A 461,373-nucleotide genomic window follows, 5' to 3' on the forward strand; every position below is an offset into this window, starting at 1 on the left:
GCTGGGTTATTGGGAAACCGGCTTTTTGTTGTCGGCTGGTCATTTTCATTGAATTCGAAATCCGGAAAATAACTCTCCAAATGTACTGAATAGCCATTGCCAAGTTCATAGCGTTCCTTTGGATTATTCAAATCAACTGTTAAGTTGCCAAACTCCTTTTCGGTTGCTTTATTAATTAAGGTGAATGACATATTAGTCATGCTTTCTTCATAGGATGTTTGATACAGAGCAAAGGAGTCAAACTTTAAAGGTTCATTTACACGTATCGGATAATCCTTAATTTTTTTAAGCTTTACTTCTTCACCCGGTAAAGTCTCTCCTACTGCCTGATAGAGAGTGGCATCTGTTTGATAATTTTTCACGACCGTACCAACCCGGTCCAATGTTGCTTCAAACTCTTCTTTTTCCTTATCTTTATCATAGACTTCTACGGTAAAGTCATGATTTTCAACAAAATATTCCCCATTTGTGCCAGGTACAGCCCTTTTTTCCCCTTCAGGAATTCTCAAGTAATCATTTACATACATTCCAGGAATAAAACGCAACATTCCGCCAATTAAAAAAATGATAAGACCTATATGATTAACATAAGGACCCCACCTGGAAAAACGATTCTTCTCGGCTAAAATACTGCCATTATCTTCCCTTATATTATAACGCTTCGCTTTTAATCTCGTTTTAATTAATTCATAGGTTTCTTTGTCTTCTTCAACCGCACCTTCACCAAAAATGCGCTGTCTGCGCAAAAAGCCTTCATTTCTTATGACTCTCTGATTCTTCAACGCTCTGTATAACGGAATAAAACGATCAAGACTGGCAATTACGAGTGACACTCCCAAAAGGGACACTAACAATAAAAACCACCATGAACTATATAAATTATGTAATCCTAACGCATAATACAGTTTACCGAACCAGCCGTATTGATTTTCATAAAAGGTTTCAGCTGATTCTCCATTCGGTATATACATCTCTTGTGGAAATATCGTACCAATAGAAGCCGCAATGAGCGGAAGGATAATTAAGGTAACGCCTACCTTTACAGAGGAGAAGAAATTCCAAACTTTGTCGACCATCGATTTATTATAGGTCTGGGATCTTCTGGCACTGCCTTCATATTTCATATCCAATAATTTTTTATCTTCTTCTACCTGATTGAGAACCTTCCCGCAAGCTTCACAAAATATGGTTCCATATGGATTAACATGACCACATTCACAAGTTATTTCTTTCATCCCTATTTACCCCTTGTTATGGCTGGATTTTCTCCATCATCTTTTGTATCTTCTCTTCTGTTAAACTTCCAGTTGTTGAATCTACTACCTTCCCATTCTTATCGATTAAAAATGTAGCCGGCAAGCTGCCAATTAAATATTGCTGCTGTACCTGATTATCTTTATCGATCACAACCGGGAATGTAAGGCCATGCCGTTCAACAAACTTTTGAACAACTAAATCCGCTTCATTGACGTTTACTGCTAACACCTGAACCCCTTTATCTTTAAAAACTTCATATTGACTTTGCATATAAGGCATTTCATATTCGCACGGTTTGCACCATGTACCCCAGAAATTAAGAAATACCCCTTGCCCCTTATATTCCTCCAAAACATGCTTTACCCCTTCGAGATCTGTTAAAGCAAAGTTTGGAGCGGTTTCATTTATTTCCAGCGTTTTTTCCTTGCCCAGTGTCAGGCTCGAAAAAAGTACATAAACGACTGCACCAGCCAAAAGGGCCAGTACCAACATTCTCATCCATTTACGCCTTTGTTTGGCCAAAAAAAATCCCTCCACCCTGTTCTAAACATACATAAATCATAGCGCTGCCAAACAGGCATTTGTTTAGAACAGCGCTATGATTAGATTTAATTAATCTTTATGAAGTGCCATATAACGCAACTGCTTAACTTCATGGGGTGTTAACTCTCTATAATCCCCAGTGTTTACACCGTGGAGTGTTAAAAACCCATATCGTTCACGTTTCAGTTTGATTACTGGCATTCCAATTGCTTCAAACATACGACGAACTTGTCGATTTCTTCCCTCGTGAATAGTCAGCTCTACTATAGAAGATTGTTTTCTCCTGTCCATTGAAATCAATTTTACCTTGGCAGGAGCAGTTTTTCCGTCTTCCAATTCGACACCGCGTTCTAATCTCTTCAATAATTCACGAGAAGGAATCCCTTGAATTTTTGCCACGTACGTTTTTTCAATTTCATGTTTTGGGTGCATAAGGGCATTAGCGAACTCTCCATCATTGGTAAGCAGGATTAACCCTGATGTATCATAATCCAGTCTGCCCACAGGGTAAATACGCTGTTCAATAAGCGGGATTAAGTCTACCACCGTTTTTCTTCCTTTATCATCATTGGCAGCTGAAATGACACCTCTTGGCTTATACAGCAAGAAATATACCGGTTCTTCCTTTTCCACAGGTACACCGCTTACCTCTATCTGCTCATTCGGGCCAACTTTAACGCCAAGTTCTTTGACAACCTTACCGTTTACGGTCACTTTGCCTTCTAAGATTAATTGTTCTGCTTTTCTTCGGGAGGCGATTCCAGCCTGTGCTATCACTTTTTGTAATCTTTCCATATTAATCACCTGTCTAATTTTACTTTTTCTGTATTCTTTACTCAAATAATAGGCATTCTACCTAGTTGTTCATTATACTTTGTTTTTGGTGAAAGTGATATGTACTTTCACGCATATTATTTCATTACTTGCAAAGAAACACAAAAAAATCGGCTTTTTATACCGATTTTTTCTAGAATTTACTATTTTTTCGACTAACTTGTCCATTTTGTGACAATTCCGTGTCTATTGAAACATAATTCCAGCCAGTAAGATTGCTGCACCAATCCCAACAAAATCAGCCAAAAGACCTACTTTTAACGCATCACCCATTTTCTTTATCCCCACCGCACCAAAATAGACCGTTAAAACATAGAACGTTGTATCTGTGCTTCCCTGAATCGTAGAAGCAACCTTACCTATAAAAGAATCAGGTCCATACGTAGCAATGAGATCACTGACCATTCCGAGTGAAGCATTTCCTGAGATTGGTCTAATCAGCGCTAATGGCACGACCTCTGAAGGTACTCCCAAAAAATTCAATACTGGCTTCATCCAACTAATTAACAAATCCATGGCTCCCGAAGCGCGAAAAATAGAAATAGCCACCATCATGCCAATAAGATAGGGGATAATTGAAAAGGTGATTTTGATTCCTTCCTTCCCGCCTTCTACAAAGGTCTCATAAGTTGGTACCTTCTTTATAGCAGCCATTCCAAGAATGAGCAGAATAACGGTAGGTATCATCCATAAGGATATAATCGAAATCCAGTGCATTAGTCAATCCCCTTTCTCGCTCTCTTCAAGTAAAAGTAGCGATCTAAGATAATCGCAGCAATCGTCGCAATGACAGTCGCCAGAAATGTTGGGCCTACGATTTCTGTTGGATTAGCTGAATTGTAATGAATACGGATTCCTATGACGGTCGTAGGAATGAGTGTCAGCCCGGAGGTATTCAATGCAAGAAACGTAATCATGGAGCGACTTGCTGTATCCTTGCCGCCATTTAACTCTTTTAATTGTTCCATTGCCTTAATTCCCAGGGGGGTTGCCGCATTTCCTAATCCAAATGTGTTCGCCATAATATTGGATACGATATACCCCATCGCTGGATGACCCGGTGGTACCTCTGGGAATAACCTCGAGACTATTGGTTTCACCAATCGGGTCAAACTATCCAACAGACCTGCCTCTTCTGCAATCTTCATGATGCCCAGCCAGAAAACAAGTACACTCATTAAACCAAAGCATAAGGTAACCGATTCTTTTGCGCTCTTAAAGATGGCTTCATTCACTTCTGCCATTGTTCCAGTTACCATGGCATACAGGATACCGATTAAACTGATACCAACCCAAATATGATTAACCATTTGCTTTCACACCTGAAAAAGTATAGAAGACTTCTTTCCATATGCCAAAGACGGTTTGATCTTTCTTATGTAGATAAATGGGTTTAGAGATTACCGTACGGCCATCCAGAATAACGTTAGCTGTCCCTATTTTTGATGGGAGCTTCTTCCCTTTTTTCCACTGCTTTTTGGGCTTTTTTAACTCATACTTAACTTCAATCTGCTCCATTTCCTCTTTCGTAAGCGGATAGGTAAGTGATGATTTTAAATAAGCTTTGTTTTTATAAAACCCTCTTTTTATGGTCTTTATCGTTCCACTTGGGACTACTTCAGTCATAGCATAATTAGCAAATCCCGCTTCATAAAGGGCTATATGATCTGCCCAATCTGATGAATCATCTATCGTAACCGTGATCAAATCCAATCCATCTTTTGTTGCAGTTGTCACTAATGTACGGCGTGCTTTTTTTGTGTACCCTGTTTTACCGCCCGTACAATATTTATATTTCTCGGTCAGAAGTTTATTTTTGTTTTTCCAAACTCGGTCCCACACTTCATTTGGGTTTGGTGCTCGATGGATTTTGGTTCCGGCAATTTTTTGATACGTTTTATTACCCATCGCATACTTGGTTAAGATGGCCATATCATAAGCCGTTGAATAATGGTTATCTGAATCATCCAGTCCATGCGGATTACTGAAATGGCTATTCTCCATGCCAATCCACTCTGCTTTTTGATTCATTAAAGCAGAGAATCCTTCCACACTTCCTCCCACATACTCAGCAATTGCAATGGCCGCATCATTTCCTGACCGAAGCATAAGCCCATATACAAGATCACTCAATTTAATTTTTTCACCCACCTGCAAATAGATGGCTGACCCTTCAGCTTTTAAAATCGAGTCTGTTATCGTTACGTTCTCATCCATCTTTCCAGATTCAATCGCAAGAACCGCAGTCATAATTTTGGTAATGCTCGCGATCCTTCGCTTTGTATGGGCATCTTTTTCATATAATATTCTGCCAGTACTCTGCTCAATCATAATCGCACTTTTGGCACCTGTTTGGATCTTTTCAATTGATTGGGATTGAGCTGAAACTGGACTTACCGGCGAAAGAAAATTTGCCAAAAGCAGAATCATGATGAGGACTATACCTGTCACTTTCCACTGCACTAAGCTGAATGGATGAGTCCTTTTAGCAGGATTTCGATTTAATCTATCTATGTACCGTTTATATTTGAAAGAGTACCCTTTCACCATACTCGTCCCCTCCATGTTTTTGTACAAGTCTATGCATAGAGATTCTTAAACAGAATCAATTTATATAGAGACAGGTAATTATGAGTAAGTGTGCAAGGAAGGAATGGTTTTATAGAATGGGGAAAGAACCATTATTTCTGACGTCTGGTAAGTCATTTATTGGTTTTTCTTTCAGGCTATTTTCGGAAAGATTATTGTTTCTTTAACATTATAAAAGAGGATTTTTATTTCCATTGTATAGTAAAATTTATTTAAGATAGCTTCTTTAACAAACAGAGCAGTTTAGCAGATGAGGGATTTCTTATAAATAGAGAATTTATAGTATGTAGAATTGGCAGAAAGGAGAAATTATTTGAATCTTAATTATATGGTTTTTAATTCAATGCCAGATACTGATATATTAATAGGAATCCTAGAACTACATAAAAGTAATTTCAATACTTCTGAAGATTTGATTAACAAAATGGTAAGCAAACCTAAATTGTTAGTGATTACTGCTATGGATGACAAGAAAGTGATTGGCTATAAGATTGGATATGAATTAAATAAAGATAAATTTTATAGTTGGTTAGGTGGAGTAGATATAAACTATAGAAAATCCGGTATTGCTACTAAGTTGATGGAAAATCAACATCTTTATCTTAAGGCTAATGGATATAGTATTGTTCAAACAAAAACAATGAATAAATGGCGCAGTATGTTAGTTTTAAATATAAAAAGTGGATTTGATATTATCGAAACGTATGTGGATTCAAATGGATTACATAAAATTGTACTTGAAAAAAGTTTACTGAGGTAAAAGGGTGGTTATAAAGTTCTTCTATTATATACCTCCTCCCTTTGGAAATTCTTTTTTTCTTTTCCAATCACTCAAAGAAGGCCATTTATTCTTGAATACAAGAATAAATGGCCTTCTTTCTGTTTTTTTATATAGGTGGTTACTAATCGCGAAGTCTGTTATGAACGGCTATACATACGGTAAGCAGACAATCTACAGCGTGATTTCAACCAACAATAAAAATCATAAATAATTGCCATTTAAAAAGGCTGCTTTCGCCCCTCAGAAAGTGAGTAACCTGCAGCAGAATATGAATCAATTATTGTGCATAAGCAAAGTTTTAAGAAAACAGTCTTTTAAAATAATCTGTGCACCATGCATTTATTTCTTATAAATCTTCCAGCCGATTTTCCGTGCCTGTTCGAATCTTTGACTCACATCGTCCCAGTTCACCAAATTCCACCAATTATTTATATAGGACGCACGATCTGTTTTGTATTGCAAATAATAAGCATGTTCCCAAACATCTAGTACCAATAAAGGGATGGTATCCCATTGCGTAAGAATCATATGTCGTTCAGATTGTAAAATTTCCAGGCGATGTGCTCGGTTGGACCATACTAAAAGAGCCCATCCAACGCCTTCCACTTTTTTAGCAGCCTCTGTAAATTCTTTCTTAAACTTCGCAAAAGTGCCAAAGTCCCTTTTAATAAACTTCATTAATTCACCTGATGGCTCTCCTCCGCCGTCAGGCTTCATATTGTACCAAAAAATAGTGTGTAAATAATGGCCTGAACCATGGAAAGCAGCTTCTCTTTCCCAATGCTTCAAAAGATCATACTCATCCTTATCGCGAGCCTCTTTCATTTTGGTTTCTGCTTTATTCAGACCATCCACATAAGTCTGATGGTGAATCGTATGATGCAATTTCATAATCTCTCGGTCTATGAAAGGCTCTAATGCATCATAGGAATATGGTAAAGGTGGCAAAGCATGTCTTCCAGGCGGAACATAAGAGTCGCCAATAATCACTTTTTGAACAGAATCATCCATGTCCTCCACCATATTCTGAAGCTGTAATAGCTCATTTTGGGATGGAATTTTGTTTTTAATACTGTTTAAATAGACATTTAGATGATTAACCCTTTCTACTATCACATTTCGGATTGATTCATCTCGATCCATCGCCCATTCTACAATCGATTCCTTCCATTTATCCAGCTCTTCCCAATACTTTTTAAAAGGATTCATGCTCATCAACCTCCCCGTCGTATTACTATATTCAAACGAAGGTTGGTTCAGTTCTCGCTTTTTAAATTGAAAATGGGTGGAATTTTCATTATCTGTGTATAACCAAACAATGAATACCAATAAAAATTCCAAATAAAAATGCGATTACACATAAAGTAATCGCACTGCTTATCCTGTTACTTTGATTGAACCATCTTTGTCCGATAATCCGTTTCATAGTATTCAAGTTCTTCTCTTATTTTTTGAATATCAAATTCCAGTTTCGTAATGAGGATTTTCAGGCTTTCAGGGGCGTCTTCACGGAATTTTATGCAGTTGTGCCCTGTATACGCTGAACGGCTATCCTCAAACCATAAATCACTTTTTGGCGCAAAATATTCTTCGATACATTGATGATAGATGCGGTAAAGAACACGCTCAGCTGCCCCTTTATTAAATGGTTCATTTTTTAGAACGATTCTGCATGCCTCCAAGCCTTCTTCACAATAAACCAACAGCTTGCGTATAGTTGAAAGCAACCCCTTATAATAAAGCTCGTCTCCGCTTTTTTCATCCATTAGACGATCTATTGTCGTCGTATTCATATAAACCTCGAGAGATAATACTGTTTGCTCCAAAAATGATGTTACATCTTCCAACTGGCTCTTTACTAGTGTATTACCCAACCGGAACCCTCCCTTAAAAATTCAAACCCTTTAATAAAGTAAGTAACCTATATCACACATGTCCATTGACTTCCCAGAACCACAAGCATAAATACGCTCTAAAAAGAACAACTTTTAACAATCCCTGCTTACGGTATTCAGTGCATTCAATTACTAATAGTTTACCATATCTAACCAGTATTTATTGTTGAATAACGCGTAGCGATGATTAAATTACATTATTATACGACAATCCCGGTTCAAACTTTTGGATTATTATTCATTTTAATTAAAATTTCTCTAATCTGGTTATATGGTAAGTTGTTAAACATGTTCAAAAAGAGCGACTCTGAGTTAATATAAACCCTTTTTCTTTCTTGAAAGTGTGAATTTTTTAATAGACAGATGAGGGCAAAGATATCTTTTATTGTATAATCAGTCAGCAATTCCTTAACTGAAGATAAATTCTCTTGTTTGAACAAAACTTCTTCAAAATAGCGAATATAAATGACTTGGAACTCTTTTAATTTACCATTTTGCCTGTATGTCACGGTTGAACGATTGAAAAAATCCTCGGGTGAATTGGGCTTTTCCTTCTCTAACTCAAATCCTATACATGACAAGACTTCCAAGTTCCGTCCCCCTTTATTCTATTTCCTGAAATTTATGGAAAAATAAATCTGCTTCCTCGTCGTTAAATCCATCCTCTATGTCATCCTGCAATGCTGGCAGTTCGTCCAGAGATTTTAGGCCAAAGTAATCCAAAAATTCTTTGGTTGTTCCATATAAATAAGGTCTTCCTGCTCCTTCCGCGCGGCCAGCTTCCTGTATTAAAACCTTGGCCATTAAGGTTTGCAAAGGACGTTCTGTTTTGACACCGCGAATAGCCTCAATCTCAATTCTTGTAATAGGCTGTTTATAGGCGATGATTGCCAATGTTTCCAATGAAGCCTGTGAAAGTGTGTGTGAGGAAGGAGTTTCAACAAGCTTTTTTAAATAAGGAGCGTGAACTTTTTTCGTTGCCAATTGAAATACACCGGCCAATTCAACAACACAGATTCCTCGATCTTCATTTTCATACAGCTCTTTAAGGTCATTGATTGCTTCGTTTGCTTCTTCAACTGTCACTTCCAACACAGATGATATTTGCTCAAGAGATAACCCTTCATCACCTGCTGCAAAAAGTAGTGCTTCCAATAGTGATTTCCAATTAACGGTATCCAACTGTAAAATCCTCCTGCTTCCATTCTATGAAAATATCTTCGAAGTTATTTGTTTGTTCCACCTGTACTTGATTTTGCTTCATCAATTCCAGAACAGCAAGAAAAGTAACAACCAAATGCGCCTTTTCCTCTGTTTCAAACAGGGAAGTGAATAGGACCTTTTCTCTTTTACCTTTAAGATAATCCTTTAATTCTTGAATCCGTTTATCTATCGTAACTTCCTGACGCGTTATACGGGTTTGTAATGGTTTTTTCAGTTTTTTACGTCTCATTAATTTTTGAAACGCACTCAGCATATCATATAAACTGACATCTAAATCCTGGCGCTCTGTTTTTACATCATCCGTATAGGGCGACAGATCAATCGGTGGTTTGGTAAACAATAACGCTCTTTCAGCTTCTAAATTTTTAAATTCATCCGCTGCTTCTTTATATTTTTTATACTCTAAGAGCTGTGTCACCAATTCATCACGAGGGTCTTCCCCCATCAGGAATTCATCCTCTTCCTCATCCCATTCCTCTTCATGCTTAGGTAACAGCATTTTACTCTTTATGGCTAAGAGAGTTGCCGCCATGACTAAAAATTCACTGGCTATGTCTAATTCCAATTCTTTCATTGTGTGGATATAAGCAACATATTGTTCAGTAATTTCTGCTACCGGGATATCATAAATATCTATTTCTAATCGATTTATTAAATGTAATAATAAATCGAGCGGTCCTTCAAATGCATCTATTTTTATTTTATAACTCATCTCTTTATAGGCTCCTACTTTTTAAACTATTCTAAGTATAGTTTAACTCCGCGTTCTTTCCAATAGAATGAACAATTTGATTTTCTAAAAAAGGTGGGCAAAAGCCCATACATCCCAGTATGGATCACATAGTATGACAATGTAAAGAAAAGATCCAAAGAGGAGGATTCACATATGGGAGATGGCGCAGTTGGAGGTTACGGTAGCGGATTTGCGCTAATCGTAGTTTTATTTATTCTACTCGTGATTGTCGGAGTAGCTTGGTGTTAATCAATCTATGAACGTCTATGGAGCAGACTGTCGACTATGCTGATGGTCTGTCTCTATTTAAATGCTGCTTCCAGCCGCACTTCTCTCTCCATTTGGAATCCTTATCCTTTCCTCATAAGCATTTTTTCATGTATATTTATCTATAATAGTAGAGAGACAATGAGGTGACAATAGAAATATGAACGTACCAAAAGAGTTCATTCAATACGCAGTAGAATTTCAAGGCAGCCGGGATTATTTTGAATGTCACGAAATACTTGAAGAGTACTGGAAAAAACATGTCCCGTTGGACCGTAATTCTGTGTGGGTCGGATTTATCCAGCTAGCTGTAGGTATGTACCATTACCGGAGAGCAAATCATTCAGGAGCACTTCGCACCTTACAAAAAGCAAAGCAAATTCTGCAAAAACAGCCTGAGAAAGTAAACCGATTAGGCTTGGATTCAGATGACGTACTCCATTTGCTGGATCGGTCCATACATAATGTACAAAATAACGTACCATACAAAAGCCCGTTCCTGCCGATTAATGATCCAGATTTACTAATAGCCTGCCAAACGATGTGCGAAGAATATGGGTATACATGGCATAGCACCAGTAATCTTTCCGACTCCTCATTAGTGAACCGACACACCACACGCGATCGTACAGATGTTATACAGGAAAGATTCAATCAACTTAAGAAACGAAGTAAAAACAAATAGAGAAACCCACTGGTAAAATGGGTTTCTCTATTTTTTATGCTTCACTATCAGCTTCACAATCCAAACATTTAGCCATGAAATCTGCAGTGATATCCCTGGAATTAATTTCGTATCCAGCATATAGTTCCGTCAGGCAGTGTACCATCTCATGACCGACTCCCTGGCCTCTATGGGAAGGATTAACAGATAAATCTGTTACCGTGACAGTATGTCCATCAAGATCGATCCCTATTAATCCAATAAAATCTTCCTCTTGTTTCCAAAGGTATAATTGCCTGTCTGCTTCTGTTTCATATGATTTTACAGTATTCTGGAGCTTCTTTAAATCTTTTTCATCAGGCATAAAAGATAATAAGCCCATAGCGATTTTTTCAAAGCTCTTCTTGTACTTAATTAGCATTTTGATCCCTCATTAAATGAGAATAATAGAATGGTATTTAATAATCTTTTTTATCATACTTGTTTTTACCTATGAATTCAACTGGCACAATTCCACTTCTGTCAGCTAAAAATAAAATCTTTTTTTCATGTCAGCAGAACTAATTTTATATTGAAATAGCTAAAATACGTATCGTGTTATGCCTATTTCCGGTATAAACACAATCAAAATGGATGAGAGGAACTGTAAAAGAATGCAAGAAAGGATAGACATTCTACCAATTCCATTATAATATGACAGAGTTAACACAATTGGCAATCTGTTTGCCTGAAAACCTAAAAATACATAAAAAAATGAAACATTCTTCATTTTTTTACGTCTAACTAGTACGGGAGGTTATCATAATGAAAAAACAGCTTTTCAAATTCATGTCAGTTTTACTGGCAGTTAGCTTTCTAATTCCCAGCATCGTTTCGGCCGATATGCAAAGAGGAGATATGGTCGTAACACTTGGCGAAAACTTGACTGAGGAACAAAAAAAGTTACTATTAGCTGAAATGGATGCTCCTAAAAATGTGGAGATTGTGACGGTCTCTAATTCAGAAGAGCATAATTATTTAGATGGAAAAATTTCAAGCAGACTTATCGGTACAAAAGCGCTCTCCTCTTCATCGATTACGATTGCTGCCAAAGATTCCGGAATTACGGTCAAAACGAAGAATATCAACTGGGTAACAGAAGATATGTACAAAAACGCTCTGGCCACTGCCGGTATAAAAGATGCAGAGATTTACGTTACCGCTCCTTTTGAAGTATCCGGTACGGCTGCCTTAACGGGATTAATCAAAGCATACGAAGTCACAACGGACACAAAAATCACCGAGGAACAAAAACAAGCGGCCAATGAGGAAATGGTTGAAACCGCTAAATTAGGTGACCAAATCGGTACGGATGAAGCGACATCACTGGTTGAAACGATTAAAGAAGAGATGGCTGTAAATCCACCTCAAAATGATGCAGAACTGCGCACCATCATTGAAAAAGCCGCAGAAAAGCTTGGTATTACGTTAACTGAGCAACAGATTCAGAGCTTACTAGATTTATTTAACAAGCTGCAGGACTTAGGAATCGACTGGAATAAAGTTGGAGATCAATTAAATGCAGCAAAAGATAAAGTGACAGATTATCTTAAATCAGAAGAAGGACAATCCTTCCTTGATAAATTAAAAGCATTTTTTGTAAGTCTAATCGATGCTATTAAGTCATTATTCTCCTAATATAATAAGACGAGGCTGCCAAACGTTTGGCAGCCTGTTTTTATGTATATAATGGGATATCATTTTTTATCAAATCTTCAAGGCTTTCTCTCCTTACAACCAGACGTGACGTTCCATTTTCTACAAATACAACGGCGGGACGACGAATCCGGTTGTAATTATTAGACATGGAATATCCATAAGCCCCAGTGCAAAATACCGCCAACAAATCACCATGCTCAACCTTTGGCAACGGAAGATCCCAAATTAACATATCTCCGCTTTCACAGCACTTCCCTGCTATGGCCACTTCTTCATATACTTCATCATTCAGGCGATTTGCAAGTACAGCTTCATAATTAGCCTGATAGAGAGCAGGACGAATATTGTCACTCATCCCTCCGTCAACTGCCCAATATTTACGTGTTCCGGGAACTTGTTTACTTGAACCGATTTCATAAATGGTTGTTCCCGCATCCCCAACTAACGACCGGCCAGGCTCAATCCAAATTTCTGGCATAGACAGTCCAGCTTCTTCAAAATCATATTTTACTTCTCTTACAATTTCCTCTACATAACGAGAGACCGGAATGGGTTCGTCCTCTTCCGTATAACGGATGCCAAAACCACCACCTAAATTTAATACCTTTGGAGAGTATCCATATGTTTGGTTCCAATTTGCGATTTGTTCACTGATCTTTTTAGCAGCTAAAATAAAACCAGTGGTCTCAAAGATTTGCGATCCTATATGGCAGTGAATACCCAATACCTCAAAACACTTACTTGCGAGTACCGTTTGAAGTGCTTTTTCAGCCTGGCCATTCCATAGATCAAAGCCGAATTTAGAATCCTCCTGGCCTGTTAAAATATAATCATGAGTATGGGCCTCAATTCCGGGAGTTACCCGTAAAAGAATCGAACATGTTTTATTTTCCATTTTACATAAATCTTCTAAAATAGCGATTTCATGAAAATTATCGACGACAATACAACCTACCCCTACTTCAAGTGCCATTTTTAATTCTTCTACACTTTTATTATTTCCATGCAAATGAATCCGCTCAACCGGAAAATCTGCCTGGAGGGCTGTATACAATTCACCGGCAGATACCACATCTAATGATAAACCCTCTTCTATAGCAAGCTGAAACATCGCAATCGAAGAAAAGGCCTTACTTGCGTATGCCACTTGGGCACTAATTCCCAATTGACGAAAAGTATTCCTGAACATTCTTGCCCGTTCTCTAATTAACGCTACATCATATATGTACAGCGGTGTCCCATATTCCTCCGCCAGAGAAACCGTATCTACTCCCCCAATTTCCAAATGTCCCCGATCATTCATTTTCCCTGTTCCGTAAAAATGCATGAAATCTCCCCCTTGAAGGTTAAAAAAGAAAGACAGCTTTTAAGCTGTCTGTTTTTTGAATAGTATAACTACTTTATCACACTAATGTCTTAACTTCAAAATGAATTATTTTGTACGATCGACCGGATGTAGGAAACGCGGTCTTAAATGCCTGCCAGGCACCGGTTTTCTTATAATAATATTCGAAAGGGCTTTGGGTGCAAATGGAATAAATGGCCATAAATAAGGTGTAGATAACGTGTTTAATCTGGTTAGGAAAAAAATAAAAAGGGTATTCGCAATCATATACCCTGGTACATGGAATAAAGCAGTAAAAATTAAAATTAGGTAGCGCATATATTTATTGGCCAAGCCAAGTTCCAAACTTGGAGTGGCAAAACTGCCAATCGATGCAATGGCTACATAAAGTAATACCTCAGGCACCATCCAGCCAACATCAATGGCTATTTGTCCAATTAGGACGGCAGCAATAAGTCCCATGGCCGATGATAAAGGAGCAGGTGTATGTATCGACGCAATTCTAAGCAGTTCGATTCCAACTTCCGCTACTGCAATCTGTAATAGAATATGAACATGAGCATCCTCTTGCGGCCCAATAAACTTCATACTTTCTGGAAGCAAATGGGGTTCCAATACAAATAATAACCATAATGGCAATATAAAAAGAGAAGCAAAAACACCGAGAAAACGGAACCATCTAAGAATGGTGCCCACTGAAGCTGCCTGCCTGTATTCCTCTGCATGCTGTACATGATGAAAAAAGGTCGTCGGTGTAATCATGATGCTTGGCGATGTATCCACATAAATAAGGACATGCCCTTCAAGTAAATGATTGGCTCCGACATCAGCCCGCTCCGTATAGCGAACCATTGGATAAGGATTATACCCTTGATTGACCAAATATTCTTCAACCGTTTTTTCGGCCATGGTCAATCCATCAATCTTGATAGATTTCAATTCATCCCGGATTATATTAACGAGCTTTGGATTAGCAATCCCGTCAATATATCCTATAGCAATATCTGTTTTGGAGCGTTCCCCAACACGCATAATTTCAAACCGCAATCGTTCATCGCGTATCCTTCTGCGTGTCAGTGCAGTGTTGATAATAATATTTTCTACATATCCATCTCTTGCTCCACGTGTGATTCTTTCTGTGTCCGGTTCCTGGGGCTGTCTTCCTGGATAACTTCTTACATCTACAATAAGAGCTTTCCCGCTGCCTGCTACAATAACGGATATTAACCCAGATAGAACCTGATCCACCATTTCATCCATCGTTTGAACGACCACAACGGATTGGTCTACTATACGGTTTTTAACCAGTTCATAAATGGAGGGGTCATCCTTGTCAGTCGCTTCTTGTTCATTCATGTCAGTTAATGTCTGCATAATCTCTATGATATAGCTTGTATCACATAGTCCATTAACATAATAAATTTGAATCATAGTATCACGAATGAGGATTTCCCTTACTCCTAAATCAAAACTTACTCCGAGACCTACATTTTTCTCCATGTATTGCTTTACGGCCTGTAAGTCAGTAGATATGGGGGTTTTCTGCTTCTGATTAGCCTGCATGGTATCCACTCCTTTCGAGAATAAGGTTTACGGCACTTAATGTAATAGGGCTTCCTATCTTTATGTCATCGTATTTTGACATTTTGCCTATATCGCCAATTCCGACCACGATAGGTGCATCAATGGAATCAATTGAATAGACTGTATCTCCATTGATTCGTTTAACATCCATTTCCGGTACTCCAAATTTATCAACGCCAAATTCTGTAAGATTACCCTCACGATCAATACAAACATCTACTTTGGTCCATTCAGCCTGTTTCGTCTTGGCAGCAACCGCTATAATACCAAGGAGATTGACAGCCGGATGTTCAGCCACATATTTCATGACCTTCTCACCCGTCCCTTCTCCGACCAAACCACTATCATCAAACATAACCAAAACCGGATCGTAGGCAGCAGATTGAATGAGTTTAATCAGTCGAGGTCCATCTACGGTTGACGGATTTCCATAAGAGGCCGAAATGCAACGGCCACCGATTTCCTTTGCAACATGTTCAATTGTTTTTTTTGCATATTCATCACCATCTGTGATGATGATAATATCTCTCTTCCCTTTCAACTCTTCACCGCCTTCTAACGCTTATTGATTATAAATAATCCATTGAAATAGCGATCCGGTTATTTTTCCGAGGACAAGTGCCATCAGGATATATAGGATCCGATCCTGCATCCCAATCCTTTTTGCCAAAATCGGAAAGACGTTTAATACTTCCGTCAGAGCTGCAGCCAGCATCCCATTAAAAACACCGCTAAATGCTCCCATGACAGCAAGGATGAAAGGACTTACCCCAAATGAGAAATCCCATAAGCTGGATATGGTTCCTCCAATTGCTCCGAGAATAACAGCACTTTCAAAATAATGGACAGAACGAACCTTCGTAAGCTGTGTAAGTCTCGGGATAATATTAAGCACAGTCAGGAAAGCAACATATCCGGCTCCAACCGAAACCCCAGCTGAGAATCCAACTATCAGTACAAAAACAAACTCAGTCATCTTTTACAGGAGTGATTGCTTGTTTGTTTTCATTCATAATAATGTATTGATCTAAATCCTGCTGATAGTTAAACATCTCTACTTCCATTGGACTGGGTTCATCATTTAATCTCTTCGTGAAAATATGATTGAAGAACAGAATCATCCCAATACCCAGTCCAAATGAATAGGGTATCTGAAATACAAGAGGGTTTGCCGAATGTTTTCCGGTAATCATATAATAGAGGCGTTCATGCAGCAGCCTCATGCTGACATCCTCATGGAAATTCATAATCGCAAAACCCGCCCCTAAAAAAAGAACGATCCACACAAGAATAAACAAAAGATTCGATACTTTTTTCTTTGTACGTTCTACCTCTACAATGGTTTGTGATGGGCCAAAGGTGTCCATTTTCATTTCGGGAAAATGCTGAAAAATCGCTTGGAGAACATCCGTTACGTCGAGAATAAAAACATTTTTATTCTTTGAAAATTCACCTAAGATTAGGTTTCCAACCTTTTCTTTAACATGATCCGTCCCAATGATATTGGCAATATCAGAAAGTCTTATCGGATGATTGGGTAAGATTTTAGCCCGATATTTTAAACGGATATACACACATTCCTCCATGAATACGTTCATCCCCATTTCCTGATTTACATGTATATATAGTATGGTTAGAATAATTAGGAACCATACCAAAAATCGTAAATTAGTTTAAAGAGATAGAAAGTCTTTAAAAATAAAAAAACCGCACGAACCAGCACTCTAGTCCATACGGTCTTTCATTTGATTTAAGATCTTCTTTTCTAATCTGGACACCTGTACCTGTGAGATGCCCAGCCGCTCTGCAACCTCTGTCTGGGTTTGATCTTTATAATAACGCAAATAGACAATCAATTTTTCCCGTTCATCCAATAAGGCAATTGCTTCTTTCAAAGCAATTTTTTCGAACCATTTTGCCTCAGAACTATCCGCGATTTGGTCGAGCAATGTAATGGGATCCCCATCGTTTTCATAAACTGTTTCATGGATAGAAGAAGGTGTTCTGCTGGCCTCCTGCGCCATAATAACTTCCTCAGGGGTTAAATCCAAATACTCACTGATTTCAGATATAGTTGGCGTTCGCCCAAACTGCTTGGATAATTCATCCTTCGCTCTTCTGATTTTATTGGACATTTCCTTCAATGATCGGCTGACTTTTACCGTGCCATCGTCACGAATGAAACGTTGAATCTCTCCAATAATCATTGGCACTGCATAGGTTGAAAATTTTACATTATAGGATAAATCAAATTTATCTACAGATTTCATTAAACCAATACACCCGATTTGAAATAAGTCATCCGGTTCATATCCTCTGTTAAGAAATCTTTGTACAACTGACCATACAAGCCTCATGTTTTTCTGGATGATTTCGTCTCTAGCTAATTGGTCACCTTGCTGGCTTTGAAGTATGAGTTTCTTTACCTCTTCGTCCTTAAGCTGGGCGGTCTTTTTACCCTTTTTGACTTCCACATCCATTGTATTAGTCTCCTTAATTACATAAAGCTTTGCTTTTAGAAAGATTTTTCATGAGCCTTACCTCTGTTCCTTCACCTCTGGATGATTCAATAAAAATCTCATCCATAAAGTTTTCCATAATGGTAAAGCCCATTCCGGACCTTTCCAATTCTGGCTTCGTCGTATACAACGGCTGTCTCGCCTCTTCGATATCTCTGATTCCAATTCCTTCATCCCTAACCGTCAGTTCTACTGTTTCTTCCTCTAGGTCCAAGGTGACAGTGATATAGATCTTCCCAAGAGAATCACCTTCATATCCATGGATAATAGAGTTGGTAACCGCTTCTGATACAACTGTTTTAATTTCGGTTAATTCATCAAGGGTTGGGTCTAATTGAGCAATAAAAGCTGCTACTGTAATTCGGGCAAAAGATTCATTCTGGCTTAATGCTGAAAATTCTATAGCCATTTCATTTTTCATTTCATGCTACCCCCAATCCATGTATAGCCGCTTCCTCTGAAGGTTCTTGACGAAGTATTTTAAACATTCCGGACATCTCAAATAACCTCTGGACAGACGGTGAAATCGCACAAACAATCATTTCCCCTTCGAATTGCTGAATTTGCTTGTATCTTCCCAGTATCACGCCCAGTCCTGAACTATCCATGAAACTTAACTCACCCAAATTTAAAATGATATGGCGGATGCCACCTGTTTCAATTAATTGAGATGCTTTATTCTTAAGATTCTCTGCCGTATGATGATCGAGTTCTCCCTGCAGGCGGATACATAATATATCCTCAATTGTCCTCATATCAATCTTTAAACTCACTTTGTCATTGCCCCCTTCAAAGTCTTATAGTGGTGAATTCGCTTTTGCCCACTTCAATTCCTTCTTAAAGACAAAACTAGTGCTATTCTCGTTCAATTCGTTTATTTTCGCAAATGCATGGTTATTCATCTCCGGTATGGGTAAACATGCCGAATGACCGTTTATATAAGTCTAACCAACTTGCCCGTTTAACATCTTGTGATGCAATGAGGGAGGTTTCTGAAATCACTTTGTCATCTTGTATCATTTTTAAGGTTCCAAGCTGCTGACCTTTCTTAATCGGCGCCTGTACATCTTTTTTCAAAACAATGTTTGGACGGATATTAACCTTCTCTTCCCCTTTTTTATTTAAAAGAGAGACAGTTTCGTCTGTGACCAGGCTCACCTTTTTCATTTGGCCTTTTTCAATTTTCAAAAGAGCCAGCGGCTGATTCTTCTTATAAACCGGTCTTGATTGATAATTGGCAAAAGCGTAATCAAGCATCTTAGTCACTTGAGAATTCCGCTCTTTTGGATTCTCTGCTCCAAATACAACCGCGACGACACGCAAATTATCCTTTTTAGCCGTTGCTGTTAAGCAGTATTTAGCTTGATGTGTAAAACCTGTTTTTAATCCATCCACACCAGGGTAAAATTTCACCAGTTTGTTTGTATTCACAAGCCAGAATTTTTTATCTGTATCTTCACGTAAATAAGATTCATATAAACTTGTAAAATTCGTAATTTCTTCATGCTTTAATAATTCTTTCGCTATCATCGCCATATCAAATGCTGAACTGTAATGGTCTGTTGTCGGCAGCCCCGTGCAGTTTTGAAATTTAGTGTTCTTTAAGCCTAAGTCATTCACTTTTGCATTCATTCGCTTAACGAATTCCTCTTCGCTCCCGGCAATCTTTTCAGCCATGGCAACGGATGCATCATTCCCAGAACCAATAGCAATTCCCCTTAACATTTGTTCAACTGTCATTTCCTCACCCGGTTCAAGGAATATTTGCGAACCACCCATTGAGGCAGCATACTCGCTTGTCCGAACTTGATCTTTCATGCTTATTCGCTTTTGATCCAGAGCCTCCATGATTAACAGCATAGTCATGACTTTCGTCATACTGGCCGGAGATAATCGCTCATCTTTATTTTTATCATATATAACAGAACCCGTATCCTTTTCTATCAGTATTGCTGACTTCGTTTTAGGTGCTAAATCTAATTCTGCCTTTTTTATTTTTTCGGCTGCAAATGTTGGAATGGACATACTTAAAGTAAACACTATTACTAATAAAGCTGAAACATACCGTTTCATGGACAGACCTCCTACTCATGATAAATTCCAGTTTTACCAACAAGAACACTTTTATACAAAAAGTAAATTAAAATGTCTATCCACTCGAACATTCACCATTAAGAGTAATTTAAAAGAATCTAAAATAGCGAAAAGATGAAGACAACCAGGTCTCCACCAGTGTAGTTCTTTATGTATTATTCTTAAGTGATATGCGAAGATACCGGCCGCTTTTATTAAGCCCATTGCAATAGGCCACCATGATAGCAACCCTTTTAAACGATGATTTTTTCATTATTTAACGTGACTTCTCACAAAAACCAGATAGGGAGGATAACCCGATAGTCTGTAATAAAGACGGCACAAAAAAAGGATTGCCGGATAAGTCTATAAAAGACTCACCCGGCAACCCTATCATAAAAAATGATTTATTTACGCTTCAATTTTCATTTCAGAAACGATTGCTTTCACCAACGCCAAGAATGTTGATTTTACTTTTTCAGTTGTTTCAATGACTTCATCGTGTGCCAACGGCTGATCCAGGATTCCGGCAGCCATGTTCGTAATGCATGAGATGCCAAGCACTTTCATACCACCGTGAGCAGCCACGATTACTTCAGGTACTGTAGACATTCCAACCGCATCCCCACCTAAAATACGAGCCATTCTGACTTCTGCGGGTGTTTCATAAGTAGGGCCTGTAAACCCAACATAAACACCTTTTTGAATAGCAATATTTTGCTCGGAAGCCACTTGTTCTGCTAACTGCACAAGTTCTCGTGTATAGGCACTTGACATATCCGGGAATCTTGGCCCAAATTCCTTGTAATTTGGTCCGATTAGCGGGTGTGCACCCATATAATTAATATGATCAGTGATAATCATTAAATCACCAGGCGTGAAGCTTTCATTGACTCCGCCGGCAGCATTAGTCACAAGGATATGTGTCATTCCCATTGCCTTCATTACACGTACTGGGAACGTAACTTCCTGCATGGAATATCCTTCATAGTAATGGAAACGCCCTTGCATTGCCGCCACTGTTTTGCCGCCCAGCGTTCCAACAACAAGTTGGCCAGCGTGGCCTTCCACTGTAGATACTGGGAAATGAGGAATTTCACTGTATGGGATCACAGTCGCATTTTCAATTTCTTCTGCTAATACACCAAGTCCTGAACCAAGAATTAAACCCAGTTCCGGCTTTTGTCCGGATACCTCTAAAATATGCTTTGCTGCTTCATTTACTTTTTCAAACATTCTGTTCTCTCCTTTTAGTTAAGTTCCTTTAAGAAACTTACTCCATGTTCAGGCATTTTCACACCGAAGTTATCCGCTATTGTTGCACCAATGTCAGCAAACGTTGTGCGAATTGGCAGTTCTTTACCTTCTGTAAATTGTTTGGAGTAAACGAGTAAAGGAACATATTCTCTTGTATGGTCTGTTCCAGGATGAACAGGGTCATTACCATGGTCGGCTGTAATGATAAGAAGATCATCTTCCTTCATTTTATCAAGTACTTCCTGCAATCTTCCATCATACTCTTCCAATGCTTTACCGTATCCAATTGGATCACGTCTGTGACCAAATAAAGCATCAAAATCTACTAGGTTAAGGAAACTTAAACCCGTAAAGTCCATATCCAATGTTTGAACTTGCTTATCCATACCGTCCATATTGCTTGTTGTACGAAGTGCTTTTGTTACTCCTTCACCATCGTAAATATCAGCAATTTTTCCGATTGAAATTACATCAAGATTGCTATCCTTCAATTCATTCATAACCGTGCGGCCAAATGGTTTTAATGCATAATCGTGGCGATTTGGCGTACGTTTGAAATCACCTGGCTCGCCAACAAATGGACGCGCAATAATTCTTCCTACCATATATTCTTCACGAAGAGTCATTTCTCTGGCAATTTCACAAATACGATATAGTTCTTCAAGAGGAACTACATCTTCATGAGCTGCGATTTGCAGAACGGAATCAGCTGATGTATAAACGATTAATGCTCCCGTTTTCACATGTTCTTCTCCCAATTCCACGAGGATTTCTGTACCGCTTGCCGGTTTATTCCCAATAATTTTTCTGCCGCTCTTTTCTTCCAGCTCCTGAATTAATTCAGGTGGGAAACCTTCAGGGAATACACGGAATGGTGTATCAATACGCAGACCCATGATCTCCCAGTGGCCTGTCATTGTATCTTTTCCATTGGAAGCTTCTTGCATTTTTGTATAGTAAGCCATTGGCTTATCGGCCTTTTGAATCCCTTCAATTTCTCTAATATTAGACAAGCCTAATTTACCCATGACCGGCATGTCCAATCCGTTCATTCTTTCGGCTATATGTCCAAGTGTATCTGAACCCTTATCGCCAAATTTCTCTGCATCTGGCGCTTCACCAATACCAACAGAATCCATTACAGTTAAAAATACTCGTTTAAATCTCATACTGAAACCTCCAACTTCTTTTATATGTAGGTTACCCTTTCTAAACGCCTATAATCGTTCTTTATTCCAGAGCTATCATTTACAGGCGTCAGAGGTCTGACTTCTTTATTTTACATCACTCGGGAAACGTTGCCAATTTAAGTTTACCAAGATTTAATAGTTTTATTTTTCGTTATTCACCTAATATTCAAAAATCCAAGTGATCTTCCTGATTATATCAGCACCGACTGATCTTCATCACAAAGACAGCTTCTCCTACAGGAAGCCGCCATAATCACCTTATTCAGGTCGCAAATCACCCGTTTAAGCGCGGGGATGAAATTTACCGTATACATCCTTTAATCTGACATTCGTAACATGTGTATAAATTTGAGTAGTCGATATATCAGCATGCCCGAGCATTTCTTGGACAGCCCGTAAATCTGCTCCATTCATCAGTAAATGAGTAGCAAATGAGTGACGAAGAGTATGAGGTGTTAAGGACTTTTGAATATCGGCTTTCAAGGATAGTTTCTTTATTATCTTCCATAACCCTTGTCTACTGAGGCGTCCGCCGTGATGATTTAAAAATAAAGCATCTGATCTATTCTTTTGGTTGACTAATTTAGGTCTTCCCGATGTCAGGTATGTGGTGATCGAATCAAGAGCCATTTTTCCTACCGGTATGATTCGTTCCTTATTCCCTTTCCCAATGCAACGGACAAATCCCATCTCAATATGTACATTATCAATATTTAATTCTATTAATTCACTAACCCGCATGCCAGTGGCATAGAGCAACTCTAAAATAGCCTTATCCCGTATTCCGAAAGTGTCAGTTGGATCAGGTGCATTCAGCAAGGCTTCCGTTTCTTCCTGGCTCAATACTTTTGGCAATGATTTTTGAGTTTGTGGGCTTTCAATGAGAACAGATGGATCTGACTCAGAAATGCGTTCCCTTAATAAAAATTGATGAAAGGATCGAATAGAAGCGGTATGACGTGCCAGCGTTTTTGATGATTTGCCCTCATCCTTTAATTTAGACAGGAACTGGACAATATGGACACGGGAAATTTCTTTCCAATCCTCTATTTGTTGTTGGTTTTTTAAAAATTTATAATAGGAATCCAAATCTCGTTTATACGATAGAAGGGTGTTTTTAGCCAACCCTTTTTCAATTGTTAAGTAATGGATAAAATCCTGCAATGAATCTTTCATTTTCATTTACTCCCCATCTAAATAAAATAGAAAGAGTCTTTCTCTCCATCCAGGCTCCCCTTCATCATTGATGGATTGAAAAACCTTTACTGCCGATCCTTTAGGCTCGTCATAGCGATGAAGATTTTCATATTCCTCATTAAACCAAACAATAGCAAAATAAAACAATATCGTAAAGCCAACAAACATAATAAATACTTTGCCTGTTTGCCAAAATAATCTAATCAGCTTTCTCATGTTTTTCTAATCCTCCAGGCTTTTTTATCAATTTATGCCTGATTGGACATGTTTTATACATATCATCTTTAGTTTTAGAAGCAAAAGATAAAACCTTTCCATCAAGGAAAGGCTTATTTTGCATGATTATTTCCAGAACCCGCTGTCTCTGGCTCTTCTTTTTTATCTTGGCAGCGATGACATATTCCATGGAATGTAAGACGATGATCCTTAATTTTGAATCTGAATTTCTGTTCAACTATCGGTTCTACGTCTCCTAATAAATCCTCGAGGATTTCATCTACTGCTCCACATTCTATACAGACTAAATGATGATGAAAATGTGCCGCTCCCTCTTGTCGCAAATCATAACGGGAAACTCCATCACCAAAATTTATTTTATCTACAATTTTAAGTTCAGTAAGCAATTCAAGTGTTCTGTATACTGTTGCTAAGCCAATTTCCGGTGCTTTTTCTTTAACAAGCAAATAAACATCTTCTGCACTTAAATGGTCTTCTTCGTTCTCGAGCAGTACTCTAACCGTGGCTTCTCGCTGCGGCGTCAGCTTGTAACTTGAAGAATGCAATTGCTTTTTAATTCGATCGATTCTAGATTCCAACCCTTTTCCTCCTCGCCGCTAAATCTATCCAGATATCACACTACATTATGGGGAGAAGGCAAAAAAGGGATTATCCGTCCGGCCTTCCATCTCCATTTATAGTATAGCAAAAAAAATGGCCATGTAAAATATAATAATTATAAACAACTATCTATAGTTATTATTATTTGATAATCACTCTCAACCCATATGGTCAATAACCGCTCTCATCAGCCCCGGTGATAAAAAGGTCTCAACTAAGGCAGCAACAATAAAGGATAATAAAGCCATTCCGAGCAACATAGAATATTGCATGAAATAAGGTCTTAACTTTTCACGGCTTGATTTAAGAAATTGACGTTTAATCATTTTAATGGAAATAATGACTGCGCACGAAGCCATAAAAATCGTTACAGGGACAAGAATAATATTTTGAGGCAAAACAGAAACGCAAGCAAGCATAAACCCCTGCCACCCCGTTTGACTGACTAGGAAACCGACAGTAAAGCCAATTACAATTCCTTTTATAAAAAGAAGAATTAAAATCAACGGCAATCCAATAATCGAAATTCCCAAAATCCACATTAAAATAATGAACTTTGCATTTTCTTTAAAGCTATAAACGAACATTTCACTGCTAGCACTGACCTTCCCCTGCTTTAACTCGCCAAAGAATTGAGATAGATAATAAAACAAATCTTCCTTTTGCGTTAAGGACAGACTATTAACAATAATCGCTCCAAAAATAATCCCCATAAGAAATAGCACCATAATAAAAATGAAAATGGATAAATGATTTTTAATATGAAAAAGCAAAGCTTTATTATTATAGGATTTTTTCACAAGACTTTACTCCTCTCCAGTTCAATTACTAGATTCTATGTATTTACTAGAGATTGTATTCTAGTAAAAATAAAATTCTTACTAGTCCAAATAGTGTGATATAATCTCTGTAATTTACACAACAGGAGGATATTGGGAATGAATCCAATCTTACTGAACATCCCCGAAAGAATAGATGGGGAACGAATTTATCTCCGTACATGCAAGGCGGGAGACGGGCCAATGGTCTATGAGGCCATACTGGCTTCAAAAGAAGAGCTTAAACTTTGGATGCCTTGGGCGCAGCATGATCAAACTATTGAGGAGACTGAGGAAAATTTACGAAGAGCACAGGCAAAGTTTATTTTAAGAGAAGATATCCGGCTTTATGTGATGAGAAAAAAAGATGATGTCTTCCTAGGTTCAACGGGTTTACATAGAATGAATTGGGAAACAAGAAAGTTTGAGATTGGATATTGGATGGATACTCGCTATACCAAAAAAGGGTATATGACGGAGGCAGTTCAAGTATTAACAACATTCACATTCAATGAATTATTGGCTAACCGGGTGGAAATCCGCTGTGATCCAAAAAATATAAACTCCAGACGCATTCCGGAAGGATTAGGCTATACACTGGAGGGGACATTAAGGCACGACAACTATGATTCTACAGGTACCTTTCTTCGTAATACATGTATTTACGCTAAAACCAGAAATGATATCTAAATAGAAAACGGCTGTGAATTGTGCATTCACAGCCGTTTTCTAAATTAATCCATCATGATCTTACCATAAGTACCGCCTCCGCCTTTTTGTAAAGAAAGGGTGCCGGATCGTGCCTGATAAATGAGTAAGGCTATTTTCTCGGGAACCACCTTCTTTAGGTCATCCAAACTCGCTTCATGAATCACGGCCATTTCAGAACCAAATCCTGCCACGAGCTTTTCTAACGTTTTCGGACCGAGGCCGGGAATAAACTCAAGCGGGATATGGTGGATATAAGGAGGCCTAGCTTGTAAAATATCTTCCAGCAATACATCTGAAAGGTCATCTATTCGCTCAGCTACTCCCCGGGTAACATGAGTAGAGCCACAGTAGGGACAGCGCTCCGAATAAACAGCAAGCGTTTCACTGCAATTCTCACAAACCGTTTCATGATATTTACCAAGATACGGATTCAGTCCGTAGTTAGCCAGAATGGCGCGCCCATCTTTTTTTTGAAGAGCTTTATGCCATTCAATAAAGGTAGGTTCCAGAAGGGAAAGTTTTTGATATTCACGCGCCAGCTTCGGTAAGGAATGTGCATCGCTATTGGTTAAAAAGGGATAGCGATTCAATTCACTTAACTTTGAGGCCATACTGGTATCTGCACTCAGCCCCAGTTCAACAGCATCAATCCACTCGGGATTCAAAACTTCACTTAAGCTTTTTAAGACTCCTCTTCCATATAAGCTTTTATGGGGAGTAAAAATGTGAGCTGGGATAAACAATCCACTTAATTCCTTCACTTTTTCTTGCAGAACAGTAGCCTGTTCATAGATGCGCTGTGAGCTGAGTGTATGATTGGTCACTCTTATCCCAATCCATTCAGAAAACAGCTTCATTTTTTCGAGAGTGGGGAAATAAGCAAGCACATGAATAGGCCCATGACAATTTTCATCATTGATTTCAATTTCACTGCCTGGTATCAAAACAGTGCCTTCTCTATGTTGAAGGCCGCCTCCATCAAGTTCTATCATATCCCCATTTGTAATTAAGTCCTCTAATTCCTCAATCACCTCAGGAACATGGCAGTCAATGACCCCCACCATATCCAACCCTTTTCTTGTTGCTGCATATTCAAGAATGTTGGAGATCGTCAGGCTCTTAGCTCCTGTGATTTTGACAGGTTTACCGGATTTTGTTCTCCCTACATGAATATGAAAATCCCCATAATACGTTTTCATTATTTAGATAAAGCCTCTTGGAGCTGTAAATATTGAACCGCGTAGGCTGTTTTGGCATCCTGAATTCTTTCTTCTTTAATCAGTTGCAAAGCCTCATCCAACGTCACTTCCATCAGATCCACAAATTCGTCCTCATCCAGGCCTCGCGCATTTTCTTTCTTAGAAAGACCCTTAGCCAGATAAATATGTACAATCTCATCCGCAAACCCAGGAGATGTATAAAGAGATATGATATGTTCGATGGATTCACAGGCATACCCTGTTTCCTCTTCCATTTCACGAACGACACAATCTCTTGGATCTTCACCAGCATCCAGTTTACCAGCCGGAATTTCCACTAACGCTTTTTCCATCGGTTTGCGGTATTGCTCAACAAGCACCAGCTTATTTTCATTCGTTACAGCAATAACTGCTACAGCTCCTGGATGTTTAATTAATTCTCTTGTCGAAGTCTTTCCATTTGGCAGAAGTACTTCGTCTACACGTACATCCAGAATTCTTCCTTTAAAAATAGGTTCTGATTTAATCGTTTTTTCTTCGTATTTGTACATCTTTCTATCTCTCCTTTTGTTCTAAAAAGCATTCTTCTGTTCATACATTTTACCATATAGCATGTCCAAAGGGGTGACTTATGAAAGTATGGATCAGTGACAATCAAATCATATTAAGCGGAAAGGCTTGGGAAGTCAGGGCGAAATTAAAGGAATATGGGAATCAATATATTTATGTAAAGGACTGGCTGCAGGCAGTCCGCCAAATTAAATGACGGATTCATTTCCTTCCATTACAATAAAGTTAAATAAACTGTAACTAGCGGAAGGAGCTTTTCTTGTGAAAAAGAGACAAATTGGACAATCAGATCTTTATGTCACAGAGATGGGGCTCGGGTGCATGTCTCTCGGTAAAGATGAACAAAACGCCCGGACTATATTGGAGACAGCCATCGAGCATGGAATCAATTATTTTGATACAGCTGATTTGTATGATTTTGGCCTTAATGAAGAAATCGTTGGAAACGTTCTTAAACCCTATCGAGATCAATTGATCATCGCTACAAAAGCAGGAAACAGATGGAACAGCGAGCAAACATCATGGTCCTGGGACCCTTCTCCAAATCACATTAAACAAGCGGTAAAGGACAGTCTGAAACGCCTGCAGACTGATTATATCGATTTATATCAGCTTCATGGCGGTACACTGGATGACCCGATTGATGAAACCATATTTGCTTTCGAAGAATTGAAAAAGGAAGGCTATATACGGGAGTACGGCATTTCATCCATCCGTCCCAATGTCATTAAGGAATTTGCAAACCGCTCCGGCATTATTTCTGTCATGATGCAATATAGCCTGCTCGACCGAAGACCGGAAGAATGGATGCCACTCCTCCAGGAAAATCAAATCAGCTTAATCGCCAGAGGTCCTGTCGCAAAAGGCCTTTTATCTGAGGAAATGTTGAACAAGGCTTCCGATACGATTCGTGAAAATGGCTATTTGGACTACACGTATGTGGATCTTGAGAATTTACTTCCATCGATTAAAGAAAAAGTAAAGGATCGCTCCATGAATGAACTGGCCTTCCAATATATACTCGCTTCCCCGGCGGTTGCCGCTGTTATTCCGGGGGCAAGCAGTGCCGAACAATTACTTGAAAATATAAAAGCTGTAAACAGCAGTCCGCTAACAAACCAGGAACTGGAATTATTACGTTCATTGACTAAGGCAAATAAATATGAGAATCATCGTTAAATAAACAGGAGTCTGGCTATTTTCTATCTGAATAGCCAGACTCCTATTTTACAGGAATGATTTAGGTTCACCCTATACATAAAATAACCAGTCGAAATCTTCCCGGTGATAGTCACAATAAAAATAATCATTCGTTTTAGAATCATACACGTATTCTTGTTGCCACTCTTCCAGATTTTCAACAATCCATTTCATCGCCGTAATAAATTGATAGGCTTCCGCATTCGTCATCGTTGGATGAATGGAAAAACGGATCCATCCGGGTTTGGCTGCTAAATCTCCTTGATTAACCAAATCTATGATCTGGTGAGAGCTCTCTTTGGAGATATTTAATAAGTAATGTCCATACGTACCGGCACAGGAACACCCGCCTCGTACCTGTATTCCAAAACGATCATTTAATAATTTGACAATCAAATTATAATGAACTCCCGGGACCATAAACGAAATAATGCCGAGCCTCTCTTCTTTCTCAGGTTCAAGCACATTCACTTTAGGTATAGATAACAATCCCGGAAGAATAATGGACAGCAATTCTTTCTCTCTTGCCAACATTTTTTCTGCCCCCATTTCCTCCTTGAGCCTGATGCATAAGGCTGTTCGAATACCTTGTAATATACCGGGAGTTCCTCCATCTTCCCGCTTCTCAATCTCCTCATAATAAAGATGTTCCCCCCAGGGATTCGTCCATTTGACGGTACCTCCTCCCGGATGATCAGGGATATGATTGTGATAAAGATGTTTATTAAAAATAAGAATGCCACTCGTACCTGGTCCCCCCAGAAATTTATGCGGCGAAAAATAAATAACATCCAGCTGTTTGTCAGGATTTTCGGGATGCATATCCATCCTTACATATGGAGCACATGCAGCAAAGTCAACCATGCAGATGCCCCCATGTTTATGCATCACACTTGCCAGCTCATAATAAGGGGTAATTAGTCCCGTTACATTGGAGCATGCCGTAAATGCGCCAATTTTCATGGGTCTGTTTGAATACATTTTTAACTGTTTATCCAATTGTTCTGGACAGATATCTCCATCCGCATCAGGTTCCAGTATAACCACATCTGAAATCGTCTCTAGCCAAGAGGTATGGTTGGAATGATGTTCGCGATGTGTGATAAAGACCACCGGCCTATCCTCTGGTCTTAGACCGATTCTGGATTCCCATTTTTCTGAAATGCGCAAGCCAAGTATCCGTTGGAATTTGTTAATGACTGAAGTCATCCCAAAGCCATCAAGGAGAATAACATCATCCGGACCAGCGTTTACATGCTTTTTTATGATTCTTTTTGCATGAAGATAGGCATTCGTCATGAATGAACCTGTTTGGTTGGATTCTGTATGCGTATTGGCCATAAATGGACCGAATTCTGTGGTGATTTTATCCTCAATCGGTTTATACAGCCTTCCACTCGCTGTCCAATCCGCATAGATGATCGGCTTTTCTCCATAGGGGGTTAAAAAGGTTTTGTCAATTCCAATAATGTGTGTACGAAAATGGTTGAAATATCGCTCCAACTCTCCAAACCATTCCCAGCGATGATCTCCAATCTTTGCCGTCAGCAATCCGGTTCACCTTCTATCTGCATAAGTCAGTAACAGTATATGAATCAACGGCCTAATGGTTAGTAGTATAGGAGGAAATAATCTTTCATCATCTAACGTTTTTCAGTAACCTATATAAAAAGCCCCATCACCTTATTTTAGTGATGAGGCCTCCTATTAATTTTCGAGTGATTTCTCCGTCTTAAATTTCCCTGTCAGAGCAACCAGCTCATTTGTAATTTCAGCTAATCCATTCGCATAGACTACGGTCTCTTTTACCATGCAATTCTGTTCCTCAGCGGATGCAGAAACTTCTTCTGCAGAGGCTGCCGATTCCTGAATGGTTGTAGAGGTCTCTTCAATCATTCCTTCGACTCTCTTAACATCTTCATTAATCATTTGAAAAGATGCTGTTAACTTCTCTAAGTGATTCTTTGTATCCCCAACCTTATCATTTATGATGGTGAGTGTACTGCTGCCTTTGATCACTGTATCGACTTGAGTACGGAACTGATTTAAATTGTTATCCATAACGTTCATGGTATCAAAGGTGTCTTGTTGAATTTTATTAATTAACTGCCTGATCTCTTTAGTGGCTTTATTTGTCTGTTCAGCCAGCTTACGAACTTCCTCTGCCACCACAGCAAAGCCTTTCCCCTGCTCTCCTGCTCTTGCAGCTTCAATGGCGGCATTAAGAGCTAACAGATTCGTTTGTGCCGAAATATCGGTTATAAATCGAATGATGTTTTCGATTTCGTTAGCTCGTTCACCTAAATGCTTAACTTGGTCATTTGCGTGAGCAATATCATCACCAAGTGCTACCAATACCTCAATGCCTTCTAGAATCATTACTTGCCCATCCTTTGCTATCACAGCTGATTCTTCGGCATTGCCCAATGTTTCTTTTGTAAAGTAGGTTCCTGTTTCCACCTGTTTCGTGATATTTACCATAGTCTCAAAGATATGGTTTGTTTTATATGATTGAGTATCAATCCCATTAGCGATGTACGAAACAGTGGTGGCAATCTGATTGGCAGCTATGCCTGTTTGCCGGGTCCCCTCCGCCATTTTAACGGTATTGGTATGAATTTTCTTAGAGGATTCTTTTATGGCATCGATTAAATGCACTAGCTCTGTTCGCATCTTCTCCATTCCTGAAGCAAGCGTTCCCACTTCATCCTTTGTTTCAGATACAATAGGTACTGTCAAATCGCCTTTAGTAATCCACATAACTTGTTTTGATAAATTTTCAATACCCCGAGTAACCGGGCGTGTCACTCTATACACCAGTGTATAGCCAATCGTTAAGTTTATAATAAACACCGTTAACGCCGTCCATAATGCCGTCTTTGTCTGTTCTGTTACTTGATCCATCTCTTCATGGATTTCGTCAACAGCCTGTTTCTGCAGGTCACCTATTTGCTTTTCCATAGCGTGTTCAAATTGAGTAAAATCTCCTTTGGCTTCATTCCCAGCCTCTGCCCCTTTATCAATAAAATTCTCAGCCATGAACTGTCCGGATTGATAAAAGTCAGCAAAGGAATCCTTTAGGGTATCCAATTGCTTAGGAGTTACACCCATTTCTTTTAATTCCTCCGCATGACCATTAAATTCTTTTGCATACGTTTCGGCCAATGAATAGGTATCGATGGTATCCGCCCCTCTAGTAGCACTGATTCCTTTAAATACCTGCTGCACCTGAACAACATTAACTTTCATTTGATCTGTAAGTAAAACGATTTCTAATGAAACTTTGTTTATATTCTGAACGCGTCTTTCATTTGAATACATATTATAAGCAAGAAAAGCGGCAACGATTAAACTTAAAACAGTAACACTGATAAAGGTTGATACGATTTTTTTCCTGATATTCATCTCTCTAATCCCCCTACGAACAACTAACATATCTTACCATTATGTATATCGGCTATATCAAATTTTTCTAAAGTTGAATCATGGAGGAAACTTATGAAATTTTTCGTACATAAAATGACAGGAGTAAAATCAAGGAATGCCCCTTCGCCGGTTCGCGACTGATTACCCTCCATAAAGCTAACCAATTGTATACAGAAGTTTCCTTGAAAATAAAAAAGAACCGCCATTTTTTTCAGGTGGTTCTCATTCAGACTTTCAATCTTTAAATTGTTTCCAATTCAGGTTACTTTCATTTAGAAGCTCTTCAAAGCTCTTATTTTTCTCGCGGCGTTTTCGTTCCTCGCGCTTTTGTTTTTCCATTTGCTGTATTCGACGCTGTTCTTCTTCCTTTAATTCACCTTTTTTGTTCTGCAACTGGCTCAAAATATCTTGATTAAGCAGATCTCCCAAGCTAATTGAGCTGTCATCTTTTTTCTTGGATGGTTTATGTTTCATCATGGATTATAGCTCCTTTTTTCTTTTTATTATAATCGTTCAGCCAGAGGAAGTCAGGAATGTTTGACTTATTATTCACTGTTAAACTTTGTTAACTTTCATTAAAATTAGGTAAAATATGTAACTTTGCAATCATATTATTCATATTAATATGATAAGATTAATGCGAATATAGAGGAGGGATATGATGGGCAGAGAGTTTGACCAGCTATTTGATGAATGGGCAGCTAATTATGATGAAACGGTATCCGGTTCTGACGATCAATATGCCGATGTTTTTTTGAATTATGATCATATTCTTGATACAGTTGCTTCCCATGCGGAAGGGTCTGTAATCGAATTCGGAGTAGGAACAGGTAATTTGACCGCACGCATACTCGAAAAAGGTAACCAAGTTCTTGGAATCGAGCCTTCTACTGAAATGAGGAAAAAGGCACAGAGAAAGTTGGGGTCCTTATCTATTGTAGATGGTGATTTCTTTCACTTTCCGGTAGAAAAAGATGGTGTGGACACATTCGTTAGCACATATGCATTCCACCATCTAACCGATGAGGAAAAGGAGAAAGCTTTTGCCCTGTACTCCACCATCCTTCAATCAGGTGGAAAGATCGTATTTGCGGATACAATTTTTTTAACAAACGAGGATAAACAAACCGTCATTGATCAAGCGGTGAACAACAAGTTTGATCGCTTAGCAGAGGATTTACAAACCGAATATTACACCACAATTCCTTACATGAAATCAATACTGGAAAAGCATCAATTTCACGTAACCTTTGAACAGCTTAATACATTTGTCTGGCTGATACATGCTGTTAAACAATAATTAAACAATAGTATCTATCCCTATAGCAATATAGGGTTTTTTCGTTTGTGAATCTGCCTATAATTTCTTTGTTTGTTTTCTTTTCAGAATGGTAAACTAAAAGATGATAATGTGTTTTTGGAGGGTCTCATTTGAAAAAGAAAAGATGGTATTTTATCTTCGGTGTCATGACTGCATACATAATTGGAATTGGCGTATTCTTCTCTAACATGCTGATGTATATGAAACGAAAAGATGTCGAGCTTGTTCGGAAACGTGAAATCGAGGCAGGCCGTTTTGACATTGCTTCCTTTCAAAAACTGCCTCAGGAGGAGAAATGGATTCAGTCCAAACACGGATACCGAATTCATGCCATATTTACAGAACCACATAAAGAATCAAAAAAATGGATGATCATTGCGCACGGAATCACTGAAAATAAGTGGAATTCCATTCGCTATGTCAATTTATTTGCCAAAAAAGGATTTAACACCGTTATTTATGACCATCGCCGCCATGGTGATTCGGAAGGAAAAACAAGCAGCTATGGGTATTATGAAAAAGATGATCTTGCCGCTATCGTAAATGAATTAAAGGCTCAAAAGGGTCATGATATTTTGCTTGGTATCCACGGTGAATCGATGGGTGCGGTCACGCTTCTGCTTTATGCCGGCACCGTTGAGGATGGAGCTGATTTTTATATAGCGGATTGCCCATTCTCCGAATTCTCGGAACAAATTGCTTACCGACTAAAAGAAGATTTTCATCTTCCAAAATGGATGGTCCTCCCCTTTGGTGATTGGTGGCTTAAACGGAGAGATGGTTATTCATTCAAAGAAGTTTCTCCCTTAAAAGCAGTGGAGAATATAGAAAGTCCAGTCCTGTTTATCCACAGTCTAGAGGATGTTTATATCCCTCCATCTATGAGCGAGGAATTATATCAAGCCAAAAAAGGACCGAAACAACTGTATCTTGCCGAAAAAGGCCAGCATGCTCAGTCCTACAATACCAATCCCGAAGCTTATGAAAAAGTAATCGATTCTTTTCTCAAAGCACATGTGCCCCCTTTCTTCTAATGGGGGCACTTTTTTAATGGTTGTTTTCGTAAGGATTAATTTTTCATTTAACTCGTTATTCAACTAAATAAGGTTGACAAAGGATATGTTCTATTTTTATTTTGACATTGGTAACAACAATACCAATTAAAAGCCATAAAATATATAATGCAAATACTTAGTAGAAAAAAACTTTCCTGAACCAAAGGAAAAAAACGATATAATGCCAAGGCCGATAAATAATTTGCCGCATACTTTGAAAGTTTCTTTTTATCTTTCACTTGACCTTATATATATCTTATAATAATTATTTCTTTTGTTAACCTTCCCCTAGACGACACAACTCTTAATATTAGAGCAATGCCCTAGTTAGTAAGATAAGAACTTACTTTTTTATTCCTTTTGTGTTTCCGAAATGGTCAACAAATGATCTCATGTCCTCTAATGTTGAGAATAAAAAAGTTTGGTCACATTCTATTTCAAAGTGTAATTCGTATCTTACGTTACAAATAGGTTCATTTTTGTACTTACACAACAGAACCCGTTAAGGATAATCTCGCCTTACATATAATAAAAACCGCCTAAACAATAGGCGGTTTAATGCTTTATCATCAATTATTCTAATTCCTCAAATATTCCAATCTTAAGCTTCACTTTTCCATTGTCATTTTCATACACATCTAACACAAACATCTTATAATCGCCGTAATTCTCATCAAAGAAATCTCGTGCGCTCTTTGGCATATAACAAATTTCTTCATAGTCTATTTCTAACGTGTCTTTGTCCTTTTCAAAATCATAGCCCGTATTTACTTCATTACCTACGTTATAAATCTCTGCAATAGCAAATTCATCCCTATGAGTGACAGTGAAAGTTTTAAGGGGTTTACTGTCCTTGTAATAGTCCCATTCTGTTCTATCAGCTTTATTACAATAGTTGCATTTTCTATAGCCCATTTTTTCTGCTTCATCTGTTGTTATTGCTTTCCATCCTTTAAAATTTTCTTGGTATTCAGCAGGCCAGTTTTTAAAACAATTAACGTGTGTATGATACGTTTTCCCGCCGTCTGATAACAAGCAAATATGGGCGTCATTAAGTGTTAAGTTACGGTTATATTCCTTAGTTGTTCCATCTGAAAATGTAACGGTAACGGTTTCTTTTTCCAGCTTTTCAATCGGACTTGATTGTTCAACAGATTCAATAAGTTCAACGAGAGATTGCTCTTGTTTTAAGATTTCAGCATCCTGTGCAGTCTCATTTTTTAGCGGCATAACGGTCTGTATAGTTTCTTGGTTTATTGGTTCAGCCTCACGCGTCGTTTGTTGATTTCGATTTACCGGGCTTTCTTTTTGACGCTTAAAATATAGATACGCCGCCAAGCCCAAAATCAAAAGTAAAATACCAAACATTTATCACATCTCCTCAAATATAATTACCATTTTGGTACATACCCGCACTGAAAATTTGTCCATATCGAAAAAGCAATTCTATTATTTAGAATCTCCTTTTATATCCTATCTTATGAGTTCTTTTATATAGCACTGTTTGATACTTCGTTGATCTTTACCAATCCAATTATAAGCCCATTATAAAAAGATGAATGACGATTTGTGCATAGTGGACGAGGAACATCTCTTTATACGTGGATGTATAGAAAATCCTGTGAAAGACGGAGGTGGACTGTTTATTTGGACTTGATCTTTCATCGTTCCACCGCAGTGAGTATTAAAAAATCTCCTCGGATTAAACCCTTTATTGGTTTTTATATACATTTTTTATTGTAGTTCCTTTAGAGCTAACCTGCCCCTACTTCCATTAGAAATTCAACACAAAAAGGCACTAATCCATGGATTAACGCCCTGTTTGTTTAAATACATTTACCCTCAACGTCTAACAATTTATTAATAAAATTGTTAATCATTGTTTACAAGAATACATCCTTTTTTTTGCCTATAGAAGACATAGCAAAGATAAATGGTGTGAAAAATAGAAGAGTAATTGCAAGTATTCCATATGCAGCACCTTCAAAACCTCTTACTTGAAAGCTAATGATAAAAATCACAACAGAAGCTAGTAAGGATAAAAAAGGTGGAAATTTTGTATATGTGCTTTGATATTTCTTAAGAAAATAAGTTATAACAATAAGGATAATGCTAATAATTACACCTAAACCAACAGGGACAAAGACTAACATACCAAACCTCCTATAAAATTCCATTTTAAAGGTGATTAATAATAACACAATAATCTGAATATTTAAAGGTACTTTTTCCATACTGTTAGACCTATATAGTGAAAAAGAGAAGATTAAAATAAGTACATTAGGATGCGAAACGTAAATAACATTAAGATTGAATGATAATACCCGCCATCTTTTAGCATATGTTTACGGTAAGAATATTGGTATAATAAGGAAGAAGGAATATTGAAAAATCAGAATTTTGAGGTGTATAAATGATTAAACAGAGAAGAGATGGAACAGTTGGACGATAAAATTTATGATTTATCCAAACGAATAAGATATATGGAAGAAGAGTTAGTGGAGTTAAAAAAAGAGTTAAGGACCATACATAATGAAGTTAATCTTAATGTGGAAAACAAAAGTGAAAAGGCTGAGATAAAAAGAAATTACAAAAAACCTGAAATAAAACCAGAAAAAGAATTAATCAGCTTTGAAGCGATGATTTCAACTTGGTTACCTAGAATATTTATATTCGTTTTTATTTTAGGTGTTATTTGGGCTTTTATGGCAGCATCTGAAAACGGATGGATCAATCCCGTGGTTCGTGTAATAGTTGGTTTCTTATTAGCTGGATTCTTATATATCATCGGAGAAAAGCAATATAAAAAGGCAAAGAATACGTTAGGTATAGTTTTGTTGGGCGGAAGCATAATTGTTTATCTTGTATCTGTCTTCTCCGGTAATGTTTTGTACCACATTATCCCATTCTATGTGACTGTATGTTTATTAGCGCTCGGAATATATATAGGAGTTTATCTATCAAGAAAATACAAATCTCAATCCTTGCTTACCATTATTGGAGTAGGTGCTTATTTTTACCCCTTCCTATTTGCAGGAGACAAAGGGAATGAATATGTATTTTATGCATACGAAACTGCCGTATTTATAGGATTAATACTAGAATCTCTTAGAGGACAATTTAAAATCACTTGGAATGTGGCAAACTATGCATTTATGTTCACTGTATTATTTTTTGGAATAGTAGGCAGTGGGGAAATTTCAATCTTAACGTTCCTAACGATCGCTATTCAGCATTTCTTTATTATTTATTTAACATTTAGAACAAACAACATATTTGTTAAAAATATGTATATTCCAGCTATTACGATAGGCTCATTATTCATGCTCTTAATCGGCGTTGATGTGTTTGATCATACAACAAGCTACCAATACACATTCTATTCAATAATGGCCATCGTATATTCTTTGCTTAGTTACTTGAAAAATAAAAATCACACTGAACTAAAAAACATTTTCTTTGTTATTTCGATGTTCTACATATTTATACTGTTAAACGATATAGTGATTGATCCATCATCAAAATTAATCCTCTTTACCATGCAAGCCATACTAGTTTACTATTTTGCTCAAATAAGGAAGAGTATTTTAGGGACAATAGGTAGCACATTACTGCTATTATCCGTATTAGTACAATTATTCGACAAGCCGGGATCTATGCTATCACTAGAAACTGTTGTCGTATGGATAATCATAATCAGCTTCTTCTTTGTTCTCTACATAAAAGAAGCAATGACAAAAATCATCAACAGAAATATAATAAAATCCACCTTACCCTATATAATAGAAGTATTGCTGATCGTCTTTATAAGCAAAATGGCATACTATTTCACAGATGGTTCCTCTTTAATGATTATGAATATCAGTTTGTCATTATCTTGGATCATTATCGTTGGAGTAACATACGGATTATTTAGTTACTTTAAAGAAAAAGTTTGGAAAAACATCGGCTTACTATTTCTGTTTATTACGCTATTAAAAGTTACTTTCTACGACCTATCAGGTATAGATGTAGTTTGGAAAGCAATATTATTCATCCTACTTGGCATAATTGGACTGCTTATTTCTAAGGTGTTTTATACAAAAAAATGAGTGGGATTTCCCTTTGCTTTCGTTTAAAAAAAGGTTCAGTCAAAATTTCTGACCGAACCTTTTATGCTCCTTATCGAGCCTATTAAATAATCACGTTCATCATTGGGTTTAAATACTGATTGGGACTTTTCAGCTGAAAGCTATTTGTACTGCTTGAAAAATCAATAATGAGCTTTTCATCTAAAAAGATTTCATGATATTTATTTAAATATACCGGATAGGCATTGGTTTCCCATTTTACTTCTTGTGAATCCGTCTCTGTAACAAAGTATAAATTGGTTACACCGCTCACTACGCAGCCGCAGCCTTCTGTTTCATACTTTAAACAAAAAACGCCTTCTTTATTTGGCAGTTTGTCTTTTACCTTTTCTAAAGCTACGTCTGTCCATTTAATATCCATTATTGCTCACCATGCTTTCTTTCTATATATCCCCTAAGTTCCCGATTTTGTACAAATGGTAAACCTAACAAGGTACATCCGAATAAAGAAAGGCAGTATTCAGGGAATACTGCCTCAAAGTTCAGCTTAATGAACTGCTTTTGTATGTTTTTGTATTAAATTTTGTAAGGCCGCTACCGCTTCATCGCCACAATACGTACCTTTATAATTAAAGCCATTCTCAGCACAATATTTTTGCCCTAACGCTACAGCGTCTTCTTTAGTCATCTCTTTTTTTAGCTCACCTATAACCATTCCATAAGGTGCTTGATAAATTGTGCTGTATTTTTCTTTTTCCATTTTCTTTTACCCCTTTTGTTTTGATATCCATGGCAAGTTATCAGAACGGCAAGCAATGCTAAAACTCATTATCTGCTTTTTTTCTTTTTCTATGTCTCTGTCTATACATATACTAAACTTTTTATGGTAATTTGTCTAATATTTGTTTTCATTCTTCCTAAATGGGGTAATATAATTTGTTTTGGACTAATTTAAATATAATCATAATCAACATATGAATAAGCTGACAAGGAATTGCTTGACCATCAATTTTTTAGTTGTACATCCATAAGCTCCTGATAAAAAACAAAGCAAACAGCTCCATTCTCATCAATAATATGGAGCTTTCGAGCTTGTTCATTGCAATAATGAATATGACCCTCCACTGTCTGATACCGGCGACTGGCTGTACGGTAATACCGAACCCTAACAGGCTTCCCATATTCCATAGCCTCCATAATAACCCCATTGATTGCTTCCATTTGCTGTTCGTCCAGCTCATTTCTTGTTTCATAGCTATCCTCATGCGCCCATTCCCTGAGCATCGTCACATGCTCCGGCAGCATCATGGATGTCCATTTTATTTTCCCGCGATCTCGAATCATTTCCAGGCACCCTCCATTCACTTGACTGTTATGCTCTATGTCCTCCAACCAATGTACTTCGATGCTTAGCCGTGCCCGCCTCTGTATACGATACGGCGCGCAAAATCGCATTGGATCCATATTTTTTGCGCATTCGATCCATCACAAAGCCAAGTTCTCGCCTGCGCCAGCCATCCTGATCAAATAGACTGATTTGCATCTCCTGGTCCGGAATAACATTCGAAAGTGTAATAGAAATCTTTCTGACAGTCTTACCAGTGTAAAATCGTTCAAACAATGTTAAGCACATTTCATAAATATCCATCGTAATATTGGTCGGTGTTTCTCTTGTAATAGAACGATGAAATCCTCCTCCAAATTCATCCTGACTGTAATAAATCCCTAAACTGACCGTTCGTCCAGCCATCCTGCTTGCACGTGTTCTTCTGGCTACTTCCTCACACATTTCCAAAATGACGTGTTTTATTTCCTCAGGCTTTTTATAATCCCGAAGTAAAACCTGCCCTTTTCCAAAGCTGATTTGCCCTTCCATAATGGGCGCTCCAATATCAGATAAATCAACACCCCAGGCATGATGATACAATTGGTTGCCCATCACACCAAACTTTTTTTCAAGTGCCGCCAAGTCATAGCGCGCCAATTGACCAATCGAAAAAATCCCCATTCCGTTCAACTTTTTTTCCAATGGCTTGCCAATTCCCCACATTTCGCTCAAAGGGGATAAAGGCCATAATTTTTCAGGTACATCCTCATAGGTCCACTGGGCGATTCCCTTTTTCTTGGCTTCCAAATCAAGACACAGCTTGGCAAGCAGCATATTCGGGCCAATACCAATCGCGCAGGGGAGCTGAAACTCCCGATCGATTTCATCCTTAATTTTTTCAGCTATTTCAACAATATCACCCCATAGGCGGGTGGTACCGTCCACTTTTAAGAAGCTTTCATCGACACTGTACGTATGAATGGCACTTTTAGGTACATACCGATTAAATAAACGGCTGATTTCAGTAGAGATACGCAAATACGTAGCCATTTTGGGATTAACCTTTATAATGCGCGGATCATCCGGAATCTCAAATAACCTCGACCCCGTCTTAATGCCAAACTCTTTCTTCATTTTGGGCGATGAAGCCAGCACGACACTGCCGCTCCGTTCCGTGTCACTGACCACAGCCAAATAACATTCAAGTGGATCCAACCCCATCATCACTGCTGAACAACTGGCAAAAAAACTTTTCATATCCACACACATGACATAATGGTGCGGCAAAGTACTGTAATCAATCATATTAAAACCTTCCCCAAATAAGAATGTATGTTCGTGTTTATTATATCCTTAATGATACGCGAATATACGTTCGTGTTCAACGGAAAATTATTTACAATTTATGTATAGAGCTGCGTAAGAGTGCAAATACTTAGATTCTGCAAATGAATTAAGAGAAAACTACACACATCAACCGAAAAAAGAAAAAAACAGCTTTCCGTTCGAATCCCATCAGGATCTTTTCTCGGTAAACTGTTTTAGATTGCTATAGATGATTCTTTTGTGAAGAATTAGCATTGAAATGAACATAGAAAGAATTGAGCAGCATCATGATAGCAAATACAGCAGCAGCTATTTTACCAAAGCGGGAATATACAGCCCCTACACCGAACAAAAAGATAACTACTTCTATCCCTATTTTCCCCGGGGAAGAAATTGAAAAATTCGCTTTAGGAGCAACAAATAATCCCCACAAAACAGCAAGCAAAAATGGAGTTCCAATGCCGGCGAGACCTTTCATTAGCCAATGTTCGTCAATTGTGAATCCCCAATAACCGACAGATATAAGAATAGCCAGTTCAATTAAAAAACGAATAGCCAGATTAATGGATAAGATCATCTAATTTTCTTCCCACTCCCTTTTTGTACATTCACTTATGTATAGAATATTCCAATTTTACTGATTCGTAAATATGATAAGGTACAACCCCACCTTCTCCCCTTCCTTCAAAAATCAACAAACTTGGAATAGGCCATTATTTTAAGCATCGGGGATAAAAAATTGACAAACCACAAAGCATAATAAATTTGAAATTTTCGGAAAGGGTATATAATAAGAGTGCAAGAATGATTTAAAGAAGTAATCTGAGATATTCCCAGAAACAAATAAAAAGGAGAATGATTCTATGATTATTGTTCAAAACAAAATTAAAACAAAACCAGGTTTCGCAGAAAAAATGGCTGGCCGTTTTACTTCCGGAAACGAATTAGATAAATTCAAAGGATTTGTTAAAGTAGAAGTATTACTGACACAAGGGTTAACAGAATACGATGAGATGAGCGTTAATATGTATTGGGAAGATGAAGAAAGCTTCCTTGCCTGGAAAAACAGTGATGCCTTCAAAAAAGCACACCAACGTCCGGAAGGCAAACCCGATGCAGCTAAACAAGACTCTCCTATGTTGGGAAGCCAACAGACTACATTTACCGTCGCTTCCGTAAAAGAAGCAGCACCAATAAACTAATACGTAAAAGAGCTGGGCTAAAACCATTTTAATGATTTTGCCCAGCCCTTTATGTTTCCTGAGTACTGATAATGTAAATAACTAAGCCTTCACTACACTATGCCGATGCTCTTCAAAAAAAGCTAAAATCCTGCGATACACAGCGATTTCGTTTTCCTTCTTAGCAAATCCGTGTCCTTCATCTTCTATCACCATATAGGAAATATCCCTCCCCTTGTCCTTAAGAGACTGTACAATTTGATCGGATTCCGCCTTTACTACCCTCGGATCATTGGCACCCTGAATAACAAGCATTGGTTTTGTCATTTGTTCAAGATAGGTTACAGGGGAGTATTCAACCAATTTATCTCGATCATTTTCTGGATGGCCAACCCAAGCATCCATGATTGGTTTCCAATCCTCCGGAACTGAATCGACAAAGGAAAATAAATTAGTTGGACCGAAAATATCTACTACTGCTTTAAAATATTCAGAATGGCGTCCATGTAAAAGCAAGGACATATAGCCGCCATAACTGCCTCCCATTAAGAAAATATTACCTTTCTTTGCATGCCCTTGTTCAATTAACCAATCCAGACCAGCAATATTATCTAAACGGGCTCCTGCTCCCCAGGCACGTTCCACCATTTTAGTAAAAGCCAATCCATATCCTGTAGAACCCCGGAAGTTCGGTGCAAAAATACTATAGCCATTATTTAATAGATACTGGAATAATGGGTTGCAAGACTTTCGTACTGCATGCTGCGGACCCCCATGCGGCCACAGTATCATTTCTCCTTTATCGTATTCCGGTTTTGCTTTATAGAATAAAGCTTCAATTGGGAGACCATCAAAAGATGGATACGTTATTATGTCCGGTTCAACTAATTCCTCTGCTTGTAAGCCCACTATGGTATTTTCAGTAATTGAGTTCCATTCATCATCCCCGCTTAGCCTATATAAATTCGCAGGCTTGATAGAACTTTTACCAAGCAAGTAGAGGGAACCTGAATTTGCAACCATCTTTTTCGTTATAAGGTCACATGGAGGGTTCAATTTTAGCCATCTTTGATTCTGTAGATGATAGGCGTATAAATAATCCTTTACTCCTTTTTCAGAGGTTATGTATAAGATTTTGTTTTTCTGATCATATATAAGATTTGTGAAGCTCTCCTGCGGCAATTCTTTAAGTTTAATAAACTCCCTCGTTTCTAAATTAAAGCTTGCTAAATAAGAAAAATCTGCATCATAATCCGTGACTAAATAGACCTCAGTTTCCGAAACAATAACGGCATCACTAACAGTATGCTCATTTTCAGTTGGCGGAGTCAGTAAAATATGTTCATCGGCTTTTTTTACATAATAAAGCATATTGGTATTGGAAAATTGCTTCGTATAGAGAATAGCGGATTCATCTTCACTTACTTCCGCCAATATTGTAGTACTTTCACTCCCTTCCAATACCATGGTCTCTTCTCCTGTATTCAACTGTAAGCAATAACTATTGAGGAAAGATATATTATCTTTGGAAGATGTATAGTATAATTTCTCACCATCCTTCGATAAGAAAGGATGAAAATTACGTGTATTCTCTTGAAAAACTATTTTCTTCAGGGTACCGCCATACGTTGGCATAGCATAAAATTGAGTGTTTTCGTCGCCGTCGTGATCAAAACCAGCTAGTACAAATCTTCCTTTTTTATCATAAAGCAAATACTCAGATGGTTGATCATTAAATGTCAGACGATAGGGAAAAGCATTAGGCATATTCATGGCCCAAAGATTATATTTTCCACTTATATTGGTGCTGATGATAATCTGTTTCTCATTGGGGCTGACAGTAAAATCATTAATTGAAACAGTTCGCAGTAATAGTTCTACATCTGGCTTAGGAAAGGAAATCATGTACAAGCTCCTTATATTCATATTTTTTGAGATAACACAATCGAACTAATAAACATGATGTAAAACCTATTTCTTTCGAGTTTCAAAGAAACGTAAACGAGCTATACAAAATTATTGATTCGTGATAATCATAAGTTCAAAATTAAAAAAGGTTAGATGAGATAAAAATTAAGGATAGCGATCACCGTTTTAAAAAACTCTCTTACTTCTTGTCTGCAACGGTGATTTTCTCTGATGGTGGTATCGAGGCTTAGAACTTCTTCTGAGGTTATTGGTTTCGCATGGGACTTTTCTTTTCTAGACGGCCTTTTCTTTTCTCCTGTTTTAAGATACATTTCAATATGTTTAGCAATCTCTAACTTTGAACCTGAAATAGCTTCTTCTTTTAATCAATAGTAATCTTTAAAATCTCGAACACTTATACTATTTGTAAGCTCAGGTCTAACAGGATATCACCTCCATATATATCCATTTAATTATAGAAAACTCGCTCTCTTTAATCAATGTACTTTATACGATATAGAACCTTTATGACTAAACAAATTATTATTAGCTACACCTGTCATTATATGTTATAATCTATTCGACCTTTAAAACTGTTATACTATTATATGCTTTACTGTTTCAAATACCCTGCTCTATTCGCCTGGAGCAGGGTATTTTTGTTTTCTTTATTTATTCGCCACTTTCATGCAACCCTATTGAAGCTGTATTACATATTGCTATACTTTTCACTACAACAGCTTCATAAAACAGGCAGGTTAATAAAAACAAGTGAAGAGCTGGAAAAATACAAAACAGGAAGCATGGTTTGTTCAGTTGGGACGGAAACCCTATCTAGAGAACTTGATGACAAAATGAAGTGTTTAGGAAGATGCGTTGGATTAGAAAAGAAAATATTGATTATCTTTTGCGACAGACTTATCTCATCTTGGATGGTTCGAACGACAAAGAATTCTTTTGTGAAGACGGGATTTTGAGCCTATCTCCATTGTGAACTAACAAATCCTGAAATGAAAATGAAGATAAAAATCAACCTATTCTTTTTTTACTGAAGGCAGACTAGAGAAGTTAATGAGGGAATTTTATAGAAGAAGCCTGGTCACCTTTTTACTTTAGGCTGTTTTCGCATAGTTAGTTGCTTTCTTGACCATATTTTGAGAAGTGCATAATAAAAGACCTCGTTATAGCGAGATCAATTGCTTAAAGAGATGTCTAAATATCTTTCATATCTTTGCTCTTCAATGTTTAGTTCATATACTCTAATAAAATTCACTTTAAAATTAGGATATGGCTTCAACTCCTTATCTGCTAATTTTTCCATTTCTTTTAATTCCTTTTTAGAGAGTCCAGTAGAAATGTTTCCACCGTATTGTTCTTTCCCTAGAGTTAAGTGAGGTACAAAGTCTTCGAGTTCAAAATACTGTTTTATTAAGTCCTCTGACAGCGAAATCTCTTGCACTATTTTTTGATGCAATTTGTGTAAATTATTTGAGTTAACACTCAAATATAAAATGCTATCTCCAAAATAGTTTGGCTTATCTAATGACACTTGAAAAGGTTTAAAAGTGTCACATACTTTTTGTACCTTGTCTATCCATTTTTTATCGGGAGTTAGTCCCCCTTGTGCTTTCAAAGTTATGTGAGGTTCTACACCTGGTTGTTTAATCCAATTACGTTGAAAATGTTCAATTCGTTCCAAATATTCTTCAGGTGGGACAATTCCTATAAAATACGCAACTTTCATTCTTCTTCTCCCCCACTATTTTCCGTTTAAATTATTTTAACAGAAAATTCAATATATATAATCGATATTATTACACCAAAAACAACAATCTTTACGAAAACAGCCTTACTTTAATACAAAGAAAAACAGACCCTGAAACCAGGATCTGTTTTATTTATGTGTGATTCAGATTAGTTTTTTTGAACGTTAGTAGCTTGAGGTCCACGTTGACCTTGTTCTACTTCAAAAGTAACTTCTTGACCTTCGTCAAGTGTTTTGAAACCTTCACCTTGGATAGCTGAGAAATGTACGAATACATCGTCTCCACCTTCGCGCTCGATAAATCCAAAACCTTTTTCTGCGTTAAACCATTTTACTTTACCTTGTTCCATGTTTTGTTGCCTCCTAGTGTGCTAACACACAATTGTATTACTATCCTTGCTTTTCGATCGTAAGACGACAATAATTGTTCAACTTTCAATCACATCAAACAAAAATAATTCTTCCTTATAATAACAGGTTATTGACGAATTAGCAAATGATTCCCTCATTTATTTTTAAATTTTTCTTTAAATCATGACTTTTAGGAAATTCTTTTGTAAGGGTTTACCTTCTTATTTGAATAGGAATAAAACAAATAACTGTCGATTACTTTTACAAAGGATGTTCCATGTCCATTATAGAATGGTATATAGTGAAAGAAAGGAGCTGATAAAACGATGAATCAAAACTATAAAGCATTAATTGTAGAGAAGCATGAGGAACAAACAGCTATTAAATTTATCCAAAAACCGTTACATACACCGCAAAACGGCGAAGTACTTATAAAAGTAAAGTATTCAGGCGTGAATTATAAAGATAGCCTCGCAACAATCCCGAATGGAAATATTGTGACAACCTATCCAATGGTACCGGGTATTGATCTTGCAGGTATCATCGTTTCATCGACTGATAAGCGCTTTAAAGAAGGCGATGAAGTAATCGCAACCAGCTACGAAATCGGTGTATCTCGTGATGGTGGATATGCAGAGTATGCTTATATTCCTGCCGATTGGGTCGTCTCCCTTCCAAAAGGGCTTACTTTAAAAGAAGCCATGATCATTGGAACCGCTGGATTTACCGCTGCTTTATCTGTTCAGCGTTTGCAAGAAAATCAAGTGACTCCTGATCAAGGGCCTGTTGTTGTCACAGGAGCTACAGGCGGTGTCGGCAGTTTTGCTGTTTCCTTTTTATCAAAACTCGGATTTACGGTTGAAGCCAGCACAGGAAAATTACATGAATCTGAGTACTTAAAATCAATCGGTGCTACAAATGTGATTTCAAGGGATGAAGTCTACAACGGTAAAGTTCGTGCTTTGGGCAAACAGCGATGGGCAGCTGGTGTGGATCCCGTCGGCGGTGAACCTTTGGCTTCTCTTTTAAGTCAAATTAAATATGGCGGATCTGTTGCAGCCAGCGGACTAACAGCCGGCACCAAGGTTCCAACCAACGTCTTCCCATTTATCTTAAGAGGAATTAATTTATTAGGAATTGATTCTGTACAATGCCCGATGAATACACGTCGACATATATGGGAACGTTTAGCAACTGATCTAAAACTTAACCAGTATGAGCAGCATATCCAGCAAGAAGTGACACTTGATGAACTGCCTTCCATATTCCCTCTCTTATTAAAAGGTGAAGCAAGAGGCAGAACAATCGTCGTAATCCAGGATTAACTTCTACGCAAAACACCAATTCTCTTTAAATAGAAGAATTGGTGTTTTTTACATACAGAAAAGGAGCATCTATGCCAATCTTCTCATTTCCATTTAATACAAAAGGTCCTGATTATTTTTTCAAGGAAATAAGTTGTTTAATTAGCACAATTTACTAACACTTGCTATAATAATTGGATGTGTAAGAACAGTATCTGAAATCACCTTTTAAATACGTATCTTGCAAATATTAAAAACTAGGTGGTAAGAATTATGACAGAAAACAAACCATACAGAGTATTGCTTTATTATTTTTATACTCCAATTGAAGACCCTGCAGCATTTGCGGCGGAACATCTTGCCTTTTGTAAGGGAATTGAACTAAAAGGCCGTATACTTGTAGCCAAAGAAGGAATTAATGGTACAGTTTCCGGTACAGTAGAACAAACAAATGCTTATATGGAGAAGATGAAGAATGATCCTCAATTCGAAGGGATTGTCTTTAAAATAGATGAAGCTGACGGTCATGCTTTTAAAAAAATGCATGTGCGACCACGCCCTGAGCTTGTTCATTTATCTTTAGAGGATGATATTAATCCGAACGAACTAACTGGACAATACTTAAGCCCAAAAGAATTTTTCGAGGGCTTGCAGGATGAAAATACCATTGTTTTAGATGCACGTAATAACTATGAATATGAACTTGGACATTTCCGCGGTGCTATCAAGCCGGACATTGAAACATTCCGTGAGCTTCCCCAATGGGTTCGTGATAATAAAGAAATGTTTGAAGGAAAACGCGTCCTAACCTATTGTACAGGCGGAATCCGTTGTGAGAAATTTTCCGGCTGGTTAGTACGAGAAGGATTTAAAGATGTCGGTCAGCTGCATGGCGGAATTGCCACATACGGAAAAGACCCCGAAGTACAGGGCCAATTATGGGATGGACAAATGTATGTATTCGATGAAAGAATTGCTGTTCCAATTAACCAAGTAGAGCACGTAATCGTTGGAAGAGATCACTTCGATGGTGAACCGTGTGAACGCTACGTTAATTGCGCAAACCCGGAATGTAACGAACAGATTCTTTGCAGTGAAGAAAATGAGTATAAATATATGCGCAGCTGCACAGATGAATGCCGTGTACATCCTCGCAATCGTTATGTTGTAGAGCATAACTTAACAGAGGAAGAGGTTGCAGAAAGACTGCGTAAACTAGAATTAATTTCAGCTGAATAATAGTAAAGGAGACCTTTCGATTGAAAGGTCTCCTTTTATTTATAGTTCATATATTCTTATAATCTGTTCCCTTTTCGAAAAGAAATAAAGGCTATTCCATTTCAAATGTTTACGCACATTCCTAATAGCACATTATTGATTCTGTAACACTCTTTTCGGAGATAGCTTACCCAAGTTTTCATAAATTTCAGCTGCCATGATTTCATAGCCTTTTTCAGTCAGATGAATTCCATCATCACTGATTAAATCCTTTAACTGATCTCTGCTTTTAATCGCATTTCTCACGTCTATCAGGAATACATCCATTTCTTCAGCGATATTTTTTACGGTACTGTTATACGTAGCGTGCCAGCTGGATATCCCCCCCACTTTGCATATCCATTGGCTGACTTCTGTGCCGAAACGTTTGGAGATTGTCTGGTAATAGCGAGCCGGATCCAATGGAGGCAGGGTTGTTAAGACCGGTGTAATTCCGCATGAATTTAATCGGGATATGAGCTCTTTTAAATTACTGGCATACCGTACAAGAGGTACTTTTGGCTCGTGTTCTTCATTTGGTTTTTCAGCTACTTCTTTCCATGGGAAATCACAATCATTTCCGCCAATTCCAATAATCACATAGTTCGGTTTTTCACGAATTATATCTTTTTCAAGTCGATCTAAAAGCAAGTCGGAGTTATCATTGAATACTCCCTTATTTACCACTTCAACATGGCCAATCTCTTGATGGACTTGATTTTCCGATAATAATTTCTGTAAATAGGCAGGGTAATTATTTTTTAAAATTCTCAATCGTCCTTTAACAAACGATACTCCCCGCGTTAAACTATCACCAAAACATATTAATTTCATAGGCAATCCCCTCAAATCATTTAGTAGATTCTAAGTTGCAAATCATGATAATTCTTTATCACTTTCATTATATCAAGAATATTTCTAAAACGGTTCAAGGAATGCTCATGTTAAGTTACTGAAAATTTTGCCGTTCATCTCTCATATACTACTAATAAACCAATAGAAAATGAGTGAGTTTAGGATGAATACTGCCACAATCAATAGACTGTTTTATTTAACTGCTGTTCTCCTATGTGTTTTTCTTGGATTGGCTTCCCGTTTATACAGTCCGAATCTCCATCCATTCGTTTCCCAGCAAACGGGAGATTCCATATGGCATTATGTGGATTTTTTTGTTGAAGGTATTCACTTAGTTGTAGTGGAGAGGTACATAAATGTCTGCTTGCCACTCTCACCTGTAGAATCGAATCCTGTAAATCTAAGATTGTAAGATAGTTTATATGAATTACCTATAACCAACACATTCATCTCTCATTTAGCAAAATAGGATCTATCCCTCCGTTTATAACCGCAGATCATTCGTACGTATTTCCTAATCTAATTATCAGGAGTATAATAGTTTGTACAAATGAAAGTTATAAAGAAAGAAGTGTAAGCATGGAGAATCAAGCTAAAGAGAAAAAGCTCGGCATTTTAGCTGGTGGCGGAGCTTATTTTTTATGGGGATGCCTCCCGGTCTATTGGAAATTAGCCGGTGATGTATCTGATTTAGAAATATTGGCACATCGGATTTTATGGTCTTTTGTGTTTATGGTGCTCCTTGTCTTTTGTTTTGGAAAAACAAAAAGCGTTTTTGGGGAAATCAGCAGCATACTCAAACAGCCTAAATTAACCTTGGCGATTACCCTTGCCACTCTATTAATCTCAGCCAACTGGTTTATCTTTATCTTTTCAGTCAATAGCAATAATATTCTATCCGCCAGCATGGGCTATTATATCAATCCAATCGTCAATGTCATACTGGCGATGATTTTCTTAAAGGAAAGACTAAGCAATGGTGAAAAGATCGCTGTTTTATCTGCAGTGATCGGTGTGGTTATTCTAACATGGAGCCAAGGCTCTATCCCCTGGCCTGCGATATGTATGGCGCTTACCTTCGGGTTATACGGATTGATCAAGAAAATGGTATCCATTAATCCGTGGACAGGTTTAACACTCGAAACCATGATTATTGCCCCGGTTGCACTGATCTATCTTTTATTCTTTGCCGAGCATGCGTTTTTATCCTACAGCACTCAAGTCGATTTAGTCTTAGTAGGAGCAGGCGTTGTAACCGCCATTCCGCTCTTGCTTTTTGCGGAAGGAACCAAACGAATCAGCTATACGATGATTGGATTCTTACAATATTTAGCTCCAACCCTTATGTTAGTGATGGCGGTAACGGTCTATGATGAAACCTTCACCCTTCTTCAAGGAATTTCATTCCTGTTTATTTGGATTGCTTTGATCATCTACACCGCGTCCAATCTCTACAGAGCAAAAAAGCACAAAAAAGGCGCAAGCTAAAACATAGGAAAAGAGATGACCAAATAAACAGTCATCTCTTTTTTGAAATTGGATTAAAAGTAAGCCATCTCATATTTTTCATAATATAACTCAAGTTCTTCAACGGAGGACTTATAAAGAGGAATGGAATCCAATTCATCTTCACCAAAAATAAAATCTAAATTCTGATCACTTACTTTTTTGAACATGAATGAAACATCCTCTACATCCGTCGTCACTTTAATATATTCAGAATCAGAATCTTCTATATTCAGGTCCATCACAAGCTCCTCCTCTTCATCATACATAATCAGATGTCCCATATGACGATCGGAACCTATCACAATCTCAAAAAAGTAAGGGCCATATTCCTCTCCATATCCATCAAGAATTTCCTCTTCCGTACCCTCTACTCCCCAAATTCCGTCTATATCTGCCAACGATAATATATTGTTGTAGACCAATTGATTACCATAATAAATTTTCGTGTAGGTATCCGCATATTCAAACGTTTGCTGATCATCCGTATTATGAACACTGAAGGATTTTACTTGTTCATCTTCAGTCGTATATACGACATGATCCACATAGGATACAAAACTGGTCACATCATTCGCAATTTTCTTCCCGTCCAAAATTAAAGAATGGTCCGCTGATAAATAGATAATTTGATCATCTACAATCGACCAGCAAAGCTGGCTAGCAGAGTCCAGCATGACTTCAGCTGCTATTTCCGTAGAATTACCGGAATGATTCACTCTGTACATCGTATACGTCTCATCAAAATAATAAGTATCATCTTTTAATAAAAAGAAGTCCACAACGTGCTCTGCAATCGTTTCGGATTTTTGATCCCCAATCTCCTTCATAAGCAATTGCTGATTGCCGTTCATATAAACATAGGATTCTTCCTTTTTTTCATAATCCAGAACATCAGAAGCGATTTTAATCACTTCATTTTCATTAGATACACAGTAAAGTTCCCCTATATCCCCCTGATAGTCAGCTAAATACGAATATTCTCCATCATCTCCAACCTGAAATCCGCCATAATCATGGCTATCCGCATGAATCTTAACATTCTTTTTCTTTTCTAAGTCCCTGCTATATAATTCCCCATCATCCGTGTAAATCAGTAACTTTGTACCATCCTCTGATTCTTGGAAATTCACTACCTTTGAGGCCAATTTTTCTTCCCCATGATCTTTCGTAAAGACATATAGTTCTTTGTTTTCATTTATATAAAACAAGCGATCACCGTCTGTTGACAGTCTATATTGGACAATATTAGAACGAATCTTCTCAGCATCAGCCTCATCAAACATGACGTATAATTGATCTTCCTTCTCTGTCATATAAGCAAGAGAGCTCTCGTCAAAAGAGATTTGATACGGCAGTCTACTGGTAGATACTTTTTCAGCAATTCTTTCTTTCTGCCCTTCTTTATAGCTGTATAAATCATTGTCTCCATTTATATAGATGAGTCCGTGATGATTATCCCGATAATGGAGCGTGTCCTCCCTAACATCTGAATCTACCTTTTCGACATCACGGTCCACTTCTTTAATATACAAATCTGTTTCCTTCAGCATGACATACGCATCATCATTCACGTCGTGTTCCCGATAAGAAGATGTACCGCCATTGTCCGAACAACTCGTCAGAACACACAATACGCATATAGAAAACAAGATGGATGATATTCTGATAGCCAAAGAACTCTCCCCCACTTTCAAATATACTGTTGTTGTATAAATTATATCATAATAATAAAAAGATACTTAATAGTATGAATAATTACAAGATTACAATATCGTAAGGGAGCAAGAGTCCTTGGCGTAATTCATAAAAAAAGTCGTCTGCAAGTCACTTTCATGGACTTTCAGACGACCTTCCTTGAGAATCTTCTATTTTATAAACGGAATTCCATTAATCCATCATTCAGTTCTTTCGTTTGATGATAGATTTGTTTATATAAGCGGAACAAAGCTTGATAGATTTCTACATTTTCCGCGATTGGTTCGTATTCTTTACCAGTAACCGTGAAAACTTCAGCACATTCCTTTAAGGAAGAGAACCAATTACAGCCATACGCCGCAAGCATGGCTGCTCCGACGGCCGGCCCCTGCTCACTCTTTAATTTAACGACTGTCGCATTGAAAATATCGGCCTGAATTTGGAGCCATGTCTCATTTTTAGCTCCTCCGCCAATGGAGACCACGCGATTAATGGTTTTTCCATTTTCACGGAAAATTTCAATTGATTCATGCAAGGAAAACGTAATTCCTTCTATAATAGACCGGGCAAAATGAAGGCGTGTATGCATGGCATCCACTCCAATAAAACTTCCGCGAATCTTTGCATCTGGATGAGGCGTCCTTTCCCCGGAAAGATACGGGGTAAAGAGAAGCCCACTTGCGCCAGGCGGAATCGATTGGAGGCCATCCAACAATTCGTCCATGGACTCTTCACGTGCAAATTGTTCCTTAAACCAAGCTAAGCTTTGACCTGCTGACAAGGTTACCCCCATCGTATAGTAGGCGTCCTCTTCTCCATGATTAAAATAATGGACCTTACCGCTGAAATCACGCTTTCCTGATTCTTCATAAGAAAGGATGACACCCGAAGTTCCAATACTGCATAAAGTTTGCCCATCATGTAAGATTCCTGACCCAATGGCTCCGCAAGCATTATCAGCTCCACCAGCAAAAACGTTCGTTTCCGGAAGCAAGCCTGCCTCTTCTGCAAATTCAGGAACAAGGGTACCCACACAAGCATGTGATTCAACCAATGGGGGGCATATCTCAGCTTTAATATCCATGATCCTGCAAATCTCCTCGCTCCAGCATTTATTGCCGACATCAAGCAAGAGTGTTCCAGCTGCATCCGAATATTCGCTGTGAATAACACCAGTCATTCGATAACGGAGGTAGTCTTTAGGCAGCATGAAGTAGGCCATTTTTTCATAGATAGCTGGTTCATGTTCCTTTACCCATAAAAGCTTAGGTAATGTAAAACCTTCCAATGCCGGATTTTTTGTAATAGCAATCAGCTTCTCTTTCCCGACCTTATCATAGATGGTTTGACACTGAGCCGTTGTCCTTGTATCATTCCAAAGAATGGCTGGGCGCAATATGTCTAGATCAACATCCACCATTACCAGCCCATGCATTTGTCCTGAAAAACTGATTCCCTCAATGGATGAAAGGTCCCCATTTAACGGTTCCACTAATTCCTTTAAAGCTTCCTTTGTTCGTAACACCCATTGCTCCGGATCCTGCTCACTATAACCGGACTTTTCATGAATCAGCGGATACGTTTTGGACACTTCCCCGCATATTTCACCCTCTTGATTCATTAGCAATGTTTTTACCGAACTCGTCCCAAGATCAATCCCAATCACATATCTCATCTACGCCACTCCCATTCTCTATGATAAATACACAGGTATGGCAACCCGCACACTTTTTGATATCGCTTACATTATTTATACCTTTAATTTTAGCACCGAAAACTTAGTTTGTCTAATGGATGAACTAAGTTTTTTATTTTTTTAGAATATGGTATAACTAACAATAGGGATAAAAAGAAGGAGTATAAATATGAAGTGGAATCAGCAAACCATTAAAATCAATAATAAACAAAAAATATTGGAGACCATTCGCGAGGATGCACCCATTTCAAGATCAGATGTAGCGCATAAACTCGGCCTGACAAAAGGAACCGTTTCTTCCCTCGTCAACGAGCTTTTGGAAGCCGATATCTGTCATGAAACCGGACCAGGAGAATCGAGCGGCGGCAGACGTCCGGTCATGCTTCTCTTTCAACATTCAACAGCCCATGTGATTGGAATCGATATCGGGGTTAATTACATACTTGGTGTTCTCACCGATTTAAGTGGATCTATCGTCAAAGAGCTCAAACAACCTGCTATGAATCCAAACTATGACGAAGCAGTCCAAATCATAACAGATATGATTCGCTCCCTCCTCTCTTCCGCTCCTAAGAGTACATATGGAGTAGTAGGGATTGGCTTGGCCGTTCCCGGAACAGTTAATAAAGAAGGCGAACTCTTACTCGCTCCCAATTTGAATTGGGAACATAAGAAATTAAAAGAACAAATTCAGAATGAATTCAATCTGCCCGTCCTGATTGAAAATGAAGCAAATGCCGGGGCTTTTGCGGAAAGAAAGATGAGGTCCTCCCACTCATCAGATCATATGGTCTATATAAGTGCCGGAATTGGAATAGGCGTTGGAATGATCCTAAACGGCGAGCTTTACCCTGGGTCAAACGGATTTGCCGGTGAAATGGGCCATATGATCATTCAATACGATGGGTTGCCATGTTCCTGCGGAAGCAAAGGCTGCTGGGAATTATATGCGTCTGAAAAAGCACTGATTAAAAAGGCCTCTTCCATCCTCGCAACAAATGAAGAATGGACACTGGAAAAATTAATTGAACAAGCAGCCAATGATAAACAGGTTCAAGCAATTTTTGCAGAAACAGCAAAATTCCTCGGAATCGGCATAGCCAACATCGTCAACACCTTGAATCCTGAGCAAATCATCATTGGAAACCGTCTCGCCATGGCAAAAGAATGGATCAAAGATCAAGTGGAAGAAGTTGTGAAAGAATGTGCATTAGATGTCAGCAAATCACACTTGGAAATACAATTTTCCAATCTTTCCATCTATTCAGCCGCCCTTGGTGTATCAGCCTTTGCCATTGAAAATTTCATCGAAATGATTTGTAAGCAATCAAAGGTTAACCAGTAGGAAGTTGGCCTTTTAAATGAAGAATTCACCAAAAGGGAATCCAGGCTTATAATAAAAAGAATATGAAAGTTAAATAAAACGAGCTATGAGAGAATTCATAGCTCGTTTATAATGTGTTTTTAAGAATTATCTAGTTGTTCATTCATCTACTTTTTGACAAAAGAATCTATTGCCATTTCTAATTTCAATCTCTTAAGTGCAACTGGCAATCCTCGAGGCTGCTCTTTCTTCCTTATAGATTCTTTATCTTAAACGTATCTCCATCCTCTAAGTTACCGGATTTATATCCTTTTTTAAACCAGCGCATTCGTTGCTCAGATGTACCGTGGGTAAAACTTTCCGGGACCACATAGCCTTGAGCCCTTTTTTGAATCGTATCATCACCAACGGCACTCGCTGCTGTGATCGCCTCTTCCAGGTCACCCTCTTCCAGCAAATCCATACTCTTTGCATGGTGAGCCCAAACACCAGCTAAATAATCAGCTTGCAGTTCAAAGCGAATCGAATAGTCCTTGGAGTTGGCACGCTGCTGATTTTTATCGGTTTCCAGCAAGGTTTGTACATGGTGACCGACTTCGTGGGCAACGACATAGGCCATTGCAAAATCACCCGGTGCTTGAAACTCCTTTTTTAGCTCATCATAAAAACTTAAATCTATATAGAGCTTATGGTCGCCCGGACAATAGAATGGTCCAACGGATGACCCGGCTGTCCCACAGGCTGACTGAACACTATCATTATAAATAACAAGAGTAGGCTTTTCATATACCAACCCTTCTTCTTTAAAAAGCTTCGTCCAAACCTCCTCTGTATCAGCTAATACAATGGATACAAACTCTGCCAATTCTTCCTCTTCCTGTGTTCCAACGTACTCTGTATTGGTTGTATTGGTAGAGGCTCCTCCTCCCAACTGATTTAATAGTTCGGTAGGATTTCCACCCAATAAAGTCACCACTAGTAATAGTATAATTCCGCCAATACCGCCGCCGATGATTCCTTTACTGCTCATTCCTCTGCGGTCTTCCACGTTTGTACTGGCTCTTCTGCCCTTCCATTTCATACAACTTCCTCCTAATCTACTGTAATCCTCTGTATAGCTTATACCCCTAAATGATTGGAAATAATTCGTTGCGCCTGAGAGATTAACTTATTTCCAAATGTAATAAAGTTGAGCCGAATATCTCATTCTGTTTATACTTCCTAGTCATATTCTATTATTTTCGCTTACATCCATTGAATAGAGTACTAATTTAGACCAAAGGGTATATATATAAGATACAAAGAAGTATAAAAAATCAATAATAAAGGATGTTTAAAAATGGAAGCATTCAAAGTGGGTAAACCGGTTTTTATTATTGAAAAAGGTGAAAAGAGAGAAGGAGTTATTGCCCAAGTCGACAACACCAAACAAACAGCCACTGTCTATTTTAAAGAACCTATTTATCATTTAAGAAAAAGAACGTTCCGTTATGATTATCTGCATAGTTTAGACGAAGCCGCCCTTACATCAGACGACTATCTAGATCTTATGAATCTGGCCAAATCTTTGGGACAAGCGCATCTTTACAAAGAATTCAAGTCTGACTTAAGAAATCTGTATACACATTAAACCTCGTAATACCCCTCTCACATCTAAAAACGTATTCTTCTAAAAACAAGTCCCTATCAAAAAGAGGGCCTATATGACCCTCTGCCTTTTAGACATTTCCAACCAGAAAAGAGAGAAGTACCAGGCTACAAGACGATTAAAATGACTTCGTACCCATGCAGACAGCTTATTCTATAAATAAGAAAACCAGCCTGAGTCAAACTCAAGCTGGTTTTCTGTTAAACTACTATTCACTCACTCTGAAAGCTTACTGTTTTCTTTTCCAAACATACAATCCGCTTCCAGCAATCAAGAATATACCTAAAACTAAAAGAATATTTAAGGTAGCTTGACCAGTTTTAGGATTATCAATAAATTTATTCACAGTTTGCACTACTGGTCCAAAAATAGTCGGTTCCTCTTTTGGTGCAACAACCGGTGCATCTTGTTTAGATACTTTCACGGTTACAGAACCTTCCTTAACCAGTTCCTTACCATCTACAACTACCTTCGCCACGGCAACGTTCGTTAATTCACCAACGTCTTCCGCAGTAATCTTATATTTGACTGTAAATGTTTTGGTTTCACCTACATCAAGCTTGTTGATGACTTCATTAAGACCAACCATTTCATCAACCACCTGAACATCAGTCAACGCTTTATTGCCTGTGTTCGTTACGTCAATTGTATAGGTAATAGTTTCTCCGACTTGCGCTTCTTTCTTATCAGCGGTTTTGTTAATTGTGAAATTGTAATTAGGATCAACGGTAATCTCTGTAATAACTTCATTTGTTTCCTCACCGTTGACAACTGCAATATTACTAATTTCACTGTTGAATACACCATCATCTAATGGATTTACAATCGTGTCAAAATCAATTGTCACGGTATCTCCTACGGCCATTTTATCTAATGAGTAAGTTAGAACACCATCTTTATAATCTACATCGGCCTCTACACTCTCATTATTAACTGTTACTTTCACAGAATCCTCTAGGAAAGTAAGGCCAGAGGCAAGCTTATCCGTGATTACAATATTCTCTTGATCAGCTTCTCCATCATTGGTAACCGTAATGGTATAGCCAATTGTGTCGCCTGGTTTGGCAATTTCTTTATCCACTTCCTTGATGGAAGATAGATGCGGAATTTTCACTTCAGTTGTAGCTTCTGGCGTTGGAATATCGTTAACAACTGCGACATTTTTCAATGTTGCGCTGTATTCGCCTTCTGCCAATTCATTGACTGTCACTTTAAAGGTAATGGTCATCACGGCTTTGCTTTCTAGCTTCTCAGCGTTCACCGTTAACACGCCTTCTTCATGTGTGACTTCGGCACCTTCCAAGTCTACCTGGATGGAATCTCTCACTAAGGTTACGCCTGTTGGTAGTTCGTCGACAACCGTCACACCTTCTTGGACCGCTTCCCCATCGTTTTCCACTCGGATGGTGTACGTGAGCTCATCACCTGGTTTGGCATTCGCTTTATCCACTTCCTTCGTGGAGGTTAGATGTGGAATCTTCACTTCAGTTGGCGCTTCTGGTGTTTCCTCACCATTGACTACGGCTACATTTTTCAACGTTGCACTGTATTCGCCTTCTGCCAGTTCGTTGACTGTCACTTTAAAGGTGATGGTCATCACGGCCTTGCTTTCCAGCTTCTCAGCGTTCACCGTTAACACGCCTTCTTCATGCGTGACTTTGGCTCCTTCCAAGTTTACCTGGATGGAATCTTTCACTAAGGTTACGCCTGTTGGCAATTCGTCAACTACGGTCACACCTTCTTGGACCGCTGCCCCATCATTTTCCACTCGGATGGTGTACGTGAGCTCATCACCTGGTTTGGCATTCGCTTTATCCACTTCCTTCGTGGAGGTTAGATGTGGAATCTTCACTTCAGTTGGCGCTTCTGGTGTTTCCTCACCATTGACTACGGCTACGTTTTTCAACGTTGTGCTGTATTCACCTTTCGCCAGTTCATTCACAGTCACTTTAAAGGTGATGGTCATCACGGCTTTGCTTTCCAACTTCTCAGCCTTCACCGTTAACACACCGTCTTCATACGTGATTTCTGCATCTTCTGGATCTACCTGGATGGAACCGTTCACTAATGTCATACCTGTCGGTAATTCATCAATAACCGTCACACCTTCTTGAGTAGCTGCCCCATCATTTTCCACTCGGATGGTGTACGTGAGCTCATCGCCTGGTTTGGCATTCGCTTTATCCACTTCCTTCGTGGAGGTTAGATGCGGGATTTTCACATCAGTTGGCGCTTCTGGTGTTTCCTCACCGTTGACTACGGCTACGTTTTTCAACGTTGTGCTGTATTCGCCTTTCGCCAATTCATCCACTGTCACTTTAAAGGTGATAGTCATCACAGCTTTGCTTTCCAACTTATCCGCTGTTACTGTTACCACACCGTCTTCATGCGTGAATTTCGCTCCTTCCAGATTTACCTCGTCAGAGCCTTCTACAAATGTCACGCCTGTTGGCAATTCGTCAACTACGCTCACACCTTCTTGGACCGCTGCCCCATCATTTTCCACTCGGATCGTGTACGTGAGCTCATCGCCTGGTTTGGCATTCGCTTTATCCACTTCCTTCGTGGAGGTTAGATGCGGGATTTTCACATCAGTTGGCGCTTCAGGTGTTTCCTCACCATTGACGACAGCTACGTTTTTCAACGTTGTACTGTATTCACCTTTCGCCAATTCATTCACTGTCACTTTAAAGGTGATGGTCATCACGGCTTTGCTTTCCAGCTTATCAGCTGTCACCGTTACCACACCGTCTTTATGTGTGACTTCCGCTCCTTTAAGATTTACCTGGATGGAATCTTTTACTAAGGTTACGCCTGTTGGCAATTCATCAACTACGGTCACACCTTCTTGAACTGCTGCCCCATCATTTTCCACTCGGATGGTGTACGTGAGCTCATTACCTGGTTTGGCATTCGCTTTATCCACTTCCTTCGTGGCGGTTAGATGCGGGATTTTCACGTCGGTTATGGTTTCTTCCGTTGGCACATCATTGACGACAGCTACGTTTTTCAACGTTGTGCTGTATTCGCCTTTTGCCAATTCATCCACTGTCACTTTAAAGGTGATGGTCATCACAGCTTCGCTTTCCAACTTATCCGCTGTTACCGTTACCACACCGCCTTCATGCGTGAATTTCGCTCCTTCCACGTCTACCTTGATGGAATCTTCCACTAAGGTTACGCCTGTCGGTAATTTATCGACAACCGTTACACCTTCTTGTGCAGCTGCCCCATCATTTTTCACTTGGATGGTGTACGTGAGCTCTTCGCCTGGTTTGGCATTCGCTTTATCCACTACTTTGGTGGAGGTTAGATGCGAGATTTTCACATCAGTTGGCGCTTCTGGTGTTTTCTCACCATTGACTACGGCTACGTTTTTCAACGTTGTGCTGTATTCGCCTTTCGCCAGTTCATTCACTGTCACTTTAAAGGTGATGGTCATCACAGCTTCGCTTTCCAGCTTATCCGCTGTCACTGTTAACACACCGTCTTCATGCGTGACTTCGGCTCCTTTAAGATTTACCTGGATGGAGTCTTTTACTAAGGTTACGCCTGTTGGCAATTCATCAACTACGGTCACACCTTCTTGTGTAGCTGCCCCATCATTTTCCACTCGGATCGTGTACGTGAGCTCATCGCCTGGTTTGGCATTCGCTTTATCCACTTCCTTCGTGGCGGTTAGATGCGGGATTTTCACATCAGTTGGCGCTTCTTTTGTTTCCTCACCGTTGACTACGGCTACGTTTTTCAACGTTGTACTGTATTCACCTTTCGCCAGTTCATTCACTGTCACTTTAAAGGTGATGGTCATCACGGCTTCGCTTTCCAACTTCTCCGCTGTCACCGTTAGCGCACCGTCTTTATGCGTGACTTCGGCTCCTTCCAAGTTTACCTGAATGGAATCTTCCACTAAGGTTACGCCTGTTGGCAATTTGTCGACAACAGTCACACCTTCTTGGACCGCTTCCCCATCGTTTTCTACTTGGATCGTGTAGGTGAGCTCATCACCTGGTTTGGCATTGGCTTTATCCACTTCTTTCGTGGAAGTGAGATGTGGAATCTTCACGTCGGTTGGAACTTCAGGTGTTTCCTCACCATTGACGACAGCTACGTTTTTCAACGTTGTACTATATTCGCCTTTCGCCAGTTCATTCACTGTCACTTTAAAGGTGATGGTCATCACAGCTTCGCTTTCCAGCTTATCCGCTGTCACTGTTAACACACCGTCTTCATGCGTGACTTCGGCTCCTTTAAGATTTACCTGGATGGAGTCTTTTACTAAGGTTACGCCTGTTGGCAATTCATCAACTACGGTCACACCTTCTTGTGTAGCTGCCCCATCGTTTTCTACTTGGATCGTGTACGTGAGCTCATCGCCTGGTTTGGCATTCGCTTTATCCACTTCTTTCGTGGAAGTTAGATGCGGAATCTTCACATCGGTTATCGTTTCTTCCGTTGGCACATCGTTGACGACAGCTACGTTTTTCAACGTTGTGCTGTATTGGCCTTCTGCCAATTCATCCACTGTCACTTTAAAGGTGATGGTCATCACAGCTTCGCTTTCCAACTTATCTGCTGTCACCGTTAACACACCGTCTTCATGCTTGACTTCCGCTCCTTCCAAGTCTACATGGATGGAATCTTTCACAAAGGTAACACCTGTTGGCAATTTGTCGACAACAGTCACACCTTCTTGGACGGATGCCCCATCATTTTCCACTCGGATCGTGTACGTTAACTCATCACCTGGTTTGGCATTGGCTTTATCCACTTCTTTCGTGGAAGTGAGATGTGGAATCTTCACGTCGGTTGGAACTTCAGGTGTTTCCTCACCATTGACGACAGCTACGTTTTTCAACGTTGTGCTGTATACACCTTCAGCCAATTCATTGACCGTCACTTTAAAGGTGATGGTCATCACGGCTTTGCTTTGCAGCTTATCCGCTGTCACCGTTAACACACCGTCTTCATGCGTGAATTTCGCTCCTTCGAGATCTATCTTGACAGAGCCTTTCACTAAGGTTACACCTGCTGGTAATTTGTCTACAACGGTTACGCCTTTTTGGGCGACTTTACTATCATTTTCCACCTTGATCGTGTATGTTAACTCGTCACCTGGTTTAGCATTTTCTTTATCTACAGTTTTTATTGATTTCAAATGTGATTTTGTCACATCAACTATAGCAGGCTTAGATTCTATAGAATCTCCAATCTTTGCAATGTTTGGTATTTCTTTAGAATCTATATTTTGTCCCAATTCATCGACTATAGCTTCAAAGGTAATGGTTATTGTCTGATCTTTCGCTAGTTCTTTAACATATATCTCCAAGATTCCTTCATCATAGGAAGGAGTTGGTTTTGCATTTGGATCAGTAGACCTTGCTTTGACTGAACCATCTACATAGGTTAGACCATCAGGAATAACATCACTAATTGTAAAAGGTGATACTTGGTTTCCACCTTTATTAGTCACATTAATCGTGTATTTTACCCTGTCTCTTTCTCCAGCAACTACTCTTTCTGATGGCTCTCCATCTGAATCTTTAACCTGTACTAGTTTAGATATATTCAGGTCAGGTCCAGTGATTGTTGTTTTAACTTCATTCGTATCAGTGCCATCAATTTTACCTTTATTGTAAAGATCATATTTATTCTGAGCATTGAATAATGCTTCATTCACATTAACCTTAGCTTTAAAACGAATTACGGCAGATTCACCAGCCTTCATTTCGCCAATTGGAATCGTTAGAAGCCTAGTATTTTTATCGTATTTTGCGTTATTGACAGAGTTTCCATTAACAGTTACTGAATCTTCAATAAATGTTAAGCCTTGATCAAGAGTATCTGTCAACTCAACATTTGTCGCATCTTTTACCCCTGTATTAGAAGCCGTGAATGTATACGTTAACTCTTCTCCATTTAATGCTGAAGTCTTATCGACTTCCTTCACTGCACTCACTTTGGGCTCAAATTTAATAGATGTCGTGATTTTCAAGTTGGACTTTTCAGTATGTCTTTCCATATAGAAAAAGTCAAAATCATAGTCTTTTCCTTTTTCTATTCCCAACGTACTAGCCATTTCATCCAATTTTATAGTTTTAGATAGTTCGCGATGAACACCGCCCAAATCTATAGCAAGCTTTCCATTAATGAAAACCCACACATCATCGTCACCTGTAAATGTAAACTCTTCTCCACCTGTATAAGTGAATTTAGTGTGCATCTCTAATGAGAAATGATAATTGTGGTGTCTTCCTTCATTCCCAAATAGTTGATTATCTATTGGATAAAATTGATCACTGTAATAAACATACATATCTTTCTCGTTTTTATTCAGCGGTAAATATGTTGATAACGCCATATTGTTTGGTGAATTATTAAATAATTCATTAAGTTTCGTTTTGATTTGATCATCTGTAAGTGACGGAGCTTCGGGATAAAATATACTCTTTGTATATTTCATCATTTCATCTGTATATACAGGCTTTTTATCCTCACCAATATCTCCGTTCACCAAGTTTTCTACTAAACCAATATAACTTAAATTCGATTCAAATAAATATCCATCCGCCTTAAAATCACGAATGGTAATAGGTAACCTAATGTCTCCAGGTGCTGATAAATTTGCAGTAGAATCACTATCTTCACCTGGATGAGATGGTACATATGCTAATGCTCTACTTGCTTTAGAAGACTTTTTATCCTCTTCTCCAGTTGAGTCTTCCTCAGTATTACTACTGAGTTCTTCATCTTGAACTTTTTCTTCCGACTCATTTACTGCTGGAAGATTAGCAGGTACATCTTCCGTTTTTTCTTCAGTTGTTTTTTCAGATTTACCTTCAGTTTCTTCCTCTGTTGGTTCTGCAGGTTCTGTTAGAACTTCAGTCTCTTCTTCTGTTGCTTCTACTGGTTCTTTTGGTACTTCAGTTTCTTCAGTTGTCACTTCTGGTTCTGGGGCTGTGACCTGAATCGCAACAGATTTAACACCTCCATTCTGAGAAATGAGCTGCGGTATGTAGTTACCAGCAGTCTCTGCTGATACCTCTACTTTCGCAACTTTTTCACTTTCCTCCTTCCAATTGAAACTTAAGGATTGGGCATCTTGTTCACTGATGGTGATATTGTCTTCACCTTCAGTTATCTGTTTAATACTCAATCCAGTCGGCACAGAGAATGTTAATGCACCAGAATCTTCTCCACTATCCGTTAGCGTGGCTGTCAGTACTTCTCCTTCGAGAGCAGACTGTTTGTCAAAGCTCAATTCAACAGATGTACTGTTTGCACTAACATACTGAGTTACCGGAGTTAAAATGGTTTGCACAAGAAGAAAAAGCAATGTCAGAACCGAAAACATTCTTTTTCTCAAGCGCATCTTTTTGTAAGACTTACTCCGAGTCGATCTCATGTATCACACACCCTTTATGAAGTTTTTGTAGCAACTAAAAGTTGCCCGGACTAATTTAACTGACTATCTCCTTTCCTCATATTTTCTATTAGAATACTATTTTAAAAAAATAAATATTCTAATATATTCTATAATAACTTAATTCTAATAATTTTCTAACTATTTTTACTACTGTAATTATTGGAAACAATTATATTAATATACAAATATCACAGTTTAAATAAATGTTTTTTAGTGCTGGTTCGAATACTTAAAAGAACCCAACCCTTTAAATAAAAGCTCATCCTTCTATGAAATCCTCGCTCTATAAATTGAACGAGATTAAATCAAAGCATTAAACACTTTTATAAATCTAATGAACAATCAAAAACTATTATTTTGCATAAAAAAAAGCCATAGCTGCCTCTATAGACAGGTATGGCTTCATCATTATTTATACTTTTATTCTTGTAGTTTATGAAAGGGTACTGTACGGAATTGAGTCAACTACCGCTCATTTAGTTATTCATCGCAGATATCTTCAAATTCAACTAAATCTTTCTGCACATGGTGTTGAAGTAATCATAGATGAATACCTGTATCGTCGGTTCAGACGGATAGGCACTAAACAAATAATGAACAGGTGACCTATTTACTGATTCAACTTTGTATCTACGTACTCTGTAAATTCCAGCAGTTCCTTTTTCTCTGGGCTCCTGCCTTCCATCACTTTTTGTACCATTTCAGCTATGTTCTTAGGCAGTGTGTTAATAGCCCATTCACCGGCTTCCTGCTTGGAAGTAATGATTCCCGCTTTTAAATACCAATACACCTTAAGCATATTTAACACACAATATTTTGGATCATTCTCTATGTTAACAAGGCACTCCTGATAATCTGCCAGTAAAGATGAACGGTAGTCATTTTGGGGAATTTCTAGGAATACTTCTTCAATCGGCGCTCCCTCAAGACAAATCCCTCGTCTATGGAGAATCGTGATATGGGCGGCTAAATCCGGATTTTTCAAGTCCGCTTTATTCAGATAGTCGTCTGCCTTCTCTTCATATCGATCTCTCCACTTTTCACTGTAATGGAAATCATACGGACAAGGATGCTGCCAATTCTTAATTTGTTCTTTGGTTAAAAAGCTAACTTCAACTGGAAATGGTTTTCCGGAAATGGACAGGAAATAATCGACGAACTCTTTTTTAATCTCAAAGGCTAGTGGTTCTTCAGTCACAACGATAAAATCAATGTCACTGGATTGTGGAGTAAATCCATCCATAGCTAATGAACCATGAAGATAAAACCCCTTAAAATTATCTCCCAAACTTTCCTTTATTTGCTCTAATATCTTAAACACATAATCTTTTATTTCCGTTGTGCTTGTTTCCCATGAATAAATCATACTAACACTCCTCTATGAATGATTGCTTACTTTTTCACGAAATGCTGCTTCCACTGCCTCATCTTTCCACTATCAGCAAGCGAGTTCATCAGCATCTGTAAAAATCTTTTGTTTACCATAATTAAACAGTATTACAAAAACATACAAATAGCTATTAGAGATTTAATGAAAGGGCTACCAATGATACTCAAATAGTCTAGTACGGACACAAAAGCGTCAAACCATTTCATTATTTACAATCAATAAACGATTGAGTCTTTTTCCTATGTAGCTAAAGAACAGTATTAGTAAAAGAAGGATTATACTCCTTTTATGTTGAACTTCTTATAGTCAGAGTAAAGGGATAAGTTTACTAAAATTCTAAGAATAAACTATAGAGGTGTATGGAATATGACAGGATACGTAAAGGAAATACGAGATCTCATTGGCAGCAGACCAGTTATTTTAGTTGGTTCAACAATTATAGTGATGAATGATAAAAAAGAGGTTTTATTTCAACACCGTTCCGATACAAAAGAATGGGGGTTGCCCGGTGGAGTGATGGAAATTGGTGAAACTTTAGAGCAAACTGCTGAACGTGAACTGTTTGAAGAAACAGGGTTAAAAGCAAAGAGTTTTCATTTTATTGATATTCTATCTGGTAAGGAACTTTATTATAAGTATCCTAATGGTGATGAAGTATATAACGTAATATGTGTTTACCAAACAGAGGGGATAAGTGGCGAACTAGCCATGAACGACGGCGAAAGTTTGGACTTAGCCTATTTTCCTATCACTGAATTACCTTCCCAATTAGATGAAAGAGCAAAGATTATTATTGAAAAACTTTTCATCTAGGGTACCTCTTCCAATGGCTTCATTTTTTTAGTAAGGTTAGTAGCGCATCCTGCAGAGTAAAAGTAGGTAATCGGAGGTCACTCAATGTCAAAACTAAAAATAAATACTTATATCAGTAACTTTATCCCAGAGTTTGGTTACTCTACCCAAGAGATTAGAGAGTATTTACCAATTGATCATCCAAAAGCTAAAAAAGCTGCTCAAAAGTACCTTGATTATGAGGATGGAATGTATCTTAATGGTTATATAGAAATTGTCTATGATAATAAAATATTCCTCAATGACATAGAGGGAACTGATGACTTACTTTTTACATGGGATGATTTCGCTCGAATAGTTATTAAGCGTGAAAAAGAAGATGAGTTTGATATTACTTTATTAGATAACGGAACAACGTTTAAAATATTAAAAGATGGAGCAAATTATAGACTTATTTTAGATTCTGTTCATTCAGAAGAACATAATAACCCTTCCCAATTATCTATCCCTGCAGATGAATTGATTGAAGAAATTAAAACTTCTTTCAAAGACTTTGTTGTATTTTGTGATAGTGGATTAGTATTTGATGAAGAATCGGAGTATAAAAATATACTTGATTCAAATATAAAAATGAAAGATTTATGAAATATGCAAACTCCATTTGTAAAGAAATGCACTTAAACGATCAAGGCCTTTAGTTGAATAATGGAGACAGCAAAAAAGCTGTCTCTTTTTTACTCAGGCATTAGCAACAATCCTTATGAAAACAGTCAAGGAAAAACACTGCCCCACTAGTAACTGTAGAGGGCAGTGCTCATTCCAACCTATAACAATTTTCCTTTCGACCTAAAGATATTTCCTTTAGATATGATATTATAGACAAAGAAAAAACGATAAAGGATGTATGAAGCATGAAGAAAAAAGTAAAAGTCGTTGGGGCCGTGATGGAAAACGAAAAAGGCGAAATCCTCTGCGCTCTACGCTCTCCTGAAATGACATTACCGAACCTATGGGAGTTTCCAGGAGGAAAAATCGAAGAAGGTGAAAAACCTGAAGAAACATTAGTGAGAGAAATAGAAGAAGAACTTGAATGTCGAATTGAAGTGGGAACATTAGTAGCAGATATCGTACATGAGTACCCTACCTTCATTATTAATCTAATTACATACAAAGCCAAAATTACAAATGGTACTCCGATTGCAACCGAGCATGCTGAATTAAAGTGGGTACCCCTTAAGGACTTAAGAGCATTGGAATGGGCACCAGCTGATGTACCGACCATTGATGCATTATTAGCCAAGTAAACAAAAACAAGGGAAGTGAATAATTACTTCCCTTAGTATCTATACTTTTTTCGTAAACTCCGTATACAAACTAGCCGGAACTTCATGTTCAAGTTCCATCTTCACTGTGATAGGCTTTTCTCCCTCAAACTTTACCGTATTTCCTTTACCAATATAAATATACGGTTCGGTTTTTCCATCAATCGTTTTATATTTCCTTACAAATAAATGAAGCGAGATTCCTCTATCCTTATTATAGACGATGTTTTTTCCTCGTTCAGATGTTGGCGCCGTACTATTCGGTGTTTGCCATTGGAAATAACGCTCACTAATAAATTCATCGTGATAATTAATACTGTCCTTAATATCCGCTTCCTTATGCAAATCAATAAACAAGAAGTAATCATTTCCGTTCGCTAGCAAACCTGATCCTCTAAAAGCACTGTGACTCTTCCGATAGTTAGAAAGTAAAGCAGCTTCAGCCATTTGATATTGTTCATATAGCTTGAAATGAGGAACACCATAATATTCTTCTTTAAATTCCTTTTCATAGCGGAATATCCCATAATGAATGATATCCTCTATAAAATGTCTATAATTCTCATTGTCTAAAAGACGTTGATAAGGTGGTGTTTTCGTCAACTGATTATTCGTGAGTGAGAATAATTTGAAATTCCGCTTTTTCTGAGCTGGATCGTAGTAATCTTGATTCCAGCATTCAAATGCATGCAAAATACTATCCTCATCCACATCCTTCACATGCTTCAAGATCTCCTGTTTGGCAACGTCTAAAGAAAGCTGATCATGATCTAATAAATATTTCGCTATCACAAATTCATACACTCGTTTAAGTGGAAGCTTACTAGATAGTTCTTTTAAGGCCCCTTCAAATGAATCATTTAATAGCAAATTCTTCAACTGTTCATTCTTTTCTACCTTGGCAACAAACTGCAAGTACGTTTTCTCTCGATCAATAAATTTAATCGGATTAGGTGAACCATCGTACTTCATATAATCCATTAAATAGTAAGGAATATGACCATTATTCATTTTCTTAAATTCGAAATACTCTTCCTTCAAATACTGTAATGAATTAAAGTTTTCCTTATCAATTTGTGCTAAGATTCGTTCCTGCGAAATTTTATCCATCTGGATATGCGTACAGCCTGGAATATTAGCAAAGCCTGTAGCAATTGCCACTTTCAAACTTTCCTTATCATAATAGCGGCTTCCATTTAACGCGATCGCAATCAAGAAGGTTTTACTATGGTTACCGATAAAATCTAGCACTGTCAGGAAATTCTTATCCTTATATTTACGTAGTCCTCGACCTAGCTGCTGAATAAAAACAATTGGTGAGTTTGTAGGTCGCAGCATAAGGACTGTATTAACAGAAGGAATATCAACACCCTCATTAAAGATATCGACCGTAAAGATAAACTCTAATTCATCATTTTCATCTTCTAGCCTATTAATAAATGTTGTACGTTTATCTGAATTATCCTCCCCGGACAAACAAACACTTGGGTAGCCTCTCCTATTGAATTCCTCAGCCATAAATTTAGCATGCTCAACGGTTACACAAAATCCAAGTCCTTTTCTTGTTAGACCGTCAAAGCCATAGAAATTCATTTTATCAATGATAAAATCAACACGTTGATTGACCTTTAATCGCTTCGTTATTTCAGCCACATCATCAATATCCACGTCGCTCAAATCCACTTCTTCGATATCTGTGATCCCAAAGTAGTGGAAAGGAATAACTAAATCATCATCAAGTGCTTCATGTAAACGGACCTCTAATGCTACATTATTATCAAATAGATCAAATACATTTTGCTGATCGCTTCTTTCTGGAGTAGCCGTCATTCCTAGGGTAAATTGTGGAGTGAAATAATTAAATATCACTTGATAGCTAGGGCTAGTTGCATGATGTGCCTCATCAAAAATAATATAATCAAACTCATCTGGCCGATAATCCTGGTGGTATTTTGAGATCGTATTGATCGTCGCAAAAATATAATCAGCATCTTTTTGCTTTGTATTCCCTGTTAATAAACCAAAGGATAAGTTCTCATTGGGCAGGAGCTTTTCAAACGTCTCCTTCGCTTTCTTTAAGATTTCTTCGCGATGGACAATAAATAGTAATCTCTTAGGCTTAAAGGCTTTGACATCAAAAGCAGACATATACGTTTTCCCGGTACCAGTTGCCGCAATAACCAATGCCTTCTTTTCGCCATAGGAACGAATCCGTTCTAAATTTTCCATCGCGCGTCTTTGCATTTTATTAGGTGTGATATACTCTGCTTTCTCATAAATGAATGATTGATTATTAGTATAATCACTCAACTTACTCAAAAAGTCCTCATACTTTGCAATAAATGCATCATCCGCTTGAGTACTACTATTCCATAAAATTTCATATTCACTGAGTACATCCTCAAGAAACTTTGTATCTTCCTTCACAATCATTTCCAAATTCCACTCAATATTACTCTTCAATGCACTCTGGGTAATGTTAGAGGAACCGATAATAATCTTATAATAATCCTCATACTCAAAAATATAAGCTTTTGTATGAAACCCGACTGCCTTATCAGTTTCAAAAACCTTCAAATGTATATTCTCAAATTCATTAATTCTCTTAAGCGCCTTAGCTTCCGTAAAATTCAAATAAGTGGACGTAATAACCTGTCCACGAACGCCTCTATCCTCAGCTTCTTTAAAAGCCTCCAACAAAAGCTGCAACCCACTAAAATTAATAAACGCCACACTAAAATAATAACGTTTACATTTATTTATAGAAGAAATTAGTTCATTTAATAAATTTCCTTTATCTGAATTAACAATAAGCTTTTTCTCGATTTTCATGGATGTCTCCTGACTTTAAGTATTATATAACCTAGCACTTTGAACACTAAAAGAAATCTACAAGATATTTTAAGAAAAGAGGGTCATATTACACAGTATTGAGAGGATACTATATAGATCTTAAACAAATAGTTAATGAATATTAAAAGCCGTTGAATCATTAAATAAACTCATATACTCTAAAGCAGACATATTTAATAAATATTTATAAAACTTTTTCATTTCAACTCGTGTAGAGAACATAAAAGCAGACAATTCGCTGGTTAACTCAAATGTTATATCTTCACTCTTTTTCTCTATTAAATATATCCTTAATACAACAATATCATTTTCATTTTCTGACAAGAAAGCCCACCCCATGGTATGTACATCAGGCGAGACGATCACACCTTCAATATTACACCTCTCGATAATATCATCTGGGAAATTCACACTTAAATCATTCATAAAAATCCCCTTCCTTTAGAGCATTATTTTTAACCAAGTTAATATAAAATAAATACAGCACAGCCTTATAAAAAATGCATAGTTGAATTACTAGTAAAGGTAATCATGATATGTTATTCTGCAAATAATTATCGATAATTAGAACAATAATTTCTTTTCTACAATATTAGAACTGTTAATTACTTCAGTGATTTTCATTATAGGGCTCTTCATCCTCACAATTATACTACAAAAAAGTTTTTATATGTAAAATTTTCTAGCTTCTTCTATGCTAAATATCTGAAATTAGATTTAACATCATGTTTATTTTATCCCTTAATCAAAAAAGTTAAAAAATTGTTCAGGAGGACATTCCCCTTCCCTAACAAGTATGTACTCGTAATGCATTTTGACAAAAACCTCTACCTAAGTAATAAGACAATAATATACTCTCACTGAGGAATAAATACTCCTTTAATATCGTGTGTCCTCTAATTCACCAATAATTTGATTTATTACTAGATTCAAAAATTATAATAGATAAAATTAATTGAAAAAAACTGGAAATCCATTTAAGTATTCTCCAGCTTTAATTTTTTCTTTTACCACAAACAATATCCGACACTTAACAAATCTTGTTTCAATAATTAAATCAGTTTTTTCTTAGGGGAGTTTAAGTTATACTTAAGTTATGAATTAATACTAATGAGGTGATTTCAAATGTCAAAAAAAGTAGGCCAACCTATTAAACTTGAAGAAAAACAAAGAAAATATACATTTCCTAATAACCAAATAGTTATATTAACAGACGTAATTGAGTTAATTGTTAGTGAATCAGGTAACCACAGAGTCAAAACAAAAGATAAAAAACTTCATATTATACCTAATGGATGGATACACATTGAAATTGAGAGTGAAGATTGGACTGTATAACCCTTATTTTTTATTAAAAAAAACATATAAGTATGTGGTTATTAACCCTAGTAATATAACTGGAATAATTGTATACCAATTATTTATTGTGTCTGTTCTTAAGATAAATATTATTATACTAGCAGAAAAGCTTCCAAGAGTTGTAAGACCTCCAAATAACCACTTCTTATATGGTTTTCTAATTATATCAAGATCTAGGTTAACATTAAATTCCTTATTTTCCTCATATTCAGTCGTAAAATTCAGATAAGTTCTTAACTGATTATATTCTATAAACTTTGTAAAAATATCAAGATAAGAAGAATCTATTTTAGTTCCAATTTTTGACCTACCATTATGATGAATAACATCATCATCATATCCAATTTTAATTTCATTTTTCCCCTCTGTTATATCATAGAAGAATAGTCTAAAAGAATATCTTCCTTCCTCTTTAACCACTACCCGGCTTCTAAACTTATCACTATTATTAACAAAAATCTTTTTATCTCCATCCCATATACTCTCTATATGGAAAAACAACACATCTTTCGGAAAATAATTCTCTACTTTTTTTATCAGATCAATCCATCTTGTTTTTTTTAGTGATTTTATAGGAACTTTTGTAAGAAACGAACCTTTTGTCCTCTCTTCAATTAAGTCAATATCTTCTTTAGAGCAATCTTTAAATTCGCCTAAACTTAGGTAAAAATTCACTTTATTTAGATCCTTAATTATTTCGATATCAACTATAGTACATTCTCTAATTGGTATAAGTTGGTTCTGGTTTTCACTTTTATAATAGTAAAAAATCATTGCTTCTTCACCAGTTAACACTTCATTATTTTCTATTATATCCCTAAGATTACTATCTAGATCTGATAATTTATAACGAAACGGAATAATATATCCTTTTGGTAAAGCTATTGATCTATATATATCTTCTAAATACAAATCTCGATAATTCGAACTTAAAAAGATTATCTTATTTTTCATATTTCCCCCTATGTTATTCTAATAAGTTATCTTTATCTCACGTACAATTTCAAATTCTCCATTTATATACTCCATTGACAATCCTTTAAGTTTCATTCCGTTTTTAACACAACTCATAATTTTCTTATAAAATGTCTCGTCCTTTTTATTTAAGATTATTTCCTTAGTTATAGAACTTAAACTTACTATATAATACTCAATTGAATAACCGGATCTTATCAATGATTCCAATTGATCAAGTTGTATAGTTGCACGTTCGGACTTTACAAGAGGGAAAACACTTGAACGCCTTGTAGAAATAAGACCTTTTATTTCAATTATTGTATTAACATGATTATCTTGATTAATATTTATTAAATCAGCTTTATAACCATTAACTTTATATTCTCTTTTTATACAAAATTGTTCTTCTTTTCCCAACATTTCCCTTACTAAGTATGAAGAAACAATATCATTTACCATATTTAAATTTAATAAAACATATTTATTATAATATTTTACAGCATATAATGAGTATTTTGTTCTACAACCCTTAGACCTATTTAATTTTAATAATACGTTTTTCCCTTTCAAATTAATATAATTTTCCAACCGCGAAGAACTTGGAACATAGCATTCCTTTATTTCCCCATTAATTAAAACATCACATAAAAATCTATTTTTGCTTTCTCTGATAAATTCTCCCGTTAAAAATAAAGTATCCGTATACATTAACAATTTCAAGCTCCTCTAAATCAAACAGTTATTATTGTCTATAAAGCCCTTTAGGTTTTCTCCTAAAAGGCTTTATTTATTATTATTAATTTAGATACTTTTTATCTAGATACTCTTGAAGTTGGTCTTCACTTATAAATAATCCTTGAAGCCTTCTTAAGTTACCATTAAGGGAATACAACATATCTCCTTTTCCAAGTAAATCCTCTGCTCCTGAAGCATCAAGAATTGTTCTAGAATCTTGATTGGCTGGTAAACTAAAGGAAATCCTCGTTGGTACATTAGCCTTTAGTCTAGATGTTACTATATCGGCACTAGGTCGTTGGGTTGCTATCACCAAATGTATTCCAACATTTCTAGATCTTTGTGCTAGCCTTATCATATTCCTTTCAAATTCCTCTTTGTTACCTTCTAGATCAGCAACAGATACTAAATCTGCATATTCATCAATAATAACTAATATTGGCTTTAAATGATTGTCTGGATTATTTAAATTATAGGTAAAAATATCTCTGTTTCTAGATTGTCTAAGTAGATCTGTTCTTCTAGGCAACTCATTTTCAACTAGATCATTTAAAATTTCCACCGCATCCTCCGCCTCAATAATGACTTCTCCATTTCTTAAATGCGGGAGCCCTTCAAAGAAAATAAAATCAGTTTGTTTAGGATCAACTATTACAAGTTCTAATTCATTCTCATTATATTGGGATATAAGGCTAACAATTATACTATATAAAAATATCGTCTTTCCGGAACCTGTTGAACCTGCTGTAAGGAGATGCGGTGCTTTTGCTATGTTTAAAAACTCTATCTCACCACTAGGATCCTGACCCAAAATAACATTTAAGTTTCCAACATCGTTTTTAGGTAAAATATCTAAAAAGTTCAGTAAACTCACCGACTCAGTTTCTTCTCTGGGAACATCTACATAGATATAATTAGTACCACGTTCATTGTCTATTAAGATCTCATTGGTTGCCTCAATTTCCCTAGCTATATCGGAACGAACTCTTAAAATTTTCTGAAGTGTTTCTCCTGGACGTAACCTTACTCTAAAGCGTACAAATCTAGAAGCAATAAGGGCTTTTGTTGGATCAACTTCCTGAACATCTATTGAGAAGTCCTTCATTGCCCTTTTGATAGCAATCGCGGTTGTTTCTATGAATTTTTTCAAATCATCATCTTGTGTTTCATTATTAGCAGTTCCTATGACGACAGTAGTATCTTCATCATTTGATGAGTAGTTACTTGCACTCTCTTTTTCATTATGATGATTAATCGTTTTTTCAGACTTTCCAATATTTATCTCAATAAGTTTGTCTTGTACCTTTTCCTTTGTTTGATCTATTCCTATATCTGTCGTTGTATGTTTTCCCACTGTTTTTTCTTCTGTAAAACTTTTAGTATCTGTATCAGTACTTTGAATATTTACTACTTGGATATCCCTATCATTTTGACAGTTTGATAAAATATTATCAATTACATCATCTTTAATTTCATATAATACTATGTCTTTTTCAGATACACATTTTATACCTTCCTTATTTGTTTGACCCTGAACGTTGAAGCAGACATGATAAAGACTTAATTTAATATTTACTTTAATATTTCCTGAAAAAAGATCATTAATAAAACTTGTCCACATCTTCTTTTTTGATTTATTTAATCCTAAGCTATGAAGAACCTTAAATATCTGATATCTTAATAGTTCTCTTCTTGAAACACTAGTTATTTTATCAGATTCAAAGAATATTTCGTGGATAATTTTGTAAACAGAATTTAATTGTTCAATAGCTTCTCCTTTAATTTCATTTATCTCTGTACCATCTTCAAATACTATGTTATCAACTGTATATGCTTTATAGGTTTTTACCTCTATAATTTCTATCTCAGCTTGAGATTCATTAACCCTTTTTATTCCTATTAAATCAGAAATTGTATTTTCATCTCTCTCACTTAACCATTTTCTTGCTAAATCAGCATCAAGACTCGCTAAGATACTATCTTGATTCATTTGCTTATACCAGAAAGAAGAAATGGCAGTACCTATAGCACCTTTACTATGATTTTGATCAAATGCTTGATTTGTAGATAAGGATGCTATATTTAATATACCTTTTTCATTTAAGGATTGTATTTCTTTTAATACTAATTCTAAACAACTAGCCTTAGGGTCATAGTTACCTATTTCTCTTATTATGCTATCAATACCACTAGTAAGTTTAGCCCAACTTTTAGAATAAACTCCTACTTCTCTATAAGATCCTGATTGATAGTAAATACAATTTTCCGATCCAATTGTACTTAATTCAAAATTTTTTAAATTTGAATCCGCTATGACAAGCCATTCCGATGCGCTAACTATTTTTTCAAGTATGTCTTTTATACTTTCTGTATTCGCTATTACAGTATTGTGCCACCCTCTAGGCCTATCATTTAACCTGGCAACTAACTCATGATGATCAGAAAAAATATTGCCATCAGATGATGGAATTATTTCTAAACGATCTGTCATAGGATCATATTGAAACACCTTTGGTACACACAAAGGATGAATTCTTAGATTTAGTCTGCTTTCAGTTTTCACTTCACTTACTGTTCTTTTACTTGGATCGAATAGAACTACCAAATGGTATTGCATTGGTTTAAACTTTGTCACCAATTTTTCTAAATCATATGTTTTTGAATGAATTCTCAAACTAAATGCATTACTTTCTCCAAACAATGATAATAAACTTTCATCAACTTTTTCAAGGTTTGTCCAGTGCTGCGATGTCTCCTTTGTTTTAAATAAGTCTACATGCGCTCCTCTTAACGTATGGTTATTAATTTGATCTTTTAATAATTCAAGCACACTTTTTGAGTCTGGAGGATTTATAAATGCAATTCTCAAGCCATTTTTACTATGGGGATATAAACTAATGAACTTGGTTATTGTTTTTTTGACCGGATCTAACCCATCAGATACTTGGTTAACCTGTTGTTCACTGGAGTATATTGGCATTCTACCAACCTTTCCAACCTCTGCTATAACCTCATCTTTTGAATTAGAAATTATGCTACTAATGAATACAGTGATTAATGGGTTTGGAATATCGTCAGTAGCTCGTATTAAAAACTCCTTATCTAATTCACTTAGATTAGAAGAGGTCTCACGTAGTCTTCTTGTTAATTCAACATACTTCCATAGATAAAGAGGGTTTAATGGGGATAAAATTGAATGGTATTTTTCTCCCCCAAGAATATAAATCATATCAAGTGTATTAACTGTTGCAACTAATTCTTTTGTACCTGGTGCACTATATGATGAAAACTTATTAAAGTTACTCCTTAATACCTTTATAAAAAGTGTATAGGAATCTATATAGTCGATCAAATTATTATAAGTCTCATCAGACTCTACAATCTTCAATATAGGTGAATCAGCTAATCTATATGCATATTTAGAAATTGATTTTCTTTTTTGAATAAATGAGTCAAATAATGCTAAAACTTCTGTAGCTTCCTCGTTAAATTCCTCAGTTAATAACTGAAGCTTTTCTCTTATTTTTTCAATATAGTCTTCGCTAAATTGATATATCTTATTTTTACTTATAGAATTCAACACATCTGTAGGGGTTTTTGCTTCTGTCCTTATAATTCCTCCAAAAGAATCCTCACCTATAAATGCATTAATAAGGTTGAAAATTTCTGGAATAAAATCCACCTTTGATTGAATCCCATTTTCTGTCCCAACTGTAATCGTCTCTTTCTTTCCTTTTTCCCAGACCTTAAAATGCTCTTCTATTTGTTCCAAAATATCTTTAATTTGTTCCCCTTCACGCTCAATTATTAGGTCTACACCGACTGAATCAGGGTTAGTAGGAGTTTTAGTTTTCGGTTGATCTTCTTTACCTTTTTTCTCCTCTTCACGTTTCCCTCCTTTTTTTCGATCCTTTTTCTGTTTATTTACATTAGTTAATAAATTTATTACCTCTTTTAAAGTTAGGTCTTTTAAATTTTCATTAGAGCGCGTCTTGTAAAAAGCTAATATATTTGCTCTTATTTTTGTTCCACCTGTAATTTCACTTGATTGTAAAGCTCTTTGATCACCTTTATCTAGTTGGCGAAGACGCTGGACAATTCTGTGGTTTTCAATCAGTTTACTCCTTATACTTTCGATATTGGTGCTCTCAAAGAGTGATTCATCGATTAATAAACCTAACCTAAAAAATTGATAAACAGACTGCTTGGGTATATCCTCGCTTAATTGAATTAAATATTGATAATAATCCACTAATCTTTCTAATGATATAATACTTCTAATACTATTATGCCTAAAAGACTTCCATAGTCTTACAATATTATTATTAATTAATTTGAATTCTTCTTGAGCTATATCACACAAAGAATTATATAGCTCATTGATTTCTACTTTTTCAAACCATAATAATGAAGATAATTTAGGAACAAACCTTTTAACTATAACAACTCTCGTAGAAGTAATATCTTTGTTATGCCTAAACTTCTCTGCCTCTTCGACAGTATAGTATATTTCTGAAATTGACCCAAAAATACGCTTTAATTCCTGTTGCTCATCTTGAGTGAATCCAACGAAAAAAATATACGGTTTCTTTAAATCTTTTTCATTTACTTTTGATAATAATGTATCTATAAAAATTTCATAGCTATAACTAGGTAAGTCCATAAGTATAATTCCATGTGCTTCATTTCTTATCTTATTAACAACTGTACCAGCAAGCAACTCAGCTATTATACTTTGAATTGACATTATACTCCCCCTAAACACTTAGTATTGTTACACCATCTGCGTACCTTCTTGCATATCCCATGGATATATATATATCAGCTATTTTTTCAGCATTTATTGTCAATCCACCTGCTAAATCGCCAGGAATGTTTTGACTAAGGTTCCATCGAGCTAACTGTTTTAGATCATCATCTGGATTAGCACCAATAATAATCCCATAATGTTCCCACAGTCTCTTTCCATACTCAGATAGTTGAACTTTTTCACCTTTCTTTATAAGACTAAGGAGAATGATTTCAAGAATAATTGGGTCTGGTGAAAACCTCTTTCTACCTCTTCCTCCAGCTCTAGGTGCTAACAAACCAATTTTCCCCCCTAATGCAGAGATAAACATTGATGGATCAGTTGAGTAAACATCAGAAAATATTAAAAACCTAGTTGCTTTTATGAATGAATCAAAAACATTTTTATTCTGCTCATAGAATCCCATAAATAGCTTTTTATAATCTTCTCTTTTTTTGTCCTCAGAAGTAATGTTTTTCTTTTTACTACTGTCGGCTAATGGAGTCTCTTCAATTTTCTCCAAAACTTCTTCTATAGAAAGCATGTGATATTGTTCTTCTCTAAAAATTAGTTCTAATGATTTCTCAAAATACTCTTCTATCCCAAGTCTAGAAAGTAAAAGTGTCTCCTGGCTTGCAACCTTTATAGTCTCATGCTTTCCATCTGCATCAAAAAGTAAAGGAATTCTATCTTCTTCTTTGTATTTTTCTGAAATATCAAGCACTCTAGAGGATAAGTGAATTATTATTGCAAAGCAGGAAAATAACACTATTCTTTCTAAAAAAATTAATTTATTTCTTTTTTCACTTTCATTCGATGCGATGGTATCAAAAGCTTCTCTTAACCTTAATTCTATCCCTGATAGAACTATATCGCTGTCATTTAAACTGAATCCTTTACTTAATGAACTATCTATGCTTACTAGTGGCTGCGCTAGTCTACTAATTTCATCATCTTCGTTATTAAGATGTTCCTTTATCAATTTTAGGCAAGGTGAGGCTTTACCATTTATTTTAGTATTTAATATCTTATACAAAAACTCAGGGATTCCAAATTCATTTTGAACAGCTTTAGTTACTTGAGATTTAGAAGCAATTGTCAACGTAGAAAATTTCAAACTGGGCGTAGCAGCATTGTCTGCATTAAATATTAATTCAATAAAGTATCTTAGCTCGTTTAGCTCTTCCAAGGTAATGTCTTGGTCTAAAACATCTTCATATTCTTTTTTTATTTTCTCAGCTGTATTCACTTCTTTTCCTTGACTAAATCTCTTAGACCATTCATTTAATGATTTTATATTATATTCTTCTCCTATAACATGCCGAAAAAGACCATTCGCTATATGCACTGGTTTTATTTGGTTAGAAACCGGTTCATATCCAATATGTTCAAGAACTTCCTTGCTATATCTTTTAAGTCTGTTGTTAGTCAATTTACTCACCCACGTTTTGGTTGATATTTATTATCTCTAATAGATAATTTATAAGAATAACTATTGGCCATGTCTCTAATAGTGAATTCATTTGATCGAATCCTGCTTTGGAATGATGCAAGTTCATTCATAAATCGATAAAGTTTAAATTTGTAATTGTCGGGTACTATTTGAGGAGGATATCCTTCACTTATAAGATATAGCATCCTATATAATTTAAGATCTATTTTTAGATCAACTGCTTCCTTATATTCCCTTGGACCATAAACTCTGAAAATAAAATGGTCTGGAGCATACTCTATGGTTTTAAGGTAGTCCGGAAGACCAGGTACTAACAGAACAATATCATTTAGAGAAAAACTCTTATTTGATATTGCTACTTCTGGATGATTCCTAAGTTCATATTTATGTGTAATCCAAACTTTTAATTTTTCATCCTCAATTTCGTCCGGATTAAAGAATCTATTAATTGCTAATACGACCTGCTTTATCATATCTAATTCCCTATCACTTGCTTGCCTTAATAAGTCAAAAAAAGCAGTATATTCTGTTGGGATTAATTTAAACAAATCATCCCCTTGCTTATTTTCAAAGAAGAACTTCCTTTTTATTGAAATAAATAATTCATTTGCTTCTTCTTCAGTCTTAGCATCGATAGGGTTCTTTGAAGGTGGGTCAAATATCCATCCTTCTTTCAGCGTACCATTCCATAGACCTTCATCAATTTCTGGATGAGAAAAATGATACGGATCAAATTGTTTAATATTTTCAAACAATTCATTCTCTCCATTAAACATTAAATTAAAATATTTATAATCTTCTTCCTTCCTATTTTCACAATTTAATCCAGCAGTAATAATAAAGGAAAAGAATCCTAATATATCTCTCATTACAACATGTGTTCCAGTATTCCCAAGCATACTTAAAACTTTTATTAGCCTTTCTTGAACTGTTGTGTTTCTTAGTGCATGGAGGTTATATGGTGCATCACATTTATTATTGGACTTACAATCACTACATACATTGCTAATTTCAATAATTCTATTTAAAGAATTGGCCAATACTTCCTTTTTTAATAGATTTCTACTATTCAAATCTAAAATTATTACTTTTGAACTTCCGTTATCTACTTTTACATCATTGTTATAAATCACAGAATTATCCTTAAGTTCCAGTATTTCTTTATAATAAGGAAACCGTTCTTTTAATTGATCTAACATAGAAATTAGTGGATATTCATTAACAGCTATTATACAAGGTCTATCCTTATTAATTGCTTCATTTAAATTATCGAGAAATACCTCATAATCTTCGACCTCATTTATATCAAGTTCAACAAAAGCATCATTTGCATCTAATAATTCCTTTAAAGATCTAATTAAATGAGTTTTCCCATCACCTGGATTACCAGTCAAAAGTATAAATTTTTTCTTTTTGATATACTCTTTCAGAATATTTTCTGCAGCCGTTTCTACATGTATCTTCTTAATATCTTCCTCTTCAAAAACTTCAGCATAACTATTTCTATTGTTGTAAATTTTTGAGATAAAATCCATACTAAAATTCAATTAAACATCCTCCCCTCGTTAAATATAACTGCTAAGTAAAATAGACTCCTTCTTAAAACTAGAAATCCGACCTATCAAGTCCACATTATCGAGTCTATTTAATAGCCAGCGTTTTCTCCAATAGTTGATTATTTCTTCAGTATACTTATCCTCATTACCATCTAAAGGAAAATAATAGTTTAATTTATCTTCTTCCCCAGTTAAATATTCTTTAGAATTGGATGCTAATTCAATTCCATAAACAATCCTCTTAGTATGATGTTTTATGAATTGTTCTGGGATACCTAGGCTAGATAATCCAGTCCTCATTAATCTCATTCTCGGACTAGTTCCCTCACCAAAAACGTTATTTATTCTTCTTCCGCCTTCAATCTCATAGAGCATTTTATTAATCAATGTACTAGTTTGATTTGTAAAAAAGACTGAGCCAAATCCTTCTGTTTCACCTAATTTTTTGTATTCTAATTTACCATTAATTGCAGGTAATTTAATTCTGTTATATTGACTACTCCCCATATGATATAAAGAAGTAGTACCTAAAAATGCTAGTTGCGAATCTCTAACAACCTCTTCTCCCTTCATTCTCGAAGCAATTTCACTTACTTGACATGCATACCGTTGATTATAATCTCTAACTACTGATGGACTTATAGCTAACATACTTACTAACTTTCCACCCAGCAATTCATTATAAGGCGGGATAGATCCACAAACAATTATTTCCATTATATTTGAACCAATCTTCCTTTTACGGTTAGCTTGTAGCGCTATGTTTAGCACTTTGCCACCTTTATAGGATATCAATTTCTTAAGTATCTCAACTGGATTATTAAAATCTTTTTCTAATTGTTGAATGATTAATTTGGAACTAAGAAGTTTAGATAGTTCTTGAGCCCTCTTCTTTTTAAATAAGGGCGATTGAGACTCTAGTTGCCAATCCACGTTTCCAGTCGTTCTTTTATTATTAAATTGATTTCCCCTTAAGTATTCAACTAATTTTTCGAGTCTCATGATTACTTCTTCACTAGGATTAGTTATTTCATCTAAAGTTATGAGACCTTCAATATTAATTTCATTAATTGCCTCAATCAAGAATTTCTTGACATTCATGAGTATTTTTCTACTTTCTTCATTCACTCTGTCTTCAAACTCTTGTACTGTCTCAAGAGGAGTAACTTTTTTCACATTTCTAGTTAAGCCCATTTCCCCTTTCAACATGATTTCAAATTCCTCCACATGTTCCTTTATTTTCAATTTTTGTTTAATGCTATCTAACGTCCATCCAATGTAATTGTCTCTTTTTGTTAAATGTAGAACTGTATTTCCGAGCGCAGTAATACCAATAATTGGATGAAATGGTTGAGCGGCATCTCTTATTAGATAGAACATTTTCCTTCCTGGAGTAGATTTGTATGGAATAGACCATGTATATCTAAAATATCTCCATATATCCATTAACTTATATCCAGTGAATGAACACCTTTCATTGGTTACTAACTGTAGATACGGTGATATCACTGTTTTTGATATTTCATCTCGTTTATTAATATCTTTTTCTTCACTTATCTTTCTTAACCCTTGGCTTAACAGATTACTGTCACCTATTAGAAAAGTAATGTCAATTTCTTTGTCTTTATATCGTTTCTTCTTTTCCATTCTTCTTATAAATTTTTCTACACTGTCTATTTTGAGTTGCACATTTCGTTCAGTCTGAAGTTGACGTCTTAGAAAAATTTTACTGTCATTGTTAGTTGAATTGGGTGGAGCGAGTTCTATAAGATTATCCACTCTTAATCTTATTCTCCAACCTTGTGCTAGTAGATCTCTTAGTACTGATAATGCAGACAAAAATCTAAGTCCCTCTAAAGGATTATCGTTATTTATTATTAATTTCTGATTCTCATTTAAAATTTCACCAAGTTTTATTGTTCTTCCATTAGGAAATTCCTCTAAAATCTCTTTTACTATTTTTAAAAATTTCATCTTATATGAATCTGCAAGAATCGGGTTAAATATAGTAAATTCATCATTATCATTGTTATCTTCTTTTAAATACTCATTATTTGTTTCCTGTATTATATTATAATTAAACATTTATTTATCCCTCCATAAAACAAACATACATTCCCTTAATATTCTACACATTTCTATGTCTATTATAAAGGAGAAAGAAAACTAACAAAGATCACTCACTATTATTATATAGTAAAAAAATATCTTTTTTTATAAATAGTTACATTTACCCAAAAAATAACAAACCATTATGATGCCATCAAAAAAAAAGACGGCACACAGGATATTCATTACCCTCTTTACCGTCTAAAATTGAAATAGCCAACACATTAGAAGTTTACTTTGTCTTTTAAAAATCAATACGATACTACTTTCCAGGTGTTTTGAATGTACATCTAATCACCAATAATTTTTCTTCTCAAAATAAACCTGCAACCTATAATCACAAATTTCTTTTGTAAACTCATACACCTTTCTTTGTTCTTTTTTATCTATATCAAACAGCAGAGAAAAAATTCCTTCTTCAAATTCAATTAGCCCTTTCGAACTCCCGCTCCACTTTCTCATTGGCATTTTTTCAATTAGTGAAGCAACTTTTCCTTCATCATAATTCCATAAAACTTTTGTAGTTTTATCATTAAAATCGATGTGTTTTCGGTAATCTTTTTCAGTTAAATAATAATGAAAAAAGGGAGCAGCTTCTTTGGCATTGATTGGTTTCATCCATTCATTCGGGCCTCTTTGCAGCATGGATAACAACAAGACCATCTTATAGCTTTTTGACATGCCCGTTGACTCCACTTCATAAAACCAATTGGCATATTGATCGAACACTTCTGTTTCTTCATCAGTCAGTTCATCAGCCCACTTTAAAAAGGAAAAATACGATTTAAACTCCTGTTTAAACAACTTGCTGTCTTCAGAACCGTGCATATGCATTTCTATATAAGTTGGTCTTTTTCCGAGTTCTGTTTTCACTTGTAGATAGCTATTCAGTAGCAGTTCTTTTCTCGGCATTTTCTTTTTAGCCAGCTCATCTATTAGCCTTTTTGCTTCAAGTTCGATATGCATTTCACAACCATTTGGTAATACAGGCAACTGCTTATACTTTTTACTTTTAGCATCCTGCGGCAAATAAAACATGGACTGCTTAATATCTGCATTTCGATAGTTGGCGATTAAATCAATGATGACACAATAATTTTTTCCATTAGCCAGACGGAGGCCTCGACCGATTTGCTGTGTAAAAACAGTTAAAGATTCTGTTGGCCGTGCGAATAACAAAGTATCCACTTTTGGTATATCGACACCTTCATTAAATAAGTTAACTGTCATGATAGCATCCAAATCTCCATCATTTAATTGTCTGATTGCTCTTTCACGCAATCCGGCTGGTGAATGAGAATGTAAACTTACTGTGCGGTACCCTCGTTTATTAAAGTAGTTGGTTAAGAAATCTGCTTGTACGATACTGGAACAGAAGGCCAATGTTCTTGTTTGCTTATATTGTTCCCATGCATCTAATATTTTTTCTGCAATACTTTCTTTTAGCTGAGCCTCAGCGAGCTGTTCAGCATCATATTTAGTGCCTAACCATCTGATTTGTGAATAATCTGTTTCATCATAGATTCCGTAATAATGAAAAGGAGAAAGCCATTCTTTTTGAACCGCTTCAATAAACTCTATCCGATATGCTACGTTTCCATCACAAATCGCATAGATATCTCTATAATCATTCCGATCTGGTGTGGCCGTAATGCCAAGCAAGAAGTTTGGTTGAAAATAGTCCAGTACCTTTTGATAGGAATGAGCCGCCGCATGATGAAATTCATCCACAATGATTAAATCAAATTCATCGGGTGAAAATATCTCTAAATGCTTTTTCCTGCTTAAAGTTTGTATAGAAGCAAATAGTACATCCGCTTCCGGATTTTTTTCTTTTCCATTATAAATACCGGTTGTTACATTCGGAATCACATTTTTAAACGATAAGGATGCCTGGTTTAAGATTTCCTCCAAGTGGGCAATAAACAAAATCCGTTTGAATTGCTTTGCAAAAAAGGCTGCCAAGTAGGTTTTACCAAGACCAGTCGCCATCACAATCATTGCTTTGTCATAGCCTTCTTCCTGTATTTTCTGTAATTCTTCCAGTGCAGGCTTCTGGGCAAAACGAGGAGAAATGGCTATATATACTTCAGGTGGTTCAATGACTTGTCCATGAGTAGCTGTTGGTGGTTCATTTTTCTGGTCTTCTGCAGGTAAGGTTAATTCGATTTCCTCCTGCATTGTCCATTTATTCTGCAACTGAGGATTCTGTTTATGAAACTCTATATAATCAGCTTCATATTTTTGCACAGTTATGTCATTCAGTGGTACGGTAGCTGGATTATGAAAAATATCAAGAAATTCTTTGATAACTGCATCCAGTACACTATCCTCTGCCTGACTGGGAACCGCCAGATTCCATTCCACACCTTTTGTTAACGCAGACTTAGACATATTTGAACTGCCTATATAAAAGATACCTTCTTGTTCATTTTCAAAAATATAGGCTTTGGGATGAAAGGATTTTCCTTCGCTCTTCCAAATTCTCGTTTCAATTTCCGGATGAATTCCCTTCAATCGTTTTAATGCTTCCGGTTGTGTAATATATAGATAATCACCCGTACAAATTTTAATATCGGCACCGTTTTCTGCCGCTTCTTTCAAAAGCGGTTCCAACAGCTTAACACCGGAATTCATAATAAAGGATGTGAGGATATAACAGGATTTCGCCTGGCTGATACTCTGTTTAAGATGGTCTATTAAATCATGTGTGATTAATTGAACCTTGCTCAATCTTCAACCTCAATTAAGAAAATTTTATCCTCGAATCCACCGCGTTTTGCTGCTTTTTTCACACGTACCTCTTCCACCTTATCAATATCAGCTCCATGGCATTTGCTTAATGCATGCATGATTTCCAGCAAATCAGCAAGCTCATCTATAGCACTCTCATCATCCTTCGCATCCAAATACTCCTGTAGCTCTTCCTGACTTTTCTTTCTTAATTCCTTAATATATTCTTCATTATCTAAAACTCTCGTCGAGAATGTTTTACCTGTTTCTTCTATTATATTTGGGATTAAATCACGGACTAGTTTGTTGTGTATAGGCATAGTCAATTACTCCAATCAAAAAATTATATTATAAATAATATCATTTAATTAATCTATACGGGATTCTATATAGCAAAATAGAACCTCTATTAAAGGTTCTATTTTGCGTTCCAGATATCTATTAAGGTTAGCCTTTCAATATCCCTTTATAATTGTCAGCAATCTTCATTAGGTCCTCATGAAAAAATGCATGGCTTCCTTCGATTAGCTCCTCACATAATTCCCCATTAGATTCATTAATATAGTAATCCGCTGTATAAAGTGGATACTCATAGACACCTTGATTAACAGCATAACTTATAGCAAGTTCAATTTTATTATCTTCAGGGATAGGAAATATAGAGTATGTTAGATACTTTTCCTCATCTTCCGATTCATACATTTCAGACAGCTCTTCTGTTTCTTGTAAATCTTCAACTATAAAATCAAATAGTTCAAGAAAATTATTTAGGATTTCTTGTTTCCTTAAAAAATTAATTTCAATTTTTTCAAGCTTTACTTCATTGTCTCCAACTAAATCAAAATAAGGCATTTTCAAAATAAACTCATCTTCATTGAATCCCACCCCTGGATTGGATTCTTCATCATATAAACTGTAGGTCATAGTCATATTGTTATCACTTCTTTCGTTGTATTACTATTAATTATAAAAATGTTCTCTTTCTTTGTCGATCATATTGACCTATGTAAAATGAACTAGCTCAATATGATCGATTATCACCAATCAATACATACTATAGGAATGTAAGGCAGCAATTTGTATTTGTTTGAGAATCTGCACAGTTTTATCTTTTTCTAATTATTTTTATCCCATTAATTAGATTTAAATAAAGACTTCTAACAATTTAAGAGTACTCTATCCTTACTATATTTTGTTATCTATTGTCACATAAACAGAAAACATCTCTTACCTAATAAGGATTCAAGTGTTTGGTTTGCATGTAATCTTTACTGATTTCCAGTGGCTCTTTTTATTCTTTTTTCATCCATAATTCGGCAACGACCATCTTAGATTATCTTCTTCATCTTAGCGAGACCTTTACTTTTAATGAAGAGCAGAACAGCATCAGGATAAAATACAGAAAAGCATTATTCGAAGATAAAGTGTTGAATCTTAATTATTGAAAACTGTTGAGTCTCATTTTAAAATACTGTTGATTTCTCTGAATCACCTGAAAAAAAGGAATAAACCGCATAATAAACAGACTCTAGAATAGTATTCTCTTTAAAGAGTGGATTCTATTCTAGGTCTTTTCTGCTATTTATATTTACCCTTTTTCTCGGCTACTTCTTGATTCGTACGGAAGAATTCATTCGGCTCATAAATATCTTTAGTATCTTTCACACGCTCTTTTAAATACAATTCTAGTTCTTTATTTGTACAATATACGAAGCAGCCTTTTTGACCTCTCGTAAGGAGCGTTCTATAAGTATTTCTGATAATCTCATCAGCAACCTTTGCAGCTTCCTCCGGTTGTTCCTTCATCATTTTCTTTATACCTTTTAATGAATTATCGGTTTTGGCTCTTTTTGTATAATCTGTTCTAACATCATTATCTTCCACAAATAAGTCATCACCAATGATAACACCGATGTAATCGAATTCTAACCCTTGAGACGTATGAATACATCCCACTTCATTTACGGAATCCGGATCAATAGCCCAACTATCTGAATTAGCCAAATTCCAGCTCATACTAAAACTATGTTCCGGCAGTTCAATATCATGGATTTGTGAATTCCCCTTACCTTCCTTCTTCCAATTCCAACAGTATCCTGCTAGTAAACGAGCTTTATTATTAATCTTGTTCAATTCGAATATTTCATTCTTCATAGCAACCGGGTCGCTATATACTCTAAAGTCATAATGACTCCCCATAAAATGTTCATTTGCAGTCTTTCGTATTTGCAGAACATCATCAATCCAGGCTAAGTAGCCATCGGATCCATTGCAACGGAATTGAGAATCTAATACGGCATAAGATACATCAGCATTATAGTATTCAGCGAATTTTTTTATTGTCGAGATACTGCCAGCATCCTTCAATGTAACGCGTTGATGTTCATCGATAAAAAAGATTGATAACTTAGACGCATTTATAATTTCCTTCATTTGATTTTCACCAAGGTTGTTAAACATACCCGATTTCTCATTTAAACGATGAGCCTCATCAACAATTAATACATCAAAGCCATTTGAGGCTGCCTCAATATAACTGCCTGAGCCTTTAAACAGATTATCAATATGCCCCTTGCGGAAATCCCCCTTTAGCTTCTTCGCATAAACATTTCGGGGAGCTGCATTCTTGGTTACATATTGACACACCATATTATTAGCTGTTAACTCAACTAAAAGATTGATCGCTAATACAGATTTACCGGTTCCCGGTCCCCCCTTAACAATCAGCACCTGCTTCGTATTGGTTCTTTGAGCTTCTACCGCAAGTTTTTTGGCTGTTTCAAAAACAACCTTCTGTTCATCAATCATCACGAATTCTTTGTTTCCCTTTAACATGTTAACCAAAGAATCCTGTAAGGATTTAGAGGGGCGTATTCGGCCGTTTTCAATTTTATATAAGTTCTCTTTTTTATCACCAAATTTTATATAGCGCTTAATAAATTCACGCAGCTTTGCAGCGTCCCCTTTTCGAAATACAGGAGCTTTCTCAATATAATACTGATAATAATCATCTATAATCGGATCATTTTCCTCTTGTAGCTTAATATAATTATGCAAATAGGCACATGGATACAAATCCAACTTTCCATCCTGCGCATTTTCATTATAATCTTCTATTAAGGCAGCATATGACCATGCTTGATAGGAAGGATGCGTCGTTTCCCTAAGACCGCCTCCTAGAATGGTTTTGACAATTGCTTCCTTACCTTCAACCTTCTCAACTTCCTGCCATTGCTTTAATTCCACTATTACAATTGATTGATTCTCTTCCTCATCGCTGCCAGAAATAAGAAAGTCAACTCGTTTTGATGTGTAAGGTATCTTAAACTCAATGGCCACTCCCGCATTATCTGGAATTTCTGGATCTAATAGCACCAAATGCATATTCTTTAAAGAATTATCCCAAGACCTTAATTCACTCTTATTGATTCGACCAATTTTATCAGTATAATTCTTAACAATATTGTCTACGAGTTTATCTTCAAATACATCTTGCATAAATTCACTTTTTAGAGCTTCATATACAATCATTAGAATCCACCTTTATCCTCTATCAGATGTAATTATACTCAATATAGTATCATAAATTATTTATCTGCTACCCAGATACTTCCCAGAATTAATCGCCTAAAACCGTAGTATCCATCATAAAAGAACTATGATAACATTTTAGTTTATTACTTCGGGATTTAATCGACATTACAATTTTAATGGTGAGTAAAATGACTTTGTTGTTATAAGCTAGAAATCAAACAACGAATATAAATACGTTCGACACCCCTGGTATTGAAGTGCTCCCTATCTAGTAGACAGTTGAAATAATAAAAATACTTTATGCACTTGATCCCTGAATTCCAGGGGATCAAGCCGTCCAATTTTTCTTGATAAAGTAATTATCCATACAATTTTTTTATACGGAAGATCAGTATTTATGTTTCATGAATTAATTAAAATCTTAGAACTTAAATTACGAAATTTTTACCTGTCTCTTCTATTATATTTGGCATCAAATCACGTTCACACAAAAAGCTCCGTACAACACCGAGCCTTTTAACTATATTCATCTATCTTTAGCGCAACATAAAAATTGCAGATTCCTTGTGTAGGTATTCTTGATAAAACCAGTTAATTTTTTTTATGGTTTCAATAAAAAAGTGTTAATTCTGTCTTAACAGGATGAACAATAAAGAAGGAATGGATGTTTGTACATCTTACTATTTATAACATTTTTAAAAATTCATCTTCATTCAAAATTTTTATATCTACACCTTGTTCTATTAAAGCGTATGCTTTTTCTTCTTTCGTACTGAGTCCATCTTCACCAACTAAAGTTTTATCTTGTACTCCCACTATCAAGTAATTAACCTTTCTACTAACTCCAGATTTTAAAATCCCCCCTAAATCCACTATTTTCTTCATTGCTGTTTTACGATCAATAGTTTGAAGTTCCCCAGTAAATACAAAATTTTTTCCAAAGAAAATATGCGTTTCATCAAATGTTTCTACACTCGCTTCGATTTCATGAATGTTTATCTTATTAAATTTTTTCCTTTTTCCAAAGTATTTATTTGGCTTTAACTCTGAGAAAAATCTGATTGGAATGCTCCCATAACTACGACAGTATGCATCTAGCGATTTTCTATTCTTTAATTTGACACAATGAATGACTAATTCTGCTGTGGCTATAGCATCTGCTAACGCATCGTGATGATTATCTAAGGATATTCCAAAATGATTCGCTCTATCTTTTAATGAATTTCCAATTCCTTCTCCTCTACAAGCCCTCGTACTAATTGGAATACTATCTATATACTTAAAATCCGGGAAATCTAACTCATATTCTTTTAAACATGCATGTAACACGGTCATATCAAATTGAGCATTATGCGCGACAAACACGTTTGTATCATTAAAGAATTCCTTTATTTCCTCCCAGAGTTCATTAAATTTCATTTCATCTTTTACATGTTCTGGCTTAATCCCATGAACATTTACCATTTGTGGGTTGAAATCAAGAATTGGTGGTTGAATGTAAAAATGTTTTTTATCAACAATTTCATTATTTTTTACAAAAACCATTCCCATTGAACAAGCACTATTATAATTATTATTAGCAATCTCAAAATCTATAGTTATAAAATCCATTATTCTTACTCCATTTTAATATGAACAATTAATATTAAACTGTTCTAATAGGTATTGATCTAATTCACTTTTATTTTCAAAGACCAAAGATGTTTCTTCGGTTAAAAAATGAAAGTGATTGCTGTATATACTTTTTCTTATAGTAAATGTTAGAGAAATAATTTTTTCAATACCATCTACTACTCCCTTATATTTAACCGTCTCTTTCAGTACTGGTCTATATTGGTATTTACCAATTTCATTTCCGTCTTTTCTAACAATAATTAATGCATTGTTTTTAATATCATGAAATTCTAATTCACGATAATCGTATACTCCTTTAGAACTAAAGCATTCATTAGCTGATTGTAAATATAGATGCAACATTTCTTCACGTGTAAAACCAGTTACATTAACCTTTTCGCCTACTATGTCTAAAATAGCACTGCGTAATTCATTTAATCTATCTTGTAACACACAACCCACCCTTTTCTAACATTAATTCAAAAAATATACAGTAACATTTTAGTGGATATAACAGATAAACACATTGGTAAATTTATGGTAGGAGAAAAAAGACAAACTTTGATATAAATTTATATAACTTAGTTTAAAAAATCGTTTCCAGTTAAAGAATCCAAAAATCAACTTAATATCCCAATGTCAGTTTCGATGCGTCCTTAGCTTTTCTTAATATATGTTTTTCGATGTTGCTATCTTTCTAATTCTTGTTATAGGATAAGTATAAGATTTAAAGAATTCTTATATTAGGAGATATACTATGATATACAACTTCAAGAAAACACTAGACATAAAAAAACATACAAACTTTAATCATGTTAATCTGCATATATCTTTCAAAGAATGTGAAGTTTCTACTATTAATGACATTATAAATTATGCTAATAATAAGCCAGATGGTGAAAAACATATTGAATTTCTACAAGGATATAAATCTCAAATTGAGGAACATATTTCGTTAATTAAAAAAGCTGTAACTGAATCAGAAGTCTTGTCAAATGATTTAACTAAATTTATAGAGGCAGTACAGAAAGAAGAATATACAAAAAACGATGTTGTTAAAATCGGTAATCATTCATTTTACATTTCTTATTATAAAGGTGAATTTACATTCATTACCCAGATCAACCATGATTATCATCTCAAAATGGACATGTATCTCATTTTCACTTATTTATATAATGGAAAAAAACTTATATTGCATAGTGCTTCCATTGGATATACTGATAAAGCATTAAAAGACTTAAGAAATCATCCGAGTTTTTTGATACATGAAATCGAGAAAATGGATGAGTTATCAAAAATTAATGATGTTAATGCCCAATATAGAAAATGCCAAGACTTATTAAAACAACTTTTCAACCTTCATGAGATATATGATATAGTGTCTTTTAATGATTCTTATTACAACTATTTCTTTGATGATCCAAAAAAAATATTATTTCTCATGAATCGTAAAAGAGTTACAAATGTTATTAAACTTCAACTTGAACAAAATGATGTAAATAACATAACACCTGATTTAATTAATCTAATTCAAACAGAAAAAAGATATATAAATCATATATTTGATGAAGAATTCGATACTAAAGAATCTTTTGATAAACGGATAGAAAAACTAGAAAATGAAAAACATTCATTGATGATTAGTTTGCAAATTGACCAAAATTTATTAGATAGATATATGAGTTTTATCGATCTTGAAAAATAGTGGCAGCCTATCAAAACAAATAGGCTGCCTTTTTAACCTTCATTTACTAGGAATCCCTCAAATTAATATACCCTCATCAAGCTATCTCTTTTCGTAACTACTTCTGAGAAGGAGGGGATAATAAACCAACCTATCCACCATCCTCAAATAATTCCTTATTAGCTGCTGAATTTTGATAAAATAACTCTAACTAAAAAACCTTGAAGGCTTTAGCCAATCAAGGTATAAGTTACATATTACTTTTTTCTACTTCTTCGAATTAATTATCAAATATATCATCAGGTAATAGTTCATTATTATTTGTATATACTAAATCATATCTATAGTTTGCTTTTAAACTATTATTCTTTACATCGTAATAAAATTTTATCTCTGTTGTCTTTTCCATTTCAAATAACCGGTACCAGAAGCTATTCGAGGAAGAAAAGGACGTGTGAACGTGAAGGAAGTAAAGGTGAAAATGGCTTTGAGCCCGGTGTCAGCCATTTAATCATTTACTCTATCTAACTAACTCACTGTAGTAATTCCTCTTTATTCTTTAACAATAACTTCGCCAACCTGTACTGAATAAGGTCCAGGGGTTCCTACTTCATATCTGAAATATGTTCTGGCTTTGCCGTCCTTTGGGATAGTCACCCATAAATCTCCTTTTATATTTTCGTAACCGGAACTAAATGCTCTTCCTTGGAATCCCTCTGTATCAATGACATTGAACTCACTTGAACTGAGTTCTATCTCATCTCCTGTTTTATTCGTAAGCTCCATTTCCACCAGGGCTATATGTTTAATGGATTCTTCGTCAGTAGCTCTTTCGTCAGTTTCTGTAACGCTTACTACTTTAACTCCAAGAGGAGCTGCTTCTTCTTCATATTCCGCATATTCCACCTCAAAATATTCTCCGATTTTTGGATTTATATTTGTTGCAGTTGCCCCTTCTGCTTCCTGTTGTGTTTCACCCGTTACCTCTTCATACTTCTCCTTTAGTTCTTCGTACTTCCTTTCCAATTCATCGTATTTATCTATTTTCGCTTGGTCTTCTTCACTAATTCCACAACCAGCAAGTAATCCAATAGACAATGTTGAAGTTATAATTCCTTTTACTAATTTCATATTAATGATTCTCCTATTCTGTTTTTAAATAAAATTTTAAATACTCTTTATTTATTATACTAATAAAGTTTTAAAGTGGCAGTAGTAAGTTTTAAGCAAAATAAAAAGGCTGCCAGGTGGCAACCTTATCTATAGATACTTCCTTCATCGACGAGATATCCTATGCCTTATCAATTGGTAAAACAATCATGAATCGATTCAACAGTGAGGAAACTATATCTATTTAAGAAGTGATGTACACCTCTGAAGGAGAGGATGTTCACTGGAAAAACGTTCCAAAATACTGTCTGGATGGTAATATACAATCCATGCTTGATGAATATGCACATATGTAATATGAAGGTTAGACTGCAATCGAAGGTGACCCAACGAACCTATTCGTTAATACAATGGCAAACCAATATAGCACTCTAGCAAATACTTGATTTTGGTAGCGCATACATATTATAGTAGGTATGCGCAATATTTTACATTTTTATACAAAATTAAACAAAAGAGGAGGATGAACATGTTTAAATTCTTGAGGCCGGCTCCAGCGATAGAACCTTTGCCAAAAAACCGAATTGATCCTGAATATAAGAAGCTTCGTTTACAGGTTTTTCTGGGAATCTTTCTTGGATATGCGGCGTACTATTTGTTACGTAAGAATTTCTCGATTGCGATGCCTTATTTAACAGAAGAAGGATTCAGCAAAACAGAATTAGGCTTTGCTTTATCTGCGATCTCCATTTCCTATGGAATCAGTAAATTTGTGATGGCCACCATATCGGATCGAAGTAATGCACGAATATTTTTACCTCTCGGATTAATTCTTTCAGCTATTATTAGTTTATTAATGGGATTAGTACCAGCTTTCACTTCTACTGTAACCATTATGTTTGTGATGTTATTTTTGAATGGCTGGTTCCAAGGGATGGGATGGCCGCCTTCCGGAAGAATACTAGTTCACTGGTTCAGTGTCAGTGAACGGGGTAATAAAACGGCCTTATGGAATGTCGCTCATAATGTTGGCGGTGGGCTGATGGCTCCTTTAGCGGTTGCCGGCGTATCTCTCTATACGGCATTTAACAGTAATGCGACCTATGAAGGTGTCTTTATTTTACCAGCGATTGTAGCCATTTTTGTTGCTGTTGTATCCTATTTCCTAATACGCGATACCCCTCAATCTGTTGGTCTTCCACCGATTGAAATATATCGAGATGATTATCCAAGTAAGAAAAAGAAAACGTTTGAGGAAGAATTAACTGTCAAAGAAATACTATTTAAATATGTATTAAATAATAAATGGGTATGGGCGATTGCGATTGCTAATATCTTTGTCTATTTTGTCCGCTATGGTGTATTGGACTGGGCACCAACCTATTTAAGTGAAGAGAAAAAATTCGATATGAGCCAATCCAGCGTGGCTTACTTCTTATATGAATGGGCAGGAATACCTGGAACCCTTCTATGCGGATGGATATCTGATAAAGTATTTAAGGGACGACGCGGTCCTGCCGGATTTTTCTTTATGATCGGCGTGCTGATAGCGGTTGTTATCTACTGGCTCAACCCACCGGGTAACTCAATGATTGATATCGTTTGTCTGATAGCGATAGGTTTCTTAATTTACGGACCTGTTATGCTGATTGGTCTTCAGGCTTTAGACTTTGTTCCAAAGAAAGCAGCGGGTACTGCAGCTGGATTAACAGGGCTATTCGGTTACCTGGGTGGTACAGTAACAGCCAATGCGCTCATGGGAGTCGTTGTTGATCAGGCAGGATGGGATGCAGGATTCATTCTATTAATTATCTCCTGTGTACTGGCTATCATTATCTTTGCTTTTACTTGGAATGTGCGTGGGCAGGAAGTTGTGAAGAATCATTGATTATGAATTAGAAGAAGTTTCTTTCTATCCTTCTTCTACTTTTCTATTAAAAAAGTGTTAATCCTTAATAACAGGGATTAACACTTTTTATTAGTCTATAGTATCTCCACATGTATATCTTAAAATGATTTATGATTGCGGAACTGCAACTGCTTATCCTCCGCCTCCATTATGGTCTTTTAGGGATTGGTTCATTATTTTAATCGTTTTACATTCAATAATTCTTCCATCGGCATTTTGTAAGCACGATTTCCCAATTCTTTTTTTAGTACTTCATTGGCATCATATTCTTCCGGTGTAAAGGAATCTTCGCGACCTTTTTTCAAATAGTCATAGAAAACAGGAGGTAAAAAGTCTTCTTTTAAAGACACTTCCACAGATTCTCCATTTTGTCTTGTGAAAATATAGGCATAGCTGGTCGGGCGATAGGGATCATATTGAGCTACCGGATAGTTCACATCAACGGTATATACCCCTCTCGTTTTACAGCGAGTTACAAATTCGAATACATCGCGGAATCCAGGTCCTCCGTGACCCGATTGAACGGAAAGATCTTCACGATTCGGAATTTCGTTTCCGAACAATTCCTGGATAGCCGCTTCCACTACACGGAACCCAACCCCTAACGCCATATAAGCAGCATAGCCATGATACTTTTTAATATCATCAAAAGAGATTTCGATTAAATCACTTCGATCATAAATTTTAATTGTTCGCATATTCAGTCTCCCATTCTTAGTTGTCCTAGCAAACTAATTATAGTTAATTTAGAAAAATCGCACAAATTATAAGCAGACTTACTTAAATCATAAGAGATATCTGCTGCATGTTAACCTTACGTCCAGTTTTAGTCTCTATATCTCTTAGATAAGATTATGCTAAGTCCTTATTAAGTTTAACCGTACCCTTACCAGTCTTCCCACTATCCCCAAACGTTCCCTTTGTAATCTGCTGGACACGATTTTCAAGGTTATGCATTACATTGTAGGGAATCGGACCTACCCCGGCTGCGCTGAAGGCGGGTGAAGGATTATTTATAGTGGGATTTAATTTGTCTAAATGACCAATTTTACCGATCTTTCCTATCTGACCTGCCTTGCTGTTCCTTTATCGCCAATTATACTTGGACCAATGTTGCAAAGAAGTATATAAGATATTCGACTCGGCTTTCCAAATCGCTATGAGTGATACTTTTATTTTAGTGTTAATTTAATAAAAACCTTGTAAGGCATAAAGCCCATCTAGGTTCTATTCAACATTATCATATGCATCACCTAAAGATTTAAAATCACTCCTTAACCAATACCAATATTGGCCCTTATTATTTATAAGGTTTTCAAGCAAATCAGTAAACGAATTGGCGATTATTTGAGACTCACCGATAAGTCCATGGCGATCAAAAAAACTATCATAGCATCTACCCAGTCTATTTTCATTTAGATCAATCGTTAAGTATTCGTCCTTACCATCATTACAAATGATATACCAATCTGACGAAATATCTTCGTCACATAAATCACCAACAATTATTGGGTTTGCCAACACTACTTTATCAGGAGAAACAATATAGATGGGATATTCCTCGTTCTCAAATAAGACCAAGCCACCGCTAAGACTATAAAACTCTTTCAAATCATTAGGTAATGTATGCTTTGATTCATCTATAATAGGTAATCCTACAGGTTCAAAAACACGACAATATGGTAATTCTTTTATTTGAGTAAGTAAATGTTTTATCTTGTGCATTTGTTTTACTCCTTATAATTATATTTATTAAAAGCATTATAATATTCTTGTCTAGCTGATTTAGGAACTTTTGCTGCATCCAACATTCGCTCAGTAAGTTCGTGCATTTCCCTTGGTGTCACAGAATCCCAATCAATTTTCCCTCCAACCTTTTTGCCTGATTTTTCATATAACCATTGTCTATAAACAACTTTTGTAGCATTATGTTGTTCTTTAGTCAAAGCTAAGGTTGGGGTATTACCCCCTCTGCTAACATAGTTTGGAACGTTATGCTTAGCCCAGACATCCATGACGCCATGATGATTTTCCAAGGGTGAATTGCTTGGTCTATATGGTACTACATCATTAGGTTCAACAGTTTTAGTCGTACCCTTACCACCATCCCCAAAAGCTTCCTTCGTTGCTTGCTGGATCTGATTTGAAAGGTCATCCATCACATTATAGGGAATTGGACCTCCCCCTGCAGCGCTGAGGACGGGTGAAGGACTATTTATAGTGGGATCTAATTTGCCTAAATGACTAATCTTTCCTATCTGACCTGCTTTACTGATCCCTTTATCCCCAATTACCCCTAGACCAAGAGTGGTAAAAATATAAGTGAAGTATTCAGTTCGGCTTTCGGCATCGCCATTAATCACCTTTTTCTTAAATCCATCCTTTACGGCTTGCCCCATGTATTTGCCTACATCCAGAATGGAGGTTTCTGAATCGAGAATTAAACGAGTGGCCAAGAAGCCCATCTTCACAGCGGCATCCATTCTTGCTTCAGAATCAAAGAAATTTTTAACTCCAGCAATTGTATCCTCTACTGCTTTACCAGAACCTTTATAAACCCCAGTGAATGCTTTATCGACTGTGGGATTAATATAAATCTCAGTGACACCTTCTTCGATTTCTTCCGGGACCTCGCTGACAACTTCATAATATGTCTGCCCATCTGAAGCAATCTTCCTGTATTCCATAACAATCAAGCCATTTTCATACACGTTGTACTTGATACTTTTATAGTTTCCATAAGCTTCCCGTGTGATTGTTTTGATTGGGGTCAGTTTTAATTTTTGGACTGATTCACCTAATAGACTGCGATAGGCTTCACTGTCCATCAACTTTTTCGGTGTAAATTGAACAATTCCTGTCTTATCTCCTTTAAAGCTGGTTTGCATTTGCTCGATATAGCGGGTCATCGTCTGTATTTCTTTTTCAACTGTATCCAGAGAGCGTGTGGCCTGACGATCGAATTCATGCAACTTCTTAACCGTTTCTTCTGCCTTTTTCTCTGCTTCATAGATGGATTGCAGTGTTTCTCTAGTATAGAGGATCGGTAAATCGACGATATCATTCACTTGTCGTATTCGTTTATTAACGTCAAGGGAGAGACTTACTGTAGCGTCCTCTATTCTATTCAGACCCATAGGTATATCGGTACCCACAAAATTTTCATGAATATATCCGCTATTGGATGATTCCACTTGTCTAAGAGAGACACATATTTCTTCTATTACCGTATCATAGGTGGCAAGGAAGTCTTGGAAATACAGTAAAAACGGATGATGGATTTCATGAAAGTAGCTTCTGATTGATTCTCCCATATTTCCTTTAAGCGCCTCATCTGACTCGATCATCTCCATGACTGCCGCATGCAGCTGCTCCATTTGTTTATGTAGAGATGTGAGTTGCTTTTGGATCTGTTCCATCCCCCTATGAAAATCATCGACATCCAATACTTTCACCGCTTCACCAACCTTCTATTTGATTTGAAATTGAAACGAAATTTCTTTTTCGAATTCCTTCATATCTTTTAACGCCTCTTTAGCTGCAGCTTCATTTCCTGTCAGGTAAGATTGATAGTTTTCCAGCAATTGTTTGAGATTCGTATTTAATTCGTTCAGTCGGTCAAGAACCTCTAATTTATTTTCTCTCCCAATATCAGTAGGCAAGGATAGTTTTAGCTCGTCTGTTTTTGCTTTTATCTTGGCCAGCGCCCGTTCTGCTTCCTCATATTGAATCTTGATTTCTTTACTCATAAGACGTGATCCTCCATTTACCTATTCCGCTCATTTATTAACCTTTGCTTCCAATTCACGTTTACTTTCAGACTGAATAGAACCTTTCAAGCTGGATATCTCATTCTCTACATCCTGAATTTTTTGGTTTAAGAGGGTGATAATATGATTTAGCTGTTTATTTTCAAGTTCCTGGTAACTGACCAATATCCCTTCATTACGTATATCATCAAATCCTGTGGCCTCTTTTCCATGCCAGGTCTTCGCACTTAAATCAGGGCTCAGGCAATATCGCTCATTTTCTCGGAACTTCTGTTGATAGACTGATAATTCTCTTTTACAATCACGAAGCCGCTCTAAGTCATTTTGTTTATGGCTTAAGTTTTCCCTCAACAGATAAAGAACGCTCACCCTTCCACCTCCTAATCCAACTCGTAATAGACCTACAATATATTCATTTGAAACATGAATACTCGGTAAATATATACCTTTAATTTTAAATACACCCATATACCATTCGACAATAAGGGTAATTTTTCCTTTGGATTATATAGAAAAAGACAGCTTCCTTATGAACAAAAGCAGTCTTTTTCTAGTGCATTTATCAAACTATGATCATCGCTTATACTCTGCGAGCGACAAATTATGACCGATTGAAGTACTCACTTTAAAAGTAGTTCTGTATTTAAGACACTCCTTATTACTTCCTAGGCTTCTCTATCCAGGATGGCTTTTTAGGTACAGTATTCACTTTGATAGACCATCAAAGAAGACAGTGATAGAATCATCGGATGTCCCAAATTCCTTAGGTAGTTCATTACCCATTACATGTAAGGAATATCCAGAATACGTGCCTTCGCTCAATTTCTTCACCTTGTGCATACCGTCAGTTTTAAGCAAGTAATAATCGCCTTCTACGCCAATCTGCTCGTTGCGTCCATCAGCCGCAATCATTTTATATTGATCATCCATGGTTTGTATCATTTCTTCTTGTTTAAGAGAATCAAGGATAGAAAAGAATTGATCTGCATCCATCAAATCACGATAATCTGACCAATTTTCTAGAGTTATTGTAGATATTTCTCTTTCTCTTTCTCCCTCTTCTTCACATAAAATACATTCCATATAACGATACAAGTTCAATTGGCCATTACTTTTAACGATCAAATCAAATTCTACTGAGTATATCTGGTCTTTCTCAAGAATCAGCTCGAAATGTTCAATCTTTAAGCTATCACTCTGAATAGCTAATTCTTTTTTAAATGATTCCCAACTTTTAATGATATCGGTTGAGCCAATGTCTGAGGATTTAAACAATTGAGCTTCTATATGATCTTTTGGGTAAAAATATAAAACTAGTAGAATAGCACCTATTATAACCAAGCTAAAAATACCGATTTGCTTCAATTCTTGTTTCAAATCCTTCACCTCACCGGATCCTATATAAATGGTTTATCATAAATTAACATCTCACTTACTACTGCTTCATCTCAGATCGTTTACTATTTTTTTATTAACGAATGGATTCTCTTCCTGCCTTTTGTCCATTAGGTCCTCGAAATAGTGAGTGAATTCGGATGCACCGCTGCTTGATAGGAAGAGATAGTCTTTGGCACGAGTCATCCCGATATACAGAAGGGCCACTTCTCTTTCTTTATCTTTTTCTAGCACAAACGGCATATTATCCACATTGACAATGAATACTGCCTGGAAATCAAGTCCTTTGCTGCTGTCAATGGTGCTAATCTTGACCGAGTTATCATTTTTATTAAAGTTCCTTTTGGACTCGCTGTTTTCAGTGATCCAGTAATAGTCAAGCTCTTCGGATACCAATGCTCGTATCAAGATTCCAATATAATTTTGTTGATGCGTCCGTTTTACACGATAAAGGATGAGCATCTCAGATAACGGGATTTTCTTTTGGATATGTAATTTTTTAATCTGCTTGGCAACGATTTTTGCTTCTTTGACAAAGCTGTCCATCTTTATATAGACAGGTTTCGGACCTTTCCTGCTTGTACTTTGCGGAGAAATGATTTCTCCTTCATATTCTTTAGAGACCACTTTATTTTGTAATATGGAATTCTTTTGATAAAAATCCCAGGCGAATTTAACAATTTGTGCCGTATTCCGATAATTAATACTCAATAATTTAGAACGCCCCTGAAAGCTCAGTCCTGTATCCTCGATATAGGTCCTTTTTCGTTTATAGATGGTTTGGGCACGATCTTCTACGAGAAGTAATGATTTTGTTTCCGGATTTAGCAAACAACTGACTAAGCTCAGCCATTCTGATTCAAAATCCTGACCTTCATCTATTAAAATAGCATCGTATGTAGGGAGAATGGCTTCCCCTTTTTTTAGTTTCTCTATCAGTAAAGGAATCTTGTTCTCCGAGATTTTTAAATCATTTTTCAACCAAGCGTGGAAATTGCGCACCAAAATTTGATGCGATTTAGGAAGAACCTCGCTTCTATGGTCAGAGAAATCAAAATCAAACAGGTTGTCAGGCTCCTCCATCATCGTATCTATCATCTGTTCAATATTCCAAGCCAGCGAAATATTATAACAGAGTATCAAAACCTTCCAATCCGGATGTTCCTTCGTTAACATTTTAGCTCTGCTCGCTAATATGATTGTCTTTCCGCTGCCTGCTACACCTCGTATCAAGCGATTTTTATCTCCAATTTGCCTGGCTAAATTCTCTTGATGTAAATCCATTGTTTTCAAATCATGCAGAGAAAGCAGCAGTTGATCCTCATAGGGTACAGGCTTTACAAATTCAGCTCCAATTCGGACCTCTGGGAATAGATGATACCGGATTCTATCCATATCTTCTTTCTGCAATGGCTCTCGCAAACGATAGGGAACGACAAACATATTCGAAATTTTTTCAAATAAGTTTTCTTCAGAAAACCCTTCTTTATCAGGATCGATCTCATCTCGTGTTAAACAGAACTGTGGATCCATAATGGAATATAATCCGTTCTCAATAAAATCCTTTTGATGTAAACGGGAAAAGACAGCTCCAAAACCATACGGAAATTTAAGCTGGAATTTACGTTTTCCATCCAAATGAATGAGACTTTTATCTTTTTTTAGTGAGTCGACTAAATGAAACACATTATCTCTTGCTTGTTTGAGCGGACTTTTCACCGTAGTTTGTTCCCCGGATGACGTGACGATCATCCATTCATCGTGATTTAATTGATATAATGTATTTTTCGTATAATCCTTTACTTCCAATACAACAACCCCTAAATCCGGACCAATAATAACAAAATCAGGTCTTCTTCCATGAATTTCGGGTTCATAATAAACAATATAATCATCCGGAAAATAATTTTTTAGTGTACGGAACAGCACTCGTTCTCCAACAGTAGCTGTACTCCGAATTGTCTCAGGTATTGTATAGGCCATTCTCTATCCATCCTCGCACCCTTTTTTCACCATTATACTACAAAAATGGATAATATATGTAAAATAGACTGTATATATACTAGTTTGTTACTTTTAAATAAGGACTAAAGATCTATGTGTTATCCATAACGGCTTCCTATTTAATAAAATAATATGCCACTTTTTTCAACTGTACCTACTTATTTTTTCCTTTTATTGTAAAAACCACCTTTATCTATTAAACTTATATTAGTACATTAGACCCTATAAGGAGTGTGTAAAATGTTTTGCTCAAAATGCGGAGAGTCCATCCCGCAAAGTTCCAGTTATTGTCCTGCCTGCGGCCACAAAACAAGATCAAAAACCAATAGATTCTTACTTTGGGGAGCAGCTTTCCTTACCGCTATATGCATAGGTGTATTTTCCTACTTGGGATACTTGATGTTAAATCCTCCAAAACAAGCTGAACAACCCGTCCAAACGAAACAGGAACCAATCAAAACAGAAACTGTAACAAAAGAAGTCAAACAGACAGAGCCAAAGGCTGTAGCCAAGAAAATCAACGCAGCTCCTAAGGAAGTCTCACAGATTATTGAAGAATCTCTATCTAAAGTATTTACGATTACGAATGACTTCTCACAGGGATCTGGATTCCTCATTAATAAAAAAGGTGACATTTTAACAAATGCTCATGTTATTGAAGGAAGCACAATGGCCACCATCCAAGATCATGACGGTAAAGAATACCAAGGAACCGTCATCGGTTACAGTAACGAGGTCGATATAGCTTTAATTCGAGTACCAGAACTGGCTGATCAAACGCCGCTTTCTCTTGAAACCACCAGTGAATCTCAATTGGGTGATGAAATAATCGCGCTGGGAAGTCCTATAGGATTAGAAAATACGGCGACATTGGGAAATATCAGTGGCGTGGACAGAACGTTTGTCATCGAGCCCCATTTATATGAGGGCATTTACCAAATTTCAGCTCCACTTGCACCGGGTAGCAGCGGGGGTCCCTTATTAGACAAGAAAACCGAAAAAGTCATTGCTATTAATTCCGCCAAAATGAATGGCGAAGACAGCATTGGTTTCAGCATCCCACTTTTTAAAGTCATGGATACGATTAACCAATGGTCATCCTCTCCAATGAGCGAAGAAGAGATACATCAACTCTTCTATAATGGTGAAGGTCTCTATTTTTACCAAGACCTTTATGACAGCGAAGGATACTTTGATGGCGGTTCATACAATGAGGACTACGATGACAATTATGAAGAATACGACGATTCTTATATGGATGAATACGAAGACACCGAATATGAGGATGAATATGAAAGCGAGTACGATGAATCCGTAAACGATGAAACGGAAAGCGAATATGATGAATCTTATTACGATGATGAATACACTGACAATGAAGAATATGAAGAATCAGATAACTATGAAGAAATAGAAGAAGAAGACACTGAAATCATAGAGGAGAATACAGAGGATATTTATGAAGAACCCATAGAAGATACGGAATCCTATACCGATGACGAAATAGTAGAGGAAGAACCGGAAAGCGAAACAGATTCAACTGACATGGCAGATGAAACAGATCTTGAGAGCGATGTAAATGAATAAGTTTATAATAACAGACTGAAAAAAACAGTATGGTATTTAATGAATCAACTATAATGACAGTATGTAAGAAGATTTAGGATATATTCTTCCTTCTATTCATTTTCACTAAGGAAGCAATGAATAAGCCTATAATGGTGTGTGTATGCCCCAAAAGTTATGCTTTATCTTTTGGGGTATTTTATTGTAGTAAAATACAATAATCCCCTTAAACTCTCAGCTATGCCTCGAATCTTAAACATGTGAAAAATAAGCCGGACCCTTCACTTCTGCTGATTTCTAAAATCATCGCTTCCCTAGACTATGATAGTAAAATATGAAACTTCTCAACCCTCTATCACCTATATTTATCATTTATGGATTCACAAGAAAGTCCTACCAAAATAGAGATTTTAAGTTTAACACTGTTTATGTAGGGAAAATGGTTTAATTGAGGACTTTTTTTACTTCATATACATTGGTTGAAAATTTCCTCAAATTCTTAACACACATCTATGAATGGAGGAAACATGAAGAATATTTTTAAAATAGCCAGTGCATTTATGGGAATTATTATAGGTGCCGGTTTTGCATCAGGACAAGAAATTCTACAGTATTTTACTAGTTTCGGTATGAAAGGAACGATTGGTTCCATCATTTCCATCCTATTGTTTGGATATTTGGGAATGGTTTTAACGAAGCTGGGCAGCCGGCTTCAGACAGACTCACATAAGGAAGTTATCTATAAAATCAGCGGACGTTACCTCGGCGTTCTCATCGATTATATCCTCGTATTTATCCTTTTTGGAATTGGAGTTGTCATGATTTCCGGTTCAGGATCTATTTTCAGCCAGCAGTTTGGATTGCCAAGTTCCGTCGGTATCATCCTCATGACGGTTCTCATTTTAATCACAATCCTTTCCGACGTAGACCGGGTTGTAAAGGTGATCGCGATGATTACTCCTTTTCTCATATTGGGAGTGGTCGTATTATTTATATATAGTATGATGACCATGGAATATTCTTTCATGGAACTGGATTCCCTAGCGAACGAACAGCCTTCAGCTACCAATCATTGGCTGACTTCTCTCATTAATTATGTTTCACTTGCAATCGCGATGGGCGCATCTATGACATTGGTGATGGGTGGAGATGAACCCAATGAAAAAATAGCTTCGATTGGAGGACTGGTAGGAGGATTAGGTGTTGGAATATTAATCGTCTTGCATCATCTGGCTATCTTTGCAAAAGTTGATGTGGTAGGGCACTTGGATATGCCTTCTTTGGGACTGGCCAATCAAATATCGCCGCTCTTCGGTATTCTCTATTCCGTCATTCTGTTCGGCATGATTTTTAATTCAGCTGTCAGTATGTTCTTTTCGTTTGGGACACGCTTCTTTGCCCCAAAAACAAAAAAATACAACTGGTTCGTAATCATCTCCGTACTTATTGCCTTTGCCGCAAGCTTCTTAGGGTTCAAGCAGTTAGTATCCTTTTTCTACCCACTGTTTGGATACTTGGGAATGATTTTAATTGTCGTACTCATTATCGCCTCCATTAGAATGAAGACGATAAAAGATTATAAGAATTAATAGCAATCCACTGTAAAAGAAAAGGGATTCGTCAAATTTGATGAATCCCTTTTTGCTGCAGTCGATATCTTTTTGAGCACAACATCTACCTTATGATACAAATTTACACACTCCCTTCCTATGCTCTTTATAGTAAGAAAGGAATATCAAAGTCTATCCATCAGAGGAAAAGTATCTCTCAACGGTTATCAGATTGCAAAGCTATTCTCCCACTTCATCCATTTATAATAAGAAAGGAACCAGTTAGATAAATGAGGTAGAATCATTGCCAATAGCTACCTATAATGAGGATAGATCGAAACGACACATTGGGGGTGAAAATTTGAAGATTGAAATCCAGTTAGACAGGGAGTGTGAAGAACCCAAAATCGTCATATATGCAAAGGAGATGACAGAAGAAATTTCGAGTTTACTTGAGAAATTGTCAGGTACTGAAAACCAATCATTGATGGGTTATAAAGAAGATGAAATTGTTTTAATACGCCAGGAAGATATCCTCCGAATCTATACAGAGGGTCAATATGTTTACGCACAAGTACCAAATGAAAAATTGCGCTTGCGCCAAAGATTATATCAATTAGAAGAAATGATCCCTCACAAACAATTTATTAGAATTTCGAACTCTGAGATTGTCAATTTTGAAAAAGTCAAAAGCTTGGATATGAGTATCAGCGGAACAATCACTCTGAAATTCGATTCAGGCGAACAATCCTATGTCTCGCGGCGTTATATCCATAAGATAAAAAAATATTTAGGAATATGAGGTGATGAAGATGAAAACAATTATCATAAGAGGTGCATTGGGATTTCCACTAGGCGTATTTATCTCAACCTTTATAACCCTTTGCATTTCATTTGGCATTGGTGATGGGACGTTTTACGCTGTGGTACCAAGCTTAATTGAGACCGTGGGTACAGAATTAGATGCCTATCTGCTTCAATTTATTTTAAGCGGACTATTAGGAATCGCCTTTGCCGCCGGCTCTATCATTTTTGAACAGGATCATTGGAGCCTTACCAAACAAACAACGTTACACTTTTGCTTAGTTACCATCGCCATGTTTCCCATCGCCTATTACTCCCATTGGATGGAACATACCTTTAAAGGATTCTTTCTCTACTTTCTTATCTTCGGGTTCATCTACTTAATCATCTGGATCAGCCAATATTTATTTTGGAAACGAAAAATTACTCGTTTAAATGATTCATTAAACAAATCCTAAATTTCCCACTCCCCTGCTCTTAAATATAGAAAAAAGGAAAAGGTGCAGGCATCCTCCAGTTCGCTAAGAAATGAATACAGACCTGCATTAAAGATTCACTCATTATTCTTCTAAGATTTAGATGTGAAATTGTCTCCTTAGTCTAAACAATGAATACTCTAAATATACAATTATTGGTTTGAGATCATTCTACTGGGGAATTGTGTAAGAGAACGATTTATAAGGAGGAATAGAAGATGCTTACATTCTTACCAAGTAAGGACCCTTCCACTATTGCGGTAGAGATGTCCGGTAAATCGACCAAAGAAGATGCCCGTAAACTAGATCAATTTGTAAAAGAACATATTGTTAATGGCAAGGAATTCAATATACTGGCTGTCATTGATAATGTAGATGGAGCCAGCCTAAAGGGTATGGCACAGGGAATAAAATTTGATACGAAACGTATAAATCAATTTAAAAAAATAGCGATTGTAGCAGATAATAGCTGGTCCGTTATGATTGCAACTCTCAGTAATTTTGTACCAGGCATTAAAACAAAGCATTTTGAAACTGGTCAGCTGAACAAGGCATGGGATTGGATTCTCGATAATAACAAGAAACATGATGATCCAACAAACATAATTCTTTAGTACACAGTTGATTCCCCATTATTAATGGGGATTTTTCTGTTATGCCCTTTCTTCATGATTCTACTAACCTTACAACAGAGTAATATAGATTCTGTAAAGCTTGAAGCATAAGTAAACCACCAGTACTGGTTACTTTAGACAATAATAATCCATAAATGCTACATATTATGGAAATATAATGATATAATCATAATTATTAGACAAATAGACCGTTTATTTGATAATTTATAAGTGTAGGATAATATGCCTAATATTTGAAATTAGGCTACAAGGAGGAATGCCATTATGGCACGTCTAGAAGGTAAAGTTGCTATTATCACTGGGGCAGCTCAAGGAATGGGTGCAGCACATGCCCGTAAATTATTGGAAGAAGGCGCTAAAGTAGTTTTAACAGATCTTAATGAAGAAAAAGGTAAAGCTTTGGCAGAAGAACTTGGTGAAAACGCTTTATTTGTAAAACAAAATGTAACCAGTGCTGAAGACTGGGCTAAGGTTGTAGAAGCAGCAGAAAAAGCATTCGGTAAAGTGGACGTGTTGGTCAATAACGCCGGTATTACAATGGCAAAATCTCTTTTACAAGTGACTGAAGAAGAGTATCGTCGTATCGTTGATATTAACCAAGTTTCTGTATTCTTAGGAATAAAAACAGTGGTTCCAGCTATGCAAAAAGCTGGTGGCGGATCCATTGTTAATATCTCATCCATGAACGGAATGGTAGCTGGTGCTATCGGTTATACAGATACTAAATTTGCTGTTCGCGGTATGACAAAAGCAGCTGCAATCGAATGTGCAAACTATGGAATTCGCGTAAACTCTGTACACCCAGGCGTTATTGCTACACCAATGGTTGTACAAGAAGATACAAAAGCTGCAGTCGAGGAATTTGCTAAACACATCCCTCTTAAACGTGTAGCTCAACCTGAAGAAGTTTCAAATTTAGTTCTTTACTTGGCATCTGATGAGTCCAGCTACTCAACTGGTAGTGAATTCATCATTGATGGCGGTTTAACAGCACAATAAAGTTTGAATTAAATGTCAATCAACATTTCAATAGTCATATAGAAAAAGCTATCATTTTGAACAAAAATATGTTCAAAACGATAGCTTTTTTCTTTGATATGGTTAGCAAATTATATTCATTATTAAAATGTACAATTAAATAAATAATATTTACCCAACAAGGCAAATATTTCATTTTTTCAGTAGTTAGAGAGTTAACTTTAGGGTAATAGGTTATCACTGAATTTGACCAATTACTTCTATTATAATTATCTACGCCCTTCCCAATGAGCCGAACAGCCGCATTTTCCCAATGATGGCGTTTTTTAATGCTTCACGCCCTAATGCCATGTACCGACTGGCATCATAAAAACCAGCATCCTTATTTAGTTCTTCTCGTATAGCTTTTGTAAAGGCTACATGATTATCAGCATTTACATTGATTTTTGCCGTTCCCAATGAGATGGCTTTCCTTATATGCTCAAACTGCAAACCAGAACTTCCATGTAACACTAAAGGAATACCCGTTAATGTTGCGATTTCTTCCATTTCTTTAAAACCTAGCTTAGGCTTTCCTTTATATAGGCCGTGAACAGAGCCTAATGCCGGAGCAAGGATATCTACCCCAGTTTGTTTAACTAATTCTTCACAATCCTCCGGAACTGCATAAATGGGAAGCGTTACTTGTATCACATCATTTTCTTCTCCTCCAATACTCCCCACCTCTGCCTCAATCGAAACACCATGTTTATGTGCATACTCGGAAACCATTCTAGTTATCTTGATATTTTCTTTTAACGGTAAATAGGATGCATCAATCATGACCGAAGTAAACCCGGCATCTATGGCACTCTTACAACTTTCGAAACTACTACCATGATCCAGATGAAGTGCAACCGGGACATTTATATTCATTTCTTTGATTAACACTTTCACCAAATCAACTGCTACACAAAAACCACCAAAATAACGAGTAGCCACCTCCGTTACCCCTAGGATAACGGGTGATTTTTCTTCTTCGGCGGCAGTTAAAACTGCTTGTGTCCATTCAAGGTTATGTATATCAAAATGACCTACTGCATAACCTCCCTTTAACGCCTCGCTTACCATTTCTTTTGCCGAAACTAGGTTCACACCATCCCGCCTTTCTTAAGCCAGTAAACATTTATACAACGGGTAAATTTACTTGAGTTTCTCTAAAATCTCTCTAATAAAAGCAGGTTCATCCTTCGGTGTTCTGGAAGTAATAATATTCTTGCTGACAACAACCTCCTCATCCACATATTTTGCTCCGCTATTTATTATGTCATCCCGGATTCCTATGTAGGAAGTCAACGTTTTACCACCTAAAATATTGGCACTAATCATGACCTGTGGTCCATGGCAAATCCCAGCCACCACTTAATGATTATGATTTAGTTCTTTTACAAACTTAACAACATCTTCATTCACCCGTAATTCTTCGGGTGCACTGCCTCCAGGGATAACAGCCGCGTCAAATGTTACTGCATCTGCCTCGGATACTGCCAAATCAATCGTATAAGAGACAGTATTCTTCTTCCCTACACATATGGCATCTTTCTTTTCACCAATAATTATCGCTTCATGTCCAGCTTCTTTAATTGCCTCATAAGGATTTTTCATTTCAGAATCCTCAAAATCACTTGCTAATAAAAATGCTACTTTTGCCATCGTTAACATCCCTCCACCCAAAATTTATAAAAGTAAAGCCCCTACTTAAGTAGAAGCTTCTTGAAAATCCCTCTAGTTATCCATTAATTTATGAGATGTAAGTAATACTCATATGCCTCTGTATCGGTATATCCCTCATGAACGACCTTGCCTACCGTTTGAATCATTTCTTCAGGATATTGTGATTGAAAAATATTTCTTCCCATATCCACGCCGGCAGCTCCGCCCTGAATTGCATTATAGGCTAGACTTAACGCATCTTTCTCTGGTAGTTTCTTACCTCCAGCAACAACTAATGGAACAGGGCATGCGGCTGCAACCTTTTCGAAATCGTCACAATAATAGGTTTTAACAATCTGAGCCCCAAATTCAGCAAGCATCCTAGTAGCCAATAAGAAAAATTTAGTGGTTCGTTCCATTTCTTTACCAACGGCAACAACACCCAATGTTGGAATGGAATATCTCATCCCTAAGTTAACAGCACGGTTTAACTCTTGGATGGTTTCTTTTTGTCCATCTGCTCCAATAAATGTTTGTATCGCAATACAACTTGCATTCATTTTTATCGCATCTTCAATGTCAACTACCATGGATTCGTGGCTCAGGTCATCCTGGAGGACACTGGATCCAGATGAAGCTCTTAATGCAATCGCCTTGTTATAGGATGGGGGAACGCTGCTTCGAATGGCTCCTCTCGTAGCCATTAAACAGTCAGCATACTTCGCCAGACGAGGGATAAGCAAATCCAATCTTTCCAGCCCTGACGTGGGTCCCATAAAATATCCATGATCAAACGCCAACATAACCGTTTTGCCTGTCTCTGGGTTAAAGATTCTTGATAAACGGTCCTTCAATCCCCAATCATAATTGTTTGCACCTTTTACATGAAAATTCCCACTGTTTGCAAATGGAATACTCTCGGAAAAATCCTTTGCATTTTTATTGCCACTAGAATCTGCCATTGCTTTCCCCCCCTTATTTTTCACTAATGTTTCCAAACTACTAAAAGTTATAGTCATTCGTATTTTCTTTAGTAAAAACGATACGCTCAGGTAAAACAATAATTCCTGAGTCATCTGCCTCGTAATCGTATCCTTGAATGGAGTTTGACTCTACTTTAACAGAACCCATATCAGGAACATCAATAGTATCCCCAACTTTTAGTCCTTCACCTTGCGCTAGCCAATAAGCAACATATACAGCAAGGGCTCCCTGATCTTTCACATCCCATAAACCATGGTTGATGATTGTCCCGTTTTCAATAAATGGTCTCATTGAATTCGGAGATGCAAATCCGGTGATAATGACATCATCTGCTTTTAACCCTTTATTTTCGGTTGCTTGCGCCATAGCCGGAAGGGCCGTTGAGTCAGGGCATATAATCGCATCAATATCAGGATAGGAATCTAGGATACTTCCACCAACTTGCAATGATTTTTGTTCATTGGCATCACCATATTGGGTCGTCACCAGTTCCCATTTCGGATATTTTTCTTTAATATATTTATTCGCATATTCTACCCATGAGTTTTGGTCTGGAACAGTTGGACTTGAATAAAACCAAGCGATTTTTTGTGCTTCATCAGGATTCTCCATTTGTTCTGCAGCCATATCCACTAGCATTTTCCCTAATATTTCTGGTGTACCTTGGTTAACATAAACAGAACGATATTTAGGATCAACATCAGAATCCCATGTTACGACTTTTACACCAGCATCCAATGCTTTTTTCAAGGCTTGGTTCAAACCATCCGACGAAACAGATGAGATTGCAATCGCATCAGCACCGCTATTCACGGCACTATTAATGATTTGAACTTGATTCGCAACGGTACCTTCAGGAGCACCGTCATACTTAACTTTAAAACCTTCCTTCTTGGCCATTTCTTGTGCGCCATCATTACCTGATTCAAAGAAAGCATTTCCTGTCATTTTCGGTATGAACACCACTTCAATATCTTTTGCCTCTTTCTTCTTATCCCCTCCTCCAGAGCCTCCTTCATCAGATCCACACGCAGCCACAAATAGCATCATAATTGCCACAGAAATCAATTTAATAGAGTTCATTTTTCTCATTGCTACTTAACCCCCAATATTATGTTTTTGTGTGATGATCTTTTTAACATTAAATTTGAAATTCGGATTGAATCCCAAGAATGCAACAGACACAATGAGGAGGACTCCAGTAGCCAATCCAATATACTGGGTTGAAACCCCTGCCATTTGCAGACCTATCTGCATAAATCCCAGTATAATGCTGGCTAACGCCGTCCCGACAACACCTCCTTTACCTCCAGTTATGAGTGTTCCCCCCAATACAACGACAGTTAAAATTGGCATAAGATACTCAGCACCATAATCAGATCTCGCACTGCCCAGATAAGAAGTTAATATCACCCCTGCTACACCAGCGCTTAACCCTGACAAAATATATGTACTGGCAATAACCTTTTTCGTATGAATGCCAGAGTATTCCGCTGCATTTTGGTTGATCCCCGTCAGATAAATATATCTTCCATACCGCGTACGGTGCAAAAGGATATAAGCAATGAGAAACGCAATAATAAAGAAGGTCACAGCATTCGGAATTCCTAATAATGCTCCATTGGCAATCTGGCTGAATGCATCAGGAAATCCCGAAAACCCTTCGTACGTACTGACACCTGATATTCCGACCAGTACTACGGCTATGCCACTATATAAAAGCATTCCTCCAAGAGTTATCACCATTGCCTGTACTCTTCCGTAAGCAATCAAAACTCCATTAAGAAGGCCACATAATCCTCCAATTAAGATTGCGCAAAGAATGGATATCCAAATATTGATTCCTGCCACTTGAAATAACAGACCTGTAACGACAGAGGTTAATCCGATAATTGATACCCCAGAAATGTCGATTCCACCGGTAATAACCACCATGGTGACAAAAAAACCAATCAGAGCAATCGCAAGAAAATCGTTAAAACTATTTAATAAAATGGAGACATTCCAAAATCGGGGGTTGATCATACCAAAAATGATTATTTCAGCAATAATTAAGACTACTAAGGTAAGATTCCATTTCGGGATTTTATTCAACATGCCCTCTTTAAGCCTCCTTCCGTAGTACTCTTGCGTTTAATCTTGTTTTCTTCGCTTTTTTATTGGCATTAAATGCAAGCAGAGCATCGATTATGACAATGATGATTAATAAAGACCCCGAAATCGTATCATTCCAAAATGCAGGTACTTTCATATAGATCAATGCAGAATTAATAGACGTTAATATAACCGCTCCCAATGCTGCCCCAACAACAGTCCCAATCCCACCTACCAGTGAGACTCCGCCAAGAACGCATGCAGCAATAACAGTTAACTCAATTCCTGCCCCAGCATTTGTTGAGACAAAACCAATTTGACTGACAAATATCAACCCGGCCAATGAAGCACAAATACCTGAAATAACAAATGAGTACGTAATATATCTATTTATAGGTATCCCTAGTGATACAGCTCCATCCGCATTGTCGCCTATCGCATTAAAATAACTTCCCCTTCTACTTTTAGACAGATAAAACTGAACCAGAATGACCCCAACAATAACCAGGAGTGTCAATAAATTTATACCGAATATTTCGTTATTGGATAGCTCTTTAATGTTTGCGGGGATATTTTCCACCCACTTTCCGTCCGTATAAATCACCTGAAGCACCTTAATAATAGAGAGAACAGCCAGAGTCATGATAAAGGAAGATATTTTTAATTTAATAACACCAAATCCGTTAATAAGACCAATAGATGTTCCAATGAAGATGGCAACAATCACGGTTGTAAAAATACTCCCACCTTCTCTGAGGATCGTTCCACATATAGCAGCCGTTAAGCCAAGTGTTCCGCCGATAGAAATATCCAAATTGCCAGTTAACAGAACAAACGTCATCCCGATCGCAAGAACAATATATAACAAGCTGCTTTTCAATGATTTATCGATATTTTGTAATGATAAATAGTCAGAGTTTACGCAACCAACTACTATAAAGAGGATAATAAGAAATAGTAAAGTTCTAAATTCCCGGAGTTTAATGAAGCTGGAAATCTTAGACATACGATTGATCACTTCCTTCATATGTTCCAAAAGCTGCTTTCATTACATTGGTGGCATTAATTTCATCCAGATTCATGCAAACATTGCATGTTCCCTGATAGACAACATAGATACGATCACTGATTCTTTCGATTTCTTCGAGGTCAGAGGAAATGAGCAGAATGGACACTCCCTGTTTCTTCAAATCTGTAATGATGGAATAGATGTCACCTCGTGCAGCCGCATCAATTCCCCTAGTTGGCTCATCCATAATCATCAATTTTGGATTCATGGATAAGGCCCGTGCAATAACTGCCTTCTGTTGATTCCCACCTGAGAGTGATTTGATATCATCATCTTGAGAATTGATCTTAATCCTCAATCTATTAATATACATTTTGGCAACCTGTTCTTCTAAATTTTTTTTAGTAAATAGACCATTTTGTTTAATTATTTGTGCTGTGATATTATTTCTTACGGAACTGAACGAAAAAATCCCATGTAAGAATCGGTCCTCAGGAATATAAGCTAATCCGTTGGTGACGCTTTCGTTTATCGAAAAATTTGTGACATCCTTACCATCAAGATAAACTTTACCGCTCTCAATCGGATTCACTCCGTAAATGGCCTCGGCAATCTCTGTTCTGCCTGCTCCCACGAGTCCTGCAATACCAACAACTTCTCCCTTGTAAACTTCAAAACTAATATCTTTGAAACCATCTCCAACGATGTTTTCCACTGCAAGAACTGGCTTTACTCCAGTACGATTGACCTTGTATCTTTCAAACATATCTTTGTGATTCATTTCGTTTCCGACTGGAAGCAGTCCTTGAATTAACATATCCTTTGTAAATTCTTCTATTTTACCTTTAAGCGTTACTTTACCATCTCTTAAAATAATGGCATGTGTGGAAATCTGATAAACTTCATCAAGACGGTGGGTAATATAGAAGATTCCAACCCCTGAATTCTTCAATTTCTCAATCACCTTGAATAAGGACTCTGTTTCTGAAAATGTCAATGTAGAAGTTGGTTCGTCGAGAATTAACACCTTTGACTTCCTAAGAAGCCCTTTGATAATCTCAAGCTGCTGTTGTTCTGCGATACTTAACGTGGCAGCCATCCGATTTAAATCGATATCCCAGCCTAATTCTTCAATCAATTTGATCGATTCTTCTCTTATTTCATATTTACTTTTTCTAGAACCAATCGTGAGGTTCTTTTCAACCGTCATATTAGGAAACAACAAAGGTTCTTGCGGAACTAAATAAATGCCTCTCTCATGAGCAGAATTAGGATTTAAATGTTCCACTCTTTCACCATTAATCTCAATAAACCCTGCATCCGCTTTATAAATCCCTGTGAGTATCTTCATCAAGGTACTCTTGCCTGCCCCATTACCTCCAATAATAGAGATAACCTCGGACTGATTAAGCTCCAATGAAACCCCTTCTAAAACTATATTCCGGTTAAATGACTTTCGTATTTTCTCCAATTTCACTAAGTTCTTTGGTGTTTCCATGGAATTCCCCCTCCCTCAAACACTTATGTAAGCGTTTTCTTTAAGTTGTAAACTTTATATCATTCATCACTGTTATCGATTTATTAATCATTTTATTAAACATAAAACTTTTTATTCTTTTTCCGAATTATAAAAATATAAATTTAACTATAAAAACTGTTTTCTTATCCATATAATCATTAGTTTATAGGTTCAATACGTAAGCAACTAAGCCATTCATATACCTATAAAATAATGTGCCCTTAATGACTGTAGACGAAGTTTTTAATCTATATTTGTTTCATCATAAAACATTAGTTTAGTCGTGAATGTTGGTAAAAAATACTTTGTAAAGAGTGGAATTTATGACCTACGAACGTAGCCTCATTATTAAAGTTGCGTGGAAATACTATAATGAAGGAATGACTCAAAATGAAATTGCTGAATCGTTGAAACTTTCCAGAATGAAAGTGATTAAATACCTTGATATAGCGAAAGCTAACAACATTATTCAATTTAAGATTAACTTGGATAAATTTGTTGATATGGATCTGCAAAACAAAATTAAACAGAAATATCATTTACAAGATATCTATATCGTCCCGGCTTCTAACCAAAATCCATTGGATAGTCTTACAATAGCAGCTGCTCAATATATCGAAGACAGAATCACCAGCGACACCATGATTAACGTTGGGTACGGGCAAGCGGTCTCAAGGACCTTAGGACATCTAAATATTTCTTCCAAGTATAGGGTCACTTTTGTCTCTTTATCGGGTGGTGTAAGGTTTTATATTCCCACTACAGTAGATTCATCATCTGATTATTATACAAACCCCAATTACAATCACTATATTATGCCTGCACCATTATTGGTATCAACGCAACATCTTGCCGAACAATTGATTAAGGAAAAACCAATCCAAAAGATTTTTGAAATGGTGCCATACTCAAATATTACGATTATCGGCATTGGAGCTTTAACCGAACAGGCAACTGTTGTAAAAGAAGAATATTTGAACACTACTGAAATTGAGATTTTCAAATCCATGGGTGCTGTCGGCGATCTCTTAAGCCAGTTTTATGACAAAGATGGAAATGTTCTGGATTTTAAATTGCATAAGAAATTGGTCAGTACAAATATCAGCCTATTAAAATCTCTTCAACATGTTGTTGGTGTAGCTAGCGGATTAGAGAAACGTGAGGCCATTATCGGTGCTTTAAAAGGAGGGTATATCAACGTTCTCATTACAGATGAAGTTGTAGCTAAAAGCCTTATTGATTGAAATGCTGATATGGTCTCTACTATAAAAATAGAAGGGAAGTTAAAAAAGCATGGAGAAGTATTTAATGGCGATTGACGCTGGAACTGGCAGTGTCAGAGTAATCTTATTTGACACATTAGGAAATGAACTCTTTGTTGCACAATCAGAGTGGACCCATAATGAAGATAAAAGATATCCAGGTTCCATGGATTTTGATATCAAAAAAAATATTAATATGATTATTAACCTAATAAAAGATATCCTATCAACGAGTATGGTGAATCCAGAAAACATCGTAGCCATTTCAACCACCAGCATGCGTGAAGCCATAGTTTTATATGATGAAGACGGCATTGAATTATGGGCATGTGCCAATGTAGATTCAAGATCTAATGATGAAGTTGCCAACCTTTATAAACAAAGTGACAAACTTGAATCGGATATTCACCGCGTTTCGGGCCAGACCTTTTCATTAAGCGCCATCCCTCGTATACTTTGGGTAAAAAATAATATCCCTGAAATTTATGAGAGAATCAAGTATGTTTCAATGCTAAATGATTGGATTACATATCGTTTGACCGGTGTGATATCGGTAGAACCTTCTAATGGATGCACTACCGGTCTTTTCACTATAAAAAATAGAAATTGGGATGCAAGTATTGCTGATAAGGTTGGTCTTAGAAGTGATATTTTCCCCACCATAAATGAAAGCGGTTCCGTAATTGGAAATGTTACCGATGCTTTCTCTGTACTTACTGGGCTAAGCACCCAAACATTAGTTGTAGCCGGCGGTGGCGATGCTCAATTAGGATGTATTGGCATGGGCGTCATTAGCGAAGGAGATGCAGCTGTTTTAGGCGGTAGCTTTTGGCAATATGAATATACAACTAACCAGGTAGAGATTAATGATTCTTGTAAAGTAAGAGTTAATTGCCATGCTATCCCCGATACCTGGCAATATGAAGCGATCGCTTTCTTTCCAGGTTTAATCATGAGGTGGTTCAGAGATACGTTTTGTGAACTTGAAGCCTATCTTCAAGAGCAAAGCAGCGAAAGCATCTATAGCCAGATGGAAAAACGCGCAAAAAACGTTCCTGCCGGCAGTCATGGAATGATCTGCACCTTCTCCGATACAATGGATTATTTTTCATGGAAACATGCCGCTCCCAGTTTCATAAACTTTAAGTTTGATAGTTCCTTCAATAAAGCAACTTTCTATCGAGCCATTATGGAGAATGCCGCTTTTGTTACTAAGGGAAATATCGAGAGAGTTTCCAGCATTACAAACATACAGCCGGAGTCGATTGTCTTTGGCGGAGGAGCATCCAAAAGTGATTTATGGTGCCAAATAGTAGCTGACGTTTTGAATCTAACAGTAAAAGTTCCAGTAGTAAAAGAATCTACAGCTCTTGGCGCTGCTATTTGTGCTGGTGTAGGAGCTGGTGTTTATGAAAGCTTTAATGAAGCCATTGATAAAGTAGTGAAATTTGAAAAAACCCTCTATCCTATCGAATCAAATCAATTAGTTTATGAAGAACTATTTGAAAAATGGAAGTCCATATATAAAGTACAGCTAAATCTTGCAGATCAGGGGTTTACAGATCATATGTGGATTGCACCAGGATTATAAAAAGGAGTGGTAGGAAATGTCAGTTATCAACGAGAATGAAAAAGAATATCGGTTTAAAGATAGCGGTCCTAAATATCTTTTAAAAGGACCAAGAATGAATTTCGGCGTAGTCGTATTACAGCCAGGGCAGGACTTCACCGCACATTATCACACCATTATGGAGGAAAACTTCTTTATCCTAGAAGGCGAATTGGAAATCCATATCGACAATGAAATCTTCCAATGCAAGAAAGGCGATTTCATCCATGTTGAACCTAAGAAAGTCCACTACTTGATCAACAAGGGGGACACTATTCTGAAGGCGGCTTTCATGCTGGCACCCTATCAAATACAGGACAAGATTGATGTTGAGGATTATAAACCTTACGGGTGAGACTAGTCTGCAAAGGAAGTAAATAACTAAAAGTAAAAGGAAAGCATTCATTTAAAGCATATAGCAAAAAAGCCAAAACCTTCGCAAATCTGGTTTTGGCTTTTTTGGCTATCATGAACTTATCTCTAAGTTTTAATATAAACTAAAAAGCAACAGGAAGTGAATCAAGCCCCTGTGAGGAAAGAGCAAACTGCCATTCAATTTTATCCTGTGGTACATTCAGTCTTAAGTTAGGGAAACGTTTTAATAGCGTAGTGAATGCAATATCTCCTTCTACGCGCGCAAGCGGAGATCCCAGACATGAGTGCAGGCCAAGTCCAAAGGCAAGATGCTGATCAATTTTTCTCTTAATATCTAAACCCTCTGAATCAGTAAATACCTCTTCATCACGATTAGCGGCTTTTACCATCACAAGAACCATATCTCCTTTTTTGATTGTCTGGCCACTTATCTCTACGTCTTCCTTTGCAAAGCGTGGACCAACACTCGTGGATGGACCGTTGAAACGTAATAATTCTTCTACAGCTGATGGTACTAAACTGAGATCATTTTTTAATGTTTCAAGTTGTTCTGGGTGTTCAAATAGCAGCATCGACCCCGTTGCGATTAAGTTGGATGTTGTTTCATGCCCAGCAAAAATTAATAAAGTAATCATCGAGATTAATTCTGATTCATCCAGTCTTTCGCCCTCTGATTCGATCGCAATTAGCTGACTAATTAAATCATCAGAAGGATGTTCTCTCTTTTTCGCAACCAGATTTTTCGTGTATTCTCCAAATTCCTGTAAATGCGCTACTACAGTAGGGTCTTGTCTTCCCCATCCCATCCCCTTCGCAATCGCAGAGGACCATATATTGAGTTTTTCGCGATCTTCGTGTGGCACACCTAACATTTCTGAAATCACATTAATTGGTAATGGATAAGCATAGTCTTTTACAAGATCCATTTCACCTTTAGATTGAACTTTATCCAATAATTCATCAGCAATTTCTTGAATACGTGGTCGTAATCCTTCCATATATCTCGGTGTAAATGCTTTTGAGACCAACATACGTAATCTTCTATGGTCTATTCCATCTACAAAAAGCATAGATTTTCCAGTAAAGAAGGTATCTGGTGCTGAGGAATCTTCCTCACTCTTAATCTTATCTCTAAAACCTTTTTCTCCGTCAATAGAGGCTGGATCTACAGTGAATTGTTTGTGGTTTTTAAGGATTTGAATCGCTTCATTCATATGTACAACCATCCAAGCTTGACGATCTGTTTCTCCTAAAGGGTTGGGAATCGAAACGACTGGTCCTATCTCGCGCATTTTTGCAAATATAGAAAATGGGTCTTCATTGCTTTTTCCACTTAATACACCCAGAACCTGATTGGATATCATTTCATCTGTCTTATTCATTAGTCTACCTACCTTCCAAAATAGTTTCTCAAAGTTTTTTATTATCATTCTTATTATTCATTCAAGAAAACTAAAATACTCTGTTTATAGTACTTTAATTTGTGCATTCTATTTTTAGAATACTACTACCCTACTACGGAGTAAATGCGAGTAAAGTACTTTTTTCGTGTAGGTATAAGGAAGGGGCAGCATGAAAAGTCCCGTCATGCCACATGCAAATAGATGTCTTTTAAACTATATCTATTTCTGGCTGGTTAGCTCTAAGGTGGATAGGTTAAATAATACCTTATCCAATAAAAAAAGAACCTGTACAAAAGTCATCTTGAATCTTTTTTAAATAGAATATAGATGCATGTGGATTAAAAAAAACACTAGTTGCCTAATAGGCAATCAAGTGCTTATCGTTTAATTCTATAACATACCCTCAAATATATTACTGAACGGGTCCCATACATTCAGTAATAATAAGAATATGTTCCTTCAATTTGACTTTCTTTAGGTTCTCAACTTTTTCTGGTCCACCTAGACCTAAGAGAGGTGTATAACCGAAGCATTCATCATATTCCAAATCACCATTTTGTTTAAGGGCTTCGGGATAAGGTTGCCACTTTAAATACTCGTCTCGAAATTTTTCTGAATCTAAACTTTTAAAAAAGTATAAAAAGTTTGGCATAAGTGTTTTAAGCACACCATATCTAAAATTAAGCAACCTAATATAACCATCAGCCCATATTACTAAATCTCCCATACTTGTTCCATATAACACTACAGAGTCCGTATATCTTTGACTACTCTCTTTTAAAAGATCAATATACTCGTCTGGATTGACGCTTTTAAAATATCCTTGCATAAAGGTTCCAAATCCATAATCCTCCCACAAATCGATTATTTCTTTTGGGACTAGATTTTTATATTTCTCGACAATTTCGTTAGATACCTTACTATTTAATTTAAAATCTCTTAAAATATTTTCCATTAAAAAAACTCCTTAGTGTGTTAATTTTACATTCAGATGGATATTTTTTATTTCCTCAGATGTCATATTTTTAGCCATTTCCCTTATTTGTTCATCAACGACATCAATTCTATATCTCCATTGGGAACATATACTTTTTTAAAGGTTGTTACTTTTTATCTCCTCAAACCACTCCTCAGCATTTTGACGGGCTGTTTTAGTATCATGTATACATATCTGCTTGCAATTCACTAAATTTATCTTCAAATTCTTTCTTACTACTATTTCTTCTTTGATTAATTACCAAAAATGACCATTTGTCTTTTCGATACAAGTTGCGGTCTTACATCATTCAATTCATGTTATGTATACTAAAAGATTTTAAATTCAAGTGAAATTATGGTAACTAGCATACTTAAAAGCACTTGTTATCTAAACCATAGACAATCAAGTGCTTTTAAGCTTACTTTTCTTCAAATTCTTTCATCTTATCAATTAACTGTGATTCTTGCTGTTCTTTATTTTTATTTACATATTTGTGTTCGAAATATTTAATCCTATCTGTTGGACCAAAATCGCTATCAAGCCAATTAGTATAATCAAAATAAACAGTCAATTTGCTTTCATCTTTAACTATTAATGTAACTGAGAACCAAGGTTCTTGATCATTATCAATAAAAATTTGTTGGAGGCTTACAGTTAGTTCAAATAACTTATGAAGTTCTTTATTATATCTTCTTTTATCTACGCTATAAAACTTAGGGATATAGTGCGAAAAAACATACTGATTTTCGCCTTTTGGAGTAAAAAAGAAGAAAACTCCTCCATCTTTTTCTTTTACTTCCCCATTAAAATAGAAATTATCCCATTCTACTGGTATCATATCGTTAACCTGTTGTGCGATTTTATTATATAGACTGTTTAAATCTAATTCAAAACTCATCTTCTTAACCCCCTGATTTATTTGCAATCTCACGTATAACTGGAAATTCACCTTCTATTTCATATTCGATTATAAAGCTATCTGGTCTCATAGAATTATTAGAGTAAACTGGCTCAATATTAACAGAGACTTTCTTGGGTGGTATCTCTTTCAAGGCATTAGCCCACTCAGTCTCCATTTCATACCAGACTCCACCCCTTCTATTAATCTGGCTATTTTGTGGGACAAGATTGTCGATATCACCAGGTCCATTAAACTGTGTCAATTTCTCTAACTTCATTAACACTATGCCCCGTACCCGCAGACTTTAAATTAATCATACGAAACCTTCAGGGGTTGCTACTAATACTCCTAGATTTTAATTATTTCTAACCCTGATAATCAAGGAGACCATTTTTCCGCCTTCGACAATGATTATATCTTTATAAAGCATGAGAATTACGAAAGCTATTTTGTCTTCCAGGAATTAATGCTTTATAAAACAAAAGCACTTGTTACCTAAAAGGAACTCAAGTGCTAATTTTTAAATCATAGGGATAACTGCAACTATAAACGGTTAACAACTTTTTATTTAATAACTCTAATCCAAAAACTCATCAATTATTAGCAAATCGCATGTCCTTGATTTGTATAATAGGGAAATCATTAATTATACTGAATACACAAAGTCAACTGCAAACATATTACCTATTGATTGTTTGAAATCAGTAAATCCATATATCATTCCACCAACCTTAGACTATATCATGATTATATACTTTTAAAAGATAAGTTGGGATTAGCCAATTAATAATTGTCATTCAGCATTAGTTAATCTTAAATCTCCCTTTTAGTTCGCACTATAATAATATCAAAGTATTGGATTATTGTTTTTATTTAGCAAACTAGGCAATAGGTCCGGTCAATTGGGTTATTAACAAAATATGTTCAAATAATTTTACCTTTTTTAGATTTTCAACTTTTTCTGAACCACCCAGTCCTAGTAGGGGAACGTACCCAAAACATTCTTCGAAATCGGGAACGCCATATTTCTCGACTGCAAGATTATATTGATCCGAATCTAAATATTTTTCACAAAAGCTTTTATCGGTTAAATCCGAGAAAAAAAATTCAAAACCTGCAGATATTCCTTTGAATATCCCTTTTCTATATTCAATTAATCTTAAATACCGGTTCTCTTCCCAGCATATAATATCCCCCATCCCAGTGGAAAAAATCGGAATAGAAATGTTACCACGAAAATATGATTCTTCCACCAAATCTTTATAATCATCTGGATTAATTATTTTTAAGTAACCATTTAAAAAGCTCCCAAACCCGTAATTTTCCCACACATTGATTAATTCTTCTGGTACTTTATTTTTATACTTTGTAATTGTTTCATCATTTACAGACTTATATAATTTAAAGTCCAAAAAAACAGTGCTCATTTTAATTACTCCTTAACAAGTATATTTAATTAGTTAACTTTACATTTAGATAAGTACTTTTTAGTTCCTCATTAGTCAAATGTTTAGCCATTTCTCTAATTTTCTCATCCACTATATCAATTCTATATTTCCACTGCGATCCGATAGAAGAGTTAATACCTTTATCCCCCATCCCACCAATTTTAAGTGGATTTCCCCCTGCTATTTGATTAGGGTTATGAAGAGCAGCTTGTGTAGACATCCATTTGTTTGCCTATTTTTCTGCTTCATCTAATGATAAACCACTTCTTCTCAATTCTGTAACTTTTTCTAAGTAGGAATTCTCTCTTGCCGCTTGTTGTTCGTAGCCTAGTAGTGGTAATATCGGAAGCAGTATTGACGAGTCTCTAGATCTGACCAAGACATTATATTTCTCTCTAAGAAAAAACACCTGATTCCCCTAGGCAATCAAGTGCTTTATAACTAATAAATTATTTAATTTTATTTCCTTTTAAAATAATGCCTCTTTTTAATATCGTATTTTTTGGCGTTTTACCTTAAAAAATACTTTGTAAATTTCATCTAGAATCTCGCATAGCTATCGTACTTACTTTCATAACAAGATATTGTTATACAATTCCATGATGGTACAACCTTCATGGATTCGTGATTTTTATATTTAAGAATGTTATACAATAATATTTTTTACTTAAATTACTCCTTTGATTCACTTTAGTAGCCTTTATGAAAGTGCAGATTCATTGTACGTTTCAACGATTAGAGGTTATTACTTTTTATCTCCTCAAACCATTCATCAGCAATATGATCCGCTGTTTTAATATCGTCATTCGTATATATTAAATCATATCTATATTCAGCCTTGAATTTACCACTCTTAACATCGTATATTAATTTCATCTCTGTTGGCATGTCTCGTTCATATTCTTTACATAGTTTTTCGATTTTTTCAATATCTTCACATATTATGCGTAATACCGCAATCATCCGATTTAGAGACACATCATATTTCTCTTCACCATCTCCCAATGCATCGTTCACTTTATGACATTCTACATATTTATTGTTAATACAATAAAAGTAACTTCCGGAGATAACTCCTTCTTCACGTGAAGCATAAACATACACTTTATCCGCTCTATCCTCGACATATTCCATACATATTGATATCATATCTGCTTGCAACTCACTAAACTTATCCTCAAATTCTTTCATACTACTTTTTCACTCCTTATTTTAATTTTTAATAACTTTATAGCCTGGTTTGCCATCAATAAAGTAATTTACTATAAATTTCTCTGGACGCATACCATTCCCAGCGTAAACTATTTCAACATCAACCTTTACAGGTTTTGGTGGTATTTCTTTTAAAGCTTTAGCCCATTCATCGTTCAACAGTTAATTTTGCCATAAAAAAACCCCCGTAAAAATTAGATTAGTGTCTAACTTTTACGGGCAGTTCAGTAATGCAATCTAGTGCTTATCATTTATTTTTATAATACACCCTCAAATATTACTGAACAGGTCCCATAAATTCAGTAATAATAAGAATATGTTCCTTCAATTTGACCTTCTTTAGGTTCTCAACTTTTTCTGGTCCACCTAGACCTAAGAGAGGTGTATAACCGAAGCATTCATCATATTCCAAATCACCATTTTGTTTAAGGGCTTCGGGATAAGGTTGCCAAGACAATTCTTCTTCTCTAAATTCAGGGTCAGAAATATTTTGAAAGAAAAATTCAAATGTAAACATAATTGTCTTAACTAATCCATATCTGTAATTAAGAAGTCTAACATACCCATCTGACCAGATAATTAGGTCTCCCATGGCCGTAGCAAACAGCACGATTGAACTCTTATATCTTTGACTACTTTCCTCTACAATCTCTTTAAATTCCTCTGGATTTACACTTTTAAAATATCCCTGCATAAAAATTCCAAATCCATAATCCTGCCACAAAGCGATTATTTCTTTCGGGACTAGATTTTTATATTTCTCGACAATACCGTTAGAAACCTTACTATTTAATTTAAAATCTCTTAAGATATTTCCCATTAAAAAATCTCCTTAATTTACATCCAGATGGGTATTTTTATTTCCTCAGGTGTCATATTTTTAGCCATTTCCCTTATTTGTTCATAAGCGACAACTATATTTCCAACCGAAGAATTTATACCTTTATCTTCCAATCCTCCTATTAATCCTGCCTTTCCATCTGCTATCTGGTCTGGATTATGAAGTGCATTTTGGGTATTTAGCCATTCTTTAGCTTTTTTTCTGCTTCATCAAAAGATTTTCATCTCTAGCTGTTTGTTACGCAGCATTACCTTCTATTGCTCTCCCTCAGCAATAAATCTTTCTCTATTTTTCACAATTTAGCAATATAACTTGCAGTTTATTCTAAAAAACGCCCTTAAAAATTAGAAACCTTCCTAACCTTTAAGGGGCAATTCATAATCAAATACTTTTTATAAAAAAATCTATTAATCTGATTTAACTCACATTAATAGCCTTTTATCAGGACAAATCCATGGCACGTATAAACTTTTAAAGGTTGTTACTTTTTATCTCCTCAAACCACTCCTCAGCAATCTGACGGGCTGTTTTAGTATCATGATTAGTATAAATTAATTCATACTTGTATTCGGCTTTAAAGCGGCCACTCTTAACATCATATATTAATTTCATCTCCGTTGGCATATCTCTTTTATATTCCTTACACAATAATTTTATTTTTTCAATATCCTCATTTATGATATCTAAAACCATAAATCCTCGTTCTGGAGACACATCATATTTTTCATCTCCATCTTCCAACGCATCATTTACTTTATGACTCTTTACGTACTTATTGTTAATCAAATAAAAGTATCTACTGGATATAACACTTTCTTCACATGATGCATAAACATATACTCTATCCGCTCGATCTTCAACAAATTCCATACAAATAGAAATCATATCTGCTTGCAATTCACTAAATTTATCTTCAAATTCTTTCATAATCCTATAATCACTCCCTAGATATTTAGAAGAACTTCTTTGTTCCATTCACCATCAATAGTATAATTTACTATAAATTTCTCTGGACGCATGCCATTACCAGTGTAAACTATTCCCACATCAACCGTAACCTTTTTGGGAGGTATTTCTTTTAAAGCTGCAGCCCATTCATCTTCAATTTTCTTATATTGCTTTAAATTAACATCTGATAATTGTGAAACCAGATTGTCGAGTTTAGGTGACCCACCAAACCTATCACCTGCTAAATGCCCAGCATGATCTTGTCCTTTTACTTTACCCAGTGTATTTTTACTATGTGGGAGTCTATCTGTCCGTGTAGTTAATTGTAATTCTTCTGTTTCAAATTTTATAATCCTGCCTGCATTATCTGTTTCATAGAAGTAATCATATTCTCCAGTTTTATATCTGATATTAGGCCTTAATCTATTTTTTCTTCCGTTTGTAAAATGTTCTCCGTTGCCAACTAATGATTTGGTTCCATTTACCGAAGTACTTCCTGCACCCGTACCCGCAGACTTTAAATTAATCCCTTCAAACCGACTCAAAAAATCTTTTAAATTATTTTCATACGTATGTGTGTTTTCAAATGTTTCTTTGAATCCGAAACCTTCAGGGGTTGCAACTTGTCTTCCGAGGTTTAAGTTCTTAGTCCAGGTTATCCCGGTATCGACTGCTCTTCCGACATCGACGAGATCCCGTGCCACTTTATGGACAGCTACATTTTTGGCATCATTTATGGCATTTGTCGCACTTCTTAGCCTAGTAGTGGCAAAATCGGAGGCAGAATTGGCCAGGTGCCTGACTCGCTGAGTACCAGCGGCGATAGTGGTGCCAGCTGTTCGTATTCCTGCTCCTAATTGTCCCATACGCTCCCCAAGATGAGCAAATTTGACTCCCTTGGCAAATTTGGAGACAGCTCCTGCAGCAGGGATAATATCAAGCGGCGCTAACAATCCCCTTGTCCAACGCTCTGATGTGCTTAATTCCCTACCGGATACTATATCCTTCCCAGATATAGCGGAAGTGATTTCCATTGCTCCATAAGCTGCCCCTAATGCGATTCCAGCTGGGGGGCATACTAGAGATACCCCCACTATCACAACAAGGGCTGCAATTCCTACCCAAAATTCCTTGTTTTCCTGTTGATCCCGGATCGATTCATACTCAAAGGCTCGCGAGTTGACTGCAGCCATTCGATATTCCTTTTCGGATATCTCTTGATCTGGATTGTTGACCTTCCATTCTTCAAATTGTTGTTTCATCTGATCCGCATAAAAATTGCCACCGCTCAATAAATCATCGATGCCTACTTCCGTTTTCGGCACTTCCATTCTAGTTGTGCCCGCCCCGTAACCATATTGCACCGTCTCTTTGGCGCCTATTCGATTGTCGGTTGTATAAGTCGAAATAGAAAGGTCTCGCACGGATTGGACAAAATCATCCATGTCCTTATAGAACGGCTCATCAATCGTCCGATCTACAATATCCCCAACTTTCCCCGTAAAGCGGTGTAAAACAGAGAAATCATCAGATAAGCTGTTATAGTGACTTTTTTGGCTTGTGTGATGGAAAGAAATCACACCGTCGACATCATATTTTGCAATGTCTCTTTCTGCATCTTCTAATACTTCATTAACATCCTTTAAATGATCAAAAAATCCAGCCCCAAATCCATGACCTAATAAGTCACCAAGTCCCGCTCGCATTTTTTCCCAATCGGCAGGAATATATTTCACATCCATAGAAGACCCCTTTCCTGATCTTTAGGTCCATGTTGCTTCTCTAGGATGATTCGTTCTCATTAGACAGTCTTCTATCTTTTATTCTCCACGTGGTAATTAATCCCTTTTAATCATTTATAAAATGAATCTTTTCACCCAACGGATCAGTAAAATTAATAGGACAAATAGCATATAATCCATCAAAAAAAGGACCTGTTCAAAAGTCATTCCTCCTTGACTTTTGATCAGGTCCTTGCTAAATATTCATCATATATTCTTTTCTAAGATTAGTTCGCCTTCTCCACGCAATAGGCATAAAAGCGATCACAAAGGTTAACGATTTTATCTTTACTGACCAGTGTATTCACCCATTTTTTTGGTATATTGTCCATTCCGTAATACATACCAGCCATTGTACCAGTTATAAAAGCAATCGTATCCGTATCACTGCCCAGATTAACTGCTTCAAGTACAGCATCTTCATACGTAGGATGTTTAAAGAAACACCAGAATGCTGCTTCAAGCGAATGAACGACATAGCCATCTGAGCGAATATCATCACGTTGAGCTTCCAGTAAGCTTCGATTAAAGATTCGTTCATATGCATCAAACTCACGTGTATACACATCCTCTAAGGCGAGTTCTTTCTGGCATATGTTGATAGCCATTTCCAATGAATCCGCGGGAGAATGTTTATGGAATAAATTTAATAAGAATTCGACGTAGATCATCGTACCAAGTGTAGATCTTGGATGGCCATGGGTCACGTGTGCAATGCGCTCTATTTCCTTTTTCCTCATCTGAAAATCAGTCTCTTGCCATAATGTAAAGACAAGAGGAGCTATACGCATGAGCGCACCATTTCCATTATCGTATTCCGATTTTCCTCCACATTGGACAGCCGGTATACCTTTCTTAAAACGGTCAATAGCCGTTACAGTTGCAATGCCAATGTCAAACATCTCCCCATATGGTGTCCAATACCCTTGATCACGGTAGGCAACAAAACGGTTCATCAAATCCGTTTCATCTTTTTCTTCTATTAGATTTTCAATCAGACACATTGTCAATGATGTATCATCGGACCATGTTCCTGGAGGCATATTATAAGTTCCATACCCAATCATATCTGTAACGCCCGCATTTCTCGCTTTAAACTCCACCGGCACACCAAGAGCATCCCCGATAATGCCACCTAAAATAGTAGAATATAACGTTTCTTTTATTCTCTCTGCTGGAATCAAATTACTTTTTGGGGTCATATTTTCTCCTCCGATACCGCCTTTTCATTCATTTTATCAAATGAATTGTTTTTTCTAAAACGGTAATTATTATCCCATCTAAAAATCGAATAATATTTTCTGATATTTGTGATAAAACAGATAATATGTTAATATATCAAAATACTTAATTAACAGATATCTCTTTAAAATCCATATACAAAGGACTGATAAAATGAAACAAAGTTTATATCTTGCCGGTGCATTTGTCGGAGTTATTGTTGGCGCGGGATTTGGCTCTGGTCAAGAAATCATGCAGTTTTTTACGAATTTTGGCTTTTATAGCATACCGGCCATTTTGCTGGCGACCGTATTATTCTCTCTTATTGCTATGCAGCTTTCACAATTGGGCAGCCATATGCAAGCCACCTCACATAAAGAAATAATTGAAGTTCTTTGCGGGCGTTTTCTTGGTCAGGCAGTGGATATTATTCTATCTTTCTTTTTATTCGGTGTTGGTGTAATCATGATTGCAGGCTCTGGGTCGATCGTTGAGCAACAGTTTGGCATTCCTGCCTTTTGGGGTTCGATGTTTATGACTGTTATCACTGTTTTGACTATGCTGTTAAAAGTAGAAAAAATCATTGGAATTATTGGCTCAATCACACCATTTTTATTAGTCATTATGATTTTCATTGCAGGACATGCGCTATTTACCAATGGCATTAACCCTATGGAAATAGAGCGGAACGTTGATTTGGACAAAGCAGCTGCTTCAAATTGGTTCATGTCTGCATTGCTTTATGTATCCTTCAATGTTGCAGTCGGATTCTCCATGCTATCTGTTATTAGCGGAACGTTAAAAAATAAAAAGCAGGCAGCTATTGGCGGTATCATCGGCGGTATCCTGCTTGGTGTACTCTTGCTGCTGATCAATATAGGCATGATGACTGATATGCCCAATATGCAAATTGTAGAGATGCCTACTCTATTTTTAGCGAATAATATCTCGCCATTCATTGGGAACCTATTATCTATTATTCTGCTGGCGATGATTTACAATACATGTGTGGGAATGTTTTATGCGTTTACAGTACGGCTTATTCCACAAGGACGCTTCTTTCACCCTTCAGTCGTTATCTTCGGAGTAATCGGTTTTGGCCTTAGCTTTGCAGGTTTTAGTACATTGGTCAATACAGTATACCCAATCATGGGCTATGTCGGATTTATTCTACTCGCAGCCATTGGCTGGTCCTGGATTAAATCTAAGCATCATGCTCCCGAAATTAAACGGATAAACTCTATGGATGAAAAAGAAAAGAAAGCAGTTTAAATCATTGAAGTGACCCCCCGTTCCGCTTATAGGTACGGGGGTTTTTTAATCTTATTTTCTATGGAATGTAGTTAGTTTTATAAAATTTTCCTCCTCACTTTTTTGAATTATGTATATAATTTAATGTAAATGGGAGGCTCTGAAATGAACTGCTTTGGCTGTAAATTAGCAAATAAAGAAGAAAATGTTCATGCGGTATTTGAGGATGATTATATTTGCTGTATTTTGGATCATGATCCTTATAATGAAGGACATGTTTTAATTTTGCCTAAAAAACATATTCGATATTATGATGAGTTGGACGAAAATACCGCAAACTCGGTCATGATGGCAGCAAAGATGATATCAAAAGCGATAAAGAATTTGTTCAATCCTGATGGAATTACTATCTGTCAAAACGGTGGAGTTTTTGATGAATTAACCCATTTTCATATGCATGTTGTTCCTAGATATAAAGGTCAAAACTTTGCAGATTTCTATTCTGAAGATGGAAAAACACTCGTCGATCAGGAACATGATCTAGAAGAGACGAAAAGAAAAATGATTGAAATGATAAAGGCTTTGGATTAGTTTCCACAGCTTTTTTTGTCCCCCAATACATTTTTTTAATCCGGCATTTGTTCTTTTATGTTGGATTACATATCAACGATTTATAACAAAAAGAAATTACCCAAAACACCACTCTAGAGTTTATTATGTAAGATCCTTTTTAATCTCAGATGACATATACATTTTTTTCGGGATATAATGGTAGTCGAGGTGAAAAAATGGCAAATAAAAATAGATTTAAACGACTTATATCCATTCTAACAATTGCAATCCTGACTTTGGTTGCTGCCGCATGCAGCAGTGACAAAAACGAAGAAAGTAAAAAAGAAGAAACGAGCGGTTGGGATACCATTAAAGAAGCCGGCAAATTAAAAGTTGCGACTTCCGGTACTTTATATCCTGCTTCCTATCATGATTCAAAATCTAATGAATTAACCGGTTATGACGTGGAAGTGACACGAGAAATAGCCAAGCGATTGAACCTGGAAGTAGAATTTGTCGAAATGGCTTTTGATGGAATGCTGTCCTCCATCAACAACGGACAAGCAGACATTGCTGTGAATGATATTACGGCTACAGATGAGAGAAAAGAGAAATTTGCTTTCACTGATCCCTACAAACATTCCTACGGTGCAGCCATTGTGAGGAAATCTGATTTATCTGGCATCAAAGGTCTTGATAGCTTAAAAGGTAAAAAAGCTGCCGGTGAAGCAACTACTACCTATATGGAAGTAGCTCGGGTACACGATGCAGAAGAAGTCATCTACGACAATGCGACAAATGATCAGTATTTGCGAGATGTATCCACTGGGAGAACAGATATTATTCTTAATGATTATTATACTCAGCGTTTAGCAGTTGCTGCATTCCCTGAATTCGATATTACGGTTCATCCGGATATAAGATATAATCCTAGTAATCAAGCCATTTTGATGAAAAAAGATAATAGTGAATTACTAAAAGAAATAAATAAAGTATTGGAAGAAATGAAGTCTGATGGGACAATGTCGGAGCTTTCAAAAAAATTCTATGATGGAGCAGATGTCACAAAGGAAGTTCAATTCGACTCAGCTAAATAAGTGGTTGAAAGGGAATCAACATGGCAGATATTCAATGGCAATACCTATTTAATCCAGAATTAGCACTTGATTCATTGCCATATGTTCTTGAAGGATTATCGAATACCCTCTTGATTTCATTTATCAGTATGGCTTTTGGATTAGTAATAGGTTTCTTTTTAGCACTTGGGCGGAGCTCAAAAAGTAAATTATTGCGCTGGCCAGCCAGCATGTATATCTCTTTTATGCGCGGCGTACCTATTCTTGTTATCATCTTTATTCTTTATTTTGGCTTTCCGATTATAGGCATTGAATTCACCGCCATGCAAGCAGCTATCATTGGTTTCAGTATCAACAGTGCAGCTTATATTGCTGAAATCAATCGTTCTGCAATTGGATCTGTCGATAAAGGACAATGGGAGGCTTCTCAATCATTAGGTTTATCCTACTGGAAAACCATGGGTGGCATCATTTTTCCACAAGCTGTACGGATTGCACTTCCCCCTCTTTCTAATGTATTGCTGGATTTAATTAAAGCCTCTTCATTAGCGGCAATGATTACGGTACCTGAAATTTTTCAGCATGCCAAAATTGTTGGAGGACGGGAATTTGATTATATGACGATGTACATACTTGTTGCCATCATCTATTGGTGCATATGTGCGGCGGTATCCCTTTTGCAGCGCTATTTGGAGAAAAGAGCAGAAGTATATTTACAAAAATAGAATAGATTAGTACGACTGTTTTGCACACAAGAGTAAATGCAATACCGAAAATGCCTGGAGATGCTCCAGGCATTTTTTTCGTACAATCCAAAAATGCTCCAGCGGCCTATCATACACTTAAAATACTAAATAAAGCAAAGGCTGGGAGTAAGTAAAGAAGGAAGATACGTTTGAGTATAGAATGTATCTAAAGTAACATTCTTACATTTATGAATTTAGTGAAGGAGATGCACATATTGAAAGAAAGCTTTTTCAAAGTTCAAGACGTACTTAATAATTACAAAACAGCCGTTTACGAAAAAGATGTTGAAAAATTCTTATCCATGTATGCTTCCGAAATACATATTTATGATTGCTGGGTGAACTGGGAGAGTAAGGGTATTTCTGCATGGGAGAAAGGTGTTGTGGAGTGGTTTAATGGATTGAGTGAGGATGGTGTTTTACTTAAAGTTGATTTTAATGACCTAGTAGTTGAAGAAAATTCTCATCTCGCATATGTACATTGTGCTGTAACCTTTGCTGCTCACCAAGAAGAATCTGGTGAAAAACTTCGTCAAATTACAAATCGGTTCACATATGGTTTAAAAAAAGTGAATGAATCTTGGGTCATAGCTCATGAACATTCATCATTGCCTATAAATAAAGAAACTGGCAAGGGCATTGTTAACTTGAAGTAAAAAACAAACTCTTTTAATACCATATAATCAACTACTATGATTCCAGTCCAAGATATAATCCTTGTTTAGTGAAAAGGCTATTACTGTTGAAAACAAATAGAGGCTGATGGTCAGCCCCTTAGATTGAATAAATCACGAGTTATACAGAATGGATAAGACTAGTCTCGTTCTTTGGCTTTCTGTGTATCTCGAATATTTTTTTGAACGGTTATGGCAGCGAATACACTTAATACAAATGACATTCCATAAAATCCTTTTTCACTCAAATCAATACTTCCTGCATTGTACAGCCCAATGCCCATCAAGGCAATCGCTACAATAAGAGCAAACCAACTGATACCATAATAAATGGCTGTCACAGGTATATCCTCATCTCTATCTCTAACCGCTTTTTGTAAGGATACAGCTGAATAAAGTCCAAATACTAATATTGCAAAATAATACCCTTTTTCATTTAATTCCATAGAAGCATTAAATAAACCTATGAGATAAGCAGCAACTCCTACTAATAATGCCGCCCACGTCGCGCCTTTAAAGGCTCCCGTCGGCTCCCCCGGATGTCGTTCGACTTTCTTTTTAGCAACACTTTGTTCGTTATCTACTAAATACTCATTCTCATTAGACACTAAACCTTCCACCTCTTCTCTATATAAATATGCACGATGTAAAGCGGAATTCCGCCTCCATATCTATTATATAGAATATTCTTACAAATTAGTACATATTATCCTGTTTGTCGTTTTCTTTTCTGTATAAGGGACTCAGATGATGATTTATTTACCTCATCATTAAATGTACTCCTCTATCTTATAATCGATTATCTTTATGAAAGTTTAGAGAAAAATGATTGGATTCGTCATACCTTTCAAATTCATAGCCTGCTTCCTTAATACTTTCGATAATGCCTGGCAGGGCTTCGATGGTATCTTTATTTTCATGAATTAATATGATTTCTTCAGGGCCGTTCAATTGATTCAGAATTTCTTTTTTTATATTTGCTGGATTGTTTTGTGGCTGCCAATCCTTTGAATCGATCGTCCAATCCCATATCTTTAATCCAGCGTGGACAGCCTGATCGCGAAATTGATCATTTAGTCCAGGAGAAGAACCATATGGACAACGAAATAGGGTTGGTAGAATCCCGACCTGCTTTTCAATCAATTTTTGTGTTTCGAGTATTTCTTCTACGATTCTTCCCTTTTTGTACAATCTATTGAAACTATGACTCATTGAATGCATACCGATATAATCTCCCCGGTTTACGTACTCCTTCGTCATATCCGGGTATTTCTTCATATTATTTCCTATTAGAAAATGAGTGGCAGGAATATCATATCGATTCAGTACCTCAATTAACTTCATTGTATAAAGACTTGGGCCATCATCAATCGTTAAATATACTACTTTTCTTTCTTTTAGGCACACTTTTAAGATCCTTTCGTATGTAACCATTTCTAATTCCAAAAATAAAAAATTTCTGAATGATATATCAATTTATACAACACATGAATTTTATACAAAAGCCACTGCCCTCGTATTTCGAGCAGTGGCTAATAATATCTATTTATTCTTTTTGGATAATCTGCCAAGTAAAAAAGCACCCGCAGCTATGCCCAATATGGTATTTGTTTTTTTAGTGAATACTTGTTTTGTGACAAGATTAATATTTTGAGGCCTTTCAGCTAAGCGTCTCATAAAATAACCATACCAGTCAGTTCCAAAGGGAACATACGTGCAAAACTGATAGCCCTCTTCAGCCAATGCCATTTGCATATCCTGACGGAAACCATAGAGCATTTGGAACTCAAATTTTTCATTAGGAATATGATGCTCTATTACAAATTGCTTAACATGATTAATGACATGATGATCATGTGTAGCAATCGAGGTGAACTTTCCATTTAACAAATGATACTCGATCAATTTGATATAGTTTTCATCAATCTCAGATTTGACTTGGTAAGCTAGATCTGCCGTTTCCTTATAGGCGCCTTTCACAATACGGAGTCTATAATTTTTATATTGTTGTATATCATTTTCCGCTCGGCGAAAGTATGCTTGAATAACTGTTCCAACATTTTGATAGTTTTCAGATATATTATCTAATAAGTCAAAGGAAGGCTGAAGACGGGAGTGGTTCTCCATGTCAATGTTTATAAAAATATCATATTTTGAAGCCGCTTCCACAATTTCCAATAGATTGGCTTGACAGAAATCATAATCAATATCTAATCCCAACTGAGATGGCTTCAAAGAAATATGAGCATCAACTTCATTTTCATGAATAGCTTCAATAACTTCTACTATTTGATCCTTTGCCTTTAAAGCTTCTTCTTTCTTACTGACAAACTCCCCTAGGTTATCTACTGTACAAGAAATCCCATATTTATTTAAATCTTTTATACTCTCAATTGTTTCGGCTATATTTGTACCGGCAACTACACTCTGTGCACCCATTTTCAAACCATATTTTTGAGCTGCACGATTTAAAAACTGGTTTTCAGAAAGAGCAATAAAGAAATCTTTAACAATCATTATGAACACCCCTTGTACTAGTTAGATACCATATATTACTTGAGAACATGATAAATACTCACCTTCGATTAAACTCATATTTTCATATAATCTTTATAAAGCGCTTACATATTCCAATATATTCATAATATAATATATTCTGAAATATCTCTATAAGAATACTCAATATTTTACATATTTTCACTGATTATTCCATAAATCAATCGTATAATCACTTTTTTAGTGTAGTAGATTTATGCTATACACCTTCTGAATAGGAAGAAATGCCGCTCATCTAAATCATTTCAACAGATCCTCCGCTCCTAACAAGAAGAAAATCCATCAAGCTATGTGAACCAAAAATGTAAGCATACATCTTACTTTTTGGAAGGTACCACATAACATCATGGATTTCTTTTATCATCCTGTACTGGATTGGTATATGAATGGAAAGCTAAAAGAATTCCTAATCCTTTATAGGATACAAAATAATTAAAACGGTTTGGCAATCCTTTTATACCGGCATTTTTTGAGCTTTATTTTGTAAAAAATGAATGGTATTTTCTTGAGTTTGAATTAATCCCATAGCCATCAATCCACCCATTGGCAAGATGGCTAGCAATCCACAAATTATAGACTGGTCGGGAATTCCTCTGTATCCCTGTTCCTGAGCATATAAATAAATCATTTTGGCTGTTTTATAATGCCAGTAAATGGCGTAGATCTTGATTGTAACGATACATAATAGGACTTCAATCACAGGCAGTACTTTTCTCTCCTCTTTCAAAATAGATTCAGAAGTAGAAAAAATCCAATAAAAATAATAAATGCTAAACGTCACTAATGATAAGAGTACAAGTTGAAAGATATTCCGTTCTTTTATAACCATTCCTATTCCTCCCATTAACTAAAGACTGCTTTATTTTCCATAAATTTCTTTCCGCAATCGTGACAGGTATATTGCATCTTATTCATCCCAAAAATACCTGCTGTAATGGTGTAGCCTTTTTTCTTTTTCGTTAGATTTTCACTTCCGCAAACTGGGCATTTTGCTATTTTGTTAATTGTTGTCAATTTCTCCATTCCTTTCGTTTTAATTTTTTAATCATAGGTGAAATTAAGTTATGTAAAGAGTTAAAGATAACGTGAAGATACGCACTTTGAGGTCATTCATTGGAGATACTCTTAAGTAGTAATTGCAGGGGTGGATTGTTGTTTTTTAAGTTTACGTTATCTTATAAAGGTTTCAATATATTCGTCGGTAAATGGCTTATCAAGGACTTGTTCACTCATTAAATTACTTTCTAAATTTTTAAGTAAATGCAGCAAATAAACATAGTTAAACCACACATGGCTTCCTTTGTCTAAATCTAATGGTAAAGACGAGAAGCTTACATTATTATTCTTATTTATATATCTAATCGTTATCTGATCGTCTTCCACCATGCCCAAAAAAGATTGTGGTTTCATGCTGGTAAAGCTGTAGTGATTCTTTTCAATCCCTAATATTTTCATCTTCTCTTCAAAATCGGCAAAAGATGTAACCTCATGTACGATTGGAGAAATAGTACAATACTTGTCAAAATAAAAAGATTGCAGTCTTTTCAGCACAAAGTATTTAGTCCCTTCCTTCTCTGTTGCAAATTCCTTATGGTCAAAAATCCCGGGAGGTGGGTCCATTTCATAATCGACTCCTGAATACTCCCAGCAGTCATCCTTTTTTAATAATTGGTAATAATTATTAGCCAGAGGCTGCTTCTCTTTTAAAAAATTCTTTTCATACTGCACTGACAAACCCACGGATGCAAGGATTCGATAGGCTTGTTCCATGTTCATTAAAAGCACCTCCTTTATTTGATTAATAGATGTTTTCGAATACTATTATCCATCTCGCTGAACGATGCCCTTCATAACTGGATAAATCGTAACTTTGGCTGGATTATGTCTATTCAGCCGGACTACTCGCTCTGCTGGCTGGATTATTTATGAATTTGGCTCTATTTCTTTGGAGATTGGCTGGATTACACGCTCATTCGGATGGATTACTTATTATTTTAAAAGTTTGATATTGGATTCTATTAATACGCCAAATTGCTCTTTGTCAGCTTCCCTGTCATTCTATCAATCTTAAAATGCCAAAGGTTTCTGTCGATAAGATCTGTCGTCGGAATTTCACAAACTACGGTTGGTACTTGATTGACTGATGATAAGTAAAGACTTTTATAAGTCGATGGAATCTCTGAAATAAACTTATTTTCTCCGCTTAATTGATAAGCTGCCATTTTATTTTTTCCATCAACCTCATGATAGTGTATGATAATAAGCTTCTCTTCCATATATGGTTTTACATCTATGATATGGTTTACTTGAATGGTCACTTTGTGATTGTTAGGTCCCCATGTAATAGAACCTGATATCTTGTCAAACACCACCCATTCTTCACCTTTAAAAGACAAATATAGAAATCGGTTTTCGATAAATTCCATTCCACACACCAGGTATATCAAGTTTTGCTCTTCATCCACACTCGCAAATATAATATTTTCAGCCACGTACTCCCTTTTAACATCTTTATATATCCAACTAAGTGAATATTTGTTCCAACAAAAATGTGTGATTTCCATACCGTTGATACTCCGTTCTTAGGAAACGCAATTTGTATAGTCCAAGGACAATCATTTTAAACCAAGGCATACTTTTTAGTCTGTTCAATGGGTGTATTCGTGAAAATTGAAATAATATTTTCCTCATTTAATAACTGTGAGGTTAGCTCTATATCCATTTTTTCATCGCTTCCTCATTAGTCAAATTTCCGCAATTTCTTAATAGTTTTTAAAGTACTATAGCAAAATGTATCCAGCCCATTCATAATATATGAAATGAGCCGGAAAACTCTGCCTCTATTCTTTCAAGTTACTTTATGCCTAGATATAACTTTTTAGCAAGTTCAATCTGATCCTGACTTACTTTAAAGTCCTCATTCCATCTGTCAATCAATGATTGAACCTTGTTTAATTTCACCGCAAAATTATATAGGACCAGAAAAGCATTGGGAGCCTTTCGTTCTTTAACCAAGAAGTCTTTTTCTAACGTTAAATCCGACAAATAATATATATTGAATAAGTCAGAATTCTTAGCTTCCTCTAAATTAATTACTTTAGCTTTTTCTTGCTTAATGGAAAAATACTCATCACCAACTTCTTGAGACAATATATTGTTTAATAATGAAAAGTCATCTGGTTTTAGTGATAAAATATCATTTTGAGCTTGTTTATTTTGAATTGGATTTCCTAATTTACTAATGGCATAGAGGCCAGTTGTGAATACGGCATCATTAATATGGATAAATTCCGCCTTAACAAATTTTTTATTTCGCTGTACAAGAGAAAGATGAAATTTCCCTTCATTCTCTATTAACTCAATAAATGTTTCTGGATCAATCCCAGAGTCACTTTTTCTATAAATTTCTATATGCACATTTCCATGTGATCTATTTAATAGGGTATATTCTTCCCCAAGATGTCTAGTTAACTTGTCAATCATTATGAATACCTCCCTTTTTCACTGAAACTTCCCTTATATAACCCTCATCAATTAAATCCTGCATAGTATATGGTTCTCCAGATTCATGATACTTGATATACTGGAAGCCTCCTCCGGGCCTATCAAACCATGGTGCTATTTTACCACCTGTCACCTCAAAATCCGTGATTACTTCATAAATATAGTAATTAGCTTCGTCACTATGCAAAGCTAAAGCACGAGATTCATATGGGATTCCTTCAGGTGAAAAGAAACCGCCAGATGGTTCCCCAAACCGATCAATCAGCATTCCTTCCTGCAAGTTCATGATTGTTGGTTCGCCATCAAACCCATCGTGAGGAGGCCAGTTAATAGCTCCATTTTCTTGATTATAATATTGAGGATTATCGTATACTTCCTTATATTGCAGATATTTTTGCTCATCTGGAGGGTACGCCCATTGATCCAATTTAGCTCGATCTTCAGGGTTAATTTCCCTTACATGTATTTCTGCGTCATCCGCCCAATCGCTGATTTTCCTCGTAGATGGAATATTAAGAGATGGCGGAACAGAGCTGACTGCTGAATTGAGTTCATCGCCGGCAGCTTGTTTCAGCACATTATCTGGTATGTGATCTCCTGCAGCTGCGGTGGCACTAGTAAGACGTGAAGGGATATTTTTAGCTGCTTCGTCAGCTATGTTATCAATTTGGTTTGTTCCCTGCTGAACACCATCTTTTATTCCCGCCTTTGGCCCAACAGTTCCTATATTATCAGTAAGTCTTCCAAATTTCGTTGCGTTGCCTGCAAACTTGGAAAACACACCAACAGGAAGGATATCAAGCGGGGCTAGCAATCCACGAAACCATCGCTCACCTGTCCCTAGCTCCCGGCCTGACACCCAATCCTCACCGGTAACTGCCGAGCTGAGTTCCATCACACCATAGGCTGCGCCAAGTGCAAGACCTGCAGGCGGACATAAAAGTGTCACACCAACAATGACAACAAGCGCTCCAATTTGAGTCCAGAATTCTTTATTTTCCTGATCATCACGAATGGATTCATATTCAAAAGCTCGCATGTTTATTTTTGCAAGTTGAAACTCTGACTGGGATAAATCTTGATCAGGGTTTATTTTCTTCCAATCTTCATATTCAAGCTTCATTTGCTCGCTATAAAAATTACCGCCACTGAGCAAATCATCGAGGCACACCGTTGTTTTCGGCACCTCTACAACAGTTACATGCTCATAGCCATATGTTTGCATTTCCGTAGCGCCAATTCGATTCGTCGTCGTATAATTCGAAATAGTGGCTTCTTCCATGGCCGAAATAAAAGCATCCATATCCTTATAAAAAGGTTGGTCTATCGTTCTATCTACTAAGTCGCCCACTTTTCCCGTAAATTGATTCAAAATTTCAAACTTCTCAAACATCGTTTGATAGGTACTTTTTTGACTCGTATGCGAAAAAGAAATTGCTCTATCCACATCATACTTAGCAATATCCTTTTCCGCATCCTCTAGTACCTCATTAAGCTTTTTAAGATCTTCAAACATTCCTTTTCCATAGAGACCATAACCGATCAGAGATTTAACACCGCTCCGCATCTTTTCCCAGTCGGAAGATATATATTTAACATCCATTAATTATCCTCCAAATTTAGCCCAGATTTGTTCAGCCAAAGCTGAATCAGTCTTTATCATCGTTTGGCAAATATCGTTTACTAAGGAGGATGCCCGGAAATACTGATCAAATAAATCCTGTACTTTTAAATTTGCCTCAGCGTATACTTCCATTGTCTCTTTGGCTTTCCCATCTGTATAAAACTTAAGGCTTCCTAATTTCTCAATACTAGGCATCGCATTGTTTTCAATTTCCGTAAAAATTTCGTTTAAATATGTTAATACTTGCATCAATTCATCCGGATTCATGAGAACCATTTTACCGGATCCCCCGCCGCCATCACTCAATTGGACATTAGGCAAATTCTTCACTCCTCTTATATGGGAAGTTCATTTCATCAAACAATATTTTCAAAAACCAATATTGGCTCGCATGATAATATTTCTTATTGATGATATCAAGCATGATTAACTTTTCATCCTTCGTAAAGATAAACCATTGTTGATAGTATTTTGGATTGAATTTGTTTTTCGGCTCCTCATCTAAATGAAAGAGTTCCAGATTCATAAACATTTTTTCCGGTTCATATTCTTCGATCTCACGACGCTCCTGATGAAGTAATTCTTGCTTGAGAAAACTCTTTTCCTCTTCTTTTGGTTCTCTCAAAACAAGCGGTATTTCATCACTTAACATTTTCAACACAATTGCCTTTGATAGAACCCGGAGTTGATAATGCTCACTTTCTTCCTTTTCAATCAGTAAAATTAATTCGTCCTGATTTTTCTCCTGAAAAGCAAACATGATATTATTGATGCGTACATATTTTTTGCTTTGATGATACATTTCCACTGCTTGGATAATAAATGCTCCGCCGCGCGTGATTTTCCCTTCTGACGTTAAAATTTCTTTTTCTATTAATCGCTGGTATGCCTCCTGAAATACTCCGTCACCCTTTAACTGATAAATTTCTTTCTCTGGCAACCCAAAAAGTACTTTACCCCCAAAGGCTGCTGCTAACAGATACAACTCTGGTGCTGTAAATGTATTTGTTGTTTCTCCACTCATAAATTCTTCACTTCCTTCACAGAAGCATCTTTCAGAAAGTCATCCATATAGCCATCTAAATTATTTAAAGCACTTGTTTGCTTCTTGACGGCCTCCTTCATATCTTTATGATATTTTTCGATAATTTCGAGATAGGTTAGAAAGGAGTCTCGCGCGTTCCCACTCCATTCAGCCTTATTCACATACTCTAGCAGCAGCTTACAGGTTTCATAGGTTTGATCGACTGATTTCTCTAATACTTTTGCTGCCGTCTTGGCTTCATTAAGCTTATCTTCATGAATAATTACTTTATCCAATCAAACATCCCCTCCAAGTACTCTTTTTCTTTCCTGAGTTGTTCTGCCGCTTCTTCATCTGCCTTCTGTTTATAATAGAGGTATTTATCATAGGCCTTCTCTTTGGCACGGACTAATGAGTCTCGTTTTTCCTTATCTGTATTGAAGTATTTCAGTACCTTTCCATTTAGCTCCTCTCTTTTTGTTTCAAAATCATTAGATGGTATTTTTGATACCGAGAGATTAGGTACAGATCCGCTATAAGAATCATAGGATGCATCTGCATCAGAAACATGTCTGTCAAAGTCTGAAATGGACTCCTGTAATTTGTTATATAATTTCTCATAGTCGTCCCTTTTCCCTTCAGAGGGCGTACGGATAAAAAAATTAAACACTTACAGTCACTTCCTCTCTTTTTTGATAAGGAGCAGCAATTTTAATTTTCTCAGCTTTACCCTGTTTGATTGAATAGGCTTCGTAAGGAAGTAAATTTTGTTCCCGATATGGACGATTGATTACTTCGAGAATGTTTTGGTCTGAAATCCGTCCAATCAATACACCTACTTTTTGCTTTTTCATAATGCTGATAATGTCATCGTACTTTCTTTCAATGGCTCCGAAGACCGCACCGAGGATAAAGTAAATACCAGCTCTTCCCCCGTTTTCTATTAACTTGGCTAACGTTGTTTGATTCATCATCGACATAGAGTCGACAACGAAGACTGCATCCGTAATCAAAATGACCATTGGGCGAAGCTCTTTCAAAAATTTATTTCTTGTCAGATTACCGTCTGCAGTTGCCTGAGCCTGACGGAACGCATCTTCTCTCATCTCAAACAATTCCTGCAATCTTTCAGTCATGGAATCCATTTCTCCTGTATGATCTGCATACATGTCTACATCTTCGCGATATTTTCTAAAGCTGCTTGAGGCATTATCAACCATAGCGACATCAATCAGACTGTTCTTAGAGATGACTGATAGCAATGTATGGAACGTGTTTTCAACTGAATCCATCATATCTCCAAGAATTAGTGTATTCGGATCTTTAGTGACATTGATTTCAATCGGTTCCACATTTTCAAAATCAACAGCAAACGGGATGCCGCCTCTTTGTATGATCTCTCTTGATTTTTTCAATTGGATGAGTGAAGCATAGTCCATAACTTCTGGAACCATTGGGATTGGGTTTGGCAATCTTCCTGTCCAGGAATTCGCCATCTCATCACATTCACGCTGTATTCCTTCAACAATGGCCAAAGCTTCTTCGCCGTGTACCGGAAGAGCCGTTTGAAAAGATGCAGGCTGTTCCAATTTGACTAATCCGCGGCCTGGAATCTCCTCAATCTTTAAGTCTGTTTTCCCAACAATACTTCTCGTTTCTGTATCATCTATTAGATAGAGGGGTATTTGATGCTTTATATTTGCTAATATTTGCGTACGTAAAACATTTTGTCTCCCCGCACTTATAACCATATGAATTCCTACACTGACACCTTCCCTGGCAATCTGTGCAATTATTCTCTCCATTACTTCCCGGTAAGGTACATCGACAATCGAATCAAATGTATCAAGGAGCAACAGTACGATTGGAACTTCTTCTCCGCTCGCTCTCTCATACATCGAGATATTTGCCACTCCATACTGGCTGAGTTTCTGCTTTCTCTCTTTAAGGTCTTTTTCAAGTCGTCTCAAAAGCTTTCCAATCTTAATCTCTTCATCGACCATAAAAGTATCAGCTACATGAGGTAAGTCCTTTAAAGGAAGTAACCCGTTTGTTCCAAGATCAATCAAATAGATATGAAGTCTCTCAGGATTATGCTGCCTTGCCAAATCCATGGCTACAGTTTGTAAAAATGTTGATTTTCCATAACCCGGACTGGAGAACACTGCTACATGTCCATCTTTTGATAGATTCAGCTTCAATGGATCCTGAGATTGCATTTCAGGAATATCGAGGAACCCTATGGTCACCTCAAGTGGTTTCTTTTCTTCCATCCATGCTTGACGATAGTCGACAGGATGTAGCTCAGATAAGAAAATGGTCTCCTCTAAAGGAGGGAGCCATGGCTTCGGTAATTCTTTAATATCATGTTCGATTGCATAATGCTTCATATGATCTACGACAGCATCCAATTCAGTCGGTACAGATGTGATTTCTGTCTTCTTGGACAATCCACTTAAATCCTGAGAGATAATATCGTACTGTCCAAGGTCATTAATGGCATAGATGGTCGTATCCATCCAATCCTCATCTGTTTTTTCAGGGATGTAATTTGCACCACTCCATGCACTCTGGAATAATTCATAGATTTCATTATTGCCGACTTGTAAATAGGCACGCCCTGGCAATGTAATTTCGGCTGCATCCGGCGTTTTAAGAATTTCATTTGAATCAGTGGTATTTTGAACTTTAAGCGCCAATTTAAATTTGGAGTTGGACCATATCTGATCATCTACGACCCCGCTTGGTTTCTGTGTCGCCAATATTAAATGAATTCCCAGTGAACGTCCGATACGCGCGGTGGATACAAGCTCTTTCATAAATTCCGGCTGTTCTGATTTTAATTCCGCAAACTCATCCGAAATTAAAAATAAATGCGGCATTGGCTCCTGAACTTCCCCTAATTTAAACAATTTCTGATATTGGTTAATATGATTGACATCATGCAGACCAAATAGTCTCTGTCTTTTTTGCAATTCCGCTTTAATAGAAGCCAATGCCCGCATGGATTGCGCCCCATCCAGATTCGTGATGGTACCCATAAGATGCGGAAGATCTTTGAATAAATTCGCCATTCCACCGCCTTTATAGTCAATCAGCAGGAACCCGACTTCATATGGATGAAAGTTAACAGCCAATGAGATAATGTAGGATTGAATGATTTCTGATTTACCGGAACCTGTTGTTCCTGCCACGAGACCATGTGGGCCATGTGCTTTTTCATGCAAATTCAGATTGACAATATCCTCTTTCCCACGTAATCCCAATGGTACAGCTAAACTTTTATAGGTTTCATTTTGTGTCCAGCGCTCTTTGATTTGTAAATCTTCGACTCTCTCCACTCCATACATTTCAAGGAATGTAACAGCTTCGGGAATTGAATTCTTTAAATTTTGCAGATGGTTAAGGGGAGCAAGAGCCCGGGACATTTCTTCTTTATCAAAATCTTTAGGGAAATGATCCGGTTGAAAACGCCTGTTTACGAGCTCACCTTTTTCAAGGATGATATTACCGGTTAAGGAATCTCTTATATCAATAACTGTCGTCACATGTTCAGGCAATGATTGCATGACGTCTTGGACAAAGACAATAGAAACCCCTAAATCACTTGGATCTTCATTTAAATACTCCATCACGGAATGATCGAGAACCATTTTTTCATCTGTTATCAGGACAACAAATTGCGGGGAGAAATAGATTTTCTCATTATTGTTCTTCTCATCTACTTGTAATTTTCGGTCCTTGATAATTTGATAAAGTGAATTTAAAACCTGATCACGGGAGCGTTCATGATAGACAAATCCTCTCACATTGATCCCCTGAATGCTGGCATGCGGGAGCCAGCGCATCCAATCCCATTGCTCTTTTTCTTCTTCTGGGAAAATGTTGATAAACTGCACATCATGATAACTCTGAAAAAGCGCTGTTTGCATCACAAGCAATTGCAGTTGTTCGACAACGAGATGACGCTGTCCGATGTATCCCACCGGTCCATTCATCAGGGAGGTAATCAATGGAACTTGTTTGATTTCTTCATACTGTGAACGCAGCTTGCGTGCTTCGTCCATCAATTCATCCTTTTCCTGCGTGAATTCCTCCACGCTCAAATCAATCTCAAAACTCGTTTTTACATTTCCGATTCCAACACGGTACATTAAAAAATCATGATGAAACATGGTTTTCTCGTAAATTCTGGAATCGATATCCACGGCCATTTTTCTAATTTGTTCAATCGTTGGATAATGATAGTGGAGGGCATGACGCTGATCATTACTTGCCTCATATAATTCCTTTGTTTTATTCTTTATATATTCACGGTAACTAACATCCCGTTCTTTTGTATCTGTTCGATATTCTTTTAAACTCTTAATATACGATGTAATGGCAAAAATAACGGTCACAATCGTCATGGAAAGCATGACAATTAAATAAATACCGCTTCCGTTAAACAGGGACACCACTACACATGCAGCAATCATGACAATCGGCGGTACAATGATCCGGGCAATTTGTTCACTAGGCTTTCTCGGTTTAGGTGAAGGTCTCGCTATTTGCCGCTTTTCCTCCGGTTCTCTATAAATAATTCTTGGAGAACGATGATAATCCGGATATTCTGATGAGTAACTTAAAGGCTGTTCATATAAGCGGATTAATTTTGCAGCTTCTATTAATTCATTACCTACAATTTCAATGGAATGCTTTCCAAATGTGATTAGCATTCCTTCCATATAAAGCTGATCTCCATCCTCAAGAATGAGCTCACCATCTGCACGGATAAAGTTATGATACACAGTACCTTGAATGACACTTAATCTAAAGGCCATCGTAACCTCATCACGATAAAGAATCATATCGCTCGCTGACCCTTTGATTTGAATATCATCATACTCATTGGATCCGATCGAAAAACTGGTTTGACTGGATGTATCATAGAAAATCGGTTTTGATATATTGATTAACCTTAAGGAAATTGTTCCTTCACCATGATCCGGCAGGACTAGCTGGTCATTTAGCTGTAACTGCCGTCCATCTAACCAGCAGGAATGACCATCCCACTCTATACATATCGATTCCATCGTTCCTGCACAAGTAATCGTGTGACCTTCGTCAATACCCAGTGTGACCTTTTGAGGCACATCTTCCGATAAGTGGCATTTATGCAATTGTTCTTTATAGGCCAGCAGTAATAATCGTTGTGCCATCTATCTCTCCCTCTCTGTTACAACTAAAAATAAATTGGACACTCTCTGGGGAAAATCTCAGTGCCATTACCCAATTATTCTTTTGCATTAGTGTCTTCCTTCGCTTTAGAGTTTTCTGCACCCTTTTGATCCGGTTTACTTGCTTCCTTATCTGGTGCTTTTTCTTTATTATCCACTTCACTTGCCGGTTTCTCCACCTTGTCAGGCACCGTCTCTTCTACAGGTGTTGCTTCCTCAACAGGTACTGCTCCGTCGACAGGTGCAGTCTCTTCTGCAGGAACTTCATTTGTAACACCCTGAGATTTAAGCCCGGATTTCTCTTCATATTCCTTTAATTTTTCTTCGTATTTTTGCACCTTATCTTCACGCTCGGTTCCACTAAGGTCAGGGTCGTTTTTAGCTTCTGTAATTTGCTGAAGCAGTCCATATATAATCAATGTTGGATCATCTACATACATGGCCAAATCCATAGATTCCGTGAAATTTCCACGTCCGTTATAAACCCAATATAATAAATAGTTCTCATCACTTTTCATGCTGATGTTTTTCATGATGGCTTCTTTTTGTGAGGGACCTAAATTTTCTGCACGAATATAGGAATAGGCCAATATATATTTTGCCGAGTATGGCAATTCTTCCGGCTCATTGTTCTCCAGTTCTGATATGACGTTTCCATATTCATTCCTTAAAAAATAACTATGTGCCTGCAATAGGTGATTTTGTTCTGGCACTCTACTAAAAAGCATATAAACAAGTGGGATGGCTAAAATAATGGCTACTGCAATCAGGGAATAAGTTAATTGCTTAAAAAGTCTGAACTTTTTCTTCGGAACCATTTGCAGATTTTTTTCAGATTCTGCTTTTTCTTTTATATAATTTGTTTCGATTAGTTCTATCAGTGAATCCAGATGAGCCGTTTCGGCTATTTGTTTTTCGAATTCGGTATCTTTTGCATTATGTATGGAGCCCGAATAGAGCTCATTAAAGTTGAATTTTTTTGAAAATATAGCGATTGCCAAACATTTGTATTGATGTAAGAATACCCCTTCATCCACAGTAAACGGTGGTACTGCATCCCTGATTCCCCGATGGATAACAGAGGGTATCAGATTATCATCCCAAATGAGATTATCGGGGTGCAGGAAAAATGTAATTCTCGTAGTTAAAAGTTTTTGTAAACGTGCTACATTACATAACAAGCGTAATTTATCTGCACGATTTAAAGATAAGACATCTGTCCAGAGCTTATCTCTTCGGGTGATATTATAAAGAAAGGTATACGTATCCTCCTCTTCTTCTACCTGAGCAGGTACGAAATAGTCCGTTTTTTCTGTTAGCAGTGAAAGATGCCTTATATCTTTCACGCGTGTTTGTGATTTCGGCATTTTTAATGCCCATCTATCTTCAAGCATAGTAAAATGGAATGTATGGGACTCCATGTGAATTTCTTTTTCTTGCATGTCCTTTAACTCCTTTGACCACCCGTTTTTTATAAAACTACCAGTATATCTCCATCTGTAACCGGATAATCAGCTAATCGGTCATCATCCGTTAACAATAACGATTTTCCCGGTACTTTTACTGTATATAGAAATTCTTTATCTACATTAATTTGTAAAGTTTCTGTTAAATTGACCAGTAATTGTTTTACCGGCTGATGAACAGGAATTCTCAAATCGTATCGTCCAAACTGTTTTTTAGTAAAATCTACTGTTACGTTAATATGAGTTACACCAGGCAACACTTGCATCTCCTCTCAACTCATCATATTTTTGGCCGCCATGTAAATGCCTCCACAGATGACTAAGACAACAACTGAAAGGGCAGCCAGAATCGTTGATCCAATCTTTTTATCCTCTTCTTTCTCTTCAGTTGCTACGACAGGTACTTCATAACTTTCATTAAACAAAGAGACTTTTGTTTCATTAAGTGTTTTATTTGCTTCCACTTCTGAAATAAATAAAGAATCCTTCAGGTCTTCCTTTTCTTTTTCCAGCTTCTTTTGATTCTCTTCTATCGTTTTCCGGGTTTGTTCTTTGAACAAACCCGGAATTCTTTTTTCTAATTCATTTTCTCTATATTGCTTCGAATCCTTTTGCTTCTTCTCTTCTTCTTCCTGACTGATTCTGTCCTGCTGTATATTGATATTCCCATCATGTTCCAAATCACCTTCAGCTTGTACAGGGATACCACCAACTAAAAACAAGCTGGTTGCAATCAAGAGCAGACAATGATTAACTTGCTTTAGTTGTTTCAGGACCCTCAACCTCCCTGCTCCATGAGAATTTGTTTACTACAAACAAATTCAAAGCAATTCCTAAGGCTAATCCTCCTATTGAACAAATGATGACCCATATATTTAAATCCGAGCCTTTAGAAAAAGCAGTAAGTAATTGTTCCATATGCTGTAACGGAGAAAACTCCTTTACTTTGGCTCCTACTGATAACTTATCAAAATGCAATCCAAGTGCATCTGCAAAGAAGAGATACATACTGAACAGAGTGAGCAGAATAAACATCCCTCCCATTTTCAGCTGCCTTAACAGATAGGTAGCAACTACGGTCATTGAAAGCATAATGAGCATGACCAAACCAATCCATGGAATAAAGTAACTCTGTGACATATTTAAGAAATAACCGGAAAGCAAACTAATCAGGAGCCCTTCAACCAAGCCTACTCCAAGAGTTAAAAGGGTGATTGGTAAATTACTGCTCCACAAAGCTCGTTCTGTCTCAAATGAATCTCGTGAGAGTCGTTTTTTCTCATTGTTTGAAAGGACATATGCTGAGAACAGGGCCACTATGAAACATATTAAAACCATGAAATAAGGATGGAACGTCTCTTCTACAGCAATAATCTCGCCATTTTTCGTTTGAACAGGATTGGAAAGGAATTTGAATAAATCCTCGTTTTGACGTTCTCCAATCCGGGAATTGGCTAGTACTCCCGCAAAGTTTGAAGCGAAGTTTTTATCACCCGATACTTTTTCAGTCATGTCTCCAAGCAAATTGTCCGCATTTTTGACTAGGGTTACACCACTTATTTGAATGGTTTTCGCATCTTCTTCCAATTCATCAAAGGTCTGATAAACACCGTCTGCGGATTCCTTATTTCCTCTTGATTGCGTCACAAGATTCTCACTCATATCGAGTAATGATCTTAAGGAATCATCCATCGTAAGGATCATATTCTGTTCATCACCCTGTTTGGATAAAATGGTGGATTGATTGTCAAGCAAATTCAAACTTTGCTCTCTCCATGTCCCTACATCACTTATTGTATTTGCAAGTGATTCATTTAACACTTCTGCCTCAGCCATTGTCCTTGCGATTGAGTCGGCAAGTTCTTTAGAATTTCCGCTGGCTTTGTCAACAATTGCAAGATACGAGTCGATTTTTGCCTTCAGTTCTGCCGTTTCTCTTTTCACTTCTGATAAAAACTGATCTGACATATAGCCGGCTAATACATCAACTAAATCCTGTTTGTTGAACATGTAGTAAAGTGAATTTGATGTTGCATGATCTTTTAGATTCTCATCAGTTGACAATACTTTTGCTTCGTTCATATCTATACCGAAATAAATGTCATAAAGCATAGCTAAACGATAATACTCTTTTATGGATTCATTGACGCTTTTGATTAAGCTACTAGTAGTAATTGTCTTTATAGGTGACAATATTTCATGAGAAATTGTATTATTTTCAATTAAAACCGGCTCTGGTGCTGGTTCAGGCTCAGTGGTCGGTGGCTCTTCCGGGTTAGCTGGACCAGGCTCAGTGGCCGGCGGCTCTTCCGGGTTAGCTGGACCAGGCTCAGCGGCTGGCGGCTCAGCGGGATTGGGATTAGTAGTTGGTTGATCATCACCCGGTTTCTGTTCATTGCCTGTTTCCGGTTCATCAAGATCTGTATCCTCATCGCCTGCTGGCGGTGCAGTCTTGTCATCTTCATTCGTACCAGGTTCAATTACTGTTTCATTAGTACCGTTATCTTCTTGTTTTTCATTACTCTCGACAGCTGTCGTTTGAATGATATTCATAGAGACAGATTCAGCAGGTCGATCAGTTGGTGGACTTTCCGGAATTTCCATATCTGGTGCTGGCTCAGTATCCTCCGGTGTTTCCGTTTCAGGCTTGTCTTCACTGCCATTCGCATCCTCTTGGGCAATTTGCCATTTCCATTTAATCGGCTGGAAAACATCAATCTTATCTGCATCTTCTCTTAATTTAACAACCATATTTACTTTAAAAGTGCCTTTTATAGATCTTGGGAGAGTAATACTACCATCTTCGCCCGGTGTATATTGTTGTTCAAATCTGCCCGGTAACTTGAGTGTTAAATTCTCCAATGAGAACCCATCCGGCAAGGTGAAAGTGAATTTCTGGTCTTTTTTTCTATTGGCAGGTAACTCGACCTCATCTGTTAAAGTAATACCATTTACCCTTAAATCATCTTTAATTGAATTGATCTTATCAATTAATGGAAGGTTTTCACTTGATGGATTGGGGGTAGTATTAAATTCAGAAATATATTTATTTGTTATATTAACAACATTTTTTAATTGCCTTGTTGCCCCATCCTCTAATGTTAATTCGTCAATTTGATTGGCATCTAATGTCGGTAATTTAAGAATTTGGTTGGCAATAGCTGTTTTCATATTTGAATCTGGCACACCAAAGAAAGTGGACATACTCACTGTTCCTGTTTCACCGGAGTTTCCTTTCAGTGTTTCACTCAAATCTTCTCTAACCAGCTGTTTTAGTTCTTCATCCTCTGTTAATAATGTAGTTGTTAATTCTGTGTTAAATGTCCCCATTTTCTCCTGTGTATCAGTCAAATGGTTCTGAATGGCTGTTGACTCAGTCAAGATATTGGCAGATGAAGCCATCTCATCTTGCTTGAACTGATCATTAATTGTTTGGTTGGCTGACATTAAATTTGTAAATTGAGCAGTAACATCCTCACTGTTCATAGTTTGGTCCAGTTGACTTAATTGACTTCCAAAATCAGCTGCCAGCGCCCCATTCGTTTGATGCATATCTGTAAATTGTTTGTATCGATCATAGTATGTTTGGTTGGCCTGCATGCCAGTTCCAAGGTTGTCTTCAAATGATGCAAGGATTCCTTCAAGCCCTTTGAAACTTGTTTTCGAGGCACCGGCTCCACTCTGAATCTGATCAAATTGTGAGGTATAATTGCTGAGAGGGTTATGAATAGAGCGATTAAAAATACCTGTATAATGTTCCTCCTGGTCCACCACTTTTTTTACATTGTCCTGAGCTTCCTGAAGGTTGCCGATAACACTTGCAAAATAGACATCTATGATTTGTTTATTAAAATTATTTAAAATAGAACTGGCTGTTTTCTCAGCCTTTTCTTTAATGATTGCATTTCCTGAAGTATTAATTTTATAATTCAACGTTACTTTTTCGGGAGAACTAGAATCAATATCAAGTGCTTTTTCCGTAAAATCGTTCGGAATGACAATCATCATATTATACGCATTTCGCTTAATCCCACTTTCAGCCACACCACGGCTGACAACATACCAATTATGCGTGTCCTCACTCTCTATACTCTTAACAAATTCACTGCCGAAATCATATTTTTTTGCATTTAAAACCGAACCCTTATCTTCATTTACAAGAGCAATCGTCATTTTTTCCTCAGCTTTATTTTTATCTATTTGTGAGGTCTGATCCAAGCCAAGGTATGAGATAGCTCCCGTTAACGCTATGATTAATGCAAGAAAAAGCAAAAATCCCTTTGCGATCTTATTCATGCCAACACCCCTGATTTTCTCTTTTATGTATACTTCCTGCTATTCCTTATTCTATTAAAATAGAATTCTCCTATTATAAGCAAAAGCCACACAAAAAAGCGTGGCCTTTGCTTACACGAATCATCGTAACGCTGGATATGGCTTATTGAAGACCAAAGTTTTTAGCCAATTGCTCGTCATGTTGTCTAACCGCTTCTGCAGTATTATCCAATTGAGTGTTGATATCTTGTAAAAGGGTCGCGAAATTTTGGACTTTCGGAGCAAGCTGATTAAATTGTTCATCAAATTTACCGAAGGCTTGACCTTCCCATTCAGCTGCTAAGTCTCTTTGTACATTTTTTAATTCGCTTAAAATTTGCTCAATTTGTTGTGAACTGTTCCCGTACATTTTTGCTCTTTGTTTCAGTTGCTCAGGGGTCATACGAATTTGTCCTGACATTTACAAACACTCCTTTTTTTCTTTTTTTATTTTTGTTCTAAGTATGGATACTGAGACGACTACGCTACACTGATACTTTGGTATGGAAAAATTAAAATATTACAGTCGTTCCTAGCATTTACAAATATACCCATACTATTTACAATTTTAACCTCAAAAGGATTATTTTTTACAAAAAAATTAAAAAATAAGTCTAAAGAACTAGAATATTTTTTAGAGAATTGGATTTTCAGATTTAAAAATAGTGATATTTACTCACAAGTTAGATTGCAACTCAGGACAATCTTCTTTAAAATAAGTGATTTTTTATATTTAGCATACGAATTATTGAGGAAATTAACTTTTATAATCTATTAAATTAGTCACAACTCATAGAGTAGATTATAGTAAAAACAGCTCCCGATTCTTCTCAATAACTTTAATCTTACATTCTATTATTCACCTGGTAGATTATTATAATAAATTGGTTGAATATAGTGATTGTGTCTTTAACATTATGTAGAAGAGGAATAAAACTGCATTTTTGATTGTTATTTTTAATCTATGTACTTTAACCTATTTCTTTTATGTATTTAGTCCCGAATTAATGGGTAAGAAGGTTTTTAGACCATGAATTATTACCTGTTTTTCTTATAACTCTGTTTGTTTTATAGACTTCCTATGTTGATTGCTTCTATAATAATCTTCAAACATAATAATGTAACCGCTTTCTAAATAAACAAAAAAGGAGATTAGGCCATGTCACACAATTTAACTCGTAAGTTCCTCAGTCTCGGATTAGCTATCGCCCTTGCCACCCCCTTAGTTTCCACAGATGTTGTCAGCGCTCAGCCATTAAGTGCATTAAAAGCTCCCCCTTTATATGAAAGGTACGAAGATTCTTTTTCGATTGGGGCTGCCGTTGAACCAAATCAATTGGAGGGCAAAAGCAGTCAAGTTTTAAAACGCCACTATAACAGCATTGTTGCAGAGAATGTAATGAAGCCTATTTCCATCCAACCCAAAGAGGGGAAATTCAATTTCAAAGAAGCTGATAAAATTGTAAAATTCGCCAAGAAAAACGATATGGATGTCCGTTTTCATACCCTTGTATGGCATAGCCAGGTTCCTGAATGGTTCTTTATTGATAAGAAAGGGAATAAAATGGCAGAAGAAACCAATCCAAAACAGCGGGAGAAAAATAAAAAGCTGCTATTACAGCGTTTAGAAAAACATATAAAAACGATCGTCCAACGGTATAAATATGATGTGGATTCTTGGGATGTCGTAAACGAAGTAATTGACGAATACGCATCAAATGAACAGAAGCTGCGTGAATCTCCATGGTATCAAATAACTGGTACAGATTATATTAAGGTTGCATTTAAAACAGTTGAAAAATATGCAAAGAAGGATGCAAAACTGTACATTAATGATTACAACACAGAGGTAGAACCTAAAAAAACCTATTTATATAACCTCGTTGTTGATTTGCTGGACCAAGGAGTTCCTATTGACGGTGTCGGACATCAAGCCCATATTCAATTGGGTTGGCCCTCTCTTGCCGAAACAGAGGAATCGATCAATCGTTTTGCCAGTCTTGGTTTAGATAATCAGATCACTGAATTGGATGTGAGCTTATATGGTTGGCCTCCAAGACCAGCTTATCCATCATACGAGGATATTCCAGATGAAGTGCTCCAGCGTCAAGCTGACAGATACAATGATTTATTTGAAATGTATGAGAGGTTAGAAGATAAGATAAGTAGCGTGACGTTCTGGGGAATAGCAGATAATCACACATGGCTAGACGATCGTGCAAAGGAGTATAATAATGGTGTTGGAAAAGATGCCCCCTTTGTCTTTGACCCGGATTATAATATAAAGCCTGCATATTGGGCTATTATGGACTAGGAAGTTAACAGTACTATTATTAGCAGTAAAAGGATTAGGCAAAAAACTTCTGGAATTCCAGATACCTTCGTGCAATCGCATATACTAAGTAAAAGAGGAAGCAGCAAGTGCTTCCTCTTATTTATACTACCAACCTATATAAATCTTGCTATACTGTGGCTGTAAAACGATCACCGCTAAAACGATTAACCTGCCAGTTTGCCAATCTGCAGTTCGTACATTTGATAATATTTCCCCTTTAATTCCATGAGTTGATCATGATTTCCTCTCTCCACTATTGTTCCTTTATCAAGCACGAGGATATGATCTGCATTTTTTATAGTAGAAAGACGATGTGCAATGATAAAGGTGGTTCGCCCTTTCTTTAGCACATCCATAGCCTCTTGAATCAATGTTTCTGTTTCTGTATCGATACTGGAAGTAGCCTCATCCAGAATGAGAATGGCCGGGTTAAAAGCCAGTGCACGAGCAAATGAGATCAATTGCCGCTGGCCCGATGATAGAGTACTTCCTTTTTCTACTACCGGTTCATCAAAGCCATGTTCAAGATGGGTCAATACTCGATCCGCACCCACATCCCGTAAGGCTTTTTCCGCCACTTCTCTCGTAATCTTTGGATCATTCAGTGTAATATTCGATAGGATCGTCCCTGTAAACAGATAAGGATCCTGCAATACGATTCCCATATGCTCACGTAAGGCTTGATGGGGAATATCTTTTAATTCCTGTCCATCAATTCGGATAGACCCCTCCTGATAGTCATAAAATCGGAATAAAAGATTCATAATTGAACTTTTCCCTGACCCCGTATGTCCTACTAAGGCAATCGTTTCTCCCTGTTTTGCTTCAAAATGAATATCATTTAACACATTTTCCCCTTCCTTATAGCTGAAGGAAACATGGTTAAATTGAACAACTCCTTTGAAACGAGGGATACAATCATCCACTACATGGGTCCCCTTCTCATCAAGCAAGGCAAACACCCGTTCACCAGCTACCATCGCCTGTTCAAAATTCGCAAACTGATTTACGATTCCTGAAATGGGATGGAACAAGCGGTTTAAGTAGTTAACCATTGCATATAAAACACCGAGGCTGACAATGGATTCACCGGATACTGCCATACCTCCAAAATACCAAATGAATAAGGTTAATGTAAGAACACGGATAAAGCCTACTAGGTTTCCGTTTAGTAATGAATTTAATTTTTGCATTTTACTTTGGTACACATAATGTTCTTTGTTCAATTTTTCAAATTCATCAGTCGTTTCTTTCTCACGCTTGAATGCCTGAATAATATTCATTCCATTTATCGATTCATTAATCATTCCATTGATATCGCTTATACGTGCCCGAATGACCCTGTTATATTTTGCAGCAAATTTACGGAATACCAACGTCCACACGACAAGCAAAGGCAAGATAATGAGTGTCGCCATCCCAAGTTTTACGTTAAGCAGGAATAAGGCAATGATGATTCCGATAATATTAATCATGCTTGAGAAAAAATTAGCTAATACTCTTACATATAACTCACGAATTGCCTCTGTATCATTCGTAATCCGGGCCACTACCTTCCCTGCCGGCAAATTGTCAAAGTAACCAATCGGCAGTCGTTGAAGTTTCGCAAATACCTCCTTGCGCATCGTTTGAATAATCCGATTTGCTGCTTTTTGTAAATAATAGCTTTGTCCATATTGAAAGAAGAACGCCACAACCATAATTCCAAAATAAAGAGTGATCAATCGAATAATGCGGCTGATCTCCGGCTGATAGAAAGCCATGATTTGCTTACCAGATAATTTCTCAGCTTCATAAATCGCCTTTTTCTCTCCACTTGTAATGATCAGCTGTCCATCTTTATACTTTCTTTCCCCATCAAACTCTATCGGTTGATTTAGAAAGAAAAAGGTCATTCCAACCTGCTGTATGGCAACCTTTTTTCCAGTCCATTCTCCCTTTTCCACATATGCCTCACGCTTATACCAGGCACCCTGATAGTTAACTGCATCCTCTGTTTCTTTCGTTTCAACCCACGGAGATTCAATCCCCGTTATATGGTTGTCTATCATGGTTTTACCGATATAAGGCCCCATTAAATCAGCTCCTACCGAAATAGATAGCATCATTAGTGCAAGGATAATAGTTCCCTTAAACCTTTTTGCATATTGATATAAACGCTTTCCTGTTTTCCAACCGGATTCCGTTTGTTCCAAGTGTTCATTCATTAGGCACTCACCTCCGTATTCACTTCGACTTGCTGGCGATCAAATTGTTCTTTGTACCAGCCGCCTATTTGGAGTAACATTTCATGTGTGCCTTCTTCAATTACTACTCCGTCATCGAGTACAATAATCCAGTCTGCATGCTGTACAGCCGATAATCTATGAGTGGTAATCATTGTTGTTTTTCCTTTTCGTTCTTTACGAATGTTTTCAATAATCGTTGTTTCAGTTTTAGCATCTACCGCAGATAACGAATCATCCAGAATCAGAATCTCTGGATCTTTTATTAACGCCCTTGCAATTGAAATCCTTTGCTTTTGACCACCTGATAAAGCAATTCCTTTTTCTCCAACCAGCGTTTCCAGCTTGTTTGGAAGCCTCTCTATATCTTTTTCAAAATCCGCCAGGCGGATCGCTTTCATAAACTCTTCCTCAGTCGCTTCCATTTTTCCGAATAAGATATTTTCCCGAACCGTTTTAGAAAATAATACATGGTCCTGAGGTACATACCCAATCCATTCCCTTATTTCCTCCAGATTTTGTTTCTCAATTGGTACATCAGAAATGGAAAGCACTCCGTTTCCCGCCGGGTACTCTCGTAGCAATTGTTTGACTAAGGTCGTTTTTCCGCTACCCGTTTTCCCAACAATCCCAATTGTTTCACCACTTTCAATTTTGACATTAATATCAGCTAAATTATCTACTTTGGATGAAGGATAACGAAACTTAACCTGATCAAAAACAATGTTTTCAAGTGCCGGCACATCTACAGAACACGGATCATTTTTGACATCCTCCTGGTAGGATAATGTTTCATTCATCCGATCCAGTGAAGCATTTCCTCTTTGCATCACATTAATTAATTCACCAATTGCTATCATCGGCCAGATCAGCATCGATAAATACACATTGAAGGTGACAAGCTGACCGATTGAAATTTGCTGAGCGAACACCAGATTGGCCCCGTATCCAAGACTGATTAAATAGCTGATGCCGATAACGAAGGTGATAACCGGATCAAATATGGAATCAATCTTCGCCACCTTCATATTTTTCTCATATACATCCTCTGTCATTTCTTCAAACCGCTTTTCATCAGCCCGTTCTTGTACATACGCTCGGATAACACGAACTCCCGCCACTGATTCCAGAACTTTATCATTCATTTCACCGAAAGCATCCTGTGCTACAGTGAAGTATTCATGAATTCGCTCTCCGCCCTTTTTTACAGCCCATGCCATAATAGGCAAAGGCAAAATGGCTGCAAGAGTTAACTGCCAACTGATTGTAATGGCCATCGTTAATAAAATGGCAATCATATATAAGGTGGAATCCATTAATGTTAAAATTCCAAATCCCGCTGTAACGGATATAGATTTGAGGTCATTTGTGGCTCTAGCCATTAAATCGCCAGTCCGGTTTTTTTCATAAAAGGTTGGCGTCATTTTTAATAAATGGCCCATAAACCCAGAGCGTAACTTCCGCTCCAAAACATACGCCCCACTGAATAACTGGTAATTCCAAACATATGTTAATAGATAAAGGGTGACCATCAACCCAATCAGCCACCAAATATATTTCATGAGTGTCTCCTGCGTCATCACGCCTATACTCATGTCATCTATTGCCATCCCAACAATCATTGGCGGCAAAACTTCCAGCACATTCACGATATTTAATAACCCTATTGCTACTGTATAGCGAATCCAGTGCTCTTTAAAAAACCATCTTAATTTCTTTAAAACCGAAAACATTCCATCCCCTCCTTAGTCTTAACCGAAGTACATTTTAACTGCTACGTACTGTTTGACTGGACCTTCCTTGAAATTTTCACATTGATAAAATTAGTTAACATCTGTCTTCCTCCTCCATCTGAATATAACCTTGAAATTCACCAACAAAAAAAAGGCTGCAACGCTATTCGTGAAGTACTTTAACTATTCAAAAGTAAAGATTCAAACGTTAAAGAACGTCCAATCAAACTTAAGAATGAGAATAAGCACTTATCACGGCAACGTGCAGCCTTTTCGCTTAAAAAGAGTGTATTCCTATTTAAACGGGAAGAACTGCACGAATCTATGAACGACTCGATCATACGCTACATCAATCATTACTCTTTTCATCGTACAGCCCTCCTTTCACTGGTAACTAAATTGGTAAGTATTTACAAGATTACTACTATTTGAATTATTAGTCAATTATAAATTTATATTATTCGGAAAATTCACGATCCTCGCCTTTTTGCCTTCCTATTTTTGCCTTCACTATCAACCGTGAGAGTTAATATTACTGTAAATGATTAAAAAATACCCGATCAGCCCACCCTATTGGCTAATCGGGTTTATTTCTACATTTTTATAGAACTGTAGTTTTAGCTTGATTTTGAGCTGCATCTACCAAAATGAATACTGCAGATAGTAAATGCATAATCATTCCAACGCCAGGAATGAAGCCAACAACGTTTGTTACAATCCCTAACACATTTCCGTAAGATTTAATTCCAGCTTTTGATGAAAAGATTACAATGACGATATGAAAGGCAAGCATGATAAATAACGGAGTCCATGCCATACTTAGTATAATTGACCCTCCAAGAATTGGTATACCTAATAATGCTTCAATACCACCTGATACCCATTTTAAGATATTAATCATTTGACGATTCACAAATAGCACCCTCCCTCTTTTAATTTATTATATTAAAATATTATATATCCAATATATACCCGAAAAATTAAATAATAATGTAGTATAGCTTAAGAAAATACTATTCATCTATAATATTTTTTCTTGTGTATTCACTGATGTTCTGCAAATGGCTTAACTCTCCATTAATTCGGGTAGCTGCTTTAAGGTATATTCAACCAGAAGACTTTTATTCCCCATACTATATTTAAATCCTAATCATGTTCATTCTTGCCTAACCCGGATTGCCCAAAATATCAGATGATTATAAAGTAAAAAAAAATTCCACCCTTTTTTTATAGGTGGAATTTTTGTTATTCATTTTTTATTAAATTGACTTCGTCCCAGTGTTTCAACCGTCCTCGGGATTAGGCTGTAAATCTTGCTTCCGGCATTCATCCAGCCAGGTGCATTAATCTCCCGCTTATTTTTAAGCATGATGTTTGTTATTCTTTCTGCCAGCCTGACGGGATCAATCATGAAGCGCTCAATATTTTTGATATATGTACCTTCTTTATCCGCGATATTAAAGAAATTTGTTTTAATCGGTCCTGGATTAACAGAAGTAACAAATACATTCTCACTATGCATTTCCATACGCAAAGCATTGGTAAATCCAAGAACTGCATGTTTTGTTGCTGAGTAAACACTTGATTTTGGAGTCGCCATTTTTCCAGCCTGGGAGGCAATATTAATAATATGGCCCGATTTATTTTGCACCATAGCAGGCAGCACCATTTTTGTACAGGCTATGAGTCCGACGACATTTGTATTGATCATGGATTCTGTATCATCTAAATTTGCTTCCAGTACATTCTCAAAGATTCCAAACCCAGCATTATTCACCAACACATCTGTATTTCCCACTTCGTTTTTTATGCGGGCGAATGTGTGTTCAACTGCATTCCGGTCGGATACATCCATTGTATATACATAGACATCGCAATGAAAATCAGCAATTAACTCTTCACGAATTTTTTGTAATTTATCCAGACTTCTTGCTATTAAGATCAGTCTGGCTCCACTTTTAGCCGCTTGCCTGGCAATTTGCTCGCCTAATCCGCCTGAGGCTCCCGTTATTGTTACAATTTTTCCGCGAATACGCTCATTCATCAACTTCACTTCCTCATTAATGCTTCATTACTTGATATAATACCACACCGTCAACCTCTTCACTTTCAATTTCATGAAGATTTTCTAGATAATCAAGCTGCCCCAATGTTTCAAACAGAGCAAGTGCCGGATCTCTCTTAATAGCCTTGGGGAATAATTGTACGGCTAACTCGAGTACATTGCGGCGATCTTCTCCAATAAGCTTTTTAACATGAAAGGCACGCTCATGCTGATTTTTCAAACGTTTCTCGATTAACTGGTAAGGTTCCATAATATCATTTCCATGCCCCGGATACACGACTGTTAGTTCTTCGTTTAACAGCCGACTCAAACTGGCATTCAGCTGCAGCTGCGGCTTTACTCTCTCTTGTCCTTCTTTTTTTGGAGCTTCAAGTATAGGGTTGGGTGAAATTTTACCCAGCAATAAATCTCCGCCAATCAGTACGCCTGACTTTTCATGATAGAATGATAGATGGCCCTGTGAATGGCCAAAAGTCTCCATCGCAATCCAATCTGGATGACCAGGAAGCTTGTCTCCTTCTTTCAGATAATGCGTTAAAGGTTTTGAACCGGAATATGTATACAAAGATTCTACATCATTAGCATGTTTCATAAATTGCGGCGGTACACCAAATTTATTCGCCATCCTCGTAAAGAACTCTTTTTGATTCTTCAAAAAATCTGCATTCCTTATAAGATGCCGCTGATTATCTTCATGCCCGTACAATGAGCCGTCCTCAAATAAATCAATTAACCCACAATGATCCGAATGATGATGAGTTAATATAACCTGTTCAATATCAGATAGCTTGTATCCCAGTTCCTTTAACTGTCTTTCAAGTGCCTCTTTTGCTTCCTGTGTTTTAATTCCGGCATCAACCAGAGTTAAGGCATCTCCTTTAAGAAGATAGATATTTACATCTCCAACAGCAAATGGAGTCGGTATAATAAATTTTCCGGCTACCCTTTTAATCGAACTCATGTCATTACTCCCCATTATGTATTTTAATAATTATTTTTACATAATTTGTATGAAAATTCCATCATAAAGTTTGAATATTCTTGACACATAAGCTAATTTTTAGCATAATTTTTATTAATATCTATAAACATACCAATACGAGCGATGATAAAGAATAGTAAATCATGTATGTCGCAAGGGAGTGGAACCCACAGACTGGAAGGTTTCATCGTCCAATGCATGATTGAACCTGCCTTTTGAGCTGTCAGGCAAACCTGGCCGCTACCTGAGCGTTATCCGGTTTAGAGATGCAAGCATGCTATAGTATGCTGCAAATTAAGGTGGTACCACGGAAGAATAGCCTTTCGTCCTTTACAGGATGAAGGGCTTTTTATTTTTATAAAGGAGGCAGGAGTATGAGTAAAAAAATCGCATTTCTTGGAGCCGGTTCTATGGCCGAAGCATTGATTGCAGGCATTGTAAAAAAAGGGGCAACCACACCCGGAGATCTGTGGGTCAGCAATCGGAGCAATGATACCCAATTGATACACTTGAAAGAGCAATATGGCATCATACCCTGCCGCGACATGCATTCCCTTCTTGCTGATGCTGATATCGTCCTGATAGCTGTTAAACCGAAAGATGTGTATACAGTCTTACAGCAAGCCAAATCTTTTTTAAAAAATACGATGTTGCTTATATCTGTTGCCGCAGGTGTATCCACAGAAAGCCTTGAAGCTATCACGGAGAACTCTATGCCTATTATACGAGCCATGCCAAATACGTCTGCTGCAGTCGGAAAATCAGCGACAGCTCTTTCAGGAAATAACTATATAAAACAAGAGGATCTAGCACTGGCGAAGGAAATTTTCAAAACGGTTGGAATGGTTGTTTATACAGAGGAAAAGAAAATGGATGCCGTTACAGGTCTTTCCGGAAGCGGTCCTGCTTATATCTATTATCTAATAGAAGCGATGCAACAATCTGCCAAACAAATTGGTCTTGAACATGAAGAGGCTCAAAATCTGATTATCCAAACGCTAATGGGAGCTGCTGAAATGGTGCACTCCTCTGATAAATCACCGCAAACGCTGAGGTACGAGGTGACGAGTCCAGGAGGAACAACTGAAGCGGGCATACGAATCCTTGAACACCATGGTGTCAAAGAGGCTTTCATTGAATGTATCACAGAGGCCACACTTCAATCAGAGCGCATGGGAATAGAAATTGAAAGCAAGATTAGGGAAAAAATACTGTTCGAATAGAAGACTATTCTTTATAGACTGCTCGTGAATATACTTATAAGAAGGGAGCACATATTTCTATGGGTTTCCCTTCTTCTATTAAGGTCATCTTGTATGATACAAGGATTGGATTTTTATCGCAACTTCGATTGGTCTTACGTCAATAGATGATAACCTTTCTATATCCATCCACATTGGCAAGTATGTTCCTCTGCCCCTTGTTTCATCTGTATACTCTTCACCTTTTCCCTTTGATAAGACTCCAGCTACAATATCTGAAAGGAAGAAGAATTGAACATTCCCATCAAGTTCCACCTCTGCCATACAATCATTAACGTTTACTTCTACACCGAGTTCCTCCAAGGCTTCTCTTTTAGCTGCAGATTTTGGTGGTTCACCGTCTTCTATACCGCCGCCAGGGAAAACATAATAAATTGAGCTATTCCAATTTCTTTGAATGAGTGCAATCTTATTATTTTCGATAATTACCACCGAGCTTCTATCTCTCATAGCCTATCTCACCTCAATCGTTGTTCGCAGCTACTAACGCATCCCTAATAAAACATATTGTTGTGCCAAATAAACGAAAATTCATTTTTACGTGGACAACCATGACCTAAATCGATTGAACCAACCTTTTTAACGACCAAATCCTATCAGTGGAGTTTTCATCCCCCTCCTCATAAGTCCGCCAGTTTCTTATCGTATAAATTCCTGCAAAAAATTAGACTATCCCAACTTCAATTTTTGTCCAATCCATATATCAGATAAAACCATATGCTGTATGTGTAATGGGGGATACTTTTCCATTATGGCAACTTTGGACAGGAGGTGTCTGTATTGAGTGATTCTTTTGGCGGTAAAGGTGTAGGAAGCTTTGCTTTCATTGTTGTACTTTTTATCTTGTTAGTTATTGTCGGTGCTTCTTATGTTGGAGGTAGCTACTAAGTAAGACCCGAGAGCATGTTCTGCGGATATTCCCGTGCTGCATGCTCTCTTTCTCTATGGCTATTTTTACATGGAATGTTGCGATTGTTCAATTTTAATCTGAGGTATGAAAAGAGCCAACTCCAGACAGGAAGTGACTGTACTTTTTATTTTAATAACTCTGACTCATACCTAAAGCATACCTTCTCGGGAATTTTATTAAAAATATGAAGAGGAATTCCAACTTTATCTTTAATATTTATCACTTTTCCTAAACCAAAATATCTTAGGAATTCCCAATAACAAATAAAAAAGTTATACGTTGGTTCGTAAATAAACTCCATCCAACCTTCCGCAATATGTTTATCTTTTTCATTGAACACATTAATGCCTGAGAAGTTTTCTACTATCCCATCTAAATAATTTGCATCATCTCCTTCTATACAACTGTCAGACCAGTCAAATTTAAATTCATTTGCCGTTATTCCATACATTTTCAAGTCATCGCATAACTGTTTTTCTACTTCCATTCTTAATTTAGGTCCCATTTTTTCTGCGTAACCTAAGTCTGTGTAATTTGATTTCAAAATACATTCTCCCCCTCCCCATGGATTAACTGCCACAAACTTAATGCCTTTTCCCTTCAGAATATGAGCTAAGATAAACCATCCGATAATGACCTAACGCATCTTCTGAATCTGAAAAATTATTAAAATCCCTTTTTTGTATATTCAAATTACTAGGTCATCCAAACTCAATTCCTCTAAAGTCTTGGGCTCTGGCAATGTATTAGTATTTTCCGATATCTATGCGAAAAACCGTCTTCTTTATTTATAAGCATTTGAGTGGTCTTCCCATAATTCCAACTGTTATACTGGGTTTTGAAAGGAGTTGTCTTCTATGACTAAATCTTTATTATTTGAACCATATACAATTAAAAATACGACTCTAAAAAATCGGATTGTCATGTCACCTATGTGCATGTATTCCAGCCATGAACAAGATGGTAAAGTACAAAATTGGCATACAACTCATTATACAAGCCGTGCAGTCGGCCAGGTTGGCTTAATTATTGTAGAAGCAACCGCTGTTACTCCCGAGGGACGAATTTCAGATCGTGATTTAGGTATTTGGAGCGACGAACACATCGACGGCTTACATACCCTAACCGCTATGATGAAAGAACATGGTACGGTTCCAGGCATTCAGCTCGCTCATGCAGGTCGAAAAGCCGAACTCGAAGGAGAAATCATCGCACCGGTTGCTGTACCTTTTAATGAGGAAATGAAAACTCCTAAAGAAATGACAAAAGAGGATATTGCCGACACAGTTGAAGCCTTTAAACAAGCAGCCATTCGTGCCCAAAAAGCAGGTTTTGAAGTTATGGAGATTCATGGTGCCCATGGATACTTAATTAATGAATTCCTGACTCCTGCAATCAATACTCGTACGGATGAATATGGCGGTACAGCTGAAAATCGTTATCGCTTCCTAAAAGAAATCATTAACGCTGTTAAATCTGTTTTTGATGGACCACTTTTCGTGCGAATTTCCGCCAAAGATTATCATGAGAACGGATATGAGCCGGAAGATTATATCCAGTATGCTCGTTGGATGAAAGAAGACGGAATTGATTTAATCGATGTAAGCTCCGGTGGTGTGATGTCAGTTCCAGTACCAAGCTTTCCAGGCTACCAGGTTCCAATGAGTGAGACCATTAAACATGGAGCAGGTATTGCAACAGGTGCTGTTGGATTAATTACATCTGGTGTTCAGGCTGAGGAAATATTACAAAACAACCGTGCAGACCTTGTTTTTATTGGCAGAGAGCTGCTACGTGATCCATATTGGCCAAAAAATATTGCAAAGGAACTGCGAACTTCTGTTGAAGCACCTGAGCAATACGGACGTGGTTGGTAATATTCTACTGGTAGAATTGACTAAACAAATTCTCTAGGGTTCTCTCCCACGATCCCATTCTAAAAGTATAAATACTATCAGAAAAAGCATCGTTTTATACTGTTCGGTCCCAAGAAAGTTAGAAACCAATCTAACATTTAAGGGACCGTCCAAATAACGATGCTTTTTCTTTTTTGAATCAATAATACCAATACAAATAATCGTCAAAGAGAAAAATATATTTAATCTGTCTTCCATGCGAACTTTCTTATCAACTGGTTTATATATTGCTTACGCAGAGTTAATGGCAAAGAAACTGTATAAAGGATTCTGCCCTGATCGTTTTATTTCTCCCTTTCCTAATAGTTTAGTAACAGATTATCATTTCCCCTTCCTCCTTTAATCTCACATTCCAATTGTTAATCTTAAAAATCACACGTCCTCAATAAATACCTTCATTGTCTATTAATTAGCATGATAATAATTTTATTTTTCACAATAATAATACATTTTATTATTAAAACGCTCTAATGAATGCCGATACCTAATTGTAGAGCATTTTTATGACTCTAGTTGATCGGAGGAAAATATATTGAAAAAGAAAAAATCCCAATCCATCAAGATAAAATTATTAACGCTAACTTTAATTACCTTAATAATCCCTGTTATTGTTATCGGCATCAGCATATTTTTTATATCAAAGGATCAACTAATTGAAACCGAAAAAGAGAATCTCCAAACAAGCACGGAAATGACAATCGGGATGATAGGCCTATTACACGAGCAATTTAACGCCGGATATATCACTGCAGAAGATGCCCAGCAACAGCTAAGGGATGAAATTTCCGGAGAGGAAGAGCAAGTTTTTAAAGGCTATGATTTTGGTCAGGATGGGGAGATTTCAGCAATCGATCGTGATGGAACTCTTACGTTATATACCAAAGATGACCAACTCGATTATGGAAAGCTTAAAACGATAGATGGCAAAACAGCTGAGGAAGTAATCCTAGAGAAAGGAGTAGATGGGTCATTCATATCGTATTATTCAGAGAGTGGTGATATTGAAAAAATCGCTTATGTAAAAAAAGAACCCTATTGGGAATGGACCATTATCTCCAGTATACCAGTCACAGAAATGACAGCTCAATCTTCCTTTCTCGCCTGGGTAGTCGCCGCTATTTCTCTTGGATCCGTCATCATTGCCGGCTGCTCCGCATATTTCTTTTCCGGCAGAATTGCTAAACCTATCTCACAGGTTAGTTATGGATTAAATCGTATTGCTACAGGCGATTTTTCAATTACTCCATTAAAACCTAAACGCACGGATGAATTGGGACAGCTCGTCAATGATTTCAATACAATGGTAGATAATACGAAATCACTGATTACGCAAGTTAACCATTCTACTGAACAGGTTGCAAAAGCAGCCGAGGAACTGACTGCCAGCACAGAAGAAACAACTCATAGTACTGAAGAAGTCTCCCATTCAATAAGCCATGTGGCCGATGTTTCTGATTCTGCCAATACTCGGCTGCAGGAAAGTGTAAACGCTCTCGAAGAAGTGACAACCTCTATCCACCGCTTAGCTAATGTATCAAACGAAATATCTGAAACAGGCAGCAAGGTAGTCACAAAGGCGAATCAGGGAAATGAATTGCTTTCTAAAACCATTCAACAAATTGAATTTATTTATACGAAAGCAAATGAAAGCGAAAATATCTTAAAAATACTGGATTCAAGCTCAAGAGAAATCGGCCAAATCTCCGGGACCATCTCGGCCATTGCCAATCAAACAAACTTACTGGCATTAAACGCTGCCATTGAAGCAGCCCGAGCAGGTGAACACGGGAAAGGCTTTGCCGTTGTTGCCGATGAAGTTCGTAAACTTGCCGAACAATCACAAGCTTCATCCAGCCAAATAGTCGAGCTTATTAAAGAGATTCAATTAAATATGGTAGGTTCAATTTCATCCATGTATGAGGTAAAGGTCGAAGTTGAGGAAGGTATTACCGTCATCAATAATACGGAGGAAGCTTTTAAAGAAATCGTATCTTATATGATTCAAATGGAAAAAGAAGTGAACAGCATGGCCGCTTCTGTCCAACAAATATCAGCCAGCTCCAATCTCGTATCAGATGCCATTAATCAAGTAGCAGAAGATATATCGAGTGTTTCCTTACACACAAATAATATAGCTGCCACGACAGAGGAGCAGCTCGCTGCTACTGAAGAAATCAGCCTATCTTCAAATTCTCTATCCCAGCTTTCATCAGGGCTGAAGGAACAAGTGGCAAAATTTAAATTATAAAAAAGGAGTTTTTATCCCTTTAGCCTGGACATTTTCTTGTATAAAAAGACCGTCTTTCATAGAATATGAGTGATTACTCTTTTTCTTGGTGAAAGCGGTCTTTCTTTTTGTTTTCTTACTTTTTTACGAGGCATAATTATCTTAACAAACTATTTAGTCCTGATATGGTTCATGAAATACTTTTATAGATTGCCATGCGTACATGTGGCACATCTATAAAAAACGGAATATCGAAGTCTTTAAATTCCCATTTTCCCTTTCCTCCCGTTCTCGAGTCAATTCTCTTTATTCCATACACCATCTTTATAGATCCAATCATCTTCCGTTAAAATTCTAATTTCTCGTTGATACATATCTACACGTTTATAATCTTTTTCTTGCGGGTTAGGTATTCTAGATAAATCACTATTCTCTATTAGGTCTGCGACTTTAACTGAGCGACCAAGCTCATTTAGTTTGACGCGGTATATGAATGCTGCTCTCGATTCCCCTTCCCTTTTTGTCACTGAATTCACCCCAGAAATGATTCTTTCCGGAAAACCATAAGCGCTTAAATCTTCCAGTGTAACTTCTGTATCTTCAACAATATCGTGCAAGACCCCGACTATTTTCTCTTCTAACGTATTCAACCTATTCATCACAGCCAATGGATGATTAATATAGGGGTTGCCTCCTTTATCAAATTGACCATTATGATATTTTTCCGCTAAGTTTATGGCTACTTCTAATAATTTTTCCAACAAATTAATCACCTCTCTCAATCTTTTTTTAAACTTTGTATTATTTAATTACTATATTAAAATTATAAATTCATTCGAATAAAAAATGAAATGAGTCACTTACACGGATTAATTAGTTAGGTACATATAGTATGTTTCCGCATATGAATATACTCTTATGTTTTTATTTGTTCTTGAATTTGGAATAAGCACTGGAAAAAAGTTGAATGTAAATCGCCAAACAGCCTCTCTCTGAATAACGTAATTTCAGAAGGAGGAATGTAGATTGAAAAAATTGATTCTTGTTGCCGGTCTTGCTGGTCTATTGGTTGCTTGTGGTAAGGAAGATGCCGTTCAACCGAAGGAAGAGCCAAAGGTTGAAGCAAAGGAAGAAGTTCCTGCAGTAGAACAGCCTAAAGAGGAGGCTCCACCTGCAGTAGAAGAACCTAAGGAAGAGGCTCCTGCCATAGAAGAGCCTAAAGAGGATTCTCCTGCTACCCCACCACCGGCAGAGAAGTCCATTGACCCACAAGTTGCTCTGTCAATCCTTCAGGAAGCTTACACAGGCATTGCTACAGTGGAGTACAATGAAAAACTGAAGGCCTTCACAATCCTGCCGACTGACCCAAACTTTGCCGTAGAAATGACAAAGATTCTCTCCGGGGATTTGCCAAAGGACAATTGGAACGCACTTGCCGATTCATTGGCTAAGGTCAGTGGTGAACTGGGAGGAGAATATAGTGTGTTCCTGCTCAACCCAGCAAACCCAAAGAATTATATTCTCATGGCAGAAAATGGCGTTATCCTATACGATGCCCTCAATGAAGACGTTGTAAATGATGAGCAAACTTTTTGATTAAAACGAAAACAACCTGATAAAAAGATAGCAGGACCCCTGCTATCTCTACTTTTAGTATAAATTTATTAGAGCTTAAAGACCGAAAAGTCTTTGGCCAATTCCGTATTTTTAAAAACAGCTTTTGCCTCATTAAGCAGTTCAATCTCATCATCCATCGTAAATCTGGAACTGATGTGGGTGAGGATTAGACGTTTGGCATCCGCTTTTACGGCACATTCTGCAGCCTGAACGGTAGTGGAATGAAAATAGTCAATAGCCATCTCTTCCTGCCCTTGTTTAAAAGTGGCTTCATGAACCATACAATCTGCCTGCAATGCCAGGTTCACTGCATTTCCACACGGGCGTGTGTCTCCTAATACCGCGACTATGCGGCCTGCTTTAGGTGAGCCTATGTATTCCTTTCCGTCAATCATCCGACCATCCTCCAATTGTACAGTCTCACCTTTTTTGAGTTTGCTGTATATGGGCCCTGGTGGTATTCCTGCTTCTTTCAGTAGATCCGCCCTTAATTCACCTGGTTTATCCTTCTCGATGATTCGGTATCCGTAACTTAAAATAGCATGGTCTAAGGGCAATGCCTCTACCCTGAATGTTTCGTCTTCAAATATAAGGCCATCTTCCTGGATCTCAAAAAAAGAAAGTTTATACTTCAGATGAGTTTGACTTAAACGCAAGGAAGTTTCAACATACTCCTTTATTCCCACCGGTCCATAAATCGTCAGTGGCTCCACTCCCCCCTGGAATGAACGGCTGCCAAGTAATCCGGGAAGCCCATATATATGATCCCCATGTAAATGAGTGATAAAGATTTTTTCGATTTTTCTCGTTTTCACAGGTGTACGCAATATTTGATGCTGAGTCGCTTCACCGCAATCAAACATCCAGCTGGAACCTCTCTCTTCATTCATCTGCAAAACAAGTGAAGATACGTTCCGCTGTTTAGCCGGTATGCCGGCTCCTGTTCCTAAAAATATTAATTCCAATCTAATTCCTCCAACCTATTTGGATACATCTATTTTACAGCACTCTTCTTCTTTTTTCAGCAATTGAGAAATTCATACTTTCTATTTTTTATCGGACGGCAAAATATTGTATTTTCTTCATCGTTACCTGTAAACTAAGTTATGAATCAAATATTGATTCATAACATTGATAAACAGTTCGATACGAGATAAAATAGAATATCGTATTTACCGAGAAAAGACATAAGGAGAGGTTCTGACATGCCCACTATTGACAAGCAATCAGGATTAATAATGATATTTGGGGCTACTGGAGATTTAGCACAACGGAAACTTTTCCCTTCCATATATCGTCTATACACAAAAGGCAGACTATCATCAAACTTTGCCTGTATTGGTATAGGTAGACGGGAATGGACGACAGACCGTCTCAAACAACATATTCATGAAGCGATTTCCAGTGAGCATGGCACCGAATCAGAAAAGCTTGAATTTGCAGGCCATTTCTATTATCAAGCACTTGATGTTAGCCAAACCAGTATATCCTATGATGAACTGCGCATTCTAGCAGACAAATTAGATGAAGAATATCAGCTGAATGGAAATCGTCTCTTTTACCTTGCGATGGCGCCAGAGTATTTTGGAACAATCGCCACAAGATTAAAAGAAGATGGTTTAACCAACACAGCCGGATATAAACGCTTAGTGATTGAAAAGCCATTTGGCCATGATTATAAATCAGCTGAAGAACTTAATAATCAGCTTCGTTGTTCCTTCTCTGAAGATGAAATTTATCGTATAGATCATTATTTAGGCAAAGAAATGGTTCAGAATATCGAAGTGATTCGCTTTGCAAATGCCTTCTTTGAACCACTATGGAATAATCACTACATAGCCAATGTCCAAATCACCTCTACAGAGACACTTGGAGTAGAAGACAGAGGCAGATATTATGAGAACAGCGGTGCACTCAGAGATATGGTACAAAACCATATTATGCAGATTGTTTCTTTATTAGCGATGGAGCCTCCAATAAAATTAACGACGGAGGAGATTCGCAGTGAGAAAGTAAAGGTTCTACGCGCTCTTCGTCCTATTAAAGAAGATGAAGTAAATAACTATTTTGTCCGCGGTCAATACGGAGAAGGTCAAGTCGACGGCAAACACCTGCCTGCATACCGTTCTGAAAATATGGTTGACCCAGAGTCCAATACAGAAACATATGTGGCTGGTAAAATGATGTTTGATAATTTCAGATGGGCCGGCGTCCCATTTTATATCCGTACCGGTAAGCGGCTTGCGGCAAAATCAACACAAATTGTTGTTCAATTTAAGGATGTGCCGATGAATTTGTTCTATCGTACAGAAGAACAACTAAACCCTAATTTACTGGTTATTAACATCCAGCCTGAAGAAGGAATTACTCTGCATCTCAATGCTAAAAAAGGCGGAAAAACACCAGTTAAATTAAGTTTCAGGACTTCAAAGTATGACCGTTTCAATACACCGGAAGCATATGAACGCCTGCTTTTCGATGCTATGCGCGGGGATGCGACTAATTTCTCTCATTGGGATGAAGTGGCCTTGTCCTGGAAGTTCACAGATGTAATTTCTAAAGAATGGGAAAATAAGCCTGCTGGATGTTTCCCTAATTATTCATCCGGTTCAATGGGTCCTGAAAGTGCTGATGAACTGTTGGCAAAAGACGGATTCCATTGGTGGGCTATTGAAGAAGACGAGTAAAGATAAATATAGTGAAAAGGAGAGATTGATCCGATGAAAATCTTTGATGTATCTATGCCTATTTACACTGGAATGCCTGTTTATAAAAATATTGAGGACAAACAACCGGTCTTTAATACAGTCACAAACGGACATGTCACGGAATCCCGCATTACCCTCGATGCCCATGTGGGAACCCATACAGATGCTCCGCTCCATATGATAAATGATGGTGCTACAATTGAAACAATTGGATTAGAGCGTCTGGTTGGTAAGTGTAAAGTGCTTGATTTAACTCATGTAACAGGACTAATTGAAAAAGAAGATCTTGAGTCTCTGCCAATTGAAAAAGGTGACTTTATTCTTTTAAAAACAAAAAACTCCTTCGATGAAGAATTTAATTTTGAATTTATTGCTTTAGGTGAATCTGGTGCAAAGTATGTTTCTGAAATTGGCATTAATGGCGTTGGCATTGATGGACTTGGTGTGGAACGCGCCCAACCCGGACATCCTACGCACCGAACCCTCTTTTCAAATGATGTAATCGTTATTGAAGGTTTACGCTTAAAAGATGTACCTGCTGGTGAATACTTCATGGTCGCAGCACCGCTTAAATTGGTAGGAATTGATGCTGCTCCATCTCGCGTATTATTGTTAGAAGGTATTCTATAAGTAAACAAATAAAATCCACTTTCGCCATGAAAGTGGATTTTTTCTTTTAGATTCAAGCATGCCTTCTACAAAAACCTTTTCCTGATTTCCAGTGAAGGCAGTGCACATTGATCTTTCTTCCCAAACCATTTAATTCTGTTTCTCGCAATGAAATCATATACCTGATTCCTTATCGATCTCGGTACACCTTTAAATATATAAAAAGTTTTCCACAAACCGGATAGGTTTTTACATATATGTAAGGCTGCTGAAGACTTGATATAGAATGTGTGATGTTCTGCATCAATTAAAACTAAACTATCAACCTTTTCAGGAACATGATATTCCTTTACCAATTGCTGACCTACGTCACTCTGCAGAGCTGCAAATGAAAAGATACCTTTTGGATCTCTTTTAATGATGAATTGAACACTGGCATCACAAAAATTGCATTCCCCGTCAAACAATACAATTTTCTTCATACTACTCTCCTTTCACCTACTTTTTATTTATAAAATAGAAATTTCTCTTTAAATTTGAAATAAGTAAATCTTTTACCTTCTAACTGATTATACTAAACCCATCATTTTATTTATTAATTTTTAATACAACCCTTCTTTCCTATCGATTAAACAAATACCCGTCTCTATGACATACATTCAAGCCGTATGTTGTATTCACCTAATTACTCTAATTGCTCCATTAAATACAATCCATGATAGATTTTGATAACATTATGAAATATTTTGATTGGATTTGATTGATATTGATTGATTTCTAAAAACAAACAAATTATATTTAACGGTAGGGAGGTGGTGAATTGCTGACACCCGAAAGACAGCAATATATCATCGAGAAAATTAACCAAAATGGATTTATTAAAATTCAGGAACTCGTCAAAGAACTACATACTTCCGAATCAACGATACGACGTGATTTAAGCCAACTCGAAGATATGTCTATTTTAAAAAGAGTGCATGGCGGAGCAGAACTTGTGAAGAATCGCAGTATTGAACCAACCATTTTGGAGAAATCAACTTCCAGACTTAAGGAAAAAGAAGCGATAGCCAAGCTCGCAGCGACTCTGATTGACGATGGTGATTGTATTTATCTCGATGCTGGGACGACAACCCTTGCTATGATCCCATTCATCCAAAACAAACCCATTACGGTTGTAACAAATGGAATTTTGCAAGCAACCGCTCTTCAGGATAGCAACATTATTACCTATTTAATCGGTGGTCGAATCAAAAAGGCGACAAATGCATTAATTGGGAGCCAGGCAATCAACAATATAACCAATTATAGATTTGATAAATGTTTTCTGGGGATCAACGGCATTCACCCTGATTGGGGGTTCAGTACTCCCGATCCGGAGGAAGCTATCTTAAAAAGATCAGCTATTGATTTATCAAAAGAAGCTTTTGTTCTAGCTGATTTCAGCAAATTTGATGAGACTTCCTTTGCCAGAGTGACAGAATTAAATCAAGCCTCCATCATAACGGATGGGATAGATTCGGACAAATTGGCAAAATATAAAAAGAATACAACAATAAAGGTAGTGAAACCATGATCTACACCGTGACATTGAATCCATCAGTAGATTTCATTGTAGAAGTCGAGCATTTTGAACTTGGCGGTTTAAACAGGATGAATAAAGAAGCCAAATATCCAGGCGGGAAAGGGATAAATGTTTCACGTATCCTCAAACGGATCGGTTCAAGAACAACCGCTCTTGGTTTTAGCGGTGGATTTCCTGGAGGATTCATTCTCGATGCTTTAAGGAGTGAGAACGTACCTGAAGATTTTATTCCGGTGGAAGAGGATTCCCGAATCAACATTAAGTTAAAAACCGGAGAAGAAACTGAAATTAATGGATTAGGTCCACATATAAGCGCTGAAAAAATGGAAGAACTCCATCATAAGCTTTCAAAAATGACTGCCGATGATATTCTCGTTTTATCAGGCAGTATTCCCCCTTCCCTTTCATCTGATTTGTATATGGAACTAACAAGAGAATATGCAGCAAAAGGAATACAGGTTGTCGTAGATGCCAGCGGAAAAACCTTACTTGACGTTGTAAAAGAACGCCCTTTTCTTGTGAAACCAAATCATCATGAACTTGGGGAACTATTTGATACAAAAGTAGAAACGATAGAGGATGCTATCCATTACGGATCTATGCTAGTCGAGCAAGGTGCTCAAAATGTGATTGTTTCTATGGCAGGCGAAGGAGCTATCCTTATTAATCGCGAAGGTGTCTATACAGCTACTATTCCAAAAGGTAATGTGAAGAATTCCACTGGTGCTGGGGATTCATTGGTAGCTGGATTTATCGGAATGTGGGACCAAACGAAGGATATGCAAAGAGCTTTTCAATATGGAGTTGCCTCAGGAAGTGCAACGGCATTCAACTACGACCTTGCTGAAAAAGAAGATATCGATGCGCTTCTCCCGCAAGTAAACATTCAAAAATATTAAGGGAGTGAAATCATGAAAATCACTGATTTGTTAAAGAAAGATACGATGATCCTGAACCTTTCATCTACTAGCAAACAAGACGTTATTAATGAACTTGTTAACCAACTGGATCAAGCAGGAAAATTAAAAGACCCTGCAGGTTATAAAGAAGCCATCCTGAAACGTGAAGAGCAAAGTACAACCGGAATTGGCGAAGGAATTGCAATTCCTCATGCTAAATCAGAAGCTGTTAAGGATGCGGCATTATGTTTCGGACGTTCTATTGACGGAGTTGATTATGGATCTTTGGATGGCCAGCCGGCCCACCTGTTCTTTATGATTGCTGCACCAGCCGGGGCAAATGATACCCATCTTGAAACATTATCAAGGCTTTCTTCCATGTTAATGTATGACGATTTCCGCAAAGCCATTTTACAAGCAAATTCTAAGGATCAAATTCTTTCCATTATTGATGCTAAACAGAGAGAACTTGAAAATGAGGATTCTAACGATCAACCTGCCCCGGATGCTGAAGAAGCTAAAAATGAAGGTTATGTATTAGCCGTTACGGCATGCCCTACAGGAATCGCACATACATATATGGCTGCCGATGCATTAAAAGCAAAAGCGAAAGAAATGAACGTTAATATTAAAGTCGAAACAAATGGTTCCACAGGGATTAAAAATCCTCTTACTGATGAAGATATTCAAAAAGCGAGTGCAATCATTGTTGCTGCAGACAAAAACGTTGAAATGAACCGTTTTAATGGCAAGCATGTGATTCAAGTTCCTGTTGCACAAGGTATCCGGAAACCGGAAGAATTAATTAACCGTGCCTTAAAACAGGATGCTCCTATTTATGAAGCAAAAGGCGGTTCCGCTAATCAAGAAAGCGGAACACAGGAGAAAAAAGGAATTGGCTCCCAAATATACAAACATCTCATGAGCGGTGTAAGCAATATGCTTCCATTCGTTGTCGGCGGCGGGCTCTTAATTGCCCTTTCCTTCTTGTTTGGCGGAATTAACCCTACTGATACAGCATCACCTGATTACAATCCATTTGCTGCAGCACTCAATACGATCGGTGGCGGAGACAAGGGAGCTTTCTTCCTATTGGTACCGGTACTAGCCGGTTTCATTGCCAGCTCCATTGCTGACCGTCCTGGTTTCATGCCTGGTATGGTCGGAGGATTGTTAGCTGCTTCTGCAGGTGCAGGATTCCTTGGTGGATTAATTGCCGGTTTCCTTGCAGGATATGTAACTCTTGGTGTTAAAAAAGCCTTCAACTGGTTGCCTGCTTCTTTGGAGGGTATAAAACCAGTATTGTTATATCCATTATTTGGTCTATTAATCACCGGTCTCATTATGATATTCATCATTAATGACCCGGTTGTGGCCATGAATAAAGGGTTGACTAACTGGCTTGAAAACTTAAGCGGTACGAATGCGGTGTTCCTAGGTTTAATCGTCGGCGGTATGATGGCTGTCGATATGGGAGGTCCTATCAATAAGGCTGCTTTCACGTTTGGTATTGCGGCGATTGCTGCCGGCAACGGTGTTCCTCATGCGGCTGTTATGGCTGGAGGAATGGTACCACCGCTTGGTATCGCACTATCCACTACGTTCTTTAAACATAAATACACGGACTCGGAACGTAAGTCTGGTCTTACAAACTATATCATGGGCGCTTCCTTCATTACAGAAGGTGCGATTCCATTTGCAGCAGCCGATCCAATTCGAGTAATTGTCAGTTCTATAATCGGCGCTGCCACAGCTGGAGCCTTATCTGCAGCATTTGGCTGTTCGACTCCTGCCCCACACGGCGGTATTTTCGTTGTCGGATTAATAGAAAATCCTTTGATGTACCTGTTAGCCATACTAATTGGTTCACTTGTCACAGCTGTTCTATTAGGTTTCTGGAAAAAGAATTCCAACATTAAAGATGTTGCGTAATAAAGAAGAATGATCTTGAACTAAACTGTACCCTGTGTAGCAGACACTTGAAAAAGAGTCTACTGCACAGGGTCTTTTTAATGACAAAAGTATCCTCCTCTTTTCGCTTCATACATGAATGCTGCCCCTTTACTTGCATAAGAAATTTAATTCAAAAGGCCATACTCCTCATTAGATCTAGGCCAACTGACAGTTTATCTCTTTATAATTTTGTCGCTATTGATAGCCCCTTGCTTTCTTTCTCTTATTATTCAAAATCTACTTATCAGCCTCTCCCTCCGTTTCAATACATACGTTTACTACAATTGCATGTGAACTTATTTCCTTTTGAGATCCACTCTATCGCTTCATCTCAACTTACAGTGTTTTTTCAGTATCCTTTTTTATATTTTGTTAAATTTTCAGCTCATGATGACGGATATGTAAAATTTCACCTTCTCTCACTCTTAGAATTATCCCACAAAATTTTATATCCATATGAAGATTTACCATCCTCTCTACTCTTCACCCATTATTCTATTATTCAATGACTTAATACATATAACTTTAATCAGAATTTTTACTATGTTAATATAATATGGGTATTATAGATTAGTATAAAATAACACTAAAGGAGTTGATTTAAATGAAGCATTTAAAAGTTGTAACCTTCACGGCTGCTGCTATAATGTCGTCTGCTTTTGCCCAAGAAGCATCAGCAGCTTCGACGACTTATACAGTTAAAAAGGGAGATACACTTTCTTTTATTGCCTCAAAATTTAAAACAACAGTATCAAACTTAAAAAACTTAAATAATTTGTCATCGGATATTATCTATCCTAAACAAGTCATCAAAGTAACGAAGCATGATTCATCTTCATCCAGCAATTCTGGGAGTACAAGCAATGCTAATACATACACCATTAAATCAGGCGATACACTATCAGCTATAGCTGCCAAATACTCTACAACCGTTAGTAAATTGAAAAGCTGGAACAGTTTAAAGAACGATCTTATTTATCCGGGACAAGTAATCAAAGTATCTGCTGATACATCTGGATCTTCACCAGTAACTGGGAGTTCTTCTGCCAACAAGACCTATACTGTGAAATCAGGCGATACCTTAAGTAAAATTGCCAGCAACTATTCTATTACTGTCAATCAACTTATGAGCTGGAACAATCTATCCAGTACAATTATTTATCCAGCCCAAGTATTAAAGGTTTCAAAACCTTCAACTGCTTCTGGATCAAGCAGTTCAAGCTCTTCCGGCAGCACAACTTCATCAACAACCTATACAGTTAAGTCGGGAGATACACTAAGTAAAATTGCCAAAAGTTATTCCATGACCGTTTCTCAAATAAAATCAATAAATGGTTTGAAATCTGACGTGATTTATGTGGGACAAAAGTTAAAAATCTCAAAATCGTCAAGTGATTTACCTTCTGTTTCTACTCCTTCAAGCGGATCTTCTTCTGCTCAGGAAACGATAGGCAATCCGGCTTTTACATCTAAACTGATTTCAATCAGTAAAAGTTTCATCGGTACAAAATATGTATGGGGAGGAACGACTCCCGCTGGTTTCGATTGCAGCGGCTTTCTTTATTATGTCTTTAATAAAGCAGGACACTCTATGCCAAGATACACAGCTGAAGGATTCTATAACCGTTCCTATTTTGTGAGTTCACCTCAGCCTGGGGATCTTATCTTCTTCTCCGGTACATACAAGCAAGGAATCTCCCATTTAGGCATCTATCTGGGTAATAATGAATTTATTCATGCAGATAATAGTGGTGTACGCATCACAAGTACAAATAACAGCTATTATAAAAAACACTTTGACAGCTATAAGCGATTATATGCGAATTAACTATTCAGTGAGCGGTATAAACATCCGCTCACTGTTTTTTTCTCCAATAGACGTCCCTGCCCTCGAATGGTACATTAATGATAAATATCATAACTTTCAACTATTAAATCTATTGGAAAGGTTGTTCAGAATGAATCATACATATCATGAAAGAGAAATAACAGATCCCGTTGCTCTATGCGATGAGAAAGGCCATTTAAAAGCAGAAAGCATAGGCTGGTCAAGAAAGCCTCTTATCAGCGGTAATGTCAGCGGACACTTTCTTCGGAAAAAGAAATGGAATTATTGGTGTATAACGAATAAAGATGTTCTTTTTTCCGTTACAATCAGTCATTTAGATTATGCGATGGTTTGCTTTGTTTATTATCTGGACTTACATACCAAATCATTTTACGAGAAAACAGCCTTGTTTCCTTTTAAGAGTAACAAAACACTCCCGGATGATGTCCTGGCCAGTACAAGAATCTCCTCCAAACAAATGAACATCGATATCTTATGGGATCATAATCGGTTCAAACTGTACGTGGAGATTCCAAATTTTGATCAAAAACCGTTGCAAGCAAATCTTGAAATCAGCTATCCTGAGACGGATTCGTTGAGTGTTGTCATTCCTTGGAGTAATCAAACATATCAATTAACAACCAAGATGCATTGTCTCCCTTCTCAAGGAACCCTAAGAATTGGATCTAAAACCTATCACTTTAAGCCGGATGAAAGTTATGCCAGCTTGGATTACGGTCGGGGTGTATGGCCAAGGAATTGTACCTGGAATTGGGGAATGGCTTCAGGCAAACAAGGAAATGATCTAATTGGTTTAAATTTCGGCGGACAATGGACAGATGGGACAGGCTTAAATGAAAATGCCATATTATTAAATGGACATTTGACAAAAATCAGTGAGGATATGAAGTTTCACTATAATAAACATGATTTCATGCAGCCTTGGAAGATTCACTCTTTGGCGACTGATTGTGTGAGACTTACCTTCACTCCCCTATTTGAACGTATCGCCAAAACAGATTCGATTATAGTTAAATCTGAAGTACATCAAATGGTAGGTTTCTATGATGGAGAAATATGCTTACAAGATGACACCATACTAAGGATTCAGCAAATGCCAGGCTGTATTGAAGAACATATAGCAAAATGGTAAATTGGGATTCATTTTAAAAAATCTATCTGTAGGTATCAATGAAAAAATCCCTTAACCTTATTGAACATCAGATAAGATTCACCATTCCAATATAATGATTTATTTGACAAATTCAGTCTATAACTCTACAATTTATTTATTACTTACTAAAAATAAGCTAACATACAATAATAACTAAAAATGTTGAATCTACGGAGGAATTTATATGTCAAATCTACATAAAGATTTATCAACCATTATAAAAGAACGTCATTCTATCAGGCAATATGACTCTTCATTTAAATTGTCCAAAGAAGAACTAAGGAGCATCCTTGAAGAGGCTACCTTAGCTCCATCTTCCAGCAATATGCAGGCTTGGAACTTCATCGTCGTTCAAGATGAGGAAAGAAAGAAAGACCTGGGTTTGTTTGGTAACAATGCAAAGGTTGCTGAAAATGCCTCTGCTGTCATTGCAGTACTCGGAGATACTGAAATGCACAAAAAAGTCGATAAAATTTACGACATGATGTTTGAAGCAGGTTTTGTTGATGAGGAAAACAAACAAAGACTCGTACAAGATGTAAAACGAGTGTATCCTGGTGCTCCTAAAGAAACACGCGCAAATATTGCAAGCTTTGATGCTGGCCTGGTCTCCATGCAATTGATGCTGATTGCAAAGAATCGCGGGCTTGATACGATTACAATGGGCGGTTTTGATAAAGCTGCTTTTGCTAAAAACTTCAATGTGGATGAGAGATACATGCCAATTGTCCTAATTGCGATTGGTAAGGCTCAGGGAAACCAATACTTCAAAACCGTACGCCTTCCTGTAGAAGATATCGCTACATTCATCTAAATAATAGTACTGATAGAGCTGTCCGTTTATGTTGACAGCTCTATCTTTTTTCGTTTTTTCTTCCCTATATATAGCAAGTGAGACGATAGATCGAGCAGGTATGGATCAGTTGCATTTTCAATCAATAAATCTATGATTTTTTCCATATCGTCATCAGTCCTCTCTTTCCAATAATTCCACTGATAATTGGTCACCATGGCAGCGAACGGCTGCTTTACCAATCCATGATGTGACTCAAAAACTACAAAAGGAAATTTCTCATTTTTAGTATCAGTGGCCCTATACTTTTTTATCATCAGATATATAAAAGCCGCTCAATTGAACGTCAATTGAGCGGCTTTTTACCTATGGATCTATACTCTTTTTTCACCTGGTACATTGGCAGGAATTCTCCCTTTTAAGTCAGCCAGACTCTCATCACAGAGATTAATTGCTCCAGGTTAATTGGTTTACTGATATAATCCGATGCACCAGCTGCCAGGCATTTTTCACGATCACCTTTCATTGCTTTCGCTGTTAAAGCAATAATTGGAAGCGAGCTTAATTTCGTATCCATACGTATGCGTTTCATTGTCTCGTATCCATTCAGTTCAGGCATCATAATATCCATCAGGATCATATCAATATGACGATCCTCTTTCACAATTTCCAGACATTCAGTTCCGTTATTTGCTACTAAAATTTCGATTCCCTTTTTTTCAAGTGCTGTTTTTAATGTGTAAATATTACGCTGGTCGTCATCGGTAATAAGCACCTTTTTACCTCGAAGTATATCCATTTCAACATCTTTTGTCTCTTCAGTCTCGATTCGTTCAGCGGTTGTAGCCACTTGTCTTATCGTTTCACTATACGGGGACACTTCAACCACATGATTATTTTCCAGTGCCTGTAGATTGGGTAAATAAACAGTAAACATACTACCTTTCCCTACTTCACTTTCAACAAATATATAGCCGTTTAGCAAATCGGTTAATTTTTTGCAGATTGATAAACCTAATCCTGTACCGCCGTATTTTTGTACTGTAGCCCCGTCCCCCTGTTGAAAGGCTTCAAAAATAGTTTGTTGCTGTTTTTTAGAGATTCCAATACCAGTATCTTTTACAATAATTTTTATCCATTCATCAGTTCGGATCGTATCATGAACGTCTTTTTCATAACATGTATGGATTATGTTTTCCAACTTAACAGTCACGGATCCTTGTTCTGTGAACTTTATGGCATTTGATAGTAAATTTTTAATGATTTGCTGGACTTTTTGCACATCCGTGTAAAAATAGGTTGGCAAATCCTCATCTATTTCTATGATGAAACCAAGTTGTTTTCTTTCAGCTTGAGGTGAAAATATATTTAAGGCTTCAACTATTTCACTAATTTTCATTTTGTTATAGTTGATATCCAACTTTCCAGCCTCAATTTTTGACAGGTCAAGTATATCGTTAATTAAGGATGTTAAACTGTTCGCAGCTGAATAAATATATTCAATATACTCTTTTTCCTCTTCTGAAAAATGATCACTATCCATGTCAATTAACAGCTCTGAAAGAATTAAAATACTATTTAAAGGCGTACGAAGTTCATGGCTGATATTTGCAAGAAATTCAGATTTGTAATTTGAACTTTGCAGCAATTGTTCATTTTTTATTCTTAATTCTTCCTGAGACTGTTCAAGTTCCTTCGTCTTTTGCAAAGCTTCTTGCTCACGTTCTTCCAATAGTTCATTAATCGTCATTAATTCTTCAGATTGTGAATGCAGCTCTTCCGTCTGAACCTGCAATTCTTCCGTCATTGCTTTCGACTCATTTAGCAAGCATTCAATTTCCATTCTAGATAAAACGCTGTGTACGGCCAGCCCAAGTGATTCATTTACCTGCTGAATGGCTTGATACTGTACATCTGTAAAACCTGTTATACTTGCGAATTCAAGGACACCAATCGTGTTATTTTCATAGATAATCGGGGCAATCAAAATCGATTTTGGTTTCACGTCACCCAAACCTGTCGAAAGTAGTTGGTAATCATCTGGAATATCTTCTAACAGGACTATTTGTTGATCAACAACCGCCTGCCCAATAATCCCCTCACCTACTTTAAATTGATCTTTTCCACCGCCACCATAGGATGCTGCACGATAAAAAATAGTATCATCATCCTGATGTCTTAAATAGAAAGCTCCAACGGAAGCACCTACTAATGGAGACAACTTACTTTGAAGACGTTCTGCAAATTCATTTATATTTAAGGTACTTTGCGTCAAGCTGGCTACTTCATTAATTTTTGATAGTACCCAGTTCTGTATCTTGATATCGTTCAAATACGCTTTCTCATTTTTATTGTAGATTTCTAAAGACATCGACATATTGTTAAAGGCTTCAGCAATCAAACCTATTTCATCATCTGTTTTCACTTCAAGCCTGCGTAAGGTAGAAGGGTCATTTAAATCAATCTCTTCCAATACATTCGTTATTTGTTTTAAATCCTTTGTTGTTGAACGAATAAGCCAGTAGCCAATTAATGCAATTAACCCACAGGAAGTCGTCATTAACACGATAACAACCTGATACATTTGATCGTACTTCTCATTTGCCCTTTTAAATGCGCCCTCCATCATCTCCTCTTGATAGCTAATAAATTCTTCTATTGACTCTGTTAGCTTAGAGGTAGATTCCTCTATTATATCCCAATTATTACTAGCATACTCAGTGTCTTGTATTAGTTCCATTATGATAATTCGTTCGTTTTCTTTGTATATTCGATATAGAGCTGCGCAATCCATTAATATTTCCCTAGCTTCCTTATTCAGTGTCATACCATGGATTTTCGCAAAATGCTCTTCAATCTTGACATGATTTCCAGCAAGTTTATCTTGTACAGTATCTGCTGTTGCTCCTGATAGATCATTCGCAATCATACTAACCAACATTTTTGATGAAGTGACGTTCTTTTCTATTTCATAAGTGTAATTCACTTTTTTATAACGATTTTCTACAATTTCTAATAGTTCCTCGCGCGAACTATTTAGACTCTTAACGGTAAGTACCGAAACTAGTATGATTACCACCATAATTAGGATTATGCCAATTCGAAATTTCCTTCCAAATCCTAATTTATTGCTAATCATCAACCTCACCCTCTACCCTTAATATTCATCCTAACTATTTTAATACCGTCGTTTTTTTATTCCCACAGGTATTATTAACCATCTTATCCAAAATGCTGCATGACTGATTAAATAACAATCATCAAGCTATATATAAAGGAATATAGTAAGCAATCAAAGAACTCACCAACATAGATGAAATCTAGTAAATAGTTATCTTGAATTTGTATCTCTTTTGTTAATCGCGCATGGGTTGTGGATAATACGATTGAGGAAGGCTATAAAATCGTGGCATGTTATACGGGATATTATGATTCAATCTATTTCTATTCGAAGTATTCTGCTGATTGACCCCTTTCTGATATAGCCCATATAAAAACAGCGGATTTGACTGTATCCACTGTAAGTTAATAACTATACGATTATTCCATCACTTTGATACCTATTGAACCTGGACATTTCCAATTCTCTTTTTTAAAAAAATATTAATAATGTCCAGTAGGGTAAATTTAAATCATACCAAAAATGGAGCACCCATTTTTAATATAGGAAGCTGGTGCTTAAAAGCTCGAATGTATCTATGATAAAGAGTACCTCACTCTTCCCCTTCTTAATCAACCAATTTTTTATACATTAAGATATCATCCACATACTGACCATTCAGATAAAATTCTCCCTTTAATACACCTTGCTCTATATATCCATTCTTTTTATAAAAGGAAATAGCCGGGGCATTCGTGGACAATACTCTTAAACAAATTTTTCGGATTCCGTGCTTCCTACCCTCACCATCCAAAAACTGCAGTAATTTGCTCCCAATCCCTTTTCCCTGAAAGTCAGGATGAACACCAATCGCAATTTCCCAGACATGGCGATTACAATCCAGTGGTGTAGGATATTTAACAGACATATTGCCTGCCAGCTTTCCATTTTCAATCAAAACAAATTGGCTTCCCGGTGGAAAATGTCCAGCATAATCGGCGACTGAATCCCAAACCATCGGCATCGGCGTGTTTGTATAGTCCCAAATTAAGTTTTCCAGTTCTATTAATTGTTCGTAATCCTCTATCCTAGATGCACGTATAACCATATGTTGTTCAATCCCCTTTTAACAATCTATACCATATGTTACTCTTTATCTGTTTAATTGATAAATAAATATCAAAAAAACATTGCCATCTCTCTATAGATGGCAATGCCATGAAACAAGTTTTCTTACTTCGTTAACTCAAGGAACTCATACACATCAGCAATTGCAAGATCTACACCAGCCTGCCAGAAATCTGGCTTCGTCAGGTCTACACCCAAATGTTTCATTGCCAATTCTTCTGTTGTCATAGCAGCGGTATCCTGCAATAAAGCAATATATTTTTTCTCAAATGACTTACCTTCTTTTAAAGATAAGTGATAAATCCCTAAGCTAAATAAATATCCAAATGTATACGGGAAATTATAGAATGGCACTTCCGCAATATAAAAATGCAGTTTACTTGCCCAGAAAGTCGGATGATATTCACTTAGTGAATCCTGATATGCTTCTTTTTGAGCTGATTCCATCAGTTCGTTCAGGCGTTCAGCAGAAACCAATCCATTTTTGCGTTCTGTATAAAAATTGGTTTCAAAAATAAAACGGGCATGAATATTCATAAACATGGCAATCGCATTTAAAATTTTGTTATCAAGCAATGTAATTTTTTCTTCATCTGACTCCGCAGCCCGCACGCTCGCATCCGAACAAATTTGTTCTGCAAACGTAGACGCTGTTTCAGCTACATTCATCGCATAGTCGGTATTAAAGTATGGTTTTTCATTTAAAACATGACTGTGGAAAGCATGTCCAAGTTCATGCGCAAGCGTAGCTACACCGCTTGGTGACCCTGAATAGGTCATAAATATACGTGATTCATTAGTTTCAGGAAAGCTTGTGCAGAATCCCCCCGGACGCTTACCAGGACGGTCCTCCGCTTCAATCCATGAATTTTCAAATGCATCCTGGGCGAATTTAGGAAGCTCATCACCGAATTTCGCGAAATTCTCGATGATAAATTTTGCTCCCTCATCAAATGTGTAATGCATTGGCTCCGTTGTTACAATCGGTGCGTCAACATCTACCCAGCTTAGTTTTTCTTTCCCTAATAGTTTTGCTTTACGGTTAAGAAAATCTATGAATGGCTGTTTATTTTTAGCTATTACATCCCACATAACATCCAATGTTTCTTTCCTCATGCGGTTGTACTGTAAGGGTTCTTTCATAAAATCTTCAACACCATGTGCCTTATATTCTGCCAAACGGAAGCCACCTAAATGGTTAATCGTATCGGCAAATAATGATGCTTTTTCTCCCCATACCTTTTCCCATTTCTCAAATAAATCAGCACGGACTTCCGGATCTGGATCGTCATGCATCTTATTGAAAGCTTGGCCTGCTGATAAAAGTACAGTCTCGCCATTTTCTTTTATAAAGGGTATTTCAACCGTTTTTACAAGTGAATCATAATGAGTGCTCCAACCGACATATCCATCTACGCGCAATGCATTAATGAGCGCTTCTTCGGCTTCGGATAATTGTTCTTTGCCTCGTTCTCTTTGTTCATTAATATAGAAAGCGATTTCACTGATTTGCGGCTGATTAATGATTTCCTGCCAAACGGATTCATCGATGTGGACAAGCCTAATTGTGAAACCTGTAAAGACTGTTTCAAATTCACTGATTAATGTGTACAATTCACCATTTAATTGATCTGCTTTCGTATCGTGGACATTTTGTGCGGTTGCACACTCAAGGAAAGCTGATACCTGGTAGATTGCTTTTTGAAGTACTTCTGTTTTCTTTAATATATTCACCATTTCTTCTGTTCCGCTAACATCTGCAGGAGCCTGCCAACCTTTTACTGCCTTTTTGTATGTAATTAACAACTCTTTGATTTCGATTAATTTTGAAACCAGTTCAGGTGATTCTGAGCCATTAGGAAATATGTTATCTAAATTCCATGTTAAAGAATATTTCATTCAAAAACCTCCTATATTTTCACAAATTTCAGTATACAACTTTTATTACCAGATGCATATATTTTTTGACGATTCATACATCTATTTGAATAGGTTTTTATTTCTCGCTAATACAATTCTATCATCCTTTGGTATTTCCTCTAAATATAAAAGGTAATCATTTTATAAAAGAACAATTGTCTAGTATAATTATAAAGACAGCATTGATTATAGTTAGGAGCATAAATATGGATTATTTCCAATCAGAGGAGACTGGCCACTTATTAAATGCAGTTGGAGAAAATATATTTATCTGTGACAATACGTTTACAATCATATTTATTAACCAATACGCTGAACAGTTAATACGACGCCTGAGCCCTTTTACCGGATTATTAAGTAAAGAAGATTTTATTGGAAGAAACATATCCGAATTTCATAGATCAAATGGAAGCCGCCAACGCGGAATACTCGAAAATGGCCCTTTCCCTTATACAAGCACAATAGTATTTCATACATATACTGCCAGTATCGTTATAAATACCTTTCTCTTCAGCGACGGTGCAACAGGATATATGCTCACATGGAAAGATGTAACGGATTACGAGGAAGAATTAAACAAAGGGCAATCGATGATGGAAGAAATGTATGCACCAATTATCAAAACAATCCTCGACGATGTGCTTTTAATGACCATTACAGGATCTTTATCTGAGGACCGTCTTCAAAAAATCAAAGAAAAAGCCCTATATGAAAGTTCGGACAAACAAGCTTCATTTATGGTTATAGATTTCACTGGTATGACATCACTGGATGAAGGATATATTGTAAGAGATTTGGAAACCATCTCTCAATCCCTTGCTCTATTAGGTACAGAAGTTATTTATACAGGTCTCTCGACTACACTTGTCCGCCAAATTGTAAGCCAAGGAACCAAAATAAAAAATGAAACATTTGCTACGTTTAACCAGGCTATGCGTCATATCTGTAAATTCAAAGGCTACCAGTTAATAAAATGTTAATCCAACTTACCAGCTTGATTTTCATAAATCAAGCTTTTATTTTTGTCAATCTATATGCTGAATGATACCCATCTATCTACCCAGCTTTTGTGACAATATTGTTTCATAAATTTGAATTAATTATAATAATTTTAGTTTAGTTATAGATATTTACCATTCTTAGTACTAATATAACTATTATAAATAGTCATTATAAAAACAACTAATTAATAACACATACATAGGATAAACCTTACTATGCAATTAAAGTTATTATAACCATCACTTCATTCACACAGAAATTATTAGTTGCTTGTATAATAAAGATGACAGCATTTTATAAATGTTTTTTTTCATTAAGTTTGTGAATGGGTGAACAATATATAGTTAATTGAAAGGTGTGAACAGTTTAATGGAGGTATTGGATCTCGCTCGGTTTCAGTATGCAGCAACCACAATCTACCACTTCTTCTTTGTACCGCTCTCTATCGGATTGGTATTTTTAGTTGCAATAATGGAAACATTATACTTTTTCAAGAAGAAGGAAATGTATTTGAAAATGGCAAAGTTTTGGGGACATATTTTTCTCATCTCATTTGCTGTTGGCGTAGTCACAGGTATTATTCAAGAGTTTCAATTCGGGATGAACTGGTCCGAATACTCCCGCTTTGTCGGAGATGTATTTGGTGTTCCGTTAGCGATTGAAGCCTTATTGGCTTTCTTTTTGGAGTCCACATTCATTGGTGTATGGATGTTTGGACGTGACCGCTTGCCAAGATGGGTTCACTTATTATCCATATGGCTTGTATCTATAGGTACAGTTCTATCTGCATTGTTTATTCTTGCTGCAAACTCTTTTATGCAGGAACCTGTTGGGATTACAGTGGAGAATGGAAAAGCTGTACTAAATGATTTCGGGGCTTTTATCACAAACCCTCAGCTGCTTGTTGAATTTCCTCATACCGTACTTGGGGCTTTTGCAACCGGGGCATTCGTAGTCGGCGGTATCAGTGCTTTTAAAATACTGAAAAAACAAAATTTAGAGATATTTAAGAAATCATTTACGATTGCTATGATTGTGGCAATGATCTCTGGCCTTGGAATCGCCTTTACTGGTCACTGGCAGGCACAGCACTTGATGTCATCGCAGCCTATGAAAATGGCAGCAAGTGAAGCACTGTGGGAAGACAGCGCTGACCCGGCAAGCTGGTCAGCGATTGCCAATATTGATACAGAGAACCGTGAAAACAAGTGGTCTCTTGAAATCCCTTATGCTTTAAGTATCCTTGCTTATAACAGCTTTGAGGGATCAGTAGAAGGAATGAATACACTCCAAGAGAAATATACTGAGCTTTATGGAGAAGGAAATTATATCCCTCCTGTTAATGCTGTATATTGGAGCTTCCGCATTATGGTAATTGCTGGTGTTATGATAATGGGATTAGCTGCATTGGGTCTGTTGTTTATCAAGAAAAATAATCTAGTAAATCAATCACTCTATTTAAAAGCAATGGTTGGAGCGATTGCCCTTCCATTCATGGCTAATACAGCAGGCTGGATAATGACTGAAATTGGTCGTCAACCTTGGACAGTCTTTGGTTTATATACAACGGCACAATCCGTTTCTCCAAATGTAACAGCTGGAGAGCTGTTAACATCAATTATTGTATTTTTAGGTTCCTATACTGTTCTTGCTTTCGTATTAATCACTTTGATTGTGAAAGAAGTCAAAAAAGGACCATATCATACAAACGATACAAAACCGGATATAGATTTATTTGACAAGGAGGCCTTCGAACAATGAGTTTAAATGAGTTATGGTTTATCCTTGTAGCTGTTTTATTTATCGGCTTCTTTATATTAGAAGGATTTGACTTTGGTGTTGGAATGTCAACCCGTTTTCTTGCACGCAACCAAAAAGAACGTGATCAGCTGGTATCTACCATCGGTCCTTTCTGGGATGCGAACGAGGTTTGGCTTATAACAGCCGGCGGTGCAATATTCGCTGCATTCCCAGAATGGTACGCAACAATGTTCAGTGGGTATTACCTACCTTTTGTTTTATTCCTATTGGCTTTAATCGTACGCGGAGTAGCCTTTGAATTCAGGCATAAAGTCCATGAAAAGTGGACCAGTTTCTGGGATTGGATGATATTTGTCGGGGGTATAGTTCCTGCATTTGTGCTGGGAGTTCTTTTTACCAGTCTTGTACGCGGAATGCCAATTGATGCTTCTAAAAATATGTATGCAAGCTTTGGAGATTATTTTGATCCCTACTCGCTTGTTGGCGGAATCGCTATGATTGTCTTATGCCTTGTACATGGCTTAACATTCATCGGTATTCGGACAGAAGGCCCCATCCGGGAACGAGCACAATCATTGGTAGCCAAAATGTATTGGATTCTTTTGGCAGGGCTGATCGTATTTGCTTTAATGACCTATATGATGACGGACTTGTTTACAGTAAGGCCAGTCGCAACACCATTATTCCTGATTGGTGCAGTTGCAACAACTGTGTTAGGGTATTTATTCTCTGCAAAGAAAAAGGAAACTCTTGCCTTTGTAATGACGGCTTTGACCATGCTATTCACAGTTACGATGTTATTTGTCGGTCTCTTCCCAAGAGTCATGGTCAGTTCAATTAGTTCCGAATACAACTTAACTATTATGAACGCTTCCAGTGGGCCATACACACTTAAAGTAATGACCATCGTAGCATGCATATTACTTCCCTTTGTTCTTGGCTATCAAATATGGAGTTATTACGTATTCAGAAAGCGTATTTCTGATAAGGAACCGGTGAGTCATTAATGATAAATAAAGAGATTTTAACTATAAAAGGAATAAAGGGTACCATGGTCTTCCTATTCGTGATTTCCTTATTACAAGGAATAGCGATTATCATGCAAGCCATTTATCTTGCGGACGGAATCACGAATTTATTTAATGGGGAGAAGCTGTCTGAACAGCTTATCCCCTTCCTTTTATTTGTACTAGCTTTTATGGGCCGACACTTTTTGACTTTTATTCGCGATAAATGGATGGACCGATTCGCCTCCGAATCAGGTACAGCCTTACGAAAAGAATTACTGGAGAAATTATTTGAACTGGGGCCGAGATTCACCCAATCTGAAGGAACAGGCAGCTTAGTCACAATGGCTTTGGAGGGAGTATCACAGGTTGAAACCTATTTAAAATTATTCTTGCCGAAGATGATAAATATGTTCTTGATCCCCCTTTTAATTTTCCTTTATATACTGACACTTGATTTTCAATCTGCTGTAATTGTGGTCATTGTACTCCCTATCCTATTATTCTTTATGGCCATGCTAGGGATTGCAGCAAAAAGAAAGGCTGATAAACAGTATGAATCTTATCAGGTCCTTTCCAATCATTTCGTTGATTCATTACGAGGTTTGGAAACACTGCGATTACTGGGATTAAGTAAAAAGTATGATCGGAATATCCAAAGTGTGAGTGAACGATACCGAAAAGCAACGATGGGAACACTTCGCATTGCTTTTCTTTCCACATTTGCATTGGATTTCTTCACTTCACTCTCAGTCGCCATTGTTGCCTTATTCCTCGGTCTTGGACTTATGGAAGGGACCATCTTATTGGGACCTGCACTGACTGTTTTAATCCTTGCCCCGGAATATTTCTTACCAATTCGTGATTTCGGAACGGATTACCATGCTACTTTAGATGGAAAAAACAGCATGACTGCTATCAAACGGATTATTAATTGGCCCGTTTCATTAAAACAGAAACGGAATGAATCAGCGTTTACCTGGACCAATGAAGATTCCTTAACGATTCGAAATCTAACAGTTCAACACGCGGAATCCAATCAATCGTCACTGAATGACCTATCATTTTCATGGAAAGGATACGGTAAAATTGGCATTATTGGTGCAAGCGGAGCCGGGAAATCAACCTTAATTGACGTACTTGGCGGTTTTTTGAATCCGACCGCTTGCTCTGTTACCATTAATAATCAGACCTATTCCTCTTTTAAAGAAATGGGTTGGCAGGATCAATTGCTTTATATTCCACAGCATCCTTATCTATTTAATGATACTGTTCGAAATAATATTACGTTTTATACTCCTGATGCCAGTGAAGAAGACATTCAATTGGCTATTGATAAAGCCGGTTTAAGAGATGTTTTGAATGCCCTTCCCAATGGGTTGGATGAACGTATTGGGGAAAGCGGACGTATGTTGAGCGGCGGTCAGGAACAGCGGGTTGCTTTAGCGAGGGCATTTCTCGACAAAAATCGAAAAATCCTCTTATTTGACGAGCCAACCGCACATCTAGATATTGAAACGGAATATGAATTAAAGAACAATATTGTTCCGTTATTTGAAGATCATCTAGTATTTTTTGCAACCCATCGACTTCACTGGATGACAGATATGGATCAGATTATCGTTTTGAATCAGGGACATATCGTTGAAGTTGGAAGTCATGAGGAGCTTATGAAAAAAGAAGAGCATTATTACCATTTAATACAAGAACATTTAGGGGGAAATGAGGTGCAGCATGATTAAGAAAAAAGGCCCTGAATCTATTCTTAAAAATTCTTGGATTGGCCCTTATTTATCCCAAAACAAATGGCTCTTAACCATTGTGATTGTGCTTGGTGTCGGCACGTTCTTCAGTGCCGGTGCTTTGATGTTTACATCTGGCTTTTTAATATCCAAGTCGGCTACTTTACCTGAAAATATACTTCTTGTCTATGTACCTATTGTTTTGGTAAGACTGTTTGGAGTTTCAAGGCCTGTATTCCGTTACGCAGAACGCTTAAGTGGCCACAGCCTTGTCTTAAAAATACTTTCAGGTATGCGCGTCCGTTTGTATCAGGCCCTGGAACCAAATGCTTTGGATTTCAAATCCCGTTATAAAACAGGCGATTTGCTTGGTGTACTTGCTGATGATATTGAGCATCTTCAGGATCTATATATTAAGACAATCTTTCCATCTATCATCAGTATTATTTTGTATATGATTATTGTCTTAGCTCTGGGATTCTTTTCAATCCCCTTTGCCTTAATCATGTTTTTATTGTTATTCGTCCTGATTGTCTTGTTCCCCCTTGTTTCTTTATTAGTAACAAGGGCAAGAAATACAAGGATGAAAAATGCTAGAAATGGACTGTATCAATCTCTGACAGATGCAATCATGGGAATTGGTGACTGGATGATCAGTGGCAGGCAAGCCGATTTCATCGAACGCTATGAAAAAGATGAAAAAAATGTTGATCAACTCGAAGCAGGGATTAATCAATTTCAACGTAAACGTAATTTTCTCTTTCAAACGGTTATATTGGCCATTATCTTGGCACTTGCTTGCTGGGTCACTTTACAGGTAGAGGCCGGACAATTTTCTCCTATTTGGATTGCAGCTTTTATCTTGGTTGTTTTCCCGTTAATTGATGCATTTGCACCACTCTCGGATGCAGTAAGCCAAATCTCAAGCTACAAGAGTTCATTGGATCGAATGAATGGATTGCAGGAAATAAAAGGATCAACACACCCTGAATCTGCAAGAAATCTAGATAATTTGAAGTCGCAGGAAGCCTTGCCCATTAGCTTTAATCAGGTTTATTTTTCTTACCCTTCCACGGAGACTAATGTTCTGAAAGATTTAACCTTTACCATCCATCCTGGTGAAAAAATCGCGATGCTTGGCAAAAGCGGGGCAGGAAAAAGTACGATTGTAAAACTTATATTAGGTGCCTATAAACCTAACCAGGGTAATATACGTATAGCAAGTGAAGATATTGCTCATTTGGATTCCCAAATTGCAAGCTTCGTTTCTGTACTGCATCAGAAACCTCATTTATTTGATACAACTGTTATGAATAATATACGTCTTGGCAATCCAAAGGCCAGTGATGAGGAAGTATACGAGGCAGCTAAATTAGTTAAGATGCATGATTATATTGAATCACTGCCGAATGGATATCAAACTCGCATGCAGGAATTAGGGGGACGTTTTTCAGGCGGCGAACGTCAGCGTATCGCGCTTGCCCGGATTCTTTTACAAAAAACTCCTATTGTTATTTTGGATGAGCCTACTGTAGGTCTGGATTCTCAAACAGAACGCAGTCTTCTGAAAACCATTTTCGACACATTAAACGGGAAAACAATTATTTGGATTACCCATCATTTAATGGGTGTAGAGAAAACGAATAGAGTACTCTTCCTTCAAGACGGGGAGATCAGTATGGACGGCTCACATGAAGAACTTCTTCAAACAGAGCCTCACTATTCTAAACTATATAAATTAGATATGCCACGACTACTTAACTAAACAAAGCGCTTGAGACATATACTTGTCATCAAGCGCTTATTTTTATTCTATCGCTGCATTCTCTTTTTGGTTCCACTTTGCTATGCCATCGTCTTCGTCAAATTCAATCATGACATCTACAACGCCTTTTTCTGCCAAAATTTGTTTTTTCAGACGATCTTTAATATCATCCATGTTCGCAACAGTTAAGGTTGAATCTATCTCTACACAGACTTCCACATGGAAATCTTCCCCTTCTTTAATTACGATAACATTCTGTACATCTTTTACATCTTTATCAAGAATGACGAGATCACCAATATATTGCTCCATTAATTCATCCGCTTCCCCAAGTGCTCCAGCGGCATTGTCCAGGAATACTTTACCGACTACAAACAACATCATAATTCCGATAAGAATGGAGGCAATCCCTTCAGCTGCATGAAAGTCCGTTAAATGGGAGATGACGATTGCCATAATGGCTAAAACTCCACCGCCAGTTGCCACTAAATCTTCCATAAACACTAACCGTGTTGCAGGCTTTGCTTTGCCAAAATAGGAAAAGCTTTTATATATGAAAGATAAGCCTTTTGCTTCCACTCCGACTTCATGCATAATTTCCTTCATTGCTTTCACTAAAACAAATGTTTCAAGAATAACACTGATAACTAGAACACCGATACTCACCCAAAAATAACTGGATTCACCAGGATGCATTATATGCATGTACCCTTCTTTTATCGTTTCATAAGACATTATTCCAACAATTAAAACCGCTCCTAAAAGGACTAGATTTACCAAGCGGCCAAATCCATTTGGAAAGCGATTGGTCGGTGCCTTCTTACTTAGCGCTGACCCGATAAATACGAAGAATTGGTTTGCGGCATCTCCTAAACTATGAAGCGTCTCCGCAAATAAAGCCACATTTCCCGTAAACAAATACGCAGAACCTTTAAGGATTGATATTACCAGGTTTACAATAGCTGCAGTAATTGCACTTGTGTTTCCTTTCTTTAATAACTGAAATAATTCTCCCATTGACCATACTCCTCCATTTTAAATTGTACCAAGTGAAAACTGGTTATGTAGATTGTTATACCTTCATTTTATCAAAGGAATAGCTGTTCATACATTCTGAACTACTTTCTATCATTATTTGAATCTAGTGAATATGATGGCTAAAGCTTTGCTATAAATCAACATTATATTATCACTCTACATTTTTATGCTCCTTATACCCAGTTTTCACTTGCTTCCTTGTCTATTTTTCAGCAAGCACCTTTTAAATCTCTACATCTATTCCCCATTTAGTTTGTTTTTACACTAAACTATTAAAGAATAATCTGTTTGAATTTATGAAAGCATTTTATTGGATTTCTATAAAAAAGGAGCGTATAGTTACCTAGGTAACTATTTTCGGGGTGGTGTTATAGTTGTCGCTTTCAGGTCACCAATATTTTTTTCACCAATATTTACAGACAGCGAGATTGTTTACAAAACGATTGAATGATCATTTGGCACAGTATAATCTTTACCATTCACAATGGGCCATTATTTATTATTTAAAAAATCATGGTTCCTCCACACTTGTGGATATAAGTAATTATTTGAATGTAGAAAAGCCCACTATAACCAGAACGGTCACTCGATTGCAGGAGCGCGGATTAATAGTGCAAATTCCGAGTGTAAATAAACGGGAAAAAAGAATCCAATTAACAGAAGCAGGAGAAGAGATCTATACCCTTTGTATACAAAAGGTCAGTGAATTTGAAGATAAAGTAATGTCTAGTGTATCAGAAGCTGAAATGAAAATGATGATGAAGGTACTTGGCAGCATGCAGAATCAATTACAACAGGAATAGGGATGTGGCTTACATATGGAAAAACCAAAACTTTGGACAAAAGATTTCCTTTTAATATCTTCAACGAATTTATTTATATTTCTAACGTTTTATAGCTTAATGGTTACATTGACACTTTATACAATCACCACTTTCGGTACAAGCCAAAGTATTGCCGGGCTTGCATCAAGCATATTTGTTATAGGGGCTCTGCTGGTAAGACCGATTGCCGGTAAAAGGATTGGAATGATCGGAGCTAAAAAAATGCTAACAATAAGTCTTGCTGTCTTTTTGGTAGCAACGATTCTCTATTTCACAGCAAGCAGCCTTACGCTATTGTTAATCATCCGATTCATCCATGGTGTTTCTTTTGGTTTTGCATCTACCGCTACAGGAACAATCGTCGCCGAAACTTTACCTGCTTCGAGGAGAGGAGAAGGGATGGGGTATTTCGCCATGAGCACCAACTTAGCCATGGCGATTGGACCATTTTTAGGTTTAATGATCAGTAATTCTTTTTCTTATTCTATTGTTTTTTCAGCAGCTGTTGTTTTTGCTGCTTTTAGCTTCCTCGCTACCCTGTTTTTAAAGGTTCCGAAGATAGAACTTTCAGCTGAACAACTGGAATCATTGAAGGGTCGTAAAATAGGCGACTACTTCGAGTTGGCTGCTTTGCCTATTTCTATTACAGCTGGAGTCATTGGATTCACCTATTCCAGTATTCTTTCGTATTTAACTTCCTATTCTCAGGAACTTAATTTAGTCTCTACAGCAGGCTTCTTTTTTGTCATGTATTCTATTTGTTTATTATTGACTCGTCCTTTTACAGGTAAATGGTTCGATCTATACGGTGAAAATTCCATTATCTATCCATCTCTTATTTTATACACAATTGGTTTAGTAACACTTAGTCAGACCAGCCACTCTATTACTCTGCTTTTGGCAGGTGCTTTAATCGGGATTGGGTTGGGTACTTTCCAATCAAGTGCACAGACCATTGCAATTAAAATGGCTTCTCCTCACCGGATTGGGCTCGCCACCTCTACTTTCTTTGTCATGTATGACATCGGTATTGGGATTGGACCGTTTGTTCAGGGATTCTACCTTCCTGTATCCGGTTATAGAGGACTTTATATAACGATGGCAGTCATCGCTTTTATATGCATAGGCCTTTATTATGCAGCCCATGGTAAAAAAGCCATCCATCACTCCAGAGTTGCTCAATAATAGTAATGAAAAGGATAGATTCAGCTGACAGACTTACTGCTGATCTATCCTTCATTTCATTTATTCATATATATATTGATTTACATATAAGCTATAACTCTCTCACTGCAATGCGAGGGTTAATCGATAAAAAGAGACAAGCTACATACTAGCCCGCTCATAAAATCTAGAGTATCGTTATATAAAAATATCAGATTTACTTTTTATTTGAATAGCAGGTTGGCTATGGATCATCCCATTTAGAATATGTTTTCTTCCTCGATTCATTATGATAGCGAAATGAAAACTCACGAAAAAACCACTTTTCAAGAAAAGTGGTAAGATGTTGCTAATTAAATTTTTCTGACCGATTCCCGTTTTATAAACTTTGTTGGGATGGTAACTCTTTTGGGAAAAGTATTTGGTTCTTTAATTTGTTCAATTAAACAATCGGTTGCTTCAGCACCAAGGCGTGAAATATGTATTTCTACAGATGTCAGTGGCGGTCTTGAATGCTGAGATAGTAGCTGGTTATTAAAACCGATAATGGAAAGGTCTCTTGGAACATGGATATTGAGTTTTTCCAAATAACTTAATATTACATATCCGATTAAATCATCCTGGGCTATAATGGCTGTCGGCATAGGATTGTAGTTAATCAGATTCTTGAGTGATTCGAATCCCTTATCATTAAATTGGTGTTCATCAATAAGATATTCCCTGCGGAACGGAAGTCCACTCTCTTCCAGCGCTTCCATGTATCCTTTCAAGCGATCGATTGTAACAGCAAAATTCTCATTCCCACCAAGAAAGGCAATGTTTTTATGCCCCATTCTTATCAGATAATTGGTAATTTCTTTTGCGACGGATACATTATCATTATCTACATAAGTTATACTTTTTTCATGCATTAATGGTCTCCCGATTACAGTAAACGGAAAATGAACCTGCTTCAAAAATTCAATCACTTCATCACTTTTGCGAGAATATAACAGTATTAAACCGTCTACCCTTTTTCCTTGAACCATGGAAACAACTTCTTCATAAATTCCCTCTTGAGTATAACTTGTAGATAAATATAACCCATATTTTTGCTGATTGGCTCTCCGGCTAATACCTCGCAGAACAACTGAGAGGAAAGGATTTTTAAATGCTTGATAGGCAGTGTCCGGTATAATCACACCAATGGCTTGTGTACTTTTCGCCGCTAAACTTTGAGCTTGGAAATTTGGTGTATATCCCATCCGATCCATAATTTTTCGAACTTTTCGTTTTGTTTGAACACTGATTTGAGGGCTATCCTTAAGTACCCTTGATACAGTTGATGGTGCTACATTCGCCTCTCGTGCCACATCTTTTATCGTTACATCCAACTCAGCCACCCCCGTTCGTAACCGTTATTTCACGGCACCCTCAGCTACACCTTTAATAATTTGTTTTTGTGCAATGAAATAACCAATGATGACTGGAATAATGGCTAAAGTTAATCCGGCAAGTGCAAGATGCCATTGTTTTGTATATTCCCCGAAGAAGAAGAACATTTTCAAAGGAAGTGTCTGCATTCCATCCTGATTGATTACAAGAGATGGCAACAGATAGTCATTCCAAATCCAGATTGTATTTAAAATACCGACTGTAACAGAAATAGGTTTTAACATTGGAAAGATGATATACCAGAAGATTTGCCATCTGTTGGCACCGTCCAGGGTTGCTGCTTCATCAAGCGTTTTGGATATACTGTTTAATGTTCCATGGTACAGGAAGATCGACAAGCTGCATCCAAACCCAATATACATAAAGATTAATCCAGTACGATTCAGCATTTCAAATTTCCCAAAAACCGTAATTAATGGGATCATGACGGATTGGAAAGGAATCAGCATAGCTGCTACGAAAATAAAGAATAGAAACGTACTGGTTTTACTTTTATTTCGTGACAGGGCATACGCTGCCATTGAAGAAAAGATAATAATCAGACCCACACTTACGACTGTTATTAAAACAGAATTAAATAAAGTCCTCAGGAAGTCCAGTTGTTCGAACGCTTCCACATAGTTGTCTAAGTTAAATGCATCCGGTAGGCTCAATACATCAGTAAACATTTCCTTTTTCGTTTTAAGTGAATTAACAATCATGATATAAAAAGGGGAAAGCCAAATTAAGGCCAAAACAATCCCGATTATTTCTAAGGGCCAGTTATGCTTTCTGCGCATTATAATTCAACCTCCCTTTTCTTGTTGATATATACTTGTGTCAAGCTGATTGACGCGACAATCAAGAAAAAGATAACTGCTTTTGCAGAGGCATAGGCCATTTCACTTTCCTTAAACGCTGTCTGGAATATTTCCATAGCCACCATTTGTGTAGAATTATAAGGGCCTCCCGCCGTTAAGCTTAAGTTCTGATCATATAATTTAAACGCACTGGACAGCGTCAAGAACATACTAACTGTAAATGCCGGTGCTACGAGCGGTAATATGATTGTACGAAGTTTTTGGAAGTAGCTCGCTCCATCAATCTCGGCAGCTTCAGTTAATTCTTCTGGAACACCCTCGAGATACGAAATATAGATAATCATGATATAACCTGCCATTTGCCAGCTCATTAGGATGACTAATCCCCAGAATCCAGTGGATGTGGTAGACAGCCAGCCTTGTAAACCTTCATAGCCAAGGGCCACACCAACTGCGTCAAATGCTTTCGTGAAAATAAACTGCCAAATGAACCCTAAAATCAGTCCACCAATCAAGTTTGGCATAAAGAAGATCGTACGTAAGATATTATTTGATTTAATTTTTGAAGTTACAATTAAAGCTAATACTAAACCAATCACATTAATTAAAATAATGGATACTATAGAAAATTTAACTGTGAACCACAAAGCGTCCATAAATTCTTTTTCCTGGAATATACCAGTATAGTTTTGAAAGCCAACAAAAGCGGTTGTTTGAATGCCATTCCAGTCCGTAAATGAGTAAAATATACCGAGTCCCAGTGGCACAAGGACTACAAGAAATAGCGATATTAGAACCGGTGTAAGGAATAACCAGTAGGAAAAACTGCGAGTACGCATTATTACCCCTCCAATATTGTGACAAAATTTATGACCTTATCCATTTTCTATATAGCAAAACAAAGTAGCCCAACACTACTTTGTTTTGCGTTCTATTACGCTAAAAGAATATTATCGTGATTCTGTCCAAGATTTTTGAGATTCTTTGATCAGCTCATCCCAAGACATTTTATCACTTAAATATTTTTGGATGTTTACACCTAATTTATCTTCGCCCCAACCAGTTGGATAACCCATGAATACCCATCCAATTGTTTTTCCTTCAGTCGCATATTCATATACTTCTTTAGAGATTGGGTCTGCAATTTTACTGGAATCAAATCCTTTGTATGCAGGAATAAAGCTGAAATCTTCAAGAACTGTCTTTTTGCCCTCTTCAGATGTATATAACCAATCCAGGAATTCTTTGGAAGCCTTAATAACTTTCTCATCATTATTGCCGTTTACTCCCCAATACATTGGAATGCCAACTGGCAGGGAATCTTCTTTATAACTTTCTACAGGAATTGGTAGAATTCCAACTTTTTCTTGTGCAAATTCTTCATCAATACCTGCGATGGAACCATATACCCAGTTCCCTTGTTGAATCATTGCTACTTTTCCAAGAGAGAAGTTCTCTTCAACTTGCTGTGAGTAATCAAGGCTAACAGTTGGCTGAATAGAATATTTATTGGATAGATCAATGTATGTTTTAAATTGATCGCCATATTTAAAATCAATTTTGTCAGATTTATAAGCATTCATAATATTTTCATCAAATTCTGGAGAGATAAAGACATTGGAAGCATGCAACCCGGTAACCCATTTTTCTTTTCCTGGTAAAGCAAATACTGCTTTAATACCAAGATCGTCTTTTTTGCCATCAATTGTTTCAACCGCTTCTTCAAGCGCTTTCATTGTTTTGATTTCTTCTGCTTTTATACCAGCTTTTTCAAAGATTTCTTTGTTATAAAGCAAGCCGTATCCTTCTTGGTTATATGGAAGACCAAGGACTTTACCATCTGTAGTTACACCATCAAGAGTTCCATCTAACGCTTCTTTAGATGCTTTTGTATCGGATAAATCAGCTAATTTATCTTTCCAATCTTCAACATCCTGCGGTCCGCCGACATTATAAATAGCTGGTTCCTTGCCTGAAGCAAATTTAGATTTCAATGCTGCACCATAATCTTCTCCGCCGCCAACTGTAGTAATATTAATTTCTACATCTGGATTTTCTTTTTCATATTGTTCGGCAACATCTTCAAACTGATCCTTGAATTCCACTTTGAACTGAAATACATCAATTGTCACTTTGTCTTTACTATCAGATGAAGAGCTCTCTGATGAGCATCCCGTTAAAACAGCCGCCGCTAAAAGTGAAGCTGATAAAGCACCTGTATACCATTTTTTACGTTTCATACTTGTACCCTCTCTTCTCTCTTTGTGTTTGGTTTAAGTAAACGTTTTCTAAAATATGTATAGGCTGCTACTTTTATTCTTACAAACTATTAATCCACGTTCATTTTACGAAAACGTTTTCATAAACCTTATGATTTCAATTTAACATACAAATATATGTATCTCAAACATTATTTTATATATATTACAATTCTAACCATGAAATTTAATTTGATAGTCAAAAAATATCCATTCTTATGCAAACGGTTTCTTACAATACTTTCATGAAGTAATGAAAAGTCCGCTATCTTCTTTTAAAGCCAATAAATGCTCGCTATATTTTAGTTATTTAGTTCATCTGTTCTAATAGACCAGATATTCCACCATTTAATTCAAAAAAATAGACCGTCCAGTTAACAGGTTCATTAATCGGATCGGGCTATTCTTTATACTCTTTTTTCTCCAGTTTAAAGCCATACATGGTAATTGGTTTTATTTTAATCATATTACCCTCCTTGGAGGCACTCCACATTTTTAACGATTGTTTATATTTTTCAGCACGATACTTGGCTCTGTTCATAATATAATCATGCAACCCAGTATTCACCTCTCCATTATTTCACATGCAGTTTCATGAAAATTTTCATAGGTTGCATTTTTTTCAACCCATACGGCATATTTAATATTTTCTAAACGATCTGATAAGGCATGGTGGAGGATATACATACATTGCTGGTCGATGGCATCAAACTCATGAGTATAGCTCCACAGTACCGTTACGAGGACAACATCTAAATGTTGATACGTATAAATCATGGAGTTTTTACTCGCTCCAAGTCCTGAATTTATCTTGTTGTTTTTTATACAAGGCTTGGTTTTATCTGCTGAAATATATGCCTGATGCCTCCATTCTTCCGGTAGTGACTGCCATTCATATAATCCCCAATTGATTCCAATTTTCACTTGCTCCCAATATTCTTCCGTCATTCTTTCCAAATAGAAGGCCAGTGCCTCTTTGTAATCTGCTAAACCACTATGTTGATCATAAAAACGATATAGGCTCATTTTATTGTTTTTGGTATATATATTAGATATTATCTTTAATCGTGCATACTGAAAGATTTCTACAGGAATCATTTCCTCTGACGGTTCTTCATTATCCATCTCTATCTCAAACTGAAATAACCTAAACCTCTTTAAACTCCTTGTTGCCAAAGGCACTAGCAAGAACACTAAAATCCATATAATTAGCAGAAAAAGCCCTCTCCCCACAATCCGATTTGCATCCGATGTCACCATATTGGTCATTAGGGCTACAAACCAACCTTTATCAAGATTGGATAATTCAGTAACTGTTAAAATCTGTATAGGATTCATTAAGACCTCCCGATATGCCATTATTAAACTTGCCAATGTCCAACCTGCAATACTAACTAGCCCAAATTGATAAAAATACAACATTCCTTTCTTGGCTATCGAGCGAAATAACTGTCCGCAATCTTCCATTCGAAACCATTTTTTCATATTCACCCATTCCTTTATAAGGATTTTATTAATGAGCTTAATAAATGTGATCTGATTCGCTGTATTGTATAGCACATTTTCGCTTAATTCCCCTCAACTTTGGCTGGTATTTCTCCTGTATCGGCTGGATGTTCTTCTACTTTGGCTGGATTTTTCTCTGTATCGGCTGGATTCTCCTCTACTTTGGCTGGATCCCATATTCAAATGTAGGAGTTTGATGATTCTAGCTCAATCCCGATTTAAATTCTCTAATTCTTTTTTATAAATCAGCCTCCCTTAAATTCGGGAGGCCAGTTCATTTCTACTATTATTGTACTCTTGCAAAACCAAATCCGGAGGCGTAATCATCACCTGCAGCAGATCCAATTCCACCTTTAATGTCATATAGTTTTGCACGTCTTTGTAATTCTGCACGCAGCTGTGTATGAGAGTATCCCGTATTGGAAGCCCATATCTTCGCTGCAAGTCCGGACACATGAGGAGTAGCCATTGAAGTTCCGCTGATTGTATTATATCCGCCTGTATGCCAAGTTGATTCTACAGCAGAACCTGGAGCTGATATTTCCACATCTTTTAAGCCAATGACATAATCGCCATCAGTCGATGGGTTTCCTCTGGATGAATAATTAGCCACACGATAGGTTCCATTTTCCTGAACATTTTCAAGGGCTGCTACAGCTACTACATTTGCCAACGCACCCGGATACCCGATTGTATTAGCAGATGAACCGCTATTGCCAGCTGCTGCAATAATCAATACACCTTTACCATAGGCATACGTTACAGCACTGCTTATGAGAGAATTATTAGAGCTTGAACCAAGTGACATAGAGATAATTACTTTTGAACCTGTTGAGGATGCCTGGTCTGCCGCGTGTCTGATTGCTGCAGCAATATCATCTGAATAACCGGATCCGCTGGCATCCAATACTTTGTATGCCCATACTTTAGATTGAGGTGCAACACCATATACGCCAGATCCATTACCAGCTACTGTTCCGGCTACGTGTGTACCATGGCCATTCCCATCAGTACAAGATCCATTGACAACAGTGCTGCTTGTTTGGGTAAAATCTTTACATTGTTCAATATTAGAGGAGAGACTAGCATGTGTTTTTAAAACTCCCGTATCTAACACCGCCACTTTTATCCCGCTGCCACCACTAGTAGATGTAAGAGAACTATTATTATAAATTGCTTTGATTCCCCATGGCACACGTGTTGACGGTGCAGATGTAGCTTTCTCCATACTTGTAGCAGCTATTTTAAATTCCGGTACTTTTTCAACTTTAATATTTTTATTTTCCAGTAGTTTCTGATATTCTTTTTCGGAGACATCTGTTGTAAAACCTTGGCTGCTAAAGTCTCGGTGTGCTCCCATACTTTTCTTCACTTTCGTTTTTTCCGCCTGAGATCCTTGAATCAAAACACGGTAGGTTTTGTCTGAACTGACATCCTTCGCATTCGCTCTAGCATCAGCATTTGTCCCGGTGCTAAAAGATAAAGCCATTGATACACTTAAAACAACTCCGGCAACGATCTTTCTTTTTTTCATCCTTCAGTCTCCTCTCATTTTTTAAATTTTTGTGAACTTTTCTTGGTGTATCGTTATTATAGAAGCTTTTTTTTTCTTTGAATATGGAACAAATTAACTATAAATTCTGAATTTTCATTCTTTATTTTGTCGGATTTAAAAACTTTCCCAAGTTATTTGGTCGATATTTATGACATTTTGTTACATTTTCCGTCCTATTTATTATAAAATAGAATTTATTTATAATTATAGAGACCTATATGCCTCCTAGTCCAAACAGGTGTTTGGACTCATCACTATTATATTTTCCCAACAAAAATTTTTGCACAAAAATGATATTTTATTAATCCTATTAAATTTTTTATCTTAAAAGTAATTAAAAAGAACCGATTGAATAGACAATCAGTTCTCTTAGTCCACTATAGACAATACTCTTTACACGATTGGCGGCAATATAGGGGCTTTTTTTTTCATAACTTCTCCCTCCTTGACTAGTAGTCTGTATAAATATATTGCAAAGCTTTCTGGAACTTTCCTAATTTCTTATAATAATCAGCCAAAATTTTACTGACACTGCGTATGTCATTATAATGTGATTCCCCATTATATAAGTAGGGCAGGGTATATTCTTCTAAATAGTTGATAGCTCTCTCTTCTTCCCCCTGAATCATATATAAATAATAGTTGGGTAGCATTTGATATATTTTGGATCCCGTTTCATGAGCTTTTTTCTTTAAAATAAGTAAATACTCTTTAGCTTCTTCCCATTCCTCCAAATAATAAGAGGTCTCTGCCAAAGCACAAAGGCTAACCATATAAGAATGTGGATTACCTGCATCACAGTTTACAGCTTTATAATAGTAATCCCTTGCTTCACGCATATCACCTATCTTTTGCTTTAAATACCCAATATTATGATAGGCAATGGATAAAGTGGTAGATTCATTGAGGATTTCAGCAGTTCTTTTCAAATGTTTATAACATTCTGCCGCTACCTCATAAATACCTGTATCTGTATAACTGATCCCAAGAATGACGAGTGTATGCATAATTCGTTTCAAATTATATTGAACAGTAAATGCATTCAAGGCTTCTTTAGCATAGAAGATCGCATGCCCGTGCTGTTCCATATAACATTTAGCAAGTGCCAGATGATAATAGACATCCGCTGAAACACTCATACCATCTCTGCTTATGGATACTAACTCTTCTAATATTTCATTAGCCTGCTTATATTTATTTTGTATAAGTAAGCAGATTGCATGATAATAATGCAATAAATACATTTCTTGATAGTTTAAATTCTTCTTATTCTTATCAAGCCATTTATATTGATGGATGGCTTTTTCTGTTTCATGAATAAATAATAAGTATCTTAATTTATACAGTTCAAATAAAAAGAGATGAGGTGTATAAACAATAAAATCCACGAATTCATTTAGCTGCTGTTCAATTTCTTTTGCCTCTTCTGTTTGAAAATAATTTATACATTCAATCCATTCATCCAATAATCTTTTTACTGTATTATTTTGTTCATATACATTCGTTAAGTCTGCTCCTAAACGCTGTAACAACAAATTTATAGTTTGATCATTTGCTTCCTTTTCATTATGTTCAATTTTACTTAGATGAGGTACAGAACATATGCCTTCGACCAGCTCACTCTGAGTCAATCCCTGCTTAGTTCGATAATATTTAATCAACGAACCTACTTTCATGTACCCACCTCTTTTATTCTTTTCCAATATTATACAAAATATTGTGCAATTCTAACATATACCTATAACCTATTTCTAATATTTTCGTTCTTGTTTTTTCATCATTTCACGACACTTATTCGCTAAGAGATCCATTATAAAACCAATTTATGTCTAAATGAGCAAGAATAAAAGCCCTGCTAATACCTGGGCTAATTGTATCCTGCGTTAAGAAATCTGTGTGAGTGGTCTATAAAATACATTTAAGAAGATGACCTTTTATGAATATGCTGGCATAAGAAATCCATGGCTAAATAAAAAATCCACCTTGTCTCAGCAAGGTGGATTGGTCATTATTTCCAGGTTTTCACTTTCTTTTCTGTGTTTCTCACTTGTTCCATAACTTCCTGTATACGAACCCTTTTATTTTCCCAACATTTTGGACTTAAATCAACCGGATACTTTTCCGGATTAAGGAATCGTTTATATTCATCCCATAACAAGTCGAGGTTATCCTTCGCAAATTGCTGAATATCCTTTAAGGCTGGCGTTTCATATACTAATTGTCCGTTCACAAAGATATTTTCATGCAATGGCACTGCATCAAAATTTGTTACTTCTTTGCAGATGAATGTATGAACTGGATGGAACATCGTTAATGTTTTCTCATCAGCAGGATTTTCATGTTCAAGAGTAATATAATCTCCTTCTGATTTCTTTGTTTCTCTATTAATAATTCGATATACATTCTTCATGCCAGGAGTCGTCACTTTTTCAGGGTTTGCACTAATTTTGATTGTATCTGCCATTGTGCCATTCTCTTCTTCAATGCTGACCATTTTATATACGGCTCCTAAAGCAGGCTGATCATAGGCTGTTATCAGCTTAGTTCCGACTCCCCACATATCAATTTTAGCCCCTTGAGCCTTCAGGTTCAGGATGGTAGCTTCATCCAGATCATTGGAGGCTGTAATTAACGTATCCGTAAAACCGGCTTCATCCAGCATAATTCGAGCCTTCTTGGATAAGTAAGCCAAGTCACCGCTATCCAAACGGATAGCTTTAAAATTAATTTTATCGCCCATTTCCTTCGCAACTTGTATGGCTGTCGGTACACCTGACTTTAACGTATCAAATGTATCAACAAGGAAGGTGCAATCATAATGTGATTCAGCATATTTACGGAAAGCTGTGTATTCATCCCGGTAAGCCTGAACAAGTGCATGCGCATGGGTTCCCACTACCGGAATGCCAAATTTCTTACCGGCTCTAACGTTACTGGTTGCCTGAAATCCACCAATATATGCCGCTCTTGTTCCCCAAATGGCAGCCTCTGTTTCCTGGGCTCTCCTAGTGCCGAATTCAAACAGTAATTCACCTTCTGTTACGACACTCAAACGGGACGCTTTTGTGGCAATAAGCGTTTGATAATTAATGATATTAAGAATAGCAGTTTCAACTAGTTGAGCTTCGGCAAGCGGTGCCTCAATTCGCATTAATGGTTCATTTTCGAATACAAGCTCTCCTTCTTTCATGCTCTTGATTTTTCCTGTAAAACGAAGTTCTTTTAAATAATTAAGGAATACTTCATCGTACTTTAACTCATCCCTTAAATATTGAATATCGCTTTCCGTGAATTTTAATTCTTTAATATATGTAATTACTCGTTCAAGACCTGCAAATATGGCGTATCCATTATTAAATGGATTACGCCTGAAATACACATCGAAAACCGCCTTTTTATTATGGATTCCATCCTTAAAATACGTTTCCATCATATTAATTTGGTATAAGTCTGTATGTAAAGCAAAACTGTCATCGGGATAATGTGTCATCAAACTTCCTCCTTCAATTACAAAACCATGGCTCCCAGCGTCTGTTCAAAATGGGACAATGCCCACTTATGGCCGGCTTCATTGAAGCTCGCCACTCCATCTTTATGTATAACGATTTTAAACCCTTTATTATAGGCATCCACCGCTGTATGTAAAACGCAAATATCAGTACAAACTCCAACTAAATGCAACTCTGTAATGCCCCGTTCACGCAATTTGATTTCTAAATCAGTTCCGGCAAAAGCAGAGTATCTTGTTTTATCAATCCATAACAGATTTTCTTGGCCATTATAAGTATTATACACATTTTGAAGATTTCCAAATAATAAACGTCCTTCGGTACCTCTTATATTATGCGGAGGGAATAATTTGCTTTCAGGATGATAGGGATCATTTTCATCATGTACATCAATAGCAAATACGACAAACTCTCTATCGTTCATAAATTTTTTGGTTAACGAGACAATGTATTCTTCGATTTCCTGCCCGGGTTTACCGCAAGTTAATTTGCCAGCATCCGCTACAAAGTCATTTGTATAATCAATATTTATTAAAGCCTTCATTTCACCATTCCCCTATCCTTTTTAATGAATTCCGCACATTATACGTATAGAATATCAAATTGTACTCTATATTGCCTACATGAATATTAGGCCAAATCTAAAAATAGGAAAACAAGACTGCACTTAGCAAAGTGAATCTTAGGTGCTGCCTCACCTGAATCAATCCTCTAAATACTTAAAATCAATCTTAAATCCGTAACGCCACAAAAAGATGACTACTACCAGCAAGAGTCCACTATATCCGTACAAACCATACTCAAGCTTGCTGATGAGAAAATGAATACCAGCGAATATAGCAAGGATCGCAAGCAGGAAAAATGCCTTAACACTCTCATGATCCTGGGCTACAGAAGCAGGTTTAGAAAAGGGCAATATGATTTTAAAGCTCCTAAATGATAGGACAACCATAATAAATAGCGTAAATAAACCAATCAACAGATCCCATACTATTGAACTGCCATATATAAGAAGAAAGAGAACACTATAGGCCAAATAAATGGGCAGCACATACCTAGCCATGACTGCTTTCCATGTCCCTTTAAAGATAGGCTCTGTTTTCTGCAAAGTAGAAACTCTATATATCCAGGCTCCTTTATATGAATTTGTATATCGTAAAGCAGTTGCAACTACCGGAATAATAAAGGCACAAAAATAGATAGAATAATAGCCGCTGCCAGACTGCATACCTTTTAATCCGCTTTCCTCGAAAAGATTTAACAGGGTAATAAACGGAAAAATGATGATCAATCCAATAGAAGGATATACTTTCAATTTAAAGGCCTGTTCATTTTTCGTGATATTCGTTGCAAAGTGAAAAAAAACTCGTTCTTCTTTATTACCAAATAAAAACAGCGGGATGTTTCTTCGTTTCCTTTTCAATATAGAACCTGTATGATTATTCATTTTTTGCAAGTACTTCTCAAAGTTATGAACATTTTTTATATAAATAATCAAAGAAATAATTGGTACTATGATAGCCAGACTGCTTAAAGCCATGTACTCTAACGTAAAATCCCCTTTTAAGATTGCTTCAAAAGGGGCAGCATACCAGATTGGTGCAATAAAATAGCTCCACCAGGTTGGGCTAAATTCTACTTGGCTATCAATGATGTCAAATAATCTACCAGTCAGTTGGTACCCCACAATCATTAAAATAGATAAGGCAATTTGGACATAGCTAATAAAATCCTTTAATTTCTCACCATCGAAATACTTTAAAATCACCAGATAAATTAAGGCAGTAAGCAAGACGATCCATATATCAACCAGGATGATGATCAGCACAAATAACAGACTAAAGCCTAATCCTTTAGTAACAATAGAAGCAATGAGCGCGGGAGCTATAAATAGGAGCGTTAATGCCCCTAGATAAATGACAATATGAATCAGCTTTGCCGTCGAGACCGTTCGTTCATCTACCGGTCTTGATAATAAAATAGATTGGTCACGAATATCCAGCATCACATGAGAAAAATCAGAAATTAAAGATGTCATTATAAAAAACATAAAAACAGCAAACAGCAAACTCATTTGGAACAAATAATTTTCACCCATAATAATAAAAGGGATCAATATCAAGCCCATAAGTGCATATACCCATAGGGATTTCAAAAATTCATTTGAATCTTTATCCGTATCATTCTTTCTCGCCCCATTATTCATTAGAGCGGGAACTCTTCTGGAATCCATCGTAAGCTTAACCTGAAGAATTCTTCTCATAGCCGGGTAGTCAATTCCCATCCATTGAAATAGCTTTTGTCCTCTATCCAATACACGCAAACTCATAAATTCTCTCATCTATTTATCCCCTTGGACAACAGAGACAATATCTTCGGCAATCGTTCGATGTTCCGTAAAACCGGTTAATTGATTAAAAATTTCTTCTAGTGTTCCTTCCTTACCCGTATTCTGTAATTCTTCAAAACTTCCATCTGCGATAATCCTGCCTTCATGCAGTAAAATAATCCGATTACTGATTTTCTCAACAACATCCATAATGTGTGAAGAATAAAAAATCGTTTTTCCCTCACTTGCCAGCATTCCCAGTAATTCTTTGACGATCATAACGCTATTCGCGTCGAGGCCGCTTAAAGGCTCATCTAAAAATAATATATCCGGGTTATGAAGAAGACTTGATATTAACAGAACCTTTTGCTTCATTCCTTTTGAATAACTATTTATTCGTGAATCATACATTGCTTCGATGTTTAATAGCTTCATTAGTTTAAAAGCCTTTTGGTCAACTTGATCATAAGGTAAGCCATAAAGCTCCCCAATAAAGGTTAAGTATTCACGTGCAGTCAATACATCATATAGATCTGCTAATTCAGGCACATAACCAATTCTGTTTTTATAGTCAATCCTATCATCGGAAAGCTCTGTTCCAAATATCTTAACTGAACCTGTATAATCTGTTAGAAGACCAAGCAATATCTTTACAGTGGTTGTTTTCCCAGCACCATTAGGACCTATATAGCCAATAACTTGCCCTTTGTCTACATCAAGATTAATGCCACGAAGCACTTCTTTCGAGCCATAACTCACCTGAAGATTGTTAATAGAAATAACCGGATCAGCCATCTTCATTCTCCCTAATTGAGACTAATTTTTTACAGTATATCAAAATCGTTGAATGTTTTACATATATTTCTATTTTACCGTATATGATTTTATTAAATTTCTAATACCTTCGCATATTTAGTTCGTTCATAAAAATTCCAGTAATACTCGCTCCTCCCCAAGATGTATCACTAATTTCAAACGAGTTCTACCTTTAAACCAGTAACGAATCAAATGCCTGTGTAAGATCTTCAATCAAATCATCAGCATGTTCAATCCCGACAGAATAACGCAGCAAGCAATTACAAACCCCAATCTGTATGCGCACCTCCTCTGGGATATCTGCGTGTGTTTGTGTAGCGGGATACGTCATTAAGCTCTCTACTCCACCCAAACTTTCCGCAAAAGAAATGATATGAAGACTTTGTAAGAAAGGATTGATCCATTCAGCTGATTTCAGCCGGAATGATATCATCCCTCCTTTACCAGGATAAAGGACATCCGTCACTTCTTCTCTTTCTCTTAAAAACCGACTGATTTTCTGGGCGTTTTCCTCATGTTGTTTCATCCGCAAGCTCAATGTTTTCATTCCCCTCATGACAAGCCAGGAATCAAAAGGTGAAAGCACAGCTCCTGTTGCATTTTGATATTCCTCAAGTCTTGCTCCAATATCAGCATTTTTTGCCACAATTAATCCAGCCAACACATCATTATGTCCAGCCAAGTATTTAGTGGCACTATGGACAATAATGTCTGCTCCCTGTTCAATCGGCCGTTGCAGAATAGGTGTATAAAAGGTATTATCTACAATCAGCAACAAATCATTTTCACGCGTGAATTTGGAGATCTCCTTTATATCCAATTCCTGCATAAGCGGATTAGTCGGAGTTTCGATAAAGAATGCCTTGGTTCTTTCGCTAATGGATTCCTTAAAATCCGAATCGTTATGACATGGTTTAAATTTGATGCCATATGTCTTCCATATTTGTTCGAATAACCGGTATGTCCCTCCATAAAGGTCAGCGGTGACGGCAATCTCATCTCCAGGAGCAAATAAACAAAGCAATGAGTGAATGGCAGCCATACCTGAACTATAAGCAAAGCCCTGTTTTCCTCCCTCAAGCTCTGCGATGCCCTCCTCGAGTAATTTTCTGGTTGGGTTACCCGTCCTTATGTAATCAAACCCGGTGGATTCTCCTATTCCATCATGGCGATAGGCTGTTGAAAAATAGACTGGCGGATTAACAGTACCTGTTTGTGTTTCACTTCGATTGCCTATTTGAGCTAAGAGTGTTTCGATTTTAACTTTTGTCATGTGTATGACTCCTCTCTCTTCATTTATCCCTACACATTGCTCTTCACCATCACGGTCCACCATACTTGCACTACATCCATGTGCTACTATTTTCCGCATATATGATACGGCTGTATTTCTTTTACTTTTGTCAAATAACATTCATTTCCCCAGTTATTAACAGTTATAAAAAAACAAAAAAGTCTCCAGAAGAAGACTTTTCATCAGAAATGGGCCCCTTCTTATCATTCAAGACAGCTAGTATGTCTTGCAGGATTTAGCACCTTTCCATCATTGGCGGTTGCTGAGATTTCACTGGGCCAGTCCCTCCATCTCTCTCGATAAGTTTTGTCAGAATATTCACTTAAAATAAATTTACATCCTCATGGAAAGAAAAGCAAGTTGTTTTTACCTTCATTGTTCAACTTTTTAACAAAGGTATATAATAAATCTATACATAAAAGGAGTGATTCGTAGCGATGAAAGCCAATGGTCAGGAAATTTTTCAATATATAAAAGAACTGGTATCCATCCCAAGTCCGAGCGGCTATACAACAGAAGTGATTGAACATGTGGCACGATTTTTACAATCTGAAGGTATTACAGCAGTAAAAACAAATAAAGGAGCATTATTGGCAACAATCAAGGGGCAAGATGATTCTAAACATCGTTTTCTTACCGCCCATGTTGATACGTTAGGTGCCATGGTTAAAGAAATCAAACCAGGCGGGCGTTTAAAATTATCGATGGTAGGTGGATTTCGCTGGAATTCTGTTGAGGGTGAATACTGTAAAATTCATACAGCTGATGGAAGGATCTATACAGGAACCATTCTTCTAAATCAAACCTCCGTTCATGTTTATCAGAAAATGGGCGATGTCAAACGCGAGGATGCGACAATGGAAGTACGAATTGATGCTGTCACAAAAAGCAAGGCAGATACAGAAAAGCTTGGCATTTCAGTCGGCGATTTTGTTTCCTTCGAACCGCGTGTTGAATTGACAGACAACGGATTTATTAAATCCCGTCATTTGGACGATAAAGCAAGTGTCGGTATTCTGATGTATATTATTAAACAGATAAATAAAGAAGGTATCACTCTTCCTTATACGACCCATTTCTTAATCTCTAACAATGAAGAAATCGGCTATGGCGGCAATTCCAATATACCGTCCGAAACAGTTGAATATTTGGCTGTTGATATGGGAGCAATCGGGGACGGACAGGCAACGGATGAATACAGTGTATCCATTTGCGCCAAAGACTCAAGCGGACCTTATCATTATGGTCTGCGCCAGCATCTCGTCGAGTTATCAAAGCAGCATCAGGTGGATTATCGCGTGGATATTTACCCTTTTTATGGTTCTGATGCCTCTGCTGCCATTCGTGCCGGCTATGATATTATTCATGGATTGATTGGCCCCGGCATCGATGCTTCCCATGCTTTTGAACGCACCCATATTACTTCCATCGAACATACTGCGAATTTAATTTGGCATTATTTACAATCAGAATTAAGACAGCAATAAAAGAATCAACAACCCATCACGAAAAATAGTGGTGGGTTGTTATAATAGCTTTTTTATTTTTCCATAAGCAGCCTTGGCTTCTGCATATCCTTGATTGTACAGCTTTTTCAGCTTTTTAGGATTACGCTCAATTCGACTGACATCTGATTTCTCTATTGGACGAATAATGACGACATGTCCCTTTTCTTCCTGTTCCTCCAGATAACGTATCGTATCATTGTATAGGATATGCCGATTGCGAAGGGCCTTTAATAGTCCTTGATAATTCTTATATAATCTTTTTCCAAACCAATCAAACGATGAGCCTTTCATATATCCCTTGTTTCCGGTAAGCACGACAATATTTTTCGTATTCCCGTCTGCTTGAGATTTTTGAATCGGTATCGGATCGGCAACTCCCCCGTCAAGCAGCATTCTGCCATCATAAGAGATTACCGGTGCAAAAAATGGAATGGAACTGGATGCGCGCAGAATCGTTGTAATATCTTTTGTTAAGTGCTCTTTGCTGTAGTATACGGGTTCGCCTGTAACGCAATCTGTAACACCAACGACAAACTGTTCCTTGGCTTCACAAAAAGCCTTCAAATCAAATGGAACCAGTTCATTTGGAATTTTATCAAAAATAAAATCCATTCCAAATAATTCGCGTTTCTTCAGAAAACGTTTATAGGAAAGGTATTCCGGATGTGAGACATAGTCGATATTTGCCGTATAATTACGGTCTATTTGCCGGGCAATATAAGAAGAACCATTGCATGCACCGGCTGAAACACCGATTGTATATGGTAAATAAATATCCTGTTCCATCAAATACCTCAAAACTCCGGCTGTATATAATCCTCTCATTCCGCCGCCCTCTAAAACCAGGCCTGTATTCTGCATGACAAGTAACCTCCTTCCCCAGAGAATCCTTCTTATTTTGCCTTTACCTTTATAAATAATTACAAATTTCAAAACCTTTTAAGGAATTTTTTTACTTTTCATTGACGGTTCTGATGTATTACATGTATAGTACACATATCAGGTGTATGAACCACATAGTACACACACCAAATATTGGTTAACCAGCCATAGGAGATGAAACGATGAACATCATCTTTAATAACCGGGATCCCGTTTATTTACAAGTTGTCCGTTACTTCAAAGAACAAATAGCGACCGGCCGGCTTGCAAGCGGAGAGGAAATTCCTTCTAGACGTGAGCTTGCGGGTCTTCTGAAAATAAACCCCAATACTGCTCAAAAAGCGTATAAGGAAATGGAGGAACAGGGATTGATTTCCACTGAAAGAAATTTCCCAAGCCGGATTACAACAGATAAGGACATATTGAGTAGCGTCCGCCAAGAGCTGATTCATGAAGCAGTTGACACCTTTGTCCAGGCAATTAAACCGATTCAACTACCCGTAGATGAACTATTGAGTATTGTCAAAAAAAAATACAAATCGGAACAAGACTGAGGAGGGGCACCATGTTAGAGGTAAAAAATTTAACAAAAAAATTCGGCAGAAAAAAAGTATTAGATGACGTTAGTTTTACAGCAAACAAAGGGGAGATTACTTGTTTGATTGGTATAAACGGTGTTGGTAAAACCACGGTTATGAAATCGATCATGGGTCTTACCCCCATTAATGGAGGAGAAATTCTAATAAATGGAGCCAAACGAACGAAGGAATCATACGAGAAGATTACATTCATTCCTGATTCATTAACGATGCTTTCACATTTCACCATTGTAGAGGCAATGGATTTTATGAACGATTTTTATGAAAGCTGGAACCAGGAACGCGCTGACGAATTACTGATCTTTTTTAAACTGGATGAAAATGCACGGATTTCAACTTTATCAAAAGGAAATACCGCAAAGGTTAATCTGTTGTTGGGATTAGCGCAGGACGTAGATTATGTCCTAATGGATGAACCCTTTTCCGGGATTGATATTTTCAGCCGTGAACAAATCGCGGATGTTTTTACAAGCCACCTGATTGAAGATCGCGGTGTTATTATTACGACACATGAAATCAACGATATTGAGCACCTCATTGATAAAGTAGTTTTGTTAAATAACGGTGTCGTTTATAAAGAATTTAACGCTGAAGAGGTTCGGACGAATGAAGGTAAGTCTGTCGTAGATGTGATGAGAGAGGTGTATATACGATGAGTCGCTTTTTTAAGCTTGTGAATATGGAATTAAATCGGTTCTCCAAAATATTATATGGGATGATTATGGGTGTCTTTATTATACAGGTTGCTGGTTTAATCATTCAGGCTAAAGGCTACATGGACAGGGCAAATGATTCCTTAATGACTGGAATCCCTAAAGAAACCTTTATCGAAGAAAATGGACTATTTGGAATGGCTGACTATGTAGGTTCTATGCTATTTAATGCCCCAATTGCTTTATGTGCCGGCGCCATTTTCTTATATATTTTTCTGATTTGGTACCGTGACTGGGCCGGTAAAGGTTCATTTATCTATCGTTTATTGATGATTCCTACTTCCAGAATGACCATCTATTTTTCAAAATTAACAGCTTTAATGCTACTCGTTCTCTTATTAGTATCCGTTCAGTTAATTTTCCTTCCAATCGAGTCAAAAATTCTGGAATGGTTTATATCCGCTGATTATTTGAATGAAATTTCAATTGTTAGTTTAGTAAATAAATCTTTCTTAAGAATTCTTCTTCCGCAGACTTTAACACAATTTATCTTGTACTACGGTGCAGGTTTTATCACTTTAACCATCCTCTTTTCTGCTATACTGCTTGAACGCAGCTTTAAATGGAAAGGCATTCTTCTAGCCATTGTGTACGGCGTTGTCGTTGTGGGTGCATTTATATTACCTATTAGTCTAATGTTAGGTAAAACGAATTATTTCTATAATTCAGAAGTTGTTATGATTGAAAGTGCAGTTGGCATTATTATTGGAGTGTTCTCCATCTTACTCAGCCGTTATTTATTAAATAAGAAAATCACTGTATAAGGAGAGGAAACAATGAAAAAATATCGTAATTCAATCGTGATTCTGCTTGTTGCCGTGCTATCTCTTTCTGTTTTTTATGTAAATCAGGCTTTTTCCTCTTCTGACCTTCCTGATCTTTACATTAAACAAACTAATGGAGACGCCAAACTATTGGATACAATAACCCTAGAAGCCAGTTATGAAGATCTTACATTTACAGAAGATGTTGAGGTTACTAAAGAAGGTTCTCATTATCGGTCTGATTTATCCTTTTTTGAGCAATTAGATTATTGGGAAAAGAGAAAAGATACATCTGAGATGAGAGATTTAACTGATCGATATTCTTCTTTTATGAGGGGGAAAACTACTAATACTCAGCTCTATAATGATACGAAACAAATGATTTATGTCGACTCCAACTATGAATTTTCCTCCGATCAAGGAATGTATAATTTCAGATTCAAAATTGATCAGCTAAACGAGAAAACAGAGGATACAAGTACTTTCGAAGTGAAAATACCAAATCAAGGAAGTTCAAACTATATTGAAATCCTTGATATCCAAATCATCATGAATGAATTACGTGTAATGACTCTTAGTGACAGTATGGATGAAGACGGAAGAATCCAGCTTCATGAATATACGATTGACCTCAAAAAGCAGAAGTTAGTCGACGACAATTCGATCTTAATTACAGAAAAACAAACACCTCAAAAAATCTTTTATATAACTGGATTAACAGACATTAATCCAACTCAATCTAATCCTTATTTTTTATACCAATTAGAAAAAACGATTCTTGATGAGGATGGGGAGAACATTCAAATGGTCAATCGTGAATTATATGCTTACAACTACAAAACTGGAAGATCAGAACAAGTAAAACTTCCGGAAGATTTGGCGAAACAACTTTTACAAGATGACGCCCATTATCTAGCTTATGACTTTCGTTCTTTATATACTTCCACTATTAAAGAAGAGAATGAGAACAAAGCAGTTAACATGCTTAAGTATGATTTGGAGAATCAAAAAATCACGAATAAATATACTTTTCCATTGGAACCAAACACTTATGAACACAATATGGAATTATATCAAAACAAGATGATTATTACTTATAGAGGCGAACTAAAGCAGCCATCTATAAAAATATATAATTTCGAAGACGATAAATCCATATTCGATGGCAAGATTGAGATGAAAAACAAAGATTCAAAAGTGAACTACAAGGATATCCATATTTATCAAGTAAACGGTCTATGAATCAACTAAATTTTATCATTCATTTGTTTTGAGTATCTTAAAAAGGGAATACAACAACCAAACGATAATTTGGAGGTATTTTCCATGTATTATGTTTATTTTGAAACGGAGCCAAGACTTCTGCATGAAGGTACTAAATACAACGTGGAGGTTCCGACCAGAGAGCTGCAGGACGAGATTGCCAGTGACCTCGAAAAATACGGCGAGGTCTTCAATGTGAAAAAACTGGATGCTCCGGTGGATCAATTCCCAGTGCTGACAAAAGAAACCTATAAACGGAATATTTAAGCTAGAAAAGATGAATCGGCCTTGAGCGATTCATCTTTTTCAGCTTTTATGGGGATTCTCTCCCCTACTTTATCAATCTGTTTTCCGCGCATATTTAAGCGGTATGATTACATATTCACATGTACCGACGATATCATCCTTATCTATGTAGCCAAGCCCATTGCGACTGTCTCTGCTATCCCAGCGATTATCCCCCATCACAAAATAATGATCCTCCGGGACATTCACTGCATCAAAGTCACCTGTCCTATTAATCTTCAGTAGATCGACTTCCTCTTGTTCCTCCGGCAGATACGGTTCTTCTTTTTTCTTCCCATTGATATAGAGCGTATCATTCTCTAGTTCAACCTGTTCACCAGGTAACCCGATAATCCGCTTCACATAATATTTATCCTTCTTATCATCTTGAATCACCACGATATCCTGATGGTCAACTGAACCGTTATATGCCGCGAACTTATTGACTAATACTTTTTCGTTGTTATAAAGCGTTGGTTCCATGGAGGCTCCTTCTACAATAAAAAAAGAGACGAAAAATGTTTTGACAACATAAGCCAACGCAATGGCAAATGTGATAGAGATGATCCAACTTCCTATTTCAGTCTTAAATATCTTTCGCAATTGGAGTCTCCTTCTTTCAGCAAATTTCCCGGTTGTTGCAGTACATATAAACATTATAATTTATACCCATATAATATGGTAAGATACCTACAAATGACATTACATTTTGATTACGATTAATATACTTGGGCAAAGGGAATACACTAATATCTATTCTTCATACTTATCGTGAGGTGTAAAACTCATTATGCTGTACTTATCCAAAAATCATGATCCCAATAAAAATGCCATTCTCTTATCCAAATGGATTCCGTTAAATCATACCGCAGCAAGTCTGGCAAAAGAGACCCATAAATTACTAGAAGAAACATTAACTACGTTTATCCCCCTTTCTGAAGGCCGCATAAAGCCTGAAAGAAATGTAAAATATGCTCTGCCTCGCCTCTTACTGACAACGAGAAAACAACCCCATCTTAAAAATCCTCCTGGCTGTACCATTATGGATGGCCATCCTTTTCCTGAGTGGAAAAAGAAATTGGATAAAGAATATCAGCATCTAAATCAAAGAATTAAGGAGCAAGTTAACATTACTGATTATGGTGCTGTTGGGGACGGGATAACAGACAATACGAAAGCATTTGAAAACGCTCTTGGCAGCGGGAACAGAATGGTTTATATCCCGGAAGGTGTTTTTATCACAAAGGGCCTTAAACTCCCCTCCTATACATGTCTGGTCGGTGAGGGCAAAGATAAAACGATTCTTAAATTAGCCAATGAATCTCCTAAAAAAGCTATTCTTATTACGAACGCAAACCCGATTCGCGGCAATCATCATATTCTCGTGCAGGGAATGACACTTGACTGGAATGTGGAAAGATTTCCAGAGGATACTCATACAAGTGCTGGCAACAACAATTCCAGCTGTTTAACGTATGCTCATGTTACCTATGGCTGGGTGAAGGATGTTACAGCTCGAAATGCCGGCTTGCATTGTTTTGATGTTTCAGCTGCCTACTATACGTATTTTGGAGACGGTACTCGCTCACGATGGTCGAGTAAATATATATGGCTGGATCATCTTAATGGATATGGTTTTGGAGATGATGGGATAACTACACATCACAGCAGCCATATCTTAATTACGAACAGTCATATGTGCGATCCAAGCGGGAGAGCCCATAAAAAGGGATTTTCCAATTCCAATGGGTTTGAAGTAGATGACGGTTCTGATGACGTTTGGCTGATTAATAATTCTTCAACCAGATGCTTTGGAGGAGTTGAAATCAAAGCACATGAAACAGCATCAGCTGCTTCCAATGTCCATATTATCGGGCATATTTCAATCCATGATAATCGTTCTTATAACTTTAGGCATATTGGACATCATCTTAAGTCAGAACCACAATCAAAATCAGCCTATAATATAACAGCAACGAATATAGTGGCGATCTCACCTATTTTCACTGATCTGTATGTAGGATCTACACCACGTTGCCTTGTTATATCAGCCTATCAGAATGTAGTTATTAATCACTTCACTCTGCTTGGTGACCCAAATTATGACTATCAACAGAATCCTATGGTTGCTATTCAATATAAATCCCGCCATATTACGCTTAAAAATCTGACCATCGAAAATTTTCAAACTGCCGGTACAGATATAAAAGTAGTTGGCGGCAACCAGCATACCGATCACATCCGTTTAAACAATATCACTATTAAAAATTCCGCCCCGATTGCCATAGATATTGGGAAAGGTGTGACGCAAGCAGCAATCTCTAAAGTTCGGGCAGAAACAAAAATTGGGGGAATTGCGATTAAAACAGCCAATCATACAGCTGACCTGGACGGTATTCAAACGAGTGGATATCACACTCCCATTGCCGTTGCCAATAAAAAATAATTAAAATCTAATTTTCAAGAATAATCCTCCCCCTCTTTGCATATATATTTATGATTAATTTAACTCTTGTCTGCAAAATGCAAAGAGGTGACTATTTGTGAATCGGATTCTAAGTTTCCTCAAACAATTCCTTTTATCGATTAAAGAAGTAATAAACGACGTACTGACATTTATCTATTATGGTGGACTGATTTTCATCATGGGTTGGACCCTTTATCAATTGATATGGGGAGATGTGAAACCTATTCCTTTATCAACGGCTGTACCCGCCACATGGTGGACAGAGTATGTGATAAAACCTTTGATATCCTCCACCTTTCTGCTCACGATCGTGAAGGGGATTTTCTTGTTATCAGTCTGGGTTATTTTATTTTTAATTATCCCCAGCACAACAAGACAGCTCAAACGCTTTAAGCTATTTCAAATGGAATTTGAAGTGGAAGATAAAGAAACAGCAGCTGTGGCCTTTATTGAACTGCAAAGCTCAAAAGCAACCCTCCTGTCAAGGATGTATTCAGATGCCAGTATCGGAAAATTGTTTACATTTCTCGATGAAGAAACGATGAAAGTCGATTATGTTTCGGCTCTTGCTTACTTTTTGGAGGACTTTAAAATCAGCTATAAGCAAAGATATAATATTACCTTTGAATGTGTAACCAAAGACTTTAATCGCCTTACTGGAACGGAGCTAAATTATGCCGAACTCTCAAAAGAAACAGGCGATCCAGAAGTGTTAAACTGGGATGCTCCTCTTGCTAAATTGAAGAAAAACAGGCTTGTTTTCCATTTCAACTATCGGGGAAGTGAAAAAGTAACCATATTGTCAAGCTACTCCTCTCAATTTGATGTGATAGATAAACAAAATATCTTATTTTTACATTATGCCCTTATGTATCAAGCAGAAAATATTGAATATGCTCTCATGATTGAAAAAGAAGAATGGCCCTTTGTTAAAACCCCTACCTAAGGGGTTTTAATTTGTTTACTCATCAAAAAGACCCTTATTCACATGTAATAAGGTCATAATTCCTCCTATTCTCTGACGAATGACTTAAATATAATGCCTGTTTTTTTGAAATTGCTGAGAATATTTCTTTAACATGTCTTGAACCACCTTGTTGTTGGATGCGAGTTCGGTTGGATCTTTTGCACTTAGTTGCCCCATTTGCTTTTGACTAAAGGGTTTAGCAAACTTCTCTCCCTTTTTATACCGCTCATATAAATTTTGGATATTGTCCATAATGGTTCCCCTCCCATCATAGTCCTCACTTATTTATATTCAGTTCTCTAGAAAAATCGCCATCTATTTGACTAGTTAACTAGTATTTTTTTAATTAGTAATATTCTGCCAAGATGAACATAAATAAAAATTTATATTTCTGTTTTAAATTTCGATAAATTGTGATAGAGTAAAAAATTGTTTAGTAAACCCTTTAAAAAAATGTTATTTGGTGTTTTATTATGAGATATAGTACGATGTAACTGTTACTAAAGGTTATATTATAGTTAAATAAACCAATTTAACAAAGAAGAAATGGAGATTAAATAAAAATGCAGCAAAGCAAATCTTCAATCCACTCATTCCGGCAAATATTCTTCCTATACATAGGTTGTATCATGTTATTTGCATTTTTATTATGGATACCACAGTCCAATTTCGGCGGATTATCGATAATGGATTCTTTATTTCTGTCAACCAGCGCATTAAGCGTAACGGGGCTGACTCCAATAGATGTAGGAACAGAATTAAACAGGGTCGGGCAGTCCATCTTAATGGTGGAAATGCAGCTTGGCGGTATTGGGATTGTTGTATTAATCAGTTACCTATTTGTCGTGATGGATAAGAAGATTACGGTATCAAGTATGCTTCTTTTATCTAAGGATCAAAACCAATCAAAACTCAGTTCCATTACATCGCTTGGAGTTTCGGTTTTAATCATTGCGTTATTAGTAGAAACAGTCTGTTTCCTTATTTTATTAGGGGAAATACGACCCCGATATGATAATTTTTGGGATGCAGTGTTTGTTTCTGCTTTTCATGCAGTAGCCAGCTTTACAAATTCCGGGTTTGATTTGTTCGGTGATAGCCTGATCTCATTTAAACAAAATCATCTTTTCCTGTTTACGACTTCTATAACGATCTTTTTAGGAAGTCTTGGCTACCCAACATTGGTGGAATACTTTTTATCCTTTAGACGGAAGAAAAGTTTGTTTACAAAAATAAACATTCGTCTTCACTCGCTCCTCCTTTTCATCGGTATGGCTATATTCTTTATATTGGAATCAAATAATACATTTGAAGGACTATCAATTTTGGAAAAACTATCAAATTCATTGTTTTTTTCAGCAACAGCCAGAAATGGCGGGCTTACAACTATTGATGTGTCACAGGTAACGATCACTACCTTTTTATTGCTTACCTTATTTATGTTTATAGGGGGAGCATCCTCGAGTACAGGAGGCGGTATACGATTAACTACCTTTGCTGTATTGCTCTCTAAGGTATTGGCGGTAGCCAAATCTCAAAAAGAAGTTGTCATCTATAAAAAAACAATTGCTCAGGAAGCAGTCGATAAATCCTTTATGGTATTCTTCACTTTTATTGCATTGTTTTTTGGTTCTACCATTTTATTAACCATGCTGCAACCACAGCCATTGGAGCCATTAATGTTTGAAGTATTATCCGCACTGACAAATACTGGATTATCCTTCGGTATTACTACAGAATTGACACCTGTTTCAAAAACGGTTTTAATCACATTGATGATTATCGGACGCATAGGTGTGTTCAGTTTTATCTATACCATTTTTAAAGTGGATAAAGTTAAATCAAGATACTTAAAAGAAGACTTAGCTGTAGGCTAAAAAGGGGACATTATTTATGAAATCATACCTAGTCATTGGAGCAGGAAGATTTGGTACAGGCATCGTAAAAGAGTTATACAGTCAACATTGTGAAGTCATTGTTTCTGATCGGGATGAAAAAAATCTAGAAAGCTTAGATGAATATTCGACTCATGCAATCGTCGGCGACTTCCGTGATCCACTCGTGCTCGATGAATTAAAAATCGATCAGTTCAATGCAGTCTTTGTCGCGATAGGTTCTGATGCCTTTTCAGCTATTTTAATTACGAAGAAATTGAAAGAAAGAAAAGCAAAAAAGATTATCGCTAAAGCCAATAACCGAGAAATTGGGGAGATTCTAAAAAGCCTTGGTGCGGATCGCATTATCTTGCCAGAGGAAGAGGCAGGACGAAAAGTCGCACGCCAGGAATTATTAACAGGTGTTATAGAATATATTGAAATCACTAAAGATATTTCTGCAATTGAAATGGAAGTACCTGAAATGATGCATGGAAAGTCCTTGAACGAGCTTAATTTTTCACGGAAATTCGACATAACCGTATCCTTGGTCCTTCGTAATGGCTTGCCTATATTATCTCATTTTGCTGATCTCAAATTGCAAGAGGGAGATGACTTCTTACTTATCGGTTCCAATGCCAGTATTGAAAAATTTAAAAAGAAATATAAATAAGACAAGTTTGCCTGTTAATCACGCATGTGAAACAGATTATGTTCCCTATTATCCCCTAGATAGTACACGTTCTACCGGTGAAAATAGAATAGTTTTCTGTAACATGTTAAACAAGCACCATATGACCGGAATCACATTGAATTCTATAATGATTCGATGGATTCCATTCTTTTTATTTCATGCTTCTATCTGATCCCCTATCTCATTCACCATTTACTTACTTTTAATTCCATACATCCTCCAAGTGAACGTACTAGTTTAATCACCTTTAAAAATGCAAACTATGAAATTAGCAAAATAAAAAAGCTCCCCTTAGATAAACAGTTATTTGTCTGTTTGCCTAATGGGAGCATTTCACATAAATATTTATTTAACTTTCATTACTGTAATAGGAAATGATTAGTAAGCAGACCAACCTGCATCAGCAGCGATTACGACACCATTAATATAGGAAGATTCTTTACTTGCCAGGAACAGAGCAATGTCTGCAATTTCTTCTGGTTTAGCGGCACGCGGCATTAAATTTACACCACGTGTAGCATATTGCAATCCTTCCATATCCATGCCATCCGTTGAGCTAGTTAACCCAGTTTCAACTTGAGCCGGTGCGATTCCATTGCAACGAATACCTTGTGGCCCATAATGTGAAGCGATATTCTTTGTCATGCCTGTGACAGCATGTTTAGCCGCAGTATAAGTAAATCCTCCACGTCCGCCTGTTAAACCTGTAATAGAGGAAAGATTCACAATCACGCCGCTTCCCTGTGCCTGGAAGTAAGGCAACACTTTACGGGTACTGCGCATGACACCGCCAACATTGATGTCCATAACCCTGCTCCAAACTGCATCTTCTACATTATGAGCAGCCTGCATTCTATCTAATACACCGGCACAGTTGACTAAAATATCAACGCGATCAAATGCAGCTACTGTTTCTTCTACCATTTTTTGAACATCTTCTTCAACTGCAACATTAACTTTTACACCTATTATCTCGACACCTTGCGATTTAAATTCATTGACAGTCGCCTGCAATGCTTCTCCATTGAAGTCAGCAATTACCAGCTTTGCTCCTTCCTCTGCATAACGCGATGCAATTGACTTTCCGATACCGTTTGCCCCGCCTGTAATAATAGCTACTTGATTTTGTAATCTTCCCATTGTTCATCCTCCTAAGCATTTTTAATAATTTTTTAATTAGCTGTTTGCATGTTAAACTACTAATCCGAGCGATGTATTCTACAGTTTCCTTCTATGGATGATTTATTCATTTGGTAACTTTAATAAACATTAGATACATGTAGTATTAGTATCCTCATATATTAAATTTCAGGATTCATTTTAGAGATTCATCGCTCAAATCCAAACCACAAATCGGGCTTACTAAAGATCACTGATCTGCTTTTCTTTTGAATTATGTATTTCTCTATTACAATTAAACTATACATGATAGATTTTTAAATTTCAAAACATTCATGTTATTTTATAATAATTATTTTCGCCTAATGAAATGAACAGTTGCAATAGAATTTAATACATTTTGGATAGATAATATACTAATTGTTTTATAAACCTTGTATATAGTATGTCACTAATCGTTTTTAAAGCAGGACAGAATGCTGCCCATTGACTAGTAACAAACACATCCTTTTGAACTGTTATATTTCATAGAAAAGACCTTATTGCGAAAAGGATACAATAAGGTAAAATTTTATTATGTGCAAAAGTAAATACAATCATATACACGCACTCAATCCAATATAGGATTGTTACTCCTACCTAGAATTCATGCCCACTAATAACTTAACAATCGATCTCATTGTACCTCTATCCTAAGTTACTGATAAAGCCGCCCACTTCTTAAAATTCTGGTTAAATGCCTAATTTCTGCTTCTATTCAACAGAGCCTTCTGATCAACCAATCGTTTAAATTCTTTATCCAATGCTTCAAATTGGGAATCACCTGGTATTAACATACTCAATGTACTTAAGACCGCAGCTAAATTCGTTTCAACAATCATAAGTTCTTCTTCAATCTGCTTATCTGATGCAGGAATCTGTTCGTTCGTTTTCGGGTTGCTGCTCTCAACACGCCGAATGATCTTTTCATCAATAACCAATAGCTTATTACAGAGACGTTCAATCAAATATTGATCATGCGAAACAATTAATAAGGTGCCGGCAAATGTAGAAAGGGTCTCCTCTAATTGCTCTCTGCTAGGCAAATCGAGATGATTGGTCGGTTCATCGAGAATCAGTAAATTGTACCCCTCCAACAGCAATTGAATTAGCTTAATTTTCGTACGCTGCCCCATCGATAAGGAGGAGATGGGATCTTCTATTTGCCTTGCTGTAAACCCCAGGTTCGCAAACAGAGTTTTTGCCTTGTAAATAGAATCCCTGTCATATAGACCAAGCGCTTCGAGTGGTTTCTTATGGACAGGAAGATCTCCCACATCCTGACTTAAGTAACCGATTTTTAAAGTAGGACTTTTCCATAACTCTCCCCCGCTAACTGGCTCTTCATCTAAAATCATCCGTATTAATGTAGTTTTCCCCGCTCCATTTGGACCAATCATTCCAATAGATTCTCCATGCTTCATGTAAAAATGACTACTTTGGAAAATTGTATGATCTTTATATTTCTTTTTTAAATTTTTTGCTTCCAAGATTCGTTTGCCACGCTTGTCAACCACCTGAAATTCAAATTCAATCTTCACATCATCAGTTGGCTTTTCTATTCTATGTTTTGCAAGCTCTGCTTCCAGCCTTTTTTGCTTGGATTTAACCTGTATATCCATTTTTTTAGCCTTAACACGATAATATTCCTTTTTGCCCATCAGCTTTCTTTCAGAAGCAGTGCCTTGCTTTGTGGAGTCACGATGAGCTTTTTCTGACCAATTTTTTAATTGATTCATTTGCTTTTCTATCCGTTTGACTTCTTTTTGTTGATGAACATATTGATGCTGTTGAATTCTTCTATTTTCTTCTTTTTGTTTTTTATAGGCACTGTAATTCCCTGTGTACTCGTGCACAATTCCTTCCTCAATTTCAACTATACGGCTGACTGCCTGGTCCAGAAAATAACGGTCATGAGAGATCATAATGACGGCACCGTTGTACAATGCTAATTCGTCTACCAACCATTTAATCCCTTCCAGGTCCAAATGATTCGTTGGTTCATCAAGAATCAATAAATCTGGTTCGGTTGACCAAATAGATGCGAGCGCAAGCTTTAAACGTTCACCCCCGCTTAAATGATCCAAACGTTCTGGATCCCAGTCTTGCGCCCCTCCCAATCCAAGCTGACTCGTCAGCTCAAACATCCCTGCCTCAGCACCGGACTCCATCATGGATTGAAAGATATCGGCAGTATACTCAATCGATTGCCGTAAATACCCTATACTGACAGTCTCTTTGCCAAACTTTATATTGCCTTTGTCCGCTTGGATCAATCCTGTCATGATATTAGCCAGCGTTGTTTTCCCCGTGCCGTTATAACCAATCAACCCGATTCTATCTGCAGATTTTATCTCCATATTTATATTCTTTAAAATAGTTCTTTCACCATAGATTTTCTTTATTTCTTTCAGACTGAGTATATTCATTCCAACCACCTCTTAAATTTGGCAATAAAAAACCCTCCAACAGAAGCCTGCTGGAGGGTGTATGAACAACGTTGTTTATCGTCAGAGGTATAATAAATAGGCCTGCACGAGGGGCAGTCGAATTCTTTTATACTCTTTTCAATGAAAGAACGTGGTATGGGCACACTAATCCAATTTTCAGGCTTCTGTTTTTTATTCAAAAAACATCGCGGAAAATCAAATTAGAATTTCATCGTCCCAATATCAGTCCTTCACCATTTATTATTTACAGTATATGTCAGTTGATTGAGTTATGTCAAATGGGTCTTTATCAATCTGATGATGAATGACAAAAGTCTTTCGTTATACCAAAAAAAGCAGCCTAAAGATTCTCTGATCTTTAAACTGCTTCTTTTGTTGTTACTTAAGATTCCATCCATTCAGTATGGAAGATACCTTCTTTATCTACACGCTCGTATGTATGAGCGCCGAAGTAGTCACGTTGCGCCTGTAAAAGATTCGCAGGCAATGTTTCAGCACGGTAGCTGTCATAATAAGATAATGCAGCAGTAAAGCATGGAACAGGAATACCAGCTTGAACAGCCGCTACAATGACTTCACGCAATGCTTCCTGATAGCTGATTGCGATTTCTTTAAAATAGTCGTCAAGAAGTAGATTATTAAGGCTAGGGTTGCGGTCATACGCATCTTTAATCTTCTGTAAGAATTGTGCACGAATGATACATCCGCCGCGGAAGATCATCGCGATATCACCATATTGAAGATCCCAGTTAAATTCGTCAGACGCAGCTTTCATTTGGGCAAATCCTTGTGCATATGAACATATTTTACTTAAGTATAATGCTTTTCGAATCGATTCGATAAAGGCTGCTTTATCCCCGGTAAATGCCTTCACTTCAGGACCTGTTAATATTTTAGAGGCCTCCACACGTTCTTCTTTTAACGCAGATAAGAAACGTGCAAATACCGATTCAGTAATGATAGGAAGCGGTACACCAAGGTCAAGAGCACTTTGGCTTGTCCATTTTCCCGTTCCTTTTTGGCCTGCTTTATCAAGGATTACATCAACCATAGGTTTGCCTGTTTCTTCATCTTTTTTCGTAAAGATATCAGCGGTAATCTCGATTAGATAGCTGTCCAGTTCGCCTTTGTTCCATTCAGAGAACACTTCATGAAGTTCTTCAGCGTTCAATCCAAGAATATGGCGTAATAATGAATAAGATTCAGAAATCAATTGCATATCTCCGTACTCAATTCCATTATGGACCATTTTTACATAATGGCCCGCTCCATCCGGTCCAATATATGTACAGCAAGCATCATCGCCTACTTTAGCGGAGATTGCTTTTAAAATCGGAGCTACAAGCTCGTACGCTTCCTTTTGGCCTCCAGGCATAATAGAAGGTCCTTTTAATGCACCCTCTTCACCGCCGGATACACCTGTTCCAATAAAATGGAAACCTTGCTTGCTTAGTTCTTCATTACGGCGCTGTGTATCTTTGAAGAATGTGTTCCCGCCGTCAATTAGAATATCACCTTTATCAAGATAAGGAGTTAATTGCGCAATGGTTGCATCAGTAGCTGCGCCGGCTTTCACCATAATCAAGATTTTACGCGGTGTTTCCAAAGAATTTACAAATTCTTCAATTGAGTAGGTAGGATGGACATTTCTGCCTTCCGCCTCTTTCATCATAGCATCTGTTTTTTCAGATGAACGATTATATACTGAAACGGAATATCCACGGCTTTCAATATTAAAAGCTAAATTCTTGCCCATTACGGCAAGACCGATTACACCGATTTGTTGTTTTTCCATCTGTAAACATTCCTTTCATTGTTTTTTCGCTATACTAAACCGTATTAACTTTAGCAATTTTACACTATTTGCGCAAGTACGATGAATTAGTTTTCCTTGTCATTCCGGGGTTTGGGGCGTTTTAAGAAATCCTTGCTAAAACTTGTGTTGGCGTCTACTTGATTGCTATTTATTTCTATCCCTTTTTGAATAATTTTATCCCCAAACTTCTTAGTCAACTTTTCCATAGCCGTATCCAATTTGACTTCTTTTTCGTCCTGAACAAACGAAAAAATGTCCAATTGTTTGATTGCTTCTTGTTGCTCCACAACTTCATTTGCTGTTACGCCCAATAGCCTTACAGGATTTCCATTCCAATGCTTTGTAAAAAGATCTCTTGCATGACCATATAAATCTTCGGCTTTATTAATTGGATTTTGCAAGGTTTTGCCTCGCGTTATGGTTCTTCGGTCCTTATAGCGAATCATAATTTGGACTTTCATGGTCAGCAGTTCCTTCTTCTTTAATCGGGCGGAAACTTTTTCACTTAAACGCTCCAAAACAGTGAATAATTCCTGCTGATTTGTTACATCTCTTGGCAGAGTCGTGGAATTGCCCACACTTTTAAAATCATAAATCGATTCAGGGTCTACTTCGCGTCTATCAATTCCATTTGCTCTTTCTTTTAAGCGTATGCCATTTATACCAAGCAGCTTTTTTAGAGAGACTTCATAGGCAATAGCCAAATCACCAATCGTATGAATATTTAATGTAGCCAGCTTTTCGGACGTTTTTTGACCAACACCATGCATCTCACCAACTGGCAGCTGCCAAAGTTTAGCCTGTACTTCACGCTTTCTCAGAATCGTAATTCCCATTGGTTTTTTCATATCAGAAGCGGTTTTGGCCAGAAACTTATTTGGAGCTATCCCTATACTGCATGGCAAATCCATCGTTTCCAAAATCCTTTTTTGAATCGTATGAGCTACTTCTACGGGTGATTGGTTCTCACAATAATCAGTAATATCAAGATAGCCTTCGTCAATGGACACTGGTTCCACAAGCGGTGTATACATTCGCAACAGGTCAAAAATCGCCTGTGATGCCGTGCGATAACGGTCAAAATTAGGTTCCATCAGGATAAGGCCGGGACAGAGCTTCTGTGCCTGCCAAATAGGCATAGTTGTCTTGACACCAAATTTACGAGCTTCATAACTGCATGTGACAATAATCCCTCTTCTTTCCTTAGCATTCCCGGCTATTGCCAAAGGTTTTCCTTTTAATTCAGGATTATGGGCCATTTCCACAGAAGCATAGAAGCTATTCATATCCACATGTAAAATGACTCTTCCGCCTTTTTTAACTTGACGTTGTTCCATCTCTTTAAACCCTCTTATCCCTTATATTCACTGTTTAACTGGAGCTAAACACATTGTTTATGTAAAATTGCCACCGGTACAATCCAGTGGCATCATGCATACTAGCATTATTTAGATGGATTTGCTACTTCTTCGATAATCGCCAATACCATTTCGCCAAGTTTATTCAGCTCAGAAATTGGCATTTTCTCACTTGTTGTATGGATATCTTCATAACCGACTGCAAGGTTTACTGTAGGAATGCCATGTCCAGCGATTACGTTTGCATCACTGCCTCCACCGCTGTGAAGAAGTCTTGGTTCACGGCCAATTTTCTCAGCTGCTTTTTTAGCGACTTCAACCACATGATCACCATGGTCATATTTGAATCCAGGGTACATAACTGTGACTTCCACTTCAGCAGAACCGCCCATTTCAGCAGCAACGGATTCAAAAGCATCCTTCATTTTAGCAACTTGAGCTTCCATTTTTTCAGGAATCAAAGAGCGTGCTTCCGCAAGAATCTCTACATGATCACAAACGATATTTGTTTGTGTACCGCCTGCAAAGCGGCCGATATTTGCAGTTGTTTCTTCATCAATTCGTCCAAGCGGCATTTTGGCAATTGCTTTCGCCGCCATCGTAATCGCAGAAACACCTTTTTCCGGCGCAACGCCTGCATGAGCAGTTTTTCCTTTAATAATAGCTTGAACTTTTGCTTGTGTAGGGGCAGCAACAATAATGTTACCAACCGCTTCATCACTGTCTAATGCAAAACCATATGTAGCTTTAATAAGAGAACGATCCAATACCTTTGCACCAACTAAACCGGATTCTTCTCCTACCGTGATGATGAATTGGATTGGTCCATGTTCAATGTTATTTTCTTTTAATACACGAATGACTTCAAGCATAACGGCTAGGCCAGTTTTGTCATCCGCTCCAAGAATAGTCGTACCATCAGATACTATATAACCATCTTTAATGGAAGGTGTGACGCCCTTGCCAGGAACCACAGTATCCATATGGGAGGTAAAATAAATCGTGTCAACACCTTCTTTGGTGCCTGGTAACGTACAAATTAAATTGCCTGCTCCAAAACCTGTAAGTTCCTTTGCATTGTCTTCATATACATCGAGTCCAAGAAGGCTGAACTTATCTTTTAAGATTTTAGCTATTTGACCTTCGTTTTTTGTCTCAGAATCAATTTGCACCAATTCTAAAAATTCTTGTAATAATCTCTCTTCATTAATCAATTGTCTTCCTCCTAACCAGGAATAAGTTACTTTATAAGTATACCGATGTTTCTTCCATAAGAAAAGAGTTGGCGCCCCGACATGGGGTAGACAGTTTTTCCCTTTATGAATGAATAATTCGAATTTATTCTTTCTATTTTTCAGAACCGATCTATTCGTTACATTTTTTGAGTCTTTAAGACTCTTTATTCAGCTTAACCTATTAGATATGGTGATAAGCATGTGCCCTGAAAGCTAATTTCCTCTCTTCCAAAAAAAAAGAGCCCAGAACTGGACTCTCAAATGGATCAAAGCGGAATATTTCCATGTTTTTTTTGCGGCCTTGACTCTTTCTTTGTCCGAAGCATCTCCAAAGCCTGGGCCAGTTTGATTCGGGTTTCCCTTGGATCGATGACATCATCCACCATCCCTTGACTGGCCGCGACATAGGGATTGGCAAACTTTTGGCGATATTCATCAATTTTTTGTTGGCGTACGGCTTCAGGATTATCACTATTATTAATTTCTTTAGCGAAAATGATATTGGCTGCTCCCTGAGGTCCCATCACCGCGATTTCAGCATTCGGCCAAGCATAGACCAAATCCGCTCCAATTGATTTGCTATTTAAGGCAACATAAGCTCCCCCATATGCTTTTCTGAGAATCACTGTTAATTTAGGGACAGTAGCTTCCGAGTATGCATATAAAATTTTGGCGCCATGTCGAATGATTCCTCCGTGCTCCTGTTTAATACCCGGAAAAAATCCCGTTACATCCTCAAATGTAATGAGCGGAATATTGAACGAATCACAGAACCGAATAAATCTTGCCGCTTTATCGGATGAGTTGATATCGAGCCCGCCCGCCATATATTTCGGCTGATTACATACCAACCCGACGGTCTCACCTTTTATTCTCGCTAAACCAATCACCAGATTTCGCGCAAAACTCTCTTGTATTTCAAAGAATGAATCTGAATCAACTACTTCCTTTACTACCTTCCTTACATCATAAGGGCGAATTCCATCATAGGGTACCAAATCAGCAATATCAGGACAATAATCATTTTCATCATCATTCCATTCGCTGACAGGGGGAAGTTCTTCATTATTTAAAGGCAGATACGAGAGGATTTTCCTCACCATATGTAATGTTTCTTCCTCTGTTTTTCCTTCAAAATGTGCATTACCACTAATGGAATTGTGGACTTTCGCACCGCCCAAATCTTCTGAACTGATTTTTTCCCCTGTAACTGTTTCAATTACCTTTGGACCTGTAATGAACATCTGGCTCGTTTGATCGACCATAAAGACAAAATCAGTAATTGCCGGAGAATAAACTGCTCCTCCTGCACATGGCCCCATAATAACAGATATTTGCGGAACAACTCCAGAGTATATAACATTCCGATAAAATACTTGCCCATACCCATCCAGTGAAGTGACGCCTTCCTGGATCCTTGCTCCGCCTGAATCATTCAATCCAATGATAGGTGCTCCATTCTTAGCCGCCAAATCCATAATGGACGATATTTTTTTGGCATGCATCTCACCTAGCGCACCTCCAAATACAGTAAAATCCTGTGAGAAAATATAGACCGGTCTGCCATCGATTTTGCCATAACCGGTTACAACTCCATCGCCCGGTCCCTTTATCTGATCCAAACCAAAGTCTTTATTTCGATGTTCTACAAATGTATACAATTCGACAAAGCTATTTTCATCTACCAAAATGTCAATTCTTTCTCTGGCTGTCAGCTTCCCTTTTTCATGTTGCTTCTCAATTTTATCAAATCCACCGCCAAGCTCGATATCAGTTTTTCTGTCATACAGTTCGGTTATTTTTTCATACATATCCACTTATTTATTCCTCCCATTTGGGCTCTCTACTAACTCTACTAAAACCCCTTGTATCGACTTAGGATGTATAAAAGCTATTTGTGTATGATGTGCACCGAGTCTGGGTTCTTCATCAATCATTCGCAGGCCGTTATTTTTAAGTTCTTTTATTCTTTCTTTTATATCATCTACTTCAAGTGCAATATGATGAATGCCTTCCCCTCTTTTTTTGATGAAATTTGCAACAGCACTTGTTTCATTCAAAGGTTCCAATAATTCTACTCGCGTATTGCCAGTGGATAGAAATGCGACCCTCACTCCTTGGCTTTTAATAATTTCCTCTCCTTCATTCACCATACCAAAAATTCCTTCATATAAAGGAAGCGCTTTCGAAATAGAATGAACAGCAATCCCAATATGATTAATTCCCTTTTGCATACAAATCCCCCTTTATCTTCCTATTTAAATAATAGAACATTCTTAATATTCTTTAAAGAAATTTTACTTAAATAGTAAATGAAATTTTTATACTTGAGGAGTTTTGCTAAACATAGTAGTATCAAATAGAAGAATATAAAGGGAGTGTAACTCTATGTCCAAGAAGCGTACACAAAAAATTATTGTATATATTATGATCTTTACGATGGTAGCAGTTACTTTATTATCTGGTCTTTCAGCCTTCTTATAAAATTAAAATAAACCTCATCTAATTCTCTTTAAGGAGAGTCAGATGAGGTTTTTTCGTACATGGCATGAAATAATTTGGCATAGAATGAAGGTGATTCAGAATTGTTATAGATATACACCTTCGTTCCAAGCGGGACTGATTCAAAAAGAGATTCGACCTCTTTATTTTTCATTCTGATACAGCCTGCAGATACATTTTTTCCAATCGATTCCTCTCGGTTCGTTCCATGAATCCCGTAGATTCTTCCATTCGTTTCATGAGCGTCCATACCCATCCATCTTGAGCCCAGTGGATTTCTCGAATCCTTCCCTGGGATTCTCTTCCTGGAATATTCCGGATCTTTAAATTTTGTGATAATCGTAAATAATCCCTCGGGTGTGTCTTCATTGTTCTTGCCAGTTGCAATTGAAAATTGATATTTTTCCTGATTTTCAACAAAAAACACGAGCTGATGAGTCTTTTTATTAATCACAATAAATGGATCCCCGGGTATGGGATTGGGGCCTAAAGGCCATATCGGCGACATTATATGCATCAATAACCAAAGCGACATCCATCTCATAAAAAACCCATCCTTTTATTGTTTAGGATGGGCTCTAAGCCTATTTTTCATTCATCTCTTTGATTTGGAATTTGGCAGCGGCTTTACTGTGCTTTTGATAATTAGATAGTCCTTTAATTCTTTAATGAGCTGAAAAAGGGCTGCCCGTTTCTCAAAATCCTCGAAGGAGGTCGGGATTTCTTTTTTCTTCAATTCTCCCACTAATTCCTCAAGCATATCTATGTATTCGTGAGCTGTATTATGATGATGGACATTATCACTTAAAAAACCAATGTATTCTCCTAAATCATGACTGACTTCATCCCCTGATAGGTCCATCTTAGCCGCTAAAGGTAGTATTCTCTTTAGGATACTTAACTGTTTTTCACGGAGTTTAAAATAGTGATAATACGAGGCATCATCTACTATTTTATGATTTTCTTCCTCCAGTGCCGCATAATAGACAGCTTTCCGAACTAAATCTTCTGCTTCTATGATTTCTTTGCCGCTCCAGACACTCTTCCCAGTATCCAAGTATTCACTTAGTTCCTTCAGTATAATGCTATAGAGCTTTTCAATTTCTTCTCGGTACTTTTCCAGTTCCCGCTCCATGTTTGGCATATAAAAGTTAACCAAAAAAGCAACTGTAATCCCGATTACTACAAGTAAAAATTCGTTAAGCAGACTTGCTAATGTGATCGATTTTGAAGCGTATAAATGTAAAATAATAACACTGCTCGTTACAATACCGCCAGATATGTTTAATGCTACTGTAGTTGGAATAAAAAACAACAGCATTAATCCGATGGCAGGTGGTGTATATCCGAGAAGTTCAAAAAATGCATAGGAATAAACCATCGCTAATGAACAAGCAAAGAACCGTTCACCAGCAGCCCTAAATGATCGTTTTTTTGTTCTCTGGATACATAAAATTGTTATAATTCCAGCGGAGGCGAAGCTTTGGAGCCCTATAAGTTGGGCTACATAAATAGCAATTGGCGTTCCTATCGCCGTTTTAATGGTTCGATAACCGATTTTAAACATAATAGAAGCAACCTTTCCGGCAATTTGAATGCAAAAAAGACGCCCTGACATCAGACCATCTTTTTAAACATAGCATAAACTTTTTAAAGTACCTTTTGCAAGAAGTCTTTGGCACGCACGGATTTGGGTTGAGAGAAAAACTCTGCTGGAGGAGCATCCTCGACTATTACGCCCCCATCCAAAAACAATACTCGATCGGCCACTTCCTTGGCAAATCCCATTTCATGCGTCACAATTGCCATTGTCATACCAGAAGTCACCAGCGACTTCATAACTTCAAGAACTTCTTTTACCATTTCAGGATCAAGTGCTGAAGTCGGTTCATCGAACAGCATAATTTCAGGCTTCATGGCCAGTGCTCTTGCAATAGCTACCCTTTGTTTTTGACCGCCGGAGAGACGCTCAGGATACACATCCGCTTTATCTTGCATTCCGACTTTCGCGAGTAGTTCCATTGCTTCCTTTTTCGCTTGCTCTTTTTTTACTTTGCGGACCTTTATTGGAGCATAAATAATATTTTCCAAGACCGTTTTGTGAGGAAATAGATAAAAGTGCTGGAAAACCATTCCTACATTCTGGCGCATGGCCAAAACATCTGTTTTTGGTGCCGTAATCTCCTGATCCTTTATCCAAACTTGGCCGGAAGTTGGTTTTTCCATTAAGTTCAAACAACGGAGAAAGGTTGATTTACCGGAACCGGATGGCCCAATAATAGCAATTACTTCCCCCTCTTTTATCTCTGTTGAAATTCCTTTAAGGACTTCCAGCTTTCCATATCTTTTATATAGCTCATTTACTTTTATCATCAATGCTGTAACCTCTTTTCAAGCATTTTTCCGATCAGCGTTAAAATCATAACCAGTACGTAGTAAATTAAACCTGCAAAAAGAAGCGGCTCTAAATATTGGAAGGTTTGACCCCCAACTTGATAGGCACGTCTCATGATATCCATTACGCCAATAGTTGTAACAATCGCTGATTCCTTTGTAAGCGTAATGAATTCATTCATTAAGGCAGGTAAAATATTTTTATATGCCTGCGGCAGGATGATATTGGCCATCATGCTGCTGTATGGAATACCAAGCGCCATTGCTGCTTCCCTTTGGCCCTTATCGACTGCAAGAACTCCCCCACGAATAATTTCGGAAATATATGCAGCTGAGTTTAAAGAAAATGCAAGTACTGCTGCCCAATACCCTTCAATCTGAAATCCAAATAATTGCGGTGAAGCAAAATAAATAATCATTAATTGAAGAACTAACGGAGTACCTCTAAATATGGATGTATAAAAATCAGATATCCAAATAAGAGGCTTAATTGTCGTTATTTTGCACAAAGCTATAATTGTTCCAAATAAGAAACCGAACAGGGCAGCCAGCGCTGCTATTTGTAAGGTCGTATAAACACCTTCCAGTATATAAGGCATGGAAGGAATAATATCTGTAAAATCAAGATTCATAAATTTTCTCCTATCTATTTAATAAAAAGAAAAATTCCAGAAAGGGATCTCTCCCTTTCTGAAATTTTCTTATTCAGCATTTCCGCCAAACCATTTTAAAACTAACTCTTCCAGTTCTCCATTTTCTTTCATCTTTTTCAGCTCTGCATTAAATTGATCGCGCAATTCACTGCCTTTTTTGAAAGCAATAGCAGATCCAACTTCTTCTGCATCTCCTTCAAGAAGGAAACCGGTTAAATCCTCATTCTTTTCAAGATATCCTTGTGCCACCAAATCTTCAATAATGGCAGCATCAAAACGTTCAGATTTTATTTCCTGTACTAATTCAGGAATTTTGTCACGGTTTTCAACCGTCATTTTTGTTGTTTTAGATAATTCCTGAGCTTTTTCTTCTTGAATAGAACCCATTTGTACCCCGACAGTTTTATTTTCCAGGTCTTTAACAGATTCGATCTTGTTAGCTTTTGAAGTGACAATCATATGGTTCGCTGTGTAATAAATATCAGAGAAATCCACATTCTTTTCACGCTCCTCAGTTGGAGTCATCCCTGCCATAACAAAATCAGCTTGTCCATTTTTTACGGCCGTTACCAAACCGCCAAAATCCATATCGACAACCTGTACTTCATAACCAAGTTTACCAGCAATCGCTTTTGCCAAATCTACATCAAAGCCAATAATTTCTTCACTTTTCGCTGTATCAATATATTCAAATGGCTTATAATCAGCCGATGTCGCCATTTTTAAAACTTTTTCATTTCCAGAACCACCATTTGATTCTTCCTTACTGCCACAGGCCGTTAATACTGAAACACTCAATACTACTGTCAATAAACTAAGTAACCACTTTTTCATTGTCCTTTACCCCCACTATATTATGTTTTCATGCTGATAGTATTATGGTTGTACACGAATAAACTACCAAACTATTTTTAAGAATCCAATTGATTATATATACAACAAATTGTATTTTAACACATAAATACTGTTTTGCAAAATATTTAATATTATATTAGAATAATCTATTTATTTACTATAAACAGTGTAATTCTTAAATAATCCCTAAAAAAAGAAGTGCCATGAATAGACACCTCTTTGATAAAGTTATATTTAAATTATTTATAAAAATTATTTTTATTCAGTGATTTTAAATATAGTTCCCTACATCTACATAGTTTATATCGTTTACTTTTAAACTTCTTCACAATATTCATCAAAAGCTTTTTGCAGGTTTTCAATTACTTCTACTGGTTCATGCCCCTCAATCTCGTGACGCTCGACCATCTTAAGGATTTTACCATCCTTCAATAAAGCGAATGACGGAGAGGAAGGCGGATAACCCGTAAAATATTCTCTCGCTCTGGCAGTAGCTTCTTTATCCTGACCAGCAAAGACGGTTACCAAATGATCCGGCCTTTTATCATAATTCACTGCATGATAAGCAGCAGGACGAGCAATACCTCCAGCACACCCACAAACAGAGTTAACCATTACCAACGTCGTTCCCTTATTATTTAGTGCCTCATCTACTTCTTTTATTGTTGTTAATTGTGTATAACCTGCATTTTGTATTTCCTCACGCGCCTGGCGAACCACATCATTCATGAATAAATTAAAATTCATGCTCACTTTTACATCTTCCTTTCTAACAGAGCTATCTATATAGTATCAGAGCAGCTGTATTTTATAAAATATTCCATTTGCAAGTTTAGTATCCTTGTACAGGGGAATAGTATCTTTAATTAAGAAGACCCCCCTATACTCCTAAATTTGAGGATAGCCAACCGGCTATCCAATTTTTATATATCACTATTCATTTTACTTATCTTTAGAGAGAAAATACAGATGAAATAATTCCGTGGCTGCCTTTGAAACGATTTCATCTCCATTCCTAACCTTCTCTCCTACGATTGGCAAGAGTTCCTGCACCGCTTTATTTGCATAAAAGTGCTCCATGATTTGGTGTTCCAATTCTTTCTCAAACCACTTTGTTACCTGCCGCTTTCTCCTATTCGTGAATTCACCCGTTTCCTTTGTAAATCTGCAAAATTCAAGGATCGATTCCCATATTTCATTTAGTCCTTTTTTATGTAAAGCTGAGCAAGTAAATGTTTTTACTGTCCAATCCTTTGTAGCTGGTATATGGTCATGGAGGATCTGACGATACTCTTCTTTAGCCCGACTAGCCAATCTTTCATTATCCCCGTCTGCTTTATTCACAGCAACCCCGTCTACTAACTCCAAAATCCCTTTTTTCATTCCTTGCAGTTCATCTCCGGCACCTGTTAGAGTCAGCAGCAAGAAAAAATCCACCATATCCCTGACTTCAGCCTCACTTTGGCCTACTCCAACTGTCTCCACAAGGATAACTGAATATCCGGCAGCTTCGCACATCATCATACTCTCTCGTGTTTTACGATGGACACCGCCTAATTTTCCTCCTGATGGAGTAGGTCGAATAAAGGCATTAGGATGCTTTGAAAGTTCTTCCATGCGTGTTTTATCGCCAAGGATACTGCCTCCACTAATAGAAGAGCTGGGGTCAATGGCTAGTACAGCTACTTTATATCCAAGCTCACATAAGTATAATCCCATATTCTCAATAAAGGTGCTTTTCCCTGCTCCCGGCACCCCGCTGATACCTATTCTGATTGAATCTCCTGTACAGGGCAGAAGGGCCTGCAAAACATTTTCAGCCTGTGTACGATAAGCGTCTCCTTTGCTTTCAACTAATGTAATAGCTTTTGATAACGCTTGTAACTGACCGCTTCTTAAGTTCCGGACAAGCGCATCAGTATCAATCGGCTTATCATGGACTCGCTTATATACTCTTTTCATATGTTGATTATAATCTGTCATTTTCAGACACTTCCTCATACCCTAGCCTTTTATAAATCTCTTTTACAATCCTAATAGCCGCTTCCGGTATGATGGTCCCCGGTCCGAATATGGCTGAAGCGCCATTTTCGAATAAATATTCATAATCCTGTTCCGGAATGACACCTCCGGCAATGATTACGATATCGTCCCGGCCAAGTTTTTTTAATTCACTGGCCAACTGAGGCAGGAGTGTTTTATGTCCTCCTGCTAAGGAGCTCATCCCTATGACATGCACATCATTTTCTACAGCCTGTTTAGCAGATTCCTCCGGCGTTTGGAACAATGGACCCATATCCACATCAAATCCAAGGTCTGCATAAGCCGAGGCAACTATCTTTGCACCACGGTCGTGGCCATCCTGACCCATCTTCGCGATTAGAATCCGAGGACGGCGCCCCTCATTAAGTAAAAATTCTTCCGTTAATTCTCTGACTTCATTTATTTTATCCGACCCCCGATAATGGGACCGATAGACTCCACTGATTGTTCGAATCGTAGCTCGATGACGCCCAGAAACTGCTTCAATCGCATCGGATATTTCACCTAGAGTCGCCCTCGCAATGGCTGCCTCTATAGCTAATTCCAACAGATTTCCTTCTCCAGTATGGGCTGCTTCAGTTATTGCAACCAGCGTTTTTGTTACTTGGTCCTGATTACGCTTACCTTTGATCATCTCGAGCCTCTTAATTTGCTGTTCCCGGACCTTTGAATTATCAATTTCAAGAATATCAAATTGTTCTTTCTCTTCTGTCGTGTATTGATTGATTCCGATAATCACTTCTTCTCCCGAGTCAATTTTTGCTTGTCGACGTGCGGCGGCTTCCTCAATTCTCATTTTTGGGATGCCTGATTCAATTGCCTTTGCCATACCGCCAAGTTGTTCGATCTCTTCTAAATGAGCCCATGCTTTCTCAATTAAACTGTTCGTTAAAGATTCTACATAATAAGATCCGCCCCACGGATCTATGACATTGGTAATTCCAGTTTCCTCTTGCAAAAACAATTGGGTATTTCTAGCGATGCTTGCTGAGAACTCTGTAGGCAACGCAATTGCTTCATCAAATGCATTCGTATGTAAAGACTGGGTATGCCCAAGAGCAGCCGCATGCGCCTCTATCAAGGTTCTGGCGATATTATTAAAAGGGTCCTGCTCCGCAAGGCTCCAACCTGATGTTTGAGAATGTGTTCTAAGTGCCAATGATTTCTCGTTTTGCGGACTAAACTGCTTCATAAGTTTTGCCCATAAAAAACGAGCTGCTCTAAGCTTGGCCACTTCCATAAAATAGTTCATACCGATTCCCCAGAAAAACGATAAGCGAGGGGCAAATGTATCAATTGCAATGCCCGCTTTCAAACCTGTTTTCACGTACTCCAATCCATCAGCCAATGTGTAGGCAAGCTCCAAGTCTGCAGGTGCTCCCGCCTCCTGCATATGATAACCGGAGATGGAAATACTGTTGAATTTCGGCATATGTGCGGAAGTGTATTCAAAAATATCCGCAATAATCTTCATCGACATGTCCGGTGGATAAATATACGTATTCCGTACCATGTATTCTTTTAAAATATCATTTTGGATGGTTCCTGTGAGCTGAGCTTGTTTTACACCCTGTTCAATTGCCGCAGCAATGTAAAACGCCATCACAGGTAATACAGCTCCGTTCATTGTCATGGAAACGGACATCTTCTCCAGCGGAATACCGGAAAACAGGATTTTCATATCTTCAATTGAATCAATCGCGACGCCTGCTTTTCCTACATCCCCAACCACACGCGGGTGGTCCGAATCATATCCTCGATGAGTCGCTAAATCAAATGCAACAGACAACCCTTTTTGACCCATTTCCAGATTTCTTCTGTAAAAAGCATTCGATTCTTCAGCCGTAGAAAAACCTGCATATTGACGAACAGTCCATGGACGGTTTACATACATCGCTGCATACGGTCCACGGGTAAAGGGAGCAATTCCTGGGAAAGATGGAACATGTTCCGCCTGATTGATGTCATCCCTGCTATAGAGTGGTTTTAAGGATATTTGTTCATTTGTTTCAAATACAGGACTGTCCGAATTTTCTTTTGTAACTTTCGGCGTAGATTCATGAGCGGCCTGCCAATCTATTTGTGAAAAATCTGGTTTCTTCATGCTTTTACCTCCCGCATCGATGAAAGAATCGTTAATAAGTCGATCATATTTGTATGGCGGTCAATAATTTTCCAGTTTAATCCTGTACTTACTGAATTAAAATTCCCAGCTGCATAAATATGCATACCATTGACTTCTTTGAGAGGCATTAATGGACCATCTAAATGATTTTCATCCCCACAAATAATGATATAATGAGCCTGGCTGTTTTTTATTGCTTCTTCCAACATTTCTTTATCCATGATTTCAGTCTTTTCTGTGTAGCTCAGCCCCCCGGCTGCCAATAGTTCTTTTGAAAAATCCATATACGGCTTAGCTTGAGAAACACTGCCCAGCCCAATTATCATAATTCTTGGCACTTGCTGGCTTTTACTACCCCATGCAAGGTTCATCGAACGGATGGCTTCAAATTCAGAAGCTAAACGGATTTGCTCAAGAGGATATATCTCTTTTTCTCCTTTTTGAATAATGGGTACCGTTTTAAAATTCTGTACTATATCCGGGCGCTCTTCTTTTGGATTTGCGTATATATTTACACCAACTATTTTTTCTTTCTTGATGGCGAGAGCTGTTAATCTGCTTTTAGCCTGCTCCGCCAGATTTCTCTGCACACGCTCTCTCTTTAACTCCGAGAGAATACCACCCTTTTTCTCAAGTTTAAGAAATTGATCCCATGCCTGCTGACATAAATCATCTGTCAACGATTCTAAATAATAAGAGCCTCCGCCTGGATCAGCCGTTTTCATTAACATAGACTCCTCCTTGATTATATGGGGAATATTCCTTGCCAGGCGTTCCCCAAGCGAGCTATGTTTGGTTAACATCTCATCAAACGCAGTTATTGTAAGATACTGACAATTGCCAATCACTGCTGCCATTGCTTCGTTTGTTGCACGCAGGAGATTTACATAACGGTCAAAACTCGTTTTGTTTCTTTGTGAGGTCTGTGCATGGATGTCCATTTTAAAGGAATTTTCCTGCCCATAAGCTTTACCGATCGCATACCAGAGCTTTCGTGCCGCACGGAGTTTGGAAATTTGCATAAAAAATACAGAATCAATCGAAAATGAAAAAACCATTTTTTCTGCCGTTTCTTTTGGAGATAGTCCTGCCTGTATACCTTCATATACATAGTGCTCACCGAGAGATAATGCATACGCAATCTCTTTGGCGGCGTCTGCACCTGATTCATGATAAGGCTTACTATTAATTAGGATAGTTTTAATAGTTGGGGATGATTGATTCCAAAGTTTTATCTGGTGAAACCAACTAGATAAGACATTGTTTTCTTTAGTTGGGATAGACCCCTTTTCAGCCCATTCCGTAATAGGATCTCGCGCCACTGTTACCTGTTGACCAAATAGGCCCGGAACTTGGACTAGTTTTTCCATAAGGATTTCTTGCCGATCACCGGACAATAGAAATAAAGGATAGTTCTGAATCGGCAGACTATCCAATAGATTAATTAGGTCTTCATCAGGCATGCTATTAACATCAAAAGAGATTGTATTTTGTCCATTTGCTAGAGACTTGATTATTGTTTCTTTGAGATTTTCTCCTCGTGCTACTTGGCAAATTTTTAACGGTTGGTGAAGATAGCCATATTTATAGATTCCCCTCGTATAAGGTGGTTTTCCGGGTTCTTCATCTTTATCAGGGCCTTTATTATAAAGCGGTTTCAAAATAATATTTTCAAATGTTGGGGTATGTAACGTATCTACTCCTTTCCCCTTTAAAGATGTTGAAACTGCTTTTACCCACTCTTCTTCTGTTCCTTGTTTAAATCTATTAATTCTTGCATCCTTTATATTCATAGCTTGCTTTCTAAAAAAAAGAAAGCTCCCTCCCTTCACCAATTAACGAAATAGTATGTAAATTCATCTTAGCACGAGAACGGAAGATTTATCCAATAAAAGGAAGAATTAATCTATTAACAAGTGCCACACTTCCATTTATCCCCACTCTAAATAAGACCATTTACTAATCCTTTTCCATTAATGAATTTGACCAAGCTCTCTCCTCTTAAACAATCATTTGTTCATCTATTAGTTTATTTCCTGTAAATAATAGAGATAGATCAATTCCCAGTCTGCATCCTTTCCAATTAATGAGGCTTTTTTCGGCAGTTCCGATTCATTCAGTCATTTATTTCTCGGGAAATGATTCAATGAAAAAAGAAGAGCCACATAACTGTGGGCCTTCTTTCTTCCAATTAATATATCGGTGTATGATCACTTGTAATGTTTTCAAGAATTTCTTTCACTCTGGCTAAGAATCTTCCGCAAACCAATCCATCAAGAACACGGTGATCTAATGATAGACATAGATTTACTCGATCACGGATAGCAATCATGTTTCCCTCCATGACAACTGGTTTTTTTACAATCGATTCTACTTGAAGAATTGCAGCCTGCGGGTGATTGATAATCCCCATCGATTGAATGGAACCGAATGAGCCGGTATTGTTAACAGTAAAGGTACCACCCTTCATATCCTCAGATCTCAATTTACCGGTACGGACCTTTTCTGCCAATTCATTAATTTCACGTGCTATTCCTTTAATCGTTTTTTCATCCGCATTCTTAATAACTGGGACAAACAAGGCCTCGTCTGTCGCCACGGCTATTGAAATATTAATATCTTTCTTACGGATAATTTTATCCCCAGCCCACATTGAATTGATTTCAGGAAATTCCTTTAATGCTTGCGCAACTGCCTTTATAAAAAAGGCGAAATAAGTGAGGTTATAACCTTCTCTTTTCTTGAATTCATTCTTTAAAGAATCCCGGTAGTGAACCATATTGGTTACATCTGTTTCGACCATTGTCCACGCATGTGGAATCTCCTGCTTGGAACGCAGCATGTTTTGTGCGATTGCTTTCCTGATACCTGTTACCGGAATAGCCAAATCCCCATTCTCTATCACCGAATCATTTATGCTTGCTTCCTGCTTTCCGACTGTTTCAAAGGAGGTTTTAGATTTCAATGACTGCTCAGCACGGGTCTCCGGTTCGTCTTTTCCTGTTGTACTTACATTTTGAACATCCGTACCAGCCTCAACCACGTTTAAAATATCTTTACGGGTGATACGACCGCCAGTACCGCTTCCGATCACGTTTCCAAGGTTAATCCCATGTTCCTGGGATAATTTTAATACTGCCGGTGAATATCGTCCTTTATTGGATTGATCAGTCTGGATGGATGTTTTGTCTTTCTCCACAAAGTCTTTCTTCGCTTCCCTGACTGTCTCTTTTGCTCCACTACCCGATCCTTCGATTTGAATACTGCACATCACTTCTCCAACTGGAATGGTTTGCCCCTCTGCTGCAATCAGTTCTTCAATCAATCCTGTAAAGGAAGACGGAACTTCAGCATTCACTTTATCCGTCATTACTTCAGCAATCGGATCATATTTATTTACCCGATCACCTGGTTTTACGAGCCAAGTAGAGATTGTCCCTTCTGTTACGCTTTCCCCAAGTTGAGGCATTTTCATCTGTTCGATTGGCATTCGTGTGTGTCTCCTTCCCTGTTTTAGTTTAAAATTCTGCTAATTCTCTCATTGCTTTTTCTACCTTTTCAGGATTGACCATAAAATATTTTTCCATAGTCGGTGCATAAGGCATGGCCGGAACATCAGGCGCAGCCAAACGTTTAATAGGGGCGTCTAAATCAAAAAGGCAGTTCTCTGCAATAATGGCTGCAACCTCGCTGATAATGCTCCCTTCCTTCGTATCTTCTGTAATTAAAAGAACTTTACCAGTTTTAGAAGCAGCCTCAATAACCGCATCCTTATCGAGTGGATAGACCGTTCTTAAATCAAGAACATGAACGGAGATTCCATCCTTAGCCAATTTTTCGGCTGCCTGAAGGGCAAAGTGAATACATAATCCATAGGTAATAACTGTAATGTCATCGCCTTCTCTTTTCACATCTGCTTTGCCGATCGGCAATACATAGTCATCATTTGGAACCTGTCCTTTAATCAGGCGGTAGGCTCGTTTATGTTCAAAGAAAAGAACAGGATCTTCATCACGAATCGCTGCTTTTAGAAGTCCTTTTGCATCATAGGGGGTGGATGGCATAACAATTTTTAATCCAGGCTGATTGGCAAAGATAGCCTCTACTGATTGAGAATGATACAAGGCGCCATGTACTCCGCCGCCGTATGGAGCACGAATGACAATTGGACAATGCCAGTCATTATTGGAACGATATCTGATTTTTGCTGCCTCAGAAATGATTTGGTTTACTGCCGGCATAATAAAATCCGCAAATTGCATTTCTGCAATCGGCCTCATACCATACATGGCTGCTCCGATTCCCACACCTGCGATAGCCGATTCTGCCAAAGGAGTGTCAATCACACGCTCTTCTCCAAATTGTTCGTACAGCCCGTTTGTCGCCTTAAAAACTCCTCCTTTTCTTCCTACATCCTCACCAAGAATAAAAACTTTTTCATCACGTTCCATTTCTTCTCTCATCGCCATAGTTATCGCATCGATATATGAAATGACAGGCATCGTTTACTCTCCTTTCGACTCAGCATACACAAATTTCAAAGCGTCTTCCGCTTTTGCATATGGAGCATTTTCAGCGTAATCTGTTGCTTCATTCACTATCTTCATGATTCGATCATTGATTTCCGTTTCTTTCCCATCATCCATAAGGCCGATTTCCTTTAAATAAGCCCCAAATGTGATAATTGGATCGTTCGTTTTTGCTTTAGCCACTTCATCTGGAGCACGGTAGCTGCGATCATCATCATCACTTGAATGTGGAGTAAGACGGTAGGAGATGGCCTCAATTAAAGTAGGGCCTTCCCCGCGCCGAGCACGGTCTGCAGCTTCTTTGACGACTTTATATACTTCAAGCGGATCATTTCCGTCTACGGTAACACCCGGCATTCCATATCCAATTGCTCGATCAGAAACCTTTTCACAAGCTAATTGTTTTTCAATCGGAACTGATATGGCATATTTATTATTTTCAACCATGAAAATAACCGGAAGTTTATGTACACCGGCAAAATTGGCTCCTTCGTGAAAATCTCCCTGATTTGATGACCCCTCACCAAAGGTTACAAATGTCACTAAATCTTTCTTTTCCATCTTTCCAGCCAATGCAATTCCGACTGCATGCGGAACTTGAGTGGTTACCGGTGATGATCCGGTTACGATCCGATTTTTCTTCTGTCCAAAATGGCCAGGCATCTGCCTGCCCCCTGAATTTGGATCTTCTTGCTTAGCAAACCCTGACAGCATCAGTTCAGTAGGTGTCATCCCAAAAGTTAGAACGACCCCCATATCGCGGTAATATGGCAGCACATAATCCTTATTCTTGTCCAGGGCAAACGCCGCTCCCACCTGAGCTGCTTCCTGACCCTGGCATGAAATAACAAACGGAATGTTACCTGAACGGTTTAATAGCCACATTCTTTCATCTATGCGCCGTGCCATCAGCATTGTTTCATATATTTTCACTACCGTTTCATCTGTTAAACCAAGGGCCTCATGCTTACTTTTTGTCATTAATTAAACCTCCTCTTTGTTCGTTCTATATTTTTCAAGAATGAAGTGCTTTACCATCAACAGCCAAAGCTGCTTCCCCAATCGCTTCTGTTAATGAAGGATGTGGATGAATAGCTTCTGCTACCTCCCAAGCCGTTGCATTTAAAACCAAGGCCAAGCCGGCCTCAGAAATCATATCTGTAACATGTGGACCAATCATATGTACACCAAGCAGATCATCCGTTTCTTTATCGGATATCATTTTCACAAAGCCGTCCGATTCTCCGAAGACCAATGCCTTGCCAATCGCCTTGAATGGGAATTTCCCCACCTTTACCTTATGGCCGCGCTGAATAGCCTCTTCTTCTGTAATCCCCACACTTGCTGCTTCGGGACTGCTGTATATACATCTTGTGATTAAATCATATTGGAGGGGGTGCGGATTTTCATTTGCGATATGCTCTACCGCCGTAATTCCCTCGTGGCTTGCCACATGTGCCAATTGCAAACCTCCAATAACATCACCAATGGCATAAATATGCGATTCCTCTGTTTGATAAAACTCATTAACCGCTATAACACCCTTTTCGACCTTAATATCTGTATTTTGTAAGCCAATACCCTCTACATTTGCCTGTCTGCCAACAGAAATAAGGATTTTTTCTGCCTGATATTCTTCCATTTTCCCATTCCGTTCGGCAGAGATGGATACCCCCTGTTCAGTTCGCAGTGTTTCAGGCTTCACTTTTGCATTGGTAAGAATCTTAATCCCTTTTTTCTTCAAGAGCCGTTGCATCTCTTTTGAAATATCTCTATCTTCTGTTGGTATAATGCGCTCAGCATACTCAAGAATTGTTACATCCACTCCAAAATCCGCCATCATAGATGCCCACTCGACGCCTATGACCCCACCTCCAATAACAAGTAAGGAAGACGGTAGTTCGGTTAACTGTAAAGCTTCATCTGAAGACATAACAAAGTCACCGTCAACTTTTAAACCTGGCAAGGATTTCGGCCTTGATCCTGTAGCAATTATGACATTTTTCGGTATTAACATTTCATTTTCCGTTCCATTATTCATCTCTACAGAAATGGTCCCCGGCATCGGTGAAAAAATAGAGGGTCCTAAAATACGCCCATACCCTTCATATATATCGATTTTTCCTTGTTTAATTAGATGGTGCACGCCTTTATGCAGTTGTGCCACGATTCTTTCTTTTCTCTCCTGTGCTTTAAGGAAATTTAAGCGGGGCTCTGATGCCTCCACTCCAAACTCAGCTGCATGTTTAACCGTTTGATAGACCTCAGCACTGCGTAATAGTGCTTTTGATGGAATGCATCCGGCATGCAGACATGTTCCGCCTAATTTTCCTTTTTCGACAATAGCTGTTTTTAAACCGAGCTGTGAAGCTCGAATAGCCGCTACATAGCCGCCGGTTCCGCCGCCCAAAATGACTAAATCATATTCCGTTGCCACTTTTAAATCCACATCCTAACTTTTTATATTCAATACGTTTATCTTTTATTTTCTCTAAAAGAGAAGCGCTTTCTTTTAAACTCTTATACGTATCTACCGCTTGTCCTACCACATAGGTAGAATTACCTAAGAAAAATTACACAGAAGACCCGGCTGGAACCAAGTCTATCTCATGAATTTCCCCAAAAGAAAACAAGAGTCCGTAAATATATAAAAATACGGACTCTCCTTCCTTGTTTGCTTAACGGCGACGATTTAAAATATGACGGCCGTTTAATAAAAATTGGCTTCTGGATTGTTTCATTTTTTCTATTCTTTCCTCAGCCATACGGTCAGCAGCAACATAAGTTGGAATCCCGTCTCTCTTAGCAATCTCAATCACTTTTTCAATATTGTTGTAGATGCCTTCTACCTTTTTCATTGCCCGTTCCTGGTTATACCCATATAATTCATCCGCGACATTAATAACACCACCTGCATTAATGACGTAATCAGGAGCATAGACAATACCCATCTCATGAATAGCATCTCCGTGACGCGTTTCTTTTAATTGATTATTGGCTGCACCAGCAATTACTCGTGCCTTAATTTGCGAAATGGTTTCATCATTAATTGTCGCACCGAGCGCACATGGGGCATAAATATCACAATCAACACTGTAAATATCAGCAGGGTCCACTGCTTTTGCACCAAAATCCTCCACGGCTCGATTCACTGATTCTCTATTAATATCTGTCACTATCAATTGTGCACCCTCTTCATGGAGATGCTTGCAAAGATTGTAAGCTACATTTCCCACACCTTGAATAGCTATCACTTTTCCTTCCAGTGAATCGGATCCAAAAGCCTCTTTCGCCGCTGCCTTCATCCCCCTGTATACACCGTAAGCGGTTACAGGAGACGGGTTGCCTGATGAACCAAACGCAGGGGAGATTCCTGTTACATAATCTGTTTCCTCATGAATAATATCCATATCAGCTACTGTTGTCCCAACATCTTCTGCCGTAATGTATCTTCCATTCAATCCCTGAATATAACGTCCAAAAGCCCTGAACATTTCTTCATTCTTATCTTTACGCGGATCCCCGATAATGACTGTTTTACCCCCGCCAAGGTTCAGGCCTGCAGCGGCATTTTTGTACGTCATCCCCTTCGCCAATCGAAGAGCATCTTCTATCGCAGCTTCCTCCGTGTCGTAAGTCCACATTCTTGTACCGCCAAGTGCAGGGCCAAGGGTGGTATCATGTATGGCAATAATAGCTTTCAATCCTGATTGTTTATCCTGTACAAAAAGCAATTGTTCATAATCATACTGCTCCATATATTTAAAAATTTCCATTTTCTCTTTTCCCCTCTCTATTATCTATCCAAAGTTATATTTCACTAGTTTCTTTAACCTATTATGGAAAAAGAATGAAGCTGATTAGCTGGACTGATTAAACACACAGGTTCAACTAGAGGGACCAGACCGATTAAAGATTTACTGCACACCAAGGAATTATATGGACGACTCCTTACATCATCGTAAAATATGTAAAGATATCTATCCACTTTTATTGGCTTTTACAGATCATGATGTTTAATTGCTACAAACAACTAGGATTCATTTAAACCCATTCGAGAGATTTTCTCCTCTATCCAGTGGCTGGTCTGTCCATTAACTATTAATGCAAGAATCGTGCCAAACTAACTTTTCTTGATTATCTAATCATTCAAATTATTTACCGCAATAAATCCATGCAAAAAATTGCATATACGCAAAGTTCAGCATGCAAATTTATACAAGATCAAACTTCTGTAATTTATAATAAAAATTACGAATCGATAAACCCAGATCACGGCTGGCAGCTGTTTTATTTCCATTATGCTTTTCTAATGTGCTCCTAATAATCCTTTTTTCCACTTCCTGCAATTGTTCTGCCAAACTTTGTTTCTCATTCAGGGGTACTCTATTTTCCATTATATTGGTTGAGGATACTTCATTCGTTTTCAATAATTTTTCTGGAAAATGTCTCTTTTGTATAATTTTCTCATGAACTTCCATAAAAATAATAGCCCGGCCCAATATATTTTCCAATTCCCTTACATTACCGGTCCAATCATATTCCTGTAGCATAATCAGTGCTTCACCACTTATGTCCTCAATATTACGACCATACTCCAAATTTAATTTTTTGATTAAGTGAGCGCATAATGGCGGAATGTCTTCCTTCCGTTCCTTTAATGGTTCAATAAAAATAGGCATTCTGTTAATGCGGTAATATAAATCCTCCCTAAAAGTTCCGTTCGCAATTGCCTTCTCAAGATTCACATTGGTCGCTGTTATGACACGGACATTTATTGATACAGGCTTTGTCCCTCCTACACGGACTATTTCATTCTCCTGTAATACACGAAGCAGTTTTGCCTGCATATTTTGAGATAGCTCGCCAATCTCATCAAGAAATATGCTGCCATTATTCGCTTCCTCAAATAACCCGCGTTTTCCGCCTCTCTTAGCACCTGAAAAGGCTCCTTCTTCATAACCAAATAACTCACTTTCCAAAAGAGATTCCGATATTGCAGCACAATTTACACGAATGAATGTATTATATTTTCGATCACTTGCGTTATGGATTGCATGAGCAAACAGTTCCTTCCCAGTACCCGATTCACCTCTCAGCAATACAGTAACAGGCGTACGGGCGCATAAGCGCGCCTGTTCCATAGCCCATCTCATTTCTTTTGATTGGCCAATAATATCATCAAACGTATATTTTGCTTCCAGATTTCTTATGATTTGTCTTGCTCTTTTCAATTCCTGTGTTAAGCTTTGTATTTCAGAAAGGTCGTGGATGACACCAACACTCCCCCTTAAATCCCCATTTACCATGATTGGTGCCACATTGACCACAACATCCCGATTTGAAGACCCAACCTTCATTCGTACGCCACGAACTGGTTTTTTCGTCCTTAATACCTGCATATGCATACTTTTCCCCTCTGCAATGTCTGCCGTTGCAGGTTTACCGAGGACATCTTCTTTTGTTAATCCAGTGATTCGGGTATAGGCAGGATTAATTAAGATTCCTTTTCCATCCTCATCTACTACAGTTATCGCATCCTCACTCGAGTGAATAATCGCCTCAAGCATGTTTTGAATATGTTTTAAATTTGTAATTTCCTCTGCCAAACTTGTAAATTCAGTAATACCTTTAAATACAGCCAGAGCACCAAGTAAATCGCCTTTTTCATTAAATATAGGCATTCTTGTTGTAATGATATCTAAATCTTTCTCCAGGTGAGCCCGTTGATTGCTTTCTGTTTTTCCTGATATGAGGATATTAGGAAGACCAGAAGCAGGGATCACTTTATGTATGTGCTGCCCAATTGCTCTTTCCCTAGCTACACCAGTGATTGTTGCAGCAGCCTGATTATAAAAAATAATTCTCTCTTCCGGATTAATAAGTACCATGCCATTATCAGTTGCATTCAAAACTAATTCATGCAAATAAGCCTCTTCTTTCGATTTCTTAATCAGAATTTCTTTTTCCTGAATAAGGTTAGCTAACAGGAAGGCAATTTGTCCGTGAACCAAAAGAGTATTATTCCTTTTGTATCGGGCTATTTCTTGATAAACCTGCTCATTCCCTGTCACTTCAATAACAATATCAGGGTTACTATCTAAAAAACCGATCCAGTCACTGCCTGTTTTTATTTGTCTTTTCTTAGCCAATTGTAGGCCAGCGGCATCCTGATAACGGTCAACGACCCCAATTACCTGATAATCTTTTGAATCCAGCAAAATTTTTAATATAGATAACCCACCCATACCAGCACCAATGATCACGACTGTCTGCAAGGCGATTTCCTCCTTCCGAAGAGAGAGTTCAGAATCATGAAAATGTTTTCACGGTTTCTATTATCATAAGTGATTTGAATAAACTTGACAAATTTTCTATATTTTATAAAGATGAAGGTAGAAAATACCTAATCAGGACGTGATGAATTGCAACGGATATTTGCCTTTGCGCTATTGTTAATACCAGGTCTTCTTACAGCACTTGGAATCAAATGGATGAGAGATATGATTTTTGGCAGGCTCTCTCCTATGCTTCCTGCCCTCTGGCTTCAATTTTTACTGGGATTGCTATTATTTATTGGCGGACTTTCTTTTATTGCCGGATTCGTTTTTTACCGTGATCGAAAACGCAATAAAGTCCAGAAACGATTTAATGAAAAATCTGTACGTAAGTGAAGAATGGAGATACGTAAAAAAGACAGCACATAATGGGTGCCGAACCCCAAGAGTTAGAGTAAAAAAACTAACTTTTAGGGGTCACTACCCGTGAAGTGCTGTCTTTTTATTGACCCTCTTCTAGGTACCTTCTGTAAGCCTCTGCAACTTTACCTTTTAAGCATATGTGAAATAGGTGATTCTGTATCCTGCTTATAAGATATAACCCTCTAACCAAACATTTCACAACTAACAATTGCAATTATGCCCCCATATGTAAACGAAAAATCAGCTTATAGTTATTAAAACTGCTGAATCGACCGATATAACGTGCTTGACAAAGCCAAATCTCCTTTTAACTATAAAAAATAATAATATAGAAAAAAATAATAATAGCTATTATCGTCGAACTTATAAGTGTCAAAATGTACTGGTTTGATTCTTTTAAATACTTCCATTCCAGTATAGCCTGAAACCATGTTAACACTATCATAAATACAAACCAAAGCCATTTCAGTAATGATTCTGACTCCACTGCAAGCGCAATGAGATAGGCGACAAAAAAAAGAATAAGTAGGATCGTTCTTCCCCAATTATCAATGTTTTTACCAGGCGTTTCGGAAATGTCTTGTTTCTTTATACCGAGGAATTTTTGGGCGCTTTTTTCTACTAAAAATATTATTACAATGAGAACAACTAAAATTCCCAACCACTTCACAATTATCCCTCTCATTCATCAGATTATAAGTACTTTAATCTTTTATTCGGCGCGTACAACCACTAATCCTTCACAATCTTCCCACAACTTTTTGAGATTTTACGAATGTAAGAAATGGCATTTTTATCTACTAAATCTTTGTCCTTTTTAATAAAAAATTACCATTCAATAAATGCTATTAAAAATAATACTATTCCTATACACTTCCTGTATTCCTTGGCCTATTCCTCATTAACATTCACGATCTGCAATCTTTTAATAAAATAAAAGATTCTTAAAGAGGGCATATTTCTTTAAATCTAATACGTGGAAAAGGGGAGTCCGAGTCCGCGTATTACCTAAACTTATTAGAACAATGAGTAATAGCCGTCTTTCCTTGTTGTTGGAATAAAATAAAAAAAGACTGGGTATAACCCCAGTCTTGCCGTATCATTTCAATTTCATCATCTCTATTTATTAATATTGGATAATTATCCCATCTTTTAAAATGAGGTAGATGAAATTATTGATATTGTTTTCTAATCTGAATGGCCGTGTCCGGATCATCCGTAATAAATGCAGTGCAGCCCACCTTAAACAATCGCTTCATATCGGCCTTGCGATTGACTGTATAAGGCCTGACAGCTATTCCTGCTTTCATGGATTCCTCAATGATTTCATTCGGAGCGGCCCTATATTTAGGATGAATTCCTTTTGCTTTTATCGAACTTGCATAAATCCAGGGCATAAATAGCCCATCCGAGTATAATGGTGCTGTTTCAATCTCAGGAGCTAAACGATGGCAATACACCATACTGTAATGATCAAACGAAGACAAAATCGTTCTTTTTTCCATACCATATTCCCGAATCATTTCGATTACTTTCTCTTCCATTCCCTGATAAGGAATTACCCCATTTTTTAATTCTATGTTCAATAGCAATTCATTCGTAGCTAACCAATCCATTACTTCACGAAGGGTTGGTATACTCGCAAATTCCACTGTTTTGGAGTTGTTGGCTGCATTGAACTTTTTAATCTCTTGAAGAGGAAAATCACGGACATATCCTTTTGAGTCCGTCGTACGGTCAACCGTTGCATCATGGATCACAACAAGCTCTCCATCGGCTGTTAATTGTACATCTAATTCAATTCCATCTGCGCCTGTATTGTAGGCTTCTATAAAAGAAATCATGGTGTTTTCAGGATATACGGCAGCATACCCTCTGTGTCCAAAAATTAATGTCAAGATTCATACCTCCGCTTCATACATATAGATACCTATTCCCTATAATAGTCTATTTAAAGCATTCATCTTCTAAGACAATATTCGGCAAGCTTACGTTCCAAATATTAAGAAATAGGGAAGGTTGTTGTTCATTAGTTATGAAGTTAATCGGCTGTATTAATTAATATTTGTATCAGACCAATAACACTGTTTGATGGCACAATATAATTAGGGGGGCATTCGGCTAAGAGACTAAGGCAAAAACTTTGCGGTTGACATATGCAAGTAGTAATTCAGTAATTCGGGGCTGATGATAGGAAGATAAGAAGTATCCATGAGGATGTCATTTCACAGATACCTCTTTCATTATTATGAACTGGATAATCGTATATTATAAAATAATTACACCTTACAAAATCCTGCCTCTCTCATATTAAAAATATAGAGGCATAAAAGCCATTAAGAAGCTTTATGCTCAAGGCGAAGTTTATCTGCGACCATGGCGATAAACTCACTATTTGTAGGTTTTGCTTTTGTCATGCTGACTGTATAACCGAATAATGAGGATATGGATTCAATATTCCCTCTGCTCCAAGCCACCTCAATCGCATGGCGGATGGCACGTTCCACACGGCTAGCAGTTGTGTTAAATTTTTTGGCGATATCCGGATAAAGGACTTTTGTAATCGAACCAAGCAGTTCAATGTCGTTATAAACCATAGAAATAGCTTCACGTAAATACATATAACCTTTAATATGCGCTGGTACACCAATCTCGTGAATGATACTGGTGATACTTGCATCCAGGTTAATAGGCTTTGATTCAGAAGGCTGACGTGGTGTATATGTGCTTGATCTTGCTATACCGGCACCCTTTTCACCTGTTTGTCTGATATGATTGACAAGATGATCCATATCAAATGGTTTAAGAATAAAATAGGATGCTCCCAGTTCAACCGCTTTTTTTGTAACATCTTCCTGGCCAAAAGCAGTTAACATGATGACATTTGGAACACTTGTTCCTTTTTGAGAATCTTTAATTCGCTCCAAAACGGCCAGACCATCCAAATGCGGCATAATGATATCAAGTACTAGAACATCTGGAGTTTGTTGTTCGAGCATACTTAAACAATCCTGTCCATTATGTGCAACTCCTATAATTTCCATATCCGGCTGTTCTGATATATACTCTTCCAATAAAGCGACAAGTTCACGATTGTCATCAACGATACATACTTTTATTTTTTTCAACCAGATATCCTCCTCAGACATTTCCTTTATTTTCTAACATTACTATTATTAATTCTAACTGAGAAATTCGACATTGCAATATAAAAAGCAGTGAAAAATTAAAAAATGCTTAAAATTATTTATTATTACAAGTTTTGCTCCTGATTCCTCTTATTTTCGACTGTTTTCATCTTATGCTGCGGGTTTTTCCCGCAAATTGTCGAGACTTCTGTATTTTATTTTTATTTTACACTAAAAAAGGAAAAGCAGGCTGAATTAACCTGCTTCTTGTTCCTGTTGATAGATATCAATTCCAGCTTCATTGAGCATCCATTCAATATGAACACCATACCCGCTTGTTGGATCATTGACAAAAACGTGTGTAACAGCACCAATAACCTTTCCATTTTGAATAATCGGGCTTCCGCTCATTCCTTGGACAATGCCGCCAGTTTTGCTTAATAATTCTTTATCCGTGACTTTTAGGACCATGCCTTTAGTAGCTGGAAACTTTTGTGGTATCGTACTGATTATTTCAATATCAAATTTCTCTACCTTATTTCCATCCACTACTGTATAGATTTCGGCTGGCCCTTCCTCCACTTCATTTGATAAAGCAATTGGCATTGGTGAATTATTTATTCCATTGTCCACTTGCCGATTTAGCCGTCCAAATATGCCAAATGGAGAGTTTCGGTTAATGTTCCCGATAATTTCCCGGTCAGCTGCAAAACGAGCTAACTTTTCACCAGGATTCCCATTGCTGCCTTTTTCAATTGAAGTAACAGTTGATTTTACAATCTGACCATCCTTCACTACAATTGGCTTTTTTGTATCCATATCTGAAATAACATGACCTAAAGCTCCATATTTTCTTGTTTGAGGATGGTAAAAGGTCATCGTACCAATACCTGCTGCTGAGTCCCGAATATAAAGACCCAATTTAAAAACCTTCTCATTCCTATCCTTTAAGGGAGATAATTGTTTAGTCAGCTTCACATTATCGCGGAATATATCCACAATTAATGGTTTATTATTCTTCTCAAATTCTTGAACAAAAGGGGAAACATCCTGCATCTTAGTAATCGATTTCCCATTGATGGCTGTAATAATATCACCAACTTGCACACCGGAAATTTCACCAGGTGAAAGATTACCTTTCTCTGTTGCTATTTGATGATGGCCAACTACAAGGACACCTAAAGTATTTAATTTAACACCAATTGATTGTCCTCCCGGTATCACTTTAAAATCCTGTAATACTTCAATATCAACTTTTTTAACAGGGATCCCCGCAATATTAAAAACAACTTGATTATTACCACTTTTGGAGCCCTTAATCCTTAGAGCTGTGGAACGATTTTCAATTGAAACCCCAGAGTTTGCAGAGACCACTTCTGCTTTTAAAAACTGACTTTTTTCAAATGATTTATTTTGACCTTCAAATAAGGTTAGTTTGGTGGGAATTTCAAAATACTTTTGCATTGGGTGGCTAAAAATAATGGCTAACAGCGAAACAAGGAGAAATACACCGAAATATTTTCTTGTTGAGATCGATTTCATCCATTCACTCTCCTCGTTTCTATGGCTACCCTTATAATTTTGCCGAGAGCGATTGACTTTATAACAAAAGAACAAAATAAAAAGCTACCCATAATGGATAGTAATAACAATGGTAAAATATTTACCTAAGATAACTTTAATAAAGCTACAATAAAATGAAAAACTGAGGAGATTAATCCTCAGTTTGCTCCAATAGTGTATTTAATTTGATCAGCCGAATCCAGCATTTCTTTAACATGTTCTTCTGTTAAAGCTGTTAATTCTTTACCCGAAATCATACGACCTATTTCTTTTACACGTTCTTCTTTTTTGAGCGGTTTTACATTTGTTTTTGTTCGTCCTCCTGCAATCTCCTTAGAAATAAACAAATGGATGTCTGCCATTGCTGCCACTTGTGGCAAATGACTGATACATAAAACCTGTGAACCTTCCGAAACTCGATAAATCTTTTCAGCTATCGACTGTGCAACACGGCCGCTGACTCCTGTATCTACTTCATCGAAAATAATGGAAGTAATTCCCTGATGTTGAGAGAAAATATTCTTGATTGCCAGCATAATCCGTGACAATTCTCCACCTGAGGCAGTTTTGGAAAGCGGCTTAACAGGCTCACCTGGATTGGCAGAAATATAAAATTCCACTTGATCCAACCCATTCTCTCCTATTGTTTCGGAATGATTTTGCCCGGAGTGATGAAAATACACTTCAAATACAGCTTTATCCATATAAAGTTCTTTCAGTTCACGATGGATTGCATCTGTTAAAAGACATGCATACTTATGTCTCAACTCTGAAAGATTTTCACCTTCCAGAATAACTTCTTTCTCTAAAGCGGAAAGCTGGCTCTTTAATTTTTCGAGATGAGTCTCCCGATTTAAAATCGTGTCAATTTCCTCTTCAATTGCGGCACTGTACTCTAGTATATCCCGTATCGACTTACCATATTTACGTTTTAAATGATGTATTTCATTAAGCCTGGCATCAATATCATGAAGTCTTTCTGGATCAAATTCCAGCAAATCCAGTTGTGAGCGGATTAAAGTTTTTGCATCCTCGAGAATATAGAATGCATTTTTAACGGATTCAGATAACTCTTTATATTGTTCATCAAGATTTTCGATTCCTTCCAGGTCAGTCATCGCATTTCCAACCCAATCCAGTCCCCCATTTTCATTATTTAAGGACATATAAGAATTATGTAAACTTTGATGAACCTTTTCAAAGTTACTGAGTTTTTGCTTTTCTTCAACTAATCTCTCTTCCTCATCCAACTCGAGTTCAGCCTTTTGAATTTCCTCAAATTGAAATTGGATTAAATCAAGTCTGTGAGCCATTTGCTGCTCATTTTCACTTAATTTCTTCATTTGTTGCCTTGTCTCATTATATTGTTTATAAAGCTTACGATATTCTGTCAGGGATTGTTTAATATCTCTTTCGCCAAATTGATCTAATAACGGAAGATGAAAATCTGGATCCATTAACTCTTGATGTTCATGCTGTCCATGGATATCAATTAATTTTCTCCCTACCTCTCTTAAGGTGGAGATTGTGACCATTTTCCCATTAATCCGGCATACACTTTTCCCTGAAGTATACATATCCCTTCTTATAATGATTGTATTTTCTTCCGTCTCGATGCCAAATTCCTTCGCTTTCTGTATGGCTGGATGCAAGTCGTTCGGGAGTTGAAACAAGCCTTCCAGTTCTGCTTTCTCTTCACCATGTCTAATAAATTCAGACGATCCGCGACCTCCGGCCAATAGTTGCACTGCATCGATAATAATGGACTTACCGGCACCTGTTTCACCGGTAAGTACAGTCAGTCCTTTATCCAATGAAAGTACCTGTGATTCTATGATGGCGAAATTACGTATGGAGAGTTCCAATAACATCTGTTCATCCCAACTTTCTTAAAGCATATCCAGAAAACGTTTTGATATGATTTCAGCATCTTTTGCATCTTTGCAAATAATTAAGCAAGTATCATCTCCACAAATCGTTCCAAGTATCTCTTCCCAATCGAGATTGTCCATTAAAACACCAATTGCCTGGGCATTACCCGGTAAAGTTTTCATGACTAATAAGTTATTGGCTGAGTCAATGCGCACAAACGCATCAACTAAAGTTCGTTTAAGTTTTTGCAAAGGGTTAAAACGCTGATCTGCCGGCAAACTGTATTTATAGCGGCCATCCTGCATTGGAACTTTTGCCAGGTGCAGTTCTTTTATGTCTCTTGACACAGTGGCCTGCGTAACATTTACCCCTTCCGCTCTTAAAATGTCCACTAAGTCATCTTGTGTTTCAATATTATTATTTGTAATTATTTCACGTATTTTTATATGTCTTTGTCCTTTATTCATTGACTGACACTCCTCAATATAATGCCTTCCATTCCTAATGTTAGCGGATTTTGTCGTAAATGTACATGTATTTTTATGCAAAGATTGCATAAGAAATAATCCCCCGAAGCAAAAGCTACCGAGGGATTAATTATTTTAATTCTCTTCACCTTTATTGGTTTTTAATGCTTTATGTGCCTCTTCCACAACTTGTTCAAGATTCACATCAACATCCTGTTTTGCACTGGAATTTTCTCCGGGCCAGTATAAATGGAATAAAAACTCAATATTGCCATCCCCGCCTGTTATGGGGCTAAAAGTGGCCTCCTTCAGAATAAAGCCTTCCTGAACAGCAAAATCCCTAATTTTTTCGACCACTTGAAGATGCACCTTTTTATCGCGTATGATCCCTTTTTTACCGACCTGATCGCGTCCAGCTTCAAATTGCGGTTTAACAAGACTGACAACATCACTGCCAGCTACCAGTATGCGTTTTAAAGCCGGTAAGATCAGCTTCAAAGATATGAAGGAAACATCAATAGTGGCGAATTCAGGTAACCCCTCTGTAAAATCTTCAGGTACGGAGTGGCGGAAATTTGTTCTTTCCATTACGACTACCCGAGGATCCTGTCGCAGTTTCCAAGCTAATTGATTATATCCGACATCTACAGCATACGATTTTCTTGCACCATTTTGAAGGGCACAATCTGTAAAGCCCCCTGTAGATGATCCAATATCAATCATCAGTTTGTCCTTAACGGAAATATTAAATGTCTCCATTGCCTTTTCTAGCTTATACCCGCCTCTTGATACATATGGCATCATCTCACCTTTTATCATCAGCGGTGCGTCTATTGCAATTTTTTCTCCAGCTTTGTCCATCCGCAAATCATTTGAATAAACAATTCCAGCCATCACAGCCCGTTTTGCCTTTTCTCTTGTTTCTGCTAATCCACGTTCAACCAACAATACATCAACACGTTCTTTTTTCATATTTAATACGCCTTTTTCGTTACTTTATAGGTCATCTTAGATAGTTTTTCTACAATACCATCCGCAGTTAGATCAATATCATCAAGCAATTTACCGACACTTCCGTGTTCTATAAATTCATCTGGGATTCCAATTCTTTCGATATATGCTTTATGGAAACCATTTTCCTCTGCAAACTCGAGTACTGCGCTGCCGAATCCTCCCTGCAAAACAGCTTCTTCTACTGTTAGAATTGGCAAATTAGAAGACATTAATTCGGAAAGCATCACTTCATCTAAAGGCTTTATAAAACGGGCATTCACAACCTTCACATGAATATTATCCTTATGAAGTCTTTCAGCCGCCTCCATTGCCATTGGAATAGTTGTACCAAATGTTAATATAACAGCATCATTTCCCTCGCGTAAAACTTCCCATGAACCAATCGGGATCGTTTTCAGTTCTTCATCCATTGGTACTCCCAATCCATTGCCTCTTGGAAAACGCATGGCAATTGGACCATCATTATATTGAATGGCTGTATTGACCATATGCTGCCCTTCATTTTCATCCTTAGGCATCATGATAACCATATTGGGCATTGGACGCAGGAAGGTGATATCAAACACACCTTGATGTGTTTCTCCATCAGCCCCCACCAATCCTGCCCGATCAATTCCAATAAAGACATTTAATTTTTGTCGGCATATATCATGAAGTACTTGGTCATATGCACGTTGCAAGAATGTAGAATAAATCGCTAAAAATGGTTTCATTCCCTGTGTTGCAAGTCCTGCAGCAACAGTAGTTGCATGCTGTTCCGCAATTCCCACATCAAACATTCGATCAGGGAATTCAGAAGCAAAACCGAGCAACTTCGAACCGACAGGCATTGCTGGAGTAATCGCTACAATGCGCTCATCGTCACGGGCTAATCTCCTAACTGTTTCACTGACAAGTGCACTCCATGCTGGTGGTGCATTCAATTCCTTGATTAAATCACCTGTCTCGATTTTATACGGACCCGTACCATGCCACGTACCAACCGCATCTGTTTCAGCAGGATTATAGCCTTTTCCTTTTTTCGTTATCACGTGCAAAAGAACAGGACCTTTTGTTTTTTTAGCATATTTAAGATTTTCAGACAGTTCTTCAAAGTCGTGTCCATCAACCGGACCTAAATAAGTAAAGCCCAGTTCCTCAAAAAACATCCCGGAAACAACCAGATACTTCAAACTGTCTTTTATACGTTCAGCTGTATTGGCAAGTTTGCCACCCACAGCCGGAATTTTTTTAAGCAGTTGTTCAAGCTCGTCTTTAACGTAGTTGTATTTTCCTCCTGTTCTCATTCTTCCTAGAATAGAATGAAGGGCACCTACGTTTGGAGCAATGGACATTTCGTTATCGTTAAGGACAACAATCATATCCTTTTTCTCATGTCCTATATGGTTTAATGCTTCTAGGGCCATACCACCTGTTAAAGCACCATCACCTATAATAGGGACGATAAAGCTTTTTTCTTTTTTGAGATCACGGGCAATTGCCATGCCCATTGCAGCTGATAATGATGTTGAACTGTGCCCGGTTTCCCAAACATCATGCTCACTTTCATTCATCTTTGGAAACCCGCAAAGTCCTTTATATTGACGGAGAGTTTCAAACTGACATGCTCGACCCGTCAATATTTTATGAACATAAGACTGATGTCCTACATCCCATAAAAATTTATCCTGGGGACTATTAAACTCCTTATGTAAAGCGAGTGTTAATTCCACTACACCCAAGTTGGGGCCAATGTGTCCGCCAGTAACAGATAGTTTTTTTATTAAGAATTCTCTTATATCCTGTGACAAAGACTCCAATTCCGTATTGGACATCTTTTTAAGAAAAGAGGGGTCTTTTATGGATAATAAATCCATCAGGATCACTCACTTTCATTTCGTTTTCTTTTGGGACGCTTGGGTCGCTTTCCCTTATTTTCTTTTATTATAACAATTTGGAAATGTTTCTCAAGGAAGTACAATAATTTGCCCACTGCAAATATAATATCCTTTGAATAGCGGATGGCAAGGGTTTTCCCCATTGCTTTACCGCCTACTGTTAAAGCAGCGATTAAACTAGTAAGAATAATCGAGCCAACGTTTTCAGTTAAGGAGGCTTCTTCCCAGTTAAAGCTAATTGATAATTGCACAATCACGATCGCAGTCGCTGTCCCACTCACGATTCCCGAAATATCCCCAATGACATCATTACAGAAGCTTGCAAATCGATCGGCATTTCGAATAATGCTTATGGAATGTTTCGCACCTTGAATTCGATTGGAAGCCATTGCATGAAATGGGACTTCATCAGCAGCAGTAGCTGCAATACCAATCATATCAAAGAAGATACCAATAAGTACAATGCTAAGAACAATCGCTATGCCACTTACCCATCCAACTCCATTTAAAGCAATAGTAGATATGACAGTAAAAATAGCCGCAAGGAGAAACGTAATAACAGTTATGATCATCGTCCATCTCGCTGATTGTTTCAATATTTTTTTCATATAATGTATGTCAACCCATCCTATATGCAAAATAAAGCCTGCCAGCAGCAAGCTTTTTCGAAGAATTGTATATGAGTGGTCATATATGAAGTTAATTTTACGGCTTAGGTCCAGTAGGATTTCCCAGCCAGTTACCGAATGTCGCCATATCGGCGGTTTCCCTTTAAACCTGACTCAATTGCGTTTCCGTCAATTGGACTGGATTGCCACTTAGTCCGTACCTTAATCCTTCCTATATGTCATTGAACAGTCTAGGGGATTTCCCCGACAGCCCTTAACCGATTCCTTAGCCTCTTTTGCAAAACCGATTTCATGCGATGGCAGTAGATATATCAATGGCCAACTGATGTATAGACGCCCTTATCACAATCCCCTCAAATTTCACTCAAGGCAGGCTACGCTGCACACAGTTTCCTGTTTATGCAGGTTTTCCAATATTCTAATCTAAATTAGAATAAAGCCTCCGCGGAACCAGGGTCAACGCCCACATGCCATTGTGGATCGCCCTAATTCCTTACTTCCTGAATCGACCCAAGGCTGGGCGCCCCGGGCCAATCCAAGAACCATCATCGATGTGCCCTTTAGTGAATTTTTAGGCTCACTCTCCAGAACGGTAGACCGACTAGAATACTGCACCACTCTTGGATATCAGAAAGTATAGCATACATCATCTATCTTAAGTAAGTGGATTTGGATGGAAAAACAACCAAATCAATGGTCACGCTTCCCTACCAATTCAACAAATTTTACTAACAAGGACTCATCACACTCAATTTCGGAGAGTAATGTTCTTGCTGAATCAATATGTTGGACCAGCATTAATTTAGCTTTCTCCATCGTTAAAAGGGATGGGTATGTACTCTTATGGTTGGAAACATCGCTCCCAACCGGTTTTCCTATCACACTTTCTGATCCTTCGACATCCAGGATATCATCGCGAATTTGGAAAGCTAAACCAAGATGACGGGAAAATTCCCTTAATTTTTCTTTCTGTACTGAGCTTGCCCCTGCAAGTATAGCACCAGCCAAAATACTGTAACCCAGCAATTTACCGGTCTTATTATCATGAATATACTCAAGACCTTGTAGATTTACGCCATTTTTTTCTCCTTCTATATCTGCCACTTGGCCACCAACCATCCCTTCAGCCCCAGCTGCCTTTGCCAATTCCAAGACCAGTTCTAAAAGGACGGAAGGTTCTATATCAGCTTTGGATTGATTGGCAATGACTTCAAAGGCGAGGGTTAGAAGCGCATCCCCTGCAAGGACTGCCATCCCTTCACCAAATATTTTATGGTTCGTTGGCTTTCCTCTTCTTAAGTCATCATCATCCATACATGGCAGATCATCATGGATTAAAGAATACGTATGAATCATTTCAATGGCGCATGCCGTATCAAGCCCAATCTCTGCTTTTTTGCCAAAAGCCTGCAAAACGGCCATCACCAATAAAGGTCTAAGCCTTTTTCCCCCTGCATCCAAGGAATACGCCATCGCCTTTTGAAGAGTTGCCGGTGTGTTTAAATTGGATACAATCTCTTCCATTCTCGACTCAATTTTATGTTTATTTTCGTTTAAGAAGGAAGTAAACTCTGTCATATTACTCCTCCTCATCAATGGCAAACGGTTTAAAAGCATCTTCTTTCATGATAAGTGTTAATTGCTCTTCAGCTGTTTTAAGCTTATCATGGCACCATTTTGAAAGTTCCATTCCTTCTTTGTATAGATTTATGGACTCTTCCAAAGGTACTTCACCATCTTCCAGGCGTTCCACAATTCCTTCCAGTTTAGTCATTGCTTCTTCAAACGTAACAGCAATCTCTTCCTTTTTGCTCATATCAATCACTCTCCCTAATATCATTAACCGTACAATCGATTTCACCATCTTGCACGACTACTTTCAATTGATCGCCTACTTTTACAGATTTAGTTGATTTTATCAGATTTTCTTCGTCATTATAAACAAGTCCAAATCCTTTTTCCATGATCTTTAAAGGACTGACCGCCTCGAGAAGTGTCACCATATTAAGGTATTCGCGCTGCTTACTTTTTACTGTATTGGCAGTTGCTCGATTCATGCGAGTCTCTATTTGTTCAATTTCGCGCATTTTTCTTACGATTGTGTTTAACGGAATATTACGCTCTACCGATTTAGAAAGTGCCAGCACTTGATCTTGTTTACGCTGAAAATAAAGTTTACTGTTCCGTGAAATACGCTCAGCCACTCGATCAAGCTGCTCTAATTTCTGCTGATATAACAAGTGTGGATATTTAAAAGCATACGATTTATGAATAGATAACAACCGATTTTTTTCCGACTCAATGCGCTGATGGGAATAGCGAATTAACTTTGTTTCCATTATGGAAATCCGTTCTGCTATATCGCTTACTTTTGGCGCTGCCATTTCAGCTGCCCCAGTAGGTGTAGGCGCTCTTAAGTCAGCAACAAAATCACTGATGGTTGTATCTGTTTCATGTCCAACCGCTGAAATGATCGGTATCTTGGAAGCAAATATCGCCCTTGCGACGATTTCTTCATTAAACGCCCATAGCTCCTCTATCGATCCACCGCCTCTGCCGACAATCAAGACATCAATGGGGTGCTCATTGGCTTCTTCAATTGCTTTTACGATAGAGGGTGCTGCCTGTTTCCCTTGAACCAAAGCCGGAAAAATTAAAATTTCACCAATTGGATATCGCCTTTTTAAAGTTGTAATAATATCACGAATTGCCGCTCCCGTAGGAGACGTAATGACACCAATTTTAGCTGGAAACAGAGGAATTGGCTGTTTATGCATTCTCTCGAATAGACCTTCATGCTCAAGCTTTTTCTTTAGCTGTTCAAATGCAATAAACAGTTCTCCGATTCCATCAGGCATCATCTCTCTTATGTACATTTGATACCCGCCGGTTGGTTCATAGACACGTATTTCGCCCCGCAACAGAACCTTCATTCCATTTTCAGGAGCAAACGCGAGCGATTGGGCTGATTTAGCAAACATGACTGCATTAATTCTTGTTTTATCATCCTTTAACGTCAAGTACATATGACCGCTGGAATGCTTTTTGAAATTAGATATTTCACCCTTCACATAAATATCTGCCAGATTGGGGTCTGCATCAAATTTGCGTTTTATATACTTGGTTAAGGCGGCCACAGTTAAATATTGATTTTTCTCCATTCAGATATGGCCTCCCTCTTCACATTATTTTTTTACACATAAAAAAACTGCCGTAAATGTTATTATAGCAATTTTCGGCAGCTTAATATAATTATCCTTCTTTACCTTTTAACAAAGATTTTTTTGCGGCTTGGAGAGTATTATGCATGAGCATAGTAATCGTCATAGGGCCAACGCCACCGGGAACAGGTGTGATATAAGAAGTTTTATGCATGACATCATCAAAATCAACATCACCGCATAATTTATTCGATTCATCTCTGTTCATGCCAACGTCAATCACTATGGCGCCTTCTTTCACATCATCAGCCTTAATCATTTTAGCGATTCCAACCGCCGCAATCAGGATATCCGCTTGTTTTGTAAAGTGTCTCAGATTCACTGTTTTAGAATGACAATATGTTACCGTTGCATTTTCGTTTAAAAACAGTTGTCCAACAGGTTTGCCGACAATATTGCTTCGTCCGACAACTACCACATGTTTACCGGAAATATCAATCCCTGTTTTTTGAACCATTTTTAATATCCCAAACGGTGTGCACGGCAACAATGCCTCCTGCTTTGTCATCATTCTGCCAATATTGATTGGATGGAAGCCATCTACATCCTTGGCCGGGTCAATCGTTTCAATCACACGTTTTTCGTCAATGTGATCGGGCAGGGGTAACTGAACTAAAATCCCATGTATATCCGGACGATGATTCAGTTCTACAAGCTTATTAAGGAGTTTACTCTCGGAAATAGATGCCGGATAGACGTTTATCTCCGATTTCATCGCCAACTGTTCACATGCTTTTTCTTTATTTCGCACATAGGTTTGAGATGCTTGGTCATCTCCAACCAGGATAACGGCAAGACCTGGTGTAATGCCTTCTTCCTTTAATAATGCAACGTCCCTGGCAATCTCTTCGCGGATAGTTGCTGATATCAATTTTCCGTTAAGTATCTGTGCCGGCATGAGAGTAGCTCCTCCTTAAAATCTTTTCTTTATCTCTATTTTTTATAATGCTTCTTTAATTTTAGATAACACCGCATTAACAAATTTTGGTGATTGGTCATCTCCGAACAGCTTAGCCAATTCAATTGCTTCATTAATGGCTGCGTTCTGCGGAACCTCTTCGTTGAATAATAATTCGTACGAAGTCAGTCTTATAATATTACGATCAATATTTGAAAGACGGCTCAATTTCCAATTCTCTAAATTAGATTCAATAAGCGCATCAATTTTTTCCAATTGATCTGTCGTTCCATGTACCAGTTTAATTAAATATGGATCTGCTTCAGTTTCATCCACCACATGCTCTATTGCTATTTCTCTTTCCACTTTCCCAACATCTATTTGAAAAAGAGCTTGAAGAGCTTTTTCTCTTGCCTCTCTGCGTTTCATGAATAATTCTTACTCCTTTACTTCGAAAAGTGCACTAAACATTGTGCCCTTCGTATCATATATGAAATCATAACACATCCTTACAAGTAAAGGTAGTATAGTAGCATCATTTAAAGATTGTTCAAGTACTGATTCTACTGTCAACTACCCAAAGGTGTGCATAACATCTCAATCATCCATTATCTCCCTGTTAATGAGCTATATACACAAAAAACTGACTGTCTTTTAGTGTTCCTGCTTAAATTCCTTTTAACAGACAGATAACAAAAGCACTCAGCAATTGAAACGTCCCCCCTGTTAGATTGTGACTAACTTTGCAGGGGACGTTCATTTATGAGCTGAGTGCTTTTATTGCCAGTGCCCAAAAATTAAATAATACTTAGGCACTGTTATTTAACCATTTTACAGTGTATCCAGATAATCTGATTCGACTTTAGCCGTTTCAAATTGTATACCAACAATATGAACATTTACTTCAGTTGCTTCAAGAGCAGTCATGTTCAATAATGTTTGGCGAATATTTTCTTGTGCTTCCTGCGCAACCTTTGGAATAGATACACCGAATTTCACGAGACAGTATACATCAATCTTAATGCTGTCTTCATTAAGTTCAACTTTTACGCCTTTACCATGATTTTTTTTACCAAGCTTTTCCACAACACCTGAGGCGAAATTCCCTCTCATTTGGGCAATTCCTTCTACTTCACTTGCTGCTATACCAGTAATCACCTCAATGACTTCAGGGGCAATTTCTACTTTCCCTAAACCATCATAGTTTTCTAAATCTACTGTTTGATTTTCTTCCATGTCATACACCTCCAAATCTTCTATCTCTATTATGGATTCATAACGTCATAAGTTTCAAGAAATTTTGTGTTAAAATCTCCAGAAACAAAAACATCATGGTTCATTAACTTTAAATGAAAGGGTATGGTAGTTTCAATACCTTCGATTACAAATTCTGAAAGTGCACGTTTCATTTTTCGTACAGCTTCATCCCGTGTTGGAGCATGGACAATCAATTTCGCTACCATAGAATCATAATAAGGCGGGATAAAATAGCCTGTATAGGCTGCCGAGTCAATCCTTACGCCAAACCCACCAGGCGGAAGATACATTTCTACCTTACCCGCTGATGGCATAAAGTTTTTATTCGGATTTTCAGCATTGATTCGGCATTCAATCGCCCAGCCATTGAATTGAACATCTCTTTGTTCAACCAATAATTTTTCACCGGAAGCTACCCTAATTTGTTCTTTAATTAGATCAATTCCAGTTACCATTTCAGTCACAGGATGTTCAACCTGAATTCTTGTATTCATCTCCATGAAATAAAACTTACGATTGCGGTGATCGTATATAAACTCAACCGTTCCTGCTCCGGTATAATCGACAGCCTTTGCTGCAGTGACTGCCGCTTCACCCATTTCTTTTCTCATTTCACTATCAATCGCAGGCGATGGTGTTTCTTCCACAAGTTTTTGGAGCCTTCTTTGAATGGAACAATCTCTTTCACCCAGGTGAATAACATGGCCATGGCTATCACCCAAAACCTGAATTTCTACATGACGGAAATCTTCAATAAATTTCTCGATATATACTCCCGGATTTCCAAAAGCCGTCAGGGCTTCCTGACGGGTTATTCGGAGACCTTTTAGCAGCTCAGTTTCATCGCTGGCTATTCGAATCCCTTTTCCGCCACCACCGGCTGTTGCTTTAATTATGACTGGATATCCGATCTCAGTAGCAACTTGAATGGCTGCCTCTTCATCATCCACAATACCCCTCGAGCCCGGCACTACCGGCACACCGGCAGCACGCATCGTCTCCCTGGCAACATCCTTTGTACCCATTTTTGAAATAGCTTCTGCTGATGGACCGATAAAAATTAAATGACACTCTTTACACATCTCAGCAAAATCAGCATTTTCGGCTAAAAAACCATAACCCGGATGAATCGCATCACAACCAGTTAATTTTGCTAAGCTAATGATATTGGCTATATTCAAATAACTGTCCTTGGAAGCTTTAGGCCCTATACAATAGGCTTCATCCGCAATTTGTACATGCAGAGCCGTTTTATCGGCCTCTGAATAGACAGCAACTGTTTCAATATCTAATTCCTTGCAAGCCCTGATAATCCGAACAGCAATTTCACCACGGTTTGCAATCAACACTTTCTTTATCATGATCCGGTTCCTCCTATTCGCCTTTTACTAAAAACAGAGGTTGACCGTATTCAACCAATTGACCATTTTCCACTAATATTTCTACAATCTCTCCGGTAACTTCCGCTTCAATTTCATTAAATAATTTCATTGCTTCCACTATGCAAACAATTGTATCTTTCTTAACTTTATCACCCAATTTTATATAAGCGTCGTCCTCAGGAGATGAGGACACATAAAATGTACCAACCATCGGTGAAGTGATTTTATGAAGATTTGATGTTTGTTCTGCATTTTGTTCCACTACTGGCCGTTTCTCTTCTTTTAACAATGGTTGACTTTCCTGTTGCGGTATTGATTGTACTGCTGGCTCAGCAAGTACCGGTACCTCAGTCGTATGTATAGTACTTTCTGATCCAGTACCTTTAATTATTTTTATTTTAGTACCCTCTTGTTCAAACTCAAACTCTTTTATACCTGTTTGGTTAATTAATTTTATAATTTCTCTAATTTCCTGTACTTTCATCAGGAACCACCCCTCCTATTTATGACCAGATACTAATATGATACTATAATATCAGGTAGAAATACAATTTTCATAATTACCTATCACCTTACGTATATTTCTAGTTTGTCAGTGGAACAGGTACTATCAAAAAATTTCACTTCAGACATTCCTCCAACTCGTTTTGTACCAGGATTTAAAACATTTATATTTGTCTATACACACTAATGGATTATTTATAAATTCGATAAAAGAACCTTACTTTCCTTTTTTTTATGTATATAAAATTATACTTCGTTAACAAAACCGAGCATACCTGCTTGGCAAGAGTTCATATCCTATCAAAAAACAGCCCTAATGATAGTAAAAAAATTAAAGAGAAGGACCCGCCTTAAAACCTACTGGATGATTTATTAAGTAAGCATAAACAAACGGTTTACATATTTTTCAGCATATAAAAACAATATCGGCTGCTCACCGATATTGCCTTGGGTTGTGGAACTTATTTTTCCGGCTGGAATTCAACCGCAACTGCATTTGTTTTACCAATTTCTTTTGTGACCATCTGAATAATTTCGTTCGCTGCACCTGCATCCTTTTTATCGGCCTTTACGGTAATCTGGATTTGATCTCCTTCTGCCCGTACCAATGCATCTTTATAACCAAGAGCAATAATCATAGTCTCTAACATATCCTCTTTGGTTGACATTTCAGCCAATGCTTCTATCTGCTCATGTGCTTCCACTCTTTCTTCTTCTGATAAATCACTTGAAGCTACCTTATTAGTCAGTTCCTCTTTCTGCCTGCTTCTTTCATCGTTCAAGTCAATGCGCATGGCTTCAAAAACAGAATCACTTGATTCATTTGTCACAATTGTGGAAGATTCTTCACTTTCGGTTGACTCTTTAGAAGAATTTGTATTAGTTTTTTCTTTCGGAGTTTCCTGATTTACTGCTGTATCCTGAGGAGTTGTAATATAATATACACTTAGCACCGCCACCAAACTTAACATCGTTAATAACCAAACCGTTTGTTTTCTTAATAACACTTTTTTTCCTCCTTAAAAATCTTATTTTTTCGCCGATACAGCTACACGATGACTCGGTACATCCAGTACTCTTGTCACTGCTTCGATGATTTCTTTTTTAATTCGAACATCATCGGCTCCTTTTGCTACGATCAACACTCCACGGATTGCCGGTTTTTTCGTTTCTTTCACAAGCGGTACTTCTTTATCACCATCACGGATAATGACGATCTTTTCATCCGTAGAAAAGTCTTCAACCTTTCTCTCCCCCCCATCACGGTCTGTTTCTTCTGTCGTTTGGCGCTGTGCAACTGAATTTTTTTCATATACTTTACTTTCAGTTGCATCAATATTAACGATTACAGATACATTAGAGACCCCTTGCATCGTTTCCAAAGTATCCTTCAATTCTCTTTCATACATTTTCTCAATATCTCCAATAGATCCAGACTTTTTTGAAGAAGACGATTTCCATGTAGTGACCGTTTCCTCGTTTTGTTTATCTTGAGCTGAACTAGTTTGAAAAACGGTATTTGTTTGATCTGTAGTTGAATTTGGTTTATTCGTAAACATGCTGGCTGCCATCAATAATATACCGGCTAACAAGATGATTGCGATATACCGGTACTTTTTATTTTCCTTGCTTCCATCCTCTCCCTTAAAGAACAAGTCCTTCATCCTTTGGATCCAATCCTTTTTCATCAAAGTCCATCACCCCCTTCAATTAATCCGATTACAATTTTGCTTGGATCGATTCCCCATATAGTGGATAGTATTGTTGTTAGTTCGGATGACGGTATATTCTCTATTTCCGCTTGCTTCTCATCAATGGTAATGTCTATTGTTTCTACTGGCTGCACATCCTCTGAGCTGGACTCCTGGCTTTCTGCCACAAATACCTGTATGGTTTCAATGTTTTCTGCATTCATTTCTCCATTCTTATCCATAAGTGTGATTTTAATATCTTGAATGGCATAATTACTCTGGTCCATCAGCTCCTTTTCTGCTTCGTTTTTTAGTTGGACAGCCATATGTTCCAATATATATGTCTGTTGGGTCTCTTCTATTTCTCTTTTCTTACTTTCAAGTGAATTTTCTACTTTTGGATTACTCCATGTACTGCTCTGCACAATTTTCTCCTGAATCTCACTAGTAAAGTTTTTATTAAATATCGATAGAATGGGAGTGATAAAAACAGCAATTAAGAGCAATCCTACAACCAGTTTCGTATATTTTTGCATGGTTGAGCTAGGGAGGAGCATGTCCAATATGACTGCGAATAAAATAAAAACGATTATATTGGTAACCCATTCTGTTAATATACTCATCGAATTTCTCCCCCCTATCGAACCATCATCGTGATATTTCCTGCTGCCACGATCACGGTAATGGTCAGAAAAAACATAAGGCTGACAATCGCTAATGCCGCAAAAACATATATAATATTCTTACTGATAATATCGAGACACTTAATCATCGGACCAGCTCCTAGCGGTTGCAGAATTGCCGCAGCCACCTTATAGACCAATGCGATTAATAATATTTTCATAGCTGGAAAGGCAGTCATAATCAGCAAAATCACCACACCTGCAATCCCAACAGTATTTTTTAATATAAGTGAAGCTCCTATCACCGTGTCCGCTGCATCTGTAAACATCCTTCCAACTACAGGAATGAAATTCCCTGTCACAAATTTTGCTGTTCGTATCCCAATTCCGTCTGCTACAGCAGTGGAAACCCCCTGTACGGAGATCACTCCAAGAAATACCGTCATGAAAATACCAAGCAACCCTACACTCCAAGTTCTTAATAAACCAGCAAGCTGAGTGACCTTGTATTGTTCTGACAGCATGCTTACTATACTGAGCATGGTTGATAAAAATAACAGAGGTAAAACAATATACTCAATTAATGCTCCACTTGTATTCATTAGAAACAAGAGCATCGGATGAAAGAAAGCAGATGACAGTACACCGCCTGAGCTAGCAATAAGAGCCAGCAGTAAAGGTATTAAGGCTATCATAAAATCAGTGATAGTAGAAATTGTATCTTTTACATAATCAACTGCTACATGGAAGCTATTTAATGCTATTATCATCAGAACCATAAACACAATGGCGTTCGCTACTTTACTGACAGATGTTTTTTCAAATGTGCTTTGCAAAGTTTGAAGAAATACACTGAAAACCGTCAATAAAATGAGCGTACCTAATAATTTTCCATTCGCAATGATTTCATGGAAAATGAATTGGAGGATTCCGCTAAGCCATTCTTTTATGGAGAATTTTTTTTCACCGCTTACGAAATCTACAAAACTTCCTTTTTGGGACTCAGGTAAAAACCCACCATATTGCTCGTAAACGGAATCCCAAAAATGTTTAAGATCGTTAAGTGGAATATCATCCACATTAAACGTTTCAACAGCCTGTGTTTCTTCCGGCAATTCAGTAGAGTTAGGGGAGGCTTGACTTGTTTGACCATTGCTTAAGCTAAGAATCAGATACAGAACGATGATACTTGTCCACTTAAATTGCTTCATTTATCCTTCAGCCCCTTTAAACCTTTCACCACAATGATTAATTAGGAATCATCTGAATAACACTCTCAATAATGACCGTTAAGATTGGAATAGCCATTGTAAGAATCATAATTTTTCCTGCCAATTCAATTTTTGAAGCAATCGCTCCCTGCCCGGCATCTTTCGTAATTTGCGAGGTGAATTCAGCTATATAGGCAATTCCAATAATTTTCAAAACAGTTGATAAGTAGACCATATTCACATTTGCATTAACGGCCAATTGCTGAATCATTTGAATTATTTCGTAGATTTTTTCTATCAGGAATAGGAATATAGAGCTTCCGACAAATACAACAAGTAAGAAAGCTAGATTTGGCTTTTGTTCCTTGATGATCATTGCCAGAAATGCTCCAACCAGCGCAACACCCGTTATCTGCAACATTTCAATGGCTCATCACCCCAAAATTTCTATTGAAATAAAAACACGGATTTAATTCGATCAATTAATTGACCTACCACCTGTGCCACATTAAATAAAATATAGATAAAGCTTACCAATATGACCCACTGGGAATATTCTTTCTTTCCCACCTGATCGAGAATCGTAATAATAAACGCGACAATCAGCCCAACACCTGCAATTTTAAAAATAATATCGATATCAATCCCCATTACCGGCTATCTCCCTCCTGCTACATCAATAAAATGGCTATTAGCAGGCCTGCAAAGAAACCCAGACTTCTCGCCATCTTGTCGTATTTCAACTGTTTATCAGCCGCATCTGCTTCTTCCCTCTCAAGATGAACCAATGCCAGTTGAATTTGCTTTTGCTGGCTCTCTCGATCATGTTTTCCCAAAGTTTCTCCAAATTGAAGAAGGATATCTATTTCTTTTTGCTGCAATTCTGACTGCTTTCTTACAACTTCTAGACTTTCCTTCCAAGCTGACGATACCGACTGATTAGCTGAACCCAACCTACTTGCAAAGTCTGTAAAAAGAATCGAAATGGGGGCAGGAATTTGTTTTGCCAGTGTTAAAACAGCTTCCTTTAGAGGAGAATGTCCATACATGATTTCTGCTTCCAAAATTTGAAGTGCTGAGCGTAAATCACGGATATGTTTAGGTCGGGCGATTAATTTTTTAGAAACCTCAAACCCAATAAGGGACGTAGCCAAAATGATCAATACTGCACCCAAAATTTTAATCATACTCTCACTCTTTCCCCATCATATAAAACCCTGCCTGTACGATCTTTTATTTTAGATATACTCCCTGGCTTATCTGTTCGCCTTAGTTCCACGATTCTTTCAAAATTAGCTTCCTTTACGATGTTTTTCATAATTGGCCTGGCTAATATATCATTAAGCGAATGTCCGTGTGCCGTTATAAATAGGGTTATGCCGGCATTAACCGCTTCCATCATGGCTTCCGAGTCTTCTATTCTTCCAATTTCATCAGCTACAATAATTTCAGGGCTCATGGAGCGGATCATCATCATCATTCCTTCAGCCTTTGGGCAGCCATCGAGAACATCTACTCTGATACCGAACTCCATTTGTGGAACTCCTTGAACACATCCGGCAATTTCAGATCGTTCATCAACAATTCCAACTTTCATTGCAGGAATACGGCTAGATGGATTTCCAAAAGTGGCATAGCGGGCTAAATCTCTCAAGAATGTTGTTTTCCCTGTCTGCGGCGGTCCAATGATCAAAGTCGATAGCCAGCGATTATGATATAAATATTGAACCCAATCATTAACCATCCCCTTCTTTTGTCTGGCAATCCGAATATTGAAAAACGTAATATCCCGCAACCCCTTGACTCTCCCATTTTCGAGGATGACTCTCCCGGCCAAACCAACCCGATGTCCCCCCTCAACTGTAATATAGCCGCGTTTCAGTTCTTCCTCTAACATATAAAAGGAATACTGACTGACTTTATTAAGAAATAAATCTGCATCTTCCCTTAATACTGGCTTGTGTCCATACATGATATCTTTACCTGACATCACTTCAAGCGGTCTACCAACTCTTATTCTAATTTCTTCTATATCCTCCAGCTTATTGGTTAAATTTTTTAACTGAGCACCTATAGCCGGAGGTAACAATTCAATAATAGAATCCATTTCTCTCCCTCGCCTGGTCTGTCATTATTTAAAATGTATTCATGGACAGGCCGTTTATGACTTCTTCCAAACAAAAAGAGGGGCATTTATAAATAAAGAGCAAGTGAATCTCTTAAAATAGATGAATAATAAAGAATTGAATCGAGAGAAGAGAGATAAATAACCGGTATTTTAAAATAGGAGTGAAAGAAGGAGTGATGGATAAGAGGTCGAATTAGGAAGGCAGTTTTAAAAGACCCAAATGAAATGAAAAAACTCCCGGATAATTCTCCGGGAGTTTGAAATCTACTTATTAACCTCTTGATACATAAGACGCATCAGAAGTATTGATGATTAATTTGTCACCTTCATTTACAAAGAAAGGAACTTGAACAGTAAGACCTGTTTCAACAGTAGCTGGCTTCGTTCCGCCTGATGCTGTATCTCCTTTGATACCCGGTTCTGTTTCAGTTACCTCTAAAGTAACAGTTGTCGGAAGTTGCACACCAAGTGTTTCGGCTTGGAACATCATGATAGATACTTCCATGTTTTCTTTCAAGAATTTCAATTCATATTCGATTTGCTTGGATGGCAATTCGATTTGATCATATGTTTCGTTATCCATAAACACATGATTATCGCCGCTTGCATATAAGTATTGCATTTTACGGTTTTCAATATGTGCTTTTGCAACTTTTTCACCAGCACGGAAAGTTTTCTCCTGGATCGCACCCGTACGAAGGTTACGTAATTTAGAACGTACGAACGCAGCTCCTTTACCGGGTTTTACGTGTTGGAATTCAATTACTTGCCAGATACCGCCATCTACTTCAATCGTTAGTCCAGTTTTAAAATCATTAACAGAAATCATACAATATAGCCTCCTACAGCCTTATAAAATAAGTAAATCTTTTGTTGAATGAGTGAAGGTTTCGTTGGAATCCTCCGTTATGAGGAGATCATCCTCGATTCTTACTCCTCCAACTCCAGGTAAATAAATACCAGGTTCACAAGTGACAGTCATGCCTTGTTCCAAAATAACATCTGATTTAGCAGAAAGTCCAGGACCCTCGTGCACTTCAAGTCCAATCCCATGTCCAAGGGAATGACCGAAATATTCGCCATATCCTTTGGCAGCTATGATATCTCTTGCAAGAGCATCAGCTTGTCGACCTGTCATACCCGGTTTAATATGCTCCATTGCATATAACTGAGCTTCCAGGGTAACGTCATATATTTTCTTTAATTCACTAGAAGGTTCACCGACCGCTACTGTACGTGTAATATCAGATATATACCCATTATAAAGGGCACCATAATCCATTGTGACAAAATCGCCATTTTCTATTACTTTTTCTGTGGCAACACCGTGCGGCAAAGCAGAACGGGCACCAGAAGCGACAATGATATCAAATGAGGAGGAAGTTGCCCCTGCCTTGCGCATAAAGAACTCCAATTCATTTGATACTTCTATTTCAGTTAAACCTGGACGAATATACTCAATAATGTGTTTAAATGCAGCATCTGCTATGTCTGCTGCTTCCTTTAATATCTTAATCTCTTGCGGTGTCTTAATCAAGCGCAATTTTTCAACAATATTGGAGAGAGGGATGAGTTCACCTTCTACAACTGATTCATAAGATTTATAGGTAGAGAAAGTAAGATCATCCTGTTCAAACCCGATTCTTTTGACACCTATTTCCTTTAACTGGGACGCCACTTCATTTTGAATCGGTCCGCTGTGTTTGATAATCTCAAATCCTACTGCCTGTTTGCCTGCTTGCTCCACGTATCTAAAATCAGTAATAAATTTTGCTGTCTTTTGGGAGATAATAACTACCCCTGCAGTACCAGTGAAATTAGAGATATATCTGCGGTTATATGGGTTTGTAATGATGATGGCATCAATATTTTCCTGATTTAATCTTTCACGTAATCTCTGAATTTTTTCCATTGATTAGACCTCTCCCTTTTCTTTAGTAGTCAATAAAGCACGCAGCGCCAATTCATAGCCATTCAGCCCCAGGCCTACAATTTGACCCTTTGTTACAGGAGCGGTAACTGATTGATGACGAAAAGGTTCTCTGGCATGGACATTTGAAATATGTACTTCGATTACTGGAACTGAAATAGAGGCAATTGCATCTCTTATTGCATAACTATAATGGGTGTATGCTCCCGGATTTAAAATAATCCCCGCAGCCGAGTGTGCATCCGCTTCATATAGCGTATCAATAATTGCCCCTTCGTAATTAGATTGAAAACACACCAATTGAGCGCCGAGTTTTACTGAATGATTCGTTAACCACTCTTCAAGTTCTGCAAGAGTCGTACTTCCATAAATATCGGGCTCTCGCTTGCCAAGATAATTTAAATTTGGTCCGTTGATTAAATAAATTTTTTTATCCATAACCAGGCTCCCGTGTTTTAAAGTGATATTAACAATTTTAACACAAGAGTGAAAAATACCTCTATAGAATTACTGAACAGGTTCGACTTTTTCTTTCTTTCCTTCCTTCGCTTCCAATTCCCTTTCATGGTATTCATAACTGATGGAGTATCCCACAAATAGTCCATATAAAATAAAAATACATAATGTCGTCACAATTGTATCTTTGGATAATTCCCACACCGTTTTCATTCCTGGAAATAAAGGTCTTAAAACCAGGAAAGCTATTCCCCAAAGTACAACCCCATAGCCGATACCCACCCAATAAGATGTTAGTTTACGAAAGATATAAGAGTAGATATAGGCAAAAATGATAGAAATAATGCACAGGCATACTATTGAGAGCGCCACTCCCATCCATCCTTTCACAAAATCTGCTTTCACCCATGTACGAAGCAGGAATGTTGGACCTATTTCTGTAAAATGAAAATAGTTACAGATTTGAAATATCCCTCCCCAAAGCAGTCCTCCAAAAAATCCAACAGAATTAACCACAGCATAATAGCCCATCGGCTTTTTCAGCTTTTCTTTCGCTGTTTCCATTTTCCAATCACCTCACAACTGCTAGTATGTGCGAAATAGGCAAAGTTCATAAGAAAAATGGAAACAATCACTAGTGAAAATGAGAAAAATTCTGTAGAATAGATAGTATATATAACTTAACTATTATGGAGTGATGAAAAAATTGGATAATAAGCCAATCTACGGCGGACAGGCTGTAGTGGAAGGTGTTATGTTTGGCGGCAAACACTGCACCGTAACTACTATTAAACGAAAAGATGGTTCATTTGAATCCTATGCACTACCAAAAACCAGCCATCCCCTGCTGATCAAATTAAAAAAAATCCCGTTTCTGCGTGGGATTGTGGCCTTATTGGAATCCAGTGCTATCGGCTCCAAACACTTATCATTTTCAACAGATCGATATGATGTTGACCCTGCGGATGATCATAAAATTCAAGAAGAAGAAACATCCAAACTGGGTATGATTCTGGGTGTAGCAGGCGTGGGAATTTTATCCTTTATACTGAGTAAATTACTTTTTACTGTGGTACCCATCTTTTTGGCTGTTATCTTTAAAGGCATTGCCCCTGGAGAAACAGTACAAGTATTATTGGAGGGGTTTTTTAAACTCATATTATTGCTCCTATATATCTATATTGTATCGTTGACACCGCTCGTAAAGAGAGTTTTTCAATATCATGGAGCTGAACATAAAGTTATCAATGCATTTGAAAGCAATAAAGAGTTAACGGTGGAAAATGTTCGTAACGCCTCGAGACTGCATTATCGATGCGGAAGCAGCTTTATATTGTTCACCGTGATTGTTGGTGTATGTATATATATGTTTGTTCCTTCAGATGTACTTTATATCCGTATTTTAAACCGAATTGCATTAATTCCAGTCGTACTGGGTCTATCGTTTGAAGTTTTGCAGTTAACGAATAAAGTTCGTGATCTTCCTGTTTTACGGTTTTTAGGATATCCGGGTCTGTGGCTGCAATTATTAACAACCAAAGAACCCAATGATGAACAAATTGAGGTAGCAATCGTTTCCTTTAACAAAATGCTCGAAACAGAAAATAGCTATAAACAAGGTTTAATGGAAGAAAAAATAGTGTAAAGAATATTAAAAGAAAAAATAAATTCCTTGCCGACTGTTTATCTTTTCCTAAATATGCCAATGATACTCTTAAAGGAGGTGCTTTCTGTGAATCGTAAGAATTCGATGATTTTTGTTTATATCCTTCTTGGTTTCGCAGCTTTGGGACTTATATCCACCTTAAGAAATGATCCGTTCCAACTGATTAAAAATGTGCTCGTTGGAGTCGTCGTTGTTGGTTTAATGTATTTTATTTTTACACGATTCAGGAAAGGTAACTCGGGTAAAGAGTATCAGGCATACAGCAAAGCGGCCCGAAAAACAACTAAGAAGAAACGTAAATATCAAATAATCAAAACAAAAAGAAGCAGAAATAATTCACATGGATTAACCGTTATTTCTAAAGAACAAAGGATTAACAGACCTAAGAAAAAGTCAGACGTCAAACTGACTGTCATAGAAGGAAAGAAAACAAGAAAAAAAAACCGCGCCCTTTTTTAAAGAGCACGGTTTTTTATTTTGCTATACCCGTAAAAGACGTCCCACATTATGAAGATTCAACTCTTGCATAGCTCGAATTTACCATAATAAGACGACCCAGCTCACGAATCATCCCAAAAGGATATTACGCTCTTTTAAAATCTCCACAGTATAACCATGGAAAAAGACCATCTAAAAATCGTTCGGTTGCCGGCATAAAATAGGACCCATAATGATAGTCTGGATCTAGTGTTGTTATAATCCAGGTACCTTTCGTTGATTCTTCATCAATGTACAGCACGGAACCACCATCTTCTGTTGCAATAAGAGTGGTTGCATGCTCAGGTGGCCAAAATACTCCATGTTGATGCCATGTTGAATCCTCCAACGAAATATAATTGAAAAATTCATGTTGATCATTTTTAGCAACTAAGCCACTGCTTGCATTTTCCTCAAGCCACCACCAGAAATTGGTTGGGCGTTCTTCCCACTTTTGATTAGGAAGCCATTCCCATGGTTGTGGACCCATAGCCACAATAATACCACCTTGATTGGCAAATTTATAAAATTTATCTTTATTATCAAGCAGTATTTGGCCATTTAATTGAGAAGGGATTATCAACACATCGAACCCTGTTAAATCGAAATCTTTCAATTCAAGCTGATAAATAAGAGAATCTATAAACTGTGCATATTTTGGTTCATGAAATGTTCTATAATGTGGGGCATGTCCGCCGTAAATCACTGCTATTTTTCTCATGATACCTGAACTCCTTTTGTACGGTCTGCTTCCTTTTTAAGAACCTCGATGAATTGAGGAGTGATTCGGTTTGATGTATTTTTTCGATTTTCATACCCAAATAGATTTCGTCCAGCATGGACAATAACTGTCCCTTTCGTTGTTTCACGATCAATATATGTAATTACCTTTCCATCTGTAAATGTTAGGCAAACTTCTGCATTTTTTGGTGGAAGGTAATAACCTCTTGCAAAGAAACCTGCAACTCCCTTCGTATAAACCATATCCTCTACTTCCACACCTCTAAAGATGGATGAATTTTCAGGTACTTCTACTAGGTAATCCTGATAGCCGCGAATCTTTTTAGGCATTATTGGCATACACCCCGGCAGCCACGCTCTAAATAAGTGCCCACAAAAGACAACAATCTTTCCTTTATTTAGAAATTGTTCAATTTTTTCTTTATGTGAATACAGATATTCCTGATCTGCAAAATCCGTAACAACCAAGACATCGTATGAGTCTAATTTAATAGTAGCCAACTCGTACTCTTCTATCTTAGTATGTGAGCCGGAAGATAAATCGGTTTTATAATTAAACGCGTGATTAGGACACAGTTCCAGTATATTAAGTTCCATTGTTTTCTCCTCCTTGTGTTTTGTAATCTAGCTTCAGGACCTAACCGCTCGAGACATAAGTGTGGTCAACTGCAGGAGGAAAGAACACCTCCTTCCGAGCCTCTGTCTTATGCTTTTCGAGCCTGACCAGTTGTTTCAGCTTTTTATGTAATCCAGCTTCAGGGCCTAACCCCTCGAGTCATAAGTGTAGCTGCTGCGGGAGATGAAAAGCGCTCTCCCTACGCGCCTCCTCTTATGCTTGTCGCGGCTGAACAAGGCCCTTCAGCTTTTTGATTAATCTAGCTTCAACTCCTAGTCCCTCGAGTCATAAGCATAGCCTCTGCAGGAGGGAAGAACGCCTCCTTCCGAGCCTCTGTCTTATGCTTTTCGGGCCTGACCAGTCGTCTCCGCTTTTTCTGTGATCTATTTTCAAAATATAGGCATGCGTCTACCAATTTTTTCGTATATGGATGTGTGCAATGGTAAAGAATTTGTGAGGGAGGCCCGCTTTCGACAATGGTTCCTTCCTCAAGTACCATCATTCGATCCGCTACATTACTGATCGACTGAATTCGGTGAGTAATGTATAAAACAGACATATGAAATTCAACCTGAAATTTCTTTAAAAGATTTATAATTAATTTTTCTGTTTGCGGATCCAGAGCAGAAGTGATTTCATCGGCTATTAATAGTTTAGGATTCATTAATAAAGCTCTGATAATAGCCAATCGTTGTTTCTGCCCGCCGGAACATTGGCTTGGTTTTTTTTCCAATAAATCCATTGGTAAATCTGCTATATCCATTAATTCTTTAATTTTCTTCTTAATAGATTCTAACTTTTCTTTTTTAAGTACAAGCGGTTCCATCAAACTTTTTTCCATCGTCCAAAACGGATTAAAAGAACGCTCAGGATTTTGATAAATATATTGTATTGTACAACAAGGTTCTGTTTCGATAATTCCACTTGTCGGTGATTGAATCCCCATAATGATTTCGGCAGTTGTGGATTTGCCAGATCCTGATTCTCCAATTAAACAAACAAACTCATTGCACAAAATCTCAAAATTGATTTCCTTAAGCACTGTTTGATTATGGTAGCTTTTATTTACATCATGAACCCTTAACATTTATTGCACTTCCTTCATGAGTTTTTTATCAGCTAAACTAAAAATCCGGTCTGAGATTGCATAGGCCACATCCAAATCATGCGTGATAAATAAGAGACTGATACCATGTGATCGAACTCTATTTTCAAGGAGTTCCACTATTTCTTTTTTCAAGATCGGATCCAATGCACTTGTACATTCATCCGCTATCACAAACGCAGGTTTATGTACCAAAGAGAGCGCGATTAGCGCCCGGCTTAACATGCCTCCAGAACATTCATGCGGATATTTATTCAGAATATCCTTACTTAAAGCGACTTCTTCTACACTTTTTTCAGCTTGTTCAAGGCTTATACCTGTTTCTAAAAACTGTTCTCTCAATTTTAGTACGGGATTAAATGCCACTCGGGCATCCTGATAGATAAATGAACATGTTTTCCAATAGTGCTTTTTCTTAAAGGATTCATTCCTAACTGACTCACCGTCATACGTAACATCACCTATCCAGTTCTGCACCGGCAATAAGCCATATAGGGCCCGGGCTATCGTTGTTTTTCCACTACCGGATGGGCCGATTAAACTGACAATCTCTCCTCTTTTAATGGTAAAGTCGATATTCTCAACAATTGTTTTCTCATCGTATGAAACAGATTCCAAATGACAGCATAAATCTCGAGACTTCTCAACAGTAGCTAAGGGTATTAGTTGTTTTTTCGCCTTTTGTGGCTTTTCCTGCTTCTTCTCCAATAAAAAGGCTAGTGAAATCGTTGTGATGAGCAGCATTACCACTGGCGGTAAAACAATCCAAATCCATTGACCGGTTAAAAAAATAGATGTCTGGGAGAAAGCTGAATTCAACATGCTTCCCCACGATATTACATTTGGATCACCCAAACCCAAGAATGCTAAACCTGCTTCTGTCAAAACAGCAGATTGAAAGGTCATAACAAACTTTGTTTTTATAATAGGCCGCAACTGCGGTAGAATATGAGATTTCAATACATAAAAAGAACTGCCTCCAAATAGGGCCGAAGCCTTTACAAACTCTCTTTCTTTTAACGTTAATACAGAAGATCGAATAATTCTCATATAGCCTGGCCATGATAATAAACTTAAAATAACAACAAGCTGAACAACGCCGGCTCCTGTAAACGCAACAACCAATAAAATTAAGAGCAGGTTGGGAAGGACTAATAAAATATTGGCCAATCCATTAATAAACTTATCGAATCTCGGCAAATAACCCGCTGCCAGACCCAGTAATACACTCAAAACTGTTGAGCACAAAGCTATACAGAGCCCGATTAAGACACTCGTTCGCGTGCCGTATAATAATTGGCTGAATATATCCTGGCCCAATCGATTTGTTCCCAGCCAGTGCTGAGATGATGGAGTTTCAAACAAACCACCGCTATAATCCATTGCGGAATAAGGTGATAATAATGGACCCATAAATGCAAGCAAACCCACAAAAACTAAACATAATAAAGGGAGCTTATAAAGCTTTTCCAATATACTCGCCCCCTTTAACTCGCGGATCTAACCTCGGATATAAAGAATCGGCCAGTGCATTGCAAATCAAAATCATAACCGAAAATAATAAAAACAGTCCATGCATCAATGGATAATCACGGGAAAGAATAGACTCTTTTAATAATTGCCCAATTCCTGGATAAGAGAATAATGTTTCTACAAAGATTGCACCTGTAAAAGTGAAGCCAATTCTTATCATAATCAGTGTAAAAATAGGTATTAAAACATTTTTAAAGGTATGTCGGTAAATTAAACGAAACTCCCTTACACCTTTCATCTTGGCAAATTCCATAAAAGGCGAGGAAGCTACCTGAATCGTTTCATTTCGAACAAGCAAGTAGATTCTTGTCAGGTTCACAGTGGTAAGTGTAACTATCGGTAAAATGGCATGTTTTGCAGTATCTTTAACCTTTGCCCACCCCAATTCACCGTCCATAAATGGCGTATGGGCTCCGCTCATTGGAAGAATATTAAGCATTACAGCAAATACGATCAGCAATAGCATTCCGAATAAAAATTCAGGTAAAGCACCAATAGCCAGCATTGTCGACATTAATGTTTTATCACCTTTCCGATGATTCACCCACCCGGATAACAATCCTAGAACAATTCCGATCACGATTGATAGAATAGAAGAAATCCCAACAATCCACAGCGTATACGAGATGTGGCCCATTATGATATCTGTAACAGGTAATTTATAGGTATAAGAAAACCCAAAATCAAGCTGAACAAGGCCGTTTAAATAATCAAGAAACTGTTCAGCCATTGAGTCATTTAGCCCATAATAGTCAATCATGGAATTTTTTTGCTGTTCTGTTAAGGTCGCTCCACTTTCCTGCCCCTCCAAATATTCGAGAGGTCCCCCTGGCATAAGTCTGGGGAGACAAAAATTTAATAGGATCAAGATAAGCAGAATTGAACCGTACAGCTTAAAAACTTTACTCATAGTCAATAAACGCTGCCTTGTTATCTGTCAATGGAATGCCATCCGAGATACCTCCGTAGGTGTTAAACCAGCCATCAAATACTTTGGCATCATACACAAAATAGAATGGGCGATGGTAAAGGACTAATGTTGGCAACTCTTCGGATAAAATATCCTGCATAGAATCAATGGTTTCTTTACGTTCTTTTCCATTTTGAGATAATTGCAAGGTGGCAAGATTGCTAAATTCTTTATGATTAAATACTGCATTGCCGGCATAAGCATTACTTGCCTGACCTGAGAACCATAAACGGAGGAAGTCAGGGTCTCCGCTTAATCCAATATGACCTGTAAGAGCCATATCATATTTGCCCTCACTTAAAGCAGTTGTAAAGGTAGCTGTGTCCACCGTTTTGATTTCCAATTTAACCCCAACATCCGCGAGCATCGATTTCATTAATTCCGCTTCCTGTGAAGTAGAGGAAACTAAAACTCTTAAACCTAAATCTTCCCGTATTCCTTTTTTATTTTTTTCGTAGCCAAGAAAATCTAACATCTCATTTGCTTGATCCACATCATAGCCATATTGTTTTACCTCTTCATTAAACCATTCGGAATCCGGAGGAATCACCCCTCCACTGCCAATCAAGGTATTAGAATTCCCCAATACTTTTTCAGCTATCTCCCCACGATTCAGTGCATAGGCAAGAGCTTGACGGAGTCTTTTATCGCGTAATTGTTCATCCTCTAAATTAAACACAATACGTACAGCACTTCCTGTCGGATTACTTTGAAGTGCCTTATACCCCTGATTTTCCATCTGCTTCACTTCTGTATAGTTATAGGTCATGCCACCGGAGATTTCACCCTTTTGCAGAGAAAGCATATTATTCTCTACATTTAGGTATTGAACTTCTTCAACTGTCACATCACCTTTAAAATAATCCTCATAAGCCATGTAACGATAATTTCCAGTGGAATTATTATAGTTGTCAAGAATATATGGACCTGTCCCAATTAATGCATCTTTTTGCGTATATTCGAGCGGATTGTCGATTTCCTTCCAGATGTGTTCCGGAATAATTGGCAGAATACCAGCGATTTCAGTGATAAACGGAGAATATTCCTCTGTTAATGTAATCGCAACTTTATAGTCTGAGATTTTCTTTAGTGAACCTACTTTAGACATATCAGCGTTCCATTGGAAAGCGTGCTTTTTAAAATAGTTATATGAAAAAACAACATCATCCGCGGTTAATGTTTCACCATCGTGAAAATGCACATTTTTTTCTAAATTGAAGGTATAGGTTAGCTTGTCCTCAGATACTTCCCATGAAGAAGCCAACCAAGGAATCACCCCTGTCTCATCTTTCCATGTAAGAGAGTCAAAAGTAAAGCTACTTCGCAAATAACCTCCGGGCCCATTTGAAGTAAACGTAAACGGAGAAGGAAACCCGCTATCTCCCCACGCAATCTTTACGACTTTATTATTATCTTCCGCCTTTAAATCTGCATTTTTATTTGATGAAGCGTTACCACTAGAACACCCAGCAAGGAGGATGATTATTGATACCAGTAAAACTGAAATCCTATTCATTCTTGCAACTTCCTTTCAACTATTAGTTGATTATTATCATATATTAATTGATAATGATTATCAATATCATTATTGTGAAAAATTATACTGTTATTAAAAATGCGAAAAATGTCCTACTAAACAAACCATCCTATTTCTCCTTAATAAGTGGTAAAATTTAGAAAATAAGAGTGATCAATCTTATAAACTATCAAAGCATTGCCATATTGTTTAAATATCACCCTTTTGAGAAAAGACTTTATTAAAGTTCATTGTTGATCTATAAGCTGGTTGATCGTAGTGATTGCCTGAGACTCCTTGCTTAGAAAAGTGAGGCCTAGGGAGACACACAGGCGTAAATCGCCGAGGAGGCTCCCAGACCGCCCGCGGAAAGCAAAGGCTAGAAACGCAACATTTAATCATAACAGAGCAAAAAAAAAGCCCCTGCCATTTCGCAAGTGCTGTAAATAATTTCATTTATATCATTTAATTCGATAAACCCAGTGCTTTAAGAACTGAATTGCTGCTTCACTCCCTTGTTCGATTAATCTGATTCTGCGTTCATCCGACACGGAAAATTCTAAAAATCCAGTCTCCTTCACAGGAATAAATAAAATATTACTGACAAATTTTCTTGATATATATCTGGAATCATGCGCATTTCTCATCGTTTCAAATAAGGATGTAAAAAGTTCAATCGCATTATCAATCTTGCGTTCCTGAACTAATGTTTGCTGATTTTCTGGAACAATCCTTAATCCTAATACTGGCCTTTCCGGAATGACATTTTCCCGATCGAACAACCACATCGGAAAATTACTTAAAACCCCTCCATCTACTACAATTTTTTTCTGTCCAACCGTACGTAGTATAATCGGTTGAAAGAAAAAAGGAACAGAGCAGCTCATACGGATTGCTCTTGCCACTGAAAACTGTAGGGGGTCTATATTGTATTTAATCAAATCATCCGGCAAGACCATCAAGCTTGCATTTGTAAGATCGGAGGCAATTACTCTCAAGTGCTTATCTGGAAGATCTGCGAATGTCCTGATATTCTTTTTTGCTAACACTTCCTCAATCCACAATTCGAGAGCGTCTCCTTTATAGATCCCCATACTCCAATATAATTTAAGCCATCTTGCAAGCGGAAATCGGATTCTTTTCTTTGATTCCAACAACTTCGTTAATTTAACAGTTTGCATGAGTTCGTATACTTCCCGTCCAGAATACCCTGCGGCAATAAACCCTGCAATGATGGCTCCTGCGCTTGTTCCCGCCATCCTTTTAAACTTGTATCCCCGTTCTTCCAATTCCATCACTGCACCTATTAGCGCAAACCCCTTAATACCTCCCCCAGAAAACACTCCATCTATAAACAAATAAACCCCTCCCTCTGGATTTATCGTCTTTACACATTACTAAGCAGAGGGAGAGGATTTTAGAACACATCAGGTAAAGTACTGAATTTCTGCATTTGGGAAAAATTCATGGATTGAATTTTGGATGTGGGTTTTTAAAGCATTTGCTTCATCATCAGGATATATATATTTTCCTATGCCATATTTTCCCCACTTATATTTCCGCTTTGTTTCATCCATTTCAAGCTTAGTCTTAGGATATCTAGCCTGTATGACTTTTTTTGCCGGTTTCGTAAAGCGATGTTGGATGAGTTCAAAACTGATATTCATCATTGACAACTCTGCACCCAATGAATGCTTTAATCGTTCAAATAATTCGTAATATCCGTCTTCCCAGCCTTCATGCATATAAATCGGAGCCACAATAAACCCAAGCTGGTACCCGGCAGCTGCGACTTTTCGCGCAGCCTCCAGACGCTCATCAAATGAGGAAGTTCCAGGTTCAAAATTCTTTATCACATAACGCGAGTTGATGGAAAACCGAAAACTTGTTTTTCCATTATGCCTGGCATCAAGTAAATGGTCGACATGATGAAATTTCGTCACAAAACGTAATCTTCCGTATTCTGTACTGCCAATGAAATTAATTGTTTCTTTTAAGGAATGTGTGAGATGGTCAATCCCTACAATATCAGATGTACATGCTGCTTCAAACCGGGTGATTTCAGGCGCTCTTTGTTCCATATATTTACTCGCCTGGTCAAATATTTCTTCAAGATTCACATAGACTCTAATATAAGGCTTACTGCCGAGAGTCGTTTGTAAATAACAGTAATGACAGTGCCCCATACATCCTGTAGCAAGGGGAATTGCATACTCAGCAGATGGCTTTGACGTATCAAACTTTAATGTTTTTCGGATTCCAACCACCATTGTAGATTTGGCGACTCGATATTTTTGCAACTCATTATCACCCGGTAGATCTCGAATCTGATTATGGGAAGTCGTTTGCCTAATCTCAACAGGCAGGCTCTGAAATTTTTCATATAGTGCCTTTCCCAAAGGATACTCCAGGGCTTTGGGTTCAAAATAAACTAATTGAGGAATAAATGGTTTCATTTTTTTCACCTACTTTAAAGATAGTATGTACAGAAATACAAAAAAGGATGGCGTCAATCATTGCCATCCTTTTTCCTATAATTTTCTATAAAATTATATTATAAACCGCATTTAAGCTGAGCGCCGCAGCTTGTACAAGTGTTGCATCCGCCGAGCTCCTCCACTTTCCCTTGACGGCAAACCGGACATGTATTTCCTACTTCACTTCCAATTGTTACGCTTGTTGATTCCAGGGCATCGATTGTATCAACAAGTACAACATGCTGCTTCGTATGATGTGGCTGTGCTGAATGATCCGTATCAGATTCAGCACCTTTCAATGTTAACACTTGCGTATCACGGCTTCCATCGACATATACCGTACCGCCTTTGGCTCCACCTTTATAGAGACGTTCATAGACTCTTTCTACCTGCTCAACAGTATATCCTTTAGGAGCATTTACTGTCTTACTGATAGAACTATCAATCCAGCGTTGGATGATGCATTGTACATCAGCATGTTTCTCAGGTGTTAAATCCATCGCAGAAATAAACCATGACGGTAGATTCTCGCTGTCTGCATCAGGATTGCGATGTAGATATTCTTCTACGATATCTGCTTTCACTTCGATAAATTTACCAAGACGTCCGCTTCTGAAATAAGTGAATGAGAAGTATGGCTCCAGTCCTGTAGAAACGCCAACCATTGTACCGGTACTACCAGTAGGAGCAACGGTTAATAAGTGAGAGTTGCGGATACCATATTTCATAATACCATCACGAATATGTTCAGGCATTTTCTTCATATAACCAGTATGAATAAATCGAGTGCGTAATTCTTTTGTTTCTTCTTCAGAGCTGCCAATTAAGAATGGGAAGCTGCCCTTTTCTTTCGCAATCTCAATGGATTCCTCATATGCAGCTGTCGCTATTGCTTCAAATACAGAATCTACCAGCTTATTTCCTTCGTCAGATCCATATTCTTTTTCACAATAAATAAGCATATCATGAAGACCCATTACGCCAAGACCTACACGTCTTTCTCCCAATGCCTGCTTTTTATTGTCCTCAAGGAAGTATGGAGTCGCATTAATTACATTATCCTGCATGCGCACGCCGACTTTAACCGTTTGTTTCAGTTTCTCCATATCCACTTGTTTGCGATTTTTATCTGTCATTTCAGCCAGATTAACAGCAGCTAAGTTACATACAGAATATGGTGCTAACGGCTGTTCTCCACATGGGTTGGTTGCAACCACTTTTTGTCCGTATGCTTTGGCATTTGTCATATCATTTGCATTATCGATAAAGAAAATGCCCGGCTCAGCAGAATAAGTCGCACATATATTGATTAAATTCCATAACTCACGCGCTTTAATTTTACGATATACACGAACAGCATACCCGAGTCTTTCCCATTCGCGCACATCGCCGCAATCTGCCCATTTTTCGTTATAGTCTTTCATTGCTTCTTTATTATAAGATTCAACATCCGGGAAACGAAGTTCATATTCCGTATCATTTTCAACGGCTTCCATAAATTCTTTTGTTAAACACACTGAAATATTCGCACCTGTTAAAAAGTCGGGATTATGAACGTTGTCTATTCCGCCAGCTGCAAGTTTTTCTTCTGCTTCCTTGATTATTGCCTCATTGAAACCACCGTATCCCTGGATGGTTTTATAATTTAAAATGCCTTGGTACATGGCTTCTTCTTGCTTCGTTAATGGTGTAAACTTCAATTTATCAGATGCATGCTTACGGATTTCTTCATCCTCGCTGACCTGCATTAAGAAACGCAAAATTTTTGGATTTTGCATTTTCGAAATAATAAATTCAACGATGTCCGGATGCCAATCAGACAGCATAATCATTTGAGCTCCACGACGGGATCCGCCTTGTTCTACCAAGTGAGTTAATTTCGCGATATCATCCAGCCACGAAACTGCACCGGAGGATTTGCCATTTACACCGCGTGCCAGCGTATTTCTAGGACGCAGAGTAGATCCATTTGTTCCAACACCGCCTCCGCGACTCATGATTTCCATCACTTGTTTACGATGCTCAGAAATCCCTTCTCGGCTATCATTAATAAATGGCATAACATAGCAGTTAAAGTAGGTTACTTCTGTTTCAGAGCCAGCACCATAAAGAACCCGGCCTGCCGGAATGAAATTTGTTTGAACCAGTTCATTATAGAATTTATCAAACCATTCCTTGCGTTTTTCTTCTGTTTTCTCAACTTGCGCCAACCCGCGTGCATTACGTTTAGCAATTTGCTCATAATAAATTTCAAGCGGCTTCTCTATTACGTCCAGAGATTTACAAATTAAGCCAGTTTTAATTTCATCATGCTTATCTAAAGAGGAGCGAAATTCTTCTTCGATCAGAACGTGAGCTTTCTTCGCTTCCCAATCAATATGTTGGATGTATCCAAGTCCACGTGCAGGAAATTTAGGGTCTTCTTTAATCGTTAGTACAACAAAATCTCCATCAGTAAGTGTAATCTTTTCAGTGTCTTTGAAGGAATAACGATCTATCATCACAAGCCTTGAAACACCCTTATACGTCTTATTCATGTCTGGAGTAATTGGAAAAACTTGTGGAAATTGGGCTATATCTTTATTTAATCTTTCGACATTTATAGACAACTTGCGATTTGTAACTATTGACAATTCGATCTCTCCTTCAACCAATAATTTAATCTAGTATTTCTAGCGTTCTTATTACGTTCTTGTTAAGTTCTTGAATGAATATCTCTACGTTATCATAGGCAACATTTTAATTCAACATATAGTGTTTCTAATTTTATAAAACATACCACATATGGTGTTTGAGCATTTTATTTTTAAAATGTCAATCAATAAGATCTTATAAAAATCAAAGAAAACATACGATAAAATCTTCTTTTTACCTATTTTTGAACATAATTAAACAAAATCTCAGCTTGCATATTATAAAGGTTAATTACGCCTCATATAACAGCGTTTTTATATTTTCGACATTAAAATTTTTTTATCCAAAGAGGACATTAAAATATTTAAGTCCCCTTTGTAAATGGACAATCTCTCCCTAGCTAAAGGAAGCATGACAATGTAACGTCATTCCACTACCCCTGACCTGCTCTCAGCCCAAGAGCGTTTCAGATGTCTTCCATGATACAAAATAAAATGATCATTTACTTTTCCGTTATCTTTTACCAGAAAAAAATTTTGCCAGAAAAATATACGAACTGTATAATAGAAAAGTGAATTGAAAGAGAAAGTGGGGATTTTTTTGCCAACATCATTAATCGTTTTAATTGTTCTGGCTGTATTAATCATCGGATATTCTGTATACAGTTGGTTTTCCAGTAAAAAAATGGTTACGACATTGTCCCAAGAGGAATTTAAAGCTGGCTATCGAAAAGCACAGTTAATAGATGTTCGTGAGCAAAAAGAATTTGAAGGCGGACACATTCTGGGAGCCCGCAATATACCTTCTACACAATTGAAAATGCGAATGAAGGAACTTCGTAAAGACAAGCCGGTCTATTTGTATTGCCAAAGTGGCATGAGAAGCACACGAGCTGCTCAAATGCTGTATAAAAAGGGCTACCGTGAACTTTATCAACTCGATGGCGGCTTTAAACAATGGAAGGGTAAAATTAAAACCAAATAAAACCTAAGAGCCAATGCAGGTGTGCATTGGCTCTTTATTACTTGGGGTATTTATGACTTCTTTTTATTACCTTCAATAAATTCATCCACCAAATTCTCTGCTGCCTTTTTGTACAGCTGGCTCATATGAGAAAGCGAAGCAATCATTAGAAATTTTTCAAAATACTCAACATCAGCGTCGGACTCAACCAGATTGCCGCCTAAATGGACACCTTCTTCTTTTGCCTCAGCAATACTCTTCAGTATGTCTTCTTTAAATTTATAAGCATTGTGATCAGTCAATCGCAGAAAGCTGGAATACAACTCATCAAGCTGTAAGTCTTCTTCTACAATCTTAGTGTTCAGAGGTCCAAGAACCGTTTTGATGTCACTTATAGACAAAGTCCCTTTCAATTGATAAATTAAGCTGATTACTATTAAATGCCGCTTGGAATATTTTTTATTTTTAATAGGGAAAAACACTTTACCCTTAGCATAATTATTTATCATCGTTTTCGTTAAAACTTTCTCATCATCATTTCGCTTAGACATTTTGAATTTACTCTCAAATAATTGAATCACTTGATCCATATATAAATCAATGTTTGGTATGTCCTCTAATGTTATTTTATCTTGCAATCCCAGTTGATTGATAAGTTCTTCATTATTTTTCATTTTGTAACCTCTGTTTACTAATAGTTATTCTATTATACCTCACCTAATCAAAATCTGTAAGGAAAGTGAGTTTTTAGCCATTTTAAAACTTATGGGAGCCCTTTACAATTTCTTCCATTTCATGGGAATCAACGATAGTTATCCCTTCTTTTTCTTGAATCGCGTACATATACATTGCTTCTGCTACTGTTTTTCCTTTTATAGGCTTATATTTCTTGAGAGGCCCTTTAAATAAAAGCGGAAATGCTTTGCTTGCGAAGGCCGCCATTTCCTCCCCCAGCCTAAATTCCTGTCTTTTTCCCAATAAAAGGGATGGCCTAAAAATGGTTAGACTGTTTAAGTGAAGCTGTTTTAGTGCAGTCTCCAATTGTCCTTTTGTTTTGCTGTAAAGTATATGGGATGAATCATCTGCTCCCATGGCAGAAACAATCAGGAATTGACGAACCTGATGCTGTTTCGCATTCTCCGCAAGCTTTAACGGGTATATATAATCAACTTTCCTAAATGCCTCTTTTGTCTTCGCTTTCTTTATGGTTGTTCCCAAGCAACAAAAGATACAGCCAACTCCGTCTGGTATAGGCTCATGATCTAACTGTTCAAAGTCTGGAAAACTCTCCGTTAGCTTTGAATGTTGGATTCCCATACTTGTCCTTACCCACACGATCACCTTTGTATATTCAGGAGAATTTAAAAGCGTAGTAACTAGCTCCTTCCCTACTAATCCAGTTGCTCCGATTACTAAACCTACTTTATCAGCCATTTTACATTCCTCCATAACCCTTATTTCCATTTCCACTAGTATAATCTATTTTGGCATGCATGAATTCCATTAAGGTTGAGAAAATAACGATAGAACTATAAAAGAGGAGGATATATATGAAAGAAGAAACAACCCATGAATATGTAGAACATCTGCATGAAAAACAACAAAAAGCAGAAAAGAATCAAGCTAAGCAAGGTTATGGACGTCCAAGCAAGAAGCTTCCAAATAAACAGCATTAAGTCCATGAACTGAAGCCATGAGTTGTTTTTCTCATGGCTTTTACTAGAGCGTCGTTATTTCTATCCCGTTTTATTTAGTCAGAGATTTTTTTAATTTACAACTGTCATAAGAATTTACTAGAATCAGAGTATAAGTATTTGATTAGTAGAAACCTAATACATATATGATTGGAAATTGGGGGATTCAATATGCAAATTCGTGAAATTAAAGAAACAGACAATAGAACAATGGAACAAATAATCAAGCGCTCATTGGAATCCTTTGAATTAAATATCCCAGGAACAGCCTATTTTGATCCCCAACTGGGAAATCTAGCCCAATTTTACAAGCAACAATCCAATGCAAAGTATTGGGTAGTGGTAAATGAACAAGATGAGGTAGTAGGCGGTGTCGGTATTGCACCCTTTGGGCTAAATTCGGATATTTGCGAGTTGCAAAAACTCTATATTAAACCCGAAGCTCAAGGTTTGGGTCTCTCAAAAAAACTGATGGAAAAAGCACTTATATTCGCTAAGGAAAATTATACATACTGTTACTTAGAAACAGTAAAGAAACTTAAGACTGCTAATCTCCTTTACACCAAATTAGGTTTCCGGCAGCTTGAAAAACCACTAGATGGCTCCGATCATAATGCAATGGATGCTTGGTATATAAAAAAATTACTATAAACACCTAGAACAATGATTAATAAATATAATGACAAAAAAAGAGGGAGGAAATTAATATCGCCCCCCCTCTATTCACCTGTCTCTTTTTTCTCTAAAGTAGCAAAAGCTCACTCTATTCCGCCTTCATATCAACTGCGTGTGTTTTTCCTTCCAGGATATCCAGACTCAATTGAACCGACTCACCGATGGCTTTGTCAATATCATCCGGTTGTACACCAAAATGATCAACAATAGTTTTTTTATCAATGAAGAGATTTTTAGTAAAGATTTTAGCAAATTCAGCTGTATCCAAACCCAGCTCTATTCCAGCACTCTTTTGATTTTCTGCTTTCTTCTGCATCGCTTCAATATAATCGGAGGCGGAAATTGTCATGATTTTTTTGTCCGGATCCCCCATGTATTTATGAAAGATAGTCAGCATTTCTTTCCATTCCATATTATAATAGCCAACCGGGTAATTACCGGTCTTCCTATTTAATAGGGCGCCTGCTATACACTCCCCGATTTGCTTTGCTGTTACCATAGTTGTTCCGCCTTCGGGATATATGGTTACTTCTTTCATGTTTCGGATTTGTTCAACAAGGAATACCCAAACCGGTTTACGTCCCTGCTGGCTTCCAAAGACATAAGGTACTTCCAAAACTGCCACACTCATATTATCATCGGCGAAGGAGAGAGCCATATCGGCCTGATCTACACGGCTTCTAATATATGGATGATGCTTTGTTAGTTCATAATCAGGCAATTCCCTATTAAAATAAGCGAAATAGGATCCTAATATAACAGAATGTTTAACACCACATTCCTTTGCTATTCTCAAGAGTCGTTCTAATGGCGTAATATTATATTTCTCAAAAAATGAATAGATTGGGGATGGAGCCTCTACTCGTTCGTCCACTCCTGCTGCAAATACAAATCCTTCACAACCTGTTAAATGCTCACGAATTTCTTCGTCCGTTAACGTTAAATAATTCCCTAATGTTATATCCATTTTTTCAGGCAGATTACTTCCTGCGGGAATAGGAGGTAATGACAAAGTTGACACTTCATGCCCTCGTTCAATTAACTCCCTTGCCCCTTCTGCTCCCAATAAACCTGTGCCGCCAATCATAAATACTTTCATACTGCTTATCTCCTCCGTTTCACTCTCTTAAATCATATCATTCCAGAGAGCGAATAATTTACCTGAAGTTGTATTTTATGTGAAATATATACAATATTATTTCCCCTTATTCCTACACAGGTAAACAAAAAAGCTCACAGGTAGGACACCTGCAAGCTTATTCCTCGATTTCCTGAAGCATAACACTCTCTACATAATTTACAAAGCGGCGTAAATCCTGAGCCAGCTCCCGATTAATTTGTCCCTCTTCATACATACGCTGGATTTCAGCTCTTTCTGCTTCGATTGCTTTAAAACGCAGTTCCTCTTTTTGTTGATCCCTCATTACATTATTAAACCGAGCAACAACCGGTTGCTTCAGTCTTTCAATTATTCTGTGGTATTCATAAATGATAGATGAAACATGAGGATTATTTGTTTCCTCCGCATATATTTCCAGTTTCTGAATCGCCGCTTTCGTTGCCTCAATTTGTATATCACGCATATCATTTAACAGTATAGTAGCCTTTTCGCTATCCTTCGATAATCTGCGCTTATATTGTTTATACTTCCTGAATAATTGGCCAAATAGAGTTGTTATTTTAGACAGTAAATTCTCAGTGAGCAAATTTTCTCTTATATCCAAAGATTTTTCTAGTCTTTTTACGATCTCTACACTGCCAGGTCCATCTAGCGCAGCCTCTTGAATGTATCGTCTCTCAGCTCTTAAACCAACCAAACGAGCTTCAATCCTCTGTTTTTGCGATTCTTTAATAAATTCGAGGTCTTTATTTTCATACCGAATTTGTTCAATCATTTTTTTATATTCACCAATTAATTCATACCCAGCCGATTGATTCTCCGGCTCCATTTCTTCTTCAATACGCTTTATCGCAGTCCGCAATATTTTCAATTTCATTTGTGCATCTAAAAATTCTTTTTCCTCATCATTTTCTGGCTCAATTGATTTTTTACTAATCAGCGGCAGTACAAAAGTTGCTGCCAACAGGGTAAATAAGATAACCCCTCCTGCTATAAATACAATCAGAGAACGCTCAGGAAATAAGTCTCCCGATGCTACAAAGTATGGCATAGACAATACCCCTGCCATCGTAATGGCACCGCGAACGCCGGTTAAACCAGTTAGAAGAGCTACTTTCCAACTGGGCTTAGCTTGATCTTTTCGCTTAGTTATGTAGTAACCTATACTTAAAAAGCAATATGACCATACAATTCTGATGACCATGATGAACAATCCTATCGCCAGTACATAACCAAGGACAAGCCAATTGCTGATTAAAGGATTTTCAACTGTTGCCCTCATAGAGGATGGTAAACTTAAACCCAGTAATAAGAAAACTACACCATTAAGTACAAATAAGATAATGGACCACATATTTTCGGTAACTACCTGTTCCTCAGCACTTTTCATCCCTGTCCTCTCACTTAAACTGGAATGAATAATACCTGCAGCTACTACTGCAATCACACCTGAAGCGTGCAGGACTTCTTCTGAAACTATATAAACAATGAATGGTGTTACAAACTGAAGCAAAGAATAAAACGTGACATCCTGGATTCCCTGTCTTCTTAGCGCGTACCGAATAAGGATGGCTAATAATCCAAGGATAATCCCAGCAATTGCACCAACAATAACTACATAAATAAAATCTGTTGTTGCCTCCCTGAGTGAAAAATAGCCTGTTACAACCGCAGCTACCGCATAATTAAAGGCTATTAATCCAGATGCATCATTGATTAAAGATTCTCCCCGAACGAGGCGTAAAATAATGGTTGGTAAATAAATTCTCTCTGCAATTCCATTAACAGCTACTGGATCCGTTGGAGAAAGGATAGCTGCCAAAGCAAATGCAGCTGCCAACGGAATACTGGGAATTAACCAGTGAATAAAATAACCGCCAATGATAGTCGTTAAAAATACAAGGATAAATGCATTTGCTAAGATAGGCCAGCGCATTTTCCATAAATCCTCTCTTGGAAATCGGCGGCCATCATTGTACAAAAGAGGGGCTATGAATAAAAGTAAAAACCATTCTGTTTTTAATTCAAATGATAAATCCTTTACAAATAAGGCAAATAAAATCCCCATGGATATCTGAGTTAAAGCGGTGGGGATGGAAGGAATATAGTGACTAATAATATTGGATATTAAAAGCATGACTAAAAGTAATAGTATTGATAAAAGTAAATCCATTTTTCTCCCTCTAACACTGTAGAAATAATAATTTTTATAGTCTGCCACAAACAGACGCTACATATTATCATACCCTATTGGCCAAGTAGAAAACTTTTGGGATGACTCCAATCTTATTTAATCAAATTCATGAAAGATAACTGTTTGAGCACTGCTTAATAAAACATATGAAGGTGAATCATTTTTATTACTGCACTCTAATCGATTTGCTTCCATATTGAATCCACGCTTCCTTAACTCAGTCAATATAATTCCCTCACCGCTTTATAACTTTGAATTATCCCAAGAATTTATGCATCTCTGACAAAGGCAAGCCTTCGTATCAATCTCCATTTTAAATTGGAAGATAAAAGGAGTTTAATCATCTCTTAAAGAATATAACTTAATGAATTGGAAAATCTAAAGAATGATTCACAGGATGTGAAATTATGGTAAGAGATCTTTTACAGAGTCTATTTAACCAAATACCTGAACTAAAACAGGGTCAAAGATATATTCTTGGGATTGACGGGTTAAGTCGTTCTGGGAAAACTACTTTTATGAAACAAGTTGAACAGTACTTACAAAAAACGAGTGTTTCATTTTGTCTTTTTCATATAGATGATTTTATTGCAGAAAAAGAAGAACGTTATAACACAGGTCATGAAGAGTGGTATGAATATTACTATTTACAATGGGATGCAAAATGGTTAAGGGACCATTTTTTTGCAAAGATTAAGGAGTTTGACGAGTTAATCCTTCCTACTTATGATGCTGTCACAGACACAAAAAAATGGCAGTTGACCAAAATCCCTCCTACTTGCCTGATTTTCATTGAAGGAGTATTCCTCCAAAGAAAAGAATGGAGAACATTCTATGATTACCTGATTTACCTCGATTGTTCGAGAGAAAAGAGATTCAGCCGTGAAACCGTGACGACACAGAAGAATATCGATAAATTCCAAAATCGATACTGGAAAGCCGAAGAGTATTATATGAAGACAGTTAACCCCTTGGCCTATGCGGATTTAGTTATAGATAGCAAAGAATAACCCAGAAAGTGTTAGTTAATGAATGTAAGAAGCCCTTCCGAAAGCTTCGGAAGGGCAGATCTATATGCACCTGTATAAGTGATAAATTTTTATAGTTCTTTTAATATAGAAGGATTTCGAACGTTTACATTATCTATATAGTCGAGTCATTTCAGTTATTATTCAAATGCCTCATATACTTTTAATTTCTTCCCTTTAATCGTTTTATCCTTCATAGCCTGTAACACCACGGGCCCTTTTCCATTCAGAATTTCAACAAATGTAGCCTGGTCTTGAATCGTGATAATCCCAATGTCCATAGCTGAAACATCATCAATTTTAGCGATCGTTCCAACAAAATCTACTGCTCTCAATTTCTTTTTCTTGCCCCCATTAAAGAACAGCTTCATAATTTCATTATTTAATGCGGCCGTTTTATCTTTTTTAATCGCTGTTGCAAACATTTTTAATTCGAAAGCCCGCTTACACTTGTCTGCATCTGCATCCGTTGGTGTCTCTTTTGGCTGTAAAGGAAAACCAATATACTCTTCTGTCTCCCTCAGCAACTCTTCATCTCTTGAGCTTACTAAAGAAATGGCCACCCCTTTATGACCGGCACGGCCCGTTCTTCCCGTCCTATGGACATATGCTTCCTTTTCTACTGGAAAATCATAATTAATCACATGCGTAATATTGTCAATATCAATTCCACGGGCAGCCACGTCGGTTGCTATCAAATAGCGGAACTCGCCTCTTTTAAAATCGTTCATTACATCGAAACGGTCATCCTGATCCATTCCGCCATGAATCTTACCGCAAGAATAATCCCATTTAACCAATTGATCAAACAGTTGATCCACCTGCTCTTGGGTACGGCAAAAGATGATACAGCTATCCGCATTTGCTATAGTTGTCACTTTCTTCAGCAGTTGCATTTTATTTTCATGATTCACCTTATAATAAAAGTGATCAATTAAATCCGTTGTTAATTCTTTTTTATTAATTTCAATAATAGATGGTTCATTCATATATTTATGGGATAGATTTTGAATATCCTCTGGTAATGTTGCCGAAAAAAGCATGCTGGTGCGTTTTTTTGGCAATTCATTTATTATCGCTTCAACCTGATCAATAAAACCCATATTTAACATCTCATCTGCTTCATCAATCACCAAATAACGTAGCTCATCTATCTTTAACGTGCCTTTTTGGATATGGTCCAACACTCTTCCAGGCGTTCCTACGACAATATGGTTTTTTTGCTTAAGTTCCAGCTTCTGCTTGGAAAATGGTTGCTTTCCATAAACAGCAGTTGCTTTTATACGCTTAAACCGGCCAATATTCGTCAAGTCTTCCTTCACCTGTGCAGCTAATTCTCTGGTCGGTGTTAATATAAGTGCCTGGGGTTTATTTTCAATCCACTCTACATGATGGCAAATTGGTATTCCATACGCAGCTGTTTTTCCACTGCCTGTTTGTGCCTTAACGATAAGATCCCGATTTTCCAGCGCACTTGGAATTACTTTCTGCTGTACCTCTGTCGGTTGTTGATAATTCATTCCAGTTAATGCCCGTACAATCTCGGGACTTATGTTAAAATTCTTGAAGCTTTGTTCAGTCATGTATGTTCCTCTTTTTCGGTTACTTAGTTCATTCTCTATCTTTGAGAGATTCTATTATCCATTATACCTGATTGGCATGAAATAATTGAAATTTGATTGGTATTCATTTTTCGATGTCAGCAAAAAGAGGCCCCCCGATTAGTTTAAAAGGGCCTTTATTTTCACCTCTTCATCTTCTCCTTTAAATATAAAGAAGATATTTTGTATATCGCTAACTTTCTTTATCTTAGTTATCATTGAAGCTTCGAACATCAAGAACGGTGCATCTATGATTTTTCTTGTCGTTTTCGGGGATCTATCTAGCATGTCCCTGCCCTGTGTTGGAGGGTTACCAGGGGGGCACACCACCTCTTTTCAGCAAGGGTCAAGAAATTGATTGCTGATTTGTTTTACTGCGTATAACGATTAAACGCTGCAATACAATGAAAAAGAATAGCAATACACCTATCGCAATCCTTGTCCACCAAGAGCTTAATGTTCCTTCAAAAACAATCAGCGTTTGGATTGTTCCTAAAATCAACACACCGACGACACTCCCCGCTACATATCCTACTCCACCCGTTAATAAGGTACCTCCAATCACAACAGCTGCAATCGCATCCAACTCTAAACCATTTGCATGGAGTGCATAACCAGAAAGCATATAAAAGGTAAATACTAAACCCGATAAGGAGGCGCAAAAGCCGCTCAATGTATAAATCAGAATTTTTGTTTTTGCCACAGGAAGCCCCATTAGCAACGCCGATTGTTCACTGCCTCCCAATGCGTATATATTCCGGCCGAACTTTGTAAATAGACTGATATAAATTGCTGCCAGTACAACAACGAAGGCAATGACTACACTGAGGGAAATGAAATTGCCTCCCCCCATAGGAATTTGGGTTGTGGCCATATAATTAAAGAACGGGCTACTAACTGAAATCGACTCAACACTGATTAAATAGCTGGCCCCCCTTGCTATGAACATCCCTGCGAGCGTTACAATAAATGGCTGCAAGTTGTAGTAATGAATTAAACAACCTTGGACAAAACCAAAGACTGTCCCTATTAGTAAACTGACCAGAACAACCAACCAAGGGGATATATTGGCATTCATTGTTAAGCTTGCTGCTACCATACTGGTCAAGGCAATGACAGATCCTATGGAAAGGTCAATACCACCCGACAGTATGACGAAGGTCATACCCACTGCGACGATTATTAAAAAAGAATTGTCAATTAATAAATTGTAAAATACTTGGAGAGAAAGAAACCCTGTATATCTCATTGCTCCAAATGCTAGCATGCCAATGAACAGTGCTATCGTTGCTACGAGTGGGAGCTGTTTATAATCCATCGATAACATCTTCATTGAATGGTCACTCCCTTACTTTGTTTGTCGCTTACATCAATTTTCTTTCTCTTTGCTCTACCAAATACCTTTTGCCTGAACTCAGGTGATTGAAGCAAGCAGACAATGAGTACAACGATAGCTTTTACAATCAAGTTGGTTTCTGGCGGAATTCCAATTGAATAAATCGTTGTTGTTAAACTTTGGATAATCAATGCTCCAATGATTGTACCAATAAAATAAAATCTGCCGCCCATCAATGAGGTACCTCCAATGACAACGGCCAGAATCGCATCTAACTCTAACCACAACCCAGCATTGTTTCCATCAGCACTCGCCACGTTGGAACTGAGGATAAGGCCGCCGATCCCAGCACATAGCCCGGAGAACATATAAACCATCAAAATAATATTCTTTGAATTGATTCCTGCAAGACGACTGGCATTGGGATTTGAACCCACCGATTCAATAAACAACCCAATGGCCGTTTTTCTAGTAAGGAAGATAGCAATAAAGAGAATCACTGCAACAATGATAATTGAAAATGGAATGGCAAAAACGTATCCTCCGCCGATAAATTTATATGGATCATAGTATACGGTCGTAATCTGCCCTTCTGTAATCATTTGAGCAACCCCTCGCCCCGCAACCATCAGGATGAGTGTTGCAACTATAGGCTGCACACCAATTCTGGAAACCAATATTCCATTCCAAACACCAGCCAGCATGCCTACAAAAATTGCTAGAATAATAGCCGAAAATAGTGGAGTAAGATTTCCGCTATCAGCATCTGCAACAGTCATCGCTCCAATAGCTCCAGCCATTGCGATAACAGAACCGACACCAAGATCGATGCCTTTCGTTGCAATGACGAGCGTCATTCCTATTGATACAAGAATGAGTGGTGCACCACGATTTAGGATATCGACCAAACTGCCAGTCAGCTTTCCATTTTTCATCTCAATTTGAAAAAAACTCTGATCAAAAAACAAGTTTATCAATAAAATGACCAACAACATAAAAAATGGCCAGAAAAGTTTGGATTTCATCATTGTTTGTAACATGTTATACCCCCCCGGCCATTTGTCTCATGATGTCTTGTTGGGTAATATCACTGCTATTATCCAATTCATTCACCTTTTGCCGGTCTCTCAAAACAGCGATTCTATTACAAGTTCGCAAGATTTCTTCAAGTTCTGTAGAGACAAAGAGTATGGACATGCCATCTTTGCTTAGGTTGTTCATCAATTTCATGATTTCCGCCTTTGCCCCGATATCGATTCCACGGGTTGGTTCATCCAAAATCAACAAGTCGGGCTGGGTAATCAGCCACCTTGCAAGCATAACTTTTTGCTGGTTGCCACCGCTTAAATATTTGATTAATTGCTCAGGGTTAGCCGGATTAATATTCAACAACTTAATATACTCATCGGCAATCTCAACTTGTTTCTTTTTGGATATAAACTTGAACCAGCCGTAAACACCTTGGATGGCCAAAATCATGTTCTCCCGGATTGTCAGCTCAGGAATGACGCCTTCCTCTTTTCGATTTTCCGAACAGAATGCAATTTTTTGCAAGATGGCATGCTTAGGGCTGTTAAGTGATACTTTTTTACCCCGTATATTGATTGTTCCTTTGTCTGCCTTATCCGCCCCAAAAAGAAGTCTGGCCATCTCAGTTCTTCCAGAACCGAGAAGCCCTGCAAGTCCAACGATTTCTCCTTTATGGATATCAAGGTTGAATGGTTCAATACTCCCCTTTTTGTATACATCTTCCGCCTTGAGTAATAGTTCTCCTTTTTCCTGGTTCTTGTCTTTGTCTTTTTCAATCAATTCCATTTCATTTATTTCTTTACCCAGCATTTTGGAGACAAGCTCAAATCGGGGAAGTTCCTTGGTCATGTACTCACCAATCCACCTACCATTTCTAAGAACAGTCAGCCTGTCGGTAATTTCATAGATTTGATCCAAGAAGTGGCTTACAAAAACGATGGACATTCCTTCAGACTTCAACTTACGTATGACTGCAAATAATTGCTTTACTTCATCCCTATCCAGACTGGATGTTGGTTCATCAAGAATTAAAATCTTCGCAGATACATTAATTGCACGGGCAATCGCAACCATTTGCTGAATGGCGATTGAGTACGAACCTAATAGTCTCTTTACATCAATGTTGATACCAAAACCCGATAGCAAATCTTTTGCACGGTTATGCATATCCTTCCAGTCAATCATGCCTCTTTTTTTCAATTCCCTGCCAATAAAAATATTCTCTGTCACTGACAGGTTGGTACAAAGATTCACTTCCTGATAAACCGTACTGATACCTTTTTCCTGTGCTTCGATTGTGCTCGTAATATGGATTTTCTTACCTTCATATGTGACTGTTCCACGATCGATAGAATAAACTCCTGTTAAAACCTTAATCAGGGTAGACTTTCCCGCACCATTTTCTCCCATAAGCGCATGTACTTCTCCAGGGAAAAGTCGCAAATGAACATTGGATAAGGCTTTTACACCAGGAAACTCTTTATCTATCCCTTCCATAATGAGTCTTGGAGTTTGATTGGCCATAATGTTCCCTCCCTCAACTCTTCCTAATAGTGGTAAAGCCACTCTAGTTTCGTACTTTCTGTTACAAAGCTTGCTCCTGCTCGGCTTTACAGTGGTCAACTTAGAGTGGCTCATTTTCAAATATCCATTTAATATTTCCGAGATGGCAGAAGCTCTTCTGCTTGATCCATTGTGTACATGCTTTCTTCAACTGCTACTCGTTTCGGTATTTCTTCACCAGCAAGGTGTTTTTCAATAAGTTCAACCATTTGCGGTCCAAATAGTGGGTTACATTCGATTGTAACGTTCATTTTCCCATCAGACATCGCTTCAAAAGCACCTTTAACTGCGTCGACACCAATAATCTTGATATCTTCTCCCGGCTTTAGTCCATACTCTTCAATTGCCTGAATGGCACCAATTGCCATGTCATCGTTATGGGAGTATAGAAGGTCGATATTCTTTCCATCTGACTTCAAAAATGCTTCCATGACCTCTTTACCTTTAGCCCTGGTAAAGTCACCTGTTTGTGATTTAATGATTTTAAATTTATCCGGATGCTTGGATATTACTTCTTCAAATCCTTTTTTACGGTCATTTGCTGGCGCTGACCCTACAGTACCCTGTAACTCAACGATATTGACCGGCCCTTTTTCGTCAGTATATTCTTCAACTAACCAGTTACCTGCTTTCCTTCCTTCCTCTATAAAGTCTGAACCAAGGAAAGTTGCCCAAAGTGAATCATCTTCAATATCAACGGAACGGTCAGCAAGGAATACTGGAATTCCTGCTTCTTTTGCCTCTTTTAAAACAGTTTCAAAACCTGTTTCCACAACCGGAGAGAATACGATTGCATCCACTTTCTGGGTAATGAAGGAACGGATTGCTTTAATTTGGTTTTCTTGTTTTTGCTGAGCGTCAGAGAATTTCAGCTGATGGCCGGCATCCGTGATCGCTGTTTTCATCGACTCTGTATTTGCGGTCCTCCATTCACTTTCTGCACCAACTTGTGAAAAACCGATAACCAGCTTATCATCTTTTCCTCCAGAAGCTCCTCCACCTGCACCTTCTTCTTTTCCCCCACATGCTGACAATACAAGCGTGAATATCAGCATCATAACCAATACCAGCTTAGACTTGTAAGAATTGGACATTCCCTATAAACCCCCTTCTGTAATTCATATAATTATTGATTCAATCAAATTATAAAGCGCTTTCACAAATATGAAAATGGAGAATCTTTCAAAAAAATTGGAGATTTTTTAGAATATTTTTCATCCTGCATCATTTTTATTGATCTTTCATGATTGCTTCACTATTTAGAACAGGATTTACGCATGAAGAGGCTAACCCTTGTCGAACCCACTCCTTCAACACAAAATAAAATACAGCCTACAACCAACAAAAAAAGGACATTTAGTACTGGTTTATAAGCCTAGTATTAAATGTTCTTTATTTAGTAGCCTAGTAATCATAATGCTTGTTTCTGTCGTTTATTTCTCTGCCTATATTCTCTGGTCGTCATACCTGTTGCCTTTTTAAAAGTATGGCAGAAATATTGAGAATCATTGTATCCTACCAAGTAAGCAATTTCGTATGTCTTTTGAATTGTTGTCCTGAGTAATTCTTTCGCCCGCTCAATACGGGTGGTTGTTATATATTCAATGATTGTATGCCCATTTGCTTTACTAAACAAATGGCTTAGATAGGCCGGGCTTATGCTTACTGCACGGGCAATTGATGTTAATGATAAATCGGTATTATGATAGTTCTGATTGATATAGTTCTTTACATTATGGATTAATTGACTGGAATTATTTTTTGACTCGTTGCGGAACTGGAACACAATGTTCAGCATATCGACCATGTATGCCAGGATTTCAGAGTGATCAGTGATCAAACTTGTTTTTAACTCTAATTGTCTCATTTCCTGAAGTGTACTCAATGTGTCACCTTCGAGTTCTTTCATATAATGTGTAATCGTGATGGTAAAGTCCATCAGAAAATAGTAGGTATAGAATGGCCTACGCTGATATTCTTCTCTTTTAAGGTAACCAGAGTAACATTCACAAAACTCGGTCATTTTTTCCTCTTCCCCATTTTTGATAAAATCGATTAATTCTTTACGATTAAAATGATGGACTTCTTTATTTCCGTTTAAATCCAACTCCGAGTTTTCAACCTGATATTTTTGTCCGATTCTTATTAATAAATCTTTTTCTTTAGATGCTTCCCTCAATGAGTCATAAATATCTTCAATTCGATCTTTTATCAGGCCAAACCCAAATGTAAGAGAATCTGGTTCTTTTTTTAGTATATAGCTTATCTCGACTGATTCTTTCTCCAGCTCTTCCCTCGAATCTCCCTTTAAGAAAAAGATTTTTTCTTTTGCATCCTTTTTGATAACAAAACAATCAATCTTTCCATCCATACCAATGAACTGTAAATCTTCTGCCTTGTCTGAATCCACAACAAGAATTTGGTAATAGTTTGAAATGATATCGATCCCAAGTTCTTCAGCTTTTTCCATTGCCTCAGCTTTAGAGTATACCCCTTTGCATAACTTAAACATAAATACTTCTTTTAATTTTGGCTTGTCTATGAATTGATACTGCTTGGAATTTATTTGGCTTTTTTCCTTATCAATTTGATCAGATACTTTTTTCAGAATTGCCAGCAGATCTTGCGACCCAACTGGTTTCAAACAGTATTCAGAAATTTGGAGGCTTAATGCCTGTCTTGCGTATTCAAATTCATCATATCCGCTTAAAATAATAATCTTAATCCACGGCATTTTTTTCCTAATGATACCACTTAGTTCAAGACCATTCATAAAAGGCATTTGAATGTCTGTAATGACAATATCGGGTTTTTCTCTTTCAATCAAAGGAAGCGCCATTTCCCCATCACAGGCATCTCCAGAATAGGAAAACCCATTTCCCTCCCAATCAATACTATTACAAACCCCTTCCCGGATCATCTTTTCGTCATCTACCAGAAACACTTTCTTCATGTGCAGAATCTCCTCTCATTTGCGGGATTGTTAAACAAACACGTGTACCTGAACCTTGCCAGCTTGTCATACTTAATCCGAAAGCTTCTCCATAGAAAGTACGGATCCTTTGATGAACATTTAATAAGCCAATCCCATTTGCACCGTTTATTGGTTTATCTTTAGCAATTTGCAGCCGAAGCTCTTCAAGTCTGTCTCCACTCATTCCAATTCCATTATCAATAATTTCTATAATGATATTGCCTTCCGCATTGATGTCTCCTTTTATCAACAGAAACCCTTTACCACGTTTATTTTTTATCCCATGATAGATCGCATTTTCCACCAGCGGCTGCAAAGATAGCTTTAATATTTTACAATCGAGGATTTCTTTATTGATGTGAAAAGTAAAATCAAGTATATCCTCATATCTGACCTTTTGAATAAACAAATAGTTTTTAATATGTTCCATTTCCTCATGGATCGTAATCAAATCTTTTCCTTTGCTTAACGAAATACGAAAGAACTGTGCCATTGCCTTGGTTACATCAATGACCTGTTCATGTTTCTTTGCTTCAGACATCCAGATGATTGTTTCAAGCGTGTTGTATAAAAAATGCGGATTGATTTGTTCCTGCATTGTCCGGAATTCTGCCATGCGAAGGAGCCTATTCTCCAAATTCCTTTCATTCGAAAGTGTTTTGATTCGGCCAATCAATTTATTAGAATCTTCGATGAGTTGCGAGATTTCATCCGGGTTACCTTTGGTATCCGATATATGGACATTCACATCACCTTCTGAAGCTTGTTGCATCTTTTCCTTTAATATACGAATAGGTGTAATTCTCTTATTTATGTAGAAGAAGTAAAGGATGAATAATAAAATATGAACCAATATTAAGCCTGCAATAGTGAAATTCCTACTATAATATGCATCTTCAAGAATTTTATTTGCGGGAGCCACACCTACGACTTTCCAATCGTTATTGGATTTTGAAGTTTCATAGACAATGAAAGAATCCTCCTTTAGTATAGTGCCTGAATTCTCGTTTTCATGACTCTTCCAAACTATCGTTGTCGGCTTTTCCGCTAATAATTTAAGTGGTAATAGCATTTCATTGCTTTTACTTGATTCGATATGAAAGGACCCATACCCCTCGGCCACCTCTCTTGAAAGAATGGTCAAAATGGGAGATGCATCCATAACTATTTTCAAATAGCCTCTTACGGTGTTTGATATCGGATCATGAATGGGCACAATGAATGAAATAGCTGGGAACCCATTTTCAACAATAGGTGAAATGAAATAATTATTTTTTGACGTAAATGACCAACTTTCAATAGGAGGAGATTTTAATTTATAAATTCCCCTAAATTCATTTAAGACTTTACCATCCATACCGTAAATACTGAAGTCTAGAATACTCGTTCCTAAAGGATGTGTTTCGCGAAGAAATGTATATCTATTAAGAATGTTATTTGCCTCTTTTTCGTAGCCATCCTCACTCTGTAAAAACGTCATAACACTGGGCATATCTCTTAGATCAGAAAACTTGTCTAAATCATTAATCAAGCGGTCAATATCGTCAGTGATTTGTTTTGCTTGGAGCGAAGCTATAGCTTGTGATTTCTTATAAGCCATGTTATATGTTGCGATATAGATAATGCTAGCTGCAAATACCAATGTTACTACTGTAAAGAAAAGGTAAACTACTAGCAATTTAAACTGAAAACTTGAATTAAATCTTTTTCTTGCTTTCATACGGACACCACCCATTTTCGGGGTTCATTTAGTTTTGATAGCTGGTCACACTTTAAACTTTTCAATCATTTTTTCCAGTGTTTTAAACTGTTCTACTAGCTTTATACTCGATTCCGATACATCCTCCAATGAAATTAACTGTTCCATTGCTGCCACGTTCATGATATTCGAATTAATTCTTTCGGAGAAAAGCTCGATTTCATTAAGGCTTTTTTTAGAGGTGTCCATTCGGCTGGCTAGATCCCGCATATTTTCAACCAAAGATGAATATTTTACTTGAACATCAAATGCATTGGCATTTATGGAATTAAGTAATTTTTGAACCTTCAGGATCTGATAGTCATCGTCGATTTTATTTTTGATTGTCATCATTTGATTTGAAATGGTTTTCATTTTATAGTTTACAAATATATATTCTTCTTCTGTTTGTTTATAAAATAAATGCATGGTTTGCAGGAGGGAGTTCATGTGGTGGGTTAGCTTACTTAAATCAGTTCCTGTATCGTATGCTCGACTTGAAGTAAATTGATGTATAATTTCACCTGTTTGATTGATGAGCTGATGTATGGTCCTATTATTGCTGTCCATTTTGGCACATGCATTTGATAATGATTGGACTTCGTTTACTGCTTCTTCCACTAATGAAGATGTTTTATTCATTAAATCTTTAATCATAGAAATTTCAAGGGTTCCTTTGTTGATAAAATCCAATGATTCATTGGCAAGGGAATGCACAATTTCACCCTCATAAACAATGGAATGAATCTGAGCTACAATATCCTTTAGATAAAAAGCAGTTTGTTTAACCATATTTTTTTGTTTATGAAGGGCACCCGATACTGACTGAATTTCATTTGCCACCTTTTTGGCAGCAGCCCGATTTAGGTGAATCCTTTTTAGAAGATCCTGTGAGGACAGTGAAACAGAATCCACTGTTTCTCTAACATTGAAGATGATTTCTTTTAAATTATGAATGATTTGATTAGAAAAACGATATATATCACCTATTTCACCCTTGGCATTGATTTCTATATTCCCAATTTGAAAGTTTCCTTTTGCAATTTCATTGGTAGTATTTCGTAAAAGATGAATAGGTTTCACTATATTTCCAGATATGTACCAGGCAAATAAATAAGAAAAAAAGATTACAAAGATAAAAACAACTCCAAAAATGGTAACATCCCTCTTTATATGTTCCTTAATTTCTTTTTTTGATTGCTCGCTGTAGTTCAGTGTCTCTTGTAACAACATCCGTACTTGATCGGCAACAAGACCAGATGCAATTGTAATATATTCGTAGGTTATATATCGCGCCTCAGCTGGTTGATTATATTTAATATCTTCGCCCAGTTTATCGATATATTCTTTTGTAGTAGTCAGAGTCTCACGAACATCCAATATTTTTTCACTAAATATCCCTTCCTTGTCCGCTGTTTCAATTTGATCCAGGTTTTTGTTCATATCGGCAAGAAGCTCGTATTGTGAACCTGAATTAAAACTAACTTTTCCATAAAGGATATCAATAATTTCACCGTCCAGCTCTTGGATGAGTCCACCATTGATTGAATTTGTTAAAGTAATCGTCTCCATAGTCATATTGTATTCCTGAACATAGCTAACAAATAAATAGATTAGTATACTATTAGAGAAAGCAAGCCAAAGAAGGATGGTCATAAAAAACAAAACAAGTTTCGCCCTAAGAGATTCGGGCACTAATTTTGTTAGCACCTTCATTTTATCCCTCCTTCAGCATCCTTTTATATACACAGCAAATTGACTGGATCTAAATTATACAAATATTCTGAAATTTTATTATATATGATTAGTATACACTTATATACCTATAGAATGCTATGTTCCTTATATATCATCGATAAAGAATGAGTATGATAAATGCTTCTAACTCTTTTAGATGGTCTTTAGTTTTAACAGAAGCCAGAAGCCTCTTTTTCTTTAAACTTTTACCACTCGTGCTCCAACACACTATAAAGCAGTGAATCGCGCCAGCCATCTCTCAATAACAAATCATCGCGAATTTGCCCTTCCCTGCTCATTCCAACTTTCTCCAACACTTTTGATGAAGCTATGTTTCTTGGGTCGCAGGTTGCAAATATTCGATGCATTTTCAGTTCTGTGAATCCAAAGTTAATTAGCAGAGTAGCGACTTCGGTAGCAATTCCTTTTCTCCAATAATCCGGATGAACAATATAGCCGATTTCGCCCGCTTTATTAGTAAAATCTCTACTATTAAACTCTCCGGCTCCAATCATCTTTTCTTTATATATAATCGCAAAAACAAATCTTGTTCTTGGTACCTTTATTGAATCTTCAATAACTTGGCTCACGAAATCTCTTGATTCCTCTTCCGTATTCGGTCCCCAGGGCTGGTATCTGCAAACGATATCATGCGAAGCGTATTTATGTACATCTTCCCAATCACTGATCATCAGTTCTCTTAGCATTAGCCTTTCAGTTGAAAGGCTCAAATTTATATTTTCGATTATAAACCCTCCAATTCCTGACCAAATTTTCCTTCTTTTCAAAAAAGCAGCTACCCAATCTCATGATAGCTGCTTCCATAATATGTTCTATCAATTTTGATATTTCAATACAGGCTTACGTGCAGCCAGTGCTTCGTCTAAGCGACTGATTACAGTAGTATGTGGTGCTTCCTGGACAATTTCTGGATTTTCCTCTGCTTCCTTGGCAATTTGGATCATGGCATCAATAAAGCCATCCAATGTCTCTTTTGATTCTGTTTCAGTCGGTTCGATCATCATGCATTCTTCCACATTCAGAGGAAAATAGATGGTAGGTGGATGGTAGCCAAAATCCAATAATCTCTTGGCAATATCAAGGGCTCGAACACCCAGCTTCTTCTGACGTTTACCACTGATTACAAATTCATGCTTACAGTGCTTATCATATGGAAGATCATAGTACTCTGCCAATCTTCGCATCATATAGTTGGCATTTAAAACGGCATACTCTGTTACAGCCTTTAATCCGTCTGGTCCCATTGAACGAATATACGTATAGGCACGGACATTGATTCCAAAGTTACCATAGTACGGTTTTACCCTGCCGATTGATTGCGGGCGATTATAATCAAGTCGATAACCATTCTCTTCTTTTACGATAAGTGGTTTAGGTAAAAACGGAATCAACTCTTTTTTCACTCCAACTGGTCCTGACCCCGGTCCGCCACCGCCATGCGGTCCAGTAAATGTCTTATGCAAATTAAGATGAACAACGTCAAAGCCCATATCACCCGGCCGAGCTTTTGACAAAACAGCATTCAAATTGGCACCATCATAATATAGTTTACCACCGGCACCATGAATAATTTCAGCCATTTCAACTATTTGCTCTTCAAAAAGTCCCAATGTGTTCGGATTTGTAAGCATTAAGGCTGCTGTATCCTGACCTACTACCCTCTTCAAATCTTCCAGATCCACCAATCCATCCGGACCGGATTTCACCGTAATGGTTTGTAATCCTGCTACTGTTGCTGATGCAGGATTTGTGCCATGTGCAGAATCGGGAACAATTACTTTTACACGATTGAAATCCCCATTGGCTTCATGGTAAGCACGAATGAGCATTAATCCCGTCCACTCTCCATGCGCACCAGCTGCCGGTTGCAGAGTGACTTCATCCATACCTGTAATTTCCTTCAAACTTTGCTGCAAATCGAACATTAACTCTAAGGATCCCTGCACTGTTTCCTCATCTTGGAGCGGATGAACATGAGCAAATCCATTTAGCCTGGCAACATTTTCATTTATTTTCGGATTGTACTTCATGGTACAGGAACCAAGCGGATAAAAACCGGAATCGACACCATGGTTTCTTCTCGAAAGTGCGGTATAATGGCGCATAATATCCAACTCCGATACTTCTGGAAGCTTTGGTTCCTCTGTGCGAATAAAGTCCCCAGGCAAAAGGTCTGTCAATGCTACATTCGGAACATCCATTTCAGGTAAAGAATAGCCGATGCGACCCTGTTTTGTCTGTTCAAATATTAATGGTTGATCGTGCTTATTCATGAAAATCCCCCAATTCCCTAACAAATCTATCAATCTCTTCTTTCGTACGCATTTCTGTGACAGCCACAAGCATATGATTGGTTAGTGCAGGATAATCCCTGGCCAGATCATAACCACCAATAATCCCTTTTTGCAGAAGCTTTTTATTAGCCAAAGCCACGGAACCATTCAATTTAACGACAAATTCATTGAATGATGGTCCTTCAAAGGCAATATCAAGTCCCGTCCCTTTCAGTTGTTCCTTAGCATAATGCGCTTTTTGAAGATTTTGAAGGGCCATTTCCTGAACACCTTTCTTCCCTAAAGCAGTCATGGCCACAGAAGCTGCAAGTGCATTTAGCGCTTGGTTAGAACAAATATTTGAGGTTGCTTTGTCGCGGCGAATATGTTGTTCCCTTGCCTGCAAGGTTAGTACAAACCCTCTTTTGCCTTCCTCATCGAGTGTTTGACCTACCAAACGTCCTGGTACCTTTCTCATTAGCTTGGTCGTGACGGCAAAATATCCACAATGCGGGCCGCCAAATGCAGCAGGTATTCCGAATGGCTGAGCATCTCCTACGACAATATCTGCACCGAATTCACCGGGTGGTTTCAGGACACCAAGGGATAGTGGATTACTAGAAACGATGAACATTCCCTTGTGCTCATGAACAATATTTTCGATTTCAGCTAAATTTTCAATTCGGCCGAAAAAATTTGGATATTGTGTGATAAAACCAGCGGTATCATCCGTCATCATTCTCGCCAACTGTTCTGTATCCGTAATTCCATCTTTACAAGGGACAACTTCAAGTTCAAGATATTGGCCCTTTGCATAAGTGGATAACACTGCTCGTGATTCCGGATGTACCGCTTCTGAAACGAGCAATTTCTTTCGGCGTGTATGGCCTGCTGACAGCATAGCCGCTTCAGCCAACGCAGTACCGCCATCATACATGGAAGAGTTCGCCACATCCATTCCAGTCAGTTCACAAATCATTGTTTGAAATTCAAAAATAGCCTGCAATTCCCCCTGGGAAATCTCTGGTTGATACGGTGTATAAGCGGTATAAAATTCTGATCTTGATATGACATGATCAACGATGATAGGCGTGTAATGGTCATATACTCCAGCACCAAGAAAAGAACTGTTCGTTTTAAGATTGGCATTTTTCTCAGCAAGCTCTGTTAATTCCTTCAGTAAAGATGTTTCGGACTTTGCCTTTTTTATCTTATATTCACCTTTAAATCTTACTTTTTCAGGGATATCAGAAAATAAATCATCAATTGATTCTACACCAATCGCGTCTAACATCTCATTCTCATCCTGGGCTGTCATTGGTAAGTAACGATGCTTCATTTTTTTACTCCTCCTGCCTGAGTACGTTTATAAAATGGGGTATTGACGATTTGCGCCTTCACTCTTTTTCCTCTGATTTCTATCTCTACTTCCTCATCAAGGACTGCAAATTCAGCTTTGATCAAAATAAGGCCAATATTTTTCTTTAATGTAGGAGATTGCGTTCCCGTAGTCACTTCACCTATTAGTTCATCTTTATCAAAAACCGGATATCCATGTCTGGGAATGCCGCGATCAATCATTTCAATGCCAACAAGCTTCCGAGACGCGCCATTTTCCTTCTGCTCTTTTAATACTTCCAACCCAATAAAATGTTCTTTATCCGTTTTGACAGCGAAACCTATCCCTGCTTCAATTGGTGTAATTGACGGAGAAAGTTCTTGGCCATATAAAGGCAATTTTGCTTCAAAGCGAAGCGTATCTCTTGCCCCGAGACCACAGGGAATTAGACCCCTATCCGTGCCAAAAGCTAAAAGGTTTTTCCATAAATTGACCACATCATCGCTCTTACAATATAATTCAAAACCATCCTCACCTGTGTAGCCTGTTCTGGAAACAAGTACACGAATATCATTAATCATGACATCTTCGCGAAAAGAAAAGAATCCGATACTGTCCAGGTCAACATCCTTTGTAAGCCCCTGTAAAATATCTGCAGCAAGCGGCCCTTGCAAGGCCAATTGCCCCATTTCTTCAGATATATTTCTCAGGTCCACATCTTCACCAGCATATTTTTGCAGCCATTCAAAATCCTTATCTATATTAGAAGCATTCACTACTAATAAATAATCGTCTTCATCTTTTTTATAAATAATTAAGTCATCCACTGTTCCGCCATCTTCATAACACATAGCCGTATACTGCGCACGCCCTGGTTTTAGCTTACTTACATCATTTGTCATCATCTGCTGCAGAAATGGTAAAGAACCAGTTCCCCTAACAGTGAATTCCCCCATATGTGATACGTCAAAGAGGCCTGCTTTTGTACGCACTGCTTCATGCTCCTGTTTAATGCCCGAAAATTGAACAGGCAATTCCCAGCCGCCAAAATCAATTGTTTTTCCACCATATTCTTTGTACACACTGATAAGCGGAGTCTGCTTTAATTCTCCCATCCTTATCCTCCTAAAAATAAAAAGTTTGTTTTATATAGATCCTCTTGCATCTTTATTTAATGATACTGTTTATATGTTCTTACTTTAGAGCACAACTTCTCTCAGCTATTCAGATTGAATGTATTGATAACTAGTAGACAAACATGTGAAAAAGGACAGAAACCTCCCTTATATGGGAAGTCTCTGTCCTGATACCTGAAAGTTTACCGCCGGCATTTGTGTGTGCGTTGGCGTTTCCTCTTGGGTGGCTTTGCAAATAAGAAAGCGCTCTCCAGAGATGCGTCCAGCAAGCGTCTGTTTACCTGAGAGATTCATGGATTTTCCATTTGCTCCTTCGGTGCCGCTATTATACGGTCTCTCCCCTTGCCTTCATTCGCTCATATTCTTATGTAATTTGGTCATACTAAACAAAAAGCAAGAGGTAAGCCATTTTCAAAATAATCTATATATTTATATCCTACCATCTTCAATAATCAGGTGGCAACCATTTCCTTACAGGAACGAATGATAGGAAACTAGATTTTTTTAATTTGACCATACATTTTACTAAAAAGCTTAAATCAAGAAAGTTGGGGGTTGCATTGAGTTTAACACCAAAGATCTATTTCGATGAAGAGTGGGAAAAGGAACTTGAAGAAAAAATTAACGGGGACGGTCCATGGTGCAACTATTCTCTTTTCAAGCTCGGATTGGAAGCTGAAAAGCATAATCTAATTCCGGAATTCAATGGACTCCTCAGTCCAAAACATTTATCTGGATTTACGCCTCTATCCCATCAGCTGGAAGCAGCTACAGAAGTCATTGAAAGGATGAATGGCAAAGCCATACTGGCTGATGAAGTTGGGCTTGGTAAAACGATCGAGGCTGGTCTTATTTTAAAGGAATATATGATTCGCGGGTTAGTAAGCAAAATCCTGATTCTTGTTCCAGCTTCCCTTGTTTCCCAATGGGCAAAAGAGCTGAATCAGAAGTTCCATATTCCGGCTGTCATATATAGAAAAGGATATGGATGGGACTCAGAATGTATCATTACATCTATTGATACCGCGAAACGGGAACCGCATCGCTCAGCCATTTTGGAACAAACCTATGACATTGTCATCATTGATGAAGCTCATAAATTAAAAAACAATAAAACCAAAAACTATGAATTTGTACAAAAAATCCAGAAAAAATTCTGCTTACTGTTAACGGCGACTCCTATTCAAAACAAGCTTGAAGAAATTTTTTATCTTGTTTCATTGCTTAAACCAGGCCATCTGGGGAGCTATGCTAAATTTAACGAACGTTTTTCTGCTAAAAAGCGTTCATTGAAAGATGATGCCTATTTAAAAGAATTGGTGAATATGGTCATGATTCGAAATAAACGACAGGACACCGGAATTGAATGGACCAGCAGAAAAGTGGAAACGATATTTATTGAGTTCACTGAAAAAGAACAATCTCTTTATGATGGTGTTTCTTCATTTAGAAAAGAATTACCTGATGGAATAGGAAGTACATTTTCTACTTTAACTCTGCAACGAGAAGCATGCAGCAGCAGAGAAGCAGTCTACTTTACGCTGAAAAATATGCTGGATCGAAATCCAGATGCCGGACCAAGTTATAAGCAAGCAATACTTAACCTGATTAACCAGGTTGAATTGGTTGATTGCAATTCAAAAGCAAAAAAAGCGCTTGAATTGATTCATTCCATTAAAGATAAGGTCATTATTTTCACCGAGTATAGAGCCACTCAATTATATTTACAGTGGTTTCTTAAGCAAAATGGAATCACTTCTGTTCCATTCCGTGGTGGGTTTAAACGCAGTAAGAAAGACTGGATGAAAGAACTATTTGAAAAACAAGCACAAGTCTTAATAGCTACAGAAGCAGGTGGAGAAGGAATTAATCTGCAATTTTGCCATCATATTATTAACTTTGATTTACCTTGGAATCCGATGCGCCTGGAACAAAGAATTGGCCGAATACACAGACTTGGACAAACAGAAGATGTCCGCATTTATAATTTCGCCACCAAGAATACCATTGAAGAACATATTATGAAAATCCTATATGAAAAAATCCGTTTATTTGAACGAGTTGTTGGAGAACTTGATGATATTCTAACCAGACTGGAGGTTAAGAATCTTGATGAACATCTAACTGACATCGTCAGCAAATCAAAAACAGAAGGTGAGATGAAAATTAAAATGGATAATCTCACTTCCTTAATTCAACTTGCCCAAGACATTAAAAAGGAGATGCCTTCACATGCAGCAACAGGAAATTCATGAGTTTCTCGTTCAATTTTTCACAACCAATCATTGTGAAATCATCAATCAGGGACCAGCCCACCTCACTGTGCAATTGACGATTGATATGGATAAAGAATTAATGAACCGTCCTTTTTACTGGCATTATCTCGAAAAGATAGGTGGAGTACCCAATCCGATGAGTTTAACTCTTATCCTTGATAAGGAGGCTGCCCCTCCTGATACAAAGGGAGAATTCATTCATTTTGGGTCACCACGCCTTCACCAAATATTTTCATCTGCCCAAAAATTATCTAAGCATATTCGCTTATTTGAGGAAATTAAAGTGACAAGTGGCCAAATGCCTTTATTTCCGTGGCTGGTTGTGAATGTAAATATTTCCTATGAGTGTGATCGAAAAAAGGACTTATTTTGTTCAATCGGATTAAATTTAATCAATGGTATTTTTGCAGAAAATTTTATTGATTCGGTTGACCAACTCACGCTTACACCTAAAATATCTGACTATACATTTACACTGACACCGATCATTCGTTATCAAAGCGGGTTGAATAGACTAAAAACGTATATTCAAAATAAAATCAATCAGGATGACCACGCGTGGGCTGATGATGCCTATGTACGTTGGAATAAAGATCTAAATTTGCTGAACCATTTTTATGAGGATCAAAAAGAAGAGGAAAGTAAAACGTATGAACTAGAAAAAGAGGCATTGCGCATGCAATATGAACCCCGGATCCGTGTCAACATCATAAATGGGGGACTCTTTTATCTTACTGGTAAAGCTATATAAGGGAGAAAAGTGTATAAAAAAGCGGCTATAATAAGACCAGCTATAGTTAATTCTCCAAAAACCATTCTTGTAACTATATATCTCAGGTTGAAAATAGGGTCTAGAAGAATTTCATATACCTGAACGAACCAAATAATAGGAATACACTTGTTTTATAGAATGCAAGTAAACTCAATTATCCAAAAGCCATATTTAAAGGGTGTACCTGTTTTTTGCTTGTTAACGCGAACTCATTGTATCGATATAAAACATAGTTAGGAAAAAGGAGTACATAAAAAACAGTGGATTCGAATTTGAATCCACTGTTTTACTTAAGTAAACACTACTTAAAGAGTCTTCCGTTTAAAGAGCATTCGAATGGATACCGGAATGATTCCAAACCAATGGCTCATGAATGGCTGCCTGTCATCCTTATGATGGCGACGTTGCTCTTTACGTTGTTCCTTTGGCTGTTTCATATACACTAACCATTGAATGGTTAAAAATTTTACATAATCATTTGTTTTCATCACTATTCACCCATCAGCAGTATCTCCACATTTCCTATACTCTATTCATGGACTTCCCAAAGAAATGCTAGTTTACAGTGATTTTCATTAAAATCTCATCGATAATATCTAATGTTGTTTTTCTATCTGTTAGCAAATGAAATTCAGAAGCTTGCTTATACAGATTCATCCTCTTTTGATACAGACGTTCAATCTGTTCATTTTTATCGTTGTTCAATAAGGGCCTTGAAGCATCAGTTTCCAGCCTTTTCATAATTTCAGCAGGACTGGCATCCAGCCAAATGACTGTACCATTTTCGTTCATATATTTTCGGTTGCTCTCCCTTAGGATGATTCCACCGCCTGTTGCGATGATACTATTTTCAGTGGGCAAGGATTGTAATGCCTGCTGTTCTATTTCTCTAAACCCCTCTTCTCCTACTTCATCAAAGAGTTGCGGGATAGACTTTCCAGTACATTCAACCACCCTCTGATCACTGTCATAAAAGGAGCAGTCCAGTTTTTCAGCAAGTGCCATACCCGTAGTCGTTTTCCCCGATCCCATAAATCCAATTAAATAAATGACAGTCATACCATTCCCCCTAACTACCTGTCCAGTTTACAACTTTTCCTGCCGCTGTTGAATAAGTGATGGTTTCCCGTCTCACAGTGTGGTCCGTCTGAATAACAAGTGAGATTTGATAGAAACCATTCTCAAGTGGCTTTATATGATAGGTTATTCTTCCATTATAATAAACCCATTCCCCTTTTGTCTCTGGGATATGTCCATCGTCAAGCATTGAGATCGCAGCATTTGTACCCACATCACCTAGATAGGTAGTTTTTAGCCATTCCATTTGGAATTTATGGTACGTTACTTCCTGAGTCATTTTTCCAATCGAATAAAAACACACAACAAATATAACTGAAAAGAATAATAGTGCTACAGGCATAAATATCCCACGCTCATTTTTAAGAAGGTTCATATTTATATCGTTTAAATAGCCGTTTTTCATATTTATCACCATTTATAAACATTACTGTTATCGTCAGTAACTTCTCCTCTTTTTTTAAATGGAAGCTTTTAATATTTTGGAGAACCATTTCATGACCTGACCCATTTACTCTCCTTCTCACCATATTGTAGTAAATCTCATACGTTACCTCTTCTCCTTCTTTATCCAGTAAAAGGACATTGCTTTTTGGGACTTCCAAGTTTCTTGACTTTTGTATTTCCCTCTCCAATTGGCGGATGAAGATATTCCATTCCATTCTGGAGTTGGTATTCACATCTTCATTATGCCAGTCCGTGACGCTTGCAAGCGCACCTGTCATAAACACGGCTAATAAAGAGAATAACCCTAGCGCAAACAGCATCTCAACCATTGTAAATCCATCATTTTTTAGGCAGAATTTCATATACTTTTTGTAACTTATTCTTTGAGTTGCTATACTCCGCAACATAAACGTCCCCTTCAAGATAAAAAGTATAGGTCTTCCCTTCAATATCTGCTTGTCCGCTATATAACGGACGGCCGTTTATTTCATGATCATTCAATTGTTCAAATAACCTATTTAATGCAACTTCCTCCATTCTATAGTCATTCTTTTGTGCCATGCTGACCATATATGCAGGCAGTAATAAGCAGCAGCTTACCATCAGTATTCCAAATGAAATCAGGAGATCCAACATAACATACCCATTCTCTTTATATCTCTGATATATAAAATCTCCCCCTCCCTAATTGAAAAACAAGCTTGTAAATCGTTTTCCCATTTTTATCTGTCAGATTGATTGTTGTCGGCCCTTCGATATTGCCTGATGAAGTGTAGGTGACCGTCACATTACCAACTTTTTTAAACTTTATTGATTCAGCCTTTTGTATCGATAAAATCTTATGGTTCGTGTACGTATAAGCTGAATATTCATTTTGTTCGGTGGCAAATCTAAGTGTGACATATGTTTTATTTTCAAAAGCATAGGCTTGTGCATAGTAAATATCCTTCTGAAGTTGATTCAAGAACACCTTTTGCTCATATGTTTCAAACATCTTAAATGTAATGGTACTTACGACAGTCAGCATTAAAGTTAGACATCCAAGTACCATTAACACCTCTACTAAAGTAAAACCATCTTCATTCCTTTCCATCCTTGTTAATCCTGAAGACTGACAGTTCCATCAGCCGCGATGACGGCGGTTTTCCCCTCCGGACATTTAACATCCTCTTTTAAAAACCCTTCTGAAGTAAGGTTTTCCAAGGACGGCATACTGCCTTCCTTTAATTTATACGCTTGCACTTGTCCCTCAACCATCTTGACATATGCATCGCATCCCTTGCCATTAACTGCTTCCTGATTTTTCATTACATTTGGTACTGTAATAATTAATAAAACAGATATAACCAACATCACAATCAACATTTCAATCAATGTAAATCCTTGTTCATTTTTAATATATTTCATCAAATACACCGTCCTATATCGTATTCATTAATGAAATCATTGGCATTAAGATGGCCAGATAGAGCAGAATTACAAGTATGGCTACAATGCCAAACATTAACGGTTGAACCACCTTTATATATCTTTCTGTCTTCATTTCCATTTCACTTAATAGCATTTTACTGTAGTAAAGCAACTCCTCGCCCAGTAAACCGTTTTTTTGCCCGTGGCTGATTACTCTTTCAAAGTCTGTCATAAAGATTTTTATAGTACCGCAAATACTATCAAGTGTATCGCCCTCTTGTAGGCGCTCAATCATTTGATGGGCAATTTCCCTTACCAGTTTTTTGGGATCTTGTGCGCTCATGATAGTTAAAGCATCTATTATTGAAACGCCGCCCTTCAATAAAGAACCAAGCTGCATAGAGAAATAATACGTGCTCGAAAGTCTTCTAAATGTACGTAATAAAGGGACTTTATTCATCAGTAATTCCTGTTTTATTTTAGATATTTTTTTTAAATAGTAGTGGTAAATGAGCATTAGGAAGGTTAATAGCAGAATGATAATAAGAGGCAGATTATTAATCAAAGTAGCGAGTAAAACCGATAGTTTTAAAAATATATTGGTTTCTTGTCCTGTTCCCTGATACATTTCTGAGAATTTGGGCAATAAATAATTGGTGAACGCTTGTAGCAAAGCAAATGTAAAAACAAGCAAGAAAATTGGATAATATAATAGATTTTTTAATTTTGCACGATCTTCACTTTTCTTTAACCAGATCTTTCCCCCATCCTGTAAAGATTTTGATAGCTGTCCATGTTTTTCTCCATAGGATACCAAACCAACCAACTCTTGTTCAAAATTCAGCCACTCTAAAAAATCTCTAAATGTATGGCCGTCTTTTAATAAATCAAGCGCCTCTCTGATTCCATCACGATATTTCTTTTTCCCATGAATGAGTGAAAATTCAATCCCTTCATACAAGGTAAATCCGTTTTCCAATAAATCGCCTAATTCCTGCAAAAACCTCGCCTGATCCTTACCAGACCATCGGGACTTTTGATTAGTCGTCATGCACCCACCTCTCATATTCTTTTTGATCTACAAACCCATAAGCCACAGCCTTGCTTATGAGGTGTGATAAATCCGGATATTGATAGTCTACTTTATCTCCTTCCATCTCCGCCCATACTTTCGCCAATTCATTGCCATAAATCATTTCATGCACGCTTACCCTTCCCCTATGCTTTTCCATGAGGCAATATGGTGAGCATTCATCCACACAAAAAGGGCAATGCAATTCTAATAATCTTTGGGATGTTACTCCTAAAAGAGTCTGTTTAGCTTCCTCTCTGTCTATACCAAATTCCATGAGCCTTCTTACTGCCCCTAATACATCACTTGCATGCATTGTGCTTAATATTAAATGGCCTGTTAAAGCGGCACGAACTGCTATCCTTGCTGTTTCGGCATCCCTAATTTCTCCAATCATAATAATATCTGGGTCATGTCGCAAAGCTGCCTTCAAACCGATGGAATAACTAATTCCGGCTTTCTCATTAATTTGGACTTGAATGGCATCATCGGACTGATGTTCAACGGGATCTTCTAAAGTAATGATATTTCGATTAATAGTATGTTTTGCATGATGAAGCATGGAATATAAAGTAGTGGTCTTTCCACTTCCAGTCGGACCGCAGAACAATAACAAACCATGAGAATGCTTCAGCATGGAAATTAAAGTCGTTGACATTTTTGGAAATAGGGAGATTTCTTCAATTGGGAGAGTTTGCAAATTAGGAATAATGCGGATGACGAGTGATTCTGAGTATGGAGTTGGTAAGGTTGATAAACGAAGGCCAATCCATTTATTAGAAATAAACATCGTTAAAGCACCTGACTGTGGACGTCTCTTTTCTCCTATATCCATCCCGGCCATAAATTTAAAATGGGAAATGAGCCTTTCTGCTCTGTCTCTCTGATAACTGCCTCCAGGGAATAACCGATTGTGAACACGGTAATGTAATTGGGTTTGCTTTCGCTGGGGGATAATATGGATGTCTGAGGCTTTAAATTTTACTGCTTCTGTTACAACTTTATCGGCTAGTTTATCGATGGTGAGCAATTCCTGTTTCACCTCCTTTATATGTTTATGCATTATGGTATTAGACATCAATCTTCTAATCCCTGCATACATCTTGAAAGTTTCAAAATTTGTCACATTTAGTAGCTTTTTTGGAAAACGATTCATAAATATGAAAAATTTCATCTATTTAGGCTTATTTAAATATTTACAGATTAATTTTAAAATTAAGATATTACTTAATAACAAAAGATTGAATATTTAGTTAACAAATTGTGGCTAAATTACAACATATCCTTCCATATTGTGATATTAATCACAAATGACATATCAAAGCATATATAACTGTATTATAATGGAATTATTAAGAGCGTGAGGTGGACATAGTGGACCAAACATTAAAAATTACCAACGTATTATCAGATCCGACCAGATACTATATTTATCAGCATATAGCTAAAAGGCATAGCGAGGTCACAGTACAGGAAATCGCGGATATTTTTGAGATTCATCCCAATGTTGCTCGTTTGCATTTAACAAAGCTTGAGGATGTAAATATGCTTGTTTCCGAAACAAAGAAAACAGGAAAAGGCGGACGACCAAGCAGATTATATAGATTATCAGAAGATGTTATACAACTTAACTTCCCATATCGTGATTATCAGCTTCTTTCTAAAATAGCCATTGAAACGATGTTCTCTTTGGGAGAGGCTGGGAAAACAGCCTTATTTAATACAGGAAAACTATTCGGTAAAGAGCTTGCAGAACAGCATATGAAAGGACATGGCGGAAAACAGGAAAGCCTTTCTTTTGATCATAAACTAGCTATTATAAAAGAAGCATCAATAACTGCGGGATTCAATCCCGAATTTATAACTAGTGAAGATCAATCAGCTATTTTCTTTAAAATTCATAATTGCCCTTTCAAAGAAATAGCCTTCGAGCAAAAAGAAACAGTGTGCGGAATGCATCTAGAATTCTTGCGGGGTATGTTCGATGTACTTTTTGATTCAATCGAACTAATTGAAGAAGAAAATATGTTTGATTATGCAGACTGCCATGCTTGTTCGTATAGGCTCCTGGCTGGTAATTAATCATAAAATTCGGTTATTCTATTTTGAGATAGTTTACATTCCCTATCAATATCCTTATAATAGTAATGATGGAATTATAAGGGGATAAGGGAGGTTTGGGAATGGACAGAATGTTCAGAGTTTGTGGTTTCTGGACTGGTATTATGGCAGTCATGTTCTTTATAGGTGATATGCATACAACATCACTCATCTTTTTCGGTCAAACTGGTTTCTTTGTCATTTTAAGCTACTTAAAACTATCTGAGAGAATGTACTTATATGTCTTTGGTGCGTATTTAACCGTTTTCTTTGCCGGGTTTACCTATTGGACAACATTCATGATGACTCCTGGAGCGGGACATTAACTCATAGTAAAACCTTGATTGAGCTAAACAATCAAGGTTTTTTTATATTCCTCGATTGAACTAAAATACTGAAGCTCTCACTAATCCAATCTCCCAACACTAATTGTTTGATTTGTCTGTTGCGTCTGCTGATTGATGAAAATGGATCGGTATCCACATGTGGGACAAGTTCGTTTAATATCCCTTCCTCCAGTAAAAATGATTGTTGCCCTCCCCAGTACTCCAAATTAAGCCCCTCTCTTCTTCCTTCATCTTTAAGCAAAGAAAAGTTGACCGTACTGGTTATATCAACATCTCCCGGATTTTCAAGTATGGAGTCTACTAATTGGTGGCTTTTAAACCCTCTTAATGTTCCATTTTTACGAGCAGGTATATAGAGATCCTCGATATCCATTCCATAATCAATCGTCATAAGAAATCCCCCTCCCATTTTTTTGATGATTTCCTGATAAGCAGTCACCATCGGGTATGGCACTTCTATTCGATTGATAAAATCGGGTATATTCCACTTCTCTATATAAGATGAAAGAAGCTGATTGTTGAGCTCTCTGGTTGTCTCAATCAGTTCTCCCAGCATCATAGTAACACCTGCTTCTTTCCACTGATTCTCTTCTCTTACCAAAATATGAACAGGGAAAGCATCAAAAAATTCATTTGAGAGGATCAGACCATCTATCATGGGCATATCTTTAATGGAATCTAATAATCTTATTCTATGATCGTTTGCAGCAACCTCCGCAATAAAATCTTGATGATACGGACTTGATTCAATAATATAATACGTTGCATCTAATGCGAGCTTCGGGTTCACTAGTTCCAACCCTCTCAAAAAATCACATGCCATTTTCCCTGTGCCACCGCCAAGTTCGCATATAACAGGTGATAAATTAAGTTCACTTAATTTCCGACCCGCCCACTTACCTAAGAATTCACCAAAGATTGGTGACATACTGACAGAAGTATAAAAATCCCCTTTACTTCCAAGTTTATCTTTTCTGCGTTGGTAATAACCTTTTTGGGGATGATACAATGCCAACTCTATATATTTGTCATAAGGCAAAAATAAATCTTCCGTTTCCTGAATACATGCATGGATTATTTCTTTCATAATTCTCCTTATTTTATAAATATTAAAATAATCATTCCATCATTGTATTATTCTCTTATGAATATAAGGTATAGATTGAAGGGGCATCTTCATTTAACAGGAAACACCCCTTGGTCCTCCTTAACCAAGCTTCAGGAGGACCTTACCACTTTTATAAAATCCCTATCTTAAAAACGGATTGTGATTTAGTTCATCTTCAATAATTGTTTCCGGTCCATGACCAGATAAACAGAGTGTTTCTTTTGGGAGCGTACATAATTTAGTACGAATACTATCCATTAGTTGTTGATGGTTCCCTCCAGGTAAATCAGTTCGGCCTATACTCATTTGAAAGAGCGCATCTCCCGAAAACACAAGTGCTTCATCTTCGTCATAATAAGAAATGCTGCCGGGTGAATGTCCTGGTGTAAACAATATATTAAATTTGAAATCACCAATCTTTAGGATACCTTCCTCTGAAATGAACTTCTCTGCCGGAGCAGCTTTAATTTCACCCATTTGGAAAAATTGAGAGCCGTTCAATGCCGGATTTGTTAACCACTCAGCTTCTTTTTTATGCACATATGCCGGAATGTCAAAGACTTCTCTTATTCTGTCAATTGCCCCGATATGATCAAAATGAGCATGTGTTAGCAGAACCGCAATTGGTTTCCATTTCTTTTCGCGAATGATTTGAATTAGCTTTTCTGCTTCCTCCCCTGGATCAATGATTAAACATTCACCGTTCGGTTGAGCGTATAGATAACAATTTGTTTGCAACGGTCCCAAAGGAACCCTTTTCCACGTTTTTTTCATGTCTTTCCCCCTGTTAGCATCAATCAGTTTCTTTTATTTTACACAACTGATGCCTTCGTTTAAAGGGTCTTACACTGTTATTGTCTTCATCTTTTCAGTTAGCTTATAATATCTCGACAAATTGTCTGAAAAGAATTAAACTATTACTGAATGCATTTATTTTACAATTTAAAGATTTATTGGGTTTAATTACCTGGTATCTCCAGAGGAGGTAAGTAAAATGGGCTTGGTAATCATTTTTGGTTTAGCTGCCATTCTGGCTATCTTCGCATTAATCAGCGCCTTTAAAAACAAAAACTTTCTTGGAATAGTATTCGCCTTAGGTACTGCCGTTGTCTTTGGCTGGTTCTCCATTATGACCTTCCTTAAAGATGGCTATCCAGCAGGCCATTAATGAATGCGCCACAGATGTTACAAAAGAGGAATCCGGTTAACCGGATTCCTCTTTTGTAACTAATAGCGCAAACTTTCCAACAATCACTGCGAACTATAAATAAAGACATGCATTTAAAATAGGCTTCGTATCATGATAGATTTGATCAAATTGTGATAACGGAAGAGGATTGATTCCTTTCCCCAGTTCTAACGTAAAACCAGGCTTCTTGAACTGATCAATAAACCAATCTTTAAAACCTGCATGGCTATCAATATAGCGAACAGCCTTGTAGCCTGATCGATTGACAAACTCCCTTGCCATAATAGATGCAATCTCCGGTTCCTGTCCCTCGTATCCCCAGTAAAACTCTTCGCCTTGAGTATGCAAAGAAATCACACGATCAAACTGCTCCTCCTGTACAAGGGCAACCAATGATTTCACTTCACTTTCCGTCAATGGTTCTTGGCCGGGAAAATCCCTTGCTGCCGGTCCTGCCGGCCTTTTTCGTCTTTTTTCTATCTCCCAATTTGCTGGAAATTGATTATTTAAATCTACGCCTCTTATATTAGCTTTCCATCCTAAAAATTCTTCTTTTCCATCATTCATCATCTTCAAATCTTTTTTCATGTTTCCCGGTGGCCCGTTTACCACTAGATCCACACCATCAGGATTGGCCATTATCACAAGAGACAAATCACACTCATGAAAGAGCTCCAGTGCCGAACATTCCCCAAAGTTTTTTCCCATCGACAAAGATAATAAATATTCATTCAGCCATTTCATTAAAACCAAACTGGTAATCCATTCATTAGCATGCATAGATGCATTCATATGGATTTTTTTAGGCCCAATTCCAATACGCAATTCCCAAATATCCTGACCCAATTCAGATTTTCCGATTGATTTCCTACTCAAAAACGGATAAATCGTTCCGAGAACTTCCATATCATTTATACATTTACTTGATGAATAAGGACATGTGTGATCAATAATACTGTGTTGAATTTTAACAGGCAGGCGAATAGATTGTGTTGCATTTTCTCCTTCACTCCTCATAGGATTGGCCAACTGAATTCGTTGATTTTCAAAGGGATTCGTTAAATCCAATGATGAAACCCTCTCTTCCCTTGTCCAATATCCAGGTATATGAACCCTGTCTTCCGGGAGCAATTCATTTCCACTGATATGCAAATTGCATTCTCGTAAAACAGAAATCGGGACTTTAAATAAAACAGCCAATCTGGATAATAAGTCAGGCTTTTTTATGATGACTTCCATTGAATCACACCCTTTTATACTCATTTTATGAATACTTCCATCAAAAAATACAGACGGATACAGATTATGTATAGATTAGTTGATAGCACGCTTCATTTCTTTCGTAGTCACCATTACCGAACTGAATGGTGCATTTTGGTATCATTAAACTCGGTATAGGTACTGCATAGGTGTTGCGCAGACGCTCCATTGCTGGGACATAGGCGCTTTCTCGCAGGCTTCTCCGGCCTTTGACACACCTTTACCCGGGTATAGCCGTCCCATAGACTCTCCATAGGTGGAGTATAGGCACACTCAGACTCCCCCGCCTTTAATACACCTATCACTCACCCTTGATACACCTTTGCCATGGTATAGATAGATATGGCCTAGTATAAAAGGCTAGAGGATGATTCCAAAAAAAGAAGACCTTAATCCGCTACGAATCAATGCCCTATATATGGTCTATCACAATTGCCGTGTTTAAAGGCCAGCTGCCCACACAATATCCTTCTTAATCAAAGAATCAATTCATCCGAGCCGAATAAAAAAAGCACTTCACCAAAATAGTAAAGTGCTTTGCAAACGTATATGGTATGTGAACATTCAATCATCAGGGTTAACCCACTCCATAAAAGGGTTGTTCTACTTAGATCTCTTCACCTAATTGCTGCATCATTAATCCGGCTGCGCCGATAACGCCCGCATCGTTTCCAAGAGAAGCTACTTTAAGTTGAGTCGATTCCGCTACACGAGGAAAGGCAAATTGCTTAAAATATTTTTCAATTGGTTTTAATATAATGTCACCCGCCTTTGAAACACCTCCGCCGAATACGATGATGTCCGGGTTAATTATATTGCCGACATTGGCTGCCGCAAGTCCAAGGTATTTAGCAACCTCATCTAGAACATCTTGACTTGCCTGATCTCCACTTACGGCACACTGTACCACATCTTTAGACGTGATCCGGCCTTTATCTTTAAATACAGCCGAAATGGCCGAATCTGGATTTTTCTTTATCTCCTCCAAAGCGAGCCTTACAATACCGGTAGCTGAGGCAATCGTTTCAACACAGCCTGTTTTTCCACAATTACAAGGTGCTCCTCCGTCTGGTTTAACAGTAATGTGACCTAGTTCACCCGCTGCCCCGCTTATCCCATGAATTAAATGTTTATTAGTAATTACGCCGCCGCCGACACCTGTTCCAAGGGTGATACAAACAAAATCATTTGTCCCTTTTCCCGCTCCCTTCCAAAACTCACCGAAAGAGGCTACGTTTGCATCGTTATCGACGATGGCAGGTATTTCTAATTCCTTTTCAAGCAACTCTTTTAAAGGATAATCCTTCCAGCCGATATTCACAGCCACATAGATTGAACCCGTTTCAAAGTTAACAGGTCCTGGTGCTCCCATTCCAACACCTATTAAATTACCATCTTGCCATTCTTCCAGTTTCGACCTGACAGACTTGCCAATATCAGAAATAATATAATGACCACTTTCCTCCGTTCTGGTCATGATCTCCCACTTATGTACAATAACTCCTTCCTTATCTATGAAAGCAAGTTTAATCGTCGTACCGCCAATATCAATCCCCAGTAACCAATCTTGTTTCCCCAACATTTGTTTCACCTTTTCGATTGTTTTAGTTTTTGTTTTTCCTTTTCATATTCTATTTCTTGTTTCAAAATTAAAATGGCCGTTTGATAATCTCTGATTTCAATTAATTGAGAGTGAAATAGCTCTCTTAATTCAGCTTCCATCATTTCAAGATCAGCTAAACGATCACCCATGTATATGATAGTTCCGAACCTCTTGAAATATTGTTGTATTTCATACACGGATTTCATTATGTCTCATTCCTTCCTGATTCTCTCTAAGTATATCTGAATTTGACTGTCCTCCTCAAGATACTTTGTGTCATTCTATCTATTTAGACATTTATAAAGAAAGCATATGTTTTTGGTCTTGTACATATATTGCTAGGACAAAGCATCAGCTTATTTATCATTTTGCCTACCTTTTTAGGATATATACGTGAGTCTATTTTATAAAGTGAGGAGAGAATCCTTTGAAAAAATATAGTGGTTATCTAGCTGTGGGTTTATTGCTGGTGTTCACCTTTATGTGGTGGAAACATCTTTATGAACAAAGGGACTTAGCTGTCATAAAATATTTCCCGCTAAATCAAGAGGCTGTGTTTAACCAGACAGCTTCTTCCCTTACCTTGCAAAAACAGGGTCAAGAGAATGAACAATTTAATGTTTTACTATCTACAGAATCGATTCTGAATCAAAAAAGTTATCTCAGACAGGATTTTTCTCTTCTATTTCAGAATGGACGCTTAAAGGAATTTGCAAACGATTGGAAGCAGAATACAGATCGGATTTCTAAAAAAACGACGGTTAAAGCTCACGAATCTTCATTATTTCAGTCGATTACCATTCATTATGCGGAAATTCATACAGACAACGATACTCCATCTAGTTCATTTAAATTAACAGATAGCAACCTCTTTGTCATTGCTTCACGATATGGACCAATTAAATCATTTCAGACCCCGGAAACCGATCAACAAAAGGAGTGGGCTTTTACCTTATCTTCAGTAAGCAATTCCAGGCTCGCTAAAGTACTCGATCGCTATACGGGTAACCAAGAGTTCGATATAACAAAGTATCAAGTTGTCCCTCTAACAAAGCTGCTGACTGAAGAAAAAAAACTATTAGCCGGATATTCAGATCAGAAGCGCCTGGAAATTACGGAAAAGCTTTGGGAAGCCTTCTATTCTCTTTATGTTTCAGGAATTAAAAAACAAGATGGCACTATCATTAATCCAATCGACAGTACCATCCCGTTGATTTTACGCAAACAAGGCAGTAATAAACTAATCATTCTTATTCAGGACAGATCCGGTAATATACATGAACTTTATCAGCTTCTTCCTTAAAAAAGACATTTATAAGGACTTGAGCGTATTCAGCATAGCTTTATAATCTTCATTATCCGGTTCCTGATCCACTGCTTTTTGGATATACTCTTTCGCTTTATCCATTTGTCCCTCCTGCCAATAGATCAGTCCAACATCATAATATGCTTCAGGGAATATTTCTCTTTGGTCAATTGCTCTAAGAAAATGCTTCTCAGCCGTTTCTAAATCTTGATCCTGATATTTAATATATCCCGCCAAAAAATAGGCTTCTGGAGCATTTTCTTCACCAAGATAGTTATCAAGCAGTTTGTAGGCTTTGTCATATTCCTTTGAATTTACATATTCCTGGGCACGTGTGACATCATTTTGATAATTTTGTCCAAATGAATTTTCGGCATAACCATATCTCACAAGTCCAATTGTTAATAATATGGTTAACACCAATGCACCCAGTTGGAAGGAAAACTTATGGTTTCGCGGCAATCTGACAATAGCCGCCGCAAGAAAACCACCAATCAATCCTCCTATATGACCAGCACTATCAATGGCATCTGCGGAAAATGTGATAATCAGGTTGATGATCAGAATAACGATAACATTCCATCCCATTGTTCTGAAAAAGAGATTGGGATGGAGGACGCCAAACAATAATAAGGCACCGAGCAACCCAAATATCGCCCCGCTGGCACCCGCAGACAGATTGGGCACCAAGATAAAGCTGGCTACTGAACCTATAAAGCCAGCGAAAAAGTAAATGATTAAAAATCTATAGCTCCCAAAAATCCGTTCCACAATAATCCCGACAAAATACAAGCTCAATGTGTTCAGCAACAGGTGTGTAAATCCGATATGAAGAAAAATAGGGCTGAAAAATCTCCACCATTCTCCTTCCATAATCAGTGGATTGTATTTTGCACCAAACTCAATGAGTGTTTGAGGATTAGTACTTCCACCCCGCATTTCCAGTAAAATAAATACGAGGACTTGAACGGCCATTAAAATATATGTGAAGATGGGTTTTCCATAGGAAAAAATTTGTTCATCCTGCTTCGCCTTTTCATAAGAAGCAGCCAAGGCATCCTGTTTGAGGTATTCTATCTCTTCCTCTTCAATAGCACTGTAATCCTTATTAGCTAATACCAGTGAAAACCCCAGAAATCTTTCTATATCCACTAAATGCTCATCCATAGAATCTGTCTGAAAAATCATGGTATCAACCGAAACTTTTGTATGTTTTTCATCTGAATGACTTCCAACGATATCCGAATAATCATCTACCGGAGCATATTGACTAATATAAATAGATTTAACGGTCAGTTCCTTTCTGGATAGAAACTTACGAATCTTTTCAGCATTATGCAAGACAAGATTACGATCCCTTTTCATATTATTGGACCAACCCAGATCCTCTCTTTTTATACGGATAACCGGGTCTGTCCGATTGGATTGATTTTCAAGCCATATTTCATGATGGTCAGTGGAAGCAGATATCAATCGATAGCCTTTCTCCGTAATCAATTGATTAATAAATGACCAATAGATAAATTCATCTTTAAAGCTCACATATTCCCCTACTTTCTCTCCTCTTATAAGCTCTCTATGTCTATTTTATCATTACGCCATATGAACGGAAATATTTCCACATATTATGATTGATTTGATTGATTTTGCTCCATTTTAAAAATCGGCAGTTCCATTAAAACAGCTAAAATCATATTACGCAGGACTTGATTTCTCATAATGGAAGACCTGTTTTGAAACATCATATACCCTATTATGCCAGAGGCAAAAACAATTAATAATTTTTTCATATAAAAAATCCCTCCTGTATTACCATATAGTTTGGTAGTCAGGAGGGATTTTTATTCTGCTTATAATAATTCATTAAGAATCGGATTCATTGTTTCTTTCAATACTTTAACAGAATGCGAGAACTTCTCTTGTTCATCAGTTGATAACTTCAACTCCAGTATATCTCCAATTCCTTCCCGATTTACAATTGCAGGAACACCGACATATACATCTTCTTCTCCATACTCACCATCAAGGAAAGTTGACACTGTTAAGATGCTGTTTTCATTCTGAAGGATGGCTTTCGTAATTCGAACCAGACCCATGGCAATCCCATAGAATGTTGCACCTTTTCTATTAATAATCTCATATGCAGCATCACGCACATTAATAAAAATATTATCTAAATCATCCATGGAGTGATCCGGTTTAGTTTTTATCAGCTCACTCATATTCTTTCCGCCTACATTTGCATGGCTCCATACAGGCAATTCTGTATCGCCATGTTCTCCAATGATATAGGCATGGACATTTCGAGGGTCCACTTCAAAATAATCACTTAACATAAATCGAAATCTGGCTGTATCCAATATTGTACCTGAACCTAGAACACGGTGCTTAGGAAGACCCGAAAATTTCCATGTTGCATAGGTAAGAATATCAACCGGATTCGCAGCAACAAGAAAGATTCCGTTGAATCCGTTTGCCATAATTTCTCCTATAATGGATTTAAAGATTTTCATATTTTTTTCAACTAAATCCAAACGTGTTTCCCCAGGCTTTTGATTAGCTCCTGCGGTAAGAACAACAATATCAGCATCTTTACAATCAGTATAATCTCCAAACCATATTTTCGTTCTGTTTGGCGCAAAAGGCGTTCCGTGATTCAAATCCATAGCATCGCCTTCCGCTTTATCTTTATTAACATCAATTAATACAAATTCTTCAGTAATTCCTTGGTTTAACATAGCAAAGGCATAGCTGCTTCCAACAAATCCTGTACCAACCAAGACAACGCGATTTACATTATTTTTCATATAAAACCCACCTTTTCAGCTACAAATATGCTCTGTACACAGTAGTATTATGTGGTAATATGCCAAGTAATTATACAAAGAATACTACTTATCACTATGGAACTAAAATTAACACTTTCATTATCAATCCAATTAATTCCTTTTATTTTAACAGTTTGATGATTGCAGTGGTTTGTTCTCTCTGTATGGACCGAACATACCGGGCATCTATATTCAACTTGCAAGAAAGCGCCTAAAACAGTATCAAGGAGGCTTCCCAGAAATCCGAATGCACTCAGAAAGATAAACGTTGGCAGTGACAGATTGAACAAAATAATGGCTGCTAATGCAATGAATATAGACCCCACCAGCCCAGCGAGCGATCCGCGCACTGAGACTGCACCAGAAGTACCGGGCTCACATCTTTTCAAACTGATCAAATGTATGGGGTTTGATTTACTAAGCACTCCCAATTCAGATGACCATGTATCAGATGTAGCTGCAGCAATTGATGCTATAAAGGCAATTAACCAAATTTCAGACCCGTCAGATATAAAATAAAGAAGAGAATATACTCCAGCAGGACCACCATTTGCGGCCACCTGAGCCCAATTACGCCTGCTTCCATTTGCTAATTTTTTATCAAGCACCTGTTTCCTTCTCTTTTTATAGCTTGAAAAAAAACTCGATGAGGAAAAAAACAAGCCAATGAGAAGCAACCCTTCCCATTTAAAACCTACCACAATAGAGACACCCAATACGAAAGCTGCAAAAGCACCTGATTTATTCAGTGCATTAAGTCGATAAGCTCCGTATGAACATAAAGCAACAACCACATAGATGATTAGGTTACCCACAATTTAATACCCCTTGTTCCGTGAATATATAATCAACAGGAATGTCAAACTCTTCCGTTGGGATATCGCCCCTTACTTGCATCGTAAAGGCAAGCGAGATTTTTATTCCATGAAATGAGGCTAAATAACGGTCATAATAGCCCCCTCCAAATCCAACGCGATATCCTGCTTTTGAAAAAATGAGTCCTGGAACAACCATGACATCGATTTTTCCAGGCTCTACCTTTTGTTCTTTATCCTCCTTGGGCTCTTTTAAACCATAATAAACCGATTCCAATACCGTACTTGGATTATATGTATAGAAATCCATCTGTTTTATGTGCGGTTTGCATTTTGGTATTACGATATTTTTTTTCTCTTTCCACCCTCTTTCAATAATTCCTTTCGTTTCGAGTTCAGGAAATCCGGAAATCGTAATTCCAATTGTATCTGCATTCTTCCATAAGTCATGCTGATATAAAGTTTCAACAATTTTTTTTGTATATGTATTACGCTCGCAGGCTGGATATTCCATTAATAAACGTCGATAAGTTGTTCTCATTTCTCCCTTTAACATTGCATTAAATCCCCTTAAGTTCTAAATTATTCCACAAACAAAAAAAACAACAGGAGAGGACCTCCTGTTGTCTTATTTTGTTTCGCGGTGCGCAGTTGTACGTTTCTCTCTTGGGCAATATTTTTTAAGCTCAAGACGATCCGGATTATTACGTTTATTTTTTGTGCTGATATAATTACGCTCACCGCACTCTGTGCAAGCTAAAGTAATGTTTACACGCATGTGAGTCCCTCCAGTTCATTCAAAACTTCATTTTATACGACTCATCTATAATATCACCTTTCAATCATAAATGCTAGTCTGATTTTTAACCAAGTAATCAAGCAGCATCGCTTCCTCTTTATTGCCGCTCGTAATCATCCAATTTGACACTCCCATTTTCATTCCTGGTTCCAAAGAAAATTTGTACATTGTTGTGCAAATAACTAGCCCTCTAGCTAAAGGGGAATGGATAATTTGGCCGTTTTCCATTGATTGATATACCGCTTTTTTGTGTTTCCTTTCCATAATTGAAATAGAAGCATTGCTACTTCCATTTAATAAACTAATCGTATGTTTACCATATAAGTAGATTAATGAATCTGCAGGACTATAAAAACTTGCTGAAACTTCCCGGAAGGCTTCATGGACAAAAAACATCTTTATTTCTTGTTCCCGTTCACTATCATTTTTACAAATTACATCTACTCTTTCAAAATAATCATTATTGTTGAATTGAACTGCAGCAGAAATCTCATTTTGCTCTGCAGGATCCTTACGCCACAGATAGGGGACAATTGATCCCGAGACATCTTCAGCAAGTCTTGTACACATAGTCCTTTGATTATTTTGAAATAAATAGTTTATTTGATCCAAGCGGTCCCACCTCTTTCATTCTTCTTACTCGTCCATCTAAACCACTAATATCTTCCATTAAATCCTACCACCCTCTCGACCGAATGACAATGAACGCATATTGTCGAAGAACAACAATCAACTTCCAAATTGTGAGCATTCCTTCCTTTTTCATAAATTTTTACCAAATCAGCCAGAGATTTGTTGTAAAATAAGGGGATGAGTTTGAATTAGGAGGGACATCATGTTAATCATTATCATTAGTTTATTTTTTCTTTCCGCTTTACTGTTTGTCATTTCACTTTTTTATAAAGGGCAAGATGTTAAAGTTGAAAAAGAGATTGAACAACTTTCACTGGACTATATACAGGAAATGTATCAAATAAAAAAACGTCTTCGTGTCTTAGAGGAAGAAATCATGCACGAAGATACGTTAACGGAATCATCTTTTCTGAGTACTTCCTTACCCGTACATGAGGTCATACAAAATCAGGTTATCCATTTGTCCAAGCAGGGATTATCAATCGACCAGATCGCCAAGCAATCTGCATTACCGATAAACGAGGTCATTCAAATCCTAGAGAGCCGGGGAGGAGATTTTCATTGAATAGTTTATACATATCAGGAACCGCTGCAGGTATTTTTTTAGCAACAAGCATATTTTCGGCCTATTATTTTTTCGGAGATAAATCAGAAGATAAAAGGACGCCTCTTACAAAAGAGGGCGCCCAAAAGATTCTAATAGAGGATGGGTATCATATACTATCCAAAAGTGAATGGGAAAACTATCAAATGGATCTTCAAACACTTAATAAGTTTGAGGAAGAAAATCAACATAGCAACAAAGAGGAAACCTCTTCAGTCAGTTTGTCTATACAGCCTGGTATGTCTTCCAACGAGATTATCAGTCTATTAAAAAAGAAGAAAATAATTGGAGATGCCGATAAATTTTCCACCTATCTCAAGAATCGGGACCTTACAAAAAAGATTCAAACCGGTACCTATACGGTTTATAAAAATATGGACTATGCTGCCTTAGCTGCCGTTTTAACCAAAGGAAAATAGTACTTCAGCGGCGCTTGTCTTTAGACTGGGATGACTTTTGCAATGGCATCCCAGATTTTTCTGTTTTGATCGATACTCTCTTCCCCCGAATCTATGATATCTGTTTTACTAATCAAATCATCCATTGCTTTATCAATAAAGTCAGGTAAAGGTAATGTTTTAATGGCATTGGCGATTTTTTCAGGATAGATATGACCATAGATTTCTATAGCCATTGACAGCTCGGATACAGATAACTCACTTCCATATTTCTTATAATAGTTCGCTTTCAATTGCCTGGCCAGTTGAATGGCTGCTTTAGGATTTGGAATAACAGATTTTAATGATTCATTATTATCTATATGAACAGTCTTTTCACTGAGAAAATAGTTAATAGATACTCCTTCTACTGTTACCGTATCTCTTTCCTCCACATTTATCGCCCCTTCTTTATATAGATTTTTATTTCCTTATATCCAAGTTAAGATTTTATAAACCTTTTTAGGAATTGCCCTCCTCTGTTGTAAACTTCTCTTTTCATTACCATCTATACATAAAAACAATAAAATGTTTACAGAGTGTAGACAAAATCTTTATTTAAGAATTAGTTTGTTGCAAGGGAGTCTTCTAAACTTTTAATCAGTATCTCTTGTGTTTTTCGATACTAAATAATCATTTTTCAAGGGATTAAAACAGCTATCGATTTTATCGACAGTCTGAACAATAAAATTGTTATACTTCTCCTCTTTTTCTCATAAATATATACAAGTTTAAGACACAAAAATTGGAGTGAAAGCGTGAGCGGACATATTTTATTTAGTTATTTTTTATTAGGAATAACATTAGCGGCGCCTATTGGTCCAGTTAACTCAGCCAGAATCGATAAAGGGATTAAAAATGGCTTTTTTCACGCCTGGATAGTTGGTTTAGGGTCTATGATTGCAGATGGAATATTTATGCTACTGGTTTATTTAGGTTTTGTACAATTTATTACGATCCCCTATGTCCAGATTTTCCTTTGGCTCTTTGGGGGATTCGTCCTTATTTATACCGGTGTAGAAAGTATCATGAGGGTTCATACACTCACAATGGATGATTATCGTACGAAAGACTCACTGGCCAGATCATTTCTAACAGGGTTTATAATGTCCATTACAAGCCCATTATCCATCCTTTTTTGGATCGGAATATATGGTTCTGTTCTTGCAAAAACTGTTTCAACATATGGGACAAGCTCGCTTATCGCTTATAGTTCCATGATTTTTCTTGGTTTAACCTTTTGGGATCTTATCGTTGCCTTTTTAACAAACGGATTCAGAAGATTTTTGAATGAGACAAGCCTGAAAGGAATATCAGCAATCTCAGGACTATCTCTATTAGGATTCGGAGTTTATTTTGGGTTCCAAGGCATTAAAGCATTGTTTTTATAAAGAACACTCTTCTCATTGGCAAAATAAAAAATGGAGTTCCTCATTTGGAAGCTCCATTTTTTCATGACACTAGTAAGAATCTACTCTATTCATTTAAATGATAATGTCTGCCTTTAATCATATAGAGGGTTTCTTCGGCCATATTCGTAATATGATCACCTATTCTTTCATAATGGCGAACAATAAATAATAGCTGAGAATTCTCATTAACTGTAGTGGACTCAGGATGCTTCATTTCAAGTATTTTTTGTATCTCCTGTCCATATAATTCATCTACTTTGTCATCGAGCTCTGCCAGTTCCTTAGAAAGGACAATATTCTCCTCCATAAAGGATTCATTAAACATGTTGAGCATTTTAATACACGTTGCGTGCATTTCTCCTACAGCCTCATTGATAAATGGCTTTTCTTCTTTTGATAATCTGATGGCCGTCTTTGCAACGTTCTTGGCATAATCACCAACGCGTTCAATTTCAGAACCGATTTTAATAGCTGAAACAATGTGTCTTAAATCCGTTGCAACTGGCTGCTGTTTAGCAATCATCAGAATGGCTAGTTCATCAAGTTCTTCTTCCATCTTATCAAGTTTTTTATCATCCTCTATAACAGAAAGTGCCAGTTCTACATCATTTGTCAGCAAGGCTTTGTATGATTTATCCAACGCTAATGAAGCAAAGCGCTCCATATCAATGACTTTTACCTTTAATTCCTGAAGCTCACTCTCGAATTTTTCTCTTAAAACCATTTTCATTCTCCCTTCAAAATGATTCTGCTTATCCGAACCGCCCTGTTATATAATCCTCTGTTCGCTTATCATGTGGATTCGAGAAAATTTTATCTGTCTTATCGTATTCAATGACTTCCCCATTCAAGAAGAAGGCTGTTTTATCAGATATACGTGCTGCTTGTTGCATATTATGAGTAACAATAATAATACTGAATTTCTCTTTCAATTCTTGTACGAGTTCCTCAACTTTTAAGGTTGAAATCGGATCTAATGCTGAAGTTGGTTCATCCATCAAAATGACATCAGGAGAAACCGCCAGACATCTTGCTAAGCAAATACGTTGCTGCTGCCCGCCAGAAAGTCCGTTGGCATTTGTATGCAATCGATCCTTAACCTCATCCCAAATTGCTGCACCACGTAAGCTTTTCTCTACAATTTCATCCAGTTCTTTTTTATTTTTAACGCCATGAATTTTTGGTCCGTATGCTACATTTTCATAAATAGACTTTGGGAATGGATTCGGCTTCTGAAAGACCATCCCAACTCTTTTCCGTAATTCTTCCACTTGAAAGTTTTTGTCAAATATATTCTGTCCTCGGTATAATATATCACCTGAAGTACGAACACTTGGGATGAGCTCTATCATTCTATTTAATACTTTTATATAAGTAGATTTCCCACAGCCTGAAGGTCCAATGATGGCTGTCACTTCATTTTCGTTAACTGCAAGATTAATATTTTTTAATGCATGATTTTCACCGTACCATAAATCTAAACCTTTTGTTTCGTAGACGAGCTTGCTATTATTTTGCTTTGCTGTCGATTTGGCTTCTTTTACTTCTATCATCTAAAGTTCCCCCTAGGTAAAAATGATGATTTCAATTATGAAACAGATGCTTTTTGTCTTCTTTTACTTTTGCCACCTTCAAAATGTTTTTGGACAGCGCTTGAGAATAAACGTGCAAGGAGATTAAAGATCAGTACCATAATAATCAATACAGCTGCTGATTTTGTCGCGATCTCTGTCGCATCCGGTACAATTCCATCAGAATTTAATTTCCAAATATGAACGGCCAAAGTCTCTGCAGGTCTAAATATATTAAACGGGTTAACAGGGCTTGTTAGATCAGCTGCCGTATTCAATATCGGTGTTGTTAATCCTGCTGTATAAATTAATGCGGCTGCTTCACCAAATATACGACCGGCTGCTAAGATTACTCCCGTTATAATTTGAGGCATCGCCGTCGGAAGAGCAATTTTTACAATCGTTTGCCATTTGGTAGCCCCGAGTCCAAGACTGGCCTCTTTAACACCAGCTGATACTTCAGAGATGGCCGCTTCACTGACTCGTGTTAAGCTTGGCAAATTTAAAATCGCAATAGCAAGGGCCCCTCCGATAATGGTATATCCCCAACCCGTAGCAGTGACAAATACTAATAAACCAAATAAACCAACAACAATAGATGGGAGAGAGGCCATTGTATCAATACATAAGCGGATAAACGATAGTAACTTCCCTGGTTTAGCATACTCCGCTAAATAGATACCTGCCCCGAGACCAAGTGGTACTGAGATAATCAAGGTGATGACTAACATATAAAATGAATTAAATAATTGATACCCTATTCCTCCACCAGCCTCTATATTGCTAGAACGTCCAGTGAGAAATGATGGGTCCCAAAAACCCCACCCTTTTTTTAGAATTTCAAAAACTAAGAAACCCAATAAAATAACAACAAAAATAGCTACTATATAGAAAATACTCGTCCATATTTTATTTACCGTTCTAGCGTTCATTTCTGCGCACCCCTATTCCCGATAAATCGAATAATCATGATGAATAAGAATGACATGAATAAAAGAATGAGAGCCAAGCTCCATAAAGCATTATTCCATGCGGTTCCATTCAATGTATTAGACATATCCATCGTTAATATTCCTGTAAGTGTTGCAGTTGGATCACTTAAACTCAGCGGCAATTTAACCGTATTTCCGATAACCATTTGAACAGCAAGTGCTTCACCAAAAGCACGGGCAAGTCCCAGAACGACCCCTGTAAAAATCCCATCCTTTGCAGCGGGAATGATGACCCGACTGATGGCTTGCCATCTTGTGGAACCGAGCCCATAGGAGGCTTCCAGAAGCTGTGGAGGTACATTTCTTAATGCATCTGTTGCCAAACTTGCAATGGTCGGTAAAATCATAATACTCAGTACAATAATCCCAGCCGCTAAACTGAATCCTACTCCGCCAAATGAATTTCTCAAAAAAGGAACTAATATCGTCACACCAAGCAAACCATACACAACAGATGGAATTCCCACTAGTAATTCCAAAACTGGCTGCAAGACTTTTTTTCCAAATTTAGGAGAGATGAAATTCGTGAATATTGCTAGAGCTATAGCAATAGGCGCACTGATAAGGATGGCACCCAGCGAAACAAGTATACTGCCTATGATAAATATTAACGCTCCATATTCTCCATCACTTGGACTCCAGTTTGTTGAAGTTAACATCTCCACTATAGAGATATTACTGGATGTAAATGATTGAATACCTTTTCCTGTTATAAAAACAATAATAGCCATAGTTGTTACGACGATTAATAACCCACATAACGTAACAAGAATGCGTCCGATGTATTCACTTTTCCAATAGTTGATTGGTTTATGGTCCTTCAAACCTTTCCGCTCCTTTCCAGTAAACAGATAATAACAGGCTGAGTGAGAAAATCCTGTTATTTCTAAGGATTATTCTTTATTTTCAAGTGCTGACATTGGAATGTATCCCATTTTAGTAACTGTTTCGGCGAATTCATCACTCCTAATGAAGTCCATATAACCTTTAACAGCTCCGCCTGCTTCTCCTTTAGTTACCATATATTCATAGGACCAGAAAGGATAGCTTCCATCAGCAACGTTCTCACTTGTAGGTTCAGCCCCATTAATGGTTACGGGTTTTAAAGATGAGCCTTTCCCCTCAGCGAGGTAGCTCATAGCCAGATAACTAATCGATCCCGGAGTGGAATGAATAGAGTTTTCTACTGCACCGTTAGAATCCTGTGTTGTTCCAACGCCACCATCTATACTGATATTCTTCATAATTGTTTTTTCAAAGGCATATCGTGTGCCTGATGATTCCGGCCTATTGACGACATTGATTTCAGAATCAGAACCTCCAACTTCTTTCCAGTTTTTAATTTTCCCGGAGAAGATTCCTTGGATTTGTTCAATTGTTAAGTTGTCGACATCGGCATCTTCATTTATCACAATTCCAAAAGCGATACCGGCTATTTTATAATCGACCAGTTCATTCGCTAATTTCTCATCTTCAATTTTATCTGCTGAAGGAAGATCGGAATTTCCGATATTGATTGTACCACTAGCCACTTGATTTATACCTGTTCCGCTTCCACCGCCTTGAACAGTAACCGATACGTTCGGGTTTTTCGCCATAAATTCATTCGCTGCTTCATCAGCTAAAGGTAATAAAGCTGTAGAACCTGCTGTATTTATAATTCCTGTGTATCCTTCTTCTTCAGAGCCGCTACCTGCCTTTGCTCCTCCTCCATTATTACTGGCACAACCTGCCAGCAAACCGATCATAAGTAACAAAGTAATCATAAATACTGATTTCCTTCTACCCATTTCCAATCCTCCTGTATACTCTGGTTCTTATTTAATAGATGTCATTTTAGTCTTTACATTTTCTATAGTAAGGAATAATTTTAAATTCAGTATTAAGGAATTGTAAACTCAGTGTAAATATTCAGATTTTTATTGTAAAGATTGTGGTTGAATTCATTCATTTTCACTAAATATCATCCGTGTAAAAATGAATAAAAAAGGGGGGGGATTTAGTTCGCTTATTTTGAAGTGTTCATGTTATATGGTGGGATTTTTTTTAGGTGCCTGAGAAGGGTAAAACCAAATAAAAAAGGGCCGCCCCAACACTGAGGCCACCCTTCTATCAATCTTTTAATATTTTTTTATTTCTTGGCACGTTCTTCTTTTAAATCAAAGTATTTTTCGTAAACTTCTTTCGCAATTTCCAGATTCATCTTATGGCCTGAAGAATTTTGATAGGCCCATGGCACTACAACGCTCATAGCTATTTCTGGGTTATCAGAAGGTGCATAGGAAACAAAAGTAATATTATATGTTTCTGGCTGCTTCGTGCCCCTTTCCCATTTAGGACCATCGTAAAAGGCTTCCGCTGTACCCGTCTTACCGGCAGGTTTATAATCAGCATTTCCAAAATAAGAATAGGCTGTTCCCCCAGTGGTTTGGGTTACTTGCCTGAACCCTTCTTGTACCCGTTCAATCCACTCAGATTTCATAGGCAGAGTATTCAGCACTTCTGTTTTAACCTCTTTTATAACCGGACCAAGCGTATCATTCTTTTCATCATCAACCGGTTCACGGACTTGTTTTAGAACATGCGGTTTAATACGGTTCCCACCGTTTGCAATAGTTGAGACATATTGAGCCAGCTGCAGAGGAGTATACGTATCATATTGGCCGATGGAAAAGTCCATTAATAAACCCGGTCCCTGTGAAGATCCTTTATAGCCAATTTGTTCACCAGGTAAGTCTAATCCAGTTTTCACACCTAAACCAAATTGGTTGTAATTGTTCCTCATTGTAGCAAATGCTGAGTTATCAACTCTTAATGACTTTCCTGGAACATAATTACCATTACCTAGTGCAATCGCTGTTTTGAACATGTATACGTTGGAAGAGACTTTAAGTGCTTCAATATCGCTAATATTACCAAAATTCTTCCATGATTTTTTGTCAGGTGTTCCTTTTATCTTCATTGGTCCATCAAAAAGGACCTGTCCAGGGTTAATGGCTCCAGTTTGATAACCCGTTAAAATAGTTGCTCCCTTAACAGAAGAACCCATGGCATAGGAGGATGTAAATGTTCCCAAAGCCATATCATTCATTTGCATTTTCCCGTTATCATCCGCGGCGTATTGTTTACCAGCTAAGGTTAAAATTTCTCCCGTATTTGGATTCGTTACAACGACAAAAGCGCGATCGAGGTATTTTGTATTCCCGCTTGCTTTCTTTTGTTTCAATTGCTTTTCGATGATCTCTTCAGTAGCTATTTGAAGATCCATGTCAACCGTTAATACAAGATCTTTACCTCTTTGCCCTTCAGATATAACTTCTGTACTAACTATATCTCCGGATGTATTCGTTAAATTCCTGATTTTTTCCTGTTGTCCGCGTAATAGATCTTCATACTGCTGTTCTAAGTATGAAGTTCCGACTCTATCATTTCGACTGTAGCCTCTAGCTAAATAATAGCCAGTTTTATCAGAGGGTAATCCCTCATCAGCACTTGATACTTTCCCTAAAACAGATTTAAGAGTATCACCATACGCATATTTACGTTCCCAATCCGTTGTTGTATCAACGCCAGGAAGGGATTCAATCTGCTCATTTACTCTGGCTACTTCTTCATAAGTCGTATTATTATTTTTTACAATTTGTGGAGTTAAATAGTAACCGGAAACAAACTTGGTGTAAATCGCCAGTACTTCTAATTCACTTTGGCTGAAATCAATTTCCTTTTCAGTAATGCGATCCAGCTGCATCTTGTAAATATCATCATCAGTGAGTTTTCCATCACTTAATTGCTGGTATTCTTTTTCGGTAATTTTCTTTTTAGCAGCTTCAGGATTATTTAAAATCCAGAAGTCTTTCTTATCTCGTTCACGAACTTTATCTGTACTAACCTCAATGAGTTTAGATAACTTTCCAGCTGTTTCAAGCATCTCTTTACTTGACGTTTTTTGTGTTCGCGTGTAGGTTATGGCATATAGGGGCTGATTATCAACAATAATTTTTCCATATCGATCATAAATTTTTCCCCTCGGCACAGAATTGCTGACAGTCACATCTTCTGTCCGCTCTATTTCACGTTTATAGTCATCACCATATACAATTTGAACAATTCCTAAACGGAGTATTAATGCAGAAAACATCACAAATACTGCAAAAAATAGTAAATTCAGGCGAACAGGTACATGTTTTTTCTTTTTCTTTTTTCTGACTTTCACTGTCCCCATCCCTTCTAATACACATTTCTTATCATTTTATTATCAATTTTTAAAGATTAACAGAAGTAAAAGATTCCAGCAACTTTTAATTGTTTATAGCTTGATATCCTTCACAAAATAATATACAAAAATATGACCGGAACCCAGTAGCAATAGTAATATTTTGATGCCACTACTCTCAGGTAGAGTTTTAATAAACAATATAAATACAAGAATTGATACGGTTCTTCCCAAATTTAAAAACAATTCCCGGATTACGACATACTCAATACGATGTTCTCCTGCTTTCCAGGAACGTCCTATTACATCATACGTGACAGACATGTATGGGACAAGCAATAAGGGATAGGCCACAGCAAGTATGGATGCATATGTAAGCAGTTTGGCAAATGACACTTCGTATATCAATAAAAAGATTGAGCCATAAAGGAAAATAACCCCCGTCAGCATCGACCATTTCCGGTAACGAACCCTTAAATATCTTCCGACTAAGAAATAGGCAAAAAACGATATCCCTGAACTTAATAATCCATATGTACCTAAAGCCATCTCACTACCTGTTTCGACAAATACAAAAATGGAAACGACAAAGAGAAATGTCCCTTCTCTTAGCCCCTGTGAGAAGTTGGCATATGTAATTCTCCTCCAGTCCTTGTTGTGTTTTCTTTCTTTAAAAATACGCTTCAGCCTGTACTTACCGGTAGCCGCTCTGCTTTTTAAATTAAAACTGACAAGTACTGCCACAATAAATAAACATAAGGAAAGTCCAAAAATAAGCAGATAACCATTGTTATCGGTCAAAACAGTAATAATATATCCTGCGAAAAAAGGGCCAATCATCCCTCCTATAGAACCAGTTATCCCCTGGAGACCATTAAATGTATCTCTTGTTTCAGGTTCAGTAATTTCGAATGTCAGGACATTGTATGCTAGCCAATAGAATCCATATCCAATCCCAAGTAAACCACCAATTATAATAAGATAAAAGTGATTGGTAGAACTGAATGTCAGGACCGCTATATAAAATGCAGCTAAAAATAAGATCCCAAGCCTAAGGACAATAATGCGATCGATATGTTTAGCCAATCTTCCTGCCAAAATAAAGGTGATTCCCTGAAGGATAACCACAGACAGATTATAAATTCCCAGGTTGATCAGTGCCTCCGACTGTTTCCATAAATAAATATTAACGAATGTGTTGGAAAGTGCCGTACTTAACGAATAAAGAGCTCCAATTAACAAAAGGATGTAAAGTTCCTTATTTGCTTTTATTTTTTTGATTATTTGATTATCTATATTCATAAAAACGCCCCTTTTAGTTCACGGTTAGTTTTCCAGTAGATAATCCTGTTATGTAGATTTAAATCATTTGGTATTTGTTAACAACTCAGGCCTGTTACCTAGAATACAAAAAGGGGATACGGGAAACGAACAAGTGTCCGCTTCCTGTATCCCCTTTTAAACATTTTGATTATTTTGCAGCTGTATAACGTTTAGATACTTCATCCCAATTTACAACATTCCAGAAGGAATTAATATATTCAGGACGACGGTTTTGGTAGTTTAGGTAGTATGCATGCTCCCAAACATCAAGGCCAAGAATAGGTGTTTTACCATCCATTAATGGAGAATCCTGATTAGCAGTACTGTAAAGATCTAGTTCACCATCTTTAACCGTTAACCAAGCCCATCCGGAACCAAAACGAGTAGTTGCAGCTTTAGCAAACTCTTCTTTAAAGTTTTCAAAAGTTCCAAATTTAGCTGTAAGTGCGTCAGCTAGTTCTCCAGTTGGTTCGCCACCGCCATTAGGTGATAGAATTTCCCAGAATAATGTATGGTTAGCATGTCCACCGCCATTATTTCTAACAGCAGTACGAATGCCTTCAGGAACAGATTCAATGTCCGCCAGAAGATCTTCTAAGCTTTTTGCTGCCAATGCTTCCTGTCCTTCTAAAGCAGCATTTAAGTTAGTCACATACGTGTTATGATGTTTTGTGTGGTGTATATTCATTGTTTCTTTGTCGATATGAGGCTCAAGTGCATCATATTCATACGATAATTGTGGTAAAGAATAAGCCATAATTCTCTTCCTCCTAATAATTGTGAATGTAAGCACTTTCGGGCATTTCTGTAAATTTAATATGTTACGAAAGTCTATATCTTTAGATTAGCAATAGAACCCATTTTTATCAACCTTTATGCTTATTCAGAGAACGCAGATAAAGAAATATACAATCATGATAATCTGAATGATCAATTTTGTTATCACACTGCCGACAAATCCAAGCACTGAACCTGTACCAATTTTAAGAGCATTTTTAAATGATTGTTTGTGCACCAACAATTCAGCTAAAACCGCACCTAAAAACGGGCCAAGTATAATACCAAGAAAAGGAATAACAAACGGACCAACCAGTAACCCTATTGTACTACCCCAAACCCCTGCTTTTGAACCTCCAAATTTCTTTACACCATAGAGATTAGCCAAATAATCGGCTCCAAACAAGAGTAAAACAAACATCCCTTGAATTAACCAGAAAAACCAGGAAAATGGTTCAAATGAAAAGAATAGGCCATATAGAAGCATCCCGCCGATTATAAATAGGACACTCGGAATAACAGGATAAACCAACCCTATAAAACCAATAATAAACACCAGCCAAATCAAAAGCCAATACAACCATTCCATCTTCGTCACTCCTCTATAACATAATGAAATACCCATTTTATAAAATTTACTAACACAATTTTCGCGTTGATTCGCTAATAACGCAGTACATTCTTGTCATAATGACATAAGCCAGCTAGAATAAAGTATGAAACTCAAAAAAAGGTGTTGTAGTCCATGAATATATTTTCACAATTTATTAAAAGTTTATACTCGCCGAAGCACATTGCTTCTTTTCGGTTTCAGGGTATAGGCAAGACCATCCTCTATGCTTTTTTATTATCTTTGTTAACTATTTTACCCTCTGCCACTTATCTTACGAATTATATCCTTGAGGGGACAGATCGTATGGCAGAAGCATTAATAACAGATTTTCCTGAATTCGAAATTAAAGATGGCAGACTTTACTCAGACGAGAAACTACCTGTCATTATTGAAAAGGACACAGTCACATTTCATTTTGACAGTACTGGTAGCCTAAAGGCAAATGATATTACCAATATGACTGATATCGATATTGGAATTCTTCAGGATGAACTAGTCCTCTCGGCAAATGGCCAAACACAAACACTTCCTTATTCAATGATATCAGGACTCGAATTGAATAATGAGAAGACAAGCGATTTTATTAAATCTTCAAAAGCATCCCTTTACATACTAATCGGCCTTTGCATTGTCATGATGTATCTGTTTACAACGGCAATCCTATTCCTGGAGATTACACTTCTGGCTTATATCGGCGGACTATTTATCTCTACTATGAACAGAAAAGCTACTTTTGGACAACAGTGGAGATTGGCCACCTACAGTTTTACTTTGGCGGTTACATTCTTTACCTTTATGAATTTTATTCAGGTCCCGGTGATTGGAGACGTCTATGTTAAATGGTTTATTACACTAATGATGATCTACCTTTCTGTAAAAGAAATGCCCATTCCAAAAAGTAAGCAAAAAACGATACAGCCTTAATCTAAGAAACCCTTCCGAATTCCTGCGGAAGGGTTTTTTTAGTGCCGAAAAATGGAATTAAAAAGATAATCCGTACAAATTACCACTGGCATTACTGTCAAAGTAAAAACAGTCAAAAACATTTTAAAATCAATTCTATTATCTCTACTAACTTCATATAATCTAGTAAACGAAGGAAGGAGAGCGATAAAGATGAAGAAGATACTCCTTTTTATTGGCTTTTGTTTAGTAATATACTCCATTTATTTTGATATAAATGTAGGCACCCTTCCAACTTACTCTGAGAATATGGATAAAACAGATGAAAACTACTATAATATAAAAGTAGAGCCTGGAGATACCGTTCTTTCTGTAGTAGAAAAAAAAGAAGGTACACTTCCAGTACCTATAGATCAAATTATCGAAGACTTTACGTTATTAAATGATGGAATCATTCCTGAAGAAATAAAGATTGGACAATCTTATCGCTTTAAAAATTACTAAAAAGCCAATTCATAATCCACTTTATTGTTATTTTAGCCAAAACGCTGATACAATAATTTAGAAGATAATATATATATTGGTATTGGGGCAAATAGCCTAAAAGGAGAGAATGACCAGTGAGTGAACTAATACATCGTACAAAAACCCGCCCAGTAAAAGTGGGTCCACTAACGATTGGTGGCAACGATGAAGTTATTATACAAAGTATGACGACAACGAAGACACATGATGTAGAAGCGACTGTCGCCGAAATTAATCGCTTGGAAGAAGCGGGATGCCAAATTGTACGCGTAGCTTGTCCTGATGAACGTGCTGCCCTTGCAATTGCTGATATTAAAAAGCGGATTAATATACCTTTGGTAGTAGATATTCATTTCGACTATCGTTTGGCCTTAATCGCGATTGAAGGCGGAGCAGATAAAATCCGTATTAATCCGGGCAATATCGGAAGACGCGAAAAAGTCGAAGCTGTTGTAAAAGCAGCCAAAGCGAAAGGAATTCCTATTCGTATTGGCGTCAATGCAGGATCATTGGAACGTAAAATCCTTGAAAAATATGGGTACCCTACAGCCGACGGTATGGTTGAAAGTGCTTTGCATCATATAAAAATCCTTGAGGATTTAGATTTCCATGACATCATTGTATCTATGAAAGCTTCTGATGTGCGCTTGGCAATTGAAGCCTATGAAAAGGCAGCACAGGCCTTTGATTATCCATTGCACCTTGGGATTACTGAATCTGGTACTTTATTCTCTGGAACCATTAAGAGTGCAGCAGGGATTGGTGCATTATTAAGTAAAGGAATTGGGAATACACTGCGTATTTCTTTAAGTGCTGATCCGGTTGAAGAAGTAAAAGTAGCCAGAGAACTCTTAAAAGTTTACGGCTTATCAGCTAATTCAGCTACATTAATATCCTGCCCTACTTGTGGACGTATAGAGATTGATTTGATCTCCATTGCCAATGAAGTGGATGAATATATTCAAAAAATAAAAGCTCCAATTAAAGTGGCAGTATTAGGCTGCGCTGTTAACGGACCTGGTGAAGCCAGAGAAGCCGATATCGGTATTGCAGGAGCGCGCGGAGAAGGCCTACTGTTCCGTAAAGGAAAGATTGTTCGCAAAGTACCGGAAGCAGTAATGGTTGAGGAACTGAAAAAAGAAATTGATATCCTTGCTGAGGAGTATTACGAAAAACAAAGACTTGAAAAAGAAAAAGCAAGCTTAATACAAGAATGAAGGAGAGGAGCTGGTCAGAACCAGCTCCTTTTATTATGCTCACCCTGTTAGAAAAAGGGATATACCAATAAACCCGCAATAACTGAAAATACACCAATAACAATGGCTGCGATACCCATAATCCGCGATTCAGTTTTTGTCGCAAAGATTCCTACAATAATCCCGCCTGTCCCAAAAATGACTGGCAGTATAAAGAGTGAGGCAATTGATAAGCCTAACGCCAATATACCAAAGCCATTTAAAGCAGAAGTAGCAATACTGCCATCTTTTTTGTGAATATGGCGGTATTTGGCAGGATCAATAAATTCAGCTGAAGCTTCCTCGTTAGAGTTGAGTTTCTGAAAAGCTTGTTCATTACGGCCATTCATTGTATTTCTTTGAATTTTAGCATTCGTATGTCTTTTTGATGTTGACATTCAATAATCTCCGCCTTCCTATAATGGAGCCTTTATAGTGTACTCCATTGGCCATGAACTCATGAGCAGGGATTGTTTCATGAATCTACAAAATTTAGAAAAGCAATTTGTCGCTTTTTGATGTAAACTACAGTCAAATATATTTTGGAGGAAATGCTTAATGTCTAATCCCAAACGATTTGGAATCGATATTGACGGGACGATTACAAGTCCGGATTCCATACTTCCCTATATCAACAAAGCCTTTCGACTGCAGCTTACATTAGAGGATATTAATCAATATGAATTATACCCATTTGTGAATGTACCGGAGAAAGAATTCGATCAATGGTTTCAAAAACACGAGCCCATCATTTATTCGGAATCTCCTATAGCCAAGCATGCAAAACAGGTTTTACAGGAGTGGAAAGATGTATTTGAATTGTACTTTATCAGTGCCAGAAATGAAACCTTATTACCCGTCACGAAACAATGGTTTAGTGAAAATGATCTGCTTTACCACCATATTGAATTAATTGGCACACATAATAAGATTGCAACCGTAAAAAAACATCAGATTGATCTGTTCTTCGAGGATAAACACGATAACGCTGTTGGCATTGCAGAAGAATGCAAAATTCCGGTCATCTTATTTGATACACCTTATAATCGAAAGGCCACACCGAAGAATGTCGTCCGTGTAGGTGACTGGAGAGAAGCCTCTCAATGGGTAAATGCATGGGTTAAGGAAATCAGTAATAAAAAGGAGCCATTCTAATCAGAATGGCTCTCTCTCTTTTACGATGGATGTACATTTTCTTGTAAACAGCAATCTGGACATTTTCCATATATTTCAAATTTATGACCTGAAATATCATATCCTTTAAAGTCCTCTGTAATTTTTTCCATAGGACATGCATCTACATTACGGGTCTCCCCACATACCATACAGATGAAATGATGATGGTGATGACTACCAATGCATGCAAAACGAAATCTTTTTTCGCCTGAGAGTTCAGTCGTTTCCAGAATTCCCAAGTTTGCATACAATGATAAGTTCCGGTAAATCGTATCGTAGCTCATACCCGGGTATGAGCTTTTCAACTGTTCAAGGACTTCTTTGGCTGTTAAATAACGATTGCTCTTCGAAAAGAGTTTCAGCATATCTTCACGCTTTTCAGTGTATTTGTAGCCTCTATCTTTCAAAAGTTGCATTGCTTCTTTAACATCCATTTATGATACCTCCTTACGCTGTCATTCTCCATTTTTTCATTAAAATCGTGATTAAAAGAATGATAATTGCCAATACAACGATTGTACCACCGGGAGCCAGATTTAAATAATAAGATGTAAATAATCCTCCTATTACGGCCAGTTCTCCAAACAGAATGGAAATAAAAATGGTTTGTTTAAAGCCCTTTGCTACTTTGAGAGCAGCAGCAACCGGTAAGGTCATTAATGAAGAAACAAGCAGCACACCCACTATTCTCATTGAAATAGCAATAACCAAAGCCACGAGAACGATAAAAATAAAGTGAATGGCTTTAGCCGGGATTCCGGAAGTTTTGGCATGCTCTTCATCAAAGGATAAAAGAAATAATTCTTTATATAGCAATATAACGATTGCGATAACAGCAATACTGATTGCCAAAACAATCCATAAATCTGTTCGGCTTACTGCGCTGACACTCCCAAATAAATAGCCGAATAAATCTGTTGTAAACCCATTTGCGAGTGAAATAAAAATCGCTCCCAAACCCACTCCTCCGGAAAGAATGATTGGAATGGCAAGTTCCTGATAATGCTTGTATACGGAACGGAGTCGTTCTATAAAAAGTGATCCCGTTACCGAGAAAGCCATCCCCATATATAAAGGATTTAATGAACTAAGCGCAGGCACTTCCTTACTTAGTAGCAAACTGAACGCAATTCCAGTCAAGGTTACATGGCTAAGGGCATCTGCAATTAAAGAAAGTTTTCGCACTACAATAAATACACCCAACAGCGGAGCAATAACCCCGATGACAATCCCCGCAAGGAAGGCGTTTTGCAGAAATTCATATTGAAACATTGATAACATACTACTTCCTCCAAATTAATGGTCATGTGTTAATGTATAAACATCATGGCCATAAAAAGCTGACATATCCTTATCATCCAAATGTTCATATTCACATGTATTCCCATGAAAATGTATTTGTTTATTTAAACAAGCAATGTGAGTGACCTTTTCCGTAACGGTCCCTGTATCGTGAGTGACGAGAATAAGCGTCAATCCAAGGTTACGGTTTAAATCGTATAGCAGGTCATAAAAATTAGAGACATTCTTTACATCTACACCAACTGTAGGCTCATCCAGTATTAACAAGGAAGGATCACTGACCAGTGCCCTTGCAATGAATACCCGTTGTTGCTGCCCGCCTGATAATTCTCCAATGGGCCTTTTGATGAAACTCTGCATTCCCACTTCTGTGAGCGCTTTTACCACTTTTTGACGATGAGTTTTGTTATAGAAGCGAAAAAGTCCTATTTTTTTTGTTAGCCCGCTTGCCACTACTTCTTCCACTGTAGCAGGGAAACCGCTGTTAAAGGAGTTCGCCTTTTGTGACACATAACCAATTTTCTCCCATTTTTTAAATTTGCTTATTTTCTCACCGAATAAGAAAATTTCGCCTTGCTGTATTTTATTTAATCCGAGCATCAGTTTTAGCAATGTGGATTTGCCAGAGCCATTCGGTCCGACAATAGCGAGGAAATCTCCATCCTTTACGGATAAATTTATATCCTCCAATACGTTTTCTCTCTCATATTTATAACTGACATGTTCTATTTTAATTAAGTCATTATTCATACTCGGCCACCTGTTAATAAGAATGATTACGATTTATCTCATGTAGTATACAGGACAGATTCAGTAAAGTAAACATATTTACTTAATATTGTATTATTTAGTTCATTTCTTTCTTGTCTTTTCATATGGTAAAAACGGGGTGGTAATTTGAAGCTATTTGAAAGCATTGTCAACTTAAAGATCAATCGTATCACTGCCAGTGAATTGCTTAAGTTTGCAGGGCAGCATGGTTTGACTTTATCAAAAACGGAAGCTGAAGATATAACCAAACTAATCCGCGGGAAATCCATTAATATTTTTGATCAGAGTGAACGAAAACAGCTCTTGGGAGAAATCGAAAAAATCACCAGTGCTAAGAAGGCCCAGCAAATCGAGAAATTATTCGATAATATGACCGGAATTTAAAGAGGAAGCAGTACAATTGTACTGCTTCCCACTCTCATTATACCATTTGCCCAAGCATGGAAGTTTGAAAATCTACCCAGACTCCATCTCTTAGCATATCAATTTCATATTTATACGGTGCCTTTTTGTTCGTTTTATCCGTTCCAACAAATGGAGTCTCCAATATTTTGGGTACAGATGTTAATTGCGGATGATGTACAATGTAATGGAGAGGTTGAAAACCAATCTTTCCATATCCGATATTTTCATGCCGGTCTTTTTTCATCCCACATTCGTTTTTACTGTCATTAATATGCAGCACTTTAATACGGTCTACTCCGACTGTTTTATCAAAATGGTTTAAAACGCCATCAAAATCATTCACAATATCATATCCCGCATCATGTGTATGACAAGTATCAAAGCAAACACTCAGCCTATCATTATGTGTAACACCATCGATAATCATCGCTAATTCTTCAAAACTTCTACCACACTCTGAGCCCTTTCCTGCCATCGTTTCCAATGCGATTTGGACTTTTTGATCAGGGGTAATCACTTCGTTTAATCCTTCGATGATCTTTTTAATACCTATTTCTGAACCTTCCCCAACATGTGCACCTGGATGCAAGACAATTTGGTAGGCTCCCAAAGCTTCCGTTCGTTCGATTTCCGAACGAAGAAAATCGACACCTAATTGGAAAGTAGCGGGATTTACTGCGTTACCAATATTGATAATATACGGAGCATGGACAACGATATCGCTCATCCCATTTTCCTCCATATGCAATAGACCGGCCGCAATATTCAAATCCTCAATTTTCTTTCTTCTTGTGTTTTGAGGAGCGCCTGTATAAATCATAAATGTATTGGCACCATAAGAAGCCGCTTCTTCACTTGCACCTAAAAGCATTTTCTTCCCGCTCATGGAAACATGTGATCCGATTTTAAGCATCCATCTGACCCCTTTTATTTTTTCTTTATGCGTCTTTCTCTCTTTTTAATTTTTTCTACTTCAGCTTTCACTTTCTTTTTATAGCCAGGTTTTACTTTACGCAAATGCTTCGAAAATTTGCCATATTTTTTTACCTCGCCGGCTGCTTTGGGTTGATTTTTACGTTTTTTACGCTTATTGCGATCATCAATTTCAACCCATTCGCCTTTTACTACGTCATGGTTGCTGAATGTTACTCCCATGGATTCAAGTTTATTTAGAGCTTGGTCATCCTTCTCTTCATAAAGGGTAACAGCTACTCCGGACATTCCTGCACGCGCTGTACGACCGCAGCGATGAATATAGAAATCCAAATCTTGAGGAAGTTCATAATTAATCACATGGCTTACACCTTCAATATCAATTCCTCTTGCTGCTAAGTCTGTTGCTACAACATATTGATATTTAAGCGCATTGATTTCCTTCATAACTCTTTTTCTTTCTCTAGCCGGCAGGTTACCATGTATTCTGCCTACTTGCATTCCTTTGTCAAGCAAGGCATCTGCCAGCTGATCTGCGTTTTGCTTTGTATTCGCAAAAATAAGCACAAGGAACGGATTTTGAAGTTCAACAATTGATTTAACCAATTGAACCTTGTCACGGTGTCTAACAGGAACTAGAATATGCTCTAATTTTGCTACAGACACTTTTGTAGGATCAACATGGATATGTTTTGGATTATTCATATACTTTTTCAAGAATGGCTGAAGTTTTTCTGGAATGGTAGCAGAAAATACAAGCATTTGCAGCTCAGGCGCCATTTTTGAAGCAATTTGATCCACATCTTCCATAAATCCTAAATCGATCATTAAATCAGCTTCATCAACTACTAAAATATCGGCGGAAAAGACGTTTAATGCATTTTCTCCCGATAGATCTTTAATACGTCCAGGTGTACCGATTACAAGCTGCGGTTGAACAGTAAGTTTGTCGATTGAACGCTGTTTATCTGTTCCACCTACATAGCTTTTTATATGAATTTGTTTATTTTCAGGAAAATGCTCATTCAAAGATACAGCAGCTTTATAAATTTGGGCTGCTAATTCTCTTGTCGGTGCTGTAATTACAGCCTGTACTTCCATCTTTTCATGATTGATTCTTGCCATGATTGGCACTAAAAAAGAATGGGTTTTTCCAGTACCTGTTTGTGACTGACCTATAATACTCTTACCGCTGAATACAGCTGGAATAACTCTTTCCTGTATGATTGTCGGCTCCTTAAATCCTACCTTCTCAACAGCTTCCAATACATATTCGGGTAACTTAAACATTTTAAATGAACTCATTTTTTACCAACTTTCTGACATGCTTACACGCTTTTTAGCAACTATCCTTCTCATATTACCTTATGTGAAGGACTAATAACAAGTTTTTGTGGATTAAAAGCCTATTCTTTCATATATTCGCACTTTACCGTCCCTGCCTGACATATTCTATTATGTGACACTAAACAAGAGACAATATAGAAAGGAGGGAAACATATGCCACCCATGAGGCCACCAATTTTTGGACCGCCACGAGGACACGGTTTTATCAGAGGTTCAGCACCTCAATTTAATACTAGAGGATTTTTCGGTCCACCTATGCCCCGAGGAGGGATTCCTTTCAGAGCAGTAAATGCACCCAAGCAAGGCGGAGGATTTCTGGCGTCTTTGTTTGGGAGAGGTGGAGGTTCCGGCTTGGCACAGGGTGCCAGCACAGCTGCTAAAGCAGCGAGCGGAGGTTCTACTTTGACAAATTTCATGAACAGTACGCAAAAGGTATTAGCGGCCGGTGAACGAGTTGTACCAATGGTTCGCCAGGTTCAGCAATATGGACCACTTATCAAAAATTTACCATCCATGTGGAAAATTTATCGTCAATTAAATTCAAATACCACTGAAGATCAAGCAGAAGAACCTTTCAATCAGGTTGAATCAAGCATTTTGGAGTCAACCGACCCTATAGAGAATTCAGCCTCCGTTAAAAGCTCTAATCAGGAAAATGATGAATCCAGCGAATTAGACTTATCACACGAACTTCCTGAAAGCACATCAATAAAACCGAAAGCCCCTACTGTGAAACCATCTGTGCCAAAACTTTTTATATAAACGTTCAGCGCCCCTAAAAAAGGAGCGCTTTTTTACATAGGAGATTTCCTGATGATTTCTTTTTGTAAGTTTTAAAGTCCTCGCTTATAATATAAGAAACACTCCATCTGTCAAACAGACAAGGAGCAAGGAGGCTTTTTTTAAATCAATGAAAGTAGTTAAAATTTCCCCAAGAGGATATTGTTACGGCGTTGTGGATGCGATGGTTATCGCAAGAAATGCCGCTTTAGATAAAACTTTGCCCCGCCCTATTTATATTTTGGGCATGATTGTCCATAATCAGCATGTTACAGAAGCATTTGAACAAGAAGGGATTATTACGCTTGACGGCAGAGACCGTAAAGAAATCATTGAGAAGGTTGATTCCGGCACCGTCATCTTTACTGCACATGGTATATCTCCTGAAGTAAGAGAAATCGCGAAACAAAAGGGCCTTGTAACGATTGACGCAACCTGCCCGGACGTTACGGCTACTCATAATTTAATTGAAGAAAAAGAAAAAGAGGGCTATGATATCATTTATATCGGCAAGAAAGGACATCCCGAGCCTGAAGGCGCTGTTGGCGTAGCTCCCGACATTGTGCATCTCATTGAGTCCAAACAAGATATCGATGATCTTACCATTAATAACGAGAAAATCATTGTGACCAATCAAACGACCATGAGTCAATGGGATGTTGCAGACTTAATAGAAGAAGTGAAGAAAAAATACCCTGCAGCTGAAATCCATAAAGAAATTTGTATGGCTACTCAAGTACGTCAAGAAGCTGTAGCTGAGCAGGCAAAAGATTTGGATGTTCTGATTGTGGTTGGGGATCCCAAGAGCAATAACTCCAACAGATTAGCACAGGTATCTGAAGAAATCGCCCATACTAAAGCCTATCGGATTGCTGATGTCAGTGAGTTAGAAATAGACTGGATCAAGGATGCTCAAGTAGTCGGTGTAACAGCAGGTGCTTCCACACCCACTCCTATTACTAAAGAAGTCATTGCATTTTTGGATCAATTCGATCCTGCTGACCCATCAACATGGGCAACTGAAAAGAAAGTACCTCTTTCCAAAATATTGCCTAAAGTAAAAGTGAAATAAAGATTATTTGGGAAAAGATTATGAAATGAAAAGAGTTTAAAAAAGTTGCCAGCAGACCAGCAGGCAACTTTTTTTGACTCTTATTTTATTAATGGAGAATTCGGTTTTGTTAATCCAGCTTCAGGGCCTAGGAGCTCAGGACATAAGCATAGCCTCTACGGGAAGGGAAGAATACCTCCCCTCCGTGTCTCTGTCTTATGCTCCTCGTTTCTGGGCAAGACCCTTCAGCTTTTTATTTAATCCAGCTTCGACGGCTAGAAGCTCAGGACATAAGCATGACCTCTGCAGGAGGAAAGAACACCTCCCCTCCGAGCCTCTGTCTTATGCTCCTCGCGGGCCAACAGGATGTTGGTCATGAAGACGTTGTCACACGATGTGGCGTTCTTAGTCTTCGTTCCTTAATACAGCCGTCTCAGCTTTTTCCCAATCTAGCTTCAGGGCCTAGGAGCTCAGGACATAAGCATGACCTCTGCAGGAGGAAAGAACACCTCCTTCCGAGCCCCTGTCTTATGCTCCTCGCGGGCCAACAGAATGTTGGTCATGAAGACGTTGCCACACGATGTGGCGTTCTTAGTCTTCGTTCCTTAATACAGCCGTCTCAGCTTTTTCCCAATCTAGCTTCAGGGCCTAGGAGCTCAGGACATAAGCAAAGCCACTGCGGGGGAAGTTCATCCCCTACGTGCCTTTGTCTTATGCTCCTCGCTCCTGACCAAGGCCCTTCAGCTTTTTAAATTACCTCGAATGGGTTTGTATCAACTTTGGATGGGATGAATTCTATTTCAAAGCCAGAATCTTTGCATAGGGCTGCCATCTTATTTGAAACGCCCTGCTTCATAATTTTTTCTGCATTATGACCAGGATCAATGATATTCATGCCTTCCTGCTTAAAATCAACCGCTGTATGATAATAAATATCACCGGTAATAAAGACATCTGCACCGGCAAATTGTGCTGTTCTGACAAATTTATCACCATCTCCGCCTAGCACAGCCACCTTTTCCACTGAGGCATCGAGATCTCCCACGACGCGAACTGAAGCCACATCCAGTGCCTGTTTGACATACTCTGCATATTCTCTTAAAGACATAGCCTCTGAGATAGTACCAACTCGACCTAGCCCAAATTCCTTACCTGTCTTGTTTTCAAGAGTATACAAATCGTAAGCGACTTCTTCATATGGATGAGCTTTCAGCATTGCTTTCACTACTTTGGTTACAGTAGGTTCCGGTACAATAACTTCTATCTTCACTTCTTCTACATGTTCAAATTCTCCTGAGGATCCAATATACGGATCCGCCTCTTGATCAGGCTTAAATCTACCTGTACCTGACAATGTAAAACTGCAATGGCTGTAATTGCCCAAATTGCCCGCACCCGCTCGTCCTAATGCTTCACGCACTTCAGATTCAGCTGAAGTAGGTGCATATACAGCTAGTTTGTAAAGTTTTTCTCGATGAGTCCCCTTCAAAATAGAAGTATTCTCAAGTCCCAACGCATCGGCCAGCATATCATTGACGCCGCCCTCCGCAATGTCAAGATTCGTATGCGCTGCATAAAGAGCAATATCATTTTTAATTAATTTTTCAATTGTTCTTCCAGCCGGCTGATCAGGGGTGATTTTTTTTAATGGGCGAAAAATCAACGGATGATGTGCAATAATTAAATCCACACCTTTATGTACAGCTTCATCCACCACTTCTTCGGTTACATCCAGTGCCACCATAACTTTCTTTACTTTCTTGCTAAGACTGCCGACCTGCAACCCGATTGGGTCTCCTTCTTCAGCTAAATATTTAGGGGAATAGCCTTCAAAAAGCTGGATGACTTCATAACCATTTGGTGTTTTCATTATTGAAGCGCCTCCTCTACCAACTCTATTGATTTTTGAATTTCTTCTTTCTTTTCCTGAGTCTTTTCGTTTTCACTGGACTCTATTTGTTTCAAAATCTTATTCCAATGCTTTAACTCCATTGTCCACTTTTTCATAAAGATTGAATTCTTTTCTTTTAATAAAAATGGCCCCATTAATTCTGCTGCTTCAAAAGGCAATCCTCGGTAAGACTTCAATGGCTCTCCTTTTTCAGCTACTAAAATTTCATATATTTTTCCGTCCTCTTCCAGGATTTCTTCCGCTTTCAATTCCCACCCCTCGGCTATCAGCCATTTTCGTATAAACTGAGCTCCAATATTGGGTTGTAGAATTAACGTCTCTCTCCCTGATAGTTTAGATTTTCCATTTTCTAAAATACTTGTTATTAAAGAACCGCCCATTCCGCATATCGTAATAGCTGTTACTTCTCCAGGAGATATAACTTCCAGACCATTTCCTTTACGAACAGATATAGAGTCTTCTAGCTGAGATTCCCTCACTTGGCTTAATGCAGATTGAAAAGGACCTTCCACTACTTCTCCTGCAATGGCTTTTTGTACGATTCCTTCTTTAACTGCATAACAAGGCAAATAGGCATGATCAGATCCTATATCAGCCAAAACACTGCCCTTTGGGACATAGGAGGTTACTCGCGTTAATCTTTTTGATAATTTATCTACATTCATTACTTCATACTCCACTCTTAATAGGAATTCATTTATTACCTTAGTATAAAAAAACTCATCCCCTAATGCAAAGGACTTTCTTCAGTATACATTTTTCAGCCAAATTTCTCCTCCTTGTCACAATATTTTGGTTTAATAGAGATAGGAACGTGAAAACTGAAACTAGATCAACTCTAAACTATAGTAAAGCAGGTGGATAAATGAAAAAAAAGTGGATAACCGTCACAATTCTTGTCATTAGTTTACTGACAACGTTTCTATTACTCGCTGGCTTTATTCAGGGTACCAGAGCAGTTATAAATCCAAAGGAGATTAATCAATATAAAATGGAAAAAGAGAAAGAGCCGCTCACTAAAAAAGATACCGAAAAATTGTCTATTGTAGCTCTGGGCGATTCTTTAACTCGCGGAGTTGGCGATGATAGTGGCGATGGCTATGTAAAAAGATTAACCGCCAGATTAACAGGGGACTATGATCAGAAGATTAGTTTGTCCAACCTCTCGGTCAGCGGAGCTAAAACAACCGATTTACTAACCATTCTTAATACTTCAGGTACCAAGCATACAGTTAAGAACGCTGATTTAGTAGTTATGACAATCGGAGGAAATGATCTCTTTCCCGGTGTTGAAACATTAACGACTAACCTAACTGAATATACACCAGATACAAATACTTTTATTAATAATAGCAAGAAAATTATCGAGATAATCCGCTCTTATAATACGGATGTACCCATCTATTGGATCAGTCTGTACAATCCCTTTGAAGAATTTAAGGAATTAGGGGATACCTCAAAATTTGTTATTGATTGGAACCACCAATTGCAAACACTGGCTACTCAATACCCGGAATTACATATCATTCCGGTATTTGACTTATTTCAGGGACAAGGAAAAAACTTTTTGTACACGGATCATTTCCATCCTAATAAAAAAGGCTACGAAGCTATATCAGAACGTTTAATCCAGTCCATAGCAAGTCAACAACAGTTGGGAGGGGATTGATATATGAGTCAACCTGTATTGAAAGTCGATCATTTAACCAAAGTCATTAAAGGTAATCACCTTGTTGAAGATATCAGCTTTGAAGTGGATCATGGAGAGGTTTTTGGTTTTTTAGGGCCAAACGGTGCGGGTAAGACAACTACCATCCGAATGCTTGTCGGTTTAATTAAACCAACACGAGGGACCATTACAATTGGAGGTTACAACCTACGAACATCATTTAAGAAAGCTATGCGCCAGGTAGGCTCCATTGTTGAAAATCCGGAACTCTATACGTATCTGACAGGCTGGGAAAACCTAAAACAGTTTGCCCGTATGCTCGGAGATGTCCCTGATAACAGAATCGAGGATATTATCCGGCAGGTAAATCTTGAAAGCAGAATACATGACAAAGTTAAAACCTATTCCCTTGGAATGAAGCAGCGCCTTGGAATCGCACAGGCCTTACTTGGAAATCCACAATTATTGATACTGGATGAACCTACTAACGGACTTGATCCAGCAGGAATTCGTGAATTACGTGAGTTTGTTCGAAACTTGGTACAAACAAAGGAAATTAGTGTATTTATTTCCAGTCACTTATTAAGCGAAATTCAATTAATGTGTGACCGAGTAGCGATTATCAATACTGGTAAAATGATTACCATCTCAAGCGTTAGCGATTTACTTGACCATTCCAGAGACAGAGTTGAGTGGAGGGTTACACCCCTTGAAAAAGCATTCGAATTATTAAAAACGAAAGAACATATTCATGATTTGCAAATAAAAGATGATTTAGTAGTCTGCAGCTTACCAGCGGATTTTATCAGTACATATAATCGATTTTTAAACGAAAATGGGATTAATGTACATTCCGTATATGAAAAAACGTTAACCTTAGAGGATCTATTTATGGAGCTGACAGGGGGGAACAACCATGATAGAGTTCGGTAAACTCGTATTTAATGAAGCAGAAAAAATAATTAAAAAGCGGCGTATTGCGGTCATCATCTTAATCCTGCTTGTTCTAATTCCAATTTTCCTCTATGCGCAAAATCAACAGACAAAAGAAACCGAGAAACGGATGGGAACCGATGACTGGCGAGTTGTTCTTCAGCAGAGAATTGTCGAAGGTCAGAATCGCCTAAGCAGTACCGGGATATCTGAGGAATGGAAGCATTATTTAAGTATCCAGGTTAAACAGCAGCAATACTATTTAGAACATGATATCAATCCCAGCTCTCCGGGAGCTCCCACGTTTGTAAGAGAATTTTTGAAACAGGGGATTGGCATGTTTATACCTTTACTCGTCATGATTATAGCGATTGATATAATCAGTGGGGAGCGCAGTGACGGTACAATAAAATTATTGCTGACTCGGCCTGTGAAAAGGTGGAAGATTCTTTTAAGTAAATATGTTACACTTTTGTTATTTATTTCATTAATCGTCTTAATTGTTATTGCCCTATCTTATTTTTTGGCTGGGATATTCTTTAGTTTCTCAGGTTGGAAATTACCAATTGCAACGGGGTTCGAATATGTTAATGGCAATTTAATCACCGATTCAATCCGACTTATACCACAATGGCAATATATTTTAATGTCAGCAGGACTAGTGTGGTATGTCAGCGTGATCGTCGGAACAATTGCTTTTATGGTCTCTATACTGATTCGTAACACGCCGGGAGGTATGGGCGTAATGTTTGCCTCCCTCATAGCAGGGGCTATTTTAAAAGGATTTGCGACAGCCTGGGACGGAGCAAAATATATTTACAGTGTGAATCTGGAATTGATCGACTATCTTTCAGGCAGTATGCCTATGATTGATGGGATGACATTGCCTTTCTCCCTTTCCATTTTAGCCTTATGGGGACTTGGAGCTCTTCTTATTTCCTTTATCGTGTTTACAAGACAGGATATGCTTAGCTGATACATAGAAAAACCCATTGCTTAGGCAATGGGTTTATTCCTATTTTAAGCCTGCTATAAAATCGACCATATCGTCGACCTTATCTTCCGGTACAAGTCCGCCAGGCATCATTCCTTTACCGTTCTCGATACGATCTTTAATGTGTTCTTTGTCCGTTACCCCTATTAATTTAGGACCAGCTGCACCTTCATAATTACCGCCATGGCACGAAGCACATTGTTGCTTATAAATATCTTCCGGTTTATCAGAACTTGCTGTTTCTTCTGTTTTTCCGCCGCCTTCTTTTTCTTTAGCCATTTTATCAGCATCCCCAAGACCTTTAAGTGATAAGAAAAAGACTAGTGTAATACCCAGTACCATAATTAAAATATATGGCATAAATGCATTGTTTTTCATAGTAGTTCCCCTCCCCTATGTAAGTACTAATTTAACCATCATCTTACATTTACCCTTCTTCATTTTACTGTAAAAACCAATTTTGGAAAAGTTATAACTTTTATTTTCTTCAATTTTTTCCTTACTTTATACAGTTCAGACCCAAAATTCGCGATAATTCATCCAATCCGTAAGTTTTAGTTTTTCTTTCATGCTCAAGTAAATCATTTTTTTATTTCCTAAATATGTACCCTATTCTTTGTCTTTTTCTAAAATACATTTAATATAAAAACAGCTTCACCCCAGATACCTGGGTGAAGCTGTTTTTTTAAACTATTTATGGTATATTCTATTCTAAGAAATCCTTAAGACGCTTACTGCGGCTCGGATGACGCAATTTACGCAAAGCTTTCGCTTCAATTTGTCGAATTCGCTCACGTGTTACACCAAATACTTTCCCTACCTCTTCTAACGTACGGGTTCTGCCATCATCCAACCCAAAACGTAATCGAAGTACATTTTCTTCACGGTCTGTTAAAGTATCTAATACATCTTCCAGCTGTTCTTTTAATAATTCATATGCTGCATGATCAGAAGGAGATGTAGCGTCTTGATCTTCAATAAAATCACCCAGGTGAGAATCATCTTCTTCACCAATTGGCGTTTCCAAGGATACAGGTTCTTGAGCAATTTTAAGAATTTCACGGACTTTTTCCGGTGTTAAATCCATCTCTTCAGCTATCTCTTCGGGAGATGGTTCACGTCCCAAATCCTGAAGGAGTTGTCTTTGGACACGGATTAGTTTATTAATGGTTTCTACCATATGCACAGGAATACGGATGGTTCTGGCTTGGTCAGCAATGGCACGAGTGATAGCTTGTCTGATCCACCACGTTGCATACGTACTGAATTTAAACCCTTTACGATGATCAAACTTCTCAACTGCTTTAATTAATCCCATGTTCCCTTCCTGAATCAGATCAAGGAACAACATGCCGCGGCCTACGTATCTTTTAGCGATACTGACAACTAGACGAAGGTTTGCTTCAGCCAGACGTCTTTTTGCTTCTTCATCGCCTTCTTCAATACGCTCTGCCAAGACAATCTCTTCTTCTGCCGATAATAAATCAACACGGCCGATTTCTTTCAGGTACATGCGTACAGGATCGTTAATTTTTACACCTGGAGGAACGCTTAAATCGTTCAAGTCAAACTCTTCTTCTTTTTCGAGTTCCTGAGTTCCAGGGTTATCATCATCACTTTCATTTACTATATCAATACCCTGCTCACCAAGATATTCATAAAATTCATCCATTTGTTCTGAATCAAGTACGAAACTGGAAAGCCTTTCTGCTACATCCTCATAAGTTAGCCTGCTGCGTTTCTTCCCAAGCTCTGTAATAAATTCTTTCACCTGGTCTAATGTCATTTCTGTGTTGCTTTCTACTTCTTTTTCTTTGGAACGTGCTGACTTTTCAGCCATTTGTTCCCCTCCTTCTCAATCCACTTCTTATTTCACATCATAAAGAATTTCTTAACGAAATGAGCTCGATACCCAATTCAACAGCACGTTTTGTGTCCTGTCTTCTTGTAGCCTCGAGTTGTTCCGCCTCCTTTTCTTTAATGATTAGCATTTTTTGATATCTGTTAATTTGGTGGATATAATCATATAGTTCCTGTTCGCTCGGATCGTGATTATAAGTCATCATTTCAATTTCTGTTACAATCTTACGCAAATTCGGATCTGGTAGGAAATGAAGAAACAAACTTGTATCCGCTTCATAATCTTCCTCATAAAAAGCGAATAAATACGTAATGATTGCCTGGTGATCATCCACAACCATTTGATTTTCTCCAAGTAATTTTTGAATACGAAATGCAAGATCACGATCATGAAGCATTAAGGCAAGCAATGTTTCCTCCGCTTTTATATAAGCAGGTTTCATCCGATTGTCTTTACGCATGGTTGGTAATGTTTGCTTTTGAGCATTCGGATTGGGAGAGTTTTTTGCCTTTTTATTATATTTACCCACTTTGCTCTGTTGATTAAGCAAAGAATCAAGAGAAAGTGTAAAATCAGTAGCAATTTGCCTTAGATAGAATTCCCTTTCCACTTCACTATCAAGTTTTGCAGTTTCACGAAGGACAAGATCGATATAGTCCATCTTATCCCCTTCGTTTGCAAAGTTTTTCCCTCTTTTATGGTATATCATTTTAAAAGAGATATACGTATGTGCGGCCCCTATTATATCATTTTGGAATTTTTCCTCTCCAAATTCCCTGATATAGTCATCGGGATCATATCCATTTGGCATGATTGCGATTTTTACCTGACAGCCGCTTTCCCGGATCAAATCAGCTGTTTTATTTGCTGCCTCTATTCCTGGTGCATCCGAATCATAACAAACAATAATGGTATCTGTACTTCGTTTAAGCAATTGGAGATGCTGTTCAGTTAAGGCCGTTCCCATTGTTGCTACACCGTTATGAACACCTGCACGATCGGCAGATATACAATCAGCGAATCCTTCAAACAAGATTGCTGCCTCTTTCTTTCGTATAAAGGGACGAGCAAGATGATAGTTGTATACTATTTTGCTCTTGTTAAAAAGAGGTGTCTCGGGACTATTTAAATACTTTGGTTCATCTCCGGCTGCAAGAGCCCTTCCAGAAAAAGCGATTGTTTTACCTTGCCTATCAAAGATTGGAAACATAATTCTGTTTCTAAATCGATCAAAATATTTTTGTCCGTCTTCCTTTTTGACCAGCAAACCTGCTTTTTCCATGCGCTCGATAGAGAAGTTTCGCTTCTTTAGGAAATTATGCACATAATCCCAGGAATCGAGTGAATAACCTATTTGGAACTTTTCTATTGATTCCATCGTAAATCCGCGGCTCAACAGATATTCAAGAGCTTCCTGACCCTGTTTTGTATTTACGAGCAAATGGTGGTAAAATTTCCTTAAAAGCTCATGCGCTTCCTTCATATCATCCAGTTCATGGCGAGGCTTTGTCCCATCCGGAGATTCATTTTCATGTACATCCAGAGGTATACCAGCCCTCTCAGCCAAACTTTTTGCAGCTTCTGTGAAGGAATATCCTTCTATGTCCATTAAAAATGTAAAGACATTCCCTCCGGCACCACACCCAAAGCAATGGAAGATTTGCTTATCTGGGGCTACAGAAAATGATGGACTGTTTTCATTATGAAATGGACATAGACCAAAGTAATTTCGACCTTGTTTTTTTAACTGAACATATTCACCAACGATATCAGCGATATCATTTTTAGTGCGAATTTCGTTCACTGTTTCATCTGGAATTAATTGGTTTTTCAAGTTTTAGCACCTATTTCATAATAAGCATGAATAACTTAATTCTATATCGGTCCCTGAAATCCTTCAATTTTCGACAATATTTTTTTTAATGTTTCCGAAAACTTCATTTTATCCGGTTTTTTTAGTTTTTTTGGTCCTTTATCATATTTACCAGATCTTCTTGCTTTAGCATTCAGGTGCCGGGTTTCAAGAAATGAATCAATTTCGTTTTCTGTTATCTCTATTCCCCTTGAAGTTAAAACATAAGCATACTTAGCAAGACATCCTGCTGCCAGTCCTATATCTTCAGTAATAACAATATCATGCCGCTTTAAATGATTTAATATATATAAATCCGCTGCATCTCTTCCCGGTTCTACCCACTTCCAGGTAACATCAGGATAACGATCTGTAGTATTTGTATAGGCTGCCACAAAGTTAATCTCAACTTCATATGGTTCGCATACGCTCAAAACCTCTTCTTTAACCGGGCAGGCATCCGCATCTACAAAAACCGTTAAACGACTCTTCTTTTGTATTTCTACATCTCTCATCTTAATCCTTCTTTTTTCTAGACTGATTATACGTTTGTCGAATTATTTTTTTTAGGACTTCTTGACTTTTTGTTATTTAAAAGCTTATTCTAGTTTATTCCTTAATAAATAACTCTAAACCTGATGAAAGGTATTTTATCACAATTTTTTATTATAGAATAAATCTTGTCAAATTGCTACACTTTTCACTCGCATAACGGAATTTATATTTCTCATGTAAAAAACATGCTTCCGCATGCTCTTTTTATCGCTGTTTATTAATGATATTCACGATAATATTTGCTGTTTCTTCGACTGCCTTATTGGTCACATCAATGATCGGGCAATTTAGCTTTTTAACGATTGATTCAAAGTATGCTAATTCTTCTTTTATGCGATCCAGATTCGCGTATACCGCACTATCGTTCAGTCCTAAAGACTTTAAACGCTCTTTTCTTATATTGTTCAATTTTTCACTGCTAATTTGTAACCCAATGCATTTATTAGGGTTTATCTGAAATAGTTCTTCCGGAGGTTCAACTTCTGGGACAAGCGGGACATTAGCCACCTTAAATCGCTTATGTGCCAAAAATTGAGATAAAGGAGTTTTTGAGGTTCTTGACACACCTAATAGCACAATATCAGCCTTGATAATTCCCTTTGGATCTCTTCCATCATCATATTTTACAGCAAACTCAATCGCCTCTACTCGCTTAAAATAATTTTCATCTAACTTCCTTACCAGTCCAGGTTCATTTAACGCTTGCTCGCCAAACTTATTTTCAAGTGTATCAATAAAAGGACCGATGATATCAAAAGCAACTACATTTTTTTCTATCGATTTTTTAGCCATATACTCTCGGATTTCCGGCTTTACCAAAGTATAAGCTATGGCTGCATTATCCATTTCCGCCAAGTTTACAACCTCATCAATCGTAGAAATATCTTCCACAAATGGAATTCGTTTAAGCGTTATATTTAAAGTACTAAATTGACTCACTGCAGCCTTTGTCACAAGGTCAGCTGTTTCTCCCACTGAATCCGAAACCACGTATATGATAGATTGATTCATTGTCTCCTCCAATAATGAATAATTTCTCTTTAATCTAAAATTGGTTAATGATCGTCTCGAGCCAAACCAACAAACGCCTTTGTAATGTTTGTTTTGGTTAATCTCCCTATGACTTCAAAACCCTTTGGACTTTTTTTGACAACCGGAAGGGCATCTATTTGCTTATCAATTAACTTCTCAGCCACATCAATTAGCAAATCTTCTTTCGTACATACTGTAATATTAGGCATCCGTGTCATAATAATATGTACTGGTATACTGCTTAATTCCTGTTGACCAAGACTAGCTCTTAACAAGTCTTTTCTGGAAAGTACACCTACTAGGAGCGATTCTTTATCCACTACAAATAATGTACCCACATCTTCCAAAAACATTGTGCATATCGCATCATACACAGATACCCCTTCACTGATGACTATCGGAATTGATTGATAATCTCCAACGAATAGTTTTTTCAGATTATCAGTTAGCAGCTGTGTTTCCGTCCTGCCTGTATAGAAATATCCCACACGCGGTCTGGCATCCAAATAACCGGCCATTGTCAGAATCGCTAAGTCCGGGCGTAAGGTTGCACGTGTTAAATTTAATTGATCAGCAATATGCTCGCCTGTAATAGGTCCGTTATCCTTAACAATTTGGAGGATTTGTTCTTGTCTTTTGCTTAGTTCGATCTTACTCACCACCCTAAAGTGCCCTTATACAGAATTATAATATAAAGTTTATTATAAACTATTTATCCATGAAGTGTAATAAATCATATTAATTTAAAATAGCCTGCCCAATAAGTGAACACTGCATTCCCTCATTGAGCAAGCTTTAGATTAAAATTTAATTTTTGATTGTAAAAAGGCTGGAAGTTCTTCGATACTGATACGCGTTTGCTCCATCGTATCACGGTCACGTACGGTTACTTGGTTATCCTCTACTGAATCAAAATCATATGTGATACAGAAAGGTGTACCAATCTCATCATGACGGCGGTAACGTTTCCCAATGGAACCAGCTTCATCATAGTCCACCATGAAATCCTCAGAGAGTTTGGCAAAGACCTCTTTTGCTCCTTCAGAAAGCTTTTTGGATAACGGAAGAACGGCAGCTTTAAATGGTGCCAAAGCCGGGTGAAGATGCATAACTGTACGGGATGTACCATCTTCAAGCTGTTCTTCTTCATAGGCATCAATTAAATAAGCCAATGTTACCCGGTCCGCTCCCAAAGAAGGCTCTATGCAATAAGGAATATATTTTTCATTCGTTTCAGGATCCAAATAATTGAAGTCTTCTCCTGAATACTCCATATGTCGCTTTAAATCGAAGTCCGTACGGGATGCAATGCCCCAAAGCTCTCCCCAACCAAATGGGAATTTATATTCAAAGTCAGTCGTTGCATTGCTGTAATGAGAAAGTTCTTCCTCTTCATGGTCACGAAGTCGGAAATTTTCTTTTTTCATTCCTAATGATAGCAACCATTTTTCTGCGTAATCTTTCCAATATTGGAACCATTCCAATTCAGAACCTGGTTTACAGAAAAACTCCAATTCCATTTGTTCAAATTCACGAGTACGGAAAGTAAAATTCCCTGGTGTAATTTCATTACGGAAGCTCTTACCAACTTGGGCAATTCCAAAAGGTAATTTCTTTCTCATTGTACGTTGTACATTCTTAAAGTTAACAAAAATACCTTGCGCCGTTTCTGGACGGAGAAAAATTTCATTTGTACTGGATTCAGTTACACCTTGGAATGTTTTGAACATAAGATTAAATTGTCTAATTTCCGTAAAATCCTTTGCTCCGCAATCAGGACACGCAATATCATTCTCTTGGATTAGTTCTTGCATTTTGTCAAAAGATAATCCATCAACAATCATTTCTGTGCCCTTAGCCTGCAAAGCATCCTCTATCAATTTATCCGCACGATGACGAGCTTTACATTTCTTACAATCAATCATCGGATCATTAAAGTTTCCAATATGACCGGAAGCCTCCCACGTACGCGGATTCATTAAAATAGCAGAATCAAGACCCACATTGTATGGAGATTCTTGAATAAACTTTTTCCACCATGCTTTTTTAATATTATTTTTTACTTCTACTCCAAGAGGACCGTAATCCCAAGTATTCGCAAGACCTCCATAGATCTCGGAGCCAGGGAAAATGAATCCTCTATGTTTTGCGTGCGACACAATTTGATCCATTGATACTGTCATATCCTTATCTCTCCTTTATACAAATTAAAAAACTCCCATCCCTATGCTATTGAAGCATAGGGACGAGAGTTTACCCGCGGTTCCACCCTATTTGCCGGATTTCCGGCCACTTTGCAATGTGTTACTCCAGACTGCCTTCTTTGGTTGATATGTTCCGGCTTACACCATCCCCAGACTCGCTTAGCATATCTTAATCCAAATACTACTTTCCTTCACAGTAACTACATATTAATTTATCTCACATTCTATACAATAACGACCTTCATTGTCAATACAATCACCTAAAGTATATGTTTAAATATTTCCTCTGAATTTATTCATTTGGTTTATAAAACGCTTGGCTTTTAATTCAACACCTAAATATTCACCATAGTAATTATCAAGGACATTCCTGATTTCTTGTTTGGTCTCATCTTTTAACGAAATCGTACCAAGTCGATTTAAATCCATATAAAATAAAACTCGCAAAATCCGAGCAACAGCCGGTGATATCTTGATTTTATAAGGATCGATATGATCACATCTATGACACAAAAGGCCACCTTCTTTTACAGAAAAGGAGAATGTTCCATCTTGTGCCCCGCAATTTACACAACGGTTTAATTCAGGAGCAAATCCAAAAACGTTCAACATTTTCAGTTCAACTATATTCATGATAATTTCTGGATCGTATTCTTCATTAATATAGTGGAGCGATAGATAAAAAAGGTCATACAAAGATGAATGAGGTTTTCTCTCTTCTGTTCCTTTATCCAGTAATTCAGCAATAAATGCTGCATAAGCAGTTAAGAATATATCCTCACGAATCGAACGGAAAGAATCAATAGTTTCCGCCTGTTGTAATTGACCCAGTCCACGGCTTCCTAAAAATAAATATGTACCATAATGGAACACCTGAGTGACGGCTGAAAAGCGACTGTTTGGCTTTTTCGCTCCTCTTGCCATCACCCCGATTTTCCCAAACTCTCTGGTATACAACGTAATAATTTTATTTGTCTCACCATAATCAGTACTGCGAATGACTATTCCTTCGCATTTTGTCAGCACGTCACTCACTCCAATATGACGGCAAGTTTATTAATTTATAGGGATTTCTACTTCTTTGTATTCCTCTTTAATCACTTCAGATTGACCTTCATCCTGTCTTTCAAGTTCCTTAAAAAGAAGATAAGTATCCACACTGCCGGTCTGTCTAAAAACATTCCAGGTAAAGTTAATCATACTTATACCACCTTTCGTTGATAGAGACTTCTTTCGTCTCTTATCTACGATTAGTTTCACCAACCCGAATAAAATCATGTGATTAAATATTTACTAATTTGATTTCCCCTCATTGCCGAATAAAATTATTTTTTTCACATACAGCCTACAGGATGTAGGTCATGGAGACGTTGCCACACTATTGTGGCGCATTTAGTCTTCGTTCCTTGAAGCAAGGCCATCCTGCCCTTTATGCAATTGAGCTTCGACTCCTAGCTCCTCGAGGTCATAAGTGTAGCCACTGCGGGAGGGAAGATCACCACCTCCCTACGTGCCTCCTCTTATGCTTGTCGGAGCTGAACAGTCGTCTCAGCATCTTAATAATCATCTTCCCTAAATCCGATATCTCTTAGATGGGAGGCTTTGTTTCTCCAGTCTTTTTGGACTTTTACCCATAGTTCGAGGAATACTTTTGAGCCGAGAAGATTTTCGATGTCGGTGCGTGCGCGTTGTCCGATTTCTTTAAGCATTGCACCTTTTTTGCCAATAATGATTCCTTTTTGAGAATCACGTTCGACAATAACGGTTGCCATAATGTGAACGGTTTCCGATCTTTCTTTACGCTCAATTTTATCGATCATAACTGCTAAGGAATGAGGTACTTCTTCTCTTGTTAGATGCAGTGCTTTTTCACGAATCATTTCAGAAATAATGAATCGCTCGGGATGATCCGTTACTTGATCAGCTGGATAATAGTGGGGTCCCTCTGGTAAATAAGCATTTATTTGCTTTAATAATGTTTCTATGTTATTTCCCTCGAGAGCGGAAATTGGTACAATTTCTGCAAAGTCATAATTTTCTTTATACGAATCAATAATTTTAAATAATTCATCTGGATGAATGAGATCAATTTTGTTAATAACAAGGAAAACAGGTGTTTTATAGGATTTTAACTTTTCAATAATAAATTCCTCACCGCGTCCGAAACCTTCTTCCGCATTTACCATAAAGAGGATGGCGTCAACTTCCTGCAAGGCGTTAGAAGCCACCTTCATCATAAAATCACCAAGCTTATGCTTTGGTTTATGAATTCCGGGTGTATCAATAAATACGATTTGACTGTCATTCGTTGTCAATACCCCTTGAACTTTATTGCGCGTGGTTTGAGGCTTATCACTCATAATCGCAATTTTTTGTCCAATGACCTGATTGATAAAGGTTGATTTCCCTACATTCGGTCTCCCTATTATAGAGACAAATCCTGATTTAAATTGTTGATTATTGGTTGTATTAGTCATGTAAATCCTCCGGTGTAAAGGCTTCAGGTAGCGCTCCTTGAACTGTCGTTTCCACTGTATACTTTTTATGGTTATTAAATAACAGGCATATCATCTGCCAAGCGAAAACGGAAGTTCTGTATCAGCCACTACCGCCAATTATTTTTTATTTGATTATCCATGAGAAAAAGCCGAAAAGCTGCGGTATCTTGAAATAAAATCCCAGCCCCATCAAAAGAGTAACAACTGGTTTAAAATGGATATACCGTGCATATTCTGTTTCACACACTCTTTTTACTCATACATTAAAACCTGATTATCCATATATTACTTTCTCTTCTTCATTTAAACAAGCATGCTCCAAATCTTTGGCAAAAAAATAACGAGGCCAATGATAGCAGAAAATATAGCATACACCAATACCGCTCCGGCGGCTAAATCCTTTGCTTTTTTTGCGAGAGGATGATACTCTCCTGTCACAAGGTCAACCACCTTTTCGATAGCTGTATTAATAAGTTCGAGTACCAGCATACCAGCAATCGCCATGAGCACAAATAACCATTCTATCTGACTAATTGAGAAGTAAAAAGCCGCTATACAAACGATGATAGCGGCAGCCAGATGGAACTTGAAATTAGCTTCTTTTTTTGCTCCATATAAAACACCCTGCCAGGCATAAGAAAAACTTTTAAAAAAACGATATGTTGTTTTCTTATCTTGAGAGCCCATACTGATCCAATAATTCTTTTTGTCGTGTAAACATTACTTTTTCGTCTTCCTCATTCATATGGTCATATCCTAGCAAGTGAAGAAATCCGTGGATCGCTAAAAACCCAAGTTCCCGTTCATATGAGTGGCCATACTCATCAGCCTGCTCCTTTGTACGGTCAATCGAAATAATAATGTCTCCAAGGACTGCTGGTACGTCCTGGCCTTTGATTTCGATTTCTCCCTCTCCCATTTCCTCCATCGCAAATGAAATAACATCAGTCGGAGCATCTTTTTGACGATATTCTTTATTAATTTCATGGATACGTTCGTTACCTACAAATGTTACAGAGACTTCACTGCCCTCTTTCACCTTTTCCTGAATGGCTGCAAAGTCAAGCAGTTTTGTGACAAGCTCTTGTTGTTCCGCAGTTACTTGTTCCGTTTCATCTAAAATATCAATAGTTAAAATCAATTCATTCACCTGCTTTATTCTTTTTCTAATTCTGGATATTCAATCCGGTTATGAAAAATGCCAGCTAACGTTTCGCACAATGACTGGCTAACCTTTTCCAGTTCTTTAAACGTTAAATCGCATTCATTTAACTGTCCATCATTCAGTCTATCAGCAATTATTGACTTTACAAGCTTTTCGATTGTCGCTTGCGTAGGAGATTTCAGCGATCGTACAGCCGCCTCCACACTATCAGCAATCCCAATAATAGCTGCTTCTTTCGTTTTGGCTTTTGGCCCCGGATATCTAAAATTCTCTTCCTTAACCTCTGTGCCTGCCTCGCTTGCTTTATAATAAAAGTACTTTAACAAGGTTGTCCCATGATGTTGCTCTACAATATCTACAATCTCTTTTGGAAGCTTATATTTTTCAACCATTTTCGCGCCATCTTTTACATGAGATACAATGATCTTTGTACTTTTCTCTGGTGTCAAGTGATCATGTGGATTCTCGATGTTGATTTGATTCTCGATAAAATAATAAGGTCTTTTTGTTTTTCCTACATCGTGGTAATAACAACCAACCCGCGCAAGTAATCCGTTGGCACCAACCGCTTCACAAGCTGCCTCTGCCAAATTAGCCACCATGACACTATGATGATATGTTCCTGGCGCCTCCGTCAATAACTTTCGTAAAAGTGGATGATTTGGATTTGATAACTCAATCATTCTAATAGAAGAGAATATACCAAATCCTGTTTCAATAAAAGGGAGAATACCAATCGTAAATACTGCTGATGTTACTCCTGAAGCAATCGCCGCTACAGGTATCATGATATAATTAATACCGCTTCCACCAATCCAAATCAGACCTAAAACGACGACCAAATTAATGAGTGCATTAACCATACCAGCTCTTAATATACTGGTACGCTCTACTCCTTGTTTTAAAAGAAGGATTCCCGATATACCGCTTACAAGAATATAAATTCCCATAGTCACATTAACGGTTCCGGCCAATTCCTCCTTAAACATAATGCTGCCGACAACAGAAAGTACAACCGTTATTCCCACAGCATGGCGTTCTCTCATTAATATTGTTACAAGCATCGCCGACATCGCGGCCGGAAAGAAGTAAGCATTTGATTCATGGCTTAATCCAACAAATATATCGATTGTTTTCATTAATAGCAGCGCCAGCAGATAAACCATACTGAAGATAAATAGATTATCCCGATGGTCAATATGATCAGATTTCCTGATCGTATCTCCAAACATTAAATAGACGCCAGTAAAAATAACTATTATAACGGCTGCTAATCCAACATAAGGGAGAAGAGAATCTTCACTATTCAGAAGACCTACCAGCTTTAATTGGCGATAGACTTCTGTATCAATTAAATATCCTTCCTCGACAATAATCTGCCCTTGAAGAATTCTGATTGGTTCAACAGATTCACTTGCATTTTCCCTTGCTTTTTCCGTTGACTCAGGATCAAAAAACACATTTTGAATGATTGCATATCTTCCTAAATCAATGGAGGCTGATTTTAATTTAGCCGGAAGACTTGTGTATTTGATTCCTTCTTCGACTTTCTTTTTCGCATTTTCGACTTCATTTCCCCTAATGCCATCTTTCATCATTTCATTGATACTCGTGATGGTGATATCCTTAGCAATGGATAAATCAGATAAGTTGGACCCCAGTAGATTAATCAAGGTTTCATCTGATAGATCTTTATTGACATTATCTCCTAATTTCTCTCTCAAATCAGATACATATTCCGTAGGCTTGGATAGTGTAAGTGCTGTATCTTCCTTACCTTGCTTCACCTCTTGATTTTTTAAACCGGCGCTAACCACACTCTCTGCAGAAGTGTAAATATCATTAACTAATTTGACTCTTTTTTTCACATATTCTTTATTTACCGTATAAACATCTTCAACGCTATTTATAGCTTTTTGCCGTTTTTCTTTCGTTTCAACAGGATCTTCTATTGTTTTTGGAGACCTAATGGTCGTTTCAGCTACATTATAGAGCTCGACATTCAGTTTTTCCGGTTTAACGCTGCCAAATAAAAAAACAAAAGAAACGAGCGCCATTAATAGAAGCATGCTAACTTGTAATACTGGCTTAGATACAAAATTTTTGACAGGACTGCTTATGTTTTTAAAATTCATACGTTCCCCTTTCTCAGCGGAGAATATTTTATATGTATAATTTTCAAACACTTTATGTAATAATAACAGGTTTCACCGTACGTTTCACTCTGAATTATATAATTAGAAAGGTAAATAATGAAAAAGCCACAGCTAATCTGTGGCGGTTTAATATTTATTAGGAGTGCTCGGTTGGTTCGAAGTTTTCATATGCCTGGATGATTTTTGCTACAAGCGGATGCCGAACCACGTCAGTTTGGTCTAAGTGGATAAACTTAATGCCTGAAACATCTTTTAAAATTCTTTCAGCGGCCTTTAATCCCGATTGCACACCACGTGGCAAATCTATTTGTGAAGTGTCACCAGTCACCACTATTTTGGAGCCAAACCCTAGTCTGGTCAGGAACATTTTCATTTGGGCCTGTGTCGTATTTTGTGCCTCATCAAGTATGACAAAAGCATCATCGAGTGTTCTGCCTCTCATATAAGCCAAAGGCGCAATTTCAATTGTTCCACGCTCAATAAGCCTTGCAGTTTGCTCTAATCCCAATATATCATGAAGCGCATCATACAGAGGCCTTAAATATGGATCTACTTTTTCCTTTAAATCTCCTGGTAAGAAGCCCAGGCTTTCACCTGCTTCAACTGCTGGCCTTGTTAAAATAATACGTTTTACATGACCATTTTTCAAAGCAGTTACAGCCATTACTACGGCTAAATAGGTTTTACCGGTTCCAGCAGGTCCAATCCCAAAAACTAAGTCCTTCCCTCTTATGGCAGAAATGTACTCTTTTTGTCCCAAAGTTTTTATACGGATTGATTTACCTTTAGCACTTCTGGCTATTTCCTCATCATATAAATCAGCAAAGTACTCCAAAGTACCGTTATTCGATAAATTAATGGAATAGACAACTTCACGCGGTCCAATCTTAATTCCTTTTCGAATAATGACCAAAAGCGTTTGTAGAATGTTATCTGCTTTTTCCAAGTTTTCCGGTGTGCCGGACACGCTGATTGTTTCACCTCTGGATACAATACTGACGTCCAACTCGCTTTCCAGTATCTTTAGATTGCTATCATGTACACCAAACAGTTCAGCAGCTTCACTTGGTGACTCCAATTGTAAATTAATCAATTTAGACTTCTCTGGCATTCCTTAGTCTCCTTGAATCATCGGTTGTCCGATTGCAATATTTTCTAAAACTTGATAATGTATAGTCATTTTAACTTTACCATTGTCAAGCTGGTTTTTCAAAATTTTTTCATTAATGACTCTGGCATCATCAGGGGCAATCTTGAGAACATCCTTTTCCCCCATGTTCAACGCCAGCTTTTCTGCTTCAGATTTCGTATATACTCGAGTAACCTTTTCCTTACTGCGATATATTTTTTTATGGTAGGCGATTGGGAGATCCCACTTAAAAAATTTAAACGTCTTTCGGTCCTCCTCCACTTCATACTCTTTGAATTTATGATGGCCAAATCCCCATATCGGCACTTGAACATTACCAAAGTTAAGATTGTATTTATTCTTAGCATCACCATTAAACACGTAGAAATTCGTCTTAAGCGGTACCTCCACATTAGTTGTATACCAAGCTTCTGCCATAACCTTTCCTTTAGCCCCCACAAATTTTTGATTGTCTTCTTTTCCAATAAATCCGCTGACAAGGATTTGGCCTTCTTTGACAACCTGGTGCTTTTCAACCAAGCCTTGTCCCCTTTCAACCATTGTTTGAACAATGGTTGCTTTTTTAGATGAAACGAGATTTACATAAAGATCTGCGGGATTTTTTTCTGGCTGTTTTTTTTCAACAACCTGAAAATGGAAGGTCGTCCCTTCCAACTGCACACCTATCCAAGTAATAGCTGGCACCCGTTTACTGAGTTCTTTTTGGATATCTTCCATGTCATCCACGGTAAATTGAAGCTTACCTACTTTTATATTCATTTTATCCAATTCTTTTCTTACCTGATGTTCAATCGCCGGACTTGCACCTTCTATTTTTATCCCCCAAATCATATTTGATAAAATAAAAATAATAATAAAAAACATCATAACCCCAACAACCAAGCCGCTATATTTTTTTAACTTTAAGGCAAAAAAAGGCCCACCCTTCCTTTCTACAAAAAAGACCTTGCACTCACTATTCCTAACTGATTTCCGTAATTTAGGAACATCCTGCAACTTTATATAAAAAACAACTGTTTCTGTGCCCATATTTTTTGCATCCCAAACTTGAATACCCTCTTTAAGCATTCTGTTAATTAAACGTTCTGTCCCCCTCCCTTTTATTTGCACTTTGATGTAACCGGTAATAGTATTCGTCCAATGATTTTTCATAAGAACCTCCCCTTAGGTTATTCTTCTAGAAAGATAACCTGATCAATTTTCCCTTCAAGTAAGATTTCTTCTGGAAGAATCGTTTTTAATACAAATGCCTGACCCTTGACAAGGAGTTGTCCGTTCTTAAGCAGCAATCTTAATTCCTGATCTGAAAATGCAAGTAAGCCTTTATGATTTTCTATGTAAATATGGATTTGACCCACCATCGTGATCCTCGGTAAATCCATCATAATATCTTGAGGCAGGTCCATTGCGGCCGTGACCCACTTTTTAATACGATACCCCCATGCACGAGCCATAAGGAAACCTCCCTCTCCCTAAACTAATTAATGAGCCAATAGTTATAAAGCTGTTCAGTTAAATCACTTCAATATCATACCTATTCTAAAAGAGACCATTAAATGCTAAATTAAAGACACCGTCTTAATAATACATAAGATGATGAGGATCCCTCAGCCATTCATTTTTAATCTTTACGGTCAACAGGAAATCAAAATTATGAGAAGGCATCTAATCATTTCTTTATACATAAAAATGGAGAACATACATTTTATTTCAGTTCTTTAATCTTTTTAAATCACATTGCGTATAAACTTCTGGATGAAGTACCGGCACATATCAATGCACCGGGTGAAGTGGACGTTGGGGAAGGGCAATAAAAAAACCCCTGAAATGTTAGATTTGGTTTCTAACAATTCAGGGGCAATTCGATGCTTCAAAAAGTTCTGCCTAAAGTCTATATACGTTTAAACAGCAGTGATATAAAGCTCCTATCGAATCTGTTTTCTTCTCGAACGAGGAGGACCCAAGATTTCCGACATAATAAACGCTTCTTGTAAGTCTATATTCCGTGCATTAAAACCTCGTTTGACCGGCTCTTGCTTTGCTTGTTTGGTTTGTTTGACGGCTTTCTGAACCAATGGTTTAAATTCCTTTGGAACACTTATTTCAGGCTTAGTTTCTTTTATTATAACGGGCCTTTCAGCTTGATTAACTTTTTTCTTTTGGGCCTCGTACTGCTCCTTAATCGTTTGAGCAAGAGAAGTTGCTTCTTTTTGCAAATCAGGACGCTGTCTAACTTTCTTTTGAAGTTCTCTTTCACGTTCCTGAATTTTTTTTCTAATATCTTCATCCTGATTTCTAACAACTGTTTGGTTTGATTCCCTAACAGGCTCGCTTTTATTTACAGGAGGTGATGTATACTTTCTATTTGGCTTATTATCAGGCTTTTCCGTCCCTTTATCTCTTTGAAAGAACCAGCTTATTAAACTGATGATTACAAAAAGGATAAGAGGATTATCCCAAACTGCTCCCATAACCATGGACAGGACCTCCTTTCCCAGCTTTAGACAGGAAGATTATTCATTATCCAGATTTCGATCATCTTTGTTGGTTTTGCTGATAGATTCTCTCATATTCGTATCAGAAGCAAGGTTTTGATAGTTCATGTAATCCATAACGCCCATATTACCTGCTTTGAAAGCATGAGCCATAGCAAGCGGTACCTCAGCCTCAGATTCCACTACCTTCGCTCTCATCTCTTCTACTCTTGCTTTCATCTCTTGTTCTTGTGCAATTGCCATGGCACGACGCTCTTCAGCTTTTGCCTGAGCAATCTTTTTATCTGCTTCGGCTTGCTCTGTCTGCAGCTCTGCACCAATATTTTTACCGATATCCACATCTGCTATATCAATGGATAAAATTTCAAATGCTGTTCCGGCATCCAGGCCTTTACTTAGAACAGTTTGAGAAATACGTTCCGGATTTTCCAAAACAGTTGTATGGCTTGCACTGGAACCAATAGTGGAAATTACACCTTCTCCAACCCTGGCGATAACAGTCTCTTCTCCTGCACCCCCAACCAGACGTTCAATATTGGCACGTACCGTGATTCTAGCCTTCGCTTTCACTTCAATCCCATTAATAGCTACACCCGCAATAAACGGTGTTTCTATAACTTTAGGGTTAACACTCATTTGCACAGCTTCAAGTACGTCACGACCTGCCAGATCAATTGCAGCACAACGTTCAAACGTTAATTCGATATTGGCACGGTGAGCAGCGATTAATGCATTAACCACCCGATCGACATTACCACCTGCCAAATAATGGCTTTCCAATTGATTCGTCGTTACATTTAAACCTGCTTTTCTTGCTTTAATCAAAGGATTGATCACACGGCTTGGGGATACACGACGCAACCTCATCCCAACCAATGTAAAGATACTTACTCGCACTCCGGAAGCTATCGCCGAAATCCAAAGCATAACCGGTACAAATGTAAATAGTACTGCCAATAAAATAATCACTAAAGCAATGCCCACTAGAGCAAATATAGATGCTGATGTTAATACCATTGCGTTAAAACTCCCTTCATTCTTATCCTTATTTATAATTCAAATGGTCTTACTACTATACGAGAACCTTCTGTTTTAATGACTTTTACATGTGTTCCCTTCATGATAAAGCTGCCTTCACTTACCACGTCAATTCTTTCTCCTTCAAGCAAAAGCGTTCCGGAAGGCCGCAAATCAGTCACTAGAACTCCTACTTTTCCAATTAGCTCATTGCGATTAACATTTGAAACATAACCACTCTCTGTATTCGTGGAATCGGTAAGTATAATCCTGTCAAAGGCCGTCATTTTCTTCCCAAATACTTTTATTAATACTACAATTGCTATAAATCCAGCAATCAATGCAATTAATATGGCGATTGCCATCTGCTCCACATCCCCCGCAGCAAGAAAGAAACTTGCTATAATTGCAATAAAACCAATAACACCTACAATACCGCCAGGAAGGAAAAATTCCAGTAATAGTAATCCTATACCAACTATAAATAGAATTAACGTTTCATACCCAGCCAGCCCTGAAACCATATGTCCATAAAAGAACAATAACAGGGACGTAATGCCGGCTAAACCAGGCAAACCGAAACCAGGCGAAAAAAGTTCAACGACAAGGCCAATAGTACCAATCGATAAAAGGATAGGAATGACAATCGGATTCGTCAGAAAACGGGCAACTTTATCAGCTAAGCTTTCTCCAAAGTGAATCAGTTCTGCTTTGTCATATCCCAATGTCTTTAATAAATCCTTCTGATTTTCAACCGTACCTTCACTATAGCCAACCTTTATAGCCTGATTCGCTGTAAGTGTAAGCAATTTTCCTTTTTCAGCTCCATACTCCGGCAAATCAATATCTTCATCCGCCATTGCTTTCGCATAGAGAGGATCCCTTCCACTGGATTCAGCAGCCTTTTGCATATTAGCGAGCCAATAGGACTGGGCTTTTTTATCGGCAGCATTTCCATCAGATGTTATGACCGCTGCTGCACCCATTGTAGCGCCGGGCACCATATAAATTTCATCAGCGTTTAAAGAAATAAAAGCACCTGCAGATAAGGCACGGTTATTGACAAAGGCAACCGTTTTTAATTCGGTATTTGCAAATATTTCTCCAATTTCATCGGCTGCATCTACCGCCCCGCCAGGTGTATTGATATCAAATATAATTGCCTTCGCTCCATCTTTTTCAGCTGTTGCGATCGCTCGTTTCAAAAAGTTAGATAAACCTTTTTCCACCTCATCCTGCAGAGGTACTATGTAAACTTTATCTGCGTTCGCATTTCCTGACGGAGGACCTGCGATTCCTATTAAAAATAATGCAAAGATGATGATCCATGCCCACCATCTTTTCCTCATACTTATTCAACCTCCTTTCCTTCTTTATTTTATTGTCTATAATTCATTATACGTTATTATTGTGCATAAGTTTCACAATACTTGGTTTATTGTATATAAAAAACCCGCAAATTTAATTTGCGGGTTTTAAACGTCTTATTTTGTAAGATTTTGCAGTACAAGTTTATTGACTAAAGATCCATCAGCTTTACCCTTCACTTTTGGCATGACTGCGGACATTACTTTGCCCATGTCAGCCTTGGAAGTGGCATTCGTCTCGGCAATCGCTTGAGTAACAATCGCATTTAACTCATCCTCGGATAATTGTTTTGGCAAATATGCCTCGACAATTTCGATTTCTGATTGAAGCTTTTCGACCAAATCTTGACGGCCTGCTTTATCAAATTCCTGGAGGGAGTCTTTGCGTTGCTTTAATTCGCGAGAAAGCACGGTTAACTCTTCATCTTCGGATAATTCTTGTTTACCAAGCTTTATTCCTTCATTCTGAAGAGAAGCCTTTACCATTCGGATGACGGAGAGCTTGTCTTTTTCTCTGTTCTTCATAGCTTGTTTCATATCGCTGTTTAAACGCTCAACAAGACTCATTAAGTGCACCTCTTTTAGAACTTGCGTTTTCTCGCAGCTTCAGACTTTTTCTTACGTTTTACACTAGGTTTTTCATAGAATTCGCGCTTTCTTACTTCCTGCATAGTACCTTGCTTGGAAACTGTGCGTTTGAAGCGTCGAAGAGCATCTTCAAGCGATTCGTTTTTCTTAACGACTGTTTTAGACATCTCTTTCCCTCCCTCCGAGCACAACAACTCTAATTTCCTACACATAGAAGGAAACCATGTACCATCAAATTATAATATATGTGTCATTCAAGGTCAACTGTTATTCCTATATTCGTGTAGGTTAATTAGTTAGCCATCTCTAAACAGACTAAAATATTTTAGTTCCGTCTATTTATTTTATACCTCACTTCATAAAAATCAAAACGGGCGGATACTTAGAATTACTCTGTAACCGCCCATCTTTCAATTATTACAAATTAACGACAGCTTGTTCGACCGTATCATCCATAACACGAACAAATTGTCCTTCATTGTACGGATAACCAGCTTTCGTGATTTTCACTTTCACGATCTTCCCTACCATATCTTCTGTAGCAGGGAATACGACTTTCAAATAGTTATCAGAATAGCCTTGATATAGCCCTTTTGTCTCTCCATCTTCAAATGGTTCCTCTGGGATGACTTCCAGCACTTCATTTTCATACTGAGATGCATATTCTTTGGCAAGCTGCTCTGATAACGATATTAAACGGTGAACCCGATCATTTTTCACATCTTCGTCTACTTGATCTTCCATACGGGCAGCCGGAGTACCAGTCCGTTTTGAATAAGGGAAAACATGCAGTTCTGAGAAATGTTGATCTTTAATAAAGTTATACGTTTCCATAAACTCTTCTTCTGTTTCACCAGGGAAACCTACAATCACATCTGATGTTATAGCTAAATCAGGAAGAATCTCACGCAATCTATCTAATCGCTCCGCAAAGAATTCAGAAGAATATTTACGGCGCATACGCTTAAGAACAGTATTTGAAGCTGATTGTACAGGAATGTGCAAGTGAGGAACCACTTTATCAGATTCACGCAATACTTCAATGACTTCATCTGTTATTTGAGAGGCCTCAATGGATGATATCCTGATACGTTTCAGTCCATCTACCCTTTGATCCAATTCTCTTAATAACATAGCCAAATTGTAATCCTTCAAGTCTTCACCATAACCACCAGTATGAATACCAGTTAAGACAATTTCTTTATAACCTGCTGCGACAAGTTGCTGTGCTTGGCGAACAACTTCCTCTGGATCACGAGAACGCAGCAAACCGCGTGCCCAAGGAATAATACAAAATGTACAGAAATTATTGCATCCTTCCTGAATTTTGAGAGATGCCCGCGTCCGATCTGTAAATGCCGGCACGTCCATTTCTTCATAAACTCTCGTTTTCATGATATTTCTTACGCCGTTAATAGGTTGTCTTTCATTTAAATACGTATCAATATAACCTATCAGTTTATCACGATCCTGCGTGCCTACTACAATGTCCACACCGGGAATTGCCATAATTTCTGCCGGTGAAGTTTGTGCATAACAGCCTGTTACGCAAATAACTGCATCTGGGTTCTTCCGCACTGCCCTCCGGATGACCTGCCGGCTTTTCTTATCCCCAGTATTTGTAACGGTACATGTATTAATCACATAAACATCCGAGCGTTGTTCAAACTCTACTCTTTCGTACCCTGACGCTTGAAACAGCTGCCATATCGCCTCTGTCTCATAATGATTGACTTTACATCCTAATGTATGGAAAGCTACTGTTGCCATTCCTTTCACCTCACTAATTCTAATTGATAAGATATGGCTGACAAAGCATATAATGGCGCAGTCTCTGTACGTAATATACGCGGTCCCAGACTGCATGTTTGAAAGCCGTTTTCTAAAAGTTGATTCACTTCTGCAGAATCCAAGCCACCTTCAGGGCCAAATACCATTAAAAGAGTTTGCCCTGGAACCATTCCTCCAATTGTTTTAGCCAATTGAGACGCTTCCCCTTGCTTTGCATCCTCTTCATAAGCTACCAGCTTATGATCAAATCTTTTAGCAAGGTCCAGCAACCTGCGTAAGTCTACAGGGTCGGATACCTCGGGAATTTCTGTCCTGTGAGATTGTTCTGCAGCTTCTTTCGCTATTTTCCGAAGACGTTCTGTTTTTTTTCCAGCCTTTTTAGTATCCCATTTTACAATAGAACGAGTTGCATTAAAAGGGATAAAGGCATATGCACCCAGTTCTGTCCCTTTTTGGATAATCCATTCTAGTTTATCCCCTTTGGGCAAACCGTTCACAATGGTAACCTGTATCGGCAATTCTTTTGATTCCTCTATCCAATCCAAAATGCGGCCAGTCAGAGTTTTTTCTTGAATGGATTCAATTTTAACGATCGCTGTCTTTTGATTCATTACTCCATAAAACGTATCTCCCGCAGTCATACGCATAACCCGGGTCATATGGTGAAAATCATCTCCGGTTATCGTTACCTCAAATTGATCATCTGATTTCTCAATAAAATATCTCTGCATGGCCAGCACCTTTCTGTCCTTTAAAATCACTGACGCCTAGGCGTCAGGACAGCGAAAAATCATTTAGATTCCCTGCGATTTTTCTGCCATCCGCCCTAGGCTTTTAACTTAATTTTAGTCGGAGTTTGAGTTTCTACTGATTTAATTTCTTATTCCGGCATCCATCTCTTCACCTTCCTGAGGATCAGAGACATCTGCTGAATCAAGTTAAATCTATAATTTACGAGCAGTGATAGAAACCCAGTCTTCCATCGTCATAACTTCTTCAATCACAAGTCCAGCTTGTTGTATAGCTTCTTCCACTTCATGGCGTTTTTGTTGAATGATACCAGAAGATATAAATGTTCCGCCCGGTTTTAGCACTCTGGCTACATCTTCTGTACATCGAACAATGATTTCAGCCAAAATATTGGCTACCACAATATCAGCTTCAAAATCAATTCCTTTTAAAAGGTCATTTTGTTTAATTGTAACCTTATCATGGACTTTATTTAATTTACAGTTCACTCTGGCACTATTTACAGCAACCTCATCTAAATCAAGAGCCAAAATGGAATCAGCGCCAAATTTAGCTGCTGTTATTGTGAGGACACCTGAACCTGTTCCCACATCAATGACCTTCATACCTGGTTTGACCGTCTTCTCGAGCGCTTGAATACAAAGTACAGTTGTTGGATGTGTGCCAGTACCGAATGCCATGCCTGGATCCAATTCAATGATTTTTTCATCTGTATGAACTGGGGTATATTCCTCCCATGTCGGGACAATCGTTACCTGTTCAGAAACCTTTACAGGATGGTAATATTTTTTCCATGCAGTGGACCATTCTTCCTCATTAACCTCGCTGATGGTTATTTCATTATGACCAAGATCGATATCATACTTTATTAAATTATTGATAAGATCTTTAATCCCATCCACTGTGTCACCAAGGAAACTGGTGACAGGTAGATAAGCTTTTACAATAACGCCTTCTTTTGGAAAATCAGCAGGATTAAGTTGATAGATTTCTCCGAATACATTCTCCCTTTCACGAACCAGTTCAAGGGGGTCCTCTATCACTACCCCACTTGCCCCAGCTTCATGTAAAATATTCGATATTGGTTCGACCGCTTCATTTGTTGTATGAATACTTAATTCGGACCATTTCATTCTCTACCAACTCCTACCTTTATTATTCACCTTTTATTGCTCTTTTCACTTTCGCAAAGAAACCTTCATCATTTTCGTCCAACTGGCCATGACCACTGATATCAGCGAATTCGCGAATTAGTTCTTTTTGTTTATCGGTTAATTTTGTTGGTGTTACAACTAAAATACGGATATGCTGATCACCCTGTCCATATCCTCTTACATTTGGCACACCTTTCCCTTTTAAGCGGAAACGAGTACCTGTTTGTGTCCCAGCAGGCACTTTCAGTTTCACTTTACCATGCATGGTTGGAACTTCGATTTCATCACCCAGAGCAGCCTGTGCAAAGGTAATAGGCATTTCACAATAAATATCATCCCCGTCACGCTCAAAAAACTCATGCGGTTTGATTTGGAATACCACATATAAATCTCCCGGAGGTCCGCCATTAATACCAGGCTCACCTTTACCAGGAACGCGCAGCTGCTGGCCGTCATCGACACCGGCAGGCACTTTAATTTGAATTTTATTACGTTTTTTCACAACGCCTTTACCATGGCAAGTGCCACATTTATGTTTAATCAGCTTACCTGTACCGCTGCAGTGCTGACATACTCTCCGGTTTACAATACGGCCAAATGGAGTATTTTGCTCTACATTTAACTGGCCTGTACCATTACAATGTGTACAAGTTTCAGGTTGTGTTCCAGGCTTGGCTCCGGATCCTTTACATGTTTCACATTCTTCTTCTTTTGGAATTTCAATGGTTGTTTCTGTACCAAACACTGCCTCATCAAAAGATAACGTCATTGTATATTGCAGGTCTGCACCTTGCCTTGGAGCATTTGGATCTCTTCTTCTTCCGCCTCCGCCAAAGAAGGAGTTGAAAATATCTTCAAAGCCGCCGAAGCCTTCAAAGCCTGCTCCGCCTCCGCCAAATCCCTGTGTAGGGTCTTCATGACCAAATTGATCGTATCTTGCTTTCTTTTGGTCATCGCTTAGCACTTCATAAGCTTCCTGAATCTCTTTAAATTTTTCTGCTGCATCTGCTTCTTTATTGAGGTCAGGGTGATACTGCTTGGAAAGGCGGCGATATGCTTTTTTCAACTCATCCTTCGAGGCATTTTTGCCAACCCCCAACACCTCATAATAATCCCGTTTGCTCATTCCTCACACTCCTGATTCTATATAGTCCGTCGTTTCACATAAAAAACATTGTACCACTTGAATAAGCCGTGGCGCAATATAAACAAAAAATGGAGAATTCGTTAAAAAAAGCCAAAGTCAAGGCTAGCCTGACTTTGACTTTTTACGTTCAATGATTATTTTTTGTCGTCGTCAACTTCAGTAAATTCTGCATCTACGACATCATCAGCCTTATTAGCACCTTCTTGGCCTTGTTGTTCTGCAGCTTGAGCAGCTTGCTCATATAGTTTCACACTAAGAGCTTGTACAATTTCTTGTAACGCTTCTTTTTTCTCTTTCATTTCTGCAAGATCATTTTTCTCAATCGCAGCTTTTAAGGCATCCTTAGCTTCTGTTGCTTTTTGAACTTCAGCTTCGTCTACTTTACCTTCAAGATCTTTAAGTGTTTTTTCTGTTTGGAATACTAAAGCATCAGATTCATTTCGTAATTCTGCTTCTTCCTTACGTTGTTTATCTGCTTCTGCGTTTTCTTCCGCTTCTTTAACCATACGTTCGATTTCTTCATCACTTAAGCTTGTAGCTGATTGAATCGTAATCGCCTGTTCTTTATTTGTGCCAAGATCTTTAGCACGTACATTAACGATACCATTGTTATCGATATCAAATGTTACTTCAATTTGTGGGATACCACGCGGTGCCGGCGGAATATCAGTCAATTGGAATCGGCCAAGCGTTTTGTTATCCGCTGCCATTTGACGCTCACCTTGAAGAACATGGATATCAACGGCTGTTTGGTTATCAGCTGCAGTAGAGAAAATTTGAGATTTGCTTGTTGGGATTGTTGTATTACGGTCGATTAAACGAGTAAATACTCCTCCCATTGTTTCAATACCAAGAGATAAAGAAGTTACATCAAGTAAAACAACATCTTTAACGTCACCGGAGATAACTCCACCTTGGATAGCAGCACCCATAGCTACCACTTCATCAGGGTTTACCCCTTTATGAGGTTCTTTACCAGTTTCTTTTTTAATAGCTTCCTGAACAGCAGGAATACGAGTAGAACCACCAACTAAGATAACTTTATCGATTTCAGCTGGAGACAGACCTGCATCGCGAAGAGCCTGACGGGTAGGACCCATTGTTCTTTCAACTAAAGAAGCTGTAATTTCATTAAATTTCGCACGTGTTAACGTTACATCCATGTGTAATGGACCAGCTTCACCGGCAGTGATGAACGGTAAAGAAATTTGTGTGGATGTTACACCGGATAAATCTTTTTTCGCTTTTTCAGCAGCGTCTTTCAAACGTTGAAGAGCCATTTTATCTTTAGAAAGGTCAATTCCATTTTCTTTGCGGAATTCTTCAATTAAATATTCCATTACGGCGTTATCGAAGTCATCTCCACCTAGGCGGGCGTCACCAGCTGTTGAACGTACTTCAAATACTCCGTCACCCAATTCAAGGATGGATACGTCAAAAGTACCGCCACCAAGGTCAAATACTAGGATTTTTTGATCTTCATCTGCTTTATCTAAACCGTAAGCAAGTGCCGCTGCTGTTGGTTCGTTGATAATACGTTCTACTTCTAGACCTGCAATACGGCCAGCATCTTTAGTCGCTTGACGTTCAGCATCATTGAAGTATGCAGGAACAGTAATAACTGCCTTTGTTACTTTTTCTCCTAAGTATTCCTCAGCATAGGATTTTAAATATTGAAGGATAATGGCAGATACTTCTTGTGGAGAATAATCTTTTCCTTCGATATTTACTGTATAGTCAGTACCCATGTGTCGTTTAATGGAACTGATTGTGTTTAAGTTTGTAATAGCTTGGCGTTTTGCTACTTCCCCAACTTGACGTTCTCCATTTTTAAATGCAACAACAGATGGAGTCGTTCTATTACCTTCTGGATTTGGAATAACCTTTGGTTCTCCGCCTTCTAATACGGATACACAAGAGTTGGTGGTTCCTAAGTCAATACCAATAATTTTGCTCATTTACTTTAACCTCCCATTAATATGTAACACTGTTTGTTTATTGATTCACTTTAACCATTGCTGGACGAATAACGCGGTCTTTTAATTTATAACCTTTTTGGAATTCTTCAACAACAATATTTGAACCAAATTCTTCGTTATTATCTTGCATAATCGCTTGGTGGATATGAGGATCGAATTCTTTACCTACGGATTCAATTACCTCCACACCCTCTTCTTTCAAAGCTGTAAGTATGCTGGATAAAACCATATTCATTCCTTGTAGGATTGGTTTTGTTTCTTCAGTTTCAGTTGTACTTTTAAGCGCTCGATCAAAGTTATCGATAGCAGGCAAGAGATTAGTAACAAGAGATTGCGCTCTGTATTTTTGCGCTGCTTCTGCATCTAACTTGACGCGGCGGCGATAGTTTTCAAAATCTGCATAAAGACGAACATACTTGCCTTCAGCTTCCTGTACTTTTTTTTCAAGTTCAGCTATTTTGCTATCCCCTTTATTTTCGGAAGCTTCCTCAACGGTTTCACTTGTTTCAGCGGCTTCCTCTGAGGATGTATCATTCATATCATTTTTTCCTGCTTCATCAAAAATCTCTTCAATTGTTTCATTTTTATTTTCTGACACTGCTTCTCACCTCCCTGAAAGTGTTGATGTATATACGTTAAAGCAGTATTACTACTATTACCGTTACTTTTTATTTTGATACTGTTTTGTCAGCATCTCAGTTAAATCATTCGAAAAGAACGATAATAAACTCATAACTCTGGAATAATCCATCCGTGTGGGACCAAGAATGGCAATTGTACCAAGCTTCTCGTCTCCAATGGAATAAGTTGTACTGATAATGCTGCAATTTTCAAGCGCTAAATTATTATTCTCAGTACCGATTTTCACATTAATTCCTTCAGGTGTTTTGCTGACCAGTTCATACAAATCTCGTTCTTGTTCCATGATATTGAAAATCGCCTTTACTTTTTCAATATCGTGAAATTCTGGTTGGCTGAGCATATTCGCCTTACCGCCAAAAAACAGTTTTTCATTCTCGGGCATTTGCAGAGAAGTTGCCAGCATTTGCAGAACCATATCATAATTTGTAATATGCTGTTTTAATAAAACAGCTACTTCCCTGAATATCTTATCTTTAAGTTGGACCAATGGTACACCGCTCAACCGATCATTCAGGATATTAACCACTCTCTCCATTTCATTCATATCAAATCCATGAGGGAGATGAATCATTTTATTCTCAACATGACCTGTATCCGTCACGATGATAGCAATAGCCTTATTTTTATCAAGCGGTACAATCTGGATTCGACGTAAGTGGTTCTCTAAAACAGCAGGTCCAAGCATGATTGCAGTGTATTTCGTAATTTCCGATAAAATACCGGCCGAACGTTGCACAATTTTCTCTAACTCAAATAATCTCTCTTTGAAAACAGATTTAAGCTTTAGAACATCATCCTTTTGCAGTTGCTGCGGTGATACAAGGTGATCCACATAATACCGATACCCTTTTTCAGAGGGAATACGCCCTGAAGAGGTATGTGTTTTTTCCAGATACCCCATTTCTTCTAAATCAGCCATTTCATTTCTGATGGTGGCAGAACTTAGGGAAATACCTTCTTTTTTGGAAATATTTCTGGAACCCACAGGTTGGGCCGTAGAAATAAAATCATCGATGATCACCTGTAAAATTGCCAGTTGTCTATTTGTTAACATCGATAATCACCCCTGTTAGCACTCTTTACTGTTGAGTGCTAAGTCTATAAATAAAGTAACAAAACCGCCGTTATGTGTCAACGGTTATGATTATGTTTTTTCCCTATAATAAAAATGCTTGAAACACTTCATTACCCATTAATTTACCGGAATCGGTCAATTTAACTCTTCCATCAGTAAACTCCAATAACCCCTGCATAACCATTTTATTTATTGTTTCCCCAAATACGTCGTTTATATTTGCAGAAAATCTTTTTTGGAATTGTTCAGAAGAAACACCCTCCATCTTTCTGAGGCCCAAGAACATTTCTTCTTCCATTTGTTCTTTGCGCGTTACGGTAATTTGTTCAATAATAGGCTTCCGACCTTCTTGAATGGCATTCATATATTTCTTTAATGGCCCATGATTATGATAACGGACACCATCCAGGTACCCATGTGCTCCTGCACCAAGGCCATAATATTCTTCATTATTCCAATATACGAGGTTATGTCTGCTTTCAAATCCTTCTTTTGCAAAATTGGAGATCTCATACTGATGGTAGCCCGCTTCCCCTAAACGTTGCATCACATATTCATACATTGAAGCTTCAGCATCTTCCCCTGGCAATGTTAGCTTGCCTTTATTGAGCATGATATAAAATACCGTCTTAGGTTCAACAATTAAAGAGTATGCCGAAAAGTGAGGGAGATTCAACTTTAAAGCCTTGTCAACTGTATCTTCCAAATCATCAAGAGTTTGTCCTGGTAAGGAATAAATCAGGTCAATGCTAATGTTTTCAAAACCTTCTTCTCTCGCCATGTCAATCGTTTCATACACATCTTTCACATTGTGTGCACGGCCTATCTTCTTCAATAATTCTTCATTGAATGATTGTACACCTAAACTTAGTCGGTTAACGCCAGCTTCCTTCATGATTTTCAGTTTCTCTTTCGACAAATCACCTGGATTTGCCTCAACTGTGTATTCATAATCAGGCCTTAGCGCTATCTTTTCTTTCATGGAAAACAGCAATTGCTCTAGCTGTGAAGGTTCCAAAGCAGAGGGGGTACCTCCTCCGATAAAAACAGTGGACAAAGGTTCGTTTTGAGATAAATCATACAGGTCCATTTCCTTTAATAAGGACTGGATATATCCATCCACCGGCTGATTTTGAATATAAAATTTATTGAAGTCACAGTAGTGACATATTTGTGTACAAAATGGAATGTGGATATATAAACTTTTAACCAATTCCGACACCCCTTTCTTGTTTCAGCTAAAACCGCTATACCTATCATAATAAAATAGAGGCCAGAACAAAAATGTCTGGCCTGCTCATTTGATATTTTATTTTTTTGGATTGGAGTCATCCATCTTCAGAACAGCCATAAACGCTTCTTGTGGAACTTCTACAGAACCAACTTGCTTCATGCGTTTTTTACCTTCTTTTTGTTTCTCCAATAATTTACGTTTACGTGAGATATCTCCACCGTAACATTTTGCAAGCACATTCTTCCTCATTGCTTTAATGGAAGAACGCGCAATAATTTTATTGCCGATTGCTGCTTGTATAGGCACTTCAAATTGTTGTCGAGGAATAAGCTCTTTCAACTTTTCTACAATAATCTTTCCACGCTCATATGCAAAATCTCTATGAACGATAAAGCTCAATGCATCAACGGTTTCACCATTTAATAAAATATCCATTTTAACCAGTTTAGATTCTTGGTAGCCAATTAACTCATAGTCAAAAGATGCATATCCTTTTGTATTTGATTTCAATTGGTCAAAGAAGTCATAAACAATCTCGGACAATGGAATTTCATAAATGATCGTCACACGGTTCTCATCAGCATATTGCATATCGATGAAATTCCCCCGCTTCGTTTGACAAAGCTCCATAATCGCACCGACAAAGTCATTTGGTGCCATCAAAGTTGCTTTTACATAAGGCTCCTCAATACGTTCAATCTTTTGTGGGTCAGGCATATTGGATGGATTATCAATATTGATTTCACTGCCATCGGTCATTTTAACCTTATAAATTACACTTGGAGCGGTTGTTATCAAGTCAATATTAAATTCACGTTCAATTCTTTCCTGGACAATTTCCATGTGCAATAACCCTAGGAATCCGCAGCGGAATCCAAATCCAAGCGCCTGTGAGGTTTCAGGTTCAAATTGCAGAGAAGAATCATTAAGTTCCAATTTTTCAAGTGCTTCTCGTAAGTCGTTAAATTTCGCAGTATCTATTGGATATAATCCGCAATAAACCATTGGATTCATACGGCGATATCCCGGTAATGGTTCTGTTGACCCATTTTTGGCATTGGTAATTGTATCCCCGACTTGTGTATCACCAACAGTTTTAATAGCGGCTGTCAGGAAGCCAACATCACCCACTGTTAATTCATCACATAGTGTTGCTTTCGGTGTATGGACACCCACTTCGAGAACTTCAAATTCCTTACCGGTCGCCATCATTTTGATTTTATCGCCCGGCTTAACTGTTCCATCCATCACACGAATGGATACGATGACTCCGCGATATGCATCATAGATTGAATCGAAAATCAATGCCTTCAGAGGAGCTGCGGGATCGCCGGTTGGAGCGGGCACTTTTTCTGCAATCTGTTCAAGTATTTCCTCAATTCCTATACCAGCTTTGGCGGAAGTAAGGACAGCTTCCGATGCATCCAGCCCAATTACATCTTCGATTTCGCCGCGAACACGTTCCGGATCTGCGCTCGGTAAGTCAATTTTATTTATAATCGGCAGAATCTCTAAATCATTGTCTAAAGCCAAATAAACATTGGCCAAGGTTTGTGCTTCAATTCCCTGTGCAGCATCGACCACTAACACAGCGCCTTCACAGGCAGCCAAACTTCTGGATACTTCATACGTAAAATCTACGTGTCCCGGAGTATCAATTAGATGGTAGATATAATCTTCTCCATCTTTTGCCTTATATTTTAATTGAACAGCATTCAATTTAATCGTAATTCCGCGCTCCCTTTCCAAATCCATAGAGTCAAGAAGCTGGTCCTTCATCTCTCTGGATGTCAGAGCATTGGTTTTTTCTAAAATTCTGTCCGCTAAGGTCGATTTTCCATGGTCAATATGGGCAATAATCGAAAAGTTGCGGATTTTACTTTGTCTCTTTAGCCGTTCCTGATTATTCATTATGTTCACTCCTGTTACTTTCAAACACAGATATTACTGATTATAGCAGAAATAAATTCAAACCGTAAACGGTTTAGGAAAAATGAGGTGAATTAATAGCAAAATAAAGAAAGCTCGCGGAGTATAAATACGTTCCGTACGAGCTTGATTCATCTATTATTCCTCTGAGATGATGTCGGCCATTCCTTTAAATAGCCCGGTGAAAACATTAGATATTCCTTTGCCCGCACTGGATAAGACATTAAAAGCTTTCCATTCTTCCATATCCTTTTTCTTTTCTTCCAGGTCCGTTGTAGAAACCTGATTTCCAAGAACAGTAGCATTAATATCTCCATCCTCTTGTTTATCGATCGTAAAAGCCTCATACATTTTTGGATCGTCATATCCTTGCATTTTTTTCATATTTTGATTGGCCAATTGCATTCCTAGTATGACCCCGAAAAGAAGGAGGAAAAGAAGCATACTTACTTTAAGAATAAATTTACCCATCTTAGCATTCTCCCTCCTTTATTCATTCCGCAGCATTCCCCTGTACTGGCTCAGCATTCCAATAGTGTTCAGCCAATACACCAGCTAACACTTCCATGGAAGCATTTAATTCGTCCAATGTATTATCTACTCCACCGGCTTCAACTAACATGGCGTTCCCGGATAAATCCTGATTGAACTTCCCATTCGTTCCTGCACCTCTTTTTTCAAAGACACCGCGACTTAAACCTGGATATTTTTCTGAAATTTTCTTATGCATTTCCTTTGCCAACTTTAAGTTCTGTTCATAGTTTGGATTTTCACCGCCAATAATGAAGCATAATTTGGCATAGGCCTTACCATCTATCGTAATGGTTGTCACATTTTTCCGCTGTGAATCACGGTGTACATCGATAAAATATTTAATATTTTTATCAGTAGCCATCACTTCCTGGACAAGACTTCGTGATTGGCTGTATGAACTTCCATATTGCAGCCCTTTCTTGTTCAATATGGCATTAACGTCTGTTTTATCTACCTTTGTCATAATTCCTTTCGCTTCAAGCGATTTCTTTAGCTTATCACCGACAAGCGTTACATTTACTTTCGAATGAAAGGCAGAATCAGAATTCGTTACGCCCTTTAATAAGGGGAGATATGATTCCCTTGTATGCGAAAAATAAATATACATCACTTCTTCTTTCGTTTTCTGAATACCAGCCTGATCTGTCTTAACAAGTTCTTCTTCATCCACAATTTCCTCGGCCTCTGTATCTTTTTCCAAAGCTTCATCAGTTGGAGGAGACTCGATTGGCATATTTGTATAATCAGTCCCCTCCCCTGCCACTAAGATATCTCCATCAAACAAGGAATATCCAGGCAGCTCATGACCAAGTAAACTTCGCGGATCATTTAACGAGATATTTGTCAGGGATTGAAAAAGTTGACTCGAAACAGATTCCGTTTCTCCATCAGGGAAAGATTGTAAAAAATACATGTTCCCTTTCCCTAAATATTTATACAGGAATTTACCAGGAACCTGTCCTGCTGCTTCATTAACTGAATCAGAACTCGGCCGATATTCCGGTTTGAGCGATGTCAGTAATCCAGTTATTAAAAAAATAAAAACCATTGTAACGAAAATGATAAATAGCAAACGAATAATGGTGGCTGCTTGAAGTGCTACTATGAAAAAGCTAGTTTTTTTGGCTTTCATGGTTCCACCCTTTCAGGAAGCATTCTAGTAAATTGTATGCTTTGATAGAGTAACTAGAACCATAACTAGATTAATGAGTGTAATAACCCGTATTATCTTGATTTATAGCCTCATGTAATGCTGCATTCATTCCATTAGCTATCAGGTTTGCCATTTCTTCTATGAATACATCTACTTCCTTTGGCGTAACCATTAAATTATGTCCCAAAGGGGAGAGTACTTCACGGATCAGCATTCTTTTTTCCTCATCAGACAATGTCCCGACAATACCAAGAAACGTCTTTTTATGCTCTTCCTCAGGCAAATCTTCTTCCGTTAATTTACGTTTTTCTCCAAACGTCATTCCAGCCGGAGTAAGCGCACGTGAAGGGCGGTCTCCTTCTTTTAATTCGCGTCCAAAGTGTTTCAAAATATAATCAATTGTATCTGAGGTAATGGATACGGCATCCACCACTGTCGGTACACCAATTGAGATCACAGGCACTCCCAATGTTTCTCTACTGAGTTCTTTCCGTTTATTGCCCACACCTGATCCAGGATGAATCCCGGTATCTGTAATTTGAATGGTAGTATTTACACGCTCAATCGAACGAGCTGCCAACGCATCTATCGCAATGATGAAATCTGGATCTATATTTTCTACGATACCTTTAATGATATCGCTTGTTTCAATTCCTGTAACACCCATAACCCCCGGTGATATAGCGCTGACCGGACGAAACCCTTTGGAAACAGCTTCTGGCTGAAATTTAAAAAGATGTCTAGTCACGATGAGATTATCCGTCACAGTCGGACCTAATGCATCCGGTGTTACATGCCAATTTCCCAAACCAACAACAAGACAATGTGCTTCTGAAGATAATCCTATTCTGTCTATTAGATAAGCCAGCTGTTTAGCAAATACTGCCTCAACTTTTTTTTGGAGCTCAGAATCCTGTTCACGGATCCCCTGAACTTCCATTGTTATATAAAAACCTTCTTTTTTCCCTACTTGTTTTTCGCCTTCTTTTGTTATTTCAAGATGTGATAATTTAATTCCGTCCATTTCCCGCTCTTTTAAAATGACTCCTTCAATATTCGAGGTGTCCGGAGCATCTGACAGCGGAATAGCCAATTCACGTGCCTCTATAGCCAAATCGGTTCTAATTTGATATTGGCTCATATCTAAATCTTTATTCAAACGATTACCCCCTGAAATGATCTATAAGAGATATTTTTACCTTATTCCTTCCTTCTCATTCTTTTAATTATGTAAAGATACGATGCTTAACAGGAAAAACCGTTTATCATAATGGTTTTTTTCGATTTGATGCATCTGAGTATTGCATAAACACATACATTTTGATAGAATATCATATGTTGTGAATGTTATTTGATTAGAATATCGAGTTGACATAATCTCGGTTCTTCTGGAGGTGAATAGAATGGCTAATATCAAATCAGCTATTAAACGCGTTAAAACTAACGAAACTGCTAGAGCTAACAATATCGCTCAAAAAAATGCAGTACGTACAACCGTTAAAAAGGTAGAAACTGCAATCGCTACTAACGATGCTACTATCGCTAACGAATCTATCGTTGCTGCTGTTAAAGGACTTGATAAAGCTGCAACTAAAGGCTTAATCAGCAAAAATGCTGCTGCTCGCAAAAAATCTCGTCTTATGAAAAAAGTAAACAAATTAAACGCTTAATGAAACGTACCCTCTAGAGGGGCGTTTTTTTTTATTTTTATTCATTGGGCTTTGTTAATTTATTACCTGGTTGATAGTGGAGGATGGTCTAATACTCCCTTGCTATGAAAAGCGAAGCTAAGGGAGACCTCACAGGCGGTAAGCGAAGGCCAGGTACGGATATCAACATTTAAATTTAACAGAGCTATTTTTTAAAAAAATCGGTTTCTTATTTTTTATGGAGAAATTCTAAAAGACAGATCCAAATAGCAGCAACAATTGAATTTTGAGGAAGGTAAAAGAAATGGGTATACGAGCGGAAATACAGCTATATTTCAACTTTTAATATAGTCTTTAAAGATAAACCCCGTCCTTATACCACCACCTTCTCCCCGCTTCAAGCCTATACAAAAAACAGGAGCCTGATAGCTCCTGCTGAGAAAAATTCTACTTATCCTTGGGCACTCTCTTTAACAGTATCCGATTTTAATTGTTTCGCCTGCACACACATGACTATTGCACAAACAAGCAGTATGATTCCAATTAAGCAGAATTGCATAGATATGGAAGCCGGCACGAGCCCGAGACCTGATGACCCCGCTACTACCCCTAATGAAAATAACGCATAAAAATACCCATACGCTTTCCCACGCATCCTTTTAGTAGTCGATTGTACCAATAATGAATTTGCTGCAGGAAATAAGAAAGCAAACCCAATCCCGTATAAAACCATTATAGAATAAAGAAATATTAGTTCATTTGATTGCCCCAGTAAAATTTGGCTGATTCCCATGCATGCCAGTCCAATCGAAAAGCTTATTAATGGTGGAATACGATCGAAAAATTTATTCGTCGGCAAAACAAATATCGCTACAGCAACTAGTCCAAATATACTCATTAACGTACCGCTTAGTCGTGAACTATAGCCTAATACATCAACATGCAAGGGTAATAAATACGCAAGGGCCCCTTGTGAAAACATTAAAAAGAATGCTCCTGTGTAGGCCTGAAGTATTCCTTTATTAAAGATGAGCTTTTCTCTCTCCTCCATTTTGTGCTGTTTCGATTCAGAATGGGTCCTCAAAAACAACACCGTTGCAAACAATAAAACAATCCCGCACACAGCAATGGTTGTAAAAACAAATGGTACGGATGTCCTGCTGGCCATAATACCGCCATATGCAGGACCGCAAATAGCTGCCAACCCAATAAACGAACCTGTCACAGCACTTTGGCTGCCTTGCTTCTTACTATCCATTTGGTTCGCTAAGTACGTAAAAGCAGCAGGGACAATCAATCCTCCAAGAAAACCATGGAGGAATCGCACGATAATCAAGCCTGGTACATCGTTTACAAAATTATAAAGCAGCAAAGATGTGCTTGTCATGAGCAAGCCTGTACAAAGCACAATAAAAGCTCCATATTTATCCGTAAAAATACCAGACAGGATATTCCCAAAAGTATTGGTCAATGAATACATTCCCACAACAAAACCTGCAACCATTACACTTGCGCCAAGTGAAGTAGCATATGTACTCATAACTGGTAGCTGTGTAAATAAATCAATAAACGTAAACATGATAATGGCATATACAATCCACAGCTTTGGTAAGGGTTTTACATAGTAAGATGATTGACGCCTTTTTAGCCAAATATCAAAACAAAAATTACCAAACGGGATGAACGCAACTATAAGGGCCAATAAAGACCACCCAATATTCCACTGTATTCGAATTTGGGTATAAGCTATAGCTACTAAATAACCTATAAATATCCCACCATGAATGGAACCGGCAATCGTTACGGCAATAGGAAAATCCGCCCAATATTTAAGCGGCATGGCTATCCCCACTAACACGAGCAACGAGATCCCGTCTACGATTCCCATGATCCGTAGAAGGGGAATTGGATGTAATACTATGTTCTTCTTACTCAACATGACTTCACTCCTCAACGATGCAGCAATCTATTCATTAAAATTATAATCTATTCGTTATACCAAATTGAATAAAATAGTAAACTTTTGAGTTAAAAACATGAACAATTAACGAACTCTCTGTTTTCTACCTCACTAGTGGCGATAGCCATTTTAGTTATTCTTATTCCTGCCTCTACATATATTGAATAAAAGAGGCATTGAAAGGAGTATAAGCAATGCAGATACATGTTATCAGACAAGGAGAGAGTATTTATTCCATTGCGCAGACCTTTAACACGACAGCCGAACAGATTATCTCTTCAAATCAATTAGAAAATCCAAATGATTTGGTTATAGGTCAGGCACTTGTTATTCCGATTACAGGGAGCTATTACTTTGTACAGCCAGGAGATAGTCTATATACGATTGGTCGAAAGTTTGGTATTACTGCTCAACGAATAGCAGAGGTGAATAATCTATCATTAAATAGCCCGTTGACTGTGGGGTTGAGACTTTATATTCCACCTATTCCAAAACGCGAAGCTGAATTTAATGCCTATGTGGAACCAAGAGGAAATACTGTTTCTCCAAACCTGGAACGAGAAGCAAGGATTGCAGCACCTCACCTTACATATTTATCACCGTTCAGCTATCAGGTTCAACGCGACGGTACGCTAAAACCTCCTCTTTTGGGTAATTTTCCGACTATAGCAGCCAACGCGGACAATGTACTGGTTATGGTTGTGGCCAATTTAGAAAATGATGCATTCAGCGCTGAACTCGGTGCACTTATCTTAAACAACACGGATATTCAAAATAAATTGCTTTCCACAATTGAAGAAACGGCCAAAGCTCAAGGATTCAGAGATATTCATTTTGACTTTGAAAGCCTGCGAGGGGAGGACCGAGAGGCTTATACGAATTTCTTAAGGAAGGCGAAGGAGCGGTTTTCACCTCAGGGCTGGCAGGTTTCAATTGCGCTGGCTCCTAAAACAAGCGCTACTCAAACAGGCAAGTGGTATGAGGCACATGACTACAAAGTACAAGGTGCAGTGGTAGATTGGGTGCTCATAATGACGTACGAATGGGGCTATAGCGGCGGGCCGGCACAGGCAGTATCACCAATAGGACCTGTTCGTCAGGTGCTTACGTATGCAATCTCAGAGATCCCATCACGTAAGGTTATGATGGGGCAAAATCTGTATGGATATGATTGGACACTTCCATTTGTGCAGGGCACCACAGCCAGAGCCGTTTCTCCTCAGCAGGCAATAAACCTTGCACGGCGTAATAACGTACGTATTCTTTATGATAATAATGCACAGGCACCCTATTTTAGATACCGGGATGCTGAAGGGAAAGAACATGAAGTATGGTTTGAAGATGCCCGCTCCATACAGGCAAAATTTAATCTCTTAAAGGAATTGAATCTTCGGGGGATGAGTTATTGGAAATTGGGATTATCATTTCCGCAGAATTGGCTCTTGATAGAAAACAACTTTACAACCATTAAAAGATAGCATTACCACTATGAAAGGTATCATGCCATTGCCATGATACCTTTCGTTTCAACAGGTACTTAAATTTTAGGATTTTAATATAAACAGCTCTAAAAGAATTTCTTTATCACCTGCACCACTCTTCATTCTATAGTCGAGTTCGGCTAATTCACCAAGAGCACGCAATAACTTCATATCAGAAAAATCATTTACACGCTTCAGAGCCAGTTTAACCGGATAAGGGCTCATTTTTAATTTAGATGCGATTTGCTGGAAACCGTATCCTTGCCCCGATAACTTTTTAACCTGTAAAATAATTCGATATTGACGAGCGATGGCAGCCAATATTCGAATCGGTTCTTCTTTTAATATCAATAGTTCTTTGTATAACTGGACGGCTTCTTTTTTTTGGCCGTTCATAATATAATCGACCAAATCAAAGACATTCTGGTCAAAACTTTTAGGAACAAGTTTATTGACCATCGACTTGTCAATCTCCTGTTCGACTGTCGCATATAAAGCGAGCTTTTCTAATTCTCCAGCAGCCATCATTAAATGATTCCCCGTTAGGGATAATAAGGTTTCCACCGCATCAGGTGAAATTTTCACTCCTAAAGATTTAGCATTTGCCATTAACCATTTCGTTAATTCCTTTTCATATAAAGGTTTTGCTTCCAGGACAGCGGAATTACGCTTCAATTCTTTTGTTATTTTCTTCCGCTCGTCCAGTTTTGGATACGGGGCAATAAAGACGGCAATCGAAGTTGGTGAAGGATTAGCCAAATAACTTTCCAATCGCTTCAAATCATGATCGACCTTTTCTTTTTTTCTTTCAGCTGTTAAAAATGTGGGATTATGTAAAATAACCACCCTGCGCTCCCCGATGAACGGTAAAGTTTCCAATTCTTCTATTGCTAATTCCACAGGAGTTTCTTCTAAATCAACTGTTGCCAAATTAAACTCTGCTTCGTCCTCTGATAAAGCATGCTCACAGATCAATGCTTTCGTCTTTTTTATAAAATACTCTTCTTCCCCATATAATAGATAGACAGGACTAAACCGTTTACTTTTAATTGCGTTCCATAAATCTACTACCACAATAATCGCCTCTGTTTATAATTTGCTCCTTCCATCCTAATCGTAGCCATCCATTTTGACAAGTATTACAATAGGAACCGGAAAAAATATCCGGTTCCCACAATCTATATCAACGCCTTCTTGCCGGCCCCGGGACACCAAACAAAAAAGCGAAAAAGCGCTATAGATCAACCTCAATTTCAATTTTTCTGTTTTATAAGGATACATTTATCTGTAAAACATAAGGATATATTGATATAAATTGGAGATTGTGGATTTTTTTTACTAAATGTTCTATACTGAAAATGTGGTCGGGGGGTGGATTAATGAACGAGTTTGAAAAGAATGTACAATCAAAGACAAATGACGTGTCAGATTCCATCATGGGATTTGTTGTATCATTTGGTTTTTTCGCTACAATGTTTATTATTGCTATGGTCATACAATTAATCGGTAAATAGTTCATTTCTTCAAGCGGCCTCATGGCCGTTTTTCATTTCCTACATATTCTATGGACTTTGAATAGAAAGCGTTCCATCTTTTTTGCTCTTATACCTATACTGAATACTGCCCTGCAAATCCGTTCTGTAAATGATGATCTCTTCATCATGGAGCAATTCAATGACTTCCTCATGCGGGTGCCCAAAGCGATTATCTCTACCTGATGATATAACAGCGATTTTTGGCTCTACTGCTCTTATAAACTCTTCTTGAGTTGAGTTTCTGCTGCCATGATGACCCACTTTTAAAACGTCAGCTTTCAGATTCGTTTTATTTTGCAGCAGTTTGGTCTCTCCGGGCTCTCCCAAATCTCCAACAAGCAACCAATCTATTTGGTTGATATGTGCCTTCATCACAATTGAAGACTCATTCTTTTCTTCAACCTTATCTACCGGCGATATAACAGTAAATTTAGCGTCTCCAACACTCCAATCCATTCCGGCCTGCACTTCTTTGATCGTAATTTGACGGCTAATCGCTTTTTTTATTATTGCTGTCTCCCGAAACTCCTTACGTTGTTCAAATGGAATCAAAATTTCATGAACCTTCAATGCTTCTACGATGGCGCCAGCACCTCCTATATGGTCCTGATCCGCATGTGTAAGTATTAATTTATCAATCACCTTAATGCCTTTACTTTTTAAATATGGCAAAATAATATCATCTCCGGGATCAAACTGCTTTTTTTGCAATGCCCAGTTCTCCTTTCCAAATAGAGTGGCGCCACCCGTATCAATAAGATAGTTCCCTTCATTATGAGGCAATTGAATGAATGTCGCATCTCCCTGCCCCACATCTATAAATGTTACCTCTCCTTTTTTCGAGAAAAGCTGATGGTTATATTGATAACAGAGCAACAGTAACGTTATCAGGCAGACGGTGATGAGCCGTTTTGAGTGAATCTCTATTACAATTAAAATGAATACAAAACAAAGCACGATCAATACCAAGATCAGATTGGAAGGTTTACCAAATAAAAGGGTGGTAACAGGCAAATCTGACATAAACGCTGTTGATTTCTCCAATAAAATATAAATCGTATCCAGCAGCTGCAAGGCAGGATGAGTTAAAAAATCAACATTCACGAATAGATGAACACCAATCGTTAGAGGAAACAATAAATAGGTAAACAACGGAACATAGATTATATTGAAATGAAACTAATGAGGGAAATTTCATAAAAATAATAGAGAATGATAGGAAGGGAGATGATTTGACAGATTGTTGTCATAATCAGGAGGTTTGCTACTGGTGAATGAAACCCTCTCTGAAAAATTCTCGTGGACAGAATCAGCCCATATGTCAGCAAAAAAGATAGTTGAAAGCCTATTTGAAATAATTGGAATGGATTGATGAGCAAATATCCCATTAAACATATTGTTATCGTCTTAAATGCAGTCAAACGCAATCCGATAAACTGACCAAACATAAAGACTGCAGCCATTACGCATGCTCTGACAATCGACGCTGACAAACCGGTAATGACTGCATAAAACGGAAGCAAACAAGCCAGTAATAAGTAGGTATGACTGCGAGTTAAACCAATCCGTAAAAAGCTATAAAACAAAATAGCTGCCACTAACGCAACTTGCATTCCAGATAAGGCCAATATATGAACAATCCCAAGCTTTTTAAATTGGTTATACATATCCTCCGATATATCCGCTTGTTCACCAAAAATAAGTGCTTTAGTAAAACTGCCCGAGCTGTCTGAATATAACTCGTCAATTCGCTTTAACTCCCGCTCTCTCATTTGAGACAGTTTTACAAACAAATTACCACTTTCTGTGGATATATCTTCCTTATCTTCGATTTTCAATATCCAATGGGCTCTCTGGAATCTTAAATAGTTAAAAAAATCAAATCCGTTTTCGACTGTCGCATGAGTTGGTTTTTCCAGATTCCCAGTTACACGGAAGGTTTTTCCGGTAAAGATCATATTATTAAGTTCAGTTGCCTCTCCCTCATGATCCATCCGATAAGTAATCCAAATATGCTCATTATTTGATAGTTTAGCGAGACCGCTAACCTGGTCTCCATTAATCTTAGGGTAAGTAGAAAAACTAATTTGGAGATGTGTCTCCTCACCGGTCAAGAGACTAGTATTAGATTGATTCCAAAAATAGCTATGCAGACAAAAAATAGCGAAGATGACAAATAGGAGAGACGATTGCTTAAACGGAAATTTTTTTAAAATGAAACAAAATGTGAGGATCAGTAAAAGTAGAAAGGATTTATTGATATAAATGGGTGCTGCAACCCCTAATACTGTGATTACAGCACAATAAAATAAAAACCGATTGCTCATATCACTCAAATTGCGGGAACAAGTTTACTGCCTCATCCATATAACGAGCAAGTTCTGAGTCAGATGCTCCTCTTTCTTTCAGCTCATTAATAAGCTCCATTACAAAGTTCATTTTCTTTGTATCATGGAAATCAACCCATTTTTCATCTATCATCACTTGTTTAACCAGTACGCCCGCCTGCTCGAATAATTCTTCAGCATATGGATGATTCTTATAGGCTTCTGCATAATAAATCTTTTTAATTCCCGCTTGGATCAAGGCTTTACAGCACTGCAGACAAGGGAAATGAGTAACATATATCCCTGCACCCTCAGTTGGCACTCCAAATTTAGCACACTGCAATAAAGCATTCATCTCAGCATGAATGGTCCGAACACAATGGTTGTCAATAACATAGCAACCTTCATCCACACAATGGACGCCACCAGCAATCGAACCGTTGTACCCACCGGCAATAATACGATTATCTCTTACGACTGTAGCTCCTACCATCAACCTTGTACATGTACTTCTTAATGCGAGTAAGTGGCTTTGTGCCATAAAATACTGATCCCAGGAAATACGCTCCATTTCTCTCTCCTCTTTCTAAAACAATTAGCTTTCCTACACTTTAACAAGAATTATATAGAATAGACAACCATTCTTCTCTTACTTTACAGTTATTAATTCCTTTAGCTTTTCGAATGTTTTATCTCCTATACCTGTTACTTCTTTCAGATCTTCTACATCCTTAAATGTTCCGAGTTCTTCCCGTTTCTGCAAAATAGCAGTCGCTTTGCTTGGGCCAATTCCCGGAAGTTCCTGCAATTCTTCGGATGTGGCTTTGTTTAAATTGATTGTACCATCTGCCTTGTCTGCCGCTACATCCCCGGAATTTTCCACTGCATTTTGGTTGGTGGTATTATCCACCACTTCCCCTTTTGTCGGGATATAAATAACCATCTCATCTTCAACCAGTTGTGCCATATTCACTTGTTTACTGTCAGCCCCATTTTTAAAACCTCCTGCCTTTTGAATAACATCTGTCACCCGGTCTCCTGTTGCAAACTCATATACTCCAGGTTTTTGGACAGCGCCTTTCACATCAACCTTATAAGTTGTTACTGTTTCAGGCACAGTCGCCGGCTTTTCAATTTCCTCATTCTTTACTTCACTCTCCTCCGTCCAATTGATTGCACTTTCCTCCATTTGCCCTTCTTCACTTTGTGTATTCCAAAAAAATAGTGCAGCACAGGCTACTCCAGCACCTGCTAGTAGTATTCCATTTCGGCGGATAAACTGTACGATTTGATCATTCAATTGTTTCACGCTCCTCTTCATAATTATTGGTTGTTTGCATAGATTGGTTATAAACAATAGTGGATATCGGGATATTCATTCATAAGGAGGATTTATATGATTACCGGCATTATTGGCACAGGTAATATGGGGACCATCATGATTCAAAGCTTAATTGAGTCATCCGCAGTAAGAGCAGAGGATTTAGTAATTACGAACAGAACTTTACATAAAGCTCAATCCCTGGCTGCTCAATTTCCAGGAATCAATGTAGCCCATTCGAGTATTGAACTTGCAAAACAGGCTGATTTAATCTTTTTGTGTGTAAAACCACATGAAATGTTCCCTTTAATTGAGAACCTTGAACCTTATCTAACAGTAGAAAAATGTTTGGTATCGATTACAAGCCCAATTTCTATAAAACAATTGGAAGCTACGGTTTCCTGTTCTTGTGCCAGGTTTATACCTTCCATCACTAATCGTGCTTCATCAGGTGCTGCACTTCTGACATTCGGCGAATCCTGCCGTCCATCGTGGCGTAATTATCTTCAGGATTTATCATCCTTTATTTCAAAACCACTGGTAATCGAAAATGACTATACAAGAGTTTCTTCTGATATTGTAAGTTGCGGACCGGCATTTTTTAGCTTTATTGCGAGAAAATTCATTGAAGCTGCAGTTGACCATACTGGAATAACGACTGAAGCAGCCACCCAATTAACTGAATCCATGCTTATTGGTCTTGGTGAATTATTACATCAACAACACTACACATTGCCTGCTTTACAAGAAAAAGTTTGTGTTAAAGGTGGGATTACAGGTGAGGGGATTAAAGTATTAGAGAATGAATTGGGAGATGTGTTTAAACATCTCTTTCAGGCTACACATCGTAAATTTGAAGAAGATTTGAAAGGGATTGAAAATCAGTTTGGGGTTCCATACTATTAATAAATTCTCACATGGTTTGTAAAAATCCTTTATGAAAAGACACGTATTTATGAAAAATTTGTGTCCAATACGTAAAAAACCCAGGAACCAATACGTTTCCTGGGTTTTTATCTTTATTTTCTTTTACAAGCAAAAAAGATTCTTTCAGCCTTTTCAAGGGAATTTCCTCCGAAATCCCCCATCAATTCTACGATTTCGAATCCAATTTCATCAAGCCATGCTTTATACATTTCAATTGGGTATGTACGTTGAAAATGGTCCTCGTCAAACCTGCTATACGCATCAAGCTCCTGATCATATACAAAGAAAGTCAACTCATGCACAACACTGTGAGGCACATCCGTCCCCTTCCAAGCGTTCCAAATGAAAGAAATATCATCTCCGTTATCTGCATAAGTCTGATCATTAAAAAGGGTAGCCATTTTATGAACCGAATGGACATCAAATATAAATAAACCATCCTCTTTTAAATGATTCAAAACACCTGCAAATGTAGCCTTCACATCATTTTCATCGGCTAAATAATTTAATGAGTCACAAAAGATGACAACTAAATCATACTGCTCAAGTCCATCTAAAACTCTCATATCCTGATGATAAAACGGGATGTTCAACTGTTTCTCGTTTGCTTTTTGAATGGCAACCGCCAACATTTCTTCTGATAAATCGATGCCAGTTGGATGGAAGCCAGATTCTTTCAAACGGATAGCAAGCTCTCCTGTTCCACACCCAATATCAAGAATTAGTTTTTCACCTAATTGATATTTCTGAGCAATTTTCTCTACAAACTCAACCCATTCCTGATAAGGAGCATCTTTCATCAGATAATCGTAAACATAGGCAAAGTTTTGATAATTCAAATTCATAGATTAAAATCCTGCAAGGAAACTTCTGGGGCATCTCCCCATAATCTTTCCAATTTGTAATAAGAACGGTCATCCTTATGGAAAATATGCGCTACCACGTCCCCCATATCCACAAGAATCCATCGCGCTTCATCAAAGCCTTCCATACGACGCAATGTTGCTCCCGATTCTTCAACCTTCTCCTTCATTTCACGCGCTATAGCTTGTACTTGTTTGTCTGAGTTCCCATGGCAAATAATGAAGTAATCTGAGATTAAAGAAATCCCTTTCATATCTAAAACAAGAATTTCTTCCGCTCTTTTATCATCAGCAGCTTTTACAGCTACTTGTAATAATTCTTTCCCATTCATTTAGTTGCTCCTCCCTAATTGCATTGCAAGATCGTTATAGGCATGAAAGGTGTCTGGATAGATCCTTTGATTTTTTTTAATTAAAAATGTGATTGTATTGCCCATTGCCTGAAGCACAGCTTGATCCAAGCTTTCCATAGCCAAGGTTCTCACTTCATCTACTCCAGGGAAACTTCTCCCAGGCTCTATATAATCAGCCAAATATATGATCTTATCAAGCATACTCATCCCAACACAGCCAGAAGTATGGTTTCTGATTGCTGAAAGTATTTCCTCATCGTAAATATCTGCTTCTTTCTTAACTAAAACAGCTCCAACCGGCGCATGCCATACTTCTGAATTATAATCCAATAGGTCCGGTGGGAGATGCTCACTCTTTATAATTTCTACCATTTCATCCAGAGGACGGTATTTGGCATAGTCATGCAGGATCGCTGCCAATTTCGCTTTCTCTGTATCTGCACCATAACGCTCTGCCAATTCCTGAGCACTTTCCATAACACCCAATGTATGAATATATCTTTTGTCAGGCAATTGCTGCCTAACCAATTCCAGTGCTTTTTTTTGATCCATATAAACGATTCTCCTCAATATATAGCTTTACCGCTTCAGGCACCAAATAGTTAATTGTCTTTCCCTTGCTAATTTTTGTACGAATCCAGGAAGAGGAAACAGCAATTTCCGGAATATCCACCAATTTGACGGGATAGGATGTTTCCGTACTGTATCCCGGACGTCTAACGCCAATAAAGCGGACTAATTGACTCAATTGGTCTATATCTTTCCACTTAGGTAAGTATTCAATCATATCGGCGCCGATAATGAAATATATTTCTGAATCGCCTTCCCGTTCTTTCATAAGTTTAATGGTATCTATCGTATACGATGGTCCTGTTCTTTCCCATTCAATCGTATCAATAGTCAAATATGGATTCGTACCAATTGCTAAGGTAAGCATATCAAAGCGTTCTTGATTAGTCGTTGATGTTTTGGTTTTATGAGGGGGCACATTATTGGGCATAAAACGTATCTCATCTAACCCCATATGCTCCCTGACTTCATTAGCAATGATTAAATGGCCGATATGAGGTGGATCGAACGTTCCGCCCAAAATTCCAATTTTCTTCATATTGAGTGCCCCCTTCCCTGAATAAGAATTTAATTATGATGGCAGAATAATTTGTTTGTTTTCTCTGGATTCTTTATATAAAACAATTGTATTACCGATGACTTGAACCAATTCCGCACGTGCACCTTTAGAAAGCTGTTCAGCTACAGTATCACGGTCTTCTTCACAGTTTTGAAGTATGCTTACTTTTATAAGTTCTCTTACTTCCAAAGCCTCACCAATTTGTTTAATCATATTTTCATTCACTCCGCCTTTTCCAACCTGGAATATCGGTTGTAGGGAGTGTGCCTTTGAGCGTAAAAAACTTTTTTGTTTACCTTTTAACATTTATGATCCTCCTAATTGTTGTAAAACTAATTGTTTCATTCTTTCTGTATCCGGCATAACACCTGTCCATAACTCGAAAGCCAGTGCTCCCTGATTTACAAACATATCCACGCCGTTTTGAATCTTATTACCACGTTCTTTTGCCTCTTTTAATAATTTGGTTTCAAGAGGATTATAAATAATATCACATACAATAGCGTTTTGAGTTAATTTTCCCAATGATAGTGGTGACTCATTTATATCTGCCAACCCAACTGAGGTTGTCTGAATAATAATATCATATTGGCCAAGAGAACTTTCTGCCTCTTTCAGGCTAATGGCACTTGAGCTTACGGTACCCTGATAATCAGACAATAACTGTTCGGCAGAAGAAACTGTCCGATTGGCAAGATCAAGTTTAGCCACACCTGCTTTGGCTAATGCAAAATAAATTCCCCTCGCTGCACCGCCAGCTCCGATGATTAAAACGTTTTTATCATCTATTTGCGCTGTAAGGGAGAGCAGGCCTTTGATGAATCCAGGTCCATCTGTATTGTACCCATATAAACGCCCGTCTCTATTGACAACTGTATTAACAGCCCCAACCTCACGTGCAAACTCGTCCAGTACATCGATATAAGGAATAATAAGGCTTTTAAAAGGGACCGTCACATTAAAACCACCGGCTCCCAAAGCTTTTAATCCTTGAACTGCTTGTTGTAAATCAGTATCCTCCACGCAAAAAGGCAAATATACTCCACCTATCGAATATTTTTCAAATGCGTCATTATGAATAAGCGGAGACATTGAATGCTTAATAGGATTCCCTAATACGCCGAACAGTTTATTCATTTTACTCTCCCTTTAGATCAATGATTTACGAATTGTCACTTGTACCCCTTTTGGAACATGTGCCGCTATTACTGCACCCGGCTTATTAATTGTCACCCAGCCCAGACCTGAAAATACGATATCTGTTTTTCCTTCTTTTATAGAGAACTGATGAGCTACAAGTGGTGGGAAATCATCTAATTCAGAAGGATTCGGCGGCACCAATAAATCGCCTGCATGTGTTTTATACAGCTCATCCGCTTTTTCCAGTTTTGTCCGATGGATATTAAGATCATTAGACAAGTAACAGGTAAATGAATTTCTTTCGCCCTGGATAAAATCAAATCGAGCCAATCCGCCGAAAAAGAGTGTTTGTCCTTCATTTAATTGAAAAACTCTTGGTTTAATCTCTTTTTTCGGAGTAATTACTTTTAAATCTTCTTTGCCTACATAATGAGCCATTTGATGATGATTAATGATTCCCGGCGTGTCGATCAGTGCTTTTTCATCATCCAGAGGTATTTCAATGATATCAAGGGTCGTGCCCGGGAAGTATGAAGTTGTAATCACATTTTCTTCTCCGCTTCCCTGCTTAATAATTCGATTGATAAAGGTTGATTTCCCTACATTTGTACAGCCCACAACATATACATCACGCCCTTCACGCAATTCCTCAATGCGCTGCATTGCCTCTTCAATACCTTGTCCCTTGACACCGCTGACAAGCATGACATCAACTGGCTTCAAGCCCAGTTCAGCCGACATTTGTTTCATCCAGGCAATCAGCTTTTTAGGTTTCACGGATTTAGGCAGCAAATCACTTTTATTACCAATTAAAACAACCGGATTATGGCCGACGAATCTCTGTATACCAGGAAGCCAGCTTCCATTAAAATCAAAAATATCAACCAATTTAACGATTAAAGCCTCTTTACTTCCGATTCCATTCAAAATTTTCAAGAAATCGTCATCGGTTAAGGATACATCCTGAACCTCATTATAGTGCTTAAGCCGAAAACATCTTTGGCAAATGATTTGTTCCTTTTGAAGAGAGGAAGCAGGTGCATAACCAATTTTCTCCGGATTCTCCGTTTGAATGGCAACACCGCATCCTACACAACTTATTTGTTCCTTTTCCAATTCTAGTCCTCCCATGTTATCTGGCCTTTTTTACGGAACCATGTTAATATTCTGCGTTCAATTTTACGATTTATTTTAGTAGTCCATCCATCTGTTTGAGCAACAGGAACTACAAGGATTGTTTGAAATCCATTACGATTACCACCTAGTACATCAGTTAGAAGCTGATCACCAATTACGACTGCTTCTTCCCTTTTAATACCCATAATATCTACAGCTCTTTTGAAAGCAGCACCCATAGGTTTCTTCGCCCTAAAGATAAATGGAATTTGAAGTGGATCAGCAAACGATTTTACACGGAGTTCACTGTTATTGGATACAATGGTCACTTTAATTCCGTTTTTCTTCATCATCTCAAACCAAGTGATCAGTTCAGGCGTGGCAAGCGGGCGGTCCCATTCCACAAGAGTATTATCCAAGTCTGTAATAATCCCCTTTATCCCTTTATCTTTTAATTCCTGAGGTTTAATTTCAAAAATACTTTTAACATGCTGGGAAGGTAAAAATGCTTTTATCATTCTATACACCTCTATTATTCTTTCTCACCGCTATTCATCATAACGGATATTTTAATTTATGTCATAGCTAATTAGCTAAATTTGATGAAAAGTGTGGTCAAAATGGAAAACCTTTCGACATATTACGTCATTGCGTAAAACTGTGGATAAGTTTATTCACATCACTAACAACCCTTTTTCTTATATCCAGTACGATTTATTTCGTTCCTTAAAGATACGCACATGTTACCCACAAGTTATACACCTACCCTTGTGGATAACAGAACGGTTGTTCCGCTTGCTCGATTCTGTTAAATTAAGGATACACCAAGGCAAACTACTAATATACTGTCGTTGCCACCCATTTAGAACGGTAAATTGGAGGTGAAGCCGCAAGGCAAAATAATGCAAAAATTACCTGATGATCTGTTAATCGAATCTTACTACAAAGCCAGGCATTTAAACTTAAGTCAAGAATTTATCCGTCTTATCGAGAGAGAAATTGACAGGAGATCCTTATCTTATAGAATATTCTAAACTAACGCCACAAAATGGATGGTCATCTGTAGCCCTGGTCTAGTAACCAGGGCCTAATCTTTTTATTTTATATACCCTATAGTTTCTCCAACATGTACCGATTGCGGTAATTTTCCGGTTATGGATGGGCTGAATGTTTCCTTCTCAAACAATAGAACTACTGTTGAACCGAAAGAAAAATATCCGATTTCTTCCCCTTTATGCAAAGTATCCCCAGAATGTGTTCTCTCTATTGAATTAACAAACATGGCACCGACCTTAACTACTGATAGAAAACCACCAGGATGCCGGATTTCTGTAATCTCCCGATAATTTTTTGATAAGGGGTGTTTCCCTAATGTCATTCCCCACTTATTGACTGGATACGATTTTTGACCAAGGCTATACATACGCGTAACCATTCCATCCACAGGAGAATGGATACGATGGTAATGACTTGGACTTAAATAAAGAACCATATACCTTCCGCCCAAATATTTCTCCGTTTCCTTAGCACTCCCAAGCATCTCCTCTACCGAGTAAACCTTTCCTTTCACTTTAAAAGAGGAATCTTCTTGTATAACGCCACTGTCTTCCAATACAGCATCTACCGGACTGACGACAGTACCTTCATCACCATTTATATCGCGTGCGCCCTGCATTAAAGCCCTTGTGAAAAAGTCATGCAAGGATGTATATTCATGAATGGGACGGTCCATCTCATCCAGATTGATCAGATATTGCTTAGCAAATGATGGGATGATCCTTCTGCTTACTTTAGAATTAGCAAATTTCCTTAAAAGCGACGATGTCCATCTGCCATTCGTCAATTCAATTAATGATTGATATAATTTTTCCTTCACGTTCTTCACCTATTTTCCCTTTAGTAATAATGGGCACTTATACTTAAAAACCACTTGATTGATTAGAAAAGTAGCAAAAACACCCATGACGTACAGGGTGTTTGTCTCTACTTAGTTTACTATTCCTTTAAAGGAAGGGAAAGATTTTTCTTTCTGTTATGCAAAGTATATTATCCCTAAAACTCCTATTTCCTCTTTGCAGGCAGCGGAATCCACCAATTCCATTTCCCCATCATTTTCAAAAGAATGGGGACAAGGATTAACCGGATAATTGTAGCATCCAATAAAATCGCAACAGCCAGTGTGAAACCCAATTGTTTAATCTCTAGCACACGTGTCAGAATAAATGAAGTGAACACAATCATCATAATGATTGCAGCCTGGGTGATAAAAGGACCTGTATATTCGATACCCTTTGCAATTGATTCTTCATTATCCAGGGAGTTTTCCCATTCTTCTTTTATTCTCCCAACTAGAAATACTTCATAATCCATTGATAAACCAAACAATATAGCGAATGTCAAGACAGGCAAATAAGACTGTAAATATCCAGGTGATGTAAACTGGAACAGACTCTCTCCCCATCCAAATTGAAAGACAGCTACTGTCATTCCGCACGCCGCTGTTACACAAATAATATTTAAAAGTATAGCTTTTACTGGAATGAGCAAACTTTTGAAAGCAATTACCAAAAAACAATAGGAAATCATTAATATAATAAGGATGACAATGGGCGTTTTTTTCACCGTTTCTTCGTGTAAATCATTTATTTGTGCTGTAAATCCACCAATATAGAGAGTCCCGTCATTTACTTCTTTTTTGAAACGCTCACTTATTTTAGAGACAAATGCTTTTGCTTCAACAGAATCAGGTGCATATTTCAAGGTAATCATGAGAGGTGCTACATTAAAATCCTCATTTACCAAAAACTTGGTATAAGGCTTTAGTTCCGGCAGTTTGAATAATTCTAGCACTTCACTGGATTGATTGCCTGATAAATGATTGGTTAATTCCGTTATAGAAGAAATCATTTGGACCTCATCATAGGTTTGAAGAATATCCGTCATCGCAGCGATTCCCTGGAGCTCATCCATACTAAATTGATTACCTTTAGCTTTCTGTACCAATAGAACCGGTGAATATAAACCAGCAACAAATTCTCTCTCTAACAGTGCATTCCCCTTACCAGATGGATAATCCTTTAAGGCATCTTGATTAAGCCCTATTCCTAACTGGATCTTTAATAATGGTGTTGTGAGTGCTGCAAGAATTATCGTCGTACCAATTAAATAGGAAATGGAGTACTTCATGATATGTTTTGTCCATCTATACATATAATTTCTTGTCTGATTCGACTTTGTCTTCATAAATGGTATGGAAAAGCTATTCAAACGATGGCCCAGCAAACACAATAATGAAGGTAAAAAAGTAAGCGTCAGCAGTATTAGTACGAATAAAACAGCAAACGTGCCGATCGTTAGATTTAGAAATAATTTTGCATGAACAAGAGGAAGCCCTATTAACGAGATCATAACCGTCATACCAGATAAAAATATAGACTTTCCACTGGTGGCGATTGCTATGGCAATTGCCTGATGTGAATCTGTTTTTTGGAGTTCTTCCTTGTATCTCATAATCAGGAATAATGAATAATCAATTCCTATTCCAAGCCCTATCATCGTGACTACACTCGGTACAATAACATCAAAATCCTGGTACCCTGAAATACTTAAACATCCAAAGGTAATTATAACAGCCATGGCCCCCATAATAATCGGAATCATTGCTGCTGTAAGGGAACCAAATGCCACCAAAAGAACCACCAGGACAAAAGGCATTCCTATCTTTTCCGCAAAGGAAAGATCACGCTTTTCCATATGGGTCAAATCTTTTATTGTCGGAGTAGAGCCAGTCAAATATAGTTCCAGATCCCCCTTTTTTGAATCCAAATATGCATGAAGCCTATCAACTGTCCCTAGTATGTGTTCCTTATTTCCTTCAATGAAAAGTAAAGCATAACACGTGTGCAAATCTGATGAAATTTGGTCAGACCCCTCCATAAGCTGTTCTTCAAGTGGATGAGCAAGAACTGTTACCCCTTCTATTTCTTGAATATCAGCCAGTACATGATCTACATTTTCATAAAAATGATTTTCATTTATTGTCTGTTTATCGGAATGAAAGATAAGAAAATTCTGTTCACCCATATCTTTTGTAAATGTACGTTCTATTAATTTTTGAGTTAGTTCAGATTGTGATCCACTTACATCTAACTGCGGAGGTGCGAGATGATTAAAAAAAGATGGCATTAGCGATATCCCGCCAATGAATAGCAGCCCCCAAATAAACAAAATTACCTTATAGTATTGGGTTACCATGCAGCCGAATCGGTAAAAATAGGATGGAGAATCCTGAGGGTTAAATCTTTCCATATTGACACCTCAATTTCTTAAAAGCGTGTCAATATTATTTCCTTCCACCCAAAAAAACGGACAAGTATCTTTTGCCCGTTTTAACTATTTTTTCTTCCTTTTTTCCTTCTCTGCCCGATAAAATTCATGGAACATTTTCATTAAAGCTCTTTTTTCAATTCTCGAAACATAGCTACGGGAAATACCAAGTTCTTTCGCTATCTCTCTTTGTGTCTTTTCCTTTTTTAAATCCAGGCCAAACCTGCCAACGATCACTTCTTTTTCACGGTCATCAAGTATATCAATATATTGCTTTACTTTTTCAAGTTCCATATTAAGTTGGATTGTGTCAATGACATCCTCGGATTCAGATTTTAATATATCAAGCAATGATATTTCATTTCCTTCTTTATCTTGGCCAATCGGGTCATGTAAAGATACATCTTTCTTTGTTTTTTTTATCACTCGAAGGTGCATCAAAATTTCATTCTCTATACAACGTGCCGCATATGTAGCAAGTTTCGTGCCTTTGCCTGAAGAATATGATTCAATAGCCTTTATTAAGCCAATTGTCCCGATTGAGATAAGATCTTCGGTATCCTCCCCGGTATTTTCAAACTTCTTCACAATGTGAGCTACAAGCCTTAGATTATGTTCAATTAATAAATTCCTTGCCTCCGCATCTCCTTTCGCCATCCTTTCAATACATTCCCTTTCTTCCTTTGCTGATAACGGTTGGGGAAATGCATTGTTTTTCACATAGGAGACAAGAAAAACCAATTCTTTAATAAAATATCCAAATGCTGCTAAAACCCCTGCCATTAAAGATCAGCTCCTCACTGTTTCAAACAGTTAGATTATTAGAATGTATGACAACAGCCTCTATCCCTTGCATGTCCTTTAAGAATTAAGTTATTTATTTTATCCCCAATCCTTTGGGGGAATTTCCCCATACTATAGCAATAATCTAATGTATAAGGAGGTTTATTTATGTATCCTTATCCTTATGGGGGACCCAGTTTTGGCTGGGGCTGCCCTCCGCCACCCTGCCGAGGTGGGTTTGGAGCTGGATTTGCTATTCTTATCATTTTATTCATCTTATTATTCTTCTTTGGCTTTTGGGGTTTCTCTGCCGGCGGTTACTTTGGAACCTAATAGGGGAAAAACTTATGCTCTGCATAAGTTTCTCTATTCATGATTTTATAATTGTTATATCAGCAACAATAACAAGTCTGATCGTAATAACGGCAACACCCATTACAAATAATATATGGTAACCACCCCCTTATATTTCTTGATAACGAAAATTCAACATAGGGAGTTAGTCCCAATTAACTTGTTCTTAAAGAATAATTGATTATACTGTGCTATCAGTTTAGAATTATACGCTATCTTAATTAATCCAGAGATATTTAGATACGTTTAAAACAATATGATTTATCATAATTAACCCCTGCCATCCAAATAATAGGCATGTTTCAGCATGCTTGTAGCTTCTCTTTCCGTAAAAAACTTTAAGAGCTTTGCAGACTTTATAAAATTAGAATGAATTAATAAAATTTATTAATCATAATCGTTTTGCGATCAAGCATTTCATTTTCTGCTTGGCGTATTGAAACATATTCAGAACGATCTAACTTATTGGATTTAATTGTGACAGTGAACAGGATCATATTGATAGTCACTTGATAACCTCCTTGAACTATACCAATGTTTGTTTTTAGCACACTTTGTCAATATATTCATCACATCAACAAGGTAGAACTAAACTATAAAAAAATTCTATAAGTGTATTCCTTATTTTTACTGTCAGAGCCATGATAAGTAGATTTCTGTTACAACAAAAAAGCCAACTCACTATATGGAGTTGACCTATTATTTTTAGAAACTATTATTCTTCATCTTGTATTAATTTGGCGTATTTCATGGATAGAACAAAAAATATTGTAGATAATACCAATACGCCTACAGTAGCAAAAGTTAAATATTCTTTCACAACTTCACTCATGCCTTCTTTTGGTAATATGGATCCCAAAAAGAGAAAAACAGCAAACATAAGGAGCGTTGTACCAAAACGTTTATAATCTATCATTTTTTCTTTCAAGGGAACTACCACCTTCCAATCAAAAACTAGTAATACAGTAACATGATATTTCCCATCCTGCTAATGTAAATAGTGGAAAGCATTCCATTGCGTTAACTTGGCTATTCAATAGATTAGTAAAGTTCACGGAACCTTAACTATCTGAAAAGGGAATAATAAAAAGAGCTCTGTCTCGGCAGTATAAGACAGAGCTTTTAAATATTATACTAATTCTTTTACGATGCCCATTGCCAATTGAGCTGAATGCAGGGCAGCTTTTTCCAGGAATTGGTCAAATGATAGGTCAGATTCTTTCCCAGCAATATCACTTAATGCTCGTGTAACAACGAACGGAATATTAAATTGATAAGCTACTTGAGCAATAGCTGCCGCTTCCATCTCAACAGCCTGCAATTCCGGAAACTTTTCTCTGACAAAACGTACACGTTCTGGATCAGACATAAATACATCACCAGTCGCTATTAAGCCTTTTCCAACTCCTACTCCCTCAATGCTTCCTGCAACTTTCTCTGCAAGCGCTACCAGGCTTTCATCTGCAATAAAGGCAGCTGGTAATTGAGGAACCTGACCATACTCATAGTCAAATGCCGTAACATCTACATCATGGTGGCGCACCTCAGTTGAAATAACCATGTCTCCCACATTTAAGTCAGGGTTATAGCCACCTGCAGAACCTGTGTTTATGATATAGTCCGGCTTGAATTTTTCAAGAAGGATTGCCGTCCCCATTGCTGCATTTACTTTTCCTATACCGGATTTCAATAGTACAACATCAACGCCATACATTTGCCCGTTTGTATATTCTGTATTAGCAATTACAACAGACTCGGCATTCTCTATATTCTCACGCAAATACGCAACTTCTTCTTCCATTGCGCCAATGATAGCAATTTTCATCTATATAGCTCCTTTAAAATTAAAAGTTAATGACAATAGTATCATTCTACCACAATTCATCCTCAGAAACAGGTACTCATTTCTGTCTCGGAACTAGTGTATTCGTCGTATTTTTGATAGACTAAATTTGAAAATGAAGGAGGCGTAAAAAGTGGAATTTAAATTAGAACTGATTGAAGACAAAGTTGAATTTTTTGAGGCTTCTTCTTTGCAAGACCTTGAAAGGAAAATTCAACAAAAAATAGACCAAAACAAAGCAATCATGCTATCTGTACATAATATATCCTACCAAGTCTACACCACCCCCGAAGGCAAACCAACATACACAACAGCTGTGCACTATAAACTAAAAAGCTGAGGCGACTGGTCAGCTCCGACAAGCATAAGAGGAGTCACGTAGGGAGGCGATTTCCCTCCCGCAGTGGCTACACTTATGACTCGAGGAGCTAGGAGCCGAAGCTGGATTGACTAAAAAGCTGAAGGGCCTCGCTCAGCCGCGACAAGCATAAGAGGAGGTGTGAAGGGAGAGCGCTTTTCTCTCCCGCAGCAGCTACACTTATGTCTCGAGCGGTTAGGCCCTGAAGCTAGATTAACTAAAAAGCTGAGGCGACTGCCCAGCTCCGACAAGCATAAGAGGAGTCACGTAGGGAGGTGATCTCCCTCCCACAGTGGCTACACTTATGACTCGAGGAGCTAGGAGCCGAAGCTGGATTGACTAAAAAGCTGAAACGGCTGAATTAAGGAACGAAGACTAAGAACGCCACATCCTGTGGCAACGTCTTCATGACCAACATCTTGTTGTCCTCCGTTATGTATAAGAGGCGGCTCGCAGCAATCATAGTAAGCAAGTAAGCAAAAGGCTGCCAAGTTGGGCAGCCTTTTACAAGTAGTGATATTAGTATTAGCTTGCTTTATCATTCTTAAGGAGTTTTTCTACCTTTATTGGTTTCCATCCTTCACCATCAACCCATTGGATATACACACGATACGTGCTTGATCCATCTTTAGGTGATATGGTCCCAATGGCTTTATTTGGTTCACCGCCATTTTCTAAATACCATAGAGTCATATTACTTTGGTCGATGCCTGCTCCATAAGCAATAGCACGTTCCATTTCATTCCAATCCGCGGAACCTTTTTCATATTGTGTAACATGCTCTCCGCTTTGTTCTGTACCAACGGGTTTCCATGAAGGATCAGAGTATGCTTCTTCGACGTTTTCGTCAGATCCTTCTTCTTCAACTTTCTCTGATTCTACTGTATCTTCTTCTGTTTTTGAAGAGTCTTTATCTTTCTCTTCCTGACTTACTTCTTTCTCATCCTCAGTGGATTGCTCATCCTCGTTAGTTGCAGTTTCCTGGTTGTCATCTTCCTCTTCTTTATTACTGGCCGATTGTTCATTCGTAGAGTTTGTATTTGTATTCTGACTTACCGGTTCATCATTGTTTCCTAAAAATATAGCAGCTCCAACCACGATAATAAGGAGAATGACAACTGTAATCAGTATATTGTAGACTTTATTTACCTTTTTATCCTTACGTTTAGTCATACGCGAAGGATATTTATCTTGCCTATCCATATATACTTCCCCCTAATATTCTAATAAAGATTATTTTAACATGGATAGGTAAACACTAAAAGTTATTCAATTTTTCGTCATATTTTTTATTCTATGCCTCTTTTTTGATTAATTGCGTGGATCCCGTTTACCATTTGCAAATATAAAGGAGTTACTGCACCTGAATTTCCAGGTGTCTCTAAATTTACAATCACCATTGCATACTTTGGTTCATGAAACGGAAAATACCCGGCAAACCATTTATTATACATTTGTTTTGATTTATCTTCTTTTATACCAATTTCAGCTGTGCCTGATTTACCAGCAATCTCATACTCAGCTGTATATAGATTTCCTGCAGTTGCATTCTTTCCTGTAGTTGTTACCACCCCTCTTAATAATTGTTGTACTTTACTGGCTGTAATGTTCGAAATGGTTTTACCCTCTATCCCTTTTTCTTTAAAAGAGGCGATAGTTAATCCATCATGATCAACAGCTTTCGAGGCAGCCCTTACCATTTTCCTTTCACCCCCTCTGGCAATCGTAGCCATCATACTGGCTATGGCAAGTGGAGTTACTTTTACGTTTAATTGGCCAATTGAAGTATTGGCCACAAAATTATCGTCCTTCCTCATGGAGGATTCTGCCCAAATAACACCCGCTTTCTCTTCCGGCAGTTGTTTAATCACAGAAGTATGAAACACCCTTCCTGTCCATCCATTCATGTTGATTAAGCCGAGTCGTTCAGCATACTGTTCAATAAGATTTGGATTTTTCTTTGCCAATTCTTTTCCCAAAACTCCAAACACCTGATTGCTGCTTAAGGCAAAGCCTGTTTTAAAATCTATACTCCCGAGCAACCTTCCAGAATTTTCATCCACAGGCCGATTTAAATGATCCAAATTACCATTGAATTGTCTTCCGTCCAGAGATAATCCTTCTTCTATGGCGGCAGCCGCAATAACCGTTTTAAAGACTGAACCGGGAGTCTGAGGAGTAATCATTTGATTATGGTTGCTCATATCGTTTATTTTTTTATTCTCACGCGGCATGGAGACCATTGCCAAGATATCATTGTTCTCAACATCCAAAAGGATAATTCCGCCTTTTTTCAGCCCGTTATTCTCAGCTACTTCCTCCGCTAGTTTTTGATAATCCTGATCAAGGGTAGTTTGAATATTAATTCTTTCGCCAGATTGACTTTCATCTAAATAACGAACATCTATCCCAAACATAGGCAGGCCATTAGCCGCTTTATGATAAACCAATTTTTTACTGCCATTTCCCTGTAAAAAAATCTGGAAAGCTTTTTGTAATCCGGTTTTTCCTACTTTTGTTTGGTAATTTACCGGAGTATATCCATTTTCATTAGCAGAATCAATATCATTCTTATTTAATGTTAATGAACCAAGAAGATGTCCTGCTAGCGGATTAGAAATTCCCCCTAACTTCTTTACACCAATAATTCCCGGGATATGGAGATTGTTAATTTGCACCATTTGCACTTCTGTTAATTCTTTTATGGAATTGTCTTCAAAAATAAATGGTTCTTCTTCTTCCTTAAGCCTTTGCAGCAATAATTCTTTATCTACTCCAAGAATGGCTGCCACTTTATCTGCAGGCCATTGTAAATGTTTAACAAAAGGGAACATCACCAGAACTGCTTTTTCCTGATAGGATATTGGCTTACCCTCACGATCAAGAAATCCGCCTCTCCCATCATCCAATGTAATTTCATCGATTCGTTGTTTCACACTATTTTCTAATAAATTAACGCGATGCTTAGAATATTCCTTTGGCTTCACTAGCTGTATATGTATCAGCTGGGCTGTTAATAAGCTAAACAGTACCAGAAAACTGATTCCAATCCCTACTATCCTTTTTTTCATAAACACCCCCCCCTTACTCCTACCAGTTTCGACGGTACAAGCCTTTTTCAAACCAATACAGGACAAAATAAAAAAGCACCCAAATGGGTGCTTTTTTATGGCATACATTAAATTTCAAATTATTGAACGGATACGATAACGACTTCCATGTCCCCACCAGGTGTTGAAACCGTTACTTCATCACCAGGTTTTTTGCCCATTAAGCTGCGGGCAATTGGAGAATCGTTTGAAATTTTAGACTCAAATGGGTCAGCTTCTGCAGAACCTACAATTGTATAGGATTCTTCTTCACCGTCAGGCAGCTCTTTGAAGGTTACAGTTTTACCCAGTGTTACTATTCCATCCTTTGATGTACTGGATTCAATGATTTGAGCATTTCTAATCATATTTTCAATTGTTGTGATTCTTCCTTCAACAAATGCCTGCTCTTCTTTAGCAGAATCATACTCAGAGTTTTCGGATAAGTCCCCAAAACTGCGGGCAATTTTAATCCGTTCAACAACTTCCTTACGTTTAACGGTTTTTAAAAGTTCTAATTCTTTCTCTAATTTTTCTTTTCCCTCTTTAGTCATAGGGAATACTTTGTCAGTACCCAAAAAATTCCACTCCTTTTGTACTTTCACCATTGCACGAACTGCTATTAGGTGATCCATGTATATATATGCATTTAACAATTATGTATATACCCTTTTATTGGTATAGGAATTGCGCGTTCTCACTTGAACGCGCAATTGCACTCATTGTTAGCTTAGTTTCTTTTTATTGATTTGTCTATTAATTTTATCAAAATTTTTTAAAAAATGGATAACTTTTTTGTTATTCATATGGTAATATAATACAAAATCCAGAGAAATCTTATATCATTGATTTCTGTTCCAGGATAGTCTGGATTTTAGTTACCATTAAATCAATGGCCACATGATTATGACCGCCCTCTGGAATGATAATATCTGCATAGCGCTTAGTAGGCTCAATAAATTGGTTGTGCATAGGTCGAACCACAGATGTATATTGTTCAATCACAGAGTCAATCGAACGTCCCCGTTCCTTTATATCACGCATTAGTCGACGTATAATACGAAGATCTGCATCAGTATCAACAAATAGTTTAATATCCATTATATCGCGTAATCGCTCATCTTCAAGAACTAAGATACCCTCAAGGATAATAACATCCTTGGGTTCAACCCGTATGACTTCACTTGAACGTGTATGCATAGAATAATCATAAACTGGCTTTTCAATTTCTTCGTATTTGAGCAGTTTGTTAATATGCTCCAATAAAAGATCATTATCGAAAGCCAATGGGTGATCATAATTTGTTTTTAATCGTTCCTCAAAGGGAAGATGGCTTTGATCTTTATAATAATAATCTTGTTCAAGAATCATAATGGAATGGCCCTTGAATTGTTCATAAATTGCTTTTGTTACGCTCGTTTTCCCGGAACCCGAGCCTCCTGCAACCCCAATTACAATTGGTTTAGTCATTTTTAGTTCTCCTTCCTCATCATATCATATGGATGCACCGGTTGATTTACTTTCAAACGGACTGTCATAAGCGGATGTCTCGCAGCATCTAATTCATTGCCATCCTCATCCCAAATAGTACCGACTGTTTGTGTAAAGTTATCGATATTAGGTCCGAAAAATTCAATTTCATCTCCCGGTTTAAAGTAATTTCTTTGCTGTAAGGTAACGATAGATGTCTGTTCATCATACGATAGAACAAGTCCGGCAAAATCATGTGTAGTTTTATTATTATGATTACCAAACATTTGCTCCTTATGGTTTGGTACACCTTCAAAGAAAGCAGGAGCTGTTTCACGGTTCGCACACTTATTCAGCTCTGTAATCCACTCTTCTTTAAAAACAAAGTTGTCCGGATCCGCACAATAGGCATCAATAACCTTACGATATACACTGACAACTGTAGCGATATAGTGAATGGATTTCATACGCCCTTCAATTTTCAAACTGTCAATTCCCATTTCAATCATGGTTGGAATGGATTCGACCAGCTTTAAATCTTTAGGACTCATCGCAAATGCTTCATCCTCTTCTTCAAATAGTGGTTTCTCACCATCTTCAGTATGGGTATATAAATGATAATCCCATCTGCATGATTGACAGCAGCCGCCTCGGTTAGAGTCACGAGCTGTCATATGGTTCGATAGCGTACAGCGCCCAGAATACGCTATACACATGGCCCCATGAATAAAGGTTTCTATTTCGATATCTACCTTTTCTTTCATAAGCTTTATTTCTTCTCCGCTTGTTTCACGTGCCAACACGACACGGTCCAACCCTTCTTCTTTCCAAAACTGTACAGCTTTCCAGTTTGATAAAGATTGCTGTGTACTTAGATGAATTTCCAGCTTTGGAGCAGCCTTTTTACACGTCTCTATGATTAATGGGTCAGCCACAATAATACCTGTTACACCAGCCTCCTCAATACCTTTTAAGTATTCAGGAAGACCTTCAATATTCTCATTGTGAGCAAAGATATTGGTCGTAACATATATTTTGGCACCATATTGTTTGGCGAACTCCACACCTTCCTTCATTTCTGCCAATGAAAAGTTACCGGCATTGGAGCGCAGCCCATATTCCTGACCACCGATAAAGACGGCATCAGCACCATAGCGGACCGCGATTTTCAACTTTTCCAGGTTACCGGCAGGAGCCAGTAATTCCGGTTTTTTTATAATAACGCGTTTCCCGTCAATGACTTGAGAAATTCGATTTTCTGACACGGACATTCTTCGGTCATCCTCCATTCCCTGTTAATAAACAGTCTCTTTAAAAAAGAAGCCGGTATCCAACATTCTGTTTGCCGGCTGAAGTTCTTCGGCTTTTTGCAGTAAATCATTCTTTTTATCTTCATATAGATCCGGATTTAGTGCATATAAATCAATCGCCTGGCGATATAATTTTGTTACCTCAATGATATAATCAGAATCTTTTAGAATCCCGTCAATTTTAAAGGAGTCCACACCAGCTTCAAGCATTTCTGCCAATTCATCGATAATGCAAATGTCATTTGGGCTCATAATATGTGTACCATTTTCATCTTCAAAGATAGGATATTTGGCATTACGCTCCGGATCATGTAAGAATAAACCTTTGTCGTCCTTTAAATTATTCACTTTCATATTGCGACCCTGATAATTAAAATAATTGCCGATAAGTGTCCGCTTTGACTGGAACATCGCTGTCATTCCATGCACCTGTACTTCAATTTCAACTTCTGCATGTTCTTTGATTTCCACGATAGCATCCATATTAATTTCCCGGGCAAGGACCGCGCGTTTAGCCCCTTTCGTTCCCCAGTAATTACAAGTGAACCAATTGGTTGCAGTCGTTTCTGTATTCCAGTGGAGGGGTAAAGCTGGAGCAGCTTCCCGCGCTGCCATCAAGACAGCAGGATCGCCAAATATAACAGCATCTGCATGATTCTCAGCCAAGAATCGTAAATAATCGGATAACTCGTCCACTTTCTCGTTATGAAATATGGCATTCATGGCCACATACACTTTTTTTCCTTGTGAATGAGCAAGCCGAATCGCCTCTTTAACAGCCTCTCTATCAAACTCTCCAGCCAATCTTAGTCCATAACGCTGTTCACCAATGACAAATGCATCTGCACCCGCTTCTATTAACGGGATAATGTCTGCTGTCGTTTTGGGTGTAACTAATAGCTCAGGTTTTTTCATGCTTTTTCACCTCGTTTAATACTGATAGCCAATCCATCCCCAACTGGTAGTATGACTGTATCAAAGTCATCTTTACTCATGAGCCATTCATTATAGCCTTTTATTTTATTGACCAAATTCTTTGTACGCTTTGATTCAATCTTTTCCTGTTCAAGAGCAACCATGCCCTTAAACAGAACATTATCAGAAAGGATGATCCCTCCCTGATTTAAATACTTTTCATATATTTCAAAGAAGCGTTTATATTGTCCTTTAGCAGCGTCAATAAATATACAATCGAAAGGTCCTTCGGGAGAAACAATCGTTTCAGTCTCAAGTGCATCGCCTTCAACAATGTTAATTCTGTTTCCCATACCCGCTCTTTCAATAAAATGGTGCGCTTTTTCTATTCGTTCTTCGTCTCTTTCTATTGTGAGTATGGAAACACTTGGCAGAGCGTACGCCATTCGTAAAGCAGAATAACCGATAGCTGTCCCAATTTCCAAAATAGTACGTGGCTTTTGGATTTTTAGAATCTGTAACATAGACTCCATACCGGTTAACTCCATAATCGGAACACCATTCTTACTTGCGTACTCTTCCATTTCACTTAGTAAATCATTACGAGAAGGTACTAGAGTCTGTAAATATTCATCAAGATTCTTATTCATCCTCATTCCTCCAAACCCTTTACTTTGCTTAATTCAAAAAAATGAGAAAGCCTCATGGCTTTCTTTGTATACATACACTATTTTATGCACTTCGAATATTTTAGCATATTTAGGGGAAAGAAGCGAAACGTTTCTTTATTTCCATCGTTCCCCTGAATAGCACTAATTATTCGTGATATGCTTCGCTTTATCCTTATTATGCTCTTCCAATGTTTTGTTAAAAATGACTTCTCCTGACTTAGTAGCAAGGAAATAAAGATCATCAATATTGGCCGGATTTAACGCTGCCTGAATGGATGTTTCACCTGCATTGGCGATTGGACCCGGTGTTAATCCTTTATTTCGATAAAGATTATACGGTGAATCGACCTCTAAGTCTTTATAGGTAACCCTATTTTTATGTTCACCTAATGCATACAGAACGGTTGGGTCTGTTTGCAGAGGCATATCTTTCTCTATCCTATTCCTAAACACGGCAGATATTTTATCACGATCCACCTTTTCCGTCGCTTCTTCTTCAATTAAAGATGCCATTGTTAATAAAGCGTGCGGTGTCCATTTTCCCTTAGCCATCTCATCCTTATACTTTACGATAATATCGTTGGACTTTTTAATCATGTGACTGACAATCGACTCAATAGTTGGATCTTCTTCATAGAATGAGTAGGTTGCCGGATATAAATACCCTTCCAATGGATATCTGATATCCTCACCAAGGATATCATCCGTTAATAAATCCGGATAGGTTTTCATCATTTCTTTAATAAATTCGTTTTTATTGATGACAGCTAAGACATCTTTAGACTTTTTGCCTGTTTTATCAGCAATAATTTCGGAAATTTGTTGCAGATCTCTACCTTCAGGAATGGTGATACGATAGGTCTCGGCCACTTTTCCATTTTTGATGTGATCAATTATTTCCTGGATTGTCATGGATTGTGTCAAGTCATACGTTCCAGCTTGGAAACCAGATTCATTTTTGAACTTAACAAAGTATTTAAATACTTTAGCATTTTTGATGACTCCGTTATCCTCTAAAGTTTGAGAAATCAAGCTAATTCCAGACCCTCGTGGGATTTCTACCTTGATCGCATCTTTATTATCAGGATCAACGGGCTTTAAAGCAGAGGAAATATACAAGTACCCGCCAAGTGCAGCCAGTGCCGAAATAATGATGAAAGCCGCTAACGAAACGGCAACAATTTTTCTCACCACTTTAGCCTCACTTTGTCTTTCGCGAAGCTTTACCTTCATCTGTTCTTTCTTCCAATTATTCTCATTTCCCAAAAGTGATGCCCCCTTAAGGCATTTTTATTACAATAGCCCTCTTTATTTATTGCAAATATTAGCGGAATCTGTCAATGATTATCATAAAATTTTTTTAAGAAGTACAAGATAATAGTATAATCACTCATTAATAGACATTTACTTTTTATAACATTTTAGCTTTTCCCTCTCTAAATGTCGACCATTCCCGGACATGATTTATTTTAATTATAAGGATCAATGATTATATTTATAAAATACTCTATCATTCCGCAAAAAAATTTGCGCCATCCATATAAAAAGCTCTCCCGAGAAAATCGGGAGAGCTGTGTTTGGATGTTTATTCTTCTTCGTCGTCAAAGAACGTATTGATAACTTCTTCAACCATAGCCCATTCTTTATCATCTTCTATATCATTTAAAGTTCCAACTTCACCTGTTTCATCAGGAATAAAAGATGCTACATGGATGAGGTCATCATCTTCATCTTCTTCATTTCCTACTGGCGCGAATACTACATATTGTTTATCATAATCATCCAATTCAAAAGTAAGTAAAATTTCATGCAACTGTTCGTTACCATTTTCATCAATAATAGTTATCATATTTTCTTCCATGTGATCACCTCAAAATTATTTGCTGCCGCTGTCTAAATATCCTTGCAGAATAAGTACAGCAGCCATTTTATCTATTACTTTTTTACGTTTTTTACGGCTGACATCCGCATCCAATAAAACACGTTCAGCGGCCATTGTGGTTAAACGCTCATCCCACAAAACAACCGGCACCTTATATCGCTTTTCAAGCTTTGAAGCATAATATTGACTTGCCTCACCTCTGGGACCAATTGTCCCATTCATATTTTTTGGCAAACCGACGACAAATTTATCTACTTTATAAGGTTTTAGAATTTCATCTAAACGTTTCAGGCCAAGCTGATTCTTCTCTTCGTCTATCGCTATGGTTTCTAAACCTTGAGCAGTCCATCCCATTTCGTCACTGATGGCCACTCCTACAGTTTTACTCCCCACATCAAGACCTACAATTCTCATATTATCCCTCTCGTTGGTGCTCTAAATAAGATTTGACCAGTACTTCTATAATCTCATCTCTTTCAAGCTTTCTAATAAGATTCCGTGCATCATTATGACGCGGAATATAAGCAGGGTCTCCTGATAAAAGATATCCTACAATTTGATTAATAGGGTTATAACCTTTTTCGTTCAGAGCATTATAGACTTCCATTAAAACATTCCTTACATCATGTTCGAAGGAATCATCCGGGAAATTAAATTTCATTGTTTTATCAAATGAACTCATTTCAACGCACCCCGCTTTCATTCAAAAAAGCTATATTTCCTTGTCTTCCTATTGTACACTAATTAAACCGAATAATAAAATTCAAATGATAGTTCGGCAAATCTGAAATATTGCCTCCCTAATCAATTAGATAGAAGGGGGGGTAAATCGCCCCCTCTTTTTATCGGTTAACCAGTTCTTTTACCAATTCAAGCGCAGCATCTAAATCTGCTGGATTTTTACCGCCAGCCTGTGCCATATCAGGACGTCCGCCTCCGCCGCCTCCGCAGCGTGCAGCAACTTCTTTAATAATTTTACCTGCATGGTATCCCTGATCTATCAAATCCTTCGTCACTGCTGCAATCAGGTTCACTTTATCACCTTGTGTACTGCCAAGGACAATAATAGAAGACCCAAGCTTTTGCTTTAATTCATCAGCCATATTTCTTAGATTATTCATATCCTGTGCCTGTACCTTTGCAGATAAGACTGTTACACCATTGATAGATTCAGCTTTGGTTTGAATATTTCCTGCTTCTATATTAGAAAGTTTTGCTGCCAAAGATTCATTTTCTTTTTGGGCATCTTTTAGTTCACCTAATAAGGAATCGATTTTTGCCGGTAAATCTTTTGGATTTGCTTTAACCTTAGCCGCTGCCTGACGCAGAACACCAATTTGTTCTTTTAATTGCAGGTAAGCAGATTCACCAGTTACGGCTTCAATCCTTCTCGTACCTGCGCCAATTCCGCCTTCAGAGACAATTTTGAAGAGCCCGATCGTTGACGTATTAGGTACATGGCAACCACCGCATAGCTCTAAGCTATAATCTCCCACTTGTACAACACGTACGATATCACCATACTTTTCTCCGAATAAAGCCATTGCACCCATTGCCTTTGCTTCATCAATAGCTTTATTTTCAATCGTTACGTCTATACTCTTCCAAATTTTATCATTAACGATTTGCTCAATTTGTTCAAGCTCTTCTTCCGTTACTTGTCCAAAATGGGAAAAGTCAAAACGAAGTCGATCTGGTCTAACTAAAGAACCAGCCTGGTTAACATGCGTTCCCAGTACATCTTTCAACGCCTGATGTAAGAGATGTGTTGCCGTATGATTTTTAATAATCTTACGACGATTGGCTTCATCCACAATCGCTTTGCCTTCCATTCCTTCCTTCAGCAATCCGTATTCCACAATGACTGTATGCAGATTTTGACCATTCGGCGCTTTTTGAACATCTTTTACGAATACTCTTAAATCATCACCTTCAAAGAATCCCTTATCTGCAATTTGTCCGCCGCTTTCCGCATAAAAAGGAGTTTGATCCAATATGACTTGGACTTCCTCTCCAGCCATGGCGTCATCTACTTTTTCACCATTTTTGATGATAGCTTCCACTTTGGCCGGGCATTGCAGAGTTTCATATCCGACAAATTTACTTTGTACTTTGATATCTCCTAAAACACCGCTTTGCACTTGCATAGAATCCACATCCTGGCGTGCAGCACGCGCGCGCGTCCGTTGAGCTTCCATTTCCCTTTCGAAACCTTTGCGGTCAATTTTCATCCCTTCATCTTCAGCATACTCTTCTGTCAGTTCAACAGGGAATCCATACGTATCATAAAGACGGAATACATCATATCCATTTACTGTATCGCTTCCTCTTTTTTTCTCTGCTACAATGACTTCGGAAAGAATCGCTAACCCATCATGCAATGTTTCATGGAAACGTTCTTCTTCATTACGGACAACCTTCGCTATGAAATCCTTCTTCTGTTGAACTTCCGGATAATAATCCACCATGATATCAGCGACAACCGGCACCAGTTCATACATAAACGGTTTATTAATGCCGATTTTCTTAGCAAAACGGACAGCTCTTCGCAACAATCTCCGTAATACATATCCTCGACCTTCGTTGGACGGAAGCGCACCATCACCTATAGCAAAGGCCACAGTACGAACATGGTCAGCAATCACACGAAACGCCACATCTTTTTCTGCGCTTGTTCTATATGTTTGACCAGAAATTTCTTCTGTCTTATGAATAATTGGCAAGAATAAATCCGTATCAAAGTTCGTGTCACCATTTTGGAAAATGGATGCCATCCGCTCAAGGCCCATACCTGTATCTATGTTTTTCTTAGGCAATTCCGGATATTCACTGCGTGGGATTTCTGGATTAGCATTAAATTGAGACAATACGATATTCCAAATTTCGATATAGCGGTCATTTTCGATGTCTTCTTCTATTAAACGAATTCCAATATCTTCAGGGTCGAATTTGGTTCCACGGTCAAAGAAAATTTCAGTATCAGGTCCAGATGGGCCTTCACCAATTTCCCAGAAGTTATCTTCAAGCGGAATTAAATGATCATCTGGAACCCCCAAGCTTTTCCATACATTATAGGTATCTTTATCAGCTGGATAGTAGGTAATATAGAGTTTATCTTTTGGCATTGCAAACCAACGCTCGTCCGTTAATAACTCCCATCCCCATTTGATTGCATCTTCTCTGAAGTATTCACCAATTGAGAAGTTACCCAGCATTTCAAAGAAAGTATGGTGCCGTGCTGTTTTACCAACATTTTCAATATCGTTTGTTCTAATCGATTTTTGGGCATTAGTTATTCGCGGGTTATCCGGAATAACTCGGCCATCAAAATATTTTTTTAATGTTGCAACACCGGAATTAATCCATAGCAGGGTTGGATCTTCTACCGGCACTAATGATGCACTCGGTTCAATTCTGTGACCTTTTTCCTGAAAGAAATCTAAAAACATTTGGCGAATTTCTGCCCCAGTCATGTACTTCATTTGATTGACTCCTCCTTTTTTATACACAAAAAAGCCCTCATCCCAAAAAGCAGGGACGAGAGCTTGACTCGCGGTACCACCCTGATTACGAAACATGATTGTTTCGTCACCTCAGAAACCTTAACGCGGTTTAAACGGCGGGGTTTGCCCGCACTCCGGATTAGCGTTCTGCTTCTCTTCTTCCAAAGTCTCTTTCAGCCACGGAGACTTCTCTCTTTCATGTAAATGCAATTTACATTACGGAAGGACTTAAGCATACTCGGTCCATCAACATATTTTAAATATATCCGTTATATGTTGGATTATAGTCATTAGTGTTTTCTTTGTCAATGTTTCACAGTCACTGTTTATCAATTATTCATTTAACAAATTACTATGGGTAATCGCAACCTTTAAAAATGCGAGGATAGGAACAGCAAGAATTAAGCCAAGAATTCCGCCTATCTCTCCACCTACAAGTAAAGCAAAAATGATAACAAGCGGGTGGAGCTTTAACGTTTTTCCCATTATGATTGGTGAAATGACGTTCCCTTCAAGGAATTGAAGGACAATAATGATGATCGCCACCTTGATGACCATACTTGTTGAAATAGTGACCGCTACAAGTAATGCCGGAACAGCACCAATCAATGGCCCGAAATAGGGGATAATATTCGTCACCCCAATAATGATACCCAGCAGTAAGGGATAGTTCATACCAAAAAACCAAAAGAGAATAGCAGCAAAAGCCCCTATAATAGAACATACCAGCAACTGGCCACGTAGATAACCACCTAATGAATGATCAATGTCCGTTAAAAACTGTTTAATCGTTCCCCTTGTTTTTTTAGGGAATAGCTTTAACCCAAAGGCAATTATCCTATCAGCATCTTTCAGCAAATAAAAGGATATAAGCGGGATGAGTACCACAAAGAAGAAAAAGTCCGATAGCCCACTTAATCCTTCTATCAATACATTGACGAACGAACTTAGTTTCATTTCCATAGTGTTGATTATTTGTTCCAGACGTTCATGCAGTCCAAATGGCCAGTTTGATGTTTGTGAATGAAAACGAACGATATAATTCCGATATAGCTCTGCCATTTCAGGTGCTCTTTCCGCTACGTCAATCATTTGATTTATGAATACAGGGATTCCTTTAAATAGTCCATACCCTACAACACCAAAAAACACCAGGTAGATCAAACCAATGGCTAACCCTCTAGGAATCCCTTCTCGATGGACCTTTTCTACAAGAGGATGAAGGAGGTAACTAATAAAAGCAGCAACAATAAATGGGGATATGGCAGTCATAAATATCTGTATAATAGGAAGCCAAATCGGTCTGAGTAAGTAAAAAACAAATAAGACGATGAATAACAATAATAGAAAGCCAAGTCGATAAAACCATTTTACCTGTATGTTCACAATTCCCACCTCCATTCTATTTTCCTTATGTTTAAAAGAAAATATGTATTGGAGTCTCCGGAATCTTACTAATTTTTTATTCATCCAACGGTCAAATTCTGCAAGTAATTTATAAAAAAAGGTTTAAAAGGCGGAAAATTCTCCTGCCTTTTAAACCTAAATAAAGCCACTTAAAAAGACTTCATAATTGTACGCTTCAACTTTTTCATTCTGCGATTAGATAGCATTCCATTATTGGACATGCTTCGATAAATCGCCATTCCCGCTCCTAAGGTTATTAACGACGAAACCATTTTGTTCATTGCAAGTCACCCCATAATATAGGAAGTACGAATCAAAGACTCATTTGTCGATCTTCTTCACTAAACAAATCATCCAAAGAACTCAACAATCCATCTTCTTCTACCTGATGGACATGCATGATTCCTTTTTGGATGGACAATTCCACAAAACAATTCCAGCAATAATATTGATTAACGCCTATTTTACCAATATCTTTGCTGGAGCAATTAGGACATTTCATAACAATCACCTCAAAAAAATAATGTGTATTGTCAGTTTGTCCATTGAATGCAGAATTCATTCAGCTTAAAGACCAACATTTGTAGTTTATCCACTTACCATAAAATCATAAGGAGTAATGTTTTCCATCCCAATCATCGGATCTGTCTGAAATAACTTTTGCTCATATGTCATTTCATTTTCAGAATTTTCTTCATCTACGTGCAGATTATCAGATTCAGTTACACTGCTTTTTTCACGGAATCCTTCTTGCAGTTTTTCCAGCAAAGTAGTTCTCCGTTCATCTTCACCATTGCGGCCAACACCATATCGCAAGGCTTCCTCTTCACCGCACAAAATTAAGAAATTTTTGCTCCTCGTTATGGCCGTGTAAATTAGGTTGCGTCTCAGCATTCGATGATAACTCTTAACTACCGGCAAAATAACGATTGGAAATTCACTTCCCTGGGATTTATGAATCGAACAACAATAAGCATGCGTGATTTGATTAAGCTCCTGGCGGGTATATTTCGCTTCTATCCCGTCAAATGAAACAAAAATTTGATCCTGCTTATCTTCATTCTCTTTTGCATAGATAATCGCAATAATTTCACCCATATCACCATTGTAAATACCATTTTCGGGCTGGTTCACCAATTGGAGAATCTTATCTCCTACACGGTACACCACATCCCCAAAAGCTAATTCTCTCTTTTTCTTATCACGGTTATCATTCAGAATTTCCTGCAAAAGTACATTTAACGAATCAATTCCGGCGCTTCCCCTGTACATAGGTGCCAGAACTTGAATATCACGCGCTGGGAATCCTTTTTGTCGGGCATTGGTTACTACCTGTCTAATCACATCAGCAACTTGATTTGTAGAACAAGAGAAAAACGAACGATCTCCCTGCGGTTTACGGATATCTGGCGGCAGCTGTCCGTTTTTTATCGCATGCGCAAGTTGAATAATGGAAGAACCATCTTCCTGTCTAAATATTGATTCCAGGCGTGTCACCGGAATAACCGATGAGGCAAGCAAATCCTTTAAAACCTGGCCTGGTCCTACGGAAGGCAATTGATCCTCGTCCCCGACAAGAATGACTTGCATATTGTCAGGCAAAGCTTTAAATAGTTGATTGGCCAGCCATATGTCTACCATGGACATCTCATCCACAATCAAAAGTCTTCCGCTGATCGGATTATCCTCATCACGCTGAACATCCGACCCGTTCCAGCCAAGCAAACGATGGATGGTCACAGCCGGAAGTCCTGTAGATTCCTTCATCCTTTTTGCCGCACGCCCCGTCGGAGCAGCTAAAACAAACGGAAAAGGATTTTCATTGTTATAGTCTTTCGGGTCGAGGGATAACCCATGTAATTCCGAATATAGTTCAACGATTCCTTTTATAACCGTTGTTTTTCCCGTACCGGGTCCACCTGTCAGAATCAGCATGGGTGAGTGTAAGGCTTTAAAGATCGCATCCTTTTGTTCCTCGGCATATTCCATTCCGATTCGTTCCTCAAGTTTTCCAAGCTCCAGTAAAAATTCAGATTCAGGGAATTGATCGGCATATGAATCCTGAGACATAATCCGTTTAATATTCGTTACGATCCCTTTCTCTGAAAAGAATAAGGATGGCATGTAAAATCTTTTCTCTTCACCAATAATTTTGCCTTCTTCACCCATCTGAATCAGCTGATCCGTAATTTGCTCAAAGCTGATGACCACATTCTGATTTTGTTCCAAAATGTTTTTAACACTGGTGAGCAGTTCTTCAGCCTCCATATACGAATGACCATCCTGTACACAGGATCTGTCCAATGTATAGAGAATTGCCGCCTTAATCCGTGATGGATGGCTTCCTCCAATGCCCAGCTGCAATCCAATTTCATCCGCACGGGTAAACCCGATCCCTTCAATTGTTTCGACCAGCTGATAGGGATTTTGCTCGATGATGGTAATCGCGTCCTGTTTATAAACCTGATAGATCTTCATAGAAAGCTGAGGACCAAATCCTAGATTGGATAAATGAATCATAATTTGTTCAAGGCCCTGATTAGCAGCGAGTGTATCATACAACTGCTTCGCTTTTTCACCGCTCAACTTAGGGATTTCATCCAATAGAGATGGGTTGGCCAATATTTTAGAAATAGCTTTCTCCCCAAGTTTATCAACAATCGCTTCCGCAATCTTCTTCCCAATGCCCTTAAAAAGAGACCCGGATAAGTAGGCAATGACCCCATCCTTTGATTCTGGAATTTCACGCTGGAAGCTATCTACATGAAATTGAATCCCAAACCTGGGATGTTCTTTCATTTTTCCGTAGAATGTGTATATTTCTTCTTCATGGATAGGGGGAAAATACCCGGTGATGACCGCTTCTTTTTCATCATAATTAAGATTTGTTTCTTTCACTCTAATACGCACAACCGAGTATAAATTTTGTTCATTATGAAAAATGGTAACCAATTGTGTTCCTTTGATGAAAGGTTTGTCATTGTCGGAAAGGACGAACGACTCTTGTTCCACAGGAAGCACCTCCCGTTTATAACAGTTCCTTCATTTGTTTTAATCCATTCAATGCAAGGATATGGTCTGGCTGAATCTCAATTGCTTTTTCAAAATAAGAGATCGCTTTATCAGCATCCCCCTTTATTCCACCATAGGCCACTCCTAGATTAAAATACGCATCTGCATGAGACTCATCAATCTCAAGCGTCTTATTCCACGCATCAATTGCCATATCATACATCTCAGCACCTGCCAAAGCCAGTCCATAATGGAACTGAGCTTCTGCATCCGACGGATTTAGTTCAACACTTCTTTGGAAATAAGGTAATGCCAGTTTCGGCTGGTCTAAATGTAGAAGACATAATCCCAGCATAAACATCACATCCGCTGTTTCAATCCCTTTTTTTATAGCCAGTTCAAATTGATCCTTCGCTTTTACTAAATCGTCCAGCTCATAATAAATACTGCCCAAACCGTAATAAGCAGTCGCAGCATCTGAATCAAGTTCGATGGCCTTTTCAAAAAATTTAATCGCTCGCTGATTATCATTCATCGATGCCAGTACATTGCCGAAATTAATGAATCCTACCGGATCATTTGGATTTTCTTCTATCATTTCGGTGAAAATTTTTGCCGCATCCTCCCATTTTCCTTGTTCCATATATTGAATACCTAATTTATTTTTATCCATAACGTTGTTCACTCCTACATTCCTAACTGAATGGAAATAGTATACCACAAAGTGACATCCAGTTGACCTCTGTGGCAAGTATCTTATTATCAGTTTCTTTGCAACAAAAAGTGAAAGAAATAAAATCGCTGCAAATTTCAATATAGCTGGGAAATTTCGAGTCACGTACCATTTTTCAATCAAATGATTCCTGTAGTCAATAAAATTACACTATTTGTTAAAAATCATGGTCTTTGGGGTAAAAGTGTAAATATAGGAGTGAGAGAAGATGAAAAAAATTTATTATACTGCAGGAATTTTGCTCGTAATTGGATTGGCATGGATGGGATATGCCTATTATTTAGATGAAAAGACCAAGCCCAATGAGGAGCATGTCGTTATGGCTCTTGGCGATTCCTTAACTTACGGGGTAGGTGATCGCAAGGAGGAAGGCTATGTCGGTCAGCTTGAAAAAATATTAAAAAGTGCGTCTTCAGATGAAGAGTATCAAATTAATAACTATGGAATCCCTGGACAAGAGTCAGAAGGAGTGCTAAAACAATTAGCTAATCCTAAAATAAACGAAAAAGTAAATGAAGCGGACTCTATCATTTTATTTATTGGTACAAACGATTTACGTACAACCTTAGGCGGAGATTTTCAAACCATCAATCAGAATGCTGTAAAAAGAGAAAAAGAAGACTATCTTGATAATATTGATACCATTTTAAAAAGCATCCGCCACCTTGATGAAGATGTCCCTTTCATTGTGGTCGGATTATATAATCCCAACCCAAGCGATGAGCAGCTTAATCGAATTTTAGAAGATTGGAATCATGATTTAAAAGAAGCAGTGGACAACTATTCATCTATTACCTTCGTACCAACGAATGATTTGTTCCAGGATAAATCAAAAAAGGACTATTTCAGCGACAGCCTCCACTTAAACCGGAATGGGTATCAGCTTATTGCTAATCGAATCAGCGAGGAAATAAAGTAGTCTATGGAGTTACTCCATAGACTCAGATTGTAGACAAAAAGGAATTCAGAATGGCTCGGTACGATCCATTTTCTGAATTCCTTATTTTTCGGCTTTTTCACGATGGATCTAGCCTCATCTATTTTTTAGGCCCTATATAGTAAATTATATTAATTAAAAATACAGAGAATTTCTGTCGTATACCGAGAAATTTCGTATAAAACGCAGTGACCTATTTTCTGCAGAATGAGCGAAACTCCTCCGGGAAAAACAAGCGTACCCTAGACCCCGCAGTGCAAAGCAGGAGGAGGCTTGATGCTTGCCCGCGGAAAGCGAGCCCATTCTGCAGAAAATAGTGTTAACGAAAAGAGAACGAAAAAAGAAAAAAACTGCAGACAATGTCTCCTTAATATAGGGATTTTGTCTACAGTTTGATGCTATGGAGTTACTCCATAGCTTTTCTTCTATCATAGAGCCTTAAGAAGCCCTTAACAATTTCATTTACGATAATGGTTCCAAGTGCACAGAAGAAGATTAGGATCCATTCTTTCAAACCGATTGGTTCAATCTTGAGAAGTTTGGCAAAAGGTTCGATATAAACTACCGCAATTTGCAACAAGACGACACCTATGACAGACCAATTTAAATATTTATTGCTAAATACACCTGTTTTCCAGATCGGTTTGCGTAAATGTCTAACATTATATACTTGAATGTAGCTAATAAAGGTTAGTGCCATAAAGGCGACCGTTTGCCCGACTCTCAGTTCATGGGCTGTAAGATTATTAAATTGTAAATCGAATATTGAATCAATTCCAGCTGCCCATTTCAATCCAATCAGGAAGGCTAAGAGAGAAGATACACCAATCAATAATCCATTTAAAATCAGGAAGATGACTGAATCCTTCGTGAAAATTCCTTCTTTCTTAGGCCTTGGTTTATCAAGCATGACATCCTTATTCTTATCTACACCAAGCGCAAAGGCTGGAATAGAATCACCAACCAAATTCAGCCATAGAATATGGACGGTCAGTAGCGGTGTCGGCCAGCCAAGCAAAATGGCAAAGAAGAGAGCTAAGACTTCACCGAAATTACTTGTAACAAGGAAAAGAATAGATTTTCGTATATTAGCAAAAATATTCCTACCCTCTTCAACCGCTTTTATAATCGTGGTGAAATTATCATCCATTAAAACCATATCTGAAGCACCCTTGGCAACATCTGTACCTGTTTGCCCCATGGCAACCCCAATATCAGCTGTTTTTAAGGAAGGTGCATCATTCACACCATCGCCGGTCATGGAAACAATATGTCCATTTTCTTTAAAGGCCTGTACAATTTGCACTTTATGCTCCGGTGATACCCGGGCGAATACACGTGTATCTACTGCTGCTTCCTTCAGCTCTTCAGGTGTCATTTGATTCAAATCTGCACCAGTGATCACTTGATCGGATTCTGTTATTCCCAATCTGTGCGCAATTGCAATTGCTGTTTGCGGATGATCACCTGTAATCATCGTTACTTCAATGCCTGAACGGTGGGCTCTTTCAATCTGAAGTTTTACTTCTGGACGTGGAGGATCCATCAAGCCTACCATTCCATAAAATGTCAAATTACTCTCTATTTCCTCTTCATCCATTTCAGTCATTACTTCAGCTGAAACTTTTTTACCTGCCAAAGCCATTACACGAAGAGCCCGGTTGGACATCTCCAACACAGCCTGGTTAATTTCAGTTATGTATTCAGGCGTGATTTTTACTATTTGGCCATCTAATTGAATAGTAGTTATTCTCTCTAGCAGGATATCCACTGCACCTTTTGTCAGTACATGATATCCATCGCCATCTTTATGTATGGTAGTCATCCTTTTTCTCGTTGAATCAAAAGGTATTTCGGCCACACGGGGAAATTCTTTGTCCAAACCAGACTTTGTGTATCCATTCACATGTGCTGCTTTAACAAAAGCCACTTCTGTAGGATCGCCGGTTTCTTCCGGTTCATAAGTGGCATCCGAACATAATGCCAGTTGATTAACCAACTTTTGGTCATCCTCAGCATATGGTACATTTTCCTCTAATACTTTTAAATTAACATAGCGCTCAACTACGCTCATTTTGTTCAAAGTCAGTGTTCCTGTTTTATCTGAACAAATCATGCTGACCGAACCCAACGTTTCAACTGCTGGAATTCTACGTATAATTGCTCTTTGTTTAATAAGACGCCTTACCCCAAGCGTTAACACAATAATAACCATTGTCGATAAACTTTCAGGTATAGCGGAAACAGCAAGGCTTGTGGAGATCATAAACATCTCTCCAGGATTTCTTCCCTGCATTAATCCTACAAAGAACATAACGACACAGACAATAATGGCACAATAACTTAATTTTTCTCCGAGCTGGTTAAGATTTTTTTGTAAAGGAGTTTGACTGGATTCCGTGCTGTGAAGCATTTCAGCTATTCTCCCTACCTCTGTGTTCAATCCGGTTGCAGTCACAATTCCAACGCCTCGGCCATTTGTAACTTGAGTAGACATGAATCCCATATTAAGATAATCCCCAAGGGGCTGATCAGGATTTTCCAGATTCCAATTCTCGTCCTTATCTACCGGAAGACTCTCCCCCGTTAAAGCAGATTCTTCAATTTTCAGAGAATGGGATTGAATGATACGAACATCAGCCGGCACTGTCCTTCCTGCCTCAAGCAGAACGCAATCACCCGGTACGAGCAAAGATGCATCTATTTCCCTGACATTTCCTTCTCTTTTCACCAGCGCTTTCGGTGCTGCTAACTTTTTTAGTTCGTCCAATGCGTTTTCTGCCTTTTTCTCCTGGACCACACCAATAATTGTGTTGATTATAATGACAAAAGCGATAATTAAACCGTCGCTCACTTCACCCACTATAAAAGAGAATATAGCGGCAACCATCAAGATGTAATTAAGCGTATTATGTAATTGTAAAGCGATCATTTTTAATAATGAGTTTTTTTGTTCTACTCCGAATTCATTTTTTCCATACTCTTTTAATCTTGCTTCTGCTTCTTTTTCTGTTATCCCCCTTTCTGCATCGGTTTCAAATACCTCGAGAACTTCTTTTTTGGAAAGTGAATAATCGTACTTCTTCACATCCATCTTCAATCACCCGCATATGTATATTTTACAGAACATAAATAGCCTGTTCCTTTACGAAACAGACTATCCACATTCAATTAGCTATTTAATTACCCGACATAATCGAGCTTTAAACCTTTTTTATAAATTTTATCAATCGTACCTCCACCGAGGCAAACTTCACCGTCATAAAAGACTGCGGCTTGTCCTGGGGTCACCGCTCTGATAGGCTCTGCAAAAATAACTTCCGCTTGATTATTGTCCAGTACTTTCACAGTTACTTTATTATCTGCCTGGCGATATCTGAATTTAGCCGTACATTCAAATGTATCCCCTGGCTTTCTTTCAGAAATCCAGTTCATTTTGTCTGCAATAATGGAATCAGAGTAGAGGCTGTCATGGTGAAATCCTTGCTCGACCAGAAGAATATTTTTTTCTAAATCCTTTCCAACCGCAAACCATGGTTCACCGCTTCCGCCAATTCCAAGCCCATGGCGTTGTCCCAATGTATAGTACATGAGTCCATCATGCTTACCTTTAAGTTCCCCGCTCATCGTTCTCATCTCGCCAGGCTTGGCAGGCAAATATTGACCAAGGAATTCCTTAAAGTTACGTTCACCAATAAAACAGATCCCTGTGGAATCTTTCTTAGTAGCCGTTGGAAGACCAGCTTCCAGAGCAATTTCTCTGATTTTCGGCTTATCATATTCACCAATCGGGAACATGACTTTACTTAATTGTTCCTGAGTTAATTGGTTAAGAAAATAAGTCTGATCCTTATTTTCATCCAATCCTCTCAGCATTTTATATTCTCCATCCAAGTATGCTACGCGGGCATAATGTCCTGTCGCCAGGTAATCCGCCCCCAAATTCATCGCATGCTCAAGGAAGGCCTTAAATTTAATTTCTTTGTTGCACATGACATCAGGATTTGGTGTACGTCCCGCCTTATATTCCTCAAGGAAATAGGTGAACACTTTATCCCAATATTGTTTTTCGAAATTTACCGCATAGTAGGGGATTCCGATGTGGTTACAAACACGGATGACATCTTCATAATCTTCCGTAGCTGTACAAACACCATTTTCATCTGTATCATCCCAGTTTTTCATAAAAATTCCTACAACGTCATAGCCCTGTTCTTTTAACAGGTAAGCTGCAACAGAAGAATCTACTCCACCGGACATTCCGACAACGACCCTAGTTTCCGCTGGGGATTTCATTATATACTTCACCTCAAACCTTTTTACTTCACTAATCGTTTAATAACACCCACAGCAATCTTTGCTGCTTTTTCTACTTCTTGCTCTGTATTTCCTTGTCCAAAACTGAAACGTATCGAATTTCTGGTACGCTCGGAATCTTTGCCAAACATAGAGACGAGCACATGTGATGGTTCAATCGAACCGGCTGTACATGCAGACCCACTTGAAACAGCAACACCCGCCAAATCCATATTGACTAGAAATGCTTCGACATTTGAGCCGGGGAAACTGATATTCAGAACATGTGGCAAGGAATCATCGAGCTTACCATTAATGGAATAATCTATGCCTGATTCGTCAAATACCTGTATCATTATTTTTTTGAATGTTAAGTATTGCCCTGCCTTCACATCACGTGTTTGAGACATCAACTCTGCTGCCTTTGCAAATCCAACTGCTCCAGGCACATTTTCCGTACCAGCCCGGCGTTTTCTTTCCTGTTCCCCACCAAGCAACAACGGTTTAAAAGGAACGCCTTTACGCGCATACAAGAATCCCATCCCTTTGGGTCCATTAATTTTATGTGCTGATACGCTTAAGAAATCGACAGCTAAATCATGAACCGTAATAGGAAGGATTCCATATGCCTGTACAGCATCGGTATGGAATAATGCCTGATGACTCTCTAATATCCGGCCTATTTCCTGAATGGGCTGAATGGAGCCCACTTCATTATTTCCGAACATAATTGTAACTAAAATCGTATCATCACGTAAAGCCGCTTGAACAGAATCAACGGTGATTAAACCTTCTTCATTGACAGGCAAATACGTAACCTCGTATCCGTCTTTCTCAAGCGCCTGACATGTATGGAGTACAGCATGATGTTCAATTTCTGAAGTGATAATATGCCTTCCTTTATCCTTCATGGCTTGTACACTGCTAATTATCGCTGCATTATCTGCTTCTGTACCACCGCTCGTGAATATGATTTCATCTATTTGCGCACCAATACTGTCGGCCAGCACTTTTCTTGCATCATCAACCAGCTTTCTCGATTCTCTCCCAAATTGATGGATGCTTGATGGATTTCCGAAAGAATTCTTCATAACTTCCGCCATCACATTAATAACTTCTGGATGCATAGGCGTTGTCGCTGCATGATCCATATAAATTTGTTCCATGGCCTATACCTCCTTTGCCAAACAAAATTACTTTATATTAAATATAGAACATATATGATTGAGTAGAGTCGTCCTCTTCCTTATAGGATGCCAAATCTTCCAAAGTTGTATGATCTAAAACATCCTTCACAGCATCTCTAATTTTAATCCACAATTGTCGTTTAACAGGTTCTTCATCTTCAATACCTTCAACCGGTGTAATCGGACCTTCAAGGACTCTGATCACATCACCTGCTGTAATCTCATGTGGATCTTTCGTTAATTTATAGCCGCCATAGGCACCCCTGACACTTTTTACAAGTCCTGCATTACGCAAGGGGGTCACTAATTGTTCCAAATAATGCTCGGACAAATCATTTGATTGTGCTATTGATTTTAGGGAAGTAGGACCTTCTCCATGTTTCTTAGCTAAATCAATCATTATCGTAAGTCCATATCTTCCTTTGGTCGATATTCTCATGTTTTTAGCACCTCAGCCTTACATTTAGTCTACAAAAGTATACCATACCTTAAATCATTGCCTGTATTCAACGGCTCAACACAATTATTCTTTATTTTTTTCACCTTCTCCCTTTATCATAGTAAAAAAAAACAGTCGCGACTACAGGAAATCTCATGAAAGGATAAAATTCACTACTTTTTTTACAAAAACGAAATTATAGGAATGCGAACGGTTTATCGATATAATGAAATCATCCGGAAGCAAAAAGTGGAGGTAATTAAGGTGAACACTGAACCACTCGCATATCGTATGCGTCCCAAAAACTTAGATGAAATCATTGGTCAAAAAGATTGCATTGGCAAACAAACCAGTTTATATAAAATGATTAAAAACGGACATGTCCCTTCCATGTTGTTATACGGTGAACCCGGCATTGGAAAAACATCTATTGCCTATGCGATTGCCGGGACAACCAAAATACCATTTATTGCATTAAATGCGACCACTGCCGGCAAAAAAGATGTTGAAGCAGTTGTGGAGGAAACACGTCTGACCGGACAGGTTATTCTATTCCTCGATGAAATCCACCGATTCAATAAAGCACAACAGGATTATCTTCTTCCACATGTGGAAAGAGGCGACATTATTTTAATCGGAGCTACAACGGAAAATCCCTTCCATGACGTCAACCCGGCTATACGGAGCCGATGCGGTCAAATTAAGCAGCTTACCCGATTATCCGTCGAAGAAACCATTACCTTGCTCCAGAGAGCCTTATCCGATGAAAAAAACGGACTGGGTAAGATGGATATCAGAATTACCGATGAACAAATCGAGAAAATTGCCTTTAACTCAAATGGAGACGCCAGAAAAGCATTGACATTACTTGAATCAGTTGTCTACTCATCAACCAGGGACGAGGATACCTATATTATTGAGGATCAAGTAATTGACGATTTAGGGGGGAATGTAGGGGTTTATGGCGATAAAAAAGGGTCCAATTTTTATAATCTATTATCGGCCCTGCAAAAGAGTATAAGAGGAAGCGATGTCCATGCTGCTTTATATTATTTGGCCCATCTTCTTGAAATCGGGGATCTGGTTGCAGTAAATCGGCGACTCTTAGTCATTGCCTACGAAGATATCGGACTCGCTAATTCTTCTGTAGGAAATAATGTATTGGCAGCTGTGACAGCCAGTGAACGACTCGGGCTTCCTGAAGCGCGCATCCCACTTTCGGTCGCGGTTGTGGAAATGTGTCTTTCCTCCAAATCCAATTCTGCATATAAGGCCTTAGACCAAGCGATTGCTGATATCCGGAGCGGCAAAGTTGGGGATATCCCTAAGCATTTACGCGACGCCCATTATTCAGGTTCAAAAGACCTTGGGCATGTCGGGTATAAATACCCCCATGACTACCCGATCGGTACATTCGGCGGCTGGGTCAAACAAGATTATCTTCCTGATAACTTAAAGGGAACAAAATATTATGAACCTATCGAATCAGGAGAGGAAAAGCGAATAGCTGCCATATATGAAAGGTTGGAACAATTTAAAAATAAGCCATAAAAAAAGATTGGCCTCAGCCAATCTTTTTTTATGTCGGAGGAAATGTCTCTCTGGTAAACACATCACTCGCCAATTATATTTAGTTAATCATTAACACGTTTAATTTTTACTTCCTTCAGCGCTTCTTTTACGACCCAGCTTGCAGCAATCAACCCTGCAGCCGATGGAACAAATGCATTGGAAGATGGCGGGAATTTAGCTTTACGTATATCAGCATCCTGATTACCTACCACTTTTGTTACATCATCAAAAGGTATGATGGGGCTCTCATCAGAAAAAACAACTGGAATCCCTTTTTTAATTCCTTCTTTCTTTAACTTGGTACGAATGACCTTGGCCAATGGGTCTGTATGTGTTTTGGATATATCGGCAATTTTAAAGCGGGTGGGATCCATTTTATTGGCAGCACCCATACTTGAGATGATTGGGATATTCCTTTTCAAACATTCCTTCATCAAATGAATTTTATAAATGATTGTATCGGAAGCATCAATCACATAATCTGGTTTATAAGCAAAGAAATCCTCATACGTTTCCTCTGTGTAAAACATTTTTAAAGCAATTACTTCACAATCAGGATTGATATCAAGGATACGATTTTTCATGGCATCCACTTTTTGTTCCCCTACTGTAGATAGTAGAGCATGAATTTGTCTATTCACGTTTGTTATATCAATATCGTCTTTATCCACTAATATTAAAGTACCTACCCCGGAACGTGCCAAAGCTTCTACGGCAAAAGAACCTACACCGCCTATACCAAGAATCGCCACAGTCGTGTTTTTTAATATTTCAAGGCCATCTTTACCGATCGCCAATTCATTACGTGAGAATTGATGCAACATGAATAGCTCCACTCCAATTTCTTTATATTATTTAATGTAATTTCCTATTTTTTCTTCCTTAAACGTTTGTGTGCTTCCCACACTTAGTCACTTAAATTGTATTTTATACGAACCACTTAACCACTGTAAGATACAGTTTCTGCTGACCAGTCAGGTGCTGTCCATATATTTAGTGCTTTTTCCTAAGAAAACGTATCATCTTTTCGATTTATAATACCATACTTACCGACTGGGAATGAATTGATTTATTTTTCATAAGCACTCTGGGTCAAAGGTTTTTGAAAATATAAAAAACACGCTGCAGCAACTGCAGCGTGTTTTGTAAATTCTTCATAAGTATAGACGTCCCAATTTGTGCCGTTTGATGCCTGGTGCTTTGGCCCGCCCTCGGCAGGTGGGCGTCCTGTTCCTCTGTATTGCAAGTCCTTCACGAGAAAGGCATTTGCGCAATTGGTAAACTCCGGACTCCCGTTAATGAAATGTTGGTCAAAACAAAAAGGATGCATAACGTACACTTCAGGACGTCTATTTGATTAATTTTATTTTATCAAATTCTGATTATTTTTACAAGTCGGATTTTGTTTTTGAGACCTTTAGGCTAAGTTCTTTAAGCTGGCTATCTGATACTTCACTAGGTGCATTAGTCAACAGGCAGCTTGCGCTTGCAGTCTTAGGAAATGCAATCGTATCACGCAAGTTAGTACGGCCGGATAACAGCATAACTAAACGATCCAATCCTAACGCAATTCCGCCATGTGGAGGTGTACCGTACTCAAATGCTTCCATCAAGAAACCAAATTGTGCATTTGCATCTTCAGGTGTAAATCCAAGAACCTCAAACATTTTTTCCTGAATATCACGTTCAAAGATACGTAAGCTTCCTCCGCCCAATTCATATCCATTTAACACAAGGTCATAGGCAATTGCTTTTACTTCACCAGGGTTTTCATCAAGTAATGGAATTTCTTCTCTAACAGGCATTGTGAATGGATGGTGAGCCGCATAGTATCTGCCATCCTCTTCTTTATATTCAAGCAATGGCCAGTCAGTTACCCATAAGAAATTAAATTTACTATCATCAATTAGATTTAATTCTTTACCTAATTTATTTCGTAAACTGCCCAATGCATCTGCTACAACAGATTTTTTATCTGCAACAAACAGCAGCAAGTCTCCAGCTTCAGCGCCAGTAACCTCGATTAACCCTTTTCCATCTTCATCTTGGAAGAATTTCGCGATTGGTCCTTTTAGACCTTCCTCCTCCATCTTCATCCAGGCAAGGCCTTTTGCTCCATAACGGGCAGCAAATTCGCCCAAAGCGTCAATGTCTTTTCTGGAATAATTGGAAGCAGCTCCTTTTACATTTAACGCTTTAACCTGTCCGCCTGATTCCACAGCACCCGCGAACACTTTGAAGCCTGAATCTTTAACTACATTGCTCACATCTATTAATTCCATTGCAAAACGCGTATCTGGTTTATCGGAACCATAACGGCTCATCGCTTCATCATACGTCATTCTCGGTAATGGTAAAGGAAGGTCAATTCCTTTAACATCTTTCATAACTTTTGCCATCATGCGTTCAGTCAAGTCCTGAATATCTTCCTGGCTCATAAAGCTTGTTTCAATATCGATTTGCGTAAATTCAGGCTGGCGGTCTGCACGCAAATCCTCATCACGGAAACAACGTGCAACTTGATAATAGCGTTCAATTCCGGATACCATCAATAATTGCTTGAAGATTTGTGGAGATTGTGGCAATGCATAGAATTCGCCCTCATGCACACGGCTTGGTACTAAATAATCACGTGCGCCTTCCGGAGTACTCTTTGTTAAAATAGGTGTCTCTATATCAAGGAACCCTTCTCCATCCAAAAAGTCACGGATTGCTTTTGTCGCTTTATGTCTCATTTTAAATGTTTCAAACATAACCGGACGGCGAAGATCTAAATAACGGTAAGATAAACGAAGATCCTCAGATACTTCTTCGTTATCCGTAATCGCAAATGGAGGTGTTTTGGATTCGTTAATAATTGTTACCTCTTCTGCCTGCAATTCAATACTGCCCGTTTTAAGGTTCCTGTTTATCGTTCCCTCTTCACGCGCCACAACTTTTCCCCGTACGCTCAATACATACTCACTTCTGATTTTTTCAGCGAGACCTAGGGCTTCAGGTGATAAATCTGGGTTAAATACAACTTGGACAATCCCTGTACGGTCTCTTAAATCGATAAAAATCAACCCGCCAAGGTCACGTCTTTTTTGGACCCACCCTTTGACAGTGATTTCTTCTCCGATTGCTGTTACCGGTACTTCCCCGCAAAAATATGTTCTTCCGTACACTGTAAATTCCTCCTATTATCTTCCCAGTTTAGTTTTTAATTCTGTTAGTAATTCCGCGAGACCAACTTGCTGCTGCTCACCAGTTTGCATATTTTTCAAAGATATTTTATTCTCTTTCAGCTCATCTTCTCCGAGGACAGCCACAAATTTAGCATTTACACGGTCAGCCGCCTTAAATTGTCCCTTCGCTTTTCGATCGGAATAATCCTTTTCAGCTGAAATCCCATTGCTGCGTAACTCATCTACCAGTTTTACAGAGTAATCCTTCGCTTCATCACCAAGTGACACGATAAAACAATCTACTCTTTTTTCTACTGGCAGCTCTATCTTTTCGGCTTCAAGAGCTGCTAATAATCTTTCAATACTTAGGGCAAATCCAATGCCTGGAGTTTCCGGGCCCCCTACTTCCTGTACAAGCCCGTTATAACGACCGCCTCCACAAAGGGTTGTAATCGCTCCAAATCCTTCAGAGTCCAGCATAATTTCGAAAGCTGTATGATTATAATAATCAAGCCCCCGAACCAGGCCCGGGTCCACGACATATGAAATTCCGATTGCATCCAAGTATGCTTTCACCTTGTTAAAATATTGAGTAGACTCTTCATTCAAATAATCAATAATGGAAGGTGCACTCGCCATTAATTCGTGATTGCGGTCCTCTTTACAATCCAAGATTCGCAACGGATTGCGTTCCAATCGATTTTTACAGTTCGGGCAGAACTCTTCAATACGAGGCTTAAAGTGTGCAATCAAAGCTTCTCTGTGTTTAGCACGGCTTTCTTTATCTCCGAGGCTGTTTATGACAAGCTTTAGATTCTTTAACCCTAACTTTTTGTATATATTCATCGCTAGAGAAATCACTTCAGCGTCAATCGCCGGATCGGAACTTCCCAAGGCTTCAACACCAAACTGTACAAATTGTCTGAAGCGCCCAGCTTGTGGACGTTCGTAGCGGAACATCGGTCCAATATAGAATAACTTAACCGGCTGGATCGCATTTCCGTACATTTTATTCCCTACAAAGGAACGAACAACGGCTGCTGTACCTTCCGGACGTAACGTTAAGCTTCGGTTGCCCTTATCCGTAAAGGTATACATTTCTTTTTGCACAATATCCGTCGTATCTCCTACACCTTTTTCAAATAACTCCGTGCTTTCGAAAATCGGTGTGCGTATTTCTTGATACTGATACAACGAACAAATTTCTTTAGCTGCTTCTTCAATATACTGCCATTTTTCTGATTGACCAGGAAGGATATCCTGGGTACCCCTTGGTATTTGGACGGCCATATCAAATTTCCTCCTTAAACTGCAATCTATAAAAAATTCAAATTGGCATGGCTTGGTAATTTTAGGTAAAATAAAAACAACTCCCAGTCCCATGCATATGCAAGGGACGGGAGTTGTTGCCCGCGGTGCCACCCTAGTTGGAACTTTTATAAGCTCCCACTTTTACAGTTAACGCCTGTTTAACGTTCATCCCCTACTAGAACTTACGTTTTTTCAGGGCGAAACCTACGGTGTGTTCGTTCATAAAGGCACATGCAGAAGTATTTTCAGCCTAAGATACTTCTTCTCTGTTCATGTGTGATCTAAATTACTCTTCACCATCATTGGTATGTAATATATGTATTTTTATTTAATTAATATTACGAAGTAACTTCCTTATTGTCAACCCTTAAGAACGCTCAAGTTTCTTTTTTAATTGTTTCACATCTCTGATAGACAGTCCAAATTCCGAAGCAAGCTCCATCATCGAATTATTCTGCTCCTTAATCAAAAAATCATGAAAATCCACACCGAATAGTTGATTACTTGCGTTTTGTGTAATGGATCCTTTTTCGCTGTATCTCATATTATTACACCCCTTATTTTTTTAACTACAGATTGTCTTACTCAGTATTCCCGACTGGCTAATGTAACTTTCATAAAAAATATTTTTTCTTTTTCAATTGCAATGATCTGAATAAAAAAGGAGCGATCTCCATTTTGATAAAACAAGTAATCGTTTTTTTAGGAATAATAATTTTAGTCTTGCCAATGAAAAACACCAGCCTTATCGCACATGCATCAATGGACAAAATCGTGGTTAGTGAGCATTCCGCTTATGTCCGGGCAGGTCCGAATATAAATGATCTAATTATCGATGAGATACATTCAGGCAGCATCTATGATGTTGTAGAAACAGATGGCAATTGGATCAAATTTCAAGTGAATGGCAAAAAATCGGGCTGGGTTGCTAATTGGCTTGTAACAGGCTATGAAGAAGCGGAGCTCTCATCAAATTCTGGCGTTGTCACTGCTGACGGCCTACGGATTCGCAATGGTCCCGGTATGGATTTTGAGGTACTTGGTAATCTTTCCATCGGCACAATCATCCAGATCTCCGGGGTACAAAATGGCTGGATCTCTTTTACCTATGATGGGAATTTGGGTTGGGTGAACAGTAAATATATTCATCAGAGTCTTTCGCAAAAAGCCGCAAAGAATATCCGGATTACAGCTTCCGCTTTACATGTACGGACATCTGGAAAGGCAAATAGTCCGCGCATTGGTACAGTAACGAAAGATCAAATTTATGCCATTCTCGACAAAAAGGATAATATGTATAAAATTCAGCTGCCATCTAAAAAAGAAGGATGGATACCAGTTTGGTATGCAGAATTAGAGGATGCACAGGATTTGATTCACCAAAGAAGGGATTCATTAAAGGGAAAAACCATTATATTGGATCCTGGGCATGGAGGTACTGACAGCGGGGCATCCGGACCGGCCGGTACACTAGAAAAGAACCTAACTCTTTATTCCGTAAAACTGGCATATGAAAAGTTAAAAATGGCCGGGGCAAACGTGATCATGACACGCTCAAGCGATCGATATGTAACATTGAGCGCCAGGGCCAGCCTCTCCAATATGAAGTCAGCTGATGCCTTTATCAGTTTTCATTATGATAGTAATCATATTGGCAATAAAAGTGGCATAAAAACGTATTATTACTACGCTTATCAAAAGAAACTGGCCGCAACCATCCAAAAGTACTTATTCCAAAATAACACTCCTTTAATCAATCAGGGCATTAAGCAGAGTAGCCTTCACGTGCTACGCGAAAATCGGCATCCGACTATTTTACTGGAATTAGGGTATATCAATAATCCTGCAGAGGAGGCTCATATTCAAACGGAACAATACCAAGAGACGATTACGGACGGTCTTGTTGACGGGCTAGCTGCTTACTTTTCTAAATAAGTACTTTTATACGCAAAAAAAGCACCTCCTTTGATAGATTTACATCTAACAAAAGAGGTGCGTTGGTTTAAGAATGGATTTCTTTTTATTTCATTTTTTACTTTCCAGAATAAGCGTTACAGGACCATCGTTGATAAGCTGGACATCCATCATTGCTCCGAATTTACCAGTCTCAACTTTCACCCCTTTTTCTCTTAGCATATCATTAAATACTTCGTACAATCTTTCCGCTTCATCCGGTTTGGCTGCTGCCATAAAGTTAGGGCGCCTTCCTTTGCGGCAATCACCATACAAAGTAAATTGTGAAATTGATAAAATTTCGCCGCCCACATCAAGTAATGAATGGTTCATCTTCATATTTTCATCTTCAAATATCCGGAGATGAATAATTTTATCAGCAAGATAGCGGCAATCTTCTT

441 protein-coding genes, 1 other RNA gene, 2 pseudogenes, 3 riboswitches and 1 other annotated feature (2 of these 448 running past the window's edge) are annotated in these 461,373 nt (G+C 37.7%); of the genes and pseudogenes, 106 read left to right on the top strand and 338 right to left on the bottom strand.

The genetic code is table 11. The annotated features are described in order from the left end of the window. The 6 genes from resB to AC4G3K_RS01635 all read right to left on the bottom strand — a co-directional run. Positions 1-1,235, bottom strand: partial view of a cytochrome c biogenesis protein ResB gene (resB, locus tag AC4G3K_RS01610; protein ID WP_491132231.1) — the 5' portion only. 400 nt of this gene lie to the left of the window's left edge; the window shows 1,235 of its 1,635 coding nt (coding positions 1-1,235); it begins with the start codon at positions 1,233-1,235; the stop codon falls past the left edge of the window. A 16-nt stretch (positions 1,236-1,251) separates the two neighbouring features. Next, positions 1,252-1,779, bottom strand: a complete 528-nt coding sequence (gene resA, locus AC4G3K_RS01615; protein WP_491132232.1) for a thiol-disulfide oxidoreductase ResA — start codon at positions 1,777-1,779, stop codon at positions 1,252-1,254. 90 nt (positions 1,780-1,869) lie between these two features. Beyond that, positions 1,870-2,595 (bottom strand): 23S rRNA pseudouridine(2605) synthase RluB, encoded by a 726-nt coding sequence (rluB, locus tag AC4G3K_RS01620; RefSeq protein ID WP_491075541.1) that lies wholly within the window; start codon positions 2,593-2,595, stop codon positions 1,870-1,872. A 225-nt stretch (positions 2,596-2,820) separates the two neighbouring features. Further along, positions 2,821-3,351 carry a spore maturation protein gene (locus AC4G3K_RS01625; RefSeq protein ID WP_491132233.1) on the bottom strand — a complete coding sequence of 177 codons (531 nt, stop codon included), beginning with the start codon at positions 3,349-3,351 and terminating at the stop codon, positions 2,821-2,823. Next, positions 3,351-3,944: a nucleoside recognition domain-containing protein gene (locus tag AC4G3K_RS01630; protein WP_491132234.1), complete on the bottom strand. Its 594-nt coding sequence runs from the start codon at positions 3,942-3,944 to the stop codon at positions 3,351-3,353. Before AC4G3K_RS01630 ends, AC4G3K_RS01625 begins: the two co-directional genes overlap by 1 nt. Then, entirely contained in the window at positions 3,937-5,064 is a 1,128-nt protein-coding gene (locus tag AC4G3K_RS01635) for a D-alanyl-D-alanine carboxypeptidase family protein (protein ID WP_491132648.1), read from the bottom strand. Before AC4G3K_RS01635 ends, AC4G3K_RS01630 begins: the two co-directional genes overlap by 8 nt. Before the next feature lie 472 nt (positions 5,065-5,536). Here AC4G3K_RS01635 and AC4G3K_RS01640 point away from each other — a divergent pair, with 472 nt between their 5' ends. Continuing rightward, the gene (locus AC4G3K_RS01640) at positions 5,537-5,983 is read left to right on the top strand and encodes a GNAT family N-acetyltransferase (protein ID WP_491132235.1); all 447 of its coding nucleotides are present in this window, start codon (positions 5,537-5,539) and stop codon (positions 5,981-5,983) included. Between the two features lie 360 nt (positions 5,984-6,343). On the opposite strand, the gene AC4G3K_RS01645 is transcribed toward AC4G3K_RS01640, so the two are convergent. The 5 genes from AC4G3K_RS01645 to AC4G3K_RS01665 all read right to left on the bottom strand — a co-directional run bounded on the left by AC4G3K_RS01645 (position 6,344) and on the right by AC4G3K_RS01665 (position 9,835). Next, positions 6,344-7,213 carry a superoxide dismutase gene (locus AC4G3K_RS01645; protein WP_491132236.1) on the bottom strand — a complete coding sequence of 290 codons (870 nt, stop codon included), beginning with the start codon at positions 7,211-7,213 and terminating at the stop codon, positions 6,344-6,346. A 176-nt stretch (positions 7,214-7,389) separates the two neighbouring features. Then, positions 7,390-7,878, bottom strand: a complete 489-nt coding sequence (locus AC4G3K_RS01650; RefSeq protein WP_491075545.1) for a DUF3907 family protein — start codon at positions 7,876-7,878, stop codon at positions 7,390-7,392. Positions 7,879-8,117: 239 nt separating this feature from the next. Beyond that, on the bottom strand, positions 8,118-8,489 hold the full coding sequence (locus AC4G3K_RS01655; protein WP_491075546.1) for a hypothetical protein: 372 nt from the start codon (positions 8,487-8,489) through the stop codon (positions 8,118-8,120). Positions 8,490-8,502: 13 nt separating this feature from the next. Continuing rightward, the gene (scpB, locus tag AC4G3K_RS01660) at positions 8,503-9,081 is read right to left on the bottom strand and encodes an SMC-Scp complex subunit ScpB (protein ID WP_491132237.1); all 579 of its coding nucleotides are present in this window, start codon (positions 9,079-9,081) and stop codon (positions 8,503-8,505) included. After that, positions 9,068-9,835 carry a segregation/condensation protein A gene (locus AC4G3K_RS01665; RefSeq protein ID WP_491132238.1) on the bottom strand — a complete coding sequence of 256 codons (768 nt, stop codon included), beginning with the start codon at positions 9,833-9,835 and terminating at the stop codon, positions 9,068-9,070. Before AC4G3K_RS01665 ends, scpB begins: the two co-directional genes overlap by 14 nt. Positions 9,836-10,009: 174 nt before the next feature. Between AC4G3K_RS01665 and AC4G3K_RS01670 the strand changes: the two genes are divergently transcribed. Both AC4G3K_RS01670 and AC4G3K_RS01675 read left to right on the top strand, forming a co-directional pair. Beyond that, entirely contained in the window at positions 10,010-10,105 is a 96-nt protein-coding gene (locus AC4G3K_RS01670; RefSeq protein ID WP_066107625.1) for a YjcZ family sporulation protein, read from the top strand. A gap of 178 nt (positions 10,106-10,283) precedes the next feature. Next, positions 10,284-10,808: a DUF309 domain-containing protein gene (locus AC4G3K_RS01675; protein WP_491132239.1), complete on the top strand. Its 525-nt coding sequence runs from the start codon at positions 10,284-10,286 to the stop codon at positions 10,806-10,808. Between the two features lie 34 nt (positions 10,809-10,842). On the opposite strand, the gene AC4G3K_RS01680 is transcribed toward AC4G3K_RS01675, so the two are convergent. Further along, complete coding sequence (locus tag AC4G3K_RS01680; RefSeq protein WP_491075550.1) at positions 10,843-11,208, bottom strand: GNAT family N-acetyltransferase; 366 nt, start codon at positions 11,206-11,208, stop codon at positions 10,843-10,845. A 383-nt stretch (positions 11,209-11,591) separates the two neighbouring features. On the opposite strand from AC4G3K_RS01680, the gene AC4G3K_RS01685 reads away from it, so the two are divergent. Further along, the gene (locus tag AC4G3K_RS01685; RefSeq protein ID WP_491132240.1) at positions 11,592-12,464 is read left to right on the top strand and encodes a DUF1002 domain-containing protein; all 873 of its coding nucleotides are present in this window, start codon (positions 11,592-11,594) and stop codon (positions 12,462-12,464) included. Positions 12,465-12,504: 40 nt separating this feature from the next. On the opposite strand, the gene lysA is transcribed toward AC4G3K_RS01685, so the two are convergent. From lysA to spoIIM, 15 genes are all read right to left on the bottom strand, one after another. Further along, positions 12,505-13,812: a diaminopimelate decarboxylase gene (gene lysA, locus AC4G3K_RS01690; protein WP_491132241.1), complete on the bottom strand. Its 1,308-nt coding sequence runs from the start codon at positions 13,810-13,812 to the stop codon at positions 12,505-12,507. Between the two features lie 105 nt (positions 13,813-13,917). Continuing rightward, complete coding sequence (locus AC4G3K_RS01695) at positions 13,918-15,393, bottom strand: spore germination protein (RefSeq protein WP_491132242.1); 1,476 nt, start codon at positions 15,391-15,393, stop codon at positions 13,918-13,920. Beyond that, entirely contained in the window at positions 15,383-15,955 is a 573-nt protein-coding gene (gene spoVAEA, locus AC4G3K_RS01700) for a stage V sporulation protein SpoVABEA (protein ID WP_491075554.1), read from the bottom strand. The genes AC4G3K_RS01695 and spoVAEA overlap by 11 nt, the downstream gene beginning before the upstream one ends. Before the next feature lie 21 nt (positions 15,956-15,976). Then, the gene (locus tag AC4G3K_RS01705; RefSeq protein WP_491075555.1) at positions 15,977-16,390 is read right to left on the bottom strand and encodes a stage V sporulation protein AB; all 414 of its coding nucleotides are present in this window, start codon (positions 16,388-16,390) and stop codon (positions 15,977-15,979) included. Beyond that, complete coding sequence (locus AC4G3K_RS01710; protein WP_491132243.1) at positions 16,383-16,988, bottom strand: stage V sporulation protein AA; 606 nt, start codon at positions 16,986-16,988, stop codon at positions 16,383-16,385. The genes AC4G3K_RS01705 and AC4G3K_RS01710 overlap by 8 nt, the downstream gene beginning before the upstream one ends. A gap of 150 nt (positions 16,989-17,138) precedes the next feature. Further along, positions 17,139-17,894 carry an RNA polymerase sporulation sigma factor SigF gene (gene sigF, locus AC4G3K_RS01715; protein WP_491075557.1) on the bottom strand — a complete coding sequence of 252 codons (756 nt, stop codon included), beginning with the start codon at positions 17,892-17,894 and terminating at the stop codon, positions 17,139-17,141. A 13-nt stretch (positions 17,895-17,907) separates the two neighbouring features. After that, on the bottom strand, positions 17,908-18,354 hold the full coding sequence (spoIIAB, locus tag AC4G3K_RS01720; RefSeq protein ID WP_491075558.1) for an anti-sigma F factor: 447 nt from the start codon (positions 18,352-18,354) through the stop codon (positions 17,908-17,910). A 1-nt stretch (position 18,355) separates the two neighbouring features. After that, entirely contained in the window at positions 18,356-18,706 is a 351-nt protein-coding gene (gene spoIIAA, locus AC4G3K_RS01725) for an anti-sigma F factor antagonist (protein ID WP_491132244.1), read from the bottom strand. Between the two features lie 121 nt (positions 18,707-18,827). Continuing rightward, the gene (locus AC4G3K_RS01730) at positions 18,828-20,006 is read right to left on the bottom strand and encodes a D-alanyl-D-alanine carboxypeptidase family protein (RefSeq protein WP_491132245.1); all 1,179 of its coding nucleotides are present in this window, start codon (positions 20,004-20,006) and stop codon (positions 18,828-18,830) included. A gap of 411 nt (positions 20,007-20,417) precedes the next feature. Then, positions 20,418-21,242, bottom strand: a complete 825-nt coding sequence (locus AC4G3K_RS01735; protein WP_491075561.1) for a purine-nucleoside phosphorylase — start codon at positions 21,240-21,242, stop codon at positions 20,418-20,420. Positions 21,243-21,256: 14 nt separating this feature from the next. Beyond that, the gene (gene deoB / locus AC4G3K_RS01740; protein WP_491132246.1) at positions 21,257-22,432 is read right to left on the bottom strand and encodes a phosphopentomutase; all 1,176 of its coding nucleotides are present in this window, start codon (positions 22,430-22,432) and stop codon (positions 21,257-21,259) included. Between the two features lie 303 nt (positions 22,433-22,735). Continuing rightward, positions 22,736-23,629 (bottom strand): site-specific tyrosine recombinase XerD, encoded by an 894-nt coding sequence (gene xerD / locus AC4G3K_RS01745; RefSeq protein ID WP_491075563.1) that lies wholly within the window; start codon positions 23,627-23,629, stop codon positions 22,736-22,738. Positions 23,630-23,635: 6 nt separating this feature from the next. Beyond that, a complete protein-coding gene (locus AC4G3K_RS01750; RefSeq protein WP_491075564.1) occupies positions 23,636-23,866 on the bottom strand; it encodes a YqzK family protein in 231 nt (76 codons plus the stop codon). Positions 23,867-23,979: 113 nt separating this feature from the next. After that, positions 23,980-24,465 carry a ferric iron uptake transcriptional regulator gene (gene fur / locus AC4G3K_RS01755; protein ID WP_491075565.1) on the bottom strand — a complete coding sequence of 162 codons (486 nt, stop codon included), beginning with the start codon at positions 24,463-24,465 and terminating at the stop codon, positions 23,980-23,982. A 180-nt stretch (positions 24,466-24,645) separates the two neighbouring features. After that, positions 24,646-25,287 (bottom strand): stage II sporulation protein M, encoded by a 642-nt coding sequence (spoIIM, locus tag AC4G3K_RS01760; RefSeq protein WP_491132247.1) that lies wholly within the window; start codon positions 25,285-25,287, stop codon positions 24,646-24,648. Positions 25,288-25,425: 138 nt separating this feature from the next. On the opposite strand from spoIIM, the gene AC4G3K_RS01765 reads away from it, so the two are divergent. Further along, a complete protein-coding gene (locus AC4G3K_RS01765; protein WP_491132248.1) occupies positions 25,426-25,995 on the top strand; it encodes a GNAT family N-acetyltransferase in 570 nt (189 codons plus the stop codon). 44 nt (positions 25,996-26,039) lie between these two features. Here the strand turns inward: AC4G3K_RS01765 and AC4G3K_RS01770 are convergent, their stop codons facing one another. After that, positions 26,040-27,215, bottom strand: a complete 1,176-nt coding sequence (locus tag AC4G3K_RS01770; protein WP_491132249.1) for an endonuclease Q family protein — start codon at positions 27,213-27,215, stop codon at positions 26,040-26,042. After that, the gene (locus tag AC4G3K_RS01775; protein WP_491132250.1) at positions 27,215-27,766 is read right to left on the bottom strand and encodes an NUDIX domain-containing protein; all 552 of its coding nucleotides are present in this window, start codon (positions 27,764-27,766) and stop codon (positions 27,215-27,217) included. Before AC4G3K_RS01775 ends, AC4G3K_RS01770 begins: the two co-directional genes overlap by 1 nt. A gap of 80 nt (positions 27,767-27,846) precedes the next feature. Here AC4G3K_RS01775 and mciZ point away from each other — a divergent pair, with 80 nt between their 5' ends. Both mciZ and AC4G3K_RS01785 read left to right on the top strand, forming a co-directional pair. Continuing rightward, positions 27,847-27,981 (top strand): Z-ring formation inhibitor MciZ, encoded by a 135-nt coding sequence (mciZ, locus tag AC4G3K_RS01780; RefSeq protein WP_491132251.1) that lies wholly within the window; start codon positions 27,847-27,849, stop codon positions 27,979-27,981. A gap of 65 nt (positions 27,982-28,046) precedes the next feature. Beyond that, positions 28,047-28,964 carry an aldo/keto reductase gene (locus AC4G3K_RS01785; RefSeq protein ID WP_491132252.1) on the top strand — a complete coding sequence of 306 codons (918 nt, stop codon included), beginning with the start codon at positions 28,047-28,049 and terminating at the stop codon, positions 28,962-28,964. 72 nt (positions 28,965-29,036) lie between these two features. Here AC4G3K_RS01785 and AC4G3K_RS01790 read toward each other — a convergent pair whose 3' ends face one another. The 3 genes from AC4G3K_RS01790 to AC4G3K_RS01800 all read right to left on the bottom strand — a co-directional run bounded on the left by AC4G3K_RS01790 (position 29,037) and on the right by AC4G3K_RS01800 (position 32,888). Next, on the bottom strand, positions 29,037-30,536 hold the full coding sequence (locus AC4G3K_RS01790; RefSeq protein ID WP_491132253.1) for an aminotransferase class V-fold PLP-dependent enzyme: 1,500 nt from the start codon (positions 30,534-30,536) through the stop codon (positions 29,037-29,039). 156 nt (positions 30,537-30,692) lie between these two features. Next, positions 30,693-32,420 carry a methyl-accepting chemotaxis protein gene (locus tag AC4G3K_RS01795; protein ID WP_491132254.1) on the bottom strand — a complete coding sequence of 576 codons (1,728 nt, stop codon included), beginning with the start codon at positions 32,418-32,420 and terminating at the stop codon, positions 30,693-30,695. Between the two features lie 225 nt (positions 32,421-32,645). Further along, positions 32,646-32,888, bottom strand: coding sequence for a YqkE family protein (locus tag AC4G3K_RS01800; protein WP_491075574.1), 243 nt, complete (start codon positions 32,886-32,888; stop codon positions 32,646-32,648). Positions 32,889-33,072: 184 nt separating this feature from the next. On the opposite strand from AC4G3K_RS01800, the gene AC4G3K_RS01805 reads away from it, so the two are divergent. Both AC4G3K_RS01805 and AC4G3K_RS01810 read left to right on the top strand, forming a co-directional pair. Further along, positions 33,073-33,711 carry a class I SAM-dependent DNA methyltransferase gene (locus AC4G3K_RS01805; protein WP_491132255.1) on the top strand — a complete coding sequence of 213 codons (639 nt, stop codon included), beginning with the start codon at positions 33,073-33,075 and terminating at the stop codon, positions 33,709-33,711. A gap of 131 nt (positions 33,712-33,842) precedes the next feature. After that, positions 33,843-34,766, top strand: coding sequence for an alpha/beta hydrolase (locus AC4G3K_RS01810; protein WP_491132256.1), 924 nt, complete (start codon positions 33,843-33,845; stop codon positions 34,764-34,766). Between the two features lie 594 nt (positions 34,767-35,360). On the opposite strand, the gene AC4G3K_RS01815 is transcribed toward AC4G3K_RS01810, so the two are convergent. Further along, on the bottom strand, positions 35,361-36,155 hold the full coding sequence (locus tag AC4G3K_RS01815; RefSeq protein ID WP_491132257.1) for a hypothetical protein: 795 nt from the start codon (positions 36,153-36,155) through the stop codon (positions 35,361-35,363). A gap of 187 nt (positions 36,156-36,342) precedes the next feature. Between AC4G3K_RS01815 and AC4G3K_RS01820 the strand changes: the two genes are divergently transcribed. Next, the gene (locus AC4G3K_RS01820) at positions 36,343-36,444 is read left to right on the top strand and encodes a DUF2199 domain-containing protein (RefSeq protein WP_491132258.1); all 102 of its coding nucleotides are present in this window, start codon (positions 36,343-36,345) and stop codon (positions 36,442-36,444) included. 226 nt (positions 36,445-36,670) lie between these two features. Here the strand turns inward: AC4G3K_RS01820 and AC4G3K_RS01825 are convergent, their stop codons facing one another. Continuing rightward, complete coding sequence (locus AC4G3K_RS01825) at positions 36,671-36,940, bottom strand: YesK family protein (RefSeq protein WP_491132259.1); 270 nt, start codon at positions 36,938-36,940, stop codon at positions 36,671-36,673. 288 nt (positions 36,941-37,228) lie between these two features. Between AC4G3K_RS01825 and AC4G3K_RS01830 the strand changes: the two genes are divergently transcribed. Continuing rightward, the gene (locus tag AC4G3K_RS01830; protein WP_491132260.1) at positions 37,229-38,878 is read left to right on the top strand and encodes a DUF2339 domain-containing protein; all 1,650 of its coding nucleotides are present in this window, start codon (positions 37,229-37,231) and stop codon (positions 38,876-38,878) included. Between the two features lie 82 nt (positions 38,879-38,960). On the opposite strand, the gene AC4G3K_RS01835 is transcribed toward AC4G3K_RS01830, so the two are convergent. The 5 genes from AC4G3K_RS01835 to AC4G3K_RS01855 all read right to left on the bottom strand — a co-directional run bounded on the left by AC4G3K_RS01835 (position 38,961) and on the right by AC4G3K_RS01855 (position 42,087). Next, on the bottom strand, positions 38,961-39,278 hold the full coding sequence (locus tag AC4G3K_RS01835) for an iron-sulfur cluster biosynthesis family protein (RefSeq protein WP_491132261.1): 318 nt from the start codon (positions 39,276-39,278) through the stop codon (positions 38,961-38,963). A gap of 126 nt (positions 39,279-39,404) precedes the next feature. Beyond that, positions 39,405-39,617 (bottom strand): hypothetical protein, encoded by a 213-nt coding sequence (locus tag AC4G3K_RS01840; RefSeq protein ID WP_491075581.1) that lies wholly within the window; start codon positions 39,615-39,617, stop codon positions 39,405-39,407. Between the two features lie 245 nt (positions 39,618-39,862). Further along, positions 39,863-40,201 (bottom strand): YolD-like family protein, encoded by a 339-nt coding sequence (locus AC4G3K_RS01845; protein WP_491075582.1) that lies wholly within the window; start codon positions 40,199-40,201, stop codon positions 39,863-39,865. Between the two features lie 28 nt (positions 40,202-40,229). Further along, positions 40,230-41,489, bottom strand: coding sequence for a Y-family DNA polymerase (locus AC4G3K_RS01850; protein WP_491075583.1), 1,260 nt, complete (start codon positions 41,487-41,489; stop codon positions 40,230-40,232). A gap of 244 nt (positions 41,490-41,733) precedes the next feature. After that, the gene (locus AC4G3K_RS01855) at positions 41,734-42,087 is read right to left on the bottom strand and encodes a YrdB family protein (RefSeq protein WP_491132262.1); all 354 of its coding nucleotides are present in this window, start codon (positions 42,085-42,087) and stop codon (positions 41,734-41,736) included. A gap of 286 nt (positions 42,088-42,373) precedes the next feature. On the opposite strand from AC4G3K_RS01855, the gene AC4G3K_RS01860 reads away from it, so the two are divergent. After that, a complete protein-coding gene (locus AC4G3K_RS01860; RefSeq protein ID WP_491132263.1) occupies positions 42,374-42,712 on the top strand; it encodes a heme oxygenase in 339 nt (112 codons plus the stop codon). Between the two features lie 81 nt (positions 42,713-42,793). On the opposite strand, the gene AC4G3K_RS01865 is transcribed toward AC4G3K_RS01860, so the two are convergent. The 3 genes from AC4G3K_RS01865 to AC4G3K_RS01875 all read right to left on the bottom strand — a co-directional run bounded on the left by AC4G3K_RS01865 (position 42,794) and on the right by AC4G3K_RS01875 (position 46,714). Then, positions 42,794-44,596 carry a S9 family peptidase gene (locus AC4G3K_RS01865; protein WP_491132264.1) on the bottom strand — a complete coding sequence of 601 codons (1,803 nt, stop codon included), beginning with the start codon at positions 44,594-44,596 and terminating at the stop codon, positions 42,794-42,796. 1,195 nt (positions 44,597-45,791) lie between these two features. After that, a complete protein-coding gene (locus tag AC4G3K_RS01870; RefSeq protein WP_491132265.1) occupies positions 45,792-46,343 on the bottom strand; it encodes a 2'-5' RNA ligase family protein in 552 nt (183 codons plus the stop codon). 170 nt (positions 46,344-46,513) lie between these two features. Continuing rightward, the gene (locus AC4G3K_RS01875) at positions 46,514-46,714 is read right to left on the bottom strand and encodes a cold-shock protein (protein WP_049670461.1); all 201 of its coding nucleotides are present in this window, start codon (positions 46,712-46,714) and stop codon (positions 46,514-46,516) included. 327 nt (positions 46,715-47,041) lie between these two features. On the opposite strand from AC4G3K_RS01875, the gene AC4G3K_RS01880 reads away from it, so the two are divergent. Both AC4G3K_RS01880 and trhO read left to right on the top strand, forming a co-directional pair. Beyond that, positions 47,042-48,040 carry an acrylyl-CoA reductase family protein gene (locus AC4G3K_RS01880; protein ID WP_491132266.1) on the top strand — a complete coding sequence of 333 codons (999 nt, stop codon included), beginning with the start codon at positions 47,042-47,044 and terminating at the stop codon, positions 48,038-48,040. 252 nt (positions 48,041-48,292) lie between these two features. Beyond that, positions 48,293-49,258 (top strand): oxygen-dependent tRNA uridine(34) hydroxylase TrhO, encoded by a 966-nt coding sequence (gene trhO / locus AC4G3K_RS01885; protein ID WP_491075589.1) that lies wholly within the window; start codon positions 48,293-48,295, stop codon positions 49,256-49,258. Positions 49,259-49,390: 132 nt separating this feature from the next. Here trhO and AC4G3K_RS01890 read toward each other — a convergent pair whose 3' ends face one another. Further along, a complete protein-coding gene (locus AC4G3K_RS01890; RefSeq protein ID WP_491132267.1) occupies positions 49,391-50,110 on the bottom strand; it encodes an SGNH/GDSL hydrolase family protein in 720 nt (239 codons plus the stop codon). Positions 50,111-50,294: 184 nt separating this feature from the next. On the opposite strand from AC4G3K_RS01890, the gene AC4G3K_RS01895 reads away from it, so the two are divergent. Then, a complete protein-coding gene (locus tag AC4G3K_RS01895; protein ID WP_491132268.1) occupies positions 50,295-50,543 on the top strand; it encodes a hypothetical protein in 249 nt (82 codons plus the stop codon). A 167-nt stretch (positions 50,544-50,710) separates the two neighbouring features. Beyond that, on the top strand, positions 50,711-51,619 hold the full coding sequence (gene rarD / locus AC4G3K_RS01900) for an EamA family transporter RarD (RefSeq protein ID WP_491132269.1): 909 nt from the start codon (positions 50,711-50,713) through the stop codon (positions 51,617-51,619). Between the two features lie 53 nt (positions 51,620-51,672). Here the strand turns inward: rarD and AC4G3K_RS01905 are convergent, their stop codons facing one another. Both AC4G3K_RS01905 and xylB read right to left on the bottom strand, forming a co-directional pair. After that, the gene (locus tag AC4G3K_RS01905) at positions 51,673-53,313 is read right to left on the bottom strand and encodes a hypothetical protein (protein ID WP_491132270.1); all 1,641 of its coding nucleotides are present in this window, start codon (positions 53,311-53,313) and stop codon (positions 51,673-51,675) included. Between the two features lie 197 nt (positions 53,314-53,510). Next, complete coding sequence (gene xylB / locus AC4G3K_RS01910; protein ID WP_491132271.1) at positions 53,511-55,010, bottom strand: xylulokinase; 1,500 nt, start codon at positions 55,008-55,010, stop codon at positions 53,511-53,513. A gap of 190 nt (positions 55,011-55,200) precedes the next feature. Here xylB and AC4G3K_RS01915 point away from each other — a divergent pair, with 190 nt between their 5' ends. Beyond that, positions 55,201-56,376, top strand: coding sequence for an ROK family protein (locus AC4G3K_RS01915; protein WP_491132272.1), 1,176 nt, complete (start codon positions 55,201-55,203; stop codon positions 56,374-56,376). A gap of 232 nt (positions 56,377-56,608) precedes the next feature. Here the strand turns inward: AC4G3K_RS01915 and ypfJ are convergent, their stop codons facing one another. Further along, positions 56,609-57,436, bottom strand: coding sequence for a KPN_02809 family neutral zinc metallopeptidase (gene ypfJ / locus AC4G3K_RS01920; protein WP_491132273.1), 828 nt, complete (start codon positions 57,434-57,436; stop codon positions 56,609-56,611). A 258-nt stretch (positions 57,437-57,694) separates the two neighbouring features. On the opposite strand from ypfJ, the gene AC4G3K_RS01925 reads away from it, so the two are divergent. After that, the gene (locus tag AC4G3K_RS01925) at positions 57,695-57,985 is read left to right on the top strand and encodes a hypothetical protein (protein WP_491132274.1); all 291 of its coding nucleotides are present in this window, start codon (positions 57,695-57,697) and stop codon (positions 57,983-57,985) included. A 247-nt stretch (positions 57,986-58,232) separates the two neighbouring features. Here AC4G3K_RS01925 and AC4G3K_RS01930 read toward each other — a convergent pair whose 3' ends face one another. Both AC4G3K_RS01930 and AC4G3K_RS01935 read right to left on the bottom strand, forming a co-directional pair. Further along, positions 58,233-65,408, bottom strand: a complete 7,176-nt coding sequence (locus tag AC4G3K_RS01930) for a DUF7927 domain-containing protein (protein WP_491132275.1) — start codon at positions 65,406-65,408, stop codon at positions 58,233-58,235. A gap of 631 nt (positions 65,409-66,039) precedes the next feature. After that, a complete protein-coding gene (locus AC4G3K_RS01935) occupies positions 66,040-66,795 on the bottom strand; it encodes an aminoglycoside adenylyltransferase domain-containing protein (protein WP_491132276.1) in 756 nt (251 codons plus the stop codon). A gap of 390 nt (positions 66,796-67,185) precedes the next feature. Here AC4G3K_RS01935 and AC4G3K_RS01940 point away from each other — a divergent pair, with 390 nt between their 5' ends. The 3 genes from AC4G3K_RS01940 to AC4G3K_RS01950 all read left to right on the top strand — a co-directional run bounded on the left by AC4G3K_RS01940 (position 67,186) and on the right by AC4G3K_RS01950 (position 68,915). After that, entirely contained in the window at positions 67,186-67,632 is a 447-nt protein-coding gene (locus tag AC4G3K_RS01940; RefSeq protein ID WP_491132277.1) for an NUDIX hydrolase, read from the top strand. A gap of 84 nt (positions 67,633-67,716) precedes the next feature. After that, positions 67,717-68,256, top strand: a complete 540-nt coding sequence (locus AC4G3K_RS01945; RefSeq protein ID WP_491132278.1) for a hypothetical protein — start codon at positions 67,717-67,719, stop codon at positions 68,254-68,256. Positions 68,257-68,522: 266 nt separating this feature from the next. After that, on the top strand, positions 68,523-68,915 hold the full coding sequence (locus AC4G3K_RS01950; RefSeq protein ID WP_491132279.1) for a (deoxy)nucleoside triphosphate pyrophosphohydrolase: 393 nt from the start codon (positions 68,523-68,525) through the stop codon (positions 68,913-68,915). Between the two features lie 39 nt (positions 68,916-68,954). Here AC4G3K_RS01950 and AC4G3K_RS01955 read toward each other — a convergent pair whose 3' ends face one another. Together AC4G3K_RS01955 and AC4G3K_RS01960 are read right to left on the bottom strand one after the other, a co-directional pair. Further along, positions 68,955-71,765, bottom strand: coding sequence for a DEAD/DEAH box helicase (locus AC4G3K_RS01955; RefSeq protein WP_491132280.1), 2,811 nt, complete (start codon positions 71,763-71,765; stop codon positions 68,955-68,957). Positions 71,766-71,897: 132 nt separating this feature from the next. Further along, a complete protein-coding gene (locus AC4G3K_RS01960; RefSeq protein ID WP_491132281.1) occupies positions 71,898-72,212 on the bottom strand; it encodes a hypothetical protein in 315 nt (104 codons plus the stop codon). Positions 72,213-72,911: 699 nt separating this feature from the next. Between AC4G3K_RS01960 and AC4G3K_RS01965 the strand changes: the two genes are divergently transcribed. Further along, positions 72,912-73,124 (top strand): hypothetical protein, encoded by a 213-nt coding sequence (locus tag AC4G3K_RS01965; RefSeq protein ID WP_491132282.1) that lies wholly within the window; start codon positions 72,912-72,914, stop codon positions 73,122-73,124. 3 nt (positions 73,125-73,127) lie between these two features. On the opposite strand, the gene AC4G3K_RS01970 is transcribed toward AC4G3K_RS01965, so the two are convergent. From AC4G3K_RS01970 to AC4G3K_RS02025, 12 genes are all read right to left on the bottom strand, one after another. Beyond that, complete coding sequence (locus tag AC4G3K_RS01970) at positions 73,128-74,099, bottom strand: hypothetical protein (protein WP_491132283.1); 972 nt, start codon at positions 74,097-74,099, stop codon at positions 73,128-73,130. Positions 74,100-74,117: 18 nt separating this feature from the next. Then, positions 74,118-74,810, bottom strand: a complete 693-nt coding sequence (locus AC4G3K_RS01975) for a DNA/RNA nuclease SfsA (protein WP_491132649.1) — start codon at positions 74,808-74,810, stop codon at positions 74,118-74,120. Positions 74,811-74,898: 88 nt separating this feature from the next. After that, positions 74,899-79,584, bottom strand: coding sequence for an FtsK/SpoIIIE domain-containing protein (locus AC4G3K_RS01980; RefSeq protein WP_491132284.1), 4,686 nt, complete (start codon positions 79,582-79,584; stop codon positions 74,899-74,901). Positions 79,585-79,594: 10 nt separating this feature from the next. After that, positions 79,595-81,058, bottom strand: coding sequence for a hypothetical protein (locus tag AC4G3K_RS01985; RefSeq protein WP_491132285.1), 1,464 nt, complete (start codon positions 81,056-81,058; stop codon positions 79,595-79,597). A gap of 5 nt (positions 81,059-81,063) precedes the next feature. Further along, complete coding sequence (locus tag AC4G3K_RS01990) at positions 81,064-82,626, bottom strand: ATP-binding protein (protein ID WP_491132286.1); 1,563 nt, start codon at positions 82,624-82,626, stop codon at positions 81,064-81,066. Between the two features lie 18 nt (positions 82,627-82,644). Beyond that, entirely contained in the window at positions 82,645-84,720 is a 2,076-nt protein-coding gene (locus tag AC4G3K_RS01995) for a Druantia anti-phage system protein DruA (RefSeq protein WP_491132287.1), read from the bottom strand. A 318-nt stretch (positions 84,721-85,038) separates the two neighbouring features. Further along, complete coding sequence (locus AC4G3K_RS02000; RefSeq protein WP_491132288.1) at positions 85,039-87,477, bottom strand: DEAD/DEAH box helicase family protein; 2,439 nt, start codon at positions 87,475-87,477, stop codon at positions 85,039-85,041. After that, positions 87,474-87,797: a pyrophosphohydrolase domain-containing protein gene (locus tag AC4G3K_RS02005; protein WP_491132289.1), complete on the bottom strand. Its 324-nt coding sequence runs from the start codon at positions 87,795-87,797 to the stop codon at positions 87,474-87,476. The genes AC4G3K_RS02000 and AC4G3K_RS02005 overlap by 4 nt, the downstream gene beginning before the upstream one ends. Before the next feature lie 127 nt (positions 87,798-87,924). After that, entirely contained in the window at positions 87,925-88,407 is a 483-nt protein-coding gene (locus AC4G3K_RS02010) for a hypothetical protein (RefSeq protein WP_491132290.1), read from the bottom strand. 648 nt (positions 88,408-89,055) lie between these two features. Further along, positions 89,056-91,008 carry a DNA/RNA helicase domain-containing protein gene (locus AC4G3K_RS02015; RefSeq protein WP_491132291.1) on the bottom strand — a complete coding sequence of 651 codons (1,953 nt, stop codon included), beginning with the start codon at positions 91,006-91,008 and terminating at the stop codon, positions 89,056-89,058. A 687-nt stretch (positions 91,009-91,695) separates the two neighbouring features. Next, positions 91,696-92,622, bottom strand: a complete 927-nt coding sequence (locus tag AC4G3K_RS02020) for an exonuclease domain-containing protein (RefSeq protein WP_491132292.1) — start codon at positions 92,620-92,622, stop codon at positions 91,696-91,698. 15 nt (positions 92,623-92,637) lie between these two features. Next, on the bottom strand, positions 92,638-93,078 hold the full coding sequence (locus AC4G3K_RS02025; protein WP_491132293.1) for a hypothetical protein: 441 nt from the start codon (positions 93,076-93,078) through the stop codon (positions 92,638-92,640). Positions 93,079-93,382: 304 nt separating this feature from the next. On the opposite strand from AC4G3K_RS02025, the gene AC4G3K_RS02030 reads away from it, so the two are divergent. Continuing rightward, positions 93,383-94,333 (top strand): hypothetical protein, encoded by a 951-nt coding sequence (locus AC4G3K_RS02030; protein ID WP_491132294.1) that lies wholly within the window; start codon positions 93,383-93,385, stop codon positions 94,331-94,333. Between the two features lie 531 nt (positions 94,334-94,864). Here the strand turns inward: AC4G3K_RS02030 and AC4G3K_RS02035 are convergent. After that, a complete protein-coding gene (locus AC4G3K_RS02035; RefSeq protein ID WP_491132295.1) occupies positions 94,865-95,443 on the bottom strand; it encodes a hypothetical protein in 579 nt (192 codons plus the stop codon). A gap of 508 nt (positions 95,444-95,951) precedes the next feature. Between AC4G3K_RS02035 and glpT the strand changes: the two genes are divergently transcribed. After that, positions 95,952-97,310 carry a glycerol-3-phosphate transporter gene (glpT, locus tag AC4G3K_RS02040; protein WP_491132296.1) on the top strand — a complete coding sequence of 453 codons (1,359 nt, stop codon included), beginning with the start codon at positions 95,952-95,954 and terminating at the stop codon, positions 97,308-97,310. Between the two features lie 194 nt (positions 97,311-97,504). On the opposite strand, the gene AC4G3K_RS02045 is transcribed toward glpT, so the two are convergent. From AC4G3K_RS02045 to AC4G3K_RS02075, 7 genes are all read right to left on the bottom strand, one after another. Then, positions 97,505-98,029, bottom strand: coding sequence for a hypothetical protein (locus AC4G3K_RS02045; RefSeq protein ID WP_491132297.1), 525 nt, complete (start codon positions 98,027-98,029; stop codon positions 97,505-97,507). A gap of 529 nt (positions 98,030-98,558) precedes the next feature. Next, positions 98,559-99,056: an SMI1/KNR4 family protein gene (locus AC4G3K_RS02050; protein ID WP_491132298.1), complete on the bottom strand. Its 498-nt coding sequence runs from the start codon at positions 99,054-99,056 to the stop codon at positions 98,559-98,561. A 5-nt stretch (positions 99,057-99,061) separates the two neighbouring features. Further along, complete coding sequence (locus AC4G3K_RS02055; protein ID WP_491132299.1) at positions 99,062-100,786, bottom strand: T7SS effector LXG polymorphic toxin; 1,725 nt, start codon at positions 100,784-100,786, stop codon at positions 99,062-99,064. A gap of 15 nt (positions 100,787-100,801) precedes the next feature. Then, a complete protein-coding gene (locus AC4G3K_RS02060; RefSeq protein ID WP_491132300.1) occupies positions 100,802-101,080 on the bottom strand; it encodes a YwqI/YxiC family protein in 279 nt (92 codons plus the stop codon). Between the two features lie 30 nt (positions 101,081-101,110). Then, positions 101,111-101,470, bottom strand: a complete 360-nt coding sequence (locus AC4G3K_RS02065; protein WP_491132301.1) for a YwqH-like family protein — start codon at positions 101,468-101,470, stop codon at positions 101,111-101,113. A 336-nt stretch (positions 101,471-101,806) separates the two neighbouring features. Beyond that, positions 101,807-102,478 carry a hypothetical protein gene (locus tag AC4G3K_RS02070; protein ID WP_491132302.1) on the bottom strand — a complete coding sequence of 224 codons (672 nt, stop codon included), beginning with the start codon at positions 102,476-102,478 and terminating at the stop codon, positions 101,807-101,809. 66 nt (positions 102,479-102,544) lie between these two features. Further along, the gene (locus AC4G3K_RS02075; RefSeq protein WP_491132303.1) at positions 102,545-104,479 is read right to left on the bottom strand and encodes a 3'-5' exonuclease; all 1,935 of its coding nucleotides are present in this window, start codon (positions 104,477-104,479) and stop codon (positions 102,545-102,547) included. A gap of 261 nt (positions 104,480-104,740) precedes the next feature. On the opposite strand from AC4G3K_RS02075, the gene AC4G3K_RS02080 reads away from it, so the two are divergent. The 6 genes from AC4G3K_RS02080 to AC4G3K_RS02105 all read left to right on the top strand — a co-directional run bounded on the left by AC4G3K_RS02080 (position 104,741) and on the right by AC4G3K_RS02105 (position 110,530). Beyond that, positions 104,741-106,087, top strand: coding sequence for a trypsin-like peptidase domain-containing protein (locus AC4G3K_RS02080; protein ID WP_491132304.1), 1,347 nt, complete (start codon positions 104,741-104,743; stop codon positions 106,085-106,087). Positions 106,088-106,593: 506 nt separating this feature from the next. Continuing rightward, positions 106,594-107,655, top strand: coding sequence for a YkvI family membrane protein (locus tag AC4G3K_RS02085; protein WP_491132305.1), 1,062 nt, complete (start codon positions 106,594-106,596; stop codon positions 107,653-107,655). 322 nt (positions 107,656-107,977) lie between these two features. Next, positions 107,978-108,418, top strand: coding sequence for a LytTR family DNA-binding domain-containing protein (locus tag AC4G3K_RS02090; protein WP_491075639.1), 441 nt, complete (start codon positions 107,978-107,980; stop codon positions 108,416-108,418). Positions 108,419-108,428: 10 nt separating this feature from the next. Next, positions 108,429-108,878, top strand: coding sequence for a DUF3021 domain-containing protein (locus tag AC4G3K_RS02095; RefSeq protein WP_491075640.1), 450 nt, complete (start codon positions 108,429-108,431; stop codon positions 108,876-108,878). Between the two features lie 236 nt (positions 108,879-109,114). Further along, entirely contained in the window at positions 109,115-109,510 is a 396-nt protein-coding gene (locus AC4G3K_RS02100; protein ID WP_491132306.1) for a SpoIIAA family protein, read from the top strand. Positions 109,511-109,795: 285 nt separating this feature from the next. Further along, on the top strand, positions 109,796-110,530 hold the full coding sequence (locus tag AC4G3K_RS02105) for a glucose 1-dehydrogenase (RefSeq protein ID WP_491075645.1): 735 nt from the start codon (positions 109,796-109,798) through the stop codon (positions 110,528-110,530). A gap of 252 nt (positions 110,531-110,782) precedes the next feature. On the opposite strand, the gene fba is transcribed toward AC4G3K_RS02105, so the two are convergent. The 7 genes and pseudogenes from fba to AC4G3K_RS02140 all read right to left on the bottom strand — a co-directional run bounded on the left by fba (position 110,783) and on the right by AC4G3K_RS02140 (position 117,786). Continuing rightward, the gene (fba, locus tag AC4G3K_RS02110; protein ID WP_491132307.1) at positions 110,783-111,643 is read right to left on the bottom strand and encodes a class II fructose-1,6-bisphosphate aldolase; all 861 of its coding nucleotides are present in this window, start codon (positions 111,641-111,643) and stop codon (positions 110,783-110,785) included. A gap of 48 nt (positions 111,644-111,691) precedes the next feature. Continuing rightward, a pseudogene (locus AC4G3K_RS02115) lies at positions 111,692-112,201 on the bottom strand (type 1 glutamine amidotransferase domain-containing protein). 83 nt (positions 112,202-112,284) lie between these two features. Then, positions 112,285-113,163: a 3-hydroxy-5-phosphonooxypentane-2,4-dione thiolase gene (gene lsrF / locus AC4G3K_RS02120; RefSeq protein WP_491132308.1), complete on the bottom strand. Its 879-nt coding sequence runs from the start codon at positions 113,161-113,163 to the stop codon at positions 112,285-112,287. A gap of 40 nt (positions 113,164-113,203) precedes the next feature. Further along, a complete protein-coding gene (lsrB, locus tag AC4G3K_RS02125; protein WP_491132309.1) occupies positions 113,204-114,277 on the bottom strand; it encodes an autoinducer 2 ABC transporter substrate-binding protein LsrB in 1,074 nt (357 codons plus the stop codon). A gap of 6 nt (positions 114,278-114,283) precedes the next feature. Next, positions 114,284-115,282, bottom strand: a complete 999-nt coding sequence (locus AC4G3K_RS02130) for an ABC transporter permease (protein ID WP_491132310.1) — start codon at positions 115,280-115,282, stop codon at positions 114,284-114,286. A 7-nt stretch (positions 115,283-115,289) separates the two neighbouring features. Beyond that, positions 115,290-116,285 carry an ABC transporter permease gene (locus tag AC4G3K_RS02135; protein WP_491132311.1) on the bottom strand — a complete coding sequence of 332 codons (996 nt, stop codon included), beginning with the start codon at positions 116,283-116,285 and terminating at the stop codon, positions 115,290-115,292. Beyond that, positions 116,278-117,786: a sugar ABC transporter ATP-binding protein gene (locus AC4G3K_RS02140; protein ID WP_491132312.1), complete on the bottom strand. Its 1,509-nt coding sequence runs from the start codon at positions 117,784-117,786 to the stop codon at positions 116,278-116,280. Before AC4G3K_RS02140 ends, AC4G3K_RS02135 begins: the two co-directional genes overlap by 8 nt. Before the next feature lie 344 nt (positions 117,787-118,130). Here AC4G3K_RS02140 and AC4G3K_RS02145 point away from each other — a divergent pair, with 344 nt between their 5' ends. Genes AC4G3K_RS02145 through AC4G3K_RS02155 form a run of 3 tightly spaced genes read left to right on the top strand, consistent with a single transcriptional unit; the run spans position 118,131 to position 121,033 of the window. Continuing rightward, positions 118,131-119,051 (top strand): sugar-binding transcriptional regulator, encoded by a 921-nt coding sequence (locus AC4G3K_RS02145; protein WP_491132313.1) that lies wholly within the window; start codon positions 118,131-118,133, stop codon positions 119,049-119,051. A gap of 49 nt (positions 119,052-119,100) precedes the next feature. Continuing rightward, on the top strand, positions 119,101-120,660 hold the full coding sequence (gene lsrK, locus AC4G3K_RS02150) for an autoinducer-2 kinase (protein WP_491132314.1): 1,560 nt from the start codon (positions 119,101-119,103) through the stop codon (positions 120,658-120,660). Positions 120,661-120,676: 16 nt separating this feature from the next. Next, on the top strand, positions 120,677-121,033 hold the full coding sequence (locus AC4G3K_RS02155) for a cupin domain-containing protein (RefSeq protein WP_491132315.1): 357 nt from the start codon (positions 120,677-120,679) through the stop codon (positions 121,031-121,033). A gap of 142 nt (positions 121,034-121,175) precedes the next feature. Here the strand turns inward: AC4G3K_RS02155 and AC4G3K_RS02160 are convergent, their stop codons facing one another. From AC4G3K_RS02160 to AC4G3K_RS02225, 14 genes and pseudogenes are all read right to left on the bottom strand, one after another. Continuing rightward, a complete protein-coding gene (locus AC4G3K_RS02160; RefSeq protein ID WP_491132316.1) occupies positions 121,176-122,435 on the bottom strand; it encodes a cytochrome P450 family protein in 1,260 nt (419 codons plus the stop codon). A gap of 433 nt (positions 122,436-122,868) precedes the next feature. Beyond that, complete coding sequence (locus AC4G3K_RS02165) at positions 122,869-123,411, bottom strand: T6SS immunity protein Tdi1 domain-containing protein (RefSeq protein ID WP_491132317.1); 543 nt, start codon at positions 123,409-123,411, stop codon at positions 122,869-122,871. A gap of 12 nt (positions 123,412-123,423) precedes the next feature. Then, on the bottom strand, positions 123,424-123,543 hold the full coding sequence (locus AC4G3K_RS02170; RefSeq protein ID WP_491132650.1) for a hypothetical protein: 120 nt from the start codon (positions 123,541-123,543) through the stop codon (positions 123,424-123,426). Between the two features lie 310 nt (positions 123,544-123,853). Next, positions 123,854-124,333 (bottom strand): immunity protein YezG family protein, encoded by a 480-nt coding sequence (locus AC4G3K_RS02175; protein ID WP_491132318.1) that lies wholly within the window; start codon positions 124,331-124,333, stop codon positions 123,854-123,856. 4 nt (positions 124,334-124,337) lie between these two features. Continuing rightward, entirely contained in the window at positions 124,338-124,613 is a 276-nt protein-coding gene (locus AC4G3K_RS02180; RefSeq protein ID WP_491132319.1) for a DNA/RNA non-specific endonuclease, read from the bottom strand. 604 nt (positions 124,614-125,217) lie between these two features. Continuing rightward, the gene (locus AC4G3K_RS02185; RefSeq protein ID WP_491132320.1) at positions 125,218-125,763 is read right to left on the bottom strand and encodes a T6SS immunity protein Tdi1 domain-containing protein; all 546 of its coding nucleotides are present in this window, start codon (positions 125,761-125,763) and stop codon (positions 125,218-125,220) included. A gap of 25 nt (positions 125,764-125,788) precedes the next feature. Then, a complete protein-coding gene (locus AC4G3K_RS02190) occupies positions 125,789-126,004 on the bottom strand; it encodes a polymorphic toxin type 15 domain-containing protein (protein ID WP_491132321.1) in 216 nt (71 codons plus the stop codon). A 515-nt stretch (positions 126,005-126,519) separates the two neighbouring features. After that, on the bottom strand, positions 126,520-126,975 hold the full coding sequence (locus tag AC4G3K_RS02195; protein ID WP_491132322.1) for a DUF600 domain-containing protein: 456 nt from the start codon (positions 126,973-126,975) through the stop codon (positions 126,520-126,522). A gap of 21 nt (positions 126,976-126,996) precedes the next feature. Then, positions 126,997-127,155, bottom strand: coding sequence for a DNA/RNA non-specific endonuclease (locus AC4G3K_RS02200; protein ID WP_491132323.1), 159 nt, complete (start codon positions 127,153-127,155; stop codon positions 126,997-126,999). A 118-nt stretch (positions 127,156-127,273) separates the two neighbouring features. Then, complete coding sequence (locus AC4G3K_RS02205; protein WP_491132324.1) at positions 127,274-127,816, bottom strand: T6SS immunity protein Tdi1 domain-containing protein; 543 nt, start codon at positions 127,814-127,816, stop codon at positions 127,274-127,276. A gap of 17 nt (positions 127,817-127,833) precedes the next feature. Then, a pseudogene (locus AC4G3K_RS02210) lies at positions 127,834-128,028 on the bottom strand (polymorphic toxin type 15 domain-containing protein); the annotation flags it as partial. A 280-nt stretch (positions 128,029-128,308) separates the two neighbouring features. After that, positions 128,309-128,764: a DUF600 domain-containing protein gene (locus tag AC4G3K_RS02215; protein WP_491075647.1), complete on the bottom strand. Its 456-nt coding sequence runs from the start codon at positions 128,762-128,764 to the stop codon at positions 128,309-128,311. Between the two features lie 17 nt (positions 128,765-128,781). Beyond that, positions 128,782-130,527, bottom strand: a complete 1,746-nt coding sequence (locus AC4G3K_RS02220) for a DNA/RNA non-specific endonuclease (protein WP_491132325.1) — start codon at positions 130,525-130,527, stop codon at positions 128,782-128,784. A 266-nt stretch (positions 130,528-130,793) separates the two neighbouring features. Next, positions 130,794-131,768: an ADP-ribosylglycohydrolase family protein gene (locus AC4G3K_RS02225; protein ID WP_491075653.1), complete on the bottom strand. Its 975-nt coding sequence runs from the start codon at positions 131,766-131,768 to the stop codon at positions 130,794-130,796. A 193-nt stretch (positions 131,769-131,961) separates the two neighbouring features. Here AC4G3K_RS02225 and AC4G3K_RS02230 point away from each other — a divergent pair, with 193 nt between their 5' ends. The 5 genes from AC4G3K_RS02230 (at position 131,962) to AC4G3K_RS02250 (ending at position 136,068) form a co-directional block, all read left to right on the top strand. Then, positions 131,962-133,059, top strand: coding sequence for a YkvI family membrane protein (locus AC4G3K_RS02230; protein ID WP_491132326.1), 1,098 nt, complete (start codon positions 131,962-131,964; stop codon positions 133,057-133,059). Positions 133,060-133,203: 144 nt separating this feature from the next. After that, positions 133,204-133,629 carry an HIT family protein gene (locus tag AC4G3K_RS02235; protein ID WP_491132327.1) on the top strand — a complete coding sequence of 142 codons (426 nt, stop codon included), beginning with the start codon at positions 133,204-133,206 and terminating at the stop codon, positions 133,627-133,629. Between the two features lie 197 nt (positions 133,630-133,826). After that, positions 133,827-134,687: a transporter substrate-binding domain-containing protein gene (locus tag AC4G3K_RS02240; protein ID WP_491132328.1), complete on the top strand. Its 861-nt coding sequence runs from the start codon at positions 133,827-133,829 to the stop codon at positions 134,685-134,687. Positions 134,688-134,707: 20 nt separating this feature from the next. Beyond that, positions 134,708-135,391 carry an amino acid ABC transporter permease gene (locus tag AC4G3K_RS02245; protein WP_491132329.1) on the top strand — a complete coding sequence of 228 codons (684 nt, stop codon included), beginning with the start codon at positions 134,708-134,710 and terminating at the stop codon, positions 135,389-135,391. A gap of 236 nt (positions 135,392-135,627) precedes the next feature. After that, positions 135,628-136,068 (top strand): YybH family protein, encoded by a 441-nt coding sequence (locus AC4G3K_RS02250; protein ID WP_491132330.1) that lies wholly within the window; start codon positions 135,628-135,630, stop codon positions 136,066-136,068. A gap of 158 nt (positions 136,069-136,226) precedes the next feature. Here the strand turns inward: AC4G3K_RS02250 and yiaA are convergent, their stop codons facing one another. From yiaA to AC4G3K_RS02345, 19 genes are all read right to left on the bottom strand, one after another. After that, on the bottom strand, positions 136,227-136,694 hold the full coding sequence (gene yiaA, locus AC4G3K_RS02255) for an inner membrane protein YiaA (RefSeq protein ID WP_491075659.1): 468 nt from the start codon (positions 136,692-136,694) through the stop codon (positions 136,227-136,229). Positions 136,695-136,875: 181 nt separating this feature from the next. Further along, a complete protein-coding gene (locus AC4G3K_RS02260) occupies positions 136,876-137,493 on the bottom strand; it encodes a polysaccharide deacetylase family protein (RefSeq protein ID WP_491132331.1) in 618 nt (205 codons plus the stop codon). A 135-nt stretch (positions 137,494-137,628) separates the two neighbouring features. Continuing rightward, positions 137,629-138,603, bottom strand: coding sequence for a proline dehydrogenase family protein (locus AC4G3K_RS02265; protein WP_491132332.1), 975 nt, complete (start codon positions 138,601-138,603; stop codon positions 137,629-137,631). Positions 138,604-139,096: 493 nt separating this feature from the next. Further along, positions 139,097-139,471: a DUF4234 domain-containing protein gene (locus AC4G3K_RS02270; RefSeq protein ID WP_491132333.1), complete on the bottom strand. Its 375-nt coding sequence runs from the start codon at positions 139,469-139,471 to the stop codon at positions 139,097-139,099. Between the two features lie 14 nt (positions 139,472-139,485). Continuing rightward, on the bottom strand, positions 139,486-139,656 hold the full coding sequence (locus AC4G3K_RS02275) for a hypothetical protein (RefSeq protein ID WP_491132334.1): 171 nt from the start codon (positions 139,654-139,656) through the stop codon (positions 139,486-139,488). A 156-nt stretch (positions 139,657-139,812) separates the two neighbouring features. Further along, positions 139,813-140,418 (bottom strand): hypothetical protein, encoded by a 606-nt coding sequence (locus AC4G3K_RS02280; protein ID WP_491132335.1) that lies wholly within the window; start codon positions 140,416-140,418, stop codon positions 139,813-139,815. Between the two features lie 242 nt (positions 140,419-140,660). Beyond that, positions 140,661-141,134 (bottom strand): hypothetical protein, encoded by a 474-nt coding sequence (locus AC4G3K_RS02285; RefSeq protein ID WP_491132336.1) that lies wholly within the window; start codon positions 141,132-141,134, stop codon positions 140,661-140,663. A gap of 361 nt (positions 141,135-141,495) precedes the next feature. Then, positions 141,496-142,125 (bottom strand): hypothetical protein, encoded by a 630-nt coding sequence (locus AC4G3K_RS02290; RefSeq protein WP_491132337.1) that lies wholly within the window; start codon positions 142,123-142,125, stop codon positions 141,496-141,498. Next, positions 142,118-143,749, bottom strand: a complete 1,632-nt coding sequence (locus AC4G3K_RS02295) for a TNT domain-containing protein (RefSeq protein WP_491132338.1) — start codon at positions 143,747-143,749, stop codon at positions 142,118-142,120. Before AC4G3K_RS02295 ends, AC4G3K_RS02290 begins: the two co-directional genes overlap by 8 nt. Before the next feature lie 3 nt (positions 143,750-143,752). Continuing rightward, positions 143,753-144,091, bottom strand: coding sequence for a hypothetical protein (locus AC4G3K_RS02300; RefSeq protein WP_491075669.1), 339 nt, complete (start codon positions 144,089-144,091; stop codon positions 143,753-143,755). Next, a complete protein-coding gene (locus AC4G3K_RS02305; RefSeq protein WP_491132339.1) occupies positions 144,084-144,794 on the bottom strand; it encodes a DUF5081 family protein in 711 nt (236 codons plus the stop codon). The genes AC4G3K_RS02300 and AC4G3K_RS02305 overlap by 8 nt, the downstream gene beginning before the upstream one ends. Further along, complete coding sequence (locus AC4G3K_RS02310) at positions 144,791-145,090, bottom strand: WXG100 family type VII secretion target (RefSeq protein WP_491075671.1); 300 nt, start codon at positions 145,088-145,090, stop codon at positions 144,791-144,793. The genes AC4G3K_RS02305 and AC4G3K_RS02310 overlap by 4 nt, the downstream gene beginning before the upstream one ends. Continuing rightward, positions 145,078-145,464, bottom strand: coding sequence for a hypothetical protein (locus AC4G3K_RS02315; protein WP_491075672.1), 387 nt, complete (start codon positions 145,462-145,464; stop codon positions 145,078-145,080). Before AC4G3K_RS02315 ends, AC4G3K_RS02310 begins: the two co-directional genes overlap by 13 nt. After that, a complete protein-coding gene (essC, locus tag AC4G3K_RS02320; RefSeq protein ID WP_491132340.1) occupies positions 145,457-149,995 on the bottom strand; it encodes a type VII secretion protein EssC in 4,539 nt (1,512 codons plus the stop codon). The genes AC4G3K_RS02315 and essC overlap by 8 nt, the downstream gene beginning before the upstream one ends. A 74-nt stretch (positions 149,996-150,069) precedes the next feature. Further along, positions 150,070-151,455 carry a type VII secretion protein EssB gene (essB, locus tag AC4G3K_RS02325; protein WP_491075674.1) on the bottom strand — a complete coding sequence of 462 codons (1,386 nt, stop codon included), beginning with the start codon at positions 151,453-151,455 and terminating at the stop codon, positions 150,070-150,072. A 29-nt stretch (positions 151,456-151,484) separates the two neighbouring features. After that, complete coding sequence (locus tag AC4G3K_RS02330; RefSeq protein ID WP_491075675.1) at positions 151,485-151,736, bottom strand: EsaB/YukD family protein; 252 nt, start codon at positions 151,734-151,736, stop codon at positions 151,485-151,487. Between the two features lie 15 nt (positions 151,737-151,751). Next, positions 151,752-152,261 (bottom strand): type VII secretion protein EssA, encoded by a 510-nt coding sequence (gene essA / locus AC4G3K_RS02335; protein WP_491075676.1) that lies wholly within the window; start codon positions 152,259-152,261, stop codon positions 151,752-151,754. Further along, positions 152,230-155,775: a type VII secretion protein EsaA gene (gene esaA / locus AC4G3K_RS02340; protein WP_491132341.1), complete on the bottom strand. Its 3,546-nt coding sequence runs from the start codon at positions 155,773-155,775 to the stop codon at positions 152,230-152,232. The genes essA and esaA overlap by 32 nt, the downstream gene beginning before the upstream one ends. 142 nt (positions 155,776-155,917) lie before the next feature. After that, entirely contained in the window at positions 155,918-156,214 is a 297-nt protein-coding gene (locus AC4G3K_RS02345; RefSeq protein WP_491075678.1) for a WXG100 family type VII secretion target, read from the bottom strand. 738 nt (positions 156,215-156,952) lie between these two features. Between AC4G3K_RS02345 and AC4G3K_RS02350 the strand changes: the two genes are divergently transcribed. Then, on the top strand, positions 156,953-158,107 hold the full coding sequence (locus AC4G3K_RS02350; protein ID WP_491132342.1) for an endo-1,4-beta-xylanase: 1,155 nt from the start codon (positions 156,953-156,955) through the stop codon (positions 158,105-158,107). A gap of 185 nt (positions 158,108-158,292) precedes the next feature. Here the strand turns inward: AC4G3K_RS02350 and AC4G3K_RS02355 are convergent, their stop codons facing one another. The 5 genes from AC4G3K_RS02355 to AC4G3K_RS02375 form a co-directional block, all read right to left on the bottom strand. Further along, entirely contained in the window at positions 158,293-160,335 is a 2,043-nt protein-coding gene (locus AC4G3K_RS02355; protein WP_491132343.1) for an ABC transporter ATP-binding protein, read from the bottom strand. Beyond that, positions 160,335-162,086 carry an ABC transporter ATP-binding protein gene (locus tag AC4G3K_RS02360; RefSeq protein ID WP_491132344.1) on the bottom strand — a complete coding sequence of 584 codons (1,752 nt, stop codon included), beginning with the start codon at positions 162,084-162,086 and terminating at the stop codon, positions 160,335-160,337. Before AC4G3K_RS02360 ends, AC4G3K_RS02355 begins: the two co-directional genes overlap by 1 nt. A 601-nt stretch (positions 162,087-162,687) precedes the next feature. Continuing rightward, a complete protein-coding gene (locus tag AC4G3K_RS02365) occupies positions 162,688-162,999 on the bottom strand; it encodes a hypothetical protein (protein ID WP_491132345.1) in 312 nt (103 codons plus the stop codon). A 336-nt stretch (positions 163,000-163,335) separates the two neighbouring features. Next, the gene (locus tag AC4G3K_RS02370) at positions 163,336-164,130 is read right to left on the bottom strand and encodes an SDR family NAD(P)-dependent oxidoreductase (protein ID WP_491132346.1); all 795 of its coding nucleotides are present in this window, start codon (positions 164,128-164,130) and stop codon (positions 163,336-163,338) included. Positions 164,131-164,146: 16 nt separating this feature from the next. Then, positions 164,147-165,112, bottom strand: a complete 966-nt coding sequence (locus AC4G3K_RS02375) for an MBL fold metallo-hydrolase (RefSeq protein ID WP_491132347.1) — start codon at positions 165,110-165,112, stop codon at positions 164,147-164,149. A gap of 395 nt (positions 165,113-165,507) precedes the next feature. On the opposite strand from AC4G3K_RS02375, the gene proC reads away from it, so the two are divergent. After that, the gene (proC, locus tag AC4G3K_RS02380; RefSeq protein ID WP_491132348.1) at positions 165,508-166,356 is read left to right on the top strand and encodes a pyrroline-5-carboxylate reductase; all 849 of its coding nucleotides are present in this window, start codon (positions 165,508-165,510) and stop codon (positions 166,354-166,356) included. Between the two features lie 84 nt (positions 166,357-166,440). Here the strand turns inward: proC and AC4G3K_RS02385 are convergent, their stop codons facing one another. Continuing rightward, the gene (locus AC4G3K_RS02385; RefSeq protein WP_491132349.1) at positions 166,441-166,845 is read right to left on the bottom strand and encodes an NUDIX hydrolase; all 405 of its coding nucleotides are present in this window, start codon (positions 166,843-166,845) and stop codon (positions 166,441-166,443) included. Between the two features lie 330 nt (positions 166,846-167,175). On the opposite strand from AC4G3K_RS02385, the gene AC4G3K_RS02390 reads away from it, so the two are divergent. Beyond that, positions 167,176-167,283: a YjcZ family sporulation protein gene (locus tag AC4G3K_RS02390; protein ID WP_491075687.1), complete on the top strand. Its 108-nt coding sequence runs from the start codon at positions 167,176-167,178 to the stop codon at positions 167,281-167,283. A gap of 146 nt (positions 167,284-167,429) precedes the next feature. On the opposite strand, the gene AC4G3K_RS02395 is transcribed toward AC4G3K_RS02390, so the two are convergent. After that, positions 167,430-167,849, bottom strand: a complete 420-nt coding sequence (locus AC4G3K_RS02395; RefSeq protein ID WP_491132350.1) for a hypothetical protein — start codon at positions 167,847-167,849, stop codon at positions 167,430-167,432. Positions 167,850-168,162: 313 nt separating this feature from the next. Between AC4G3K_RS02395 and namA the strand changes: the two genes are divergently transcribed. After that, the gene (gene namA / locus AC4G3K_RS02400; RefSeq protein WP_491132351.1) at positions 168,163-169,182 is read left to right on the top strand and encodes an NADPH dehydrogenase NamA; all 1,020 of its coding nucleotides are present in this window, start codon (positions 168,163-168,165) and stop codon (positions 169,180-169,182) included. Between the two features lie 571 nt (positions 169,183-169,753). Then, entirely contained in the window at positions 169,754-171,469 is a 1,716-nt protein-coding gene (locus AC4G3K_RS02405; RefSeq protein WP_491132352.1) for a methyl-accepting chemotaxis protein, read from the top strand. Positions 171,470-171,744: 275 nt separating this feature from the next. Here AC4G3K_RS02405 and AC4G3K_RS02410 read toward each other — a convergent pair whose 3' ends face one another. After that, positions 171,745-172,209: a GTP pyrophosphokinase gene (locus AC4G3K_RS02410; RefSeq protein WP_491132353.1), complete on the bottom strand. Its 465-nt coding sequence runs from the start codon at positions 172,207-172,209 to the stop codon at positions 171,745-171,747. A gap of 265 nt (positions 172,210-172,474) precedes the next feature. Here AC4G3K_RS02410 and AC4G3K_RS02415 point away from each other — a divergent pair, with 265 nt between their 5' ends. Then, positions 172,475-173,044, top strand: coding sequence for a hypothetical protein (locus tag AC4G3K_RS02415; protein ID WP_491132354.1), 570 nt, complete (start codon positions 172,475-172,477; stop codon positions 173,042-173,044). 68 nt (positions 173,045-173,112) lie between these two features. On the opposite strand, the gene rnz is transcribed toward AC4G3K_RS02415, so the two are convergent. After that, entirely contained in the window at positions 173,113-174,030 is a 918-nt protein-coding gene (gene rnz, locus AC4G3K_RS02420) for a ribonuclease Z (RefSeq protein ID WP_491132355.1), read from the bottom strand. 240 nt (positions 174,031-174,270) lie between these two features. On the opposite strand from rnz, the gene zwf reads away from it, so the two are divergent. Together zwf and AC4G3K_RS02430 are read left to right on the top strand one after the other, a co-directional pair. Then, positions 174,271-175,752, top strand: coding sequence for a glucose-6-phosphate dehydrogenase (gene zwf / locus AC4G3K_RS02425; RefSeq protein ID WP_491132356.1), 1,482 nt, complete (start codon positions 174,271-174,273; stop codon positions 175,750-175,752). A gap of 33 nt (positions 175,753-175,785) precedes the next feature. After that, complete coding sequence (locus tag AC4G3K_RS02430; RefSeq protein ID WP_491132357.1) at positions 175,786-176,403, top strand: cyclase family protein; 618 nt, start codon at positions 175,786-175,788, stop codon at positions 176,401-176,403. Positions 176,404-176,468: 65 nt separating this feature from the next. On the opposite strand, the gene AC4G3K_RS02435 is transcribed toward AC4G3K_RS02430, so the two are convergent. Next, positions 176,469-176,864 (bottom strand): thiol-disulfide oxidoreductase DCC family protein, encoded by a 396-nt coding sequence (locus tag AC4G3K_RS02435; RefSeq protein ID WP_491132358.1) that lies wholly within the window; start codon positions 176,862-176,864, stop codon positions 176,469-176,471. A gap of 338 nt (positions 176,865-177,202) precedes the next feature. Here AC4G3K_RS02435 and AC4G3K_RS02440 point away from each other — a divergent pair, with 338 nt between their 5' ends. From AC4G3K_RS02440 to AC4G3K_RS02465, 6 genes are all read left to right on the top strand, one after another. Next, positions 177,203-177,955, top strand: a complete 753-nt coding sequence (locus AC4G3K_RS02440) for a DeoR/GlpR family DNA-binding transcription regulator (RefSeq protein ID WP_491132359.1) — start codon at positions 177,203-177,205, stop codon at positions 177,953-177,955. Further along, entirely contained in the window at positions 177,952-178,863 is a 912-nt protein-coding gene (pfkB, locus tag AC4G3K_RS02445; protein WP_491132360.1) for a 1-phosphofructokinase, read from the top strand. Before AC4G3K_RS02440 ends, pfkB begins: the two co-directional genes overlap by 4 nt. A gap of 12 nt (positions 178,864-178,875) precedes the next feature. Then, on the top strand, positions 178,876-180,795 hold the full coding sequence (locus tag AC4G3K_RS02450; RefSeq protein ID WP_491132361.1) for a PTS fructose transporter subunit IIABC: 1,920 nt from the start codon (positions 178,876-178,878) through the stop codon (positions 180,793-180,795). A 625-nt stretch (positions 180,796-181,420) separates the two neighbouring features. Then, the gene (locus tag AC4G3K_RS02455) at positions 181,421-182,644 is read left to right on the top strand and encodes a C40 family peptidase (protein ID WP_491132362.1); all 1,224 of its coding nucleotides are present in this window, start codon (positions 181,421-181,423) and stop codon (positions 182,642-182,644) included. 130 nt (positions 182,645-182,774) lie between these two features. Continuing rightward, positions 182,775-183,797, top strand: a complete 1,023-nt coding sequence (locus tag AC4G3K_RS02460; protein ID WP_491132363.1) for a DUF2804 domain-containing protein — start codon at positions 182,775-182,777, stop codon at positions 183,795-183,797. A gap of 205 nt (positions 183,798-184,002) precedes the next feature. Beyond that, positions 184,003-184,632, top strand: a complete 630-nt coding sequence (locus tag AC4G3K_RS02465; RefSeq protein WP_491132364.1) for a nitroreductase family protein — start codon at positions 184,003-184,005, stop codon at positions 184,630-184,632. A gap of 26 nt (positions 184,633-184,658) precedes the next feature. Here AC4G3K_RS02465 and AC4G3K_RS02470 read toward each other — a convergent pair whose 3' ends face one another. The 4 genes from AC4G3K_RS02470 to AC4G3K_RS02485 form a co-directional block, all read right to left on the bottom strand. Beyond that, positions 184,659-184,928 (bottom strand): hypothetical protein, encoded by a 270-nt coding sequence (locus AC4G3K_RS02470; protein WP_491132365.1) that lies wholly within the window; start codon positions 184,926-184,928, stop codon positions 184,659-184,661. Between the two features lie 101 nt (positions 184,929-185,029). Then, a complete protein-coding gene (locus AC4G3K_RS02475) occupies positions 185,030-187,750 on the bottom strand; it encodes an ATP-binding protein (protein ID WP_491132366.1) in 2,721 nt (906 codons plus the stop codon). Between the two features lie 589 nt (positions 187,751-188,339). Beyond that, complete coding sequence (locus AC4G3K_RS02480) at positions 188,340-188,819, bottom strand: GNAT family N-acetyltransferase (protein WP_491132367.1); 480 nt, start codon at positions 188,817-188,819, stop codon at positions 188,340-188,342. 125 nt (positions 188,820-188,944) lie between these two features. Then, positions 188,945-190,738, bottom strand: coding sequence for a M3 family oligoendopeptidase (locus tag AC4G3K_RS02485; RefSeq protein WP_491132368.1), 1,794 nt, complete (start codon positions 190,736-190,738; stop codon positions 188,945-188,947). A 227-nt stretch (positions 190,739-190,965) separates the two neighbouring features. On the opposite strand from AC4G3K_RS02485, the gene AC4G3K_RS02490 reads away from it, so the two are divergent. From AC4G3K_RS02490 to cydC, 5 genes are all read left to right on the top strand, one after another. Then, entirely contained in the window at positions 190,966-191,739 is a 774-nt protein-coding gene (locus AC4G3K_RS02490) for an STAS domain-containing protein (RefSeq protein ID WP_491132369.1), read from the top strand. 391 nt (positions 191,740-192,130) lie between these two features. Beyond that, on the top strand, positions 192,131-193,522 hold the full coding sequence (locus AC4G3K_RS02495; RefSeq protein WP_491132370.1) for a cytochrome ubiquinol oxidase subunit I: 1,392 nt from the start codon (positions 192,131-192,133) through the stop codon (positions 193,520-193,522). After that, complete coding sequence (gene cydB, locus AC4G3K_RS02500) at positions 193,519-194,529, top strand: cytochrome d ubiquinol oxidase subunit II (RefSeq protein WP_491132371.1); 1,011 nt, start codon at positions 193,519-193,521, stop codon at positions 194,527-194,529. Before AC4G3K_RS02495 ends, cydB begins: the two co-directional genes overlap by 4 nt. 2 nt (positions 194,530-194,531) lie before the next feature. Beyond that, positions 194,532-196,271 (top strand): thiol reductant ABC exporter subunit CydD, encoded by a 1,740-nt coding sequence (gene cydD, locus AC4G3K_RS02505; RefSeq protein ID WP_491132651.1) that lies wholly within the window; start codon positions 194,532-194,534, stop codon positions 196,269-196,271. Between the two features lie 19 nt (positions 196,272-196,290). After that, the gene (cydC, locus tag AC4G3K_RS02510; protein ID WP_491132652.1) at positions 196,291-198,036 is read left to right on the top strand and encodes a thiol reductant ABC exporter subunit CydC; all 1,746 of its coding nucleotides are present in this window, start codon (positions 196,291-196,293) and stop codon (positions 198,034-198,036) included. Positions 198,037-198,078: 42 nt separating this feature from the next. On the opposite strand, the gene AC4G3K_RS02515 is transcribed toward cydC, so the two are convergent. Beyond that, complete coding sequence (locus AC4G3K_RS02515) at positions 198,079-199,053, bottom strand: cation diffusion facilitator family transporter (protein WP_491132372.1); 975 nt, start codon at positions 199,051-199,053, stop codon at positions 198,079-198,081. A gap of 395 nt (positions 199,054-199,448) precedes the next feature. Here AC4G3K_RS02515 and AC4G3K_RS02520 point away from each other — a divergent pair, with 395 nt between their 5' ends. Next, a complete protein-coding gene (locus AC4G3K_RS02520; RefSeq protein ID WP_491132373.1) occupies positions 199,449-199,877 on the top strand; it encodes a MarR family winged helix-turn-helix transcriptional regulator in 429 nt (142 codons plus the stop codon). Positions 199,878-199,892: 15 nt separating this feature from the next. Beyond that, the gene (locus tag AC4G3K_RS02525) at positions 199,893-201,083 is read left to right on the top strand and encodes an MFS transporter (RefSeq protein WP_491132374.1); all 1,191 of its coding nucleotides are present in this window, start codon (positions 199,893-199,895) and stop codon (positions 201,081-201,083) included. A gap of 332 nt (positions 201,084-201,415) precedes the next feature. On the opposite strand, the gene AC4G3K_RS02530 is transcribed toward AC4G3K_RS02525, so the two are convergent. From AC4G3K_RS02530 to AC4G3K_RS02590, 13 genes are all read right to left on the bottom strand, one after another. Further along, the gene (locus tag AC4G3K_RS02530) at positions 201,416-202,435 is read right to left on the bottom strand and encodes a LacI family DNA-binding transcriptional regulator (protein ID WP_491132375.1); all 1,020 of its coding nucleotides are present in this window, start codon (positions 202,433-202,435) and stop codon (positions 201,416-201,418) included. Between the two features lie 24 nt (positions 202,436-202,459). Next, positions 202,460-203,275, bottom strand: a complete 816-nt coding sequence (locus tag AC4G3K_RS02535) for a carbohydrate ABC transporter permease (protein ID WP_491132376.1) — start codon at positions 203,273-203,275, stop codon at positions 202,460-202,462. Further along, complete coding sequence (locus tag AC4G3K_RS02540) at positions 203,275-204,135, bottom strand: carbohydrate ABC transporter permease (protein WP_491075715.1); 861 nt, start codon at positions 204,133-204,135, stop codon at positions 203,275-203,277. The genes AC4G3K_RS02535 and AC4G3K_RS02540 overlap by 1 nt, the downstream gene beginning before the upstream one ends. A gap of 111 nt (positions 204,136-204,246) precedes the next feature. Then, the gene (locus AC4G3K_RS02545) at positions 204,247-205,536 is read right to left on the bottom strand and encodes an ABC transporter substrate-binding protein (protein WP_491132377.1); all 1,290 of its coding nucleotides are present in this window, start codon (positions 205,534-205,536) and stop codon (positions 204,247-204,249) included. Between the two features lie 418 nt (positions 205,537-205,954). After that, positions 205,955-206,110, bottom strand: coding sequence for a hypothetical protein (locus tag AC4G3K_RS02550; protein WP_491132378.1), 156 nt, complete (start codon positions 206,108-206,110; stop codon positions 205,955-205,957). A gap of 8 nt (positions 206,111-206,118) precedes the next feature. Further along, a complete protein-coding gene (locus AC4G3K_RS02555) occupies positions 206,119-207,039 on the bottom strand; it encodes a hypothetical protein (protein ID WP_491132379.1) in 921 nt (306 codons plus the stop codon). Between the two features lie 307 nt (positions 207,040-207,346). After that, on the bottom strand, positions 207,347-208,594 hold the full coding sequence (locus AC4G3K_RS02560; RefSeq protein ID WP_491132380.1) for a S8 family peptidase: 1,248 nt from the start codon (positions 208,592-208,594) through the stop codon (positions 207,347-207,349). 470 nt (positions 208,595-209,064) lie between these two features. Next, a complete protein-coding gene (locus AC4G3K_RS02565; RefSeq protein WP_491075720.1) occupies positions 209,065-210,291 on the bottom strand; it encodes a helix-turn-helix domain-containing protein in 1,227 nt (408 codons plus the stop codon). A 332-nt stretch (positions 210,292-210,623) separates the two neighbouring features. Continuing rightward, positions 210,624-212,105: a nicotinate phosphoribosyltransferase gene (locus tag AC4G3K_RS02570; RefSeq protein WP_491075721.1), complete on the bottom strand. Its 1,482-nt coding sequence runs from the start codon at positions 212,103-212,105 to the stop codon at positions 210,624-210,626. A gap of 17 nt (positions 212,106-212,122) precedes the next feature. Beyond that, positions 212,123-212,668, bottom strand: a complete 546-nt coding sequence (locus AC4G3K_RS02575; protein WP_491132381.1) for a cysteine hydrolase family protein — start codon at positions 212,666-212,668, stop codon at positions 212,123-212,125. Positions 212,669-212,827: 159 nt separating this feature from the next. Further along, positions 212,828-214,465, bottom strand: a complete 1,638-nt coding sequence (locus AC4G3K_RS02580) for an ABC-2 family transporter permease (protein ID WP_491132382.1) — start codon at positions 214,463-214,465, stop codon at positions 212,828-212,830. Then, entirely contained in the window at positions 214,466-215,254 is a 789-nt protein-coding gene (locus tag AC4G3K_RS02585) for an ABC transporter ATP-binding protein (RefSeq protein WP_491075724.1), read from the bottom strand. 187 nt (positions 215,255-215,441) lie between these two features. Beyond that, complete coding sequence (locus AC4G3K_RS02590; RefSeq protein ID WP_491132653.1) at positions 215,442-216,542, bottom strand: methionine biosynthesis PLP-dependent protein; 1,101 nt, start codon at positions 216,540-216,542, stop codon at positions 215,442-215,444. Between the two features lie 218 nt (positions 216,543-216,760). Further along, a riboswitch (SAM riboswitch) is annotated at positions 216,761-216,869 on the bottom strand. Between the two features lie 131 nt (positions 216,870-217,000). On the opposite strand from AC4G3K_RS02590, the gene AC4G3K_RS02595 reads away from it, so the two are divergent. Beyond that, positions 217,001-218,050, top strand: coding sequence for a M42 family metallopeptidase (locus tag AC4G3K_RS02595; RefSeq protein WP_491132383.1), 1,050 nt, complete (start codon positions 217,001-217,003; stop codon positions 218,048-218,050). Between the two features lie 39 nt (positions 218,051-218,089). On the opposite strand, the gene AC4G3K_RS02600 is transcribed toward AC4G3K_RS02595, so the two are convergent. After that, entirely contained in the window at positions 218,090-218,932 is an 843-nt protein-coding gene (locus AC4G3K_RS02600) for a patatin-like phospholipase family protein (RefSeq protein ID WP_491132384.1), read from the bottom strand. 203 nt (positions 218,933-219,135) lie between these two features. Between AC4G3K_RS02600 and AC4G3K_RS02605 the strand changes: the two genes are divergently transcribed. The 5 genes from AC4G3K_RS02605 to AC4G3K_RS02625 all read left to right on the top strand — a co-directional run bounded on the left by AC4G3K_RS02605 (position 219,136) and on the right by AC4G3K_RS02625 (position 222,559). Beyond that, positions 219,136-219,507: a GntR family transcriptional regulator gene (locus AC4G3K_RS02605; protein WP_491132385.1), complete on the top strand. Its 372-nt coding sequence runs from the start codon at positions 219,136-219,138 to the stop codon at positions 219,505-219,507. An 11-nt stretch (positions 219,508-219,518) separates the two neighbouring features. Beyond that, positions 219,519-220,208, top strand: coding sequence for an ABC transporter ATP-binding protein (locus AC4G3K_RS02610; RefSeq protein ID WP_491132386.1), 690 nt, complete (start codon positions 219,519-219,521; stop codon positions 220,206-220,208). Then, on the top strand, positions 220,205-221,029 hold the full coding sequence (locus AC4G3K_RS02615; RefSeq protein WP_491132387.1) for a hypothetical protein: 825 nt from the start codon (positions 220,205-220,207) through the stop codon (positions 221,027-221,029). Before AC4G3K_RS02610 ends, AC4G3K_RS02615 begins: the two co-directional genes overlap by 4 nt. A gap of 12 nt (positions 221,030-221,041) precedes the next feature. Beyond that, on the top strand, positions 221,042-222,271 hold the full coding sequence (locus AC4G3K_RS02620; protein ID WP_491132388.1) for a hypothetical protein: 1,230 nt from the start codon (positions 221,042-221,044) through the stop codon (positions 222,269-222,271). Positions 222,272-222,355: 84 nt separating this feature from the next. Then, positions 222,356-222,559, top strand: coding sequence for a hypothetical protein (locus AC4G3K_RS02625; protein ID WP_491075731.1), 204 nt, complete (start codon positions 222,356-222,358; stop codon positions 222,557-222,559). Positions 222,560-222,631: 72 nt separating this feature from the next. Here the strand turns inward: AC4G3K_RS02625 and lepB are convergent, their stop codons facing one another. Beyond that, on the bottom strand, positions 222,632-223,180 hold the full coding sequence (gene lepB / locus AC4G3K_RS02630; RefSeq protein ID WP_491132389.1) for a signal peptidase I: 549 nt from the start codon (positions 223,178-223,180) through the stop codon (positions 222,632-222,634). Between the two features lie 187 nt (positions 223,181-223,367). Here lepB and AC4G3K_RS02635 point away from each other — a divergent pair, with 187 nt between their 5' ends. Then, the gene (locus AC4G3K_RS02635) at positions 223,368-225,023 is read left to right on the top strand and encodes a glycosyl hydrolase family 28-related protein (RefSeq protein ID WP_491132390.1); all 1,656 of its coding nucleotides are present in this window, start codon (positions 223,368-223,370) and stop codon (positions 225,021-225,023) included. 97 nt (positions 225,024-225,120) lie between these two features. Beyond that, positions 225,121-225,990 carry a hypothetical protein gene (locus AC4G3K_RS02640; RefSeq protein ID WP_491132391.1) on the top strand — a complete coding sequence of 290 codons (870 nt, stop codon included), beginning with the start codon at positions 225,121-225,123 and terminating at the stop codon, positions 225,988-225,990. An 84-nt stretch (positions 225,991-226,074) separates the two neighbouring features. Here AC4G3K_RS02640 and AC4G3K_RS02645 read toward each other — a convergent pair whose 3' ends face one another. After that, on the bottom strand, positions 226,075-226,263 hold the full coding sequence (locus AC4G3K_RS02645; RefSeq protein WP_491132392.1) for a hypothetical protein: 189 nt from the start codon (positions 226,261-226,263) through the stop codon (positions 226,075-226,077). 311 nt (positions 226,264-226,574) lie between these two features. Between AC4G3K_RS02645 and AC4G3K_RS02650 the strand changes: the two genes are divergently transcribed. After that, entirely contained in the window at positions 226,575-227,888 is a 1,314-nt protein-coding gene (locus AC4G3K_RS02650; RefSeq protein WP_491132393.1) for a TrkH family potassium uptake protein, read from the top strand. A gap of 16 nt (positions 227,889-227,904) precedes the next feature. Beyond that, complete coding sequence (locus AC4G3K_RS02655; RefSeq protein ID WP_491075737.1) at positions 227,905-228,558, top strand: potassium channel family protein; 654 nt, start codon at positions 227,905-227,907, stop codon at positions 228,556-228,558. Positions 228,559-228,957: 399 nt separating this feature from the next. On the opposite strand, the gene AC4G3K_RS02660 is transcribed toward AC4G3K_RS02655, so the two are convergent. The 7 genes from AC4G3K_RS02660 to mce all read right to left on the bottom strand — a co-directional run bounded on the left by AC4G3K_RS02660 (position 228,958) and on the right by mce (position 238,830). After that, complete coding sequence (locus AC4G3K_RS02660; protein ID WP_491075738.1) at positions 228,958-229,719, bottom strand: glucose 1-dehydrogenase; 762 nt, start codon at positions 229,717-229,719, stop codon at positions 228,958-228,960. 719 nt (positions 229,720-230,438) lie between these two features. Continuing rightward, positions 230,439-232,166, bottom strand: coding sequence for a ribosomal protection-like ABC-F family protein (gene abc-f / locus AC4G3K_RS02665; RefSeq protein WP_491132394.1), 1,728 nt, complete (start codon positions 232,164-232,166; stop codon positions 230,439-230,441). A 403-nt stretch (positions 232,167-232,569) separates the two neighbouring features. Next, a complete protein-coding gene (gene gnd, locus AC4G3K_RS02670) occupies positions 232,570-233,982 on the bottom strand; it encodes an NADP-dependent phosphogluconate dehydrogenase (protein ID WP_491075740.1) in 1,413 nt (470 codons plus the stop codon). Positions 233,983-234,068: 86 nt separating this feature from the next. Next, positions 234,069-235,340: a DNA polymerase IV gene (locus AC4G3K_RS02675; RefSeq protein ID WP_491075741.1), complete on the bottom strand. Its 1,272-nt coding sequence runs from the start codon at positions 235,338-235,340 to the stop codon at positions 234,069-234,071. A gap of 107 nt (positions 235,341-235,447) precedes the next feature. Then, complete coding sequence (locus AC4G3K_RS02680) at positions 235,448-236,575, bottom strand: tripeptidase T (protein ID WP_491132395.1); 1,128 nt, start codon at positions 236,573-236,575, stop codon at positions 235,448-235,450. A gap of 287 nt (positions 236,576-236,862) precedes the next feature. Further along, positions 236,863-238,407 (bottom strand): acyl-CoA carboxylase subunit beta, encoded by a 1,545-nt coding sequence (locus AC4G3K_RS02685; protein WP_491132654.1) that lies wholly within the window; start codon positions 238,405-238,407, stop codon positions 236,863-236,865. A 6-nt stretch (positions 238,408-238,413) separates the two neighbouring features. Next, entirely contained in the window at positions 238,414-238,830 is a 417-nt protein-coding gene (gene mce, locus AC4G3K_RS02690) for a methylmalonyl-CoA epimerase (protein WP_491132396.1), read from the bottom strand. A 154-nt stretch (positions 238,831-238,984) separates the two neighbouring features. Here mce and prli42 point away from each other — a divergent pair, with 154 nt between their 5' ends. Further along, positions 238,985-239,080 (top strand): stressosome-associated protein Prli42, encoded by a 96-nt coding sequence (gene prli42 / locus AC4G3K_RS02695; RefSeq protein WP_139063836.1) that lies wholly within the window; start codon positions 238,985-238,987, stop codon positions 239,078-239,080. Positions 239,081-239,108: 28 nt separating this feature from the next. On the opposite strand, the gene AC4G3K_RS02700 is transcribed toward prli42, so the two are convergent. The 15 genes from AC4G3K_RS02700 to AC4G3K_RS02770 all read right to left on the bottom strand — a co-directional run bounded on the left by AC4G3K_RS02700 (position 239,109) and on the right by AC4G3K_RS02770 (position 257,975). Then, positions 239,109-239,642 carry a L,D-transpeptidase gene (locus AC4G3K_RS02700; RefSeq protein ID WP_491132397.1) on the bottom strand — a complete coding sequence of 178 codons (534 nt, stop codon included), beginning with the start codon at positions 239,640-239,642 and terminating at the stop codon, positions 239,109-239,111. Between the two features lie 51 nt (positions 239,643-239,693). Beyond that, on the bottom strand, positions 239,694-240,665 hold the full coding sequence (locus AC4G3K_RS02705) for an aromatic acid exporter family protein (RefSeq protein WP_491132398.1): 972 nt from the start codon (positions 240,663-240,665) through the stop codon (positions 239,694-239,696). Between the two features lie 83 nt (positions 240,666-240,748). After that, the gene (locus AC4G3K_RS02710; RefSeq protein WP_491076237.1) at positions 240,749-241,471 is read right to left on the bottom strand and encodes an amino acid ABC transporter ATP-binding protein; all 723 of its coding nucleotides are present in this window, start codon (positions 241,469-241,471) and stop codon (positions 240,749-240,751) included. Next, on the bottom strand, positions 241,471-242,124 hold the full coding sequence (locus AC4G3K_RS02715) for an amino acid ABC transporter permease (RefSeq protein ID WP_491132399.1): 654 nt from the start codon (positions 242,122-242,124) through the stop codon (positions 241,471-241,473). Before AC4G3K_RS02715 ends, AC4G3K_RS02710 begins: the two co-directional genes overlap by 1 nt. A 69-nt stretch (positions 242,125-242,193) precedes the next feature. Next, the gene (locus AC4G3K_RS02720; RefSeq protein ID WP_491132400.1) at positions 242,194-242,979 is read right to left on the bottom strand and encodes a transporter substrate-binding domain-containing protein; all 786 of its coding nucleotides are present in this window, start codon (positions 242,977-242,979) and stop codon (positions 242,194-242,196) included. 336 nt (positions 242,980-243,315) lie between these two features. Next, complete coding sequence (locus AC4G3K_RS02725; protein WP_491132401.1) at positions 243,316-243,753, bottom strand: BrxA/BrxB family bacilliredoxin; 438 nt, start codon at positions 243,751-243,753, stop codon at positions 243,316-243,318. A gap of 189 nt (positions 243,754-243,942) precedes the next feature. Beyond that, positions 243,943-244,983: a methylmalonyl Co-A mutase-associated GTPase MeaB gene (gene meaB / locus AC4G3K_RS02730; RefSeq protein WP_491132402.1), complete on the bottom strand. Its 1,041-nt coding sequence runs from the start codon at positions 244,981-244,983 to the stop codon at positions 243,943-243,945. Further along, entirely contained in the window at positions 244,970-247,147 is a 2,178-nt protein-coding gene (scpA, locus tag AC4G3K_RS02735) for a methylmalonyl-CoA mutase (RefSeq protein WP_491132403.1), read from the bottom strand. The genes meaB and scpA overlap by 14 nt, the downstream gene beginning before the upstream one ends. After that, positions 247,144-248,961 (bottom strand): methylmalonyl-CoA mutase family protein, encoded by a 1,818-nt coding sequence (locus AC4G3K_RS02740; protein WP_491132404.1) that lies wholly within the window; start codon positions 248,959-248,961, stop codon positions 247,144-247,146. The genes scpA and AC4G3K_RS02740 overlap by 4 nt, the downstream gene beginning before the upstream one ends. A gap of 398 nt (positions 248,962-249,359) precedes the next feature. Continuing rightward, positions 249,360-250,658, bottom strand: coding sequence for a dihydrolipoamide acetyltransferase family protein (locus AC4G3K_RS02745; RefSeq protein WP_491132405.1), 1,299 nt, complete (start codon positions 250,656-250,658; stop codon positions 249,360-249,362). A gap of 28 nt (positions 250,659-250,686) precedes the next feature. Further along, positions 250,687-251,670, bottom strand: a complete 984-nt coding sequence (locus AC4G3K_RS02750; RefSeq protein ID WP_491075753.1) for an alpha-ketoacid dehydrogenase subunit beta — start codon at positions 251,668-251,670, stop codon at positions 250,687-250,689. A gap of 3 nt (positions 251,671-251,673) precedes the next feature. After that, the gene (locus AC4G3K_RS02755; protein ID WP_491132406.1) at positions 251,674-252,678 is read right to left on the bottom strand and encodes a thiamine pyrophosphate-dependent dehydrogenase E1 component subunit alpha; all 1,005 of its coding nucleotides are present in this window, start codon (positions 252,676-252,678) and stop codon (positions 251,674-251,676) included. Positions 252,679-252,712: 34 nt separating this feature from the next. After that, positions 252,713-254,134: a dihydrolipoyl dehydrogenase gene (gene lpdA, locus AC4G3K_RS02760; RefSeq protein WP_491132407.1), complete on the bottom strand. Its 1,422-nt coding sequence runs from the start codon at positions 254,132-254,134 to the stop codon at positions 252,713-252,715. Positions 254,135-254,375: 241 nt separating this feature from the next. Then, entirely contained in the window at positions 254,376-255,473 is a 1,098-nt protein-coding gene (gene bcd, locus AC4G3K_RS02765) for a branched-chain amino acid dehydrogenase (RefSeq protein ID WP_491075756.1), read from the bottom strand. Between the two features lie 438 nt (positions 255,474-255,911). Continuing rightward, positions 255,912-257,975 (bottom strand): sigma-54 interaction domain-containing protein, encoded by a 2,064-nt coding sequence (locus tag AC4G3K_RS02770; protein ID WP_491132408.1) that lies wholly within the window; start codon positions 257,973-257,975, stop codon positions 255,912-255,914. Positions 257,976-258,122: 147 nt separating this feature from the next. On the opposite strand from AC4G3K_RS02770, the gene AC4G3K_RS02775 reads away from it, so the two are divergent. Next, positions 258,123-258,371, top strand: a complete 249-nt coding sequence (locus AC4G3K_RS02775; protein WP_491075757.1) for a DUF2627 family protein — start codon at positions 258,123-258,125, stop codon at positions 258,369-258,371. Between the two features lie 334 nt (positions 258,372-258,705). Here AC4G3K_RS02775 and AC4G3K_RS02780 read toward each other — a convergent pair whose 3' ends face one another. The 29 genes from AC4G3K_RS02780 to AC4G3K_RS02920 all read right to left on the bottom strand — a co-directional run bounded on the left by AC4G3K_RS02780 (position 258,706) and on the right by AC4G3K_RS02920 (position 284,813). Further along, positions 258,706-259,068 carry a DUF4181 domain-containing protein gene (locus AC4G3K_RS02780; protein ID WP_491075758.1) on the bottom strand — a complete coding sequence of 121 codons (363 nt, stop codon included), beginning with the start codon at positions 259,066-259,068 and terminating at the stop codon, positions 258,706-258,708. 502 nt (positions 259,069-259,570) lie between these two features. Next, on the bottom strand, positions 259,571-260,296 hold the full coding sequence (locus tag AC4G3K_RS02785) for a glycerophosphodiester phosphodiesterase (protein WP_491132409.1): 726 nt from the start codon (positions 260,294-260,296) through the stop codon (positions 259,571-259,573). Between the two features lie 438 nt (positions 260,297-260,734). Further along, positions 260,735-261,526, bottom strand: a complete 792-nt coding sequence (spo0A, locus tag AC4G3K_RS02790) for a sporulation transcription factor Spo0A (protein ID WP_491075760.1) — start codon at positions 261,524-261,526, stop codon at positions 260,735-260,737. A 255-nt stretch (positions 261,527-261,781) separates the two neighbouring features. Continuing rightward, positions 261,782-263,068: a SpoIVB peptidase gene (gene spoIVB / locus AC4G3K_RS02795; RefSeq protein WP_491132410.1), complete on the bottom strand. Its 1,287-nt coding sequence runs from the start codon at positions 263,066-263,068 to the stop codon at positions 261,782-261,784. Positions 263,069-263,247: 179 nt separating this feature from the next. Continuing rightward, the gene (recN, locus tag AC4G3K_RS02800) at positions 263,248-264,960 is read right to left on the bottom strand and encodes a DNA repair protein RecN (RefSeq protein WP_491075762.1); all 1,713 of its coding nucleotides are present in this window, start codon (positions 264,958-264,960) and stop codon (positions 263,248-263,250) included. Between the two features lie 18 nt (positions 264,961-264,978). After that, positions 264,979-265,428, bottom strand: coding sequence for a transcriptional regulator AhrC/ArgR (gene ahrC / locus AC4G3K_RS02805; protein ID WP_491132411.1), 450 nt, complete (start codon positions 265,426-265,428; stop codon positions 264,979-264,981). Between the two features lie 135 nt (positions 265,429-265,563). After that, a complete protein-coding gene (locus AC4G3K_RS02810) occupies positions 265,564-266,400 on the bottom strand; it encodes a TlyA family RNA methyltransferase (RefSeq protein ID WP_491132412.1) in 837 nt (278 codons plus the stop codon). 2 nt (positions 266,401-266,402) lie between these two features. After that, positions 266,403-268,298: a 1-deoxy-D-xylulose-5-phosphate synthase gene (gene dxs, locus AC4G3K_RS02815; protein WP_491132413.1), complete on the bottom strand. Its 1,896-nt coding sequence runs from the start codon at positions 268,296-268,298 to the stop codon at positions 266,403-266,405. A 5-nt stretch (positions 268,299-268,303) separates the two neighbouring features. Next, positions 268,304-268,927, bottom strand: coding sequence for a hypothetical protein (locus tag AC4G3K_RS02820; RefSeq protein ID WP_491075766.1), 624 nt, complete (start codon positions 268,925-268,927; stop codon positions 268,304-268,306). 711 nt (positions 268,928-269,638) lie between these two features. Further along, complete coding sequence (locus AC4G3K_RS02825; protein ID WP_491132414.1) at positions 269,639-270,526, bottom strand: polyprenyl synthetase family protein; 888 nt, start codon at positions 270,524-270,526, stop codon at positions 269,639-269,641. A gap of 1 nt (position 270,527) precedes the next feature. Further along, positions 270,528-270,764, bottom strand: a complete 237-nt coding sequence (xseB, locus tag AC4G3K_RS02830; RefSeq protein WP_491075768.1) for an exodeoxyribonuclease VII small subunit — start codon at positions 270,762-270,764, stop codon at positions 270,528-270,530. A gap of 1 nt (position 270,765) precedes the next feature. Beyond that, positions 270,766-272,109: an exodeoxyribonuclease VII large subunit gene (gene xseA, locus AC4G3K_RS02835; RefSeq protein ID WP_491132415.1), complete on the bottom strand. Its 1,344-nt coding sequence runs from the start codon at positions 272,107-272,109 to the stop codon at positions 270,766-270,768. Positions 272,110-272,200: 91 nt separating this feature from the next. Beyond that, a complete protein-coding gene (gene folD, locus AC4G3K_RS02840) occupies positions 272,201-273,067 on the bottom strand; it encodes a bifunctional methylenetetrahydrofolate dehydrogenase/methenyltetrahydrofolate cyclohydrolase FolD (RefSeq protein WP_491132416.1) in 867 nt (288 codons plus the stop codon). Positions 273,068-273,109: 42 nt separating this feature from the next. Beyond that, on the bottom strand, positions 273,110-273,496 hold the full coding sequence (gene nusB / locus AC4G3K_RS02845; RefSeq protein WP_491132417.1) for a transcription antitermination factor NusB: 387 nt from the start codon (positions 273,494-273,496) through the stop codon (positions 273,110-273,112). Positions 273,497-273,898: 402 nt separating this feature from the next. Beyond that, complete coding sequence (locus AC4G3K_RS02850; RefSeq protein ID WP_491132418.1) at positions 273,899-274,303, bottom strand: Asp23/Gls24 family envelope stress response protein; 405 nt, start codon at positions 274,301-274,303, stop codon at positions 273,899-273,901. A 29-nt stretch (positions 274,304-274,332) separates the two neighbouring features. Further along, positions 274,333-275,685 (bottom strand): acetyl-CoA carboxylase biotin carboxylase subunit, encoded by a 1,353-nt coding sequence (gene accC, locus AC4G3K_RS02855; RefSeq protein WP_491075773.1) that lies wholly within the window; start codon positions 275,683-275,685, stop codon positions 274,333-274,335. A gap of 13 nt (positions 275,686-275,698) precedes the next feature. Beyond that, entirely contained in the window at positions 275,699-276,193 is a 495-nt protein-coding gene (accB, locus tag AC4G3K_RS02860; RefSeq protein ID WP_491132655.1) for an acetyl-CoA carboxylase biotin carboxyl carrier protein, read from the bottom strand. A 478-nt stretch (positions 276,194-276,671) separates the two neighbouring features. Next, positions 276,672-277,217 (bottom strand): SpoIIIAH-like family protein, encoded by a 546-nt coding sequence (locus AC4G3K_RS02865; RefSeq protein WP_491075774.1) that lies wholly within the window; start codon positions 277,215-277,217, stop codon positions 276,672-276,674. Between the two features lie 21 nt (positions 277,218-277,238). Further along, the gene (gene spoIIIAG, locus AC4G3K_RS02870; protein ID WP_491132419.1) at positions 277,239-277,898 is read right to left on the bottom strand and encodes a stage III sporulation protein AG; all 660 of its coding nucleotides are present in this window, start codon (positions 277,896-277,898) and stop codon (positions 277,239-277,241) included. Beyond that, positions 277,898-278,524 (bottom strand): stage III sporulation protein AF, encoded by a 627-nt coding sequence (spoIIIAF, locus tag AC4G3K_RS02875; protein WP_491132420.1) that lies wholly within the window; start codon positions 278,522-278,524, stop codon positions 277,898-277,900. The genes spoIIIAG and spoIIIAF overlap by 1 nt, the downstream gene beginning before the upstream one ends. A gap of 14 nt (positions 278,525-278,538) precedes the next feature. After that, complete coding sequence (gene spoIIIAE / locus AC4G3K_RS02880) at positions 278,539-279,735, bottom strand: stage III sporulation protein AE (protein WP_491075777.1); 1,197 nt, start codon at positions 279,733-279,735, stop codon at positions 278,539-278,541. A 37-nt stretch (positions 279,736-279,772) separates the two neighbouring features. Then, positions 279,773-280,156 (bottom strand): stage III sporulation protein AD, encoded by a 384-nt coding sequence (spoIIIAD, locus tag AC4G3K_RS02885; RefSeq protein ID WP_491075778.1) that lies wholly within the window; start codon positions 280,154-280,156, stop codon positions 279,773-279,775. A gap of 26 nt (positions 280,157-280,182) precedes the next feature. Continuing rightward, on the bottom strand, positions 280,183-280,386 hold the full coding sequence (gene spoIIIAC / locus AC4G3K_RS02890) for a stage III sporulation protein AC (protein WP_491075779.1): 204 nt from the start codon (positions 280,384-280,386) through the stop codon (positions 280,183-280,185). Between the two features lie 20 nt (positions 280,387-280,406). Continuing rightward, positions 280,407-280,922, bottom strand: a complete 516-nt coding sequence (spoIIIAB, locus tag AC4G3K_RS02895) for a stage III sporulation protein SpoIIIAB (protein ID WP_491075780.1) — start codon at positions 280,920-280,922, stop codon at positions 280,407-280,409. Continuing rightward, positions 280,919-281,842, bottom strand: coding sequence for a stage III sporulation protein AA (gene spoIIIAA / locus AC4G3K_RS02900; protein WP_491075781.1), 924 nt, complete (start codon positions 281,840-281,842; stop codon positions 280,919-280,921). Before spoIIIAA ends, spoIIIAB begins: the two co-directional genes overlap by 4 nt. A 292-nt stretch (positions 281,843-282,134) precedes the next feature. Further along, positions 282,135-282,692, bottom strand: coding sequence for an elongation factor P (gene efp / locus AC4G3K_RS02905; RefSeq protein ID WP_491075782.1), 558 nt, complete (start codon positions 282,690-282,692; stop codon positions 282,135-282,137). A gap of 21 nt (positions 282,693-282,713) precedes the next feature. Further along, on the bottom strand, positions 282,714-283,775 hold the full coding sequence (locus AC4G3K_RS02910) for a M24 family metallopeptidase (RefSeq protein ID WP_491075783.1): 1,062 nt from the start codon (positions 283,773-283,775) through the stop codon (positions 282,714-282,716). A 3-nt stretch (positions 283,776-283,778) separates the two neighbouring features. After that, a complete protein-coding gene (aroQ, locus tag AC4G3K_RS02915; RefSeq protein WP_491132421.1) occupies positions 283,779-284,231 on the bottom strand; it encodes a type II 3-dehydroquinate dehydratase in 453 nt (150 codons plus the stop codon). A gap of 69 nt (positions 284,232-284,300) precedes the next feature. After that, positions 284,301-284,813 carry a YqhR family membrane protein gene (locus AC4G3K_RS02920; RefSeq protein WP_491132422.1) on the bottom strand — a complete coding sequence of 171 codons (513 nt, stop codon included), beginning with the start codon at positions 284,811-284,813 and terminating at the stop codon, positions 284,301-284,303. 133 nt (positions 284,814-284,946) lie between these two features. Here AC4G3K_RS02920 and AC4G3K_RS02925 point away from each other — a divergent pair, with 133 nt between their 5' ends. Next, a complete protein-coding gene (locus AC4G3K_RS02925; protein WP_491075786.1) occupies positions 284,947-285,894 on the top strand; it encodes a DUF1385 domain-containing protein in 948 nt (315 codons plus the stop codon). Positions 285,895-285,981: 87 nt separating this feature from the next. Continuing rightward, complete coding sequence (locus AC4G3K_RS02930; protein ID WP_491132423.1) at positions 285,982-286,374, top strand: SA1362 family protein; 393 nt, start codon at positions 285,982-285,984, stop codon at positions 286,372-286,374. A gap of 124 nt (positions 286,375-286,498) precedes the next feature. On the opposite strand, the gene AC4G3K_RS02935 is transcribed toward AC4G3K_RS02930, so the two are convergent. The 9 genes from AC4G3K_RS02935 to AC4G3K_RS02975 all read right to left on the bottom strand — a co-directional run bounded on the left by AC4G3K_RS02935 (position 286,499) and on the right by AC4G3K_RS02975 (position 297,983). Next, on the bottom strand, positions 286,499-287,113 hold the full coding sequence (locus tag AC4G3K_RS02935) for a hypothetical protein (RefSeq protein WP_491075788.1): 615 nt from the start codon (positions 287,111-287,113) through the stop codon (positions 286,499-286,501). Then, a complete protein-coding gene (locus AC4G3K_RS02940; RefSeq protein ID WP_491132424.1) occupies positions 287,110-287,730 on the bottom strand; it encodes a phosphate starvation-inducible protein PhoH in 621 nt (206 codons plus the stop codon). Before AC4G3K_RS02940 ends, AC4G3K_RS02935 begins: the two co-directional genes overlap by 4 nt. Before the next feature lie 284 nt (positions 287,731-288,014). Next, the gene (locus AC4G3K_RS02945) at positions 288,015-288,836 is read right to left on the bottom strand and encodes an ABC transporter ATP-binding protein (RefSeq protein ID WP_491132425.1); all 822 of its coding nucleotides are present in this window, start codon (positions 288,834-288,836) and stop codon (positions 288,015-288,017) included. Further along, positions 288,837-290,327, bottom strand: coding sequence for an ATP-binding cassette domain-containing protein (locus tag AC4G3K_RS02950; protein ID WP_491132426.1), 1,491 nt, complete (start codon positions 290,325-290,327; stop codon positions 288,837-288,839). Continuing rightward, positions 290,311-291,198, bottom strand: a complete 888-nt coding sequence (locus AC4G3K_RS02955) for an ABC transporter permease (protein WP_491132427.1) — start codon at positions 291,196-291,198, stop codon at positions 290,311-290,313. The genes AC4G3K_RS02950 and AC4G3K_RS02955 overlap by 17 nt, the downstream gene beginning before the upstream one ends. Positions 291,199-291,289: 91 nt before the next feature. Next, positions 291,290-292,873 carry an ABC transporter substrate-binding protein gene (locus AC4G3K_RS02960; RefSeq protein ID WP_491132428.1) on the bottom strand — a complete coding sequence of 528 codons (1,584 nt, stop codon included), beginning with the start codon at positions 292,871-292,873 and terminating at the stop codon, positions 291,290-291,292. A gap of 461 nt (positions 292,874-293,334) precedes the next feature. Next, complete coding sequence (locus AC4G3K_RS02965) at positions 293,335-294,231, bottom strand: patatin-like phospholipase family protein (protein ID WP_491132429.1); 897 nt, start codon at positions 294,229-294,231, stop codon at positions 293,335-293,337. 69 nt (positions 294,232-294,300) lie between these two features. Beyond that, positions 294,301-295,329, bottom strand: coding sequence for a spore photoproduct lyase (gene splB / locus AC4G3K_RS02970; protein WP_491132430.1), 1,029 nt, complete (start codon positions 295,327-295,329; stop codon positions 294,301-294,303). A 98-nt stretch (positions 295,330-295,427) separates the two neighbouring features. Continuing rightward, positions 295,428-297,983, bottom strand: a complete 2,556-nt coding sequence (locus AC4G3K_RS02975; protein ID WP_491132431.1) for a vitamin B12-dependent ribonucleotide reductase — start codon at positions 297,981-297,983, stop codon at positions 295,428-295,430. 601 nt (positions 297,984-298,584) lie between these two features. On the opposite strand from AC4G3K_RS02975, the gene AC4G3K_RS02980 reads away from it, so the two are divergent. Next, the gene (locus AC4G3K_RS02980) at positions 298,585-298,968 is read left to right on the top strand and encodes a rhodanese-like domain-containing protein (RefSeq protein WP_491075797.1); all 384 of its coding nucleotides are present in this window, start codon (positions 298,585-298,587) and stop codon (positions 298,966-298,968) included. A 50-nt stretch (positions 298,969-299,018) separates the two neighbouring features. On the opposite strand, the gene AC4G3K_RS02985 is transcribed toward AC4G3K_RS02980, so the two are convergent. Both AC4G3K_RS02985 and AC4G3K_RS02990 read right to left on the bottom strand, forming a co-directional pair. Further along, a complete protein-coding gene (locus tag AC4G3K_RS02985; RefSeq protein ID WP_491075798.1) occupies positions 299,019-299,621 on the bottom strand; it encodes a DUF1836 domain-containing protein in 603 nt (200 codons plus the stop codon). An 82-nt stretch (positions 299,622-299,703) separates the two neighbouring features. Further along, a complete protein-coding gene (locus AC4G3K_RS02990; protein ID WP_491132432.1) occupies positions 299,704-300,381 on the bottom strand; it encodes an NAD(P)H-binding protein in 678 nt (225 codons plus the stop codon). Positions 300,382-300,497: 116 nt separating this feature from the next. Here AC4G3K_RS02990 and AC4G3K_RS02995 point away from each other — a divergent pair, with 116 nt between their 5' ends. Next, entirely contained in the window at positions 300,498-300,623 is a 126-nt protein-coding gene (locus AC4G3K_RS02995; RefSeq protein ID WP_491132433.1) for a DUF4023 domain-containing protein, read from the top strand. A gap of 189 nt (positions 300,624-300,812) precedes the next feature. Continuing rightward, positions 300,813-301,292: a GNAT family N-acetyltransferase gene (locus tag AC4G3K_RS03000; RefSeq protein WP_491132434.1), complete on the top strand. Its 480-nt coding sequence runs from the start codon at positions 300,813-300,815 to the stop codon at positions 301,290-301,292. Positions 301,293-301,404: 112 nt separating this feature from the next. Here AC4G3K_RS03000 and AC4G3K_RS03005 read toward each other — a convergent pair whose 3' ends face one another. The 3 genes from AC4G3K_RS03005 to AC4G3K_RS03015 form a co-directional block, all read right to left on the bottom strand. After that, the gene (locus AC4G3K_RS03005; protein ID WP_491132435.1) at positions 301,405-302,415 is read right to left on the bottom strand and encodes an NAD-dependent epimerase/dehydratase family protein; all 1,011 of its coding nucleotides are present in this window, start codon (positions 302,413-302,415) and stop codon (positions 301,405-301,407) included. A 157-nt stretch (positions 302,416-302,572) separates the two neighbouring features. Beyond that, positions 302,573-304,609 carry a Na+/H+ antiporter gene (locus tag AC4G3K_RS03010; RefSeq protein WP_491132436.1) on the bottom strand — a complete coding sequence of 679 codons (2,037 nt, stop codon included), beginning with the start codon at positions 304,607-304,609 and terminating at the stop codon, positions 302,573-302,575. A gap of 117 nt (positions 304,610-304,726) precedes the next feature. Next, the gene (locus AC4G3K_RS03015) at positions 304,727-304,855 is read right to left on the bottom strand and encodes a hypothetical protein (protein WP_491132437.1); all 129 of its coding nucleotides are present in this window, start codon (positions 304,853-304,855) and stop codon (positions 304,727-304,729) included. A 182-nt stretch (positions 304,856-305,037) separates the two neighbouring features. On the opposite strand from AC4G3K_RS03015, the gene AC4G3K_RS03020 reads away from it, so the two are divergent. Further along, complete coding sequence (locus tag AC4G3K_RS03020) at positions 305,038-305,640, top strand: kinase (RefSeq protein WP_491132438.1); 603 nt, start codon at positions 305,038-305,040, stop codon at positions 305,638-305,640. Positions 305,641-305,798: 158 nt separating this feature from the next. Here AC4G3K_RS03020 and AC4G3K_RS03025 read toward each other — a convergent pair whose 3' ends face one another. The 12 genes from AC4G3K_RS03025 to gcvT all read right to left on the bottom strand — a co-directional run bounded on the left by AC4G3K_RS03025 (position 305,799) and on the right by gcvT (position 322,384). Beyond that, a complete protein-coding gene (locus AC4G3K_RS03025) occupies positions 305,799-307,241 on the bottom strand; it encodes a DEAD/DEAH box helicase (RefSeq protein WP_491132439.1) in 1,443 nt (480 codons plus the stop codon). A 364-nt stretch (positions 307,242-307,605) separates the two neighbouring features. Next, a complete protein-coding gene (gene yjfF / locus AC4G3K_RS03030) occupies positions 307,606-308,592 on the bottom strand; it encodes a galactofuranose ABC transporter, permease protein YjfF (RefSeq protein WP_491075806.1) in 987 nt (328 codons plus the stop codon). Then, positions 308,589-309,635: an ABC transporter permease gene (locus AC4G3K_RS03035; protein ID WP_491075807.1), complete on the bottom strand. Its 1,047-nt coding sequence runs from the start codon at positions 309,633-309,635 to the stop codon at positions 308,589-308,591. The genes yjfF and AC4G3K_RS03035 overlap by 4 nt, the downstream gene beginning before the upstream one ends. A gap of 1 nt (position 309,636) precedes the next feature. Next, on the bottom strand, positions 309,637-311,148 hold the full coding sequence (locus tag AC4G3K_RS03040; protein ID WP_491132440.1) for a sugar ABC transporter ATP-binding protein: 1,512 nt from the start codon (positions 311,146-311,148) through the stop codon (positions 309,637-309,639). A gap of 128 nt (positions 311,149-311,276) precedes the next feature. Continuing rightward, positions 311,277-312,281 (bottom strand): ABC transporter substrate-binding protein, encoded by a 1,005-nt coding sequence (locus AC4G3K_RS03045; protein ID WP_491075809.1) that lies wholly within the window; start codon positions 312,279-312,281, stop codon positions 311,277-311,279. A 317-nt stretch (positions 312,282-312,598) separates the two neighbouring features. Continuing rightward, positions 312,599-314,140 (bottom strand): response regulator transcription factor, encoded by a 1,542-nt coding sequence (locus AC4G3K_RS03050; RefSeq protein ID WP_491132441.1) that lies wholly within the window; start codon positions 314,138-314,140, stop codon positions 312,599-312,601. Next, positions 314,115-315,881, bottom strand: coding sequence for a cache domain-containing sensor histidine kinase (locus tag AC4G3K_RS03055; protein ID WP_491132442.1), 1,767 nt, complete (start codon positions 315,879-315,881; stop codon positions 314,115-314,117). Before AC4G3K_RS03055 ends, AC4G3K_RS03050 begins: the two co-directional genes overlap by 26 nt. Positions 315,882-315,926: 45 nt before the next feature. After that, a complete protein-coding gene (locus AC4G3K_RS03060; RefSeq protein ID WP_491132443.1) occupies positions 315,927-317,615 on the bottom strand; it encodes a methyl-accepting chemotaxis protein in 1,689 nt (562 codons plus the stop codon). Between the two features lie 227 nt (positions 317,616-317,842). Continuing rightward, positions 317,843-318,343, bottom strand: a complete 501-nt coding sequence (locus AC4G3K_RS03065; protein WP_491132656.1) for a GNAT family N-acetyltransferase — start codon at positions 318,341-318,343, stop codon at positions 317,843-317,845. 129 nt (positions 318,344-318,472) lie between these two features. Then, the gene (gene gcvPB / locus AC4G3K_RS03070; protein ID WP_491132444.1) at positions 318,473-319,930 is read right to left on the bottom strand and encodes an aminomethyl-transferring glycine dehydrogenase subunit GcvPB; all 1,458 of its coding nucleotides are present in this window, start codon (positions 319,928-319,930) and stop codon (positions 318,473-318,475) included. Further along, a complete protein-coding gene (gene gcvPA, locus AC4G3K_RS03075; protein WP_491132445.1) occupies positions 319,923-321,269 on the bottom strand; it encodes an aminomethyl-transferring glycine dehydrogenase subunit GcvPA in 1,347 nt (448 codons plus the stop codon). Before gcvPA ends, gcvPB begins: the two co-directional genes overlap by 8 nt. Then, positions 321,266-322,384, bottom strand: a complete 1,119-nt coding sequence (gene gcvT, locus AC4G3K_RS03080; RefSeq protein ID WP_491132446.1) for a glycine cleavage system aminomethyltransferase GcvT — start codon at positions 322,382-322,384, stop codon at positions 321,266-321,268. The genes gcvPA and gcvT overlap by 4 nt, the downstream gene beginning before the upstream one ends. Before the next feature lie 180 nt (positions 322,385-322,564). Then, positions 322,565-322,662, bottom strand: a riboswitch (glycine riboswitch). A 2-nt stretch (positions 322,663-322,664) separates the two neighbouring features. After that, positions 322,665-322,757, bottom strand: a riboswitch (glycine riboswitch). Positions 322,758-322,965: 208 nt separating this feature from the next. Between gcvT and AC4G3K_RS03085 the strand changes: the two genes are divergently transcribed. Together AC4G3K_RS03085 and AC4G3K_RS03090 are read left to right on the top strand one after the other, a co-directional pair. Then, positions 322,966-324,660, top strand: a complete 1,695-nt coding sequence (locus tag AC4G3K_RS03085; RefSeq protein WP_491132447.1) for a DEAD/DEAH box helicase — start codon at positions 322,966-322,968, stop codon at positions 324,658-324,660. Next, on the top strand, positions 324,638-325,432 hold the full coding sequence (locus AC4G3K_RS03090) for a YqhG family protein (protein WP_491132448.1): 795 nt from the start codon (positions 324,638-324,640) through the stop codon (positions 325,430-325,432). Before AC4G3K_RS03085 ends, AC4G3K_RS03090 begins: the two co-directional genes overlap by 23 nt. 326 nt (positions 325,433-325,758) lie before the next feature. On the opposite strand, the gene AC4G3K_RS03095 is transcribed toward AC4G3K_RS03090, so the two are convergent. The 9 genes from AC4G3K_RS03095 to comGA all read right to left on the bottom strand — a co-directional run bounded on the left by AC4G3K_RS03095 (position 325,759) and on the right by comGA (position 330,537). Further along, positions 325,759-325,941: a YqzE family protein gene (locus AC4G3K_RS03095; protein ID WP_491132449.1), complete on the bottom strand. Its 183-nt coding sequence runs from the start codon at positions 325,939-325,941 to the stop codon at positions 325,759-325,761. A gap of 67 nt (positions 325,942-326,008) precedes the next feature. Next, a complete protein-coding gene (locus tag AC4G3K_RS03100) occupies positions 326,009-326,512 on the bottom strand; it encodes a shikimate kinase (RefSeq protein ID WP_491132450.1) in 504 nt (167 codons plus the stop codon). A 10-nt stretch (positions 326,513-326,522) separates the two neighbouring features. Continuing rightward, positions 326,523-326,936 (bottom strand): competence type IV pilus minor pilin ComGG, encoded by a 414-nt coding sequence (gene comGG / locus AC4G3K_RS03105; protein WP_491075820.1) that lies wholly within the window; start codon positions 326,934-326,936, stop codon positions 326,523-326,525. Then, complete coding sequence (gene comGF, locus AC4G3K_RS03110) at positions 326,893-327,384, bottom strand: competence type IV pilus minor pilin ComGF (RefSeq protein WP_491075821.1); 492 nt, start codon at positions 327,382-327,384, stop codon at positions 326,893-326,895. The genes comGG and comGF overlap by 44 nt, the downstream gene beginning before the upstream one ends. After that, positions 327,317-327,613: a hypothetical protein gene (locus tag AC4G3K_RS03115; protein ID WP_491075822.1), complete on the bottom strand. Its 297-nt coding sequence runs from the start codon at positions 327,611-327,613 to the stop codon at positions 327,317-327,319. The genes comGF and AC4G3K_RS03115 overlap by 68 nt, the downstream gene beginning before the upstream one ends. A gap of 16 nt (positions 327,614-327,629) precedes the next feature. After that, entirely contained in the window at positions 327,630-328,070 is a 441-nt protein-coding gene (comGD, locus tag AC4G3K_RS03120; protein ID WP_491075823.1) for a competence type IV pilus minor pilin ComGD, read from the bottom strand. Positions 328,071-328,075: 5 nt separating this feature from the next. Beyond that, a complete protein-coding gene (gene comGC, locus AC4G3K_RS03125) occupies positions 328,076-328,384 on the bottom strand; it encodes a competence type IV pilus major pilin ComGC (protein ID WP_491075824.1) in 309 nt (102 codons plus the stop codon). A gap of 13 nt (positions 328,385-328,397) precedes the next feature. Further along, positions 328,398-329,438, bottom strand: a complete 1,041-nt coding sequence (gene comGB / locus AC4G3K_RS03130) for a competence type IV pilus assembly protein ComGB (protein WP_491132451.1) — start codon at positions 329,436-329,438, stop codon at positions 328,398-328,400. Further along, positions 329,428-330,537 (bottom strand): competence type IV pilus ATPase ComGA, encoded by a 1,110-nt coding sequence (gene comGA, locus AC4G3K_RS03135; protein ID WP_491075826.1) that lies wholly within the window; start codon positions 330,535-330,537, stop codon positions 329,428-329,430. Before comGA ends, comGB begins: the two co-directional genes overlap by 11 nt. Positions 330,538-330,833: 296 nt before the next feature. Here comGA and AC4G3K_RS03140 point away from each other — a divergent pair, with 296 nt between their 5' ends. Then, the gene (locus AC4G3K_RS03140; RefSeq protein WP_491132452.1) at positions 330,834-331,541 is read left to right on the top strand and encodes a helix-turn-helix transcriptional regulator; all 708 of its coding nucleotides are present in this window, start codon (positions 330,834-330,836) and stop codon (positions 331,539-331,541) included. Positions 331,542-331,642: 101 nt separating this feature from the next. Beyond that, a complete protein-coding gene (locus AC4G3K_RS03145; RefSeq protein WP_491075828.1) occupies positions 331,643-331,885 on the top strand; it encodes a DUF2626 domain-containing protein in 243 nt (80 codons plus the stop codon). Between the two features lie 31 nt (positions 331,886-331,916). Here AC4G3K_RS03145 and AC4G3K_RS03150 read toward each other — a convergent pair whose 3' ends face one another. Next, complete coding sequence (locus tag AC4G3K_RS03150; RefSeq protein ID WP_491132453.1) at positions 331,917-332,993, bottom strand: class I SAM-dependent methyltransferase; 1,077 nt, start codon at positions 332,991-332,993, stop codon at positions 331,917-331,919. Positions 332,994-333,155: 162 nt separating this feature from the next. Next, positions 333,156-333,788, bottom strand: a complete 633-nt coding sequence (locus AC4G3K_RS03155) for an MBL fold metallo-hydrolase (RefSeq protein ID WP_491075830.1) — start codon at positions 333,786-333,788, stop codon at positions 333,156-333,158. A 220-nt stretch (positions 333,789-334,008) separates the two neighbouring features. On the opposite strand from AC4G3K_RS03155, the gene AC4G3K_RS03160 reads away from it, so the two are divergent. Further along, positions 334,009-334,182 (top strand): DUF2759 domain-containing protein, encoded by a 174-nt coding sequence (locus AC4G3K_RS03160; RefSeq protein WP_491075831.1) that lies wholly within the window; start codon positions 334,009-334,011, stop codon positions 334,180-334,182. A gap of 93 nt (positions 334,183-334,275) precedes the next feature. Here AC4G3K_RS03160 and AC4G3K_RS03165 read toward each other — a convergent pair whose 3' ends face one another. The 3 genes from AC4G3K_RS03165 to AC4G3K_RS03175 all read right to left on the bottom strand — a co-directional run bounded on the left by AC4G3K_RS03165 (position 334,276) and on the right by AC4G3K_RS03175 (position 337,272). Further along, the gene (locus AC4G3K_RS03165) at positions 334,276-335,442 is read right to left on the bottom strand and encodes a M14 family metallopeptidase (protein WP_491132454.1); all 1,167 of its coding nucleotides are present in this window, start codon (positions 335,440-335,442) and stop codon (positions 334,276-334,278) included. A gap of 628 nt (positions 335,443-336,070) precedes the next feature. Next, positions 336,071-337,045 carry an ROK family glucokinase gene (locus AC4G3K_RS03170; protein ID WP_491075834.1) on the bottom strand — a complete coding sequence of 325 codons (975 nt, stop codon included), beginning with the start codon at positions 337,043-337,045 and terminating at the stop codon, positions 336,071-336,073. Positions 337,046-337,050: 5 nt separating this feature from the next. Next, the gene (locus AC4G3K_RS03175) at positions 337,051-337,272 is read right to left on the bottom strand and encodes a YqgQ family protein (protein WP_491075835.1); all 222 of its coding nucleotides are present in this window, start codon (positions 337,270-337,272) and stop codon (positions 337,051-337,053) included. Between the two features lie 221 nt (positions 337,273-337,493). On the opposite strand from AC4G3K_RS03175, the gene AC4G3K_RS03180 reads away from it, so the two are divergent. Next, positions 337,494-338,369 (top strand): hypothetical protein, encoded by an 876-nt coding sequence (locus AC4G3K_RS03180; protein ID WP_491075836.1) that lies wholly within the window; start codon positions 337,494-337,496, stop codon positions 338,367-338,369. 9 nt (positions 338,370-338,378) lie between these two features. Here AC4G3K_RS03180 and AC4G3K_RS03185 read toward each other — a convergent pair whose 3' ends face one another. From AC4G3K_RS03185 to AC4G3K_RS03215, 7 genes are all read right to left on the bottom strand, one after another. Continuing rightward, entirely contained in the window at positions 338,379-339,914 is a 1,536-nt protein-coding gene (locus AC4G3K_RS03185; protein WP_491132455.1) for a rhomboid family intramembrane serine protease, read from the bottom strand. 83 nt (positions 339,915-339,997) lie between these two features. Next, complete coding sequence (locus tag AC4G3K_RS03190; protein WP_491075838.1) at positions 339,998-340,162, bottom strand: hypothetical protein; 165 nt, start codon at positions 340,160-340,162, stop codon at positions 339,998-340,000. A gap of 60 nt (positions 340,163-340,222) precedes the next feature. Then, positions 340,223-341,179, bottom strand: a complete 957-nt coding sequence (locus AC4G3K_RS03195; protein WP_491075839.1) for an L-lactate dehydrogenase — start codon at positions 341,177-341,179, stop codon at positions 340,223-340,225. A 47-nt stretch (positions 341,180-341,226) separates the two neighbouring features. Further along, entirely contained in the window at positions 341,227-342,015 is a 789-nt protein-coding gene (locus AC4G3K_RS03200) for a DUF92 domain-containing protein (RefSeq protein WP_491132456.1), read from the bottom strand. Further along, the gene (locus AC4G3K_RS03205; RefSeq protein ID WP_491132457.1) at positions 342,008-342,571 is read right to left on the bottom strand and encodes a 5-formyltetrahydrofolate cyclo-ligase; all 564 of its coding nucleotides are present in this window, start codon (positions 342,569-342,571) and stop codon (positions 342,008-342,010) included. The genes AC4G3K_RS03200 and AC4G3K_RS03205 overlap by 8 nt, the downstream gene beginning before the upstream one ends. A 72-nt stretch (positions 342,572-342,643) precedes the next feature. Continuing rightward, entirely contained in the window at positions 342,644-342,793 is a 150-nt protein-coding gene (gene rpmG / locus AC4G3K_RS03210; RefSeq protein WP_066105110.1) for a 50S ribosomal protein L33, read from the bottom strand. A gap of 60 nt (positions 342,794-342,853) precedes the next feature. Then, positions 342,854-343,426, bottom strand: coding sequence for a hypothetical protein (locus AC4G3K_RS03215; protein WP_491132458.1), 573 nt, complete (start codon positions 343,424-343,426; stop codon positions 342,854-342,856). A 223-nt stretch (positions 343,427-343,649) separates the two neighbouring features. On the opposite strand from AC4G3K_RS03215, the gene AC4G3K_RS03220 reads away from it, so the two are divergent. Both AC4G3K_RS03220 and AC4G3K_RS03225 read left to right on the top strand, forming a co-directional pair. Continuing rightward, positions 343,650-344,012: a hypothetical protein gene (locus tag AC4G3K_RS03220; protein WP_491132459.1), complete on the top strand. Its 363-nt coding sequence runs from the start codon at positions 343,650-343,652 to the stop codon at positions 344,010-344,012. Further along, entirely contained in the window at positions 344,009-344,470 is a 462-nt protein-coding gene (locus AC4G3K_RS03225; RefSeq protein WP_491132460.1) for an endolytic transglycosylase MltG, read from the top strand. Before AC4G3K_RS03220 ends, AC4G3K_RS03225 begins: the two co-directional genes overlap by 4 nt. A gap of 20 nt (positions 344,471-344,490) precedes the next feature. On the opposite strand, the gene AC4G3K_RS03230 is transcribed toward AC4G3K_RS03225, so the two are convergent. Next, a complete protein-coding gene (locus AC4G3K_RS03230) occupies positions 344,491-344,883 on the bottom strand; it encodes a hypothetical protein (RefSeq protein ID WP_491075845.1) in 393 nt (130 codons plus the stop codon). A gap of 363 nt (positions 344,884-345,246) precedes the next feature. Here AC4G3K_RS03230 and AC4G3K_RS03235 point away from each other — a divergent pair, with 363 nt between their 5' ends. Beyond that, positions 345,247-345,879, top strand: coding sequence for a LysE family transporter (locus AC4G3K_RS03235; RefSeq protein ID WP_491132461.1), 633 nt, complete (start codon positions 345,247-345,249; stop codon positions 345,877-345,879). An 85-nt stretch (positions 345,880-345,964) separates the two neighbouring features. On the opposite strand, the gene phoU is transcribed toward AC4G3K_RS03235, so the two are convergent. The 9 genes from phoU to AC4G3K_RS03280 form a co-directional block, all read right to left on the bottom strand. Further along, positions 345,965-346,624, bottom strand: coding sequence for a phosphate signaling complex protein PhoU (gene phoU / locus AC4G3K_RS03240; RefSeq protein WP_491075848.1), 660 nt, complete (start codon positions 346,622-346,624; stop codon positions 345,965-345,967). Between the two features lie 28 nt (positions 346,625-346,652). Next, positions 346,653-347,453 (bottom strand): phosphate ABC transporter ATP-binding protein PstB, encoded by an 801-nt coding sequence (gene pstB / locus AC4G3K_RS03245; protein WP_491075849.1) that lies wholly within the window; start codon positions 347,451-347,453, stop codon positions 346,653-346,655. 35 nt (positions 347,454-347,488) lie between these two features. Beyond that, entirely contained in the window at positions 347,489-348,403 is a 915-nt protein-coding gene (gene pstA / locus AC4G3K_RS03250; protein WP_491132462.1) for a phosphate ABC transporter permease PstA, read from the bottom strand. Next, positions 348,400-349,287 carry a phosphate ABC transporter permease subunit PstC gene (gene pstC, locus AC4G3K_RS03255; protein WP_491132463.1) on the bottom strand — a complete coding sequence of 296 codons (888 nt, stop codon included), beginning with the start codon at positions 349,285-349,287 and terminating at the stop codon, positions 348,400-348,402. Before pstC ends, pstA begins: the two co-directional genes overlap by 4 nt. 69 nt (positions 349,288-349,356) lie before the next feature. After that, positions 349,357-350,253 (bottom strand): phosphate ABC transporter substrate-binding protein PstS family protein, encoded by an 897-nt coding sequence (locus tag AC4G3K_RS03260; RefSeq protein WP_491075852.1) that lies wholly within the window; start codon positions 350,251-350,253, stop codon positions 349,357-349,359. Positions 350,254-350,594: 341 nt separating this feature from the next. Then, the gene (locus AC4G3K_RS03265; RefSeq protein ID WP_491132464.1) at positions 350,595-352,676 is read right to left on the bottom strand and encodes a peptidoglycan D,D-transpeptidase FtsI family protein; all 2,082 of its coding nucleotides are present in this window, start codon (positions 352,674-352,676) and stop codon (positions 350,595-350,597) included. Between the two features lie 93 nt (positions 352,677-352,769). Then, complete coding sequence (locus AC4G3K_RS03270) at positions 352,770-353,978, bottom strand: MFS transporter (RefSeq protein ID WP_491132465.1); 1,209 nt, start codon at positions 353,976-353,978, stop codon at positions 352,770-352,772. A gap of 169 nt (positions 353,979-354,147) precedes the next feature. Continuing rightward, positions 354,148-354,756, bottom strand: a complete 609-nt coding sequence (locus AC4G3K_RS03275) for a superoxide dismutase (RefSeq protein WP_491075855.1) — start codon at positions 354,754-354,756, stop codon at positions 354,148-354,150. Positions 354,757-354,882: 126 nt separating this feature from the next. Further along, on the bottom strand, positions 354,883-355,365 hold the full coding sequence (locus AC4G3K_RS03280; RefSeq protein ID WP_491075856.1) for a DUF456 domain-containing protein: 483 nt from the start codon (positions 355,363-355,365) through the stop codon (positions 354,883-354,885). Positions 355,366-355,521: 156 nt separating this feature from the next. On the opposite strand from AC4G3K_RS03280, the gene AC4G3K_RS03285 reads away from it, so the two are divergent. The 3 genes from AC4G3K_RS03285 to ispG all read left to right on the top strand — a co-directional run bounded on the left by AC4G3K_RS03285 (position 355,522) and on the right by ispG (position 358,034). Beyond that, positions 355,522-356,313, top strand: a complete 792-nt coding sequence (locus AC4G3K_RS03285) for a DUF1189 domain-containing protein (RefSeq protein WP_491132466.1) — start codon at positions 355,522-355,524, stop codon at positions 356,311-356,313. A 192-nt stretch (positions 356,314-356,505) separates the two neighbouring features. Continuing rightward, entirely contained in the window at positions 356,506-356,796 is a 291-nt protein-coding gene (locus AC4G3K_RS03290; RefSeq protein ID WP_491132467.1) for a hypothetical protein, read from the top strand. A 116-nt stretch (positions 356,797-356,912) separates the two neighbouring features. Then, complete coding sequence (ispG, locus tag AC4G3K_RS03295) at positions 356,913-358,034, top strand: flavodoxin-dependent (E)-4-hydroxy-3-methylbut-2-enyl-diphosphate synthase (RefSeq protein ID WP_491075859.1); 1,122 nt, start codon at positions 356,913-356,915, stop codon at positions 358,032-358,034. A gap of 47 nt (positions 358,035-358,081) precedes the next feature. Here the strand turns inward: ispG and AC4G3K_RS03300 are convergent, their stop codons facing one another. Beyond that, positions 358,082-358,450 carry a hypothetical protein gene (locus tag AC4G3K_RS03300; RefSeq protein WP_491132468.1) on the bottom strand — a complete coding sequence of 123 codons (369 nt, stop codon included), beginning with the start codon at positions 358,448-358,450 and terminating at the stop codon, positions 358,082-358,084. 160 nt (positions 358,451-358,610) lie between these two features. Between AC4G3K_RS03300 and AC4G3K_RS03305 the strand changes: the two genes are divergently transcribed. Continuing rightward, positions 358,611-359,207: a 5' nucleotidase, NT5C type gene (locus AC4G3K_RS03305; RefSeq protein WP_491075861.1), complete on the top strand. Its 597-nt coding sequence runs from the start codon at positions 358,611-358,613 to the stop codon at positions 359,205-359,207. A 20-nt stretch (positions 359,208-359,227) separates the two neighbouring features. Here the strand turns inward: AC4G3K_RS03305 and AC4G3K_RS03310 are convergent, their stop codons facing one another. The 3 genes from AC4G3K_RS03310 to AC4G3K_RS03320 are packed head-to-tail and all read right to left on the bottom strand — an operon-like array spanning position 359,228 to position 361,280. Then, entirely contained in the window at positions 359,228-359,662 is a 435-nt protein-coding gene (locus AC4G3K_RS03310) for a Fur family transcriptional regulator (protein WP_491132469.1), read from the bottom strand. Positions 359,663-359,675: 13 nt separating this feature from the next. Beyond that, positions 359,676-360,509 carry a metal ABC transporter permease gene (locus AC4G3K_RS03315; protein ID WP_491075863.1) on the bottom strand — a complete coding sequence of 278 codons (834 nt, stop codon included), beginning with the start codon at positions 360,507-360,509 and terminating at the stop codon, positions 359,676-359,678. Positions 360,510-360,524: 15 nt separating this feature from the next. After that, positions 360,525-361,280: a metal ABC transporter ATP-binding protein gene (locus AC4G3K_RS03320; protein WP_491075864.1), complete on the bottom strand. Its 756-nt coding sequence runs from the start codon at positions 361,278-361,280 to the stop codon at positions 360,525-360,527. 147 nt (positions 361,281-361,427) lie between these two features. Between AC4G3K_RS03320 and AC4G3K_RS03325 the strand changes: the two genes are divergently transcribed. After that, positions 361,428-361,685 (top strand): DUF2624 domain-containing protein, encoded by a 258-nt coding sequence (locus tag AC4G3K_RS03325; protein WP_491132470.1) that lies wholly within the window; start codon positions 361,428-361,430, stop codon positions 361,683-361,685. Between the two features lie 37 nt (positions 361,686-361,722). Here the strand turns inward: AC4G3K_RS03325 and AC4G3K_RS03330 are convergent, their stop codons facing one another. Further along, positions 361,723-362,619, bottom strand: a complete 897-nt coding sequence (locus AC4G3K_RS03330; protein WP_491132471.1) for a deoxyribonuclease IV — start codon at positions 362,617-362,619, stop codon at positions 361,723-361,725. Positions 362,620-362,633: 14 nt separating this feature from the next. Beyond that, positions 362,634-363,929, bottom strand: a complete 1,296-nt coding sequence (locus AC4G3K_RS03335) for a DEAD/DEAH box helicase (RefSeq protein ID WP_491132472.1) — start codon at positions 363,927-363,929, stop codon at positions 362,634-362,636. 210 nt (positions 363,930-364,139) lie between these two features. Between AC4G3K_RS03335 and vrrA the strand changes: the two genes are divergently transcribed. Further along, entirely contained in the window at positions 364,140-364,748 is a 609-nt protein-coding gene (gene vrrA, locus AC4G3K_RS03340; protein WP_491132473.1) for a VrrA/YqfQ family protein, read from the top strand. Positions 364,749-364,896: 148 nt separating this feature from the next. Then, the gene (locus AC4G3K_RS03345; RefSeq protein WP_491132474.1) at positions 364,897-365,838 is read left to right on the top strand and encodes a 4-hydroxy-3-methylbut-2-enyl diphosphate reductase; all 942 of its coding nucleotides are present in this window, start codon (positions 364,897-364,899) and stop codon (positions 365,836-365,838) included. Between the two features lie 727 nt (positions 365,839-366,565). Here AC4G3K_RS03345 and AC4G3K_RS03350 read toward each other — a convergent pair. Both AC4G3K_RS03350 and AC4G3K_RS03355 read right to left on the bottom strand, forming a co-directional pair. Continuing rightward, positions 366,566-367,687, bottom strand: a complete 1,122-nt coding sequence (locus AC4G3K_RS03350; protein WP_491132475.1) for a Nif3-like dinuclear metal center hexameric protein — start codon at positions 367,685-367,687, stop codon at positions 366,566-366,568. Beyond that, complete coding sequence (locus AC4G3K_RS03355; protein WP_491075871.1) at positions 367,687-368,394, bottom strand: tRNA (adenine(22)-N(1))-methyltransferase; 708 nt, start codon at positions 368,392-368,394, stop codon at positions 367,687-367,689. The genes AC4G3K_RS03350 and AC4G3K_RS03355 overlap by 1 nt, the downstream gene beginning before the upstream one ends. 200 nt (positions 368,395-368,594) lie before the next feature. Here AC4G3K_RS03355 and AC4G3K_RS03360 point away from each other — a divergent pair, with 200 nt between their 5' ends. The 3 genes from AC4G3K_RS03360 to AC4G3K_RS03370 are packed head-to-tail and all read left to right on the top strand — an operon-like array spanning position 368,595 to position 371,307. Next, a complete protein-coding gene (locus AC4G3K_RS03360; RefSeq protein ID WP_491132476.1) occupies positions 368,595-369,398 on the top strand; it encodes a GDSL-type esterase/lipase family protein in 804 nt (267 codons plus the stop codon). A 3-nt stretch (positions 369,399-369,401) separates the two neighbouring features. Next, complete coding sequence (locus AC4G3K_RS03365) at positions 369,402-370,331, top strand: ABC transporter ATP-binding protein (RefSeq protein WP_491132477.1); 930 nt, start codon at positions 369,402-369,404, stop codon at positions 370,329-370,331. Continuing rightward, positions 370,315-371,307, top strand: coding sequence for an ABC transporter permease (locus AC4G3K_RS03370; RefSeq protein ID WP_491075874.1), 993 nt, complete (start codon positions 370,315-370,317; stop codon positions 371,305-371,307). Before AC4G3K_RS03365 ends, AC4G3K_RS03370 begins: the two co-directional genes overlap by 17 nt. A gap of 39 nt (positions 371,308-371,346) precedes the next feature. On the opposite strand, the gene cccA is transcribed toward AC4G3K_RS03370, so the two are convergent. From cccA to gpr, 33 genes are all read right to left on the bottom strand, one after another. Continuing rightward, on the bottom strand, positions 371,347-371,703 hold the full coding sequence (cccA, locus tag AC4G3K_RS03375; RefSeq protein ID WP_491075875.1) for a cytochrome c550: 357 nt from the start codon (positions 371,701-371,703) through the stop codon (positions 371,347-371,349). A gap of 328 nt (positions 371,704-372,031) precedes the next feature. After that, entirely contained in the window at positions 372,032-373,165 is a 1,134-nt protein-coding gene (gene rpoD / locus AC4G3K_RS03380; RefSeq protein ID WP_491075876.1) for an RNA polymerase sigma factor RpoD, read from the bottom strand. A gap of 37 nt (positions 373,166-373,202) precedes the next feature. After that, the gene (gene dnaG, locus AC4G3K_RS03385) at positions 373,203-375,020 is read right to left on the bottom strand and encodes a DNA primase (RefSeq protein ID WP_491132478.1); all 1,818 of its coding nucleotides are present in this window, start codon (positions 375,018-375,020) and stop codon (positions 373,203-373,205) included. Between the two features lie 41 nt (positions 375,021-375,061). Beyond that, the gene (locus AC4G3K_RS03390) at positions 375,062-375,553 is read right to left on the bottom strand and encodes a YaiI/YqxD family protein (protein WP_491132479.1); all 492 of its coding nucleotides are present in this window, start codon (positions 375,551-375,553) and stop codon (positions 375,062-375,064) included. Between the two features lie 244 nt (positions 375,554-375,797). After that, complete coding sequence (locus AC4G3K_RS03395) at positions 375,798-376,604, bottom strand: pyruvate, water dikinase regulatory protein (protein ID WP_491075880.1); 807 nt, start codon at positions 376,602-376,604, stop codon at positions 375,798-375,800. Between the two features lie 44 nt (positions 376,605-376,648). Continuing rightward, positions 376,649-377,284 (bottom strand): transcriptional regulator CcpN, encoded by a 636-nt coding sequence (ccpN, locus tag AC4G3K_RS03400; protein ID WP_491075881.1) that lies wholly within the window; start codon positions 377,282-377,284, stop codon positions 376,649-376,651. Positions 377,285-377,425: 141 nt separating this feature from the next. Beyond that, positions 377,426-378,808 carry a glycine--tRNA ligase gene (locus AC4G3K_RS03405; protein ID WP_491075882.1) on the bottom strand — a complete coding sequence of 461 codons (1,383 nt, stop codon included), beginning with the start codon at positions 378,806-378,808 and terminating at the stop codon, positions 377,426-377,428. Positions 378,809-379,102: 294 nt separating this feature from the next. Then, positions 379,103-379,855: a DNA repair protein RecO gene (gene recO, locus AC4G3K_RS03410; RefSeq protein WP_491075883.1), complete on the bottom strand. Its 753-nt coding sequence runs from the start codon at positions 379,853-379,855 to the stop codon at positions 379,103-379,105. Between the two features lie 30 nt (positions 379,856-379,885). Beyond that, positions 379,886-380,029 (bottom strand): YqzL family protein, encoded by a 144-nt coding sequence (locus AC4G3K_RS03415; RefSeq protein WP_491075884.1) that lies wholly within the window; start codon positions 380,027-380,029, stop codon positions 379,886-379,888. A gap of 356 nt (positions 380,030-380,385) precedes the next feature. Next, positions 380,386-381,306: a GTPase Era gene (gene era, locus AC4G3K_RS03420; RefSeq protein WP_491132480.1), complete on the bottom strand. Its 921-nt coding sequence runs from the start codon at positions 381,304-381,306 to the stop codon at positions 380,386-380,388. Between the two features lie 324 nt (positions 381,307-381,630). Next, positions 381,631-382,014: a diacylglycerol kinase family protein gene (locus AC4G3K_RS03425; protein WP_491075886.1), complete on the bottom strand. Its 384-nt coding sequence runs from the start codon at positions 382,012-382,014 to the stop codon at positions 381,631-381,633. Further along, positions 381,998-382,468, bottom strand: coding sequence for an rRNA maturation RNase YbeY (gene ybeY / locus AC4G3K_RS03430; protein ID WP_491075887.1), 471 nt, complete (start codon positions 382,466-382,468; stop codon positions 381,998-382,000). The genes AC4G3K_RS03425 and ybeY overlap by 17 nt, the downstream gene beginning before the upstream one ends. Before the next feature lie 14 nt (positions 382,469-382,482). Beyond that, on the bottom strand, positions 382,483-384,627 hold the full coding sequence (locus AC4G3K_RS03435) for an HD family phosphohydrolase (protein WP_491132481.1): 2,145 nt from the start codon (positions 384,625-384,627) through the stop codon (positions 382,483-382,485). Between the two features lie 157 nt (positions 384,628-384,784). Continuing rightward, complete coding sequence (locus AC4G3K_RS03440) at positions 384,785-385,759, bottom strand: PhoH family protein (RefSeq protein ID WP_491075889.1); 975 nt, start codon at positions 385,757-385,759, stop codon at positions 384,785-384,787. A 3-nt stretch (positions 385,760-385,762) separates the two neighbouring features. Next, entirely contained in the window at positions 385,763-386,950 is a 1,188-nt protein-coding gene (gene yqfD / locus AC4G3K_RS03445) for a sporulation protein YqfD (protein ID WP_491132482.1), read from the bottom strand. Positions 386,951-386,967: 17 nt separating this feature from the next. Then, entirely contained in the window at positions 386,968-387,252 is a 285-nt protein-coding gene (yqfC, locus tag AC4G3K_RS03450) for a sporulation protein YqfC (protein ID WP_491075891.1), read from the bottom strand. A gap of 471 nt (positions 387,253-387,723) precedes the next feature. Then, positions 387,724-388,275 (bottom strand): YqfB family membrane protein, encoded by a 552-nt coding sequence (locus AC4G3K_RS03455; protein ID WP_491132483.1) that lies wholly within the window; start codon positions 388,273-388,275, stop codon positions 387,724-387,726. Positions 388,276-388,311: 36 nt separating this feature from the next. Next, entirely contained in the window at positions 388,312-389,310 is a 999-nt protein-coding gene (gene floA / locus AC4G3K_RS03460) for a flotillin-like protein FloA (RefSeq protein ID WP_491075893.1), read from the bottom strand. Positions 389,311-389,342: 32 nt separating this feature from the next. Then, on the bottom strand, positions 389,343-390,659 hold the full coding sequence (locus AC4G3K_RS03465; protein ID WP_491075894.1) for an NfeD family protein: 1,317 nt from the start codon (positions 390,657-390,659) through the stop codon (positions 389,343-389,345). A gap of 135 nt (positions 390,660-390,794) precedes the next feature. Then, a complete protein-coding gene (locus AC4G3K_RS03470) occupies positions 390,795-391,244 on the bottom strand; it encodes a GatB/YqeY domain-containing protein (protein WP_491075895.1) in 450 nt (149 codons plus the stop codon). Between the two features lie 14 nt (positions 391,245-391,258). Continuing rightward, positions 391,259-391,432, bottom strand: coding sequence for a 30S ribosomal protein S21 (gene rpsU, locus AC4G3K_RS03475; protein WP_066105253.1), 174 nt, complete (start codon positions 391,430-391,432; stop codon positions 391,259-391,261). Between the two features lie 250 nt (positions 391,433-391,682). After that, positions 391,683-393,035, bottom strand: a complete 1,353-nt coding sequence (gene mtaB / locus AC4G3K_RS03480) for a tRNA (N(6)-L-threonylcarbamoyladenosine(37)-C(2))-methylthiotransferase MtaB (RefSeq protein WP_491132484.1) — start codon at positions 393,033-393,035, stop codon at positions 391,683-391,685. A 5-nt stretch (positions 393,036-393,040) separates the two neighbouring features. Then, positions 393,041-393,787: a 16S rRNA (uracil(1498)-N(3))-methyltransferase gene (locus tag AC4G3K_RS03485; protein WP_491132485.1), complete on the bottom strand. Its 747-nt coding sequence runs from the start codon at positions 393,785-393,787 to the stop codon at positions 393,041-393,043. A 213-nt stretch (positions 393,788-394,000) separates the two neighbouring features. Beyond that, positions 394,001-394,939, bottom strand: a complete 939-nt coding sequence (gene prmA / locus AC4G3K_RS03490) for a 50S ribosomal protein L11 methyltransferase (RefSeq protein WP_491132486.1) — start codon at positions 394,937-394,939, stop codon at positions 394,001-394,003. Between the two features lie 22 nt (positions 394,940-394,961). Next, on the bottom strand, positions 394,962-396,086 hold the full coding sequence (gene dnaJ, locus AC4G3K_RS03495; RefSeq protein ID WP_491075899.1) for a molecular chaperone DnaJ: 1,125 nt from the start codon (positions 396,084-396,086) through the stop codon (positions 394,962-394,964). Positions 396,087-396,241: 155 nt separating this feature from the next. Beyond that, complete coding sequence (dnaK, locus tag AC4G3K_RS03500) at positions 396,242-398,065, bottom strand: molecular chaperone DnaK (RefSeq protein ID WP_491075900.1); 1,824 nt, start codon at positions 398,063-398,065, stop codon at positions 396,242-396,244. A gap of 37 nt (positions 398,066-398,102) precedes the next feature. Then, entirely contained in the window at positions 398,103-398,684 is a 582-nt protein-coding gene (gene grpE, locus AC4G3K_RS03505; RefSeq protein WP_491075901.1) for a nucleotide exchange factor GrpE, read from the bottom strand. 63 nt (positions 398,685-398,747) lie between these two features. Further along, on the bottom strand, positions 398,748-399,782 hold the full coding sequence (hrcA, locus tag AC4G3K_RS03510; RefSeq protein WP_491075902.1) for a heat-inducible transcriptional repressor HrcA: 1,035 nt from the start codon (positions 399,780-399,782) through the stop codon (positions 398,748-398,750). A 103-nt stretch (positions 399,783-399,885) separates the two neighbouring features. After that, entirely contained in the window at positions 399,886-401,016 is a 1,131-nt protein-coding gene (gene hemW, locus AC4G3K_RS03515) for a radical SAM family heme chaperone HemW (protein WP_491132487.1), read from the bottom strand. 96 nt (positions 401,017-401,112) lie between these two features. Beyond that, positions 401,113-402,948: a translation elongation factor 4 gene (gene lepA, locus AC4G3K_RS03520; RefSeq protein ID WP_491132488.1), complete on the bottom strand. Its 1,836-nt coding sequence runs from the start codon at positions 402,946-402,948 to the stop codon at positions 401,113-401,115. Between the two features lie 156 nt (positions 402,949-403,104). After that, positions 403,105-403,437 (bottom strand): DUF3679 domain-containing protein, encoded by a 333-nt coding sequence (locus tag AC4G3K_RS03525; RefSeq protein WP_491075905.1) that lies wholly within the window; start codon positions 403,435-403,437, stop codon positions 403,105-403,107. A 22-nt stretch (positions 403,438-403,459) separates the two neighbouring features. After that, positions 403,460-404,632 carry a stage II sporulation protein P gene (gene spoIIP, locus AC4G3K_RS03530; protein WP_491132489.1) on the bottom strand — a complete coding sequence of 391 codons (1,173 nt, stop codon included), beginning with the start codon at positions 404,630-404,632 and terminating at the stop codon, positions 403,460-403,462. Positions 404,633-404,702: 70 nt separating this feature from the next. After that, a complete protein-coding gene (gene gpr / locus AC4G3K_RS03535) occupies positions 404,703-405,794 on the bottom strand; it encodes a GPR endopeptidase (protein ID WP_491076240.1) in 1,092 nt (363 codons plus the stop codon). A gap of 262 nt (positions 405,795-406,056) precedes the next feature. Here gpr and rpsT point away from each other — a divergent pair, with 262 nt between their 5' ends. Next, entirely contained in the window at positions 406,057-406,323 is a 267-nt protein-coding gene (gene rpsT / locus AC4G3K_RS03540; protein ID WP_491075907.1) for a 30S ribosomal protein S20, read from the top strand. Between the two features lie 430 nt (positions 406,324-406,753). On the opposite strand, the gene AC4G3K_RS03545 is transcribed toward rpsT, so the two are convergent. Continuing rightward, positions 406,754-408,241 carry an MFS transporter gene (locus tag AC4G3K_RS03545; RefSeq protein ID WP_491132490.1) on the bottom strand — a complete coding sequence of 496 codons (1,488 nt, stop codon included), beginning with the start codon at positions 408,239-408,241 and terminating at the stop codon, positions 406,754-406,756. A 215-nt stretch (positions 408,242-408,456) separates the two neighbouring features. Between AC4G3K_RS03545 and AC4G3K_RS03550 the strand changes: the two genes are divergently transcribed. Then, complete coding sequence (locus AC4G3K_RS03550) at positions 408,457-409,740, top strand: LysM peptidoglycan-binding domain-containing protein (protein ID WP_491132491.1); 1,284 nt, start codon at positions 408,457-408,459, stop codon at positions 409,738-409,740. Between the two features lie 66 nt (positions 409,741-409,806). On the opposite strand, the gene holA is transcribed toward AC4G3K_RS03550, so the two are convergent. Further along, positions 409,807-410,817 (bottom strand): DNA polymerase III subunit delta, encoded by a 1,011-nt coding sequence (gene holA / locus AC4G3K_RS03555; RefSeq protein ID WP_491132492.1) that lies wholly within the window; start codon positions 410,815-410,817, stop codon positions 409,807-409,809. A gap of 305 nt (positions 410,818-411,122) precedes the next feature. Here holA and AC4G3K_RS03560 point away from each other — a divergent pair, with 305 nt between their 5' ends. After that, positions 411,123-411,257 (top strand): YqzM family protein, encoded by a 135-nt coding sequence (locus tag AC4G3K_RS03560; protein WP_491075911.1) that lies wholly within the window; start codon positions 411,123-411,125, stop codon positions 411,255-411,257. A 48-nt stretch (positions 411,258-411,305) separates the two neighbouring features. Here AC4G3K_RS03560 and AC4G3K_RS03565 read toward each other — a convergent pair whose 3' ends face one another. The 4 genes from AC4G3K_RS03565 to AC4G3K_RS03580 form a co-directional block, all read right to left on the bottom strand. Further along, complete coding sequence (locus AC4G3K_RS03565; protein WP_491132493.1) at positions 411,306-412,430, bottom strand: DNA internalization-related competence protein ComEC/Rec2; 1,125 nt, start codon at positions 412,428-412,430, stop codon at positions 411,306-411,308. A gap of 11 nt (positions 412,431-412,441) precedes the next feature. Beyond that, positions 412,442-413,605, bottom strand: a complete 1,164-nt coding sequence (locus AC4G3K_RS03570; RefSeq protein ID WP_491132494.1) for a ComEC/Rec2 family competence protein — start codon at positions 413,603-413,605, stop codon at positions 412,442-412,444. A 1-nt stretch (position 413,606) separates the two neighbouring features. Then, positions 413,607-414,176, bottom strand: coding sequence for a ComE operon protein 2 (locus AC4G3K_RS03575; RefSeq protein ID WP_491075913.1), 570 nt, complete (start codon positions 414,174-414,176; stop codon positions 413,607-413,609). Between the two features lie 78 nt (positions 414,177-414,254). Then, positions 414,255-414,905, bottom strand: a complete 651-nt coding sequence (locus tag AC4G3K_RS03580; RefSeq protein WP_491132495.1) for a helix-hairpin-helix domain-containing protein — start codon at positions 414,903-414,905, stop codon at positions 414,255-414,257. Between the two features lie 96 nt (positions 414,906-415,001). Between AC4G3K_RS03580 and comER the strand changes: the two genes are divergently transcribed. Next, complete coding sequence (gene comER / locus AC4G3K_RS03585) at positions 415,002-415,832, top strand: late competence protein ComER (protein ID WP_491075915.1); 831 nt, start codon at positions 415,002-415,004, stop codon at positions 415,830-415,832. A 113-nt stretch (positions 415,833-415,945) separates the two neighbouring features. Here the strand turns inward: comER and AC4G3K_RS03590 are convergent, their stop codons facing one another. From AC4G3K_RS03590 to AC4G3K_RS03625, 8 genes are read right to left on the bottom strand one after another with little or no spacing between them, the layout of a single operon-like run. Next, positions 415,946-416,698, bottom strand: a complete 753-nt coding sequence (locus AC4G3K_RS03590; protein WP_491132496.1) for a class I SAM-dependent DNA methyltransferase — start codon at positions 416,696-416,698, stop codon at positions 415,946-415,948. After that, on the bottom strand, positions 416,695-417,048 hold the full coding sequence (gene rsfS, locus AC4G3K_RS03595) for a ribosome silencing factor (protein WP_491075917.1): 354 nt from the start codon (positions 417,046-417,048) through the stop codon (positions 416,695-416,697). Before rsfS ends, AC4G3K_RS03590 begins: the two co-directional genes overlap by 4 nt. Continuing rightward, a complete protein-coding gene (gene yqeK / locus AC4G3K_RS03600) occupies positions 417,049-417,621 on the bottom strand; it encodes a bis(5'-nucleosyl)-tetraphosphatase (symmetrical) YqeK (RefSeq protein ID WP_491132497.1) in 573 nt (190 codons plus the stop codon). After that, positions 417,590-418,177 (bottom strand): nicotinate-nucleotide adenylyltransferase, encoded by a 588-nt coding sequence (locus AC4G3K_RS03605; RefSeq protein WP_491132498.1) that lies wholly within the window; start codon positions 418,175-418,177, stop codon positions 417,590-417,592. Before AC4G3K_RS03605 ends, yqeK begins: the two co-directional genes overlap by 32 nt. A 33-nt stretch (positions 418,178-418,210) precedes the next feature. Beyond that, positions 418,211-418,504 (bottom strand): ribosome assembly RNA-binding protein YhbY, encoded by a 294-nt coding sequence (gene yhbY, locus AC4G3K_RS03610; RefSeq protein WP_491075920.1) that lies wholly within the window; start codon positions 418,502-418,504, stop codon positions 418,211-418,213. Further along, positions 418,505-419,335 (bottom strand): shikimate dehydrogenase, encoded by an 831-nt coding sequence (gene aroE, locus AC4G3K_RS03615; protein ID WP_491075921.1) that lies wholly within the window; start codon positions 419,333-419,335, stop codon positions 418,505-418,507. A gap of 12 nt (positions 419,336-419,347) precedes the next feature. Next, positions 419,348-420,454 (bottom strand): ribosome biogenesis GTPase YqeH, encoded by a 1,107-nt coding sequence (gene yqeH / locus AC4G3K_RS03620; RefSeq protein ID WP_491132499.1) that lies wholly within the window; start codon positions 420,452-420,454, stop codon positions 419,348-419,350. 2 nt (positions 420,455-420,456) lie between these two features. Then, positions 420,457-420,972 (bottom strand): YqeG family HAD IIIA-type phosphatase, encoded by a 516-nt coding sequence (locus AC4G3K_RS03625; protein WP_491075923.1) that lies wholly within the window; start codon positions 420,970-420,972, stop codon positions 420,457-420,459. Positions 420,973-421,356: 384 nt separating this feature from the next. Here AC4G3K_RS03625 and AC4G3K_RS03630 point away from each other — a divergent pair, with 384 nt between their 5' ends. Next, on the top strand, positions 421,357-421,488 hold the full coding sequence (locus AC4G3K_RS03630) for a sporulation histidine kinase inhibitor Sda (protein ID WP_491076241.1): 132 nt from the start codon (positions 421,357-421,359) through the stop codon (positions 421,486-421,488). A gap of 62 nt (positions 421,489-421,550) precedes the next feature. On the opposite strand, the gene AC4G3K_RS03635 is transcribed toward AC4G3K_RS03630, so the two are convergent. The 3 genes from AC4G3K_RS03635 to sigK all read right to left on the bottom strand — a co-directional run bounded on the left by AC4G3K_RS03635 (position 421,551) and on the right by sigK (position 425,563). Beyond that, the gene (locus tag AC4G3K_RS03635) at positions 421,551-422,330 is read right to left on the bottom strand and encodes a phosphatidylserine decarboxylase (protein ID WP_491132500.1); all 780 of its coding nucleotides are present in this window, start codon (positions 422,328-422,330) and stop codon (positions 421,551-421,553) included. 185 nt (positions 422,331-422,515) lie between these two features. Next, a complete protein-coding gene (locus tag AC4G3K_RS03640) occupies positions 422,516-424,762 on the bottom strand; it encodes an MMPL family transporter (protein ID WP_491132501.1) in 2,247 nt (748 codons plus the stop codon). Positions 424,763-424,846: 84 nt separating this feature from the next. Continuing rightward, positions 424,847-425,563 carry an RNA polymerase sporulation sigma factor SigK gene (gene sigK, locus AC4G3K_RS03645; RefSeq protein ID WP_491075926.1) on the bottom strand — a complete coding sequence of 239 codons (717 nt, stop codon included), beginning with the start codon at positions 425,561-425,563 and terminating at the stop codon, positions 424,847-424,849. Between the two features lie 168 nt (positions 425,564-425,731). Between sigK and AC4G3K_RS03650 the strand changes: the two genes are divergently transcribed. Then, positions 425,732-425,896, top strand: coding sequence for a YjcZ family sporulation protein (locus AC4G3K_RS03650; RefSeq protein WP_491132502.1), 165 nt, complete (start codon positions 425,732-425,734; stop codon positions 425,894-425,896). Between the two features lie 395 nt (positions 425,897-426,291). On the opposite strand, the gene AC4G3K_RS03655 is transcribed toward AC4G3K_RS03650, so the two are convergent. The 3 genes from AC4G3K_RS03655 to mtnN form a co-directional block, all read right to left on the bottom strand. Then, on the bottom strand, positions 426,292-426,426 hold the full coding sequence (locus AC4G3K_RS03655) for a YrzI family small protein (RefSeq protein WP_491075928.1): 135 nt from the start codon (positions 426,424-426,426) through the stop codon (positions 426,292-426,294). A 206-nt stretch (positions 426,427-426,632) separates the two neighbouring features. Then, entirely contained in the window at positions 426,633-426,845 is a 213-nt protein-coding gene (locus tag AC4G3K_RS03660; RefSeq protein WP_491132503.1) for a YrhC family protein, read from the bottom strand. A 201-nt stretch (positions 426,846-427,046) separates the two neighbouring features. Beyond that, the gene (gene mtnN / locus AC4G3K_RS03665) at positions 427,047-427,742 is read right to left on the bottom strand and encodes a 5'-methylthioadenosine/S-adenosylhomocysteine nucleosidase (RefSeq protein ID WP_491132504.1); all 696 of its coding nucleotides are present in this window, start codon (positions 427,740-427,742) and stop codon (positions 427,047-427,049) included. 151 nt (positions 427,743-427,893) lie between these two features. Between mtnN and AC4G3K_RS03670 the strand changes: the two genes are divergently transcribed. Beyond that, positions 427,894-428,100 (top strand): DUF2536 family protein, encoded by a 207-nt coding sequence (locus AC4G3K_RS03670; protein WP_491132505.1) that lies wholly within the window; start codon positions 427,894-427,896, stop codon positions 428,098-428,100. 335 nt (positions 428,101-428,435) lie between these two features. On the opposite strand, the gene AC4G3K_RS03675 is transcribed toward AC4G3K_RS03670, so the two are convergent. The 18 genes from AC4G3K_RS03675 to AC4G3K_RS03760 form a co-directional block, all read right to left on the bottom strand. Next, complete coding sequence (locus AC4G3K_RS03675; RefSeq protein ID WP_491132506.1) at positions 428,436-428,609, bottom strand: hypothetical protein; 174 nt, start codon at positions 428,607-428,609, stop codon at positions 428,436-428,438. 34 nt (positions 428,610-428,643) lie between these two features. Further along, positions 428,644-429,321, bottom strand: a complete 678-nt coding sequence (locus AC4G3K_RS03680) for a YrrS family protein (RefSeq protein WP_491132507.1) — start codon at positions 429,319-429,321, stop codon at positions 428,644-428,646. A gap of 86 nt (positions 429,322-429,407) precedes the next feature. After that, on the bottom strand, positions 429,408-431,189 hold the full coding sequence (locus AC4G3K_RS03685; protein ID WP_491132508.1) for a peptidoglycan D,D-transpeptidase FtsI family protein: 1,782 nt from the start codon (positions 431,187-431,189) through the stop codon (positions 429,408-429,410). Positions 431,190-431,308: 119 nt separating this feature from the next. Then, positions 431,309-431,785 carry a transcription elongation factor GreA gene (gene greA / locus AC4G3K_RS03690; protein WP_491075935.1) on the bottom strand — a complete coding sequence of 159 codons (477 nt, stop codon included), beginning with the start codon at positions 431,783-431,785 and terminating at the stop codon, positions 431,309-431,311. A 259-nt stretch (positions 431,786-432,044) separates the two neighbouring features. Further along, the gene (gene udk / locus AC4G3K_RS03695; protein ID WP_491075936.1) at positions 432,045-432,677 is read right to left on the bottom strand and encodes a uridine kinase; all 633 of its coding nucleotides are present in this window, start codon (positions 432,675-432,677) and stop codon (positions 432,045-432,047) included. 2 nt (positions 432,678-432,679) lie between these two features. Then, on the bottom strand, positions 432,680-433,948 hold the full coding sequence (locus AC4G3K_RS03700; RefSeq protein WP_491075937.1) for a peptidase U32 family protein: 1,269 nt from the start codon (positions 433,946-433,948) through the stop codon (positions 432,680-432,682). Positions 433,949-433,972: 24 nt separating this feature from the next. Next, entirely contained in the window at positions 433,973-434,902 is a 930-nt protein-coding gene (locus AC4G3K_RS03705; protein WP_491132509.1) for a peptidase U32 family protein, read from the bottom strand. Then, entirely contained in the window at positions 434,899-435,552 is a 654-nt protein-coding gene (locus AC4G3K_RS03710) for an O-methyltransferase (protein WP_491075939.1), read from the bottom strand. Before AC4G3K_RS03710 ends, AC4G3K_RS03705 begins: the two co-directional genes overlap by 4 nt. A gap of 162 nt (positions 435,553-435,714) precedes the next feature. Next, positions 435,715-436,839 carry an endolytic transglycosylase MltG gene (gene mltG / locus AC4G3K_RS03715; protein ID WP_491132510.1) on the bottom strand — a complete coding sequence of 375 codons (1,125 nt, stop codon included), beginning with the start codon at positions 436,837-436,839 and terminating at the stop codon, positions 435,715-435,717. A 319-nt stretch (positions 436,840-437,158) separates the two neighbouring features. After that, positions 437,159-437,434, bottom strand: coding sequence for a DUF1292 domain-containing protein (locus AC4G3K_RS03720; RefSeq protein WP_491075941.1), 276 nt, complete (start codon positions 437,432-437,434; stop codon positions 437,159-437,161). 15 nt (positions 437,435-437,449) lie between these two features. Then, positions 437,450-437,869: a Holliday junction resolvase RuvX gene (gene ruvX, locus AC4G3K_RS03725; protein ID WP_491075942.1), complete on the bottom strand. Its 420-nt coding sequence runs from the start codon at positions 437,867-437,869 to the stop codon at positions 437,450-437,452. Position 437,870: 1 nt separating this feature from the next. After that, positions 437,871-438,137, bottom strand: a complete 267-nt coding sequence (locus AC4G3K_RS03730; RefSeq protein ID WP_491075943.1) for an IreB family regulatory phosphoprotein — start codon at positions 438,135-438,137, stop codon at positions 437,871-437,873. Between the two features lie 160 nt (positions 438,138-438,297). After that, a complete protein-coding gene (alaS, locus tag AC4G3K_RS03735; RefSeq protein WP_491076242.1) occupies positions 438,298-440,937 on the bottom strand; it encodes an alanine--tRNA ligase in 2,640 nt (879 codons plus the stop codon). Between the two features lie 354 nt (positions 440,938-441,291). Next, entirely contained in the window at positions 441,292-442,344 is a 1,053-nt protein-coding gene (locus AC4G3K_RS03740) for an AI-2E family transporter (RefSeq protein WP_491075944.1), read from the bottom strand. A 170-nt stretch (positions 442,345-442,514) separates the two neighbouring features. After that, positions 442,515-442,646 (bottom strand): YrzQ family protein, encoded by a 132-nt coding sequence (locus AC4G3K_RS03745; protein WP_491075945.1) that lies wholly within the window; start codon positions 442,644-442,646, stop codon positions 442,515-442,517. Between the two features lie 32 nt (positions 442,647-442,678). Beyond that, a complete protein-coding gene (locus AC4G3K_RS03750) occupies positions 442,679-442,867 on the bottom strand; it encodes a YrzR-like zinc ribbon domain (RefSeq protein WP_491075946.1) in 189 nt (62 codons plus the stop codon). A gap of 86 nt (positions 442,868-442,953) precedes the next feature. Continuing rightward, positions 442,954-445,377: an SF1B family DNA helicase RecD2 gene (recD2, locus tag AC4G3K_RS03755; RefSeq protein ID WP_491132511.1), complete on the bottom strand. Its 2,424-nt coding sequence runs from the start codon at positions 445,375-445,377 to the stop codon at positions 442,954-442,956. Between the two features lie 16 nt (positions 445,378-445,393). After that, the gene (locus tag AC4G3K_RS03760; protein ID WP_491075948.1) at positions 445,394-446,050 is read right to left on the bottom strand and encodes a tetratricopeptide repeat protein; all 657 of its coding nucleotides are present in this window, start codon (positions 446,048-446,050) and stop codon (positions 445,394-445,396) included. Positions 446,051-446,318: 268 nt separating this feature from the next. On the opposite strand from AC4G3K_RS03760, the gene AC4G3K_RS03765 reads away from it, so the two are divergent. Beyond that, positions 446,319-447,029, top strand: coding sequence for a GDSL-type esterase/lipase family protein (locus AC4G3K_RS03765; RefSeq protein WP_491075949.1), 711 nt, complete (start codon positions 446,319-446,321; stop codon positions 447,027-447,029). 424 nt (positions 447,030-447,453) lie between these two features. On the opposite strand, the gene AC4G3K_RS03770 is transcribed toward AC4G3K_RS03765, so the two are convergent. The 4 genes from AC4G3K_RS03770 to cymR all read right to left on the bottom strand — a co-directional run bounded on the left by AC4G3K_RS03770 (position 447,454) and on the right by cymR (position 452,969). Further along, positions 447,454-450,141 (bottom strand): cation-translocating P-type ATPase, encoded by a 2,688-nt coding sequence (locus AC4G3K_RS03770; RefSeq protein ID WP_491075950.1) that lies wholly within the window; start codon positions 450,139-450,141, stop codon positions 447,454-447,456. An 89-nt stretch (positions 450,142-450,230) separates the two neighbouring features. Continuing rightward, entirely contained in the window at positions 450,231-451,343 is a 1,113-nt protein-coding gene (gene mnmA, locus AC4G3K_RS03775) for a tRNA 2-thiouridine(34) synthase MnmA (RefSeq protein WP_491132512.1), read from the bottom strand. Between the two features lie 23 nt (positions 451,344-451,366). Beyond that, entirely contained in the window at positions 451,367-452,509 is a 1,143-nt protein-coding gene (locus tag AC4G3K_RS03780) for a cysteine desulfurase family protein (RefSeq protein ID WP_491132513.1), read from the bottom strand. A 37-nt stretch (positions 452,510-452,546) separates the two neighbouring features. Next, a complete protein-coding gene (cymR, locus tag AC4G3K_RS03785; RefSeq protein ID WP_491075953.1) occupies positions 452,547-452,969 on the bottom strand; it encodes a cysteine metabolism transcriptional regulator CymR in 423 nt (140 codons plus the stop codon). A 264-nt stretch (positions 452,970-453,233) separates the two neighbouring features. On the opposite strand from cymR, the gene AC4G3K_RS03790 reads away from it, so the two are divergent. Then, positions 453,234-454,520 (top strand): replication-associated recombination protein A, encoded by a 1,287-nt coding sequence (locus AC4G3K_RS03790; protein ID WP_491132514.1) that lies wholly within the window; start codon positions 453,234-453,236, stop codon positions 454,518-454,520. Between the two features lie 83 nt (positions 454,521-454,603). Here the strand turns inward: AC4G3K_RS03790 and AC4G3K_RS03795 are convergent, their stop codons facing one another. The 5 genes from AC4G3K_RS03795 to AC4G3K_RS03815 all read right to left on the bottom strand — a co-directional run bounded on the left by AC4G3K_RS03795 (position 454,604) and on the right by AC4G3K_RS03815 (position 459,563). Then, positions 454,604-455,365, bottom strand: coding sequence for a tRNA threonylcarbamoyladenosine dehydratase (locus AC4G3K_RS03795; RefSeq protein ID WP_491132515.1), 762 nt, complete (start codon positions 455,363-455,365; stop codon positions 454,604-454,606). Between the two features lie 340 nt (positions 455,366-455,705). Next, a non-coding RNA gene (ssrS, locus tag AC4G3K_RS03800) (6S RNA) lies at positions 455,706-455,891 on the bottom strand. A gap of 38 nt (positions 455,892-455,929) precedes the next feature. Continuing rightward, on the bottom strand, positions 455,930-457,708 hold the full coding sequence (gene aspS, locus AC4G3K_RS03805) for an aspartate--tRNA ligase (protein WP_491132516.1): 1,779 nt from the start codon (positions 457,706-457,708) through the stop codon (positions 455,930-455,932). A 15-nt stretch (positions 457,709-457,723) separates the two neighbouring features. Then, positions 457,724-458,998, bottom strand: a complete 1,275-nt coding sequence (gene hisS, locus AC4G3K_RS03810; protein WP_491075957.1) for a histidine--tRNA ligase — start codon at positions 458,996-458,998, stop codon at positions 457,724-457,726. 99 nt (positions 458,999-459,097) lie between these two features. Next, positions 459,098-459,331: a binding site (T-box leader), on the bottom strand. 55 nt (positions 459,332-459,386) lie between these two features. Then, positions 459,387-459,563 (bottom strand): hypothetical protein, encoded by a 177-nt coding sequence (locus AC4G3K_RS03815; RefSeq protein WP_491132517.1) that lies wholly within the window; start codon positions 459,561-459,563, stop codon positions 459,387-459,389. A 134-nt stretch (positions 459,564-459,697) separates the two neighbouring features. On the opposite strand from AC4G3K_RS03815, the gene AC4G3K_RS03820 reads away from it, so the two are divergent. Continuing rightward, positions 459,698-460,954 carry an N-acetylmuramoyl-L-alanine amidase family protein gene (locus AC4G3K_RS03820; RefSeq protein ID WP_491132518.1) on the top strand — a complete coding sequence of 419 codons (1,257 nt, stop codon included), beginning with the start codon at positions 459,698-459,700 and terminating at the stop codon, positions 460,952-460,954. Between the two features lie 90 nt (positions 460,955-461,044). On the opposite strand, the gene dtd is transcribed toward AC4G3K_RS03820, so the two are convergent. Then, a protein-coding gene (gene dtd / locus AC4G3K_RS03825) for a D-aminoacyl-tRNA deacylase (protein WP_491075960.1) crosses the window boundary here: on the bottom strand, positions 461,045-461,373 show its 3' portion. Its footprint extends 115 nt past the window's final position; the window shows 329 of its 444 coding nt (coding positions 116-444); its start codon lies beyond the right edge, outside the window — the gene reads right to left on this strand; it ends in the stop codon at positions 461,045-461,047.

Source organism: Bacillus sp. z26 (genome assembly GCF_058313635.1).

What these genes read in the sequence shown, in the direction of transcription:
- rluB (WP_491075541.1), bottom strand. Translation starts at nt 2,595, where the DNA reads ATGGAAAGATTACAAAAAGTGATAGCACAGGCTGGAATCGCCTCCCGA.
- AC4G3K_RS01625 (WP_491132233.1), bottom strand. Translation starts at nt 3,351, where the DNA reads ATGCACTGGATTTCGATTATATCCTTATGGATGATACCTACCGTTATT.
- AC4G3K_RS01630 (WP_491132234.1), bottom strand. Translation starts at nt 3,944, where the DNA reads ATGGTTAATCATATTTGGGTTGGTATCAGTTTAATCGGTATCCTGTAT.
- AC4G3K_RS01635 (WP_491132648.1), bottom strand. Translation starts at nt 5,064, where the DNA reads ATGATTCTGCTTTTGGCAAATTTTCTTTCGCCGGTAAGTCCAGTTTCA.
- AC4G3K_RS01645 (WP_491132236.1), bottom strand. Translation starts at nt 7,213, where the DNA reads ATGAATCCTTTTAAAAAGTATTGGGAAGAGCTGGATAAATGGAAGGAA.
- AC4G3K_RS01665 (WP_491132238.1), bottom strand. Translation starts at nt 9,835, where the DNA reads ATGAGTTATAAAATAAAAATAGATGCATTTGAAGGACCGCTCGATTTA.
- AC4G3K_RS01670 (WP_066107625.1), top strand. Translation starts at nt 10,010, where the DNA reads ATGGGAGATGGCGCAGTTGGAGGTTACGGTAGCGGATTTGCGCTAATC.
- AC4G3K_RS01675 (WP_491132239.1), top strand. Translation starts at nt 10,284, where the DNA reads ATGAACGTACCAAAAGAGTTCATTCAATACGCAGTAGAATTTCAAGGC.
- AC4G3K_RS01680 (WP_491075550.1), bottom strand. Translation starts at nt 11,208, where the DNA reads ATGCTAATTAAGTACAAGAAGAGCTTTGAAAAAATCGCTATGGGCTTA.
- AC4G3K_RS01685 (WP_491132240.1), top strand. Translation starts at nt 11,592, where the DNA reads ATGAAAAAACAGCTTTTCAAATTCATGTCAGTTTTACTGGCAGTTAGC.
- lysA (WP_491132241.1), bottom strand. Translation starts at nt 13,812, where the DNA reads ATGCATTTTTACGGAACAGGGAAAATGAATGATCGGGGACATTTGGAA.
- AC4G3K_RS01695 (WP_491132242.1), bottom strand. Translation starts at nt 15,393, where the DNA reads ATGCAGGCTAATCAGAAGCAGAAAACCCCCATATCTACTGACTTACAG.
- AC4G3K_RS01705 (WP_491075555.1), bottom strand. Translation starts at nt 16,390, where the DNA reads ATGACTGAGTTTGTTTTTGTACTGATAGTTGGATTCTCAGCTGGGGTT.
- sigF (WP_491075557.1), bottom strand. Translation starts at nt 17,894, where the DNA reads ATGGATGTGGAAGTCAAAAAGGGTAAAAAGACCGCCCAGCTTAAGGAC.
- spoIIAB (WP_491075558.1), bottom strand. Translation starts at nt 18,354, where the DNA reads ATGAAAAATGAAATGGCTATAGAATTTTCAGCATTAAGCCAGAATGAA.
- AC4G3K_RS01730 (WP_491132245.1), bottom strand. Translation starts at nt 20,006, where the DNA reads ATGAAACGGTATGTTTCAGCTTTATTAGTAATAGTGTTTACTTTAAGT.
- AC4G3K_RS01735 (WP_491075561.1), bottom strand. Translation starts at nt 21,242, where the DNA reads ATGTTTGAAAAAGTAAATGAAGCAGCAAAGCATATTTTAGAGGTATCC.
- deoB (WP_491132246.1), bottom strand. Translation starts at nt 22,432, where the DNA reads ATGAGATTTAAACGAGTATTTTTAACTGTAATGGATTCTGTTGGTATT.
- xerD (WP_491075563.1), bottom strand. Translation starts at nt 23,629, where the DNA reads ATGAAAGATTCATTGCAGGATTTTATCCATTACTTAACAATTGAAAAA.
- AC4G3K_RS01750 (WP_491075564.1), bottom strand. Translation starts at nt 23,866, where the DNA reads ATGAGAAAGCTGATTAGATTATTTTGGCAAACAGGCAAAGTATTTATT.
- AC4G3K_RS01765 (WP_491132248.1), top strand. Translation starts at nt 25,426, where the DNA reads ATGAATCCAATCTTACTGAACATCCCCGAAAGAATAGATGGGGAACGA.
- AC4G3K_RS01770 (WP_491132249.1), bottom strand. Translation starts at nt 27,215, where the DNA reads ATGAAAACGTATTATGGGGATTTTCATATTCATGTAGGGAGAACAAAA.
- AC4G3K_RS01775 (WP_491132250.1), bottom strand. Translation starts at nt 27,766, where the DNA reads ATGTACAAATACGAAGAAAAAACGATTAAATCAGAACCTATTTTTAAA.
- mciZ (WP_491132251.1), top strand. Translation starts at nt 27,847, where the DNA reads ATGAAAGTATGGATCAGTGACAATCAAATCATATTAAGCGGAAAGGCT.
- AC4G3K_RS01795 (WP_491132254.1), bottom strand. Translation starts at nt 32,420, where the DNA reads ATGTTAGTTGTTCGTAGGGGGATTAGAGAGATGAATATCAGGAAAAAA.
- AC4G3K_RS01800 (WP_491075574.1), bottom strand. Translation starts at nt 32,888, where the DNA reads ATGATGAAACATAAACCATCCAAGAAAAAAGATGACAGCTCAATTAGC.
- AC4G3K_RS01805 (WP_491132255.1), top strand. Translation starts at nt 33,073, where the DNA reads ATGGGCAGAGAGTTTGACCAGCTATTTGATGAATGGGCAGCTAATTAT.
- AC4G3K_RS01815 (WP_491132257.1), bottom strand. Translation starts at nt 36,155, where the DNA reads ATGTTTGGTATTTTACTTTTGATTTTGGGCTTGGCGGCGTATCTATAT.
- AC4G3K_RS01820 (WP_491132258.1), top strand. Translation starts at nt 36,343, where the DNA reads ATGAATGACGATTTGTGCATAGTGGACGAGGAACATCTCTTTATACGT.
- AC4G3K_RS01825 (WP_491132259.1), bottom strand. Translation starts at nt 36,940, where the DNA reads ATGTTAGTCTTTGTCCCTGTTGGTTTAGGTGTAATTATTAGCATTATC.
- AC4G3K_RS01835 (WP_491132261.1), bottom strand. Translation starts at nt 39,278, where the DNA reads ATGGATATTAAATGGACAGACGTAGCTTTAGAAAAGGTAAAAGACAAA.
- AC4G3K_RS01840 (WP_491075581.1), bottom strand. Translation starts at nt 39,617, where the DNA reads ATGGAAAAAGAAAAATACAGCACAATTTATCAAGCACCTTATGGAATG.
- AC4G3K_RS01845 (WP_491075582.1), bottom strand. Translation starts at nt 40,201, where the DNA reads ATGATTCGAGATCGCGGGAAAATAAAATGGACATCCATGATGCTGCCG.
- AC4G3K_RS01850 (WP_491075583.1), bottom strand. Translation starts at nt 41,489, where the DNA reads ATGATTGATTACAGTACTTTGCCGCACCATTATGTCATGTGTGTGGAT.
- AC4G3K_RS01855 (WP_491132262.1), bottom strand. Translation starts at nt 42,087, where the DNA reads ATGATCTTATCCATTAATCTGGCTATTCGTTTTTTAATTGAACTGGCT.
- AC4G3K_RS01860 (WP_491132263.1), top strand. Translation starts at nt 42,374, where the DNA reads ATGATTATTGTTCAAAACAAAATTAAAACAAAACCAGGTTTCGCAGAA.
- AC4G3K_RS01865 (WP_491132264.1), bottom strand. Translation starts at nt 44,596, where the DNA reads ATGATTTCCTTTCCTAAGCCAGATGTAGAACTATTACTGCGAACTGTT.
- AC4G3K_RS01870 (WP_491132265.1), bottom strand. Translation starts at nt 46,343, where the DNA reads ATGAAAGTTGCGTATTTTATAGGAATTGTCCCACCTGAAGAATATTTG.
- AC4G3K_RS01875 (WP_049670461.1), bottom strand. Translation starts at nt 46,714, where the DNA reads ATGGAACAAGGTAAAGTAAAATGGTTTAACGCAGAAAAAGGTTTTGGA.
- AC4G3K_RS01880 (WP_491132266.1), top strand. Translation starts at nt 47,042, where the DNA reads ATGAATCAAAACTATAAAGCATTAATTGTAGAGAAGCATGAGGAACAA.
- trhO (WP_491075589.1), top strand. Translation starts at nt 48,293, where the DNA reads ATGACAGAAAACAAACCATACAGAGTATTGCTTTATTATTTTTATACT.
- AC4G3K_RS01890 (WP_491132267.1), bottom strand. Translation starts at nt 50,110, where the DNA reads ATGAAATTAATATGTTTTGGTGATAGTTTAACGCGGGGAGTATCGTTT.
- AC4G3K_RS01895 (WP_491132268.1), top strand. Translation starts at nt 50,295, where the DNA reads ATGAATACTGCCACAATCAATAGACTGTTTTATTTAACTGCTGTTCTC.
- rarD (WP_491132269.1), top strand. Translation starts at nt 50,711, where the DNA reads ATGGAGAATCAAGCTAAAGAGAAAAAGCTCGGCATTTTAGCTGGTGGC.
- xylB (WP_491132271.1), bottom strand. Translation starts at nt 55,010, where the DNA reads ATGAGATATGTGATTGGGATTGATCTTGGGACGAGTTCGGTAAAAACA.
- AC4G3K_RS01915 (WP_491132272.1), top strand. Translation starts at nt 55,201, where the DNA reads ATGAAGTGGAATCAGCAAACCATTAAAATCAATAATAAACAAAAAATA.
- ypfJ (WP_491132273.1), bottom strand. Translation starts at nt 57,436, where the DNA reads ATGAAATGGAAGGGCAGAAGAGCCAGTACAAACGTGGAAGACCGCAGA.
- AC4G3K_RS01925 (WP_491132274.1), top strand. Translation starts at nt 57,695, where the DNA reads ATGGAAGCATTCAAAGTGGGTAAACCGGTTTTTATTATTGAAAAAGGT.
- AC4G3K_RS01930 (WP_491132275.1), bottom strand. Translation starts at nt 65,408, where the DNA reads ATGAGATCGACTCGGAGTAAGTCTTACAAAAAGATGCGCTTGAGAAAA.
- AC4G3K_RS01935 (WP_491132276.1), bottom strand. Translation starts at nt 66,795, where the DNA reads ATGATTTATTCATGGGAAACAAGCACAACGGAAATAAAAGATTATGTG.
- AC4G3K_RS01940 (WP_491132277.1), top strand. Translation starts at nt 67,186, where the DNA reads ATGACAGGATACGTAAAGGAAATACGAGATCTCATTGGCAGCAGACCA.
- AC4G3K_RS01945 (WP_491132278.1), top strand. Translation starts at nt 67,717, where the DNA reads ATGTCAAAACTAAAAATAAATACTTATATCAGTAACTTTATCCCAGAG.
- AC4G3K_RS01950 (WP_491132279.1), top strand. Translation starts at nt 68,523, where the DNA reads ATGAAGAAAAAAGTAAAAGTCGTTGGGGCCGTGATGGAAAACGAAAAA.
- AC4G3K_RS01955 (WP_491132280.1), bottom strand. Translation starts at nt 71,765, where the DNA reads ATGAAAATCGAGAAAAAGCTTATTGTTAATTCAGATAAAGGAAATTTA.
- AC4G3K_RS01960 (WP_491132281.1), bottom strand. Translation starts at nt 72,212, where the DNA reads ATGAATGATTTAAGTGTGAATTTCCCAGATGATATTATCGAGAGGTGT.
- AC4G3K_RS01965 (WP_491132282.1), top strand. Translation starts at nt 72,912, where the DNA reads ATGTCAAAAAAAGTAGGCCAACCTATTAAACTTGAAGAAAAACAAAGA.
- AC4G3K_RS01970 (WP_491132283.1), bottom strand. Translation starts at nt 74,099, where the DNA reads ATGAAAAATAAGATAATCTTTTTAAGTTCGAATTATCGAGATTTGTAT.
- AC4G3K_RS01975 (WP_491132649.1), bottom strand. Translation starts at nt 74,810, where the DNA reads ATGTATACGGATACTTTATTTTTAACGGGAGAATTTATCAGAGAAAGC.
- AC4G3K_RS01980 (WP_491132284.1), bottom strand. Translation starts at nt 79,584, where the DNA reads ATGTCAATTCAAAGTATAATAGCTGAGTTGCTTGCTGGTACAGTTGTT.
- AC4G3K_RS01995 (WP_491132287.1), bottom strand. Translation starts at nt 84,720, where the DNA reads ATGTTTAATTATAATATAATACAGGAAACAAATAATGAGTATTTAAAA.
- AC4G3K_RS02005 (WP_491132289.1), bottom strand. Translation starts at nt 87,797, where the DNA reads ATGCCTATACACAACAAACTAGTCCGTGATTTAATCCCAAATATAATA.
- AC4G3K_RS02010 (WP_491132290.1), bottom strand. Translation starts at nt 88,407, where the DNA reads ATGACTATGACCTACAGTTTATATGATGAAGAATCCAATCCAGGGGTG.
- AC4G3K_RS02015 (WP_491132291.1), bottom strand. Translation starts at nt 91,008, where the DNA reads ATGATTGTATATGAAGCTCTAAAAAGTGAATTTATGCAAGATGTATTT.
- AC4G3K_RS02020 (WP_491132292.1), bottom strand. Translation starts at nt 92,622, where the DNA reads ATGGATTTTATAACTATAGATTTTGAGATTGCTAATAATAATTATAAT.
- AC4G3K_RS02030 (WP_491132294.1), top strand. Translation starts at nt 93,383, where the DNA reads ATGATATACAACTTCAAGAAAACACTAGACATAAAAAAACATACAAAC.
- AC4G3K_RS02035 (WP_491132295.1), bottom strand. Translation starts at nt 95,443, where the DNA reads ATGAAATTAGTAAAAGGAATTATAACTTCAACATTGTCTATTGGATTA.
- glpT (WP_491132296.1), top strand. Translation starts at nt 95,952, where the DNA reads ATGTTTAAATTCTTGAGGCCGGCTCCAGCGATAGAACCTTTGCCAAAA.
- AC4G3K_RS02045 (WP_491132297.1), bottom strand. Translation starts at nt 98,029, where the DNA reads ATGCGAACAATTAAAATTTATGATCGAAGTGATTTAATCGAAATCTCT.
- AC4G3K_RS02050 (WP_491132298.1), bottom strand. Translation starts at nt 99,056, where the DNA reads ATGCACAAGATAAAACATTTACTTACTCAAATAAAAGAATTACCATAT.
- AC4G3K_RS02060 (WP_491132300.1), bottom strand. Translation starts at nt 101,080, where the DNA reads ATGAGTAAAGAAATCAAGATTCAATATGAGGAAGCAGAACGGGCGCTG.
- AC4G3K_RS02075 (WP_491132303.1), bottom strand. Translation starts at nt 104,479, where the DNA reads ATGGCCTATACAATACCTGAGACAATTCGGAGTACAGCTACTGTTGGA.
- AC4G3K_RS02080 (WP_491132304.1), top strand. Translation starts at nt 104,741, where the DNA reads ATGTTTTGCTCAAAATGCGGAGAGTCCATCCCGCAAAGTTCCAGTTAT.
- AC4G3K_RS02085 (WP_491132305.1), top strand. Translation starts at nt 106,594, where the DNA reads ATGAAGAATATTTTTAAAATAGCCAGTGCATTTATGGGAATTATTATA.
- AC4G3K_RS02095 (WP_491075640.1), top strand. Translation starts at nt 108,429, where the DNA reads ATGAAAACAATTATCATAAGAGGTGCATTGGGATTTCCACTAGGCGTA.
- AC4G3K_RS02100 (WP_491132306.1), top strand. Translation starts at nt 109,115, where the DNA reads ATGCTTACATTCTTACCAAGTAAGGACCCTTCCACTATTGCGGTAGAG.
- AC4G3K_RS02105 (WP_491075645.1), top strand. Translation starts at nt 109,796, where the DNA reads ATGGCACGTCTAGAAGGTAAAGTTGCTATTATCACTGGGGCAGCTCAA.
- lsrF (WP_491132308.1), bottom strand. Translation starts at nt 113,163, where the DNA reads ATGGCAGATTCTAGTGGCAATAAAAATGCAAAGGATTTTTCCGAGAGT.
- lsrB (WP_491132309.1), bottom strand. Translation starts at nt 114,277, where the DNA reads ATGAGAAAAATGAACTCTATTAAATTGATTTCTGTGGCAATTATGATG.
- AC4G3K_RS02130 (WP_491132310.1), bottom strand. Translation starts at nt 115,282, where the DNA reads ATGTTGAATAAAATCCCGAAATGGAATCTTACCTTAGTAGTCTTAATT.
- AC4G3K_RS02135 (WP_491132311.1), bottom strand. Translation starts at nt 116,285, where the DNA reads ATGTCTAAGATTTCCAGCTTCATTAAACTCCGGGAATTTAGAACTTTA.
- AC4G3K_RS02140 (WP_491132312.1), bottom strand. Translation starts at nt 117,786, where the DNA reads ATGGAAACACCAAAGAACTTAGTGAAATTGGAGAAAATACGAAAGTCA.
- AC4G3K_RS02145 (WP_491132313.1), top strand. Translation starts at nt 118,131, where the DNA reads ATGACCTACGAACGTAGCCTCATTATTAAAGTTGCGTGGAAATACTAT.
- lsrK (WP_491132314.1), top strand. Translation starts at nt 119,101, where the DNA reads ATGGAGAAGTATTTAATGGCGATTGACGCTGGAACTGGCAGTGTCAGA.
- AC4G3K_RS02155 (WP_491132315.1), top strand. Translation starts at nt 120,677, where the DNA reads ATGTCAGTTATCAACGAGAATGAAAAAGAATATCGGTTTAAAGATAGC.
- AC4G3K_RS02160 (WP_491132316.1), bottom strand. Translation starts at nt 122,435, where the DNA reads ATGAATAAGACAGATGAAATGATATCCAATCAGGTTCTGGGTGTATTA.
- AC4G3K_RS02165 (WP_491132317.1), bottom strand. Translation starts at nt 123,411, where the DNA reads ATGGAAAATATTTTAAGAGATTTTAAATTAAATAGTAAGGTATCTAAC.
- AC4G3K_RS02175 (WP_491132318.1), bottom strand. Translation starts at nt 124,333, where the DNA reads ATGAGTTTTGAATTAGATTTAAACAGTCTATATAATAAAATCGCACAA.
- AC4G3K_RS02180 (WP_491132319.1), bottom strand. Translation starts at nt 124,613, where the DNA reads ATGAAGTTAGAGAAATTGACACAGTTTAATGGACCTGGTGATATCGAC.
- AC4G3K_RS02185 (WP_491132320.1), bottom strand. Translation starts at nt 125,763, where the DNA reads ATGAGCACTGTTTTTTTGGACTTTAAATTATATAAGTCTGTAAATGAT.
- AC4G3K_RS02190 (WP_491132321.1), bottom strand. Translation starts at nt 126,004, where the DNA reads ATGTCTACACAAGCTGCTCTTCATAACCCTAATCAAATAGCAGGGGGA.
- AC4G3K_RS02195 (WP_491132322.1), bottom strand. Translation starts at nt 126,975, where the DNA reads ATGAAAGAATTTGAGGATAAGTTTAGTGAGTTGCAAGCAGATATGATA.
- AC4G3K_RS02205 (WP_491132324.1), bottom strand. Translation starts at nt 127,816, where the DNA reads ATGGGAAATATCTTAAGAGATTTTAAATTAAATAGTAAGGTTTCTAAC.
- AC4G3K_RS02215 (WP_491075647.1), bottom strand. Translation starts at nt 128,764, where the DNA reads ATGAAAGAATTTGAAGATAAATTTAGTGAATTGCAAGCAGATATGATT.
- AC4G3K_RS02220 (WP_491132325.1), bottom strand. Translation starts at nt 130,527, where the DNA reads ATGGATGTGAAATATATTCCTGCCGATTGGGAAAAAATGCGAGCGGGA.
- AC4G3K_RS02225 (WP_491075653.1), bottom strand. Translation starts at nt 131,768, where the DNA reads ATGACCCCAAAAAGTAATTTGATTCCAGCAGAGAGAATAAAAGAAACG.
- AC4G3K_RS02230 (WP_491132326.1), top strand. Translation starts at nt 131,962, where the DNA reads ATGAAACAAAGTTTATATCTTGCCGGTGCATTTGTCGGAGTTATTGTT.
- AC4G3K_RS02235 (WP_491132327.1), top strand. Translation starts at nt 133,204, where the DNA reads ATGAACTGCTTTGGCTGTAAATTAGCAAATAAAGAAGAAAATGTTCAT.
- AC4G3K_RS02240 (WP_491132328.1), top strand. Translation starts at nt 133,827, where the DNA reads ATGGCAAATAAAAATAGATTTAAACGACTTATATCCATTCTAACAATT.
- AC4G3K_RS02245 (WP_491132329.1), top strand. Translation starts at nt 134,708, where the DNA reads ATGGCAGATATTCAATGGCAATACCTATTTAATCCAGAATTAGCACTT.
- AC4G3K_RS02265 (WP_491132332.1), bottom strand. Translation starts at nt 138,603, where the DNA reads ATGATTGTTAAAGATTTCTTTATTGCTCTTTCTGAAAACCAGTTTTTA.
- AC4G3K_RS02270 (WP_491132333.1), bottom strand. Translation starts at nt 139,471, where the DNA reads ATGGTTATAAAAGAACGGAATATCTTTCAACTTGTACTCTTATCATTA.
- AC4G3K_RS02280 (WP_491132335.1), bottom strand. Translation starts at nt 140,418, where the DNA reads ATGAACATGGAACAAGCCTATCGAATCCTTGCATCCGTGGGTTTGTCA.
- AC4G3K_RS02290 (WP_491132337.1), bottom strand. Translation starts at nt 142,125, where the DNA reads ATGATTGACAAGTTAACTAGACATCTTGGGGAAGAATATACCCTATTA.
- AC4G3K_RS02295 (WP_491132338.1), bottom strand. Translation starts at nt 143,749, where the DNA reads ATGGATGTTAAATATATATCTTCCGACTGGGAAAAGATGCGGAGCGGT.
- AC4G3K_RS02305 (WP_491132339.1), bottom strand. Translation starts at nt 144,794, where the DNA reads ATGAGTGGAGAAACAACAAATACATTTACAGCACCAGAGTTGTATCTG.
- essC (WP_491132340.1), bottom strand. Translation starts at nt 149,995, where the DNA reads ATGGCACAACGATTATTACTGCTGGCCTATAAAGAACAATTGCATAAA.
- essB (WP_491075674.1), bottom strand. Translation starts at nt 151,455, where the DNA reads ATGCAAGAAAAAGAAATTCACATGGAGTCCCATACATTCCATTTTACT.
- esaA (WP_491132341.1), bottom strand. Translation starts at nt 155,775, where the DNA reads ATGAATAAGATCGCAAAGGGATTTTTGCTTTTTCTTGCATTAATCATA.
- AC4G3K_RS02345 (WP_491075678.1), bottom strand. Translation starts at nt 156,214, where the DNA reads ATGTCAGGACAAATTCGTATGACCCCTGAGCAACTGAAACAAAGAGCA.
- AC4G3K_RS02350 (WP_491132342.1), top strand. Translation starts at nt 156,953, where the DNA reads ATGTCACACAATTTAACTCGTAAGTTCCTCAGTCTCGGATTAGCTATC.
- AC4G3K_RS02355 (WP_491132343.1), bottom strand. Translation starts at nt 160,335, where the DNA reads ATGAATGAACACTTGGAACAAACGGAATCCGGTTGGAAAACAGGAAAG.
- AC4G3K_RS02360 (WP_491132344.1), bottom strand. Translation starts at nt 162,086, where the DNA reads ATGTTTTCGGTTTTAAAGAAATTAAGATGGTTTTTTAAAGAGCACTGG.
- AC4G3K_RS02370 (WP_491132346.1), bottom strand. Translation starts at nt 164,130, where the DNA reads ATGAATGAGCGTATTCGCGGAAAAATTGTAACAATAACGGGAGCCTCA.
- AC4G3K_RS02375 (WP_491132347.1), bottom strand. Translation starts at nt 165,112, where the DNA reads ATGAGTTCGATTAAAAGGGTAGCCGGAAAATTTATTATACCGACTCCA.
- proC (WP_491132348.1), top strand. Translation starts at nt 165,508, where the DNA reads ATGAGTAAAAAAATCGCATTTCTTGGAGCCGGTTCTATGGCCGAAGCA.
- AC4G3K_RS02385 (WP_491132349.1), bottom strand. Translation starts at nt 166,845, where the DNA reads ATGAGAGATAGAAGCTCGGTGGTAATTATCGAAAATAATAAGATTGCA.
- namA (WP_491132351.1), top strand. Translation starts at nt 168,163, where the DNA reads ATGACTAAATCTTTATTATTTGAACCATATACAATTAAAAATACGACT.
- zwf (WP_491132356.1), top strand. Translation starts at nt 174,271, where the DNA reads ATGCCCACTATTGACAAGCAATCAGGATTAATAATGATATTTGGGGCT.
- AC4G3K_RS02430 (WP_491132357.1), top strand. Translation starts at nt 175,786, where the DNA reads ATGAAAATCTTTGATGTATCTATGCCTATTTACACTGGAATGCCTGTT.
- AC4G3K_RS02435 (WP_491132358.1), bottom strand. Translation starts at nt 176,864, where the DNA reads ATGAAGAAAATTGTATTGTTTGACGGGGAATGCAATTTTTGTGATGCC.
- pfkB (WP_491132360.1), top strand. Translation starts at nt 177,952, where the DNA reads ATGATCTACACCGTGACATTGAATCCATCAGTAGATTTCATTGTAGAA.
- AC4G3K_RS02450 (WP_491132361.1), top strand. Translation starts at nt 178,876, where the DNA reads ATGAAAATCACTGATTTGTTAAAGAAAGATACGATGATCCTGAACCTT.
- AC4G3K_RS02455 (WP_491132362.1), top strand. Translation starts at nt 181,421, where the DNA reads ATGAAGCATTTAAAAGTTGTAACCTTCACGGCTGCTGCTATAATGTCG.
- AC4G3K_RS02460 (WP_491132363.1), top strand. Translation starts at nt 182,775, where the DNA reads ATGAATCATACATATCATGAAAGAGAAATAACAGATCCCGTTGCTCTA.
- AC4G3K_RS02465 (WP_491132364.1), top strand. Translation starts at nt 184,003, where the DNA reads ATGTCAAATCTACATAAAGATTTATCAACCATTATAAAAGAACGTCAT.
- AC4G3K_RS02470 (WP_491132365.1), bottom strand. Translation starts at nt 184,928, where the DNA reads ATGATAAAAAAGTATAGGGCCACTGATACTAAAAATGAGAAATTTCCT.
- AC4G3K_RS02475 (WP_491132366.1), bottom strand. Translation starts at nt 187,750, where the DNA reads ATGATTAGCAATAAATTAGGATTTGGAAGGAAATTTCGAATTGGCATA.
- AC4G3K_RS02480 (WP_491132367.1), bottom strand. Translation starts at nt 188,819, where the DNA reads ATGGTTATACGTGCATCTAGGATAGAGGATTACGAACAATTAATAGAA.
- AC4G3K_RS02485 (WP_491132368.1), bottom strand. Translation starts at nt 190,738, where the DNA reads ATGAAATATTCTTTAACATGGAATTTAGATAACATATTTCCTAATGGC.
- AC4G3K_RS02490 (WP_491132369.1), top strand. Translation starts at nt 190,966, where the DNA reads ATGGATTATTTCCAATCAGAGGAGACTGGCCACTTATTAAATGCAGTT.
- AC4G3K_RS02495 (WP_491132370.1), top strand. Translation starts at nt 192,131, where the DNA reads ATGGAGGTATTGGATCTCGCTCGGTTTCAGTATGCAGCAACCACAATC.
- cydB (WP_491132371.1), top strand. Translation starts at nt 193,519, where the DNA reads ATGAGTTTAAATGAGTTATGGTTTATCCTTGTAGCTGTTTTATTTATC.
- AC4G3K_RS02515 (WP_491132372.1), bottom strand. Translation starts at nt 199,053, where the DNA reads ATGGGAGAATTATTTCAGTTATTAAAGAAAGGAAACACAAGTGCAATT.
- AC4G3K_RS02525 (WP_491132374.1), top strand. Translation starts at nt 199,893, where the DNA reads ATGGAAAAACCAAAACTTTGGACAAAAGATTTCCTTTTAATATCTTCA.
- AC4G3K_RS02535 (WP_491132376.1), bottom strand. Translation starts at nt 203,275, where the DNA reads ATGCGCAGAAAGCATAACTGGCCCTTAGAAATAATCGGGATTGTTTTG.
- AC4G3K_RS02540 (WP_491075715.1), bottom strand. Translation starts at nt 204,135, where the DNA reads ATGCGTACTCGCAGTTTTTCCTACTGGTTATTCCTTACACCGGTTCTA.
- AC4G3K_RS02545 (WP_491132377.1), bottom strand. Translation starts at nt 205,536, where the DNA reads ATGAAACGTAAAAAATGGTATACAGGTGCTTTATCAGCTTCACTTTTA.
- AC4G3K_RS02555 (WP_491132379.1), bottom strand. Translation starts at nt 207,039, where the DNA reads ATGAAAAAATGGTTTCGAATGGAAGATTGCGGACAGTTATTTCGCTCG.
- AC4G3K_RS02560 (WP_491132380.1), bottom strand. Translation starts at nt 208,594, where the DNA reads ATGAAAAAAAGAAAGATCGTTGCCGGAGTTGTTTTAAGTGTATCAATG.
- AC4G3K_RS02565 (WP_491075720.1), bottom strand. Translation starts at nt 210,291, where the DNA reads ATGAAAGTAGGTTCGTTGATTAAATATTATCGAACTAAGCAGGGATTG.
- AC4G3K_RS02570 (WP_491075721.1), bottom strand. Translation starts at nt 212,105, where the DNA reads ATGACACATTATCCCGATGACAGTTTTGCTTTACATACAGACTTATAC.
- AC4G3K_RS02575 (WP_491132381.1), bottom strand. Translation starts at nt 212,668, where the DNA reads ATGAAGGCTTTAATAAATATTGATTATACAAATGACTTTGTAGCGGAT.
- AC4G3K_RS02580 (WP_491132382.1), bottom strand. Translation starts at nt 214,465, where the DNA reads ATGAGAGAATTTATGAGTTTGCGTGTATTGGATAGAGGACAAAAGCTA.
- AC4G3K_RS02585 (WP_491075724.1), bottom strand. Translation starts at nt 215,254, where the DNA reads ATGAAGATGGCTGATCCGGTTATTTCTATTAACAATCTTCAGGTGAGT.
- AC4G3K_RS02590 (WP_491132653.1), bottom strand. Translation starts at nt 216,542, where the DNA reads ATGACAAAAGTTAAAATCGAAACACTCTTAGCTCAAATAGGCAATCGA.
- AC4G3K_RS02595 (WP_491132383.1), top strand. Translation starts at nt 217,001, where the DNA reads ATGAAAGCCAATGGTCAGGAAATTTTTCAATATATAAAAGAACTGGTA.
- AC4G3K_RS02600 (WP_491132384.1), bottom strand. Translation starts at nt 218,932, where the DNA reads ATGCAGAATACAGGCCTGGTTTTAGAGGGCGGCGGAATGAGAGGATTA.
- AC4G3K_RS02605 (WP_491132385.1), top strand. Translation starts at nt 219,136, where the DNA reads ATGAACATCATCTTTAATAACCGGGATCCCGTTTATTTACAAGTTGTC.
- AC4G3K_RS02610 (WP_491132386.1), top strand. Translation starts at nt 219,519, where the DNA reads ATGTTAGAGGTAAAAAATTTAACAAAAAAATTCGGCAGAAAAAAAGTA.
- AC4G3K_RS02615 (WP_491132387.1), top strand. Translation starts at nt 220,205, where the DNA reads ATGAGTCGCTTTTTTAAGCTTGTGAATATGGAATTAAATCGGTTCTCC.
- AC4G3K_RS02620 (WP_491132388.1), top strand. Translation starts at nt 221,042, where the DNA reads ATGAAAAAATATCGTAATTCAATCGTGATTCTGCTTGTTGCCGTGCTA.
- AC4G3K_RS02625 (WP_491075731.1), top strand. Translation starts at nt 222,356, where the DNA reads ATGTATTATGTTTATTTTGAAACGGAGCCAAGACTTCTGCATGAAGGT.
- AC4G3K_RS02635 (WP_491132390.1), top strand. Translation starts at nt 223,368, where the DNA reads ATGCTGTACTTATCCAAAAATCATGATCCCAATAAAAATGCCATTCTC.
- AC4G3K_RS02645 (WP_491132392.1), bottom strand. Translation starts at nt 226,263, where the DNA reads ATGGACAATATCCAAAATTTATATGAGCGGTATAAAAAGGGAGAGAAG.
- AC4G3K_RS02650 (WP_491132393.1), top strand. Translation starts at nt 226,575, where the DNA reads ATGCAGCAAAGCAAATCTTCAATCCACTCATTCCGGCAAATATTCTTC.
- AC4G3K_RS02655 (WP_491075737.1), top strand. Translation starts at nt 227,905, where the DNA reads ATGAAATCATACCTAGTCATTGGAGCAGGAAGATTTGGTACAGGCATC.
- AC4G3K_RS02660 (WP_491075738.1), bottom strand. Translation starts at nt 229,719, where the DNA reads ATGGGAAGATTACAAAATCAAGTAGCTATTATTACAGGCGGGGCAAAC.
- abc-f (WP_491132394.1), bottom strand. Translation starts at nt 232,166, where the DNA reads ATGAATATACTCAGTCTGAAAGAAATAAAGAAAATCTATGGTGAAAGA.
- gnd (WP_491075740.1), bottom strand. Translation starts at nt 233,982, where the DNA reads ATGGAAAAACAACAAATCGGTGTAATCGGTCTTGCCGTAATGGGCAAG.
- AC4G3K_RS02675 (WP_491075741.1), bottom strand. Translation starts at nt 235,340, where the DNA reads ATGGAACAACGTCAAGTTAAAAAAGGCGGAAGAGTCATTTTACATGTG.
- AC4G3K_RS02685 (WP_491132654.1), bottom strand. Translation starts at nt 238,407, where the DNA reads ATGTATGAAAAAATAACCGAACTGTATGACAGAAAAACTGATATCGAG.
- mce (WP_491132396.1), bottom strand. Translation starts at nt 238,830, where the DNA reads ATGCAAAAGGGAATTAATCATATTGGGATTGCTGTTCATTCTATTTCG.
- prli42 (WP_139063836.1), top strand. Translation starts at nt 238,985, where the DNA reads ATGTCCAAGAAGCGTACACAAAAAATTATTGTATATATTATGATCTTT.
- AC4G3K_RS02700 (WP_491132397.1), bottom strand. Translation starts at nt 239,642, where the DNA reads ATGAGATGGATGTCGCTTTGGTTATTGATGCATATAATGTCGCCGATA.
- AC4G3K_RS02705 (WP_491132398.1), bottom strand. Translation starts at nt 240,665, where the DNA reads ATGTTTAAAATCGGTTATCGAACCATTAAAACGGCGATAGGAACGCCA.
- AC4G3K_RS02710 (WP_491076237.1), bottom strand. Translation starts at nt 241,471, where the DNA reads ATGATAAAAGTAAATGAGCTATATAAAAGATATGGAAAGCTGGAAGTC.
- AC4G3K_RS02715 (WP_491132399.1), bottom strand. Translation starts at nt 242,124, where the DNA reads ATGAATCTTGATTTTACAGATATTATTCCTTCCATGCCTTATATACTG.
- AC4G3K_RS02720 (WP_491132400.1), bottom strand. Translation starts at nt 242,979, where the DNA reads ATGAAAAAGTGGTTACTTAGTTTATTGACAGTAGTATTGAGTGTTTCA.
- meaB (WP_491132402.1), bottom strand. Translation starts at nt 244,983, where the DNA reads ATGACAGATTATAATCAACATATGAAAAGAGTATATAAGCGAGTCCAT.
- scpA (WP_491132403.1), bottom strand. Translation starts at nt 247,147, where the DNA reads ATGAAGAAACCAGATTTTTCACAAATAGATTGGCAGGCCGCTCATGAA.
- AC4G3K_RS02740 (WP_491132404.1), bottom strand. Translation starts at nt 248,961, where the DNA reads ATGAATATAAAGGATGCAAGAATTAATAGATTTAAACAAGGAACAGAA.
- AC4G3K_RS02745 (WP_491132405.1), bottom strand. Translation starts at nt 250,658, where the DNA reads ATGCCAATCGAACAGATGAAAATGCCTCAACTTGGGGAAAGCGTAACA.
- AC4G3K_RS02750 (WP_491075753.1), bottom strand. Translation starts at nt 251,670, where the DNA reads ATGCCTGTCATTTCATATATCGATGCGATAACTATGGCGATGAGAGAA.
- AC4G3K_RS02755 (WP_491132406.1), bottom strand. Translation starts at nt 252,678, where the DNA reads ATGACAAAAAGTAAGCATGAGGCCCTTGGTTTAACAGATGAAACGGTA.
- bcd (WP_491075756.1), bottom strand. Translation starts at nt 255,473, where the DNA reads ATGGAAATTTTTAAATATATGGAGCAGTATGATTATGAACAATTGCTT.
- spoIVB (WP_491132410.1), bottom strand. Translation starts at nt 263,068, where the DNA reads ATGAAATCGATCTCAACAAGAAAATATTTCGGTGTATTTCTCCTTGTT.
- recN (WP_491075762.1), bottom strand. Translation starts at nt 264,960, where the DNA reads ATGTTATTGGAACTCTCCATACGTAATTTCGCCATCATAGAATCACAG.
- ahrC (WP_491132411.1), bottom strand. Translation starts at nt 265,428, where the DNA reads ATGAATAAAGGACAAAGACATATAAAAATACGTGAAATAATTACAAAT.
- AC4G3K_RS02810 (WP_491132412.1), bottom strand. Translation starts at nt 266,400, where the DNA reads ATGAAAAAAGAACGTGTTGATGTATTGTTGGTTGAACGTGGATTAGCA.
- dxs (WP_491132413.1), bottom strand. Translation starts at nt 268,298, where the DNA reads ATGGATTTATTATCCATAAAAGACCCCTCTTTTCTTAAAAAGATGTCC.
- AC4G3K_RS02820 (WP_491075766.1), bottom strand. Translation starts at nt 268,927, where the DNA reads ATGAAAAAAATATTGAAACAATCAGCGAGATGGACGATGATCATAACT.
- AC4G3K_RS02825 (WP_491132414.1), bottom strand. Translation starts at nt 270,526, where the DNA reads ATGACAGAGTTTACTTCCTTCTTAAACGAAAATAAACATAAAATTGAG.
- xseB (WP_491075768.1), bottom strand. Translation starts at nt 270,764, where the DNA reads ATGAGCAAAAAGGAAGAGATTGCTGTTACGTTTGAAGAAGCAATGACT.
- xseA (WP_491132415.1), bottom strand. Translation starts at nt 272,109, where the DNA reads ATGGAGAAAAATCAATATTTAACTGTGGCCGCCTTAACCAAGTATATA.
- folD (WP_491132416.1), bottom strand. Translation starts at nt 273,067, where the DNA reads ATGCCGGCACAGATACTTAACGGAAAATTGATATCAGCAACTATCCGC.
- nusB (WP_491132417.1), bottom strand. Translation starts at nt 273,496, where the DNA reads ATGAAACGCAGAGAGGCAAGAGAAAAAGCTCTTCAAGCTCTTTTTCAA.
- AC4G3K_RS02850 (WP_491132418.1), bottom strand. Translation starts at nt 274,303, where the DNA reads ATGGAAGAAAATCAAACAGTAGATTTAGAAAACTATGATGGTTTAGGG.
- accC (WP_491075773.1), bottom strand. Translation starts at nt 275,685, where the DNA reads ATGATAAAGAAAGTGTTGATTGCAAACCGTGGTGAAATTGCTGTTCGG.
- spoIIIAG (WP_491132419.1), bottom strand. Translation starts at nt 277,898, where the DNA reads ATGAAAAAGGATTGGATCCAAAGGATGAAGGACTTGTTCTTTAAGGGA.
- spoIIIAF (WP_491132420.1), bottom strand. Translation starts at nt 278,524, where the DNA reads ATGAGTATATTAACAGAATGGGTTACCAATATAATCGTTTTTATTTTA.
- spoIIIAE (WP_491075777.1), bottom strand. Translation starts at nt 279,735, where the DNA reads ATGAAGCAATTTAAGTGGACAAGTATCATCGTTCTGTATCTGATTCTT.
- spoIIIAD (WP_491075778.1), bottom strand. Translation starts at nt 280,156, where the DNA reads ATGTTGCAGATAACGGGTGTTGCGCTGGTTGGAGCATTTCTGGCAATG.
- spoIIIAC (WP_491075779.1), bottom strand. Translation starts at nt 280,386, where the DNA reads ATGGGGATTGATATCGATATTATTTTTAAAATTGCAGGTGTTGGGCTG.
- spoIIIAB (WP_491075780.1), bottom strand. Translation starts at nt 280,922, where the DNA reads ATGATTAAAATTTTGGGTGCAGTATTGATCATTTTGGCTACGTCCCTT.
- spoIIIAA (WP_491075781.1), bottom strand. Translation starts at nt 281,842, where the DNA reads ATGGATTCTATTATTGAATTGTTACCTCCGGCTATAGGTGCTCAGTTA.
- efp (WP_491075782.1), bottom strand. Translation starts at nt 282,692, where the DNA reads ATGATTTCTGTTAATGATTTTAAAACTGGACTAACGATTGAAGTAGAT.
- AC4G3K_RS02910 (WP_491075783.1), bottom strand. Translation starts at nt 283,775, where the DNA reads ATGGAAAAAATTCAGAGATTACGTGAAAGATTAAATCAGGAAAATATT.
- aroQ (WP_491132421.1), bottom strand. Translation starts at nt 284,231, where the DNA reads ATGGATAAAAAAATTTATTTAATCAACGGACCAAATTTAAATTATCTT.
- AC4G3K_RS02920 (WP_491132422.1), bottom strand. Translation starts at nt 284,813, where the DNA reads ATGGAAACAGCGAAAGAAAAGCTGAAAAAGCCGATGGGCTATTATGCT.
- AC4G3K_RS02925 (WP_491075786.1), top strand. Translation starts at nt 284,947, where the DNA reads ATGAAAAAATTGGATAATAAGCCAATCTACGGCGGACAGGCTGTAGTG.
- AC4G3K_RS02935 (WP_491075788.1), bottom strand. Translation starts at nt 287,113, where the DNA reads ATGAGAAAAATAGCAGTGATTTACGGCGGACATGCCCCACATTATAGA.
- AC4G3K_RS02940 (WP_491132424.1), bottom strand. Translation starts at nt 287,730, where the DNA reads ATGGAACTTAATATACTGGAACTGTGTCCTAATCACGCGTTTAATTAT.
- AC4G3K_RS02945 (WP_491132425.1), bottom strand. Translation starts at nt 288,836, where the DNA reads ATGTTAAGGGTTCATGATGTAAATAAAAGCTACCATAATCAAACAGTG.
- AC4G3K_RS02960 (WP_491132428.1), bottom strand. Translation starts at nt 292,873, where the DNA reads ATGAATAGGATTTCAGTTTTACTGGTATCAATAATCATCCTCCTTGCT.
- splB (WP_491132430.1), bottom strand. Translation starts at nt 295,329, where the DNA reads ATGAAACCATTTATTCCTCAATTAGTTTATTTTGAACCCAAAGCCCTG.
- AC4G3K_RS02985 (WP_491075798.1), bottom strand. Translation starts at nt 299,621, where the DNA reads ATGAAAAATAATGAAGAACTTATCAATCAACTGGGATTGCAAGATAAA.
- AC4G3K_RS02990 (WP_491132432.1), bottom strand. Translation starts at nt 300,381, where the DNA reads ATGGCTGATAAAGTAGGTTTAGTAATCGGAGCAACTGGATTAGTAGGG.
- AC4G3K_RS02995 (WP_491132433.1), top strand. Translation starts at nt 300,498, where the DNA reads ATGAAAGAAGAAACAACCCATGAATATGTAGAACATCTGCATGAAAAA.
- AC4G3K_RS03000 (WP_491132434.1), top strand. Translation starts at nt 300,813, where the DNA reads ATGCAAATTCGTGAAATTAAAGAAACAGACAATAGAACAATGGAACAA.
- AC4G3K_RS03005 (WP_491132435.1), bottom strand. Translation starts at nt 302,415, where the DNA reads ATGAAAGTATTTATGATTGGCGGCACAGGTTTATTGGGAGCAGAAGGG.
- AC4G3K_RS03010 (WP_491132436.1), bottom strand. Translation starts at nt 304,609, where the DNA reads ATGGATTTACTTTTATCAATACTATTACTTTTAGTCATGCTTTTAATA.
- AC4G3K_RS03020 (WP_491132438.1), top strand. Translation starts at nt 305,038, where the DNA reads ATGGTAAGAGATCTTTTACAGAGTCTATTTAACCAAATACCTGAACTA.
- AC4G3K_RS03025 (WP_491132439.1), bottom strand. Translation starts at nt 307,241, where the DNA reads ATGACTGAACAAAGCTTCAAGAATTTTAACATAAGTCCCGAGATTGTA.
- yjfF (WP_491075806.1), bottom strand. Translation starts at nt 308,592, where the DNA reads ATGAAGATGTTATCGATGGATTATAAACAGCTCCCACTCGTAGCAACG.
- AC4G3K_RS03035 (WP_491075807.1), bottom strand. Translation starts at nt 309,635, where the DNA reads ATGTTACAAACAATGATGAAATCCAAACTTTTCTGGCCATTTTTTATG.
- AC4G3K_RS03040 (WP_491132440.1), bottom strand. Translation starts at nt 311,148, where the DNA reads ATGGCCAATCAAACTCCAAGACTCATTATGGAAGGGATAGATAAAGAG.
- AC4G3K_RS03045 (WP_491075809.1), bottom strand. Translation starts at nt 312,281, where the DNA reads ATGTCCAATTCTTACAAGTCTAAGCTGGTATTGGTTATGATGCTGATA.
- AC4G3K_RS03050 (WP_491132441.1), bottom strand. Translation starts at nt 314,140, where the DNA reads ATGAAGAAAGTGTTTCTGGTAGATGACGAAAAGATGATCCGGGAAGGG.
- AC4G3K_RS03055 (WP_491132442.1), bottom strand. Translation starts at nt 315,881, where the DNA reads ATGAAAGCAAGAAAAAGATTTAATTCAAGTTTTCAGTTTAAATTGCTA.
- AC4G3K_RS03060 (WP_491132443.1), bottom strand. Translation starts at nt 317,615, where the DNA reads ATGAAGGTGCTAACAAAATTAGTGCCCGAATCTCTTAGGGCGAAACTT.
- AC4G3K_RS03065 (WP_491132656.1), bottom strand. Translation starts at nt 318,343, where the DNA reads ATGCTAAGAGAACTGATGATCAGTGATTGGGAAGATGTACATAAATAC.
- gcvPB (WP_491132444.1), bottom strand. Translation starts at nt 319,930, where the DNA reads ATGAATAAGCACGATCAACCATTAATATTTGAACAGACAAAACAGGGT.
- gcvPA (WP_491132445.1), bottom strand. Translation starts at nt 321,269, where the DNA reads ATGAAGCATCGTTACTTACCAATGACAGCCCAGGATGAGAATGAGATG.
- gcvT (WP_491132446.1), bottom strand. Translation starts at nt 322,384, where the DNA reads ATGGGAGAATTAAAGCAGACTCCGCTTATCAGTGTGTACAAAGAATAT.
- AC4G3K_RS03090 (WP_491132448.1), top strand. Translation starts at nt 324,638, where the DNA reads ATGCAGCAACAGGAAATTCATGAGTTTCTCGTTCAATTTTTCACAACC.
- AC4G3K_RS03095 (WP_491132449.1), bottom strand. Translation starts at nt 325,941, where the DNA reads ATGAAAACAAATGATTATGTAAAATTTTTAACCATTCAATGGTTAGTG.
- AC4G3K_RS03100 (WP_491132450.1), bottom strand. Translation starts at nt 326,512, where the DNA reads ATGACTGTCATTTATTTAATTGGATTTATGGGATCGGGGAAAACGACT.
- comGG (WP_491075820.1), bottom strand. Translation starts at nt 326,936, where the DNA reads ATGAAAAACGGCTATTTAAACGATATAAATATGAACCTTCTTAAAAAT.
- comGF (WP_491075821.1), bottom strand. Translation starts at nt 327,384, where the DNA reads ATGTTGCGGAGTATAGCAACTCAAAGAATAAGTTACAAAAAGTATATG.
- AC4G3K_RS03115 (WP_491075822.1), bottom strand. Translation starts at nt 327,613, where the DNA reads ATGTTGGATCTCCTGATTTCATTTGGAATACTGATGGTAAGCTGCTGC.
- comGD (WP_491075823.1), bottom strand. Translation starts at nt 328,070, where the DNA reads ATGGAAAGGAATGAAGATGGTTTTACTTTAGTAGAGGTGTTAATGGTA.
- comGC (WP_491075824.1), bottom strand. Translation starts at nt 328,384, where the DNA reads ATGAAATATATTAAAAATGAACAAGGATTTACATTGATTGAAATGTTG.
- comGB (WP_491132451.1), bottom strand. Translation starts at nt 329,438, where the DNA reads ATGACGACTAATCAAAAGTCCCGATGGTCTGGTAAGGATCAGGCGAGG.
- comGA (WP_491075826.1), bottom strand. Translation starts at nt 330,537, where the DNA reads ATGTCTAATACCATAATGCATAAACATATAAAGGAGGTGAAACAGGAA.
- AC4G3K_RS03145 (WP_491075828.1), top strand. Translation starts at nt 331,643, where the DNA reads ATGGACAGAATGTTCAGAGTTTGTGGTTTCTGGACTGGTATTATGGCA.
- AC4G3K_RS03150 (WP_491132453.1), bottom strand. Translation starts at nt 332,993, where the DNA reads ATGAAAGAAATAATCCATGCATGTATTCAGGAAACGGAAGATTTATTT.
- AC4G3K_RS03155 (WP_491075830.1), bottom strand. Translation starts at nt 333,788, where the DNA reads ATGAAAAAAACGTGGAAAAGGGTTCCTTTGGGACCGTTGCAAACAAAT.
- AC4G3K_RS03160 (WP_491075831.1), top strand. Translation starts at nt 334,009, where the DNA reads ATGGGCTTGGTAATCATTTTTGGTTTAGCTGCCATTCTGGCTATCTTC.
- AC4G3K_RS03165 (WP_491132454.1), bottom strand. Translation starts at nt 335,442, where the DNA reads ATGGAAGTCATCATAAAAAAGCCTGACTTATTATCCAGATTGGCTGTT.
- AC4G3K_RS03170 (WP_491075834.1), bottom strand. Translation starts at nt 337,045, where the DNA reads ATGTTGGGGAAACAAGATTGGTTACTGGGGATTGATATTGGCGGTACG.
- AC4G3K_RS03175 (WP_491075835.1), bottom strand. Translation starts at nt 337,272, where the DNA reads ATGAAATCCGTGTATGAAATACAACAATATTTCAAGAGGTTCGGAACT.
- AC4G3K_RS03190 (WP_491075838.1), bottom strand. Translation starts at nt 340,162, where the DNA reads ATGAAAAAATTATTAATTGTTTTTGCCTCTGGCATAATAGGGTATATG.
- AC4G3K_RS03195 (WP_491075839.1), bottom strand. Translation starts at nt 341,179, where the DNA reads ATGAAAAATAATGTAAATCGCGTTGTCTTGGTTGGTACAGGATTTGTT.
- AC4G3K_RS03205 (WP_491132457.1), bottom strand. Translation starts at nt 342,571, where the DNA reads ATGTTAAAGGGAGAAATGAGAACAACTTATCGACGTTTATTAATGGAA.
- rpmG (WP_066105110.1), bottom strand. Translation starts at nt 342,793, where the DNA reads ATGCGTGTAAACATTACTTTAGCTTGCACAGAGTGCGGTGAGCGTAAT.
- AC4G3K_RS03220 (WP_491132459.1), top strand. Translation starts at nt 343,650, where the DNA reads ATGTTAATCATTATCATTAGTTTATTTTTTCTTTCCGCTTTACTGTTT.
- phoU (WP_491075848.1), bottom strand. Translation starts at nt 346,624, where the DNA reads ATGGTTTTAAGAGAAAAATTCGAGAGTGAGCTTCAGGAATTAAAGGTA.
- pstB (WP_491075849.1), bottom strand. Translation starts at nt 347,453, where the DNA reads ATGATAGAAGTAAAAGAAGCCAAATCGACAGCAAAGCAAAATAATAGC.
- pstA (WP_491132462.1), bottom strand. Translation starts at nt 348,403, where the DNA reads ATGAACGCTAGAACGGTAAATAAAATATGGACGAGTATTTTCTATATA.
- AC4G3K_RS03260 (WP_491075852.1), bottom strand. Translation starts at nt 350,253, where the DNA reads ATGGGTAGAAGGAAATCAGTATTTATGATTACTTTGTTACTTATGATC.
- AC4G3K_RS03270 (WP_491132465.1), bottom strand. Translation starts at nt 353,978, where the DNA reads ATGAATATAGATAATCAAATAATCAAAAAAATAAAAGCAAATAAGGAA.
- AC4G3K_RS03275 (WP_491075855.1), bottom strand. Translation starts at nt 354,756, where the DNA reads ATGGCTTATTCTTTACCACAATTATCGTATGAATATGATGCACTTGAG.
- AC4G3K_RS03280 (WP_491075856.1), bottom strand. Translation starts at nt 355,365, where the DNA reads ATGGAATGGTTGTATTGGCTTTTGATTTGGCTGGTGTTTATTATTGGT.
- AC4G3K_RS03285 (WP_491132466.1), top strand. Translation starts at nt 355,522, where the DNA reads ATGAATATATTTTCACAATTTATTAAAAGTTTATACTCGCCGAAGCAC.
- AC4G3K_RS03290 (WP_491132467.1), top strand. Translation starts at nt 356,506, where the DNA reads ATGAAGAAGATACTCCTTTTTATTGGCTTTTGTTTAGTAATATACTCC.
- AC4G3K_RS03300 (WP_491132468.1), bottom strand. Translation starts at nt 358,450, where the DNA reads ATGTCAACATCAAAAAGACATACGAATGCTAAAATTCAAAGAAATACA.
- AC4G3K_RS03305 (WP_491075861.1), top strand. Translation starts at nt 358,611, where the DNA reads ATGTCTAATCCCAAACGATTTGGAATCGATATTGACGGGACGATTACA.
- AC4G3K_RS03310 (WP_491132469.1), bottom strand. Translation starts at nt 359,662, where the DNA reads ATGGATGTTAAAGAAGCAATGCAACTTTTGAAAGATAGAGGCTACAAA.
- AC4G3K_RS03315 (WP_491075863.1), bottom strand. Translation starts at nt 360,509, where the DNA reads ATGTTATCAATGTTTCAATATGAATTTCTGCAAAACGCCTTCCTTGCG.
- AC4G3K_RS03320 (WP_491075864.1), bottom strand. Translation starts at nt 361,280, where the DNA reads ATGAATAATGACTTAATTAAAATAGAACATGTCAGTTATAAATATGAG.
- AC4G3K_RS03330 (WP_491132471.1), bottom strand. Translation starts at nt 362,619, where the DNA reads ATGCTTAAAATCGGATCACATGTTTCCATGAGCGGGAAGAAAATGCTT.
- AC4G3K_RS03335 (WP_491132472.1), bottom strand. Translation starts at nt 363,929, where the DNA reads ATGTTTAAGTTACCCGAATATGTATTGGAAGCTGTTGAGAAGGTAGGA.
- vrrA (WP_491132473.1), top strand. Translation starts at nt 364,140, where the DNA reads ATGCCACCCATGAGGCCACCAATTTTTGGACCGCCACGAGGACACGGT.
- AC4G3K_RS03345 (WP_491132474.1), top strand. Translation starts at nt 364,897, where the DNA reads ATGAAAGTAGTTAAAATTTCCCCAAGAGGATATTGTTACGGCGTTGTG.
- AC4G3K_RS03350 (WP_491132475.1), bottom strand. Translation starts at nt 367,687, where the DNA reads ATGAAAACACCAAATGGTTATGAAGTCATCCAGCTTTTTGAAGGCTAT.
- AC4G3K_RS03355 (WP_491075871.1), bottom strand. Translation starts at nt 368,394, where the DNA reads ATGAATGTAGATAAATTATCAAAAAGATTAACGCGAGTAACCTCCTAT.
- AC4G3K_RS03360 (WP_491132476.1), top strand. Translation starts at nt 368,595, where the DNA reads ATGAAAAAAAAGTGGATAACCGTCACAATTCTTGTCATTAGTTTACTG.
- AC4G3K_RS03365 (WP_491132477.1), top strand. Translation starts at nt 369,402, where the DNA reads ATGAGTCAACCTGTATTGAAAGTCGATCATTTAACCAAAGTCATTAAA.
- AC4G3K_RS03370 (WP_491075874.1), top strand. Translation starts at nt 370,315, where the DNA reads ATGATAGAGTTCGGTAAACTCGTATTTAATGAAGCAGAAAAAATAATT.
- cccA (WP_491075875.1), bottom strand. Translation starts at nt 371,703, where the DNA reads ATGAAAAACAATGCATTTATGCCATATATTTTAATTATGGTACTGGGT.
- rpoD (WP_491075876.1), bottom strand. Translation starts at nt 373,165, where the DNA reads ATGGCTGAAAAGTCAGCACGTTCCAAAGAAAAAGAAGTAGAAAGCAAC.
- AC4G3K_RS03390 (WP_491132479.1), bottom strand. Translation starts at nt 375,553, where the DNA reads ATGAGAGATGTAGAAATACAAAAGAAGAGTCGTTTAACGGTTTTTGTA.
- AC4G3K_RS03395 (WP_491075880.1), bottom strand. Translation starts at nt 376,604, where the DNA reads ATGAATCAATCTATCATATACGTGGTTTCGGATTCAGTGGGAGAAACA.
- AC4G3K_RS03405 (WP_491075882.1), bottom strand. Translation starts at nt 378,808, where the DNA reads ATGACAGTATCAATGGATCAAATTGTGTCGCACGCAAAACATAGAGGA.
- AC4G3K_RS03415 (WP_491075884.1), bottom strand. Translation starts at nt 380,029, where the DNA reads ATGATTAACTTTACCTGGAATGTTTTTAGACAGACCGGCAGTGTGGAT.
- era (WP_491132480.1), bottom strand. Translation starts at nt 381,306, where the DNA reads ATGACTAATACAACCAATAATCAACAATTTAAATCAGGATTTGTCTCT.
- AC4G3K_RS03425 (WP_491075886.1), bottom strand. Translation starts at nt 382,014, where the DNA reads ATGGGCTCTCAAGATAAGAAAACAACATATCGTTTTTTTAAAAGTTTT.
- AC4G3K_RS03435 (WP_491132481.1), bottom strand. Translation starts at nt 384,627, where the DNA reads ATGAATTTTAAAAACATAAGCAGTCCTGTCAAAAATTTTGTATCTAAG.
- AC4G3K_RS03440 (WP_491075889.1), bottom strand. Translation starts at nt 385,759, where the DNA reads ATGCCAGAGAAGTCTAAATTGATTAATTTACAATTGGAGTCACCAAGT.
- yqfD (WP_491132482.1), bottom strand. Translation starts at nt 386,950, where the DNA reads ATGAAAAATCATTGGACGAATACTATTACCGGTTACATCAAAGTGCAA.
- yqfC (WP_491075891.1), bottom strand. Translation starts at nt 387,252, where the DNA reads ATGGCTCGTGCATGGGGGTATCGTATTAAAAAGTGGGTCACGGCCGCA.
- AC4G3K_RS03455 (WP_491132483.1), bottom strand. Translation starts at nt 388,275, where the DNA reads ATGGTTATGGGAGCAGTTTGGGATAATCCTCTTATCCTTTTTGTAATC.
- floA (WP_491075893.1), bottom strand. Translation starts at nt 389,310, where the DNA reads ATGGTATTAACATCAGCATCTATATTTGCTCTAGTGGGCATTGCTTTA.
- AC4G3K_RS03465 (WP_491075894.1), bottom strand. Translation starts at nt 390,659, where the DNA reads ATGAGGAAAAGATGGTGGGCATGGATCATCATCTTTGCATTATTTTTA.
- AC4G3K_RS03470 (WP_491075895.1), bottom strand. Translation starts at nt 391,244, where the DNA reads ATGAGTCTTGTTGAGCGTTTAAACAGCGATATGAAACAAGCTATGAAG.
- rpsU (WP_066105253.1), bottom strand. Translation starts at nt 391,432, where the DNA reads ATGTCTAAAACAGTCGTTAAGAAAAACGAATCGCTTGAAGATGCTCTT.
- mtaB (WP_491132484.1), bottom strand. Translation starts at nt 393,035, where the DNA reads ATGGCAACAGTAGCTTTCCATACATTAGGATGTAAAGTCAATCATTAT.
- AC4G3K_RS03485 (WP_491132485.1), bottom strand. Translation starts at nt 393,787, where the DNA reads ATGCAGAGATATTTTATTGAGAAATCAGATGATCAATTTGAGGTAACG.
- prmA (WP_491132486.1), bottom strand. Translation starts at nt 394,939, where the DNA reads ATGAAATGGTCCGAATTAAGTATTCATACAACAAATGAAGCGGTCGAA.
- dnaJ (WP_491075899.1), bottom strand. Translation starts at nt 396,086, where the DNA reads ATGAGCAAACGGGATTATTATGAGGTGTTGGGGGTTGGCAAAAATGCC.
- dnaK (WP_491075900.1), bottom strand. Translation starts at nt 398,065, where the DNA reads ATGAGCAAAATTATTGGTATTGACTTAGGAACCACCAACTCTTGTGTA.
- hrcA (WP_491075902.1), bottom strand. Translation starts at nt 399,782, where the DNA reads ATGTTAACAAATAGACAACTGGCAATTTTACAGGTGATCATCGATGAT.
- lepA (WP_491132488.1), bottom strand. Translation starts at nt 402,948, where the DNA reads ATGAATAATCAGGAACGGCTAAAGAGACAAAGTAAAATCCGCAACTTT.
- AC4G3K_RS03525 (WP_491075905.1), bottom strand. Translation starts at nt 403,437, where the DNA reads ATGGGTAAATTTATTCTTAAAGTAAGTATGCTTCTTTTCCTCCTTCTT.
- spoIIP (WP_491132489.1), bottom strand. Translation starts at nt 404,632, where the DNA reads ATGAAAGCCAAAAAAACTAGCTTTTTCATAGTAGCACTTCAAGCAGCC.
- gpr (WP_491076240.1), bottom strand. Translation starts at nt 405,794, where the DNA reads ATGAGCCAATATCAAATTAGAACCGATTTGGCTATAGAGGCACGTGAA.
- rpsT (WP_491075907.1), top strand. Translation starts at nt 406,057, where the DNA reads ATGGCTAATATCAAATCAGCTATTAAACGCGTTAAAACTAACGAAACT.
- AC4G3K_RS03545 (WP_491132490.1), bottom strand. Translation starts at nt 408,241, where the DNA reads ATGTTGAGTAAGAAGAACATAGTATTACATCCAATTCCCCTTCTACGG.
- AC4G3K_RS03550 (WP_491132491.1), top strand. Translation starts at nt 408,457, where the DNA reads ATGCAGATACATGTTATCAGACAAGGAGAGAGTATTTATTCCATTGCG.
- AC4G3K_RS03560 (WP_491075911.1), top strand. Translation starts at nt 411,123, where the DNA reads ATGAACGAGTTTGAAAAGAATGTACAATCAAAGACAAATGACGTGTCA.
- AC4G3K_RS03570 (WP_491132494.1), bottom strand. Translation starts at nt 413,605, where the DNA reads ATGAGCAATCGGTTTTTATTTTATTGTGCTGTAATCACAGTATTAGGG.
- AC4G3K_RS03575 (WP_491075913.1), bottom strand. Translation starts at nt 414,176, where the DNA reads ATGGAGCGTATTTCCTGGGATCAGTATTTTATGGCACAAAGCCACTTA.
- comER (WP_491075915.1), top strand. Translation starts at nt 415,002, where the DNA reads ATGATTACCGGCATTATTGGCACAGGTAATATGGGGACCATCATGATT.
- AC4G3K_RS03590 (WP_491132496.1), bottom strand. Translation starts at nt 416,698, where the DNA reads ATGAATTTGAATTATCAAAACTTTGCCTATGTTTACGATTATCTGATG.
- rsfS (WP_491075917.1), bottom strand. Translation starts at nt 417,048, where the DNA reads ATGAATGGGAAAGAATTATTACAAGTAGCTGTAAAAGCTGCTGATGAT.
- yqeK (WP_491132497.1), bottom strand. Translation starts at nt 417,621, where the DNA reads ATGGATCAAAAAAAAGCACTGGAATTGGTTAGGCAGCAATTGCCTGAC.
- AC4G3K_RS03605 (WP_491132498.1), bottom strand. Translation starts at nt 418,177, where the DNA reads ATGAAGAAAATTGGAATTTTGGGCGGAACGTTCGATCCACCTCATATC.
- yhbY (WP_491075920.1), bottom strand. Translation starts at nt 418,504, where the DNA reads ATGTTAAAAGGTAAACAAAAAAGTTTTTTACGCTCAAAGGCACACTCC.
- aroE (WP_491075921.1), bottom strand. Translation starts at nt 419,335, where the DNA reads ATGAATAAACTGTTCGGCGTATTAGGGAATCCTATTAAGCATTCAATG.
- AC4G3K_RS03625 (WP_491075923.1), bottom strand. Translation starts at nt 420,972, where the DNA reads ATGATAAAAGCATTTTTACCTTCCCAGCATGTTAAAAGTATTTTTGAA.
- AC4G3K_RS03630 (WP_491076241.1), top strand. Translation starts at nt 421,357, where the DNA reads ATGCAAAAATTACCTGATGATCTGTTAATCGAATCTTACTACAAAGCC.
- AC4G3K_RS03640 (WP_491132501.1), bottom strand. Translation starts at nt 424,762, where the DNA reads ATGGAAAGATTTAACCCTCAGGATTCTCCATCCTATTTTTACCGATTC.
- sigK (WP_491075926.1), bottom strand. Translation starts at nt 425,563, where the DNA reads ATGGCAGGGGTTTTAGCAGCATTTGGATATTTTATTAAAGAATTGGTT.
- AC4G3K_RS03650 (WP_491132502.1), top strand. Translation starts at nt 425,732, where the DNA reads ATGTATCCTTATCCTTATGGGGGACCCAGTTTTGGCTGGGGCTGCCCT.
- mtnN (WP_491132504.1), bottom strand. Translation starts at nt 427,742, where the DNA reads ATGAAAATTGCTATCATTGGCGCAATGGAAGAAGAAGTTGCGTATTTG.
- AC4G3K_RS03680 (WP_491132507.1), bottom strand. Translation starts at nt 429,321, where the DNA reads ATGGATAGGCAAGATAAATATCCTTCGCGTATGACTAAACGTAAGGAT.
- AC4G3K_RS03685 (WP_491132508.1), bottom strand. Translation starts at nt 431,189, where the DNA reads ATGAAAAAAAGGATAGTAGGGATTGGAATCAGTTTTCTGGTACTGTTT.
- udk (WP_491075936.1), bottom strand. Translation starts at nt 432,677, where the DNA reads ATGACTAAACCAATTGTAATTGGGGTTGCAGGAGGCTCGGGTTCCGGG.
- AC4G3K_RS03700 (WP_491075937.1), bottom strand. Translation starts at nt 433,948, where the DNA reads ATGTCCGTGTCAGAAAATCGAATTTCTCAAGTCATTGACGGGAAACGC.
- AC4G3K_RS03705 (WP_491132509.1), bottom strand. Translation starts at nt 434,902, where the DNA reads ATGAAAAAACCTGAGCTATTAGTTACACCCAAAACGACAGCAGACATT.
- AC4G3K_RS03710 (WP_491075939.1), bottom strand. Translation starts at nt 435,552, where the DNA reads ATGAATAAGAATCTTGATGAATATTTACAGACTCTAGTACCTTCTCGT.
- AC4G3K_RS03720 (WP_491075941.1), bottom strand. Translation starts at nt 437,434, where the DNA reads ATGGAAGAAAATATGATAACTATTATTGATGAAAATGGTAACGAACAG.
- ruvX (WP_491075942.1), bottom strand. Translation starts at nt 437,869, where the DNA reads ATGAGAATTGTAGGTCTTGATGTGGGGAGTAAAACTGTAGGAGTGGCC.
- AC4G3K_RS03730 (WP_491075943.1), bottom strand. Translation starts at nt 438,137, where the DNA reads ATGAGTTCATTTGATAAAACAATGAAATTTAATTTCCCGGATGATTCC.
- alaS (WP_491076242.1), bottom strand. Translation starts at nt 440,937, where the DNA reads ATGAAGTACATGACTGGGGCAGAAATTCGCCAAATGTTTTTAGATTTC.
- AC4G3K_RS03745 (WP_491075945.1), bottom strand. Translation starts at nt 442,646, where the DNA reads ATGAACAAAATGGTTTCGTCGTTAATAACCTTAGGAGCGGGAATGGCG.
- AC4G3K_RS03750 (WP_491075946.1), bottom strand. Translation starts at nt 442,867, where the DNA reads ATGAAATGTCCTAATTGCTCCAGCAAAGATATTGGTAAAATAGGCGTT.
- AC4G3K_RS03760 (WP_491075948.1), bottom strand. Translation starts at nt 446,050, where the DNA reads ATGGATAAAAATAAATTAGGTATTCAATATATGGAACAAGGAAAATGG.
- AC4G3K_RS03765 (WP_491075949.1), top strand. Translation starts at nt 446,319, where the DNA reads ATGAAAAAAATTTATTATACTGCAGGAATTTTGCTCGTAATTGGATTG.
- AC4G3K_RS03770 (WP_491075950.1), bottom strand. Translation starts at nt 450,141, where the DNA reads ATGGATGTGAAGAAGTACGATTATTCACTTTCCAAAAAAGAAGTTCTC.
- mnmA (WP_491132512.1), bottom strand. Translation starts at nt 451,343, where the DNA reads ATGAAATCCCCAGCGGAAACTAGGGTCGTTGTCGGAATGTCCGGTGGA.
- AC4G3K_RS03780 (WP_491132513.1), bottom strand. Translation starts at nt 452,509, where the DNA reads ATGGAACAAATTTATATGGATCATGCAGCGACAACGCCTATGCATCCA.
- cymR (WP_491075953.1), bottom strand. Translation starts at nt 452,969, where the DNA reads ATGAGAATATCGACCAAAGGAAGATATGGACTTACGATAATGATTGAT.
- AC4G3K_RS03795 (WP_491132515.1), bottom strand. Translation starts at nt 455,365, where the DNA reads ATGTTGCATCAATTCTCACGTAATGAATTGGCGATCGGTAAAGATGGC.
- hisS (WP_491075957.1), bottom strand. Translation starts at nt 458,998, where the DNA reads ATGGCCGTCCAAATACCAAGGGGTACCCAGGATATCCTTCCTGGTCAA.
- AC4G3K_RS03815 (WP_491132517.1), bottom strand. Translation starts at nt 459,563, where the DNA reads ATGAGATACAGCGAAAAAGGATCCATTACACAAAACGCAAGTAATCAA.